The sequence below is a fragment of the Arthrobacter sp. KNU-44 genome (genome assembly GCF_051843155.1).
Lineage (GTDB): Bacteria > Actinomycetota > Actinomycetes > Actinomycetales > Micrococcaceae > Arthrobacter.
On record NZ_JBPXNG010000002.1, the window covers coordinates 4,085,043 to 4,543,721 of the forward strand.

The window sequence follows — 458,679 nt, forward strand, 5'->3', positions numbered from 1 at the left end:
GCCAGCTGCGGGACGACCTCACCCTCGTCGCGATGTCGGCAACCCTCGACGCGCCACGGTTTGCCGCGCTGATTGGAGGCGTCGGAGAAGGCGCAGACGGAAAGCACGACGGCGGCGGGCCGGCACCCGTCGTCGACTGTCCGTCCGCGCTGCATCCCTTGACCGTGGACTGGGCGCCCGCGGCAGGTCCACGGTTGGACGGACGCGGCGTGACCCGCCCCTTCCTGGACCATGTGGCGGAGACTGCCGCGGCGTCGTACACGGACACGCTCGCAGCCGATCCGGACGTCGACGCCCTGGTCTTCGTCCCGGGTGCGTGGGAAGTCTCATATGTCGCCTCCCGGCTGCGCGCCGGCCTCGCTGCCAGGGTACCGGGCGCGGAGGTATTGGAGCTTCACGGCCAGGCAAGCCCGGCGGAACAAGACCGGGCGGTCTCCGGCCGCGAGCCGGGCGGATCTCCCCGGATTATCGTGACGACTGCCCTGGCCGAATCCTCCCTGACAGTTCCCGGAGTGCGGCTGGTCATCGACTCGGGCCTGTCCCGTGAACTGCGGCGTGACGCCAACCGCGGCATGTCCGGCTTGGTCACCGTCTCGTGCTCCCGTGCCTCCGCCGAACAACGCGCCGGACGCGCTGCACGCCAAGGACCAGGACGAGTGGTCCGCTGCTACGAGCAAAAAGCATACGGAGCCGCACCGGCCCACCCCACACCGGAAATTGCGGCCGCCGACCTGACGGGCGCCGCGCTCGTCCTGGCCTGTTGGGGATCGCCGGGTGGCCGGGGGCTCGCACTTCCGGACGCACCGCCGCAAGGCGCGATGGACGATGCAATGGAAGTGCTGCGGGAACTTGGTGCGATCGACCCGGACGGGCTTGCCACGGACGTGGGAAAGACGCTGGCCAGGATTCCCGCCGATCCACGGCTGGCCAGGGCACTGCTGGATGGTGCCGCCACAGTCGGGCACCGTGCGGCCGCCGAAGCCGTGGCTCTCGTGGCCGGCGATCAACGGGCTCAGGGAGCCGACCTGACGCGCCTCCTGGCCACGCTCCGGACAGGCAAGGATCCAGGAGCCCGGCGTTGGGCCGAGGACGTCCGTCGGATGGAGGGGATCGCGCGCCAGGAGGGATCCGGCGTCGGGCCTTCCCTGACCCCACCAGCGAGCCTGTCTTCTCCGGCGAGCGCGGCCGAGGCCTTGGGGTTCGTCGTCGCGCTCGCGTTCCCGGACCGTGTGGCGCGCCGCGTTCCAGGCACCGGTCCTGAACGCTACCTGCTGACGTCCGGGACACGGGCCGGGCTGCCGGCCGGGAGCGCGCTCACCGGCCACGAATGGCTCGCCGTCGCCGAAGTGTCCCGCGCGGAGGGCCGGGACGCGGCAGGGACCGGCGCCGTCATCCGTTCCGCTGCGCCCTTGGCAGCGGATGCGGCGGAAGCTGCCGCCAGCCACCTCCTGGGCGACACGGTGGAAGCCGAATTCAAGCAGGGCCGCGTCACCGCCAGGCGGGCGCGGCGACTGGGGGCGATCGTTCTTTCGTCGACGCCCGTGCGGCCTTCCATCGACGACGGGCGCACTGCCGTAGCCCGTGCCTTGGCGAATGAGGGGTTGGGGACCATTGGATGGTCGCCGGCTGCCGATGCGTTGCGCCGGCGATTGGCTTTGCTGCACAGGGAACTCGGCGATCCATGGCCGGACGTCTCCGAACCCGCGTTGCTGTCCCGCCTGGAGAAATGGCTGGCGCCCGAACTCGAAGCGCTCGCAGGCGGCGCCTCGACGAGCGGGATCGACTTGGCCGAGCCATTGCGGCGGCTCTTGCCGTGGCCGGAGGCAGCCCGTCTCGGTGAGCTGGTGCCGGAATGGCTTGAGGTGCCGAGCGGTTCGCGGGTGCGGATCGATTATCCGGACGCGGCGGACGACGACGGCCGGCCGGTAGTGGCCGTGAAGTTGCAGGAGTGCTTCGGCTGGGCAGAGACGCCCCGCTTGGTCGGCGGACGGGTGCCGGTGCTGTTCCACCTTCTTTCTCCAGCCAGGCGGCCCCTGGCTGTAACCGACGACTTGTCCTCCTTTTGGTCCGGCCCGTATGCGCAGGTCCGTGCGGAAATGCGCGGCCGCTATCCGAAGCATCCCTGGCCCGAAGATCCGTGGACCGCGCCCGCCACGGCCAAGACCAAACGGAAGATGTGACCTCGGCTCGCAGGCGGTTCCAGCGGCCTGGGAGGCATTCACAGGCTCTTTCCTTAGGATGCGACGGTGATGAACATGGAATTGCGTCCCGCTGACCTGGCCAACGACTGGTGGCAGGCTGTGCTGCGGGGATTCACCACGGCAGAGGTCACGAACCTGGCGACCCCGGTTGTGCTGGGCATCCTCGCTGCGGCCGTCGTACTGAGCATCCCGCGGGCCACCTGGCGTTGGTTTGGCCTCTACGTGACCTTCGTGCATGAATTGGGCCACGCGTTCGCCGCCCTCATGACGGGGCGGGTTGTCCACGGGCTCAAGATCGGGCTGGACCACTCCGGACAGCTCCTGAGCAGCGGGCGCGGTAAGTTCGGCGCAGCCTGGTCCGGTTTCTGGGGATATCCGAGTCCCGCGGTGGTAGGTGTGGCGCTCATCTGGTCCGTGTCTGAAGGGCGGTCGGGAGCGGCCATGTCCATCGGCGCGCTGGTATTGCTGCTCGCCCTGATCTTTCTGCGGAACTTCACGGGAATCTTCGTGGCGCTCCTGAGCGCGGCGATTGCCCAACTCCTTGTCATGTCCGCCAACGCCTCCACGGTCAGCCATGTGGTGCTCGGACTCGGCATAGCCCTTGAGGTGGGCGCCGTGCGGGATTGGTTCAAGGTGGCTTCGGTCCACACCAGTCGACGGGACCGGCTCGCGTCGTCGGATGCCTACATCCTGGCCCGTACCACGGGGGTACCGTCCTTGCTCTGGCTGGTGGCTTTCGCTGTTGTCATTGCGGCAAGCGCCGCCTTTTCAGTTCGCCTGGTATGGGGCATGCTCTCCTAAGACTGGGGTTTCGGCTCAGACGGATTCGATTGCTCTTGCCGTGGGCCGGTCCAGGGTGTGGAATCGGTTAGCAAAGGACGCGGGGGATCCGGCTTCTATTGCAGGAGGTGCTCATGTCGGTGAAAGGACCAGGCAGTGCGACGAAGGGGTCGAACCGGACCAACCCTGATCTTCGACGGGCGGACCCTTCCTCGACGCCGGCCGATCGGCCCGAAAACATCCGCAACGTCGTCCTGATTGGCCGTTCCGGCGCGGGAAAGACGATGCTGCTCGAATCACTCCTTTACGCTGCCGGCGTCGTGACCCGCATGGGTTCGATCCTAGATGGCACCACCGTGAGCGACTCCGAAGCGACGGCTATCCACCAGCAGCGATCCATCGGACTCTCTGCGGCGCCCTTGGTCTTCGACGACGTCAAAGTGAACCTTCTCGACACTCCGGGCTACGCCGATTTCATGGGCGAGCTGCGCGCGGGGCTGCGTGCTGCGGATGCGGCTTTGTTCGTGGTGTCGGCGGTTGACGGAGTCGACGCCGGAACCACCGCCCTCTGGGGTGAATGCGAGCGGGTTGGCATGCCCCGGGCGGTCGTCATCAGCCGGCTTGACCATCCGCGCGCGAACTACGACGCTGTCCTGGCCGAATGCCGGACCGCCTTCGGCGATTCCGTCCTGCCCCTTTACTTGCCGGTCCGAAACGCTGACGCTGTTTCGGGAGTGCTCGGGCTGCTTTCGGGCTCGGTGTCGGAGTACACCCCCGGGGAACCACGACCTGCGGTCCGGGCTGCGACAGCGGCGGAACTGGCCGGCGCGGAGGGTGTCCGCGGTGAACTCATCGAGGGCATCATCTCCGAGAGCGAGGATGAGACCTTGATGGACCGGTACCTCGGCGGCGAGGAGGTCCCCATCGATACCCTCGTGGAGGATTTGGAAACCGCGATCGTCCGGGGGACGTTCTTTCCGGTACTGGCAAGCTCCTCCGTGACCGGAGTCGGCACGGCCGAACTGATGGAGGTGCTGACCCGGGCGTTTCCGTCTCCGACCGAGAGAAGCCTCCCGACGGTGACGGACCTGGGCGGGACGCCCATGGAACCCCTGGCTTGCGATCCGGACGGTCCGCTCCTTGGCGAAGTGGTGCGGACTACGGTTGACCCGTTCCTGGGACGCGTGTGCCTCGTCCGGGTCTTCTCAGGGACGCTTCGCGAGGACTCTGCCGTGCATGTCGGCGGGCATGGCCTGGCCGGGCGCGGCCACCCCGACCACGACAGTGACGAGCGGATCACGCACCTCTACTCTCCGTTGGGGTCCAGCCTTCGGCCGGTCCAGTTCGCCGTGGCCGGGGATATTTGCGCGCTGGCAAAGGTGGCGAGTGCCGAGACGGGAGACACGGTTTCCGCACGCGAGGCTCCGTTGCTCGTGGAAACCTGGGACATGCCCGAGCCGCTGATGCCTGTGGCGATCGAAGCGGCCTCGCACGGCGACGAGGACGCGCTCTCCAAGAGCCTGGCGAAGGTAGCCGCAGGAGATCCGACCCTGAGGGTTGAGCGCAACTCCGAGACGCACCAGCTGGTCTTGTGGTGCATGGGCGAGGCCCACTCGGAGGCAGTTCTCGACCGCTTGCGGGAGCAGGGGGTGAAGCTTCAGACCGTGGACGTCATCACGCCCCTCCGGGAGACCTTCGCTGCCCAGGCCGCCGGCCACGGGCGCTATGTCAAGCAATCCGGCGGCCACGGTCAGTACGCGATTTGCGATATCGAAGTGGAACCCCTGGAACGCGGGGGAGGCTTCGAGTTCGTTGACAGGATTGTTGGCGGGGTCATCCCGGGAACGTATGTTGTGTCGGTCGAGAAGGGCGTCAGGGCCCAGATGAGCAAGGGGGTGCGCGCGGGTTTCCCCGTGGTCGACATCAGGGTGATCCTGGTAGGCGGCAAGACCCACAGCGTCGATTCGTCGGACGCGGCTTTCCAGGCCGCGGGCGCGTTGGCCTTGCGGGAGGCCGCGGCGGCGGGCAGTATTCAACTCCTTGAACCGATTTCGGCCGTGACGGTACTTGTGGCCGACGAGCATGTGGGTGCGGTCATGAGCGATCTGTCCTCCCGCCGCGGACGCGTCACCGGCACAACATCCGTGGGCGGAGAGCGTACTGAGATCAGCGCCGAAGTTCCGGAACAGGAACTGCTGCGGTACGCGATCGTGCTGCGGGGACTGACGGCGGGCAGCGGACGATTCCGCCGGGAGTACTTGCGGCACGAGCCGCTGCCGCCCGGCATAGCCGTTGCCTCGGCGAAAGCCTGAGGCTCAGCGTCTGCATCCAGCTCAGCGGTTCTTACGAAGGAACGCTGACAACGGAGCCGCGAGAGACGCGCCGATGTCAGCTGCACTCGTCTTGACTCCTGCGCGTTCAAAGGAATGGTTGCCGCCGTCCCACCATTCGATGGTTGCGGTGGGTCCGATCCGGGCCACCACGTTTTCGAGCAGTTCGGGCGTCGCGAAGGTGTCCCGTGTGCCTTGCAGGAAGAGCATGGGCAGCGTGAGCCCGTAGAGGTGCTCATCGCGGAGCTTCTCCGGTTTTCCAGGCGGGTGCAGCGGGTAGCCGAGATAGACGAGTCCCGCGGCGGGCATGCCTTCGGCGACTGCCATCGACGCCATGCGACCGCCGAAGGACTTGCCGGCTGCCCACAACGGTTCGCCCTCTGAACGGGACGCCGCTTCCGCCATGACGGTCCGCCACGTCGCGATCGCGGCAGGCGGCCGGTCGGGGAACCTCTTGCCGGCTTCCCGGTAAGGGAAGTTGAAGCGCAAAGTCGCAACGCCGTCGTCATTTAACGCGTGCGCGAGGCCGCCCAGAAACGGATGCTCCATGCCCGCACCGGCTCCGTGGGCAAGAACGAGGGTGGCGACCGGTTTGTCCGGCCGGGCGTAGATACCCGAGATCGCCGTACCGTCGACGTCGATCGTGACATGGGATTCGGCGATGCCCATGCTCACTCGAATCGGGAGGGATCGCCGGTGCCGCGCCTGACCACTTCCGCCGTGCCGCTCGAGAAGTCCACCACGGTGGTGGGCTCTGCGCCGGTGTCTCCGGAATCGATCACCGCTTCGACCAGATTGTCCAGGCGTTCCTTGATTTCCCAGCCTTGGGTCAAGGGTTCTTCTTCGTCGGGGAGCAGCAAGGTGCTGGAAAGAAGTGGTTCGCCCAGTTCGGCCAGCAGGGCCTGGACAAAAATGTGGTCCGGAATCCGCACGCCTACCGTCTTCTTTTTGGGATGCAGGAGACGGCGTGGCACTTCCTTCGTGGCCGGCAAGATGAACGTGTAGCTTCCCGGCGTGACGGCCTTGATGCTTCGGAAGACATCGTTGTCGATCATGACGAACTGCCCGAGCTGTGCGAAATCCTTGCAGACCAAGGTGAAATGGTGCTTGCTGTCGAGCTGCCGGATCGAGCGGATCCGATCGAGGGCCTCCCTATTGCCGATTTGCGCGCCGAGAGCGTAGCAGGAATCGGTGGGGTAGGCGATGAGCCCGCCGGACTGGAGGATATTGACCACCTGGGCAATTGCGCGTGGTTGGGGGTCCTGCGGGTGAACATCGAAGAATCTTGCCATGCCACGAGCTTACGGGCAGGCCCTACTTCAGGACAGGACATCCTTGCTCGTGAATTTGCCAAAAGCCAGCGCACCGGCCGCCACGATGTAGCCCGCCTGCAGCAAGGCATTGTCGCCGAAGCTCGTCCACGAGATGGGTTGACGCAAAAGATCGGCGAAACCCAACCAGTAATGGCTGAACAGCCACGGGTGCAGCCACTCCAGTTGCGGCAGGTTGTCGGCCACTTGCGACACGACGGACAACACGATGGTTGCAGCCATCGCCCCGACCGGCACGTCCGTAAAAGTGGAAATCGCCAGCCCGATGGCGGACAGACCCAACAAGGACACTGCGATGTATGCAGCAATCAGCAGGGAACGCACTACTGATTCGCCGACGCCGATAGTGTCGCCGGAGAGCAGGGTGACGGGACCCACCGGGAAGAGTGCGACGCCGGCCAGCGCCCCGGCGGTGGCCACCGTAAGGGTCGCTGCCAGGCAGAACGCCGCGGCAGACGCGTATTTGATCAACAAGAGGCGGACGCGTCCCGCCGGGGCGACGAGCAAGTACCTGAGCGTGCCAAGATTCGCTTCTCCGGCAATCGTGTCGCCGGCCACCACTCCGATCGTGAGCGGAAGGAATAAAGGCACGGAGACGATCATTGCCGTGACGCCGACGAAAAGCCCGTTCTGGGTGATCCGATCCAGGAACGGCGGACCGCGCCCAGGGGCCACGGGATGCGAGCTCAGCTTGACCGCGGCGGCGATGAGGAGGGGAATCCCGGCGAGCGCAAGGAGCATGGCCCACGTCCGCAGCCGGCGGAACAGTACCGAAAGCTCGGAGGCCATGAGTGACCACGAGCTTGATGGCCGGGCGTTTGACGCCGGGCCGCCCGGCGCGGCGGTCATAGGTCTGGTTTCATGTTCAGCCGGCAATGTCGAAACCCTCTCCGGTAAGGGAGACGAAACGCTCCTCCAGGCTGGCGTTCTCTACGCCAAAGCCCCGGACCCGGACGCCGTCGGACACGAGGGCAGCCACGATCGCCTCGGGAGCGACTTCGTGCCCCGGCGGACCGGTGCTGACGAGGCTCTGGCCATCGGCGCCGTACGAGCCGGGCGGCGGAACAGACAGTTCCGATTGCAGGCCCAGCCTGGAAAGGACACGGACGGCGGCTTCGATATCGGGCGTGTGGAGCCGGATGGTTGTCTTTCCCGCGGCGCGCAGTTCGTGGAGGGTTCCTTGCGCCACGAGCTTGCCCACGCTCATGACTCCCACATGGGTGCACATCTGTTCCACTTCCGCGAGGAGATGGCTTGAAACGAACACTGTGGTGCCCCCGGCGGCCAGCGAGCGGACCAGGCTGCGCACCTCCCGGGTCCCTTGCGGATCCAAGCCGTTGGTGGGTTCATCGAGGACAAGCAGTTCCCTCGGACGCAGCAGGGCATGCGCAATCCCCAGCCGCTGCTTCATCCCGAGGGAATAGGCGCGGACCTTCTTAGCTGCAGCATGGGACAACCCCACCCTCTCGAGCGCGTCATCCACCCGCGCGGCCCGGGTCTGCGGGGAGGCATGAAGATCGGCGCTGTCCAAGCGCCGAAGGTTCGCCGCCCCCGACAGGAAAGGGTAGAAGGCCGGCCCTTCCACCAGCGAGCCCACATTGGGCAGCACCGTTGCAAGTTGGCGCGGCATCTCGCCGCCAAGTACCCGGATGTGGCCGTTCGTGGCGGACGCCAAGCCAAGCAGCAACCGGATGGTGGTGGTCTTGCCGGAGCCGTTTGGGCCAAGGAAGCCAAAGACCGAACCGCGGGGCACTGCAAGGTCAACGCCGTCGACGGCGGCCCGGTGCCCGAATCGCTTGCTCAGGCCTTGGGTCTCGATCGCCAGTTTAGCTGGCGCGGCCGCCTCCGTCATTTCGTGGCGGCTGCGGACTGCAACCGCTCGAGTGGCACCATTCCCGCGAAGACGCGGCCGTCGTCGAGCACCAAGACAGTTACCAAGCTGGTCGTCAGCGCACGGCCACCCGCGACCGGCTGGGTGAGCTGGGCCAACATCGGAGCCGAGCGGACATCCGTGGGGACCGCGCCCGAAGGCAAGGCGATCACTGTGTCCCAACCGGTGCCTGTAGTCGTTGGCCGGCCGGCTGTTGCCTTTGCCTCCGGTGCCTGCCCGGTCTTCCCGGGGAGGGCGCGCAGCTGCGGAGTTGCTTTCTCTTCAACCGCGGCACCGCGCGGCGGGGTGAAGCTGAACAGGGCGGCGTCGGGCGCCGACAAGTTCAGCTCGGTGAATGCGAGCGAAAAGGCCGCTGCGGCTTGGCCGCGTGCCCGCACGTCGACGCCGAGCGGCAGGCCCGAGGCTGAGTCAACGGCGATTGTCACGGAATCGACGAGCGTCGCGGTACTGCGTGGCTTGATCACCAGTTGGTAGGCCGTGTGGCCGGCCACCGTGGTTCCGTCGCCCACTGTCACGTCCGTGGTGGGCCCGACGGCGGCGAGGAAGTGCTGCGCGACGACGTCAGGAGTGGTTACCCCCGGAGTCGGGGTCGCGTGCGGGGCCGCATCGCGTGCCGGCCCGGCGGGCATCGTCATGTGCGCCGCACTGTTGTCGGCCGAGTTGTAGAGCCAGAGATCGTTTCCATTGCGGACGACGTCGCGCTCGGCGAGCATGTCCATCACCTGGAACCTGGCCTTGGCGGGGCCGTCCAGGTAGACCCGGGCCGTGTGTGAACCGCTCAAAAGCTCGATGACCGAAGCCGGACCTTGGGTTGCAGTTGGCCCGACGGAGGGGAGCTGGGGGAGTCCCATTTCGGAACTCTGCTGGAGGGTTCCGGACAAGGCCTGGACATCGGCGCGGCCGATCATCGCGATAATTTCCTCTGCCGTTTTGTGCGGCAGGTTCGTCGCGGCCCCTGCCTGGTAGGAACCAGCCAGGGCAGCCGCAGCAAGCGCTACCGGAACCAGCGCAGCGGGCAGCCAACGCAACCAAGGGCGGGTCATGACAACCTCGCGAACCATCCACCATCGGCGAAGTTCATGCTTCCAGAGTACGCCTGGTGTCCGGAGTGATCACGTGCCTCGTTGAGGAAGGAATATTTTCACTTCGGGCCGCGTCCCCGACTTTTACCGAAGAATCCAAAGTTCAACCAAGGATCACCGCAGTTTCCTCATTGAGGGGTTTGCGCGAACTAAGCTTGGTCCAGCTAGCTCCTGGTTTGAGCGTCCGGCCCGACACCTGAAGGAAGTCCAAAATTCGTTCCGCGTCCGTTTCCCGTCATGTCCTGTCGCTGCTGCTGGCCATCCTCGCTGTGGCCTTTTCCGGAGTCTCCGCAGGAGCCGCCTCGCAGATCCCATCAAACCTGGCAAGCAGTGCGAAGGATGATGGACATTCCCGCTACATCGTGAAGTATGCGGCTGGAACGGATGCCGCGGCGGGGGAGCAATCCTTGCGTTCCAGCAACGTCACGGTCGCAAGGACTTTTACGAATGCGATGCAGGGGGCCGTCGTGACCGCTACGCCGGCCCAAGCGGATGAGCTGAAGCGTTCCGGACAGGTTGCCGCCGTCGAGGTTGACGCACCGCTCAAGGTGTCGGCTACCCAGCAAGGCGCGCCGTGGGGATTGGACAGGATCGACCAGCGCACCCTGCCGTTATCCGGCACCTATACCCCCGTTGCTTCGGGTGCCGGGGTGGTCGCATACATGATCGATAGTGGTGTGCTTGCAAGCCACACCGAGTTCGGTGGCAGGGTGGCAAACGGCTGGACTGCGATAGCCGACGGCCAGGGAACAAACGACTGCGATGGCCACGGCACCCACGTCGCCGGAATTGTCGCGGGCCAGACGTACGGAGTTGCCAAAAGTGCCACGATTGTGCCCGTGCGCGTCGTCGACTGTACGGGCAGCGGGTACACCTCCGACTTGATTGCCGGACTCGATTGGGTTGCGGCAAACCACGTTGCCGGTACACCGGCCGTGGCCAATATGAGTATCGGCGGCCCTCCCAGCCCCATGGTCGACGCCGCGGTGCAGGGTCTCATCTCCAAGGGCATCACTGCGGTCGTCGCGGCGGGCAATGCCACGACCGACGCTTGTAATACTTCCCCCGCACGGGTCCTGGACGCCCTCACCGTCGCCGCGAGCGACTCCTTGGACCGGCAGGCGTCCTTTTCCAACTTCGGCAACTGCGTCGACCTTTATGCTCCAGGAGTGGGCATCACGTCAGCTGGGATCGCATCGAACACCGCCACGGCCGTCATGAGCGGAACGTCTATGGCGGCTCCGCACGTCACGGGTGCAGTGGCGGCCCTGTTGTCCTTGTACCCGCGGTTGTCTCCGTCCGCCGTCGGGACGCTCCTGCTTTCCGAAGCCTCGTCCGGCGTCGTTTCCGGCTCCAGCCCGGGAACTCCGAACCGCCTGCTGTTTTCGGGGGCACCCACACCTGCCTCTGTTGACGCTGCGACGGCGATCACGACGGCGGCTGCCGCATCCCCAAGTGTCGGTGCAGCGGCCTCTGTGATGGTCTGCGGATTGCGCAACGATGGTTGCTACGAGATGTATCAGGGTGGTGCGATTGTCTGGTCTCCTGCGACCGGGGCGCACGTGAGTGTCGGGGGAATCCGTGCGGCTTGGGCGGCAACAGGTTATGAGAACGGCCAGCTCGGCTACCCGACGACGAATGAAGTGTGCGGGCTGCGGGACGGCGGTTGTTACCAGATGTATCAGGGTGGTGCGATTGTCTGGTCTCCTGCGACCGGGGCGCACGTGAGTGTCGGGGGAATCCGTGCGGCTTGGGCGGCAAGCGGTTACGAGAACGGCCAGCTCGGCTACCCGACGACGAATGAAGCGTGCGGGCTGCGGGACGGCGGTTGTTACCAGATGTATCAAGGTGGTGCGATTGTCTGGTCTCCTGCGACCGGGGCGCACGTGAGTGTCGGGGGAATCCGTGCGGCTTGGGCGTCAACAGGTTACGAGAACGGCCCGCTCGGCTACCCGACGACGAACGAATACCCAGCCCGAAACGGCGGGGTGGTGCAGAACTACCAAGGCGGGCGCATCGCATGGTCCCCCGCAGCGGGAACGACTGTGACCTACGGCTGAGGAAGAACTGGACCCGCTACCCTTCCAGCATCCTCCGTACGAAGTCCGCGCTCGGCCGTGAGTAAGCTGACCCGAGGCGCTCGAAGAGCGCGATTCCAGCCATGCCGGGCCAATCCTCGGGAAGGAAATCCGCCGGCAGTCCCGGATCCAAGTACGGAATGATCCGCCAGCGGTCAATGCATCGGACATAACGCGCGAAGCTTTCGGCCGAGGCCGGGCCGTCGTTGGAACCTTTAGCCGGGCCGCAGTCGTCGGCCGCGGAACCATGATGCCGGATGAAGTCGCGATGCAGTTCTGCCACCGCCGCCAGGTCCCACCATGCGGATGCGGCATCGCGGAGGCTCCCGCCGACCAGGGGAGTGTCCGTGACGAACAGCGTGGCCATGCCGCGCAGCTCCAGGTCTTCCAGGATCTCCTCCACTTCCTCCCGAAGCGAATCCGGGCAGATCCACAGCCCGGCTGCAACCGTGCCGCAGCCGATCCAGTGCAGTCGCCGCCGCAATTGGTGCCGCTTTTCCCGTTCCGTCTCCGGAATGGAAAAGGACACGAGGCACCAGCGGTCCGCGGAGGACATGTGGCGTGGGTTGAATATCCGCCTGTCGCCGCGGGCAAGCATCGATGCGGCGCCCTCGGTGACGGCGAAGCCGGGAACACCATGACGCAGCTGAGGAACGACGATTTCCTTCTTCTTCAACCGTGACAATGCCGTCCGGGAAACAGCCGCGGTTACATCAAGAGCCTCCATGAGGGTGATGATGTGCCTCGTGGACATCCATCCGCCGGCATCGCGCAGGTACAGGCCGATGACTGTGCGAAGCAACGACGTGGTACTCCCGGGCCGGGAGTCCATGTCGTCGAGGACAGCGCTCACAGGAGTTCGGTGAGGGCGTCCCGGATGGCGGTCACTCCCAGCTCAACCTCCGCGTAGCTGGTGCTGAGCGGTGACAGGCCGATCCGCAGTCCGTGCGGGGGACGGAAATCGGGAATGACACCGCGTTCCCAGAGTGTCTGGGTCACCTCGGCGAACAAGGGATGGTCCACCGTGATGTGCGAGCCACGCTCTGCGGTGTTGCGCGGGCTGACAATTTCGACGCCGAGGGGGACCAGTATGTCCTCAGCCAAGGCGATTGCGTACTCCGTCAGCTTGATGGACTTCTCCCGCACGGCATCCATGCCCACTGATGCGATCAGCTCAACCATGTCCTTGAGCGGTTGCATGGCCAGCACCGGCGGAGTGCCGGTGATGAAGCTTCGGATCCCTTGTGCCGGTTTGTAGCTTTCCGTCATGCCGAAGGGGTTGTCGGCGCCCATCCAGCCCCAGATCGGCTGTTGCAGGCGGTCCTGCTGCGAAGCGTTGACGTAGGCGAACGCGGGGGAGCCCGGGCCGCCATTGAGGTATTTGTAGGTGCAACCTACGGCAAGGTCCACACCCCAGGCGTCGAGTTCGAGGGGCACCGAGCCTACGGAGTGGCACAGGTCCCAGAGCATGAGCGCACCGGCTTCCTTGACCATCGCGGTGATCGCCGCGGCATCCGCCAGGAAACCGGAACGGTAAGCGACGTGGCTGAGTACGACGACGGCGGTCCGCTCGCTGAGCAGTCCCTCGAGGTCTGCGGTCCGGACGCCGCTGGCCGGATTTGAAGCGACCCACTTGATGGTGGCGCCCTTCTCCGCGGCGATGCCCTCGATGATGAAACGGTCCGTGGGGAAGTTGTCCCGGTCCACGACGATCTCATCACGACCCGGTTGGGCGTCGACCGCTGCCCGGATGAGCTTGTAGAGCATCACGGAAGTGGAATCTCCCACGGTGACCTGGCCGGCGGCCGCCCCCAGGGTGACGACGCCGATCCGGTCGCCCACCGTGGTGGGCTCGTCCATCCACTGTTCGTCCCAACCACGGATGAGGCGGCTGCCCCACGCCTCTTCGACGAAGGACGCGAGCTTCGCTGACGTCGCTTTGAGCGGCCTGCCGAGCGAGTTCCCGTCGAGGTATGCGGTGAGCTGACCGTCCGCCGGGGCGTAAAAGGCCTCACGCTGCCCGGCGAGGGGATCCGCGGCGTCGAGCTCTCCCGACGTCGGCCGTTGCGTTTGCTGCGCGCTGTTCATGTCTCTCCTGAAGAAAACTTTGGGGGTTGCTGGAGCGGGGTTGCTGTTCAGTTGCCGATCTCGGTGCGGACGGCGTAGAGCTCCGGGAAGAAGGTGAGGTCAAGGGCCCGCTTGAGGAAGTCGACGCCTGACGAGCCTCCCGTCCCCACTTTGAATCCGATGGTCCGCTGCACCGTACGCAAATGGCGGAAGCGCCAGGCGTGGAAGTTGTCCTCGATGTCTACGAGGTCTTCGCAAGCTTCGTAGAAACCCCAGGGCGTAGCTTCTGATTCGTAGATCTCCTGGAAGACCGGGACGAGGTCTTTCCGGAACGTCCACGGTTCGCTGGTGTCACGTTCCAGGATTTCGGCGGGAACGGCATAGCCGGCCCGCGCCAGCACTGCGAGGAAGGCGTCGTAAAGCGTCGGCTCCTCCAGGAGCGTGCTGAGCTGGCTGTGCGCCGCCGGATCGCTCTCGAAGACCCGGAGCATGCCGCGGTTCTTGTTGCCCAATAGGAATTCGACGGCCCGGTACTGGTGGGACTGAAAGCCTGACGAGCTGCCCAGGAAGCGCCGGAATTCGGAGTACTCGCGGGGAGTCAGTGTGCCCAGGACAGACCACTGTTCGGTCATGGTGCGCTGGATCGCCTTGACGCGTGCGATGCATTTGAGGGCTTTGGCCAGGTTGTCCGCATCAAGGAGCCGGCGGGCTTCGAGGAGTTCATGCAGGACGAGCTTGAGCCACAGTTCGCTGGTCTGGTGCTGGATGATGAACAGCAATTCGTCATGGTGTTCCGGCGTGCTCAACGGGTGCTGGGCAGTGAGGAGGCGGTCCAGGTCCAGATACCCGCCGTAGGACATGGCCTGGCTGAAGTCGGTGCGGACCGAATCCTCGATGGGCCTGATGTTTTGGTCCCTGATGCTCTCTTCGGAGTGGCCGGTGCTGTTATCCATGCATTGAGATTATCACTATTGTGACGAACGTCAAGATAGTGAATTTCCGCGAAGCGCTGGCTCCCGGCGGCGTTCCAAAGGTTGGTTTTTGTTGCCTAGGTGAACCTCCCGCGAGGTATATACGTTGTAAGATCGGCAAGGGGGTATGCGGGCTCCAGGAGGCTCCATGTACCAGCAGACAGTCAGCATCCGGGACATACCAGCAGACAGTCAGCATCCGGAGGTGGACGGACCAGAACGCTTCCCCGGTCTCGAACAGACGGCGCTACGCACGCGTACCAAGCTTCGGGCCCGGGACCTCATAGTGCAGAAATACGGAGGCTCCTCCGTAGCCGATGCAGCAGCCATCAAACGAGTGGCCCGGCGGATCGCGGAGACCCGGGAGGCCGGCCATCCGCTGGTGGTGGTGGTTTCGGCCATGGGCGACACCACCGACGAACTGCTTGACCTGGCCGTATCCCTCAGCCCCAGCCCTCCCGCCGGTGAGCTTGACACGTTGCTGACAACGGGTGAACGGATCTCGGTGACGCTCCTGGCGATCGCATTGGCTGATCTGGGCGTTCCTTCCCGGACCTTCAGCGGAAAAAAGGCCGGACTGATAACCGATGGCATCCACGGCAAAGCACACATTGTCAACGTTGACCCGCACCATATCCGCGCTTGCCTGAAGCGCGAAGAAGTTGCCATCGTCGCTGGTTTCCAGGGCAAGGGCCTCAAGAAAAAGGAGGTCACCACCCTCGGCCGGGGTGGTTCGGACATCACGGCCGTCGCCTTGGCCGCCGCGCTGGGCGCCGGCATGTGCGAAATCTATACCGACGTCGATGGCGTCTACACCGCCGACCCGCGGGTTGTTCCCCGTGCGCGGAAAATCGACACTATTTCAAACGAGGAAATGCTGGAGCTGGCTGCGTCCGGTTCCAAAGTCGTACATGCCAGATGCCTTGAGTATGCCCTCCGGTTTGGAGTCCCCATCCACGTGCGCTCCTCCTTCAACAGGAGCACTGGAACCATGATTCTGCCGGGCCGGGACCAGGAAGCGGAATGGGACCACAAGCCGGTCTGGGAGCGGGCTCCGGCCGTTGAGCAGCCCGTGGTCTCTGCAGTTCTCTGTGACGACGCCGTAGCGAAGCTGACGTTAATGGGCGTCGCGGACGGCGTGGGAAAGTCCGCAGAGATCTTCGGGCTTCTTGCCGATGAGCGCGCCCAGGTTGAGATGGCCGTTCAAAACACCTCGTCCGCGCGCGCCGGCGGGAGGGACATTTCGCTCGCGGTTCCCGGCCTGGACGGATTCCGTGTCCGTGCAGCCCTCTCCGCTGCCCAGACGGCCATTGGTTTCGTGGAGCTCCGCTACGACGGCCAGATCGGCAGGCTGTCGCTGATCGGGCTCGGTATGCGCACTGACGCGCAGATCTTTTCGCGGCTCTTCAAAGCCCTTTCGGATGCGGGTGCCGAGATCGAGTTGATCTCGGCGTCGGACATGCGCATCGACGTTGCTGTTCGCGCGGATGTGCTGGACGACGCACAGCGCGCCGTGTGCTTGGCCTTCGGACTGGACCATGCAGGATTGGACCATGCAGGACTGGATCACGCAGGACTGAACCAGGCAGGGGAGGAGGCCTCCAAAGCGCCGTAGTGGGGCCGCAGCATCGGCACCCCATCCTCCCCGCCTCGCCAAGGCACGGCAGCGGGAAGCGCTCAATCACTGATCCGCTTCCGCGGATCCCCGGGATAAGGACCCGATCGCCATGAACACTTTTCCGCAGCAGGCTACCTTGACCTCGGCACATGTAACCGGGCCCCTCCCAGGACCCGGATCTGCCGAGTTGTTGGCGCACCAGGAACTCAACGAATCCAATGCCCGCACCTATCCGCGGCATCTTCCCATCGCGATTGCCGAGGGCTCCGGAGCCTTTGTGCGGGACGTCGATGACAATGTCTTCATTGATTTCCTTGCCGGAGCCGGGGTTTTGTCCCTCGGGCACAGCCATCCGGAGCTGGTGGAGGTCGTCGCCGCCCAGCTGCGGAGATTGAGCCACGGACTTGATTTCCCGACGCCGGCGAAGGACGCCTTCATGACGGCGCAGCTGTCCATGCTTCCCTGGGGACTCGCCGATCGGATGAAGATCCACTTCTGCGGACCGACCGGTGCAAATGCCGTGGATGCCGCCGTCAAATTGTGCAAGACGGCCACCGGGCGCGCGGACATCGTGTGCTTCCAAGGAGCATTCCACGGCAGCAGTACAGTGGGGATGGCGTTGACCGGACTAGTTGAACAGAAGCAGCCGGTGGCGAACGGGATGCCCGGAGTGCACTTCTTCCCGTACTCCTACTGTGCCCAGTGTCCTCTAGGCCTCCACCCGGAGACCTGTTCGACCAACTGCGTCCTGTTCCTCGAGCATTCCCTCAAAGACCCGCTCGGAGGAATTCCGCTTCCCGCGGCCGTCATCATGGAAATGGTCCAAGGCGAGGGGGGAGTTGTACCGGCCACGGCAGAATTCGCGCGAACCGTGCGCAGGGTGACCCGTGAGCTGGGCATCCCGTTGATTATCGACGAGATCCAGACCGGGTGCGGGCGCACGGGAACCTGGTTCGCATTCGAGCAATACGGGATCGAGCCCGATGTCATCGTCGCATCCAAGGCGCTCAGCGGAATCGGCCTCCCTGTTGCCCTGATCATCTACAACAAGGACCTCGACCGCTGGCTCCCCGGCGCCCACACGGGGACATTCCGAGGAAACCAGCTGGCCTTCGCCGCGGGGGCCGCAGCCGTGGAGATCATCCGGCGCGACGACGTTCTCGGCAACGTCCGGAGCCGCGGCGCGCAGATTGCCTTGCTTCTCGCGCCCTTGGCCGGCAATGCCTGGGTGCGCGAGGTGCGGGGCAGAGGCCTGATGTGGGGAATCGAGTTCGCCGATCCGGAAACAGGCCGTCCTGCCGGAGAGCTGGCCCGCGCAGTGCAGCGAAATGCCTTGGATCTGGGCCTGATACTCGAATGCGGTGGCCGCGACGACTGCGTGGTCAGGCTCCTGCCTCCGCTGAACATCACGGAAGAAATTGTCCACACCGCCTGCGGGCTTCTCCTGGCTGCGATCGCAGAACAAAGTTCCATTGCCGACCAGCGTGCCATTGCCGGACACAGGACCACGACAGGCGCGGCCAGATAAGGCCGGGCACAAGTCCAGGGCAAGGAGGCGAAATATGGGGAGGCATGTGGACCCGGGCCGGACCTCCGGCGGAGCGGCCACAAGCGCCCGGTCCCTGATCCAGTTCAGGGACGGTGTCCCCGTTCTGGTCGGCGCTGCACCGGCCAATACGGCGCTGGACAACCCGACGCAGGGCACCGCTATCCGGTGGAGCCCCGGCGAGCGGCTTGAGGAGCTCTTCGAGAACCGGTGCGACCGCCAGCGGCTCGAAGGCCGCAGCAGTCATCCTGCCGTGGAAACAGCGGATGGTTCGCTGAGCTACCAAGAGCTCGACGCCCGGGCCAACCGGCTCGCCCGCTACCTTCTTGCCCGCGGGGTACGCCTGGGCGACAGAATCGCGCTGCTGTTCGATGACCCGGTACGGTCCTATGTCAGCATGCTTGCGGTCCTCAAGGCCCATGCCGTCTATGTGCCCCTCGACCCGGCGTTCCCTTCCGAGAGAATCGCCTACATCGCCGAAGACGCCGACGTCACCATGCTCCTGACGGTCTCCCGCCTCGCGGACAGCCTCCTGCCCGGGACTGCGGACCTTGCGGTTCGCGTGGACTTGGAGGATCGCCGGATTGCCGCGTTTGAATCTTCACGCTTGGCTTGGGCGGAGCGGGGGTCCCCGGCCAACGGACTGGCCTACATCATCTACACTTCGGGATCCACCGGACGGCCCAAGGGAGTGGCCATAGAGCACGCCAGCATCTGCCACTTTGTGCGGATTGCCGCCGAAACTTACGGCTACGATCCCCGCGACCGGGTCTACCAGGGCATGACCACGGCTTTCGATTTCTCCGTGGAGGAGATCTGGGTGCCTTGGATGGTGGGGGCCACTTTGGTGCCCCGGCCGCCCGGGAACAACCTCCTCGGGCCGGATCTTGCCGAGTTCATCCAGGCCCGGAACATCACTGCCCTTTGCTGCGTACCGACCCTGCTCGCCACGCTCGACGACGACGTGCCAGGGCTGCGGTTCCTGCTTGTCTCCGGTGAAGCCTGCCCGGAGGACCTTGTGGAGCGTTGGCACCGCCCCGGCCGGCGCTTCTTGAATGTCTACGGGCCGACCGAAGCGACGGTGACAGCAACCTGGGGTACGGCGGAGCCCGGCAAACCCGTGACCCTGGGCAAACCGTTGCCCGGCTATTCGGCGGTCATCCTGGATCCCGTCCGGGACCGTGCCCTGCCTCACGGCGAGCTGGGCGAAATCGGCTTGGCGGGCGTGGGGCTCGCCAAGGGTTACATCAACCGGCCTGAGCTAACAGAAAGGGCATTCATTCCCGATTTCCTCGGCCTGGAGGACAACCCGTCCCATCGCATTTACCGCACGGGTGACCTTGGCCGGTTCAACGATCACGACGAAATCGAGTACCACGGCCGCACCGACACGCAGGTGAAGGTCCGGGGCTATCGGATTGAGCTGAGCGAAATCGAAAACGTCCTTCTGCAGATGCCCGGGATAGCGATGGCTGTTGTGAAGACATGGGAGCCCGGGCCGGGAATCACGGAACTTGCCGCCTACTACACGCTGCACCAGAACGTACCCAAGGTGGAAGGAGGCGACATCCGCGCCTGGCTGCGCGAGCGGCTCCCGGCCTACATGGTGCCCGGTTACTTCGAGCCCCTCCAGGGCATGCCGATGATGATCAGTGGGAAAGTCGACCGCAGCAGGCTTCCACATCCCTCCGGCCCGCGCGCGGTCAGTACAGACTTCGCCGACACCAGGCCGGTGACGCCTACGGAATGGATCCTCGCCCCGGCTTTGGCTGCGGCCCTCCAGCTCACGTCAGTCTCCACCACCGCCAATTTCTTCAACGACCTCGGGGCAAACTCCCTGTTGTTGGCGCATTTCTGCGCCAACGTCCGCAAGGTAGCCAACTCACCCTCAGTCTCGATGCGCGAAATATATGCACATCCGACCATCGCCGCCTTGGCGGCCGCCATGGATGCCGCGAACGACGAGTCACTCGCGGGGTCCGCCGAGGGAACGGAAACCGCGACGGCGGAACCCTTCCTGCGCGTCGGGACCGGCCAGTACCTGCTGTGCGGGGCTCTGCAGGCGATGGCCGCCCTGGCCTACGCGTACGTGGCGTTGCTCATCCCGGTGGCTGGCGAGCAATGGGTAGCCACATCCCGCCAACCAGCCGACTTCGTGGTGCGCTCCGTCGTCGTCGGCACTATAACCTTCATTGCCTTGTCAGCCATGCCACTTGTGCTCAAATGGACGCTCGTCGGCCGGTGGGAGGCCGGGGAGTTCCCTCTCTGGTCCCTAGAGTACGTCCGCTTCTGGTTCGTCAAGACCTTGGTCACCACAAGCCCCATCCGAATGTTCGTCGGGACACCGGTCTTCCCGCTATATCTCCGCGCACTGGGCGCCAGGATCGGCCCCCGGGTAACCATCCTCTCCTCGAGGATTCCCGCTTGCCCCGACCTGCTGACGGTAGGGGCGGACACGGTGATCCGAAAGGACTCCACGTTCTACTGCTACCGTGCCCACGCGGGCCGGATCCAGACAGGGCCCGTCACCCTCGGCCGCAACGTCCTGATCGGTGAGCAGACCACGCTGGACATAGACACCGCCATGGGTGACGATGCCCAACTGGGGCACAGCTCCTCCTTGCACCGTTTCCAGAGTGTTCCTCCGGGCTCCGCCTGGAATGGCTCACCGGCCCAACCCGCCCACACCAACTACTACCGGCTGGCCGGACAGGCCAGCAGCGGTACGCGCAGCCGGGTCAGCTTTGGTTTCTGGACCGTCGTGATCCATGTGGTGGTGGTGTCATCCATCGGAATCGGCGCCATCGACATCCTGCTCGCCTCACTTCCCACCGGCGACACAAACCCTGCCCAGCCCGGATTCTGGGGCGCACTTCTGCTGGTCTCGTTCGTCCTTCTCTTCGGCAGTATCGTGGCCGCTTTCGCCCTCGTAGCCATCCTTCCCAGGGTGCTGGCATTGTTCCTGATCCCTGGTAAGGACTATCCGCTCTATGGTCCGCGGTTCGGACTCCTGCGGACCATTCAGCGGCTGACGAACCTCAAGGCACTCCTCCAACTCGCAGGGGACAGTTCCCTCATCGTGTACTACTTGAACGTCCTCGGCTACCACCAGCCGGATATGGTGCAGACCGGATCCAACTTCGGCGTCGGGCTGAAGCACGACAGCCCCACGCTGGCCACGGTCGGCAGTGGCACCATGGTCTCCGACGGTCTATCGATCATCAATGCCGACTATTCAACTACCGCGTTCCGCCTTTCGCCTGCCGTCATTGGGGCCAGGAGCTTCTTCGGTAACAACATCGCCTATCCCGCCGGGGCCAGAGTGGGGGACAACTGCCTCCTGGGCACCAAAACCATGGTGCCCCTGGAGGGTCCGCTCCGCCATGGGGTGGGCCTCCTGGGGTCGCCGCCTTTTGAAATCCCGCGCACAGTGGACCGCGATAGTGCCTTCGACCGGTTCAGGACGCCGGAGGAATTGCGGCGACGGCTCCCCGCAAAGAACCGGCACAACTCTGTGACGCTGCTCCTCTACCTGCTGGGCCGCTGGGTCGAGCTCTACGTGATTCTCCTCGCGGCCTGGGGATCGCAGGCCCTTCTACCCGCGGCCGGCGGACTCGGAGCCCTCGCCGGGGTGGGAACAATGGTCATCACCACCAACGCCCTGGCTGTCCTCGTTGAGCGGGCGTCCCTCGGCTTTGGCAGACTTTCGCCGCGCTTCTGCTCAATCTACGAAGTGCCGTTCTGGCGCCACGAGCGCTTCTGGAAGCTCAGCGCCGGGGGTATCGTGCAAATGTTCAACGGCACGCCCTTCAAACCCGTGATCTGGCGCATGTTGGGGATCCGGATGGGCAAGAAGGTCTTCGATGACGGTTGCGGGATCCCCGAAAGGACCCTCGTCACCATCGGGGACTATTGCACCCTCAATGCCCACTCCGGCGTCCAATGCCACTCCATGGAGGATGGCGCGTTCAAACTCGATGCCATCACCCTTGGCGCCGGCTGCACACTGGGAGTGGGCGCATTCGTCCACTATGGGACCACCATGCACGAAAGTTCCCAGCTCGAAGCCGACTCGTTCCTGATGAAAGGCGAGGACGTCCCGGCCCACAGCATCTTCGGCGGCAATCCGGCACGCGAACTCAACCGGCAAGCCGGCCCCGGACTGCGCTGACAGCAACGCTTGCCTTACGCTGGCCTTGTTGGCACGTCGGGGAAGGGGCTGCATGACCACCGTGTCGCTGTATCTGGACGTCGACGGCGTGGTGAACCCCTTCGGTCCCATGGGCTTCACTGACTGGGGTACTGAATGGAAAATCGCCGACGCCGGAATCCTGGACGTCGTCTACGCCTCCGAACTGGTTGACGAGCTCAATGAGCTGGCCGCGCATCCCTCTGCGAGGTTTGTTTGGCTGACCACGTGGCAGCGGCTCGCGCCCGAGTTCCTGTGCCCGGCCATCGGCCTCCACGGCGAGCATTGGCCCGTCCTGACCAGCGACGGCTGGGACCAGACCGCCGATTGGTGGAAGCTGGACGTTTTGCAAAGGGACGTCCACGAGTCCGGAGCCGAACGCATCGTGTGGATGGATGATCAGCTGAACCATGAGGCCGCGGCCCGGTCCTGGGCCGAGTTCCTCGGCAGCCGTGTGCTTTGGATCTCACCGGACCCGCGGCGCGGCCTGTCACGGAGCGATATCGCGGCTGTTCGGCAATTCCTTGGATGATGCTGGGCCTACGTTTTGCCCTGCCGCCATTGGCACGTAGGATTCTTAGGGTTTCACGCCCGCCATGGTTAATTCCGCCAGTACGTTCAGATGAACGCCTGCTGAACTGTTTGTTTCAGGCAGGACCGGGGAAGTGAAACTGCGCATCGTCGACTCTGCAGATTGGGCACCAGGTGGGAATCACCTTCATGGTCGCGCTTGTCATAGCGCTGGCCTTATTTTTTGACTTCACCAACGGGTTCCACGACACTGCCAACGCCATGGCGACTCCGATCGCCACGGGTGCCATCAAGCCCAAGACGGCTGTTGCTTTGGCTGCGGTGCTCAACCTCGTAGGTGCGTTCCTGTCGACCGAAGTGGCAAAGACCATTTCGGGAGGCCTTATCCGCGAGGGCACGGACGGTATCCACATCACGCCGGAGATTATCTTCGCCGGGCTGATGGGGGCCGTCCTGTGGAACATGTTCACGTGGCTCAAAGGGCTGCCCTCCAGTTCTTCGCACGCGCTTTTCGGCGGCCTCATCGGTGCGGCCATCGTCGGCATCGGCTTCCACTCCGTCAACTTCGACACCGTGCTCCAGAAGGTCATTCTTCCTGCCATCTTCTCGCCCCTGCTCGCAGGTGCCGTGGCCTATCTATGCACCAAGCTTGCCTACGCCCTGACGTCCCGGCATGACCCCGAAACCGGCGACAAGCTGACCCAGAAGCGCGGCGGATTCCGTACCGGCCAGATCTTCACCTCGAGCCTTGTCGCGTTGGCGCACGGTACCAACGACGCGCAAAAGACCATGGGCATCATCACCCTCGTCCTGATCGCCGCCGGAACCCAGCCTGCCGGAAGCGGCCCGCAGCTCTGGGTCATCGGGGCCTGCGCACTCGCCATCGCGATCGGAACCTATGCCGGCGGCTGGCGCATCATCCGGACCATGGGCTCCGGGCTGACCGATGTCAAGCCGGCGCAGGGCTTCTCGGCGGAAGCCAGCACCGCTTCGGCCATCCTCGCTTCCTCCCACCTCGGCTTCGCGCTGTCCACCACTCAGGTGGCCTCAGGTTCGGTCATCGGCTCGGGACTCGGACGCAAGGGCACCACGGTGCGCTGGGGTACGGTGGGGCGCATCGCCACCGGCTGGCTCTTCACCCTCCCTGCCGCTGCCATCGTGGGCGCCTTGACCGCGTTCCTCATCGGCACCGGCACCGTCGGCGTGGTTATCGCCGCAGTTGTGGGCACCGCCGTCGTCGTCTACATGTTCATTTACTCGAGGAAGTCGCACGTGGGCCACCACAACGCCGTCGAAGTCGAGGAAGCCGGCACCGCGGTCCGCTTCCGCAATAAGAACGCAAAGAGACAGAGTCTGAGCAACAGCATGAGTAAGGACACCCTGGCATGAAGTGGTTGGATCTGGTGCAGGTAGCCGGCGCGACCCTTGTGGCGGCATTGGTCCTGGTAGTGCTCTATTCGCTCGGTGTCCGTCTCACTGCCATCGCGGGCGACGCACGGCAGAAGTCACCGGTCATGGTCCGGTCCCTTGCCTATCTGTGTTTCGCGGCCTGCGGAATCGCCGTGCTTTTCGGGATCTACCTGATCGTTCCTTACTTCTCGAAGTAGCTGTGAACGGCGCAGCCTCATGGGTAGGGTGGGGCCATGGCGGATTTCCAGTACTACGTGGCATCCTCGCTTGACGGGTTCATCGCCACGAAAGAAGACGATCTCGGCTGGCTGATCCAGTTTGAAGAGGCCGAGGGCGTCACCGAAAGCTACGAAGACTTCATGGCGGGGATCGGCTGCATCGTCATGGGCGGCCAGACCTATCGCTGGCTCATGGAACACGAACCGGGCAAATGGCCCTATCCGGGAGTTCCATGCTGGATCTTCACCCACCGCGAATACGCCGCGCCGCCCGGTGCCGATGTCACGTTCGTGCGTGGCGAGGTTGAGGAATTCGCGCCGGACCTGATTGCGGACGCCGGCGACAAGAACGTGTGGCTGGTAGGCGGTGGAAACTTGGTGGCCCAGTTCGCCAAGGCCGGGCTGCTCGACGAGATGATTGTCACCCTGATCCCCGTCGCCTTGGGCTCCGGTAAGCGCTTGCTGCCCGTCGAGAGCCCGACGGCGCCGCTCGAGTTGAGCTCGACCCGCACCCTTGGTGGCGCCGCAGTCGAGCTGCGCTACAGATTCCCCGCGCGTGCCGGGTCAGCGGGCCCTGTTCTCCCGGAGCATGTTGGTAATCCGGGCAGTTGACAACCGTCGGCCGTGTTCGTCGGTCATGACGATTTCGTGGGTGGCGAGCGTGCCGCCCAAGTGAATGGCTGTGCATGTGCCGGTGACCAGGCCGCTTGCTACGGAGCGATGGTGGGTCGCGCCCACCTCGATTCCCACCACGTGGCGTCCGGCTCCCGCATGCAGGGCCGCCGCGAAGGAGCCCAAGGTTTCGGCGAGGACAACATGGGCTCCGCCGTGGAGGATGCCGGCAACCTGGGTATTGCCCTCCACCGGCATTGTGGCGACGGTCCGTTCGGGGCCCAGTTCAAGGAACTTGATGCCCATCTTGGCCACGAGCGAGCCCACGCCATAGCGGGAAAGCCAACCGTGCAACTCCTGCGGAACGCCGGCCGCATTGAGTTCGTCAGTGAACGGGCCCGGCGTGAAATTGTCCATCATGGCAACTAGGCTGGCACCTGTGAGCGAAACAACCAAACCGGACTCAGTTCCAACGGCAACGTCAACGCCAACGGCAAGCGCAGTTTCAACTGCCACCGCAACGGCACCAGACCCTTCAACTACCATTGCGGGCACGGCGGCAGGTGGCCGACCGCGGCTCTTGGTCCTTGATGGCCACTCCATGGCGTTCCGGGCATTCTATGCTCTGCCGGCAGAGAACTTCGCCACATCCTCGGGCCAGCACACCAACGCCGTGCATGGCTTCACCTCGATGTTGATAAACCTCATCAAGGACCAGAAGCCCACCCACGTTGCAGTGGCCTTCGATGTCTCGGACGACACGACGTTCCGCAAGGCGGAGTACAGCGAATACAAGGGTGGCCGCAACGAGACTCCACCGGAATTCCGCGGGCAGATCGATCTCATCGATCAAGTCATGGAAGCGTGGGGCATCAAGACCATCAAGATGCCAGGGTACGAGGCTGACGACATCCTCGCCACCCTCGCCGCGCAGGGGGATGCCGCGGGCTTCGAAGTCCTCTTGGTATCGGGCGACCGTGACGCTTTCCAGCTCATCACGGACAACGTGTTCGTTCTCTACCCGAAACAGGGCGTTTCGAACATCCCGCGCATGGATGCGGCGGCCATCGAAGAGAAGTACTTCGTTCCACCGTCCCGCTACTCCGATCTCGCCGCTCTGGTGGGTGAGTCCGCCGACAACCTCGCCGGCGTTCCCGGCGTCGGCCCCAAGACCGCAGCCAAGTGGATCAACCTTTACGGCGGCCTGGAAGGGATCCTGGAGAACCTGGATTCCATCGGCGGCAAGGTAGGCGGAGCCCTCCGGGAAAACATCGACGCCGTGAAGCGCAACCGCCGCCTCAACCGACTCCTGCACGACCTCCAACTCCCCGTGACACTCGCCGACCTCGAGGAACCGCGCCCGAACCGCCAGGAGGTCGAGACTCTGTTCGACACCCTCGAATTCAGGACGCTCCGTACCCGGCTGTTCGCACTCTACGGCGACGACACCGCCGGCGCGGCTCCCGAAACCATCGACGCGCCCGACTACAAGATCCTGGACAACGCCGCCGCCCTGGAGGAGTTCTTCGCCGCCGGCGCGGGGAGCCGTGCCGCGGTCGCCGTGCAGTTGGTCCCGGGTCGGATCGGCGACGACGCCGATGCCCTCGCGATCGTGCGCGCCAATGGGGCTGCCTACATCGAACTGTCGTCCTTGGACGCCGCGGCCGATGCCGTCTTGGCCAAGTGGCTTCAAGACCCCGAAGAGGCCAAGGTCATGCACGAGTTCAAGGATGCCTTGAAGGCCTTGAACCACCGTGGGCTTGGCCTGGAAGGCGTAGTGGACGACACTGCCATTTCGGGCTACCTGATCCAGCCGGACCGCCGCAGCTACGAGCTCGCCGAGCTTGCCCAGCACCACTTGCGGATCACTGTCACGGCTGCGGTGGCGCCAACCGGCCAGCTGGAACTCGAACTCGGCGATGGCCCTGACGGTGCCGCGGCCAGCGCGCTCGTCCAGCAGGCCGCCGTCGTGCACGCACTGAGTAAGCACTTCGAAAGCGAGCTCGCCGAGCGCAAGGCCGAGGCGCTCCTGACCACCTTGGAGCTGCCGGTCGCACGGGTCCTGGCCCAGATGGAACTTTCGGGCATTGCCATCTCCATGGAGCTCCTGAACGAACAGCTCGCGGACCTTGCCAAGGTGATCGACAACGCCCAGGAGCAGGCATTTGCCGCCATTGGCCACGAGGTCAATCTCGGATCTCCCAAGCAGCTGCAAACGGTCCTCTTCGAAGAGCTTGGCCTGCCCAAAACCAAGAAGATCAAATCCGGCTACACAACGGACGCCGCCTCGCTGAAGGCCCTCCTGGAGAAGACCGGCCACGAGTTCCTGGTGCAGCTCATGGCCCACCGCGAATCCTCCAAGCTGGCCCAAATGCTGGAGACCCTCAAGAAATCTGTGGCCGAGGATGGCCGCATCCACACCACGTACGCGCAGAACGTTGCGGCAACTGGGCGTATTTCCTCGAACAATCCCAATCTGCAGAACATCCCGGTGCGCAGTGAGGAAGGCCGGCGCGTCCGCGGGATCTTCGTCGTCAGTGAGGGCTACGAGTGCCTGCTGTCTGCCGACTACTCGCAGATCGAAATGCGTATCATGGCGCATCTGTCCGGCGATGAGGGACTCATCCAGGCGTACAAGGAAGGTGAGGACCTGCACCGCTATGTCGGCTCGCACATCTTCAACGTCGCGCCGGAAGAGGTCACCAGTGCCATGCGCTCAAAGGTCAAGGCCATGTCTTATGGATTGGCCTACGGACTGACCTCGTTCGGCCTGTCCAAGCAACTGGAAATCTCGGTCGACGAAGCCAGGACCCTCATGAAGGACTACTTCGACCGCTTCGGCGCCGTGCGCGACTATCTGCGCGGAGTGGTGGAGCAGGCCCGGATCGACGGCTACACCTCCACGATCGAAGGCCGCCGCCGCTATCTTCCGGACCTCACCAGCACGGACCGCCAGCATCGGGAGATCGCCGAACGCATTGCGCTGAACTCGCCGATCCAGGGTTCGGCGGCGGACCTCATGAAGCGGGCCATGCTCGGCGTTTCGGCCGAGCTGACCAGCCAGGGGCTGAAGTCCCGCATGCTGCTGCAGGTGCATGACGAACTCGTGCTCGAGGTTGCCCACGGCGAACGCGAAGCTGTCGAAAAGCTCGTCACCGAACAAATGGGGACGGCTGCCCAGCTCACGGTGCCGCTGGACGTGCAGCTCGGAGTCGGCTCCAGCTGGTATGACGCCGGGCACTAGGAAGCGCGCTGTGTAGACGCAAGCACGGGGCACGCCGCCTATATGGTGGCGTGCCCCATGCTGTCTGGCTAGGCTCGGGACGTGGCTGATCCCAAGGAAACAAACGAAAAATACAACGTCAAGCGCTTTCGTTCCGTCGACAAGGGGAACCCGGACTACGGACAAGCACGTGATTGGCTCCGGGCCGTTGGCTTCGGATTCCATGACGAGCAACGGAGCGATGAGCTCATCGACAAGATTCTCGCGATGTACCAAGCGGACAACCGTGAGCTGACGGGCGTTTACGTCAACGATGAACCACCGTTGCATGCGCTCAACCCGGAATTTCCGGTGGCGACCTTTGGAACGCTGGAAAACAAGCTGAATGTTGGCTTCGGCCAGGAACTGCGGACGCGCCAGATCACGGCTGTCACCGTCCGCGGAACGCACCGGCGGCATGGAATCCTGCGTGGGATGATGACCGCCGATCTCGCCGATGCGAAGGACGATGGCTTCGCCATGGCCGCCCTGACCGCGTCCGAGGCATCCATCTACGGCCGCTTTGGTTTCGGCGTCGCAACCTTCGAGCGGAGCATCAAGGTGGACACTGGTCCGAAATTCCGCATCCGGCACGAGCCCATTGGCAGGGTGGAAATCGCAGATCCAAGAGTCCTTCTCGAACTCGCGCCCGAGGTATTCGAACGGCTTCACCACCGTACGCCGGGTTCCATCGTGAGGCAGGACTCCTACCGCCATCACGTGTCCGGGGCCATGAAGCGCGACGGCACTGAAGACAAAACCATCAAATGTGCGCTCCATTACGGACCGGACGGCACTATTGACGGCTACGTGTCCTACAAGTTCGCCGGCTGGGACACGAAGCCATACACGGTGGAAATCGTGGACCTTGTCGCCGCGACGGACTCCGCGTACCTGGAACTGTGGCAATTCCTGGGCAGCATCGATCTCGTCGAACAGGTCTCCTGGCCTGAAGCTCCCGTTGAAGACCCCCTTGCATGGGCGCTCGAGGACGGACGCTGCGTCACGTCTTCGGACTATCGCGACATGTTGTGGCTGCGTGTCCTGGACGTCCCTGCAGCCTTGTCAGCCCGCCGCTACGGCGCCGACGGACGGTTGGCGCTCGAAGTCCGGGACGCGCTCGGTTTTGCCGACGGTACGTGGGAATTGACGTCCGACGGCGGCGCCGTCACGGTCAAGGAGGCCGATGGCGGGAGCCCGGACCTGAGCATGGATGTCACCGATTTGGGGTCTGTCTATTTGGGTGCCGTCAATCCTGTAATCTTGGCTTCGGCTGGCCGGATCCTCGAGCACACGCCAGGGGCGGCATCGGCCGCCCAGCACATGTTCGCCGTCGAACGTCCAGCCCATTGCCTGACGCACTTCTAGGCGCATCTCCACACGCACGCACGACCTACAACAGAAGAGGATTCCATGGGGGAATTCCAGCCGGGGGGCCACTCCTCCGGCCCATCAGGGCTGCCGGGCCGGCGGTCCTTGCTGGTGGCCGCCGCCGGACTCGCGATAACCGGCCTGGCCGCCTGTGCCCAACAACCGGCAACCGCCCCCGCGCCACGCCCCGTATCGGTTTCAACGCCGCTCGCGGAAGAGGTGGGCCAGCATCCGGTCGTGCCCGAGACCCGTCCGGCTCCGCCGTCGAGGTCCCAGGTTGTGGCGGAATTCTCCGGGCGCAAGCCCGTCGAATGGGGGCTTGCAGTCGCTGGCGTGGTATCGAAAACCGCGTCCACGCATGCGGTCTTGACGTTTGATGCTTGCGGTGGCCCCCAAGGCTCGGACTGCGATCAACGCTTGCTCAAGACCTTGCGCAAGCTGAACGTTCCGGCCACTTTGTTCGTCAATGGCCGTTGGATCAAGGCCAACCCCGGGCTGGCCGCCGAGCTCGCGGCCGATCCCTTGTTCGAGCTCGGCAACCACGGTTACCGGCACCAGCCCCTATCGGTCAACGGGCGCTCGGCGTACGGCATCCCGGGCACCGCCAACGCCGGCGAAGTGTATGACGAAATCATGGGCAACCAAGAGGTCATGGAGCGGCTCTGCGGCAAAACCCCCCGCTTTTTCAGGTCGGGAACCGCCTACTATGACGACGTCGCGGCGACAATCACCAATGCACTCGGACTTGTCCCCGTGAGCTTCACCGTGAACGGCGACGGCGGCGCGACCTTCCCGGCCCCGACCGTCGCGGGCGAAGTGGGGAAAATTGCTGCAGGACACGGCGCCGGCCAGATTGTGATCTCGCACTTCAACCAGCCCTCCGGTGGCACTGCAGAGGGATATGCCCGCGCCCTTCCAGGCTTGCTGGACCGTGGCGTGACGTTCGCGCGGCTTGGTGACACGCTGCCGCTTTGACCCTCATTGAGGCAAACGACTAGAATGAACGGGCGCATACTACGTGCGCGCAAATTTACAATCCACAATTCAGGATGACCCGGCATTTTGCCGTGTCCTGCCGACCGGCGACGGAAAGCGGGCGGTTTGCCTGACCGATACTCTATCCACAACGGAGCCCCTACTACATGACCATCACCTCCACCGAGAAGCCCGGTACCCCCGTAGTCGCGATCAACGACATCGGTACCGCTGAGGACTTCCTCGCAGCTGTCGACGCGACCATCAAGTACTTCAACGACGGAGACCTCGTCGAAGGTATCGTCGTCAAGGTTGACCGCGACGAAGTTCTGCTCGACATCGGTTACAAGACCGAAGGTGTCATCCCTTCCCGCGAGCTTTCCATCAAGCACGACGTTGACCCCGGGGACGTCGTCTCCGTTGGCGATCAGGTCGAAGCCCTGGTGCTCACCAAGGAAGACAAAGAAGGCCGACTGATCCTCTCCAAGAAGCGTGCTCAGTACGAGCGTGCCTGGGGCGACATCGAGAAGGTCAAGGAAGAAGACGGTGTCGTCACCGGTACCGTCATCGAGGTTGTCAAGGGTGGTCTTATCCTCGACATCGGTCTGCGCGGCTTCCTGCCCGCATCCCTCGTCGAGATGCGCCGCGTCCGCGACCTCGCTCCGTACATCGGTCAGCAGATCGAAGCCAAGATCATCGAGCTGGACAAGAACCGCAACAACGTTGTTCTTTCCCGCCGTGCATGGCTCGAGCAGACCCAGTCCGAGGTTCGCTCCACGTTCCTCAACAAGCTGGAAAAGGGCCAGGTTCGTCCCGGCGTCGTTTCCTCCATCGTCAACTTCGGTGCATTCGTGGACCTTGGCGGCGTAGATGGTCTGGTTCACGTTTCCGAGCTGTCCTGGAAGCACATCGACCACCCGTCCGAGGTCGTCGAGGTTGGCCAGGAAGTCACCGTCGAGGTTCTCGAAGTGGATCTGGACCGCGAGCGCGTGTCCCTGTCCCTCAAGGCCACTCAGGAAGACCCGTGGCAGACCTTCGCCCGCACCCACGCCCTCGGCCAGGTTGTTCCGGGTAAGGTCACCAAGCTGGTTCCGTTCGGTGCGTTCGTTCGCGTCGAAGACGGCATCGAAGGCCTCGTTCACATCTCCGAGCTGGCTGTTCGCCACGTTGAGCTTGCTGAGCAGGTCGTCTCCGTTGGCGACGAGCTCTTCGTCAAGGTCATCGACATCGACCTCGAGCGCCGCCGCATCTCCCTCTCCCTCAAGCAGGCTAACGAGGGCGTTGACGCCGACAGCACCGAGTTCGACCCGGCTCTGTACGGTATGGCCGCTGAGTACGACGAAGAGGGCAACTACAAGTACCCCGAGGGCTTCGACCCCGAGTCGAACGAATGGCTCGAGGGCTACGAGACGCAGCGCGCCGCTTGGGAGCAGCAGTACGCTGACGCCCAGGCACGTTGGGAAGCTCACAAGAAGCAGGTTTCCCAGCACGCTGCTGACGACGCCGCTGCTGCCGCTTCCGGCGAGAGCGACTCCGGCACCACCAGCTACTCCTCCGAGCCGGCTGTCACCGAGTCCAACGCGGGCACCCTGGCATCCGACGAGGCCCTCGCGGCTCTGCGCGAGAAGCTGACCGGCAACTAATTGCCACTGGCCTGGATTTTCAGGCCGGGATAAAAGCGGCTCCTGCGGTTCATTTACGAATCGCAGGAGCCGCTTTTGTTTAACCTAGTTCTACCGTTGCCCAGGTTGCTCAAGACCGGGATCCCCACTGGACATGCCCCTGGTTCGCAGCAAGGACTGGACATACGCCCACTATGTCCAGTGGTGGTGATCGGAGGAGGGCATGTCCCTTCGGGTGCGGAAGCTCAGGCCAGGACGTCGACCCATTCCGTTCCCCGCAATTGGAGTCCCGAGGCGCCGCCGGTCATCGACGCCAGCCGCTCACCGGCGTCGGCGATTGCGTTTGCATCATCGGGCAGGGCCACGCGCAGGATCGTCTCCGTGGGCTCATAGCTTGTTTCGGCCATGACGTATCCCGCGGAGCGCAGATCGTTTTCAAGCCTTCCGGCGGCGTAGTGGGGCACGGGGATGTCGCAAATCCGCAAGCGCCGTCGCTGAACCAGGGGAGCGGAGTCCAGTGCGGCCGAAATTGATTCGGAGTACGCACGGACCAGTCCGCCGGCGCCCAGGAGGATCCCGCCGAAATAGCGCACGACGACGGCACTTACGTCGCTGAGGGCAGTCACCCCGGGCAGTGTCTCGCGTTTGATGAGCGCCTCAAGCATGGGGATGCCCGCTGTTCCGGAGGGCTCGCCGTCGTCGCTGGAACGCTGGATGGCTCGATCGGGACCGAGGACGAATGCCGAGCAGTGGTGGCGGGCGTCATGGAATTCCTTGCGCAATTCCGCTACCAAGGCGCGCGCAGCATCTTCGTCGGGGGCGCGGCGTAGCACGGTGATGAAGCGCGAACGCCTGATCTCGAGTTCGTGGCGGAAATCGTCCCCAAGCGCCAACGTTGTGTACGCGGTCGCCCGGCTTTCTTCCTGTTCTGCCACCGACCCAGTCTAGTGTGGAGGGGTGCTGAAGATTGGACTTACCGGCGGGATCGCCTCCGGCAAATCGCTCGTGTCCGCCCGGCTAAGGAAGCTTGGCGCTGTCTTGATCGACGCCGATGCGCTGGCCCGCGAGGTCGTGGAACCGGGCACGCCAGGCTTGGCGGACGTCGTGTCCGAGTTCGGTCAAGGCATCGTCGACGCCGAAGGGCGCCTTGACCGGGCACGCCTCGGCGCGATTGTGTTCGCTGAGCCGGATCGCCGGGAGGCGCTCAACGCGATCATCCATCCACGCGTCCGGGAGAGGGCTGCCGCGATGCTCGCGACCGCGAAACCCGGAGACATCGTGGTCCAGGATATTCCGCTGCTGGTCGAAACCGGGCAGGGCAGCAGCTTCCACTTGGTGGTGGTGGTCGATGCGACGGACGAGGAACGGATCCGGCGCATGACGGAGATCCGTGGCATGACAGTTGAGGACGCGGTGTCCCGCATGGCAGCACAAGCCGGACGGGATGAACGGTTGGCGGCAGCCGACATCGTGTTGGACAACTCCGGAACCGTTGAGGATGTCACTGAGCTCGTGGAGACCCTCTGGGAAGAACGATTGGCACCGTTTGCCCGCAATCTTGCAGCCGGCCGCCCGGCACCGCGGGCCGGCGGACCCGTCTTGTCCCCGCCAAACCCCGACTGGCCGGTCCAGGCTGAAAGACTGCTTGCCAGGATCCTGCGGGCGTCTCCGGAGGTCTTGGGCGCAGACCACATCGGTTCGACGGCGGTACCCGGTCTTCGCGCCAGAGACGTCATCGACCTGCAGGTAAATGTGTCCTCCCTGGAAGCCGCAGACCGGATAGCCCGGGCCTTGGGTGAGGCCGGTTTCCCGTTACAGGCCTCCGCCCGTGACACACCCAAGCCGCCGGACCTCGATCCATCGGCATGGCAAAAGCGCTTCCATTGCAACGCGGACCCCGGGCGGCCCGCGAATGTCCATGTCCGGGTGCTTGGAAGTCCGGGCTGGCGTTATGCGTTGTTGTTCAGGGATTGGCTCCGCGCCAACTCCGACGCCGTCCGTATGTATGCGGACATGAAACAAGAGCTTGCCGCGCTCCACGGCGGCGACCACCGGACCTTGGAGTACGCGGAGGCCAAGGAGCCCTGGTTCGCCGAAGTGGCCTGGCCGCTCATGGATGCCTGGGCCAGGAGCAGCGGGTGGCAGCCGCCGTCGTACCCCATGGCGCAAGGCTAGGCCGGCAAGCATGGCCGGGAAACGGAGAATCACGCCCCATCTTGAGGGGCAGCGGCTCGGTGCCGTTCGCGCCCTGGTGTGGGCCGGCGTCGTGCTCATGGCCGGAGCCGCGCTGCTGTGGTTCCTGGCCGGCGGCCGCGAGGAGTTCGTCGCCGGAACGCAACCGCCGACGTGGCGCGTTCTCGTACCGGGCGCAGCCTTCTGGCTCGCGTGGACCGTCTGGCTTGTGTCCGGAGTGTGGTTCGCCGTCAAGATGTTCCGTTCCATCATGGGGCGGCTGGACGACAGCTGGACCAGGCCCGGCGGAGGTGACGGTTCCACCGGAAAACGCGGACAGTAACTGTCCGCGGGCGGGGGTACATTGGATTCATGAGTCTTGCCCAGGAGATCAATCGAGTCGTCGCGCCGTTTGAGGTCATTAGCGAATTCAAGCCGGCAGGCGACCAGCCGGCCGCTATCGCGGAGCTGACCGAACGGATCAACAACGGCGAGAAAGACGTCGTGCTGCTCGGCGCCACTGGTACAGGCAAGAGTGCCACCACCGCCTGGTTGATCGAACAGGTCCAGAGGCCCACTTTGGTGATGGTCCAGAACAAAACCCTGGCCGCGCAGCTCGCCAACGAGTTCCGGCAACTGCTGCCCAACAACGCGGTGGAGTACTTCGTTTCGTACTACGACTACTACCAGCCCGAAGCCTACGTTCCCCAGACGGATACCTTCATCGAGAAGGACTCCTCCGTGAATGAGGAAGTCGAGCGGCTGCGACACTCGGCCACCAACGCGCTGCTCACCCGCCGGGATGTCATCGTGGTGGCTACCGTGTCCTGCATCTACGGCCTAGGCACCCCGGAGGAATACATCGCCGGAATGGTCACGCTCACCAAGGGCGCCGAAATGAACCGGGACGATCTCCTGCGCAAGTTTGTCGGCATGCAGTACACCCGCAATGACATGGACTTCCACCGCGGCACGTTCCGCGTCCGCGGAGACACCGTGGAAATCATCCCCATGTACGAAGAGCTGGCCCTGCGCATCGAGTTCTTCGGTGACGAGATCGAGAACATTTACACGCTGCATCCGGTTACGGGCGACGTCATCCGCGAGGAAACCGAGATGTACATCTTCCCGGCCTCGCACTATGTCGCTGGTCCGGAACGCATGTCACGCGCCATCACAGCCATCGAGGGAGAGCTCGCGGAGCGGCTCAAGGTCCTCGAAGGCCAGAACAAACTGGTGGAGGCCCAGCGGCTGCGCATGCGCACCACCTACGACCTCGAGATGATGCAGCAAATGGGTTTCTGCAACGGCATCGAGAACTATTCACGCCACATCGATGGCCGCGGGTCCGGCACGGCACCGCACTGCCTCATCGACTACTTCCCGGACGACTTCCTTCTGGTCATCGACGAATCCCACGTCACGGTTCCACAGATCGGCGCGATGTACGAGGGTGACATGTCGCGCAAGCGCACCCTCGTGGACCACGGCTTCCGGCTACCTTCCGCCATGGACAACCGGCCGCTCAAGTGGGACGAATTCCTGGAACGGGTGGGCCAGACCGTCTATCTTTCCGCGACCCCCGGCAAGTACGAGCTCGGCAAGGCCGACGGGACCGTCCAGCAGATCATCCGCCCGACCGGCCTGATCGATCCCGAAGTCATCGTGAAGCCGACCAAGGGCCAGATCGACGACCTGCTTGGCGAAATCCGGTCGCGCGTGGAGCGCGACGAACGCGTGCTGGTCACTACGTTGACCAAGCGCATGGCCGAGGACTTGACCGACTACCTGCTGGGCCACGGGGTCAAGGTCCAATACCTGCACTCCGACGTCGACACACTCCGTCGCGTGGAGCTGCTCCGTGAACTCCGCATGGGCAGCTTCGACGTCCTGGTGGGCATCAACCTGCTCCGTGAGGGCCTCGACCTGCCCGAAGTGTCACTTGTCAGCATCCTCGACGCCGACAAGGAAGGCTTCCTGCGCTCGGCCACCTCCCTCATCCAGACCATCGGGCGCGCCGCCCGAAACGTCTCGGGCCAGGTCCACATGTACGCCGACCGGATCACGGACTCCATGGCCAAGGCCATCGAGGAAACCAACCGCCGCCGGGAAATCCAGGTCAAGTACAACTCGGACAATGGTGTCGATCCGCAACCGTTGCGCAAGAAGATCGCGGATATCACTGATCAGCTTGCCCGTGAAGACGCCGACACCCGCGAGTTGCTGGCCGCGGCCGGCAAGGGGGGCCGGACCGGCAAGGGCAAGGGCGCTACGAAGGTCCGGCAAGATGGCCTGGCCGCGGCGCCGGCCGAAGACCTGGTGGGATTGATCGAACAGCTGACCGAACAGATGCATGCGGCCGCCGCCGAACTCCAGTTCGAGATCGCTGCGAGGATCCGTGACGAGGTAGGAGACCTCAAGCGCGAACTGCGCCAAATGCAGTCCGCCGGGCACGCCTAGGGTAAAGTTGGGCGTACGTAGGGGAGTATCCCAAGCGCTAGGTCCGTCAACACGCAAGGCACAGACGCCTCGCCGGGCCTAGCGGATCGCCGTTTGAGCGCTGTTGCCTTTTGGCTTGGAGACGCAGGCAGGTCGGAGAGACTTACGCCGTTTTGGCGTACCTGCGAAAGGCATTTTAAATGCAACTCCCCGCCTGGTTTGAGATCGGCTCTTTTGTCGTTCTCGGAATCATCCTGCTTGTCGACCTTCTCCTGGTGGTCAAGCGTCCTCACGAACCCTCCATGAAGGAAGCAGGCCTCTGGGTCGCCTTCTACGTCACCCTTGCCTTGGTGTTCGCCGGAGCGATGTTCGTTTTTGCCGGCCCGGAGCATGGCAGCCAGTTCATCGCCGGTTGGGTGACCGAATACAGCCTGAGTATCGACAACCTCTTTGTCTTCATCATCATCATGGCGCGGTTCTCGGTGCCCCGTAAGTACCAGCAGGAAGTACTCATGGTGGGCATCATCATCGCCCTCGTCCTGCGTGGCATCTTCATTGCCCTGGGTGCCGTGGTGATTGAGCAGTTCAGTTGGGTCTTCTACATCTTCGGCGCGTTCCTCCTGTGGACAGCGTGGAAGCAGGCCACGGACAACGGCGAAGACGAGGAAGACGGCGCCGAAAACCCTTTGATTGCACGCATCCGCAAAGTTGTCCCGATGTCGGAAAAGTTCGACGGCGGCAAGCTTCGCACCACGGTCAACGGCAAGAAGCTGTTTACGCCGATGCTCATCGTCTTCGTGACCATCGGCATGACGGACCTCTTGTTCGCCGTGGACTCCATTCCGGCCATCTTCGGACTGACGCAGAGCGCCTTCATCGTCTTCACTGCCAACATCTTCGCCCTCATGGGCCTGCGCCAGCTGTACTTCCTGCTTGGCGGCCTCATGGGCAGGCTGATCTACCTCAAGCACGCATTGTCGGTCATCCTCGCGTTCATCGGCGTCAAGCTGGTCCTGCACGCCATGCACGTCAACGAACTGCCCTTCATCAACGGCGGCCACCATATTGAATGGGCTCCGGAGATTCCAACCTATGTGTCCCTCGCGGTCATCATCGGCACCATCGTTGTGGCGGTTTTCGCGAGCCTCCTGACGCCGGCCGCCAGCAAGTCCAAACTGGACGCACGGCTCGAGGAAGATTCCCGCAAGAGCATGAACAAGGTCCGTGGCCACTAAGGACTGCGGAGCCATTAACAACAGGGGAGCGTTTTGGAGCCCCGGTCATTGCCATGGCCGGGGCTCAGTTCTTACCGCGGGCCATCCCCAGGAGCCGGTTGAAGATTCCTTCGCCGTCTTCGCCGATGCCATCGTGATGAAAGTCGCCCGTGGTCCAGGGCTGCAGTCCGCGGACGGCGGCTGCGGTTTCCATGGAGAGCTGGAAGTCCACATAGATATCGTCGCGGTACACGGCAGCCGCGACGGGCACGGTGTTCGAGTTCAGCCGGGTCACATCGTAGAGGGGTTTCCAGTCTTGCTTGGCGGCCAACAGCTCGGCTACCTCCTGCAGGGGTACGAGCGCCGGATCCTGTTCGAAGTACCAGGGGTAGACCATTTCGCCCGTCAGGAGCGGCTCCGCGACGTCGGGCTGGAACTCGGGGAATTCCGCGCGCACCCGCCACGCCGCCCAGTCGGTGGCCTGCCCTTGGCCGTAGATGGACTCGTGCAGGACCGCGTACAGGGGATTCGATGCGCGGGAAACGAGCCCGTGGACCTGTTCCAGAAACGCGTCTGCGAGGCGTTCTCCCTCCCGAGAGGGCACGAAGGCATCCTCCAGGAGGGTGTGCAGGGCATCCACGCGGGCGTTCCCGCCCAGGAACGATCCCACCATTTGGAAGCGTTCCGTGGTGAGGCGTTCTCCGCTGGGCAGCCGCTCCTCCGTGGATTCCAGATGCCGCGCAATCCGGGTAACCAGCTTGCGGTCCTCCGGATACCACGCGAAGTATTCCGCGTTCCGTTCCGCAACCCGTTGGAAGGTGGCCCGGTAGACGCGCTCGGCCGGACCTTCCAACGGGGCCAGCCCTCCCGTGATGAGTACTTCGCTCAACCCTTCCGGCGCGAAGGACAGGTATGTCAGCGCACAGAAACCGCCGAAGCTCTGACCCAGGACTGTCCACGGCTCCGAGCCCAAGGTCATCCGGATGAGTTCGGCGTCGGCCACGATCGAATCTGCCCGGAAATGCGTGAGGTAGTCCGCCTGCGCCGCGGCATCGCCGCGGAGCGGCAAGGTATTGCGGTCCGCCGGAGTGGACAGTCCCGTGCCCCGTTGATCCAGCATCAGGATACGGAAACTCCTCGCGGCAGCCTTCATCCAACCGGATAAGGACGTGGTCCGGGTTCCGCGTCCGCCGGGCCCGCCCTGGAGGTAGAGCAACCACGGCAGCCGCGACGCGTCCTGCTCCGAGTGCTCCGCGGAGACGAACTCGCGGGCGAAGACGGTGATCGTCTCCGCGTTGCCTGGAGCTTCCTCACCGGACGCCCAATGGTCGAGGGGAACCGTGAAGAAGTGCTCCGTGGTGCGGACACCACGGAATTCGTGGCGTGCCCGGACGGTGTGGGCCCCTTGCTGGACCGCATGTTCAGCCACGCGCTCAGCCACGAGCCATCACCTTGGCATCGCTGCCGAAGGCACCCAGCGCCTCGCCGGTCAACCGGAAGGTCGACCAGCCGTCCATCGGAACGGCACCGAGGCCGCGGTAGAAGTTGATGGACGGTTCATTCCAATCCAGGACGCTCCATTCCACCCGCGCGTAACCGCGTTCGACGGCGGTGGCGGCCAGATGCTGCAGGAGCGCCTTCCCGTGGCCCTCGCCGCGCGCATCGGGCGTGACGTAGAGGTCCTCGAGGTAGATGCCGTGGACGCCTTCCCACGTGGAGTAGTTCAGGAACCACAAAGCGAATCCCTGCACGTCTCCTGCCCCGTTTTCCGCCATGTGCGCATACACCCGCGGATTTGCGCCGAACAAAGCCTCGGTGAGCATTTCCGGCGTGTTCTTCACGGCGTCGGGCTCTTTTTCATAGACCGCAAGCTCGTGGATCATCTGCAGGATCGCAGGGACATCGGACACTGTGGCAGGGCGGATAACACTCATGGTTCGAGCTTACTAGGCGCCTAGAGGCGGTTGACCGCGGTCACCTTGACCACGGCGGTGCCGCTCTCGTCGGAGGCCGCCAGATCCACTTCGGCGGAAACGCCCCAGTCATGGTTGCGGGCCGGGTCATCGAAAATCTGCCGCACCCGCCAGATGCCGGGTTCCTCAGTGATCATAAGGAGTCCCGGGCCCCGGGCGTCGGGGCCGGTTCCAATGTCGTCGTGTTCGTCGAAGTAGTCGTCCAAAGCGTCTTCCCAGCGCTCCGCATCCCAGCCGCTGCCGGCGTCGAGCTCGCCCAACGCGGCCGCGTCCTCGTCCGCGAACAACTCGACCCGCCGGAACATTTCGTTGCGGACCATGACCCTGAAGGCGCGGATGTTGGACGTGAGCGACGGCGGGGGAGGCGGCGGAGCGTCGTGCGGGGTCGGAGCCACTCCGGAGGTGAGCTCTTCCCACTCGTCGAGCAGGCTGGAGTCGACTTGGCGGACCAGTTCACCCAGCCAGGCGATGAGGTCCTCGAGGTCTTCGCGGAGCGAGTCCTGCGGGACCGTCTGGCGCAGCGCCTTGAAGCCATCGGCCAGATACCGCAGCACGATCCCCTCGGAGCGGGCCAGACCGTAGAACTGGACGAACTCGCCGAAATTCATGGCGCGCTCGTACATGTCCCGGACCACCGACTTGGGAGCCAGTTCGAAGTCGCCCACCCACGGTGCGGCCTTGCGGTACACCTCGAATGCTTCGCCCAGGATCTCCGCCAAAGGCTGCGGGTAGCTGACTTCTTCAAGCATCGCCATGCGTTGGTCGTAGTCAATGCCGTCGGCCTTCATCGCGGCGACCGCTTCGCCGCGGGCCTTCTTCTGCTGCGCAGAGAGAATCTGCCGGGGTTTCTCGAGGGTTGCTTCGATCACGGACACTACGTCCAAGGCGTACGACGGCGACTCCGGATCCAGCAGCTCGAGCGCGGCAAGGGCAAACGGTGAGAGCGGCTGGTTCAAGGCGAAGTTGGCTTGCAGGTGAACGGTCAGCCGGACGGAACGGCCTTCTTTCTCCTGCTCGGCCTCGGGAATGCGCTCAACCACTCCGGCTGCCAACAGCTCGCGGTAGATACTGAGGGCCTTCTTCATGAGCTGCAGTTGCGCGGGCCGTGTCTCGTGGTTTTCGGTGAGCAGACGGCGGGCAGCGGCGAAGGGGTCGCCGGGGCGCTCCATCAAGTTGAGCAGCATTGCATGCGTCACGGTGAAACTCGAGGTCAACGGGTCCGGCACGGACTCCACCAAACGGGTGAAGGTGGGCTTCCCCCAGGAGACGAAGCCTTCCGGCGGCTTCTTCCGCACGACTTGCCGCAGTTTCTTCTGGTCGTCGCCGAACTTCGCGGTGGCCTTCGCCATCGCCTTCGCGTTCTCCACGACGTGTTCGGGAGCCTGCACAACGACTGTTCCGGCAGTGTCATAGCCCGCGCGGCCGGCGCGGCCGGCGATTTGGTGGAATTCCCGGGAGTTCAGCACCCGGGTGCGGACGCCGTCGTATTTGCTGAGAGCCGTCAGGAGGACCGTGCGGATGGGAACGTTGATCCCGACCCCGAGCGTGTCGGTGCCGCAAATGACCTTCAAGAGTCCTGCCTGTGCCAGTTGCTCCACGAGGCGGCGGTACTTGGGCAGCATGCCGGCGTGGTGGACGCCGATGCCGTGGCGGACCAGCCGGTTCAGGGTCTTGCCGAAGCCGGCGGCGAACCTGAAACCGGCGATCAGCTCGGCAATCTTGTCCTTCTCCTCGCGGGTGCACATGTTGACGCTCATGAGGTTCTGGGCCCGCTCGATGGCTTCGACCTGGCTGAAATGCACTACATACACGGGAACCTGCTTGGTGCTCAGCAGTTCCTCAAGGGTTTCGTGGACCGGCGTTTCCTGGAAGTAGTAGTGGAGCGGGATGGGGCGTTCGGCCGAACTGACGGTGGTGGTGGGCCGTCCGGTGAGTTCCCCCAGGCCGGTTTCGAAGCGGCTGACGTCTCCCAGGGTGGCCGACATCAGCAGGAATTGCGCCTGGGGGAGTTCCAGTAGCGGCACTTGCCACGCCCAACCGCGCTGGGGATCGGAGTAGAAGTGGAATTCGTCCATGACCACCGTGCCAAGCTCGGCTTCCTTGCCTTCGCGCAAAGCGATATTGGCGAGGATTTCGGCGGTGCAGCAGATGATCGGGGCATCCTGGTTGACTCCCGAATCGCCCGTGATCATGCCAACGTTCTCGGCTCCGAAAATGTCGCAGAGGGCGAAGAACTTCTCGGAGACCAAGGCCTTGATGGGGGCGGTGTAGTAGCTGCGCATACCGCGGGACATCGCTTCGAAGTGCGCGGCGATCGCCACAAGGGACTTCCCGGAACCGGTGGGGGTTGCCAGGATGACATTGGAGCCAGACGCGAGTTCCATGATGGCCTCGTCCTGGGCGGGGTACAGCTGAAGCCCGCGGCTCTCCGCCCATTCGACGAAGCGTGTGTAGATTTCGTCCGGGTCAACGCGTCCGCTGTCGGGGAGCTGCTCAAGAAGTTTCATTGCCTTCCAGCTTAGTGTGAGTGGAGCGGACGACGGAGACCGACAATGGAGGATGCAGTGAAGTGGGATCCAGCCAAGTACGTCGAGTTCGGCAATTACCGCGACCGGCCGTTTTTTGACCTGACCTCGAGGATCCTGGCGGAGGACCCCCGGCACGTCGTGGATCTGGGCTGCGGACCGGGGAACTTGACGGCGACCCTCGCGTCGCGGTGGCCGGATGCCGCCGTCGTCGGGCTGGACTCCTCCGAGGAAATGCTGGCCAAAGCCCGGGTCCTCGCTGCCGCGCAACCGGGGCTTTCGTTCGCGCCGGCCGACATTGCCGAGTGGACACCGGAAGCGGACACCGACGTCGTGGTCAGCAATGCAGCGCTGCAGTGGGTGCCGGGGCACCTGGCGATGCTCGCCACCTGGCTCGAAGCGCTGAAACCGGGCGCATGGTTTGCGCTCCAAGTCCCCGGAAACTTCGGTGCGCCTTCCCACGTGCTCATGCGCGAACTGGCCGCCTCACCGAAGTGGTCCGGAAGGCTGTGCGGTGTGCTGCGCCATGACGACGCGGTGGGGGAACCGGCCGACTACCTGCGGATCATGCTCGACGCCGGATGCGGCGCCGACGCCTGGGAAACCATTTACCAGCAACTTCTGCCGGGAGCCGATCCTGTCCTCGAGTGGGTGCGCGGGACCGGCCTGCGGCCAGTGCTAGCGGCACTTCGCGAAGACGAGGCACGCGACTTCGAAAACGAATACGCGGCCGCGCTCCGCGAGGCATATCCACGGGGCCGGCACGGGACCGTGTTTGCCTTCCGCAGGGTTTTTGCGGTGGCACAAAAGCTAGGCTGAGCGGTCCCACGTCCAAAGGACGCCGGAAGTGCCGCAATTGCAAGGTTTCGCACTGTGTTCTGAACTACAATGGCAACGCGATCTCGGGGTGGCATCGTGCGGAATCCGCTACTCCGGAGGCCAACGATTGGAGGCAGTGTGCTGGCATCTTTGCTGTTGCAGCGCCTCGCCCCCTATAAGGCCCACGTGCTGGCCATCGTTCTCCTCCAGCTTGTCCAGACCGGTGCCACACTCCTCCTGCCCACCTTCAATGCCAAGATCGTCGACGACGGCCTGGTCGCCGGTAACAGCGAGGTGATTCTGCGCCTGGGCGCCTGGATGCTGGTTCTTACGGTGATCCAGGTGCTTGCCGCAGTGCTCGCAGGCTACCTTGGAGCGATTGTCGCCATGAAGGTTGGCCGCGGGCTGCGGCGGGAACTCTTCGACAAAATTCATTCCCTGCCCGATCAAGACGTCGCAGCCTTCGGACCGGCCAGCCTCGTGGTCAGGACCACCAATGACGTCCTGCAGCTGCAGAACATCACGGTGCTCGTTTTCGGCATGCTCGTGGCAGCGCCCGTCATGGGCATCGGAGGCGTGATCCTGGCAGTCGAACAGGACGTTGCCCTGTCCTGGATTGTTTTCGCCATCGTTCCCGTGCTGCTGATCATCATGCTGTTGATTGTCCGCAAGCTCGTCCCGCTGTATCGCGAGGGCCAAGGACTGGTGGATCGGATCAATGGCGTGCTCCGCGAACAGATCCTGGGGACCGCGGTCATCCGTGCCTTTGTCCGCCAGCCGTTTGAGATGAAACGGTTCGAGGCCGCCAACGACGCCCTGACAAAGAACAATCTCCGTTCTGCCCGGATCGTCGCGGCCATGCTTCCGCTCGTCATGACCGTGGTCAACCTTTCTTCCGCGGGCGTGGTCTGGCTTGGCGGGCACCGCATCATCGCCGGCGACATGCAGCTGGGTGCGCTCACTGCATTTATCGCTTACATCATGCAGATCCTCCTCGCGATCATGATGGCAATGTATGTATTAAGCACGGCGCCCCGGGCGGCTGTCAGCGCTGAACGCGTCACCGAAGTGCTCAATACGGAATCCGAAATTGTCCTGCCGGGAAACAGCGCCGGTGGGATGGTGGCTCGCCCCTCGCGGTCGGAAGGCCTGCGTTTCGACAGCGTGGTTTTCGCCTACCCGGGAGCCGAAACGCCCGTATTGGACAGCATTACCTTCCGCGCGGCTCCGGGGACTACGACGGCGGTCATCGGCTCCACGGGAAGCGGCAAGTCGACCATCGTCAGCCTTGTGCCGAGACTCCTCGAAGTGAGCAGTGGAAGCATCACGCTCGACGGCCGGGACATCGCGACCTTTCCGCTCGGGGCTTTGCGTGACCAGCTCGGCGTCGTGCCCCAGGAGAGCTGGCTGTTCCGCGGCACCATCGCCGAGAACCTTCGGATTTCACTACCGTCGGCGACGGATTCGCAATTGTGGCATGCCCTTGAGACGGCCCAAGCCGCGGATTTCGTGAACGAGTTGCCTCAAGGACTGGAAACCACGTTGTCCCAGGGCGGCGCCGGTCTGTCCGGCGGTCAGCGACAGCGCTTATGCATAGCTCGTGCAATTCTGCGCCGCGCATCCGTCTACCTGTTTGACGATAGCTTCTCGGCGCTGGACACAGTGACGGAAGCAAAGCTCCGTGCCGCGCTTGAACCGGAACTCCGCGGGGCGACCGTCATCCTTGTCGCCCAGCGCGTCAATACCGTGGTGTCGGCGGACCAGATACTGCTCATCGACGAGGGCCGCCTGGTGGCACAAGGAACTCACGACGAACTTCTTGAGTCCTCGGTGACCTACCGGGAAATCGTAGCGTCCCAGCTGGAAACGGAAGAAGCCGCGTGAGCAGCGAAGGCGAGCACCTCGCCGTCACAGCGAAACCGTCGCGTTCGCTCCTCCGCCTGGTGGGCTTGATGAAGCCCTCCCGGGGAATCATGACAACGGCGATCCTGTGCATCTGCGGCTTTGTCACGCTCAATGTCGCCGCCCCCAAGATACTCGGTGACGCCACCGACGTCATCGCGGCAGCGGTGTTCGGCGCGCAGTTCGACGCCGGGCGCTTCGTCTTCCTGTTGCTCCTGGCTGCAGGCATGTATTGCGTCACCTCGTTGCTCAGCTGGGCGCAGGGCCGCCTCAACGCCCTCGCCGTGCAGCGGCTTGCATACGACCTCCGCGAAGCCGTGGAAGCGAAACTGCACCGGCTTCCCGTGGCCTATTACGACGGCCGCTCCCGGGGCGACGTCTTGAGCCGCGCCACGAACGACCTCGACAACGTGTCGCAGACGCTCAACCAGCTCCTTTCCCAGCTCCTGACCTCAACGCTGATGGTCATAGGTTCCCTCGGGATGATGCTGCTGCTTTCGCCGCTTCTCGCCCTCGTGTCCCTGCTGGCCGTTCCGGTTTCGGCGCTGGCGTCGATTGTCGTGACCCGACGCTCGCAGAAATACTTCGTCCGGCAGTGGGAAGCCACGGGGGACGTGAACTCCCTCGTGGAGGAGACAGCCACAGGTCATGAGACCATCAAGCTTTTCAACGCCCAGTCGTCGATGGCCGTCCGCTTCGCTGACCACAACGACGGCCTGTACGCCGCCAGTTCCAAGGCGCAGTTCGCTTCGGGGTTGCTGGTACCCCTCATGGCCTTCGTGTCGAACGCCAGCTACGTGGGGGTTGCCATTGTTGGTGCACTCCAGTTCCTCGCCGGGGCGATGAGCATCGGCGGCATTCAAGCGTTCATCCAATTCAACCGGCTCTTCAGCCAGCCGCTGGGCCAGATCGGCGGAATGGCCCAGGTCCTGCAATCGTGCGCAGTTTCCGCCAGCAGGGTCTTCGAGCTGTTGGACGCCGCTGAACTAACACGGGAACCGGAGGAACCGGACGACGGTGCGCGCGCCGTCGCCGGTTCGGCCTTCGATTCCCGGTTTGATGCCCCTTCGGGGCGGGTTGCCTTTGAACGTATCTCCTTCCGCTACAGGCCGGACGCGCCCCTGATCGAGGACCTGTCCTTCCACGTGGAACCGGGACAGACGGTGGCAATCGTCGGGCACACCGGAGCGGGGAAGACCACGCTGATCAGCCTCCTCATGCGTTTCCACGAACTCGGCTCCGGAAGGATCACCATCGACGGCGTGGACATCGCCGGCATGGGACGTGATGCGCTCCGCCGGAATTTCGGCGTCGTTCTCCAGGATCCGTGGATTTTCACCGGCACCATCCGGGAGAACATTGAGTATGGACTTCCGGGCGCCAGCGAGGCAGAGATCGTGGCCGCAGCCGAGGCGAGCCATGTTGACCACTTTGTCCGCTCGCTGCCCAACGGTTACTCAACCATGCTCAGCAACGGAGGCGATCCCCTCAGCCAGGGCCAGAGGCAATTGCTCAGCATCGCGCGCGCACGGCTCTCGGGCCGCCCCATTCTGATCCTGGACGAGGCGACAAGTTCGGTCGATACCCGCACGGAAGTCCTTATCCGCCAAGCGCTGCACAGACTGCGGAGCAACAAGACGTCATTCGTCATTGCGCACCGCTTGTCCACCATCCGCGACGCTGATCTAATTCTCGTCATGGACCACGGACGGATCGTTGAACACGGCACCCATCATTCGCTATTGGAGCTTGGCGGGCACTACACCCACTTGCACGAAGCTCAGTATGCCGCCGGTGGCGGCGAACTCGCCGCGATGCCGGTGAAGTCCGCGAAGCATCGCGCCGGCCAGGGGGAGAGGGAAGCCTCATGAGTCCGCTTGAGTTTCCCGGTTCGTGGCGTCCCAGTCAGTCCAGCACGGTCGCCCTGTATGAACAGCTTCGGCTCCGCATCATCGAGTTGGCCGACGGCGGTACCTTGGCTGTCGGTACCAAACTTCCCGCGGTGCGCAGCCTGGCCGAACGGTTGGATGTCGCCCCCCACACGGTGGCCCGGGCCTACAAGGAACTTGAAGCTGCCGGGGTAGTCGCCACTCGTGGCCGCAATGGAACCGTGGTGTGCGCCCGGGATGACCGCTGGAGCGCATTGGCAGGCGTGGCTGCGAGCTACTCGGCGGCGGCCAAAGCGCAGGGCGCCAGTTTCGCGGAGGCTGTGCAGCTTCTGGCGGCCGCCTACGACGCCGATTGATACCTGCCGGTAGGCTGCGGGAAGCCACATGGAAATTCGAAGAAGTTTTCGATTAGCATTAGTGGGTGCCTAAAGCCGTAGCTGAAGTCCCCGCCGTCGAATCCTTCGCAAGCGTTACCGCGCATCAACCTGCCGCGCCGGTAAGACATGACCTGTCCCGGCTCGTGGTCAAGGGAGCGCGGGAACACAACCTGCGCAACGTCGATCTTGACCTTCCCCGTGACGCCATGATCGTTTTCACGGGCTTGTCAGGATCAGGCAAGTCGTCCTTGGCCTTCGACACCATCTTCGCCGAGGGCCAGCGCCGGTACGTGGAGTCATTGTCGGCTTATGCCCGCCAGTTCCTGGGCCAAGTGGACAAACCGGACGTGGATTTCATCGAGGGCCTTTCCCCGGCGGTCTCGATCGACCAGAAGTCGACGAGCAAGAACCCGCGTTCCACCGTGGGCACCATCACCGAGATCTACGACTACATGCGCCTTCTCTGGGCACGAGTCGGCCGGCCGCATTGCCCGGTGTGCCACGAACCGATCACGCGCCAGACGCCGCAGCAGATCGTCGACCAGCTCCTGGAACTCGAATCCGGCACCCGCTTCCAGATCCTTGCTCCCGTTGTCCGCGGACGCAAGGGTGAATTCGTCGAACTCTTCAAAGAGCTCACCGCCAAGGGATACTCGCGTGCCCGGGTGGACGGAGATCTCGTCCAGCTGAGCGATCCGCCCAAGCTCGGCAAGCAATTCAAGCACTCCATTGAAGTGGTGGTGGACCGGCTGGTGGTCAAGGAAGGGATCAGCCAACGGCTGACCGACTCGATCGAAACCGCGCTCGGACTTGCGGAAGGCCGGGTGCTGGTCGAGTTCGTGGATCTCGACGCCGAGGACCCCGCACGGATCCGGGCCTTCTCCGAAAACCTTGCGTGCCCCAATGAGCACCCGCTGGCCATCGACGAAATCGAGCCCCGGTCCTTCTCGTTCAACAACCCCTTCGGCGCATGTGCCGCCTGCAGCGGCATCGGCACCAAGCTTGAAGTCGATGAAGAATTGGTAGTCCCCAACCCGGAACTTTCCTTGAACCAGGGGGCCATCGCGCCTTGGTCGCTGGGTACTGCCACCACGGAGTACTGGAACCGGCTCCTGGAGGGCCTGGCCTTGGAGCTCGACTTCTCCATGGACACCCCGTGGGAAAAGCTGTCGCAGGAAGTCCGGCAGACGGTGCTGCATGGCAAGGACCACAAGGTAGTTGTCCAGTACCGCAACAGGTTCGGCCGGGAGCGCAAGTACAGCACCGGCTTCGAAGGCGCCATCCAGTACGTCCATCGCAAGCACGGCGAAACGGATTCCGACTGGGCGCGCGACCGCTACGAAGAGTACATGCGGCAGGTTCCCTGCCCTGCCTGCAACGGTGCCCGGCTTAATCCGGCGTCGTTGTCCGTTACGATCAACGGCAAGTCCATCGCCGAAGTTGCAGCCCTTCCGATGCGGGACTGCGCGGACTTCCTCGGCAGCCTCACTCTCACCGACCGCGAAGCCCAGATTGCCCACCAGGTTCTCAAGGAGATCCAGGCACGCCTGACGTTCCTGCTCGATGTGGGGCTCGAATACCTGAATCTCGAACGGCCGTCCGGGACCTTGTCCGGCGGTGAGGCCCAGCGCATCCGGCTTGCCACGCAGATCGGCTCCGGCTTGGTCGGCGTCCTGTATGTCCTGGACGAGCCGTCCATCGGGCTGCACCAGAAGGACAACCGCCGCCTCATCGAAACGCTCACCCGGTTGCGTGATCTCGGCAACACGCTGATCGTCGTCGAACACGACGAAGACACCATCCAGGAGGCCGACTGGGTAGTGGACATCGGACCTGGCGCCGGCGAGCACGGTGGCCAAGTGGTGCACTCCGGTTCTTACAAGGAACTCCTGGAAAATACGAACTCGCTGACCGGCGACTATTTGTCCGGACGGCGCAAGATCGACATTCCGGCAAAGCGGCGCAAATATGACAAGAAGCGCGAGCTCAAAGTCATCGGCGCACGCGAAAACAACCTGAACAACATTGACGCCACCTTCCCGCTGGGTCTCTTCACGGCCGTCACTGGCGTCAGTGGTTCAGGGAAGTCCACCCTGGTGAACGAGATCCTGTACAAGGTTCTCGCCAACAAGCTCAACGGTGCAAAGCAAGTCGCCGGCCGGCATCGTTCCGTGGCAGGCCTTGAGCACCTCGACAAGGTGGTCCACGTGGACCAGAGCCCTATCGGGCGGACCCCACGTTCCAACCCCGCCACCTACACCGGCGTCTTCGACAACATCCGGAAGCTTTTCGCGGAAACCACCGAAGCCAAGGTCCGCGGATACCAGCCTGGCCGCTTCTCCTTCAACGTCAAGGGCGGCCGCTGTGAAGCATGCTCCGGCGACGGCACCCTGAAGATCGAGATGAACTTCCTGCCGGACGTGTATGTTCCGTGCGAGGTGTGCCATGGCGCCCGGTACAACCGGGAAACCCTCGAAGTCCATTACAAGGGCAAGACCATCGCGGACGTCCTCAACATGCCCATCGAGGAGGGTGCCGAGTTCTTTGCCGCTTTCACCCCCATCGCGCGGCATTTGAACACCCTCGTCGACGTCGGTCTCGGCTATGTGCGGCTCGGTCAGCCCGCTACTACGCTTTCCGGTGGCGAGGCGCAACGCGTGAAGCTGGCCTCGGAACTGCAGAAGCGTTCGAACGGCCGGAGCGTCTACGTTTTGGATGAGCCCACTACAGGCCTCCACTTCGAGGACATCCGCAAGCTGCTCATGGTGCTGCAGGGGCTGGTGGACAAGGGCAACACGGTCATCACCATCGAACACAACCTTGACGTCATCAAGTCCGCCGACTGGATCGTGGACCTTGGCCCCAATGGCGGTTCAGGCGGCGGGCGCGTCGTGGCAACGGGCACGCCGGAACAGGTTGCCAAGTCCACGGAAAGCCATACCGCTACCTTCCTCGCGGAGATTCTCGGCTAGTCCTGTGTGAACGGCCGGGGAATATTCCGGGGACGATCGAAGTATTCCTTGGCCGGCATGTGAGTTTCAGGCATGCCTCAACTCGTGAGAAACTAACCCGGTGACTCAAACAATGGTGCCCGTAATCTTTGATCTGGACGGCACCCTTGTCGATCCTGCAGGTGGCATAACAGGCGGCATCGCCGCGGCCCTGGGCGAAATGGGCCTCCGTGTGCCGGATCAAGCGGTGCTGGACTCCATGGTTGGACCCAAGCTCAGCGATTCCCTGGAGCACATTGCCGGGGTTCCCACAGGAAAAGTCGACGAAGTCATTGGGCTGTACCGCAGCTATTACCGTTCCGTCGGAATCGCTCAAAGCCGGCTCTATCCTGGTATCCGGGAGCTCCTGCAGTTCTTCGCAGAGTCGCGGCGGCCGGTTGCCGTGGCCACCCAGAAACCACAAGGCTTGGCGCACATCGTGTTGGAGCACCACGGCATTGCCGGCTTCTTTGCCTCGATCTGCGGTGCGCCGGACGACGAGTCAATGGCCGCCAATACAGCTCCGGGTAAGGTGGCAATTGTTGGTGCTGCGCTGGCCACGTTGCGTTCCCAGCCTGCGGTGATGGTCGGAGACCGCCACCAGGATGTTGCCGGTGCCATGGCCAATGGCCTTGACTGCATCGGGGTCAGTTGGGGATTTGCGCCCGACGGCGAACTTCAGGAGGCAGGCGCCGTCGCCGTTGTGGACACGGCGGCACAGCTGCTGAAGAAGATCGAAGAACTTGACGCTGTCCGCGCGGCGGCCCTGAGCGAGGTGCAGAACGATGGAAGCCTTTGATGTCATCCGCTGGACCACGCGCGGACTGATTTCCAGCACTTGCCGGCCCACGGTCATCGGGCTGGAAAACGTGCCCAAGGAAGGGCCCTTCATTGTGGCCCCGAACCATTTGTCTTTTCTGGACAGTGTGATCGTCCAGGCCTTGATGCCGCGCCCGGTGGGCTTCTTTGCCAAGGCCGAGTACTTCACCACCAAGGGCTTCAAAGGCCGCGCGATGAAGGCGTTCTTCCAGGCAGTTGGATCGATTCCGGTGGAACGCGGAGAGCAAGCAGCCAGTGTGCAGGCCCTCAAGACCCTCCTGGACATCCTGGAGAACGGCCGGGGCATCGGTATCTATCCCGAGGGGACCCGCTCCCGGGACGGCTTGCTCTACCGCGGGCGTACCGGGGTCGGCTGGCTTGCCCTGACCACGGGGGCGCCTGTGGTGCCGGTCGGCCTCATCGGCACGGACAAGCTGCAGCCCGTGGACCGCAACACCGTCCGTCCGCAGCATTTCACCATGAAGGTCGGCGAGCCGCTGTACTTCGAGAAGACCGGTCCGGACCATTCGCTGCCGGCCAGGCGCGAAGTAACTGACAAGATCATGGATGCCATTGCGGTGTTGAGCGGCCAGGAACGTTCCACCAGTTACAACCAGAGCAAGTCCGCGGAGTAGCTTCGGGCGGGCTGGCCGGCCCGTACGGGGGAGTGCGATTCCCTTACTAGACTGGATCTGTGGCAGATCCAGCGAGTTATCGACCCCAGACGGGAGAAATCCCCACCACCCCCGGCGTCTATCGGTTCCGGGATCCGCACGGCCGTGTCATCTACGTTGGCAAGGCGAAGAACCTCCGCTCCCGGCTGAACTCGTACTTCGCCAACCCTGCGGGCTTGCTGCCGAAGACGCATGCGATGGTGCACGCGGCCAGCAGCGTCGAATGGACGATGGTGGGCAGCGAGCTTGAGTCGCTTCAGCTCGAATACACCTGGATCAAGGAATTCAAGCCGCGCTTCAACGTCGTCTTCCGCGATGACAAGACCTATCCGTACCTCGCCGTGAGCATGGCGGAGAAGCTCCCGCGGGTCCAGGTCATGCGCGGGGAGCGCCGCAAGGGCACCCGCTACTTCGGGCCGTACACGGCCGGTGCAATCCGCGAAACCATGGACACCTTGTTGCGGGTCTTTCCGGTCCGCAGCTGCAGTCCGGGCGTGTTGAAGCGCGCCCAGGCCAGCGGCCGGCCATGCTTGCTGGGCTACATCGACAAATGCTCGGCCCCGTGTGTCGGCCGTGTCACCGCCGAGGAGCACCGGGCCATCGCGGAAGACTTCTGCTCGTTCATGGGTGGCGAAGCCAAACGCTTCATCACCCGCCTCGAAAAGGACATGGGCGCTGCCGTCGCCGAGCTGGACTACGAACGGGCAGCCCGGCTCCGGGACGACATCATCGCCCTCCGCAAAGTGTTCGAGCGCAACGCCGTCGTGCTCTCCGAAGACACCGACGCGGATGTCTTCGCCCTGCACGATGACGACCTTGAGGCTTCCGTGCAGGTATTCCACGTCAGGGGTGGCCGGGTGCGCGGCCAGCGGGGCTGGGTCGTGGAAAAAGTCGAGGACGCCACCACCCCGGAGCTCATCGAGCACCTGTTGCAGCAGGTCTACGGAGAGGACAGCGACAACCAAGGCCGTATTCCGCGCGAAGTCCTCGTGCCGGAGATTCCGAGCAACCACCACGAACTGCTTGAATGGCTCGGCGGCCTCAGGGGCGCCAAGGTGGATATCCGGGTGCCGCAGCGCGGGGACAAGGCTGCCCTCATGTCCACCGTCCGCGAAAACGCCGAGCAGGCGCTGAAGCTCCACAAAGTCCGGCGGGCGGGCGATATCACCGTGCGCTCCCTGGCACTCCAGGAACTGCAGGAAGCGCTCGATCTTCCCGTGCCCCTGCTCCGGATCGAGTGCTACGACATTTCCCATGTGCAGGGCACCAACGTGGTTGCGTCCATGGTGGTGGTGGAGGACGGCCTCCCCAAGAAATCCGACTACAGGAAGTTCTCCATCACGGGTGCGGCGGCAAGCGACGATACCGCTGCGATGCACGACGTCCTGACCAGGCGCTTCAGGCATTACCTGCAGGATAAGTCCGCCCAGCTCCCCAAGAGTGGGGAGGTTCCGAACCCTGGCGCCGGGGAACCGTCGTCGCCGGATGATGCTGCCCTCACGGGAGCCAAAGCGAAATTCGCCTATCCGCCCAACCTCGTCGTCGTCGACGGCGGGCAGCCCCAGGTGAATGCCGCCGCGCGGGCACTCGCGGAGCTGGGGATCGACGACGTCTACGTCGTGGGCCTGGCCAAGCGCCTCGAAGAAGTCTGGTTGCCGGACAGCGACTTCCCGGTGATTCTGCCCCGCACATCGCAGGGGCTCTACTTGCTCCAGCGCATCCGCGACGAAGCCCACCGTTTCGCCATCACCTTCCACCGGCAGAAGCGTGGAAAGGCGATGACTGTGTCCGCGCTCGACGGCGTTCCGGGCCTCGGCGAGGCCAAACGGAAGGCGCTCGTGGCGCATTTCGGTTCGCTCAAGAAGATCAAGGCGGCAACGGCCCTTGAGCTCACTGCCGCGAAGGGGATCGGCCCGGCATTGGCGGAAGCGGTCGTCAGCCATCTGGCGGCAGCCAGCGCCTCCGGAGAAGCCGCTCCCGCAGTAAACATGACCACCGGCGAAATCCTTGAAATTTAGCTAGGGTAATAAGCGGACCCCTCCTCAAGGGGTCCGCTTATGGACCATCCCACAAACTTTGGACCATCTCAGAAACGGGGAAACTTGATGTCAGAGTCAACAGCAGGATCCGGCGCGGAGCAGGACGGTCTCATCCCCGTCAAGCCTGTCGAAGCGGAACTGCTGGTGGTGACTGGCATGTCCGGAGCAGGCCGCAGCACCGCCTCGGACGCCCTGGAAGACCACGGCTGGTACGTCGTCGAAAACCTCCCGCCGCAGATGCTGGGGACGCTTGCCGAAATCGTCTCGCACGCGCCGCAGTCCATTCCCAAACTCGCCGTCGTCGTGGACGTGCGCAGCAAAGGACTCTTCACCGATATCAGGACGGCGCTCGGCGCCCTCAGCGCAAGCGGAATCACCTTCCGTGTCCTCTTCCTTGATGCCAGCGACAACGTCCTGGTGCGGCGCTTCGAGCAGGGCCGCCGCCCGCATCCGCTCCAAGGCGGTGGCCGGATCCTGGACGGCATCGCGGCGGAACGCGACGTCCTGAAGGAACTCCGGGAATCGGCCGACGTGGTCCTGGACACGAGTACGTACAACGTCCACGGCCTGGCAACCGCCATCACCGAACTCTTCACCGACACAGGCCCTGTGGCGTTGCGCTTGAACGTCATGAGCTTCGGCTTCAAATACGGGCTGCCCGTGGACGCCAACTTCGTGGCGGATGCACGCTTCATCCCCAACCCGCACTGGGTTCCGAAATTGCGTCCGCACACGGGACTCGACGCCGATGTCAGCGACTACGTCTTGGGGGCCGCGGGCGTGAAGGACTTCGTTGACCGCTATGTCCTTGCCTTGGAGCCCGTCCTGGACGGCTATCGGACAGAAAACAAGCACTACGCCACCATCGCTGTTGGTTGCACGGGCGGCAAGCACCGTTCGGTCGCGGTCGCCGTCGAACTTTCGAAGCGGCTCGCGCAATATCCCCGGGTCACCGTCACCACAAGCCACCGCGATCTGGGTCGCGAATAATGGGGGTGCTGACCGGACCCCTGCCGCTGGTTCCACCGAAGGGTACCCCTGGCAGCCAGCCGGCCAAGGGCCCATCGGTTGTGGCACTCGGCGGCGGACACGGGCTTTCCGCGTCGTTGTCGGCATTGCGCCTCCTGACCTCCGAGCTCACCGCGATTGTCACCGTTGCCGACGACGGCGGATCCTCCGGGCGGTTGCGCCAGGAGTACGGCGTCCTTCCGCCCGGCGACCTTCGAATGGCGCTGAGCGCCCTTTGTGACGACACCGATTGGGGACGCACCTGGCGGGACGTCATGCAGCATCGCTTCAAGACTCCGAGCGGACGCCAGGGCTCCTTGGACGATCACGCCATGGGGAACCTGCTCATCGTCACCCTTTGGGAGCTTCTGGGCGACGCAGTGGCGGGATTGAAATGGGCAGGCGCCCTTCTGGGTGCCCGTGGCCAGGTCCTCCCGATGTCCACCCAGCCGCTGAACATCGAGGGCGACGTCCGCGTGCCCTTGCCGGGGGGCGGGTACGAGTTCCAGGTCGTCAAAGGCCAGGCCAAGTGCGCCGTTGCCGGATCGCTCGAAAACGTGAGGCTCCTCCCGGAGGACGCGCGCGCGTGCATCGAAGCGCTGACTGCAATCGAGCTTGCGGACTGGATCATTCTGGGTCCCGGCTCCTGGTACACGTCCGTGTTGCCGCATTTGCTGTTGCCCGAAATGCGCCAGGCTTTGTGCGACACTCCCGCCAAACGCTGCCTCACCATGAACCTCGCCATGGACACCAAGGAAACCTCCGGGATGTCCGCCGCGGATCATCTGGATGCCTTGCGCCACTACGCGCCGGAGTTCAGCGTGGACGTCGTCCTGGCCGATCCGACCTCGATATCGGACCTCAAGGACTTCGAACGCGCTGTCGGGATGATTGGTGCGGAGGTGGTCTTGGGTAAAGTGGGGGCGTCGAGCCGCCGTCCAGTCCACGACCCGCTGCGTCTGGCATCGGCGTACCACGATATCTTCGGGAATAGTTAGGAACATGCGATGGCACTGACCGCATCGGTCAAGGAAGAACTTTCCCGGCTGGACATCAAGAAGTCGTCCGTCCGCAAGGCCGAAGTCTCGGCCATGCTGCGTTTTGCCGGCGGACTGCACATCATTTCTGGGCGCATCGTGATCGAGGCTGAGGTTGACCTCGCCTCCACGGCGCGGCGGCTGCGCGCCGCGATCGCGGAAGTCTACGGGCACCAGAGCGAGATCATCGTCGTCTCCGGCGGGGGACTCCGCCGCGGCAGCCGCTACGTTGTCCGCGTAGTGCGCGACGGCGAAGCCCTGGCCCGCCAGACCGGCCTCCTGGACGGACGTGGACGGCCTGTGCGTGGCTTGCCGTCCGCCGTCGTCAACGGTTCGGCGTCGGACGCGGAGGCTGTGTGGCGCGGGGCGTTCCTGGCCCACGGATCCCTTACCGAACCCGGCCGGTCCTCCTCGCTCGAGGTCACGTGTCCCGGCCCGGAGTCGGCGCTTGCCCTGGTGGGGGCCGCCCGTCGCCTCGGTATCCAGGCCAAGGCGCGGGAAGTGCGCGGCGTGGATCGCGTCGTCATCCGTGACGGCGACACCATCGCCGCGCTGCTCACCCGGATGGGCGCCCATGACGCCCTCATGGTGTGGGAGGAGCGCCGCATGCGGAAGGAAGTCCGGGCCACGGCCAACCGCCTCGCGAACTTCGACGACGCAAACCTGCGCCGCTCTGCCCAGGCCGCCGTCGCGGCCGGCGCCCGCGTGGACAGGGCTTTGGAAATCCTGGGCGACGACGTTCCGGACCACCTCAAATACGCCGGTGAACTCCGGGTGGCCCACAAGCAGGCCAGCCTGGATGAATTGGGCCGGCTTGCCGATCCGCCCATGACCAAGGACGCCATCGCGGGGAGGATCCGCCGGCTCCTGGCCATGGCGGACAAGCGGGCCGGGGACCTGGGAATCCCGGGTACCGAGGCAAATGTGACCCCCGAAATGATGGACGAATAAAGCACCCGCCCTAGAATCGTCAGGGTGTAGATTTCCGGCCGGTTCGCCGGTCGGATGAACAAAACGAGAGTTACCAACCGGACCCCGGTCCACTACATTGGAGGATTTCGTGACAGAGTACGTACTGCCCGAGCTCGGCTACGACTATGCAGCACTTGAGCCGCACATTTCGGCGAAGATCATGGAGCTGCACCACAGCAAGCACCACGCTGCCTATGTAGCAGGCGCCAACAATGCTTTGGCCCAGTTGGCCGAGGCCCGCGACAAGGGCGACTTCGCCAACATCAACCGCCTCTCCAAGGACCTCGCGTTCCACACCGGCGGCCACATCAACCACTCCGTGTTCTGGAACAACATCTCCCCGGACGGCGGCGACAAGCCCGAGGGCGAGCTGGCTGCAGCCATTGACGACGCCTTCGGTTCCTTCGATGCATTCCGGGCCCAGTTCTCGGCAGCCGCGCTCGGCCTGCAGGGATCCGGCTGGGGCTTCCTCGCCTACGAGCCCATCGGCGGCAACCTCCTCATCGAGCAGCTCTACGACCAGCAGGGCAATGTCGCAGTCGGCACCACCCCCCTGCTCATGCTGGACATGTGGGAGCACGCCTTCTACCTGGATTACGTCAACGTCAAGGCAGACTACGTCAAGGCCTTCTGGAACATCGTCAACTGGGCCGACGTCGCGAAGCGCTTCGAAGCAGCCCGCGCGAACGCCACCGGTCTGATCGTTCTTTAGGGAACTCCGCCCGAACCGGTGAGTGACGCGGAATACACAGGGATGTAACAAACTTCACATTCAGGTGAATTTCGCCCAAATACCGGATTGTCTGCCCCCGCAGTTGCGGGGGCAGACGTAGTTAAACGTAAGATGGGTCACGGAAGGCGGTTAGCCTTCAGCAATGTGGCTGGTCGCCCTCCGATCTGATAATCACTTCTGCCCAATGATGTGCGGGAATTGTTAGTTGGAATCAAGATCCGACTCACTAGGTGTGCTTGCAAGAGCACCAAGGAGACTGAAATAGTGACCACCCGTATTGGTATCAACGGCTTTGGCCGCATCGGCCGCAACTACTTCCGCGCAGCACTCGCCCAGGGTGCAGACCTCGAAATTGTTGCGGTCAACGACCTCACGAGTCCCGAGGCACTTGCCCACCTTTTGAAGTACGACTCCGTCGGCGGTCGCCTGACCCAGACTGTTGAAGTCAAAGAGGGCAACCTCATTGTCGACGGCAGCATCATCAAGGTCCTTGCAGAGCGCGATCCTGCGAACCTCCCCTGGGGTGAACTGGGCGTCGACATCGTCATCGAGTCCACCGGCTTCTTCACCAAGGCTGCGGCCGCACAGAAGCACATCGATGCAGGTGCCAAGAAGGTCCTGATCTCCGCTCCCGCTTCGGACGAAGACATCACCATCGTCATGGGCGTCAACCACGAGCTCTACGACCCCGCTGCACACCACATCATTTCCAACGCTTCCTGCACCACCAACTGCCTCGGCCCCCTGGCCAAGGTCGTCAACGACGCCTTCGGCATCGAGCGCGGCCTCATGACCACGGTGCACGCCTACACGGCGGACCAGAACCTGCAGGACGGCCCGCACAGCGACCTCCGCCGTGCGCGCGCCGCAGCGATCAACATGGTTCCCACCTCCACCGGTGCTGCCAAGGCGATCGGCCTGGTTCTTCCGGAGCTCAAGGGCAAGCTTGACGGCTACGCCATCCGCGTCCCGGTCCCGACCGGTTCCGCCACGGACCTGACCGTCACGGTTTCCCGCGAAGTGACCGTTGAGGAAGTCAACGCGGCTCTCAAGGCTGCTTCGGAGACCGAGCAGTTCAAGGGCATCCTTAGCTACACGGCAGATCCGATCGTCTCTTCGGACATCGTCGGCGACCCCTCGTCTTCGATCTTCGACTCCGGCCTCACCAAGGTCATCGGCAACCAGGTCAAGGTTGTTTCCTGGTATGACAACGAATGGGGCTACTCCAACCGCCTCGTTGACCTCACGGAGCTCGTCGCATCCAAGCTGGGCTAGGGTAGACACATGACATCTCACACCCTCAACGAACTGATCGCTGAAGGTGTCCGCGGGCGGTACATTCTTGTCAGAAGTGACCTGAATGTGCCGCTCGACGGCTCTACGGTGACCGACGACGGCCGCATCAAGGCCTCCCTCCCGGTCATCGAAAAGCTCTCGGACGCCGGTGCCCGCGTACTCGTCGCGGCCCACCTGGGACGCCCCAAGGGCTCTCCCGAGGCCAAGTATTCGCTCAAGCCTGCTGTTGCACGGCTTGCGGAGCTCGCGCCATTCAAGGTCCAGCTCGCGGAAGACACTGTTGGTGAGTCCGCCAAGGAGCTGGCCGGGTCCCTGGACGACGGGGACGTCCTCGTCCTGGAGAACGTCCGCTTCGACGCCCGCGAAACCAGCAAGGACGACGCGGAGCGCGGCGCCTTCGCCGATGAACTCGTGGCGCTGACCGGTGAGAACGGCGCCTTCGTGGATGACGCCTTCGGTGCCGTCCACCGCAAGCACGCCAGCGTGTACGACGTCGCCACGAAACTTCCCTCCTACCAGGGTGACCTCGTGCACACCGAGGTGGAGGTTCTTCGCAAACTCACCACGGATACCCAGCGCCCGTACGTCGTCGTCCTCGGCGGCTCCAAGGTCTCGGACAAGCTCGCGGTGATCGACAACCTCCTGGGCAAGGCCGACACCATCCTCGTCGGTGGCGGAATGCTCTTCACCTTCCTCGCAGCGGTTGGTCACAAGGTCGCGGGCAGCTTGCTTGAAGCTGACCAGATTCCCGTGGTCCAGGACTACCTCAAGCGGGCTTCCGACGCCGGAACCGCTTTTGTCATCCCGACTGACGTCGTGGTCGCAAGCCGCTTCGCCGCTGACGCCGAGCACGAAGTGGTCGCCGCGGACGCGATCGAGGACAGCGCGTTCGGCGCCTCAGGTATTGGCCTGGACATCGGACCGGTATCAGCGGCGGCTTTCGCCGAGCAGATCAAGGCCGCCAAGACCGTGTTCTGGAACGGCCCCATGGGCGTCTTTGAATTCGAGGCCTTCTCGGGCGGCACCCGTGCCATTGCCCAGGCTTTGACCGAGACGCCGGCATTCACCGTGGTGGGCGGCGGCGACTCCGCCGCAGCGGTCCGGACCCTCGGCTTTGAGGACTCCCAGTTCGGACACATTTCCACCGGCGGCGGCGCCAGCCTGGAATACCTTGAAGGCAAGGATCTTCCCGGCCTGAGCGTTCTGGACCGCTAAGGCTACAAAGCCGGCGGGGCGCCCTTCCTGGAAGGGAAGCGTCCCGCCGGCTTCCCTATCTCAACGCATCTTTGGAGCACACGTGACAACTTCTGCCAACGGAAACTTCATCCGCAAGCCCTTCATTGCCGGTAACTGGAAGATGAACATGGACCACGTCCAGGGCATCACCTTGCTGCAGAAGCTGGCATGGACCCTCTCCGACGCCAAGCACGACTACAGCCGGGTAGAGGTTTCGGTCTTCCCGCCCTTCACCGACCTGCGCGGTGTGCAGACCCTCGTCCAGGGCGACGAACTGGACGTCGTCTACGGCGGACAAGACCTTTCGCAGTTCGACTCCGGAGCCTACACCGGCGATATCTCCGGCCAGTTCCTCAACAAGCTCGGTTGCGCCTACGTCCTGGTGGGCCACAGCGAACGCCGCACCATCCACAACGAGGATGACCAGGTCCTCAACGCGAAGGTCAAAGCAGCCTTCCGCCACGACGTCACGCCGGTCTTGTGTGTCGGCGAGGGCCTTGAGATCCGCCAGGCCGGCACCCATGTGGAGCACACGCTGGCCCAGTTGCGCGCCGGAGTCGACGGCCTCGCCGCAGATCAGGCAGCCGAGCTGGTTGTCGCGTACGAGCCTGTCTGGGCCATCGGGACGGGCGAAGTCGCCGGTCCCGAAGACGCACAGGAGATGTGCGCCGCGATCCGTTCGGAGCTCGCATCCTTGTTCGACGATGCCGTGGCCGCCAAGACCCGCCTCCTCTACGGCGGTTCGGTCAAGGCCAGCAACGCGGCAGCGATCATGGCCGAAAGCGACGTCGACGGTCTGCTGGTGGGTGGCGCGAGCCTGGACCCCGCCGAGTTTGCTAACATTGTCAGGTTCGAGAGCCACCTCAACGCGGCTTAGTCCGTTTTAGGTTCCGCTCCCGTTTTCCGTTCTTCTGAAAGGCCGTCGTGGACGTTCTTCAAGTCATTCTGCAGATCCTGCTGGGCATTACCAGTCTTCTGCTGACGCTGCTCATCCTCCTCCACAAGGGGCGTGGCGGCGGGTTGTCCGATATGTTTGGCGGTGGCATGAGCTCAGGATTGAGTTCTTCAGGTGTCGCAGAGCGAAACCTCAACCGCTTCACCATCGTCTTGGGCTGCACTTGGGGCGTCGTGATCATCGGGCTTGGCCTCATCATGCGTTTCACCACGGGCGGAGACTCCTAGCACTGCCGCCGTCGGATCCTCGCACTCGAGGTGTCCTCTCATTAGACTAGGCTGCATGGCCTTCAGCGCCATGCAGCCGAACTCTCAAGGGGATCGACGATGGTTCATGGTACTTCTGGATTCCGGGGCACACGGGCCGGCGTAACAGCTGGTTCGGCCCCAAGGAACCAACCCGACTCCGTAGTCGGCGAAAGCTTGCCGCGTATTCGTGTTCCCTATTGGTGCGCCAAGGGACATGAAACGCGGCTTGTTTTCGTTAAGCTCCCCGAAGATCAAATCCCGATCCGATGGGACTGCCCGAAATGTGGCCTGGTTGCCGTCCGCGAACAGGGCGAAGCCACGATGGAACGTGCGGACGACGAAGTCTTCAAGAGCCACCTGGATTACGTTAAAGAAAGACGCTCCAGCCAGGACGCGGAGATTGTCCTGGCCGGAGCGCTCAAGCGGCTACGCGCCCGCGGGGTCCTTGCGGACGAGCTGATGGGGGACACGTGAGGCTGCATTCTCATCGATGAGCCACAGGGTCCTCGAGCGGCCGCTGGGACCTGAGGCGGGAACCTGGACCGGGTTGGCCCCGGCCAGGGCCAGTCCCACGGCTCCGGCCTTGTCCTCGCCTGCCACAACCATCCAGATTTCCTGGGCGGAGTTGATGGCGGGCAAGGTCAGCGAAATCCTCGACGGCGGCGGCTTGGGGGAGTTCTCGACCCCCACGACCGTACGGTCCTTCACCCGGATACCCGCTTGCTCAGGGAAGAGCGATGCAATGTGTGCATCCGGACCGACACCGAGCAGCAGGATGTCGAAACGGGGCAACTCGCCGGCCTCCTCGGGACGGTCGTCCGAAGTGTCCGCGGCGTGCTCGGCTTCCGCGGCAGCCTTGAGCCGGGCCGCGTAGTCCGCTGCGGCCTCGTCCGCGGTGGCGAACTCATCCGATGAGCCCGGTTCGTGCACGCGGGCCGGGTCCACCGGCAGGCTGGAGAGCAATGCCTGATGCGCTTGGACGGTGTTGCGGTCCGTGCTGTCCTTGCCGACGAAGCGCTCGTCACCCCACCAGAAGTTCACCCGGGACCAGTCAACCGCGGGCGCAGCGGGTGAGTCGGCCACTGCTTTCAGGGTGCCGATGCCCACGGTTCCGCCGGTGAGGACCACAGTGGCTTCCCCGTGCTTGTCCTGGACGTCCACCAGCTTGGTGATGAGCCGTGCTGCGATCGCGGCCATAAGGACAGTGGAGTCGGGATGGATGCTTACTCTTGGGTCGGCGCTCACTGGGACGGTCACTCCTTGCTATTGGTTCGGGGCAGTCCCATAGTAATCACTTCTCCGAAGACATCGTCCGGATCAAGGCGGCGCAGTTCTTCGGCGAGGCAGTCCCGCAGGCTGCGGCGCGGCAGTGAAATCCGCTGGGCCGGCTGGCCCGGCTGGGTCAGTTCCGCGATGGTGAGGCCGGGACGGACCAGCTGGACGTCGCCGGTGGCGCGGCTCAGCCGCACCCGGCGGATGCCCGTTCCCGCCGGGTCGGCGACGATCTGGACCGGAGCGTCGAGGAACAGCGTGAGCCAGGCGGCCAGCAGCAGGGTGCTGGGTGAGTCAGAAGCACCCTCGACGGCGATGGCAGTGACGGGGGAATCGTCTACCTGGTCCAGCGCCGCGGCGAGCTGGAGGCGCCAGTTGGTCAGCCGGGTCCAGGCGAGGTCGGTGTCGCCTGCCCGGTACGTCTTCCGGATCCGGGCCAGCGCTGCTGCGGGGTCGGCCTCGTTGGCGGAGTCCGTGATGCGGCGGTGCGCGATGCGCCCGATGGAGGTCTCGCAGGCGTTCTCGGGTGCGCCGTGCGGCCACCAGGCCACGATCGGCGCGTCGGGCAGGAGCAATGCCGCGACGAGGGATTCGCTCTCCTTGGCGAGCTCGCCGTAGCCGCGCAGGACAATGACCTCTGAAGCTCCGGCGTCCCCGCCCACCCGGATCTGGGCGTCGAGGCGGTTGGGCGCTTCGTTGCCGGCGTCCGCGAGGACGATGATGCGGCAGGGGTGTTCGCGGCTGGCCTCGTTGGCTGCCTCGATGGCTTCTTCCTCGAGACCGGACTTCGTGACGACCACGAGGGTCAGGACGCGTCCCAGGGCGATCACGCCTCCCTGCTCGCGCAGGGAGGTGATCTTCTTGGAGATCTTGGAGGTGGTGGTGTCGGGAAGATCTACGATCATGGCCTTCTCCAGGTTCGTCCGTCGCGGGCAAGCAGCTCATCGGCCGAGGCCGGCCCCCAGCTGCCGGGAGCGTAAGGTTCGGGCTGTTCGTCGAGTCCGGCCCAGTATTCCTCGAAGGGGTCCAGGATCTTCCAGGACTCCTCGACTTCCTGGTGCCGAGGGAAGAGCGGCGGCTCGCCCAGCAGCACGTCCAGGATGAGGCGTTCGTAGGCTTCGGGGCTGGACTCGGTGAACGAGTGTCCGTAGCCGAAGTCCATGGTGACGTCCCGGACTTCCATCTGCGTGCCGGGAACCTTGGACCCGAAGCGGATGGTGGCGCCCTCGTCGGGCTGGACCCGGATGACGACGGCGTTCTGGCCGAAGTCGTCCTCGCCGTGGCCGCGGAAGAGCAGGTTGGGTGCCCGCTTGAACACGACCGCGATCTCCGTGACGCGCCGGCCCAGGCGTTTGCCGGCCCTCAGGTAGAACGGCGCGCCGGCCCAGCGCCGGGTGTTGATGTCCAGGCGGATGGCCGCGTAGGTTTCCGTCTTGGAATCGGCCGGAATGCCGTCTTCCTCAAGGTACCCCTGGACGAGTTCGCCGCCCTGCCAGCCGCCGGTGAACTGACCGCGGGCAGAGTGGGTGGACAGGTCCTCGGGGAGCCTGACCGCGGCCAGGACCTTTTCCTTCTCGGCACGCAGGTCATCGGCGTTGAAGGAGATGGGCTCCTCCATGGCCGTCAGGGCCAGCAGCTGCAGCAGGTGGTTCTGGATGACATCGCGGGCCGCCCCGACGCCGTCGTAGTATCCCGCCCGGCCGCCGGTGCCGATATCCTCGGCCATGGTGATCTGGACGTGGTCCACGTAGTTGGCATTCCACAAAGGCTCGAACAGCTGGTTGGCGAAGCGCAGGGCCAGGATGTTCTGGACCGTCTCCTTGCCCAGGTAGTGGTCGATGCGGAAAACCGCGTCCGGCGGGAAGACGGACTCCACGATGTCGTTGAGCTTGCGCGCGGACTCCAGGTCGTGGCCGAAAGGCTTCTCGATGACCACCCGACGCCACTGGCCGTCCCCGGCCTGCGCCAGCCCGTGCTTGGAGAGCTGTTGGCAGACCTGCTCGAAGGCCTTGGGCGGGATGGAGAGGTAGAAACCGTGATTGCCGCGCGTGCCGCGGGTCTCGTCCAATTCATCAAGGGTGGCGCCGAGGCGCTTGAACGCCTGGTCGTCGTCGAACTCTCCCTGGACGAAGCGGATGCCCTCGGAGAGCTGGTTCCAGACGGCGTCGTCGAACGGGGTGCGGGAGTGCGCCTTGACGTTCTCCTTGACCTCGTCCGCGAAGTCCTCGTTGCTCCAGTCCCGCCGGCCGAAGCCGACGAGCGCGAAGCTCGGCGGCAACAGCCCGCGGTTGGCGAGGTCGTAGACCGCCGGCATGAGTTTCTTGCGGGCAAGGTCACCGGTGACTCCGAAGAACACCAATGACGAAGGCCCTGCGATGCGGTTCAGGCGCCGGTCCCGGGGATCCCGGAGGGGATTGCGGTGGCTTGCCTTTCCGGTGGACCTGTAACCGATTTGTGTTTCTGGCATGTTTGGGTTTGTGCCTTAGCTTTCGAGCGCGCTGGCCTGGCCGGCCAATGCGGCGACGATTTCCTGGAGCTGGGCTACGCCGGCTCCACGATCCGTGAGGTGCAGCCGCAGGACCGGACGGCCGTGGTTCTCGAGAACCTGCGCGTCGCCGGCCGCCTGGGCTGCAATCAGTTGACCGAAAGTGAACGGGCGTTCCGGGATGGCGATGTCGCCTGTCGCGGAAGCCGTAACCTGCAGGAACGAGCCGATGGCCGGTCCGCCCTTGTGGAATTGTCCGGTGGAGTGCAGGAAGCGCGGGCCCCAGCCGAAAGTGACCGGCCGGCCGCTGACTCCGGCGAGTTCGTCGCGGATGCCTTCTAGTTGAGCGAACGCGATCCGGTCGAAATATGCCTGGACGCTCAGGTAGCCGTCCGTGCCGAGTTCACCGAGGAGCGCCTTGACGGCATCTGCGGCCGTAGCCGCGTCGCCGAGCCACGCACCCCCGCGGACCTCGATCGCGCCGTCCACGAAGTTCGCCGGCGTCGGCTCGGGACGTGCGTCCAGCAGGCCGCGAGCGGCAATCTTGGCTGCCTCGACGTCGGGCTGGTCAAAGGGGTTGATGCCAAGCAGGCGACCTGCCACCGAGGTGGCGAATTCCCAGACGAACATCTGGGTGGCCAGGCCACCGGCAATGGCGGCTTCGTTTTCGCCGAGTTCGACGTCGGACTCCGCGCCGACGAGGCGGATCACCAGGACGTCGTCCGCGCCGCCGCTGACCTCCGGCGCGGAAGGACCTGCCACAACCGGCAGAACACCCGTGCCGAGCTTGCCGGTGGACTCGGCGATGAGCTGTTCGGCCCAATCGGCAAAGCCGACAATGCCGGAACCGTCTTCGACGATGACGATCTTGTTGCGCAGAGGGGTGGTTCCGCCCAGTGCGGCACCGAGCCGGAGCCCGATGTTTTCGGGGGAGTCCTCGTTGAGGATTTCCGCTGCTTCCTCGGCCTCATCCAGGAACGCCTGGATGTCTACTCCGGCGAGGCCACTGGGGACCAAGCCGAAAGCCGTCAGGGCCGAAAAGCGACCGCCGACGTTCGGATCCGCGTTGAAGACGGCACGGTAGCCGGCTTCACGGGAGGCCTTGTCCAGCGGGGACCCGGGATCGGTCACGATGACGATGCGGCTCTTGGCATCGATGCCGGCCTCGGTGAAGGCCTGCTCGAATACCCGTCGCTGGGAGTCGGTTTCCACGGTGGAGCCTGACTTGGAAGAGACCACGATGGCGGTCTCGGCCAGGCGGTCCGCGAGGGCAGCACCGACCTGTTCGGGGTCTGTGCTGTCCAACACGGTCAGCTCGACGCCAGCGGTGCCGGCAATGACCTCGGGGGCAAGCGAAGAGCCGCCCATGCCACACAGGACAATGCGGGAGACGCCTTCGGCCCGGAGGGCATCCCGGAGTTCCAGGATCCCTTCGACCAAGGGCTGGGAAACGGTTGCCGCTTCCACCCATCCGAGCCGGATGGCGGATTCGGATTCGGCATCCGGACCCCACAAAGTGTGGTCCTTGGCGAAAATCCTCGTGGCAATCCGGTCTTCGACAAGTGCCGGGATGTGCTGCTCGATGGCCTGCTGCGCAGCACCGCTGGCGTCGTAGCTGAGAGTGCTCATGTGGGTTAGGAAGCCTTCCGTGCAGAGGCGAGGGCACCTTCGACGTCGGCCAGAAGTTCCTTCCAGCTGGCGACGAACTTGTCCAGGCCCTCGGATTCGAGGATTGCGACGACGTCGTTGTAGGAGATGCCCAGGCCCTCCAGTGCGTTGAGGACGTTGTTCGCTTCCTCGTACGTGCCGGAGACGGTGTCACCCGTGACCACGCCGTGGTCGAACGTGGCGTCGAGGGTCTTTTCCGGCATGGTGTTGACGACGCCGGCGGCGACCAGTTCGGTCACGTACAGGGTGTCCGGGTAGGCCGGGTCCTTGACGCCGGTGGAAGCCCAGAGCGGGCGCTGGGGGAGCGCGCCGGCCTCAGCCAGGACTGCCCAACGCTCGGTGGAGAACAGCTCTTCGTAGACCTGGTACGCCAGGCGGGCGTTGGCAACGCCGGCCTTGCCCTTGAGGGCCTTGGCTTCATCGGTGCCGAGGGCATTGAGTCGCTTGTCGATCTCGGAGTCCACGCGGGACACAAAGAAGGATGCCACCGAGTGGATCTTGGAGAGGTCGTGGCCGTTTTCCTTGGCCAGCTCCAGGCCGGACTGGAAAGCGTTGATGACCGCGCGGTAGCGCTCCAGGGAGAAGATCAGGGTCACGTTGACGCTGATGCCCTCGGCCAGGGTCGCCGTGATGGCGGCGAGGCCCTCAAGGGTTGCCGGGATCTTGATGTGGACGTTGTCCTTGTTGACCTTCTTGTACAGGTGCTTGGCCTCGGCGATGGTGCCTTCCGTGTCCCACGCCAGGCGGGGGTCCACCTCGATGGAGACACGGCCGTCGACGCCGTTGCTCGCTGCCGCGACCGGTGCGAAGAGGTCGCAGGCGTCGGCGACGTCGGTGGTGGTGATCTCGAAGACAGTCTCTTCGACGGAAGCGCCCTTGGCGGCCTCTTCGGCGATCACGGCGTCGTAGTCGCTGCCGGCGGTGATGGCGGCGTGGAAGATAGACGGGTTGGTGGTGACACCAACGACATTCTTCTCTTCGATGAGCTTCTGCAGGCTGCCGCTGGAAAGGCGTTCCCGGGAAAGGTCGTCAAGCCAGATGGACACACCGGCGTCGGAAAGCTGCTGGGTGGGAGTCGTAGTCATTTCTTTAATCTCCTTGGAAATCTGTTCGTTGCTGTCGGATTCGTCTCAGAAGCGTTTTCAGCTACTGAGACCCGCGAGGGAGTCCCTGGCGGCGGCGGCGACTGCTTCTGCCGTGATGCCGAACTCCTTGAAGAGGCGCTTGTAGTCTGCCGAGGCGCCGAAGTGCTCGAGGCTGATGGAGCGCCCGGCGTCGCCGACGAATTCCTTCCAGCCCAGTGCCAGGCCGGCCTCGACCGAGACGCGGGCCTTGACGGCGGCCGGGAGCACGGAATCGCGGTACGCAGAGTCCTGCTTGTTGAACCACTCGACGCACGGCATGGAGACGACGCGGGTGGCGATGCCTTCGGCCTGGAGCGCTTCGCGGGCGTTCACCGCGAGCTGGACCTCGGAACCGGTGCCGATCAGGATGACCTGGGCCGGGACCGTGGCGCCGTCCTTCGAAGCCTCTGCCAGGACGTAGCCGCCCTTGGCGACGCCGGCGGTGGAGCCGAAGGTGTCACCCTCGGCAAGGCCTTCGCCGCGTGCGTAGGTCGGGATGTTCTGGCGGGTCAGCACGATGCCTGCCGGGTTCTCGTGGTTCTCCAGCATGGTCTTCCATGCTGCGGCAACCTCGTTGGCGTCGCCGGGACGGACAACGTCCAGGCCCGGGATGGCGCGGAGGGTCGACAGCTGTTCCACTGGCTGGTGGGTGGGGCCGTCTTCGCCAAGGCCGATCGAGTCGTGGGTCCAGACGTACAGCGACGGGACACCCATGAGGGCGCCGAGGCGGATCGCGGGACGCTGGTAGTCGCTGAAGATCAGGAACGTGCCGGAGAACGCCCGGGTCCGGCCGTGCAGCGAGATGCCGTTCACGATCGACGCGGCCGCGTGCTCGCGGATACCAAAGTGCAGCACCCTGCCGTAAGGGTTGCCCTTCCATGCACCGGTCGAGCGCGAGGCCGGGATGAACGACGGCGAACCCTCGATGGTGGTGTTGTTGGACTCGGCGAGGTCGGCGGAACCGCCCCACAGTTCCGGAAGGACCGGGCCGATCGCGTTCAGGACCTTGCCGGAAGCGGCGCGGGTGGAAACTTCCTTGCCTGCTTCGAATACCGGCAGCGCGGCGTCGAGCTCGACGGGAAGCTTCTTGGCCTCGATGCGCTCAAGCAGCGCCGCGCCCTCGGGGTTGGCGGTCTGCCACGCCTCGAAGGATGCCTGCCATTCGCTGCGCTCGGCTGCGCCGCGTTCGACGACGGCACGGGCATGTGCGAGGACGTCCTCGTCAACCTGGAAGGAACGCTCGGGGTCGAAGCCCAGGACTTCCTTCAGTGCTGCGACTTCTTCGGCACCGAGGGCGGAACCGTGGATCTTGCCGGTGTTCTGCTTCTTGGGTGCCGGGTAGCCGATGATGGTGCGCAGCGAGATGATGGACGGCTTGGACGTCTCGGCCTTCGCGGCGAGCAGGGCGCCGTAGAGTTCCTGGACGTCTTCGACGTATTCGCCGGTCTTGGTCCAGTCCACGCGCTGGGTGTGCCAGCCATAGGCCTCGTAGCGCTTGAGGACGTCTTCGGTGAAGGCCACGTCGGTGTCGTCTTCGATGGAGATGTGGTTCTCGTCGTAGATCACCACAAGGTTGCCCAGTTCCTGGTGCCCGGCCAGGGAAGAAGCTTCCGAGGTGACGCCTTCCTGGAGGTCGCCGTCGGAGGCGATAACCCAGATGGTGTGGTCGAACGGGCTCTCGCCGGCCGGAGCATCGGCGTCGAACAGGCCGCGCATCCGGCGCTGCGAGTACGCGAAGCCGACCGACGAGGCCAGGCCCTGGCCCAGAGGGCCGGTGGTGATCTCGACGCCGGCGGTGTGCTTGTACTCGGGGTGGCCGGGGGTCAGCGATCCCCAGGTGCGCAGGGCCTCGAGGTCCTTCAGCTCCAGGCCGTAGCCGGAAAGGAACAGCTGGATGTACAGGGTCAGCGATGTGTGTCCGGGGGACAGGATGAACCGGTCACGGCCGATCCAGTCCGGGTGCTTCGGGTCGTGGCGCATCAGCTTCTGGAACAGCAGGTAGGCGGCCGGTGCAAGGCTCATGGCCGTGCCGGGGTGACCGTTGCCGACCTTCTCGACGGCGTCAGCGGCCAAAACGCGGACGGTGTCCACGGCGCGCTGGTCCAGGCTTGTCCAAGTCAGTTCTTGCTCTTCCAAATGTGGCACGTAAACCGAGCCCCTCTCTGTGCTGACGGCTGGTGACGGCACATGGCAAGCCTCGGGCACAGGATGGCGCCCGCTGCGAAGTTCCTACCAGCCGTTCACCATTGAAACGTTGATCTATCATCCAGACATACAAGTCTGAGAATACGCTTTCTCAGAACCTTGCGTGAGCTGATCTGCAGACAGCTTAGCCCGGTTCGCCGCCCCGAATGGTGGGAATCTCAAAAAATGGACGCATATTCCGTTTTATGAATCACGGCGGCGGCAAAGTGCCGGTGAACTTTCGGAAACAAGGGAAAGTTCCGGGTGCCGTGGCGTCGGAGAGGCCACGGTATGATATCTGGAGGCCGAACCGGGGTGCCGCCACCGCGGGAAACCCGCCTTGACAACACCAGCAAAGAACAGAGTGACTGCCAACGTGAGCACAACAGATACGCCCCTCAATGCTTCCCCGGCTGTGGGGAAGCGCGGAATGTCCCGTAAGTTCAAGGCGTATCTGGCACTGACCAAACCCCGCGTGATCGAATTGCTGCTGGTCAGCACCCTGCCCACCATGATCTTCGCGCAACGGGGCTTCCCCTCCATCGGCTTGATCCTGGCCACGTTGGTGGGCGGCGCCTTCGCCGCCGGCAGCGCAGGGGTCTTCAACTGCTACATCGACCGCGACATCGACAAGTTGATGCACCGCACTGAAAAGCGGCCCCTCGTGACGGGCGAAGTCACCCCCCGCGAAGCACTCGTCTTCGCGTGGATCCTGGGAGCGGCCTCCATCGCCATCCTGTGGTTCGGGGCCAACCCGCTGTCGGCGTGGCTCGGTCTTGGTGCGATTGTTTTCTACGTTGTCATCTACACGATGATCCTCAAGCGCCGCACGGCACAGAACATCGTATGGGGCGGTGCGGCCGGCTGCTTCCCTGTGCTGATCGCCTGGGCGGCGGTGACGAACACTGTCGAGTGGCCCGCCGTCGTGCTCTTCATGGTGATTTTCCTGTGGACTCCTCCGCACTACTGGCCGTTGTCCATGCGGTACGGCGAGGACTACCGCAACGCCAACGTCCCCATGCTGGGCGCCATCGCCGGTGCCAAGGTGGTTTCCGTCCAGGTTGTCCTGTACGCCTGGGCCATGGTGGTGTGCTCGCTGCTTTTGGTGCCGGTGGGCCGCGCGGGCTGGGTGTACACCATCGCCGCAGTCCTCGCGGGTGCTTGGTTCCTCTATGAATCCCACGCCCTCTACAACCGGGCGCAAGGCGGCGACGTCTCGAACAAGGGAGCCATGAAGGTCTTCCATGGTTCCATCAGCTACCTGACGCTTCTCTTCATTGCCCTCGCGGTGGACCCGTTCATCGGTTCCCCGATCATCGGCGGCTGACGCCCGCGTCACCGCAGGACGCCCGCTCACCTGCAGGACGCCCGCTCACCTGTAGGGCCGTTTTCCCAAACGCCCGCTCACTTATAGGGGTAAAACAGAAGACCCTCCCTCACGTCCCATGACGTGAGGGAGGGTCTTCCCTTTGGATTACGCAGAGGCCATTAGCCGCCAGGGGCTAGAGCTTCGGGCTGAACCTTGCCACATCCGCCGCGTTCGTGGCGGCACTCATGAGCAGGGCGGCACCCAACATGTGGGCGCCAACAAGGAGGGCAGGGATCCCGTTGTAGTACTGGGCAAAGCCAATGACGGCCTGCAGGACCGTCACGCCTAGCAGCAGAAGCGCCGCGGTGCGGAACGCGCCGCTGATTCCCCTTCGCAGGACGAAGTAGACGGCGAAGACGGCTCCCGCCGTGATGAGGTACGCCGGTACTGCGTGGATGTGCGAGAAGAGATCCCAGTCGAGATCGTTCCGCGGCGCGTTGGCGTCCCCGGCGTGGGGTCCGGCGCCAGTCACCACGACGCCGAGGCACACCGCAACTGCCGAGAAAAACGCGACGGCGGTCATGACAGGGCTCATGGCGCCCGGAATCGCTGCCAACGGCCGTTTCATGAAGCGGCCGGTCCGGCCATAGGCGCGGTTGACCAGGAGCGTGGAGAAGACGACTAGGGCCATGGAAACCAGGAAGTGCAGTCCGACAACCCAGGGGTTCAGATTGGACAGCACGGTGATGCCGCCGATGATGGCTTGTGCCGGAATGCTGGCGAGCAGGCCCACCGCCAGGAGGAAAAGGTCCCGGCGTTCCTTGCGGAGGTTCCACAAATACACCAGCATCAGGACGGCGACGGCGGCCAAGGCGAATGTAAGCATGCGGTTGCCGAATTCGATGAAGCCGTGGATGCCCATCTCCGGCGTGTTCACCAGGGAGCCGCTGGTGCAGCGTGGCCATGTCGGGCAGCCGAGCCCCGAGGATGTCAGCCGGACCGCGCCGCCGGTGACCACCAGGACCACCTGGCCGATCAGGGACAACATGGCCAGCCTGAGGATGGTGCTATTGACCTCCGTGGGGAGCTTGGCGGTCAACTGCTGGATGGACTTCGGGAGGCGGGAAGCCGTGCTCACGGTTTTCTCAATTCTCGGTACTCAATTCACGCTGACGGTTCGGTTCCACAACGGGACGCTCAGTTCCATTTGAACCAGCGGACGGCGGCAGCGCCAGGGACAATCGTCCACAGGAGCAGCACAAGAACGTAGGGCGGGGACACGCTGCCATGGAGGAAAGCGTCCCTGAGCGACTGCCCCAGGGCCCCCGAGGGCAGGAAGTGCACGATGTTCTGTGCCAGGTCCGGCAAGCGCTCGGCAGGAACGACGATTCCGCCGAGGGCGCCCAGCAGGATCCAGAGCAGGTTGGTGATGGCGAGGGTTGCCTCCGGCCGCACGGTGCCGGCAACCAGGAGCCCGAGCGCGGTGAAAGCGGCAGCACCGAGAACCAAAAGCCCCAGGCCGGGAAGCCAGCCTTCGGGGCGCGGATGCCAGCCCAGCAACGCGGCTACGGCACCGATCACCAGGACCTGGAGAACCAGGACGGCCAAGACGGCGATGATCTTGCCTGCGATGAGGCCGGTCCGGCCCAAGGGAGTGGTCGAGAGGAAGCGGAGCACGCCGTAGCGGCGATCGAAGCCCGTGGCGATACCCTGGCCGGTGAATGCCGTGGACATGGCACACAGAGCGAGAACGCCCGGCGTCGCGATGTCCACTCGACTGGCGCCCAGGCCATCGAGCAGCGGTGTGACGGTGAGTCCCACCAAAGCCAGCAAGGGCATGATCACCGCGAGGATCAGCTGCTCACCGTTCCGGATCATGGTCAAGGTTTCGTAGCGGCCCTGCAGCAGGATCCTGCGCATCAACGGCGCGGGCCCGGCGTGGGGTGTGCTGACGGCGGGGGTTGCGCTGGTCATCGGATGTCCCTTCCGGAAATGTCCAGGAAAACGTCTTCCAAGCTGCGCGCCTCCAAGCGGAGGGACGCCGGCATGATTCCCTTCTCGGCCCACCAGGCCGTGAGCTTCGCCAGATGCTGCGGCGTCAGTGTGCCTGCGATTGCGTAGCTGCCTGCCCGGCTTTCGGTGATAGTTAGTTCGTCGCCGATGGCCGCGGCAATGTCGAGGCCGGCCGGGGCATCAAAGAACAAGGTGCGTTCGGTCACCCCGTCCATGGCCTCGTGGCCGTGGCTCAACAAGTCGGCGACGGTGCCCTCTGCGACGTTGTGACCGGCGTCGATGATGTAAACGTAGTCCGCGAGCCTCTGGGCATCATCCATGAGGTGCGTGGTGAGGATGATACCCATGCCGGCGTCCCGTAGTTCGGCGATGAGCTCAAAGACGATTTGGCGGGACTGGGGATCGAGTCCCGCGCTCGGCTCGTCCAGGAACAGGACTTCGGGGTTGCCGATCAGGGCAGCCGCAAGCGAGAGCCGTTGCTTTTGGCCGCCGGACAAGCGCCGGACGCCGGTGCGGCTGAACGCGTCGATGCCCAGGCGCTCAACGAGTCCGTCCAAGGGAAGCGGGTTTTGGTACATGCCGGCGATGTGCCGAAGCAACGGGATGGGACGGGCCGACGGCGGGAGGCCGCCGTCCTGCAGCATCACGCCGACGCGTGAACGAAGGTTCGCGCCGGCCGTGTCAGGGTCTTCGCCGAGGAGTTCGATGCGGCCGCCTGTACGCTTTTGAAGGCCCTGCGCGCATTCGAGCGTTGTTGTCTTGCCCGCGCCGTTGGCACCCAGCAAGGCAGTGATCTGGCCGCGTTCTGCGAACATGGACAAGCCGCTGACTACCCGGAGCATCTTGCCGTCAAGGGAAGCCAGCGGGCCTACGTCCTTGATGAGTCCATCGATGGTGAGGACAGGGGATTCGGGGGATCGCACCAAAGTATTCTACGTGAAGTAGTAGGGGTGCGGCGGGCGTGGTCCCGCAGGCCAGCCTTGCCTTACTGGATGCGCGGACTAAATTACGACATGATTGTGTTGTGTATTCCATGAGGAGTTCTGTTTCCGTGCCCGCAGGGCACAGCGCGGTCTTGCCTGTGCCCGGTGGCGCAGCCGTTGGCGTGGCTGACGCGGAAGACCGCACACGGGACCGTGTTCTCAACGCGGTGTTGGAGCACGGCCCTGTCAGCGCCGCGGAACTTGGCGACATGCTGGGCTTCACCCCCGCAGCTGTCCGCCGGCACCTGGATCACCTTCAGCGCGCCGGGGTCATCGAGGTAAAACGCGTCGCGAAGGCGGGTGCCGGTGCAGGCCGGCCGGCCCGTCGCTATGTCCTCAGCTCCCAGGGGCAGTCGAAGCTCGGGGATGACTACCTGAACATTGCCAGTTCCGCGTTGCGGCGGCTCCGCGACCTCGCAGGCGAAGGAGCCGTGAGGGACTACGCGGTAGAGCGCTTCGCCGAGATGGAACAGCGCTACGCGCCCGAAGTCGACCTGGCGGGCTCCGACATTGCGGCTCGCGCTGTGGCGCTGTCCAAGGCGCTGAGCAGGGACGGATACGTTGCGTCGGCTGCGTCGATCGAGACCAAGGCGCCTTTGCCCGCTTCCCTCTCGAGTGTCCAGCTGTGCCAGGGCCATTGCCCCATCCAGCAGCTCGCCGCGGAATTTCCCGTTTTTTGCGACACTGAGACCGAACTGTTTTCCCGTTTGGTCGGCGTCGATGTCCGCAGGCTCTCCACCCTCGCGCAGGGCGGGCATGTCTGCACAACCCACATTCCTACAGGCAGGCCAGCCGCCAAGGAGGCCCTCGGGTTTCCGAAGCTGCCGGCCGCGCCCCATGTCGAATCCAACAATCAGTAAGAAAGGCCGTGATGACGGGTCAATTAGCTGAAGGAACAGCAGAGAAAGCGCTAGCTGACGGTGCTGTGATCTCGGAGATTCTGGAGAAGAATCCCGAGCTGCACGGTATTGGCACCTACGAGTACGGATGGGCTGACAAGAACGACGTCGGCGCCAACGCACGCCGTGGGCTCAACGAAGAGGTAGTCCGCGACATTTCGGCGAAGAAGAGCGAGCCGCAGTGGATGCTGGACCTCCGCCTGAAGGGCTTGAAGTACTTCGACCGCAAGCCCATGCCCACCTGGGGTGCAGACCTCTCAGGCATTGACTTCGACAACATCAAGTACTTCGTGCGCTCCACGGAGAAGCAGGCTGCCACGTGGGAAGACCTCCCGGAGGACATCCGCAACACCTACGAGAAGCTGGGTATCCCGGAAGCCGAGCGCAGCCGCCTCGTGTCCGGCGTGGCCGCGCAGTACGAGTCCGAGGTCGTGTACCACCAGATCCGCGAGGACCTGGAAGCCCAGGGCGTGATCTTCCTGGACACCGACACCGCGCTCCGCGAGCACCCGGAGATCTTCCAGGAGTATTTCGGCACCATCATTCCGGTGGGCGACAACAAGTTCGCGTCGCTGAACACGGCCGTGTGGTCCGGCGGTTCCTTCGTGTACGTCCCCAAGGGCGTCCACGTTGACATCCCGCTGCAGGCCTACTTCCGCATCAACACCGAGAACATGGGCCAGTTCGAGCGCACCCTGATCATCGCGGACGAGGACTCCTACGTCCACTACATCGAAGGCTGCACCGCTCCGATCTACACTTCGGACTCCCTGCACTCCGCCGTGGTGGAAATCATCGTGAAGAAGGGCGCCCGCGTCCGTTACACGACCATCCAGAACTGGTCCACCAACGTGTACAACCTGGTTACCAAGCGCGCCATCTGCGAAGAAGGCGCCACCATGGAATGGATCGATGGCAACATCGGCTCCAAGGTGACCATGAAGTACCCGGCCGTCTACCTCGTCGGCGAGCACGCCAAGGGTGAGACCTTGTCCATCGCCTTCGCCGGCGAAGGCCAGCACCAGGACACCGGCTCGAAGATGGTCCACATCGCGCCGAACACCAAGAGCTCGATCATTTCCAAGTCCGTGGCCCGCGGCGGCGGTCGTGCAGCCTACCGCGGCCTGGTCCAGGTCCGCGAAGGCGCCAAGCACTCCGCCAACACCGTGCGTTGCGATGCTTTGTTGGTAGACACCATTTCCCGTTCCGACACCTATCCCTACATCGACATCCGCGAGGATGACGTGGTGATGGGTCACGAGGCCACCGTTTCCCGAGTCAGTGAGGAGCAGCTCTTCTATCTGATGTCTCGCGGTATGCCCGAGGACGAGGCCATGGCCATGATCGTGCGCGGCTTTATTGAGCCGATTGCCCGTGAGTTGCCAATGGAATACGCCCTTGAACTCAACCGCCTGATTGAACTGCAGATGGAAGGATCCGTCGGTTAGCAATGACTGAAATCACTACTGAAAAGGCCCGCATCGGCGCGCCATCAGCCAAGCCGTTTATCGACGGATTCACCGAAGAGGGCGAGAACCTCTCACCGGTCAACACCGGTACCAACACGTCTTCCACCTCGGAAAAGACGTCGGAACAGGCGCCTTCGGCCGGACCGCTCGCGGGCGCCTCGGCCAAGAGCCACTCCCACGGCGGCGGCGTCGGAATTCCGGACAGTTCGCGCGCAGGTCGTCTGACCTCGTACAAGCTGGCTGACTTCAAGCCCCTCACCGGGTTGGAAGAAGACTGGCGCTTCACCCCGCTCAAGCGGCTTCGCGGCCTTCACAACGAGGTCCTCTCCGGTTCGGCACCGTCCGTCGCCGTTACCGCCCCGGAGGGCGTCGTCGTCGAGACCGTGGGGCGGGACGACAAGCGCATCGGCTCGGCAGCCATTCCGGAGGACCGCGTGTCCGCGAATGCCTGGGAGAACTTCACCGAGGCCACCGTCATCACGGTGCCCGCCGAGCTCCAGCTCGACGGCGAAGTGTCCGTCCTGCTGACCGGCACCTCCGCTGAAGCTTCCGCCCAGCACATCGTGATCGTGGCAGGCCGCTTCTCCAAGTCCCGGATCGTCCTGGACCACCAGGGCAGTGCGATCGTTTCGGAGAACGTCGAAATCCTCGTCGAAGACGGCGCGGACCTGACGGTCATCTCGCTCCAGGAGTGGAACGACGACGCCGTTCACGCCTCTTCGCAGCAAGCCAAGCTGGGCCGTGACGCCAAGTTCAAGCACATCGTAGTCAGCCTCGGCGGCGACGTCGTGCGCATGACTCCGTCCACGCGCTTCACCGGGCCGGGCGCGGAAGCCGAGATGTTCGGCTTGTACTTCGCCGACGCCGGCCAGCACCTCGAGCAGCGGCTTTTCGTGGACCACGCCGTGGCCAACTGCAAGTCCCGCGTGCTGTACAAGGGTGCCCTGCAGGGCCGCAACGCACACACCGTGTGGGTGGGCGACGTCCTGATCCGCAAGGAAGCAGAAGGCACCGACTCTTACGAGGCCAACCGCAACCTGGTCCTCACCGACGGTGCACGCGCGGACTCCGTGCCGAACCTCGAAATCGAAACCGGCCTGATCGAGGGTGCCGGCCACGCCAGCGCCACCGGCCGCTTCGATGACGAGCACTTGTTCTACCTCATGGCACGCGGCATCCCGGAGGACGTCGCCCGCCGTTTGGTGGTCCGTGGCTTCCTCAACGAGATCATCCAGCAGATCAAGGTACCGGCACTCGAAGAGCGCCTCACCGAAGCTGTTGAGCGCGAGCTTGCCGCGAGCGACAACTAATTCAAGCCAAGCAGGGAAAACAGACTATGAGCGAACAGCCACAAGGCGAACTGGTATGCAACGCCAACGAGATCCAGGTCAAGCAGGCGCTGCGCATCCTGATCGATGACTACCCCGTAGCCATCGTCAAGGACTCGATGGGACAGATCCACGCCATCGGCGACACCTGCTCGCATGCGGACATTTCTCTCGCCGAGGGTGAAATCGAAGGCTGCGCGATCGAATGCTGGGGCCACGGCTCCCAGTTCGATCTCCGCACCGGACAGCCCTTGCAGCTCCCTGCCTATGACCCCGTCCCGGTCTTCGCCGTCACCCTCGACGGTGATGACGTCTACGTGGACGTGACCAACGTTGTGAACGGCGCCTCAGTACAGAACTACTGAGCGCCAAGTGCCTAAAGACTTACGAAAGAAAGAAGAGCATGTCTACTCTTGAGATCAAGGACCTGCACGTCAGCATCGAGACGGAGCAGGGCACCAAAGAGATCCTGAAGGGCGTCAGCCTGACCATCAAGACCGGCGAGACCCACGCAATCATGGGCCCCAACGGTTCGGGCAAGTCTACCTTGGCGTCCACCATCGCCGGCCACCCGCGCTACAACGTCACGAGGGGCACCATTACTCTCGACGGCGAAGACGTATTGGCCATGAGCGTTGACCAGCGTGCCCGTGCAGGCGTCTTCCTGGCCATGCAGTACCCCGTAGAGGTTCCGGGTGTCACCATGACCAACTTCCTGCGCACCGCCAAAACGGCAATCGATGGCGTAGCACCTGCCCTCCGCACCTGGACCAAGGACGTCAAGGCGGCCATGCAGCTCCTCCGCATCGACGCCGACTTCGCACAGCGTAATGTCAACGAGGGCTTCTCCGGCGGCGAGAAGAAGCGCGTGGAGATCCTCCAGCTCGAACTCTTCAAGCCGAAGTTCGCCGTGCTTGACGAGACCGACTCCGGCCTGGACGTCGACGCGCTCAAGGTCGTCTCCGAGGGCGTCAACCGCGCCCACGCCACGGGCAACATGGGTACCTTGCTCATCACGCACTACACCCGTATCCTGCGCTACATCAAGCCGGACTTCGTCCACGTGTTTGTTGATGGCCAGGTCGTCGAAGAGGGCGGCCCTGAATTGGCCGACCGCCTCGAAGAAGAAGGCTACGACCGTTACGCCACGGGCGCCGGCGCAGCCACCATTGCTGCTGCCGCAGCAGCACAGGCCTAGTTAGGACTCCCGCCATGACCGAAATCAACGCGGCTCGCACCAGCCTCGAGGACGTCGAGGAGGCGCTCAAGGATGTCATTGACCCGGAACTCGGTGTCAACGTGGTGGACCTTGGGCTGCTCTACGGTCTGAAGTACTCGGAAGACGACGGGGCTCTGCTCATCGACATGACGTTGACGACCGCGGCCTGTCCGCTGACGGATGTCCTCGAAGAGCAGGTCGGCCAGTCGCTCGACGGCATCGTCGACGACTGGCGCCTCAACTGGGTATGGATGCCGCCATGGGGTCCCGAGCGGATCACGGACGACGGCAAGGACCAGATGCGGGCCCTCGGCTTCAACATCTAGGATTCCCCACCGCCTCCCTAGCCTCGCTTCGCTTCGGCCAGGGAACCCTCGGCGGCGGAGGCCCCTACTTACGACGGCCGGTCACCTTCCAGCGAAGGTGGCCGGCCGTCGTCGTACGCTGAGATATTGCCGATTTGGCGCCCCGAAAATGCACTATCGGAGAGATAGGCGTCACAGAAGGTGCTGGGCGTGCGGTGCGCGCTAAAATTCGATGATGCCTTTTCTGGACAAACTTCAGCTCTGGGCCGATGAACGCCCCGACGACACGGCCGTCGTCGTTGGCGGCAAGCGGCTCAACTGGGCTGACCTTCGGGACGCCGCAACCTTGAGCCTGGGGGAGACGGCCGCGACGACGGTACTTGCCGAGCCCAATTCCCTGGACTTCGTGGTGGCGTACACGGCCGCCGTGGCCGGCGAGCGGCGCTGCGCCGTGCTCGACCCGTTGTGGCCGCAAGCCATGATCGATGAGGTCACCCAGAGGATCGGAGAAGCCGGGCCCGCCACCGGCCTCCTGCCCGCCATAGGCGACGAGCTGGCCGACGGCCATGGGGACACCACGTTCCTGATCGGCCTGACGTCCGGAACCACGTCCGTTCCCAAGGCCTTCACCCGTTCACGGCGTTCGTGGCAGGTTTCGTTTGACGCCTCGATCGAATTCTTCGGTCTGACACCGGAGGACAGAACCCTCGCGCCCGGGCCGCTGGCCGCGAGCCTGAACCTATACGCCCTGTCAGAATGCCTGTACGCCGGGGCGGCCTTCCACACCATGGAGACCTTCGACGTCGGAGATGTCCACGCAGCCATCAGTTACGACGGCGTCACTCGCCTGGTCCTCGTGCCCACCATGCTGCGCCTGTTGAGCGAGCGCGGACTGGCGGGAGGCGTGGACGCATCGGGGGTGCGAAGCATCATCTGCGCAGGTTCGAAGCTGGACGCCCGGACCCTTGAGGCCGCCAGACGGTGGGCGCCCAATGCGGCCATTTTCGAGTATTACGGTGCGTCCGAGCTGAGCTTCGTTTCCGGAACGCGCCTTGCCGCCGGTGAACCGCTCGACGTCGGCGGCACGGGAATCGGCGGACCGTTTCCCGGCGTCGAACTCAAGATACTGGACGACGACGGCGCGGAGCGGCCCGAAGGGGCCGACGGGAACATCTGTGTCCGCTCCGGCATGGTCAGCAACGGGTATTTGTGGGGCGACGACGGCCAGGCGCTGCGGTGCTTTGACGGTTGGTACACCGTGGGGGACCAGGGCTATGTGGACTCCGGTGTCTTGCATATCCTCGGCCGTCGGTCCGACATGATCATCACTTCCGGGAGGAACGTCTATCCTCACGAAGTGGAGCTCGCCTTGGCATCGGTCCCCGGGGTCTCCGCTGCCCTTGCGGCCGGAATGCCCGACGAAGTCCGCGGCCAGAAAGTTGTCGCAGGAATCGTGCCCGCCTACGGTTCGGTGACGGCAACCCAAGTGAAGACCGGCCTGGACGGTTTGCTCGCGCGGGACAAGCGACCCCAGCGGTATTTCACGCTGTCCGAATTGCCCGTGACCGACCGAGGGAAGGTCAGCCGCCAGATGTTGCTCGACTGGATTGAGAACAACGATCCGCGGGTGAAACCCCTTGCCTAGCCGCGAGCCGGGCATCGGGTTGGACCCTTCGCGCCAACCGGTGATCATTGCCGCCCTGCGGACTCCTATTTGCCGCGCCAACGGACAATTGCAGTCGCTTCGCGCCGAAGAACTCCTCTCTCCTGTCCTCCGTTCACTCCTGACAGCCACGGGTGTTGCCGGTTCCGACGTCAGCGACGTCGTGATCGGCAATGCGGTGGGCGGAGGCGGAAACCTGGCCCGGTATGCCGCACTGCACGCGGGACTGCCCGTGGGGGTCCCCGGACTGACCGTGGACCGGCAGTGCGGTTCCGGACTCGACGCCATTGCCCTGGCGTCCCGGCTCGTGGCCGCGGGCGGCAATGGCATCTACCTGGCCGGAGGAGTGGAGAGTATCAGCACTGCCCCGCTGCGTGCCAGGCGAAATCCAGACTCCGACGGCGAGCCGGACTTCTACACCCGGGCCACCTTTGTACCGCCCGAGTTCGGGGACCCGGACATGGGCGTGGCCGCCGAGAACGTGGCACTCGAGTGCGGCATCAGCCGCGAACAGCAGGACGAGTTCGCCCTGCGCAGTCACCAGCGGGCGGTCGCAGCCACTGCCGCGGGCGCGTTCGCCCCGGAAATTGTTCCCCTGGAAGCCGGGGGCGCCGTGCTACAGGCGGATGACGGACCCCGGGCATCCCTGAAGGCCGGACTCATGGCCCGCTTCCCGCCCGCATTCGTAACGGGCGGAACTGTGACAGCCGGAAACTCGTGCTTCGACGCTGACGCGGCCTCCGCCGTCGTGATCACCTCGCTGGAGCGGGCACGGGAACTTGGTGCCGCCGACGGATTGCTCGTCCTGGGCTGCGACACAGCAGGCGTGGACCCGGAACTGCTGGGCATCGGAGCTTCAGTGGCGGCGAAACGGTTGCTGGCCGAGCTTGATCTGGAGCCCGGGGAACTGGACCTCGTGGAATTCAACGAGGCATTCGCTTCGCAGACCCTTGCTTGCCTTGACGCGTTGGGTGTGGAACCGGCACGGGCGAACCTCGACGGCGGAGCGCTGGCCTTGGGACACGCCTACGGTGCGTCGGGGGCTGTCCTGGTGACGCGGCTGCTGGCCCAGGCCCGCAGGATGGCCGAAGAGCAGCCGGGCCGGGAGAGCCTGGCGCTGGCGATGATCAGCATCGCAGGTGGAATGGGCACGGCGGCAATGTTCCGGTACTCGCAGCTGCAGGAGGCTTGACCCGGACTAGTCGCCGGGCTCGCCAAGGCCGCGCGCGGCCAGGGCGTCGCCGGTCTGCCGCGCATAGGCAACCGTGGTGATGAAAACCGGCAAGACCAAGGCTCGGGGATTGCGTTCCAGGCCACGCGCCCGGGCCGAGTCACGGACATCCGAGAATGCGCCGGCAATGAATGGAAGGCTGCGCAGCATGATGGCGATGGTCAGCGCGAAGCGCTCAGGGTCCGCCCCGAAACGCTGGAAGGGCCTGGACAGGGCAACCACCCCGTCCAGCAGTGCCTGCACCGGAGTCGTGACCGTCAGTACCGACGCCGCGACCACGCAGACCAGCACATTGAGCACGATCCGCGCGGCAACGGGGCCGCCCAGCTGCCACCATTGGAAGGCGCCGATCGCAACGAGGATGGGCGTCACGAGCCACACGGAACGCGCGAGGCGTTTGAGTCCCGCGCCGCTCAGCAGGAAAAGTCCGCACATCACGGCAAGGACCGCGGCCGAGAGAAGCCAATCGACAATCAGGAACGATGCCAGGCCGCAGCCGGCAACGAGAAGGAACTTGAGCCACAGCGGCGTGCGGTGCACAATCGAGTTGCCCCGCACATAGTTGGGGATCAGGACCCCGCGGCCCCTCACGTCGCCTGCACCTTGGCTTGAGTGGATTCAGCGGCGCAAAGCGCGCGGTAGCGTTCGACCGCGACGGCTGCTCCGCCGTCGAACACTATCCGGCCGCCGTCCACCACCAAGGCGCGGTCCGCTTCGAGGGCGAGATCGAGATCGTGGGTGGACATGATGATCTGCTGCTCGAGGCCCGCAAGCGTCCGCCTGAGCAGCTCCCGGTTGCGCAGGTCCAGCAACGTTGAAGGCTCGTCGAGGACCAGCACGGCGGGATCCACCGCGAGGACGACCGCGAGGGCGAGCAACTGGCGTTCACCGCCCGAAAGCTCGTAAATACTCTGATCCGCGAGGTCCAGGATCCCGAACCGTTGCAGGACAGCTTCTGCCCGGGCGGCACGCTCTTTGGAATTCTTGATGGAACGGCGCAAGGAGAGTTCAACGTCTTCCCGCCCCGTTGGCATGACCAGCTGCGACAGGGGATCGGTGAAGACGAAACCCACCTGGCTGCGGACCTTGCGAACGTCCCGCGAGCTGTCGGCGCCGTTGACGCTGACGGTACCTTCGCTGGGAGCCACCAAGCCGTTGAGCAAGCGCAGCAGGGTGGACTTTCCAGACCCGTTGGCCCCGATGACCGCAATGCGTTGCTCTGTGAGTTCCAACGAGATGCCTTGCAGCAAAGTCTTGGGCTCCGCGCTGCCATCGACGGCTACGCGCACTGAGACGTCGCTCAGAATGATGGTGTTCATGAACTGATTGTTCCCGCTCTATTTGACGCGGCGGACCAGGATGTCCGGGAAGGCCTTGTGGAGCGAGACGGCGATGATCGCAGCAAGAACGTTCTTGATAGTGTCCCCGGGGTAGTAGGGAAGGTCGGCCAGGAACGCCTTGGCGAAGTCGAACTTGCCATTGACCATGAAGCCAAGCACTCCGAGGCCGTGAATGAGGACGATGGTGCTGATCATGGCTGCGGCAAAAAGGAAGACGGCGCGGTACTTGACGGTCTTGCGGATCACGATCGCCGCCAACCAGCCGGTGAGGGCCGCCGCCAAGGGAAAAGCGATGATGTAGCCGGCCGACGGTGTTGCCAGGATACCGAGCCCGCTCCGGCCCCCGCTGAAGATCGGCAGTCCCGCGAAACCGAGCAGGGTGTAAAGCCCGACGGCGGCAAAAGCCCGCCCGCCGCCTAGCACGAGGCCGGTTAGGACGACGGTGAGGGTCTGCAGGGTGATCGGTACGCCCAAGGCGCCGACCGGAATGCCTGGAATCAGCGTTGAGGCGGCCACGAGGGCCGCGAAGACGGCGATGAGGCCGATGTCCGTGGACGTCCATCGGGCGCGGGGAGAGGTTCGTCGCGTGGATGCGGTTTCGGTGCTGCTCATGGTGGGTCCTGTCTGTGCCTGGGGCGGAATGAATCCCCTGAGTCCGACACTACAGAGCAGCCTGACCCGGAATTTTGTAGGGTGTCCACGAGCAGCACGGCAAGGCCTTAGGGCCAAGGTACAAAGAGCGGCGCTGTTGGCGGCCGGAGCCGCCTTGCCTAAGCCTCGACGTCCTCTGCTGGTGGGGTGAAGCCCGCACGGTCCACCCTGCGGTGGTAATGCATGCCGGCCAGTCCGCCCAATGCCGCGGCGATGAGGGTCACTGCTGCCACTACGAGGGCGGCGATGATGCCGATGGTGCTCATCTGTCCCTCATTCACCGGAATCCTCGGGAAACTGTTCACGGTGGCGAGGATATTGAACCGCGGTCCGGCGAACAAGCCCAGCAACGCCACCAGCACGGCGACGATAATTGCCCAAAACCAGACCATGAACCCCTGCCTGATGCCGTTGAACCGGGCCATGCGTCCGGCAACGTAGCCGCCGCAATAGTAGGAGAGGAACAGGATCACCAAGAGCGCGATAATCCCAGCAACGCCGACGGGCTGTGATGATGCCAGGTTCGCTGCGTCACTGACATTCGCGTTGTTCGCGAGTCCGACAGCGATCCCAGCCGCCGCCACGAGGGCGACCAGCAGCACGGCCATACCCGTGGCGGTCAGCCAGCCGAAGAAGGCCGAGCCGATCTTGATTCCGCCGAACTGCTCCTTTTCGCGGGCGATGACGGTCTCACGGGTGGCGGCGTTTGGGTCTGAAGCGGGGGAAACCACGGGATAGCTGCTCGTGTTGCCGACGTAGCTGTCATCAGCGTAGGCGGGGCCATTTCCATGTACATCGTCCACCCGGTCCCGCCGTGGTTCGGCGGCGTACGGGATTTCATCCTGGCCCCCGTCAGCCCGGACGTGTTTACCATCGGATCCTGTTGCACTGCTCATTGAGAGTCTCCCTTGCAATCGTCCTACCTTCACCTAACCACGCGCCGAAAATAGTAGCAAGCGTACTTACTATTCCGGGACCATCCACGGGCACCCTGGCGCTGGCGAACGAGCGAGCTGGTGGGCGGTAGAATTGTAAAGGCCGTTTGTTCGGCCCCTCCACTTCAGCCGCGCCTTGACTTCCGGTGCTGCGGGTGTTCCCCATTGAAAGGCATCCCCCGAATTGATTACCGTCCAGGAACTCGAACTGCGCGCCGGCGCCCGCCTGCTCATGGACCAGGTGAGCTTCCGCGTGGACAAGGGGGACAAAATCGGGCTGGTGGGCCGGAACGGTGCAGGCAAGACGACCCTCACACGCGTCCTTGCCGGTGAGGGACTGCCCGCGGCCGGCAAAGTTGCCCGCAGTGGTGAGATCGGCTACTTGCCCCAGGATCCGCGGACCCCGGACATGGAGCAGCTGGCACGCGACCGCATCCTTTCCGCCCGCGGCCTGGACGTCGTGGTGGGCAAGTTGAAGCAGGCCCAAACAGACATGTCCAGCGAAGACGCCACGGTCCAGCGCAAAGCCATGAACCGCTACGACCGCCTGGAAACCGAGTTCCTCGCAGGAGGCGGCTATGCCGCCGAGGCCGAAGCCGCAGCCATTTCCTCCAACCTGGCCCTTCCCGAGCGGCTCCTGAACCAACCGCTCAAGACGCTCTCCGGTGGGCAGCGCCGCCGCGTGGAGCTGGCACGGATCCTCTACTCGGACGCCGAGACCCTCCTCCTGGACGAACCCACCAACCACCTCGATGCGGACTCGATCACCTGGCTCCGCGACTTCCTGAAGAGCCACCAAGGCGGGCTGATTGTGATCAGCCACGACGTGGAACTCCTCGAAGCCACGGTCAACAAGGTTTACCACCTGGACGCCAACAGAGCGCAGATCGACTTCTACAACATGGGTTGGAAGCGCTACTTGCAACAGCGCGAAACCGACGAGCGCGCCCGCAAGCGCGAACGCGCCAATGCCGAAAAGAAGGCCCAGGTCCTCATGGACCAGGCAAACAAGATGCGTGCCAAGGCCACCAAGGCCGTCGCTGCCCAGAACATGGCGAAGCGTGCCGAACGCCTGCTTGGCGGCCTGGAAGCCGTCCGCGAGAATGACCGCGTGGCAGCCTTGCGGTTCCCGGATCCCGCTCCCTGCGGCAAGACTCCGCTCACGGCAGAGGGTTTGAGCAAGTCCTACGGCTCACTGGAAATCTTCACCGACGTGGACCTGGCAATCGACCGTGGCTCCAAGGTGGTCATCCTGGGCCTCAACGGTGCAGGCAAGACCACCCTCCTGCGGATGCTCGCCGGCGTGGACAAGCCGGACACCGGCGACATCGTGCCTGGCCACGGGCTCAAAGTGGGCTACTACGCGCAGGAACACGAAACCCTGGACCACGACCGCACCGTCCTGGAGAATATGCGTTCATCCGCTCCGGACATGAAAGACGCAGAGGTCCGCGGGATCCTGGGGTCGTTCCTGTTCTCGGGTGACGACGTCGATAAGCCGGCGGGTGTGCTTTCCGGTGGTGAGAAGACGCGACTGGCCCTCGCCACGATCGTGGCCTCGAGCGCCAACGTGCTGCTCCTGGACGAACCTACCAACAACCTAGACCCCGCCAGTCGTGCCGAGATCCTTGGCGCACTGCGAAACTATTCCGGCGCCGTCGTGCTCGTCAGCCACGATGAAGGCGCCGTGCAGGCGCTGAACCCGGAACGCGTGGTCCTGCTCCCGGACGGCGTCGAGGACCACTGGAACGAAGACTACCTGGACCTCATCACCCTCGCTTAGGGCTGAGGGTCCGGGCATGTCGACGCCGTCAGGATATTTCCCACCCGGTCAAGGCATTTCCCACGGCACAGAGGCAAGTGGACGGCCTAGTTCTATGTAGCTTTTCAGATTGGACATGACCGCAGACCAGCCGCGGCCTGCAATCGCCAATTGTTCATCGTCGGCGATGTTCCTGTGATGGACCGTCAGCCTCGCGATTCCGTCATGTGACTCGATGGTGAAGGTGACCACGTCGGGCTTCACCACTGCTGGAACCGCGGGATCCTCCCACGTGTTCACGAGGCGCGACGGCGGCGTTGCTTCCAGGATGGTCCCCACGACGTCCGCGGTTCCGGAGCCGTCCGTGCGCTGGTGTTCCCAGCGCGAACCTGCCTTCCAGTCCGAGACATTCGCGTGGCCCCAGTACTCGGCGCTTTGGGCTGCGTCCGTCAGTGCCGTCCAAATCTGGTCCGGGGTGCCTTCGATGTACGTGACGTAGGTGTATTCAGCCATGCTCACCAGCCTAGCCCCAGGCCGGATCAATGACCCGGTGGACCACCGATTCAGCGGACCTTGAGGGGCTGGGCGGCCGTAATCCGCTGGAGTTCGCTGTAACTGATGGAGAACATCGAGTTATGGTCACCCGCGCCTGCCCAAAGCAGAGGATGCTCCTGGAGCGAAATGTCGAGGATCGTTCTTATGGGCTGCGGGTGTCCGAGGGGAGCTACGCCACCTACGGCCTGACCGGTGTGTTCCAAGACGAAGTCCGGGCTGGCTCTGCGGATCCTGGCTGTCCCCAAGGACGCCGCTACCAAGGCGGTGTCCACCTTCGCGGCCCCGCTCGCGAGAATCAACAGGGGAGCACCGTTGAGTTCGAAGACCAGGCTGTTGGCGATGGCCGCAATATCGCAACCCAGCAAGGAAGCAGCCGCAGCGGCGGTGGGGACATTGTCGTCGAAGGTGCGCACGGTGTCTTGCGCACCGGCCGCGGTCAGGGCTGACTTAACATTCAGCACGGGGGCCGGGATCGTTTCAGTAGCCTTGTGCATCCAGGATGGCGTCTTCCTCTTCTTCGGCCGTTGGCCGCTTTGATTTCCGTGGCGCGGGTGCCTTGCGACGAGGCATCGCGCTGATTTCTTCTTCCTCGTCCTCGGCATCAATCCGGGCATTGCGGGCCTGCTGCCTGGCTGCGTAGCCGAAACCGACGAACATCAGCACGCCGAAGGCGAACCACTGCAAAGAGTAGGAGAGGTGCGTGCCCTCGTCCGTTGCCGGCTTGGCGAACGGCGCGGGCATCGCCTGGACGGCGGGCGACTCAGTGGCGAGCTGCCCGTAGGCGCCGGTCATGATGGGATAACCAAGCTCCGTGGCAAAGGAAGGAAGATCGATGGATGCCAGCTGGCCGTCCACGGCGCCGCGGCCCAGATCCGGTTCAGAGGCCTTCAGGCGGGCGACGACGGTCACCTCGCCGGCCGGCGGGGCCGGGATGCTGTCGGGGTGGCCGGGAGTCTTGTTTCCGATGGGCAACCATCCGCGGTCAATCACTACCGCTTCGCCGCTCGACAATCGGAACGGGACCACTACTTCGTACCCCGGCTGGCCGTTGAGGGGGCGGTTACGGACGACGCGTTGACCCGAAATGTCATACCTGCCGTGAAGCTCGACTTGTGCCCATTCCCGTTCGGGGTCCAGGGACTGGAACTCCGCCTTGGCGGCGGAGAAGGGAAGGGGAGTGGCCGAGTAGTTGGTGACAACGCGGTTGATCTCGGCCAGCGTTTCGGCCCTGCGGTCCATTTGCCAGCGGCCCAGTAAAACGCAGCCGGTGGCGAAGATCAGGGCCAGGACGAAATAGCCCAGCCACTTGCTGGAAAAAAGAAAGCGGTACATTCAGCGGGCCTCGCCTGATTCAGTGGTCTTCGCGAACGGTATGGTCTCTTTCCAAAGATCGCGGGTCTGCAGGTAGTCTTCCAACCATGCCCGGTGCTCCTCGCAGGACAGCCACACCTTGCGGCGCTCGGGAGGGTGGATGCGCGGATTGTTCCACAAGAGCTGCCACGTAGCTTCGGCGCGGCATGCCTTGCGTGAGCAGACAGCCGGAGGCGTCTCGCCCTGGCCGGCATGCTGCTCATTCTCCAGCCCAAGGCCGCCCATAGTGAAGATATTCATGACGCCGCCTGCTCTTCCCCGTCGAGTGGATATTGGCGCTTGCTGGCGCCGGTGTTGTCATCTGGTTCCGGGCGGGAGGCGTCCTGATGCGTGGAGTCGTTGTCGTCGATGAGTTCGCCTTCCAACACGGTGGCGGGCGCCTCGGCGGGCTCCCCTTCTGCAGCTGGTGACGCTTCCAGCTCGACGGCCGGGACGTAGTCCAGCAAGGCGTCGCTATGGACTTCGGCCTTGTCGCTGCCATTGGCGATCACTACGGCAATCCAAGGCAGGAACACGGCCCCTGCTACCGCGATGATCTTGAACCAGCCATCCACCACGAAAATGAGCAACAGGCACACCAAGCGGATACCCATCGCCAAGGCGTACTTGATCATTCGTTCGCGCATGTCGTCCGAGTGGGCGGCAGCGGCGTCGGTAATGCTGTGCACCACGGGGTCACCTGAAACGGCGTCCGGGTCCCCGGGCGCCTGCAGGGGACTGTTATCTCTTGTCACGGCTGATTCATCACGCTCCAACGGCTTCCCTCAATTCTCTCACTCCGGAACGGGCCTCCCAAACCGCGCCGGGCGCAGCTGCCCGCGGCCAGGGGCACCCGGCGGCTAAGATCGATGCAGGAAATCACCCACTTTCAAGCGGCACAGTCCTGTCGCGGAACTCTGGAGAGCAGCATGTCTGAAGCAGTATCAACCGCCCGCAGTGTCCTCATCACGGGCGGAAACCGGGGCATCGGCCTGGCGATCGCAGAGTCATTCCTCGCCAACGGCGACAAGGTCGCCGTGACGTACCGCAGCGAAACGCCCCTCCCTGAGGGCATCCTTGGGGTCAAGGCCGATGTGACGGACGAGGCCTCGCTTGACGCGGCGTTCAAGGAAGTCGAGGCTGCCCACGGGCCCGTGGAGGTTTTGGTAGCCAACGCCGGCATCACCAAGGACACGCTCCTTTTGCGCATGAGCGAGGACGACTTCACTTCCGTCATCGACACCAACCTCACAGGTGCCTTCCGGGTCATCAAACGGGCCTCGAAAGGCATGATCCGCATGCGCAAGGGCCGGGTTGTGCTGATCTCCTCCGTGTCGGGCCTCTACGGCGCCCCGGGACAGATCAACTACTCGGCCTCGAAGGCGGGCATGGTGGGCATCGCCCGTTCCCTCACACGGGAACTTGGCAGCCGTGGCATCACGGCCAACGTGGTCGCACCGGGTTTCATCAACACGGACATGACCGCCGAGCTTCCCGAAGACACCCAGAAGGCGTATTTGGCGAGCGTTCCGGCGGGCCGCTTTGCCGAGGCTTCCGAGGTCGCTAACGTGGTCCGCTGGATTGCCAGTGACGAAGCCGCATACATTTCCGGTGCCGTCATCCCCGTGGACGGCGGCCTGGGCATGGGCCACTAGGTCAGGGTTCCCGCTGGCATGATTGACTCGGGACTAATAGAACTTGGATGTTTTGAACAAGTTGGACGCTTTGAATAAAGGAGCACGAATGGGACTGCTGGACAACAAGACGGCAATCGTCACCGGTTCTTCACGCGGCATCGGCGCTGAAGTAGCCAAGATGCTGGCTGGCGAGGGCGCCGCCGTCGTCGTCAACTACCGCCAAAAGGCCCCCCGGGCCAACAAAGTAGTGGGCGAGATCCAGGCAGCCGGCGGCCGTGCAGTAGCCGTCGGCGCTGACCTGACGACGCAGGAAGGCGTCCAGGCGCTGGCGAGTGCGGCCATGGAGGAATTCGGTTCGCTGAACGTCCTCGTGCTCAACGCTTCGGGCGGGATGGAATCCGGCATGGAGGAGGACTACGCCCTCAAGCTGAACCGTGATGCCCAGATCAACATGCTCAATGCCGCTGTTCCGCTGATGCCGGAAGGCTCCCGCGTGGTCTTCGTCACGAGCCACCAGGCGCACTTCGTCGAGACTGTTCCCACGATGCCTGAGTACGAGCCCGTTGCCCGCAGCAAGCGCGCCGGCGAAGTCGCGTTGCGCGAACTGCTCCCGAACCTGGCCGAGAAGGGCATCTCGCTCGTAGTGGTTTCCGGCGACATGATTGAGGGCACCGTGACGGCGACCCTGCTGGACCGCTCCAACCCGGGAGCCATTGAAGCCCGCCGGGCCGAGGCCGGCAAGCTGTACTCGGTGGAGGAATTCGCCGCCGAAGTGGCAAAGATGGTCACTGCCGACGTGGAGAGCGGCCACACCGAGTACGTCGGCGGCGCCGACTACTTCGGCAAGAGCGCTTTTTAGATTGCAAACACGAAAAAGCGGCCGGGGCAATGCCCCGGCCGCTTTTTCGTTGCGCGTGAATTCCCGCCTAAACGCCGGCGATATGCCGGACCGCGTCCAGGTACGGCATGTTGATGGCGGCATCAGCTACCGCCCTGACGGCAGGCTTGGCGTTGAACGCGACACCGATGCCCGCTGCGCCCAGCATGTCGAGGTCGTTCGCGCCGTCGCCCACTGCGATGGTGTGCTCAAGGTCGATTCCCTCGGCGGCTGCCCACTCACGAAGGTACTTCTCCTTGGCGGCGCGGTCGATCACGTCGCCAAGGACCTTGCCTGTGAGGAAGCCATCAACGATTTCAAGTTCGTTTGCGATCCAGTAGTCCAGCCCGAGTTCCTTCGCGATGGGCCGCAGGATCTGGTTGAAGCCGCCGGACACCACCGCCACCGCATGGCCGGCGGCCTTGAAAGCAGCCACGAGTTCCGCCGCGCCCTCGCTCAGGCGCACCTCGGCACGGACGGCGTCGACGACGGTGGCCGGCAGGCCTGCGAGGACCGCCACCCGGGCGTGGAGGCTTTGCGCGAAGTCCAGTTCGCCGCGCATCGCGGCCTCAGTCACGGCCGCGACTTCCTCGCGTTTGCCGGCGTGCGCGGCCAGCAGTTCGATGACTTCCTGCTGGATCAGGGTGGAGTCCACATCCATGATCAGCAGCTTCCGTGAAGCGTCACGCAGCGCGTCGGCGACGATAGCCGTGTCCATGCCTGGCGCCGCGGCGTCGGCGACCCTGCGCCGGAGGCCCGACAAGTCGGCGACGGTAGCGCCGTCAACGGCCAGGCCAATGGTGTAGACCCCAAAGCGATCGTCCCCCGAGCGCGACTCCGACGTTAAGGAAGCCCCCGAGCCGGACAGCACCTTTCGCAGGTGTTCAAGCTCCGAAAGGGACAAATTCACGCCATAGCTGACCGCGGTCAAGTTCGAACTCATGGCTGCAATCTTAGCGAGCGCGGAACAGCCGCCCGAACTCGTGTTTCATTCAAGGCGCCCCGCAAACAGTGTGACCGGAGTTCCGGTTATCTATCGCCCCTATTTTTGTCCTAGTGTCTACTCCTATGAGTGATGTTCTTGAATTGGCTTCCGTCAGCGTTGTCCGAGGTACCAAGACCCTGCTGGACAAGGTTGACTGGCAGGTCAATGAAGGCGAACGCTGGGTCATTCTCGGTCCCAACGGTGCCGGCAAGACCACTCTGCTCCAGATCGCCGCCGCCCGCATGCATCCCACGAGCGGGAAAGCCGGGATCCTTGACGAAACGCTGGGCCGGGTGGACGTCTTTGAGCTCCGTCCGCGCATCGGCCTTTCCTCCGCGGCCCTGGCCACCCAGATCCCGGAGCAGGAAAACGTGCTGAACGTCGTGGTCACCGCTGCCTACGGCGTGACCGGCCGCTGGCGTGAGGGATACGAGCGCGACGACGAGCGCCGGGCCTTCGGCCTCCTCAACGAATGGGGCATGGGTCCTCTGCTGAACCGCTCCTTCTCCTCGCTTTCCGAAGGTGAGCGCAAGCGCGTGCAGATCGCCCGGGCGCTCATGACCGATCCTGAGCTGCTCCTGCTCGACGAGCCGGCTGCCGGCCTCGACCTCGGCGGACGGGAAGAGCTCGTCCACAAACTGGGTGAGCTCGCCCGCGACGAGGATGCTCCCGCCATGGTTCTCGTGACGCACCACCTTGAGGAAGTTCCTCCGGGGTTCACCCACGCCATGCTGCTTCGCGACGGCGGGGTGGTTGCCGCGGGACCCATCGAAGAAGTCCTCACGGCAGAACACCTCAGCAACACCTTCGGCCTTCCCCTGGACGTGACCGAAAACTCCGGCCGCTACACGGCCACCGCCCGCCGCTAGGCCGGGGCAGCGAGAAGCAGTGGAGATCCTTAGCGGCATCCTGATCTTTTTCGCGGGCTTGTGGGCCGGAACCATCAACAGTGTGGTCGGCTCGGGAACGCTGGTGACGTTCCCGGTCCTCATCGCCCTAGGCTATGCGCCTGTCACGGCGACCATCAGCAACGCCATGGGGCTCGTGGCAGGCAACGTAACTGGGGCCTGGGGCTATCGTCACGAACTCCGGGGCAGGGGACGGCAGTTGCTCAGGCTCTTGCCGGCGTCGCTGCTTGGTGGCATCACGGGTGCGTGGCTGCTGCTGCATCTCCCGGAGAAGGTCTTCTACTACGCCGCTCCCATCCTGATCGTGGTCGCGCTGCTCATGGTGCTCTTCCAGCCCAAGCTCCAACGGTGGGTCCAGGACAGGGCCGGCAACCCGGAGCACGCCATCCACGACAAGCGGCACACCGTAATCCTCGTGGTGTTGGTGTACCTCGCCGGGGTCTATGGCGGCTATTTCGTGGCGGCCCAAGGTATCCTGCTCGTCGGCATTCTGGGTGTTTTCATGACGGGCACCATCCAGAACGCCAACGCCATGAAGAACATCCTGGTGCTGGCCGTCAACGTGGTGGCAGCATGCTCCTACCTCCTGTTTGCCTTTGGCCGGATCGAATGGCCGGTGGTGGCAGTCATCGCGGTCAGTTCATTGATCGGCGGACTGGTGGGCTCCAAAGTGGGACGGCGCTTGAAGCCCCTTGCGCTGCGAATCGTGATCTTCGCGCTCGGCATCGTGGCGCTCGGCTTCATGATCGCCAACTTGTTGAAATAGGAACCCGTGACTTTCCACTACCTTGAGTCCGCCGACGACCCGCGCGTTGCCGACTACACACAACTGACGGATGTCCACCTCCGCAAGCTCCGCGAGCCTGCGGAGGGCATGTACATCGCCGAATCGTCCAGGGTCCTGCGACGCGCCCTCGCGGCCGGCCATCAGCCCCGATCCTTCTTCCTGGCGGAGAAATGGCTGGAAAACCTCGACGACGTTTTCCAACAGTTCCCGGAGGTTCCGGTCTACATCGGCAAGGCTTCCTTGCTTGAGGAAATCACGGGATTCCATTTGCACCGGGGTGCCATGGCGGCTATGCATCGGCCCGCGCCCGTGCCTCTCGAGGAACTTCTCGCCGATTGCGTTCGTGCGCGAAGGCGATCAAGGATCGCAGTGCTTGAGGACCTTACCGATCATACGAATGTAGGAGCCGTGTTTAGGTCAGCCGCAGCGATCGGCGTCGACGCCGTGCTGGTGTCGCCTCAGTGTGCCGATCCGTTGTACCGGCGCTCGATCAGGGTCAGTATGGGCACAGTTTTTCAGGTGCCGTGGACGAGGATCGACCCGTGGCCAGCTAGCATCGAACAGCTGAAAGAGGCGGGCTACTTCGTGGCAGGCATGTCCCTGGGCGAGGGAGCCATCACTTTGGATGAGCTGGTGGCCCAGGATCATCAAAACCTGGTGCTGGTTTTCGGAACCGAAGGCGACGGGCTGAAGCCCGAGACAGATCAATTACTTGATGCCCGAGTGACGATTCCGATGATGAACGGCGTCGACTCGCTGAACGTTGCTGCGTCGTCGGCCGTCGCGTTCTACGCGACGAGGTAACCAATGGCCGGCAGGATAATCTGAGACGGGTCAGCACGCACTGACTGTACAGTGCATGCTGACCTGTTGTGGTGCCCTTCGATCAGTCGGCTGCGTAGAAGTTCCGGTCCCACCGGTGGGCGCGCAGCTTCCCTACCTGGTCTGCCGGGAGGCCGCGACCGTCGGCGACCTTGGCATTCCGGCACGTCGGCGTCGCTGTCACAGATCGGGCGCGGGCGGTGTCTTCATGTCATAGGACCCAGAACCGACCCGCAGGAGGAGTCATGACCAGCAGGATCCCGGCCGCAGAGATCACCGGTTTCTACGGCGTACTCATCAAGAAGTTCAGCGCGAAGATGTTGGGCAAAGTCCCGGAATCGTTGGGCGTCATGTGGCACAACCAGCCCGTTCTCAAGGCATCCATGGGCTTCGGACAGAAGCTGCAGAAAGCTGTGACGAGTCGCTGAAGTCCTACGCGCACATGGCCGTGGCCTCACTCATCGGTTGCACGTGGTGCCTGGACTACAACTACTTCATGGCCCACAACCACGGCCTCGACCTGGAAAAGGCACAGCAGATCCCGCGCTGGCGTGATTCCGGGGTCTTCACGCCCCTGGAGCGGGACGTGCTGGACTATGCCGAAGCGATGAGCACGACCCCCGTAACGGTCACTGACGAGCTCGCTGCCCGGCTGCTGGAGCAGCTCGGCTCACCGGGCCTGGTTGAGCTGACCAGCGTTATCGGCTTTGCCAACCTCACGACCCGCGGCAACGTCGCCCTCGGCATTGAGTCCGAGGGTTTCGCGGATGCCTGTGGCTTGAAGCCGCTCGCGGCACGAAGCGGCGCGCGGTAGCGTGGCGGGCATGAGCAGCTCCGGCGCCACCGACAGCTTGGACCTTTTCGTCACTCATCGCAGCCTGCTCTTCACCGTCGCCTACGAAATGCTCGGCTCCGCCGCCGATGCCGAGGACGTGGTGCAGGAGGCCTGGCTGCGATGGTCTGACCTGGGCACCGGAGCCCGCGCGGAGGTGCGTCACCCTCGGGCCTATTTCGCCCGTATCGTCACCCGCCAGGCGCTCAACCGCCTCCGCGCACTGTCACGACGGCGGGAGGATTACGTCGGGGAATGGCTGCCCGAGCCCCTGCTCACCGTGCCGGATGTCGCCGAGGACGTGGAACTGGCCGAAAGCGTCTCGATCGCCATGCTCACGGTTCTCGAATCCCTCACCCCTGTGGAGCGGGCGGTCTTCGTACTACGGGAGGTTTTCGACGTGCCCTACGAGGAGATTGCCGAGGCCGTGGGCAAGTCAGCGGCCGCGGTGCGCCAGATCGTCAGCCGTGCGCGCTCTCATGTGGCCGCCCGCCGCCCCCGCATGCGTGTGGACCGCAGCGAGCAGCAGGAAGTCGTCGAACGGTTCCTGGCGGCGGTCACCACCGGGGATGTGCAGGGCTTAATGGATGTGTTGGCGCCTGACGTCGTACTCATCGCCGACGGCGGCGGCGTCGCGCAGGCGGTTCGGGTGCCGGTGTACGGTGCGAAGAAGGTAACAAATCTGCTGCGGTCCTTCCCAGAGGCCGCGCTCAACCCGAGAATCGCTCTGCTCTGGCTCAACGCCGGCCTCGGCATACGGATCGACGACGAAGCAGGCGGTCCGTCACTCATCAGCCTGGTGGTGGAGGACGGCAGGATCGCACGAATCTTCGCCATGCGAAACCCGGACAAGCTCGGCCACTTGGAAGAGGAGACCCAGCTGGTGCGCTAGCCGCTCAGACCCTCCATTGCGATCTCGGCGCAAGTCGGCGTGGCCTCGTACAGCTAAAGTGGGATCCACCGCTCCATATGCGGACTTCTGCGACAAAGTGCAGCATGATTCTTTGGCTGGGGTCTGCTGTCTCTTCGCCAACTCGAGCCCGCGGTTCCCACCCGTCGAACACTAGACGGGCGAGCCAAGCAACAGCCGGGGCTCTGCCCCGGTCGGGCACGCCCGCGACTGCGCATAACGCACCAGGAGAAACATGCTTGTCTTCCGGTACGTCTACAGTGCTGTATTCGTCTTCGCAGTGTTCTGGGCGATCTTCCTCGAAGACCTCCCTGTCTTCGGGCGGCTCGTCTTCCCGCTCTTTGTGCTCATTCCTCTGATCCTCAACGAAATACAGATCCAGAAGACGCGGAAGCCGAAAGCAGAACTCCGCTCACACGAGGCAAAGTCCCTGACGGACGACGTCCACCACGACTACAGGGAAGCAAACTAGCCAGGACACTTGCAGGCACTCCTGACAGGCGCGGCCAATGAGGAGACCGCCCCCGCGGCTGACCTCGGTTCGTATGGCCCCGCCGCTTCCGCTATGATTGGTTGTTGGCCCGACCGCTGAAATTTGCAAATGGAAGCAACGGACCACCTCCATTCATACCTGGCAGCTGGCAAAATCCAGTTGCGTGAACAAAAGGTCCCATTATGAAGTCTGATATCCACCCGAAGTACGAAGCTGTTGTTTTCAACGACCTGGCTTCCGGCGTCAAGTTCCTGACCAAGTCCACCGTGTCTTCTTCCAAGACCATCGAGTGGGAAGACGGCAACACCTACCCGGTCATCGACGTCGAAATCTCCTCGGAGTCCCACCCGTTCTACACGGGCAAGCAGCGCATCATGGACTCTGCAGGCCGCGTCGAGCGCTTCAACGCTCGCTTCAAGGGCTTCGGCGGCAAGAAGTAATCAACTTCACCTCCAAGCTTCTGTGAAAGCCCGCACCCGCCGAATCATCGGTGGCTGCGGGCTTTTGCGTTTTCCGGCAGGATGGAAACCATGACTTCCAGCATGGCATTCCAACATGGCGAACCCCGGCTCCATGGCGAATACAAGGTCCCCGGCGGAAAACTCGTAGTTGTAGACCTCGACGTCGTGGACGGGCGGTTCTCGAACGTCTCGCTGAGCGGCGACTTCTTCCTCGAACCGGACGAGGCCCTGCTGGACATCAACCGGGCGCTCACGGGCCTTGCGGAAGGTTCGACGCCGGCCGAGATGTCCGCGGCAGTCACCGCCGCGCTGCCTGCCGACTCGGTCCTGTTCGGCTTTTCCGCCGACGCCGTCGCCGTTGCTGTCCGCAGGGCGCTGTCTAAGGCCAGCGGGTGGGCGGACCACCAGTGGGAGGTCATCCCGCCGTCGGTCCTTCCCACGCATCTCAACGTGGCGCTGGACGAGGTCCTCACGGAACAGGTCGGGGCCGGGCTCCGCAACCCCACTTTGCGCTTCTGGGACTGGGAGGAGCCGTCAGTGGTGATCGGCAGCTTCCAGTCTTTCCGCAACGAGGTGGATCCCGACGGCGTCGCGCGCCACGGGATCACGGTGGTCCGCCGCATCAGCGGCGGGGGAGCGATGTTCATGGAGGCCGGAAACTGCATCACCTATTCGCTCTATGTGCCACAGAGCCTCGTGGATGGCATCAGCTTTGCCGACTCCTACGCGTTCCTGGACGCGTGGGTCATGGCTGCCCTGGAAAAACTGGGCATTACTGCGTTCTACGTCCCGCTCAATGACATCGCCACCGAGCAGGGCAAGATCGGCGGTGCCGCGCAAAAGCGACTCGCCAACGGCGGCATGCTGCACCACGTCACCATGAGCTACGACATCGACGCCGACAAGATGGTCGAGGTCCTGCGCATTGGCAAGGAAAAGCTTTCCGACAAAGGCACCCGCAGCGCAAAGAAGCGCGTGGATCCACTCCGCCGGCAAACGGGCTTGGCGCGGACGGAAATCATCAAAGCCATGCAGGAGGTCTTCACCGAGCGCTACGGCGCCGCGGAATCCCGCATCACCGACGCCGAACTGGGAACAGCCCGGGAACGGGTGCAGTCAAAGTTCGGTACCGAAGAATGGCTGCACCGTGTTCCCTAGTTACTCCGCCCGATACGCATCCACTGCCTGTTCCAGGACCGGACCGTAGAGCGGCCATGAATCGTCGGGAGCCGCCACGATGAGGACGCTGCTGCCCTTGCTGCCCGCTACGAGGCAAGCTATTTCACGGTAGCGGTTGTTGCCGACGTGGGTCACATAGCGGTCCTCCACGCAGGAACCCGTGCCTCCGCGGAAAGCCATTCCCGTTCGCTCGGCGATTTTGCCGGGTGACGAGGAGTTCTCGTCCGCCAGGTGATCGAGCCTGAAGGTGTTCCAATTGTCCAGCGACTCGCTGCCCTGCCGGGGCGCGGCGTTGAGGTATATCCGCAGCTCTCCCGTTGACGACGAGACATTCGCGGACACACTGCCGGGATCGCTTTCCGCAGGCTTGGCATCGGGTGGGACTGAAAGGACCCCCGTGCCGTCCGGAAGTTCCATGGTTTTCCACCCAGCCGGGGCCGGTGCTGGCTTGAACCACGCAAACGGTGCTTCCGCGGAGTGAACGGTGCGGGAACCAGGGCTTTGAACAGCCGAACTGCAAGCCGCCACCGTCATCATCGCAACCACCCCCAGGGAGAGCCCGGCGAACCGCCTTATTCTGTCGCGTGGCGGCGTGCTACCGGTTTCCATCGCCGTCGTCCGGTCCGCCGTTATCGTCGCCGTCGCGGTCGCCGCCATTGGGGTGCCGCGGGGGCGGCGGAACCATGTGGGGTGGCGCCGGCGCCGGGGGTGGGACGACAGCTGGCGGCGCCGGGGGAGGCGGAACGACGGCGGGCGGAACCGTTGCTGGCGGGGCCGGGGACGAAACCGCCGGCGGCGGGGTTGGCGTCGCCGTCGGGCTCGTCGACGGTGTTGCGGGAGTCGGGGTGGTGGTGCTCAGTGAAGGTGACGGCGTGCTTGGGGCGGGCGTGGTGCTCGCCGGTGGGCTGGCCGGCACCGGAGCGGCCGGCTGTCCGCCGAAGCAGCCCCCGAGCAAAAGGGTGGTGCCAAGCGCTGCTGCGGCAAGCACGGGGCGAGGAAACTTCATGGTGACCGTCCTCAAGAAAGGCCCATGCGGAGCGCCGGGCTTGCATCTAAAGACGACGCCGGCGATCCCGTTGGTTCAAGGCCAGCTCGTCAACCCCGGATCGCCGGATACTGAGTCGGCCCGGCTACGGCGCTACGGTTTCTTGTTGCGACGCGCTGGCGGCTTGGGCCGCCAGGGCGCGGAACAAATGGCTGCGCTGCTCAATCACGATGCGCCGGAGCGCCCGCGGAGCTTCCGTGTGGGCGCCAAGCCAATCGTCCGTGCGCCGAAGCACCGGATGATCTGCCGGAGCCATCCCGGCCTGCAGATCCTGGGCTGCGGGGAACAGGCCCCGGACAATCCGGCCCCCGATCTCGATGCTCCGGGATTGCCAGACATCCTCCAGGCAGTCGAAGTACGGTTCGGTGAAGCCGTCCAGGAGCCCGGACGGGGCGAGAGAGAAACCTGCGATTGTCGCGCTCAGAATCTCGTTGGAGAGCCCGGTGTCGTTAACTGCGGCATTCCATGCGGCCGTCTTGACGGCGGCATCCGGACGGGCAGCTGCGGCCACCGCATGGCCTTCGCGTCCCGCCGCGGTGTGGTCCAGGGCGAGTTCGGCATCCAGTTCCGATAGCGTGGCCGCTCCGTTGGCTGCCAGTGCTTGCCACAGGCTCCACCGGAGATCCGCATCCACCGTCAGGCCATCCACTATCACGCTTCCGGAGAGAATACCGCGGAAGAACTCGACATACGCGCCGTCATGGCGCGACAAATCCGCCAGGGTCCTTGCCCAAGCAAGCTGCTGGTCGGAACCCCGTTCGGCAGTCCGCAGCTGCATCGCGCTGGCCGCCATCAGGCTCTCCCGGACCTCCTTCCGTTGCGGAGCGGGGACGTAGCGCTCGACGGCGGTCACCGCGTTGCCCAGAACGTTCAGGAGGACGCCGATTCCTGACTCGGCAGGGGCGAAGCGTTCGACGGCGGCGACGTACAGCGCCGCGGGGGTAACGGCGTCGCGCGCTGAATCCCACAGGGCTGTCCAGCACAACGCCCGGGCCATCGGATCGCTGAGCCGGTCCAAGGAGGAACGTACCGTTGCCTCCGACTCCGCATCCAGGCGCACCTTGGCATAGCTGAGGTCGTCGTCGTTGACGAGAAGGAGGGCCGGGCGCGGCTTGCCCGCGAGTTCCTCCACCGCGGTGTCGGCGCCTTCGACGTCCAGCTCGATGCCGTCGGTGCGGAGCAATTGGCCGCCGTCGTGAAAGTTATAGAGACCGATCCTGAGCCTGTGCGGGCGGTGTTCCTGCTTGCCCGTAATGGGGTCCACGGAGTCCTGGCGCAGGGAGACTGCCTCCATGGCATCGCCGTTCCCGGAGATTTCGGCCGCAATGGTGGAGATCCCCGAGGTCTGCAGCCACTGCCGGGCCCACGTGCCAAGGTCCCGGCCCGATGCCGTGCCCAGGGCTTCGAGGAGGTCGGTCAGTGAGGTGTTGCCGTACTCGTGATCCTTGAAGTAGCGTCGCGAGCCGGCAATGAACGCCTCGAACCCGACGTAGGCCACTAACTGTTTGAGGACGGAAGCGCCCTTTGCGTAGGTAATGCCGTCGAAGTTCTGCTTGGCGGCTTCCAGGTCGGGAATGTCCGCCACGATGGGGTGGGTCGTGGGCAACTGGTCCTGCACGTAGGCCCAGGACTTGCGCTTGTTCGCGAAATTCACCCAGGCGCTGTCCCAGTCCGTGGCCTTGTCCACGCCTAGGGTGCCCATGTAGTCGGCGAAGGATTCCTTGAGCCAGAGATCGTCCCACCAGGTCATGGTCACGAGGTCTCCGAACCACATGTGGGCCATCTCGTGCATGAGGGTGTTGGCGCGGGCCTGGTACTGGGCATCGGTGGCCCGCGAGGTGAAGACGTATTTCTCGGTGAAGGTGACCAGGCCGGGATTCTCCATCGCACCAAGGTTGTACTCCGGCACGAACGCCTGATCGTACTTGCCCCACGGGTACGGATAGTCGAAGAGATCGTTGAAGAAGTCCAGGCCGTTCTTCGTCAGGCGGAAAAGCTCCGCGGCGTCGAAGGACTCTTGCATGGATGCGCGGCAATAGAGCGCCAGCGGAACCTCAAGGCGGGTTCCGTCGTCGAGCGTCTTGCTCCAGTGGTCAGTAGCGCGGAAATAGGGACCGGCGAGGACCGTGGTGATGTAGGTGGACATCCGCTTGGTGGTGGCGAAGTCCCAACGGCTCGTGGCCGGATCGCTCGTCAGTTGCGTCCGGTCGAGCTCGGCGCCGTTGGATGCCACCTGCCAGGCGGAAGGCGCCATGATGTGGAAGGTGAATTCGGCCTTCAGGTCCGGCTGTTCGAAGTTCGCGAAGACGCGGCGGGCGTCCGCCGGTTCGTATTGCGTGTAGAGGTAGCACTGCCCGTCGGCGGGATCGACGAAGCGGTGCATGCCCTCTCCGGACCGGCTGTAAAGCGCGGTTCCGGTGACCGTCACCTGGTTTTCGGCCTGGAGATTGTTGAGGTGGATCCTGTCGCCGTCCACAACCTCGGCGACGTCTAGCCCTTTTCCATTGAGGAAGACGCTATGTACGCCACCGTGGATGAAATCCAGGAACGTGGAGGAACCAGGCTGTGCGGAAAAGTTGATGACGCTGCGGCTTGTGTACCCTGGCACGCCCGCATCGGCGGCTTGGCGGACGTCAAGGGAGACATCGTAGCTGTGGGTGCTGATCAGGGCTGAACGGGTGGCGGCTTCAGCGCGCGCCAAGTTGTGATTCGACACCCAGCTATCTAATCATGAGCAAGACGGCGCCCAAGCCCAACAGTGCGATCAGGAACCAGGAGCCAAGCGCAACGAGCGCACGGCCACCATCGCGATGAACCTGTGCACGACGGCGGCAATCAGGACGAGCGCAAACCAGCCAAGGTCGAGGACATCGACCACGCTGACCTTCAAGCCCAGCAGCACGATGCCCGCCCGCATGTGGTGCTTGCCGGCGAAGTCCAGCCCCGGGCGGGCGCGTCCGGCAGCCCATGCCGCCGTGCCCGGTATATTTGCTGCTAACAAACCCAGCGCTACAGCGGCTGTCATGGCAGGGATGGGGGAAAGCAGGGCGTGGACAATGAAGGCAAGTCCAATGGCTGCCACTGCATGCAAGCGCTGAAATGCGAACCGGGTTCACACTTGGTTTCGCAACATGCAGAACGCGAAATGCGTTCGTAATCGAAAAGGTGATTGTCTGAATCCCATGTCAGAGCTATTCCGGGATTACTCCGAGGCCGCCGCCCGTTCCGGCGCCTACGACGAAATGTTCGCCCCAGGCACCATTGCCCGAAAGTCCTATGGCCAGGTAGACGGCGCACTTCGCGAGCTTTCGCTTGCCGATGTGAGCGCCCGTGCCGAGTCGATGGCGCGGACCTTCTTGGACCGGGGTGTGACCTTCGATTATGCGGGGGAGGAGAGACCCTTCCCGCTGGATATCGTGCCGAGGGTGATTCCGGCTGACGAATGGGATGTGCTTGAGCGTGGGGTCAAGCAGCGCGTCCGCGCCTTGGAGGCGTTCCTGGACGATGTCTACGGTCGGATGGCGGTGGTCGCTGACGGCGTAGTGCCGCGGGCACTGGTGACCACGAGCGCGCATTTCCACCGTGCCGTGCATGGTTTCGAGCCCGCCGGCGGCGTGCGCGTTCATGTGTCCGGTATTGACGTCGTCCGCGATGCCGCGGGCACGTTCCGGGTCCTGGAGGACAACGTCCGGGTGCCTTCGGGGGTGTCCTACGTGTTGGAGAACCGGCGGGCGATGGCGAAGGGCTTGCCGGAGGCGTTCGGGCAGCAGCCCATCCGTCCGGTCGAGGAATACCCGCGTCGTCTGCTGTCGGCGTTGCGCAAGACCGCGCCGTCGGGGGTGGACGACCCCACAGTGGTGGTGTTGACCCCTGGAGTCTTCAACAGCGCCTACTTCGAACACACGCTGTTGGCCGGGTTGATGGGTGTTGAGCTGGTCGAGGGCAGGGACCTGATCTGCCGCGGAAACCGGGTCTACATGCGCACTACCGCCGGCGAGCAGCGGGTGGACGTCATTTACAAGCGGATCGACGACGAATTCCTGGATCCGCTGCAGTTCCGCTCCGATTCCATGCTCGGCTGTCCGGGACTGGTGAACGCGGCCAGGGCAGGCGGGGTGACAATCGCGAACGCGGTGGGCAACGGTGTGGCCGATGACAAGCTGGTCTATTCCTACGTGCCGGACCTGATTCGTTACTACCTGCACGAAGAGCCGGTGATCGCCAACGTGGAGACTTTCCGGCTGGAAGAGAAGGAAGCCCGTGAGCAGGTCCTTGACCGGCTCGAGGAACTCGTGGTCAAGCCAGTGGATGGTTCGGGAGGAAAGGGCCTGGTGATCGGTCCGGATGCTTCACGGGACGAGCTGGACGCTTTGCGGAAGCGGGTGTTGGCGGATCCGCGCGGCTGGATCGCCCAGCCCGTGTTGCAGCTCTCCACCGTTCCGACCCTTTCGGGAGACCGCTTCGGCCCCCGGCACGTGGACCTGCGTCCGTTCGCGGTCAACGACGGCGACGACGTCTGGGTGCTGCCCGGCGGACTGACCCGGGTTGCGCTGAAGGAAGGCTCGCTGATCGTGAACTCTTCCCAGGGTGGCGGTTCCAAGGACACCTGGGTACTCTCGGACTCCCCGCAATTGCCCGCCGTCGAACTGCCCCGTTCCTCCATCACGGTCCGCGAACAGGTCTCGGTGTGGCCCGTCGAAAGCAACTGGCGGGACCGCCAATCGGACCAGCAGCAGTGATCCGGCACGTCATGGTGCCGGAGCAGGATACATTCATCGTCACAACGCAGGACCCGAAGGAGGCACAGCCCCATGCTGAGCCGTATTGCTGAATCCCTTTTCTGGATCGGCCGTTATGTGGAGCGGGCCGACGGAACGGCCAGGATCCTGGACGTCCATCTTGAACGCCTGAACCACCTTCCGCTCGAGGAACAACGCAGCGTGGCGCGGGAACTCCTGGCTGTCATGGGAGCGCGGCCGCAGAGTGAAGAATTCGGCTTGCCGGAGCTCCTTCACGCCCTCGCCTACGACAAGACGAGTGCCACGTCCATCGCCGGTTCGCTAGGGGCTGCGCGCGAGAATGCGCGGCGGGCACGCGAGACCGTGTCCTCCTCATTGTGGGAGAGCCTCAATACGACCTACTACGGGCTCAACCAGCACCGTAAGGACGTCGTGGGTACGTACCGCTTCTGCAACTGGGTACTGGAGCGCACCGCCATGGTCAGGGGTCTCGCAGACACCACGGTGAGCCACGACGAAAGCTGGCTTTTCCTTGTCCTCGGCCGCTCACTCGAACGAGCAGACATGACCGCGCGGATGCTGTCCACCAGGGACGTCCTCTCCGCGGGAATGTCCTGGGTGAACATGTTGCGTTGCGCCGGAGCGTACGAGTCATTCCTTCGGACCCGCCGTGCGGCCTTCGGAGACCAGCACGCCGCCGAGTTCCTCCTGCTCGACCGTTTGTTCCCGCGCTCCATTGTCTTCGCCTTGCGCGACGCCGACGAGTGCCTCGCCAAGCTGGATCCCTCCGCACAGCGGGTGGGCTTCATCAACGACGCCCGTCGGATCGTCGGCCAGGCCCGTACCTTCCTCGAGTTCCATCGCACGGACGATCTCATGTCCGAGCTGCCCGAGCATATGGACCGAGTCCAGAAGGCCGTCACGCAGGCCTCCGACGCGATTTCCCGTAAGTACTTCAATCAGGCGGATGAACTGGCCTGGGTGGGAGAAGTTTCATGACCCGGCTGAGCATCGTCCACAAGACGGCCTACAAATACAACCGCCGCGTGACCCTGTCGTACAACGAGGCACGCATGACTCCGTTGACCGATCCGCAACAGGTGGTCCTCGAATCCTCGCTGAAGATCACGCCGTCGCAGGCTGCCGTGAGCACCTACCGCGATTATTGGGGCACCCGCGTTACCGCCTTTGACATGCAGATGCCGCACGAGCGCCTCGAAGTGGTGGCCACCACCACCGTTGAGGTCCACCGGGCAGAGCGTGTGGCCCTGGACGAAGAAATTGTGGGCTGGGACGTCATTGCTTCCGACGGGATCCGGGACCAGTTCAGCGACTGGTTGCCGCAGTCGCAGCTCAGCGGTCCGGGGGAGGAAGTCCTCGGCATCATCCCCGCCGTCGTGGCCGGCAAGAACCCGCACGAGACAGCCATGGCCATTTTCGACTGGATGCGCGGCGAAATGAGCTACGTCAAAGGCACTACGGGCGTCACCACCAACGCCGAGGAAGCCTGGAACCAGCGTCAGGGAGTCTGCCAGGACCTGGCGCACCTGGCCATCGGCTCGCTCCGCAGTTGCGGCATCCCGGCGCGGTACGTGTCCGGTTACATCCATCCGCGGCCCACGGCTGAGATCGGTGAAACAGTCGCAGGCCAATCCCACGCGTGGCTCGAGTGGTGGGACGGCGAATGGCGCAGCTGGGACCCCACCAACCACAAGCCTGCCGGAGATCTCCACGTCACTGTGGCGCGGGGCCGGGACTACCGGGATGTCCCTCCTTTGAAGGGCATCCTGTCCGGCGGCGGCGGCTCGGGCCTCACCGTGACGGTCGAGATCACGCGGCTCACATAGCAGGCCCGCGGCCCTCCGCCTGGATTTTTACCAGGGGGAGGGCTTGTAGTCCTTCAGGAAGACGCCGTACTGGTCTTCGCCGTTTTCGCCCATGACGATGGGATCATAGACACGCGCCGCCCCGTCCACGAGGTCGAGGGGTGCGTGGAAGCCTTCCTCCATGAGCCGGACTTTGGTGTAATGCGGGCGTTCGTCCGTGATCCATCCGGTGTCGACGGCGGTCATCAGGATCCCGTCGCTGTCCAGCATTTCTTGTGCGCTGGTCCGCGTCATCATGTTCAACGCGGCCTTTGCCATGTTGGTATGCGGGTGCCCGGGGCCTTTGTAGGCGCGGGAGAACTGCCCCTCCATGGCTGAGACATTCACGATGTACTTCCTGCGGGCGGTGGAACGCTTCATCGCACCACGGAGCCGGCTCACCAACAGGAATGGCGCCGTGACATTGCAGAGTTGAACCTCGAGCATCTCGAGGGGATCGACTTCGTCCACCACTTGGGTCCAGCTGTTGATGGCCGCAAGGTCGGGAACCAGACCGCCGGCGTCGATCGCGGTGCCCGTAGCGATCCGCGCCAACGACGCGGAGCCCGTGGACAACGCGAGGGAGGTAATCGCATCACCGGCAAGCACCGGATGATCGGTGACGCTTTGGGTGATGGCCAACGGGTGCTTGTCGTGGGCATGGCCGAACGTGACCAGCTCCGGACCGCCGTTGGCTGCCTGAAGGGCCTCGGGCAGTGGCTCATCCTCGGCATCCACCAGGGGCTTGTACGCATTCCCCGAACGGCGGACTGTCTGGGCGGCGTTGTTGATGATGATGTCGAGCGCGCCGGCTTCGTTGAGGGAGTCCGTGAGCGCCATGACCTGTGAGGGATCCCGGAGGTCGATGCCCACAATCCTGAGCCGGTGCAACCAGTCCGCGCTGTCTTCCATGGCGGCGAAACGTCGTGCCGCGTCCTTGGGGAAGCGGGTGGTGATGGTGGTGTGCGCGCCGTCGCGGAGCAAGCGGAGGGCGATGTACATGCCGATCTTGGCGCGCCCGCCCGTGAGGAGGGCACGGCGTCCGCTGAGGTCCGTGCGGGCATCGCGCTTACTGTGGCTGAAGGCCGCACATTCCGGGCACAACTGGTGGTAGAACGCGTCTACTTGCGTGTAGTGCTGCTTGCAGATGTAGCAGGGCCTGGACCGGATGAGGTGGCCCGCGATTTCGCCCGTGGCCGAGGTAGCCAGCTTGTTCCCGCGGGTCTCGTCGTCGATCCTGTCCGGGGCTGCGGTCGCAGTCAACGCAATGACAGCACGATCGGCTTCCGCGATCTCGTCCCGCTTGGTGACCCGGCGGTGGCGCTTGACGGCCTTGAACATCTTTCCCGTGGCACGACGGATGGCGACGTAGTCCGGGTGCTCCTCGTCGTAGGCGTGGATGGTGTTCAAGACCTTGAGGCAGGCCTGGATCTCTTCAGGCGTCAAATCGGCGGGGCTCATTGGGTCAATTTTACAGGGTCGGGCACAGCAAAGCCTCCCGGGCGGCAGAGGCGGGAGGCCTGCTGTCGCCCGGGAGGCCGGGGGCTGTCCTAATTCCGGGGTTCCGGGTCAGACCTCTACCGAGGCAGCCTGGATTTTCGTGACCTGCTCAGCGGAGTCCCTGATGTCGGGGAACTTTTCGGTGGCGGCTTTGATCGCCTCCGGCACCGAGCGGCGGTGCTCGGCGGCCAGGGCGAGCTCGGAAGCGTCAGGTTCCGGTACCAGCTGGCCCTTGGCGAGTACGGTGATTCCGGATTCGGTGACCTTGAAGCCGCGGGCGCGGTCGAGGTCGGCATCCAGGCCAATGGCAGCCCCGGCAGGGACTTTCACGTTCTTGTCGATGATGGCCCGCTTGATCACTGCGCCTTCACCGACGCGCACCTTGTCCATCAGTACCGAGTCCTGGATCCTGCTGGCCGGTCCAACGTAAACATCGTTGGAGAGGACGGACCCTTCCACGATTCCTCCGGAGATCACCGAGCCGCTGGCCACGATGGAGTCCAAAGCGGTGCCGACTGTGTTGTTGTCGCCCCGGACAAACTTGGCCGGCGGCGAGATGCTCTGCCGCGTGTAGATGGGCCATTCCGAGTTGTACAGATTGAACACGGGGACCGGGGAAATCAGGTCCATGTGGGCGTCATAGAACGAATCGATGGTTCCAACGTCGCGCCAGTAGGTGCGGTCGCGGTCGGTGGAACCGGGAATGTCGTTGAGCGTGAAGTCGTAGACGCCTGCCTCACCCTGGGACACGAAGTAGGGGATGATGTCGCCGCCCATGTCGTGCTTGGTGTCCAGGCGCTCCGCATCGATGCGAAGTGCTTCCACCAGGGCGTCGGCGTCGAAGACATAGTTGCCCATGGAGGCAAGGAACTGCGAGGGATCGGCGGCGAGGCCTTCCGTTTCGGCAGGCTTTTCCACGAACGCCGAAATCTTCTGCGGATCGTTCTTGTCGACCTCGATCACGCCGAACTGGTTGGCCATGTTCAGCGGCTGGCGGACGGCCGCAACTGTGGCCTTGGCGCCGCTGGCCACGTGCTGTTGGACCATCTGCTGGAAGTCCATGCGGTAAACGTGGTCCGCGCCGACAACGACAACAATGTCGGGGTTGGCGTCGTGAATCAGGTTCAGGGACTGGTAGATGGCATTCGCGCTGCCAAGGAACCAGCTCTTGCCCACGCGCTGCTGGGCGGGAACCGAGGCCACATATCTTCCCAGCTGGGTGGACATCCGCCAGGTCTCGGAGATGTGGCGGTCAAGACTGTGCGATTTGTACTGGGTCAACACCACGATCTGGAGGTACCCGGAATTGACCAGATTCGAGAGAGCGAAATCGATCAATCGATACCCCCCCGCGAACGGCACCGCAGGTTTTGCCCTGTCTGCCGTCAATGGCATAAGGCGGTTTCCTTCGCCGCCAGCCAACACGATTGACAATACTTTCTTCAACGCCATGGTGTTTGCTCTCCCTGTACGTCTTTGTAGCCCCCGAAAAAAGCCCGGGTTGCCGGACCCTTTCACACTAGAACACATACTCCGGAAGGACTACGTTAGGTAGCGTGCGCGTAGACATTGTGACTAAAGAGTTTCCACCCGAAATCTATGGCGGGGCCGGTGTGCATGTTGCCGAGCTCAGCCGCGTCTTGGCGAAGCACGTGGATCTGCAGGTGCGTGCCTTCGGCGCGCCCCGTGATGCGGACTTCCACGGTGCAACGGTGACGTCGTATTCCACTCCGGATGATCTGGGGGCGGCAAATGCCGCCGTCCAGACCCTCGGGGTGGATTTGCGCATCGTGCCGGACATCGCCGGAGCGGACCTGGTCCATTCCCATACCTGGTACGCCAACATGGCCGGCCACCTGGCGTCGCTGTTGCATGGGATACCCCATGTGCTCAGCGCCCATAGCCTGGAGCCGTTGCGGCCGTGGAAAGCGGAGCAGCTGGGTGGTGGCTACGCGTTGTCCTCATGGGTTGAAAAGACCGCCTATGAGGCTGCCGCGGCTATCATCGCCGTCTCGGACGGCATGCGGAAGGACATCCTGCGCAGCTATCCGAACGTGGATCCCGCCAAGGTCCGGGTGGTCCACAACGGCATCGACGTCGACATGTGGCAGCCGGACGAAGGCGAAGACGCAATTCGTGCCCTCGGCATCGATCCCGCCAAGCCCAGTGTGGTCTTTGTTGGGCGCAACACCCGCCAAAAGGGCGTGCCCTACCTCCTGAAGGCTGCGGCCAGCCTGCCGGAAGATGTCCAGCTTGTGCTTTGCCTGGGCGCGGCGGACACCCCGGAACTCGCAGCGGAAACGGCCCGGCTCATCGAGGACCTGCAGGGCAAGCGCGAAGGTGTCCTGGTCATTGAACGCATGCTGCCGAGGCACGAGCTCATCCAGGTCCTCAGCCATGCCACGGCCTTCGCTTGCCCGTCGATCTACGAGCCTCTCGGCATCGTCAACCTCGAGGCCATGGCATGTGGCGCGGCCGTCGTGGCAAGTGCCACTGGCGGCATCCCCGAAGTGGTCCAGCACGGCGAAACGGGACTGCTGGTGGAGCTCGAGCAGGTCACGGACGGTACCGGAACCCCGCTGGATCCCGAAAAGTTCGTCGCAGATTTCGCCGCTGCCCTCAACGAGGTTGTGTCCGATCCTGCGCGGGCCAAGGTCATGGGTGCCGCGGGCCGCGTCCGGGCCGAGGAGCACTTCTCCTGGGAGTCGATCACCGAGACAACCCTCGAGGTCTATCGTTCAGTCCTCGCCCCCTGACCTTCCAACCTTGGATCCCAACTGACTCGCAGTTGTTGTCGTTTTGAGGGCTCATAACGACAACAAATGCGAGTCAGTTGGGAAAGAACGACGACGGCGCCGCACCCCCCAGCGGGAGTGCGGCGCCGTCGTCGTTAAAGGATTCGGCAACTGTTCACCGGCCGGTTACGGAACGATGCTAACTGGATTTCCTCCCTTTCAAAGCGAGGAGGCTCTTCTCTTCTGCGGGGGCCTGGCCGCTTGCCCGCTGCGCCCGGAAGTGGCCGCGGGCTTCGTCTTGGCGTTCCTTTTCGGCCCCCGAAGCGATGGCCGCGCGCAAGTGCTCCGGACCGTAGCCGAAGGAATCAACCAGGTCCAAGGCGTGGGGACGGATCTTGACGAGCAGCCTGTTGATGTAAGCCCCCACGGTGCGTCCGCGCTGCATGGAAAGACGGCCGTTCATGAGGTACCAGGACAGGTGCTTTTCGATGAGCGAGAGGCCAAACAGGTCCCGGAGCCATGTCAGCACCTTCAAGGTACCCGGGTCGCCGACCTTGCCGAGGGCTTCCGTGAACGCTTCCCATTGCAGGAGTTCGGCGTGGGCTTGGGCGGCTTCAATCAAATCGTCCTGATGCTGGTTGAACAAGGCGGCGCCCTGATGCTGCGGAAGCTTGTTGGCGCCCTTGAGTGCAGCGCCCACCTCCGCCACCATGGACTGCACCCGGTCCGTCAGAAGTGTGCGCTGGCCTTCTTCGTCCCGCAGGGCGAGCGCGGCTTTCTGGACTGATCCCGTGTCCGCCACGAATTGCGCTACTTGCCGCAGGCCGGTGCGGTTGATGGCGACGTCCGCGGCCTGGGCGGCCACGAAGCGGGCAAGCACGCCGAAGTCGACGTTCCGGAACTCTTTGGCGTAGTCGGCCAGGAGGCGCTTGGCGACGAGCTGGAGCAGCACGGTGTTGTCACCCTCGAAAGTGGCGTAGACGTCCAGGTCCGCGCGGAGCGAGGCGAAACGGTTCTCGATGAGGAATCCTGAGCCGCCGCAGGCCTCGCGGCACTCTTGCAGCGTGTCGAGGGCGTGCCAGGTACTCATGGGCTTGAGGGCCGCGGCGAGGGTCTCGAGGTCCTGGCGGTCGGCGTCGGTGTCGTGCCGGCCGGAAAAGACGTCGTCGAACTTCTCAAGCAACTGCTCGTGTGCGAAGCTCGCCGCAAAGGTGGTGGCAAGCCGGGTGAACAAGCGGCGCTGGTGCCGTTGGTAGTCCAGCAGGACTTCCTCGTCCGTGGGGGATGAGGCGTTGAACTGGCGCCGTTCGGCGGCGTACCGGATGGCGGTCGTCAAGGCCACCTTGCTCGCGGCGACTGCGGCGCCGTCGAGGGAGACGCGGCCCTGCACCAAGGTGCCGAGCATCGTGAAGAATCGCCGACCCGGGCTCGCGATGGGCGAGGTGTATTCGCCTTCGGGGGAGACGTTGCCGTAGCGGTTGAGCAGGTTGGTGCGGGGGACACGGACATCGGTGAAATGCAGGCGCCCGTTGTCGATGCCGTTGAGCCCGCCCTTGATGCCGTCGTCCTCGCCGCCGATTCCGGGCAAGAACTCTTTGGTGTCCGGGTCCCTTAGCTCGACATAGAACGCGTGAACGCCGTGGTTCACGTTGCGGGTCGCCAGTTGGGCGAATACGACGGCGGCGAGGCCGTCCTCGGCGGCGTTGCCGATGTAGTCCTTCCACGCGGCACGGAACGGAGTGTTGATGACGAACTCCTGGCTGGACTCGTCGTACGTGGCCGTGGTGGCAATGCTCGCAACGTCGGAGCCGTGTCCGGTTTCCGTCATGGCGAAGCAGCCGGGGATCTCCAGGCTCATGATCCCGGGCAGCCATTTGTTCTGGTGCTCGTCAGTGCCCAGGTGCATCACCGCTGAACCGAAGAGGCCCCACTGGACCCCGGCCTTGATCTGCAGTGATGGATCGGCAGTGACGAGTTCCTCGAATCCGGCGATGTTGCCGCCGTGATCGTCTGAACCGCCGAGGCTGGCGGGGAAAGCCCGGTGCACGGCGTTGTTGTCCACGAGGTACTTGAGCTGCCCGAATACACGCTTGCGGTGCTCGGTATGCGTCAAGCCTTCGATCTTGTGTACCTCGGGGCGGCCCGCGAGGTCACGTGCCGTGTGCCGGATGTGGGCCCACTTGCCGAGCAGCATTTCGCCAAGAGCCGCTACATCCACCGCAGGGGCGGGCGCAACAGGCTGCGTGGTGGCAGCCGTTCCCGCGGCCGCCCGGTTGCTGGAGGAGGTGCGGTCCACTACTTCAGTCATGGTGATTCCTTCTTTGGTTCCGAACAACGTGGGGTCATTGCTGATATTCAGGGGAGTTGATCTTGAGTTCCGGGGCGATTCCCACGCACAGCCAATCCGTGATTTGGGCCGCCATGGTTTCCTGGTCGGGCTTTGCCGCGGAGGCGGGACTACCGAGCCACCTCTCGCCGGCGTTGCGGACCAGTCCGATAGCCGCGGTGGGCCAGTAGTCGATCAATGCTTCCTTTTCCGCCCCAAGGTGTTCCCGCATGGGCCGGGCGATCATGGCACTGATCGACTCGAAGAAGTGGCCAAGGGCTCCCGAGGCGGCGATGGCGTCTTGTGCAGAGGGTTCGCCTTGCGAGAGCCGCGTGATGAACGCGTAGACGGCGGGGCTGGACTCGGCCATCTGCAGGTACGCGGAAACCATGGCGAACAGGCCTTCGCGTGGAGTCTGCGCGCTTTCTGCCGCTTCCTTCATTCGCCGTTGCATTTGTCCCAGCACTACTTCGCCCATTGCCTGCTGCAGGCCGGCTTTGTCCCCGAAATAGCGGTAGTACACCGACTTCGATGTACTGGCGGCCGTCGCGATGTCCTCCATGGAGGCCTCGCTGCCCAGCGAGTGGACAGCCTTGCGGGCGGCCTTGATGAGATCGCGCCGGCGCTCTTCGCGGTGGACCTGCCAGCGGGCGGCGCGGCCGTCGACGGCGGGAGCGTCGCTGTCCGCGGGGGGCGGGGTCCCGGCGTCGTGTTCGGCAGGAAGTCCTGGGCTGGGGATGTTCACGATACTCAGCGTATCAGGTACGCTGGGTATCAGTAACCCGATGTGATCATAAGGAGCAACGCATGCCTGCAGCAGCACATTCCGCGAACGCGCCACATGAATCCCCCGTAGCCCAGGGCGCACTCCGCAAAGCCGTGGTGGTCGGCGGGAACAGGATCCCCTTCGCACGGACCGGCGGCGCCTATACCAAATCATCGAACCAGGACATGCTGACCGCTGCACTGGACGGGCTGATCGCACGCTTCGGCCTGCAAGAAGAGCGGATCGGTGAGGTCGCCGCCGGTGCCGTGCTGAAGCACTCCCGCGACTTCAACTTGACACGCGAAGCCGTGCTTGGCTCGGCCCTTTCCCCTGAGACGCCCGCCTACGATCTCCAGCAGGCGTGCGCCACCGGCCTTGAGACGGTCCTGGGCCTGGCCAACAAGATCAAGCTGGGCCAGATCGACTCGGCCATCGCCGGCGGAGTCGACTCTGCCTCGGATGCCCCTATTGCGGTGAGCGAGGGCCTCCGCGAAATCCTGCTGGACCTCAATCGCGCCAAGTCCCTGCCCGATCGGCTCAAGGTTCTCGCAAGGCTGCGTCCGAAGGACCTCGCCCCGGATGCTCCGAACACCGGGGAACCGCGCACTGGCCTCTCGATGGGAGAACACCAGGCACTGACCACGGCCCAATGGAAGATCAGCCGCGAAGCGCAGGACGAGATCGCGTTCAATAGCCACCACAACCTCGCCGCGGCCTACGAACGTGGCTTCTTCGATGACCTCGTGACTCCCTACCGCGGACTGAGCCGTGATTCGAACCTCCGGCCCGATACATCCATGGAGAAGTTGGCCACCCTCAAGCCTGTCTTCGGAAAGAGCCTTGGGCCTGAAGCCACGATGACGGCCGGCAACTCCACGCCGCTCACGGACGGCGCCTCCACGGTTCTCCTCGGCACTGAGGAATGGGCGGACGCCCGGGGATTGCCCAAGCTGGCCGTCGTCGTCGACGGCGAGGCGGCCGCCGTCGATTTCGTCCACGGGAAGGACGGACTCCTCATGGCCCCTGCCTTTGCAGTGCCGCGGCTCCTGGCCCGCAACGGCCTGTCCTTCGAAGACATCGACTTCTTCGAAATCCACGAAGCCTTCGCGGGCACTGTCCTGAGCACGCTCGCCGCGTGGGAAGACGAGGAATTCGGCCGTACCCGGCTGGGATTGGATGGTGCCTTCGGCAAGATCGACCGAGCCAAGCTCAACGTCAACGGTTCGTCCCTCGCCGCAGGACATCCCTTTGCCGCCACCGGCGGACGGATCGTCGCCTCGCTTGCGAAGATGCTCCACGAGAACGGCCCGGTGGACGGCCGGCCGGCCCGTGGACTCATCTCCGTCTGCGCAGCCGGAGGGCAGGGCGTCGTCGCGATCCTTGAGGCCTACTCCGCTCCGGAAGGGCGGTAGCCGGCATGACGGACAAATACACACAGTTCGTCAGCCACGGGATCGGCAAGGACCTGGCTAAAAGGCTCGGCCTGCCCCAACCTGCCGTGCTCCGGAGGTACAAAGCGGGAGAACCGCTGGTTCCAGGTCCCGTCCTTGTGCTCGGGAGCGGCAACGGGAAAACTGCGGGCGCCGACGACTTGGCTGCCGCCCTGGTGGGCTGGGGCCTCGACGTCCGGCGTTCGGCCTTGCCCAAGGAAAAGCTGGGGGCGATCATCCTGGTGCTTGACGCCGTCGAGCATCCGGAAGAGCTTGCCGGACCGGTTCTCACTGCGGCCCCGTCGCTCCGTGATCTGGCCGCCGGCGCGCGGGTGGTGACGATCTCCCGGACGTCCGCCTCTGCCGCCAGCCCGGCTGTTGCCGCGGGCCGTCAAGGCGTCGACGGCCTGCTGCGTTCCCTCGCCAAGGAACTCCGGGCGGGTGCCACGGCCAACGGCATTCTCCTCGGGGACAGTACCGGCACCACGAGCCCAAGCGCGCTCGGTGCGCTGCGCTTCTTCCTGTCCGGACGGTCCGCGTTCGTGGATGGTCAGTTCCTGACTGTCACTTCGGGCTCCGGCGAGCTTGCCGCCGACGCCGACAAGCCCTTGGCCGGGAAGGTCGCCGTCGTCACGGGAGCTGCCCGGGGCATCGGAGCGGCGATCGCGAGGACCCTGCACCGGGACGGCGCCCGGCTGGTGGTGGTGGATATTCCCGCTGCGGGCGACCACCTCGCCGAAGTCGCCAACGAGGTCCATGGCACTGCCCTGCAATTGGACATCACGGCCGAGGACGCCGGGAGGCGGATCATCGACCACGCCGTGGAACGCCATGGCGGCCTCGATATCGTCATCCACAACGCCGGCATCACCCGGGACAAGCTCCTGGCCAACATGGATGAGGGCCGCTGGAATTCCGTCATCGGAGTGAACATCGCCTCGCAGTTGAGAATCAACGAGGCACTCCTGGGCTCGGACCAGCTCAACAAAACCCCACGGATCGTGTCGGTGGCCTCCACCAGCGGCATCGCAGGCAACCGCGGGCAGACAAACTACGCTGCTTCCAAAGGGGGAGTGATCGGCATGGTCAGAGCTACGGCGCCCTTGCTGGCGGAGCGCGGCGGCTCCATCAACGCGGTCGCGCCCGGCTTCATCGAAACCGACATGACGGCCCGGATCCCCTTTGCCACCCGGGAGGTTGCCCGCAGGCTGAACTCGCTGCAGCAGGGCGGCCTGCCGGGGGACGTGGCAGAGGCAATTGCGTTCCTGGCATCGGACGCCGCCGCTGGAATCACGGGTGAAGTGCTCAGGGTCTGCGGACAGAACCTGGTGGGTGCATGACTACGGAACAACCGCTCATCCTGGGGGAGCTGCCGTCCCTCTCGAAGCTGTACGTGAATGCGGCAGCGACCGCGGCACGGCGGCGGGTGATGGGTTTCCAGGCAGCCACCGCGCTGCCCCAAGGGAGCCATGAGGTCCGCGGGGTGCGGGCCGACGTCGCGAACCTCACCGCCTACCAGCACCTGATCGGCGAGACTGCGAGTGACGCACTGCCGGCCGGCTTCATCCATGCCCTCGCATTCCCGGTTTCCATGAGCGTGCTGAACCGGGATGACTTCCCGCTTCCCCTGCTGGGGATGATCCATTTGAAGAACCACGTGGAGCAGTTGCGGGCAGTCCAGTTCACTGAGTCGCTCGACGTCCGGTCCTGGGCCGAGGACATGCGCGGACACAGGGCCGGAACCCAGGTGGACGTCGTCGCCGAAGTCCGATCGAGCAACGACGGGGCCTTGCTATGGCGGGGCGTCTCGACGTATTTGGCCAAGGGGGTCTTCCTGCCTGGAGTCGACAAGGCCGCTACGGCCGCCGCTCCAAATGAGTTCACGGCACCCGCACCAACAGCCATCTGGCAGCTAGGCGTGGATACCGGACGCCTTTACGCCACCGTATCCGGAGACTTCAACCCGATCCACTTGAGCCTCCTCTCGGCCAAAGCGCTCGGCCTGCCAAGGTCGATCGCGCACGGCATGTACCTTGCATCCCGGGCCTTGGCCGACGTTGGCTCGGTGAAATCGGAAGCGTTCCGATGGCACGTGAATTTCGAGGCACCGGTGTTCCTCCCGGCGCGGGTGGCCCTGGAAATCGGTACCGCCCACTCCGCGTCAGGCTCGTGGGAGCGTTCGGACTACGTGGCCTGGAACCCGCGCAGCGGCAGGAGGCACTTCAGCGGCTCGGTGACGGCGCTGTAGGGCGCCGGTTTCGGACTGAAGGTTTCTCAAGGTTCAATACGGTTACGACGACGGCGGTCACCCACATGGGCGGCCGCCGTCGCCGTGCCTGGCGGAGCCAGATTCGGAGCCAGATTCAGGGCCAGGTCGGGAGTCAAGTTCACTGCCGTGGGCGAATTCCAGGTAATGCAATTCAATAAATGTGATGAACGCCGCATTAGTGTCTGAAAACGCAAATTCAAGTTAAACAAACAAGGCCTGGAATTATCATAATTCCAGGCCTTGCAATTGTGCGCGGAGGGGGACTTGAACCCCCACCCCCTTTCGAGGACTAGCACCTCAAGCTAGCGCGTCTGCCATTCCGCCACCCGCGCAGGTGGTGTTCGGAGCCTTCGTTCTGCGCCTCTCGGCGCTTCTCTTTCCTCCGAAGCAGCGAGAAAAACTCTAACACGGTTTCTGGGAAATAAAAAAACCGGAGCCGGAGAGGGTGCCGGGAACGGCAATTGGACCCTGCCAATCCGCGCCAAAACGCAGGAAAGTACGCGGCCAAACGAGCGTGCGGTGGGTAGGCTGAGGGAAGCGCGCGGGAGCGTACGCACGAACTGCCTACCCGCCGGAGTATGTCCATCCCAGCCAGCAAGGAGAGTTCCATGACTGATATCCGACCCGAGGACGAAGTAGTCCGGATCTGCCAGGAACTCATCCGCATAGACACCTCGAACTTCGGTGACGATTCCGGTCCCGGGGAACGCGTCGCGGCTGAATACACGGCGGCGCTTATCAATGAAGTGGGATTGGACGCCGAAATCTTCGAGTCGGCTCCGGGCCGGGCCAATGTCGTCACCCGGCTGGCGGGGGAGGACCCCTCGGCCGGTGCCCTCGTGGTGCACGGCCACCTCGACGTCGTCCCGGCGCTCAAGGACCAATGGTCCGTGGATCCCTTCAGCGGCGAACTCAAGGACGGACTCATCTGGGGACGCGGCGCCGTGGACATGAAGGACATGGACGCCATGATCCTCTCGGTCATGCGCGACTTCGCCCGCACGGGACGCAAGCCCAAGCGGGACATCATCTTCGCGTTCTTCGCCGACGAGGAAGCCGGAGGCAACCACGGCGCACGCTACGCCGTCGAGCACCGCAGGGAACTCTTCGACGGTGCCACGGAAGCGATCTCCGAAGTGGGTGGCTTCTCGGCCACCATCGGGGGCCAGCGGACCTACTTGCTACAGACCGCGGAAAAGGGCCTTTCCTGGCTGCGCCTCGTGGCCCACGGCCGGGCCGGACACGGTTCGCAAATCAACACGGACAACGCGATCACCCGCCTGGCCGGGGCAGTCACCAGAATCGGCGAATATCGCTGGCCGATCGAGCTGACCCCCACAACGCGGCAATTCCTTGACGGCGTGACGGAACTGACCGGCGTCGAGTTCGATCCGGACAAACCCGAGACCCTCCTGAAGGAACTCGGCACCGTCGCGCGCTTCGTGGGGGCCACCCTCCAAAACACCTCGAACCCTACGCTGCTGAGTTCCGGTTACAAGCACAATGTCATCCCCGAATCGGCGGAAGCGCTCGTGGACTGCCGCACGCTCCCGGGCCAGCAGGAACTGGTCTTCGAAACCGTCAAGAAACTTGCCGGCGACGGCGTGGACGTCAGCTACGTCAACAAGGACGTGTCCCTGGAAGTGCCGTTTGCCGGCAATCTGGTGGACGCCATGATCGACGCGCTGCACACGGAGGACCCCGGCGCCAAGGTGTTGCCGTACACCTTGTCCGGCGGCACCGACAACAAGTCGCTCAGCAAGATCGGCATCACAGGCTACGGGTTCGCCCCGCTGATGCTCCCGGACGAACTCGACTTCACCGGGATGTTCCACGGGGTTGACGAGCGCGTCCCGGCTGATTCGCTCAAGTTCGGATCCAGGGTGCTCAACACCCTGCTGAGTACCTACTAGGGAGAAGCCTTGACCCCTGAAGAGATCCTGCCGGACGAGCTGCTCCACCGCATCCGGGGCCGCGCCGCGGGCTACGACCAGAACAACTCGTTCTTCCACGAGGACCTTGAGGAGCTCGCCGCGGCGGGCTACCTGAAGATCTTCGTCCCGGAGTCCGACGGCGGACTGGGGCTCGGGCTCGAAGCCGCGGCGGCGCTTCAGCGCCGGTTGGCCACGGCTGCCCCGGCCACGGCGCTGGCCGTCAACATGCACCTTGTCTGGACCGGCGTCGCGCACGTCCTTGCGGCCCGCGGCGACAACTCCCTTGACTATGTCCTCAAGGAGTCAGGACGGGGCGAGGTCTTTGGATTCGGGATTTCCGAGGCGGGAAATGACTCCATGCTCTTCGACTCAGGGACCACGGCGGAACCGCAGCTGGACGGCGGTTACAGCTTCACCGGGCGGAAGATCTTCACGAGCCTGTCGCCGGCATGGACCCGCCTCGGCATCTTCGGCAAGGACAGCGGCGGACGGGAGGGGAACGGGGAGCTGGTGTTCGGCTTCATCCACCGGGACGCCCCGGGGCACGAGACACTGAGTGACTGGGACACCCTGGGCATGCGGGCCAGCCAATCGAACACCACGCTCCTGCAGGGCGCCAGGGTGCCGCCGGAACGGATCTTCCGGAAGCTGCCGGTGGGCCCAAACCAGGATCCATTGATCTTCGCGATCTTCGCGTGCTTCGAAACGCTGCTTGCCGCGGTCTACACGGGCATCGGGGAGCGGGCATTCACCCTGGCGGTTGAGGCCGTCAAGCGCCGGACCTCGGCCAAGTACGGCGGCCGCAGCTTCTCGCAGGACCCGGACATCCGCCGGAAGATCGCCGACGCCGCCATGTCAATGGATTCCATCCAGCCGCAGTTGGCCTCAGTTGCCCGTGACGTGGATGCGCTGGTTGATCACGGGGCGCAATGGTTCCCCAAGTTCGTCGGGCTCAAGGTGCGGGCCACGGAGAACGCCCGGACCATGGTGGATGTGGCAATCCGGGTTTCCGGAGGCTCAAGCTACTTCCGGGGCTCCGAACTCGAACGGCTGTACCGCGATGTGCTGGCCGGGATCTTCCATCCCTCCAACGAAGAATCCGCACACACCACAGTAGCCAACGCGTGGCTTGGCCCGCTCGAAAGCTGAAACGCTCGGAAGCTGAAGCGGGGAACCCGAAAAAACGGCCGTGCCGCTACACGGTGCGTTGTACGTTGAGTACTCTGCGTCGCAGCCAGAACCGGCGACCGCCGCCGATATAAAGGATGCTCCGCTCCAGTTCCCACTTGCCATATTCGGAGTGTTCCACGAGCCGACGTCGCGCCTCGGGCAAGGAATCGTCAGGACTAACGGTCAGTACGAGATACTCGTACTGCCTTGCGTAGTCCCGCTGACGCTCCACTGAACTGCTCAGAAATTGTTCTCTCATCCCTCTCCATTTTCGTCTTTTTCGGGCTAACGTGAAGTCATGAGCATCGATCCGCGTGTCGCGCTTCAGTCATTGACAGCCGCCTTAGAAGAGCACCTGATTGCCGCTTCCGCCCGCCGGGGCGAAGGAGATCCCGCTGTGGAGGCAGCGTTTTTCGCCGTAGCAGATGCCTTTGAGGTATATGAGGACTCACTATACGAGGCCTACTCGGAAGTCACACCACTTCAGGTGTTCGACGACGATGAAGAGGATGACGACGAGGAGAACAATGAGCTCCTCGATGAAGACGAGCTGGAGATCCTCGATCAGTAGGGCCGCGGTTTCAGCGGGGTCAGATTGCTGAGACGTCTTCCAGCGCCCGCGAAATTTCAGCCGGAAGAGGCGTCAGCTGCGCATCGAGCAACTCCTTGAGCTGGACCGCATTGCGTGCGCCCACTATGGCCGTGGATACGCCCGGGCGGGAGAGCAACCAGCTCAGTGAAACGTCGACGGCGGAGCGTCCCAATCCGCGCGCGGCCATTGCCACCGCTTCGACGATCCGTGCGCCCCGCGCGTCGAGGTACTTTTCGACGTAGCCGCTAAGGCGGCCCTCCGCCGCACGTGATTCCGAGGGAATCTGGCCACGGTATTTGCCGCTGAGCACCCCGCGGCCGAGGGGTGCCCACGCCATGAGGCCGAGGCCGGCATCCTCGACGGCGGGCACTAGTTCGTCTTCAGGCTTCCTGTGCAGGAGTGAGTATTCGGATTGGTTGGCCACCACGGTGAATCCCGCGACGGCCGCAGCCTTGGCGGTCTGCCAACCGTTGTAGTTGGAGATGCCGACGTACCGTGCGCGTCCCGAACGCAGCGCAAGGTCAAGCGCGGAGAGCGTTTCGTCCAGCGGAACGTTGCCGTCCCAAGCGTGCGCGAACCAGATGTCCACGTAGTCGGTTCCCAAGCGGGCAAGGCTGGCGTCGAGTGCGGACAGCATCGAACCGCGGGAGGCATCGACACTGCTCCGGCCGTCCGACGTCGAGACGCCCGCTTTCGTGGAGAGGACAATCTCCGAACGCGCCACGACGTTGCCCAGCATGGAGCCCAGAAGAGCCTCGGCTTGTCCTCCTGCGTAGGAGGCCGCGGTATCGATCATGATGCCGCCGGCGGCGATGAATGTATGGAGCAGCTCCCGTGCATCCTGTTCGTCCGTTTCTTCCGCCCAGGACATGGTGCCCAGGGAAAGGGTGGACACCCGAAACCCACTGTTGCCGACGTAACGCTGCTGCATAGCTGATAGCTTACGGGGAGATCGGGTAGATCATGACGTAGGGTCTATTCACGTGAACTGGATAGAAGCAGCCTTCCTTGGCCTCGTGCAGGGCCTGACAGAATTCCTTCCGATTTCTTCAAGCGCACACCTGCGGATTGTCGGCTCGTTCCTGCCTAATGCGGCGGATCCCGGAGCTGCTTTCACGGCCATTACCCAGCTGGGCACCGAGACGGCCGTCATTGTCTTCTTTTGGCGCGACATCGTCAGGATTGTGCGCGCCTGGTTCGGATCGCTGCGCGGCAAGGTGGCCAGGGACGATCCCGACGCCCGGATGGGCTGGTTGGTCATCCTCGGCAGCCTGCCCATCATCGTGCTCGGCCTGCTCTTCCAGAACCAGATCGAATCCGTGCTGCGCAGCCTCTGGATCGTCGCCACCATGCTTATCGTCTTCGGCATGATCCTCGCGGTGGCCGACGCCGTTGGCAAGCAGGAACGGGAGCTGAGCCAATTGACCTTCAAGCACGGCATCCTTTATGGTCTGGCCCAGGCCATGGCGCTCATCCCTGGCGTCTCCCGCTCCGGCGGTACCATCACAGCGGGCCTCTTGATGGGGTATACGCGTGAAGCTGCCGCACGGTATTCGTTCCTGCTCGCCATTCCCGCTGTCTTCGGCAGCGGCCTCTACCAGCTGTACAAGGTGGTGTCCAAGGAAGGAATCACCGGACCCTTCGGTCTTCCGGAAACGGCACTGGCCACGGTCATTGCCTTCGTTGTGGGTTTCATCATCATTGGCTGGTTCCTCAAATTCATTTCAACCCACAGCTACCGTGTCTTCGTGTGGTACCGCATTCTCCTGGGACTCGCCCTCTATGTATTGCTCGGTTTCAATGTCATCAGCGCCTAGCACTATGGTTGAGGCTGTGAAATCGTGGATCTCCCGCCCTGTGCCTGAACTACCCGGCAGCATGCCTCCGTTGAGGCTGTTCGATACCGCCCTCGGGGCCCTCGTGGAGGTCGAGCCACGCGCGGAGCAATCCATGTACGTCTGCGGCATCACACCCTACGACGCCACCCACATGGGCCACGCCGCCAGCTACGTAGCTTTCGACCTGCTTAACCGGGCATGGCGGGACAGCGGCCAGCGGGTTGCGTACGTCCAGAACGTCACCGACGTCGACGATCCCCTCCTGGAGCGCGCCACCGCCACCGGTGTTGACTGGCGGGAGCTGGCGGCGAGCCAGATTGAGCTCTTTCAGACCGACATGGACGCCCTCAATGTGCTGGCGCCGAGCCACTACATCGGAGCCGTCGAGGCGATCCCGATGATTGTCCCGGCCATCGAGAAATTGATCGCGGACGAGCTCGCCTACCGCGTGCACGGCACCGGCGGCGAACCCGACGGTGACGTCTATTACGACGTCGAGGCGGCCGGCAAGGCCTCGGATAGCCCGGACGCATGGACCCTTGGTGACATCTCGGGGCTCGGCGAAGTGGAAATGTTGGAGCTCTTCGCAGAACGCGGCGGCGATCCCGGCCGTTCCGGCAAGCGGAATCCCCTTGATCCTTTGCTTTGGCGCGTTGCCCGCGACGGCGAGCCTAGCTGGCCCGGTGCAAGCCTCGGTGACGGACGTCCCGGCTGGCATATTGAATGTACGGTCATCGCCCAGAAGTACCTTCCGGCTCCATTCACGGTGCAGGGCGGCGGATCGGACCTCGTCTTCCCGCACCACGAAATGGGCGCCGGACACGCGTATTCACTCAGCGGCGTTCCCTTGGCACGCCACTATGCCCACGCTGGAATGGTGGGCCTGGACGGCGAAAAGATGAGCAAGTCCAAGGGCAACCTGGTCCTGGTGTCCAAGCTCCGTGCCTCGGGCGAAGAACCTGCAGCAATCCGCCTGGCGATCCTGGCCCACCACTACCGTTCGGATTGGTCCTGGACCGATGAAGGTTTCGCCCAGGCCAAGGAACGGCTCAACACGTGGCGTGCCGCCCGGGACATTGCTCCCGAGGGGACAGCGGCGGAACTGCTGACGCGGATGCGTGCCGAGCTGGCCAACGACCTCAATGCTCCCGGCGCGGTCGCCGCCGTCGACGCCTGGGCCGCGGCGGCACTCGCCGACTCGCAGCGAGCCAATCCTGAGGGGGCCCAGCCCAGCGCGATGGACAGCGCCTTGGTGAGCGACGCGATCAACGGATTGCTCGGCGTCGAGCTCTAATATCTAAACAACGCGGGGTCACTTACGGCCCATAATGTCCCCTTGGACGGGCCGTAAGTGACCCCGCGTTGGGTCAGGGCTTGTCCTTGCCCCTGCGCTTGAGGTAGCGCTCGAACTCGCGCGCGATGGATTCGCCGCTGGCCTCCGGTAGGTCAGCCGTGTCCTTGGCCTCTTCGAGTTGCCGCACGTAGGCTGCGATTTCGGGGTCTTCAATGGCCAGTTCGTCCACACCGCGCTCCCAGGCCTCGGATTCCTCGTTGAGGGCGTGGGTGTCCAGCGGCACCTGGAGCAGATCCTCGATCCTGTTCAGGATGGCCAGTTGTGCCTTGGGGGAGGGCGGCTGGGCGACGTAGTGCGGCACGGCCGCCCACAGCGACACCGTGGGCAAGCCCGCGAGCAAGGCGAATTCCGCCAGCACGCCCACAATGCCTACCGGGCCCTCGTACTGCGAAGCCTCCAGGTTCAAGCGCTTTCGCAATCCGCTGTCGTCCGAGGTGGTGCTGACGGGGATCGGGCGGCTGTGCGGGACATCGGCCAGAAGGGCGCCGATCAGCACAACGTAGTCGACCTTGAGCGTTTCGGCGTGGACCAGAAGCTCGGCCGTGTAGGCCCTCCAGCGGTAGGAAGGTTCGGTGCCGAGTACGAACACGACATCGACGTTGCTGTCCGGGACGCTGGCCTTGTACAGGCGCGTGGAAGGCCATTTCACCTTGCGGGTTCCGGTTGCGGTGCGCCGCACCGTCGGCCGGGTGAACTGGAAGTCGTAATAGTCGTCGGCATCAACGGATGCCACTTTCTTTCCTTGCCACAACTTGTTCAAGTAGTGCAGGGAATCGCTGGCCGCCTCGCCGGCGTCGTTCCAACCTTCGAAAGCCGCGAGCATCACGGTGATGCGCTGGCCTTCGGCTACAGGCTGGAGAAGGCGCTCAGGCTCCGGTGAAGTGGCCTGTCCGTCAGGGGCTCCGTCCAAACTGTTCATTCACTCACCCTACGTCCAACACCGCCACCGATGCATGGCGTAAGGGGACCGGCGTGGCCATACTTCGCCCCGGGCGTAGAGCGGCAATTGCCGTGCCTCCTTCCACGTAGACTTTAGGCATGCTTGCTTCAGCCACCCAGCCCTTTGTAAAAGCCGAGCTCAAAGCCGCGCTATGGGACATGGATGGCACCCTGGTGGACACCGAGCCGTACTGGATTGCTGCAGAGCGAACCCTCGTGGAGTCCCACGGCGGCGCCTGGAGCCACGAACAAGCCATGCAGCTTGTAGGGCAGTCATTGATGCACTCGGCCGGCATCCTCCAAAGGGCTGGAGTGAACCTGGAAAAGCGGGAGATTGTTGACTCCTTGAGCGCCCAGGTCATCGACCGTCTCCGCATCGAGGTGCCGTGGCGGCCTGGAGCCAAGGAATTGCTTGACGAGCTGTATCAATCCGGCGTCCGCTGCGCCCTCGTGACGATGTCCGAAGGCCCGATGGCGCGGGAAGTCGTCGCCAACCTCCCCAAGCCCTACTTCGAGTTCCTTATCACGGGGGACACCGTCAGCCAGGGAAAGCCCCACCCGGAGGCTTACCTCGCCGCCGTCGAGCGGCTCCAGAACACGGACCCCGCCTTGACCGTGGATCACTGCGTCGCTCTCGAGGATTCCGTCCCGGGCGTTGCGTCTGCGATAGCCTCCGGCGTGGTCACGGTGGGAATTCCACACCAGATGCCATTGCCCGAGGACCCCCGCCGCGCAACCTGGGACACCCTCGAGGGACGCAAGGTCGCCGACCTTGAAGCACTTGTTGCCGAGCGGGCCCTTGGCAATGTGCCGGCCGCGGCTTTCCATGGACAGGCAAACTAAATGAGCACTCCCCGGAACGGTGGCCACAGCACCCGCAGCGGCAGGAAGGACGGGATTCCACTCGGTCGCATCGCGGGAATCCCCGTGTACCTCGCCTACTCCTGGTTCATCATCGCTGCGTTCACGGTGATCGTCTATGGACCTGCGCTGCTGATTCGAAACCACTCCTTGGGAATCGGCGCCTACTTTGTTGCCTTCGCTTATGCGGTCCTCCTTGCCCTTTCCGTGCTGGTCCACGAGCTCGCCCACGCCTTGAGCGCCAAGGCCTTCAAATGGCCCACGGAGAAGATCGTTTTGAATCTCTGGGGCGGGCACACCCAGTTCGAGAGCTTCATCGCCTCGCCGGGCCGCTCTGTGCTTGTCGCCTTGGCGGGACCCGCGGCCAACTTTGTCCTCGCGGGCGGGGCTTGGCTGTTGCTGCAGGCTGGTGTCTTCACCGGGGTAGGGGACACGCTGACGAACATCCTTATGTGGGCAAATCTGCTGATCGGCGTCTTCAATGTCCTGCCCGGCCTGCCGCTTGACGGGGGTCGTTTGGTGGAGTCCGCGGTGTGGAAAGTGACGGGCAGCCAGGAAAAGGGGACGGTGGCGGCTGGCTGGGCCGGACGGGTCATCGTGATCGTCCTGGTTGTTTGGTTCGTCCTGTTGCCCGTGCTGAGTGGCAATGCGCCTGATCTCAGCCTGATGCTCATCACCTTCCTTGTCTGCAGCTTCCTCTGGATGGGCGCTTCGGGCGCGATCAAGCAGGCGACGCTCCGTGGACGCCTCCCCTCGGTGAGTGCCGCCGCCTTGGCCGAACCCGCCGTCGGAATTCCGAACTCGGCCACGGTCGCCGACGTGCTGCGCGTGGCACCCCACGGTACGCCCGCCGTCGTCATCTGCGGACCGGATGGCCGGCCGCAGGGTCTGGTCGATCCGGCTGCGACTGCAGCCGTGCCGGCCTCCGAGGTATCCACAACCTTCGTGACCGCGGTTTCCACCCCGCTCGCCGACGGGGCCTACGTGCCCTGGACGTCCAGCGGCCAGGAACTGATCCAGTATTTGGCGCAGCTCAGCGGCGCCGAATATGCGGTCGTGGATGAAGCCGGCACAGTCATGGGCCTGCTGCGGCAGCAGGCCGTAGTGACAGCCATTACAGGTAAAGTAGCCCGACGGAGCGGACGCCCGTAGGACCTTCCCGGTAGAGTTACCTGCCGGCCGTGAAATAACCCGGCGGGCAGCGCGCATCACTAAGCAGTAACTGTGGCAACAAATGACGGCCCAGCCGTACAGGAGCGAGGAAACACCCATGAGCAGCGAAACCGCCGCCAACTACACGGCCACCGGCGCCGCCAACACCGCCATCCAGCCAACTGGTGCGGCACGACGCCGAGGGCCGTTCCGTGTGGGCGAGCGGGTTCAACTCACGGACGAACGCGGCCGCATGAACACCATCACCTTGGAGGAAGGCGGCGCCTTCCATACGCACCGCGGCTTCCTGAACCACGACGAAATCATTGGCCAGGTTGACGGTTCCGTGGTCGCCAACAACATCGGCCAGCAGTACCAGACGCTGCGCCCGTTGCTCTCGGACTTCGTGCTGTCCATGCCCCGCGGTGCAGCAGTGGTCTACCCCAAGGATGCGGGCCAGATCGTCACCATGGCCGATATCTTCCCGGGTGCCCGCGTTGTGGAAGCCGGCGTTGGTTCCGGCGCCCTTTCGATCTCCCTGCTTCGTGCAGTGGGCGACAACGGTTACCTGCACTCCTTCGAGCGTCGGGAAGAATTCGCCGACATCGCCCGCGGCAACGTGGAAACCATTTTCGGCGGTCCGCACCCGGCCTGGAAGATCTCGCTCGGTGACTTCCAGGAAGAGGTTGTCCGCAGCGAAGAGCCCGGATCCGTGGACCGCGTGGTGCTGGACATGCTCGCTCCCTGGGAATGCCTCGACGCCGTAGCCACCGTTTTGGCGCCTGGCGGCGTGTGGATCAACTACGTGGCCACCGTGACCCAGCTCTCCCGCACCGCTGAAGCCATCCGCGCCGACGGCCGTTTCACGGAACCGGACGCCTGGGAGTCCATGGTCCGCGGCTGGCACCTCGAGGGCCTCGCCGTCCGCCCCGACCACCGCATGGTGGCCCACACCGGCTTCCTCCTGGTAACCCGTCGCCTCGCCGACGGCGTGACCGGAATCTCCGTCAAGCGGCGTCCTTCCAAGACGGAGTTCAGCGAAGAGGACCTGAATGCCTGGACACCGGGAGCCGTCGGAGAGCGTGCGGTTTCCGACAAGAAACTGCGGCGCGCGGCACGGGATGCGATTGCCGGCACCAACGTCAAGGACGACCCCACGCCCGCTCCCTGAGGAAACATCACAAACTGGTCCGCATTCCGGATGTCACAGGTTACCCAACGCTTTTGAGGGCTAAGGTCTATTTATAGAAAGCGGGAAGGAGCTGATGCTTCGTGGATACGTCGAACAATGACTTCGGGCGAACAACGCCGGAGGAGCCATCAAACAAGGCTGTGGCTGAAGGAAAATCGGGACACGGGGGTGGGGCAATCCAACCGGTGGACGACTCCGCGGAACTCACTGTCGCGGAACGCCAGATAAACATCCTTCGAGACAAACTGCGCCACATCGACCGTCAGCTTGCCGCCGCCACCCAGAACAACACCAAGCTCGTGACCATGTTGGAAACGGCGAAGGCCGAAATCCTGCGGCTCAAAGGCGCCCTCGAGCAGGACGGCCAACCGCCGTACAGCTTCGGGACCATCTTGCAGATCAATCCGAGGCGCCAGCCAACGGCAGGCAGCACGGGCCAGGCGGCCACCGAGGAATCGGTTGATATCTTCAATGCCGGCCGCAAGATGCGCGTGGGCGTCAGCCCGCTCGTGAACATCAACCAGCTTGCCGTTGGACAGGAAGTCCTTCTCAACGAGGCCCTGCTTGTGGTGACCGGCCTGGGCTATGAGCGGGCAGGCGAACTCGTCACGCTCAAGGAAATGCTTGGCACGGACCGCGCCCTCGTAGTGGGCAGGGCCGATGAAGAGCGGGTAGTCAGGCTTTCAGGGGCCTTGCAGAAGGTGCACTTGCGCGTCGGTGATGCTTTGTCGCTCGATTCCCGCACGGGCTATGCCCTGGAGAAAGTGCCCCGGGCAGAGGTCGAAAACCTTGTCCTCGAGGAAGTCCCGGATATTACCTACGAAGACATCGGCGGCTTGGGCCCGCAAATCGAACAGATCCGCGACGCAGTGGAACTCCCGTTCCTGCACCCGGACCTGTACCGCGAACACGGGCTCAAAGCACCAAAGGGCATCCTGCTTTACGGCCCTCCGGGTTGCGGCAAGACGCTGATCGCGAAGGCGGTTGCCAACTCGCTTGCCGCCCGCGCCTCCGAACGGGCCGGAAACGTGGACCTGAAGAGCTACTTCCTGAACATCAAGGGACCTGAACTCCTTGACAAGTACGTCGGCGAAACAGAGCGTCATATCCGCCTGATTTTTGCGCGCGCCCGGGAGAAGGCCTCGGATGGCAGCCCGGTGGTGGTGTTCTTCGACGAGATGGACTCGCTGTTCCGCACCCGCGGCACCGGGGTTTCCTCCGACGTCGAAACAACCATCGTCCCGCAGCTCTTGAGCGAGATCGACGGTGTCGAACGGCTCGACAACGTCATCGTGATCGGCGCCTCGAACCGTGAGGACATGATCGATCCGGCTATTCTTCGTCCCGGCCGGCTTGACGTGAAGGTCAAGATCCAGCGTCCCGACGCCGAAGCGGCCGCCGACATTTTCGCCAAGTACATCACCACCGACCTGCCTTTCCACGCGACGGATCTGGCGGAGCACGGCGGCGACGTCCAGGCCACAGTGGACGCCATCATCCAGCGCACTGTTGAAGCGATGTATTCGACCGAGAAGTCCAACGAGTATCTCGAAGTCACCTACGCCAACGGCGATACCGAGATGCTCTACTTCAAGGACTTCAACTCCGGCGCGGTGGTCCAGAACGTCGTGGACCGGGCCAAGAAGTACGCCATCAAGGATCTCCTGCTGACCCAGCAGAAGGGCCTTCGGATCGACCACTTCCTGCGCGCCGTCGTTGACGAATTCCGCGAACACGAGGACATGCCCAACACCACCAATCCGGATGACTGGGCACGCATCTCGGGCAAGAAGGGCGAACGCATCACCTACATCCGTACCATCGTCCAGGGCAAGGCCGGCCAGGAGCCCGGGAAGTCGATCGAAACGACTCCCAACACCGGCCAGTACCTGTGACGGCCCGGCCGGAAGGCCTGCCTTCGGACAAGCTTCCCGCGGGCGGGGCCATGCGGGTCATGGGTTCGGAAACTGAGTACGGTATCCACGCGCCCTCCGCGCCGGGGGCAAACGCCACGATGATGTCCGCACGGATCATCCAGGCCTACGCGAACCTGACGCGGCAGCGGGCCGCCGGGGGCGCTGAAACCCGCTGGGACTACACGGATGAAGAGCCCCTGCATGATGCCCGCGGCTGGACAGTCGAGCGCAGTGCAGCAGATCCGAGCCAGCTGACTGACAGGCCTCCCGTGCTCGACGCCGAGGCCGTTGCCTTGGCGTACGGGCGGCAGGAGCTGGAAGCCGACGGCGGCGACGAGTCAGGATCGTTGCTGATGAACATGGTCCTCGGCAACGGGGCCCGCCTGTACGTGGACCATGCCCATCCGGAATATTCCAGTCCCGAGGTCACGAATCCCCGGGACATCGTCGCGTGGGACGCGGCCGGCGACCTCGTTGCCCTGGCCACGGTTCGGAAGGTGGCAGCCGACCCTGATCTGCCCGCCATCAACCTGTACAAGAACAACACCGACAACAAATCGGTGTCCTACGGTTCCCACGAGAACTACCTCATGCCGCGCTCGGTGCCGTTCGGGGATATTGTCCGAGGCCTGACGCCGTTCTTCGTCACGCGTCAGGTCATCTGCGGTGCCGGTCGGCTCGGCAAGGGCCAGGACGGTTCGACGTCCGGATTCCAGATCAGCCAGCGCGCGGATTTCTTCGAAGCCGAGGTAGGGCTGGAAACCACCATCAGGCGTCCGATCATCAATACCCGGGATGAACCGCATGCCACCGCCGACAAGTACCGGCGTCTGCATGTCATCATCGGGGACGCCAACCTGAGCCAGGTCTCGAACTACTTGAAGTTCGGTACGACGGCGTTGGTCTTGAGCCTTATCGAAGCCGGCCAGGCTCCGAAGATCGAAGTTCATGAGCCCGTGGCAGGCCTGCAGGCAATCAGCCACGACACTTCCCTGACTGCCACGGTCAGGCTTCTCGACGGACGGCGCGTAACAGCCCTGGATATCCAGTGGATGTACTACGAGGCGGCGGCCAAACTTGGCCAGGAAACCGGGGTCTCGGATTCCTTCAGCGGAGACGGCCACACCCGCGATGTCCTGGAACGGTGGGAGTCGACGCTGGGACTCTTGGGGAGCAACCCCGCAGGTGCCGCGTCTTCGGTCGAATGGCTGGCCAAAATGTCCCTGCTTGATGGCTACCGGAACCGTGACGGCCTCGAATGGAACGACGCCCGCCTGGGTCTTGTCGATTTGCAGTGGTCCGATGTGAGGCCCGAAAAGGGCCTGTACTACCGGATGCTTTCCCGCGACCGCATGCAGACGATCGTCGACGACGCCACGATCAGCCGTGCTGTCGTCGAACCGCCGTCGGACACCCGCGCATTTTTCCGCGGGAAGTGCGTTTCCAGCTTTGGCAAGGACGTGGTCGGCGCGAGCTGGGATTCGGTCATCTTCGACGTTCCGGGCATCGGGAAACTGCAGCGGGTGCCCACCCGGGAACCGCTCCGCGGCACGGAAGCACTCACCGGACGGCTGTTCCGGAAACACGACACAGCGGGCGCATTCCTCCGTGAATTACTCGGCCTGGACCCGGCCCCGCCCGCCTGATCGGGCAGCCGGCCGGAGGCCGCCAAACGGGCCCTTAAAACCGCAGCGTCGCGGCCCGCCCCGTGGCAGTATGGCATTACAGGAAGTCCCCGTGACGGGGATGGACAGAATGGAGAAGGAAATGGCAGCTCAGGAGCAGCAGCAACCGCAGTCGCGGGACGTCGAGGCAGAAGCCGACGCCCCCGAGGCACCGCCCGCGGCGCCAGAGGCACAGGCCTCGGTCGCCACGCAGGGCGTGGACGATCTCCTCGACGAGATCGACGGCGTGCTTGAATCGAACGCCGAAGAGTTCGTCAGGGCATTTGTGCAAAAGGGCGGCCAGTAGCCAGCCGCCAGCTAAGCCAAGGGCCCGGCCGGCGCGAGGCCGCCGGGCATCGGATGTCAGAGTCGAAGGAGCGCAGCAATGCAGGATCCATCAGCCGGCCACCTGGCCACCCAAGCAACGTCGTCGTTCATAGAGCATCTGCAACGCTCCAGGCCTGAACTCCTTCCCTTTAGTCAAGCCCTGCCCGCAGGACAGATTCCCCCGGTGCCCCACGCCACGACGATCGTCGCCCTCAGTTACCCGGGCGGCGTCCTGATGGCTGGAGATCGGCGTGCCACCATGGGCAATGTGATCGCCAGCAGGCACATCGAGAAGGTCTTTCCGGCCGACGAATACTCCGTCCTGGGAATTGCCGGAACAGCAGGCCTTGCGATCGACATCACGCGGTTGTTCCAGGTGGAACTGGAACACTACGAAAAGATCGAAGGCACGCTGCTCAGCTTGGACGGCAAGGCCAACCGGCTTGGAGCCATGATCCGGGGAAACCTGCCGATGGCCATGCAGGGTCTCGCGGTGATCCCGCTCTTCGCGGGCTTCGACCAGGCAGCCGGCGTGGGGCGGCTTTTCTCCTACGATGTCACCGGCGGACGGTACGAGGAACTGGAGCACCATTCGGTCGGCTCGGGGTCCGTCTTCGCACGTGGCGCCTTGAAGAAGCTGTGGCGGCCGAACCTCACCGAAGACGAGGCTGTCGCCGTCGCGGTTGAAGCCCTCTATGACGCCGCCGACGACGACTCCGCCACCGGCGGTCCGGACCCGGTCCGGCAGCTCTGGCCGGTGATATACACCGTCAACCGCGCCGGTGCCCGGCGGGTGCCGGAACGGGAGCTGGCGGCGATCGCTGGCGCCATTGTTGAATCGCGAACAGTAGCCGGACGGGAGGCCTGAGATGACCCAGCAGTTTTACGTTTCACCCGAACAACTGATGAAGGACCGCGCGGATTTCGCGCGGAAGGGCATCGCCCGCGGCCGTTCGGTCGTCGTGATCAGTTGCGCTGACGGCATCGCGCTCGTGGCGGAAAATCCGTCGCCGTCGCTCCACAAGATTGGTGAGATCTACGACAAGATCGCGTTCGCCGCCGTGGGGAAATACAACGAGTTCGAGAGCCTTCGGCAAGCGGGTGTCCGCTACGCTGACGTCCGCGGTTATTCATATGATCGCGAGGACGTCACTGCCCGCGGTCTGGCCAGCGTCTACGCCCAGAGCCTTGGCGCCGTCTTCACGGCGGAACAAAAGCCGTTCGAAGTTGAACTTGCGGTTGCAGAGGTCGGGCACACGCAGGCCGAGGACCATCTTTATCGGCTGACTTTCGACGGTTCGATTGCCGACGAGCACGGTTTCGTGGTGATGGGCGGCTTGGCCGAGCAAGTAGCCGAGACCGTGGCCCGCGGTTGGAAGGCTGACCTTGACCTGGCCGGTGCACTGCGGCTGGCCGTCAAGGCGCTGGCCACGGACAAGGAAGTGGACGCCCTGCCCGGCACCGCGGTCGAGGCCGCCGTGTTGGACCGAAGTCCGGAAAGCGGGCGCGGATCCCGGCGGGCCTTCCGGCGGCTCAGGGCAGAAGAAATCACGCAGCTGCTGGCAGGGGAGGCCTGAGATGGACAAAAGAATATTCGGGATCGAAACGGAGTTCGGTATTTCGTACTCGAGCCCCGACTCGCGGCCATTGGCTCCAGAGGAAGTCGCCAGATACCTCTTCCGCAAAGTAGTGAGCTGGGGTCGGTCCTCCAACGTCTTCCTCACGAATGGCTCGCGCCTGTACCTGGATGTCGGCTCGCACCCCGAGTACGCCACCGCGGAATGCGACGACCTCGCGCAGCTGATCGCCCATGACCGGGCCGGGGAGCTCATTCTCGATGACCTCGTTGATGAAGCACAGGCTCGGCTTGCGGCGGAGGGATTCAACGGAACGGTCTACCTGTTCAAGAACAACACCGATTCAGCCGGCAATTCCTACGGCAGCCACGAAAACTATCTGATTCCGCGGCGCGGCGAGTTCTCGCGCCTCGCCGAGATCCTCATTCCCTTCCTCGTCACACGGCAGCTGATTGCCGGTGCGGGCAAGGTCCTGAAGACACCCCACGGGGCCACTTTCGCGTTCTCCCAGCGTGCCGACCACATTTGGGAAGGCGTGTCCTCCGCGACGACGAGGTCCCGCCCCATCATCAACACCCGTGACGAGCCGCACGCCGATGCCGAGTTCTTCCGCCGGCTGCACGTGATCGTCGGCGATTCCAACATGTCCGAGACCACCGCCCTGTTGAAGGTGGGGACGGTGGACCTGCTCTTGCGCATGATTGAGGCCGGAGTGATCATGCGGGACATGCGCATGGAGAACCCCATCCGCAGCATCCGCGAAATCTCGCATGATCTCAGCGGCAAAGCCTTGGTGCGCCTGGCCAACGGCAGACAACTGACCGCACTGGACATCCAGCGTGAGTACCTTGCAAAGGTCACCGCCTTTGTAGCCTCGAATGGAGCCCACAATCCGCATGTGCCGCTCATCCTGGATCTTTGGGAGCGGACGCTGGACGCGATCGATAGCGGAGACACCAGCGGAATAGACACGGAAGTGGACTGGGCCATCAAGAAGAAGCTGATGGATGGGTACATTCGTCGCCATGGAATCGGCCTCGATTCCTCGCGGATCGCGCAATTGGACCTGACTTATCACGATATCTCGCGCAAGCGGGGGCTCTTCTTCCTCCTCCAATCCCGCGGCGCGGCGCGGCGCCTCGTGGCCGACACCGACATCAAGGATGCCGTGGATGCGCCGCCGCAGACCACCCGGGCAAAACTCCGCGGCGACTTCGTCCGGCGCGCACAGGAACTCGGCCGCGACTACACCGTGGATTGGGTCCATCTGAAGTTGAACGACCGCGCGCACCAGACGATTTTGTGCAAGGATCCCTTCCGCAGCGTCGATGAAAGAGTGGATGCCCTCCTGGACTCGATGAGCTGACTCCCAGTTTCACCAGCTACTCTGGAGGTTGGCCTTTTACAGGCCTCTACGCGCATGGCCGAGCCTGGCCCGTCCATGCCCTCCTTTTGCCCCGACGAAAGTTCAATTTGTGCGACGTCTACTAGCAATTCTTATCCCCGGCCTCTTGCTGATTACCGCCTGCGGCGGAAGTCCGGCAACAACAGCAACTCCGGAGCCCACCAGTCAGTCCGCCGGCGAAGTCGCCAAGCTGGATTCCCTCAAGGTCTCCGACAATGGAGACAAGAAGGCACCCGGCCTGGAATTCAACAAGCCTTTGGACGTGACGCAGCCGACCATCAAGATGGTCAGCGACGGCACCGGCGACAAGGTGAAGGCCGGACAGGTGGCGCAGATCACCTACATTGCCGTCGACGGCAAGGACGGCAAGACCCTCGAAGACACCTTCCCGACAGGGTCCCAGCCCGTCGAACTGAACGACCAGCTCAAGACCGGCAGCGCTGTGCTTTACAACGCGCTCGTGGGTGCGAAGGTGGGCGCTGACATCGCTTTCGCCGTTCCGGGGACTCCGGCGTCGGCTGAAGCAGCTGCAACGTCATCCCAGCTGGTGGTCTTCAAGGTCACCGGCGTCAAGGACGCAGTCAAGCCCCTGGCCAAGCCCGAGGGCGATACCGTTACTCCGCCCGCCGGCCTCCCCACGGTCAAGGTTGATGACAAGGGAATTCCGCAGATTTCCGTCGACGGCGCGAAGGCTCCGGAGGCCCTCGTCTCGCAGGACCTCATCAAGGGCAAGGGCGCAGTCGTCAAGGAGACAGACACCCTGACGGTCAACTACGTCGGCGTCACCTTGGCTGATGGCAAGAAGTTCGACTCCAGCTACGACAAGGGCCAGACCGCCAGCTTCGCGCTCAACGGCGTCATCAAGGGCTGGACGCAAGGACTTGCGGGCAAGACGGTCGGTTCTCGTGTCCTCCTGGTCATCCCCAAGAGCCTCGCGTATGGCGATGCCGCCGCAGGACAGGGCCAGCCCACGGGCGATCTCGTCTTCGTCGTCGACATCCTGGGCGCCCAGTAGCCTTCCGAAAAATTCCGCAACACCGTCCCTATCACATTGAGGAGTACCTATGTCATTTGGTCAGCGCGATTACGACCGCACCAAGCCGGAGATCGACTTCCCGGAGGGCGACGTCCCCACGGAACTGGTTATCAAGGACATCGTCGTTGGTGACGGCGCCGAGGCCAAGGCCGGCGACACCGTTTCGACCCACTACGTTGGCGTCGCTTGGTCCACCGGCGAGGAATTCGACGCATCATGGGGCCGTGGCGCACCGCTGGACTTCCGCGTGGGAGTCGGCCAGGTCATCCAGGGTTGGGATCAGGGACTCCTTGGCATGAAGGTCGGCGGCCGCCGTCGCCTCGAAATCCCCTCCGAGCTTGCCTACGGTTCCCGTGGCGCCGGCGGGGCCATCAAACCCAACGAAGCCCTGATCTTCGTGGTGGACCTCGTGGCCGTCCGCTAGGTTTCGCCACAAAGGAAGGCGCGTCTGCAGCCGGAGAAATCCGGCCGCAGACGCGCCTTCCGCCTTTATCGGAGGAATTTAGTAACGTAGCAAGCGTGTCCGCATCACGAACCGAACGACTCCTGAACCTCCTGATCGCCCTCCTGAACACGAAATACGGGCTGTCCCGGGCCGTTCTCAGGCAGAAGGTCTATCACGACGCCGGCGACAGCGACGTCGCGTTCGGACGCATGTTTGAACGGGACAAGTCAGAACTGAAGCGGTTTGGCTTCGACATCGAAACCCTCCTCGACCACGGGTTCGGCTCGGACGATCCCGCTTCGACCCGCTACCGCATCGGCAAGGAATCCAATCGCCTGCCGTATGTGCACCTGACCCCGGCCGAGGGCACGGTATTGCTGCTGGCTGCGCAGCTATGGGAACGCGCGGCGCTCGGCTCAGCCGCTGCAAGCGCGCTACGGAAGCTGCAGGCTTCCGGCGACCTTGCCGACGTCGAACTCCCCGCCGGCGTCCAGCCGCGCATCAAGCCCGCCGGCCAGGCCTTTGACGACATCATCGTGGCCATGAACGGCCAGCACCCCGTGAGTTTCGGCTACCGTGCCGCGAGCACCGGCAAAGACGAACGCCGCATGGTAGAGCCTTGGGGCCTCGGGAGCCGGTTCGGCCAGTGGTACCTGGTGGGCTTCGACCGCGGCCGGAACGCGAAACGCTTTTTCCGGCTGTCCCGGATGACGAGCGACGTTCATGTTGAGACCGGGCATCACTGTGAGATACCCCCGGGATTTGATACCCGCGCCGAACTGGACAGCCTCAGCGAACTTCCCCTCCAAGAAGCCCACCTCGACGTCGCCGAAGGCCGTTTGCTGGGTCTTCGAAAGCGCGCGGCGAGTGTCACCGGGGCCACCGGCGCCAGCGGCTTCCAGCCGGGCAGGGACCGCCTCTGCGTGCCGTTCCGGGACAGTGAGTTGCTCGCCGAAGAACTGGCCTCCTATGGTCCCCATGTGCTTGTGGCCGGACCTGCCGAACTGCGCGACGCCGTGATCCGGCGCCTTGAAGCTGCCGCCGCGTTCGGCTCGAGCCCCGCCGTCGAGATCCGCTTCTCCGGCGCCGGACCGGCGCCGCGGGCGCGCAAGCGGACCTCGGAAGACCAACTCAACCGCATGCTCCAGCTGGTCCCGTTCCTCGTCCACAACCAGGGCCTGCCCATCCAGGAGGTGGCAGACCGTTTCGGAGTCACCCGTGAGGAACTGGTCGACGACCTGAAGATCCTGATTTGCTCCGGCCGCCCCGAAGGCTATCCGGATGACTTGTTCGACATCGATTGGGAAAACGAGCACGTCTACATCCGCGAGCACCTCGAACTCAACCGGCCCATCGGCTTCAGTGTCGATGAGGCTTGCGCCCTGCTGACGGGCTTGGCGACCCTGGGCGGACTTCCCGCCCAGGCCGGAATGTCGGAGGACGAGCAAAGCGGAGCCCTGGAGTCCGTGACCCTGAAGCTCACCGGCGCGGCGGGGGAGGCCGGCCGTCTGGCGGCGGCCGTCGCCGGCCCACCCGTGACCCCGGCCGAGGCCGGACCGTTCGACACGATCACCCGGGCGATCCAGTCGGGTCATCAATTGCGGCTTCGCTACCTGTCACAGCAACGCGACTCGGTTTCCGAACGGGACGTCGACCCTTTCCGGCTCTATTCCTTGGACAACACCTGGTACTTCGAGGCGTACTGCCACAGCAAAGCCGGTCTGCGGAACTTCCGCCTCGACCGTATCGAGGAGATCGCGCCCAACGGCCGTCCGGTTTCCAAGAGTGCGGGCGCGGAGGAAGGCGTCCCGGTGAAGCTGTACACGCCGAACGACGACGACGTCGTCGTTGTCCTCCAATTGACCCGGCAGGGCGTCGGGCTGGCGGATGACTATTATGCGGATCGGACGGCAGTGCTTCCTGACGGCGGCTTGCTCGCCGAGGTACGGTTCGGAAACGCGGACTGGTTGCCGATGTTCGTTGCGCAGCATGGCGGTGCTGCCCGTATTTTGCAGCCCGCAGAGCTTGCCGACGCCTCTGCAGCCTGGGTGGCTGCCGCACTTGCCCAATACAAGCAATGAAGGCTGGTTAGACTACTCAAATGCCTTGGTGGTCCTGGATCCTTTTATGGCTCGCGCTGATTGCGGTGTCGCTGCTTTGCTATGTCCTGCTGGGCGTCCGGCTTTTCCGGAAGTTCATGGCCACGGTGCACGAATTGAGTGCCGCAGGGGAGCGACTAGGTCACCGCCCGCACCTTTCCGATCGCGCCGACGACGACGGCGAGGCGTCGGTGAAAGTGTTCGGCGCAGCCGTTTTTGCCTCACCGGAACAGATGCGTCATGATTACGTGACGGCCAAGGCCTCCCGCCAGGAAGTGCGTCGCCAAAAGCGCGTTAAGCGCAAAGCGGAACGGGGCCAACCCCAGTCTCTGCACGACATCGATTTCAGTTAGACGTAGGATGTATTCCAACGAAAGGACTTCCCGTGGGACGACTATTTGATGGCCCTTGGCCAATTGTCATTATCATCATCGTGGCCCTGTTGCTGTTCGCGGCACCCAAGCTGCCTGCCATGGCCCGCAGCCTCGGCCAGTCGATGCGCATCATCAGATCCGAAGTCAAGGAAATGAAGAACGACGGCAAGCCGGCGGCCAAGGACGACACGGACCCCGTTGAAGGCAAAGTGGTCAACCACCCCGAAGCGAACAAGAGCGGCAACGACACTGACGTTCCGCCTGCAACCCGTAGCTAAGCAGTAGTGGCAACGAAGACGGGCCGCAAAGCCAACCCCGAAGGGCGGATGGCGCTCCTAGACCACCTGAAGGAGCTTAAGAATCGGCTGATCAAGTCTGCTATCGGCGTTCTCCTAGGCGCCGTGGCAGGGTGGTTCCTCTATGAGCCCGTAGTCAACAGCCTGTCGGATCCGTTGATCAAGATCGCCGAGGAAACCAAGCGAACCGCGGTGCTGAACTTCGCGAGCGTAGGGGATCCTTTCGACTTCAAGCTACGCATTGCCATTCAGATCGGTTTGGTGCTCTCGAGCCCCATCTGGATCTACCAGGTCTGGGCCTTCATTACTCCCGGCCTGACCAAGAAAGAGCGCCGCTACACGCTCGGGTACATGGCCGCGGCGGTGCCGTTGTTCCTGGCTGGCGTGTATGTCGCATGGACGGTCATCCCGAACGTGGTGCGCGCACTGCTGCAGTTCACGCCACAAAACGGCGCCAACAACATCGACGCATCCCAGTACCTGACATTCGCCACGCACATGCTTCTTTTCCTCGGCATCGCCTTCCTGGTGCCGGTGGTGTTGGTGGGCGTCAACATGGCGGGCATCTTGAGCGGCAGGACCATCCTCAAGGCCTGGCGCATCACGGTCTTCCTTGTGTTTGTCCTCGCAGCCGTTGCCGCGCCCGGTGCGGACGCGCTGTCAATGTTCATGCTCGCCGGTCCGCTCTTGGTGCTCTTCTTCGCCGCGATCGGACTCTGCATGCTGAACGACAAACGTCGCGCGCGCCAGCAGTCGAAGATTGCCGCCGAGACGGAAGCCACAGCCGACGTCGCCACACCTGCCTCCGATCTGGAGAATCTGTAGTCTCACGGCCATTAGGCTTGAAGCATGTCCTCCAATTCAGGGGCCCTTTCGCCCTCAGAAGCCTTTCAAGCCGCAGCGCAACGGAGTGCTGAGTCGAAAACCTATCTGGGCACTTTTGCCCAGTCACTGGAGTTCGAGCTTGACGACTTCCAGCGCGACGCGTGCCGTTCGCTCCAGGAAGGCAAGGGAGTGCTCGTGGCGGCGCCCACGGGGGCCGGGAAGACAATCGTCGGCGAGTTCGCCATCTACCTGGCGCTCGAACGCGGGCTCAAGGCGTTTTATACAACGCCCATCAAAGCACTAAGCAACCAGAAGTTCTCCGAGCTCTCGGCGAAGTACGGTGCCTCAAACGTGGGACTGCTGACCGGCGACACCACCATCAACGGCGAGGCGCCGATCGTGGTGATGACCACCGAGGTCCTGAGGAACATGTTGTACGCCGACTCGGACACGCTTGGGGACCTAGGCTACGTCGTGATGGACGAAGTGCACTACCTGGCAGACCGCTTCCGCGGTGCAGTCTGGGAAGAGGTGATCATCCACCTGCCCAGCGAAGTGCAAGTGGTTTCCCTCAGCGCCACGGTGTCCAACGCGGAAGAGTTTGGTGCGTGGCTGGACACAGTGCGCGGAGACACCGATGTGATTGTCTCCGAACACCGTCCCGTCCCTTTATGGCAGCACGTCATGGTGGGGCGTGAGATCGTCGATCTCTTCGCCGGTGATACCAGCTTCGACGAGATCGCTCCCGAGGCGCCGGACGGCGAAGCACCGGTGCCGGAGGCAGTACGGGAGCCGGAGCGGAACCCCCTGCAGAGGGAATTCGAGGTCAACCCGGAGCTATTGTCGATGGCCCGGGCGGAGAGCCAGATGAACTTCCGTGGCCGCTTCGGCCACGGCGGACGCAGCCGCCGCCGGCAGGACCGTCAGCGTGACAACACTGCCAGCGAGCAGCGAAGCCCTGTGCGCAAGGCCAGCCGGCCCCAGATCATTGCAAGCCTGGACCGCCAAGGGCTGCTTCCGGCCATTACCTTCATTTTTTCCCGCGCCGGCTGCGACGGGGCGGTGGCGCAGTGTGCCGCGGCCGGGCTGTGGCTGACCACAGAGCGGGAACAACAGATCATCGCGTCCCGGGTGGATGAGGCGAGCCGCGAGATTCCCGCAGACGACCTCGATGTCCTCGGTTTTTGGAGCTGGCGCGACGGCCTGCTTCGCGGGCTCGCGGCGCACCATGCCGGGTTGTTGCCGACCTTCAAGGAAGTCGTCGAGAAACTCTTCGCCGATGGCTTGGTGAAGGCCGTCTTCGCCACGGAGACCCTCGCCCTGGGCGTCAACATGCCGGCCCGCTGCGTTGTCCTGGAGAAGCTCGACAAGTTCAACGGCGAAGCGCACGTCAACATCACCGCGGGGGAGTACACCCAGTTGACCGGCCGTGCGGGAAGGCGTGGAATCGACGTCGAAGGCCACGCCGTGGTCCTCTGGCAGCCGGGTACTGATCCTGCCGCCGTCGCCGGCCTCGCTTCGCGGCGCACCTACCCGCTCAATTCAAGCTTCCGCCCTACCTACAACATGAGCATCAACCTGATTGCCCAGTTCGGTAGGCCGCGGGCACGGCAAATCCTCGAATCGTCGTTCGCCCAGTTCCAGGCGGACCGTTCCGTCGTGGGGCTGGCCCGGCAGGTTCGAAGCCGCGAAGAGTCGCTGGCCGGTTACGCCGAGTCCATGAAGTGCCACCTGGGCGATTTCACCGAGTACGCCAAGCTTCGGCGCGATCTCAGCGACGCCGAGCAATTTGCCTCAAGGAGCACCTCGCGGGCCCGCAAGTCCCTGACCGTGGACTCCCTTTCCCGGCTTATGCCCGGCGACATCGTCAAAGTTCCGGGCGGACGCACGCCGGGTTACGCCGTCGTGCTCAACGCCGATCCCGACTCGCGTGAACCGCGCCCCGCGGTCCTCACGGAAGACAACCAGCTCCACAGGATCGGTGCCCACGAAGTCGAAGGTCCGGTGGCGCCCGTGTCCTGGATCCGGATTCCGAAGTCGTTCAACGCGAAGCTGCCCAAATCGCGTCGTGATCTGGCATCGGCCATGCGGAATGCCGTGCGGGAGGGGCGTCCGCCGGCCCGCGGCACGAACCGGAGCGAGGACTTCGGCCGTGCCCGGTACATGCCGGACCAGGAAAAGAAGATCGCAGACCTCCGCCGGGCATTGCGCGCGCATCCTTGCCACGGTTGCAGCGAACGCGAGGACCATGCCCGCTGGGCCGAGCGTTGGTGGAAGCTTCGCCATGAGACCGACGGGCTCGTCCGGCAGATCCAGGGCCGCACCAACACGATCGCTAAGACATTCGACCGTGTGTGCGATGTCCTCGCCGCCTACGGTTACCTCCAGACCTCCGACGCCGGCCATGTCACCATCAGCGCGGACGGCCAGCGCCTGCGCCGCATTTACGGCGAAAAGGACCTGCTGATCTCCCAATCCATCCGCCAAGGGGCCATCAAGGACCTCGATGGCGCCGAGCTGGCTGCGCTGGCGAGCACAATGGTCTACCAAGCCAAGCGCGAAGATCGCGGCCTGCGGCCCAAAATGCCGTCGGTATCGCTCGAAACATCCGTGGACATCGTGGTGCGTGAATGGTCTGCGCTCGAGGACGTCGAGGACAAGAACAGGCTGCCCTTGACCGCAGAGCCGGAGCTGGGCCTCGTCTGGCCCATCTTCAAATGGGCGAAGGGCCGCCATCTCCAAGAGGTCCTCAGCGGCACCGACCTCGCCGCAGGTGACTTTGTGCGCTGGGCGAAGCAGGTCATCGACCTGCTGGACCAGATGGCCAAGATTCCAGGTCTTGAACGACGCCAAACCAAGATGTGCCGCGAAGCGATCGATCTGGTCCGCCGCGGCGTCGTCGCGTACTCCAACGTCTCCTGACACACCACACAGATTCCCAGCAAGGAGCATATCCATGACCCATTCAGGCGCGCCCGCCGAAACCCGGCCCCGCAAGGTCACGATGTACCGGAACGGCTCCGTCTACACAGCCGCCGATCCCTTCGCGAGCGCAATGCTTGTTGACGGAGACACTGTTGCCTGGGTTGGTTCGGAGCAGGCGGCCACGTCGATCGCCGATTCTTCCATGGAAATCATCGATCTCCGGGGAGCGTTGCTGGCGCCCGGTTTCGTCGATTCCCACATGCACCTCACGGAGACCGGAATCGCTTCCGATTCCCTCCAGCTCGCCGGGGTACGCTCGGCACGGGAACTGCTCGACGCCGTCGGCCTTGCCGCCAAGGCTCTTGGCACTTCCGGCGCCGTGCTCGGCCACGGTTGGGACGAGTCGGCGTGGCACGAAAAGACGCTGCCCACGCCGGAGGAGCTCGACCGCGCCGCGGGCGGGCGCAAGGTGTACCTGGCGCGCGTGGATGCGCACTCTGCCCTTGCCTCATCCTCCCTGGCGTCAGCGGCGGGACTGGACGGCCTTGATGGCTACGATGGTTCCGCGCACGTCCTGAGGGCCGCACACACCGCTGCGCGTCTGGTCGCCAGGCAGTTCCCCGACGCCGAACGCCGCCGTTACCAGGAGCTGGCCCTTCGCGAGGCTGCGGCCAACGGCTATGTCGCCTTGGCCGAAATGGCGGCCCCGCACATTTGCAGTGCAGACGACCTTCGGATGTCTTCGTCGTGGAACTCCGCGTTGTGGAACGAGGGCAGCGTGGGCGTCCCCGGAATCCTTCCCTATTGGGGCGAACTCGCCACATCGGCCGAGCATGCCTCTGGCATCCTGGAAGGCTTGGGGGTGCCCGTTCTTGGCCTGGCCGGTGATTTGAACATCGATGGTTCCATCGGTTCGCGAACGGCTGCCCTCAGCGCCGACTACGCCGACGCTCCGGGCCACCGCGGAAGCCTCTACATCCCGGTCGACGAAGCTGCCGCCCACATTGCGGCCTGTTCGGCGCTCGGTATCCAGGCAGGCTTCCACGTCATTGGCGACGCGGGACTGAAGACGGCACTGGATGCCTTTGACCTTGCCGCGTCGGAGGTAGGGGAGCAGCGGGTCCGTGCCGCCGCGCACCGCCTCGAGCATGTGGAAATGGCGGACGCCGGCGATCTCGCCCGGCTTGCGAAGTATTCGATTACAGTGAGCGCACAGCCGGCCTTCGATGCCGCCTGGGGCGGCGCAGGGAAAATGTACGATCAACGTCTGGGGGCGCGAAGCGTGGCCATGAACCCTTTCGCTTCGTACTACTCCACCGGCGTGCCGGTGTGCTTCGGAAGCGATAGTCCGGTCACCCCCTTGCGCCCATGGTCCAGCGTCAGGGCATGCCTGGAACACAGCAATCCGGATCAACGCATTTCGGCACGGGCAGCTTTCCTCGGGCACACCCGTGCCGGTTGGCGGGCCGGCCAGGAGCGCAATCCGCTGATGGGGCAATTAGTTCCCGGCGCCCCTGCAAGTTTTGCGGTGTGGGAAGTTGAAGAGCTGATGGTGCAAGTGGCCGATGACCGCGTCCAGTCGTGGTCCACCGATCCACGCGCACGGACGCCCCTCCTCCCCGCGCTGGACAGTGGTAGCGATCCCGCTTGCCTGCAGACTGTGCGGGAAGGCCAGGAGATCTTCGCGAGCGAAAAATTGCGGTCATAGTTGCAGATGGCTTTGCTGGTACTGAAGGCCCCTGACCTGCGTGGATGGACAAAACCCCAGCTCAGGCGGCGCTTGACAGGATCTGTGAAGTCCGTAGCATTTAGCCTCAACAGGCTTCCACAGGGAATACCTGGTTGCCTGGCCGCGGTGGGGTCCGCTGCCAAAAACAGCTATCGGACCCGTTTTCCAAGACCGTGGCACTCGTAGTGGGCAGGTCCACTGTGCCGCAGAAAACGGTTCGGCCTCGAGTTCAACACACCGGGCCGGCACTGGACCTGGGCGAGTGGACCTGCCCGCGACCAAGCCCGATCCGTGTGGCGGACGCCACAGGTGGCCCCAGGTGCGGCAAGTTGTCGTTCTATAATGGAGAGTTGCGCCTGAATGCCAGCCACGCTGCTGCTCCGGCCGACTGACCGCTCCATCAAGGAAAGGCCTCTTCTTGCGTGTCCTGACGATCATCCCCACGTACAACGAGCTGGAATCGCTACCCAAGACCCTCGGACGGCTGCGCGCGGCTGTGCCCGCGTCCGACGTCCTGGTTGTCGACGACAACAGCCCTGACGGCACGGGACAGCTCGCCGACAGCATCGCAGCCGAGGATAGCCAGGTCCATGTCCTGCACCGCAAGGGCAAGGAAGGCCTTGGAGCCGCGTACATTGCCGGATTCAAATGGGGCCTGGCGGCCGGCTACGACGTCCTCGTCGAGATGGACGCCGATGGTTCGCACCAGCCCGAGCAACTTCCGTTGCTGCTGGATGCAATCAACGACGGCGCCGACCTCGCCATGGGTTCACGCTGGGTTCCGGGTGGCGGCACGGTGAACTGGCCGCTCTACCGTCAAGCGATTTCGCGCACGGGAAGCACCTATGCCCGGCTCATGCTTGGCTTGAAGATCAAAGACATCACCGGCGGCTACCGTGCGTTCCGGCGCAGCACCCTGGAGGCGCTCAAGCTGGACCAGGTGGAATCGGTTGGCTACGGCTTCCAGGTGGACCTGGCGTGGCGGGTCGCCAAGCTTGGCTTGAAGATCGTCGAACGCCCGATCACGTTCGTTGAGCGCGAGCTCGGGGCCTCCAAGATGAGCGGCAACATTGTTGTTGAGGCCATGATCAACGTCACCAAGTGGGGGCTCGCCTCGCGCTGGGCCGCCTTGACCGGGAAGAAGACCCCGGTCTCAAAGTAGGTCCAACAGAAAAGGCCGGGTCCGCGCTCTGTGAAGAGTGCGGACCCGGCCTTCGTCGTGAAACTGTTCCCTTGGGAACGGTTCCGCTATGCCGAGCGGCGTTCCCCGCGACGTTCGCGCAGGATGTTCAGGCGGTCTTCGAGGATCTGCTCGAGCTCGGGAAGGCTGCGGCGTTCCAGCAGCATATCCCAGTGGGTGCGGACGGCCTTTTCGTTGGTGTCAACGGGGCGTTCGCCATCAACCAGGAGCGCTTCCTTGCCGGTCTTGGAAACCCAGACGGGAGGGATCTCGGCTTCGGAGGAGAAGGTAACGAAGACCTGCTCTCCGTCCGCGCAGCGGTATTCAACCCGCTGACGCGGCGCCGGCTCCACACCGGATTCGGTTTCCATGCTCTGGGCGCCAAGACGCATGCCCCGCAGGCTGCGATCGCTCATGATTACTCCCTCTGTCTGTTCGCGGAACCATGCTCCGCGCTAGCCGGGCGCCGCAAAGGCGCCGCCCGGACTACTGTCTGCACACGTTGCATCACTAGATGAAACGCCTGACCAAGCGTTAATGTTCCGTTCGGATTGAACCGGCCGGACAAATACACCATTATACGCGGATCGAAGCTGACAGGACAAAGCGAAGGGGACCGGCCAGGGAATTTGGCCGGTCCCCCTCCAAACTATCCGCGGTTACGCCGACGGTTCTTGTGTGGAATCGCTGAACAGGTCAGCCACGCCTGATCCGCCGTTGGCGCCACCCAGCGCACCGCCGATGCCTTTGAGGGCCTCACCCACCTCGCTGGGGATGATCCACAGCTTGTTGGATGATCCCTCCGCAATCTTCGGCAGGATCTGAAGGTACTGGTAGGCCAGAAGCTTTTGGTCCGGGTTGCCCTTGTGGATGGCGTCGAAGACCTTCTGAATGGCCTGGGCTTCACCATCGGCGCGGAGGATGGCTGCCTTGGCGTCACCCTCTGCGGCCAGGATTGCAGCTTGCCGTTGCCCCTCGGCCGTCAGGATCTGCGATTGCTTGGTGCCTTCGGCGGTCAGAATCGCGGCGCGACGGTCGCGCTCGGCCCGCATCTGCTTTTCCATTGAGTCCTGGATGGAGTGCGGCGGGTCGATTGCCTTGAGTTCGACGCGCGAAACGCGGATTCCCCAGCGTCCGGTGGCTTCGTCGAGGACCCCCCGGAGCTGGCCGTTGATCTGGTCGCGGGAGGTGAGCGCTTCTTCAAGATTCAAGCCGCCCACGACGTTGCGGAGCGTCGTGGTGGTCAGCTGTTCAACAGCCTGGATGTAGTTGGCGATCTCGTAGGTCGCGGCCCGGGGATCCGTGACCTGGAAGTAGACCACGGTGTCGATCGAGACAACCAGGTTGTCCTCGGTGATCACCGGCTGCGGCGGGAAGGAAACCACTTGTTCACGAAGATCCAACAGCGGCAGCAGGCGGTCGACAAACGGGATCAGGATGGTGAGCCCGGGGTTGAGCGTGCGCTGGTACTTACCGAGGCGTTCTACGACGCCGGCGCGCGCTTGCGGGATGATCCTGATCGAGCGGACCAAAACGATAATCACGAATATGACGAGAACTAGCAGCACGATCGCGGCTGCAGTTCCTCCCCAAGCTGTCCATACATCTCCTTCATTCCCCAGTTACGTATTTGATGCGGTTATGTGCGGTGATAGGCCGAACGCTCGTCGTCGAACGCAGCGGCTTGTGCCATGGCGGGACGCTGCTCAGTGCGGGCTGTCTTCCGCTGTGGAGGCGACTACCGCCGTCGCGCCGTCAATCCTGGTGACCTGCACGGTCTGGCCGGCGTCGATGATTCCAGCTGCGCTGCGGGCGCTCCACACGTCGCCGCCGATCTTGACCAGTCCTGCGGTCGCGGTGACCGGCTCCATGACGAGCGCTGATTGGCCGATCAGGCGGTCCACATTGGTACGTTGCTCGGCGGGCCCCTTGTGCAAATGCTTGAGTGCGATAGGGCGGACGAACGCGATCATCAGCAGGGACACGATGCAAAAGACGACGATCTGCAACCAGAGATCGGCCCCGGCAAAGTCAGCGACGAGGGCAGCCAGCGCGCCGGCCCCGAGCATGATGAAGAAGAAGCTGAGCGTCAGCATCTCCACTACGGCGAAAGCCAGAAACACCGTGAGCCAGAGGGCCCACCAGTTGCTGCCAAGCCATTCAAACATCGTTCCCCCTGTTTCCGGACCTGCGGCAGCAGCCGGCCTGATCCGGACTGCAGCGTCGGCAAGATCACAGTCGCTGTTTTTCCATCCTAGCCCGGCGCGAAGGTTACCGTTAGGAGCCGTCCTCCGGCGCTGTGAAAACGCTGAGGGTGAACTTCGCAGTGGCGTGGACGGACGTTTCCGTGGCCGTCGACGCCAGGAGGGCGGAGCGTTCAAGGTGATGGCCTGCCGGTCCCATGAAGGCGACATCGGCGAGGTCCCGGCCGTCCAGCGTGAGGTCCACGTCGAGTTGAATGGTGTCCGCAGGGGTGAAGAACTCCTGCATGGACTCCGCAAGGCGCTCGTCTTTGCCCGGCTCAATGGCCAGCATTCCGGTCCGTTCGGCAATCTCCCCAAGGTGTCCATTGCGCGGAGTCACCACGATCACCCGGCCGCCTGGACGCAGCACCCGGGCAAATTCCCGGGGATTCCGCGGTGCGAAGACCACGATGATGGCATCTACGGCATGGTCGGCGATCGGCAGGGGACGCCAAATATCCCACACGAGATTGATGGCGCCGGGATTCAACCGTGCTGCCCGGCGGAGGGCGAACTTCGAGATGTCGATGCCGATTGCCGCTGTAGGAGTGCGGTCCAGCACTGTGCGCAGGTAGTGGCCGGTGCCGGTCCCTGAATCCAGGATGAGGGATCCCGGCGCGGACAGTACCGGGGACGCCAGCTCCGCGATCGCCTCAGCGAGGGGAGCGTAATGGCCCGCGCCCAGGAAGTCGTTGCGGGCTCCGACCATCTCTGCCGTGTCGGCCTCGAAGACCGTGCCCTTGCCGCTGAGCAGGTTGAAGTAGCCCTGTTTGGCGGCGTCGAAACTGTGGCCGGCGACGCAACGCAACGAAAATGGCGCTGCCCCGCCCAGGCCGAACGGACCCTGGCATACCGGGCAGCGCAGGGCAGGGACGGCGTCGGAAAGCATACGGACAATCCTACGGCGGCCGGAGTGGCACATATCGTCATGCCATGACGGCCGCTAGGCTCACCAGCGTGAAAGCCGAACAACTCCCGCTGCTGAATTCCGTCTCCGCCCCCGCCGCCCATCCCGACGGCACCCGCACCGTCGTGTCCGTGACGCGGCCCGACTTCGACGCCGATGCGTACGTCGGGCAACTGTGGAGTGTTCCCTTTGACCCCGCGATACCGCCCCGTCGGATCACCCGTGGCTTCCGGGACACCGCACCTGCGTTTTCGCCCGACGGCAGCGCGTTGGCATTCCTCCGGGCGACGCCGGACGGCAAGCCGCAACTGCATGTGGTCGAGGCCGACGGCGGGGAGCCGCAAGCGATCACGGAACAGAAGTTGGGAGTCTCGGAGTTTTCCTGGGCGCCCGATTCGCGCAGGATTGTGTTTTCCTCACGGGTTCCAGAAGAAGGCCGTTACGGAACGGTTGACGGGGTCGGCGCAGGCAGCGAAGACGCACGGTTGATCACCGACAACCAGTACAGGCTCAATGGACTGGGCTACACCGCGGACAAGCCCGCCCAACTGTTCGTCGTCGACGTCCCCGAGATCGGAGCGGAACCTCCTGTGGTTCCTGCGGGGAGGGCCGCCAAAGCCCGCGGGGCGGAGGCGGCGGCACTGTTGCCGCCTGCGGTGCAGTTGACGTTCGGCGAAGCCGACCACACTTCGCCGTCCTTCAGCCGCAACGGCGAGAGCATCTACTTTGTCGCCTCACTCCATGAAGGGCACGACGCCGATATCGCCTCGGGTATCCATAGCGTCCCCGCCGCGGGCGGCGAGGCGACAGCGCTGCGTCCAGGCGCTGCGCCGCAGTCCGTCCAGGAAGCCTGCGAATCCGCGAACGGTGAATGGCTGTTCTTTACGGCGCAGGACCTCGGCGACGACGGCCTGGACTTCGTCGCGAGGAACACGGCCCTGTACGTCATGCCGGTCCGGGGCGGCCAGGCAACGATGCTAAGCGACGTCGAAAACCAGGACATCGGCGGCCGCATCGAAGCTTTTGGAGTGGATGGGGTGCTCGCACTCAACACGAGCCGTGGAAGCGTGCAGCTGATCCAATGGACGGCCGACGGCGAGAGCGAGGTCCTCGTCAAGGAGCCCCTGGTAGTGATTGGCGCTTCCGCGGTGGGCGAGCTGGTGTATGTCTCTTACGGTGACGCCTTCAGAAATGGTGAGCTCGGCGTTCTGGAGAAGGGTGGACTCCGAGTCCTCACCGATTTCACCAAGGCGCTCCGGGACGAAGCAACCATCCTTGAACCGCATGAGTTCACTGCCGCCGGCAGTGATGGCTATCCAGTCCATGGCTGGGCGGTCCTGCCGGAGGGGCCCGGCCCCCACCCCGTGCTGCTCACGATCCACGGCGGCCCTTTCGCCCAGTACACGGGGGCCTTCTTTGACGAAGCCCAGGTGTACGCCGAAGCGGGATACGCCGTGTTGATGTGCAACCCGCGTGGTTCCGCCGGGTACGGCCAGGCGCACGGCGGCGCCATCAAGGAAAAGATGGGCACCGTGGACATGTCGGATGTACTCACCTTCATGGAGGGGGCACTGGAAGCCTTCCCGGCGATGGACAGGGAATCGATCGGCATCATGGGCGGGTCCTACGGCGGGTATCTGACTGCCTGGGTTATCGGCCACGAACACCGCTTCAAGGCAGCAATTGTGGAGCGCGGATTCCTTGATCCTGTGAGCTTTACAGGTTCCTCGGATATCGGATGGTTCTTCGGCGGTCAATACACGGGCGGCTCGCCCGAGCAGATGGCGGCCCAAAGCCCCATGGCCGTGGTGACTGCAGTCCGCACGCCCACCCTGGTGATCCACAGCGAAAACGATCTCCGATGCCCGGTTGAACAGGGCCAGCGCTACTTTGCCGCGCTCAAGGCGCAGGGCGTGGAGACGGCGTTGCTCCTCTTCCCCGGTGAAGACCACGAACTATCGCGGTCGGGCACGCCACACCACAGGCGACAGCGCTTCGAGCAGATCCTCGCATGGTGGGCAAAGCACCTGCCTTCCGCAGCGAACCCGCCGCGCGAAGACGGTTCAGCTACGGCTTGAGGAAGCCCAACCCGCGTCTTGCCTCCTCGATTCCGGGGTACGCCCAATGGGCAGAGTATTCTGCATCGTTTGCCAACGACCGGAGCTCGGCGCGGTCCAAATAGAGCCCGCCGTGCAGGTGGTCGGTCTCGTGCTGGACTATCCGGGCCTGCCATCCGGAGAATCCGGCCGAGGCCGCACTGCCGTCCGGACGCTGGTAGTGCAGGCGAACATCGCGGTGCCTTGTGACCACGGCCTGGAATCCGCGCATCGACAGGCAGCCCTCATAGAACGACGCCGTGGCAGTCCCCTCGGCCTCGTAGCTGGGATTCAGTATCGCGAAGAAGCCCAGCGGCGTCCTTTGCCGGAGTTCCGAGGCAACAGGATCAACATCGAAATGGTCTTCGAGCACAGCCAGCTGCAAGGGGATGCCGAGCTGCGGCGCCGCGAGACCCACGCCGGGAGCGGCATGCATGACATCACGCATCCGTTCGATCAGCTGCGCCAATTCGGTGTCCCCAAGCTGGCCGTCATAGGGAGCGGCTCGCTGGCGCAGCACGGGGTGGCCGACCTGCACGATGGGCGGGAGGCCATCGAGACCGAGCAAGTCCTGAACTGCGCTGCGGATTTCCGAGGCAGTAAACGTCGTGTCCGGGCCGGAAGGCAGGGGGCGGGTCTCAAAGTCCATGGATTGAGCTTAGTGTCAGTGCATCGTGAATCTCCGGGCAACAAGCTCCGAGAACATCGGCAAGGTGATTGCCCGGCCGATCAAGGCGTTCCTTGCGCTGAGGACCTTCGGCGGCAAGGGTCGGCCCAGCGCCATGTTCAGGCTGGCCTGCCGGATGGCTTTCTTCGCCGCGCGCTGCCGGTCGCGTTCGAAGCCCGCGAGTTTTTCGCCAGCAGGGCCTCCCTCCGATGTTCGCAACGCTTCCCCGACAATCGGCGCGAGGGCGACGGCGTCCAACCAGCCCAGGTTCATGCCTTGACCACCGATCGGGCTGATCTCGTGGGCGGCGTCTCCAATCAGGGCGACCCGTCCATGGACCATCCGGGAGACCAGCCTCGAGGTGACGCCGAAGGCGCTGATCATCGTATTGCTTGCGGAGTCCACCGCGCTGCCGGTCCGCTTTTTGATGAGGGCGGCGAGCGCGTGGGGAGTGGGTTCCTGGCACGGGGCGCCAAGCCGGACAACCCAACGGCGGATGCCGCCAGGCAAGGGAAAGGACTCCACGATTCCGCCCGGCTCAAGGAAAAGGACCGCGTTGTTGCCGTACATCGATTCATCCCGGAAATCGCCCATGACGTAGTAGTCGGGATAGGTGCGCAAGCGAGGCTCCAGTCCCAGTCCTGCGCGCACTGCTGAATGGACGCCGTCGGCAGCCACGACGAAGCGGCCCAGAAACTCCCTCGGAGCCCCCTCTTGCTGTCCCCGCAGACGCAAGCGCCCGCCGTCGTCGACGACTTCCTCAACCTGCACGCCGCGGTGGAGCGCGTTCGGATCGAGGTCGATCACCCTGGACTCGAGGGCGTTTGTGGTGAGATATTGCGGAACGGAGAGGATGAAGGGGTACTCGGACGAGGGACGGGCAAAGTCCATGTCGGCAACTTTCCTGCCGCCGCTGTACGCGGCGCCGTGGGTGATCCGGACGCCTGAAGAGACCAGCGGATGTGCGGCGCCTACTGCGTCCAAAGCTGCGAGGGCGGGAGGATGGATTCCGATGGCGCGGGTCTGGCGGCTCGACGTCGCGCGCCGTTCCAGAACTGCTACGCGGTGTCCGTCTTGCAGCAGCAGGGCTGCCATATATAGCCCGACCGGTCCGGCTCCAACCACCACGACGTCAAACATCGGGGACCCCTCCGGGCCGGTAGACCAGCAGGTTGTGCCATAAGCCGCTCGGTTCTACCGTCCACTCCGGGGGAGTGGCGGCACGGAGTTCCGCTGCGGTGTAGCTCCGTCTGATGGATGTGAGGCCGTCTCCATGGATATAGGATCCAATGCCAAGTGGCCAGGATCCGGCCCAGAAAAGTGCGTACGCCACGCGGCTACGCTTGAGGTCGTTGTGCAGGGCGATCCGGCCGCAAAGCTGTTCGGAGTCGTGGAGGAACGAGGCGAGTTCCGGGGTAGTCAAGTGGTGCAGGACATGGTTGGAAATAACGACGTCGAACGTGCGCCCCTCTGACACGAGCTCTGAGCTGAGGGCTTTTCTGTAGTTGACGCCTTCCACGGGCGGGGCAGAGTTCGCGAACATGAAGGCTCGTTCGTCCGGGTCGATTCCGGTAACTTCCAGGCGGTAGCCGTCTGCCGCGGCCCGGCGCGCGAGGCTGCGGGCGACGTCTCCTCCGCCGCAGCCGACGTCAAGGACCGTGGTGGGGGCCGCCGTCGTGAGCAATGGCTTGATCCGTGAGCTGTAGGTGTCCCGCCAGCCGGACACCACAGCGTTGACGATCGGAAACCGCGCGTAACTCCGGTTGAGCCGGTCAAGCGCGCAATCGGGACGGTCCATGTCTTCAACGGCGGTCACGTCCCGTGCGCCGAGAAAGCCGCCTGGGCGGCGGAGGGCAGGCATCACAGAACCGGCATCACAGAGCCGGAGAGACCCGGGTGAATAGTCCAGTCTCCACCGTGAGGCCGGGCCCGAATGCCATGGAACAGATGCGTTCCTCCCGCTGCGCCGGAGTTTGTCCGAGGATGTGCTTCAAGACGAAGAGAACGGTGGCACTGCTCATGTTGCCGTAGTCGCGAAGGACTTCGCGCGCGGGAATCATTTGTTCTTCGGTGAGTTCAAGTTTCGACTCGACTTTGTCGAGGATGCTGCGGCCGCCGGGATGGATGGCCCAATGCGTAATGTCCCGGTAGGGGAGTCCCGCCAGGGACGGGTCCCGGGCAAGCAGCGGCTCGAGCGCGCCGGTGATGTGTTCCTCGATGATGTGCGGCACGTACGTGCCGAGGACCATTTCGAAGCCTTCGTCGCCAATGTTCCAGGCCATCGCTTCTTCGCCGACCGGCGTCAGGACAGTCTCGAAGTGATCCAGCCTGATCACCGGGTCCGGCCCCTCAGGTTCACGGGACGTCACGACGGCGGCCGCCGCGCCATCCGCAAAGATCGCCGATCCCATGATGGTGTCCGGATCATTCGAGGTCCGGACATGAAGTGAGCAAAGCTCTACGCAGATAACAAGGACGACCGCAGAGGGATCGGCCTGGCAAAACTGCCGGGCTGCGCGGAGGGCGGGGAACGCGGCGTAGCAACCCATGAAGCCAAGGTGATAGCGCTGCACGGCGGGGCTGAGTCCGAGGGCCCGGACTACTTTGTAGTCGGGGCCAGGATTGAAAAATCCAGTGCAGGAAACAGTAATGACGTGGGTTATGTCAAGTAAATCGATATCGGGACATTTCCCGACGGCGGCCTTGGCGGCTTCAATGAACAATTTGGTAGCTTCGACGGCAAATATTTCGTTTCGGACCTTGGTGCTCGGGCTAAGTACACGGCCGGTGGCGGGGTCGAAGAATGAGGGATTCTCGGAGTGGTTGTCCAGGGACAATTCGGCGACGGCGGTGAATCGGGTATCGATCGCTGCTGAGTCAAAGCATGTTCGCACGAGCCTGGATCCGAGCCGTGTCAGCCCGGGTTGGGATGCAAAAACGTCGCGCGCCTGTGGTTGCACAAGCACTGTGGGCGGTACGGCAGTTTCCAGAGACCTCACGTAGACCGGCATGCTTCATTGTTGGCGACGAAGATGCCGTTGACAATGGCAAAGCGTGGAAATGTGGAGGTTTTGAGGGGTCCCGGCTGTTTTCCGGAGACCCGCGGACTCAACCGCACTCAGGGCTTCCAAAGCTTCTGCGACACAAATTGAAGCGACGGGCCACTAGTTCTAATAGCAGCCCATTTGTCCGTTTTGCCGAGTTCGCCGAGCGGCCGGACGGCAACAGGGCGGTCCTTAGTGCATTTGGGGAGGTGCGCAGGTATGCAGGGGGATCTGGATGTCGGGGATGCGCTTGTCAAGGTGAAGCGGTTGCGCCTGCGTCTGGCTGAGCTGGACCGCCAAGTGGGCGTGGTTGACCGGTTGCTCGGCCAGGTCGTGAGGCTTGCTTTGGAGCTGTACCAAGCGAGGGCGTGGAAGGGCTTTGGCCTGGGCACGTGGGCTGAGTTGGTGGAGGCTGAGCGGCTGGTCCTTCCGAGCCTGGGAGGCAGCGCCCGGGTGAGTGTCGCCATGGAGTTGGCGGCCGGAAATTTGTCGCTCCGTGCCATCGCCCCGGTCCTGGGCGTATCCCATGAGACCGTGAAGACCCTCCTCGCAAAGGGCGTTGCAGAGGGTGGAACGCTGCCATCCGTGAGATTGTCACTGGACGGCAAAATGCGCCGCATCGCACCCGCAGTACCAAAGAATGTGATCGCGGGCGAACTGGCTCACTCGGATTCCAACTCCGGCTCCAACTCTGATTCCAACGAGGGAATCTTCGATGTGGAGGGGTTCTTGGCGGACGTCGGCGCCTTGGGAGTGGATCACGGTCCTTCCGACGCGGCCGTGCTGGCGGAAATCCAGGTGCGGGAGTTGATGGATTCCATCCGGAATATGGGAACCTCTGAGCTTGTCGTCCAGCGGTTGCCCGAGGCGCATCCCGCACGACGACGCCGGCTGGCCGCCCAGTTCCACGCGGCGGCGGAACTGATGAGCGATGTTGCGAGGCAGTGGGGTGTCGCCGCGTGAGTCCCGGAACCCATGGCCGGTTGTCGACGTCGGCCGAACGCGACGCCCTCCTGCGGGACCTCGTAGCAAGATGGCAGCGGGAAGGCCGGAACGGTCCATCGGCCCGGCTGCTGTTCGGTTCGTTTCTTCCGGCGCTATTGTCCCGTTTCCAGCACGAGTTCTCCTCGATTGCCCCCGAAGATGCACTGTTCTACGCCACGGAAGTTCTTTGCGACCGGGGGATCCCCATGGACGTCCCGGCTTGCGCGTGGCTGCTGACGGTTGTCCGCAACGGGCTGCGAACCTGGACAGTCAGCCAACGCCACTGGATCTCAGAGCGAGATGTTCGGGATGGCGTGTGGGCAGACGTGAAGAAGAACCACGCCCTGGGGGAGGGGGCGCCGCTGGTGTCGGTGTATGGACATGAATGCGAATGGCCTCAGCTTCCGTTGGCCATTTCGCCCATGCCCGCCGGTTCATCGCCTCTCTGGGATGAACTAAAGGCGTTGTTGATCAGGGCTGGATGGGATCGCGACGTCGCAGAGCAGGGTCTGCAGGTGATCGAACATCGAGCATCCAGGCAAATGGAGGAGATCTGCTTCAGATCAGCGCCGGGAACCGCGCTCTCCCGTTTGGAAACGAACAGGGCGTTGAGCTGCGTGCCCAAGGGGCACAAGAGGGCGCTCGTGGACTTCGTGTGCAGCGAACGCGGATATCTCTGGGGCCGTCTCCAAGGAATTTCCCCTGCCAACGCTCTTTCCCTGCCCGGGGTCCAGGAGGCGCTGGCTTCGCTGGTCTGGAGCAAGGCGAGACCCAAGAACGCCCGAACCGGGAGCTACGCGTCACTTGGAGTTCATTCGCGAGAGGACATCCCTGCCTGACGGAGCCAACCCGCTCTGGACCGGTGCGGTGAGTCATGGCCAGGGGATTGCGGTGGCCACAGTGTTGTTGGCGAACTGGGCATGCCCGGCAATCGTCACGAAGGGACTGGCAAGATCACAGGTAACGACCCGAAGTAGGTGTGGGCCCTCGTCAAAGTTGTCTGCCGGCAGGGACGTCTTGCCCAATGATTCCAAACCGATGATCTTGTATCTGCAGGTATCGCCGGCGTTGTCGGATACGTAGAGGGGCATGCCCTTGGTCACCCGGACGAGGGAAGCCATCGGCGCGAGCGACCCATCCGGGAAGTTCACGTGCCCGGCCAGCAGGGTCGATCCCTCCGCGGCACACACAGCCGCCGACTCTCTGTAGCGGGCAGCTTTGGAGGCATCCGGGACCACCAGGTAGCCGGAACCGTCATGGCCTTGGTCCACGAGCCCTACTTTGAGGTCCACGCCCGGGATGGAAAGCGTGTTAGGCGGAAGGTTGCGGATCGCGGCCGGGCCGGTGAACGTGTCCGGTCCTGCGGCTGTAAACGGCGCCGGCACAGGTGCCTGCGGAGCCGCTGGGGGAGCGGGTGGTGAGGTGAAGGCCAAGACGCTTGCGGTGGCTCCGGCCACGCTACAGGTGACGACCGTTGTCAGTGCAACGTTGGTCCACCGGGCGCGGGGATAGCTGCGGGTTTTGATCATTTGTCTTTTCCTTGGGTGTGGGGCGGGGCACCCGGTGATCAGCGTGGGTGGCTGGATCCGGATGCCCCGCGTCAACCTGACAGCTAGGTGCTTCTAGTCAGCATGTTCGTCCGCTTGGATGTTGTCCGTTTCAACTCCGCGGTTGTCGAAGCGTTTGCGGTACAACAGCCCTGCTCCTCCGAGGAGAGCCAGTGCGAAGGCGGTGCCGCCCGCGATCAGCAGCGGCATGTTCGGCCCGGCTTCCCGTGCGGTGCCGGTGGTGGGCGCGAATCCGGTGTTGACCATCAGGGCCGGCTTGTTTGGGGTAACAGTGACGGCTTCGGGGAAGGCGATGACAGTTTCGTTCTTCTCGCCGCAGTTGCCTTTATGCAACTCCGTGGTGAACGGTTCCTTGCCCTCGCCCTTATCGATCGTCAGCTTAAGTTCCTCGACGTATCCGTAGGTGCCTTTGTGGGCGATGGTGTGGCCCGGGTAGGTGATTTCACCGGCACCGGTGACTTCCTGGTCCGGGGAGGACCAAGACGGGTTGGCGCAGACGGCCTGGGCGGACCCGTCGGTCGAGTCGTCAAACTTGTACTGGTTCACTTTGGTGGTGACTTTGATGCCGGTGCCGGACGGGATGGTGCCCGAGACTATTCCGATGTCGTGGGCCACGAGCGGCACGGTGCCGTTCTCGGAGGCTTTGGTGATGATCGAAGGCTTCTTGACCGGGACGGTTTCGTTCGGCAGCAGTTCCTTGCCGTCCCACGCCTTGGTGGACTCGGTACCGTCGATCTTCTCGGAGAAGTACAGATTGGCATTCAGGCCTTTGGACCATTTCTCGGCGACGATTTTCTCCCATGGAACCTCGACGGCCGCGGTCTTGAATTCGCCGTTCCCGGTGACCTTCGTGGTGACGGTTCCGATGACGTCGGCATCAGCAGGAACGGTGTCGGTGCCGCCGGTAATCGGGGCAGCGGAGGTCAGAACCAGATCCGTGGTCACGGAGAGTTCCTTGCCGGGCTCGTTGCCGGTCACGGTGATGACGTCGTAGATCTTCCCGTTTTCAATGGCCGATGCCTTGGTCGCCACCGCCGGCTGGTACTTCTGGATGGTCTCCTCATGAGGATCATTGAAGCCAGCGGTCCAGTCAGCACGGAAGTACTGCTGCAGCCCGGCGGGCTGGGCCCCCTTTGAGAAGCGGGCCACAGGGTAGTAATAGCCGGCCCTGTCCGCGTTCTTGTCAGCGGTCACCTTCACGTCACCCGGTCCCGTTGCGGTGCCAGTTCCGGAGGCAACCTTCACGACCGCAGCCGGGATCTGGGCGGTCGGGGCGAGTCTGACCGGGCTGTAATACCAGTCGACGTCGAAGCGGGCCGGCACGTTGCCGCCGTTCACGAAAGCCCAGTCATTGGTGTTCCCCGTGGACGTGTTCACGTGCAGGACGTCCACCAGGGGCTGGCCGCCCTCCACAAACCGACCGGCGGTCGAGGTCGCTTCGGGTTGGAAATCGAAGATCACCTTGGCGTCGGCTGACGTTCCCGCGACGGGTTGAGCCCCGCCGGCAACGAGAAGGTTCTGGAAGCCGGGCACCGAATACGTGGTAGCCGACGACCCGGGTGCGTCGATCGTCAGCGTCACGGACACCGTTCCGTTTCCGGTAGCCGCGAAGCCGAGCTGATCTCCGGTATGGAGGTTGACGGCCTGGGAGTTCGTTCCTGCCCACACAGCGGGGCCGTTCAAGATGGCGCGGGCCGAGAACCCGCCCAGCTTGTTCCCGGCTGCGGAAACCAGTTCCGTCGAGGTGACCGTGCCGCCGCGACCGTTCGCGTCCATCGAGAGCTTAGGCTGCGTGGAATACGGACCGGAATTGGCTTGGGCGTCGGCGAGTATCGCCGCCGCCTGGGCGCGGACACCGGGCAGTTGCGGATCCGATGAGTCCCGGAGGTTAGGGTAAGGAGCCCCGTTGCCGTTCCACGGCACGTTGAACCTCGGATCCGCGAGCTCGTGTACCAAGTACGCCAAGGCTGCGTGGTTAGCAGGGTCACCCTGGTACTTCTGGATCGCGTAATTAAGCTGCGGGTTTCCTAGGGAGCCCACCGCCCCGGATCCGGCCGGTCCGGCCGGGATCCCGACGTCGAAGCAGAAAGCCGTGGGACCACCGGCGGCACCGTTCAGGTTCAGGGATCCCAGCCACATCGACCAATCGCCAAACGCCCGGGGCGGCGGAGCCTGGACGCTGATGCCCGATCGATGCATGCCCGGCAGGTCAGTTGCGGCGTGCGCCGCAGGCGCCGCAAGGATGCCACCGGTCCCGATAGCGGAGAGGGCCAGGGCGCCGGCGGCTGTCAAGGCACCGGTCTTGGCGAACGCCGACCAGCCCTTAGTCTGTCCCGGCGGGTTGCCCGCGTCCCGTTCGAATCTTCCGTGAGTCACTTATGTCCCTTTCTCTTCAACCGCGCCCATACACGCGATGACCACACTTCGGGTGGTCCTGTGTGTAGAGAGCCGGACAAAACGCAATCCGAGAGAAGGGTGTAGCTTTCGACTGTCGGGGCTTGAAAGGGGCCTTCTCAGTGGCTTCAACTGTCAAAAATTTGCCAGTTGAATCGCTCGCTTTGCGACGAACATCTTTCATTGCCCGGGCGGTCCGAAAGGCGTGGAAGCGATCACCATCACGATGTATCGCAAGTTGCCAGTCGTGAGTCGTATCCTGACGAGGCGGTGCCAAACGATGTGTCCTTGGAATCGGGTTGGTCAAGCCGGGTTCCCAAGCCCTCCGCAGGCGGAACCGGGAATCTGGCCCCAGGTCGCAACTCGGCCGGCAAGTGAACGTGGCATGAAGGTTCGGTCAATAGGTTTTGCGAAACCCGAAAACCGGCACTGGTGACCGTCTGGTCTTTATACGGTGGACGTATGAAAGCCTCCCTCAAACGTCGCAGTGCCGTCACTGGGGGGCTCGTTCTGGCCGTCTTTTCAGCGCTCCTCAGCCCCGTGGGCCCCACCCATGCGGACGATGTCCGGACAGTTGGCAAGAGCACTGATCAGGGTGCCCACCTCAACCTTGGCGCCGCTGACCTTCCCGAGAAACGGACGGTGACAACCCTTGCGCCCGGCGTCACACTCACCAAAATCAGCCGGGGTGGAGCTGACTCCTCGCTCTTCTGGACGGCCGAAGTAGCCATCCCCTCTGACTCGCCGGATCCGGATGCTCCGGCGTCGGCGCTCTCAAGCCAGGCTACTGCGCAGCGCACAGCCGACAAGCTGAAGGCCGCCGGCGTCGATGCCCGCGTTGAACATGTCCAGTCGCCGCAGCTTGCCGACGCCGGCGGCGACTTGGGCTACCGGGTCCGCGCCGGCCATTTTGCCGCTCACGCGGACGGCGCCTCAGTCGTCGCGAAGATCAAAGCCGCCGGTTTCGCGTCCTCAGTGATCTACACCGGTTGGGACGGCGACTCCGAAACCAGCACGACGACGCGCGGACCGTGGAATCTTGACGTCATCACGATCGACCCTGGGACTTACCAGGGCCAGCTCGCCGCCTCCTTCGGCCCGGACCTGGAGAAGCGGGAGACGACCAGCCAGCTGGCATCGGACGCCCACGCCCTCGCCGCTGTGAATGCAGGCTTCTTCGTCTTCGACCCGAAGGCCGGTGCTGAAGGCGACCCCGCCGGCGTTGGTGTGTACGGAGGCAAGATTCTCAGCGAAGCCGTGGCGGACCGCCCGGCCCTCGTCATTGACGGAAAGAAGAACGCCAGCAATATCCAGCGGCTCACCTGGTCAGGGAAAATCTCGGCCCCTTCCGGAGAAGCGACTTTGGACGGTATCGACCGGGTGCCGGGCCTGATCCGTAACTGCGGCGGCGCCAATGACTTGCCTACCTCGGGCCCGCTCCAGGACGTCACTTGCACGAACTCCAACGAGCTCGTCACCTTCACTCCGGAATTCGGGCCGACCACGCCCACGGGCCCGGGCCTTGAAGTGATGGTGGACAGCCACGACACCGTCACATCCATCGCCGAAACCCGTGGCGGGGCCGTCCCTGCGGGCGGACACACCATCCAGGCCACTGGAACCGACGTCGCACGGCTCCGTGCACTCGCTCCCGTGGGCGCGAAGCTGAAGATCGACGTCGGATTGCTCGGCCAGGACGGGAAGCCCCTGCACACCAACAAGGCCACGAGCGTCGTCAACGGCGGACCCTTGCTCGTCAAAGACGGCAGCGTGGACGTCACTGCCGGGCATGACGGCATGGTGCATCACAACGATGGAAACAGCTTCTACTACGGCTGGGTCCACAAGCGGAACCCCCGGACCTTCGCCGGGACCGATGCCCAGGGCAGGACCATGCTTGTCACCGCGGACGGACGCTCAACTTCCTCGCTGGGGCTGAGCCTAAAGGAAGAGGCTGACGTCGCGGTGTCACTCGGCATGGTCCAGGCCATGAATCTCGACGGGGGCGGGTCAACAACAGCCGTTGCCGATGGGAAAGTCCAGAACAGCCCGTCGGGCGGATCGGAACGCGCGGTCGGGGACGCGCTCTTGGTACTTCCTTCCCGAAAGGCCGATCAGTAGGACAGCGGACCTCCAAGGGGAACCAGCTAGATCCAGTCCCGCTTCTTGAAGGCGAGGTACAGGAAGATTGAACCGCCGGCCATGAGCGCGCAGGACAGCCAGAGGCCGTAATCGCTCTGGAAGCCGAAAAATGGCACATTCTGCCCGAAGAAGCCGGTCACGGCAGTGGGGACGGCGATGATTGCGGCCCAGCTGGTGACCTTCTTCATGACCAGGTTCATCTGGTTCCCCTGGATGCTGATGTGGGTTTCCAGGATAGTGGTGACCAGGTCGCGGAGCGATTCCGTCCATTCGGAGGCACGCAGCACATGGTCGTAGACGTCCTGCAGGAAGGGCTGCATCGCCGGGCTGCAGCCGACCAGGTCTTCCCGCCGGAGGAGGGTATTGAGGACTTCACGCATGGGCAGGACGACGCGGCGGAGCCGGACGAGGTTCTTGCGGAGTTCGAAGGTCTTCCGCTGCAGGTCGTGGTCGGGGGAGTGGTCGTCGAAAAGCGACTCTTCGAGGGCATCGATGTAGCCATCGAGTTCCTGGACGGCGTCGAAGTGCCCGTCGACGATCATGTCCAGCAGGCCCCAGAAGAGGAACGGCACTCCGTGTTGGGCCAGGTCGGTTTCCGAGTCCCAGTGCGCCGTCAGTTCGTCGGTGTCGAACTCGGGCCCGTGCACCGTCACCAGGGCGTTATGGGTTACGAATGCCGAGATTTCGACGACGGCAAGTTCGCCGGCGCCAGGCTTTAGCGCCGCCTGGTAAGCCGAAAGGAACAGGTGGTTCGGGTATCGGTCCAGTTTGGGCCGCTGAAAATCGTGGACGGCGTCCTCGACGGCGAGTCGGTGAAGCCCGTACACGGTTTCCACGCCGAGCAGGTCATCCGCCGTCGGGTTCGTGTAGTCGATCCACAGCACCACGTCATCCTGGCGGGCCAGGGCTTCGATCTCGTGGGCCCTGACATCGTCACGTTCGAGTTTGCCTTCGCGGTATAGCCGTATGAACACCATCCGCCCCATGGTACGGGACGCGTATCCATGCTTCCTGAGCGGCAAGGCTTCACCTCGGGACCTGCCTTTGCCCTCGTTCCGTACCTACAATTTAAGTGCGGCCTCGCGGTGTCCCGCCGCGGGCCGCCGACTAAGGAGAGCCATTATGGGTTGGGGTGAGAGGTTCCATCACGCTGCCGGGAAACTCCACGGCAAGGCCACGGAAGCGGCCGGCGAGGCCACCGGCAATGACCGGCTGAAGGCTGAGGGCAAGTCCCGTCAGGTCAGGGCCGATCTGAAGCTGGCAGGCGAAAAGATCAAGGGCGCCTTCAGGAAGCACTAGTCCGCAGACGCCGATAGCAGGGCGCGGGCCATGCGGCCCGCGCCCGCGTGGTGTCCTGATACTTTTTTGCAGCACTGGACGGCGTCGGTGCGGCCAGCCATGATGAAGGAGGCGCGGGGGCTGGATCGTCAACCCCAGTTTGCGAGTGGCACCCGCAGTGGAGGCGCGCTGACATGACACGCGAATCGGTGCCGGCGGGGGAGGCGAAATCACCGGGTTCCCGTGAGCCCAGCGAAACTTTCCTGGCCGAATACTACGCCCAGGTGCCCCCGGAGGATCTGCGGAGCCATAGTCCTGAGACGCTCCGGGCGCGGGCGGGGCACCATCTGAAAGTGGCGTCGTCGCGCGCGCCCGGGCAGGCCGCCGTCGGGATCCTGACCGAACTGGATGCCAGCGTTGTCGCAGTGGTGACGGACGACATCGGGATGCCGAGTGACCTCGGGCGGCGCGCCTCCGATTTGCCATCGCCGACATGTACCACACGGTCATTCACTGGATCGGCGTAGGAACGCTGTTGCTGCGCATCACTGACCTGCCGCGTCAAAGCCGGTGGGAAGCCTTGGCCCGCGCAGCCCTGCGTGACGACGCCTATTCCGCCGTCGTCGACATCACCATTTCCGTCATGCAGGCGACCCGGGCGAGCGGTGCCTCCGGTACCTCTGCCGTGGAACGGATTGTGGAGTGGGAGAGCGGACGCCAGGAGCAACTGGGAAGGATCAAGGAGACGTTCGTGGAGGTCACCAAACCCGGGCAGGTGGACCTCGCTTCGATCTCCGTGGCCCTGAAACTCCTGCGAACGCTCGCGAAGCGCTAGCCGTTTTGAACATTGAACCCGGAGGATCGTCGAATATGAAGCTTTTGGGCTACGGGATGCGAATCCTCATCCTCTTGCTGGTTGCTTTCATGTGCGGTCCCAACGTTGCCGCGCCATTCCTCCCTTTCCCGGCCGCGCCGGCGCCCACAGCGTCCCCGGCCGCTCCGGCAGCCCGTAATCTTCCGTCATCCCCATCGACACCGGCTTCCAACGCGGACGGGCTCCCAACTGCCGAAGGGCGATTACCGCTGGTGCTATGGCACGCTTCAAGCCATGTGGAAGCACCGCGGCGCGGTCGTGCAGGGCGGCCAGGCCGGTAAACTCGGCCGGCGTGGTCTCGGCTACCTCCTGGTCCTTCAGGTGCTGCTTCCCTTGTTCGCGCCCATCGTTGATGTCTTCGCGATCTACGGCCTGGTTTTTCTTGATCCGGTCCGGATCGGGGAGCTCTGGCTTGTTTTCCTCCTGGTTCAATTCCTCATGGCGGCCTATGCGTTCAGGCTCGACAATGAGTCGCTGCGCCCACTGTGGACACTTCCGCTTCAGCAGTTCGTCTATCGTCAGCTCATGTACCTCGTGGTCATCCAGTCGGTAGTGACGGCCTTGGCCGGGGTCCACCTGCGGTGGCACCGCATGGAGCGGTATGGAAGCCTGCGCGTCCCGCCGGTTTCGCCGGGCCAAGCGTAGCCAGGGACATTGCCAGGGAGTCGACACGCATTCCTAGGCCCTCGCGCGCAGCTCCCGCCGGAGGATCTTTCCCGACGCCGACTTGGGAATCACATCGACGAACTCCACCGATCGCACTCGCTTGAACGGCGCCACCCGCCCGGCGACGAACTCCATGACATCGCCGTCCCCGAGCTCGGCCCCCGACTGCCGGACGACGAACGCCTTCGGTACCTCTTCGCCGTCGTCCGCATGGATGCCGATGACCGCGGCATCCGCGATCAGGGGGTGGGTGAGCAGAAGGGCTTCGAGCTCGGCCGGCGCGATCTGATAGCCCTTGTACTTGATCAGCTCTTTGAGCCGGTCGACGATCGTCACGACGCCGTCGGCAGTGACGGTTGCGATGTCACCGGTACGGAGGAAGCCATCCGGATCAATCGTCGCGGCGGTTGCGTCGGGCCGGTTCAGGTAGCCGAGCATGACTTGCGGGCCGCGGACAAGGAGCTGCCCGGGAGCACTAGGTCCTTCGGCCGGGACTTCGATCTCTTCGTCCGTTGCCGGGTCGAGGAGCTTGCACTCCGTGTTCGGCACGGTGTAGCCCACAGAGTCGAGCGGGACGCGCTCGGCGCCGTCACGCGGAATGGCGTGGGACACGGGACTCAGCTCGGTCATTCCGTAGCCCTGGAGCATCGTGCACCCGAGCCGCTTCGCAACAGCGTGCCCCAGCTCGCCGTCGAGGGGCGCCGCACCCGAAAGCACGGCGCGCACGGACGAAAGGTCGAATTGGTCCACCAAAGGATGCTTCGCGAGCGCGACGGCGATGGGCGGCGCGATGAAGAGGTAGGTGCAGCGGTGGTCCTGCGTGATCCGGAGGAACTCGGCGAGGTCGAACTTCGGCATCGTGACGAGCCGGGCCCGCTCGCCGAGGGCGAGATTGAGCAGCACTGTCAGGCCGTAGGCGTGGAAGAAGGGCAGGACGGCGAGCAGCACGTCGTCGGGAGTCACACGGAAGAAGGCACGCGACTGTGCGACGTTCGCCACGAGGTTGTACTGGCTCAACAGAACACCCTTAGGCGTGCCGCTCGTGCCGGAGGAATAGGGCACGACGGCGGCGGCGTGCGGATCGACACTGAGAGTCGGTGCGGGAAGACCGGCTTCGAGCACGTCCGTTAGCGACGGATGCCCCGCGGCGGGAGCGAGCTCGCCGCCGTCGAGCACCACGAGGCGTTCCGCCGGGATCCCGGCAAGCAGCGCCGCGGCCTCCGCCCGCTCAAGGAAGGGCGAGATGGTGAAGAGCCAGGAGGCGCCAGCATCGCTCAGCTGGCTTCCGACTTCATCGGCGGTAAACAGCGCGTTGACCGTGGTGACGGCGGCACCCGCGCGGAGGACCCCGTGGAACACGACGGCGAAGGCCGGCACGTTGGGGCAGAAAAGGCCCAAGGTAGTCCCCGGGCCTGCCCCGCGGCCAGCGAGCCAGCCTGCGGTGGCGTCGACTCGGCTGACGAGTTGCCGGTAGGTCATTTCCGCGCCCGAGGTGCCGTCCACGAGCGCGATCCTGTCAAGGTCCTCGACGCCCAGCCCACCGAACAGATACTCATAAATCGTGACTTCGGGGATCTCGACATCAGCGTACGGGCTGGTGAACATTGCGGCTCCTTCGGCGCACGACGGCGGGAGTCGCCGTCGTGCGTCCATTACACCCGGCGGCGCGGGGCCGGGACAAGGGCCGCCGCGGTCGGATGTCGTCCAACTTTAGGGCTACGCCTCAACTAAACCGGTGCAGGATGGTCGACCAGGGCCGGAGTATGCCAGGGCCGGGTGCGATCTCTTTGGGGGAGGGGACCATGGTGCCGCGGCGGGGCCGGAAGCGGCGGCATCGCGGAAGGACTGGTTTGCCTCACAACGGGAGCCGGTGGCGTGGGCGCTGGTCCGCGAAGTGGGACTTCGGGGCAGAGATCGGTTATCAGGCCCATTCCTGCATATTCGCGGACGTCACTGATGCCGCACACCGCAGCACGCTTGTCAGGAAAGGACTTGGAGACGGCTACCACTGTTCCGTCCGGTGCTTTGAGCCTGAATCTGAAGCTCGTGTCCTCGTCGATGAAGAGTTCAAACATCCCGGTCATGCGCATCCTCCTGAACAGCGGGCGGCGCGTGACGCCCGGTAGGTTTCGCCGGTCTGGGGCGCGACGTTGCGCCCCAGTGATTTCTCGTCCGGCAAATGGATCATCTGACTCACAGTGTGTGTGGTGCTCGCCACACGGTGTAGTTAACCAAAATACGGGGAAGAACCTTGGCTGGCTAGTGCAAAGGGCGGCCCTTTGGTCACCGCTGCTCAAGGATTCGGTGTGCGGCGTCCTGGGCCGCCAATGCCCTGTCGTCCACGATTTGGCCGGGCAAATGCCCGGCGGCGGCGATGGCCCGGCGCAGTTCCGCCACTGTGCGAGGGGTGCCCACGCCCCTGTGTGCCATGGCGTGGCAGTTCGCACACAGCGGCACAAGGTCCGTTGTGGGATCGAGCCGGTAGTCGCTGCCAAGCTGTGAAACGGGAACCACGTGGTGGATGTGGATGAAGTCCTTGCCGATGTCCCCGTAGCTTACTTCGAAGGAGAAAGTGCACGCGGCACACGACGTCCCGTGGAAAGCCAGGCAGATCCGGCGGGCTTCAGGATCCCGCTCGTAGCGGTTCGTTTCAATCCTGCTGACGGCTCCTTCAGGGTAGGTCCCTGGAATAATCTGGCACGGCTCAGAGACCGCTGGCCCGTGCTCCCGCCACACGTGCTGAAGGAGAGGTTCTGATTCCGGCGGAATGAACCGTCCAGAACCACGGAAGGTATTCCAGGCCACGTCCGGCACTTCTCTGGAGAGGACACTCGACGGGATCTGGCCGCCGAAGGGGAGCAGGGCATCGAAGGCCACGCTTACGTACCGCGCCATACTCTGGGGTTCGGTGCGTTGTGGCGCTTCATAGCTTTCGGACATGACCACGCCGTGTCCGATCAGCCCCCGTCCGTGAGGGCCCCCGCCTTGCAGGAGCAGCCATGCCAGGTTGCCTGGCTGGATCTTCCGGTGTTGCCCGACGTTCCACCGCTCCAGGAACTGACCTGTTTCCGCGACCTGCTCGATTACAGCCTCGTAGTTCCAGTCGTTCCCAAGCCGTGGATTCCATCCCAGGATGATGGCGGCCATGGCTGCTCCTCCCTGCGTGCCGGTGAAGCTATGCGAGTCGGGTCCGGACGATTTCGCTGACCGCCTTGCCGTCAAAGCGGCCGGCGACCTTTGCTGTGACGGGCTTCATCACGGCGCCCATCTGCCTGATAGTAAGCTCCTGACCACTGGCCTTCAACACGGCGATTGCCTCGTCGACGATGTCTTCGACTTCCGCGGGCGTCAACATTTTGGGCAGGTACGCCTCAATGACTTCCGCTTCGGCTATTTCCGCCGCAGCGCGCTCGGCCTCGCCGGCATCCGTGTAAATGCGGGCCGTGTCCCTGCGCTTGGCGGCTTCCTTTTGCAGCAGCGCCGTCACCTGCGTGTCGTCCAGCTCGATAGGTGTCTTGCCGGACTTTTCACGCGTCTCTATTTCGCCCAGGACGTTGCGGACCGTCGTGAGCGCGGTCTTGTTGTGGTCCTTCATGTGGACTACGACGTCGGCATGCAGGCGTTGCTTCAGGGTGCTCATGTTAATTCCCTCTACTCGGTGGTTGTTCTCATTCTTCACGGTCTGGACCGTCTGTGGAGAAGAGCCGTGCGGCCGGCCTGCCCGGTATCTAAAATTCTGTCTCCGGCGATCCCCCAAGAAGGCCCTCAGCGACGTAGCATCAAGGTAGGCGGCTGCCAGGAGTGTGGCGAAATGTTTGAGAGATTTACGGACCGTGCCCGTCGCGTTGTTGTGCTTGCCCAAGAAGAGGCACGCATGCTCAACCACAACTACATCGGTACCGAGCACATCCTTTTGGGTCTGATCCAGGAGGGTGAGGGGGTAGCCGCCAAGGCGCTGGAGTCGATGAGCATTTCGCTCGATGGCGTCCGGGAACAGGTGCAGGAGATCATCGGCCAGGGGCGGCAAGCCCCGTCCGGCCACATCCCGTTCACCCCGCGCGCCAAGAAGGTGCTTGAGCTCGCCCTCCGTGAAGCCCTTCAGCTCGGCCACAACTACATCGGTACAGAGCACATCCTGCTTGGCCTCATCCGCGAGGGTGAAGGCGTTGCCGCGCAGGTCCTCGTCAAGCTTGGCGCCGACCTTGGCCGGGTCCGCCAGCAAGTCATTCACTTGCTCTCCGGCTATGAGGGCAAGGATCCCAGTGGAATGGTCGCCGGACCAAGCCAAGCCGAGGTTGCTCCGGCCGGTTCGGTGGTGCTGGACCAGTTCGGCCGCAACCTTACGCAAGCAGCGCGGGAAAACAAGCTTGATCCCGTGATCGGCCGCGAGCTGGAGATGGAACGCGTCATGCAGGTCCTCTCCCGCCGGACCAAGAACAACCCCGTGCTGATCGGTGAGCCCGGCGTCGGCAAGACTGCCGTCGTCGAGGGCCTTGCCCAGGCGATCGTCCGGGGCAACGTGCCGGAGAGCCTGAAGGACAAACAGCTCTACACGCTCGATTTGGGCTCCGTAGTGGCCGGTTCCCGTTACCGCGGTGACTTTGAAGAGCGCTTGAAGAAGGTCCTCAAGGAAATCCGGACCCGCGGGGACATCATCCTCTTCATCGACGAGATCCACACGCTCGTGGGTGCCGGCGCTGCGGAAGGTGCCATCGATGCCGCGTCCATCCTCAAGCCGTTGCTGGCCCGTGGTGAACTCCAGACCATTGGTGCCACCACCTTGGATGAGTACCGCAAGCACATTGAGAAGGACGCCGCCTTGGAGCGCCGCTTCCAGCCGATCCAGGTCCAGGAACCGTCGGTGGCCGACACTGTAGAGATTCTCAAGGGCCTGCGTGACCGCTACGAGGCGCACCACCGGGTGACCATCACCGACGGCGCACTGGCGGCCGCGGCGAGCCTCTCGGAGCGGTACGTTTCGGACCGCTTCCTGCCGGACAAAGCGATCGACCTGATCGACGAAGCCGGTGCACGGCTTCGCATCCGCCGCATGACCCGGCCACCGGAGCTGAAAGCGATGGACGCACGCATCGCAGAGGTGAAGATGGAGAAGGAATCCGCCATCGATGCCCAGGACTTCGAGGGCGCCGCGTCGCTGCGTATTAAGGAGCAGAAACTTGTCGCCGAGCGCAGGGAAAGGGAGCTCAGATGGAAGGCCGGCGGTACGGACGGCAACGCCGAGGTGGACGAGGAGCTGATTGCCGAAGTTCTCGCGAATTCCACCGGTATCCCGGTCTTCAAACTCACCGAGGAAGAATCCAGCCGCCTGCTCAAGATGGAGGAGGAGCTGCACAAGCGCGTTATTGGGCAGAATGAGGCGATCAATTCAGTGTCGCGTGCGATCCGCCGCACTCGTGCAGGCCTGAAGGATCCCAAGCGTCCGGGTGGCTCGTTCATCTTCGCCGGCCCCACGGGGGTCGGCAAGACCGAGCTCGCCAAGGCCCTGGCGGAATTCCTCTTTGCCGATGAGGATGCCCTCATCACGCTGGACATGTCCGAATACTCCGAGAAGCACACCGTGTCCCGTCTCTTCGGTGCTCCTCCGGGCTACGTCGGCTACGACGAGGGTGGCCAGTTGACGGAGAAGGTCCGGCGTCGTCCGTTCTCCGTGGTGCTGTTCGACGAAGTGGAGAAGGCCCACGCCGATCTCTTCAACTCGCTGCTGCAGATCATGGAAGACGGCCGCTTGACGGATAGCCATGGCCGCGTGGTGGACTTCAAGAACACGGTGATCATCATGACCACCAACCTGGGCACCCGCGACATATCCAAGAGCGTGGCCACCGGCTTCCAGTCCGGCACGGACACCACCACCGGCTACAACCGGATGCGGGCGCGGGTCACCGAGGAGCTCAAGCAGCAATTCCGTCCCGAGTTCCTCAACCGCGTTGACGACGTCATCGTCTTCCCGCAACTCACGCAGGACGAGATCATCGAGATCGTGGACCTGATGATCCGTCGCTTGGAACAGCATCTGGCAGACAAGGACATGGGCATCGAGCTTACGGACGCAGCCAAGGTCCTCTTGGCCACGCGCGGCTACAACCCGGCCATGGGCGCCCGGCCGCTGCGCCGCACCATCCAGCGCGAGATCGAGGACCAGCTCTCCGAGAAGATCCTCTTCGGCGAGCTGCACCCGGGTGACATCGTGGTGGTCGATGTGGACGGCGAAGGCGACGACGCCAAATTCACCTTCGCCGGCAACGCTAAGCCGCGCATCCCCGACGCGCTTCCCGCCGTGAGCTAACGCGGGTCACACGCTGCCCCGTGCGGCCGCCGTCGGGCTGGCTCAGTGAAGCTTGTGCCCGAGGCTCGTGAGCAGGCGCCCGACGGCGTCCTCCGCGGTTGGCGGTGGGCCGAAGACTTCGCGTTGCCGTGAGGTATCGGCGACGTAGCGGCCGGTCCCGAACCAGTCGATCATCGCCCCGAGGTCCTTCGCCATCGGATTGAGCGGGTTCATCTGGGTGAGGACGAGCTCAATCTGCCGCCCAAGCATCCGGGCAGAGATATCGGCGATGTCCTGAATGCTTACCGGCCGGTCCCAACCGATGTCGATGCGCTGACCTTCGACGCCCCTCGCGTCGACTGCCGCCGCGAGGTACCCGGCCAGGTCACTGGCAAGAACGTAGGTCAGGGGAACGCTCGAAGACCCGAACCACGTAAGCCGCCCTTCGATGAAAGGGTCGCCGAAGCGGGCGATCTGCTCAAGGAAGGCGCCCGGACGCAGGGCCACGAACGGGACCCCCAGTTCTTCCAGGCGATCCTCGGTCAGTTTCTTGTGCCAGAAGTGCGGAACCTCCGGGGTTTGATCGCACGTGAGGATACTGGTGAGGACGAATCTGCGAATACTGGCGCGGCTGGCGGCATCGACGAGGTTGGTGTTGCCTACGGTGTCGATGACGGGGCTGTCGCCGTCCCGATGGTGGGTGTATCCCGCAGCTGAGGTGATCACAGCGTCCACGCCGTCCATGGCCTCCACCAGCGACTCCGGGTCCATCATGTCGCCTCGGGCGATCGTGGCCCCTAACTGCTCGAGGCGGCTCGCGTCCGATTCCGGCCGCACCAAGGCACGGACTTGTTTTCCACCTGCCAGCAGCCTCGACACGACCTGGCTGCCCAGCATCCCGGTGCCCCCGACCACAAGCACTGGTCCTGAGTCCGTCATTTACTCCTCCACCTCACCGCGCCATCCTCCGGTTTCGTTTCCGCGCGACTCTATGAACTCCTTGAATTTCTTCAAGTCCGCCTTCACCTGCATCTCGTCAATTTGGAGTGCCGCTCCGGCCTTCTCCATGACGGTTTCGGGCTCCCATTCGAAATGGACTTTGACGTGCGTGTGGTTCGCGTCCAGCGGGGAAAACCTAATGATGCCGGCGTGCGACTTGCCGTCAATACTGCGCCAGGCAATCCGGTCGTCGGGTTCTTGGTCGACTATCTCCGTATCGAATGCCAGTTCCACACCCCCTACCTTCGTGACCCAGTGGTTGGTCGTGTCGCTCAACTGGGTTACGGATTCCACCCCGGACATGAATCGGGGAAAGGACTCAAACTGCGTCCATTGGTTGTAAGCCGTACGGACAGGGACGGCCACGTCAATCGTTTCTTCAACCTTCCGCATCTTTCCTCCTCGCTCGGACCTGCGTGACCTGGCCGAAGGGATTGCCCCTGGGACCGTCCGTCCGGGAAGCCAGTCACTCTTGAACGTTAAGCCTGCTGATTATCCAAGTCCAGACGGGCCAGGTAGCTGCTTCCGTGCCCGCCCATTCCAAAAGCCGGTTACGTCCGGGAGCGCCCGCGGCGCGCGACTGCGTCGATCGTCACGGCCGCGACGAGAACCAGTGCCGTGACGACGTACTTTGCCGGTGCGCTGTAGCCCTGCAAGCCCATTCCGTTATCGATTGTGGCGATCACGAGTCCGCCCAGGACGCCGTGCAGCACCTTGCCGCGACCGCCGAACAAGCTGGTCCCGCCGATGACCGCTGCCGCCACGGCATAAAGCACCAGCGTGCCGCCGTCGTACGACGTCGAGACGGAACGGAGCCGCGACGCGTAGACGATTCCGCCGATTCCTGCGGTGAAGGAAGCGAGGATGAAGGCGAGGGTGCGAATGCGGGCAAGGTTCACGCCTCCCCGCCGCGCGGCCTCGGCGTTGCCGCCAATGGCGTAGACGTAACGGCCGAACCGGGTTCGCCCAAGCAGCAGTGTCCATGCGGCGAGGACTCCGAGCACCACGAGAAGGACCCACGGAACGCCACTGATTTCGACCAGGATGCCGCGGTCCGTATTGCAGAGCCACACGATGGCAACCCCGGCGGCGAGCACGGCCGCGATCTTCAGGGCGCTCACGCTGGCGGGCGGCGCGACGAGCCCGGTGTTGCGCCGGCGGGCGTCGCGCAGCCACGTCCACGCGCTGAACGCTCCGACGACGACGAGCATGAGGATCCAGCTCGTGACGGGGCTGAGGTTGCCGCTCGCGATGTTGTTGATGACGTTGTCGTTGATGGGCACTACGCCGCCGCTGCCGAGGATGATGAGCATGACGCCAAGCCAGCCGAGCTGGCCGCCAAGGGTCACGACGAACGACGGCAATCCGAGGCGGGTGATGATCGTGCCATGAAGCAGCCCGATCCCCGCGCAGCCAAGCAGGCCGACGGCGATCGCCGCCCACCACGGCCAGCCGGTGGACTCCTGGACGAGTTCGGCCATGATGACGCCGCCCACACCACCGACGTACCCGATGGACAAGTCGATTTCGCCGAGTAGGAGGACGAAGACCTGGCCCATCGCCAACAGCATGAAGACCGAACCCTGGATGAGCAGGTTCACCATGTTCCCGGCAGTCAGGAAGTTCGGGTTCAACGATTGGAACAACACCGAGATCAGCAACAGGCCCGCAAGAACCGGCAGCACTCCGCTCTCGCCGCCCCGGACCCGCGCGAACGCCGCGCGGAAGTATTCGGGGAGCGACGTCGCGGTGATGTCCGGGTTCAACGCCAATGCGGCCTTCCGCTTGGCGGCTGCCGTGGTCGGCTCGTCCTGGAGCACGGCTGCCGCGGAAGGGAGCGGACCCTTTGCGGCGGTGAGCTGACGGTCCGACGGCGGTGGCGACGCGAGTTCCGGCCGTGCCCGATCGGAGAACCCCGTGGTCATCAGGTCGACCACGATCTGCCGGTCCATTTCCGTGACAGGCCGGATGGCCACAAGCTGCCCGAGCCTGAGCACGGCGATGCGGTCTGCGACCTCGAACACGTCGTTCATGTTGTGCGAGACGACGATGACGGCGACGCCCCGGTCGGCGAGCTGGCGGATCAGGTGGAGGACCACCTCCGTCTGGGCGACGCCGAGGGCCGCGGTCGGCTCGTCCATGATGACGAGCTTCGAGTTCCACAGCACCGACTTCGCGATGGCCACGGACTGGCGTTGCCCTCCGGACAGCGACGCGACGGGTTGCCGGATCGATCGCACTGTTGTCACGGCCAGGCTCGCGAGTGTCTCCCGGGCCGCGATCTCCATGTTCTCTTCGTCGAGGAGAAAGTGGCGCAGGCGTTCGCGGCCGAGGAACAGGTTCTGCACGATATCGAGGTTGTCGCACAGCGCAAGGTCCTGGTAGACAGTCTCGATTCCGAGCGCCGCCGCTTCGTGCGGCGAGTTCAACCGTACGGGCTGGTTCTCCCAAAACAGCTGCCCGTCGTCGGGCGTGTGAATGCCGGCGACGCATTTGATCAATACCGATTTGCCCGCGCCGTTGTCGCCGGCAAGCGCAGTCACCTTGCCGATCGGTACCTCAAGCGTAATGTCGACCAGTGCCTGCACCGGCCCGAAGTTCTTGTCGATGCCCTCCAGCCGAAGCAGGGGCCCGACGTCGGCGGGGTCCGGGGTTGCCAACTCACTCATGGTTTGGACTACTGGATACCTGCCGCGGTGCACGCGTCCTTCACTTGCGAGATGCACAGCGAAGAGCTCGTTACGGCGCCGTCCTTGACGACGGTGTCCGCCATGTTCTTCGTGGTCACCCACAGCGGGGTCAGCAGGACCGATCCGACGTCGGACTTCGCGGTGTCGTCCGTGGTCTTGCCGTTGACAAGGGTTGACGGAACGGTCACGCCCGCCCGCAGGTAGAGGGCTGCCGCGGCGGCCGCCTGGGCCTCAAAGTAGATCGGCTTGTACACCGTTCCGCACTGGTATCCCTTCAGGATGTTCTGCAGGCCGGACAATGACGCATCCTGTCCCGTGGTCGGGAAGGTCTTGGCGGGAATTTGCTTGCTCTGCAGGTAGGCGATCACAGCGTTGGCGTTGTCGTCGTTAGGCGTGACCACAGCGTTGATGTTCGGGTGGGCGGTGTATTGCTGGGCGAACGTCGTCTGTGCCACGGAGGGTGTCCAGGTGCCGGCGGGTTCTCCGACGTTGACGTACTCGCCGTTGTCGAAGTGCGGCTTGAGTACCCCGTTATATCCTTCGGCGAACAGCTTCGCGTTGTTGTCGGTCGGATCGCCATCCATGACCAGGATGTTCGGCTTGGTGACTTTCCAATCTGCGATGCACGTGATCTCGCCCTGGCCGATCAGCTGGCCAACCTTGACGTTGTCGAAGCTGACGTAGGTGCGATCCTTCGCCCCGCCTTTGACGAGCCGGTCATAGTCGATCACTTTGACGCCGCGCGCGTTGGCGGCCGCCTCGATGGCCGCGCCGGAGCCGGAGTCGAGGGCGTCGACAAGGAGCACTGACGCGCCGGCTGTGATGTCAGCCTCGGCCTGCGTCTGCATTGTGCTTGCGCTGCCCTGCGCATTGTCGATCTTGAACTTTGAGGAGTCGAGTCCAGCGGCTTCGAAGGCCTTCTTCAGGTAGGGGGCATCGAAGGTGACGTACCGCGCGGAAGTGGTGGTGTCCGGCAGCAGCACGCCGACCATCCCTTTGCCTTGTGATGCGAGGGAGGTGAGCTGTTTCATTGCCGAGAAATCGGCCGTGAACGCATCCGCGGAGATCTGCGGTACCGCTCCTCCGGGACTCGTGGTGCTCGACGTCGTCGATGTGCTCGTGCTCGAGCAGGCGGCGAGCGCCGTGATAGCGAGAGTTGCAATGAAGGCGGTTCCGGCGCTTCGTGCCGGGACCTTCATGGTTGACATTTCTTTCCTTCCATTGGTTTCGACTGCAAGCGACCTGGCGGGGTCGGGCCGGAACCTGGGCGTTGGCGCCGGACGCAGGTCCACGCCGGAGGCCACGGCGGTTCTCACCAACGGACGTCGATAAGTCAGCACTGGGCTGACTGCGACTTTATGACCAGCGACTCGATATCACGGGGTCCTCTCTGGACGGACGTGCCGGCGACGGCGGGCATGTTCGTCAATGTTGCTCTATGACTACGTTGTAGACCGGAAGTCCGCTGTTAGCAAGGCTTCGTGAGCGGCAGGATTCGACGACGGCGGACTAATCCCGTACGCGTTCGTCGGGAAGTAGCTGCATACGGATTTTGTTACATCAATACCGGAGTACATGCTCCGTACCCCGGGATGCAGTCCACATCACAGAGGTGGGTTCAATGAAGAAATGGACGCGATGGCAGGATTGGGTCACGGTTATCGCCGGTCTCTATGCTGCTCTGTCGGTCATCTGGACCACGGCGGCCGGCTCGTCCGCTGCCCTGATGGTCGTGTTCGGCGTTTTGCTGATCGTTAGCGGTGTCATCAATCTGGCCATGCCCGGAACGCCGGTCATGGAGTGGGTGCAGGCAGCATTCGGTGCCTTGCTGTTCCTTTCTCCGTGGCTAGGCTCCTACTCCATGCAAGCCGGAGTCGCCTGGACATCCTGGATCGCTGGCCTGGTGGCGCTCGTCGTCACCGCGATGGCGATCAAGCCCAGCACCGAGGAACACCGGCATCACATGGTCAGCCCTTCGCACTGAAGTGCTGAACCGTGAGGTGCTGAAACACTGAACAGCGGGAATACCGACCGGCGGGCCGTCATAGGACCCGCCGATCGCCGTCTCTTGCTTCAGTATTCCGACCCTACACAGGTCATACGCAGTTCAGGCTTTCAGGACGGCAGCCCCGGTAATGCGGCCGCCGGCCAAATCCCGTAACGCCCTATCGGCCTCAGACAATGGATACGCGGTCGTGGTAGGAGCCAGCCGAATTTCCGCGGCCAGGGACCAGAACTCCTCTCCGTCCGCCCGCGTATTGGCGCTGACACTGCGAAGCCTGCGCTCGTAGAAGAGATCAGAGGAGTAGTTCAGGGGCGGTATGTCGCTGAGGTGGATGCCTGCAATGGCGAGGGTCCCGCCCCGGTCCAACGCCTTGAGTGCCACAGGAACTAGGTCCCCGACGGGAGCAAAGAGTATCGCCGAGTCGAGTGGGTCCGGCGGGGAATCGTACGCGTCGCCCGCAAACACGGCGCCCAGTTCACGCGCCAGTTCGCGGGCAGGCTCCGAACGGGTCATCACGTAGACCTGCGCTCCTTGGTGGCGCGCCATTTGTGCCGTGAGATGGGCAGAGCCTCCGAAGCCATAGATGCCCAGTCGGCCGCCCGGCGGAAGCTCTGCCAGTTTGAGGGCCCGGTACCCGATGATGCCGGAGCACAAGAGAGGGGCCGCCTGCTCGTCCGAAAACTGAGGCGGGATGGCATAGGCGAAATCCTCGGAAATCGTGAGTTGTTCGGCGTAGCCGCCGTCCCTGTCCCATCCGGTGAAGACAGGGGAGAGGCAGAGATTCTCGTCGCCACGGCGGCAATACGCGCAGGTCCCGCACGTTCCGCCGAGCCAGGCCACTCCGACCCTGTCGCCGCGCCGGAACCTCACGCACCCTTCGCCCGCCTCGCTGACCATTCCTACCGCTTCGTGGCCGGGTACGACGTTCGGCATCCGCGGCGCAAGGTCACCCTCTGCGAGGTGCAGATCCGTGCGGCAGACACCACACGTTCGGACGCGGACGAGGAGCTCCCGCCGCCCGGGGTGCGGATCGGGCCGTTCGCCCCAAATAAGCGGCCGGGATTCAATCGGACCCGGTTCCCGGACCCACCATGCACGCATCGGGCCCTGCCCCGCCGCTAGATCTGCTTCTCCGCGGTGGAGCCGGCGTTCGCGGCCCGCCGCTCGGCTTTCAGCAGACGCAGGCCGCTGGCCAGTACTCCCACATGGCTGAACGCCTGCGGGAAGTTCCCGAGGAATTCGCCGGTATCCGGGTGGATCTGCTCGGGAAGCAGGCCCAGTGGATTCGCTCGGCTGCAGAGGGACTCGTAGAGTTCGTGGGCCTCATCCACGCGCCCTTGTCCGGCCAGGTTGTCCACCAACCAGAAGCTGCAGAGGAGGAACGCCCCTTCGCTCCCCGGCAGGCCATCGGGAGAAACCTCTGGCAGGTAGCGGAACAAAAGTCCGTTGCCGGCGTCGAGCTCTGCGGCGATGGCTTGAGTAGTGGACACCATCCGCGGATCGTCGAAATCAATGACGTTGCGGACAGGAAGGGTCAACAAGGACGCGTCCAGTCCGCCATGGCCGCCCAGATTCTCGGTAAACGTGCGCCGCCGTGGATCCCAGGATTGCGTCAGGGCAGCCTGCCGGATTCGCCGGGCCGTGGCCTCCCACCGGCGCTTGGGATAGGGAAGCCCGTCCCTCCGCGCGATCTGAATGGCGCGGTCGATCGCGACGTAACATAGCGCCGCCGAGTAGGTGAAGGGCCTGCTTTTGTCCCGGATTTCCCAAGGCCCCGAGTCCGGAGCCCTCCAGTTCCTGATGGCCATTTCCACGATCGGGATCAGTGCGGCCCAGAGCCGCTCATCGACTCGCTTCCCGCTGCCCGACCACTGGTATGCGATATCGACGATTTCACCGTACACATCGTGCTGAAGTTGGTGGCGGGCGCCGTTTCCCCACCTGACCGGGGCCGAGCCGCGGTATCCCCTCAACTGTGGATCCTGCACCTCTTCGGGCGGCTGGGAACCGTCCAAGGCGTACATGACGTGCGGGACACCGTCCCGCTCAACGTTGGTCAGGACCCAGGCGAGGAAGACGTCCGCATCACTGGGGTCGCCAATGCGCCTGAACACATAGTTGGAGAAGGACGCGTCGCGGACCCACGTGTACCTGTAGTCCCAGTTCCGCGACGTCCCTGGCCACTCAGGCAGGGATGAGGTGGCGGCCGCCAGGATGGCCCCCGTTTCGGCGTGATCCAACATTTTCAGCGTCAGGGCCGAACGCTTCATCAACTCCGCTTGGGAGCCTTCGCAGTCCAGGCTCGACGCCCACCGGCGCCAGGCGTACACGGTCTGGTCGATGAGCTTCTTGCTCTCGGGATGCTGACGAAGCCGGAACCGTCCCGACCAGTGCAGGACCATGGTCAGGGTCTCTCCGGCGCGAAGCGTCAATTCGGCGGACAAGCCACGGCCGTCAGGGATCAGTTCAACGGAGGACCACAGGTAAACTTCCTGCACTCCGTCCTGCCGCCAATCAAACCTCCAGCCGGTGGCCAGGGCGTCAAAGGTGACACCAGCCTTCGGTATCAGGCTGATGCGCAGCGGGACGTCGCCGCCCACGGCTCGCGCGTGCCGCAGGAGTTCGGAACGGCCGGCCGGCACCGGCTCCGACAAGTCGGCGCCGGCACGCAGCGTAAGTCCGTCCGTCACCTGCAGCACGCCGCGATCCGACACGAGGGACGTGACCAGCACGCAGGAATCCTCGGTGTAGCGCTGGGAGGATGCCAGAGTGCGAAGAGGGGCTATTTCAAAACGGCCGCCTGAATCCGCGTCAAGGATCCCCGCCAGGAACGGGGGACTGTCGAATTCCGGCAGGCAAAGCCAGGTAATTGCGCCGTCCCGTCCCACCAAAGCGCACGTGGACCCATCGCCGATAAGTCCGTGATCCTCGATGGGCAAATACCCGTCCTGGTTAGCCACCGGACGCGCTTGGGCACCAGTGATCATTCCGTTCACTCCCTTGGGTTCAGGCGAGGCTTCCTATATGGATTCTCCCGCCGTTCCCGCGCGCACGCCACAGTCCCCCCATCCCGCCCGGGGCTTGCGGGTCCATGCCCTCAGGGAGTGAGCAGGACCTTGATGGAGCGCCGTTCGTCCATGGCGCGGTAGGCCTCGGGGGCGTCCTCGAGCGGCATCACGGTGTCGAAGACCCGTCCCGGATTGATCTTTCCCTCGAGTACGTCGGCGAGCAGTTCCGGGATATAGGTGCGAGCCGGAGCCATGCCGCCGGCAATCGAAATGTTCGTGTCGAACAAGTAGCGCAGCGGGGCTTCGGCTCCGCCCGTCGGGACACCGACAAAGCCGAGGGCGCCGCCCGGGCGGACGCTGTGCAGTGCCTGTTCCATGGATTCCTTGGTCCCGACGCACTCCAGGACGGAGTCGGCCAAAACGCCTCCCAGCAACTCACGGACCTTGGCCACTCCGTCGTCGCCACGCTCGGCGACGATGTCCGTGGCCCCGAACTCGAGGGCAATCGCCTGGCGGTCCGCGTGGCGGGACATCGCGATGATCCTCTCGGCTCCAAGCCGCTTCGCTGCGAGCACGCCGCAGAGCCCTACCGCGCCGTCGCCGACGACGACGACCGTCCTGCCGGGGCCGACCTTTGCCGCGAGGGCGGCGTGGTGGCCGGTCGCCATCACGTCGGAAAGCGTCAGCAAGCTCGCGCGGAGGGCGTCGTCGGGTTCCGTGACGCCGGGAACCTTGACGAGGGTCGACTCGGCGAGCGGTACGCGCACGGCCTGGCCCTGGCCGCCGTCGATCGCGTGCCCGCTGTCATCTTTGCCGCCCCAACCTGCCAAATGATCGCAGGCAACGGTGACGCCGTTCAAGCATTGCGGGCAGGCGCCGCAGCTGACCAGGAAGGGAGCGATGACGAAGTCGCCGACCGCCAAGCCCGTGATGTCGTCGCCGATGCTTTCCACCGTGCCGATGAATTCGTGTCCAATGGCCGAAGGCTGGTGGGTGGGCTTGACCCCGCGGTACGGCCACAGATCCGATCCGCAGACGCAGGAGGCGGTGACTTTGACAACGACGTCGGTGGGCAGCTGGATCGTGGGGAAGTTACGGTCTTCAACACGGATGTCGCCGGGACCGTGGATGATGGTGGCGCGCATGGGGCTCCTCAAATGGTGGTTGGTGGGCTTGAATCGAGTCTATCCCCGCCGCGCCTATGGTCCTGTACTGGCCGGTAGCTCAGCCCGGACTCGCAACGGCCACGTTCGCTGCTTGGCGTCCAAGTCGCGCAGAATAGCTCCATGACAAAAAGCAGCGGGCGCTTGCCACGGCTTGAGGATGTGGCGGAACGGGCGGGAGTCTCGCACCAGACCGTGTCCCGGGTGATCAACGACCACCCCAACGTCAGCAAGGGCACTCGTGAGCGTGTCGAGGCGGCGATCGCCGAACTGGGTTACCGGCGCAACACTGCTGCACGGAGCCTCGTGACCCGTCGCTCCCAGACCATCGGTGTCCTGGCCAGTGAGCTGGCGCAATACGGTCCGGCGAACACCTTGCTGGGCGTCGAACAGGCGGCGAGGGATGCCGGCTATTTCGTCAGCATCGCAGCTTTGAGGACGGTCAATCGTGAGGCGATTCTTGATGCAGTCCGGCATTTCCTGGACCAGTCCGTGGAGGGGATCGTCGTCATCGTGCCGCATTCGGAGACCCTGCTGGCGTTGGCGGAAGTGAATGCCGGGGTTCCCGTGGTGGCCGTCGGATCGATGGGCGACGCCTTCGTCAGCGGAGCGATGGTAGACCAGCAGCGCGGCGCGGAACTGGCCGTGAGGCATCTGCTTGATCAAGGACATCGCAGGATCGGACACGTGGCCGGCCCGCAGGATTGGATCGACGGCGTGGCCAGGGCCGAAGGGTGGAGCGCGGCGTTGCGGGCCGCGGGCCTTGAGGATGATCTGCTGGTGGTGGGGGACTGGAGTGCCGGCAGCGGCTACGACATCGGCAGGAAACTCGCCGCTGAAAGGACGGCCACCGCGCTTTTCGTGGGAAATGACCAGATGGCCCTGGGCCTGTTGCGGGCCTTCAGCGAGGCGGGCGTCCGCGTGCCCGAGGACGTTTCGGTGGTGGGTTTCGATGACCAACCCGAATCCGGCTACTTCACGCCGCCGCTGACCACGGTGCGCCAGGACTTCGAAGAACTCGGGCGGCGCTGCATGGACCTCATGCTGGGCGGCATCGAGGACGGGCAAAGCGTCGGCACCACCGTGGTGGAGCCGGAGTTGGTGGTGCGCCAAAGTACTTCCGCCCCCGACTGATCGCCTTTTGTTTCAAGTGGGCGGTGGGCCCTTGACGCTGCTGCCTTGACACTGTTGTCTTGACGTGCGAATTGTTAGCGCTCACAATTGGACGAGTCCGCAAGGCTGCGGACTGGCTATTGGAGGATTTTCATGGGCGTCACAGCGGACGGCAAGGAACATTACGTCATCGGCGTGGACTACGGCACGCTTTCCGGCAGGGCGGTCGTGGTGCGGGTCAGGGACGGCAAGGAACTGGGAAGCGGCGTGTTCGACTACCCGCACGCGGTCATCACCGAGGCTTTGCCCGGCGATCTGGCGGATGGACCTGATGGCACAGGCGTCCGGCTTCCGGGGGAATGGGCGCTTCAGGTGCCGGAGGACTACCGCGAGGTGTTGCGTCATGCGGTTCCCGCCGCGGTGCGCGACGCCGGGATCGATCCGGCCGCCGTCGTCGGGATCGCCACCGACTTCACGGCGTGCACCATGGTGCCGGTGAAGGCCGACGGCACTCCGCTCAGCGAACTTCCCGGCTTCGCCAACCGGCCGCATGCGTATGTGAAGTTGTGGCGGCACCACGCTGCCCAGGGGCAGGCGGACCGCATCAACGCCTTGGCAGCCGAGCTCGGCGAAGCCTGGCTGCCGCGCTATGGTGGGCTCATTTCTTCTGAATGGGAGTTCGCCAAAGGCCTCCAGTTGCTGGAGGAGGACCCGGGCGCGTACGCGGAGATGGACCACTGGGTCGAAGCCGCGGACTGGATCGTCTGGCAGCTGTGCGGGAACTATGTGCGTAATGCCTGCACCGCCGGGTACAAGGGCATCTACCAGGACGGCAAATACCCGGCTGAAGACTTCCTTGCGGCGCTGAACCCGGACTTCAAGGACTTCGTGTCCACCAAGCTGGCCCACACGATCGGCCGGCTCGGCGATGCCGCCGGCTACCTGACGGCCGAGGCCGCCGCCTGGACCGGCCTGCGCGAGGGCATCGCCGTCGCGGTCGGGAATGTCGACGCGCACGTCACCGCGCCGGCTGCCCGGGCCGTGGAGCCCGGGCAGCTTGTCGCGATCATGGGCACCTCCACGTGCCATGTCATGAACGCGGATGTCCTGCGCGAGGTGCCGGGCATGTGCGGAGTAGTCGACGGCGGGATCGTGGACGGCCTCTGGGGTTACGAAGCAGGCCAGTCCGGGGTGGGAGACATCTTCGGCTGGTTCACCAAGTACGGCGTGCCGCCCGAATACCACGAAGCCGCCGGTGAACTCGGCCTGGGGATCCACGAGTACCTCACCGAACTCGCCGCCCGCCAAGAAATCGGTGAACACGGACTCATCGCCCTGGACTGGCACTCGGGCAACCGGTCGGTCCTGGTGGATCACGAGCTGTCCGGAGTGATCGTCGGCCAGACCTTGGCGACCCGCCCGGAAGATATCTATCGGGCGCTGCTGGAGGCCACGGCCTTCGGCACCCGCACTATCGTTGACGCCTTCCGCGACGCGGGGGTGCCGGTGAAGGAATTCATCGTCGCCGGAGGGCTCCTGAAGAACACGCTGCTGATGCAGATCTACGCCGATATCACCGGGCTGCCGCTCTCCACGATCGGTTCCGCCCAGGGTCCTGCGTTGGGTTCTGCCATCCACGCCGCGGTCGCCGCGGGGGAGTACCCGGACATCCGGGCGGCCGCGGCCGCCATGGGATCCGAACCCGGAGCCGTCTACACGCCGATCCCGGAAAGGGTCGCCGCCTACGAAGAACTGTTCGCCGAGTACCAGACCCTCCACGACTACTTCGGCAGGGGAGCGAACGAGGTCATGCACCGGCTCAAGAAGATGCAACGCTCGGCACACCAAACCGCGCCAATGGATCCCGTTCTGGAAGGAAGCAACGCATGAGCGCCCTGCTGGAGACGATTGCCAGGATCCGGGCCGAGGTCTGCGCCCTGCACACCGAACTGACCCGCTACGAGCTCGTGGTGTGGACCGCGGGCAATGTCTCTGCCCGCGTACCCGGCCAGGACCTGATGGTGATCAAACCGTCCGGGGTTTCTTATGAGCAGCTTACTCCCGAGTCCATGGTGGTCACCGACCTCCATGGGGTTCCCGTTGCGGGCGATCGCGAGGGTGAGTGGGGCAACCCGGAACTGTCGCCGTCGTCGGACACCGCCGCGCACGCCTACGTCTACCGGAACATGCCCGACGTCGGGGGCGTGGTGCATACGCACTCGACCTACGCGACGGCCTGGGCCGCGCGCGGTGAGGCGATCCCGTGCGTGTTGACCATGATGGGGGACGAATTCGGCGGCACCATCCCGGTGGGCCCGTTCGCGTTGATCGGGGACGACTCGATCGGCCGCGGCATCGTGGAAACACTCAGGGCCTCCCATTCGCCGGCGGTCCTGATGCAGAACCACGGCCCGTTCACCATCGGCAAGGACGCCCGCTCCGCCGTCAAGGCCGCCGTCATGTGCGAGGAAGTGGCCCGCACGGTCCACATTTCCCGGCAGCTCGGCGATCCGCTGCCCATCGACGCGGGCCAGATCGAGTCCCTCTACGACCGGTACCAGAACGTCTATGGCCGCTGACGCGGCCTGCCGCCAGGCCTTCCAACCCACGAACTTTTCAAGGAGAAACCCATGCCCACCGCCCACAACACGTCTCTCGATCACTACGAAGTCTGGTTCCTCACGGGCAGCCAGCACCTTTACGGCGAGGACGTCCTCAAGCAGGTCGCCGCGCAGTCCCAGGAGATCGCCGCAGCGCTGAACGGGTCCTCCGCTGTTCCGGTGAAGCTGGTCTGGAAGCCCGTGCTGACGGATGCGGACTCGATCCGGCGCACCGCGCTGGAAGCGAACTCGGACGACGCCGTGATCGGCGTGACGGCTTGGATGCACACCTTCAGCCCGGCCAAGATGTGGATCCAGGGACTGGATCTGCTCCGCAAGCCGCTCCTGCACCTGCACACGCAGGCGAACGTGGCCCTGCCGTGGGCGGACATCGACTTCGATTTCATGAACCTGAACCAGGCGGCCCACGGTGACCGCGAATTCGGCTACATCCAGTCCCGCCTCGGCGTGCCGCGGAAGACCGTCGTCGGGCACGTCTCCAACCCCGAGGTGACGCGCCAGGTGGGTGCCTGGCAGCGCGCCGCGGCCGGCTGGGCCGCCGTGCGCACCCTGAAGCTGACCCGTTTCGGGGACAACATGCGCAACGTTGCCGTCACCGAAGGAGACAAGACCGAAGCCGAGCTGCGCTTCGGCGTCTCGGTCAACACCTGGCCCGTCAACGAACTCGCCGACGCCGTCCACGGAGCGCCGGAGTCCGACGTCGACGCCCTCGTCGCGGAGTACGAACGCCTCTACGAAGTGGCGCCGGAACTGCGTGCCGGCGGTGCCCGGCACGACTCGCTGCGCTACAGCGCCCGGATCGAACTCGGCCTCCGCTCCTTCCTGGAGGCCAACGGCTCGGCCGCGTTCACGACGTCGTTCGAGGACCTGGGCGCGCTGCGCCAGCTTCCCGGAATGGCCGTGCAGCGGCTCATGGCCGACGGCTACGGCTTCGGCGCCGAAGGCGACTGGAAGACCGCGATCCTGGTCCGGGCCGCCAAGGTCATGGGCGCCGGGCTCCCCGGCGGTGCCTCGCTCATGGAGGACTACACCTACCACCTGACCCCGGGGCAGGAGAAGATCCTCGGCGCGCACATGCTCGAGGTCTGCCCCTCCCTGACCGCCACCAGGCCCCGCGTGGAGATCCACCCGCTGGGCATCGGCGGCAAGGAAGACCCCGTCCGGATGGTGTTCGACACCGACGCCGGGCCCGGCGTCGTCGTCGCGCTCTCGGACATGCGCGACCGGTTCCGCCTCGTGGCGAACGCCGTCGACGTCGTCGACCTCGACGAACCGCTGCCCAACCTCCCGGTCGCCCGGGCACTCTGGTCGCCCAAGCCTGACTTCGCGACCTCCGCCGCCGCCTGGCTCACCGCAGGCGCCGCGCACCACACCGTGCTCTCCACCCAGGTGGGCATGGACGTGTTCGAAGACTTCGCCGAAATCGCCCGGACCGAACTGCTCACCATCGACGACGGCACCACCATCCGGCAGTTCAAGAAGGAACTCGCCTGGAACGCCGCCTACTACAAACTCGCCGGCGGGCTGTGAACGGAGAGGCATTCCGGCTGGTCTGCGGGGATCATCGCCGCGCCTTCACGCCTGAGTATCTAGTTGACAAGGGCAACTGACGCCCTTAAATTTCTGTGTATTCAGGTAGGTTCCTTGTTTTGGATCACATTGTTAGCTGTAGCTATGGAAACGCAGCCGGTGAGCTGCCAAGGCGCAGGGGGCAACGATGGCGAAAGTACCGCTGGATAATTTCCTCAATGAGTGCGTCTCCCGGAGTTCCGGAGAGGACGGCCTCAGCTTCGAAGAACTGTATGGTCTGTACATCAGCTGGTGCGGACTTAAGGCTTCGGAACCTGTGAGAGCCAGGACGTTCAGGGCGAGCCTTCGGGCGGCCGGCATCGCTCCCGGACACCGCGGAGAACTATGCGAGGATCTGGTGATGATAGGCCCGGCGGCGTGCGACTACATTGTCCACAGCGTGCTCCCGCTCGCTGCGTTGGACGCGCGATCGGGCGGCTGGCCTCGGCTCAAGTCTTCGCCCGCGGATCGTCTGGAGCTACCAGTCACCAGGGGGGCACCCGGCGAAGACCTCGACTCGGCTCCGGCTGCCTAAGCGGGTCTTTTATTCGTGGAACTTCTCCCGAGCCTTGCGCTGTTGCCGCTCAAGCTTGGCTTCCGCCTCGGTCCGCCGCTGACCGATGATGCGCATCTGGTGCGTGGTCGGGTGTTCGTATTCCTCCACGAAAGTTCCCTTTTCCCTGGGAAGGCTCTGGCCGGCAGCCTGGGACACGAGCTTTTGGTTGTCGTTTTCGCTCATGTCAAAATCGTCCCACCGGGCGGCTGTCTCCAAAAGAGGTTCAATCCGCGGTGCTGCAAAATAGGAGCGACATCCCGGTCTTCGGACCGGGATGTCGCTTGGCACTTGACCGATCCAGCAAAGTCAGCCGAGGTTCAGCGCCGTCCAGGAGACGGGAGGCAGGGTGATTTCGACGACGCCGTTGCGCACGACGGCGCTCTTGTTCGGCTGCAAGCCCACGCGGTCCCGATCCTCTAGCGTGTTCTTGGCGTAGACGTCCGCGTCCGAAAGGGTGTGGGCACCCATGACGATTACGCCGTCAAGCGCCGTCAGGTCGATGGTGACCGTTGCTTCTTCAGTCCGTGATCGGTTGACTAGGAAGACCGACGTCGCAGCTGCGTCCGCCTCGTAGGTCGCGACGGCGTCGATGAGCGGGACGGTGCCGTAGGCCTCCGTGCTGTAGCTGTCCGCTTCCAGCTTCACATCCAGGGCGACTCCCTTGGCCAGTTTGGATGTCAACGCGAACGGGAAGAAGGTGGTCTGCTTCCACGCCGGCCCCCCGGGTTCGGTCATGATGGGAGCGATCACGTTGACCAGCTGCGCGAGGGAGGCGGAGGTGACACGGTCGGCGTGCTTGAGCAATGAGATCAGCAGGTTGCCGAAGACGACGGCGTCGGCCACGGAATACGCGTCCTCGAGCAACCGCGGCGCCTTGGGCCAGTTGTCCAGCCCTTCGATTTTGTCGACCTTATGGAACCGCTCGAGGTACCACACATTCCATTCGTCGAAGGAAATGTTGATGGTTTTCGTGCTTCCGTTGACGGCCTTGACGTGGTCCGCTGTTGCCACAACGGATTCAATGAAGTGGTCCATGTCGGTAGCGGAGGCAAGGAACGAGTCCAGGTCGCCGCTCTTTTCCTCGTAGTAAGCGTGGCACGAAATGTAGTCGACGTCCTCGTAGGAGTGGGTGAGTACTACGCGCTCCCATTCTCCGAACGTGGGCATATGGGCGCTGGACGAGCCACAGACCACGAGTTCAACTGAAGGATCCAGTTGACGCATTGCCTTCGCGGTCTGCGATGCGATTTTGCCGTAGTCGTCAGCGGAGCGATGGCCCAACTGCCACGGGCCGTCCATTTCATTGCCGAGGCACCACATTTTGACGCCGAAAGGCTCCGCCCGGCCATGAGCGGCGCGGCGGTCCGACAGCTCCGTCCCGGAGCGGATGTTGGAGTACTCCAACAGGTCCAAAGCTTCCAGCGTGCCCCGGGTGCCGAGGTTGACGGCCAGCATGAGTTCGCTGCCCACCTTCTCCAGCCATGTGCTGAACTCGTGCATGCCGATCTCGTTGGTTTCGGTGGAGTGCCAAGCGAGGTCGAGGCGGCGGGGGCGGTGTTCCTTGGGTCCAACACTGTCCTCCCAGCGGAACCCGGAGACGAAGTTGCCGCCCGGGTAGCGGATGGTGGAGACACCGAGTTCCTTGACGAGCTCAATCACGTCAGTGCGGAAACCGTCGGCGTCGGCGTTGGGGTGAGCGGGTTCGTAGATGCCGTCGTAGACACAGCGTCCGAGGTGTTCAACAAACGAACCGAAGAGGCGGGGATTGACTGCGCCCACTGCGAATTGTGGGTCGATCGTAAGGCGTGCGGAAACCATTGTCTGCTTTCAGTGAGAGGTAGCGGGAAGAGAAAGGGTGCTTTGAATGCCTATTTGAGGCTGCCGAGAGACAGGCCACCCTGCCAGTACTTCTGCAGGGTGAGGAATGCCACCACGAGGGGAATGATGGAAATGAACGAACCGACCACAATCAGGCTCCAGAGCGAGTGGCCACCGCCGTTGTTGGATGAGGCCAGCTGCTCCCAGAGGCCTATGCCCACCGTGAGTGGATAGAGCCTCTCCGTGGACAACATGGCCAAGGGCAGGAAGTAGTTGTTCCAGGTCCCGACGACGGAAAGCAGGAGGACAGTCACGAGCGCCGGCCGAAGCAAGGGCAAGGAGACTTGGAAAAAGGTCCGCAGTTCGCCGGCTCCGTCCACCCTGGCCGCGTCGAGCAACTCATCAGGCACGGCTTCTGCGGTGTAAACCCGCATCAGGTAGACGCCGAAGGGGCTTAGGAGGGACGGCAGGATGACCGCCCACACGGTATCTGTGAGCTTGAGGTTGGACATCAGGATGAATGTCGGGATGACCAGCGCCGTCATGGGGACCATTACGGCACCGAGCAGCAACGCGAACGTAAGGTTCCGGCCCCGGAACTTGTACTTGGCGAAGCCGTAACCGGCCAGGACCGAGATTGCCGTCGCTCCCAAGCCGCCGCTGACAGCGTAGAGCAGCGAATTACCGAGCCACTGCACATACTCCCCGCCGTTGTAGGCGAAAAGCTCCTGGATGTTTGCGATCAGGTTGAAATTCTTGTCGAACCACATAGCGCCGGAAGAGCCGGCAAAAAGCCCTTGTGCATCCTTCGTGCTGGCAACGAACAGCCACCAAATGGGAGCCAGGAAATACAAGACCAGGACGCCCAGAAAGACATGAGCCACAACGTTGCGGCGACGGGGCCGCGACAACCGGGTTGTAGCCGGGAGATGTGTTGTCGGTGTGCTCATGAGAGATTGCTCCCTTTCTTGCGGGTCGCGAACATGAAGATATACACCGCGATGAAGACGACGATGCCAAGGGAGAAGGAGATGGCCGAGGCGTAGTTGAACTGGGCATATCCGAAGGCCAAGTTGAACGCGTAGATGTTCGGGGTGAAATCCGGGGTGATGCTGCCGTTCGCTACCGGCCCGAGGATTTGCGGCTCGGAGAAGAACTGCAGCGTCCCGATCAGCGCAAAGATAAGAATGAGCACCAGCGCCGAAGAAACGAGGGGTATTTTGATGCGAAAAGCAACTTGCCTTTCGGACGCGCCATCAATCTTGGCGGCCTCGTACAGCGTCGGATCAATTCCCTGCAATGCCGCGTAAATGATGATCATGTAATAGCCGGCCCACTGCCACGTCACAACGTTGAGCAGGCCGTAGAAGACGTTGTCCTGGCTGAGCAGGAAAGGCGCCGGCGCGTGGAACAAGGAGAAAAGCTGCTCAAGCGGGCCGAATGTCGGACTGTAGAGAAACCCCCACATCAGGGCGCCGATGACCGCGGGCACTGCGTACGGCAGGAAGATCATCAGCCGGGAGAACCTGGCGAGCCGGGAGGTGAGGTGATCGAGCACGAGCGCGGCCGCCAGGGAGACGGCCATCTGGACCGGGATAAGGACCAAGGAGAAGCGAACCACGAACCAGACGCCCTTGAGGAACTGTGGATCCGAGAAGGCGTGGAGATAGTTCTCCAAACCGCTGAACCGCGTACCTGTCGCCAGGCCCTTGGTGAACAGGCTGAGGTAGAGGGCGTAAGCAAGCGGAGCCAGAAGGAACGCTACGAAAACCACGCCGAACGGTGCGATGAAGAGCCAGCCGGTCCGGGCGCGCCGTGCATTCATCTTGTCGCTGCGGGTTCTGCGTTCGGGAGTGGGCGGGGGATTCACCGTGTCCGGTGCGGAAGTATGCGGCAACGACGTCACCGTTGACCCGTGAACTGCCATGAGCTGTCCTGCAACTTTCTATCGATCGATTCCGTCCCGTTCCGCCCGGCCGCGGGGCCGGGCGGAACGGGAGGAGTGGTCAGTTGACAGTGAACCCTTGGCTCTTCGCGTAGTTCACCATGATGCCTTGCAGCTCAGTGGCTGCTTCGTCCCCGCTGACTTTGCCGGCGTTGATCTTGACCGTCTCGGCCTGCAGTTGTGCGTAGTAGTAGACACTGAACGGGCTGTAACTGAATCCCTTGTAGGCATTTTCGGCCGGGATGTAAATGTCCTTGTTTGCAGTCTGCCCGCCAAAGAAATCGACCGCGTTGTTGGTGAACGCATCCGACTTCAGCACATTTTGGTTGAGCGGGAAGATTGTCTGGGTCTTCCAGCCATCCGTGAGGGAGGCGTCGTCGGCGTAGAGGCCCTTGGCGACTTCGGCGGCGAGCTTCTGGTCACCCGCCTGCGAGGTGACGGCAAAGGTGGATCCTCCCCAGTTCACGGAGACGGGGTTGCTTGGATCCCATTGGGGGAGCGGCGCAGCGGCGAATGTTCCTTTCTCGGTGCCCTTACCCACTCCGGATCCGGTGAGGTAGCCGGGAGCCCAAGCCGCGGAGATGTACGTGGCGTACTTGCCGCCGATCATTCCTGAGATGTAGTCGGTGGTGAACTGGTCTTGGGTGGCCACCAGACCCTTCTTCACGAGCGCGGCCCAGTAGTTCAGCACGTCCTTGGCCGGCTGGCTGTCGAGGTGAATGGAGATGTTCTTCTGGTCCGCCAGGTCATAAGTGAAGGGAACGGCGCCCTTTTGGGCCATGAGGGCGGTCAGGGCGGCAGGAACATTGCTGCCAAGATCTCCGAATGCGGGGCCGCCGGCGTCCTTGACCTTTTGCGCGGCCGTTTCGTACTCCGCCCAGGTCGTCGGCGGCTTGATGCCGTACTTGTCCAGCACATCCTTGCGGTAGATCATGCCCATGGGCCCGCCGTCGACCGGAATCCCGTAGACCGAATCGCCTTGCGAGACGTCCTTCCAGGAGCCGGCGCTGAAGTTCTTCTTGACGTCTCCGGCGCCGTACTTGCTCAGGTCGACAAGTGCGTTCTGCAATTCAAAACCCGTCAGCTGGTCGGCCTCGAGCATGATCACGTCAGGGGCTCCCTTGCCGGCCTGGATAGCGGTTTGGAACTTCGCATACTCCGGGGCGCCTTGGCCGGCCACGGTCCAGCAGACCTGGACATCGGCGTGGGAGTTGTTGAAGTTGTCCACGACCGTGGCCATGTTCGGGTACCACGCCCACACGGAGACCTTCGGAGCGTCGGCATGGACGATCTTGTTGGTGCAATTGGTCGTGTTGGAGCCCGCGCTTGCGGCATCCGCGCCGCCACTGCACCCTGCCATTGTGGCGGCCAAGGCAGCGGCTGATACTGCTGCTGCGATTGCTTTCTTGTTCACGTAGTTTCCCTTCGGTCGTGCATGGACGTCGTCGTCGGAGGTGGAGCAGTGAGGGTAGGCCGTCCTCCAGCCAATGGATGCTGGTGGGGGCCGGACGGACTCGGAAGTTGGGGCGAGAGGACAATCCCAAGCTTTTACATCGATGTAAGTAATCGTTGTAAATCCATGACGATGTGACCCGACTTACATGTCAAGAAAAAATTAGGCGGAGTCTTCGGCGGACTTGATCGCCGTGGACTGCCGGCTGATGACCTTGAAATCCGCTTCAAACTCGCGGGCGGGCGTTGCTTCGGCCGCGCCGTCGATCCGTTCCAGGAGCATCGCGACGGCGGTCTCGGCGATCTCCCGCCGGCCCGGATCTATGGTCGACAACGTTGGTAACGAATACCGGGTCTCGTCGATGTCGTCGAATCCGATGATCGCGACATCCTCGGGGATTCTCAGTCCAGCGTCCTGCATGACACGCATGGCACCCAGGGCGATGGAGTCGTTGAATGCCACGACGCCATCGAACTCGAGCCCGGACTCCAAGACCTGCCGCATGGCTTGGGCGCCGTCGGACCGGTGCCACGACTGGACGTCGATAGCCAGTTCGTCCCGGTAATCCAGCCCCGCGTTCCGCAAGGCGCGGCGGTAACCTTCCAGGCGGAGCCCGGCTGAGCCGATGACTTCATTTCGATGGGCGCCAAAGGCGAGTAGTTTCGTTCGTCCGCGCTGCAGGAGGTGTTCCGTAGCTGCTTGTGAAGCCTCAATGTTTTGCATGGTCACGTGGTCCGTGGGGCCATGAAAAATCCGCTCGCCCAGGAGGACCATGGGCGTCGGAATATCAATGAGGCCCACGTCCTCCTGGCCCAGGCCAAGCACGCTGTACAAGACGCCATCGACCATTCGCATTCGGGGGCCATGGAGGATCTCCAGCTCGCGTGTCCGCGAGCCCCCGCTTTGTTCGATGATCACGACCTTCCCGCGCTTTGAGGCGGCCGTCATCACGGCGTCGGCAAGTTCGGCAAAGTATGCGTTCTTCAAATCCGGGATGATGAGGCTGATGACGTCCGTGCGGCCTGACCTCAACCCACGGGCAGAGAGATTGGGCTGATAGCCAAGTTTCTCGATGGCCAGCAATACCCGCTCGCGCGTCTCGGATTTGATGTTCGGATGGTCATTGATGACGTTCGACACCGTCTTGATTGACACATCGGCCGCCTGGGCCACATCCCGCATGGTAACTGCCACTTTTCCTTCTTCCGCACGCAAGTCAGCTTCGGCTTTACAAGCAGATTACATCGTTGGAAAGAATGGAAGGGGAGAATCGTCGCTACATCAGCCACTGGACTGAGACGTTCATGGCGAACAAGGCATTTGTCAGGGGCGCGAGGATCGACTCGTCTGCCTCCATACGGCGCAACGTCTCGACGAATTCATCTATCTGAATGGTGGTGAACCCACCGTCCCGGAGTTGCTGGATGGCAAGCTCGGTATTCTGTTTCCGGGTGTTGCTGAATCGCGGGTTTACCTCTGGCTGTACCGGTTCCGAATCCATTGCCTTTACTTGTCCCCAACTTCCCTGTCCGCAGGACGCCCATTGCAGGGGTATTCATGCATTACAAATGCTACTATCTCAGGCCTTGTCAGGTGCATTCCGGGTACCTGTATGAACAGCCTCTCTTCGTCGCCAGGAGCCACTAGCGCTTAGCCAGCCAATAGCATGGGTCAATGATGGATAAGTCGTCGGCTTCTGGCGCGCTGACACACGAGGTGGCCCGTGACCCCCGACGCGTGCACTGGATGGAACTGTTCTTCGACCTCGTCTTCGTCGCCTTTGTCGGCCAGCTTGCCCGCGGGATCCACGGTGATCCTGGATGGGCTGAATTCGGTACGTTCGTCCTGCTTTTCTTTCCGGCGTGGTGGGCCTGGGTGAACATTGTTTCAGTCGTCAACCTCCTGCCTGGTTTGTCGTCCCGGGCGCTGGGCATAGCGATGCTCGCTGCCATGGCAGCGGCGAGCGTCATGGCCGCCGCGGCGCCCGGGGCCTTTGGCGAACGGGCCTGGGCCTTTTCGCTGGCCAATGCTGCCATTCGCGTGGTCCTGCTGATCTTGTGGCTGTACCAGCACCGCGGGAATTCGTCCGAAACTCCGTGGCGCATCTGGATCTACAACGGCGGCACCGCAGTCCTCTGGCTCATCTCAGCCTCTTTGCCGCTCCACATCGCTGTCATTCTGTGGGCTGCCGCGATCGTTGTCGAGGTTGGAATGATGACGCTTAGCGCCCGACTTTGGCCTGACCGGGGTATCGGCGGGATCAACATCGAGCACGCATCTGAGCGGCTTGGCTTGTTCGTCATCATTGTCCTCGGCGAGTCCATTTTCACGATCGTCACTGAGGTGTCCGAAGACTGGGGCCCCGGCGCAGGTTCTGGGGCCTCAAAACGACAACAACTGCGAGCCAGTTGGGTCAGCCGTTGATGATTTGCGGGACGCCGAGGGCTTTGAGGCCTTCGACGCCGAATTCGAGGCCGTAGCCGGATTGCTTGGCGCCGCCGAAGGGGATGCGGGGGTCGACGTTGCCGTGCTTGTTGATCCAGACCGTGCCGGCTTCGAGGCGTACCGCGACCTCGCGGGCGGCTTCCAGATCCGAGGACCAGACGGAGGCGCCGAGTCCGACGTCGAGCGCGTTCGCCTTGGCGACGGCCTCGTCCACGGTGCTGTAGCGGATGATGGGCAGGGCGGGGCCGAACTGTTCCTCGGCGACGAGGGGGTTGTCGTTGTCGATGTCGGCCACGAGGGTGGTGGGGTAGAAGTAGCCGGGCTGGCCGTCGTCGGGGTTGCCGCCGAGCAGGATGCGGGCGCCGGAATCGCGGGCGGCGTCCACGAGTTTCGCGACGATGTCGTATTGCTGCCGGTTCTGTAGCGGTCCCAGCACGTTCGCCTCGTCCCACCCGTTCCCCATGGGCATCGCGGCGGCAACGGCGGCGAGTTCGGTGCACACCGCCTCATACAGCGAGTCGTGGACGTAGAGGCGCTTGAGTGCGGCGCAGGTCTGGCCGGTGTTGATGAAGGCGCCCCAGAAGAGTCCTTCGGCGATGGCTTTGGGGTCGGCGTCGGGCAGGACGATGCCGGCGTCGTTGCCGCCGAGTTCGAGAGTGAGGCGCTTTACCGTGTCCGCGCTCGAGCGGATGATCGCTTTGCCGGTGGCGGTGGAGCCGGTGAACATGACTTTGCCGATGGAGGGGTGTTCGGCGAGCCGGGCGCCGACGTCGCGGCCGCCGGAGACCACGGTGAGGAGGCCCTCGGGAAGCTCTTCGTTGATCACGGCGGCCAGGGCGAGCACGGACAGGGGCGTGTATTCGGAGGGCTTGACGACGACGGCGTTGCCCATGCGCAGGGCGGGGGCGATCTGCCAGATCGTGATCATCATGGGCCAGTTCCAGGGGCCGATCGCGCCGACGACGCCGATGGGCCGGTAGTGCAGCTCGGCGCGGGTTTCGCCGTCGTCCACCACGGTTTCCGGGTCCAGCGGGGTGCCGGCGGTGGCGCGCAGCCAGGCGGCGCAGGCGCCGACTTCGAAGCGGGCGTTGGGGCCGTTCAGCGGTTTGCCCTGCTCGCGGGAGAGCAGGCGGGCAAGTTCCTCTGCGGAGCGCTCGACGGTGTCGGCGGCCCTGAGCAGCGCGGCGGACCGGGCGTCGTGTCCCAGCGCAGCCCACGCGGGTTGGGCCGCCCGGGCGGCGGTGATGGCGCGTTCGAGGTCCTCGACGGTGTGAACGGGAGCCTCGCCGACGGCGGTGCCGGTGGCGGGGTCGAGGATGGTCCGGGTTTCGCCGGTGGTCGGGGTGATTGAAGCCAGGAGGGCGTCGTAGCTTTCCAAGGGTTTACTCCACTCTGAGTTGGTATTGGTTTCGAAGGACAACGTTCCAGGGGTCAAACGGCCATCAGGATCATGGCGCCCAACGCACCCGCTGAAGAGATGGCCTCAAGGGATGCAGAGGCCTGTCGACGGTGTCTACGGCCGTTTAGTCGCAGCGTTCGGGCCGCCAGGACGACTGAATAGGCGATGACCGCTGCCGCGAGGACAACTGCGAGGGCGGGGTTCGCTCCACCAGGTCCCGAATGCGCATGTGTTGGGTGTATCGAACCGGATGGGGCGGAGGGAAGGGTTGTGACGAAGATGGCGAACATGGCCACGATGGACAGGGAGCGGTGTATTTCCATGCCGCCGCGGCGATGCTTTGGCAGGAGAACCAGCGGAAGAGGGGACGTGAGGAGAAGCAGCAGGCCCCACACGACGCCCGGAACAATGCCCGGCCCGAAGGTTGTGTCCGCCATCGCCACGAGCATGAGTGCCATCGGCCCCCACTGGCTGAGGTTCCTGAACAGGCCTTCCCGCATCGGGCTCCAGATCCCCAAGGCGCAGCAGGCCAGCATGACCAACGAAAGGATTGTGTGCATGTCGTTTACCGATCGTCAGTCCAGGCGCTACAAGTCTTCTTCGTCCCCGAGGTGCACGGCCGCCGGCCCCTCTTCGCCGTGCCCGATGCGCCGATACACGGCGGGATTGCTTCGGCGGAGGCGGAATGCCCAAGCGACCCCCACCAATCCAGGTACGATGATCGTCGCCGGCAGGATGAACGTCAGGGCATTCGTCTCGTTTTGGCCCAGCAGGACGTTGAAGTTGACTACGATCAGAACGAAAATCACGGCCAAGAGCACGAACCCCAAGGCAGGGGCGATCACGCGGGTCCAGATTCCAGCGTCATGCCTGTTCTTGCGGAAGAATCCAATGACGGCCAGCGAAACAACGGTCATCAAGAGGACGAGTCCCATCGCGCCGTCGTTCGTCAGCCACGTGAACATGGTCAGGACAGGGTAGAGATCACCCAGCGACGATCCGGTCCCCGCGATGGCGAATGCCACCGTGACCACGACGGCGATCACCGTCTGGGCGATCGACCCGGCGTAGGGGGCGCCGCTGTGCCGCCGGACTGCGCCCAGCTTTCGGGGAAGGACTCGCTCCCTGCCCAAGGAGAAGAAGTAGCGCGCCGCGGCATTGTGGAAGCTGACGAGTGCCGCGAAGAGGCTCGTGACGAAGAGCAGGCGGGCCAGGTCGGCGAGAAGAACACCGGCGTGGTCGCTGAGGAAACCGAACATCAGGTCCGGTCCTTGTTTCGCTGAGGCGTCCACCACGGCTGACGGTCCGGTGCCGACCGCCATCGCCCAGGAGGAAACAGCGTAGAAGAGCGCAATGATGGCGACGGCAGTGTAGGTGGCACGGGCGACGGTGTGTTTGGGGTCCTTGCTTTCCTCGCCGTAGATCGCTGCCGATTCGAATCCCATGAATGCCGCGATGCCGAAGGAGAGGACCGCCCCGACGCCCGGTACAAAGAGGCTCTGCGGGCTGAGCGGTGCTCCGCTGATTCCTTCGGGTGCCACGGCAAAGGAGACGACGTCGTAGACAATCACCACGAGGAACTCCAGGCCGACAAGCACCCCGAGGACCTTCGCTGACAGGTCCACCCGGTTCACCCCGAGGAAAGCGACGACGGCGATGCAGACCAGCACCGGAATCCACCAGGGGACAGTGACGCCGAAGCGTTCGTTGATCAGGCTTGAGACGGTGAAGCCGAAGAGGCCGTAGATGCCGACTTGCATCAGGTTGTAGGCCATCAGGGCCACCATCGAAACCCCGACGCCGACCGGCCGGGAGATGCCCTGGGCTACGTAGGAATAGAAGGCGCCGGCGTTGACGACGTACCGGCTCATGGCCGCGTAGCCGACGGCGAACACGGCGAGGGTTCCGCCGAGCAGCAGGAAGGAGAGCGGCACGCCGGTGACCCCGGTGACGGCAAACGTCGTCGTCACCCCGCCGGCGAGGACGGTGAGCGGAGCCGAGGCGGCGATGATCATGAAAGTCACCGCCGGGACGCCGAGACGGCGTCGATGGTGATGCGGGTGGCCCACCTCGGTGGTCTCTTTCCCTGTTGTTAAACTCATTTCTGGGCCTCCATGTGGCAGTGGCCGCCTTCGGCGGGCTTCGACGCGGGGACATCGAGGACGGGGCTCCGATCGAAGAAGCCTTCGGGACGTAGTTTGAAGCCCACAGTGTCGACGGGCATGATCGGCCAGTCCTCGGGTCGGGGGAAGTGGGTCAGCCCGAAGGTGTGCCACACGACGATGTCTTGACCGTCGATGTCCCTGTTGCGGGCAATGTAGGACGGCAATCCGGCTCCTCCGCAGTGCTGGTTGACGAAGTCGCCGCTGGGGTAGCGCTCATTCTCGTCGTAGCGGGTCACCCACAGGTCCTTCGTAGCGAAGGCCGCACGCCGGGCGATGGACGATTGGGGGTCGGCCAGGAGCATGGGATGCCCTTGTCCGTGGAGCTTGTACCCCACAGGGTCGCCCAGGCGGTTGAGTGATTCGGGATTGGAAATGATCCAGGCGCGCCCGGCCGCCATGTCGGACTCGCGCACTGCCTCCGATTCGCTCTTGAGCACCGTCCGACGGCGCGCGAAGGCGTTGCCGCGCTCGTTGCCTTCTCCCATGGGTACGCGGACAGCGTCCTCTTCCTCGACCCTGTTGCTCAGGCCGTCGATGGCGAAGTCCAGGCGGGCACTGAAAAGGTGCTGATGGAAGGGAGCACCCAGGCCCGGGGCGAGCTCCGAGGCGTACGGGTAGCCTTTCCCGGGGTGGGCGCTTGTGAAGACGACGCCGGTGGCCTTGGCTTCGAACTCGATGGTGCCGTCGAGGTAGAGGTACCAGTAGAAGCCGTAGTCGTAGTTGCCGATGGTGGTGAAGAAGCTGATGACGAGCCTCCGGTTCCGGCGGGTGTAGTTCACACCGCTCCAGAGGTCGCTGTGCTTGGCGAGGATGCTCCAATCCTCTTCGTGCATGCAGATGCCGTTGCGGATCTCCCGTGGCCGGCCGAACGAGTCGCTCACTACCGGGCTGAGGTAGGTGATTTCGCCAAGGCAATCGCAGCCGAGCTCGAGCGAGTTGGCGTATTGGCCCACGAGGTATTCGCCGGTATCGAAGTAGTTCTGCCAGGAGCGCACGGGAGAGGGATCGCCGTACGGGACCACCATTTCGGCGATCGAGGCGCGCTTGAGGATGCTGCGGCGGCGAGCGGCGTCGTCGAAGGCGACATTGTGGAGGACTACGCCTTCCCGGACATCGAAGCCGATGTCCAGGCTCCACTTCTCCCACTCGACGTGGTTCCCATTGTGGACGGTGAAGCTCGGACCTTCCGGCTGGGTGATGTGGATCGGTTTCTGGGTGGTGCGCATCGGCCCGGTCAGCTCAGGGTCCGTAAAGTTGCCGTGTTCTTCCGGAACCGGGACCGGCCCGAAATCCAGGACTTGGTCGACGGTCTTGCTCACGACGTCGACGTAGGCGACCAGCCCGTCCACAGGGTGGGCCCAGGCGCTGTCGCCGGGGAACTCCTGGACGAAAGCCAAGCCGCGCAGGATCCGGCGGCCTTTCTCTTCGGGGTATTCGAAGACCCCGGCTGACAGGGGAGCGACCCTGACTTTGCTGACATCGAGATTCCGGTCAGCCAAGGCATTGAGCCATCGCTCGTCCTGGGCGAGGATCTCTTCGACCACCTCGAATTCTTCTTCGATGACCGGAAGCTCGCCCGTTACCGACGTATCGAGTTCGACTTTCGAGACGACTTCCTGGTGTGTCACAGAAACGACGACGTCCTGTGCGGCACCGGATGAAACGTTATGTAGGAACGCCCTGAACCTGCGGTCCGGAGTCCCCGATACGTGCGCTCCTGAATCGCGAGGGGGATCAAGCAGGCCAAGGTAGGCGATCCGGATGGATTCGTCGAAGAGTCCGGCGTCGGCCAAAATGCCCCTGACGGCCGTGATGTCTTCGGCGCTGGTCAAGGCATAGGGAGACGGTCCGGCAAACTCAGCCATGTCGGCGATTTCTGGAGAGGAAGTTGTGCTCATGGAAGGCCTTTGTGAGTGGCGGTTTATTTTCTATGTGTGTAGAGAATAGCATCGTGTAATCTGAGTCACAACGGTTGTAGAAAAAAAGATTTGGGGAAAGCGTGCCGAAGATCGTAGACCACGACAAGCGCCGGGTGGAGCTGGTCGAAGCCACGTGGCGGATCATCGCCAGCAGGGGGATCGAGGGTGCCACCATGCGCGAGATAGCAACGGAAGCAGGCTTTGCCAACGGCGCGCTCAAGCCGTATTTCCCCACGAAGGACGATCTCTTGACGTTCGCTTTCGCCCACGTCTTCAACCAGACGAATACCCGCATGAGCGACTCCACCGCCGGCCTGCGGGGCCTGTCCGCTTTGCGCAGCTATTGCCATGAAATTTTGCCGCTCGACGCCGAGAGGCTTAACGAGGCGCGAATCGCGATCGCTTTCTGGCAGCGCGCACTGACGGACCCGGCGAAGGCCGCCCTGCATGATTCCTCAATGGAGCAATGGCGTGAAGCCCTGTTCGACAAGCTCCGTGAAGCCAGGGAACTTGGCGAACTGAAGGAGGGGCTGAACGACGACGACATCGTCGGCGGGATCATGACATTCGCGCTCGGTGCCCAAATCACGGCCACGCTGACGCCGGAACACCACTCGGCGGATCAGCTACGGTCCCAACTGGAGACCTATGTATCGCTCATTTCCTCCGAAAAGGACGCTTTCGTGCCAACGGCCGGCTCGAAGTAAGTCTTGAACGCGCCGAAAGAGCGCCCTTCGCTGGGCGGGCGGCCGTCGTCTAACGGCCGCATCATTGACGGCGGATCCGTGGACTCCCTCCTCAGTCAGCTAAGGGTGGACGCCCGGACCACCAGCTGAGGAGGAAAAACTACTTGAGTGGGTTCAAATCCTGTCTCCGAGTTAGCTTCCTGGAGCAGCAATTCCAGAGCCGTGGACCCAATCAGTGCGCTTGGCTGCCGGATGGAAGACAGAGGGACCACGGCAGCGGCCGCAAACTCGATATCGTCGTAGCCGATCAGTGCTATCTCCTTTGGCACCTGCACTCCGCCCATTAACATCAGGCCCTGCAGAACCCCCACAGCAAGCAGATCGTTGGCCGCGAAGATCGCATCCGGACGTTCGGCTGCGGGCCGGTGGCGGATGGCCTCACCTGCGGCCCTACCCGAGAGGACGGTGAGGGAATCTGTCTCGACGACTTCCAGGGTTGCATTGGCTGCCGCCTGAATTGCCTTGCGCGCCCCCGAGAGACGGTCTGTCACCTGACGAATGCTCGCCGGGCCGCCGACAAACGCGATCCGCCGACGGCCCAGGGATAGCAAGTGGGCAACAGCCATTTCGCCACCGGCAAGGTCGTCCACCGCGACGGAGGAAAAGCTCAAGTTGTCCGTCTGCCGGTCCACGAGAACCGTGGGGATGCCCCGCCGGCGCAACTGTTCCAGCCGTGGGATCACATTGCCGACCGGGGAAAGGAGCACCCCGCGGACGCGTTGCTGTTCAAAGAGATCCAAGTAAGCCGCCTCCCGCTCTGCGTCCTCGTTGCTGTTGCCCACCAGGACAGTAAAGTGCTCCGTGGCGGCTCGGTCCTCGGCGCCCCTGGCCAAATCGGTGAAAAAGGGGTTCGCGGCATCCAGGACCACCAATCCGATGCTGTGACTCATGCCTGCGCGGAGCTGGCGTGCGGCGTCGTTGCGGACAAAGCCGAGTTGGTCGATCGCGGCCTGTACCCGAGCCATGACGTCCGTAGACACTTTTTCCGGCCGATTTAACACGTTGGAAACCGTCCCCACGGAGACCCGAGCCAACGCTGCGACATCCTTGACGCTGGCTGAAACCATTTCTTGAGCTCCTGAGTGCGGACGTCGCTGCCGTTTGGAGGGGCAAGCGTTGGTAAGCAAGTTAGTGTCCTCAGGATACCCGTCCGGAGCCCGATTTGAACCCTTTCAATGAAACGAATCAAAAGGGAACCTAAAACCTCTTGACGACTGCATCGCGATGCCCATATGATTCAAAACACAGCAGCTCTGAAACGATTCATTTCGCAGTTCACGAAGCCCCAAAGGTGCGGTCAATTTTATGCAGCAGACAAACAGTTCCCGGTCCGGTCCCGCAGAGGAATCGTCAGGGCTGGCCCTCTCCCTCGCCCACGCCGCCAAGACCTTTGGCCCGGTGGTCGCCCTGGCCGACGGAACCATCGAGATCCAGGCTGGCGAAATCCACGCACTGGTCGGCGAGAACGGCGCCGGGAAGTCGACCCTGGTCAAGATCCTCGCAGGCCTGCACCACCCGGATTCGGGCGACTTCAAGGTGGGTGGCGAAAGCGTCCAGTTCCGCAATGTCGGCGAGAGTAAAGCCGCCGGAATCTCTGTGATCTATCAGGAGCCCACGCTCTTTCCTGACCTGAGCGTCGCTGAAAACATCTTCATTGGCCGCCAGCCCAAGGGCCGGTTCGGACTGATCAGCAAGGCAACCATGGTCAGGGAAGCCCACCAGCTTTTCGACCGGCTTGGGGTCCCCATCGATCCGACGCGCATCGCCGAGGGCCTCTCCATTGCGGACCAGCAGATCATCGAAATCGCCAAGGCCATCTCGCTGGACGCCAAGATTCTGGTCATGGATGAGCCTACGGCCGCCCTTAGCGGTGTCGAAGTGGAACGGCTGTTCGCCGTAGCCCGCAGCCTCCGGGACAAGGGGACCGGAATTCTCTTCATTTCGCATCGCTTCGACGAGGTCTTTGACTTGTGCGACCGGATCACTGTGATGCGAGACGGCCGGTACATCTCCACCCACCGGACCGCAGAAGTGACGGTGGAGCAGATAGTCCGCGAGATGGTCGGCCGCGACATCGAAGCACTGTTCCCCAAGACAGCTGCGGAGATCGGGGATGTGGTCCTGAAAGTGGAAGGGCTCAGCCGCCCCGGGGTCTTCAGAGATATCAGCTTCGAGGTCCGAGCGGGGGAGATCGTCGCGCTGGCCGGACTCGTAGGTGCCGGCCGTACCGAGGTGGCGCGCGCCGTGTTCGGCATCGATCCCTACGATGCCGGTGAAATCAGCTTCGAGGGCCGCAAACTCAAGGCGCGGGATCCACAGGCTGCCATCACCGCGGGCATGGGCTTTGTTCCCGAGGACCGCCGTAAGCAGGGCCTGGTCATGAGCCTGTCCGTGGCCCGGAACGTCACTCTCACGCTGCGCCACAAATTTGCGACGGCAGGCTTGATTAACCGTGCCGCCGAACGTCGTGCAGCCCAGGACTGGAGCAAGCGGCTCCAGGTCAAGAGCGGCTCGCAGGAACATGCCGTCTCCACGCTCTCCGGGGGAAATCAGCAAAAGGTAGTGCTTGCCAAGTGGCTGGCCACCGACCCGCGGTTGCTCATCATTGACGAACCTACCCGCGGCATCGACGTCGGGACGAAAAGCGAGGTCCATCGGCTCATTTCCGACCTCGCCGGCCGGGGCATCGCCGTTTTGATGATCTCGTCCGAGCTGCCGGAGGTCCTCGGCATGGCGGACCGGGTCTTGGTCATGCGTGAAGGCCGGATCACCGCAGAATTTGACCGCGCCGACGCGAATCCCGAATCGGTCATGCACGCAGCCACGTCTTCCGTAGGAGGTACCCCATGAGCTCAGCTCTGGACCACAGGAAAGCAATGACGACGCCCGCCCCAGGCGCGCGGGGCGCCGTGGCCTCGTTGTTGCGGCTGCGCGAGTTGCCTGTGTTGATCGCGCTGGCTCTTCTGGTGATCGTCACCTACCTGATCAACCCACTGTTTCTCACTCCCCAGGGCGTAAAGGACCTACTCCTGAACGCCACGATCATCATCATCCTGGCGGCGGGGCAGACCCTCCTGATCATCACCCGGAACATTGACCTCTCCGTCGGCTCCATGCTGGGACTGGTTGCCTTCGGCACAGGCTCCGTCTTCTCCGCGATGCCCGAACTTCCGATCATCGCGGTCTTCGCGATCGGGATGGCCTTTGGGGCACTTTTGGGCGCCTTCAACGGACTCCTGGTGACGGTGGCGAAAGTGCCCGCCCTGGTCATTACGCTCGGGACTCTCTATGTCTTCCGAGGGCTGAACAACGCCTGGGCAGGCGGTAAGCAGTTCTTCGCCGGTGACCGGCCCGACGCCTTCGGCGCCCTGTCCGTGAACACCGTGGTGGGGTTCCCCATGATTACTTTGCTTGCCATCGTCGTCGTCATCGCCGTTGCTGTCTACATGTCCGGCACCCGTCCGGGCAGGGACCTGTACGCCATCGGCTCGGACCCGGATGCGGCCACGGCCTTTGGCATTAAGGTGTCCAAGCGGGTGTTCCTGGCCTTCCTGGCCAACGGGGCCTTGGCAGGCCTTGCCGGTGTCCTCTACGCCAGCCGCTTCAACTCCGTGGGAGCCACCACGGGTACCGGCATGGAACTGACAGTAGTTGCCGCCGCCGTCGTCGGGGGCGTGGCCATCTTTGGCGGCAGCGGGTCCGTGGCGGGGGCCGCCCTCGGTGCCCTTCTCCTGACTACCATCACCAGCTCCCTGACCGCACTGCGGGTCGACAAGTTCTGGCAACAGGCCATAGTCGGAGTGCTAATCCTCACCGCCATCATCATCGACCGCGTGGCAAGCCTGCGCACAGCCAAGAAACTGCGGATAAGCGAGGCTCGCAATGTCTGAAAGCACTTCGACCACCAGCGCGGCCCCGGCTCCCGTTGCCGATAGCACCAAACCGCTCGCCAGCGAACCTAAGGGCAGGACCGGCGCCGCGCGAATCCTGACGGGTCGTGACGCCATCACCATCTACGGCCTGGCCGCCTTCCTAATCTATGCAGCCATTGCCATCCCGCGCTTCGCTTCACCGGTCACTACCGGGTTCCTGCTCCTGGACGTGATCCCGGTCCTGCTTATCGCGATGCCGATGACGCTGATTATCATCACGGGCGAAATCGACCTCTCCGTCGCCAGCACGGCGGGCCTGACCAGTGCCTTGATGGGAGTCCTCTGGGCCGGCGGCATGGATATCTGGATGGTCCTCGCGATCAGCCTGCTGAGCGGAATAGCGGCCGGAATGTTCAACGGATTCCTGATCGCCGTGCTGGGACTGCCCTCGCTCGCGGTCACGATCGGCACCCTGGCATTGTTCCGCGGCCTTGCCCTCGTGATCATCGGAGACAATGCCGTGGCCAACTTCCCAAAGGCTCTCACAGCATTCTTCACCTCCAAACTCGGCGGCACTGGCATTCCGAGCGTCATGATCGGCGCCGTCCTCGTGATGATCTTCTTCGGGATCCTGCTCCATTTCACGCCGTTCGGACGCGGGCTCTTCGCGATGGGATACAGCAAGGAAGCCGCCGGATTTGTGGGCATCAAAGTGGCCCGCAGCAAATTCTGGCTCTATGTAGGATCCGGCGCCGTTTCAGCACTCGCTGGTATCTACTGGACGCTGCGATATACCAGCGCCCGCAGCGACAACGCCTCCGGCCTGGAACTGGCAGTCATCGCCGCCGTACTTCTGGGCGGAGTGTCGATCTTCGGCGGCAAAGGGTCGATCCCCGGAGTCGTTGCCGGAGTGCTGCTGATCGGGACGCTCAACTACGCCCTGCGACTGGCACGCGTATCCGATGTCGTCCTCATCACCGTGACCGGACTGCTGCTCATTCTCTCCGTTGTGGCACCGAGCATCGGCTCGGCCATCAAGCAATGGCGGCATACCCGGCGCGTCCGCCGAAGCTTCACCCGTAAGACCACCTGAAAACCGGCACACAAACACCGCAGCAACCGTGCCCACCTGGGACCGGATGTACCTACAGTACGAGGAAAAGGGAAGAACAATGATGTTGAACCGCAGAAACAAAGGCCAAGCCGGCCGTTTAGCGACCATGGTGGCCATTACAGCCGTGGCCGCGCTGGCGCTGACAGCCTGCAACAGCGGCTCGGGATCTGCCGGTGGGAGCAGCCGCGCAGCGGGAGGGGATCTGAAAATCACCTTCATCCCCAAGCAGCTGAACAACCCGTACACGGACGTTGTCTTGGGCGGCGGCAAGAAGGGTGCCGCGGAAGCAGGCTTCGCTTCTTCCCAGGTCGTCGGCCCGCTGGAGGCCTCCGCCTCCAGCCAGGTTTCCTTCATCAACGCCGAGACACAGGCCGGCACCAATGTCATTGTGATCGCGGCCAACGACCCCGACGCCGTGTGCACGGCCCTGGGAGAGGCGCGGTCTGCCGGCGCCAAGATCGTCGCGTTCGACTCGGACACCAAGCCCGACTGCCGCGACGTGTTCATCAGCCAGGTGGTGGCCAAGGACGTAGCCCTGATCCAGACCAAGCTGATCTCCGAGCAGATCGGCGGCAGCGGCGAAATCGCCATCCTGTCGGCCACCGCCAACGCCACGAACCAGAACGAGTGGATCAAGTACATGGAGGAGGAACTCGCCTCCAACCCGGCGTACAAGGACATCAAACTCGTGGCCAAGGTCTACGGTGATGACAATGACACCAAGTCCTTCCAGGAAGCGCAGGGCCTCATGCAGGCCCACCCGAACCTGAAGGGCATCATTTCCCCGACCACCGTCGGCATCGCAGCCACCGCCCGGTACCTCTCAACGTCCGCATACAAGGGCAAAGTTGCCCTCACCGGGCTGGGTCTGCCCAATGAAATGCGCCCCTTCGTCAAGGACGGAACCGTCAAGGAGTTCGCCCTCTGGGATCCGGCGCAACTTGGCTACGTCGCCGCGTACGCCGGGAAGGCCCTCAAAGACGGCAAGATGACCGGCGCCGAAGGAGACACGTTCACGGCCGGAGAACTCGGCGAACGCAAAGTCGGGAAGGGCGGCGTCGTGATCGTTGGGCCCCCGACGGTCTTCAACACCGCGAACATCGACAAGTACAACTTCTGACCCATACCAGGCAGCCGGGCGGGCAACAGACGGTCCGCCCGGCGCGTCCTCTTTTCCGCCCCACCGTTACGGAGCCCCAGAGTTCCCTCTTTCATTCCGGAAGGCCCCCAAAATGAACCAGAAACAATCGGCCGCGCGGCTGCTGCGGCTGCACCGGCGTCGCTCCACCCGCATCGGATTGGTCTCCGGTGGGCTGGGCGCCTACTGGCCCCAGTTTCCGGAACTGCTGCCGCAGCTGCAGGAGTCCGTCCGTTACGTCACCGGTCGTTTCCAGGGACTCGACGCCGAAGTCATCGACACCGGCTTCATCTCCGACGCTCAGGAAGCGGCTGCGGCCGGCGAGAAGCTGCGTAGGGCTGACTGCGATCTGATCGTCATCTTCCTGACCACCTACCTGACATCGTCCATGGTGCTGCCGATAGCCCAACGGGCCAAGACCCCCGTACTGGTGATCGACCTGCAGCCCACCGAGGCGATGGACCACGCGAACTTCGATACGGGCAAGTGGCTGGCCTACTGCGGCCAATGCCCGGTGCCCGAGGTCGCCAACGTCTTCCGGCGCGCCGGAATCGACTTCCGCTCCGTTTCCGGGCACCTTAAGCAGGAATCCGCCTGGGAGCGGATCACCCAGTGGGTCCACGCCGCCGGCGTGCGCGCCCGGCTGCGTAACGCCCGCCACGGACTCATGGGCCACCTCTACCCGGGAATGCTGGACGTCGCCACCGATCTGACCACCGTCTCGACCACTTTCGGCTCCCATGTGGAGGTGCTTGAATTCGATGACCTGCGTGAACGCGTGAACGCGGTGACAGAGTCAGAAGTAGCGGAACGGCTCGAATTGGCCCGCGAGCTATTTGTGCTGGACGACTCCGTGAACGACGACGACTTTGCGTGGGGCGCCAAAGTCTCGGTGGGCCTGGACCGTCTGGTGCAGGACTTCGATCTTGACTCCGTGGCGTACTACCACCGCGGACTTGCCGGAGAACAGCACGAACGGCTGGGGGCCGGAATGATTCTGGGCTCCTCCATCCTCACGGCCCGGGGGATCCCGATGGCAGGAGAATTCGAGCTGCGGACGTCCATCGCCATGCTGGCCGCGCAGGCGATCGGCGCAGGCGGGTCCTTCACCGAGATCCAGGCACTGAACTTCTTCGATAACGTTGTCGAAATGGGCCACGACGGGCCGGCGCACCTGGCTGTCTCGGCGCGGGACCCGTTGCTGCGCGGACTGGGCGTCTACCACGGCAAACGCGGCTGGGGCGTCTCGGTTGAATTCGATGTGCGGCACGGACCGGTCACTACGTTCGGCCTCGGTCAGGACCCCGATGGCAGCTTCGTGTTCATCACCTCCGAAGGCGAAGTAGTGCCCGGACCGCTACTGGCGATCGGCAACACGACCTCCCGCGTGGACTTCGGCGGAGACCCAGGAGTCTGGGTCGACGAGTGGAGCCAAACAGGCATCGGCCACCACTGGGCCCTCTGCGTCGGACACCGCGCTGCGGACATCAAGGCAGCAGCGTCCCTGCTGGGCATCGCACACCGGCAGGTCGTGCTGCCATGAGCACCCAGCGTGTCTGCTTCCAGCTCCAGCTCAAACCCGGACTCATCCCGGAATACACGCGCCGCCACGCCGCGGTCTGGCCGGAGATGCTCCAGGCACTGAAGTCCTCCGGCTGGGACAATTACTCGCTCTTCCTCCGCGCTGACGGGCTGCTGATCGGCTACTTCGAAACCGACAACCTGCCGGAAGCCCAATCCAGGATGGCAGTCAGGGACGTCAACTCCCGCTGGCAGGCCGAAATGTCCCGCTTCTTCGAAGACCTCGACGGGGCACCGGATCAGGGATTCGTCCAACTCACCGAAATCTTCAATCTCGAGGACCAATTGTCCGCGGCCAGCGCCTCAGAGGACAACCATCAACCGCAGAAGGAACAATCATGAACACCACGGAAACGGCCCTGGGCCGCCTCGGGGAACTGGCCATCGAGGTTCCCTCGTGGGCCTACGGCAACTCGGGCACGCGATTCAAGGTGTTCGGCACGCCCGGCACCCCGCGGACCATCCAGGAGAAGCTGGCCGACGCCGCGAAAGTCCACGAGCTGACGGGCCTTGCGCCGACCGTGGCACTGCATATCCCGTGGGACAAGGTGGATGATTATTCCGCGCTCCGCGAGTACGCGGCGGACCTCGGCGTCGGGCTGGGGACCATCAACTCCAATACGTTCCAGGACGACGAATACAAATACGGTTCCCTGACGTCCTCCGACGCAGCCGTGCGCCGGCGGGCGATCGATCATCACCTGGAGTGCATCGAGATCATGCATGCCACGGGCTCCCGGGACCTGAAGGTCTGGCTGGCGGACGGCACCAACTATCCGGGACAGGACGACCTGCGCGGCCGGCAGGACCGTTTGGCGGAATCGTTGCAGGAAATCTACGCGGGCCTCGGCGAAGGCCAGCGCCTGGTCCTGGAGTACAAGTTCTTCGAGCCTGCTTTTTACCACACCGACGTTCCGGACTGGGGTACCTCCTACGCCCAGACGCTGGCCCTGGGGGAGAAGGCCTTCGTGTGCCTGGACACGGGCCACCATGCCCCGGGCACGAACATCGAGTTCATCGTCATGCAGTTGTTGCGCCTGGGCAAGCTCGGATCCTTCGACTTCAACTCGCGCTTCTATGCCGACGACGACCTGATCGTCGGCGCCGCGGATCCTTTCCAGTTGTTCCGCATCATGCATGAGGTCATCCGCGGCGGCGGCTTCGGAAAGGATTCGGGCGTCGCCCTGATGTTGGACCAGTGCCACAACCTGGAGGAGAAGATCCCGGGCCAGATCCGCTCGGTGCTCAACGTTCAGGAAATGACGGCCCGTGCCCTGCTCATCGACATGGACGCGCTGGCCGAGGCGCAGCGCGAAGGCGATGTCCTGGCCGCAAACGGCATCTTCAACGATGCCTTCTACACGGATGTCCGGCCGGTCCTGGCCGAGTGGCGCGAATCGCGCGGCCTGCCTGCTGATCCGATGACGGCGTTCAGGGCAAGCGGCTACCAGAAGAAGATCAACGAGGACCGCGTGGGCGGCCAGCAAGCCGGATGGGGCGCTTAGGAACATGAGCAACAACAAGACTGTTGAAGAATTGATCGGCCGTTCCAACCGCCTGGGCGCGGACAAGCGGAACACCAACTTCGCCGGCGGAAACACGTCCGCGAAGGGCACGGAAAAGGACCCCGTCACCGGCGAGGACGTCGAGCTGTTGTGGGTCAAGGGTTCCGGCGGCGATCTGGGCACGCTGAAGGCAGAAAACCTGGCCGTGCTGCGGCTGGACCGGCTGCAGGCACTCAAGGCCGTTTACCCCGGCGTCGCGCGCGAAGATGACATGGTGGCCGCCTTCGATTACTGCCTGCACGGCAAGGGCGGCGCCGCGCCGTCGATCGATACCGCGATGCACGGGCTCGTGGACGCCGCGCACGTGGACCACCTGCACCCGGACTCCGGCATCGCGATCGCGACGGCAGTGGACGGCGAAGCGCTGACCTCCAAGGTCTTCGGCGAGAAGGTCGTGTGGGTTCCCTGGCGCCGCCCGGGCTTCCAGCTGGGACTGGACATTGCCGCGGTCAAGGAAGCCAACCCGCAGGCCATCGGCACCATCCTGGGCGGCCATGGCATCACCGCCTGGGGCGCTACGAGCGGGGAAGCCGAGGCCAACTCCCTCTGGATCATCGAGCAGGCCGAACGCTACATCGCGGAGAACGGCAAGGCCGAGCCGTTCGGCGGCAAGCTCCCCGGCTACGCCGCGCTTCCGGAAGCCGAGCGACGGGCCAAAGCGGCCGCGTTGGCTCCCGTCATCCGCGGCCTCGCCTCGGCCGACAAGCCGCAGGTGGGCCACTTCAGCGACGATCCGCGTGTCCTGGAGTTCCTCGAAGGCGACGGGCACCCGCGCCTCGGGGCGCTGGGCACGTCCTGCCCGGACCACTTCCTGCGCACCAAGGTCAAGCCCCTCGTCCTGGACCTGCCCGCCGGCGCCGGCATCCAGGAGAGCACCGCGCGCCTCAAGGAACTGCATGCCGCGTACCGGGAGGATTACCAGGCCTACTACGACCGCCACGCCGACGCCGATTCGCCGGCCCTGCGCGGCGCGGATCCGGCCATCGTCCTGGTCCCCGGCGTGGGCATGTTCTCCTACGGCAAGGACAAGCAGACTGCACGGGTCGCCGGGGAGTTCTACCTGAACGCGATCAACGTGATGCGCGGCGCCGAGGCCATCTCCTCCTACGCCCCGATTGAGGAATCCGAGAAGTTCCGGATCGAATACTGGGCCCTTGAGGAAGCCAAGCTCGCCCGGATGCCCAAGCCCAAGTCGCACGCCACGCGCATCGCGCTCGTGACTGGGGCGGCGTCGGGCATCGGCAAGGCGATCGCGACGCGCCTCGCCGCGGAAGGCGCCTGCGTGGTCATCGCGGACCTCAACCTGGACAACGCGCAGGCCGTCGCGGCCGAACTCGGCGGTCCGGACGTCGCCCTCGGCGTGCAGGCAGACGTCACCGACGAAACCCAGATCGCCGCGGCCGTCCAGGAAGCCGTCCTGGCCTTCGGCGGCCTGGACCTGGTGGTGAACAACGCAGGCCTGTCGATCTCCAAGCCCCTGCTGGAAACCACGGAGAAGGATTGGGACCTGCAGCACAACGTCATGGCCAAGGGCTCGTTCCTGGTCTCGAAGGCCGCGGCGAAGGTCATGATCGACCAGGGCATGGGCGGGGACATCGTCTACATTTCTTCGAAGAACTCGGTGTTCGCCGGCCCGAACAACATCGCCTACTCCGCCACCAAGGCAGACCAAGCCCACCAGGTACGCCTGCTGGCCGCTGAACTGGGCGAGTACGGCATCCGCGTCAACGGCATCAACCCCGACGGCGTGGTCCGCGGCTCCGGGATCTTCGCCGGAGGCTGGGGCGCCAAGCGCGCCGCCGTCTACGGCGTCGACGAGCAGGAACTGGGCAAGTACTACGCCCAGCGCACCCTGCTCAAGCGCGAAGTCCTGCCCGAGCACGTGGCCAACGCGGCCGCCGTCCTCACCAGCAACGAACTCTCCCACACCACCGGCCTGCACATCCCGGTGGACGCGGGCGTCGCAGCAGCCTTCCTCCGATGAGCGGACAATCCAGTGCCCGCGGCGTTTTCGCCGCGGTCGATATCGGAGCGTCCTCGGGCCGCGTCATGCTCGGCCGGGTCACCGGCGGGCGGGCTGCGTCCGGAAAATCAGTCTCGCTCGAAACAGTGCACCGTTTCCCCAACGGCGTCGTAGAGCTCGACGGCGGACTCCACTGGGACTTCCACGCCCTGTTCGATGAGGTGCTCACGGGACTTGCGGCGGCCGCGGAAACGGCCGCCGCGAGCGGGGAGCGGATTGCCAGCATCGGCATCGACACGTGGGCAGTGGACTACGGACTCGTGGATGCCTCCGGTGCCCTGCGGACCCAGCCGTTCAGCTACCGCGACGAGCGCGCCCGAACGGCCGTTGCGGACGTCCACAAGGTACTGGACCCGGCGCGGCTCTATGCCACCACCGGGCTGCAGTTCCTGCAGTTCAATACGCTCTACCAGCTCGCCACCGAACGTGAACTGCACGGCGTCCAGGCGTTGCTTATCCCGGACTTGATCGCGTTCAAGCTCACAGGGCAACGCCGTACCGAGGCCACGAATGCTTCCACCACCGGGCTTTTTGACGCCGTCACGGGGGAGTGGGCCACAGAATTCTTCAAGGCACTCGGCCTGCCAAAGAACCTGTTCCCGGCCATCATCCAGCCGGGCGAGACCATAGGCACGCTGCTGCCGGACGTCGCAGCCCGGACGGGCCTCGGAGCGGAGACGGCCGTGGTTGCCGTGGGATCGCACGACACCGCCTCGGCAGTGGCAGCCGTTCCCGCGCAGCAAGAAGACTTCGCCTACATTTCCTCCGGCACCTGGTCCCTCGTGGGCGTTGAGCTGGACAGCCCGGTCCTGAATGAAACAAGCCGATTGGCCAACTTCACCAACGAGCGGGGCGTCGACGGCACCATCAGGTATCTGCGCAACGTGGGCGGCCTGTGGTTGCTCAGCGAATGCCAACGCACCTGGGCCGCCGAAGGGCACCGGCAGGAGCTAGCCGCGCTCCTGGAGTCCGCGGCGGCACTTCCCGGCGGCGGCCCGCAGATCAATGCCGACGATCCTGCGTTCATCGCCCCGGACAACATGCCCGAACGCATCAGATCCGCGGTCCGCGCCGGCGGTGCCGTCCTCCCGGACCGGCCGGCCGCCGTCGTGCGCTGCATCCTGGACAGCCTCGCGGCCGCCTACGCCAGGACCCTGGCACGGGCCGAAGGACTGTCCGGCAAGCAGACGTCCGTGGTCCACATCGTGGGTGGGGGCTCGCAGAACAGGCTGCTCTGCCAGCTCACCGCAGATGCCGCCGGCAAGACGGTTGTGGCCGGTCCCGTGGAAGCCACGGCGCTCGGAAACGTACTGGTCCAGGCGCGGGCGGCCGGAGTGGTTACGGGAGGCCTGTCCGAACTCCGGGCACTTGTAAGGGCCAGCGTCCAGCTTGAAAGCTACGAGCCGAAACTGGTACTTCAGAGTCCGTAGGGCTGACGCCCTGTTGCCCCGCAAAGCCCGTCGATAAACTTAAGGGGCGCCGAAGAGACGCAAGGTTCGTTGCGGGAAAGGCAAGATCATGACCGACAGCAGCGGCGTCGAAGAACCCACTGAAGAGGAGAAAGGCGGGGAGGAAAACGGACTTCCCGAGGAACCGGACCTCCGGGGCCGGTACGTCGAGGGAGACTACGGCAAGAGCGGAACGGAGCCCGGTCGGCAGTCCGAGGACGAAGAAGGCCAATACAGCGAAGGCGACTACGGCGCAGCCGGCAGTCAAGGCGGCTTGCCCGAACCGTTGGGTAAGAAAGCCAAGGAATCCGGGCGCTACGCAAAAGCAGACCTCGGAGAGGCGGGAGCCGTTCCAGGGCGCACAGCGGAATCGGAAATCGGCCAGTACGCCGAAGGCGACTACGGCGCGGACGGAGCAGTGGGACCACTACGTGAGGCAGCCAGTCCACCGGACCCAGCGGATGAGGACGGCGAGGACTGACGCGCTCGACTGCCCAGGCATCGATTACGTCGGCCGGACCGTATTTTCTTCAGCTTTGGCCAGTATGAATTTCAGATCCTCAGGGGAGAGGCTGACCTGGCTGTGCCGGTCGGCATCCGGGGTGATCCCGGTTTCCTGGTGGATTATTTCCGCGATGGTTCGCGGCAGGACCACGCATCCGGGGTTGTCGGTTAGCCAATGTCGTGTTTCGGGGCTGAGCATGTCCCAGTGGTCCCTGATGTTCATCTCCATGGATGGCGCCTAACTGAGTGGGTGCAGGGATAAATGATGGATGCAGAGAAGAATGCCGGCCAAAGCCGGTGCCGGAAACGTAATTAGGATACGCCGGGGCATAGGGGAAAGACAGGGCCGGACATGGCAACTCAAAGTGACGGGGTCGGCTTCCGTTCCAAACGGGGCCCGATACTCATAGCCCTGATGCTCTCGAGCGGCCTTGTCGCGATCGATGCAACCATCGTGGCGACCGCTGTGCCTTCGATCGTTCATGAAATCGGCGGGTTCGCCTCGTTCCCTTGGCTCTTCTCCGCCTACCTGCTCGCGCAGGCCGTCTCGGTCCCGGTCTACGCGAAACTCTCCGATATGGCGGGTCGGAAGCCAATCATTCTCACTGGCATCGGACTCTTCCTTCTCGGATCCATCCTTTGCGGGCTTGCGTGGAGCATGCCTGCGCTCATCGCCTTCCGCGTGGTGCAGGGACTGGGTGCCGGCGCGGTCCTGCCTGTGGCCATTACCATCGCCGGCGATATCTACACCCTCGCCGAGCGCGCGAAGGTGCAAGGCTACCTCGCCAGCGTGTGGGCAACGTCGTCTGTTGTGGGCCCAACTCTGGGCGGGGTGTTCTCGTCGCTTGGAGTTTGGCGCGGAATCTTCCTCGTCAACATTCCGCTGTGCATCGTGGCTGCGTGGATGCTGGTTCAAAGGTTCCAGGAGAACATCGAGCGGGTAAAGCACCGCGTCGATTATCTTGGAGCCGCCCTTCTCACGGTCACGTTGACCTTGGGCATCCTCGGTGCCTTGGAAGGCGGCCAGGCCTGGGCCTGGGACTCTCCGATCAGCATCGCAGTATTCGCCATTGGCGCAGTTTTGCTTGTTGCCTTCGTCCTGGTCGAGCGACGGGCAGCTGAACCTGTCCTTCCGCCGTGGGTCGTTTCGAGGCGTCTTCTCGGCACGACCGCACTGATCTCCTTTGGAGCCGGGGCAGTCGTACTTGGCCTCACCTCGTACGTTCCGACCTTCCTTCAAGGGGCGCTTTCGGTGTCGCCATTGGCTGCGGGCCTGTCCCTGGCGGCCCTGACGATCGGCTGGCCGATCAGCGCTTCGCAGTCGGGCCGCTTTTACCTTCGGATCGGCTTTCGGGCAACAGCCCTGATCGGAATCACCGTTACCCTTATCGGCTCGGCGGCCCTCGCCGTGACGGCCTACACACCGAACATCCTGCTCGTCGCAGGGAGTTGCTTCGTTGCCGGGCTCGGACTTGGGCTTCTGGCAACCCCGAGCCTGATCGCGGCCCAGTCCAGTGTCGAATGGCACGAACGAGGAGTGGTGACGGGCACCAACCTCTTCGCGCGATCCATTGGCAGTTCGCTTGGAGTAGCCGTTTTCGGCGCCGTGGCAAATGCGATCTACGCCGGCAGCCCCGGTGGCGCTAAGAATCCGCAATCGGTGGTATTCGCTTCTGCGGCGGTATTTCTCGCGGTGCTCGTGAGCGCCGCGCTCACCGTCGTCGCTGTCCTCGCGATGCCCGTCACGCCCCTTGAGGCTACTGCTCCGCAGGGCAAGCGGCCAGCCCCGCGGCTCCAAAAAGTGCGGCGCCCAAACGGAGGGGGCCCTTAGGCTCGCGTCCTCGGTCGGGCTAGTTGCCCGGGTCCTCCGGAGACTGATTGGCCTCTCGACCACCCGTTCGGACCACCCGGATTTTCGTGGTCTGCGGCTCTGACTGTTCGGGGAGCTGGAGACGGATTTCGAGGACGCCGTCCTCGTACGTGGCGACGATGCCGTCCTGGCTCACTCCGCGGGGCAGCGGAATGCTGCGGGTCCGTTCGCCGTAGCGGAGCTCGGTGCGGTAGCCCTTCTTGTCAACGTGTTCGGCATCCTCCTCGCGCCGCGCCTCGATATGCAGGGTGTCGTCGGCAATGCTGATGTCGACGTCGGTCTCGGGGTCGATTCCCGGCAGATCCACTCTGACGACCAGCGTGTCCCCCTCTTGGTATTGCTCGATGCGGAGCGAAGGGTCGGATTCGCCTTGAAGGAAGCGTCGGAGCGGCTCCGGTACTCCGAGTCCGCCGCGTCCGAATAGGTTGTCCATGATGACCTCCTGGTAGGTACCGGCTGCGGGCCAAGTTAGGCGTGCCGGGATGAGAAGAAAGCTACGCCTAGCATGGTCCCGTGGATAGCCCTTGGTCTCAGAGGAGTCGGGTAGCCACTACCGAATATCGCACTCTTGACGTCAGTTACGCCGGGCCGGAGACTGAGCGTAGGAGGCGTGCCGTGGGCAATTTACCGTGGATATTGGTGCTGCTCATCCCGGCACTGGGCTTCTTCCTATTTCTGATCTACGCAAATATTCGCTTGTCAGCCAGGCGGAAAGCGCTTGGGTTGCCCCCGCTGGGACTGACTCCACGTCGTACCAAGACCCGGCATCGGAAGCATCACAGGTACGTGATCATTCGTCGTGTCAAACACTGAGATCGGTTCCTCTCAGCTTTGATGGAAGTCCGGAGCCTTTGGGGCGTCGAGCATTCCCTCGATCTTCTCTTCCAAGGCCGCGATGGTCGCGTCGGGCAGGACAATCAGCCCATCCAATTCGCGTCGGGCACGCTTATAGGCCGTCTGCCTCTCTGCCGGCGTCGCTGCACTGTCAGAAGCGATCCTGAGCAGCTTCCTGGCGGTCGCCAGCCGCTGGCGCTCGGGTTCAGTGAAGTTGCCGTCCTTGATGCGCTTGGCTTCCCGCTCTGCCACATCGAACGCCAGCTCGAAGCTCCGGACGGCCGCGCGATACTCGGCCAGCCGGGCCGCCGTCGTGATTTCTCCCGGAGTTGCCGGACGCAGACCGTCAGCCTCCCGCTTGGCCCGAAGAAACGCCACCGTGAGCGGTTCGCGGACATCCGACATGACCGGAAAATCGATGAGTTTTCCGACGTCGAGTTCGTATTCGAGCCATCGCCGGTTCACGGCGTCGTGGGCCTCTTGCAGCCGCACCACCTCTGCCTGGCTAGCGTGCTCCGATTCCGCCGCGCGGTTCTTGAGCTGATAGAGCTCCACCCGACGGCGGTGCCGCCGCTCACTGGCCCTGGACCAGGACCGCGCCCAACCGCCGGCCAATCCGCTCAGCGGGAAGACCAGCCACCAGTAGTGGCCGACAAATTCGAGGAAGGGATTCACGGCTTCATCGTCCCACCGGCCCGGACGTGTCTCAAGAGCCTCGTCAAAGCAAGCAGGCCTAGCCGACCTTCCGGAGCCAGTCCGTCAGGATGGGCAAGACGACGGAGCTATGCATCGCTCCGATGTGGTCGAGGCCAGCGAGCACCCGGACATCCCAACCGGCGTCAATGAGGGCTTGTTGGTGTGTCGTCAGGGGCTCGCCGATCTTTACGTGAACGTTGCCCCATGCAGGGCCGTAGTCGATCCGGTCTTCCGCCCCCGCGAAGGCGAGGCGAGGCAAGCCCGGCGGGACTTCGGCGGAGGAATCGTCGAAGCCTTGAAGGGCCTCGTAGAGGGTCACGAATTGACGGGTCTGGGCTTCGTTCGTTTGAACGGGCACCGAATCCCAGTCTCCAGGCTCAACGTCAGTGGTCGGCGAAGGAACCAGGTCGGCGGATTGTCCGGACATCGAATGTGCTGCCCGGGTCACCGCCAACATGCTCGCGTAGGGCCCATCCAGGGGTGGGAATCCGCCCATCACCAATGCCCAAAGCCGGTCAGTGCGGATTGCGAGTTGCAGGCCGCAGAGTGCTAGCCAGGAGTAGCCGTAGTAGGCGAAGCTGCCGGCCTCAGCGGCGTCGGCGATGGCAAGGAGATCAGCCGTGACATTCCCTGGAGTAAGGGTGTCCGGTGCAGGGTGTGCCATCCGGTGGTTTTCATAATCGGCGACGACGACGCGGTGGGATCGCGCGAGTCCGTTCACCAGCTTGGAGCCCAGGTCCGGATCAGCGCCCCAGCGGCGCATCGTTGCTGCTTCCTCCGGCGGATAGGGGGCGAAGCGGGCCGGGAGCAGAAGGGCGCGTCCGCTTCCGTGCAAGGTTATGGGGATCGTCGTGCCGTCGTGAAGAACGGCTTCAGCGGTCTCAATCACGGCTTTACCCTCTTTATCGCTGCGGCCCTTTGTGGTCCAGCTTGCCACTGAATTGCCGTTGTCGGTCCATCGCGTGGCACCCGAATCCAAGGCTTTCCCCATCGACAGGCACCCTGCCCGGGAATAGCCTTAAGCCGTCCCATTGACCGACGAGGATGACGGAGAGGTATGCGACATGGGAGCTACAGAAAACGCTGAATTGGTCCGGCGTGGATACGAGGCCTTTAACACGGGTGATTTGGCGGCACTCAGCGAGTTGTTCGCGGAGGACGCAGTCTGGTACGCAGCTGGAAATGGCGTACTCTCCGGCACGAAGCAAGGAAGAGACGCCATCCTGGCCTATTTCGGCGAACTGGGAGCGCGTTCCCAAGGTACCTTCCAAGCGGCGGTCCAAGACATCGTGGGTGGAGAAAACCACACCATCGGGCTCCAGCAAAGCCGCGCCGAAAGCGACGGAAAGACCCTGGACATCGCAACCGCCATCTCCTTCGTTCTCCGCGACGGAAAGGTTGTAGAGGGCCGGGAATTCTTCGAGGACACAGCCAAGGCAGACGAATTCTGGACCTGAATATCGGTTTCGGATCCCGGCCCTGAAAACCCATTGACATCCTGGGTAGCGGGGTCTATTGCTTGGCATGTCCATACCCGTCCACACCAGCAAGGAGCAGAGATGGAAGCCGCACCCTATGGAGTTGTGCACTTCTTCCCAGGAGGCACGAAGGACCAATACGAGGCGTCAATTGCCGCTGTCCACCCAGGAGAGGGGCTGCTGCCCGACGGTCAGACTTTCCATGCCGCAGGCCCCTCGGCCGGCGGTTGGACGATCATGGCCGTCCACGAATCGAAGGAAAGTTGGGAGAACTTCCGCGACGGCATTCTCATGCCCCGCATGCAGGCGGGCATCGAGGGCGGATTCGAGTCGCCCCCGGAAGAGACCGTCGTCGATCTGTACAAGGTCATGCCCTAACTATTCGAAAAGGCCGCCCCCAGGTCTCGCGGGCGGCCTCCGTCCATTCGCGGCGGAAGTGGAAAGGAAACAGTCGTGGCCTCGATAGTGAACTACTTCGAAGTCGGTTCTCCCGATCCCGAGAGCGCGCGGGCCTTCTACAGCTCGCTTTTCGACTGGACTTTCGGTGCGTCCTCGCCTGCCAGCTACCAGATGGTGAATGGCGACAAGGGCGGGCTGTGGGACACGTCATCGCTCGAGGAAACGTCGTGGGCGATCTTCTACGTGCAAGTCGACGATGTGAAGGCCGCGATCGCCAGGGCCGAGTCACTCGGTGCGAGCGTAGCCATCCCGTTCGTCGACAACGGCGCGATAGAGTTCGCGCACCTCCTGGACCCGCACGGCAACCGTTTCGGTGTGTGGCATCCCAAACGGGAGGGCTGAGGCGACGGGGATCATCCGCACACTTGCACCACTCGATGAAAAGGACAAGTGCATTGACACTCGATACATTGCCCGTAATCGACTTCTCCCGTCTGGATGCAGGGCCGGAGGAGGCCTCCCGATTCCGTGACGAACTGCGCGATGCCATGCATGAGGTTGGCTTCCTGTATCTGGCCGGCCACGGCATCCCGAAGGAGTTGACGGACGCCATTCTCGACGTGTCGCGCCGCTTTTTCGAGCTGCCCGAGGAGGAAAAACTCGCGATCGAGAACGTCCGCAGCCCCCAGTTCCGCGGCTACACCCGCGTTGGCGGCGAGCTCACGGACGGCGGGATCGACTGGCGCGAGCAGATCGACATCGGCGTCGAACGTGACACTGTTGAGCCGGGTCCCGGTGTCGCGGAATATTGGCGCCTCGAGGGGCCCAACCTGTGGCCCGATGCGCTGCCGGAAATGCGGGAGATTGTCTCGGAATGGACCGAACGGCTAAGTACTATCTCGCTGACCCTGTTGCGGGCCCTGGCAGTTTCCCTCGGAGCGCCCGAGGACACTTTTGATGCGGCATTCGCCGCACGGGCTTTCCCTGTCCTCAAGATCGTGAGATATCCGGGGGAGTCGAACCCGGAACCCAAGCAGGGCGTGGGGTCCCACCGTGATGGAGGTGTGCTGACACTCCTCTTGGTTGAGCCAGGAAAGGGCGGTCTCCAGGTCGAGTATCAAGGGAAGTGGATCGACGCGCCCCAAGTGCCGGGGACTTTCGTGGTCAATATCGGCGAAATGCTGGAACTGGCCACCAACGGCTACCTCAAGGCGACCCTGCACCGGGTCATCTCACCGCTTCGAGGCACGGACCGGATTTCCCTTCCGTTCTTCTACAATCCTGCACTTGACGCGACCATGCCGCAGCTTGCCGTAAGCCCGGAGTTCCAGGCAAAAGCCCGCGGCTTGTCGGTTGACCCGACGAACAGTCCGATTTTGGAAACCTACGGGGACAACGCCCTCCGCTACCGGCTTCGGGCCCACCCGAACGTCGTCGCAGAGCATCATGCCGACCTGCTGTGAGCCTGACAGTACGGTGCCGGATAATGGGGTCATGGATTTCGAATTGCTCACCATACAGGACTGTCCCCATGGCACCGCGGCCCGGGAACTGTTCTCCCGGGCCGTTGAACTGGAAGGGAAGGACCCGGCCTTGATTGCGGCCAGGGAGATCACAAGCGACGAAGAGGCCGAAGCATCCGGATTCCACGGATCCCCGACATTCACGGTGGACGGAATTGACCTCTTCCCCTCTGCGACAGAGCCGGCCATGACGTGTCGCGTCTACCGTAGGGCTGGTGGCCTCTCCGGCCTGCCCAGCCTGGAATCGCTTCGACAGGCGATCCAGGCCACGCTGGCCGCTTAACATCAGCCCGCGACTCGTGCCGCTGCAACCACGGGGTGGTCCCGGCCGAGGTTCCCCAGTGCCGATCCTCCTTGTGGGGATCCGAGTTCCTCGAAGAACTCGACGTTGGCCCGGACATAATCTGCCCACTCATCCGGAACGTCGTCCGAGAAGTAGATCGCCTCGACCGGGCACACGGGATCGCAGGCGCCGCAGTCCACACATTCGGACGGGTGGATGTAGAGCGAGCGTTCGCCTTCGTAGATGCAGTCCACCGGGCATTCATCGATGCAGGCTTTGTCCTTGACGTCCACGCAGGGCTGCGCGATCACGTAGGTCATGACGCGCTATACACCCGTGTAAACGGTCTTGCCCCAAGTGAAGAAGTCCAGTGCGGACTTGCCCTGCTCCCGGAAGGTGTTCGTGGAGGAGTCCTTCACGCCACCGAACGGCACGTTCAAATCCAGACCCGCCGTGGGACGGTTCACCTTGATCACTCCGGCCTGCGCCCGCGCGGCGAAGTCCGTGGCCAAGGCCAAGGAATCGGTGCAGATGCCTGCGGTGAGGCCGTAGCGGGAGCCGTTGATCGCGGCGAGGCCGGCCTCGTAATCGGGCACCCCCAGGACTGCGACCACCGGACCGAAGATTTCCTCCGTCACGGCGGCATCGTCAAAGGCAATGTCAGTGAGGACAGCGGCTGGGAAGAGCAGAGCGCCGGAGGGGTCGCCGTCGTACTCTCCGTGAAGGAGGGTGGCGCCGCGTTCGACGGCGGTGCGCACCGCTGCTTGGTCCTGTTCGAACTGCTGGCTGCTCACCACAGCGCCCATCTTGGCGCCGTCGAGCCCGTCACCGGCGGTGTAGCCCGCGGCCTCCACAACAAGGGCTTCGAGGAACGCGTCCCGGATGCCCGGGGTGACGTAGACCCGGGACGTTGCCGTGCACGCCTGGCCCGTGAGCCCGAACGCGCCGGCTGCGACTACCGCGGAGGCCTTCTGCGGATCGGCGTCGTCGAGCACCAGGACGCCGTTCTTGCCGCCCATTTCGAGCTGGACGCGGGCGCGGCGGGCATTCAGGATTTCCTGGAGTCCGAGCCCCACTTTGGTGGATCCGGTGAAGGACAGCCCTGCGATGCGGGTATCACGTGCCAAAGCGTCTCCGACCACGCGGCCCTTGCCGTGGACCACGTTGAATACTCCGGCGGGAAGCCCGGCGTCCTGCAGGGCGCGGGCAAGGTGCGTCGCGGAGAGCGGGGTGAGTTCGGCCGGCTTGATGACGACGGCGTTGCCGCTGATGAGTGCGGGGGCGGCCTTCCATGCCGGGATGGCGATGGGGAAGTTCCAGGGGGTGATGAGCCCGACGACGCCGAGCGGCTCGCGCCGGGTGGTGATGGTGGTGTCCGGGAGGCCGCTGGGAAGTACTTCGCCGGTGGCGGCCCAGCCGAGGGAGCCGAAGAAGCGCAGGACGTCCGAGGCGCGCTTGACCTCTCCCTTGGCTTCGACGAGGGTTTTGCCTTCCTCGCGGACAAGGTCCTCGGCGATCGCGCTTTGGCGCTCGAGGAGGAGGTTGCCGGCGGTCATGAGGATGGCGCCGCGGGCAGGGGCGGGCAGGGCTGCCCAAGCCGGCTGGGCGGCGGCAGCGGCGGTGATGGCCGCGTCGACGTCATCGGCGGTGCCTCGCGGGGAGAGGGCAGCGAGTTCCTCCGGGCGGGCCGGGTTGATCCGCTGGATTTCTGGGTCTCCGATCCATTCGCCGTTAATCAGGTGCTGCGCTGCGGCAACATCCTTGCGGGTGGAGGTTGCGGATTCGGTAGCGGTGGAAGTCATGGTAATCCTTTGGCTTAGCGGTTGGGATTGGGCATTAGGGCTGTTCGGGCGGAGATCGGCGCCTAGAGGCTCCGGATCAGGCCTCCGTCACAGCGAAGCGCGACGCCGGTGATGTAGGAAGCCGGGGCACTGCAGAGGAACGCGCCGGCGGCACCGAACTCCTCCGGTTCGCCGTACCGTCGGGCTGGAATGGTCTTGCGGGATTCGAGTTGGATCTCCTCAGGCGTGGTGCCGCGGCGTTTGGCCGCCGCCCGGTCCAGTTCGGCGACGCGATCGGTGGCGATGCGTCCGGGCAAGATCATGTTGACTGTGACGGCGTCGAGGGCCACTTCCGCCGCAAGCGTCTTGAGGTACCCGGCCAATGCTGCGCGGCCTGTGTTGGAGACGGCGAGGTTGGGCAGGGGTGCCACAATTCCGCTGGATCCGATGGCCAGGATCCGTCCCCAGCGCCGCTCCCGCATCCCCGGAAGGATCCTCGAGACAAGGGCGTGGTGCGGCTTCACGAGCAACTCGAACGCCGCCGCGATGTCGTCGGCGCCAAGGCTCGCGGCTGCCCCGGGCTTGGGGCCGGGGCCGTTGAGGACGAGGATGTCGATGGGACCGAGAAGTTCCACGGCGCGTTCGACGGCGGCGGTCACTCCGTCCGCGGTACTGAGGTCCGCTTCAACAGCCACGGCGCTGTGGCCGTCTGCCTCCAGCTCCGCCGCGATCTTCTCGGCCAGCTCGCCCCGGCGGCCGGTGATGGCAACCCGGACGCCTTCGGCCGCGAGGCCGCGGGCGACAGCCAGTCCCAGCCCTCCCGTGGAGGCGGCGACGAATGCGGTCTTTCCACTGATTCCGAAGTCCATCAGAGCCTTCCTGCTGTGTGGGCGGTGGGGGCGAGCGAGAGATCCAAAGCGCGGGCTGCTTCTGCCAGATGCGTCAGCATTCCGTTCCTGAGGACCTCCGGGAAAGGAGCCGCGGGCGGGCGGACGCCGGAGTCCTTGATGAGGCCCCGTTCACGGAAGCACTCCTTCCGGACCGCCAGGGCGATCCGGGCCTGCTGCTCGAAGTTGATGAGTGGCATGTACGGGAGCAATGCGTCCCGGGCGGCGTCGTAGCCACCCGACTGCCAGGCGCGGACGCAGGCCACGAGGGCTTCCGGGTAGGAGAACCCCGTCATGGCGCCGGCAGCGCCGGCCACCAGCTCGTCGAGGAGCCCCTGACCGCCCAGCCCACCGAACACGGAGACCTCGACGGCGGCCGCCAGTTGGGCGATGGCCACACTGGTGGGCGGGGCCTCAGCCTTGACTGCGATAACGAACTTGCACGCCTGGACCACGTAAATGAGCGCTTCCGTGCTGATGCTGACACCGCTGGCCACCGGGTAGTCCTGCAGGACAACTTTGGCGCCGGTGGATTGGTGGATGGCGTTCAGGTGCGCGATCACCACTTCCGGGCGTGCCGAATTTGCCTGCACCATGACTGCCGCGATCCGGTTTCCCGCCACGGCCTGGGCAGCGCGGATTTCTTCGACAGCCGTGCCCGTGAAGAGCGAGGTCACACCGACCACGAGGGGCAATCGGGTTTCTTCGACGACAACTTCCAGCGCCAGGCTGCGCTCCGCTGCGGTCAGGGCGGCGGCCTCGCCGAAGACACCCAGGACAGTCAGCCCTGTGGCGCCGATGGATTCATAGTGCTCCACCAACTGGGCCAGGCTGTCGGTGTCCAGATCGAGGGTGCTGGCCTGGAATGGCGTGGCGACGACGCCCCACACTCCGGGTGGTAGTGCTTCCCGCATTGGATTGTCCTTCCTTACGTGCTGAAGTTCGGGGTCTTGCATCTGTTCGTGCTGCATTCAGCGGCCCGGCCACACAGGCGGGCGCTTTTCCTGGAAAGCGCGTACGCCTTCGGCGGAGTCTTCGCTGTCGAGGGCGGCCATGAGGGCCGGCAGCCTGAGGCCGCGGGCTTCCGCGGCGCTCAAGTGGCTCGTCCTGCTGACCATTTGTTTGACGGCCCGGACGGAGCTCGGCGCGCAGGCGAGGATCTGGTCGACCCAGCGCTGCACCGCGGCGTCGAGCTCCCCAGCCGGAACAACTTCGTTGACGAGGCCCATCGACTGCATCTCTGCAGCATCGGCCTTCCGGCCGGTGAGGAGCAGGCCCATCGCTTGCGTATAGGGGACGCGGCGCACCAGCTGATGGATGCCGCCGTCGAGCGCCAGGCGCCCGACCCGCGGTTCGGTGAGGCCGAAGCGGGCCGTGTCCGCGGCAACGACGATGTCGGCGCCGAGCACGATCTCCATGCCGCCGCCCAGCGCATAGCCGTTCACCCGGGCAATGACCGGAATGTCCAGGCTCGTCCGCAGGCTCAGTCCGCCGAAACCGTTGGGGTCAAGCTCCGCCCAGTACTGCAGGCCGGTCTTGTCCACGGCGGAGGCGGACATGTCCGCGCCGACGCAGAACGCCCGCGTGCCGGCACCGGTGATGACGACGGCGCGCACGGCAGGATCAGCTTCGATCTGGTTCCAGATGTCATTGAGCCTGGCCTGGGCAGTCCCGTCCACCGCGTTGAGCACGTGCTGGCGGTCGATCACCACTGTGGCCACGTGGTTCTCGATGGCCAGCGTGACCTGGTCCACGATTGCCTTCTCTTCTATCGAAGCAGTCACCGGAGAACTCCCAATTTCTGCAGGCGCTCGATGGTTTCAGCGTCGAAGCCGTTCTCCAGGAGGACCTCAACGTTGTGCTCGCCGAGCCGCGGCGCCACGCGCCGGATGGAAGGCGGGGTAGCAGACAAGCGAATGGGGGCGTTGAGCATCTTCACGGTGCCGACGCCCGGGTGCTCGGCCTCGACGATCATGCCGTTGGCCTCGGTCTGCGCATCGGCCAAGGCCTGTTCCAGGGTGTGGACGGGGGCGTTGAGCAGGCCTTGGCTTTCCAACTGGTTGGTCCAGTACTCGGTGGTGTTCGTGGCGATGCGCTCCCGGAAAATCGCCTGCAGGGCCGGCTTGTGCTTGAACTGCTGCTCAAGGTTGGCGAACTCCGGCCGCTGGGTGAGGTCTTCATCCAGTCCCAGCGCTTCGGAAATCCGCGCGAGCGGGTCGGGGGTGAAACCGCCTACCATGCAGACGGCGCCGTCGGTGGTTTCAAAGACGCCGCTCAGCGGCATGGCGCCCCAATTGACTTCGTAGCCGCGGTTGAGCTGCATGCATGCCTCCTGCATCTGCAAGTGCAGCATGGAGTCGTACATGGTCACCTCGACCTTTTGCCCGACGCCGGACGTCTCCCGGGTGCGCAACGCCAGCAGGATGCCCTGCATGAGGTGCATGCCGGTGATGTAGTCGCACAGCGTGGTGGGGTAGATGGCCGGCTTCATGTCGTCGGACTCGCGCCGCCACATCACGCCCGAGTACGCCTGTGCGATCGCATCCTGGCCCCCCTTGTGGGAGTACGGCCCAACCGGGCCGAAGCCCGTGCCGGAGGCCCAGATGATGCCCGGGTTCGCGGCTTTCAGTTCCTCATAGCCGAAGCCCATCCGCTCCATCACGCCGGAACGGAAGTTGCTGACGACGACGTCGGCGTCGGCCATGACCCGGCGGAGGACGGCCTTGCCCTCGTCGGTGCGGGTGTCCACGGAAACGCTTCGCTTGTTCCGGTTGATGGACAGGAAAATGGGGTTGTCCTGGCCGTCCTTGTCCGGGAACGAGTTGCGCGAGATGTCGCCGGCGCCCGGACGTTCCACCTTGATGATGTCCGCGCCGTAGTCGCCCAGCAGCTGGGTGCAGGACGGTCCCATGAACACTTGGGTGAAGTCCACGATCTTGGTGCCGTCGAGGGGGAGCGGGATGCCGTTGGGCTTGGCAGCGGCGCCAGGCGCCGCCGTCGTGGTTTCCTCAAACTCATCGAGAAGGGTGTCGGTGCTCATGCCCCCACCGCCACTTCGCTGTCAAGGGTAGCGTTCGACGACGGGACGTCGCCCGGGTCTGCACCGTGCCGGCGCATGCCCTGCTGGATGTCCAGCGCGGAAACCTCGCGGACAAGGGTACCGTTCTCGACCGCCAGAGCCGCGGCGACGCCGACTGCCTGGCCCATGGCCATGCAGGGCGGGATCTCGCGGGACATCTTCTGTGCTTCCGGGGTGGCCGAGTAGTGGCGCCCGGCGACGAGCAGTTGGTCTACTTCCTTGGGAAGCAGCGAGCGGTACGGGTAGTAGTAATCGCGGCCGCGGGCCACGGTGTCCGCGAAGTGGCGGCGGGAGGTGACGTCGTCCTTCGTCATGACGTATTCGCCCTCGAGCAGGCGGGTTTGCCTTACGCCCATTTGGGAGGCGACGTCCAGCATGTAGCAGTTCTCAAAGCCCGGCAGGTGGGCGCGGACGTACTCAACGGCCTCGGTGATCCGGTCCCGTGCGGCGAACTCGGCGGCGGTCATGTCCGCTGGGTCCACGCCGTCGTATCCGGTCATGTGGGGAGCGTTGCACCAGACGACGCCGTCGATGGGTGTCTTGAGCCACCACAGTTCCCAGGCGCCGCCGAGGAGGCGCTTGATGGTGCGGTTGATGGCGCGGGCTTCCTTCGGGTTGGCCTGCTCGAAAGCCTCGGCGGCAGCGGTGTCAACGTTGCCCAGGCGGAAAACGAGCGTGGTGAGGTAGCTGTCCTTGATGTGGCTGGCGCCGGCACGGGAGGCGACGTCGATGTCTCCGGTCGTGTCGATGACGATGTCCGCCATGAACGCCTGCGGGCCGGACTTGGTCTCGCAAATGACACCCTTGATGACGCCGTTGTCCACGATCGGGCGGGAGAACCAGGAGTGCAGGCGGAGGTTGACTCCGGCTTCGCGGACGAGGTCGTTGGAGACCCGCTTCCAGCCGTCGGGGTCGAAGGCAGCGGCGTAGCAAATCGGCTTGGGGTTCGTGTGTGAGTGGAAGTCGAAGGTGCCGTAGCGGCCCCACTTGTTCCAGAGTTCCTCGGAGGTCTTGCGGTCATCGGCGGGCGGGACAACCGCAAGGCCGAGCTTCTGCAGCCGTTCGACGTACTCCGAAACGATGCCAGTGACCGTGATTTCCTGGCCGTTGATCATGTCGTCGAGCACCAGGACCATGCCTCCGGAGGCGAGTCCGCCGAGCGAGGAGTAGCGCTCCAGGAGCGTGACGGATGCGCCGGAACGTGCTGCGGTGACCGCGGCGGCCACGCCGGCGGGCCCACCGCCGACCACGAGGACGGCGGAGCGGGAGATGACGGGCGCGGTGAGATCCGCCGTCGTCGTACTGAGTTCCAGTGACGATGTGCTGGCAAAGGAGTTCATGGAGGAGGATCCTTACTTCCCGGCGGGCATGCCGTTGGAACGGTTGCCGGGGTGTAGACGAGGTGCCCGGGAGGAGTTCGCGGCGATGCACGCAGCGAACCAGGCCCGGGCGGAGGGCATGACGAGTAGAGGTCCCGCGGGACCTGGACACGGAAATAGAGATTTTTGCGAACGGACGTCCAAGGGTCCGTGCGTGTATGGGAGCAGGCGGCGGCTAGCGCCGGGTGATCACCACACGTGAGGGGCGTTGACCCATATTGCTACGCATACCTCTTCGTAGCTGTTTTTGTACCAGTGAGGCGTATCCGACGAGAAAGTGATCGAATCGCCCGCCTCAAGCGTGTAGCACTGGCCGTCCAGGAAGATGTCTTTCCTTCCCGAGAGGATGATCCCGAATTCCTCGCCGCTGTGGCGGAAAGGAGTGGCGCTGGTGTCGTGGCCTGGCGGGCTCACGATCCATTGGGCCTCCAAGGCGCCGTTGAGGTCCGGGGTCAGGAGCTCGTAAACGGCCTCGCCCACGGACTTCTTGGTGACGCCTTTGAGGTTTCGCCGTTCGGCCTTGCGGACAACCGGCGATCTGGTCTCTTCCTGACCGATGAAGAATTTCCCGACGGGAATGTCCAGGCCGTGGGCCAGCTGTGCCAAAGTGGTGAATGATGGATTGGCCAGCCCACGTTCGATCTGGCTGACGATCGCCGGGCTGAGACCGGTGATTTCCGAGAGTTTGGACAGGGTCATCCCCTTGTCCTTGCGCATCGTGCGGACCTTGTTGCCGACAGTTGCCAGAAGCGCGCTCGTGCCGGCCGGTGAGGATGCCGTGATGATCTCGTTGGTCATGATCCAGCTTTCTCTCGGTGAGCTGACTCACATAACTATAGTGAAAAATTTTAGCGAATCAATGGTTTGGTGAAATTTTCTTCTCCGCCCGAACTGAGCGGCGTCCTGCGGCGGCGGACTCCTCACTGCTCGCGGCGCGGCGAGGGCTATTTATCAAAAAGCATTGACCTGGTGAATATCTTCAATATAGTTAAGTGAGTCGCATCACGTGGGGAAGTTTGCAACACGATCGACAGACGCGGGCGCTTCAGCCTTCTGGCGGAAGGCCCAGCCCAGCCCCACGTCCACCCTCGTGTTTCCCTACTGATCCTGCGGCATCCAAGCAAGCCATCCACGCTCCCCTTACCGGACTGGATGTCCCCGTTTGCTTCAAAGCGCTACGAAGAGGCACGCGTAGCTATCTGGGCTAACTCGCTTCCCATGAGGTGAGCTGGTTCGGCCCCGCCGGACCAAGCCAAAATGATAGTTTCGATCACCGTCCATACCCCCTGGGTGGCAACGGTGATCCGTACCCTCACGCACCGCGAAGGTGCGGAGGAAGGAAAGAATCATGACTGACACTGTCGTCAAGAATGGCCCGGAGAGCGCCCGGAAATCCCGGCTCTCTCCGGAAATCCGCCGCGGGCTGCTGGGCCTCGGACTCGGGAACACCCTTGAATGGTACGACTGGATGGTCTTCGGACTCCTGTCGGCCTTCATCGGGCCAAAGTTCTTCCCCTCGCAGGACCCCACCGCCGCAACCCTTAACGCCTTGGCGGTCTTCGCCGTCGGCTTCGCGTTCCGTCCGCTCGGTGGCGTCCTGCTCGGTACCTTCGCCGACAGAATCGGCCGTCGAAAAGTGATGCTCTGGTCCATCATGATGATGGCAGTCACCACGCTGATCATCGCCCTATGCCCGACCTACCAGCAGATCGGTGGCGCTGCCGGCGTCATCCTCCTGATCTGCCGCATCGTGCAGGGCATCTCCACCGGTGTTGAAGCTCCGCTTTCCACCGCACACGCCGTCGAACTGGTTCCCGCGGGGCGCGAAGGGTTCGTCGCAGGCATCATTTCCTTCTTCGTCAACTCGGGCATCCTCCTCGCCTCGCTGGTCAGCTACCTGTGCAGCCTGATGCTGAGCGGGACCGTCATGGCCGACTGGGGTTGGCGCGTTCCCTTCATCGTGGGGGCAATCTTCGGCTTTGTCGTGGTCTACCTTCGCCGGACCCTTCCGGAAACCATGCGGCCCGAGGAGCTTGCGGAGAACTCCTCGAAAGCTGTTTGGGGCGGGGTGCGCAAGCATTGGCTGAGCGTGCTGGCCATCACCTTCGTCGTTGGGGCGGCGCAAGCCTACAACTACGCCTGGAATACGGGACTGCCCACCGCGGCTCGCAGCGGCTTTAAGGAAGACGCCACGGCTGTCTTCGCCCTCACCACCATTCTTGGCGTCGTGCTGGTAGTCGGCAGCCTGGTGGTCGGCAAGTTCGCCGATGGCAAGTCCATTTCCAAGTGGTTCCTGATCACCCGCGCGCTGTCCATTCCTTCGGTCTTCCTGATGCTCATGTACGTCCGTCCGGGCATCGGCGGATTCGCCGCGGTCCTCCTCGGCGGCTCGGTTGTTCTGGTCCTGAACATGACCCTTTACAACGTCGTCACGAGTTCCCTGATGCCCAAGGCCTGCCGCGGCGCCGGAACTTCCCTCGGTTACGGAATCGGCGTCGCCATCTTCGGCGGCACGGCCTCCTACCTCCTGGTCTGGCTCCAGTCCATGAATGCATCGTGGATCTTCCCGGTTTATGTCGCCGTGCTGTCCGTGTTGAGCATTGTGTTCTACGTGCTCGCCCGGCGGAAGAACGGAATTTTCATTGGGAGCTAGGAATATGATCTCGTTTGACCTCAGCGAGTCCGATGTGGAGCTCTACACCGCGGCCCGTCAGCTGCTTCTCACGGCTCACCACGGCGAGAACCACCGGGTGGCCGCGGCCATGCGGGGCGAGTCAGGGACGATCTACCTGGGCCTTCACATCGGCTCGAAACGAATCAACGTGTGCGCCGAATCCAGTGCCCTCGCGAATGCCCGCATCGCGCAGGAAGCCTCGATCCGGTCGTCCGTCGCAGTGAGCATGGACCCACACGGCGAACCCCAGGTCACCAATCCTTGCGGCGTTTGCCGGGAACTGCTGCGGAACTATGGGCCCGAGGCAACTGTCCTGGTTGATGCCGGGGGAGAGGTTGGAAGCGTCGGCTTGGAGGAACTCCTGCCGTATCCCTGGATGCGGGCCACCGAGACCGAATGGACCACCCAACCGCCGGAAGCCATGACGTCCTACTGAATGCAATGGAAATGGCCGGGACTCATGAGTCCCGGCCATTTCTTCAGTTCGGTGCTATTCGACCGGTACTATTCGACCCGGTCAAGCCATCTCTTGGACGTCAGTGCTTTGTGGCCGCGCTTGCGAACGATAGACGTTCGGCCAAGCCAATTCCGGCCCCGGGGAGGCCCGGCCTCGGCCAAGGCAGGGGAGGAGGCTTCCGGTGCCGCCCCTGATGCGGCCGGCTGGCTCGGACACAGGTCCGTGATCAGTCCCATTCCCGCACTTCGCGGATTCCCACAACTGCGGCGCGTTTGGTCTCAAAATCCTTCGAGACCGCCATGACGGTCCCGTCTGCTGCCTTCAGCCGGAACCTGTAGCGTTCCCGGGCATCGACAAACAGTTCAAACTTCCCAGCCATTGGCTGACCTCCCCAATAGAGACATATCGTCCTTCATTGACCGTACCCGGCGGCCACCAAAAAGCAAAGCACCCTTAGTGTTTTAGCCGATATGCCGCTCGGATGCCGCGATCCGAGCGGAATGTGGTTGCCGGATGCAGTGCTGACGTGTAGCTTTGGCGATGCAAAGTAACCTTAGTAATACCCGCCACCGCCGGGTCCGCGGTTCAGCAGGAGGTACAGCAGTGGGTATCGGATCATCCATCTTCCTTATCGCGATAGGCGCCATTCTGGCCTTCGCCATCCCCGGAGATGTCGTGTCTTTCATCGACCTCCATATGGTCGGCTACATCCTGATGGTCGTTGGCGTCATCGGCTTGATCGTTTCCCTTTTCGTGTTCGGCCCGCGCCGGACCCGCCGAATCAGCGAAAGCCGCGCCACAGTTGACCCGGTCACGGGGGACCGCATCGTGACCCGGGACACCCGCGACGGCGGAATCTAGCAACAGCAGGAACAAAGGGGAGGGTCGGCGTGCCGGCCCTCCCCTTTTCGATGCACCCGGACGGCTTGTGGCAGCTCAGGCCAGGAACAGGCGCCGGTTCCTAACCGCCACTTCCCTTGCCGTTGCTCTTGTGATGTCCCGGTGCCGGTGCCACCGGAACAGGCGCAGCCGGCGTGGATGGCTCAATGCTCGGTGAGGGCGTCGGCGTAGGGGTGTTGGGCGTGGGCGTTGCCGAGACGGACGGGTCCGGGGCCGCGGGAGCAGGCGACTGGAAGGCGCTCACGCCAACGATCACCAGGGCGGCGGCCAGAAGTGCGGCGGCGACAGCTAACGCCGATCTGCGCGCGCGGCTTACGGGCTTCCCTCGCCTCGCCGTTGCCTCGGGCTGCACCCGCATCTGGATGGTTGCCTTGGCGGTGCGGGGCGGGCGGTCGGGCATGCGGGGAAGAGCCTGCGTGGCTCCGTTGGCGCCAGCGGGTATCGCCGCTGGGACGCCGGAACCGAAGGCACTCCGAAGTGCTTGCTCAACCTCTAGTGCGCCAGGCCGCGCAGAAGGTTCAGTCAATGTCATGGCGGTGAGGAGGTCAACCCAGCGCGCCCCCAGGGCCTCCGGTACACGGGGTGGGCGGTGGAGCCTCGCGACGGCCGACTCCACGCTGGTTCCCGGGTATTCGAGCTTTCCGGTCAGGCATTCGAGGAGGAGGAGTCCGAGGGAGTAGATATCGCTTGACGGTCCGAGGACAGAGCCGGTGGCCTGTTCCGGGCTCAGGTATGCTGCGGTTCCCACCATCGTGCCTGTTGCGGTCAGGCGCGTTCCCTCCATGATGCGGGCGATCCCGAAGTCTGTGAGCTTGGGCCGGATGGGGGATCCTACAGGGGTATCAGGCAGGAGGACATTCGCGGGTTTGATATCGCGGTGGATGATCCCGCGCCCATGGACGTAGTCCAGGGCCGAAGCCAGATCCGCTCCTATATGGGCTACGTCCCGGGGCGACAGCGGTCGGCCCCGCAATCCGGCATACAGGTCCGGACCGTGAATCAGTTCCATGGCGAGGAATGTCCGGGCATGCTCTGGGTCCCGATCGTCGGTACCGGCGTCGAAGAGAGTGACGAGTGAGGGATGATTGAAAGTCGCCAGGAGCCGCATCTCGTTTTCATGCCGGGCAAGCTCGTCCGGCCCGCCGAGCAGGGGAGAAAAGAGCTTCAGCGCCACGTCGCGGCCTAGCCTCTCATCTTGCGCCCGGTACACCGACGCGGTGGCGCCGCGGCCGATCAAGGTTCCCAACCGGTACCGACCAGCTACAAGGGCATCGCTGTCTCCAGCAATAAGGCCATCAGGCACGGTTTCACCTCGCTTTCTTCGAACCGACGGAGCCCGTACAGTCTAGGCCCCCTTGCCGGGCCATGGACATTCGTCCCCTCTGGGGTAATCGTCCGGCCCTAGGGGAAGGTTACTGTTCGGCAGCGCGGGCCAGATCGAGCGTTTTCGAGATGACTGCCACGCGCTGCTCCACTGTTGCGTGCGGAGGGGCGGCAACTTTGATTCCCCGAAAATCCTTGCCGGACGCCGGACCCGCCGCGCGCAGGCATTCCTCAATGCGGTTAGCCGTCAAGAGGGACCCCGACTCGAGGACATCCAGGTCCCCAGGCGATTCGACGTCCGGACGGGCGGGCAGCGAGGTTGGAGGCGCAGGAGGTACGTGCACATCGGCCCAGGCCGCACCGTACCGGGTATCAACCGCTGCGCAGCCTGAGAGCACAAACCCTCCGAGCAGGTCATTCCCGCGAAGGAAGTCGATGTGCTCCAGAGCGGCATCCGGGTTGCGTTGCTCAATCACGGACCGCCCCCAGTTGACGGCAATGCCCATGGATCGGCCGCTTGACTCGTTTACCCCGTGCACTGTTTCCGCTTCAACGTGGAGCGGGAGAAATCCTTTGGAAGGCACTTGCCCAGGGACAAATGCATCACAGTGCTCAAGCACAATCCGCGCACCGTTCCACTGCCAGTCAGAAATTTCCTTCAGCGAGTCGGCCAAGGCGGCCGCAGAAGCCGCCTGTCCATCTGCCCAAGGCGCTGAATGGATCTCAACGGCAACAACCGCGGCTCGGGCAAGGCTCTCGTTGAGCCTTCCGGCGGCGTTCAGCGCCTCTCGAATGAAGTCGATTGCCGCCTTGCGCCCGGCATTGGAAGTTGAGGCCAGGCCGAAGCCGGGGTCTGAGCCAAGGCGGGCCATGGTCCCGGGAATGGTGGTCACGATGAAGTCTGCTTGCTCTGGCAGCTGCCGCAATAACCAGGATTCGTCGTCCTTGTGCAGCTTCCCCGCGAAGGGGACTTCGAGGCCGGCAACGCCGTCCAGTTCCAAGACAGATTTGAGGAACTTGCCTTCAGCCGACGGATCCCAACCGTTCAAGCTTGGTGCTGCCGCATAGGCCCCTATGAAGAATTTGCTCATCGACTGACCGGTTCATGGTTCCCGAGGAGCGGCAGTTCATCGCGCCGGGGGAGCCCCTCCCAGTCGCCGGGGACGAGGCACACAAAAGCACCTGTGCTGACGGCTGTCTGAAGACGCTCCTCAGCCTCCAAGCCTCCGACGAATTCGGCCAGGTAGCCCGCGACGAACGCGTCTCCGGCACCCACGGTATCGAGGGCATCGATGACCAGTGCGCCCTGTCTGAAGACCTTGCCGTCGACGAATGCCAAGGCGCCGTCTGCGCCCAACTTGATAAGCACTTGGCTGGGCCCCATGGCCGCGATGCGTCTGGCGGCCTCCTCGGCGTCGCGGACTGTCCCGACTGCGAGTTCGGCCTCTTCGAGACCGGCGAAAACGATGTCGACGTCCGGGATAATTTCGCGGTAGGCGCTTCCGGCGGCCTCGGTGCTCCAGAGCTTACTACGGTAATTCAGGTCGAAAGAGACCGGAACACCGGATGATTTGGCCGCGGCGATAGCGTACTGAAGGGTGGAAGCGGCTTGCGGAGAAAGCGCCGGGGTGATTCCGCTGACGTGGAGCAGGGCGGCCCCGGCAATCAGCCGTTCGTCGACGTCGTCGGGGACAATCCGTGAGCCTGCACTGCCGGAACGGTAATACGCAACTTTCTGGGCTGTGGGGGTCCGACGTTCCTTGATCATCAGACCCGTGGGCGCGTCGTCGTCGACTATGGCGCGGACATCCACGCCCTCAGCGCGGATCTCCCGTGCTACAAGCTGGCCGAGGGAATCCGCGCCGATCCGGCCGCACCAGACGGCCTGGACACCCAAACGTTGCAGGCCGATGGCAACATTGGACTCAGAGCCTCCGATGCCGAGGCTCATGGTGGACGCATGGGCAAGCGGGCCGGCCTTGTCCGAAGCCATGAGCGCCATGGTTTCCCCAAGGGTGACGACATATGTTCCGTGACTCATAGGGATTCACGTGCCTCATCAACGAAGTTTCGGACCCGTCGGGCCCGTGCGGTCAGTTCAGCCAGGCTCCCGCCTTTGAAGGCGTCGCCGAGGAGCGGTCCTCCGAGACTGACTGCCAATGCTCCTGCACGAATCCATGCCGGCACGTCTTCGATATTGACACCGCCGGAAGGGACCACCTGAATGTCGGGGAAGGGGCCGCGGAGTTGCGATATGTAGCCGGGCCCGACCGTGGAGGCGGGGAAGACCTTGACGGCTGTGGCGCCCAGCTTCCAACCGGTGTGGAGCTCGGTGGGGGTGAGCCCGCCAGGAAAGACGGGCACCCCGCGTCGGGTGCAGGCGGTGATGACGTCCGGTTCGGTGACGGGCGTAACGACGTACGCGGCGCCCAGGTCGAGTGCCGTTTCCGCCTCGGCAGCCGTCGTCACCGTGCCGACGCCGATTTCCACGGATTCGCCGAACCGCTCCCGGAGCAGGGGAAGTTCCTCGAATACTCCCGGCGTGCTCAGGGTCAGCTCGATACTGAACACACCGCCTTCCCGGAGGGCCTCGATGACGGGGGCGTAGTCCTTCGCGTGCCGGGCCCTCAGCACTGCAACGACCCTGGAGTCGCGGAGTATGGCGGACGGGGCTGCGCGGGAGTCGGTGCCCGGGGTTTCGGGACGGAACATAGATGTCCTTCGTACGGTGGTTGGTTGGCGGGGGCTCCCGACGGCGGCACTCGCGGCCGTCGGGAGCCCTTCGGGTGCTACTGGACGTGCTGCGCTTCGGAGGTCACCGTGACAACCCCGCTTTTGCCGTGTGCTGCATCCTCAGGGTCGGTCAAATCGCGGTTGAGGGTTTCCGGTGACATGCGGGTCGCGATGAAGCTGATGAGCATGGTCAGGGACATGTAGATCGCCACGGGGATCCACGAGTTGCTGAACATCCCCAGCAGCGCCGCGCAGATCATGGGAGCGATGCCTCCGCCGATGATGGACGAGAACTCGCGCCCCAAGGTGACACCTGCGTAGCGGTAACGGCTGCCGAAGATTTCAGGGAAATAGCTCATGTGCACGCCCACAACGCCTTGGCATGCCAGGACGAATCCGACCACGATCACCAATACGATGGCTACCGGCGAGCCCGTGGTCAGCAGCAGGAACGCGGGGGCAGGGAAGAGGATGAGTGCCCCGGTGATGAGTGAGACCACGCGTCGGCGTCCAATCTTGTCGGAAAGGATTCCGAAGGACACCGCCGCGACTCCGCCACAGAGCGAACCGATAAGGAGCACGGGAGGAATGAACTTCGGGTCCGTTCCGATCACGGTAATGAGGTACGAGGCCATGAACACCTGGATGGTGTAGGACTGGGTGCTGACGCCGAGGTTCATCAGGATGACGCGCAGGACGTTGGCCTTGCCGTATTTGGCAACTTCCCGCAGGGGTGCCGGAGGTTCCGTGCGGGCCTGCTTGATCTCTTCGAAGACCGGCGATTCGTCCAGCTTGCGTCGGATGACCAGCGCGGCGATGGTGACGAAGATGCTGGAGAAGAAGACGAGCCTCCAGCCCCACGTGAGCATGTCGTTGGGTGCCAGCGACTGGGCTGCGATCCACACGAGTGCTCCGAGCGCCGTTCCGGCGGCGGCGCCGACCATGATGAGGGACGCCAGCTTGCCTCGGGTTCCAGGCGCGGCGGATTCGGTGAGCAGCGTTGCGCCGCCCGATTGCTCCGCTCCGGCGCCGAAGCCCTGGGCAGCGCGGCAGACACACAGCAGGATCGGGGCAAGGAGACCTACCTGGCCGAAGGTCGGCAGGAGCCCGATTGCCAGCGTCGCTCCTCCCATGAGCAGCAGGGTGACTACCAGGACCCACTTGCGGCCGAGTCGATCGCCGAAATGGGAGAAGAAGATCCCGCCGAGGGGCCTGAACAGGAATCCGACGGCGAAGGTGCTGAAACTGGCCAGCAGCGCCGCCGCGGGCGAAATGTTGGGGAAGAAGAGCTTGCTGAAGACGAGTGCCGACGCTGTGCCGTAGATGACGAAATCGTACAGTTCAAGCGTGGTGCCGATGAGTCCGGCGATGGCTGCCTTCCGGACTTTGCTTTGGTCCACCGGCGTGGGCGGGAGGTTTGCTGCTGTGGTCATTTCCATACTCCTTTGAATGGATGTCCGCTGGCCCGTACTTGGGCCGAGTCAGTAGGTGATGAGGACCTTGAGGTTGGTGGGGTCTGTCACGGGGGCCGTGAGTGCGGCCGCCGCGTTGGCGAGGGGAAATGTTGCGGTGATGATTGACCGGAGGTCCACTACCCCTGAGGAGGCGAGCTGGATCGCCGTCGGGAAGGCGTTGGCGTACCGGAACGCGGTCACCAGGTCGATTTCAAAGCGTTGCAGGAAACCGAGCGGGATCCCGTCGACGGTGGGGCGGGCCTGGCCGACGACGGTTGCCCGGGCGGCCGGGGCGAGTGTCAGGATGCCGTCGGCCAGTGCGCGGGTGTTGCCTGAGCATTCGATCAGGCAATCCATGTCTTTCAGATCCAAGGGCGACACCGAGGTGTTGATGGTCCGGGTGGCGCCGAACCGGGCGGCAACAGCCAGGCGGTCGTCGTTGACGTCGGTCACGACGATCTCTGACGCGCCGCGGGAGGCCGCCACTTGCGCCACGAGCAGGCCGATCGGCCCTGCGCCCGTGATCAGCACCCGGTGTCCGGCCTGCACGTGGGCGCGTTCAACCGCCCAGACGGCGACGGCAAGCGGTTCGATCGCTGCCCCGACCTCGGCAGGGATGCCGTCCGGAAGAACGTGAAGCGCCGCTTCGGGCACCACCACGTGGCGGGCGAACAGCCCGTCGGTGGGCGGGGATCCGAAGCACGTCCCCGTCGGGCAGAGGTTGTAGCGTCCGGAGAGGCACGTGGGGCAGTTCCGGCACGGCAGCGCGGGTTCCATCACGACGGCGGTGCCCGCGGCGATGCTGGCCGCCTCACCGCGGGCGATGACGACGCCCGCACCTTCATGGCCGAGAACCGTGGGGTGGCGAAGGACGTTGGTGCCGTTGCGGCCGTCGGCGAAATAGTGCATGTCCGAGCCGCAGATGCCGCCCGAGCGCATCTCGACGAGGACATCGTTCGGTCCGAGGGTCTTCAGGGGTTTGTGTTCGATGCGGATGTCGCCCGCTCCGTGGAGGACGGCCGCTTCAGTGGTCAGCGGCACGGAGGATCCGTCGGCGCGGCGGATTGCTTGGGTGGTCATCGGATGCTCCGGGTCTGTGCGGGAAGAAGTGAGGTTGACTCGGCGGCCGCGCTTGCGGCGGCGAGCGGGCCGTGCCGGTGGATGATGTCGATCAGCTCACCAGTGCGGCGGATGAAGTCTTCACGAGTCGCGAGTTCGTCGCCGAGAAGATGGTGTTCGCCGAGTACCTTGGCTGCGAGGTCCCTTCCGGACGTGGATCCCGTTGCGAGCTCCTGGAGTGTTTCCCGGGCGGGATCTTGCATCTCGTTGGCGTGGTTGCCGGGGTCGAATCCCTGAAGGGGCGCGATGCACGACAGGTACGCGGCGACGGTGAGCGCGAGGTAGTGGGGCATCGCACCGGTGTCGAGCATTTCCAAGGCAGGAGTCGGGATCCGCTGGCGGAGTTTGACGGAGCCATCGCTGCCCACCTGGCTGGTCCGGTGCCCTAGTGCCGAGTTGCGCCAACGCGAGAAGAGTTGCTCCTCGTAAGCGTCGACGTCGACGGCGGCGGGCACCGTCACGCTCGGCAGGTACTCATCACGGAGTACGCGGCGCGCGGCGGTTTCAATGTAGGCCATGTCCGTGGCGGCCGGAATGGTGGCTGCACCGGACAGGGCTCCGAGGTAGGCGATCAGCGAGTGGGTGCCGTTCAGGAGCCGGACCTTGAGCTGCTCATACGCCGCGACGTCGTCAGTAAAGATAGCCCCCGCAGCCTCCCAGGCCGGGCGGCCCGCTATGAAGTTGTCCTCCAGGATCCACATTGTGAAGGGCTCGGCTGGCACGGGGATCTGGTCAGCGTAGCCGAGTTGCTCGGCGACGAGGCTGCGGTAGTGGTCCGTCGTGGCGGGTACGATCCGGTCCACCATGGACGAGGGGAAGGTGACGTTGGCATCGATCCACTGGACCGTCTCGGCGGCCTCGCCGGCCGGGAGCAGTGATGCGAATTCGCGTACCAGGCGTTGGGTGTGGTGCCCGTTGTCCGCGAGGTTGTCGCAGCTGAGGACCGTCACTGCTTTGCCATGGGTGCGCGCCCGCTGCTGGAGTCCGCGGACGATCTGCCCGATCGGCGTCCGGGGGACTGAGCTGTTCGCGAGGTCGTGCCGGACGTCAGGATCGGCAACGTTCAAGGAGCCAGTCGCGGGGCTGTAGGTGTAGCCGTTTTCGGTGACCGTCAGGGATACGATGCGCGTGGTCTCGGCGCCAATGGCGGCCACGACGCGTTGTGGTTCCTGTGCCGCGACAAAGGCGTCCGTATGCACGCGCGGGGTCGAGAACTTGGATCCGTCGGGCGAGATTTCGACGACGGTGTAGAGCATGTCCTGGGCGTGCATGGCATCGGTGATGGTTGAGGAACGGCTGGAAATCCCAATGATTCCCCAGTCGCCGCCCTGCGCCGCGACGGCGGCATCCGTATAGACCGCTTGGTGCGCGCGATGGAAGTTTCCGAAGCCGAGGTGCACGATGCCGGGTGCGGGTGCGGGGGCGACGGTTCGGCGCAGGACTCCGGGTGTTTCGGCGTTCAGCTGGGGGAGGCGTGGCGTGGCCATGGGTCACCAGTCCTTCATGGAGCCGTCGAGCTCCCGGGCGATGGGCAGATAGGCCTGCTTGTACGGGAAGCGCGCTGCGGCATCTTCGTCTACCTGGACGCCCAGACCGGGCTCTTCGCCAGGGTGCAGGTAACCGTCTTCGAAACGGAAACTGGATTGGAAGACCTCGGACACCTTGGGGTCGTAGCCCATGTATTCCTGGATGGCGAAGTTGCTCGTGGCCAGGCCGAGGTGCAGCGATGCGGACAGGTTGATGGGGGAGACATCGGACGGGCCGTGGGGTGCGCCCTTGATTTGGTACACCTCAGCGAAGGCCAGGATCTTCCGGACGTGGGAGATGCCTCCGGCATGTACGACGGCGGTGCGGATGTAGTCGATGAGCCGTTCAGTGATGAGCAACTCGGCATCCCAGACGGTGTTGAAGACTTCGCCGATGGCCAAAGGAATGGTGGACTGCTGGCGCAGCGTGCGGAGCAAACGCTGGTTCTCCGCGGGGGTGACGTCTTCGAGCCAGAAGAGGTCCACGTCTTCCAAGGAGCGGGCCAGACGGGCTGCCTCGGTGGGGTTGAGGCGGTGGTGGACGTCGTGGAGGAGCTTGAGCTCGGGGCCGACGTGCTCACGGACTGCGCTGAGGATCTTTGGTGCGTGGCGCAGGTAGGCGCCGGTGTCCCAGTCTTCTTCGACAGGTCCGGCACCGCGACCGGCGGGTTCGTAGCTCGCGGCACCCTTGGTGACGCCGTAAACCTTGTCGAGCCCGGGGACGCCGGACTGGGCGCGGACGGCGCGGAAGCCTTGTTCACGGCGCTGGTCAATCGAGTCCAACAGTTCGGGCAGGTCCCAGCCGGTGGCGTGCGTGTACGTGAGGATCTTGTCGCGGGCTGCGCCGCCCAGGAGCTGGTAGACGGGAACACCGAGGGCCTTGCCTTTGATGTCCCAGAGGGCGAGGTCGATGGCGCCGATCGCGGCCATGGTCACCGGCCCGCGCCGCCAGTACGCGCCTTTATAAGAGTATTGCCAGGTGTCTTCGATGCGGTCCGCGTCCCTGCCGAGCAGGGCCGGGCCGAGGTGATCGCGGAGGTAGCTCGCGACGGAGAGTTCGCGGCCGTTCAGTGTGGCGTCACCCCAACCGACGATGCCGTCGTCGGTGGTGATCTTGAGGGTGACGAAGTTGCGGCTCGGGCTGGTTACCAGGACGTCGACGTCGACGATTTTTCGGGTCATCGGGAAATCACTACATTCTTAAGCGGCTGGTTTGTGGAAAGACGGGTGATGTTTTCGGCGATCTCGAGTGCGCGGCTGCGGAAAGTCTCTGCGGTGACGCCGGAGGAGTGCGGGGTCATGATGATGTTGTCCAGCCGGCCGAACGGGAGGGTGGACGGTTCGCCGCGGCCGTCAGTTCCCGGGTATTGGTACCAGACGTCGATCGCGGCCCCCGCGATCCGCCGGTCTTTCAGGGCTTCGTAGAGTGCGGCTTCGTCGACGACGGGTCCGCGGGCAATGTTGACGAGCAAGCCGTCCGGCCCGAGGTCGTCGAGTTCTGCCGCGCCGATGATGCCGGTGGTTTGCTCCGAGAGCGGGATGCTGACCACCAGGATGTCCGATTCACTGAGCGCCTCGCCGAGGCGTTCGGTGGTGCCTGCCCAGCGCAGGGAGTTGGCCTTTGCGTCCACGCTGCCGCTGCGGGTGATAGCGATACCTTCGGCGCCGAAGGCCTTGAGGAGCGACCATGCGGCGCCGCCGATGTGCCCGAATCCGAGGAATGTGACCACGGCACCGCGGAGTGTTTCCGGCTGGCGGATCCCTGAGGAATAGACAGACGAAGACCAGACGCCGCTCCGAAGTGCCGCGTCCTGGCCAAGCAAGTTGCGGCGGAGCGCCACCAAAACGGTGGCGATATGTTCGGCAATGGAACTTTCGTGGTGGAAGGTGTTCGCGCAGACCGCACCGACGGGCAAAGCGGAGGCGTCGATGCCGTCGTAGCCGGCACCGCCAACGTGCACAAGCCGCAGATTGCCGGCGGCCGCGCCCATGGCCTCGGTGAAGCGTGGCCCGACGTAGACGTCGGCATCTTTGAGGTCGGTGAGTACTGCATGCTCGCTCCAGCTGTCGTGCCAGGAGGTAAGGGCGCCCTCGGGGAGCGCGGCCTCGAAAGTGGAGCGGTGGGGCATCAGGTTGGGGTCTGCGATGACGATTCTCATGGTTACTTTCCCTGGAGGGCTTGCTCTGCGGTGCGCGCAGCAAAGGTGGAGCCACGCACGATGAGTTGTGAACTGAGGTGGACGGCTTCCGTTGCTGTGGGCTTTCCGGCCATCTGCTCGAGGAGGAGCTCAAGGCTGAGGGCGCCGCTTCGGTCAATGGGTACCCGGACAGAGGTGAGTCCGGGTTCTGCCGCGGCGGCAATGTCGAGGTCGTCGATACCGACAACGCTGATGTCCTCCGGGCAGTGGTAGCCGAGGGTCCGGGCGCCGGCGAGCATGCCGATGGCGACCAGATCGTTGTATGCAATCACTGCGGTGGCGCCGCTGGCGACCACCGACGCTGCTGCGGCCAGTCCGCCGTCGACGGTTGCATTCTGGTTCCCCACGGTGACGAGTTCGATGCCCCAGTCGGCGCAGAAGCGGGTGATCGCTGCACGGCGTTGGCCGTTGGCCCATGACGACGCGGGCCCGGGAATGTAGGCGAGCTTGCGGTGGCCGAGGGCGTAGAGATGCTCGACGGCTTGGCGGATTCCCTCGCCGGCCTCCATGAGCACCCGTGCGGCGTGCTCCGCCTCTCCATTGATGACTACGAGCGGCGCGCTACCCGCGAGATGGTGAATCTGCTCGGAAGGCAGGCGGGGCGAGCAGAGGATAATGCCGTCCACGCCCGTGGCGAAGGATTCGAGGTGTGCCTGTTCCCGTGAGGACGATTCGGAGGTGTCGGCGAGGACCATCCGGTGGCGGCCGTGCCAGGCCTGGTCCTGGATGGCCTTGATGAGGGCGGCGAACACCGCATTAGAAATGTCCGGGACGATGACGCCGAACGTCCGGCTGCCAGTTACTCCGGGCACGTCGTAACCCAATTGTTCGGCCGCGGCCATGACCTTCTGCCGCGTTTCGGCTGCCAGGCGGCCGGGGTCTCCGAATGCCCGCGACGCCGTTGCCAGGGACACCCCTGCCAGCTTTGCGACATCCGTGAGTTTTGCCGACATCTGTCCTCCAGTTGCTTCGTTGAAACCTTGTCCTGCAAGTATGGAAAGACTTGTACAAGTTTGTCAATGATTTGCACGAGGTTGTTGGGGCTGCCGGGTTTGCTGGACCCGTTGAGCCTCGCGTAGCCGCGGAGTAGGGTGGCCCCACCCATCTCGCACCACCATTTGAGGAGCGACCATGTCACATCGCAGACTTCGACTGGCCACCATGACGGCAGTACTCGCGCTGAGCGTGACGAGCGGCGCCGTCGCCAACCCCGCCTTTGCCGATCCGCGCCAGACTGAAAAGACCGCCACCGCCACCGGATACGGCGGCGCGGTCAGCACCGTAGACCCTGAAGCATCCGCTGCCGCCATCGAGGTTCTCCGCAAGGGCGGCAACGCAGCAGACGCCGCCGTCGCCGCCGCCGCGACGCTGGGCGTGACCGAACCGTACAGTGCCGGGATCGGCGGTGGCGGATACTTCGTGTTCTACGACGCGAAGACCGGAAAGATCGGCACCATCGACGGGCGCGAGACCGCCCCGGCGGCGATGCCGCATGACGCGTTCATCGATCCCGCCACAGGGAAGCCGTACAACTTCACCCCCGAAGTCGTCACCAGCGGGGTCTCTGTAGGCGTCCCCGGCACGGCGGCCACCTGGGAGCGCGCACTCGAACGCTGGGGGACGTTGAGTCTTGGCGACGCCCTCCAGCCTGCCATCAAGGTCGCGACCCGCGGCTTCGTCGTCGACCCGACTTTCCGCCAACAGACACTAGACAACAAGCTCCGCTTCGCGGCGTTCAGCTCCACCAGCAATCTGTACCTACCGGGAGGGGACGCCCCCGCCGTCGGCAGCATCTTCCAGAACCACGACCTCGCCGCGACCTACCGGCTCCTCGCGAAGCAGGGCACACAGGCCTTTTACAGCGGTCCGCTCGCAGCCGAGATCGCAGCAACCGTCCAAGCCCCGCCCAAGACCGCGACCACCACGCTGCCCATCCCCGTGGGGCACATGACCACAGCCGACCTCGCGGCATACGAGCCCCTGGACCAAGCGCCCACCCACGTCGACTACCGCGGCCTCGACGTCTACGGCATGGCGCCGTCGAGCAGCGGGGGTACCACGGTAGGCGAGGCGCTAAACATCCTGGACACCGTCAACCTTTCTGAGATGTCCAAGCCAGCTGCTCTTCACCACTACCTCGAGGCGAGCGCGCTCGCCTTCGCCGACCGTGGAAAGTACGTGGGCGACCCTGCGTTCGTCGATGTTCCCACCGCCGCGCTCACTGACCCGCTGTTCGGCAAGGAGCGCGCCTGCAAGATCGACCCACTGCACGCGGTCATGAAGCCCGTCGCGCCGGGAGATGTCTCCACGTTCGACGGCGTGTGCCCGGCTTCCGCGGCCGCACCCGCCAACGAGAAGGACACCGAAAACATCTCGACGACCAACATGACAGTCGCCGACCGGTGGGGGAACGTGGTCGAATACACGCTCACGATCGAGCAGACCGGCGGCTCAGGCATCGTGGTGCCGGGACGCGGGTTCCTGCTGAACAACGAGATGACCGATTTCTCGGCCGTATACAGCGCGAGCGACCCCAACCGAATCGATCCCGGCAAGCGCCCACGCTCTTCGATGTCCCCGACCATCATCCTCAAGGAGGGCAAGCCGTTCCTCGCTCTCGGCTCGCCCGGCGGATCGACGATCATCACCACGGTGCTGCAGACCATCTTGAACCGGGTGGACCTGGGCATGAGCATCTCCGACGCGATCGCTGCCCCGCGCGCCTCTCAACGTAACACCGCCAAAGTGACGGCCGAACCGGAGTTCATCACGGCGTACGGGAACCAACTCACGCCATATGGCCACCAGTTCACGCCATCCGGCGACGCTTTCACTTCGGCGGCGGAGATCGGTGCCGCAACCGCGATCGAATTCAGGCCGGGCGGGCTCATGATCGCTGCCGCAGAGCCAGTGCGGCGCGGAGGAGGGTCGGCGATGGTTCTCAAACCGTCGCGATGACCGATGAATGCGGAATCCATTCAGGCTGCTGACACCGAGGGTAGGGCCGGGGTAGCTTGTCCCCATGGCTACCGAAGCAACCACCCTCACCGTTGATGGGCCGAACGGTTCCCGGGAAATGCGGATCTCCAGTCCGAGCCGGGTTCTCTGGCCGGAATTGGGCCTCACCAAGCTGGATCTCGCGCGCTATATCGTTGATGTCGGGGAAGCATTCATAGCCGCGAACGGTGACCGGCCGGTCTCGCTGCAGCGCTTTTCGGACAGCATCGACGGAGAACAGTTCTTCTCCAAGAATCCGCCGAAAGGAACCCCGGACTTTATCCGGTCGGTAAGGGTGATCTATCCGAGTGCGCGCTCGCATCCCCAATTGGTCCTCGACGAGCCAGCCGCGGCAGTGTGGGCCGTCCAGATGAACACGGTGGTCTTTCATCCTTGGCCGTCACGAGCCGAAAACACCGACAACCCCGACCAGTTGCGGATCGACCTGGACCCGCAGCCCGGAACAGATTTCGATGACGCGATTCCCGCGGCCCTTGAGCTGAAAGGCGTACTCGCGGAGGCGGGATTGACCACTTTTATCAAGACCTCCGGAAACCGCGGGCTCCACGTCTATGCCCCGATCGAGCCTTCGCATGAGTTCTTGGACGTACGGCATGCCGTGATTGCAGCCGCCCGGGAGCTCGAGCGCCGAATGCCGGACAAGGTCACCACTGCCTGGTGGAAGGAAGAACGGGGTGAACGGGTATTCGTCGATTTCAACCAAGCCAACCGCGACCGCACCATAGCCGGCGCGTATAGCCCGAGGGCGCTTGCCCATGCCCCGGTCTCTTGTCCGATCACGTGGGACGAACTGGAAACTGCTGACCCGAAAAAGTTCACCATCCTTAGCGTGCCAGGCAGGCTGAAATCCGTAGGAGACCCTTGGGATGACATGAACTCCAAAGCAGGCAAAATTGACGTCCTGCTTCAATGGTGGGAACGCGACGTCGGAGCCGGGCTCGGGGAGCTGCCGTTCCCGCCCGACTACCCGAAGATGCCTGGAGAACCACCGCGTGTACAGCCAAGTCGAGCACGCAAGCAGGACTGACTGATAGGCCGGGAAGGTGGCCTCGACAGACAATGAGTGGAAGAATGAGGGCTGGACCAAAACGGCCGGCGGCGCATCTTGCCTGCTGAGACCCAGGTGAGTCCCCCAGTGCGCCGTCGGTCCTGACGTTGTCGAGGTTTTACGCCGCGCCGGTCCATCTGGGCGCGGTTGCCGCACGCCGGAGTTCTTTGGCGCGGGTGCGGAATCCGTCGGATGCCTGGCGAGGTTCGTCACATGGCTGGGAACCCACATTGTGAGGGATAGCGCTCGGGCGAACGGTCGCGGCCCGTTCGCGTACGCCCGCCGCCGGGCACAGGTCGGTGACCAATCCCATGCCCGCGCACTCCCGTGCAGCGGCGATTCCGGCGACAACCGCGGGCTTGTCCTCGAACGGCGTCGAAACAGCGATGACCGTTCCGTCAGGTGATTTGAGGCGGAACCTGAAAAAGGACTCCCCGTCAACAAACACTTCGAATATGCCGGCCACTGCTACCTCCCGGTCTGCGGATCCCGCTCAGTAGCGACTTCACTACCGCCCGGGACGGAGCATCACTGCATTCCTCGTCCGCTGCTCTGGTTGAACAACCACCGTGAATCGTTTTTCACGTGATATTCAGTCTGTGATGACTGTGTTGAGGCTAACAAGACCGCGTGGGTAAACCCTGTGTAAAACGTGTGCAACCGCGGGGTGGGTCAGTTGCCACTCGCCCGGTTCATCAAGTGCTCGAGCAGCGCTAGCTCCGGGAATCCCGGGTGCCGGGCAATGCTGGACCTGAGCTTTGCCCGTAGGTGCTCACCGCTCGGTTCGGTTCCGCCGAGGACTTCGTCGATGATCTCCTGCGCTTGCCCACGCAGGGCGGCCAGGGTGTCCCTGTCGTCCCCGGGAACCAGAACCGGTTCCGGCTCGACGAGCGGGTCTTCAGACTCCAAAGGTTCCGACAATGCCAGCTCCTGATATTTCATCCCGGCAACTCCCAGCTAGGTCCGGAATTCGCCCCCATCCACTAGATAGTAATGAGGGCGCCCGGGTTGTTCACCGCTAAATGCTCAGAACGACGAATATGGCTTGGAAACGACAGATTGTGACGCAAACCCCAAGGCGGCGCCGTCGCGCCGTTGCGGCCTCAGTCCATGACCAAGTCACGGGCGGCGGCAGCGATGTGGCGTGCGGAAATACCTGCGGCGTTGAGCAAGTCCTTGGGTTCGCCCGAGCCAGGAAGTTCCCTTACCGCAAGCAGCGCCAAATGGAGTTTGGGCGTGTTGGCACTCGCGAGCGCTTCGAGCACGGCCGAGCCGATCCCGCCTTGTGCGTAGTGGTCTTCTGCGACAACAATCCGGCCGTCGGTTTCGAGGCACGTCCGGCGCAGGGTGTCGACGTCGACCGGCTTGATGGAGTAGAGGTCGATGACGCGGGCTTTGATTCCCGACTGGGCCAGTTCCTCGGCGGCAGCGAGGCATTCGTGGAGCGTGACGCCGGCGCCGATGAGGGCAACCTGGTCGTCGGGGCCGGCGCCGTGGACCTTGCTTCCGCCAAGGGGGAAGTGTTCGTCCGGACCGTAAATCACGGGATAAGCTCCCCGGGTGGCGCGCAGATAGGAGATTCCGGGCGTGTCCGCCATGGTGCTCACGAGCTGCGCCGTCGAAGGGGCGTCGGCCGGATAGAGCACCGTGGAACTGTGCACTGCCCTCATGGCTGCTATGTCCTCCAGGGCCATTTGCGAAGGACCATCTTGCCCGATTTCAACGCCGGCGTGCGTGCCGACGAGCCGGATGTCCACTTCTGAGACTCCGGCCATGCGGATAAAGTCGAATGGCCGCGAAATCAGGAAAGCCGCGAAACTTGAGGCGAAGGCCACGTAGCCACGGACCGAGAGGCCGATGGTTGCGGCGACGAGTTGCTGCTCGGCAATGAAGATTTCGAAATACCGCTCAGGAGCCACCTCCTTGAAGTCTCCGGCGTGGGTCGAATTCCCCACTTCGCCGTCAAGGACCACCACTTCGGGGCGGACCGCAAGCGCGGATACGGCGGCGCCAAAGGCGGCCCTGGTCGCCACTTTGTCGCCAACCTTCCAATCCGGAAGTGTTACGGCGGCGTGAGTTTCCGGCGTGATTGCTGGAGTGCCGGGCTCCGGAGGTCTGGTGGTCACGTGGACGCTGCTCGGTCCACCAAGGGATGCTATGGCTTTCTCGGCCATGTCCGCCGGGAGCGCTTTGCCGTGCCAGCCGTTCTGGTCTTCGATCTCAGCTACCCCTTTGCCCTTGATCGTCTTGGCCAGGATCACCGTCGGCTGATCGTGGTCGCTGCGGGCCCGGCTCAGCGCGTCGTCTATCTGGCTGAGGTCATGGCCGTCGATGATGAGGGCCCGGGCCCCGAAGGCTTCTACCCGCCTGGCGTAGGCGTCCATGTCCCACTGCAGTTCGGTCGGGCCGTCCTGACCGAGCCGGTTGACGTCGACGACGGCGGTGAGGTTGCAGAGCTTGTAGTAGGCCGCCTTGTCGAGGGCCTCCCAGATGGACCCTTCAGCCAGCTCGCTGTCTCCGCACAACACCCAGGTGTGGAAGGGAAGTTTGTCCAGGTACCGTCCCGCGAGGCTCACCCCGACGGCGACCGGCAGCCCTTGTCCCAGCGAGCCGGTCGCCACATCCACCCAAGGCAGCACCGGCGTCGGGTGGCCCTGAAGACGGGCACCGAACTGACGATAGGTGTTCAGCAGTTCCTCTTCCTCCACCACGCCCACGGCCCGATACATGGAGTACAGAAGCGGTGAAGCATGTCCCTTGGAGAAGATCAGGTGGTCGTTGTTCGGCAAAGCCGGGTGTTCCCAGTCGTAGCGAAGGTGCCTGGTGAGGAGGACCGCCATGAGATCCGCGGCCGACAACGACGACGTGGGATGACCCGAGCCGGCGTTGGTGCTGCACCTGATGGAGTCCACACGCAATTGCGTCGCCAGAGCCCGGATGGAGTCCGCTTCTTCGGCTTGCATCAGTGCAGGCCGCATTTCTGGATCGTTCGACATCTCAGTTGCCTTTCATACGCTCTGAGCGGGCGGCCTGCACTTCATGTCGGGCCTACAAGATCGTGAGTGGCGGCTCTCCCAAGGGGCGCGAAGGCGGAGAGGGAAAGTCCGGGCCAGGGGTCGGCACAGGTGTCGGCCCTGGCTCCGGCAACGGTGCCGGCTCCGGCGTCGGGCTTGGACCAGGCTCTCGGGTGGGGTCAGCGCTAGGGTCTCGCGTCGGGTCGGGAGGGAACTCGCTCATTGTCTGCTCCTCGAATAGTCGATGAAGTCTGGGCGGACGTCCGTGGGGCCGGCCTGTTCGTGGCCGGCCCCACGGGGCTCAGCGGTCCGACGGACGCGGACGTGTTTCGGTTTCCTCCGTGGTGTAGTCGCCTTCGATCCGCTCTGCGGGGAGATCCGTGACGCGCTCCGTGCCGTAGTCGCCCTCGGTGTACTGGCCGACGCGAGCCGCGTCGCCGCCGTCGGCCGCTTCCGTAGCGGCAGGGGCCGTCAAGTCAGGATCGACGGCGGGCAGTTCCGAAGTGGTAGCGGCACGGAATACTGCCCCGGAGTCGTCGACATCCCCGGCGGCCACGGAGCCTCGCCAGCCGCCAGTCTCATAGCCGCGCTCTTCGATGAATTTCTTGAACTTGTCGAGGTCGGCTGAGACCCGCATGTCATCGATGCCCACCAGCGAGCCGGCCTTCTCGGCAAGGCTCTCTGGCTCCCATTCGATCTCCACATTTACTCGGGTACGGTCCGCTCCAAGTGGTTCGAAGCTAACCGTCCCCGCGTTCCTTGGTCCGTCAATGCTGGCCCAGCTGACTAGCGAATCCGGCACCTGCTCAAGGATTTGGGCGTTGAAGTCGCGCTTGACGCCGCCCACGTTGGTGGAAAAATGCAGGGCAGTCTCGTCGATTTGTTCCACCGCTTCGACGCCCTTCATGAATTCCGGGAAAGACTCGAACTGGGTCCATTGGTTGTATGCCACTGAAACGGGAACTTCCACGTCGATTGTTCGGTTAACCGTAGCCATGTTTGTGCTCCTTGCTTGCGCTTGTTCCTGCGGAGGTTGGTGGTCGTCTGGCGGTCTAGCCAGCGTCGAAAGTTTCGCCGTCGTCGTCTTTCGGGGACTTATCCTCGGGCAGCCCAGTCGCATCGCCCTTCGGTTCGGACGAGAAAGAACTCCCTGGCTTGCTTCCCTCGGAGTTCGACTCATCCAGCTCGGCATCGGCCGATGGCACCGCGGTTGATCCGTTCTGCCCGCCCTGATTCGCCTGCTGGCCCGCGCGTCCTGCTGTTTCTTGTTCCGGCGTCGGAGTTCCGTAGCCTCCGGCTTCCTCTTCCTCGGCTGCGTGCTGCTTGTCCATGTCCATACCGTCCATTCCGTGCTGGTTGAACCTGTTGGTGGAAAATCAAGAACCTGATACTTAAGACGCCGTCCGTAGTGACCGCGAGGCTGGCCCCGGACGAGAAGGCCTCTGGCCTTCTGTCGACGCCCTTTCAAGCCTGTTACCACATCGAAACTAGTAGGCTGGGCGGTTACTTGTCCATGGATTCGGGAAAATTGATCAGCAAACTTACTATGTCGATCGAGACGGCCTAGACTAGGCCGTCGTCAGACCTCGAATCAGGGTTCCGGCTCGGCCTTCCGGCGAGCGGGAGACCAGGAAAGCAGCGGGTACACGAGCACGATCGCCGCGAGGGCGACAAGAATGCCGCCCCCGGCGGCCAGGCCAGCTTCGGGCCCCACGGCAACGCTGAAGATCAGTCCGGCACATCCTGCGATCAGCAGGGATACACATGCGACGACGGCCTTGACGACCATGTCCCCTGCAGCCACCAACCGGTCCTTGACGTGATGCTGGAAGAGCCGCCGGTGCAGGCTGACCGGCACCAGCATGAGGCCGGTGGTCATGGTCGCCAGAACGACCAGAAGGAGAAACCACCACTTCTGCAGCTCGGTCAGGGTGCCGAATCTCTGCTGGAACGGAAGGGTGAGCAGGAAGCCACCGATAATTTGCACGCCTGTCTGGAGGACGCGCATCTCCTGGAGCAGCTCATTCCAGTTGCGGTCCATGCGCTGGTCCTCGGACTCATGCCTGGTGTCGGCTGCCGGCCCGGTGAGTGGAGGATCTTCCGGTCCGCTCACGACGGACGCGGCAGTTCGCAACCTGCCACAGGGTTCAGTCCCATGTAGTTCAGGGGGCCGGCAACAATATTCAGGCTGATTGTTGCCAACTGGGAACACTGCGCGGGAACTGCGCTGAAGTAGCCACGTTGTCCAGCGGCTACCGCTCCAATGATGAGCCAGATCACCACGATCAGCCCGAAAATCGACCCGAATCGCATGGCCCTCGACCAACCTCTCTTCAATCCCGGATATCATCAGCTTACTTATTTAGGGACGTCGACCATAGGCTGGGCACATGGGAACCCACGTTGGAACGTCGGGGTGGAGTTACGACCACTGGGAGCACGTGCTCTATCCCGCTGGCACTCCCTCCCGTAACCGGCTCGGTTACTACGTGCAGCAATTCGAGACCGTCGAACTCAACGCGAGTTTCTATCGGTGGCCGCGTGATCCATCGTTTGCCAGCTGGCGACGCCGGCTGCCTGAAGGCTTCGCCTTTTCGGTCAAAGCGCCCCGCGGGCTCACCCACGCAAAGCGCCTTTATGCCCCTGAAGCCTGGATTGGCAGGATCACCTCGGCGTGGCATGAGCTCGGGGCCAGGCGTGGAGTCATGCTGGTCCAGCTGCCGCCGGGAATGGAGCGCGACGACGGCCGGCTGGCGTATTTCCTTGACCTCCTTCCCGAGTGGATGAAAGTCGCCGTCGAATTCCGCCATCACAGCTGGCACGACGAGGCTGTCTACGAACTGCTTGAAAGGCACCAAACGGCCTACTGCATCATGAGCGGAGCGGAGCTCCCTTGCGTCCTGAGGGCCACGGCGCCGTTTGTCTACATCAGGATGCACGGGCCGGATCACCATCACCTTTCCGGAGGTTCATACTCCGATCAGGACCTGCGCTGGTGGGCAGAACGAATTGCGGAATGGGAGGCCGCGGGCAAGGAGGTCTTCGTCTATTTCAATAACGACGGCGGCGGCAACGCGGTCCGTAACGCCCTCACCCTCCGTTCGTTCCTCGGCAGCCACTAGGCGTGGTCTCCACCGTTGGTGGGTACCGTAGCTTCCATGGTTGAAACCAAGAAGGTCAAGATGCCGTCTTCATCCCTCATGACCGTGATCTTGGCCTTTGCCGCAAATCTTTTGGTCGCCGCGGCAAAAACCGTCGCGGCCATACTTACCGGTTCCGCTTCGATGATCGCCGAGTCCGCCCACTCCTGGGCGGACACCGGTAACCAGATATTCCTGCTGGTGGCTGAGAGGAGATCCTCGAAACAGCGGGACGTGGCCCATCCGATGGGCTACGGCAGGGAAGCTTACGTGTGGTCGATGTTTGCCGCCTTCGGCTTGTTCACAGCAGGGGCCGTTGTGTCCGTGATGCACGGTGTCCAACAGCTTTTCGCACCGGATCCAGGGGGTGATTTCGAGGTCGCCTATGTTGTCCTCGCGATATCCTTCGTGCTCGAAGGGGCCTCGTTCATCCAAGCGTTCCGGCAGGCCCGCACGTCGGCAAGGGAACTTGAACGTCGCACCTTGGAACAAGTGCTCAAAAGCTCGGACCCCACCATGCGCGCCGTCTTCGCGGAGGACAGTGCCGCGCTGATAGGCCTGCTCATTGCCTTCTTGGGGATCTTTCTGCACCAGCTCACTGGATCGCCGCTCCCAGATGCCCTCGGATCCATATTTGTCGGCATCCTTCTCGGTGTCATCGCGGTGGTGCTGATAGATCGCAATCGTCGCTTCCTCGTCGGTCAGGGCGTTACACCGGAACTCGAGAAGTCGATGGCGATCAGGGTCATGGAACACCCGGAAATCGATCGCCTAACGTATCTGCACCTGGAGTTTGTTGGGCCGCGCAAGCTGTACCTCGTCGCGGCGGTGGATATCACGGGCGACCTTCGGGAGCATGAGGTAGCCATCGCATTGCGCCGTGTGGAACGGGAACTGGAAGATGAGGAGACCGTCGAGGAGGCGGTGCTGACCCTCGCTACGCCCGACGAACCCTCGCTGTCCTTTGGCGTTCGGCCACAGTCGCCTGCCGTTGAGTAAACCAGCATCGGCAATCCGCTGGAACCTCTGGGGAAAACAAGTACAGGCTACTCGTGCCATGTTTCACGCAAAGTTGTTGACTCAAGGGACCAGCATCCGCGCGCTGTCCGGGGACGCCGATCCGAGCTGCCGACGGCACGGTCGGCCGAACCATCGAGCTTGCGCACCGGAAGCACAGTCAATTTTCGAGGGGAGCTGCAATGGACGGGCAAGCATGGATTTGGATCGTGGTGGCGATTGTGATCATCGCCGTGATCGTCGCCGTCGTCGCTTATGGGCGCCGAGCGAAGGACGCAGCTAACCGCAAGCGCGCTGCGGACCTCCGCGAGAAAGCCCGTGCCGACGCCCTCGGAGCTCATGAGCGCAGCGCTGAGGCCGCTCGAGCGGCAGCTGACGCCGCCCGCGCCGAGAGCGAAGCGGAACGCTTGCATCAGGAGGCCACTGACAAGCAGAAGGCAGCCGAACGGGCCAACGAAGCCTCGCAGGACAGGCTGCGGCGGGCGGAAGAGTTGGACCCCGATGCGGGCAACCGCTCGGACACGAATGGTGAGGTACGCCGTCGGGACAGGGACGACGCCGGAGACCGACGGGAGCGAGACGACGAGCGAGGCGACGAAGAGGGGCGCCTGGGGCCAACGCGGTAAGTCAGGGCAACGTTTAGTCTGGGCACAGGGTCCGACCGGCCTCTACCAGCCGAAACGGTTACATGTAACAATTGTCGTATGGGAACGGTGAAGGATCGAGTTAGCGAGTATCGGCGCCGGATGCGGGAGCAGGGCTTCCGGCCCATTCAGGTGTGGGTGCCGGACACTCGTGCCAAGACGTTCGCCGAGGAAGCGAGGCGGCAAAGTGCCATCGTGGCCGAAGCGGACCGGCATTCCGATGATCAGGACTTCGTCGACGCCGTGTCCGTACTCTGGGACGACGAGGAGTGATCCGCGGCGAGATCTGGACGGTTGCTGGCGGCGTCTTCGCCTCGAATCCACGTCCGGCGCTAGTCATTCAGGACGATCGCTTCAGCGATTCGGAGTCCCTAACCGTGGTGCCCATGACCTCAACTCTTCGGGACGCGCGTTTGTTGCGGATCCCGGTGACACCTTCTGACCTGTCAGGGCTGGTCCGCGAAAGTCACGTAATGATCGACAAAGTCACCACAGTGCGCCGGTCCAACGTCCAGTCCCGGGTAGGGCGCCTTACCGCCGCCCAGCTTGTGGAAGTGGAACGGGCGCTTTTGGTTTTCCTCGGGATCGCGTAGGGAATAGCAGCCCTAGGCCGTCACACTCCGCCTGCAGTGGGTGCGGCTTGGGGTTGATCTGCCATTTCCTGCGTGGCGGCCCAGCTCGCGAGGAGGCGCAGGGCGTCTGCCGAGGGGGAGCCAGGTTCCGCAGGATAGATGAACAGGGAGAGGCCGGTGTCCGCTGACAATTCCATTGCCTCGAACAGCAACCGGAGTTCGCCCACCACTGGGTGATGGAAATGCTTGAAGCCGCTGTAGTGGCGGCGCACGTTGTGGGCTGCCCAGCGAGTGCGGAATTCATCGCTTCGGGTGGAAAGTTCGCCTACAAGATCGCTCAATCCGCGGTCGAAGGGGTCGCGGCCGGCCTCTGTGCGCAGGATGGCCACCATGTTGTTGGCAGCGAGTTCCCAATCCGGGAAGAACCTCCGGGCCCGCTCCTCATCCAGGAAAATGAAGCGCGCGTAGTTGGGCGGCCGGACCGGGTTGACGTACATCTCGGAATGCAAAGCAAGGCCAAGTTTGTTGGCGGCGAGGATATCCATGCGCGCGTTGCGGACAAATGCCGGCGCGTCAGTGATGGCGTCGAGGACAAAGTGGACACTCGGCCGGACTTGTTGTGGAGCCGACCGACGCAGCCGCTTGCTCGTCCCGGCTGTGCGCGCCAGATCGAACAGGTGTGCGCTCTCAGCGTCGTCGAGTTGGAGAGCCCTGGCCAATGCTTCCAGGACGCTCTCGGATACTCCGGCAAGGTTTCCGCGTTCCAGCCGCGTGTAATACTCGACGCTTACCCCGGCCAGGATTGCGACTTCTCCGCGACGGAGACCGGCTACGCGCCGGTTCCCGCCCGACGTCGGTAGCCCCGCCTGTTCGGGGGTGATCTTCGCACGCCGGGAAGCAAGGAAATCGCGGGCGTCGTTCCGGTTGTCCATGCGATCAACGATAGTGACGTTTGAGCGCCTTGAGGGAGTCCCTGCCAGTACCTCTATCAGCCGGAGTTCCCCCAGCGCCGGTGCTAGAAAATGCGGAAATCGCCGGCGTCGGCGTTCGCGGACGGGTACACCACTGGTTCCCGTCCCAGCTCCAGCAGGACGTCATTGATGCTCATTTGCCCGTCGAGTTGGACGGCCGGGACGAAGGCGGTTTCGGATTCGACTTCAGCGGTCATGGATCGATCTTATGCGCGGCGGGGCGCGCGGACACGATGAACACGCGGCCATAAGCCCAAGACGCCGGACGCTGTTTTGTGTTCGAGGATCACGGCTTCTGGGATGCTGCCGCGGAGGGGGAGAGGTCCGATAGCGTGAGCGGATGTGTCGGAGCCTCCGGGAAGGGGTGGCTGATGGTCACATCGAGATCCGGACCGATGTGGACCAACGCACCGCCCGGCAGTGCTCTCCATTCCGGGTTGTCATCCATCGGTTCGGTGGCGATGAGGACGTGTCCGGAATGGGCCAAATCCTTGCTGTGGGCGCGGATGCTGGAGCTCCGCGCGTCCAGGGGAGCCGCCTCCTCGGCGCGGGCAGGCAACCGTTCCAGAATGTGCAGTTCATGCGTGTCCGGATACCTGACCGACCAAACGTCGCTCGCCGTCGTCAGGATCAGGTTCAAGCTGAACACTGGGAGCTCCTTCGCGATCCAGCTGATCGCTTGGGTGATACCTTCGCCGACGTCGCCATTTGCGCGCCTGCTCTCCGCGGTGAGCAATGCGAAGAGGCGTTCACTGTCTGTCTGGCCCTTTACCAGATCCGAAACCCCGAACTCGGCCAGCCGCTGATCGAGCCGTTCAAGATCGCCGAAGGCGCCGTTGTGGGCGAACAACCTCCCGTCCTGCTCGAACGGGTGCGTGTTGACCATGGTGTGCGCGCCGGTACTGGCATACCGCACATGGGCCAGGAACGTCGTGCTCTTCAGGACCCGCGCCTCGCGCGCAAAGGCGTGGTCCTCCCATGCAGCGAGAGGCTGTTTGGCGACATGGGCCTTACCTTCACTGTCGAACGTGCCTATGCCGGCGCCGTCGGGCTCGCGCCGGCTCTGGTCAGCGAGGCTGTCCGGCGCGTCCAGGAGCCAAAAAGTGGCGCGGACTGCTTGTGAACCGGCATGCAAGCCGAACAATCGGCACATGGCACACGTCCTTCCTTGGAGCGGTCGGTGGTGAAGCTGCTAGTGGTGGAACGCCTGGGTTTGCCCATCGGCGGGCATCGGTGACGTGAGGCCGTCCAAGTAGGCGACTTCCTTCTTGAGGTCGGCCAGGAAACTCGATGCGAGGTCTCGTGTGAAACCGTTGCGGACAACGATCCGTTGGACTGTGATCTCGCTCAATCCGTCCGGCATGGGGTAGGCAGGGACGAGCCATCCATTCATCCGCAGCCGCTCGGACAAGTGGTGAAGGTTCCAGTTCTTCGTGTATCCGTCGGTGAGCTGCCAGGCAAAGACCGGAATGTCCGATCCGTCGCTCCACAAGGTAAACGGCTCCATCGCCCCTATTTCACTCGATAGATAGAGCGCCACGTCCCGGGAGGTTGCCTGAACGGATTTGTATCCCTCGTATCCGAGCCGGAGGAACAGGTAGTACTGAAGCAGCACCTGGGCGCCGGGCCGCGAGAAGTTCAGTGCGAAGCTCGGCATGTTCCCGCCGAGGTAGCTGACATGGAAGATCAGGTCTTCGGGGAGCGCTTGCTCGTCCCGCCAAATGATCCAGCCAAGACCGGGATAGACCAAGCCGTACTTGTGGCCGGACGTGTTGATCGAGGCGACCCTCGGCAGACGGAAGTCCCAGACAGTCTCCCTCTGCAGGAAGGGCGCAACCATCGCTCCGGAGGCGCCGTCGACGTGGATCGGAATATCAAGGCCGTGCTTTTCCTGGATTTCGTCCAGCGCCGCCGAGATTTTCTCCACGGGTTCATAGACTCCCGTGTAGGTCACGCCCATGATGGCCACAACGCCAATGGTGTTCTCGTCCACGTACTTGTCCAGCTCGTAGCCGTCCAGCATTTGGTGTTCCTTCGACACCGGAACGTACCGGGCCTCCACATCCCAGTAGTTGCAGAACTTCTCCCAGCACACCTGCACTGCCGAGCTGAGGACCAGGTTGGGTTTGTCTGTGGAAAGGCCGGCCGCCCGCCGCGCGTGCTGCCAGCGACGTTTCAAGGCCAAGCCGCCCAGCATGCATGCCTCGGAGGAACCGATCGTGGAGGTCCCAACGGACTTGGCCGGATCGGGGGCGTTCCACAAGTCGGCGAGCATCCGCCAGCAGCGGGTCTCAATCAACGCCGTCTGGGGGTATTCGTCCTTGTCGATCATGTTCTTGTCGAACGTTTCGGCATACAGCTTCGACGCCTCGGGTTCCATCCAGGTTCCGACGAACGTGGCGAGGTTCAGGCGGGAGTTGCCGTCCAACATGGCTTCGTCGTGGACTACCTGATAAGCAGTCGAAGGAAGGGACTCACCGTCCGGAATGGTGAACCGTGGAAAAATACTGGATTCTCCCGGCCGGCTGAACACCGGGTTCAATTCAACTGCGGTGTCGGGTTCATGGGCTGATGTTCGGTGTGACCTATTGATGGTTCGCTCCTTTGACTCGCCGCTGTGCCGGCCATTGCTGTGGCTTGGGCCGCCAAGGCCCCACGCTACCGTGGGCGGCCGCCGTGCCCAAGCCCTTCGGAAGCCGCGCCAGCCGAGTCGGCGCCAGTGACCATTTCTGTTCCACGCCATGGTGCCAAAACGGCTCCGGGTGCATAATCGCAGGGGACGAAGCTCTCTCACAGCGAGCGTAGGAGGCACCAATGTCGATGCAGGACACTCCAGAAGACCGACAGCCTACGGAAACGCAAAGCGTTCCGCTGCCCGGATCAGACAGGGCTCCGGCTCCGGGGGTCCGGGACGTTCTCGGTCCCGTCGATCCTTCGCGTCGGATCGAGGCGACGGTCATCCTGAGGCGCCAGGAAGAGATGCCCGAAATTCCGTCCGCTCCGCTTTCGCGGGACGAACTGGCCTCCCGGTACGGCGCGTCGGCAGCAGACCTTGATCTCGCTGGACGCACTTTCACCGACCTCGGTCTCGACGTTGTGGAATCGGACGCGGCCAGCCGCAGGATTCGGCTGGCTGGAACGGTGGAGCGGTTAGGCGCCGTCTTCGGGACGTCACTGGACGAGCTGACGAGCCGCGGCCCGGACGGCGCTGCTGTCACCCACCGGCACCGCACCGGAGGCCTGCAAGTGCCTGCAGCCCTCGACGGCGTCGTCGTCGCCGTCCTCGGCCTGGACGACCGGCCGCAGGCCCGGGCCCAATTCCACGCCATTCCCCTGGCCGCGGCCGGTACCAGCTACACCCCGCCCCAGCTGGGCAAGATCTACAACTTTCCTGAGGGAACGGACGGAACGGGCCAAACCGTTGCCATCCTTGAACTGGGCGGCGGCTACGGACAGCAAGACCTTGACACCTACTTCCAGGGCCTGGGGATCGTCACGCCCAGCGTCACAGCGGTGGGAGTCGACGGCGGGGCGAACCATCCCGGGCAGGATCCGGCCGGCGCCGATGGGGAAGTCCTGCTCGACGTCGAAGTGGTCGGCGCCTTGGCGCCGAAGGCCACCATTGTGGTCTATTTCGCTCCCAACACTGACGCCGGATTCCTGGACGCGATTGTCGCAGCCTCCCATGCAAATCCGGTGCCGGCCGCGATCAGCATCAGTTGGGGTCAGAGCGAAGACGCCTGGACCGCCCAAGCCCGGACGGCTTTCGACCAGGCACTGGCCGACGCCGCGGCTCTCGGAGTGACGGTGACAGCCGCGGCCGGGGACAACGGCAGTGCGGACGGCGCAACGGACAACAAGGATCACGCCGATTTCCCGGCGTCGAGCCCGCATGTGCTGGCCTGCGGCGGAACCCGCCTTCAAGCAGACGGCGCGACAGGCGTCATCAGCGCGGAAACGGTCTGGAACGACGGCCCCAACTCGGCTACTGGCGGAGGTTACAGCGACGTCTTTCCGGTTCCATCCTGGCAGTCTGGCATCTCGGGGCACGCCAAGCACAAAAAGGCCGGAAGGGGCGTCCCGGATGTCAGCGGTGTCGCCGACCCGCAGACGGGTTACAAGGTGCGCGTCGACGGGAAAGACATGGTGATCGGCGGAACCAGTGCGGTCGCACCGCTCTGGGCGGCCCTCGTTGCCCGCCTCGCGCAGGCCACTAACAGGCGCTTTGGGCTCATCCAACCGCTGCTCTACCAAAACGGCACCCAACCGGCGTCGGGCTTCCATGACATCACCACTGGTTCCAACGGAAGCTACCATGCCGGGACCGGCTGGGATCCCTGCACAGGCCTGGGCAGTCCGGACGGCAGCGCCCTTCTTGCATTGCTGCAAACCAAGCCTTGATCCTCACTCCGCGACAAGATTCATTAGGGCCGGACTCAAAGGGCCGCCACCGCTTAAGCGTTGGTCTGGAGCCCACGAAACGGCGCGCCCGCGCCTGCTTTGGCTGCCCCAGCCGGAGCGGATACGATGGACGATGGCTGGCTGTGGTCCCCGTACGCCACAAGCTATGAAGCCTTATCAATGAATAGGAGACACCCGTGTCAGATGCCCAGCAGATCACCCTCATCGTCGATGGCGAAGAGACCAAGGTGACGGAAGGGACCACCGGCGCGGAACTCTTCTTTGAGCGCCGCGACGTCGTAGTGGCCCGTGTCGATGGCGAACTCAAAGACCTCGACCAGGTGCTGCCCGAGGGTGCCCAGGTTGATGGCATCACCATCGACTCGCCGGACGGACTTAACGTCCTGCGTCACTCAACCGCGCACGTCATGGCCCAGGCTGTGCAGCAGCTTCGTCCGGACGCCAAACTCGGAATCGGCCCATACATCACAGACGGCTTCTACTTCGACTTCGATGTTGCCGAGCCCTTCACTCCTGAAGACTTGCGCCAGCTTGAGAAGATGATGCAAAAGATCATCAACCAGAACCAGAAGTTCGTGCGCCGCGTCGTCACCGAAGACGAAGCCCGCGAAGCCATGAAGGGCGAGCCCTACAAGCTTGAACTGCTGGGCAAGAAGAATGACGCCGCCGACGCCGGCGAGGGCGTCAACGTCGAGGTGGGCGCCGGGGACATCACCATCTACGACAACGTGGACCGCAAGAGCGGTGACAGCGTCTGGTGCGATCTTTGCCGCGGCCCGCACTTGCCCAACACCAAGCTGATCTCCAACGCCTTCGCGCTGACCCGCTCCTCGGCGGCATACTGGCTGGGCAACCAGAACAACCAGCAGCTGCAGCGCATCTACGGCACAGCCTGGCCCACCAAGGACGCGCTGAAGGCATACCAGGAGCGCATCGCCGAGGCCGAGCGCCGCGATCACCGCAAGCTCGGCGCGGAGCTGGACCTGTTTTCCTTCCCGGATGAGCTGGGCTCCGGCCTGCCGGTGTTCCACCCCAAGGGCGGCATCATCCGCAAGGCGATGGAGGACTATTCGCGCCAGCGTCACGTCGACGCCGGGTACGAGTTCGTCTACACCCCGCACATCACCAAGGGACACCTCTACGAAGTCTCCGGCCACCTTGACTGGTACAAGGAAGGCATGTTCCCGGCGATGCACATCGACGCGGAACTGAACGACGACGGCACCGTACGCAAGCCCGGCCAGGACTACTACCTGAAGCCGATGAACTGCCCCATGCACAACCTGATCTTCCGGTCACGCGGCCGCTCCTACCGGGAACTGCCCCTTCGGCTCTTCGAATTCGGCTCTGTATACCGCTACGAGAAGTCCGGTGTTGTCCACGGCCTGACCCGCGTGCGCGGCATGACACAGGACGACGCCCACATCTACTGCACCCGCGAGCAGATGAAGGACGAGCTGACCACAACCTTGAACTTCGTCCTCGGCCTGCTCAAAGACTACGGCCTGGACGACTTCTACCTTGAACTGTCCACCAAGAACGAAGACAAGTTCGTTGGAGAGGACGCCGCATGGGAGGAAGCCACCCGGACCTTGGCCGAAGTAGCCGAGGCCTCGGGGCTGGAGCTGGTCCCGGATCCGGGCGGAGCCGCGTTCTACGGTCCCAAGATCTCCGTGCAGGCGAAGGATGCTTTGGGCCGCACCTGGCAGATGTCCACCATCCAGCTGGACTTCAACTTGCCTGAGAGGTTCGAGCTGGAGTTCCAGGCCGCCGACGGTACCCGCCAGCGTCCGGTCATGATCCACCGTGCCTTGTTCGGCTCGGTTGAGCGTTTCATGGGCGTACTGACCGAACACTACGCGGGGGCTTTCCCCGCTTGGCTCTCGCCCGTGCAGGTGGTCGGCATTCCGGTGGCGGAGGCGTTCAACGACTACATGTTCGACGTCGTCGGCCAGCTCAAGGCCGCTGGCATCCGTGCCGAGGTAGACATTTCCTCAGACCGTTTCCCGAAGAAGATCCGCACTGCGAGCAAGGACAAGATTCCCTTCGTCCTCATCGCAGGGGGAGAGGACGCAGAGGCCGGCGCGGTGTCGTTCCGCTTCCGCGACGGCAGCCAGGACAACGGTGTGCCCGTTGCCGAGGCCGTCCGAAGAATTGTGGACGCCGTCAAGAACCGCGAGAGCTGACGAGTCGGACACGCGGGGGGCAGGAAATAGTGCAGGAGAACACGGGCGTGACAGCTGAGTATCCGGGCGATGCCGAAGTGACTGACGACTTCGGCCTGGCAGGTGTTCCTGATGCCTTCCAGCGCCTGTGGACTCCGCACCGCCTTGCCTACATCAAGGGCGGGCAGAACCAGTTCAAAAATCAGGACGACTGCCCGTTCTGTGTAGCTCCGAGCCGCACGGACGAGGAATCCCTCATCGTGCGGCGCGGCAAGACGTGCTACGTTGTGCTCAATTTGTTCCCTTACAACCCTGGTCATTTGCTGGTGTGTCCTTACCGGCACGTTCCGGACTACACGGACATCACAGTGCAGGAAACGGCGGAAATGGCAGAGCTCACGCAGACCGCTATGCGGGTGCTGCGAAAGGTGGCCAACCCGAGCGGCTTCAACCTGGGCATGAACCAAGGCGTGGCAGGCGGGGCGGGAATCGCCGCACACCTGCATCAGCACGTGGTTCCTCGCTGGGGTGGGGACGGGAACTTCTTCCCGATCATCGCTCAGACGAAGGCCATCACTCAGACCCTTGACGAGGTTCGCCAGCAGGTGGCCGACGCCTGGCCGGAAGAGTCGGATCTCTCCGGGGAGACGGATGCTTAATCGGCACGCCCGCGGGTTTTTCACCGGGCTGTTCTCGCCCGTTGCCCGGTTCCTGCTCAGGGTTGGGGTCTCGCCCGACGCCGTCACCGTCGTCGGGACCGCCGGCGTAGTTCTCGGTGCCCTGATTCTCTACCCCCTGGGCCAGCTCTGGTGGGGTTCGCTGCTGATCGCCGTTTTCGCGCTGTCCGACGTCGTGGACGGAATCATGGCGAGGGAACAGGGGCGCAGCGGCCCCTGGGGAAACTTCCTCGACTCCACGCTGGACCGGCTGGCAGACGGCGCCATTTTCGCCGGCGTCGCAATCTGGTTCTTCACGGGCGGCGGGAACAGTGCGATCGCTATCGCTTCCCTGGCCTGCTTGGTGCTCGGGATGGTGGTTTCGTACGCCCGCGCCAAGGCTGAATCATTAGGCTTCTACGCCAATGTGGGCATAGCCGAGCGCGCGGAACGGCTCATCTCTGTGCTCCTCGTCACCGGCTTGACCGGGCTCGGGTTGCCTCCCGTCGTCTTGCTGGTGACCCTTGTCATGCTCGCCGCCGCTACGGCCGTCACCGTCGTCCAAAGGATGGCGGCCGTCCGCGAACAGGCGATGGCAGACGTCGACGGCGGGACGCCCGCTTAAGCGGTGGGATCATCCTGTCGTGTTCAGGCACGTTTCCTGTCGGGCAGGCTTATGTCCGGGTGGGTCGGAAGTGGTGGTTGCGTCGGGGTGTTTGGCGGGGGTCGAGGTGGGGTGGTGGTTTGAACCATGCCGTGCCGGTGTCCAGGGTGATGGTCCAGTGTTCTTTGTGGATGACGTGGTGGTGGTGGCTGCATAGCAGGGTGCCGTTGTCGGTTCCCGTGGTGCCGCCGTTGGACCAGTAGGTGATGTGGTGGGCTTCGCACCAGGGGGCGGGGATGGTGCAGTCGGGGAAGGCGCAGCCTTGGTCGCGGGCGATGATGGCTTTGCGGATGTGGGGCGGGAAGATGCGGGTGGTGCGGCCGATGTCCAGGACGCGGCTATCGCTGCCGAGCAGGACGGGGATGATGTCCGCGTCGCAGGCGATCTTGCGGATGACCGCGGGGTGGACCGGGCCCTGGAACGTGGACGCACCGCTGCTCGGGCGGGGGCTTGGAGCGGCGGGGGATTCGTGTTCGAGGCGTTCGAGGAGGTCCCGGTAGTCGATGGTCACCATCAGCTGGGGCCGGAGGCCGCCGTTGGCGGGCAGTTCGCCGGTGGCCAGGGCCACTGCGCAGGCGCCGGTGAGCCCGTCGAGGAGTTTCTGTGCCCGGGAGCGGCGGTCCAGGTCGGGGCCGGTGGCGGGGCCGGTGCCTGTGCCGGTGCCTGTGCCGGCGGCGTTGGGCTGCAGGCGGGGGTTGGCGGCGGTGTTCATGGCGGTGGCGAGGGTTTCAAATTGTTCCGCGGTGGCGAAGATTTCCAGGTGGTGCAGTCCGCGGCGGGGTTTGCGGATGAACGCTCCTTGGCGATGGCGTAGTTCTTCCTCGCCGGGTTCGGATCCGTCCTGGTCGATCGCGTCGACCCAGCGTTTGGCCATCCGGGACACGAAATCGGGGTCGCTCTCAACTGCGGTGCGGGTGAGGGAGTGTTCCATCTGGTGGGCGGTGTCCGCGTCGGCGATGTGTCGCACCTGGTCCAGCGCCATGCTGATGATCGTGGCCGATCGTGGCCGATCGGGACGGCACGGCTGCCGTGGAAAGGGCTTCGGCGAGGAGTTCGTGGCGTGCGGGGACGTCCTGTCCGGCGATCCCTGTTTGCGGGAGCACGCCGGAGGCCAGGACAAGCCGGCGCCTGGCCTCGCCGATGCTGATCCGCAGCCTGGCCCGCAGGAATTCGGCCGCGTTCCGGTACCCGTCGTCGACCGCGTCGGCTGCTCCCGCGACCGGTGCGGCTGCGGTGTCGGCTTCAGTTCCCGCGACCGGTGCGGCTGCGGTGTCGGCTGCGGTGGGTTCGGTCCAGCCGGTCCGCCACCCCGGCGCCGGGGATGCCTGCCATGCCGCCTGGGCTTCGCGCCGGGTCCGTTCCACGGCCTGGGCTGCGACGAGCTGCAGAAACTCGACCGTCCGGGAGATCTCCTCGACCTTGCCGGCGAAATCGGCGGCTTCGGAGAAAGCCAGCACGCGGGCGTCGGCGAGAGCGGTTGAGCGCAGCGCATCCATCGCCGCCACCGCCAGATCAAGGCCACTCGCGGGGGACAGCGCGGCTCGCGGGGACAGCGCGGCCGGGTTTTGCTGCCCGGCATGCCAGGCAGGGACGGGCTTCAGGCGGCGGGACAGCCGTCCCGGCGCCGCGATCCCGCCATCGGGCGGGGCTGCCCGACGTGCCACGAGTTGACCGATGCCTTCCATGAATAAACCCTGTCACGGGGGTCTGACTTTTTTAGCCCCTGCGCTGCCAATCGACGTCGCGCAAAGCGAAACAAGGAAAACAGGTCCCAAAAATCAGGTGTTGAGGTCCCAATGAACCCGGATCGCCTCAGCGACCGGGCCGGTGACGCACTCACCATTGCCGAAGACGGATTCCCGCGCCTTCGCCACGGCGACGAATCTGATGCCGTAAATGGGTACCTGAAGTATCGCGACGCGCGGAAGTCATGACAGCGGGTGAGCGACGCCCGCCGGTGCCGGCAGGACCGGGTGGCCAAGGCCGGTAATCAAGTACGACGGGCACAGCGCAGGGGACTAGTATTGAAGTTACTTGGTCAATGTGACCTGGAAATCCGGCGCGCTGTGTGTGGCCCCTGTCCGCCTGCGCCCCGGCCAAGGTCTTCTATCTACCCATAGGGGTTTTTGTGTCTACACCTGATGTAAGCAACGAAGCCGGTTCGTCCGCAGCCAGCGTTACGGGCAGCAACCGCGTCAAGCGCGGTATGGCCGAGATGCTCAAGGGCGGCGTCATCATGGACGTCGTCAACGTCGAGCAGGCCCGCATCGCCGAAGATGCCGGTGCCGTGGCTGTCATGGCGCTCGAGCGCGTTCCCGCCGACATCCGCGCCCAGGGCGGCGTGTCCCGCATGTCGGATCCGGACATGATCGATGCGATCATCGCCGCCGTCTCCATCCCCGTCATGGCCAAGGCCCGCATCGGCCACTTCGTCGAGGCACAGGTCCTGCAGTCCCTCGGCGTGGACTACATCGACGAGTCCGAGGTCCTGACCCCGGCCGACTACACCCACCACATCGACAAGTGGAACTTCACGGTTCCCTTCGTCTGCGGTGCCACCAACCTCGGCGAGGCGCTGCGCCGCATCAACGAGGGCGCGGCCATGATCCGCTCCAAGGGCGAGGCCGGCACAGGCGACGTCTCCAACGCCACCACCCACATGCGCCAGATCCGCGCCGAGATCCTCCGCCTCTCAACGCTTCCCGAGGACGAGCTCTACGTCGCCGCCAAGGAACTGCAGGCCCCGTACGAACTCGTCAAGGAAGTCGCCGCGACCGGCAAGCTTCCCGTTGTCCTGTTCACCGCCGGCGGTATCGCCACCCCGGCCGACGCTGCCATGATGATGCAGCTCGGCGCGGACGGCGTGTTCGTCGGTTCGGGCATCTTCAAGTCCGGCAACCCGGCCCAGCGTGCCGCCGCCGTCGTAAAGGCCACCACCTTCTTCGACGACCCCGACGTCATCGCCAAGGTCTCCCGAGGCCTGGGCGAAGCCATGGTCGGCATCAACGTCGAGGAAATCCCCGAGCCGCACCGCCTTGCCGAGCGCGGCTGGTAGTAGGTCTTAAGCCGGCGCGCTATGTTGGTGCGCCGGACGGCGCTGATCCTCGGCGTGCTAAGAGAGACTGCAGAGGCTCCATGGAGGAGGCGCCTCGGCGCCGAGTTTGTGGAGCAGCAGTCGAACGCGCTGCCGGATCACACCGTCCGGTGCTCTGAGTCCATGAGCCTTCCGCTCTGGCTAACTACGACGGCGGCCGGTCACCTTTCGTGGTGACCGGCCGCCGTCGCGCGTTAACCCAAGTAACTAGCAGTTGTTGTCGTTATGAGGCTCCATAACGACAACAACTGCGAGCTAGTTGGGTCTGCCCGCTGGTTATTCGAGCCCGCGGCGCTTCAGGAGGGGCTCGAGGGACGCTTCGCGGCCCCGGAGGGTGCGGAAGGATTCCAGCGGATCCCGGCTGTTTCCGCGGGAGAGCAGTTCGGAACGGAATCGTTCGCCGTTCTCGCGCAGGAGCCCGCCGTTTTCCGTGAACCAGTCCACCGTTTCCGCGTCGAGCACTTCACTCCAGATGTAGGAGTAGTACCCGGCTGCGTAGTAATCCCCGGCGAAGATGTGCTGGAAGTACCCCGTGCGGTACCGGGGAGGTATGAGGGAGTGGGCCACGCCTGCCGCGGCCAGTGCCTTGGCCTCGAAATCCTGGGCATCCTGAGGGACTCCGTCTACGTCCAGCACGTGCCAGGCCAGGTCCAACAGGGCGGCTCCGAGGTATTCCGTGGTGGCGAAACCTTCGCCCCAGAGCTTGGACTCGTTGAGGCGATCGATGATGTCCTGTGGGAGTGGCTCGCCGGTGGCGTAGTGGCGCGCGTAGTTGCCGATGATCTCGGGCCACATGATCCACATCTCGTTGACCTGCGACGGATACTCCACGAAGTCCCGTGGGACCGAGGTTCCGGAGAATCGTGGATACGTGACGTTGGAGAAGAGTCCGTGCAAGGCATGGCCGAACTCGTGGAACATGGTCCTGACTTCGTCCAGGGTGAGCAAGGTGGGTTCTCCGGCCGGCGGTTTGGAGATGTTCAGGTTGTTGATCACCACCGCCTTGGTACCCAGGAGCGCTGATTGTTCGACGAGCGAATTCATCCAGGCGCCGCCGCGTTTGGAGTCCCGCGCGTAGTAGTCGCCCAGGAAAAGGGCAAGCTCGGAGCCGTCCTCGTTCCGCACCTCCCAGACGCGGACATCGGGGTGGTACCCCTCAAGGTCCTTCCGCTCGTGGAAAGTAATACCGAAGAGGCTCGTGGCTGCGAAAAACACGCCGTCCACCAGCACTCGGTCCAATTCGAAATAGGGCCGTAGCTGCTGTTCGTCCACCTCGTAGCGCTCCCGGCGGACGTTCGAGGAGTAGTACGCCCAGTCCCAGGCTTCCAGCGGGTGCCCCGCGCTCTCCGCCAAGGCGCCCGCTTCGGCGTCGGCGTTGCGGATGGCGGCAGGAGCAAGCCGGTTCAGCATCGCCTGCACGGCCGCGAAATCGGGGGCGGTCTGGCGGTCCATGACCAGTTCGGCGTAGTTGCCGAACCCGAGAAGTGTCGCCTTCTCGGCCCTCAAACGCACCATCGCCTTCGCCAGCTCCATGACGTCCAGGCTGCCGCCGTCGCTACCCCTCGCAATGGATGCCTCATAGAGGCGGCGCCGGAGCTCACGGTTCTGCAAAGAAGCCAAAGCAGGTTGGTTGCTTGGTTGAATGAGGGTCAGGAGGTATTTCCCTTCGTGTCCGGCAGAGCGTGCTGCCTCGGCGGCGCTGGCGATGTCGTCCGCCGGCAGGCCGGCAAGCTCCGTGGCGTCATCCACCACGAGGGCAGCGGCCTTCATGGCTTCCTTGACGCGTTGCCCGTACTCCGTTCCCAAACGGGAGAGTTCCGCATTGAGGCTCTTGAGCTTTTCCTGGTCAGCCGGATCAAGCTGGATCCCCGACTGTCGGAATTCCCGGAGGTATTCCTCCACCAGCCGGATGGATTCATTGTCAAGTCCTGAGGTGTCTACGGCTGCGAATCGCTCGTACAGTCCACGGTTGAGGTAGACCGCGTCCTGATGGCTCGCGAAACGGGGAGACAGTTCGGTTTCGAGTTCGCGGATGGCCTCCGAGGCATCGGCAGAAACCAGTGTGAAGAAGGAGGCCGCTGCCCGCTCCAGCTGTCGTCCGGAGCGCTCCATTGCAACTGCCGTGTTTTCGAAGGAAGCAGGCTCCGGATTGTCCAGGATGGCCTGTATCTCGGCCAGGTGCTCAGAGAGTCCCGCGTCCACGGCTTCGGCGTAGTGGCTGTCCTGGATCGTTGCGAAGGGCGGCAATCCGAAGGGAAGGGTACTCGGCTCCAAGAGAGGGTTCGTCATGAAGCAACCCTTTCATGCAGGGCCTCCGCCCACAACGCTTTCCCGCGGGTTAGCGCGGCCGCCGCGCCGCATTCTCGCGCGCGAGGCGCGCATAGCCGTCGTCGGGCGTTCCGGGGACGAAGGTACCGTACTTGCGTTCGACGGCGGTCCGGATCAGGAAGTCGGCGATGGCCGGATTCTTGGGCAACAAGGAACCGTGCAGATAGCTGGCAACCACATTCCGGTGCCTGGCGCCTTCGTGGTTGTCTTTGCTGTTGTTGCCGGCACCCTTGGACACGGTGCCGAGGGGCTCGACGCCGGGACCCAGGGAAGTCTGTCCGCTGTGGTTTTCATAGCCCAGGATTTCGCCGAATTCCGGTGAGGTCAGGGTGACGTTTCCGATGAGGCGTTCATCGGTGCCGACCGTCTCGACGTCAAGGATGCCGATACCGGGGATAACAGGGCCGCTCTTCGTCTTGAAGAACTTGCCGAAAAGCTGGTAAAGCCCGCAAATAACCAGCATCGGCGTTCCGTCCTCGGCCATCTCGCGGAGTTGTTCGCCTCGTGACTGGAGATCGTCCTGGATGACTACCTGGCCGCTGTCCTGGCCACCTCCGCCCACAATGAGATCGACATCTTCGGGGAAGTCGTCGCCCACGTTGTATTCAAGGAGCTCAGGCGTGTATCCGTGCCAGAGCAAGCGCTGCCGCAGGACGAGGGCATTGCCCCAGTCGCCGTAGATGTTCATGTCACGGGGATACAGCTGGAGGACCCGGACGGTGCCCTTGCTGGCGTGGAGGGCGGTGTCTTCGGCCGGGGTCATGAGACCACCTCTACTGTGGTGATTTTGGAGAGTTCGCGCCGGATGGCCAACATCGCGGTGTAGGTGCAGAACACGCGTTTAGGCTTGCCCGCCGACCCTCGGATGAATTCAGCCAACGCCGCAGGGATGTCCGTGTCCACTGAACCGAAACGGACCTCGTCGTACTGGAGGCGCAGCGCCATGTCGTAGGCACGGACACCGGTCAGGACCTCGACGCCGTCCTCGCGCAGGGAATCGAATTCAACGTCCCAGAGCCAGGACATGTCGCGGCCGTCGGCATAGTTGTCGTTGATGGCGATCATGGACGCGTAGCCCTTCGCCGGGAATGACTTCAGGCCCAGGCGGAAACCGCTCGGGTTCTTCACCAGGACCAACTCGAGGGGCTGGCCATCCACCGTCAGGCTCTCCCCGCGGCCAAAGGCCGGAGCCACCTCCGAGAGTGCCTTGACCAGCTTGGCGGCATCGCCAGGCCTTCCGCTTGCTCCGGTGATGCTCCTGGCGAGCACCAATGCGGCGGCGGCATTGAAGATGTTGTAGACGCCGCGGAGTTTCATGTGGGTCGCCACTCGGGTTCCGTCGAACTCGAAGTCGGCGTCGTCGGTACCGACGCGGCGGAGCACGACGTCGGCCGCCGGGGAGTCGGGAACGTCACCGACGGGGCTGGTTCCCGGAGCCGCGGCCCGCATGTCGTCGTCGTTCGGGAAGGTGCTTCGGAGCGATTCGTCCAATCCGAAGTAGAGCACCTCGGGGCCGCTCACGGCCCCTGCAATGCGGGCGACCCGGGGGTCCTCGCGGTTCAGGACCACGGTGCCGGTGGTGCGCTCGGCGATGCGCTGGAGAAGCATCGCGGTGGCGTCGATTTCGCCGAAACGGTCCAGCTGGTCGCGCAGGACGTTGAGGAGGAGGCAGTAGCGCGGCGGCACTTTGTTCACGAAGTGCACGGCATGTGCTTCGTCGAGTTCCAAGACCGCGACGTCGGCGTCCAGCCTTCCGCGCCAGTCCACTTCACCGAGGAGCGCAGCTGCGACGCCGCGGGTGAAGTTGCTGCCTGTCCGGTTGGTGAAGACCTTCAGGCCCTGGCTTTCCAAGAGCTCCACCACCATTTTGGTGGTGGTGGTCTTGCCGTTGGTTCCGCTCACAACCGCCACGCCGTGGGGGAGCGAGGACAGCGTCCTTTGCATGAAGCCTGGGTCGATTTTCTCGACCACGAGGCCGGGCAAAGCCGAACCCCCGCCGCGCAGCCGGGACACAGCACGGACCAGCTTGCCGAGTGGAACGGTGAACGAAAACATGCTCTGTAATATATCCCAGTTGGTGCATAAACCACGTGCCGTAAGCCTGCCATCGGATTCCCGGGGCGAGCCCGGCAGTGGCAGCGCATTATGATGGTCGAATGACCAATCCCCCTTCCGAGGCGTCATCAAGCGTGGGCTCGGGCCTGCGCATCGGCGTCCTCGCACTACAAGGCGATTTTCGTGAGCACATCCACGCCGTCGAAGCGGCCGGTGCCACCGGCGTCGGCATCCGGCGTCCGGCGGAACTCGACGACATTGACGGCCTCATCATTCCCGGCGGCGAGTCGACCACCATCGACAAGCTGGCGCGCATCTTTGAACTCGCCGATCCCATCCGCAAGCAGATTGCGTCCGGCCTGCCGGTCTATGGATCCTGCGCCGGCATGATCCTGCTAGCGGACGACATCGCCGATCCCGCCACGGACCTCGCCGGGAATCCGCAGCAGACTTTCGGTGGATTGGACATCACGGTCCGTCGCAACGCCTTCGGCCGTCAGCGCGAGTCTTTCGAAACCGACCTTGACTTCAAAGGCCTTGAGTTCAGCGCCGGCGAATCCGGCGTCGACCCCGTCCACGCCGTGTTCATCCGTGGACCGTGGGTGGAACGCGTTGGTCCCGGCGTCGAAATCCTTGCCCAGGTGGAACCGGGAAAAGCCACCCACACGGACACTTTGCACGGGTTGGCTAGAATTGTTGCAGTGCGCTCAGGTCGGTTGCTGGCCACCTCCTTCCACCCGGAAGTGACTGGGGAGAAGCGCGTGCATGAATTGTTTATTCGAATGATCAGAGGGGAAGTTTAAAGCATGTCAGGCCACTCCAAATGGGCGACGACCAAGCACAAGAAGGCCATCCTCGATAGCCGCAGGGCCAAGTCGTTCGCCAAACTGATCAAGAACATCGAAGTCGCGGCCCGCATGGGCGGACCGGACCTTGCCGGCAACCCCAGCCTGGAACTGGCTGTCACCAAAGCGAAGAAGACGTCGGTCCCCGCCGACAACATCGACCGCGCCATCAAGCGCGGAGCCGGCCTGACCGGCGAAGTGGTCGACTACACGGAAATCATGTACGAAGCCCGGGGCCCGCAGGGTTCCGCCCTCCTGATCGAGTGCCTCACGGACAACAAGAACCGTGCCGCCTCCGAGGTCCGGCTGGCGATCTCCCGCAACGGGGGCACCATTGCCGACCCCGGCTCGGTGAGCTACCTCTTCACCCGCAAGGGCGTCGTCAACCTGCCCAAGAACGGGCTCAGCGAAGACGACATCCTGATGGCCGTACTCGACGCCGGCGCCGAAGAAGTCAAGGACAACGGCGAGAACTGGGAAATCCACTCGGAGCCCACTGATCTCCAGGCCATCCGCGAAGCCCTCAAGGATGCCGGCATCGAATACGAGACGGACGAAGCTGAGTTCGTCCCGTCCATGCAGGTGCCGTTGGACCTCGACGGTGCCAAGAAGTTCATGAAGCTCGTCGACGCCCTTGAGGATCTCGACGACGTCCAGAACGTGTACACCAACGCGGACATGAGCGAGGAAGTCCAGGCTGCGCTCGAAGCCGAGTAGCGCCCACTTGCAACACAGCTTCATAACAAACAGGGAGGCCCGGACTTGACTCTTCGCGTATTGGGAGTCGATCCGGGCCTCACCCGTTGCGGCATCGGAGTGGTCGACGTCGAACGGAACCGGCGCGCCACCATGGTCGCCGTCTGCGTCGTGGGAACCTCCCCGGAACAATCATTGGACCAGCGATTGCTGGTCATCGCCAAGGCCATCGACGAATGGCTGGACCTGTACAAACCCGACGTTCTCGCGGTCGAACGGGTCTTCTCCCAGTTGAACGTCAGTACCGTCATGGGCGTCGCCCAGGCGTCCGGCGTGGTCATTGCGGCCGCTGCGCGGCGGGGCATCCCGGTGGCGCTCCACACGCCGTCGGAGGTCAAAGCTGCCGTCACGGGTAGCGGCACCTCCAACAAAGAAGCGGTGACAAAACTCATCACCAAGATCCTTCGTCTTGACGCCCCGCCGCGCCCGGCCGACGCCGCGGACGCGTTGGCCCTCGCCGTCACGCACGCGTGGCGGGCCGGCAGCGGTGCCGCGGTTGCCACCACCGGACCGGGGAGCAGTGCATTGACACCCGCCCAGCGGGCCTGGGCTGAAGCCGAAGCGAAAGCGCGCCGCGGCCGGTAAATGTCGGTGGCCCTTGCTAGGGTATTCGTAGATATGTTCGGATAGCCCGCAGCGCAGCATGCACGGGGCAGTACTTCAGGAGCCGGGTCTTGATCAGTTTTCTCCGCGGAACCGTGGCACACGTCAGTCTCTCCACGGCCGTCATCGATCTCAACGGTGCCGGTATGAGCGTCTACGCCACGCCCCAAACCCTCAGCCACCTGCATGTCGGCGAGGAAGCGAAGCTGTTCACTTCATTGATCGTCCGGGAGGACTCCCTGACGCTCTTTGGATTCTCGAACGATGACGAGCGCGAAGTATTCGATGTCCTTCTCAGCGTGAGCGGGGTGGGGCCGCGCCTGGCCCTCGCGGTCCTGGCCGTCCATGAGCCCGAAGCGATCCGGGTGGCCGCCCATTCCGGTGACACAAAGTCATTCACCAAGGTCCCCGGCATCGGGCCGAAGGTGGCCGGCAGGATCGTCCTGGAGCTTGCGGGCAAACTCGTTCCTCACGGCACCGCTCCGGGGGCTGCACCCGCGGTCGCGGCCGAGTCGGTCTGGAAGCCGCAGGTGGTGGCCGCAATGACCAGCCTCGGCTGGTCGGAGAAGGACGCCGCCGGCAGTATCGACAAGGCAATGGCCGATTCCCCGGAACTTGCCGACGCCGGCAACGTGGCCCAGATCCTGCGGGCAACACTTCGCTGGCTGGGGCAGGACGGCGCACGCGCTGGAAACCGGGTAGGCAGCCGTGGCTGAGCAGTCCCTCGTTACCGGGGGAGAGGAACCCGAAGAGCGCATCATCGAGGCCGCACTGCGCCCGAAGAACCTCCACGACTTCGTAGGCCAGCACCGCGTCCGCAAGCAACTCTCGCTCGTGCTGGAGGCCTCAAGGATGCGTGGCCGCAGCGCGGACCACGTCCTGCTTTCGGGCCCCCCGGGACTGGGGAAGACCACGCTCTCCATGATCATCGCCGCCGAGATGAACGCTCCCTTGCGCATCAGCAGCGGGCCGGCAATCCAGCACGCCGGAGACCTCGCGGCCATCCTCTCCTCGCTTTCGGAGGGCGAAGTGCTCTTCCTCGACGAAATCCACCGGATGTCCCGGCCCGCCGAGGAAATGCTGTACATGGCGATGGAAGACTTCCGGGTGGACATCGTGGTGGGCAAGGGCGCGGGCGCCACGGCCATTCCGCTTGAGCTGCCGCCATTCACCCTCGTTGGCGCCACCACGCGGGCCGGGCTTTTGCCTGGTCCGCTGCGTGACCGCTTTGGTTTCACCGGGCACTTGGAGTTCTATTCCGTAGCGGAGCTTGAATTGGTTCTGCGTCGCTCGGCCGGATTGCTTGACCTGAAGGTCAACTCGGCCGGGTTCAGCGAGATCGCGGGCCGTTCCCGTGGAACTCCTCGTATCGCCAACCGGCTGCTGCGCCGTGTCCGGGACTGGGCTTTGGTCCACGGCATCGAGCAGATCGATGCCCGTGCCGCCTCCGCTGCGCTGGACATGTATGAGGTAGATGAGCGTGGCTTGGATCGCCTGGACCGTGCCGTATTGGAGGCGCTGATCCTCAAGTTCAACGGTGGCCCCGTGGGGCTGTCCACCCTCGCGATCGCCGTCGGGGAGGAACCCGAGACCGTCGAGACTGTCGCTGAGCCGTACCTGGTGCGCGAAGGCCTTCTGGGACGGACGCCGCGCGGCAGGATTGCCATGGCGTCCGCCTGGACCCACCTTGGTTATGCGGTTCCGCCAGGAGTGTTCGGGCAGGACCCGCTGGCGTTGTTCGAAGACAGCGAAAACGGGGCGGAAAGCATCGACACCGGCCGATAGCACGATCCATTCAGCTTAACCCTCTAGACTGGTATGACACTCGGCACGTTCGAGTCCTTGGTTCTGTGCCCGCCCGTCGGAGCATTGTGCGGCCAGGTGGGCGAAAGCTCCACGGCTGCCGGATCCACCGGGCAGACATGGCCGTGAAACCAAAAACGTAAGTAAAGAACGGAACTTCCCTGTGGATCCAATGACAATCCTGCTGTTCGCCATGCTCGGCGTCTTCATCTTCATGATGTTCCGCCGCAACAAGAAGACGCAGCAACAGCAGGCCAAGCTGCAGTCCCAGTTTGCCCCCGGCGTTGACGTCATGACCAGTTTCGGACTGTTCGGCCGAATCGTTTCGATGGATGACGCTGAGAACAAGGTTGTCCTTGAACTGTCTCCGGGCAACCTCGCCACCGTGCACCGCCAGGCCGTTACCAAGATCGTTGAGCCCGTCGAGGAGGCCGCAGTGGACGTGCCGGACGACGCGTCGTCGCTGACGGCCGCGGACGCCGATGCATCGGCATCCGCGGAGACCCCGGACGAAACCCTCAAGCGCCTCAACGACGAGGGCAAGAAGGACAACTAGCCCGTACCCGCTCAACAGGCGGGAATAGTTCTACGGCAATGAATCGCCGCCGGCCTGCGCTCCCGTGCAGGTCGGCGGCTGTTCCGTCATCAACAGGAAGATCGAACATGGCACGAACCGGCCACAAAAATGCAGCCCGCAGGGTGCTGATCTGGCTTGTCGCAATATTCGCTGTACTGACAGCAGTCCTCGGTGGCGGCGTCATCACAGGTCACGCCAGCTGGGCCCCAAAGCTCGCGCTTGACCTTGAGGGCGGCACGCAAATGATTCTCGCACCCAAGGTCGAAGGATCAACCGGCATCAACGAAGAACAGTTGAACCAGGCCGTCGCGATTATCCGCCAACGCGTTGACAGCTCCGGTGTCGCCGAAGCGGAAATCACCACGCAGTCCGGCCGTAACGTCGTGGTGAGCCTTCCTGGGACGCCAAGTTCGGAAACCCGCGCCCTGATCCAGGCATCTGCCGACATGAACTTCCGCCCGGTGATCACGGCCGGAGACCCTGCGGCCGTTCCGGTGGCATCGCGCACGCCTGATGCGAGCCTGCCCAAGCCCACGGCTGCGCCGGCCAACGCCAGCGACAACAACTGGGTGACAGCGGACGTCTACAAGGCCTTCGAAGCCCTGGATTGCGTCAATCCGGCCCAGGACAAGCAGCCGCGGTCGGATCCGGCCAAGCCGCTGGTGACCTGCGAGCCGGCAACGGCCAAGACTCCTGCCGTTAAGTACATCCTTGGCCCGGTCGAGGTGAAGGGCCAGGACATCGTTTCGTCCTCCTTCGATCCCGTCCAGGGCGCACAGGGCTCGGTTACCAATGCGTGGGGTGTGACGATCACGTTCGATGCCAACGCCACCAAGACCTTCAAGGACGTTACCCAGAGGCTCAACCAGTTCTACGTGGCATCCCAGGCACAGGGCGGCAACGACCCCAAGGCCCAGTTCGCCATCGTCCTGGATGACCAGGTCATTTCCGCGCCGCGTTCCCTCGCCGTCATCACCGATGGCAAGCCGCAGATCACCGGTAACTTCACGCAAGCCTCCGCGCGGGCCTTGTCGGACCAGCTCCGCTACGGCGCTTTGCCCATCAGCTTCGATATCCAGTCCGAGGAACAGATTTCCGCCACCCTCGGTGGCGAGCAGCTTCGTCTGGGCCTGATGGCCGGTGTGATCGGGCTCCTGCTCGTGGTGGTCTATTCCCTCTTCCAGTACCGGGCCCTGGGCTTCGTCACCATCCTCTCCCTCGTGGTGGCCGGCGGACTCACGTACCTCGCCATCGCGATCCTTGGCTGGACTGAAAACTACCGGCTGTCCCTGGCCGGCGTGGCCGGTCTCATCGTGGCCATTGGTCAAACAGCCGACTCCTTTATCGTGTACTTCGAACGCATCCGCGACGAACTTCGTGAGGGCAAGGGCCTCGTGTCCGCCGTCGCAAATGGTTGGAAGCGCGCCAAGCGAACGGTGCTTGCGTCCAAGGCCGTCAACCTGCTCGCTGCCTTGGTGTTGTACTTCGTCGCTGTTGGAAACGTCCGCGGCTTCGCCTTCACCCTTGGCCTCACCGCGTTGGCCGACCTCCTGGTCGTGTTCATGTTCACGCACCCCACGCTCCAGGTGCTGTCCCGGACCAAGTTCTTCGGGGAAGGTCACCGCTTCTCGGGCCTCGACCCTGAGCGCCTGGGCGCCGTGCCGCTGTACCGCGGTGCCGGCAGGCTCCGCACGCCAACTGAGAAGCCCGCCGTCGTGCGCGCCCGTAACACCGGTGCAGCCGCTGAAGCCGAGCGCCGCATGACCATCGCCGAACGCCGGCTTGCCGAGAAGCAAGCTCAGCTCACTGGTTCTTCCAACGGCACCCAGGAGGAGAAGTAATGACCACGAGCTTCGCAAAGTTCGGTAACGAGCTCTACACGGGCAAGCGCTCTTACAACTTCGTATCCAGCAAGAAGATCTGGTTCATCATCGCCGCAGTGGCGGTGGCGATCTCCATCCTCCTTCCGGTCGTCAAAGGCGGCTACAACCTTGGAATCGACTTCAGGGGCGGTTCCGAGTTCACGGTGTCCAACGTGAAGACCACCGATTCCGCGGTAGGCGAAAAGGCAGTCCACGACGTCGTTTCCGGTGCCGTTCCGCGGGTTGCCAACGTCGCCGGCAGCACCATGCGTATCCAGACCGACAAACTCAGCGATGACCAGACCATCAAGATCAAAACGGATCTTGCAAAGGCCTACGGCGTCACCGAAAACCAGGTCACCTCTACCTTCATCGGCCCCACCTGGGGGCAGGATGTCACCAAGCAGGCGCTGATCGGCCTCGCGGTGTTCGTAGGCCTGGCAGCTCTTTTGATGGCTTTGTACTTCCGTACCTGGAAGATGTCGGTCTCTGCCCTTGCGGGCATGCTGGTCACGATGTTCTGCACGGCCGGTATCTACTCCTTGAGCGACTTCGAGGTGACCCCGTCGGCCATCATCGGCTTCCTGACGGTTCTCAGCTACTCGCTTTACGACACCGTGGTGGTTTTCGACAAAATCCGTGAAAACACCTCGGACATCACCACCTCCAGCCGGCGCACTTTCGCCGAAGAGGTCAACCTTGCCGTCAACCAGACCCTGGTGCGCTCCATCAACACCATGATGGTGGCAGTCTTGCCCGTCGCCGCGATTCTCTTCATCGGTGCTGGATTGTTGGGCGCCGGCACGCTGCGCGACCTGTCCCTCGCGTTGTTCGTCGGCATCCTGATCGGTACCGCGGCCACGATCTTCATCGCGGCTCCGCTCTACGCCTGGCTGCGCCAGAGCGAACCCGAGTTGCAGAAGCAGGCCAAGAAGGTAGCTACTCGACGCGCGGCAGCTGCCAGCACGAACTCGGAAGCCGCCGCTGTTTAGCCTGGTTTCCTCCTGAAGGGCCGGCCACCGCTGAAAGGCGGTGGCCGGCCCTTTCCGTTCCCGGCTCCGTCATCTGGGTACCGGTTCTTGGACAGGTCACCGGCGGGAATAGACTGGGAGAATTAAGTCAGTCGTGAGAGGTGCTTTTGTGGAGGAACGTACGACGTCGGCGCTGCCGGCGGGCGGAGAGGACGGCCTGAGCCGCGTGCCCGGCACCGCAACTGCAGCTACGGGAAGCACCGTGGATGGTGTGCCCGTGGACAGCCCGGGCGTGCGCCCGACGTTCCCCGGACGGCGCGAGCGGACGCGCTCCAGGCTGGCGAAACTGACTGGACGAGGCACGAGCACCTATTCGCCCATCCTCGAGCCGCTCCTTCGGACCGTCAGGGCAAACAACCCCAAGGAAGACCTCGATCTCATCCAGCGGGCCTTCACCGTGGCCGAGCGAAGCCATCAGGGGCAGAAGCGGAAGAGCGGCGATCCGTACATCACCCACCCCGTGGCAGTGGCCACGATCCTGGCTGAATTGGGGCTCACCGGCACAACCCTGGCAGCTGCGCTCCTGCACGACACCGTGGAGGACACTCCCTACACGCTCGCTGACCTGACGCGCGATTTCGGCCCGGAGGTCGCGATGCTCGTGGACGGCGTCACCAAGCTGGACAAGGTCCAATTCGGTGAGGCCGCACAGTCCGAGACTGTCCGCAAGATGGTTGTGGCCATGGCCAAGGACATCCGGGTGCTCATGATCAAGCTTGCGGACCGGCTGCACAATGCCCGTACGTGGCGGTTTGTTTCCGCCGAATCATCCGCACGCAAAGCACGCGAAACGCTTGAGATCTTTGCGCCGCTGGCCCACCGCCTCGGCATGAACACCATCAAATGGGAACTCGAGGATCTCTCCTTCGCCGCCTTGTACCCGAAGGTGTATGAAGAGATCGTCCGGATGGTGGGAGACCGCACTCCGGAGCGGGAGAAGAGCCTGAGCGTCATCCGCAACCAGATTGCCGAAGACCTGCGCGTCGCCCGCATCAAGGCCACCATCACGGGACGCCCCAAGCATTACTACTCGATCTACCAGAAGATGATCGTCCGGGACAAGGACTTCGACGACATCAACGACCTCATGGGCGTGCGCGTCCTCGTGGACTCCGTCCGAGACTGTTACGCGGCCCTTGGCACCTTGCATTCGCGCTGGAACCCCCTGCCGGGGCGGTTCAAGGACTACATCGCCATGCCGAAGTTCAACATGTACCAGTCCTTGCACACCACCGTCATCGGGCCCGGGGGCAAGCCGGTCGAGATCCAGATCCGTACCCACGAAATGCACCGCAGGGCCGAGTATGGCGTGGCTGCGCACTGGAAGTACAAGGACCAGCCCAACCGGACCGCCGTAGGCCCGGGGAGTCCCAAGGACGGCGACATGGGATGGTTGCGTTCCTTGGTTGACTGGCAGCAGGAAACGTCGGATCCGGGCGAATTCCTGGACTCGCTGCGTTTTGAGATCAATGCCCGGGAAGTGTTCGTCTTCACCCCCAAGGGCGAGGTCATGGCCCTTCCCGCAGGATCGACGCCGGTGGACTTCGCTTACGCGGTGCACACCGAAGTAGGTCACCGGACCATCGGTGCGCGCGTCAACGGCAAGCTGGTTCCGCTCAACAGCGAGCTCAACCACGGCGACTGGGTGGAGATCTTCACCTCCAAGGCCGAGGGCGCTGGACCGAGCCAGGACTGGCAGCACTTCGTCAAGAGCGCCCGGGCACGCAACAAGATCCGGCAATGGTTCAGCAAGGAACGCCGCGAAGAGGCCATCGAGCGCGGCAAGGACCAGCTGACACGGGCCATGCGTAAGCAGAACCTGCCCCTGCAACGGCTCATGACGCATGACGCCCTGTCCACGGTGGCGGAGGAGTTCCACTACGTCGACATTTCCGGCCTGTATGCCGGTGTGGGCGATGGCCATACTTCGGCTCAGTCCGTCATGGAAAAGCTCATGGAGCACCTTGGCGGCCATGAAACGCCCGATGAGGACCTGGACGAAGTCAGTATTCCCTCGCAACTCCAGAAGACCCGGTACTCGGACTCCGGCGTCATTGTCCGGGGTGTAGGGGACGTCTGGGTGAAGCTGGCCCGCTGCTGCACGCCTGTACCGCCCGATCCGATCCTCGGATTCGTGACGCGGGGCTCGGGCGTGTCGGTACACCGCACGGACTGTACGAATGTCTCGGATCTCCGTGACCAGCCCGATCGCATCGTCGAGGTTGAATGGGCTCCAACCCAGTCCAGCGTCTTCCTGGTTGAGATCCAGGTGGAAGCACTGGACCGGAAGTCGTTGCTCTCAGATGTCACCCGCGTGCTGTCGGAAAACCACGTCAACATCCTGGCTGCTTCCGTGCACACGTCCAGCGACCGGGTAGCCATCTCCCGCTTCGCTTTCGAAATGGGCGATCCGAAGTACCTGCACCACGTGCTCAGTGCCGTGCGCAGGATCGACGGCGTCTTCGATGTCTACAGGACCACGGGCAACCGCAGGAGGAGCTGAGCCGAAGCAACTCAGGCCGCCGCCTCCGGTGGGAATGCACTGGTCGTTCGCGCGTCGGCGGTCGGACCCAGGGCGGCGAGCTTGCGCAAGGCAGCCTTCTTGTGGGGCACCCTCGCGGACGCCTCCACCGCGAGGGTCAAGAGCCGCAACCGCACACCCAACTCGTCCTGGGAGAGCATCATTCGCAGCGCGGGCACGGCCCTGCTGGCTTCGACGTGCAGGGCCACATCCACGGCCGTCCGCAGGGGACTGGTCACGAGCAGCCCGCCGATACTGACCACGTCCAGTTGGCCCAAGCGGACTTCGTGCAGAATGCAGCCGCGGGCCGAGCGCAGGCTCGAAATGCGGTGTTTGGCGTCCACCAGGAGCGAAAGCCTCTCAGGGGCATCCGCGCAACCGTAGATCCATGCCGCCGTCATGCGGCCCGCAATGACCTTCCTGCGAATACGATCCGGAACCACCAGGGCCGCCGCGCGGGCGCGGAGTCTCGGCGTGACATCCAGCCCGGGAGGAGTGAAGCTCTTCTCGTACAGCGGGGTGAGCACCCCGTCCGCGGCCATCGATTGAAGCTCAGCCCACGTGAACATCGGGCTAGGCGCGTACAGCTCCTGGGAAAGGAAGTCCTGTTGTTGCGGGGGCGGGAGTCCTGGGGCCATTCAGCAATCATCGCGTGGCCGCCGCAACGGGAACAGGCCCCGGCCTGGTTATGTGGATAACCGGGACGGGGCCTGTCAGCTCAGTTAGGACAGTCAGCCCTTACTGCTAGGCGAGATCGCTGGCCGAGCGCTGGATCTGGTCAAGCCAAGCCTCACGGGCCTCGAGGGCCTCACGTGCATTCTTGATGCGGCGCTGGTCTCCGGCCTTTTCTGCCTTTTCCAGGTCTTCCCTCAGGCCGGCGATGGCAGCCTCAAGCTGCGACAGGGCGCTGTTGGTACGGGCCTTGGTCTCCGGATTGCTCCGGCGCCACTTATCCTCTTCGGCTTCGCGGACGGCATCCTCAACCTTGCGCAGGCCGGCTTCGATCCTGCCCATGTCGGCGCGGGGGACCTTTCCGGCTTCTTCCCAGCGGTCGCGGATGGACTGCAGGGCCTTCTTGGCAGCATTGAGGTCCGTGATCGGCAGGAGGGCCTGGGCCTCGACAACGAGTTCTTCCTTGACGGAAAGGTTCGCTGTGTACTGCTGGTCGATCTCGTCGTTGGCAGCCTGGCGGTTGCTGAAGAAGACATCCTGCGCGGCACGGAACCGGAGCCAGAGGGCGTCGTCGTCCTTGCGGCTGGCGCGGGGCGTAGCCTTCCACTGGTCCATGAGCCGGCGGTATTCGCCCGCCGCGAAACCCCAGTCCGTGGAACTGGAGAGTGCTTCGGCCTCGACGATCAGCTGTTCCTTGGCGACCTTGGCGGCCGAGTTGGTGCTGTCCAATTGGGAGAAGTAGGCGCGGCGATGGCGGTCAAAAACGGTACGAGCCGAGCGGAATCGCTTCCACAATGCGTCCTCGTTGCTTCGTCCAAGCCGGATGCCGTTCTTCTGGGCTGTTTTCCAGCTCTCGAAGAGTTCGTTCATGCGGGCGCTGGACGTCTTCCACTGGACCTGGGACGGATCCTGGGACGCGATGGATTCTGCTTCGGCAACGATCGCCTCGCGTGCCGCGAGTTCCGCGGAGCGTGCGGCGTCGTGCGCAGCCTTCTCGGACTTTTCCAGTTCGGAAATCTGTCCGGCGAGGGCATCCAGGCGGGCTTCCGCAGTGCGGATGTCTCCCACCATGTTGCGCTCGGCCAGCTGCTCGCGCAGGTGCTCGACCGTCTTCTGCATGTCCGTGGCCGGGGCCTTGGACTCGACGCGGTGTTCCATCAAAACGATCTGCGCAACCACGTCGTCGTACTTCCGGGCGAAGTACGCCAGCGCCTCGTCGGTGCTCACTCCCGGGTACTGTCCCACCGGCTGCTCTTCGCCGTCGATGGTCAGGAAGACATGGCCGTCACCCTCGGCGCGCCCCCACTTGGCGGCTTCCGCCAGGGACACCGCCGTAGGCTGGGCTGCCGGCGCCGCCGGAATCACGCTGGTTGAAGCTTTCGGGCGGGCAGCAAACGCCGCGGGAGAAGGCGCATGCGAGAGGGCCGGTCGTGGCGCCGGAGAAGCAGGCCTGGCGGCGGGCTCTGCCGGGGCGGCGGGTTCGGCAGCGTCGGCTACCGGGGCAGCGGGCTCTTCCTGGGCAGCTACGGGCTCCGCGGCGTCGGCTACCGGGGCGGCGGGCTCTGCCGGGGCAGCTGGATCGCCGCCGGTTTGCTCAGCTACCGGAGCCTGGGTTTCTTCGTCGTTGGCCACTACTGCAGTTTCGTCGGATTTCTGACTGTCTGTCACCGCTAAAAGTCTTTCGCTTGGAGGGATTACTAAGGTAATGCGCCGTGGACCGTGGCCCGGGCTGGTTACTTCAGAGAAAACGAGTCTATCGTGACAGGTGCCACAGGGGCGCCGTCGGTGGCGCTGCTACCCGGATTAATACCTGCCTGGGCGATCTTCGTCACGATATCCATGCCGCTCGTCACCTTGCCGACGATCGTGTACCCGCCGGCGGAATCCGGGGGAATGACCGTGTCCTTGTACACGATGAAGAATTGGTGCCCGTTGCCGTAGGCGTTGTTGCCGGTCCGGGCGACCGCGATGGTTCCAGCCGGGTAGGTGTTGTTTGAGGGGGTGTTCTCCAGTGGTCCCCAGTGGAAGTTGGGGTCGTCGGTGGTGTCAGTTCCCTTGGCGCCGCACTGCAGCACCGAGAAGTTGTCCGCGGTGGTCAGTCGAGGGCACTTGAGCCCGCTGTAATAACTCGCGTCAGTAAGGGATTTGAACACGGCTGCGGCCTGCGGAGCCGTTGTGCCGTTCAGTTCGACGCCGACGGCCCCTCCATTGAGGCTGAGCTGGCCAGTGAACGTCTTACCCGCGGCTGTGTCGGCTTTGGGAATGCCGTCACTATTCGAGCCTGTTGCTGCGGCGGAAGCGGATGGGTTCGCAGAAGCGGACGGCGAACTCAGCCCGGCCTGCGCCGCTGCGAACTCCGATTCGCTCGGGTTCGAGTTGAACACCGTGAGTTGGAGCACGACGGCGGTAATCAGGGCGGCGGCGCCCACGCCGACGGCGATCACATTGTCCCGGCGCCGGCGCTTGCCCTGTGCACGCCGAAGCTCGCGCTTGGCTTCCATCTGCCTGATGCGCCGTTTGGCTTCACGGTTGTCCCGCGGCCTTGTAGACAAGGGTCCTCCTGGTTGTCTGGACGAGCTTCCATCGCAGGCAGGCCGAACCCGGGTGCCCGCATTAGATGTGCAGGCGCCGAAAGCATAAACTGGCTGCCGCACATAGTTTATGCATGACTGGCTGGACGCCCGCCTAACCTGAGCCGAATCGGCCCGTGGTTCGTGGCGCCAGGTCCGGACCGCGCAATCATTGAGGAGAAATTTCCACCATGGCCCGTACCGCCTCCCTGTCCGGATTCCCCGAGTGGCTTCCCCAGGAGCGGTTGGTGGAACTGCATGTCCTGGACACGTTGCGCAAGACGTTCGAACTCCATGGCTTCTCTTCGATCGAAACCCGCGCTGTTGAGACAGTTGGCCAGCTCCTGCGCAAGGGCGAGATCGACAAAGAGGTATACGGCCTGAGCCGCCTGCAGGAAGACGAGGACGCCGCCGGCGAGGGCGGAAAGTCGGACAAGGCGGATCCCAACGCGCTGGCCCTCCACTTCGACCTCACGGTGCCGTTTGCGCGCTACGTCGTCGAGAACGCCGGTTACCTCGCCTTCCCGTTCCGCCGCTACCAGATCCAGAAAGTGTGGCGGGGGGAGCGTCCCCAGGAAGGCCGCGCGCGCGAGTTCACGCAGGCGGACATCAACGTCGTGGGCGACGGCGAGCTGCCTTTCCGCTACGACGTCGAGATTGCCCTCGTCATTGCGGAAGCGCTGAGTGCCCTTCCTATCCCGGATTTCCGCCTACGGATCAACAACCGCAAGTTGGCCGAGGGCTTCTACCGCGGTATCGGCCTGACGGACACTGCAGGGGTGCTTCGCAGCATCGACAAGCTCGAGAAGATCGGTGAGGCGAAAGTCGCCGAGCTGCTCAAGAACGAGCTGGGCGCCACGGACGAGCAGGCGGCACTTGCCTTGAAGCTCGCAAGCATCCGCACGGAGGACACGTCCTTTGTGGCACAGGTCCGCGCCCTCGGTGTCGCCGACGAGCTCCTCGAAGAAGGCCTCAGCGAGCTCGAACAAGTCATTGAGGCTGCCGTGCAGCGCGCCCCCGGCAAGGTTGTTGCCGACCTCAGCATCGCCCGGGGCCTCGACTACTACACCGGCACCGTCGTCGAAACCGTCCTGGTAGGGCACGAGCAACTCGGTTCCATTTGCTCCGGCGGCCGCTACGACGCCCTCGCCAGCAAGGGCAACCGCAAGTTCCCCGGCGTCGGACTGTCGATCGGCGTGACCCGCCTCGTGTCCCGCATCCTGAGCCAGGAATTCGCGACGGCGTCGCGATCGGTACCCACGGCAGTGCTTGTGGCCCTCAACAACGACGACAGCTGGTCTGCTGCCCAGGACGTCGCGGCCCAGCTGCGCGGGCGGGGGATCGCAACCGAGGTTGCGGCGAAGGCCGAGAAATTCGGCAAGCAGATCAAGTTCGCCGACCGACGCGGCATTCCTTTCGTCTGGTTCACGGACGACGACGGCAAGCACCAGGTAAAGGACATCCGCACTGGAGAGCAAGTCGACGCGGATCCGGCCAGCTGGGAGCCTTCGCCCGAGGATCTCCACGTCCGCATCACCACGCGCTAGGCACTAACCGGCGCCTCAAAGGCTTCAACCCCGCAGGCGTCAGCCGGGGGAGGGAAGCGCTCCGTGGCGGCCACGATTCATTCATACGGGTAAACTCGAACGGGATCGTTTAGCTATGATCCGCTGAAAATCATGTTGAAAGGAATGCTGTGCTGCGCACACATGACCTCGGATCCTTGCGTTCCGAGCACATTGGACAGACCGTCACCCTGGCAGGCTGGGTAGGCCGCCGCCGAGATCACGGTGGCGTGGCCTTCGTCGATCTGCGTGACGCGTCCGGTGTCGCCCAGGTGGTTGTCCGCGAGGAAGAGGTCTTCCACGGCCTGCGCAACGAATACGTGCTGCAGATCGTGGGCACCGTGAGCAAGCGTCCCGAGGGCAACGAGAACCCGCACCTCGCCACGGGCGAGATCGAGGTCATCGCCGAGAAAGTGGTGATCCTCAACACCTCGGACCCCCTGCCGTTCCAGATCGACGAGCACGTCGAGGTCGGTGAGGAAGCACGCCTCAAGCACCGCTACCTTGACTTGCGCCGCCCCGGCCCCGCCCGGAACCTGCGCCTGCGTTCCGAAGCGAACCGCGTGGCCCGCGAACTGCTTCACCAGCAGGGTTACGTGGAGATCGAAACTCCCACGCTGACGCGTTCGACGCCGGAAGGCGCCCGTGACTTCGTTGTTCCGGCGCGCCTGGCCCCGGGTTCCTGGTACGCGCTTCCGCAGTCGCCGCAACTTTTCAAGCAGCTACTCCAGGTCGGCGGTTTCGAAAAGTACTACCAGATCGCCCGGTGCTACCGCGACGAAGACTTCCGTGCGGACCGCCAGCCGGAATTCACCCAGCTCGACATCGAAGCCAGCTTCGTTGACCAGGACGACGTCATCGAGCTCGGCGAAAGCATCGTCAAGGCACTGTGGCAGCTGATCGACGTCGAAATCCCGACGCCGATCCGCCGCATGACCTACCACGAGGCAATGGCCAAGTACGGCTCCGACAAACCGGACCTGCGCTTCGGCCTTGAGCTCACCGAGCTGACGGAGTTCTTCAAGGACACGAACTTCGGCGTCTTCAAGGCGCCCTACGTCGGCGCCGTCGTCATGCCCGGCGGAGCCTCGCAGGCCCGCCGCGCGCTGGATGCCTGGCAGGAGTGGGCCAAGCAGCGTGGCGCCAAGGGTCTTGCGTACGTGCTGTTCAAGGAGGACGGCGAGCTCACGGGCCCCGTTGCCAAGAACCTCACGGACACCGAGCGGGCCGGCCTGGCCGACGCCGTGGGCGCAAAGCCCGGCGACTGCATCTTCTTCGCCGCTGGCGAGAAATCCCCGTCCCGCGCCCTGCTGGGCGCTGCCCGCGTCGAGATCGGCCACCGCACCGGCCTGATCGATCCCAAAGACTGGGCTTTCGTCTGGATCGTCGACGCGCCGATGTTCGAACCCGCAGCCGCAGCCGTCGCTTCGGGTGACGTCGCGGTGGGTGGCGGACAGTGGACGGCCCTGCACCACGCCTTCACCTCTCCGAAGCCCGAGTTCCTTGACTCCTTTGACAAGGACCCGGAAGCGGCACTGTCTTACGCCTACGACATCGTGTGCAACGGCAACGAAATCGGCGGCGGATCCATCCGTATCCACGAGGCCGATGTCCAGGAGCGCGTTTTCGAGCTCATGGGCCTGGACAAGAAAGACGCGCAGACCAAGTTCGGCTTCCTGCTCGAGGGGTTCAAGTACGGCGCACCTCCCCACGGCGGCATGGCCTTCGGTTGGGACCGCGTCGTGGCACTGCTGGCCGGCGTGGACTCGATCCGCGACGTCATCGCTTTCCCGAAGTCCGGCGGCGGCTACGACCCCCTGACCGCTGCTCCTGCGCCCATTACTGCGCAGCAGCGCAAGGAAGCCGGAGTTGACTTCAAGCCTGAGGCCAAGGCGCAGGCAGCGCCGGCAGCCAAGCCGGAGTAGCTGGAAACCGCAGAAATAACCCGGAGGCCCTCGCACATTGCTGGGGCCTCCGGCGTAGCATGACTGCGATTGATTTGAGGAGGACGCGTGGCGCTGGAAATGAGCCTTGCTCTAATCGAGGAGCTCATGGACCGGGCATGGCTCGCTCCGGACCGTGAGGACGCCGGGGGCTGGGTCATGCGGGCCGCCGGAGGTGTCACACAGCGGGCAAACTCGGTCTGGCCCAGGGAACAGGCCGATGACCACGAGTCGGCAGTACGGGCCGCCACGCAGTGGTATCGCTCCCGGCGCCTGCCGCTGATCTTCCAGGTTTTCGACGACGAACGGAGCGCGGGCCTCAACGCGGTGCTCGATGCGCAGCGATTCACCCGGCAGTCGGAGACCCTCATCATGGTCCGCCCGGGCGGCATCCTTCCAGCTACCCGGTTCGGTGACCTTTCGACCGGCGTCGAGATCTCCGAGGAGCCGTCCGAAGAGTGGCTGCGGCTGTGGTGGTCCGTTGATGGCCGCGGCGGCGACGCCGAGCTGGAGATTGCGCGGAAGATCCTGGCGTCGTGTCCCTCGGTCTACGCCCTCATCAGGGACGACGACGGCGCCCCAGCCGCCGTCGGGCGCCTCGCCCTGGTGGACGGCAAGGGAGGCGTCTACTGCATGGCAACCGAGGCCGGACACCGTCGCCGTGGCTTCGGCCAGCGGGTGCTTGACGCCCTTCTTATGGCTGGCAGTCACCAAGCCGTGTCGGAGTTCTGGCTACTTGTGATGGCCTCGAATACCGGCGCCCGGGCCCTCTATGAGGGCGCCGGCTTCGCGGAGCACGGCAGGTACCTCTACCGGCAGGCGCGGCTGCAGCGGGCGTTATCTGGCTGCTAGTTCTGGTCGTCAGGTGCCTTCGAATGCGGCGTATTCGGGGAAGGGGTCGTCCAGGGGCACGGTCCAGCCCGGATCGCCTGACTCGGCCGGGTCGTCCATGGCGTTGACGTCCATGTCGTCGGGGTCGGGCCAGGGGTGTGCGGCAGTGAAGGAGTGCCAGTCGGGGAAGGGATCCGTGGGCAGGTCTTGGTCCGGATTCCCGGGCAGGTCCGGTCCGGGTTCCGGGCCGATCGGGAGGTGGGGTGGCCAGTGGGGTGGTTCCCAGTCCTGGTGTTCGGCGGGGTAGTGCCGTTTGGATGGTGAGGTCCAGCCCGGTGGATGGTTCTTGCTGGCCGGGGTGGGGGTCCATGCGGTGCGGTGTTTGAGGCGGTGGTGTTTGGGGCAGGGTTGGGCGAGGTTGGTGATGCCGGTGGTGCCTCCGTGGGCCCAGGAGGTGGTCTGCGTCGTTGTCCAGGGAGTGGTTGTTGCAGCCGGGGAAGGGGCATTTGCCGTCGCGGAGCCGCAGCCATTGGCGCTGGGCCTTGGTGAGGCGGTAGCTGGTGCGTCCGATTTCCAGCGGGGCCCCGTCGCGGGGGTCGGTCAGGACGCGGTGGAAGGACTCTGCGCCGTCGGCGATCAGGCGGCGTGCCATGGAGGGCGGGATCGGCCCGTACCCGTCGAGCATGGCCGGTTCCTCGGTGGCGCCGATCAGGGACAGGACCGGGACGGTGACCAGGACCTGCGCCCGCGGGGACGGTACCCGCCCCGGTTCCATTCCGCCGTCCGGCGTGCCGCCGTCGGGCGTGTCACCGTTGTGGTTGGTGAGGAGCCAGGTGGCGGTGATGTCGGCGCGGAGCTGGGCGAGGGTCCGGGTTTCGTGGGGGCCTTGGAGGGCGCGGGCGGCGGCGGTGGTCCGTTCCCAGATCCCGGCCGCGGTGTCGGCGGGGAGGTGGGCGGAGAGCCAGGCCATGCCGTCGCGGTCCGGGAGGTATTCGACGCGCCGGTCCTGGGCGCTTTGGGTGTGGCGGTTTTCGATGCTGACGGGGTGGTGGCGTTCGCGCCAGGTGCGGGCTTTGGTCCGGAACCGGGACGGGACGAGGTCCCCGGCCGGGCAGCCGCGGGCGGGGTTGGGTGCGTCGGGGTCCAGGAAGTGGGCTTCCAGGCCGGCCGCTGCGGCCGGTCCCAGGCCGTCGGTTTCGTCGATGATGATCCGGGCGTGCTGCCAGGAGATCGTCCCGGACTGCAGCGCGGCCAGGGTCAGGGGCAGGCCCGTGGTCAGGGACCGGGATGCGGAGAGGAAGGCGGCGGCGGTGCGTTCGCTGACGGTCAGGACGCAGGCGAGTTCGGCGAGCAGGGCGAGCTCGTGGGCGGTGGATTCCTGCGGTGAGGGCGCCGGCGGCGCGAGGGCCCTGGCGGCCTGGACGTAGTCCGCGGCGAGCCTCGCTTTCAGGGCGGCGGTCCGGGCTTCCAGCCGGGCGATTTCGGCGAGGCCGTGCAGGCAACCTTCGGCCAGGCTCCTTAGCGGATCGGCGCTTTCGGGTGAATCCGCGTCCCGGGTGACGGCGGCAAGCACGGCAACGGAGCCGGCGACGGCCTCCACGGCCGCCCTGCTCCCAGCACTCCAGGCCGTCCTTCGATCCATACCCACAGCATCGCAGGAGGCACCGACAATTTAACGTTGGCGCCGCTTAACATTGGCGCTACACGCCGCTACAGCGGATCCGTGACCTCGATCCGCACGGCACAGGCTTCCGCCGCAGCCCTGCGAAGCACGGTTGCGTTGGGGTCGGTAACTGCCAGGAACGCGAGCCTTGTCCGCGACGCGTATTCCTTCAACGCCTTTTCCGCCAGGACCGCCGCGGACAGCGCGGCGTCTCCGCCCAGGACGAGATATTCAATGCTGTGTCCGGCGAACACAGCTGCGGCATAACCGGCCACGGCTTCCGTCAGCGCGTTGGCCTGGTTCTCGCGACGCCGGGCGAAGCGCTGCTGCGAGGATCCACCTGCCGCCGAGCGAGACTGAACGTAACGGGAACCCGATTTGGACGCCGCCACCTTGCCGCCGCTCACGACCCCCACCGCGTAGCCGCCCCGGCGCACCAGGATGATTCCGAGCCGCCGTTCCTGCGAAGCGAGCGACGCCAAACGCTCAACCGTGGAAGCGCCCCTGCCCGGCCTTCCATCGACGGGCCACGGGGCTCTCAATAGTGCCCGGGCGCCGTCAGCCGCTGTTAGAAGCGCGCCATCAGCCGCCTTCAGGAGGGTACCGCGGTCGTCGGGTTCCTCCTGAACCGCGCCATGGCTCGCGGCGAAGCGGTCCACCCACCCGGTCAACCTCGGACCGGGGATGAAAGCGGTGCGCCCCGCCCCGGACGGCTGCTTTTGGTTGGGGCCGGATGGCCGGGTCTCCACGTCGATGTCTCCTTAACTGGAATCATGAGTAGCCTATCCATGTGGATGATCTCTTTGGTGCCGACTCGGACAACGACGACGACGCCGTCAGCCAGGCGGCGGATTCGGACCGTTCCGGAACGGGACGTGCGGGCACAGGACGTCCCGCGTCGCCGCGGAGCCCTTTGGCGGTCCGCATGAGGCCCCGGACGCTCGACGACGTCGTGGGCCAGCAGCATTTGCTGGGCCAGGGGTCTCCTTTGCGGCAGCTTGCCGCAGGAGCCGACGCCGTCGGTCCTGCCGGTCCCAGCTCGGTCATCTTGTGGGGACCCCCCGGCACGGGAAAGACGACGCTGGCGCATGTCATCGCCCGCGGACCGGGCCGGAAGTTCGTTGAATTGTCGGCCATTACTGCGGGCGTCAAGGATGTCCGCCTCGTCATGGAAAACGCCTTGACCGCCCGGGATCTCTACCGGACTACTACAGTGCTGTTCCTTGACGAGATCCACCGCTTCAACAAGGCCCAACAGGACGCCCTGCTTCCCGGCGTCGAGAACCGATGGGTGGTCCTGGTCGCCGCGACCACCGAAAACCCTTCGTTCTCCGTAGTCTCGCCGCTGCTCTCCCGATCCCTGTTGCTCACCCTGAAGCCGCTCACCGACAGCGACATCGAAGCGCTCCTGCAACGGGCCGTTGCCGATGCGCGCGGCCTGGCAGGGGGAGTGGAGCTCACTCCCGAAGCCCTCGATCATTTGGTCCGCTTGTCCGGGGGAGATGCCCGCCGCGCGCTCACCGCGCTCGAGGCCGCTGCCGGCGTCGCCTACGGAGACCGGAACAACGACGGCGGCGACCCTTCCGAAGAGCCGGGGCTCGCGGGTGACGGCGCCCCGGACGCCCCGGTCGTCGTCGAACTCCGGCATACGGAGCGGGCCCTGGATGTGGCGGCGGTCCGATACGACCGCGCGGGCGACCAGCACTATGACGTCGCCAGTGCGTTCATCAAGTCGATCCGCGGTTCCGACGTCGACGCGGCCCTCCACTACCTGGCCCGCATGCTCGAAGCCGGAGAAGACCCGCGCTTCGTGGCCCGCCGGATCGTCATTTCGGCTGCCGAGGACATCGGCATGGCGGATCCGACCGCGCTGCAGACCGCCGTCGCCGCGGCCCAGGCAGTGCAGTTGATCGGTATGCCCGAGGGCCGCATCATCCTCGCCGAAGCTGTGGTGCATTTGGCGACGGCGCCCAAGTCCAACGCCGCCTATATGGGCATCAACAAGGCAATCGCCGATGTGCGTGCGGGGATGGGGAACGGGATTCCTGCGCACTTGCGGGATGCGCACTACCAAGGAGCGAAGGGCCTTGGCCACGGCCAAGGCTACAAGTACGCCCACGATGCCCCGCACGGCGTGGCCACCCAGCAGTACGCTCCGGATGACCTGGTCGGCAGGGACTACTACCAGCCGACGGCAAACGGTGCCGAACGGGATATTGCTCCCAGGCTCGAGCGGCTGCGCAGGATCATCCGGGGCGAGTAGGCGTCATGGTAGGCTAGATGCTTGTCTGGCAAGGCTCGGGCGCACAATCCATCAAAATCCAGGTTTTGATGCTGTGCCCTGCGCCCCGTAGCAAAAGGCAGCGGTTGGCCGATGCTCTCCCTCATGGAGGCCAGTAACACTGACACACCGCAGATATTGGAAGGACACAAGTGGCTAACAACACTCGTGCTCGCCGTACCGCACGCCTTTCGCGTGCACTCGGCATCGCTCTGACTCCCAAGGCCGCCAAGTACATGGAGCGCCGTCCGTACGGCCCCGGTGAGCATGGCCGTGCCCGCAAGAAGCAGGACTCTGACTACGCTGTACGTCTGCGCGAAAAGCAGCGTCTGCGCGCCCAGTACGGCATCCGCGAAGCCCAGATGACCCGTGCCTTCGAAGAAGCACGTCGCACCAAGGGCCTGACCGGTGAAAACCTGATCGAACTGCTCGAAATGCGTCTCGACGCCCTCGTGCTGCGTGCCGGCTTTGCCCGCACCATCGCCCAGGCCCGCCAGCTGGTTGTGCACCGCCACATCCTCGTTGACGGCATCCGCGTGGACCGCCCGTCGTTCCGCGTCGCCGAAGGCCAGCTCATCCACGTTCACAGCCGTAGCGAAGTCATGGCTCCGTTCCAGGTTGCAGCTGCCGGCGCACACGTTCTGAACGTCGTTCCGGCTTACCTGGACGTCAAGATCGACGCCCTGCAGGCACGCCTGGTTCGTCGCCCGAAGCGCTCCGAGGTCCCCGTGACCTGCGAAGAGCAGCTCGTGGTCGAATTCTACGCTCGCTAATTTCCAGCAAGCACATACAAAGAAGCCCGTGGCACGCGCCGCGGGCTTCTTTGTATGTAAGGTACTTGGGGAAGCCACGCCGAGGGTGCCTGTGTAGAACCACACCGCACACCGATGGCAACGCAACAAATGCTAGGAGATGAGTGTCCATGACTGGTGGCGATATTGCAGGCCTGATCGCAGCCGGAGTTTTCGCGCTCCTTGTGGTGCTGTTGGCTGTGCCGATCCTCAAACTCGGGCGGGTCTTCGATGAAGTCCGCACCTCCATCCGCTCCTTGAGCGACGGAGCAACGCCACTGATGGACGAAGTCACGGCGACGGTTTCCACCACAAACCAGCAGCTTAAAAAGGTGGATGGCATCACCTCCAACGTTTCCGACGCTTCCGCCAACATCTCCGCTTTGTCCTCACTGGTGGCCGCGACAGTCGGTTCGCCGCTCATCAAGGTGGCAGCGTTCAGCTATGGAGTGCGCTCGGCTTTTGCCGCCCGCCGCAAGCCGAGCAGTGGCCGCCGCAGCCGCTGAATCCGTTCGTAAGTCACGACCTTCGTATGTCAGGAAAACTGTGAAAAGAATTGTCTGGATGGGGATCGGCGTGGCAATCGGAGTCATCGCCTTCCGCAAGATCACCCAAGCGCAGGCCGCTATCGGCCCCGAAGGCCTGAACCGCGCCGTAGCGCGGCTGGCCGACGGCGTATACGACTTCGCCGACGCCGTGCGCGCCGGAATGAATGAACGCGAAGTCGACCTCAGGGCCGCGCTCGGCATCTCGGAGTACGACGCCGGCAGCCAGTAGCAGCCGCGGTACAACTTGCCGCGGTTCGCCCAAGCGGCCGTCAACAAGGCAGAATTAGAAGCTGCGGCAATGGCATATGCCAGAACCGCGCACAAACTCATGTGCAGTGAATTGAGAAGGGTAAGTAATCAGCTAATGAAGTCGCAGGAGATCACCAAACGCTGGGTGGACTTTTTTGTCAGCAAGGGCCATACCGCCGTCCCCTCAGCATCGCTCGTATCCAGCGACCCTTCCCTGCTCTTCACTGTGGCCGGCATGGTTCCGTTCATTCCTTACCTCACCGCCCGCGAGGAACCGCCCTTCGACCGCGCCACGAGCGTCCAGAAGTGCATCCGCACCGGCGACATCGAGGAAGTGGGCAAGACCGCCCGCCACGGGACGTTCTTCCAGATGTGCGGAAACTTCTCCTTCGGGGACTACTTCAAGGAAGACGCCATCAAGTTCGCTTTCGAGCTGCTGACCAAGAGCGTCGACGACGGCGGCTACGGACTGGACGTTGAGCGCCTTTGGGTGACCGTCTACGAAGAAGACGACGAAGCCCAGGACCTGTGGCTCAAGAACACCGGCATCCCGGCTTCGCGGATCCAGAGGATGGGGAAGGCGGACAACTACTGGTCCACCGGGCAGCCGGGTCCTGCCGGCCCGTGCTCGGAAATCTACTACGACCGCGGACCGGCCTATGGCGCCGAAGGCGGTCCCATCGCGGACGAAAACCGCTACGTCGAAATCTGGAACCTCGTGTTCATGCAGTACCAGATCGAGAACGTCCGCTCGAAGGTGGACTTCGACATCGCCGGCGAGCTGCCCAAGAAGAACATCGACACCGGCCTCGGCATGGAGCGCCTCGCGATGATCCTGCAGGGTGTCGAAAACATGTACGAAACGGACCAGGTCCGTCCCGTCATCGACAAGGCCGCAGCCCTATCCGGCAAGGAGTACACCTCCGCGGAGTCCCCACAAGACCCGCACCACACGGACGACGTCCGGATGCGCGTCGTTGCCGACCACATCCGCTCTGCCCTGATGCTGATCTCCGACGGCGTGTCCCCGTCGAACGAAGGCCGCGGCTACGTCCTGCGTCGGCTCATCCGCCGTGCCGTCCGCGCCATGCGCCTCCTCGGAGTCGAAGAAGCTTGCCTCCCGCAATTGCTGCCGGCTTCCCGCGACGCCATGAAGGGCGTCTACCCCGTCGTTGAAACCGACTTCGACCGCATCAGCCGCATCGCCTATGCCGAAGAACGAGCCTTCCTGCGCACCATCGCTTCCGGCACGGCGCGCCTGGAAGAAGCCGTGGTGCTCTCCAAGGCCGCGGGCAAGCCGCTGTCCGGCGAAGATGCCTTCGCCCTGCACGACACTTACGGTTTCCCAATCGACCTCACCCTTGAAATGGCCGAGGAAGCCGGCTTGAAGGTCGACGAAGCCGAGTTCCGCAGCCTCATGCTCGAACAGCGTCAGCGCGCCCAGGCGGATGCCAAGTCCAAGAAGGGCGGACACGCCGATGTCTCAGCCTTCCAGGAACTCCTGGCCGAGGGCGAGACCGTCTTCACGGGCTACACCGAGCTGGAGGGCGCAGCCCGTGTCCGCGGCATCGTCAGCTCCGGCCGGCGTGTTGCCCACGCATCCACGGGCGACGAAATCGAGCTCGTGCTCAACGAGACGCCCTTTTACGCCGAGGCCGGCGGCCAGTCGGCCGACAAGGGCCTCATCACCGGTGACGGCTTCGTCGTCGAGGTCCTCGACGTCCAGCGCCCCGTGAAGGGCCTGAGTGTCCACAAGGCGATCGTCCGCGAAGGCGAGATCGCCGCGGACGCCTTGGTGCGCGCCGCCGTCGACCGCGAACGCCGCCACGCCGCAGAGCAGGCCCACACAGGCACGCACATCGTGCACGCCGCCCTGCACCAGATCCTCGGCCCGGAAGCCACCCAGCGTGGTTCCTTCAACAAGGCCGGCTACCTGCGCTTCGACTTCGCCTGGGGAGAAGGCCTGAGTGCCGCCACGAAGTCCGAGATCGAAGAGGTCTCGAACATCGCCATCCGCAACAACTTCCGGGTGGACACCAAGGTCATGGGCCTCGCTGAGGCGAAGGCCCTCGGCGCCATGGCCCTCTTCGGCGAGAACTACGGCAGCGAAGTCCGCGTTGTGGAGATCGACGGCGCGTGGTCCCGCGAACTCTGTGGTGGCACGCATGTGGCCAACACTTCCCTCATCGGGAGCCTGTCGCTCCTCGGCGAACAGTCCGTCGGTTCGGGAAACCGCCGCGTGGAAGCCTTCGTCGGCCTCGACGCCTTCCGACACCTCGCCGCCGAGCGCGCCTTGGTCACCGAGCTCACGGAAATGCTCAAAGTCCCGTCGGGCCAGTTGGCAGACCGGATCTCCAGTACCTTGGCCAAGCTCAAGGCAACGGAGAAGGAACTCGACCGCCTCCGCAAGGAGCAGCTGACGGCAGCCGCGGCTAGCCTCGTTGCCACGGCCCGGGATGCCGCAGGCGTCCGGGTAGTGGCGCACGACGCCGGCCAGGTCGGGGGAGCGGACGACCTCCGCAGCCTCGCTATGGACCTGAGGAACCGGCTCGGCTCCGACGCTTCCACTGTTGCCGTGGCCGGCGTCAGCAACGACCGTCCCGTCATCATCGTGGCCACCAACGAGGCCGCACGTGTTGCAGGCGTCAAGGCAGGCGCGCTCGTCCGCGTGGCTGCGGGAATCCTCGGCGGCGGCGGCGGCGGCAAGGACGACGTCGCGCAAGGCGGCGGAACCGACGCCGCGAAGATCGCACCGGCCCTTGCGGCCGTTGTGGACGCGATCGCCAAGCGCTGATTTTGGAGGCCATTGCGAGCAACGACGACTACCCCCGGGGCATCAAATTGGGGGTGGACGTCGGCACCGTCCGTGTGGGAGTTGCCATCTGCGATCCGGACGGGATCCTGGCTACGCCGTTCAAGACTGTGAGCCGGGATGCCAAGAAGAATTCCGATATCGGGGTCATTGTCCGGCAGGTCGCGGAGCTCGGCGTCGTCGAGATTTTCGTCGGGCTGCCCCGCACGATGAAGGGCGAGGAACACGCTTCTGCCGTCATGGCCACCGACTACGCGGAGTTGCTGGCAGCCCACTTGCAACGCCGCGGACTCAACGTTCCAGTCAACATGGTGGACGAGCGGCTCAGCACCGTGACGGCCCACCGCAATCTCCATGAAGCTGGCATGAGCAGCAAAGATCATCGTAAAGTGGTGGATCAGGTTGCCGCTGCCGGAATTCTGCAGCACGCGATCGACATGCAAAAAGCCAGAGGTGCGGATGTGGGCAGGCGCGTGCAGGCGCCGATGCCACCCCAACACATTGACGGTGCCAGTGCGCCGCTGCCGGCCTCCGGCATTGATCCACACTCTCCAACGAGGGGAAGACAATTGTGAGCCCGGTCAACAACGACCCCTCCAACGACGCGTCAGAAGGCCGTACCCGGCCCCTGACCCGTCGTGAAGTCCGTGCCAGGGAACGCTTCCTGGAGACGCAGAACCAGGAGGTCTTGCCACCGCCTGTGCCTGTCCACTTTGAACCTGTCCCGGTCCCTAAGCCGCAGCCGGCATATGTCCCGGATTACGCACCGGAGGCCCCGGAAGCGACCACGCACGCCGCTGACCTCCACGACGACGGTATCCACGGCGAAACGGTCCAGCCCGAAGAGGCTGTGCAGCAGCACGACGCTTCGCATGAAGACCTTCTGCACCACGAAGACTCGGGGCAGCACCCGGAGACGGTGCAGCACCCTGACTCAGTGCAACCAGATGTCGAGTACTACGACGTGGCGCACCCCCACGACCTCGTGCCTCCCGCCGTCGAGCACGACGCCCTGCACCCTGACGCCGTCGGCCACGATGCTTTGCACGATGACGCTGTTCACGGCTTCGACGTCGCACACGCTGACGAGTTCCACGAGCTGCAGGCCCATGACGAAGGTTATGCCCACCACGATCCCCAGTTCGACTACGAGGTCCATGATGAGCACGCCGCCCATGACCTCATGGCAGCTGCGACTCCCGCGCCGAAGGTGCCCTCGAAGAAGGTCCGCAGGCGCCGCCGTTTTGTGGCGCTCCTCATCACCCTCACGGTGTTCGTCGCGGCGGTTGCAATTGGGGCACAGTTCCTGAAGCCGTTGCTCGGGATGGACAAGGTCAGCGACTACCCCGGCCCTGGTACCGGCTCGGTCACTGTCACTGTGGCCCCCGGCTCCGGCCCCAAGCTGGTTGCCACCAACCTTCAGAGCCAGCACGTGATTGCCGACGCCGATTCCTTCGTGGCGGCCTTCACTGCCGCCGGCGGTGAACTCTCACCCGGTGATTTCACCTTCAAGACGGAAATGAAGAACTCCGATGCGGTGAATGTGCTCCTCGGCAAGGATTCGTCCAAGGTCATGTATTTCGCTTTGAGTGCGGGATTGCGCATCGGTGAATCCCTTGACGCGATCTCCAAGGGTTCGGGCATACCTTTGTCCGAATTGAAGGCGCTCAGCGACTCACCGGCCCAGTTCGGCGTCCCTGCCCCGGCAAAGAACCTCGAAGGCTTCCTGGCACCGGGGGAGTACCGTTTCCCCCTTGGCACCTCCGCCAAGGACATCCTCCAGAAGCTCGTCACGGCCACCACCGACGAGCTCAAGGCCCAGGGAGTCACCGATCCGACCAAGCAGTACCAGGCCATCACGGTGGCAAGCATCGTGCAGGCTGAAGGTGGCCAGGCCGACTACGGCAACGTGGCCGGCGCCATCTACAACAGGCTCAAGCCGGGCAACACCGAGACGAACGGGCTCATCCAATCCGATGCCACGGTGACCTACGGCCTGGGGACCAAGACCTTCCACCTGACCGATGCCCAGAAGGCTGACAAGGGCAACCCCTACAACACCTACGCCAACGTAGGCCTTCCGGTCGGCCCCATCGGTTCGCCCGGCAAGACGGCGATCGATGCCGCCGCGAAGCCGACAGCCAACAATTACCTCTATTGGGTAACAATCAACCTCGACACCAAGGAAACCAAGTTCTCCAGCACGCTGGCAGAACACCTCAAGTACGTTGACCAATACAACGCGTGGTGTGCGGCCAACGCCGGACGGTGCGTGTGAGTAGACGTGCTGCCGTCCTGGGGCACCCCATCAGCCATTCGAAGTCACCAGCGCTCCACCGCGCGGCCTACGCGAAGCTTGGGCTCGACATCGAATACTCGGCAATCGATGTAACCGTTGAACGGCTCCCGGCCTTCATGGCGGACCTTGAGGCTGGCGGCGATTGGTGCGGTTTGTCCGTCACCATGCCCCTCAAATCCGCCATGGTGGACGAAGTCGACGAAGTCCGCGGGGCTGGCGCCTACTTGGGTGTCATCAACACGGTTGCTTTTGAAGACGCCGGGCACGGCGTGCGGCGGGTCGGCCACAACACTGATGTGGCCGGCATCGTTGAAGCCGTGAGGAACGCAGGGGTGACGGAACAGCCGAATTCCGCGGTTCTTGGCGGCGGCGGAACATCCGCGGCGGCTATCGCGGCACTGCGGGAGCTCGGCTCGAAACACGTTGACGTCTTTGTGCGCGACGTCGGACGCGCCGCCGAGGCGAAAGCCGCGGCAGCCGCCGTCGGGCTTTCCATTCACCTCCGGCCGCTGGCTGAAGCCGCTGGAGGCATGGCGGGAGCCGATCTGGTGATTTCCACGCTTCCGCCGCGGGCGGCGGACGGCATCGCGGCGCAGCTCGAGCAGCTTCCCGACGGCGGCAAGCTTCCCGACGATGTCAAGCTTCCCGACGATGTCTGGGGTGTCCTGCTCGACGTCGCCTACGATCCTTGGCCCAGCCGCATTGCCGAAGCATGGCATTCGCGGGGCGGAATAGTGGTTCCGGGGCTCGAGATGTTGCTCTATCAAGCCGTGGAGCAAATCCGTTTGTTTTCCGGAGCCGACGTCACCGCCGATGTCATAGATGTGATGTGCGACTCAGTCGGGCTTCCCCGACGGGTCTAGTAAGGGCCTTACATGGCAGGATTGGATATATGTTGCGTTGGTTGACTGCCGGTGAATCCCATGGCCCGGCACTGCTCGGAATTGTTGAAGGCGTCCCCGCCGGTGTGGAACTCACCAGCGAGGAAATACGTGACGCCTTGGCGCGTCGCCGTCTCGGCTATGGCCGCGGCGCCCGGATGAAGTTCGAGCAGGACGAAGTGAGCATCCTTGGCGGCGTCAGGCACGGCGTGACGCAGGGCGGCCCCGTCGCGATCCAGATCGGCAACACCGAGTGGCCAAAATGGGAGCAGATCATGTCTGCCGACCCGGTGGACCCCGCGCTTCTCGCAGACCAGGCCCGCAACGCGCCATTGACCCGTCCGCGGCCCGGCCATGCAGATTTCACTGGCATGCAGAAATACGGATTCCCTGAGGCCCGCCCTGTACTGGAACGCGCCAGCGCCCGGGAAACCGCCACGCGTGTCGCCTTGGGTACGGTGGCTTCGCAATTCCTGAAACAGCTTGGCATCGAGCTCGTGAGCCACACGGTTTCCATCGCGAGCGTGACCGTTCCCGAGGGCCGTCCGCTGCCCTTGCCGTCCGACGTTCTGGCCCTCGATGCCGATCCGTTGCGTTGCTTCGATCGGGAGACCTCGGACGCCATGGTGGCCGAGGTTGACGCAGCACACAAGGAAGGCGAGACCCTCGGCGGCGTCGTCGAAGTTCTGGCCTACGGCCTGCCGCCGGGACTCGGTAGCTACGTGCACTGGGACCGTCGCCTCGATTCCCGCCTGGCTGCAGCCCTGATGGGTATCCAGGCGATCAAGGGCGTCGAAGTCGGAGATGGGTTCCTGACGGCCGCCCGCCGTGGCTCCGCCGCGCACGATGAAATCGTCAAGGACGAGACGGGCCGGATCGTCCGCAAGACCAACCGTGCAGGTGGCATCGAAGGTGGCATGAGCATTGGCGAAGTGCTGCGCGTCCGCGCCGCGATGAAGCCCATCGCCACCGTCCCTCGCGCATTGAAGACCATTGACGTGAGCACGGGTGAGGCCGCCAAGGCGCACCACCAGCGCTCCGACGTCTGTGCCGTTCCGGCGGCGGGTGTCGTGGCCGAAGCCATGGTTGCACTGGTGTTGGCCGAGGCCGTTGCCGAGAAGTTCGGCGGTGACTCGGTCGCCGAGACCGCGCGGAACCTTCGGGGTTACCTGGACAGCATCCCGGCAACCCTGGACTCGGTCGGCCACTAGTGGGCCGCGGTACCCCGGGCGCCGGTTACGGGCCCGCGATCGCTTTGGTCGGGCCGATGGCCGTCGGCAAGTCGGTCATTGGCCAGCAGCTCGCCCAGCAATTGGGCGTGCCGTTCGTGGACACGGACGCAGTCATCGTTGAGCACCACGGCACGATCGCGGATATTTTTGCCGGTCGGGGAGAACATGCTTTCCGGGAGATCGAGGCCAGGACGGTGGCACGCGCCGTTGAAGCGGCGGACATCAACGGCGCGGTGGTTTCGCTGGGTGGTGGCGCAGTGCTCGATTCCGGCACGCAGCAGCTGCTGGGTGGCTGCACCGTGATCTACCTCGAGTGCGATGCGGAGACAGTCGCTGATCGCATTGCCCGCAACACGGGCAGGCCGCTGCTGGCCGGCGACGCCATGGCCCGCTGGGAGACCCTTTTTGCCGCCCGGCGTCCTGTCTATGAACGCCTTGCAGACATCACCGTCGACGTCCGGTCCGGGACCGTGGCGGAAATCGCCCTCCACGTCGAGGAAAGACTGCGTGAATACGCGGCCTTGAAAGAGGAAGTGCAAAAGTGAGTAACGAAGCAACTGTCATCAAGGTCACTGGCCAGTCCGCCAACGAGAACTACGACGTCGTCGTCGGGCGCGGCCTCCTGGAGACCCTTCCCGCGAAGCTGGGGGAACGCGTCAGGCGGGTCCTCGTGGTCCACCCGCGTGCCCTGCGACTCACGGGCGATACGGTCCGTGCTGAACTCGAGGCTGCCGGATTCACCGCACTCACCGCAGAGATCCCTGACGCCGAAGAAGGAAAGCACATCCAGGTTGCCGCCTTCTGCTGGCAAGTGCTTGGCCAGAACGACTTCACCCGCTCCGACGCCATCGTGGCGGTCGGCGGCGGCGCGGTCACCGACCTCGCCGGCTTCGTCGCTGCCACCTGGCTTCGCGGCGTCAAGGTCATCCACATGCCCACGAGCCTGCTCGGCATGGTGGACGCGTCGGTGGGCGGAAAGACCGGCATCAATACCGCCGAAGGCAAGAACCTGGTGGGTTCCTTCCACCCGCCCGCGGCCGTCCTCGCGGACCTGGACACCCTCCAGACGCTGCCCAAGAATGAGCTGATCTCCGGAATGGCAGAGGTCATCAAGTGCGGCTTCATTGCCGATCCCGCCATCCTGGAACTCGTCGAAAACAAGCCGGAGGAAGTCACCGATCCAGGTTCGGCGGTGCTCCGCGAGCTCATTGAACGTGCCATTGCCGTCAAAGCGAAGGTGGTTTCCGAGGACCTCAAGGAATCCGGCCTGCGTGAAATCCTCAACTACGGGCACACGCTCGGCCATGCGATCGAACTCGTGGAACGCTACTCGTGGCGGCACGGCGCAGCGGTTTCGGTCGGCATGATGTTTGCCGCGGAGCTCGCCCGCAGCGTCGGGCGGCTTTCCGACGTCGACGCCGACAGGCACCGCACCATCCTTGAGGGACTCGGGTTGCCGGTCACCTACCGCCGGGACCGCTGGCAGGGCCTCCTCGACGGCATGCGCCGCGACAAGAAGTCCCGCGGAGACCTCTTGCGTTTCGTGGTGCTCGACGGCGTCGCCAAGCCCGGAATCCTCGACGTGCCGGACACTTCGCTGCTCTTCGCTGCCTACCAGGAGATCGCATCATGACTACCGAGACCTTCAGCAGCATCAGTGATTGGCCCACGGGCGGATTCCCCGGGGTGCGCACCAACCCCGACACGCTCCTGCCGGCCATCGTCAACGAGGAAGCCATGCAGTCGGCGCTGGCTGAGTCCAACGATCCCGCCGATCGCATCATGGCGCTCATGCTCGAAGGCCACCCAGCAGAAGCTGCCGAGTTGCTGGCAGAGGCGCGCTACAACGATCCCGAGTCGTTCAAATTGCGGATCTTCGAAGCCGAACTCCACCGTGCCACCAACCGCTTTGACCGGGCCGTGGAGCTCTTCCGCCGGCTACTGGGCGAAGTCCACGGAACCGCCAAGGAGCCGGTCGTCCACCAGTATTTGGGTCGGGCCTATTTTGTGGCCGGCAACCACGTCGCCGCGGCGGAGTCGTTCACCAAGGCCTTGGACCTGCGAGTCGCCTTGGCAGCCGACGCTTCGCTGATCTATTCCTCTGCTGTGGCCCTGCAACGCGCCCGGAACGTCCTCGAGTTCGCCTCCTGAGGAACGCGCGGGCAGGCGCGCCGCATTTTGCCGGTAGAATGGACTTTGGATTTTTGATAAATACGCGCTGGCTGCCGTCACGGCATGCCTGCTTGGCATAGTCGGCTGGAAGCTAAACCAATAGCTAAAGCGGTAGCTAGCACCAGTGAGAGAAACCAGAGGATACTAGTGGCAACCACAAATGACATCAAGAACGGAACCGTGCTGAAGCTCGAGGGCCAGCTCTGGAACATCATTGAGTTCCAGCACGTCAAGCCGGGCAAGGGCGGCGCGTTCGTGCGCACGAAGATGCGCAACGTCATGTCGGGCAAGGTGGTCGACAAGACCTTCAACGCCGGCCTCAAGATCGAAACTGCCACGGTTGACCGCCGCGACTACCAGTACCTGTACCAGGACGGCGCGGACTTCGTTTTCATGGACACCCAGGACTTCGACCAGATCACGGTTTCCGGTGCCACGGTAGGCGACGCCACCAACTTCATGCTGGAAAACCAGATGGTCAACATCGCCATCCACGAAGGCACCCCGCTCTACATCGAGCTGCCCCCGAGCGTTGTCCTCGAAATCACCTACACCGAGCCGGGCCTGCAGGGCGACCGCTCCTCCGCTGGAACCAAGCCGGCTACCCTTGAGACCGGTTACGAGATCCAGGTGCCGCTGTTCGTTGAGAACAACACCAAGGTCAAGGTAGACACTCGCGACGGCAGCTACCTGGGTCGGGTCAACGACTAGTGAGCGCCCGTGGTAAGGCCCGTAGCAGGGCCCTCGAGATACTGTTCGAGGCGGAGCAGCGTTCCGCCTCCGCGTTCGAGGTCTTGAAGGCCCGCCGGGAAATGACCGACCTCGTCATCAACCCGTACACGATGGACATCGTGGAGGGCGTGGTTGCCATGCAGCCCACCATCGACGAGTTCCTCCAGACCTACGCCCAGGGCTGGACCCTGGAGCGGATGCCGGCGGTCGACCGTATCATCCTCCGGATCGGCGCCTGGGAACTCCTCTACAACGACGACGTCCCGGACGGCGTGGCCGTCAGCGAAGCGGTGGCACTGGCAAAGGTCATGTCCACCGACGAATCTCCCGCGTTCATCAACGGTCTCCTTGGACGGTTGCAGACGCTGAAGCCTTCCCTGCTCGCTTAGGCGGCACGGGAAGCATGCGAAGGGCCGGTGCCACAGGAAACTGTGGGTACCGGCCCTTCGCATTACCAGGGTGTGAGCTAAAACGCATCGCCTTGCTCCCGAGCGCGCCAGCCGGGCGTCGCCCCTGTGGTAATTTTGAAGAGCAAATGTTCCTTTTTTAATTCCGTCCGGTGAGGCGGGGAAAGGGGAGACGAGCGATGACTGAAGTCACTGCGCCGGTGCCGTCCCGGGTTGTTCTCAACCAAGCGGACATCGACCGCGCACTCACTCGTATCGCCCACGAGATCCTCGAAGCCAACAAGGGTTCCCAGGATCTGGTTCTTTTGGGCATCCCACGGCGCGGTTATCCGCTGGCCGTGCGGCTGGCGGAAAAAATCGCCGCCGCTGATCCATCGGTCAATGCCTCGGCAATTGTCGGTCAGCTGGACGTCACCATGTTCCGTGACGATCTTTCCCACCAGCCCGCCAGGCCTCCCTACCCCACCAAACTGCCGTTGTCCGGCATCGACAACAAGGTTGTAGTCCTCATCGATGACGTCCTGTACTCGGGACGCACCATCCGGGCAGCCCTTGATGCGATCATCGACCTCGGCAGGCCACGCATCGTCCGCCTGGCCGTCCTCGTGGACCGCGGGCACCGCGAACTCCCGATCCGCGCGGACCACGTCGGGAAGAACCTGCCTACGTCCTCCTCGGAAAAGGTCCGGGTCCACCTTGAAGAATTCGATTCCGTGGACGGTCAGCCGATCAATGAAGTAGTGATCGAGGCAGGCGCATGAAACACCTCCTCTCCACCGAAAACCTCAGCGCCACGAACGCCATCCGTATCCTGGACACAGCCGAAGAGATGGCGGCGGTAGGGGACCGGGAGGTCAAGAAGCTGCCCGCACTCCGCGGCCGCACCGTGGTCAACCTCTTCTTCGAAGACTCCACCCGCACCCGCATTTCCTTCGAGGCAGCAGCGAAGCGGCTCTCCGCCGACGTCATCAACTTCGCCGCCAAGGGTTCCTCGGTTTCGAAAGGCGAATCCCTCAAGGACACCGCGCAGACCCTCGCAGCCATGGGGGCCGATGCCGTAGTCATCCGCCACTGGGCTTCAGGGGCGCCGCACCGCCTGGCCGCCACCGACTGGATCGACGCGGCCGTCATCAACGCCGGGGACGGCACCCACGAACACCCCACACAGGCTCTCCTCGACGCGTTCACGATGCGCCGCCACTGGTCCAAGCTGCACGGCTCGGCGTCCACGGGCGCAGACCTCACGGGCATGCGCGTCGCTATCGCCGGCGACGTCCTGCACTCCCGCGTCGCCCGCTCCAACGTGTGGCTCCTGCGCACCCTTGGCGCGGAAGTGACGCTCGTGGCCCCGCCCACTTTGCTGCCGATCGGCGTCGAACAGTGGCCTTGCAAGGTCAGCTACAACCTCGACGAGACCCTCGAGGCCGGAGTCGACGCCATGATGATGCTGCGCGTCCAAGGTGAGCGCATGAACGCTTCCTTCTTCCCCTCCACCCGCGAGTATTCCCGGCGCTGGGGCTTCGACGATGCCCGCCTCCGCGCCCTCGACGAACTCGGGCTCAAGGACACGATCATCATGCACCCCGGGCCCATGAACCGCGGACTTGAAATTTCTTCCGCGGCTGCCGATTCACCGCGATCCACCGTCCTGGCCCAGGTCCGGAACGGCGTGTCGGTCCGGATGGCTGCCCTGTACCTGCTGCTCTCGGGGGACTCCCGTGAAGCCGCCCCCATGCCGGGCACCGCCCGTTCCGATAAGGAGAGCAACTGATGACCGAGACCGCAACAGGCACCTATTTGATCCGCGGCGCGGCCATCCTGGGTGGCGAGGCCGAGGACCTGCTGATCCGCGACGGAATCATCGCTGAGCGCGGCATCGGCCTTTCCGCCGAAGGCGCCACCGTGATCGAGGCCGCCGGCCTCGTGGCACTTCCCGGCATGGTCGACATCCACACCCACTTGCGTGAACCGGGCCGCGAGGACGCGGAAACCGTTGAAACGGGTACCCGCGCCGCAGCCCTTGGCGGTTACACCGCGGTCCACGCCATGGCCAACAGCAACCCGGTGGCGGACACCGCCGGCGTCGTCGAGCAGGTCCACAGCCTGGGCCGTGCCGCCGGTTGGGTGGATGTCCGTCCCGTGGGTGCGGTCACGGTCGGACTCGCGGGCGAGCAGCTCGCCGAACTCGGCGCCATGGCGGACTCCCGCGCCCAGGTCCGGGTCTTCTCCGACGATGGGATCTGCGTCCACGATCCCGTGCTGATGCGCCGGGCCCTTGAGTACGTCAAAGCGTTCGACGGCGTCGTTGCCCAGCACGCGCAGGAACCCCGCCTCACCGCGGGTGCCCAGATGAACGAAGGCGCCGTCTCCGCGGTTCTCGGCCTCGCCGGGTGGCCTGCGGTTGCCGAAGAGAGCATCATCGCCCGGGACGTCCTCCTGGCCCAGCACGTTGGCTCCCGCCTGCACGTCTGCCACGTATCCACCGCCGGATCGGTGGAAATCGTTCGCTGGGCCAAGGAACGGGGGATCAACGTCACCGCCGAGGTCACCCCGCACCACTTGTTGCTCACCGACGAACTGGTCCGCAGCTACGACCCCGTCTACAAAGTCAACCCGCCCCTGCGCACCGACGCCGATGTCCAGGCGCTCCGTGCCGGACTCGCCGACGGCACAATCGACGTCGTTGGCACGGACCATGCCCCGCATCCGAGCGAGCACAAGGAATGCGAGTGGGCCCAGGCGGCCATGGGCATGACCGGACTGGAAACTGCCTTGTCGGTAGTCCAGGAAACCATGATCGAAACCGGGCTCATGACGTGGGCCGACTTCGCCCGCGTCACGTCCACCGTTCCCGCTGCCATCGGCCGCGTGGCGGATCAGGGACGGCCGCTCGAAGCCGGTGAGCCCGCGAACGTCATCCTCGTGGACCCGGCTGCCCGGTGGACGGTGGATCCGCATAAGATGGCGACCATGGGCCGGAACTCACCCTTTGCGGGCAAAGAGCTGCCCGGCGCTGTCGTCGCCACCTTCTTCAAGGGCCATCCGACCGTACTGGACGGCAAGCTCAACACGCCGTACCGCTACGCCGCGGAGCCCGCGGGCGCCGGCAGCAACTGATGGACAACAAACTTGCTTCCTTGCTCCTCGTTGTGGTTCTTGCGGCGGTCGCGGCCGGACTCATTGCGATAGGTTGGCGCGGCAGGCTCAGACGCCAGGCGGGCCTCGCGCAGCTTCCGGAAGTGCCCGAAAGGCTCAGCCCGGCCGGCATTGTGGCTGAAGGCCAGTACGTGGCCACGACGACGGCGGGAGACTGGCTTGACCGGGTCGCCGTCCATGGACTTGGGTTCCGCGGGAACGCGGAAATGAGCGTCCACCGGGAAGGCGTCCTCTTCGACCGGAAGGGGACAGTACCACTGTTCGTTCCGGCGGACGCCGTGACCGATTGCGGCAGCGCCGACGGCATGGCAGGCAAGTTCGTAGAGAAGGACGGACTCGTAGTCTTGAGCTGGATGCTCGGAGAACACGACCTCGACACCGGATTCAGGACAAGGCACGCCGCCGACAAGCAACCGCTCCTCGAAGCACTTCAAGAATTGATCTCTGCAGCCCCCCAGGCAGATGCCGATAGTGGAAAGTAACAAAGTGACGGATAGCAATGCAGTAGCAGGCACAGTGACAGGCAATACCAACCCAGCAGAGTCCTCCGCGGCGGTGCTGGTCCTCGAAGACGGCCGCACGTTCCGCGGCCGGAGCTACGGCGCCACAGGCGTGGCGCTGGGCGAGGCGGTCTTCGCCACCGGCATGACCGGCTACCAGGAAACCATCACGGACCCCTCGTATGCCCGGCAGCTGGTGGTCCAGACGGCTCCGCACATCGGTAACACCGGCGTGAACAAGGAAGACGCCGAGTCCCGCCGCATCTGGGTTGCCGGCTACGTGGTCCGCGACGCTGCGCGACGCCCCTCGAACTGGCGCTCGGAGCGCAGCCTCGACGCAGAGCTCGTGGAACAGGGCATCGTCGGCATCCAGGCCGTGGACACCCGCGCCATCACCCGGCACCTGCGCGAGCACAAGACCATGCGTGCAGGAATCTTCTCCGGCGAGGCAGCCAAGGCCACCGACAAGGAGCTCCTGGACACTGTCCTCGCCAGCGCGCCCATGGAAGGCGCCCGCTTGGCCGAAGAAGTGAGCATCGACGAAGCCTACGTCGTCGAACCCGCCGACCATGGCTGGGACGGCGAGCCGAAATTCAGCATCGCCGCGATCGACCTAGGCATCAAGGCCATGACCCCGGTCCGCTTCGCCGAACGCGGCGTACGCGTCCACGTCCTGCCGGCCACCGCAACGCTGGATGACGTCAAGGCAGTCAACCCTGACGGTTTCTTCATGTCCAACGGCCCGGGCGACCCCGCCACCGCAGACGCGCAGGTGAAGCTGCTCCGCGCTGTTCTCGATGAGAGGATGCCGTACTTCGGAATCTGCTTCGGCAACCAGATCCTGGGCCGGGCGCTCGGATTCGGTACCTACAAGCTCAAGTACGGCCACCGCGGCATCAACCAGCCGGTGATGGACCGCCGTACGGGCAAAGTCGAGATCACCTCGCAGAACCACGGATTCGCCGTCGACGCTCCCATGGACGGCGCCACCATGGCTCCGGAAGAGCGCTTTGGCCGCGTGGAGGTCAGCCACGTGAGCCTCAACGACGACGTCGTCGAAGGACTCGCGTGCCTCGACATCCCGGCCTTCTCGGTCCAGTACCACCCCGAAGCCGCGGCCGGACCTCACGACGCCGCCTACCTCTTCGACCGCTTCATCGATCTGATGGAGAGCACGAAGAACAGCCAGGACGCCGCACAGGCCGCCGACACTCAGACATCGAACTCCGCGAAGAACGAGGACACCAAGTAATGCCAAAGCGTACAGATCTCAAGAGCGTCCTCGTCATCGGTTCCGGCCCGATCGTCATCGGCCAGGCGGCCGAGTTCGACTACTCCGGAACCCAGGCCTTGCGCGTGCTCAAAGAGGAGGGCTTGCGCGTCATCCTCGTGAACTCCAACCCGGCCACCATCATGACCGACCCCGAGTTCGCCGATGCCACCTACGTTGAGCCCATCACGCCCGAGGTGGTCGAAAAGATCATCGCCAAGGAGCGCCCGGATGCCATCCTGCCCACCCTCGGTGGACAGACGGCCCTCAACACGGCCATCGCCCTGGACAAGAACGGCGTGCTCGAGAAGTACAACGTCGAACTGATCGGTGCCAACATTGCCGCGATCGAACTCGGCGAGGACCGCGAAAAGTTCAAGGGCGTCGTGGAACGCTGCGGCGCCGAGTCGGCCCGCAGCCACATCATCCACACCATGGATGAAGCACTGACCGCAGCGGAAGACCTCGGCTACCCGATGGTTGTCCGTCCGTCCTTCACCATGGGCGGCCTGGGCTCCGGCCTGGCGTACAACGAGGACGACCTGCGCCGCATCGTGGGCCAGGGCCTGCAGTACAGCCCCACCTCCGAGGTCCTGCTGGAAGAGAGCATCCTCGGCTGGAAAGAGTACGAGCTGGAGATGATGCGCGACAAGAACGACAACGTCGTTGTTGTCTGCTCCATCGAGAACTTCGATCCGGTGGGTGTCCACACGGGCGACTCCATCACCGTTGCGCCGGCCCTGACCCTGACTGACCGCGAGTACCAGCGGCTGCGCGATATCTCCATCGCCGTCATCCGCGAAGTCGGCGTCGACACCGGTGGCTGCAACATCCAGTTCGCCATCGAACCGCACACGGGACGCGTCGTCGTCATCGAAATGAACCCGCGTGTTTCGCGTTCCTCTGCGCTGGCCTCCAAGGCCACCGGCTTCGCGATCGCGAAGATCGCCACCAAGCTCTCCCTGGGCTACACCCTGGACGAGATCCCCAACGACATCACGCAGCAAACGCCGGCTTCGTTCGAGCCGACACTCGACTACGTCGTCGTCAAGGTTCCCCGCTTCGCGTTCGAGAAGTTCCCCGCAGCGGACAACACGCTGACCACCACCATGAAGTCCGTGGGTGAAGCCATGGCCATGGGCCGCAACTTCACGGAGGCCTTGCAGAAGGCCCTTCGCTCCCTCGAGCAGAAGGGCTCGCAACTGGACTTCAGCCATGTGCCCGAATGGGAAGTTCCGGAGCTCATCGAGAAGTCCAAGCGCCCGACGACGGACCGCCTCCACCAGGTCCAGCGCGCCCTGCTCGGCGGCGCTTCGCTCGAGGACCTCTACGCCGCCACCAAGATCGATCCGTGGTTCCTGGACCAGTTGCAGCTGCTCAACGAGATGTCCCACGAGATCCGCAAGGCCGGCGCCCTGACGGAAGACATGCTCCGCAACGCCAAGCGCCACGGCTTCTCGGATGAGCAGATCGGCTCGTTGACCCACAACCCGGAAGCCGTTGTCCGCGGCGTGCGGCAGGCCCTGGGCATCCGTCCGGTCTACAAGACGGTGGACACCTGTGCCGCCGAATTCGCCGCGTACACCCCCTACCACTACTCGTCCTATGACGAAGAGGACGAGGTCGGCCTGCACTCCAAGCCGTCCGTCATCATTTTGGGTTCGGGACCCAACCGCATCGGCCAGGGCATCGAGTTCGACTACTCCTGCGTCCACGCCTCCATGGCGTTGCGCAAGGCCGGCTACGAAACCGTCATGGTCAACTGCAACCCGGAAACCGTCTCCACGGACTACGACGTCTCCACGCGCCTCTACTTCGAGCCGTTGACACTCGAGGACGTCCTCGAAGTCATCGCGGCGGAGGAACGCACGGGCGGCGTCATGGGCGTGTTCGTGCAGCTCGGCGGCCAGACCCCGCTCAAGCTCGCACAGCAGCTGGCAGACGCCGGTGTGCCGATCCTGGGTACGTCCCCGGAAGCGATCGACCTCGCCGAACACCGCGGCATGTTCTCCCGCGTGCTCGACCAGGCTGGACTGATCGCCCCGAAGAACGGCACCGCCGTGTCCTTCGAGGACGCCAAGAAGATCGCCGACGAAATCGGCTACCCGGTCCTTGTCCGTCCGTCCTACGTGCTTGGCGGCCGCGGCATGGAAATCGTCTACGACGAAGCCAACCTCTCGCGCTACATCGCCAACGCCACGGAAATCACCCCGGACCACCCGGTGCTGATCGACCGCTTCCTCGAGGACGCCGTGGAAATCGACGTCGACGCGCTCTTCGACGGAACGGACATGTACCTCGGCGGCATCATGGAGCACATCGAGGAAGCCGGCATCCACTCCGGTGACTCCGCTTGCGTCCTGCCGCCGATCACGCTCGGCAGCAACGTGATCGAACGCGTCCGCACGGCCACCCGGGCCATCGCTGAAGGCGTAGGCGTCCGGGGCCTGATCAACATCCAGTTCGCCCTGGCGTCCGACGTGCTCTACGTGCTGGAGGCCAACCCGCGCGCGTCCCGCACGGTTCCGTTCGTCTCCAAGGCAACGGGCGTGCAGATGGCCAAGGCCGCGGCCCTCATCGGTACGGGCGTCACCATCAACCAGCTCCGCAGCGCCTACAAGATGCTGCCGGAAACGGGCGACGGTTCAACCCTGCCGCTCGACGCTCCCGTCGCGGTGAAGGAAGCCGTGCTGCCGTTCAGCCGCTTCCGGACACCCGAAGGCAAGGTAGTGGACTCGTTGCTCGGCCCTGAGATGCGCTCCACCGGCGAAGTCATGGGCATCGACAAGCACTTCGACACCGCTTTCGCCAAGAGCCAGGCCGCGGCCAATAACGCCCTGCCCACCGAAGGCAAGATCTTCGTTTCTGTCGCCAACCGCGACAAGCGTTCGGTGATCATGGGCGTCAAGCGCCTGTCCGATCTCGGTTTCGAGATCGTCTCCACAGGCGGTACCGCGGATGTCCTGCGCCGCAACGGCATCCAGGCCACCCCGGTCCGCAAGGTGGCCGAAGGCAGCAGCGCCGAAGGCGAAGGAACCATCGCGGACCTCATCATCGCCGGCGAGATCGACATGGTCTTCAACACGCCTTCCGGCGGCGAAGCCCGCAGCGACGGCTACGAACTCCGTGCGGCCGCTACGTCCATAGGCATTCCCTGCATCACCACGGTTGCGGAGTTCAACGCCGCCGTGCAGGCCATCGAGGCGTTGCGCACTTACGAGTGGTCGGTGACGAGCCTGCAGGAGCACGCCGCTGCGCTGTCAGCTTCCCAGGCCGCGGCAGCCGAGGCCGTCAATGCCTGAGTCTGCCGCAGCCGGGGAGCAGCCTGTTCTTAGCTCTGGTCCCCGACAGCCTTTCGGTTCCCGGCTGGCTGCCGCGATGGCCGCCCGTGGCCCCTTGTGCGTCGGCATTGACCCGCACGCGGGGCTCTTGGCGGACTGGGGGTTGAACGACGACGTCGCCGGCCTGGAGCGCTTTTCGCTCACTGTCGTGGAGGCCGTGGCGAGGCTCGCTGCCGCGGTCAAGCCGCAGGTGGCGCTCTATGAGCGTCACGGCTCAGCAGGCATGGCGGTCTTGGAACGGACCCTTGCGGCCGCATCCGATGCCGGAGTGTTGAGTATCGCCGACGCCAAACGCGGAGACATCGGCTCCACGATGGCTGCCTACGCCGACGCCTGGCTACGGGATGGCTCCGCCTTGGCCGCAGACTCGGTCACGCTGAGCCCGTACCTTGGCTTCGAGTCGCTGCGACCCGCTCTCGACCTCGCGGCCGAGTCCGGACGGGGTGTTTTTGTGCTCGCCCTGACCTCCAACCCGGAGGGCAAGTCCGTGCAGCATGTCGGGGGTTCGGAATCGGTGGCCCGGCGGATCGCCGAGGCCGCGGCCGAGGAGAACCGCCGTTATTCCGTCACTCCCGGTTCGGGGGGCAGCGGGCCTGCGGGTCTGGGCTCGGTCGGTCTCGTGGTGGGTGCCACGATCGGCGGGGCACTCGTGGAACTCGGGCTGGACCTCGACGCCGTTCACGGGCCCATCCTGGCGCCCGGGCTGGGCGCGCAAGGAGCGACGCCGGCTGATCTGCGTGCCACTTTCGGCACGGCGTACCCGGCGGTCCTGGCGACCTCGAGCCGCGGAATCCTCGCGGCCGGTCCAACAATTGCCGGACTGCGTTCCGCCACCGAGTCCACCCGCGATGGCTTGCTGGAAGCCTGAGCCTGATCTTCGTGGGTCCAATGCATTGCGCTCCGCACTGACCACGCGATAGCTTCGGGATCAGTCCAATCCGCTACGCACTCGATGCCGGCCAAAGGGGGATGTGTCAGTGACCTTAAAGGCTCTGTCGCCAGAGGAACGTTCCGATGCCTTGGAGAAAGCCGCGAGAGCCCGGGCACGACGGGCTCTCGCGAAGGAACAGCTCAGGACGGGCGAACTCAGCTTTGCCCGGCTGATTAAGTCGGCACAGACTGACGAGGCCATCGCCCGCATGCGTGTTTCCGAGCTTATCGAGGCCGTTCCGGGCATCGGCCCGGTCCGGGCGGCGACCATCATGGCGGAGATCGGGATCGCCGCTTCACGCAGGCTCAGGGGCTTGGGAATTCACCAGTCCCGGTCGCTGATAGATTTTATGGAAGACAAATACGGCGTTTAAACGAATGCAGCGTTTAACAAATGCAGCGTTTAACATATGCGGCGTCTAAGAAGATATGCAGCATATATAGGATCTCCACGAAGGACGATGTGAGCAAGAATCCGGGACTGACCGTCCTCGCAGGCCCCACTGCCGTTGGCAAGGGAACAGTATCCACGTATATCCGGGACAATTACCCCGAGGTCTGGCTGTCAGTTTCAGCCACCACACGCGCCCCGCGGCCGGGGGAGAAGGACGGCGTCCACTACTACTTCAAGTCCGCCGAAGAATTCGACGCACTCGTCGAGGACGGCCAGTTGCTTGAGTGGGCCGTGGTCCATGGAAAGAACCGCTACGGCACGCTGCGCAGCACCGTGGACGCCGCCATCGCCGAAGGCAGGTCCGTGCTGCTGGAGATCGATTTGCAGGGGGCCCGCCAAGTCAAGGCGGCAGTTCCGGACGCCAACTTCGTGTTCCTTGCTCCGCCCAGCTGGGACGAAATGGTCCGCCGTCTGGTGGGACGCGGCACCGAAACCCCGGAGGAACAGCAGCAACGGCTGGAAACCGCTAAACTGGAACTTGCCGCTGAACCGGAGTTTGACCACACCGTCATCAATGACGACGTACGCCGGGCAGCGGACGAGCTTGTTTCACTCATGGGGCTTACCCCGCACCAGCGCTAAGCGCTAGCACCTGTCAGCCCGTTAGAATTTGGAGAATTCGTGTCCACGAACCTTGAAGGCATCATCAACCCGCCGATCGACGAGCTGCTTGCTGCTGCCGATTCAAAGTACGGCCTGGTGATTTTCGGCGCCAAGCGCGCGCGCCAGATCAACGCGTACTACGCCCAGCTGCACGAGGGCCTCTTCGAGTACGTTGGCCCGCTGGTCGACACGAAGCTGAACGAGAAGTCGCTCTCCATCGCCCTGCGCGAGATCAACGAAGGCCTGCTGGTTTCCACTCCCATCGAGCCCGCAGAGTAAACAGACTGCCTGTTGACGGAGGTCACGTGCGCATAGTCCTCGGAGTCGGGGGAGGGATCGCAGCCTACAAGGTTGCATCGCTCCTCCGGCTTTTTACTGAAGCCGGACACAACGTCACGGTCATTCCCACGGAAGCAGCCACTCGGTTTGTCGGCGTGGCTACGTGGGAGGCCCTCTCGGGCAATCCGGTGAGCAACAGCGTCTTTGACGATGTCGAGAAGGTCAACCACGTCCGTCTCGGGCATGAGGCGGACCTCATCGTGGTCGCCCCGGCAACTGCGGACCTGCTGGCCAAGGCAGCAACCGGCCAAGCGGGGGATTTGCTGACCAATACACTCCTCATGGCCCACGGTCCGGTGCTTTTCGCTCCCGCAATGCACACCGAAATGTGGCACAACAAAGCCACCCAGGCGAATGTGGAGACACTGCGCAGCCGGGGCATCACCGTCCTGGAACCCGCAGTGGGCCGGTTGACCGGCGCGGACTCCGGGCCAGGCCGGCTGCCCGAGCCGGAAGCGATCTTCGCGGCCGCCATGGCTTTGGTCGGCACATCCCCGCCTTCAACCCTGCTTGCTGGCCCGAAACCCCTGGCCGGGCGCACCATCACGATTTCCGCCGGCGGCACCAGGGAAGCCCTGGATCCGGTCCGTTTCCTGGGGAACAGGTCTTCCGGCAAACAGGGTGTTGCACTGGCCGCCGCGGCCCTTGACGCAGGCGCCCATGTCAGGTTCCTCGCAGCCCACATGGAGGTCAAGGCACCCGCGGGCGTCGAACTGATCCAGGTTGAATCCGCTTTGGAGCTCCGTGATGCCGCGCTGGAAGCCGCTGCCGGCTCCGACGTCGTGATCATGGCCGCGGCCGTCGCGGATTTCCGCCCTGCCGAAGTTTCGGACACGAAAATCAAGAAGGTCAACGGCAACGATGCCCCCGTGGTGCGCCTCGTGCAGAACCCGGACATCCTGCATGAGCTGGTGGTGCGCCGCGACGCTGAGGCATCCACGCAGTTGATCATCGGGTTTGCAGCCGAAACCGGAGACGAGGACGGCAACGTCCTGGAGCACGCCACCGCCAAGCTCAAACGCAAAGGCTGCGACCTTTTGGTGGTCAACCAGGTCGGCGTCGGGCGCGTGTTCGGCCAGGACCAGAATTCTGTGATCATTCTCTCCGGCCATGGCGCGGCGCCGCAATCGGCGGCAGGTTCCAAATCCGACGTCGCCGCCGCTGTTATTGACCGCATCAGCACGGAACTGAGCCGCGTGCACCCGGCAACGTAAGCGCCGCGTGACGCTCATTGCTTAGCTGGTCCATCCTTAGCATAGGGACATACGGCGGAACCCGGCCGCCCCCAACCGAGTAAGGTAGTCGAGTGACTTTACCGCTGCACCATGAATCCCACGGCATCCCGTCCAAGCTCCGGCTCTTCACCTCGGAGTCTGTTACGGAAGGGCACCCGGACAAGATCTGCGACCAGATCAGCGATGCCATCCTCGATGCGCTCCTGGCTGCAGACCCCGAGTCGCGCGTGGCTGTTGAAACCATGGCCACCACCGGCTTGGTGCACGTAGCCGGCGAAGTCACCACTGATGCGTATGTCGAAATTCCGCAGATCGTCCGCGAGACTATCCTCGGCATCGGTTATGACTCGTCCGCCAACGGCTTCGACGGCGCCCGTTGCGGCGTGTCTGTCTCCATCGGACAGCAGTCCAACGACATCGCCGGCGGTGTCTTCAATTCGCTCGAAGCCCGCGAAGGGCGCCAGGAGGACGACTACGACCTCCAGGGCGCCGGTGACCAGGGCATCATGTTCGGCTACGCGAGCGATGAGACTCCGTCCTACATGCCGACGCCGATTTGGCTCGCCCATCGGCTCTCCGAGCGTCTCACCGAAGTCCGCAAGAGCGGCGAACTGGCCTACTTGCGCCCTGACGGCAAGACCCAGGTCACGGTCGGGTACGACCGCGACCGTCCGGTTTCCGTTGAAACGGTGGTCATCTCCAGCCAGCACGCCGAAGGGACCCACCTCGATCGCCTGCGTGCCGATCTCGCCTCCCACGTGATCGAGCCCGTCCTGGCCGTGTCCAACCTGGACATCTCCCACGTCGCGAACATCCTGAACCCGGCCGGTGCCTTCGTCATCGGCGGTCCCGTCGGCGACGCCGGGCTGACAGGCCGAAAGATCATCGTTGACACGTACGGCGGCATGGCCCGCCACGGCGGCGGTGCCTTCTCGGGCAAGGATCCGTCGAAGGTGGACCGTTCGGCGGCCTACGCGATGCGCTGGGTAGCGAAGAACGTCGTAGCGGCAGGTTTGGCCAAGCGGGCCGAAATCCAGATCGCCTACGCGATCGGCCAGGCGCGTCCGGTGGGCACCTACGTGGAAACCTTTGGCACCGAGACTGTTGACCCGGCCAAGATCAGCGAAGCGATTGCGGAGATCTTCGACCTCCGTCCGCGCGCCATCATCGACGCCCTCGACCTCAAGCGCCCCATCTACGCAAAGACCGCGGCGCATGGCCACTTCGGCCGCGACGAGCCGGATTTCACGTGGGAACGATTGGACCGCGTGGACGAATTGAAGGAATTCTTCAACGCCTGACTTGGCTGCTCCAGCCAGGGCCGGAATTGTCGGTGGTGCCTGCTTGGATTGCCCCAAGGCATCCGGCACTCCAGGGAGGTGGCAAGCATGAGCGATGGTTCACTGCTTCCGTTTGCCATGGCGTCGTCTTCGCCATCCCATCAGCCGTCCTTGTTGCAAGGGTTCCCTTCGCGGGGGACCGACGTCGGGGGACCACCGCTCGCGGCGAGCGATCCCGTGGCACGGGTCCTGATCGAATCGTCCTTGCCGCACCTCGACAGGCCTTTCGACTACAGCGTCCCGGCCGAGTTGGATGGAACGGCTCTGGCAGGCGTCCGGGTCAAAGTCCGCTTCAGCGGTCAGGAACTCAACGGCTATGTCTTGGAGCGCATGGAATCGTCGGAGGCCGGACATGCCCTGACTCCGCTCCTCAAGGTGGTTTCAGCCGTTCCGGTTCTGACTCCGGCGTTGCTGGAGCTTGCCTCCAGCGTCGCGGCCCGCTACGCCGGGACGCTCAGCGATGTCCTCCGCACCGCCATTCCGCCCCGCGTCGCGCGCCTGGAGAAGCAGTTCCTCTCCGGCGAATCCCTCTTGGAGGAGCCAGGGGAAGGCAGCGAGGAGCGCAGCGGGTCCATACAGGGCTCCGCTACGCGGGCGCAAGCGGCGTGGGCTTCCTACGCCAACGGGGCGCCTTACCTGCAACACCTCGCCGGGGGTGGCTCACCCCGTGCCGTCTTGACTGCGACACAGGGCTTTGGAGCCGCCGGCTGGCCCGAGCTTGTGGCGTCTGCGGTGGCGGCAGTCCGCTCCTCAGGGCGGGGCGCCGTCGTCGTCGTCCCCGACTACCGTGATCTCGACCGCATGGAGGCGGCGCTGCGCGCTGTCCTGCCACCAGGAGACCTCGCGCGGTTGACGGCGGACGACGGCCAGACACCGCGGTACCGGAGCTACCTTCGGCTCCTCAGCGGCGCCGCGAAGGTGGCAGTGGGCACCCGCTCCGCTGCGTACGCTCCGGTGCAGGACCTGGGGCTGGTGGTGTGCTGGGACGACGGCGACGACCTCCACATTGACCAGCGCGCCCCTTACGCCCACACCCGGGAAATCCTGCTCTTGCGTTCCGAACAGGAATCAGCGGCGTGCCTCATGGCCGCGCATAGCCGCAGCACAGAGCTTCAGCGGCTTGTCCAAGGGGGCTGGGCTGTGCCCGTGGAAGCTCCCCGGCAAGTGGTCCGGGCCAGGACGCCACGGGTGCTCAATACGGCTGACAGCTTCGAGCAGGAACGCGATCCCCTGGCGAAGATCGCACGATTGCCCGGCGCCGCTTGGCGGGCCGCCAAAGAGGGACTGGAACGCGGACCCGTCCTGGTGCAGGTGGCCCGGGCCGGCTACGCCCCGTCCCTTGTCTGCGAGGATTGCCGCGAAACCGCCAGGTGCAACAACTGCCAGGGACCCCTCGCGATCGCCGGTCAATCGGCTCTTCCGCAGTGCCGCTGGTGCTCCACCCCGGCCCCGGAATGGCGGTGCCGGCATTGCGGCGGAGGCCGACTCCGCAGGGGGGCGGCCGGTGTGCTGAGGACCGCGGAAGAACTGGGCAGGGCTTTTCCAGGCAAGGCCGTGGTGACGTCTTCGGGGGACCAGGTCAAAGCCACGGTATCCGATGCCCGTGCCCTCGTGGTCGCGACTGTGGGCGCTGAACCGGTAGCCAGCGGGGGCTACGCGGCGGCGCTGCTCCTGGATGGCAATTCGCTCCTGCGCAGGGAAAACCTGCGCGCCGGTGAGGACACCGTACGGCGATGGTTCAACGCGGCGGCCCTCGTACGGCCCGCGAACGAAGGCGGACTCGTAGTCATCACTGCCGACGACACCACCGCGACGGGCGCGTTGTTGCGCTGGGACCCTGCGGGATATGCCTCCCGCGAGCTGGCACTCCGGCAGGAACTCCAGTTGCCGCCAGCAGTCCGGATCGCCTCAGTGACAGGCAAGCGGGCCGACGTCGTGCACTTCACCGAAAGCCTGGCCGAAACTATCCAGCTGCGCACCGCGGGCCCCGCACCGGTCTCCCTCACGCTGTCTGCGCAGCGTGCGGTAGAACAGGAACGCGATCCGGACGTCCGGACACTGATCTTCATTCCCTATGCACAGGCGGTGGAGGCTACGCGTTCCATGCGGGCCGTCAAAGCCTCCAGCGCGGCGAAGCGCACCTCGGGACCCGTGCAACTGCGGCTTGACGGCGTCGACTTCCTCTAGCGTCGCTTGGGGCTGCGCATCGCAACGATCTCTTCGGCCACGGCCAGCAGTTGGCGGGCCGACTCGTCCCAATTGAAATCAGCCGCGCGTTCCACGGAACGGCGTGAGCGCGCCTGCCACAATTCCGTATCTTCAAGGGCCTTGACTGCTGCAGCAAATTCGCCCGGCGATTCGGAATGCACGTAGCTCACGGCGTCCCCGCCGACCTCACGGAAGATGGGGGTGTCACTGGCGACCACGGGAGTGCCAAGTGCCATCGCCTCGACCAGGGGCAGCCCGTAGCCTTCTGCCTTGGACAGGCTGACGAGGGCGGTAGCCCGGAGCAGGAGGGAATCGTATTCGGCATCCGTGACGCCGTTGTGGAACTCGACCTTCGCGCCCGGCGGGACCAAGGCCTCCAGCTCTGCCCGGCGCTGGGGGGTGATCCGGCTGAGCAGATGCAGGGTGAATCCGGGCAATTCGGCCATTCCCTGGATCATGGTCTCTACATTTTTGTAGGGCATGAACGAGCCCATGTAGAGCAGGGACTTCTCGGCGCCGGCTGCGGGATCGCGCGGCGCCTGGCCTGGCTGAGGTGCGTTGCCCACGATCCGGACCGGGCGGCGGGTCAAGTTGAACTCCGAGATGAGCGACTCAGTGGTGTGGCTGATGGTGGCAACGATGTCGGCCCGGTTGAGAAGCAAACGCTGCGGCCAGTAGGCCTTGTGGTAAAGCCGCCAGAGCAACCGCACCGGTGCGGGCAGAAAGCCCGGAGGGGCCGGGTGCTCATAGTAGATGAGGTCGTGCAGGGTCAGGACCAGTCCGTACTTGCGGCCCCAGGTACCCATGGTCTGCATCGGGCAAACCACGACGTCGGCCTCGAGCTTGTTGACTTCGCGCGCCACGAACAGTTCACGGGGGGACAGCGGGCTGCTGATGTGGACGTAGGGGACATCCGGGAGCAGCGCCAACTGACGCTTGTCGCTGATGAGCATGGTGACGTCCGCGATCTTGGATGTCGCCGCTATGAGGCTTGATCCGTAGCGGCTGATCCCGTCATGATGGTCCGTGCGGGTGAAGCGGGCATCTATGACGATCTTCACGCGGGGTGTTCCTCCAGGAAGCTGCGGATGGCGGCGGCGGCCGGAGCCGGCGTCTCGTAGTGGATCAAATGCCCGACGTCGGGAATCACTTCCAGCGCCCCGTCCGGCAGCAGCTCCAAGAGCTTGTGCTGGTCCCGGAGCAGGGCGATCTCGTCTTTCTCGCCGGCCACCAACAACACGGGAAGGTCCAATTGCGCGGCGACCTCGGCCACATGGCTGGACACCGAAGCCCGGAAAGACTCCAGGAGGCTCGCACGGTCGGCGAACGCCGAGAAGTACGCATCGTGCTGGCCATGAACGAAGGCCCGCAGTTCTTTGTCCCGGGTCTTGGCCATCGCGGCGCTCATGACCCGGACAATGAGGCGGCTGCGCAGGACGGCGAGCCCCAGCCGGCGCGGGAGCTTGGCGGAGACCTGGTAGTAGAGGACTGCCAGCTTGGTCATGAGGCCTTTGGGACCCTCAAGCGCGGGAGCGGCGATGGGATTGACCAGGATCAGCGGACGGATGGCTCCCGGATTCGCGGCGGCGAAATGGCTGGCAACAATGGATCCGAAGGAGTGCCCGAGGAGAACCGTGTCCGCTCCAAGACCCACGGCGGCCATGAAACCGGTGATGAACTTCCCATAGCGTTCCACGGTGTGGGGGTCTCCGGCGAAAGGCTCCGAGCTGCCAAAGCCGGGAAGGTCGGGCATGATGACACGCATTTCCGGCAAGTGGTCTACGACGCGGAGCAGGCCGTGGTGATCGCCGCGGAAACCGTGGATGACCAGTATGGTCCGGGTATCCGCGGTCACCGTGACCGGTTCGTAGCACCAATAGGCGACGTTGCTGCCGTCGAGGTCGATGTCCGAGGCACTCGTCCGGGCGGCCAAGGCCTTGCTGAAGAACTCCCGTGGGGAGGTTGGTGCGGGTTCGGGGGAGTGGTTGGTGTCCACTTGTTCCATTCGGCAGGTCCTAGTTGACGTTGTCCGGGTGTGACCCGGTGCGGTGGTGGCGTTCGAGGGCGGCCAAGCCATCCATGTCATCGGCGTCCAGCTCGAAGCCGAAGACATCGAAGTTCTCCTGGATGCGTGCCGCTGTGCTCGCTTTCGGGATGACGATATTTCCCAGTTGGAGGTGCCAGCGGATGATGATTTGCGCAGGTGTCTTCCCATATTTGTCCGCGAGGGCCCGAACTGCCGGATCCTGAAGGACCTGGCCGCGGCCCAAGGGGCTCCACGCTTCCGTGCGGATGCGCAACTGCTCGTGGAGAGTGCGGAGCCGGGTCTGCTGCAACCAAGGGTGCAGTTCAATCTGGTTCACCGCCGGAACCACTTCGGCTTTTTGCATGAGCGCATCGAGATGGTCCGGCTGGAAGTTGGAGACGCCGATCGCACGCACCCGGCCTTCGCGGTACAGGGTTTCCATTGCCCGGTAGCTTTCCTGGAACAAACCGCGCCCTGCGCAGGGCCAGTGGATCAGGTACAGATCGACGTAGTCGAGGCCGAGATTGGCCATCGAGGAATCGAAGGCGCGGAGCGTGGAGTCGTAGCCCTGGTCGTCGTTCCAGAGCTTCGTGGTGACAAAGACGTCTTCGCGGGAGAGTCCGTGGCTTCCTTCCCCGGAGCCTCCTGTGTTGCTGTCCACTCCGGGCGGGGGAATGACCGCACTGCCGATGCCCCGGCCGACCCCGGTTTCGTTGCCATACATGGCGGCTGTATCGAAGTGCCTGTAGCCGGCGCCCAGCGCAGTGGCGACCAAAGACGTGGCGTCCGCCGGCGGCACCTTGTAAAGCCCGAACCCCAACTGGTCAATCAAGACACCGTTGTTGAGACTGAGCCTAGGCGAGGGTTTCATAGCCAAGACTCTACCTACCTCGATGCCGGGAATGTTTCAGGGTCCTTCAATTATTCAGGAAGGGCTGCCGAAACTGACCAGGCGCTTCGCCGTTGCCTCGTCCAGGATCAGATCTGTGGCCAGCCTCGCTTGCAGAGCTCCGCGCAGCCCGTTGATCTTGGATGCACCCGAGACGACGCAGATGCGGCGGCGGACCTGCCTTAGTTGCTCGTGGCTTGGGCCGGTGGACCGCTCGTTGAGGGTAATGCCGTCGGAAGAGCCGTCGGCGCGGAAGAAGACGGTGGCAACATCGCCCACGACGTCCGAGCTGGCAAGCAGAGACAGGTCCGTTTCGTCGAGGTAGCCGCCGGCGTAGACGTGGCTGGGATAGTCCGAATGCACCGAACCGACACCGAAGATGGCGATGCTCATCCTGGCTTGGAGATCGAGCACGCGCTGGACGCTGCGCTCATTCCACATGGCGGTCTTCGTGGAAGCATGGTCGAAGAAAGCGGGTACAGGGAACTGTTCCACCCGAGCACCATAGGCGATGCCGAAACGGCGCATGATGTCGCTCGCGTAGGTGATGCCGGTCGTCTGCATGTTGCCGGCGCCGTTGAGCTGCACGATAGTGCTGCCGTGCGTGATCTTGCGCGTCAGGTGCCTGCTGACCGCGCTGATGGTGGCACCCCAGGCCACTCCGATAATGGCGTTGGAATCGACCAGGGGACCAATGGTCCGTGCGGCCTGGGTCGCCACCCGGTCAAGGGTTTCCGCCTCGTTCAAGGTGTCCAGGACGGGCACCACATGCACATCGACGCCGTATTCGTTGCGGATCATACGCTCCAGTTCAGGGGCGGAATCCAGTGGACTGCGGATCTGGATCTGGACCAGTCCCGACTCACGGGCCGAGGACAGCAGCCGCGAGACGGTTGAACGCGAGGTCCGAAGTTCGCGGGCGATGGCGTCCATGGTGAGGTCCTGCAGGTAGTACATCTGTGCTGCCCGGAGGGCCTCTGAATGTCGTGAGCGTGGCATCTCAATTCCGTTCTGCACGTTTGTGCAAGTAGCTTGATTTCATTTTCCATTCTTTCGAAGAATAGTTGTGCAAGGTGCGACGTCAAGTGATGCAGCGCACACACCAAAGCCCAAGGGAGCAGTTTTGGGATACACCAGCAATTCCGGTTCCGCAGCAGGATCACCACGTCGGACCTCGGTTTCGGCACTTCGCGAACGGCCGCAAGCCCAGGTGCTGATCATCGGAGGCGGCATCAACGGCGTCGGCACCTTCCGTGATTTGGCACTGCAGGGCGTGGATGTCGCACTCGTAGAACGCGGCGATTACTGCCAGGGCGCCAGCGGAGCCTCATCCCACATGATCCACGGCGGCATCCGCTACCTCGAGAACGGGGAATTCCGCCTCGTCCAGGAATCCGTGGTCGAGCGCAACCGGCTTTTGAAGATCGCTCCCCATTACGTCAAGCCCCTGCAGACAACCATCCCCATCTTCAGCACCTTCTCCGGGATACTTTCCGCCCCCACACGCTTCCTCACGCACAAGCAAGGCAAGCCGAAGGAACGCGGCGCCTTCCTCATCAAACTCGGATTGAGCATGTACGACTTCTTCTCGCGCGACGGCGGCAGCGTCCCCCGCCATCAGTTCCATGGCAAGGAGAAGGCCTTGGCTGAGCTGCCGCGATTGCACCCCGGCATCAAATACGCAGCCACCTACTTTGACGCGTCCGTGCACAACCCGGAGCGACTCACCCTCGATGTGCTGCAGGACGGCGAAAAGGCCGGGATTGGGAGCGGTTTGCCGGGCGGCAGCGCCCGTGCCAGCAACTACGTCTCCCTTCTCTCGACGGACGCCGAATCAGCCGGTACAGCCGGCACTGTTTTGCTGCGCGATGAACTCACGGGCGAGGAATTCAGCTTCCAGGCCGACGTGATCGTCAACACCACCGGCGCCTGGGTCGACCTCACTAATGAGGCAATGGGTGCCGCGAGCCGCTTCATGGGAGGAACCAAGGGTTCCCACATTGTCCTGGACCATCCGGAATTGCTCGCAGCATGCGGCGGCCGCGAGATCTTCTTCGAACACACGGACGGGCGGATCGTACTGATCTACCCGATGGGCGACCGCGTTCTGGTGGGCACCACCGACGTCGAGGCCGACATGGCCCAGGATGCCGTGTGCACCGAAGCCGAGATTGACTACTTCTTCGACCTCGTCGGGCACGTCTTCCCCTCCATCAAGGTTGAGCGAACCCATATCGTCTACAGCTTCGCCGGCGTCCGGCCGCTTCCGCGCCACGACGACACCCAGCCCGGCTTCGTATCCCGCGACTACCGGATCGAGAGAAGCGAGCGGAAAGCCTTCGGTGCTGCGGCCGCTCAAGGCGGCAAGGCCGCCGTCGTACTTTCATTGATCGGCGGAAAGTGGACCACTTTCCGGGCCCTCGCCGAACACCTGAGCAACGAGGTTCTGCGCGAGTTGGGCATGGAGCGGAAGACCTCGACGGCGAAGCTCGCCATCGGAGGCGGCCTGGGTTTCCCGGACAGCGAAGACGGAATCCAGGACTGGGTCAAGAAGCACATGGCTCCCGGTCTCGGTGCCGACAGGGTCAGCGGCCTGCTCACCCGCTACGGCACCCGCGCCGAGGACGTCATCGCCTACCTCAAGGCGGGCGAGGACCGGAAACTGCGCTCCACGAACGAGCTCAGCGTCCGGGAGCTCGAATTCATGGCGGTCAACGAACAGATCGGGCACCTCGTGGATGTCCTCATCCGCCGCACCTCGCTGGCCTTCCGGGGGCTCGTGACCGGGGAGCTCCTGAACGAAATTGCCGAAGTCCTCGCCACGCAGCTTGGTTGGGATTCAGCGAAGCGTGGAGTGGAAATCCAGCACGCACAGGAGGTGCTTCTACGTTTTCATGGCGTGACTGTTCACAGCCTCGTCGCATGAACGTAATGTACGTCACATCAGCTTGATTGTTCCGGCCAAGAAGCCTGGACACAAGGGTTGCGGTTCTCCGCTCCGCAAGGGAGAACCGCAACCGGGACGGCGCTAACGGACGCCGACCCAACGGCCCCCACAAAACCTGCAGGGCTGACAACAGAAGAAAATGAGGAGTCAAAGATGTCTCTCGGAATTGTTTTCCTTTCCGAAGTGTTCGGAACCGGAATGCTTACCCTGCTTGGCTGTGGCGTTGTTGCAAACGTCGCGCTCAAAGGCACGAAGGGTAACAGCGGCGGGTTCCTGATGGTGAATTTTGGCTGGGGCATCGCAGTATTTGCCGGCGTATACGTAGCGGCTATGTCCGGTGCGCACCTGAATCCGGCGGTCACGCTTGGTCTCCTGGTTGACGGCAAGGCCGAGTTCGCCCCCGGGGTGGCCGTGAGTGCGGCATCCACGTTCACCTACTTCGGTGGAGAACTGCTCGGCGCCTTCCTGGGCGCTGTCTTCGCCTGGCTCGCCCACAAGCAGCACTTCGACGCCGAGCCATTGGCAGCCAGCAAACTCGCCGTATTCTCCACGGGACCGGCCATCCGCTCGTACCCCTGGAACCTCGTTACGGAAATCATCGCCACGTTTGTGCTGGTCTTCGTGATCCTGACCTTCGGCGGCACTCCCTCCGGCCTGGGCCCGCTCGCGGTGGCATTGCTCGTCGTCGGCATCGGCGCCTCCCTTGGCGGCCCGACGGGCTACGCGATCAACCCCGCCCGTGACCTCGGTCCGCGTATCGCCCACGCTATTCTGCCGATCAAGGGCAAGGGCTCCAGCGACTGGGCCTACTCCTGGGTTCCGATCCTCGGCCCGCTCCTGGGCGGGACCATCGCCGGACTCGTCGCCCACTCCATACCGATCATGGCAACCGTCGCCAAGTAGCAAACCGCTCAGCACCTATCCAGCATCCACACCAAAGCAAGCAGACAAGGACGTCAAAATGTCGCAATACGTCATCGCCATTGACCAGGGAACCACCAGCTCGCGTGCCATCGTGTTCGATCACTCAGGCAACATTGTCTCCACCGGCCAGATGGAGCACGAGCAAATTTTTCCCCAGGCAGGTTGGGTAGAGCACAACCCAGTGGAGATCTGGGACAACGTCAGGGAGGTCGTCGGCTCTGCGTTGTCCAAGGCCAACCTGACCCGGCACGACATCGCTGCCGTCGGCATCACCAACCAACGCGAAACCGCCGTTGTGTGGGACAAGAACACGGGCGAGCCCATCTACAACGCGATCGTCTGGCAGGACACGCGCACCCAGTCCATCGTGGACGAACTGGGCCAGGACGGCGGCCCCGAGCGCTTCAAGCAAAAGGTCGGCCTGCCCTTGGCGACCTACTTCTCCGGCACCAAGATCAAGTGGATCCTGGACAACGTCGAAGGTGCGCGGGCCAAGGCTGAAGCCGGGGACCTCATCTTCGGCAACACCGACTGCTGGGTCCTGTGGAATCTGACAGGCGGTGTGGACGGCGGCGTACACGCCACGGACGTCACCAACGCCTCGCGCACCATGTTCATGGACCTCGACACCTTGCAATGGGACCAGGAAATTCTGGACGCGTTCGGCGTGCCGCTGTCGATGATGCCCGCCATCAAGTCCTCCTCCGAGGTCTACGGCACGGTCCACACCTCGCAGCTGCTGCGCGAAGTGCCCGTCGCGGGCATCCTGGGCGACCAGCAGGCGGCAACCTTCGGCCAGGCGGCGTTCCAGGCGGGCGAAGCCAAGAACACCTACGGCACCGGCTGCTTCCTGATCTTCAACACGGGCGAAGAAATCGTCCACTCGAAGAACGGCCTGCTGACCACGCTCGGCTACAAGCTGGGTGACGCCAAACCGCACTACGCACTGGAAGGTTCCATCGCTGTCACGGGCTCACTGATCCAGTGGCTCCGCGACAACCTCGGCCTGATCAGCTCCGCTCCCGAAGTGGAGACGCTTGCGGCCGGCGTCGAGGACAACGGTGGCGTCTACATCGTCCCCGCGTTCTCGGGCCTGTTTGCCCCGTACTGGCGCGCAGACGCCCGCGGTGCCATCGTTGGCCTGACCCGTTTTGCCAACAAGGGCCACATCGCCCGCGCGGCCCTGGAAGCCACCGCCTTCCAGACGCGCGAAGTGCTCGACGCCGTCAACGCGGACTCGGGCGTTCCGCTGACCGAGTTGAAGGTCGACGGCGGCATGGTCGCCAATGAGGCGCTTATGCAGTTCCAGGCCGACATCCTGGGCGTGCCCGTTGTCCGTCCGAAGGTCGTGGAAACCACGGCCCTCGGCGCCGCCTACGCGGCCGGACTCGCCGTCGGCTTCTGGAAGGACCTCGGCGAGCTCAGCTCGAACTGGGGCGAAGACAAGCGCTGGGAGCCACAGCTTCCGGCCGAAGAGCAGGAGCGGCAGATGCGGCTGTGGAAGAAGGCAGTGACCAAGTCCATGGATTGGGTGGACGACGACGTTAAGTAGGCCTCACTTCGGTTGAGGGAGACTTTCGCCCTGCCGCCGAGTTAGTTCTGCTCGCCCCGAAAAGGGGCCGCCTCACCTGTTTCGATGGGGCGGCCCCTGCCCCGCCCGCTTTGCGGTGCCCACCACACCCGGGCGAGGGGCCACCCCCTCGAAACGCGGGTCACTCACCGCGCGCGAACGGCGACTTTCCCTCAAACTCCCACCCACTCGCAGTGCCCTGTTGCGTGTTTTATACAAACACGCAACAGGGGCGGTAAGGTGGCTTTATGCGTGCGATCCTTCTGCTTAGCTAGCCGCCCGGTATACGTCGATCTAGACCATCGCGAACCGAGCGGCCGCCCCTCCTTGCCGAGGGGCTTTTGTGTGTCCGGGACCTTCCGGGGCCCGGAGCAGGAGGCAAAACCGTCATGGAAGAACAGAAGAGGGCAGCAGTGAGCGTTCAGCCGGAGACAGAAACCGGAGCACAGTCAACAGTGGCAGGCGAGACGCCCGAGGAGGGTGTCTACAGCTTCGCCTCGATGGAGGCCAAGTGGCCGCAGGTCTGGGAAGACCTCAAAGTCTTCACTCCTGTCGACGACGGCTCCCGCGAGCGGCGCTATGTCCTGGACATGTTCCCCTACCCTTCGGGCGACCTCCACATGGGCCACGCCGAGGCTTTCGCAATGGGCGACGTTGTGGCGCGGTACCTCCGCCAGAAGGGTTTCGACGTCCTGCACCCCATCGGCTGGGACTCCTTCGGCCTGCCTGCCGAGAATGCCGCCATTAAGCGCAACGCCCACCCCAGCGAGTGGACGTACGCCAACATCGATACGCAGGCCGCATCGTTCAAGCGTTATGCGATCTCTGCCGATTGGTCCCGCCGGCTGCACACTTCGGACCCGGAGTACTACCGCTGGACACAGTGGCTGTTCAAGCGCTTCTACGAGCGCGGCCTGGCCTACCGCAAGGATTCCCCGGTCAACTGGTGCCCGAAGGACCTGACCGTCCTCGCGAACGAACAGGTAGTCAACGGCGCGTGCGAACGCTGCGGGACCCCTGTCACGAAAAAGTCCCTGAACCAGTGGTACTTCAAGATCACCGATTACGCCGACCGTTTGCTCGACGACATGTCCGAGCTCCAGGGACACTGGCCCGAGCGCGTCCTGGCGATGCAGCGCAACTGGATCGGCCGCTCCGAGGGCGCACACGTCCGCTTCGCGATCGAAGCCACCGACGGCCGCGCCGAGCGCGAAGTCACGGTCTTCACCACCCGCCCGGACACCTTGTACGGGGCAACGTTCTTCGTTGTCGCCGCGGATGCGCACCTGGCGCTGGACCTGGTCACGCCCGAACAGCACGACGCACTCATGGCCTACCGCGAAAAGGTCAAGGCCCTGTCGGACATCGAGCGCCAGTCCACTGAGCGCGAGAAGACCGGCGTGTTCACGGGCCGCTACGCCGTCAGCCCGCTCAACGGCGAAAAACTGCCTGTCTGGGCAGCCGACTACGTGCTCGCCGACTACGGCACGGGCGCCATCATGGCAGTGCCCGCACACGACCAGCGCGACCTCGACTTCGCCCGCGCGTTTGACCTGCCGGTGCGTCCGGTCCTGAACACCGGCGGGGAAGACCCGGCGGAAACCGGCATCGCGACCGCCGGCGAGGGCACCCTGATGAACTCCGGCGAACTGGACGGTTTGTCCAAGGCCGATGCCATCCCCGCAGCTATCGACATCCTCGAGAAGCTGGGCACAGGGGAGAAGTTCGTCAACTTCCGCCTGCGCGACTGGCTCCTGAGCCGCCAGCGTTTCTGGGGTACTCCGATCCCCATCATCCACTGCGCCGAATGCGGCGAGGTGCCGGTACCGGACGATCAACTGCCCGTCACGCTGCCAGAAAACCTGCGCGGCGAAGCGCTGTCGCCGAGGGGCACGTCTCCTCTCGCCGCAGCACTGGAATGGGTCAACGTCGAGTGCCCGAATTGCGGACGGGCCGCCCAGCGCGACACGGACACGATGGACACGTTCGTGGACTCGTCCTGGTACTTCCTGCGATTCGTTTCCCCGCACTACACCGAGGGACCGTTCGATCCTGCCAAGATCAACGACTGGATGCCGGTCGGCCAGTACGTGGGTGGCGTCGAGCACGCCATCCTGCACTTGCTGTACGCCCGCTTCTTCACCAAGGTCATCCACGACATGGGCCTCCTCGCCGCGGACGAACCCTTCAGCGCCCTGCTCAACCAGGGGCAGGTCCTCAACGGCGGCAAGGCCATGAGCAAGTCCCTCGGCAACGGTGTGGACCTCGGCGAGCAACTGGACAAGTTCGGCGTCGATGCCGTCCGCTTGACCATGGTCTTTGCTTCCCCGCCCGAGGACGACGTTGACTGGGCAGATGTCTCGCCGTCCGGTTCCGCAAAGTTCCTTGCCCGCGCCTGGCGCCTTGGCCAGGACGTCGCAAGCGAGCCCGGCGTCGATGTCTCTACGGGTGACCGTGCGCTGCGCACAGTCACCCACAGGACCATCGCCGACGCCGCTGAGCTGTTGGACAACAACAAGTTCAACGTCGTGGTGGCCAAGCTGATGGAACTGGTCAACGCGACCCGTAAAACCATCGACTCCGGTGCCGGTGGAGCGGACCCCGCCGTCCGGGAAGCCGCCGAAGCCGTGGCTATCATCCTGAGCCTCTTCGCGCCATACACGGCCGAGGACCTGTGGAACCAGTTGGGCCACCCGGCCTCCGTCGCGAACGCCGGCTGGCCCTCCCACGATGCCTCGCTTCTTGTCCAGGACACCGTGACGGCTGTCGTGCAGGTCCAGGGCAAGGTCCGTGACCGTTTGGACGTCTCGCCGGACATCAGCGAGGACGACCTGCGGGAGCTCGCCCTCGCCAGCGAAAACGTGCAACGGGCACTCGATGGCCGCGGCATCCGCACGGTGATCGTTCGCGCACCTAAACTGGTGAACATCGTCCCGGTATAGCCGGGAAACGGCCGCCGGCGCTTGCCGGCGGCCGGCCACCAGTTCCAGGAGGCTCCCTTGACGGACCGCGAACCACCCGCTTGGTTGTGGCTCAAGGAACGTTTGGCCCGCCTTCGCCAGTCCACGACGCCGGGACGCGCCGGAACTGAGCCGGCGCCCGTCGTCGTGCGAACCGCCGTCGTCACCGACTCGGCTGCCGCACTCCCGGCCGAATGGGTCAAGGCGTTCGTTGCCGACGGCCGCCTCGCCGTCGTGCCGATGCCCGTCCTGGTGGGCGAAGAGATCTACGGCGAGGGGGAAGACGACATCACCCAGACCCTCGCGTTGGCCCTGGCGGCGGGATCGTCCGTGAAGACTTCACGTCCTTCACCCGGGCAATTCGAACAGGCCTATCTCGCCGCCCGGGACCGCGGCTTCGAAGCCGTCGTCTCCATCCACATTTCCGCAGGGCTGTCCGGCACCACCGATGCCGCCCGGATGGCCGCGCAACGCGTCTCCATCCCCGTCGAAGTCATTGACTCCCGCACCGTGGGAATGGCGCAAGGCATGGGCGTCCAAAGCGCGCTGGTTGCCGCCGCGGACGGCCGCTCAGCAGCCGAAGTCCGTCGCTTTGCCGAGGAGCGATTGGGCCGCACCAAGGTCTACTTCTACGTGCCGAGCCTCGAGCAGCTCCGGCGCGGCGGACGAATCGGCACTGCTGCGTCGTGGCTCGGGACGATGCTGTCCATCAAGCCGATCCTGGCGGTCCACGACGGCAAGATCGTACCGCTCGAGAAGGTGCGCTCGGCTGCCAAGGCCGTTGCCCGGCTTGAAGAAATCGTTGCCGCCGACGTCAATTCCCGGCCTGTAGGACAGTCGCGGCTTGCCGTGCATCACTTTGGAAACCTGGCAGAGGCAGAGCGGCTCGCGGCCCGTCTTGGGGAGAAATGCCTCGGTTGCCCGCCTGCCCAGATCAGCGCCCTGCCCGCCGTGCTGGCGGCCCACGCCGGGCTCGGCGTTTTGGCGGTCGTCGTCGGGGAAAGCAGTACCCCGGGCGCCACGACGCCCCCTGAGTGACAGTGGGCAGCTACCACGAATCAGGCGAACACGATGCGGAGCCACCCGTAGCCGCGGGCTTCGCGGGCATACGCCCTGAACGACGGCCTCATTACTGTCGTACCCTCCTGGCAGAGTGTTTCCATGGAAGCGATCGGATACTTCGACACCCGGCGGGGCCTTGCGTCCCGGGGGCTTTTCGGAGTGTCCGGTCCTCGTGGTCCACGCGCCCGTGGTCCGCGCCTGGCCGCCGTTCCAGGTCAGCCTCCGGGCCCCCTGGTCTCCGTAGATGCGGGCGATCGGGGCGGCCGGCTGGCCGTTTTGGACGGGGCCGTGGCGGCAGTGCGGGAGCTGGCCGAAAGAGCGGCCGACGACGTCGGGTTCACCGGTTTCCGGGAGGCCGTTGCGTTCGCGTCCGGGGTCGAGGAGCTCGCCCGGACCCTGGATTATCTTCAGATACTCGCCGCGGCCGGGCTGGACAGGGCCAGGAACGAAGAACCCGCCACCCGGCAGGGCTGGACAACGGGCTGGGGCGCCGATGCCGATACGGCCCCCGGCACGGGCGGGGCCACCGCAGGCGAGGCGGACGCGCACGGCGGTGCCTCCGCCGCCGGGGAGTTCAGGTCCACGGCCGAGCACCTGCGTTCGTTGCTGCGGATCAGTGCCGCCGACGCCAGGCACCGGCTCGCCCTGGCGGGCGAGCTGCTGCCGGGCCGGAGCCTCAGCGGAGAAGCGGTTCCTGCCCGGCGCGAAGAAACCGCCGCGGCGCTGGCCTCCGGGGTGATCGGGTCCCGCTCGGCCGGGATCATCACGATGGCCGTGGCGAAGGTGCGCCCGCTCTGCAGCCCGGAAAAGGCCGCGGAAATGGAACACACCCTGGCCCGCACCGCGGAGGAAAACGACCAGGACTTCCTGGCCAGGGTGGCCCGGCGCTGGGTCGAGGCGATCGACCAGGACGGACCGGAACCGTCCGAAGAATCCCTCCGCCACCACCAAGGAGCGTTCCTGCGCCGCCCCAAGCACGGCCTGGAGCACGTGGAGATCTTCGCCACCGCCGAGCAATACGAACACCTGCTCACGGTCATGAACGCCGCCACCAACCCCCGCACCCGCACACCCCAAGGCGCGGCAGCCCAGGGCACGGTTCAGGCCTTCACGGAAGCCTCCGGCGGGTCGACCGGCGATGCCTGCGCCGATTCCTCCGCCTCCGCCGATTCCTGCCGTGAGGCACCGGAGAGTGCCGAGGCGCTGGACCGGCGTTCGAGGGCGCAGAAGCTCCTGGACGGCCTGGTCGGCGCCTGCCGTCTTGCCCTGGCCACAGGATCCCTGCCCGCCACGGGAGGCCACCGCCCGCAGATCCTGGCCACGATCGACCACCGCGACCTCTTCCCCCAGGAACACGGCGACCTCTTCCCCCAGAACCACCGGGATCCGCAGCCCGGACAAGCCCCAGGGGCCGGACAAGCTTCAGAGGCAGGGCGAGCCCCGCAGCCCGGACGGCCCGCCCTGTTCGACCGGTCCCGGCGGGGCGGCGGCAGCGGGTCCTTCACGTTCACCGGGCCCGTCCCGGCAGCCACCTTGCGCAAACTCGCCTGCGACGCCGACATCATCCCCGTGGTCCTGGGCGGCGAGGGCAAGGTCCTGGACATCGGCCGGGCCTCCAGGATCTTCCCGCCGCAGATCCGCAAAGCCATCACGGCGCGGGACAAGGGCTGCGCGTTCCCCGGATGCACCATGCCGGCACCGTGGTGCGAGGCCCACCACATCGAGTACTGGTCCCGCGGCGGACCCACCAGCACCGCGAACGGGACAACTTGTCAATATGTCCCCTGGAACCTGGCGGAATCAGCAGACTCATCTTAACGACCTGATCGCACCGTTTCGAGGATGCCGGGAAGGGCCAAGTCGTCGGGACACAGCCGGAGCGGAAATGAGTCAAGCGCGCCGGAGAGGGAATAGGGTAGACGAGTGTATAACTCATTCACTGCGCGGAATTTCCGAGGCTTCCGGGAAGCCCATCTTCCTGAGCTCGCTCAAGTCAACCTGATAACTGGTCTCAACGACGCCGGGAAGACGAGCCTACTCGAAGCACTTTTCCTTCACGCTAGCGGACCGTTTGCTGCCGGGAACTACCTTCAGGTCCTCACCGCCGGCAGGGGACAGGGCCTGGGGCTGGAAACCTCTGGTGCTACGAGCCCCTGGCGGGATATCTTCCGGAACTTCGAAGATTCGGAGCCTGTCGAACTTTCCGCTCGGACCGGCAAAGGCGACCTGTCGGTGCAGATTATTGCGGATCGAGACACATCGGAGGGGTCGGTTTCCCTTGCGACGCTGCGAGGAGAGTCAAAGAATGCTTGGTCAGCTGGCGTAATTGTGCGAACCAAAGTCGGCAACGAAGATGTGACTGATCATCGACAGTCGATAAATGTGGAAAGCTCGGGGGGACCAATTGGGAACGTCGCTTCATCTATAAACATTGCACTTCATTTGGAACCGCCGGCGGGTGAACCCTTCTCAAAAGCTGCCATTGTGGTAGGAAATCTTGGTCCTGACTTAGCACAGGGCTACTCTGAATTGCGCCGCGGCAAGACCTCGTTGGATCTCTTGGGTAGTTTGCGGGAGATTGACCCACGCATTTCGAATTTGGAGGTTTTGGTACAAAACGGCCGTCCTCAGCTTCACGCTGACATAGACGGGACTCTTGTGCCGTTCGAACTGTTGGGCGAAGGAGTGACGGCCGTCGCCAAGTACCTACTGTCTATGGCCAACTGTCGTGATGGGTTGCTTCTCATTGATGAGGTCGGTGCAGGGGTGCATCACTCCGTACTCCCGAAACTCTGGTGGGTGTTGTGGCGCGCGGCTCAGCGACTTAACGTCCAGATAGTGGCGACGACTCACAGCGCTGAGTGTGTGCGAGCGGCTGAAGGCGTCCTATCGAAGTTGAACCACGCCCTCATCGTCCATCGCCTACGCAGGGCGGGAGAAGAAGAGGCTACCAAGGTTATTAGTTACGGAGACGAAAAGCTGCGTACCGCGTTGAAAATGAATGTTGAACTCCGGTGACGGTAGAAATCACGAGGAGTGGCCAGTCCCCTTCCCCAATGTTTGAACGACCGCTTCTGTTACTTGTTGAAGGCGGTGACGATTCTGCTTTTGCCAAGAAAGTGATCGCCTCCATTTCTAATGAGTCTTCCTCGTCCTGGCAGATTCATGAAATGGGAGGAAACGTGACAGATTGGCGAAGTGAGTTGGAGGTTATTCTTTCCCTGGATGACTTTGACGAGGTAGGTAGGGCCATCGGGCTGATCATGGACGCAGACGCGGATCACTCGATTTCGTTCCAGCGCTGTAGGGATATCCTTCAAAGGAACGGGCTGCCGACGCCTAGGGACCCGGAGGAGATTGCAGTTGACGACCGATGGCGAACGGGTGTTTATCTGATGCCAGGTCAGGGGAGGGTGGGCGCCTTGGAGCAGTTGGTTCTGGACGCCTTGGAGACGGCACGGGTGGATCTGGCGGATCAGTATCTGCATGAGGTGCAGACCCTCAGGGGTTCCTCCTTCAAGAATAAATCAAAGAGTCTTGTTCAGGCCTATTTGGCCGGTGAACAAGCCGTCGTGAAGACACTGAAAAACGCCATTGAGAAGGGGTTGATGGCTGACCCGTCCCACGACTCTCTAGCCGCATTCCGTAGTTTCGTAATGTCGCTCAGCACGAGTAACGGAAACGAGGGCACGGCGGCGTAGCCGACGTGGCTTCACTTGAAATAGCAACATAACTCGGTTGGCCTCAATCTCGACCCCCCAAGGCAAGGACGACCTTCGGTGGCAAGTGACGCAGCGCCCGGAGGACGCTCAGCGTCCGAGGACGAACGGTCGCGCGGCAGGTAGTGACAGCCGTGTAATTCGTGTGGCAAGATGGGCTCATTGCAGGACCCGGCAGAACCAACTCAGGGCCGGAACAGATACTTAGCAGGTGGCCTTCCTGAGGGGTCGAGCAGCGTGGCAGGCCCGCGTCCAGAAAACGCTCACGGTTAAACGACAGAGTTGGGCCCTCCGGAGCGAGACCGGATGCTGAGGCCCCCTGTCGAATACCAATCTTGTTTTTGCTCTGTCAGTGGACCTTGGCGATTCCTTGTCGGTTTCGTTCTCTTGGGGTCCCATGTCGGCTCTTCACGGTTCGTGGGGAAATGGATCCCTGGGATGAGCGTCATGCCGCCGTCCGAACGGCACTTCTCAAGAGAATAACCGACTTGTAATTGGCCGGGTTGCGGTAACCGCGGGCGGTGCGTTTGATGTTCTTTATGGCGGTGTTGTTGGCTTCAACCTTGCCCGTCGTGGCACCGGTAATGATCAGCACCTCGATCTCTTTCCACCACCGGCAGACGGTGCGGTAGAGCCTGTTCGTCTCCGGTCGTCCGGCTGCCTTGACCAGTTCCTCAAGTTCGTTCTTCGCCGTCGCGGCGTCCTCCAGGGAGCCGGTGCGCAGCAAGACCCGCAGCTGTTCCTTGACCTTCCAGACCGCCTGGAGCGTGCCGGTCGGATCGTCGGCAGCGAACACTTCTGCTAGCCGGTGGGCGGCCTTCTCCGTGAGGGTATTGCCAGCGCGCAGGAGAAGCATCCGGTGCGCCCAGGCCTTGTCGACGGCCCTTCCGCGGCGGCCCTTGACCTGTTGGGACAGGTTCTGCCGTGTCTCGGTCACGGCCTGGTTGGCCAGGGAGATCAGGTGGAAGTGATCGACCGCGACAGCGGTCCGGGGAAGCCACATCCGCAGCGCCTTTCGGAACGCCGCCGAAGGGTCGATCGCCACGACCTGCACGGCCAGACGCCATGCCAGAGGCCGGGCGAAGAGCCACTCCCCGACGCCCCTGTGGTCCCGTCCATCCACGACGCCCAGCACCTGGCCGCTGTCCAGATCCACGATCGTGGTCATCCACGGCTCGAACCGCGTCCAGGCCTTGGATTCGGGGTCCTGGAAGTAGCGCACGGACCGGAACCGGTGCTCATCGATACCCAGCATTCTTGGACTCAGCTGATCCACATCCGGAAGGGTGAGAAAGCAGGCTTCATTGAGCGCGACACGGACCATCCACCAAGACACCGCGAACGCGGCAGCAGTCTCCGAGACGGCCCGGCCCGAACGGATGACCGCACCCACGAGCTGGTCCCGGAGCCGGCCGGTAGAGCGGGCACGCCGCGGGACCTGGGCGGTGGACTCAAAGAACGAGAGCCTCTCGCACGCCGGTTCTTCGCAATACCAGCGGTACTTGGACCAGAGGACCTCCACCGGGCCGGCGACAGGAATGTCCCGGATCCGCTGGAAGCGTCGTTCCTTCCGCCGCGACGCAACCACCCCGCACGTGGGGCAGCCCGGCGGCTGGTCGGTTTCGACAATGACCCTCCGGCCGCCATCGGGGCTCACTCCGGTGGAAATGACACGGTAATCGGGCAGGTTGAAGATGTTGGTGGCAGCCTCAGCTGCGACCCCGGTAGGCTCGTTCAAGGCTCGTGGTCCTGTTCCAGGTTGAATGCTTAGACACACTCATCCCAGCAGGGCCACGGGCCCCCTTGTCTTCAACGACACGAACTCATTTCCCCACCAACCACGAAGAGCCCCCATGTCCACTTCTGCTGTCAACACTTCACTCGGCCGGCTCATCGCTGCCGATGCCGGCTGGTTCTTCTCGCTCTATCCGGACGCCGGCGAGGGCGGAGGCGGGTTCCGCTCGTCGTACCAGCCCAACCGCGCGTTCGTTGCCAAAGGCGCCGCCGCCGATCCTGAGCGTGCTGCTGCCGAAGCCGGTCGACGTGCGGGGTCCAAACTACGCCGCTACTGCGCCGCGAACCGTCTGAACAGGCTGGGAACGCTGACCTATGCCGGTATCGGCTGCCATGATCCACAGGAATTACGTTCCCATCTGGGCGCATTTTTCAGGGATCTCCGGTCGGGCTTGGGCGGTGCTCCGTTGCCGTATGCGTGGGTTCCGGAGTGGCACAAGACCGATCATGGGCTTCACGCTCATTTCGCCGTCGGGCGATACATTCACCGGCGACTGATCAAGGCAGCCTGGGGCCGCGGGCATGTCCATATCAAGTTGTTGGGTGACTTGCCGGTCGGGTCGGGGGCGTTGTCCGAGGCACGCAAGGCAGCCGGGTATCTGTCGAAGTACGTCTCGAAGACTTTCGCGGATCCGGGGTCGCAGGTGTTCGGGCTTCACCGGTATGACGTGGCCCAAGGCTTTCAGCCGGTCAAGCTAGCACTCAGCGGTCACTCCCCGAGTGATGTTCTGGCGCAGGCTTCCGAATACTTGAACGGACCTCCGGTGACTCAGTGGTCGTCGGCCTCGGTTGAGGATTGGGCCGGGGCTCCTGCGATCTGGGCGCAGTGGGGTGCATGATGCTGGATGAGGGGGTGCTTGCCGCGTGGGTGGAGGCCAGTTGCGCCGCTCAGGGTGTTCCGGTCCGTGTGACCGATCCCGGTGTTCTCGCCCGGGTTGGCGTGCTCATGGGTGCTGCGCCCGGAACGGACGGACGCGGCAGCGGCCGGAGTACCGCCGCGGCGTCATAGCTGCCAAACGGGCTGAATCCGTGCCGGGTCCAGCGATCGTGCTCCCGGTGTTCCCGGCAGAATGGTCGCGTAGTCCAGGACGGCTTTGATGATCGCGGCTTGCCGGTCGAGGTTCAGCGTCTCCCATGTGTCCTTCAGCTGCCCCCCGGTGCGATCAACCCGTCGAGTGCCGTGGAGTTCGATGCCAGGGCCAGCTGCCGTTCGGTGGCCTTGATTCTGGCCTCGACGGGTCCGCGGGCGGCTTTCCACTCGGCGGATGAAATTTCCTTGGCCGCCCACAGCTCGGACAGTTATCTCATCTGGTTCCGGTCCGTCTCCAACGCCGCCAGCAGAGTGCTTTGCCGCCCGTCCGCTGCACGGCGCCCGGCCAACGCATCCGACATCTCCACAGTGTCTAGACGCAGAAGGACCGCAGCGCACAGGAACTCTTCCATCGGGCCGGCGACAATGGCTATGCCTCCGCAACCTCCGTGGTCCGGACCGGAAAGGCAGACGTACCGGCGCGTGTCGACGCGGACAGCGGAAAACAGCTTGTTTCCGCATTTACCGCAACGCAGCAGACCCGACAACACGTAGCGGCGCGGCGCGCGGGTGTTCGTCCGTTTCTTGGTTTCGAAGTGGCCAAGAATCTGCTGCCTCTGCTCCGGCGTGATGATGCCTGGCCATTGAGCCTCGGCCACTACGACTCCTTTGTGTTCCCGCAGCCCTGCGATGCGCGCCGACTTCAACGTGGTGTTCAGCGTCATCGTCTGCCACGAGCCGCCAGCCGTGGTCTGCACGCCTTCGTCATTGAGCCAGACACAGATCGAACGCGAGGATTCCCCGGCCAGGAACCGCGCGACAGCCTGGCGCAGAATCTCAGCCTCGGACTCGTTCACCGTCATGCGGTCCTGCTCATATCCGAACGGGCGACGGTGCCCGCCGTTGGGTAATCCCTGCTCAGCCAGCTGCCGTGCTTTACGTTGGAGGCGCTGGGACTTCCGGCCGGATTCCTTGGAGGCGATGGCTGCCAGGATCCGGGCCATGAACAAGCCGTCATCGTTACCGAGGTCAATGTCCGCCGTCACCGACTTCACCTGCGTCACCCCGGCCTGCTCACACAACCGGCGGAACTCCTCCAACTCAATCGGTTGCCGGGTCAGCCGGTCCATGTTGTAAACAATCACCGCGTCGCGGTGTCCCTCCGCAAGATCGGAAAGCATCCGCTGGTACTGCGGTCTAGGCTTCCCCTTGAAGGCGCTGACGTCGTTGTCGACATATTCATCGCCGACCGTCCAGCCGTGATCGGCGGCGAGCTTGCGGCAGTCCTCCAGCTGGCGCGTCACGCCCAAAGCCTCCCCCGACTGGTCTGAAGAGATGCGGGCGTAGATCGCGGCCGACCGGGGAGTTTTCATGGGGTCAGACTAACAAATGGTGACCAACGGGACGCTGCTGTGCAGCCACCACCACCACCTGATCCACAAGGAAGACTGGCACGTCCAGGTCCAGGCAGGCGTGCCCTGGTTCATCCCGCCACCCCACACCGACCCGCACCGGAAACCCCGGAGGAACCACTACTTCCAAATATGAGTTCGGAGTGGGTCGTGTTCCGCGGCCACTGATCCTCCACAGGCATTCTGCGGCGGCCCTGTCCACATAGCGCCGTTCCGGGCTGCTGCTGCGGGTTCGGACGTTCTAGGCTCGTGGATATGCCACGCAGGAATCGAGCCTCACCCGCGGACGATGCTGCGAGTGCCGCCCGGCTTCGATTCGCTGTTCGCCTTGCCCCACCGTCGGGGCGGGAGGCCGTCGCGCAGTCGAGCCGCGACAACGCAACGGAACCTTTGCTTCCAGCGCAGGCCTTGATGACTTCCGGCTCGGGAATGGCCGATGCGGGGGAGAAGTCAGGCACCGAGCACCTGTACGAAGAGGCAGGATCTCCATCGCGGCTTCGGTGGCGCACGCCATGGCGCGTGGCCGTCTTGTTGGCTGTGCCTTGTTTGCTGCTGGTGCTTTGGTTCTTCTGGCAGTCCTGGTCCGGGCAGCCGACGATGGAGCCGCTCATCCGAAGTTCACATACGAGAGCACCTGCAGAGGCGGGCGCGGGAAGTAGCAAAGGTGGTGCCAACAAGGCCCCGGAACCACACGATGGATCCCAGCTGCTTACGGTCCATGTTGCCGGCGCCGTGAAGAGTCCCGGGATCGTCAGGGTGCCCTCCGGTGCGCGCGTGTTTGACGCAATCGCTGCTGCCGGTGGTGCGGATCCTGCAGCCGAGCTGAATAGCCTTAACCTTGCCGCGGTGGTGCAGGACGCCGCGAAGATCCACGTTCCACGGACCGGGGAGGCGGTTCCTCCACCAAGCCAGGGCGCTGCTGGCGGGACGGTTGCCGGCGGACCTCCTACCGCCGGCAGCACAGGCGCAGGGACTTCTGCCGGCGGCAAGCTCAATCTCAATACCGCGACAGTTGAAGAACTCGATGCCCTGCCAAAGGTCGGTCCTGTCCTGGCAAAGCGCATCGTCGAATGGCGCGAGCAGCACGGTCCGTTCGCGTCGGTGGAGGACCTCGATGCAGTGGATGGTGTCGGTCCCAAGATGATGGAGACCTTGCTGCCCTTGGTGACGGTTTAAGGTGCGTGGAGTCAATGTGAGCCCGGGCCGCGTGGATCTTCGGCTGGCCCCCTCTGCCATTCTCACGTGGGCTGTTTCCCTTTCGGGCGCCCATCTACCTTCGCTGTGGACGGGAGTCGTTTGTGTGGCTTTGCTCCTCGCCGCATGTCTTCTCCTCACGGTCCGAGTAGTGGCCCCTCGAAGCGGGAGGACCTTACCTGCCACTCTGGCGATGGCGTGCTTGTTCGGAGCGGCCGTGGCCGCCCACGCCGCGATGGAAGCCGGCCCGCGCCAGGACGGTCCGGTTGCCGACGCTGCGGCTACACGCGATTCGGTGGTCATTCACGCGCTGATCGTGGGTGATCCTCGCGAACTGGGCACGGATTCACGTGGATCTGGACGCTGGGCCGTACCGGCCGAAGTAATCGATATTGCGGCCGACGGCATGCTCATCCATTCCCGCACAAGAATTCTGCTGACTGGAGGCGAAGGCTGGAACCAGGTCGTCACGGGACAGGAGGTAAGAACCGCCGGCAAGCTGAAGCCGGCAAAACCAGGACAAATCGAGGCCGGTGTCCTTGCCGCCGCCACCCCACCCATGCGGCCGGACTCGCGCCACAAGCCAGACACGCGGCACAGTCCTGAAGCTCAAAGCAACCCGGCAGCACCGGCCAACATTGCCCACGGTCCAGCTCAGCTGAAAAGGCAATTCGGCTCCGCCACCGGATGGTTGCAAGGCGACGCAGCCGGACTCCTGCCCGGAATGGTCACGGGCGACACCACCGGCTTGGACGAAGGCCTGGAGGCGGCGATGAAAACTACCGGCACCACCCACCTCACGGCGGTCAGCGGCGCAAACTGCAGCCTCATTCTTGGGGGCCTGGTGCTTTTGGCCAGGAGCTTTCGGCTTGCCAGGGGAGTCGCGGCAATAGTGGCCCTTGCTGGTTTGGCGTCCTTTGTCATGATGGTGGGGCCGGACGCGAGCGTCCTGAGGGCGGCGGTCATGGGAGCTATCGGCCTCAGCGCGCTAAGCGGCGGCCGACGGGGACGGAGCCTGGGCTTTCTGTGCATTGCCGTGACCGGCCTGCTCATCCTGGATCCCTCACTTGGCACGAGCATCGGATTTCTCTTGTCTGTCCTCGCCACCCTGGGCATTATCCTGTTGGCGCCGCCGATAGCTTCCTGGGCTCCGGCGTGGGTGCCTTCCTGGCTAGCTACCGCCATTGCAGTGCCTTTGGCCGCGCAGCTTCTGTGCGGTCCGGTCATCGTGGCTCTGCAACCCCAGTTCTCCAGCTACGCACTGCTGACGAATATCGCAGTTGCTCCGTTTGTCGCCCCCGTGACTATCCTGGGAACCATTGCGGTTCCCCTCGTTCCGCTGCTTCCGTGGCTTGCAGTTGTTCCTATTGCCGCAGCCGGGGCCAGCGCGGAAATGGTGGCGGCAATCGCCAGGTTCTTCGCAGGACTTCCCGGAGCCGCCCTGCCCTGGCCGGAAGGTCCCACGGGAATCGCCACCATGGTGCTCTTGTCTGTTGTGACCATCCTGATGGTGTGGCTTGTCCTGCATCCAACGTGGGCAGGCTCAGCCGTATTGTCGTTGCACCGTCGCCTGGTGTTCCTCATAGCGGCTGGGGAGTCGGCTCTTCGCCGCGTCTCGAGCGACCGCCATTACGCGGGCTCGCCGACGCCCGGTAGGCCAGCCGCGGGGTTGGGGATCACGGCCCCGGACGCTCCACGTGGGAGACTGGGACTAAAGAAAAACCCTTCTGGAAGGAAGCAACATTGGCTGCTGGCCAGGTCTCCAAGGCCAAAACCTCCGCGGCGAACACCGCCAGCTGGCGGGACATTACACCGTCCGCGGTAGTGCTCATCACCGGCCCTGAAGAATACCTCGGAATCCGGGCCATGGATCGGATCCGCTCGCAAGTGCGGGCCGCGGCACCTGAATTGGAACTCAGCAGGCTCAATGCCGGCAGCTACGAGTCCGGTTCGCTCGCAATGGCAGTCACGCCGTCACTGTTCGATGAGGCAAAACTCATCGAGATCGAGGGCCTCGAATCGATGACCGATGCCTTCCTCGCCGATGCCTTGAAATACGTAGCCCAACCGGAGAGCGACGTCGTGTTGGTCCTTCGCCACGGTGGCGGGGTGCGCGGAAAGAAGCTCTTGGACGCCATCAAGTCCTCGGGATGGCCGGTGGTTGACTGCCAGCCCTTGAAAAAGGATGCCGAGAAAACAGCATTCGTCGTCTCGGAATTCAAGGCAGGAGGCCGCCGCATCGAAGCGGAAGCTGTCCAGGCCCTCGTCAATGCAGTCGGTGCCAGCCTCTCCGAGCTCGCGGCGGCCTGTAACCAGCTCATCGCGGACGCCACTACCGCGGTCGACGCCGCCACAGTGGAGCGCTACTACGGCGGCCGCGTGGAAGCCACGGCATTCAAGGTTGCGGACGCCGCCATGGCCGGCAACGGGCCCCAGGCCCTGTCCAGCCTCCGGCATGCCCTCGCCACCGGGGTTGACCCGGTGCCGCTGGTGGCCGCCCTCGCCGCGAAGCTCCGCACCCTGGCCAAGGTAGCCGGAGCCCAGGGATCGTCGGCGCAGATCGCCAAGCAGCTTGGCATGCAGCCATGGCTCGTGGAACAGGCCCAACGCGACGTACGGCGTTGGACTCCCGAAGGCCTGGTCCGTTCCATCCAGGTCACGGCTGAAGCGGATGCCCAGGTAAAGGGCCTCTCGCGGGATCCCGTGTACGCGGTAGAGCACGCCGTCACGGTCATCGCCAACGCGGCCTGCGGCCGTTAGAGGGCTGGCGCCCGGCCGCTCGCCAACTCAGCCCGGCGCCGCAGGTTTCGTCCCCACGTATATCCGCCAGTCCACAAGAAAGTCAACGGCGTGCCGCGACGCGCTCTGCGTGTCACCAGTGCACAAAGAGGCGGCCGGCTGGTACTCAATTTCGGGGCAATCACTACTCAATTTCTGGCAATGACCACTCAAATTCAAGCCAACGGCCTCCCAGGCAGCCCTTTTGACCGTAGATTTCACGGTGCGGGACCCCTTCCTCCGGATGCCGCGCCCGGCGTGTCTGCCCTTTGAGATGCCGGACGTGTGACCTTGCTTTGGGGACAAGGCCGGGTCTGTGGCCGAGCAAGCCATCTTCGTCGGCCATGCCTTCAGTCACTTTCCATGTGTGACTACGAAAGTCACCGAATGAAAGGAACATTCATGTCAACTCCCGTTGAGAGTCGAAACCCAAGCAACGTTTCATTCCGAGGGAAGATGGCGAAAATTGGAGGCGTCACCTTGGCGTTCTTCCTCACAATATCGGTAGCCTTTCAGGCCACCGTTACGCTAGGCATCTCTTCTGCCCTTGCTACGAACATTTACTTTGCACTCAATGCTCTATCGTGGGCGGCGATGGCTGCAGCCGTCGTGGCGGCCTTTGGTATTGGAGCAGCACTGGCCGGGGTCCTTTTTGGTCTGATCAAGAAGTGGGCTCTGAAGCAGTTCGTTGCCTGGTAAACCGCTACCACTTACGTACTAGCCCATGGGGAGGGCCACAATGAACTTACGCAACTTCACCCACAGGAATCCTAGTGTATTCGCTGTGGTCCTCTCCGGGTGCAAGGCCACCTTCACTAACGATTTTCGGCGAAGGTCGCATCGACTCCAGGACCTTCTGACGATTTTAGGGTTTGCTTCTCACGCTGCGGCGGTTAACAATGTAATGATCTTTGGCCATTTGTTGACATTACTAATCATCGGTGTCGGAATAGTGTGGACGCCTCAGCCGAGTGGGTTAACCACATTGGGAATTCCGCTCAGCACCCCTGACGTCGTGAGCATCATGGCGGCGCTGTTGGCAATAGCGCTTTTACAAGCAAGGCGCCGCTACACGAAAACCCATCGTTGCTGGAACAGCGTGTCAGCATCCCTAGACGTCGGGATGCGCGCAGGTTTGGTCCTTACGGATCTTGGTCTCGCCGGCATGCTCATCCTTCAGAACGTGCGATGGCACAATGTCAATAACCTGTTAGCTGCCGGGGCCCTCGCAATCTCATCATTTCTTGTCGTGGCACCCCTGAAGAGAGCCGCTGTCCGGGTGCTCGTTGTTTTGATTATTGCTTTTTCGGCGTGCAGCCTGATTCTTCTCTTTACGAATTCTCCGTCATTTGATGTCAATGAAAGCTTCGACTCCGGATCGGCTTACAAGTTGTTGTTGATCCTCGCTGGTACGGTTCTTACGGCTGCGTCCACACCTGCCCTCTACAGGGCCACCGCTCATCCTCGTGCCCTACGTAGCCGAGGGTTGCTGGCTGATTTATCAATTAAAGCAGCATGCATTTTTCTCTTGTCAAGCTTGGCCTTGTCAATCATGGAATTGACACCATGGCCGTGGACGGCCCCGTTTATTGCTCTTGCTGTCTTCTTCTCGGGTTTAGTTCTGTATCGGTCATCCTTCGCACGGATCTCTTCACCTGAAACTTTGGGCTTTGCCCTGTTCCTCGTAAGGCTTAGACCGTCCTGGGTAAGGCCGATCATTATCCGCAGCCTGGTTACCGCGATCGCAGTGACTGCGCCATTGACCCTTTTGTTATCTGTATTCTTCCTTTTAGGAAAGTACACCCAGGCGGCGGTCTTGCTTGTTGCTCTTGTCGCTCTCGAGATAAGTATCGACGCCTTGATCGTCCAACGTCGGACAGCCGTCATACCAGGCTCGCGGATCTCGAAATTGGCGCAGAAATCCAAGGCAGGCTTAGGCGCAGCAATTTGCGCTGGCCTCGCAGTTGTGTTCTCAGGCATACTCGGTACCGCTGCACCGCAAGCAACACAAGGTCCCTGGTTTGGCGTCACGTCCGGCGCCCTGACTCTCGTGGCTGTGCTCTTGACCTCCCTGGTTCTCAACGACGCACCTGCGTGGGTCCGTGAACTATCAGTCACCGAAATGGAGGACACGTGAAATCTCTAACGCGTGTCGATCATGCCTTTGGATCCCACGTCATCTTTGACCGTGCCTCCGTAGATCTTCCGGACCGAGGCGTTGTTGCGCTTCGAGGGCCGAATGGATGTGGCAAGACGACCCTACTCAAGCTCCTCGGTGGCATGAGCTCGACGTCGTGCACTGAAATCGCGCGGTGGAGAAAGGACTTCACGGCGGTCTATCTGGACACGGACTTTCTCACCCTCGACTACCTCACGGTCGAAGAACACTTGGATATGGTCAGGCCGCTGATTGGCCCGTCGGAGATGCAGGAAGATGACGGGCATCATCTTCTGACTGAACAGATGATGCCAACCAGGGTTGCAGACCTGTCCCTCGGACAGCGCCAGCGACTCGTTCTGACAGTAGCTTTGGCACTCAAGAACGTCGATGTCCTACTTCTCGACGAGCCTCTTAACGGAATGGACCTGCAAGGCTCCTCAGTTGCACGCCGGTCAATGCTCGCCGTAGGAAAATGCCGTCTGGTCCTCGTGGCTACCCACGAGGATGACCACTGGACCGACTACGATCTCGCGGTCCGCCAGAAGGATACGATCGAACTGCGCCCAACAGGAGCGCGAAAATGAGCAGTCGTCTCACCAATCGCGTTCGCACTCGTTTCAAAGCCTTGCGTTCCCGTTTCCCGTATCTGGGCACCGACTTCTTGAAAATTCTGTTCGCCATAGCCTGCGGGATTGGCCTTGCTTCTCTCTTCACGTGGGTTGCAAGTACCGCAGCTATTGGCATCCACCAGACCGTCGCGCTGACCGTAGTCCAAATTCCCCTCGAGATCGTAGCGTGGGCGCTCACAATCCAGGGGCCACGCCTGTTCTGGCCAACACTTCTCGGAAAGATCAGAGGAGAACACACTTGGCGTCACGTGTCCCAAAGATGCGCGAAGTCCTCATCACCGCAGCTATCTTCTACTTCCTGGCGGCCCTCGCCGAGTGGGCCGAACACGCGCTACTCGAAAGGTAAGTCATGACCTCCGCGAGCCCAAAGACCTCCGACCCTCCCGCACCGCGGAGCCCGACGAAAATCAACCCGGTCTGGATCATCTGCCTGCTGCTCGCATACACTGCGGCTGCCCAATTCGCGGTGGGATCGAACATTGAACGGCTGGCCACAGAAAATGCCGAGCACAACCGGTTTTCGAGCCAAGAGGTGCTCGTGACCTTCCTTCGCGTAGGCGTCATTATCTGGAGTACTCTGGCATCCTTTCTGCAAGGCCTCGTACTAAGGCTTATATACAAGGGCATCTTCAAAGGACATGGCCCCACCCTCGGAGCCAGCTGGTTTTGGGTTCTTCTAGGTCAAATCCCATTCATGGCCACTGTGCTCGCCATGGGACTGTTTTTGGAGCCCGAAGCGCGAGGTCTCCTCGGTCAAGCCTGGGTGCGTATTCTGTTCGGCACCATCGCAGGGGCCATCTACATTGCGGCTGCCAAGAAGGTGTTTGTTGCCCCGAGGGGCGCCTAGCGATGCTCTTCGTCATCGTCTCCATCGTAAACTGGCTCTTCGTGGTTGGTGGGGAAATGAGTTCGTGTCGTTGAAGACAAGGGGGCCCGTGGCCCTGCTGGGATGAGTGTGTCTAAGCATTCAACCTGGAACAGGACCACGAGCCTTGAACGAGCCTACCGGGGTCGCAGCTGAGGCTGCCACCAACATCTTCAACCTGCCCGATTACCGTGTCATTTCCACCGGAGTGAGCCCCGATGGCGGCCGGAGGGTCATTGTCGAAACCGACCAGCCGCCGGGCTGCCCCACGTGCGGGGTGGTTGCGTCGCGGCGGAAGGAACGACGCTTCCAGCGGATCCGGGACATTCCTGTCGCCGGCCCGGTGGAGGTCCTCTGGTCCAAGTACCGCTGGTATTGCGAAGAACCGGCGTGCGAGAGGCTCTCGTTCTTTGAGTCCACCGCCCAGGTCCCGCGGCGTGCCCGCTCTACCGGCCGGCTCCGGGACCAGCTCGTGGGTGCGGTCATCCGTTCGGGCCGGGCCGTCTCGGAGACTGCTGCCGCGTTCGCGGTGTCTTGGTGGATGGTCCGTGTCGCGCTCAATGAAGCCTGCTTTCTCACCCTTCCGGATGTGGATCAGCTGAGTCCAAGAATGCTGGGTATCGATGAGCACCGGTTCCGGTCCGTGCGCTACTTCCAGGACCCCGAATCCAAGGCCTGGACACGGTTCGAGCCGTGGATGACCACGATCGTGGATCTGGACAGCGGCCAGGTGCTGGGCGTCCTGGACGGCCGGGACCACAGGGGCGTCGGGGAGTGGCTCTTCGCCCGGCCTCTGGCATGGCGTCTGGCCGTGCAGGTCGTGGCGATCGACCCCTCGGCGGCGTTCCGAAAGGCGCTGCGGATGTGGCTTCCCCGGACCGCTGTCGCGGTCGATCACTTCCACCTGATCTCCCTGGCCAACCAGGCCGTGACCGAGACACGGCAGAACCTGTCCCAACAGGTCAAGGGCCGCCGCGGAAGGGCCGTCGACAAGGCCTGGGCGCACCGGATGCTTCTCCTGCGCGCTGGCAATACCCTCACGGAGAAGGCCGCCCACCGGCTAGCAGAAGTGTTCGCTGCCGACGATCCGACCGGCACGCTCCAGGCGGTCTGGAAGGTCAAGGAACAGCTGCGGGTCTTGCTGCGCACCGGCTCCCTGGAGGACGCCGCGACGGCGAAGAACGAACTTGAGGAACTGGTCAAGGCAGCCGGACGACCGGAGACGAACAGGCTCTACCGCACCGTCTGCCGGTGGTGGAAAGAGATCGAGGTGCTGATCATTACCGGTGCCACGACGGGCAAGGTTGAAGCCAACAACACCGCCATAAAGAACATCAAACGCACCGCCCGCGGTTACCGCAACCCGGCCAATTACAAGTCGGTTATTCTCTTGAGAAGTGCCGTTCGGACGGCGGCATGACGCTCATCCCAGGGATCCATTTCCCCACGAACCGTGAAGAGCCCGTAAACTCGGTCCTGCTCGTCTCAGGTAGCTCCGCCTTAAATACCTGAGGCCGGCACCCAGGGGTGCCGGCCTCATGTTCAGCTCAGTCGAACTGGATAAACCTTAGAGTGCGCTGACCTTTTTGGAGATCGCCGACTTGCGGTTTGCAGCGTTGTTCTTGTGAATAACGCCCTTGCTGACAGCCTTATCCAGCTTACGGCTAGCAGCAACAAGAGCCTTTGCAGCGGCATCCTTGTCCGTGGACTCAACGGCGGTGGCGACGGCGCGGATGGCCGTCTTCAGCTCAGACTTGACTGCGTTGTTACGCAGGCGAGCCTTCTCGTTGGTGAGGATGCGCTTCTTCTGGGACTTGATATTAGCCACGTGTGTGAACTCTCTTTTTAATGCGGAAAATGGTCTAGAGGGTTTTCAGGTTGGCCATCGACTGAGCGGCGTGGGGATGCCTATGGCAGCCAACCATGAGTGGCCGTCGACCTGCACGGACACACAGCCATAAATATTATCAGACTCGGCGCTTTTCCGGGGATTTCGCGTCTATGCCGAGTCGTGTTGCCCGTTGAGCCGGCCCGCCACAAGTTGGAAAGTGCGTTTGTCGAGGACAGCACCCTCCCGCCGGACGTCCGCCGGATTGATGCGAACCACCCGGTCTACCTTGACCTCGCTCGGCCGGCCTTGAGGGTCCCAGGAACCGGTGCCGATGTCGACGTAGTCATCTGAACGGCGGCCGTTGTAGTGGTCTTTGCTGGTCAGCATCAGCCCCAGCAGCCACGCGCCGTCGTGCCCTATCAAAAGGACCGGGCGGTCCTTGCCCTGGGAATAATCCTCTTCGTACGGAACCCATGACCACACGATCTCTCCCGGGTCCGGTTTGCCGTCGGGATTGGGGGAGTACCGCGGCGACACCGCGCCCCTGAAGTCGCCCGGATACGGACCGGAAAGCTGCCCGACGTCGGTGCTTGCGTTCCGTGTCCGGTTCGCCTTCGCCGCGGCCCCGCCCTTCGGGGATCGGCGAGGGGGTGCGCCGGCCGGGGATCCGATGATCCGTCGAAGGTAGCCCAGGGAGCCTTTGAGGAGTCTGCCAAGCAAGTGTGTGTCCGATGCCATGGAACCACCGTACTTTCCCTTGCCGTGCCAGTGCACAAGCGGCGCCGGGTTCGTGGGAGACTATTAGTTCAGATATGCGGCATCGGCCGGAATGGTCCAGACCAGTCCGGAGTCCGGCCGTGTGAGTATCGACAGTAAGGACCCTGCGTGTCTCCCATGGCCCGCACCGCACCGGTGCCCGCCGCGACAGATCCGGCCATCATCCGGAACTTCTGCATCATTGCCCACATCGACCACGGTAAATCCACCTTGGCCGACCGCATGTTGCAGTACACCGGCGTCGTTAAGTCCCGCGACATGAAGGCCCAGTATCTGGACCGCATGGATATCGAACGCGAACGTGGCATCACCATCAAGTCCCAGGCTGTCCGCATGCCCTGGGAACTTGACGGCACCAGCTACGCCCTGAACATGATCGATACCCCCGGCCACGTTGACTTCACCTATGAGGTTTCCCGTTCCCTCGCGGCCTGTGAAGGCGCAGTCCTCTTGGTGGATGCCGCGCAAGGCATCGAGGCCCAAACCCTGGCCAACCTCTACCTGGCGATGGAAAACAACCTCACGATCATTCCGGTGCTCAACAAGATCGACCTTCCGGCCGCCCAGCCCGAAAAGTACGCCGCGGAACTCGCGAACCTTATCGGCGGCGACCCCGAGGACGTGCTGCGCGTATCCGGCAAGACCGGCGTGGGCGTAGAGGCCCTGCTGGACAAGATCGTCCGCGATCTTCCGGCTCCTGTCGGCGACCCGGACGCTCCGGCCCGAGCCATGATCTTCGACTCCGTGTACGACACCTACCGCGGCGTGGTCACCTACGTCCGTGTCGTGGACGGCATGCTGCACCCGCGCGAGCGGATCCAGATGATGTCCACCCGTGCCACCCACGAGCTCCTGGAAATCGGTGTCAGCTCTCCGGAGCCCACGCCCTCCAAGGGCCTGGGCGTCGGCGAAGTAGGCTATTTGATCACCGGCGTGAAGGACGTCCGCCAGTCAAAGGTCGGCGACACCGTGACCAACCTGGCCAAGCCCGCTTCGCAATCCCTCGCCGGTTACGCCGATGCCAAGCCTATGGTCTTCTCCGGCTTGTATCCCTTGGACGGCACGGACTATCCAGTGCTCCGGGATGCCCTAGAGAAGCTCATGCTCAACGACGCAGCACTCGTCTACGAACCTGAGACGTCTGCCGCCCTGGGCTTCGGTTTCCGCGTGGGCTTCCTTGGCCTGCTGCACTTGGAAATCACCCGTGAACGCCTCGAGCGCGAGTACAACCTCGACCTCATCTCCACCGCTCCCAACGTTGAGTACGAGGTCACGCTGGAGGACAAGCGGGTCCTGCACGTCACCAACCCGAGCGAATACCCCACCGGCAAGATCTCGGAGGTGCGCGAACCTATGGTGTCCGCCACCATCCTGGCGCCGAATGAGTTCGTGGGCGCCATCATGGAGCTGTGCCAGAGCCGCCGCGGCGTCATGGGCGGCATGGACTACCTCTCCGAAGACCGCGTGGAAATCCGGTACCGCCTTCCGCTGGCCGAAATCGTCTTCGATTTCTTCGACATCCTCAAGTCCAAGACCCGCGGCTACGGTTCGCTGGACTGGAAGGCCGACGGCGAGCAGGTCGCAGACCTGGTCAAGGTGGACATCATGCTCCAGGGCGAGCAGGTTGACGCTTTCAGTGCCATCACCCACCGCGACAAGGCCTACGCCTACGGCGTCATGATGACAGGCAAGTTGCGCGAACTCATTCCCCGCCAGCAGTTCGAGGTGCCCATCCAGGCCGCCATCGGTTCGCGGATCATTGCGCGTGAGAGCATCCGCGCCATCCGCAAGGACGTCCTTGCCAAGTGCTATGGCGGTGACATCACCCGTAAGCGCAAACTTCTGGAAAAGCAGAAGGAAGGCAAGAAGCGCATGAAGATGGTGGGCCGCGTGGAAGTTCCACAGGAAGCGTTCATCGCAGCCCTGACCACCGACGAATCCAAGGACAAGGCCAAGAAGTAATGCCGCTTTTCGCCCGGGACACCACGGGACACGCGCGCACTGTAGGGGCGCGCGCAGGACAGGCACGAGGGGAAATCCGTGCCTAGCGTTCTTCCCCTCGGGGATCCGGCACCTGCGGACGGACTCTTGCCGCCGCAGGTGCTCGACGGCGTCGATTCACGCAAATTTGGACTGTACGTCCACATACCTTTCTGTGCCGTCCGTTGCGGATACTGCGATTTCAACACTTACACAGCCACCGAACTTGGCGGCGGCGCCTCCCAGGACGCCTACGCGTCTACTGCCATTTCGGAAGTGGAGTTCGCCGTCCGGGCCATGGAAGCCTCCGGGCTGCCGCAACGGCACCTGAGCACGGTGTTCTTCGGCGGCGGGACGCCGACCCTGCTGCCTGCCGAAGATCTCGCACGCATCCTGACGGCCGCCGTCGGGCACTGGGGCCTGGAAGCGGGAGCCGAAGTCACCACTGAGGCGAACCCGGACTCTGTGACGCCCGAGTCCCTCCAGCTGCTCGCAGACGCCGGCTTTACCCGGATTTCCTTCGGCATGCAGTCGGCGGTCCCTCACGTCCTCAAGGTCCTGGACCGTACACACACTCCCAGCCGGGTCCCCTTGGTGGTCCAATGGGCGCGCGACGCCGGCCTTGCGGTGAGCCTCGATCTCATCTATGGGACTCCCGGCGAGTCCATGGCTGATTGGCGGACCTCCCTCGAGACAGCGTTGTCCTACGGTCCGGACCACATCAGTGCCTATGCGCTGATCGTGGAAGAAGGCACCAAGCTGGCGGCGCAGATCCGGCGCGGAGAAGTTCCCGGCATCGACGACGACGACCACGCCGCCAAGTACGAACTCGCCGATCAGCTGATCAGCGCCGCCGGTCTGGACTGGTACGAGGTCAGCAATTGGTCCCGCACTCCCGAACAGGCGTGCAAACACAACCTAGCCTATTGGCGGGGAGACGATTGGTGGGGCATCGGACCCGGTGCGCATTCCCACATGGGCGGCGTCCGCTGGTGGAACGTCAAACACCCCACAGCCTATGCCAACAGGCTCGGCAGCGGGGTGTCTCCGGCCGCTGGACGTGAAACGCTCGACGCCGGAACCCGGGAAGTGGAACGCATCATGCTGGAGGCTCGGCTCGGCACAGGGCTTCAAGTTGACGCGCTCGACAAGGTGGGCCGCCACGCCGTCGCAGGCCTCATTGCCGACGGACTGGTTGAGCCTGGTGCGGCCTTCCAAGGACGGCTGGTCCTGACTCTCAAGGGCCGGCTACTCGCGGACGCCGTGGTCCGCCGGATCCTTCCGGACTAGCGGCAGGCGCTAGCGGTTGGCGCGGGAGTTGCGTACGGACCCGCGAAGACCGGCTACTTGATCCAGCGCAGGTTGAAGCGGTAGCGGTGCGGTTGTCCGTGGTTGACGCGGATTCCGGCTGACACCGAGAAGCAGGTCACGGCCACCCAGATCGCCGTGGCAAGGACAGCGAACAGGTTTCCCACCACCGGGAGCAAGACAAGGACGTTGGCGAGCACTGCGGCAATCGTCGGAGGCAAAGTGAAGTTGAGCGCTTCCTTGGATTCCTGTGCCGTGAAGGGGCCACGTTCGCGGAAGATCAGGTAGATCAGAAGCGAAGGAACGCAGCCAAGGATCCCGCCGAAATGTGCCAGTGTTGCCCACTGCCGGTCTTCCGAGGCGGTCAAGGGCAGCGCGTTGGCAGGAACGCCGTGGTACTGGGACTGGCCCGAGGTGCCATCCCGATCGTCAGGAGCGTTGTCTGCCAAAGTATCTTCCTTCGAGTATCAATCGGTGCAGTGTTGCTGTCCCAGAATACTTGCTCGGCACGCGATCAGCCGACCAACTCCTCTGCCCGGGGCGCGCAATCGTCACGGAACAGTCAGGAAATCGATCACTTCTTCCACGCGGCCCAGCAACGAGGGCTCCAAATCGGCGTAGCTGTGGACGGCGCCAAGAAGCTTTTGCCAACCCAGCCCGACATCTTCGGCCGTCTCATGCGGCCAGCCGAAGGACCTCAGGATGCCGGTCTTCCAATCCGTGCCGCGCGCGATGGTTGGCCATTGCTCGATCCCCAACACCTTGGGCCGGATTGCCTGCCAGACGTCCACGTAGGGATGTCCCACGATCAGGACGTTTCCCGCGGCGCCCGGCAGCGTCATGGCTTCGGCAGCAATCCGCGACTCCTTCGAATCCGGTACCAAGTGGTCCACGAGGATTCCGAGCCGGCGGCCCGGGCCGGGGGAGAACCCGGCGATGGCGGCCTTGAGATCGTCCACGCCGTGCAAGGGCTCGACGACGATGCCCTCCACCCGGAGATCATCTCCCCACACCTTTTCCACGAGTTCGGCGTCGTGCTTGCCTTCCACCCAGATCCGGCTCGCCTTGGCGACTTGGGCCCGCTGCCCGGCGACGCGGACGGATCCCGATGCCGTCCTGCCTGCTTGCGCCGCGGCCTTGGCGGACGCGGCGCGTGGAGCCGGCGGCACGAGCTTCACTGCTTGTCCCTCCAGGAGGAATCCGAATCCGAGCCGGAACGATTTGGCCTTTCCCCGCCGATCCTCAAGCACCACAATGTGCATGCCCCCGGACTTCTCCACCCTGGTCACGGCCCCGACCCAACCGGACTGCACGTCCTCGAGAACCATCCCGCGTTCAACGGGCACCTCAGGCAGTTGCCGTTTGGCAGACGAGGTGAGGTCTTGCGGGCCCCAATTGTCGTAAGACACGGTCTTCACACCACTTTGCGCTAGGGGGATCGTTGACGGTCCGTGGCATTACCCACGGCCGCGCGGGAATCATGTTCGCCGCGAGCGGTACCAATGCTAACAACGAGGTGGCTCATACTAGACTTGTTAGCACTTGGGCATGTTGAGTGCTAATTGTTGAAATGTTGATTGGAGGTGGGCAGTGAGCGAACCACGCAAGCTTGAAGTGTTACGCGCCATCGTGGAGGACTACGTTCACTCCCGCGAGCCCGTCGGCTCCAAAGCCTTGGTCGAACGGCACCATTTGGGAGTGTCGAGCGCCACCATCCGCAATGACATGGCACTTCTTGAAGAAGAAGGCCTCATTGCCGCGCCGCACACGAGTGCCGGCCGCATTCCAACGGACAAAGGCTACCGCCTGTTCGTCGACCGCATCTCCGAGGTCAAGCCGCTTTCGGCTGCCGAGCGCCGGGCTATCCATTCCTTGCTTGAGGGACCCGACGACGTTGAGGACATCCTTGAGCGCACTGTCCGGCTCCTCTCCCAACTGACCAACCAGGTCGCCGTCGTCCAGTACCCGCACCTGAGCCGCGCGCGTGTCCGGCACATTGAGTTTGTCCTTTTGGCACCGCGTCAGGTCTTGGTGGTATTGATCGCCGATTCTGGCAAGGTGGAACAGGGCGTTGTGCACGCAGCGACGGACGCCACCGACGAAGAGCTCATGGCCTTGCGCGCGCGGTTCCTTGGAAGCATTGCCGGCTCCCAGCTCGACCTCATGCCGCAAGTCCTGCCTTCGGTGGTTGCCTTGTGCCCGCCGACGCTTCGCAACCTTGCAGGCGCCCTTGCCCATGGCCTGGAAAGGCTTGCCGAGCGGAGCCGCGACGAGCGCATGGTCATGGCAGGCACGGCCAACCTGGCCCGCTCCAACGTGGACTTCCCGCTGAGCATCGGTCCGGTCCTCGAAGCGCTTGAGGAGCAGGTGGTCATGTTGCGGCTGTTGTCGGATATGGCGGAAGACCCCCGCGGCGTCACGGTGAGCATCGGCCGCGAAAACCCCTATGACGGCCTCTCGGAGGCTTCGGTGGTTGCCACGGGCTACGGTCCGGGCAGCAGCGCCAAGATCGGCATTCTTGGACCCACCCGCATGGACTACCCCAACACCATGGCGGCCGTCCGTGCCGTCGCACGCTACCTTTCCCGCATTCTGGGCGGCTGACAGCCTCGGCTGGAGGGCGCCTCGCAAGAAACGCAGTGGAACCGTAAACAAGGAAGAGATACCGACTTTGAGCAGTCACTATGACGTTCTGGGCGTCTCGCCGGAAGCAACCGGCGAGGAGATCAAAAAGGCCTACCGCAAACTCGCACGTAAGCTGCACCCCGATGTGAACCCCGGGGCCGGCGCAGCCGAGGAATTCAAGGCGGTGACCCACGCTTACGAGGTCCTCTCCGACCCCCAGAAGCGCCGTGTCTACGACGCAACTGGCAACGAGAACGGGACCGACAACGGTTTCGGCGGAGGATACGCGGGCCAGGGATTCGCCTTCCAGGACATCTTCGATACCTTCTTCGGCGGAGGAGGCGGCGGCATGCAAGGCCCCGCATCACGTATGCGCCGCGGGCAGGACGCCCTGATCAGCGTTCGCATCGACTTGCGTGAGGCCGTGTTTGGTGTCAACAAGAAGCTTGAGGTGGACACCGCTGTCATCTGTCCCACGTGCGAAGGCTCATGTTGCCGTCCGGGCACCCACCCGGAGCGCTGCGACATCTGTGGCGGCTCGGGCCAGGTCCAGCGGGCTGTACGCTCGATCCTCGGCCAGGTCATGACAGCCGCACCGTGTGGATCGTGCGAAGGTTTCGGCTCGATCATCAAGGATCCTTGCAATGAGTGCAACGGCCAGGGCCGCATCCGCAGCCGCCGTTCACTGACCGTTAAGGTGCCCGGCGGCGTCGCTACCGGGACCCGCATCCAGCTGTCGTCGCAAGGCGAAGCAGGTCCTGCGGGCGGTCCTCCCGGTGACCTCTACGTGGAGATCCGGGTCAACAGTGACTCCACCTACATCCGCGAAGGCGACGACCTTCACGCCACGCTGAGCGTTCCCATGACTGCCGCGGCACTGGGTACTGAGCTGCAGCTTGAGACTTTCGACGGTCCCCAGGAGATTGACGTCAAGTCCGGCACGCAGTCCGGCGAAGTCATCACCCTGCGTGGACTCGGCGTCACCCATCTCCGCGGCTACGGCAGGGGAGACCTCAAGGTGCACCTGCACGTTGAGACGCCCGGCAAGCTCGACGCCGCACAGGAAGACCTGCTTCGCCAACTGGCAAAATTGCGCGGAGAGCAGTTCACCGAAGGCAAGCTTGTGGCCAGCGGCGGTATGTTCGCGAAGCTGCGGGACAAGCTCGGTAACCTATAGCGGTGAGCAACCCCGTATTCTTCGCAGCAGCCGGAACGCTTGACGGGCTCGGCCCTGGAGACACTTTTGTGCTCGACGGCGCCGAAGCCAGGCATGCTGTCACCGTCAAGCGCCTGGAAGTCGGCGAAGCCGTCGATATTGCCGACGGTGCCGGAAAACGGCTCACGGGCACCGTGACCGAATCCGGGCACGGAACCCTGACAGTCCTTGCCACCGCCGTCCAGGAGGAGCACCAACCAACCGTGCGGCTCGTATTGGTCCAGGCCCTCGCGAAGGGCGACAGGGACGAACTTGCCGTCGAGACGGCAACGGAACTCGGGATCGACGCCGTCGTGCCCTGGCAGGCCGAGCGTTCCATCGTCCGTTGGAAGGGTGACAGGGCGGCCAAGTCCCACGCGAAGTGGCAGTCCGTCGCCACGGCAGCCGCCAAGCAGGCGCGGCGCGCGTGGATTCCCGAGGTGCGTGCCGCCGTCGACGGCTCCGGCCTGGCTGCGGCGGTTGCCGCGGCCGACTTGGCGATCATCCTGCATGAGGACGCGAAACGTCCGCTGCGGGATGTCCTGCAGAAGTGGCAGGCCGAGGTTTCCGACGCGGAAACCGGGGCGGGTCGCGAAGTCCTGCTCATCGTCGGCCCGGAGGGTGGCATTTCACCGCGCGAAGTGACGAAGCTCAGCGACGTCGGCGCGGTCACCGCGCTCCTGGGCCACCACGTGCTTCGCTCGTCGACGGCGGGACCCGCAGCCGTCGTGCTCGCCAGTGACATTCTGGGGCGCTGGTAGCCCGCAGCGCTCGTCCTGGATCAGCGCTCGCTCAGCGAACGCTGAAAGTACGGGTATCCGTCGCGACGTCGGCGTCGTTGGGTCCTACCAAGGAAACCCGCAATTCATAGCGGCCCGCTCCGAGCCCCACGGTGAGGCTGAAGGCTCCACCTTGTCCGGGAACGGCAGATGCAGTGGTCTGCCCGGCGAGGTAGGAGGACTTGTCGCCGTTTGAGTTCTCGCGAAGGATTTGCCAATGCAGTTTCTTCGAGGGGTCTGTGCTCCGGCCGTTGAACTTGACCGGACCGGCAGGCAAGGTCAGATCCTCTTGCGGGTCGATGATCCACACCGGTGCCACCATGGATGCGTCGCGGACCATCGGATCGCCTAGTTTGACCTGACCGAATGCCATGTAGTCCGTGTGCCCGTCCACCAGGATGGTCACCTTGATCTGCTGTCCTGAATCGATCAGTCCTGAACTCGCGGCCGCTGCGGTGGCGGTATAGACGAGTTCCTGGACCGCACGCTGTGCCATCCCGGCGTCGAGATTGGAATTGAACGCGTCGCGGGAAACATCGACAGTGACGACGTTCTTACCGGAAATCGAGGTCGCCAGGCTGCCTGGGTTCTGCCACGGCGTGAAGAAATCGTGATCCAACGGCTTCTGGGACATCATGATCCGCAGGGCCGTGGTGATGGGGTTCTCGTTGCCAGGGTTGTCACGGAATTCGCGGTACAGGAAGGTGTCCGTGTCGCTACGCCCGATCCAATACACGGGGATCTTGTTTGAGGCCTGGGTTGTTTCGAGCGGAGCATTGCTGTCCGGCACCGTCTGCAGCGCAACTGTCGGGGTGGGGATCGGAGTGGTGGATCCCTGTCCCGTGCGATCGGCAATGCAGCCCGACAGGAACAAGGCAGCCGTCAAAGCGGTCACAAGCATCGCGGAGCGTTTCCGGATGCGTGTGCCGTGAGGAGTGACGGCTGGCCTGGTGATGGTGGATTCCTGCTCGTGTTCGGCCGCGGTGGTGCGGGGGAGTCATGCGCCCGGTGGCCGGGCACAGGGGCATTTTGCCCATGAATCAGCTTGTCACAGTCTCCCGGGCCCCGGCTGGCGTTTCGATACCCCGGCGGCCAACTGCAATCCGATTGATACGAGGTCGATGCCGAGTTGATACCAAAGCGGCATGGATCGGCCGTCCGCAGCCCCGCCGGGCAGGGTCTGGAACCACCCCGGAGACTGGCTGGCGTAGGATTGAAAGCAATCCGAGGCCCGCGATCGTGCGCCCATCCAGCAGACGGACATCGGAGAAAATCGATGGACATCACCAAGCCGGAGGAGCAGAGGCCGCAAGGCCAGCACTATGACAGAATCATTGAACGGGCGGCCCAAGGCCGGCAGCGTTGACACAGGTCCGGCCGAGTTCCCACACTCTGTCCCGGGCGCCCGGACGGAAGTTGTCATCTTTGACAACTCGGATCAGATGGTTCAGACCCTTGGCAGCCATGACGAGGCGTTGCGCTACATCGAAGCCCAGTTCCCCGGCGTCGACTTTCATGTGCGCGGCAACGAGCTCTCCTTCAGCGGACCGTCGAGCGATGTTCCCCGGATCATGCGGCTTCTAGAGGAAGTCCGCGGCCTGGTCGGCAAGGGGACGGTCATCACCCCGGACGTGCTCCAGCAACTCGTGTCCTTGTTGCGCAGCCAGTCCCTCCAAAACCCCGTCGAAGTCCTGACCCACAACATCCTTTCGAGCCGCGGGCGCACCATCCGCCCCAAAACGCTCAACCAGAAGAACTATGTCGACGCCATCGACGACAACACGGTGATCTTCGGGATCGGTCCTGCGGGCACCGGCAAGACGTACCTGGCGATGGCCAAGGCCGTCCAGGCACTGCAGCTCAAGGAAGTCAGCCGCATCATCCTCACGAGGCCCGCTGTCGAGGCAGGAGAGCGCCTCGGCTTCCTTCCGGGAACGTTGAGCGACAAGATCGACCCGTACCTGCGTCCTTTGTACGACGCCTTGCACGACATGATGGACCCGGAATCGATCCCGCGCCTTATGGCTGCCGGGACTATTGAGGTAGCACCGCTTGCGTACATGCGCGGCCGCACGCTCAACGACGCGTTCATCATCCTTGATGAAGCCCAGAACACCACGGCGGAACAGATGAAGATGTTCCTGACCCGCTTGGGCTTCGGCTCCAAGATGGTTGTCACGGGTGACATCACCCAGGTGGATCTGCCCTTCGGCGCCACCTCGGGTCTGCGCATCGTCCAGGAAATCCTCAACGGAATCGACGGCGTGAACTTTACGATGCTGGACGCTTCCGACGTCGTCAGGCACCGGCTTGTCGCCGACATCGTGTCCGCCTACAGCAAATGGGATGAAAAGCACCGGGTGCGTGCCCAGCACACGCCGATCCACGACAAACGGGGAGAACACAGATGAGCATCGAGGTCAACAACGAGTCCGGCGTCCAAGTGGACGAGGCACAATTGGTGACGCTTTCACGCTTCATCTTCGAGCGGCTCTACATTCACCCCCAAGCCGAACTTTCCATCCTCCTGGTGGATGAGCCTGCCATGGAAAAGCTCCACATCGAGCTCATGGACGAACCTGGCGCTACCGATGTCTTGTCTGTTCCGATGGATGAGTTGACGCCGGGAACGCCTGGTAAGCCTGCTCCGCAGGGCATGCTGGGCGACATCGCCATCTGCCCGCAGGTGGCCGAGGTGCAAGCCCGCAACGCCGGTCATTCGACACAGGATGAAATGCTCCTGCTCTGCACGCACGGGATCCTTCACCTGCTCGGTTTCGACCACGCCGAACCGGAGGAAAAGGCCGAGATGTTCGGCTTGCAGCGTGAGCTGCTGTCCGCGTTCCTTGGCAAGGACGCCCCCATGGAGACCATGCTGTGACCTCGCTCATCCTGGTCGGGATGGCGTTGGTGTTCCTCAGTTTCGTCGCCCTGCTGACCGCGGCTGAGGCTGCCTTCACCTTCCTGCCGCGGCACGACGCCGAGCAAGCCATCGTCAAGAGCCGGGGGAATGCGCTTCGCAGCATCCTCGCGCAGCCAATTGCGCACATCCGGGCGCTGCGTTTCTGGCGGGTCTGGTTCGAGATGGCGGCAGCGGTGGCCGTCGCCGTCGTCATGCATAGCCTCCTCGAGAACGTCTGGCTTGCCGGTTTGGCAGCGACGGGCATCATGGCCGTCATTGGTTTCGTTCTGGTGGGCGTTTCGCCCCGTCAACTCGGACGCGCCCACTCTGGCGGCGTGGTTCGCTACTCTGCCCCGCTCATCAGGTTCCTGTGCTGGATCCTGGGTCCCATTCCCGGCTGGCTCGTGAGGATCGGCAGCGTGGTGGCACCCGGTGCGCCCAGCGGCGATGAAGCTTTCTTCAGCGAGGAAGAATTCCGTGAACTCGTCGACAGGGCCACGGAATCGGACATGATCGAGGACAGCGAGGCCGAACTCATCCAGTCGGTCTTCGACTTCGGCGACACGCTAGTGCGCTCGGTGATGGTCCCTCGAACGGACATTGTGAGCATCGAGTCCGGATCCAGCCTGGAGCAGGCCATGGCCCTGTTCCTGCGCTCCGGATACTCAAGGATCCCCGTTATCGGCGAGAATGCGGACCAGATCCGCGGCATTCTCTATTTGAAGGACGTCGCTGCCGCCTTGCACCGCCCGGAACAGCCATCAGTGCGCCAGGACGTTGATGCCATAGCCCGCGAGGCCCGTTTCGTTCCCGAATCAAAGCCTGTCAGCGACCTCCTCAGCGAGCTCCAGCAAGAGTCCACGCATGTGGCCGTAGTGATTGACGAATACGGCGGCACGGCCGGGCTGGTGACCCTCGAGGACCTCATCGAGGAAATCGTGGGGGAGATCGTGGATGAGTACGACTCCAACGATGCGGAAGTCGCTGACTTGGGTGATGGCACGTACCGCGTCAGTTCACGGATGAGCATCGACGACCTCGGCGAGCTTTTCCACATCAACCTCGACGACGACGAAGTGGACACAGTGGGCGGCCTCCTGGCAAAAACCCTGGGCAAGGTGCCGATCGTAGGCAGCGCAGTGAGGGTGGATGGGATCTCCTTGAAAGCCGATAGGCTGGAAGGCCGGCGAAACCGGGTCAGCCATATCATTGCGGCAGCCATTCCAAAAGAAGACACTGACCTTGAAGACCTTCTCGACGAGGCCGACACAACGCAACAGGGAGTTCCACGTGAGCAAGCACAATAAGAAGTTCGACGCCGATCAGGACTTCGGCGGCTTCCACGCGGGTTTCTCGGTTCTTGTGGGCCGTCCCAATGCGGGCAAGTCCACCCTCACCAATGCTTTGGTTGGCCAGAAGGTGGCCATCACCTCGGCAAAGCCGCAGACCACGAGGCACACGATCCGCGGCATTGTCCATCGGGAGAACGCACAACTTATCCTCGTGGACACTCCCGGCCTGCACCGCCCGCGCACCCTCCTTGGCAAGCGGCTCAACGATCTCGTCGCGGACACCCTCTCCGAAGTGGACGCCATTGGTTTCTGCCTGCCCGCCAATGAGAAGATCGGACCGGGCGACAAATACATTGCGGCCCAGCTCGCCGCCGTCGCACGCAAGCCGATCATCGCACTTGTCACCAAGACCGACCTGGTGGACCGCCAGGCCTTGACCGAACAACTCCTGGCTGTAGCCGCATTGGGCCGCGAAGTCCTCGGCGAACAAGGCTGGGCCGATATCGTTCCGGTTTCCGCGACCGACGGCTTCCAGGTCAGTACGGTCGCCGACGTCCTCATCGGCCACATGCCTCCTTCTCCGCCCCTCTACCCGGACGGCGAACTCACCGACGAACCGGAGGCCGTCATGGTCGCCGAACTTATCCGGGAAGCAGCCTTGGAAGGCGTCCGGGACGAGCTTCCCCACTCGTTGGCTGTGGTGGTGGAGGAAATCCTGCCCCGCGAAGGCCGCTCCGAAGACAACCCGCTCCTCGACGTGCGGGTCAATTTGTACGTTGAACGTCCGTCCCAGAAGGCCATCATCATCGGCAAGGCCGGAAGCCGGCTGCGCGAGGTCGGAACGAATGCCCGCAAGGGCATTGAGGCCCTTTTGGGAACCAAGATCTACCTCGACTTGCACGTCAAAGTGGCCAAGGACTGGCAGCGCGACCCGAAGCAACTCGTGAAGTTGGGATTCTAGCCGCTGGGGAATTTCCCAGTTTGGGCCCGTAAAATGGTCCGAATCCCATTTTCCGAGGAAAGGTCGAGCGAGTCGTGCGACGTCGCGATGCACGCGTTCAGGAGCCCGGCACCATAGGTGCCCCCGGCGCTGCACGCCACGGGGAAGCTCCCGGCACCCCCCGCCACATGAATGCTCCGAAGGGCCTCCCGCTCTGGCTTAAGGTCACCGCCGTGACGGTGTCGGTGCTGTTGGTCGCAGGTATTGCTTTCGCCGCCTACTGGGTCATCCGCTTGCAGTCGAACATCAGCAAAGCACCTTTGTCGGCAGGCGCTCCCAGGACCGAGGCCGCTGCGAACGACGCCACGGACCGCCAGCAGATCCTCATCCTCGGGTCCGACACGAGGGACGGAAAGAACGCGCAATACGGTTCAACGCAGGACTCCACCGGCTATGGCCAGTCGGATGTCATGATGCTGCTGGACATTTCGGCGGACAACAAGAGGGTGAGCCTCACCAGCTTTCCCCGCGACCTCTTGGTGGATGTTCCGAAGTGCACCGATCCCAAAACCAATACCGTCTATGAAGCCCATTCCAACGTCATGATCAACTCGGCGATGGCAGAAGCCGGGATCGGTTGCGCCGTGGACACAGTGAACAAGCTCACGGGACTGCAAATCGATCACTTCATGATGGCCGACTTCAACGCCGTCAAGGAGCTGTCCAACGCCGTCGGCGGGGTCAACGTGTGCGTGAGCGACGCCGTCTACGACCCTGATTCCGGACTCCGGCTCCCCAAGGGAACATCGAGTGTCCAAGGGGAGCAGGCCCTGGCCTTCCTCCGGACCCGCCACGGTTTTGGCGACGGAAGTGACCTCGGCCGGATCCAGGCGCAGCAGGGTTTCCTCTCTTCGCTGACCCGGAAGATCAAGTCCGACGGAACGCTAAGCAATCCGCAGAGCCTGCTGTCCATCGCGGATGCCGTGACAAAGAACCTGACCGTGGATGAAGGCCTGGCATCGGTCCAGTCGCTCCTGACCATCGGGAGCCGCCTCAAAGACGTTGACTTGTCCAAGGTCGCGTTCGTCTCGGTTCCCACCCAGCCCGCCGCCGTCGATCCCAACAGGCTCGAATTGGTTGAACCGCAGGCCACGCAGCTGTTCGCCGCCATGCGCGCGAACCTGGACCTGACCACGCCGGGGGCCACGGCCACTCCGTCGGCCAGTCCCTCGCCCGCGGCGTCCGGCGCCCCGTCAAGCAGCGCGGCACCGGCGCCAAGCACTCCTGCCGTTCCGGCCTATGACAAGGCCCTTCAGCCAGTGACCGTGGCAGACGGAACGGGCGTCGCGTCCCGCGGACAGGAGATCGCCGCTGCCCTGGTTGGCGGCGGATTCACGAAAGCCGCTCATTTCCTTGCAGCCGCCGTCCCCAAGACGGTTGTCTATTACGGGACCGGCTATGCCGACGTCGCGCCGGATGTCGCGAACCTCCTGGGGATCCCGGCCTCGCAAGTCGAACTATCCAAGGGTGTCGTCGGAGTCCAGGTCTATGTCGGCAGTGACTTCAATTCCGGGACCAAGTACGGAGTTGCCTCCGTACCGTCCGACGTCGTCAAGCAGACCGCAGGCGACGTGAAATGCCAGGCGGTCAACCCGGCACTCATCGCGAGGTAGCAACGCGGGAAACTCCCGCTGCCTACCAGATGCTGACGCGGTCCTCAGGCGACAACCACATTCCATCCCCGGCTTCCACCGCGAACGCCTCATGGAACGAGTCCAGGTTCTTGGCGATGGCATTGGTCCGGAACTCGTTGGGGGAGTGCGGATCCGTAGCGACGCGCCGGATGGCTTCCTCGGGACGAATGACCTGGCGCCAGCCGGCAGCCCAGGACATGAAGAAGCGCTGCTGGCCGGTCAGGCCTTCGAGGACGGGAGGTTCCGCACCCTCAAGGCTCAGGAGATAAGCCTTGTAGGCGATGGTCAGGCCGCCCAGATCGCCGATGTTTTCGCCGAGCGTGAGCTTCCCGTTGACCTTGTGCTCGGGAGCGGCATAGGGGGCAAGGGCATCGAACTGGGCAACAAGTTTCGCCGCCAGTGCTTCGAAGGCCTTGCGGTCTTCCTCGCTCCACCAATTCCGCAGCGCTCCACTCCCGTCGAACTGGGAGCCTTGGTCGTCGAAGCCATGGCCGATTTCATGGCCGATGATGGCGCCGATGCCTCCGTAGTTGACCGCGTCGTCGGCTTCCGCCGTGAAGAATGGCGGTTGCAGGATGGCCGCGGGGAAGACAATCTCGTTCAGCATGGGGTGGTAATACGCGTTGACCGTCTGCGGGGTCATGAGCCACTTGTCGAGATCGACCGGCTTGCCGACCTCATCGAGGTGGCGGTCGACGTCGGCGTTGTGTGCCCGCTCGACGTTCCCCAGAAGATCACCCGGATCAATGTCGACGGCGGAATAGTCAATCCACTTGTCCGGGAAACCAATCTTGGGCCGGAAGGCCTCAAGCTTTTTCAGCGCTTCAGCCTTGGTGTCGTCACCCATCCAGTCGAGCGCCGTGATGCTCTCGCGGTAAGCCTCGATCAGTTTGGCAACCAGCGTCTGCATCCTGGCTTTGTAGCCTTCGGGGAAGTGGCGCTCAACGTAGATCTGGCCGACCGCTTCACCAAGGGCGGCTTCGACGACGGCGACTCCGCGCTTCCAGCGGTCCTTGTTCTGCGGAGTGCCACTCAGGGTGGTGCCGTAGAAATCGAAGTTTGCGTCCACGAACGCCGACGAGAGATAGGGGGCGGCGGCATTGAGCACACGCAGGGCCAGCCACTCTTGCCACGTGGCAAGGGACTCGGTCTCGACGAGGGAGGACGCACCCGCGAAGAAATCAGGAGTGCTTACCACCAGCTCGGTGAATTTGCCTGCTTCAATCCGGGCAGAATCGAACCAGGAATCAAGGTAGGGGAATAGTTCACGGCCCTCCTCCGCGGTCTTGAGGTTGTAGGTCTTCTGCGGATCGCGAAGGGTGACGTTGTCCCAGTGGTGCGAGGCAAGGGCCTTTTCGAGGGCGACAACGCGCGCCGCGGCATTGTCGGCGTCGGGAATGCCTCCCAGGCCGAAGAGTTTGGTGACGTATTTCGCATAGGCGCTGACAATGCCTTCGAACTTCTCGTCCCGATAGTAGGACTCGTCGGGAAGGCCAAGTCCGCCCTGGCCGATGTACAACAGGACCCGGTCCGGGTTCCCGGCGTCGGGAGCGGGGTAGATGGAAAACAGGCCGGACACATCCGAGCGGAACAGCCGCCCGGTCAGGGCAACCACTTCGGCCGGCGAAGCCGTAGCAAAGACCTCCGCAAGCCGGGCGCGGATAGGCTCCATACCCTTGGCTTCGGTGGCCTCTTCGTCCATGAAGCTGTTGTAGAGCCCGCCTACTTTGCGTTCGATGCCGCTGGCGTCCTCGCCCTTTGCGGCAGCTTCCTCGATGATCGCTTTGACTGCCAGTTCAGCGCCATCCCGCAGCGCGGTGAACGTTCCCTCAAGCGGGCGGTCGTCGGGGATGACCGTTGACTTCAGCCACGCCCCGTTGACGTGCTGGTAAAGGTCGTCCTGCGGCCTGACGGTTTCATCGATGTTGGACAGTGTGATCCCCGACTGTGGCACAAGAACTCCTTCGGACGACGAGCGGAACCGGCTCACCGCCGTTACCGCGTCTGCATAGTGGACGTTGCTTCTGGTATTGCATTGTCATCATACGCACCCGTGTTACTGTGAAATGGTGCGTGCAGGAATGCTTCTCCTTAGCTGCCGCGGCGGGGCCTCGTAGGCGATCATTCGCTAGGCCAACCCTCGCTGCGGAGTTAGCTATGCCCGGCCAATCTTCCATCAAAGATTAAGAGAAAAGGCCCCCAAAGTCATGCGCAACGCACAAAAGCCCTCCGGAATGCCCATTCATCGGTACCTGCCTTTTCAGGACCAGATCAGTGTCGAGCTGCCGGACCGCACTTGGCCGGACAAGGTCATCACCAAGGCTCCGCGCTGGTGCGCTGTGGACCTCCGTGACGGCAACCAGGCCCTGATCGACCCCATGAGCCCGGCCCGCAAGCTGAAAATGTTCCAGCTGCTGGTCAAGATGGGCTACAAGGAAATCGAGGTCGGTTTCCCCTCCGCTTCGCAGACAGACTTCGACTTCGTGCGGCAGCTCATCGAAGGCGGCCACATTCCGGATGACGTCTCCATCCAGGTCCTGACCCAGGCGCGGGAACACCTGATTGAGCGCACCTACGAATCACTCGTCGGCGCCAAGCAGGCGATCGTCCACCTGTACAACTCGACGTCGGTCCTGCAGCGCCGCGTCGTGTTCAACCAGGACGAGGACGGGATCCTGGACATCGCCCTCCAGGGTGCCCGTTTGTGCAAGAAGTACGAGGAAACCCTCACGGACACCCACATCACGTACGAGTACTCGCCGGAGTCCTTCACGGGGACCGAACTTGAGTACGCAGCACGCGTTTGCAACGCGATCGCCGATGTTTTCGAAGCATCCGCGGACAAGCAGGTCATCATCAACCTGCCCGCCACCGTGGAAATGGCCACCCCCAATGTCTACGCGGACTCCATCGAATGGATGCACCGGAACCTGCACCCCCGTGAAGGCATCATCATTTCCCTCCACCCGCACAACGATCGCGGCACAGGCGTTGCCGCCGCGGAGTTGGGCTACCTGGCCGGCGCCGACCGCATCGAAGGCTGCTTGTTCGGCAACGGCGAGCGTACCGGCAACGTGGACCTGGTCACCCTGGGCCTTAACATGTTCGTCCAAGGCGTCGATCCGATGATCGACTTCTCGGACATCGACGAGGTACGCAGGACCGTGGAGTACTGCAACCAGTTGCCCGTTCCCGAGCGTTCCCCGTATGGCGGCGATCTGGTATTCACGGCGTTCTCCGGTTCGCACCAGGACGCCATCAAGAAGGGCTTCGAAGCCCTCGAGAAGGAAGCTGCCGCGGCCGGCAAGGCCGTCGACGACTTCACGTGGCAGGTTCCCTACCTGCCGATCGATCCGAAGGACCTGGGCCGCAGCTACGAGGCCGTCATCCGCGTCAACTCCCAGTCCGGCAAGGGCGGTGTGGCGTACTTGCTCAAGAACGAGCACAGCCTGGACCTGCCGCGCCGGGCACAAATCGAGTTCTCCGGCGTCATCCAGCATCGCACCGACACCGTGGGCGGCGAAGTCAGCGGAGCCCAGCTGTGGGCGATGTTCCAGGACGAGTACCTGCCGGCCAGCACAGCCGATGGCCAGTGGGGACGCTATTCGCTGGGTTCCATCCGCACCGAGACCGATGAGTCCGGCGAGCTTTCCCTGCATGCAGCCCTGCGCATTGACGGCACGGTGGTCCAGCGGACCGGCACGGGCAACGGCCCGATCGCGGCCATGCTGGACATCCTCCGTCAAGACGGCGTGGACGTCCGCGTCCTGGACTACTCCGAACATGCCCTTTCCGAAGGTGGCAGCGCCACTGCCGCAGCATATGTTGAATGCGCCGTTGGCGAGCGGGTCCTCTGGGGAGTCGGTATCGATCCCAACACGAGCACCGCGGCGCTCAAGGCAGTCATCTCCGCCGTCAACCGAGCCATCCGGGCCGTCCGGGCATAGCCATTTGCCGTGCGGCGCCGCCAACACGGCGCCGCACGGCTTCGCCGGACCCGATAAGGCCCGGTGTGGTGCGAAGATTAACTGTGGCCAATCCTTCGTCGTTCGCAGCGCGGTCCTATCGGGACGATGCCGTAGTGCTGCGCACCCACAAACTGGGCGAAGCGGACCGCATCATCACTTTGCTGACAAAGCACCACGGACAAGTAAGGGCGGTTGCCAAGGGCGTACGGCGTACCAGTAGCCGGTTCGGTGCCCGCTTGGAGCCGTTCATGGTGGCTGACCTGCAACTCGTTTCCGGCCGCACCTTGGACATCGTCACCCAGGCTGTCGCCAAAGGAGCCTACGGGAGCTCGATCGCCGCCGATTACTCCCGGTACACCGCCGCTGCCGCCATGACGGAAACGGCGGAGAAACTGACGGACGCCGACGCCGATTCGGGAACGGCCCAATACAACCTCCTTGTCGGGGCACTTGCCGCCTTGAGCCGTTCCGACCACCCGCCGGAACTCATTCTTGACTCCTACCTGCTCCGCGCTTTGGCAACCGGCGGTTGGGCACCCAGTTTCACGGATTGCGCCCGCTGCGGGGCGAGAGGTCCGCACACAGCCTTCTCCGCTCCCTTGGGCGGAATGATCTGCAACGACTGCCGCCCGCCCGGCTCGCCGGCACCCGCTCCCGAGACCGTCGTCTTGCTGGGTGCGCTGCTGACGGGAGACTGGGCCACTGCGGATGTGTCCGAATCCTTGCATCGCCGCGAGGCCGCCGGACTGGTGGCAAGTTACCTGCAATGGCACCTTGAACGAGCATTGAAGTCCCTCAAACATGTGGAGCGAAGCTGAAAGTGGCACTGGGAAAAAAGAAGACGGCAACGGCGCGGACCACTCCGGTGAGGGCCCCCTACCACCATCCCTCGGGCGCCAGGCCGCCGGCCATCCCTGCCGAACTGGTACCGCGGCACGTGGCGATCGTCATGGACGGCAACGGCCGCTGGGCGAACCAGCGCGGCCTTCCGCGCATCGAGGGCCACAAGGCCGGGGAGCCGGCCCTGCTGGATGTGATGGCGGGTGCGATCGAACTGGGCATCAAGTACGTCAGTGTCTACGCTTTCTCCACCGAAAACTGGCGCCGTTCTCCTGAAGAAGTGCGCTTCCTCATGGGATTTAACAAGGACGTGCTACGTCGGCAACGCAACCAGCTCGACGAATGGGGCGTGCGGATCCGCTGGGCAGGCCGGCGGCCCAAGCTCTGGGGCTCCGTCATCAAGGAGCTGGAGGAAGCCGAGGAGTACACGCGCGGCAACGACACGTGCACCTTGACCATGTGTGTTAACTACGGCGGGCGCGCCGAAATCGCCGATGCCGTGGCCGCGATTGCCAAGGATGTGGCTGATGGGCGCTTGAAGCCCGGCTCCGTGACTGAGAAGACCATCCAGAAGTACCTCGATGAACCGGACCTTCCGGATGTGGACCTGTTTTTGCGCAGTTCAGGTGAGCAGCGCCTCTCAAACTTCCTCTTGTGGCAATCGGCCTATGCGGAGTTCGTCTTCATGGACACACTGTGGCCCGACGTTGATCGCAGGACTTTGTGGGACGCCGTCGAGATCTATGCCAAACGGGACCGCCGATATGGAGGCGCGGTAGACGCTGCGGCACCCCGTTGACCGCGGCCCGGAACTAGCACGAGCGTGCGTTGAAACCGCTCAGTCCGGATAGGAAGCCAACCAGATGGCCACGTCCCTGTAGGCCTGCTGCCGGACGGTCCGCCGTGACAGGAACACATCATGGAGTGCACCCGGATAGCGGAATACCGCCGTCCGGCGCCCGAGGCCCAGTGCCCGGCGGGCAGTCTGCTCGACGTCGATCACGGCGTCGACGCGCATAAGCTCCGCGGTCCACTCAGCCTGGATCCGGGTCCGGCCGGAAAGTAACACGAGCACCGGCGCGTCGATATTGAGTTTGCGTTCGACGGCGGCGTGGCCCGCCAGGACTGCCTTGGTCCACCCTGCGCGGATCGGGAAGGACGCCCGCGGCCTCCATTCCGGATCAAGGGTCCATTCGCCGTGGGCCAGGTTGCTCACGCTTTCCCAGTAGGCCGGCATCTCCGGGAAGCGGAAAGGACGCTTGGGGTCCGTGCGCGCAAACGGTTCCACAAGACGCATCGCCATGCTGCGGATCAGGCTGCTGCCTTGGAGCTCCAGCCACGGCGAATTCAACGTCAGCGTGGCAATGCGGCCGGGATTCCGGTCAGCCCAGAGCGCCGCGATCAGGCCGCCCAGCGAATGGGCCAGGAGGTGGATGGTAGCTGCCTCCGCGCTGCCCGTCAGCTCGGCGATATCCTGCCGGATGGCCTGCAGGGCGGCGTCGAGGTCTTCGTCATAGACCGTCAGGTCTGTGGTGTAGCCGGGAGTTTGGCCCGGCCGCAGGCTCCGCCCGAATTTGCGCAGGTCGAGCGCATAGAAATGGAACCCCGAGGCGCCCAGGAACTCGGCCAGTTCTGTCTGCATGAAGTAGTCGGCCCAGCCGTGGATATACAGCACCACCCTCGGCGGCCCCTTGGTAACGGGAACGTCGCTCCGGCGCCGGCGTCGAGTGAATGCCGTCAGCGCATCCAGGAGTCCGTGCTGCACCGATGGTGCGGCCGCCGGGCGGACGTGCCGGACGAGGGTTGCGCAGACCGGCCCCTCTTCGTCCGGTGGAAGTTCGAGCTTCAAGGCCTCGAAACCGCCGTCCAGAAAGTCCCGTTGCCAGACCGGCAATCCCAGTTCCGTGGTCATGGCATTTCCCCCGCTTGTCCAAGCTCCTGGCCTCCCGCACGGTCCGTCCCTGGCCCGTTGGTGATGTACCCGTGAATCCAGCGCGCAAGCCTGTCGTAGGCATCGGCGCGCACCGGACCGGCCGACAGGAAGACGTCGTGGAGGCCGCCATCCACCCGTTCCAGGGTGACGGTCCGGCCAAGGGTCATGGCACGGACGGCCATGGTGTTGACGTCCAGGACGGCGTCCGAATGCCGCATGGACTCCTGCCAGACCATGCCGTTGGCGCTCGCCCCGGAAATCAGGACCAGGATCGGGATGTCTATCCTCAGACCCCGGGCCACCCTTGTGTGGCCGCTGAGGACCGCGCTGAGCCAGCCGGCCCGCATGGGGAACGCCAAAGGCGGGCGGTATTTTTCGTCGAGGAGCCATTCTCCCTCGGCCGAGCTGCTGATGCTGCGGAAGTAGAAGCCGCGTTCGGGCAAGCGCAGGATTGTCTTGGGCCAGAACCGTGCGAGCGGTTTCACCATCGTCTGCGCTGCACGCCGGACCACGGAACTTCCGTGCATTTCAAGCCACGGGCTATTGAGTACGAGGTACTGGACGGAGCCAGGGTGGCTGCTGGCCCACAAAGCGGCTACGAGGCCCCCGGTGGAATGTCCCATGAGGGTCAATGAACCGGCTTCCTGTTCACGCTGGTCTGCGGAACGGATCATGCCGATGGCTTTGCTGATTTCGGCGTCGTAGTCGTTCAGGTGCTCAACGTAACCGCCAGGTGTGTCTGCCTGCAGGCTGCGGCCATGGTTGTGCATGTCCAACGCGTAGAAATGGAAGCCTTGTCCAGTCCAGAACTCTGCCAGGGCAACGTTGAAAAAGTAGTCGCTCCAGCCGTGCAGGAACAGGACCGAACGGTTGGCCGGCGGGAGAGAATCACCCGGGCCGCCGGTGCCCTGGCGCGGGACATGGCGGACGAGCGTTGCGCGCCGGACAACTCCATCAGGTCCGGCCGCCTCGAATGCGCAACTTTCGAAGTCCGCACCGAGGATATCGGTCTGCCACTCCATGGGAACAGCTTAGACACTCGCCGCGGCATCGCGTCCGGCTGCGCGTCCGGTGAACATGGAGCTGCCGAGGAACGTTCCTTCCAATGCCCGGTAGCCATGGACTCCTCCACCGCCGAAGCCGGCAGCCTCGCCGGCTGCATACAAGCCCGGGACGGGATCTCCGGTATCGTCGAGCACGCGTGAACGCAGATCCGTCTCAAGCCCGCCGAGGCTCTTACGCGTCAGGACAGAGAGCCGGACAGCCAGGAGCGGGCCGTGCTTCGGGTCGGTGAGCCGGTGCGGCGGGGCCACCCGCATGATCTTGTCGGTGGCGAATCGCCGGGCCGCCCGGATCGCGGCGAGCTGCGGATCCTTGCCCAGCCCGCTCGCCACTTGCAGGTCCCGATCCTGGATGAGTGAATCGAGCCGGGCAGGATCTACCAGCGCTGAACCTGTCAGCGCGTTCATTTTCGCGGCGAGCTCGGCGGCCGTTGCGGCTTGCAGGAAGTCCACGCCACGGTCGAGGAAGAGGCGCAACGGCGAGTCGCTGCCGGGACTGAGCCGGGAGGCAAGGAGCCTGATGTCCTTGCCAGTGAGGTCCGGGTTCTGTTCCGAGCCTGAGAGGGCGAACTCCTTCAGCGCGATGGTGCGGTTGCACACAAACCACGAATGCCCGTGCCCGCTCGCCAGGATATGCCGGAGGGCGCCCAGCGAGTCGAAGCCCGGAAACAGCGGGGCTGGCAGCTGCCTTCCCGTCGCGTCAATCCACAGCGACGACGGACCGGGCAGTATCCGGATGCCGTGCGAAGGCCACACAGGGGAGTGGTTGTGGATGCCTTCGGGGTAGTGCCACATGCGGTCGCCATTGATGAGCCGCCCGCCGGCGGCTGCGGCGGCAGCGAGGAACTCGCCGTCGACGGATGCAGGTACACCGCTCAGCATGTGTTCCGGCGCGTTACCGTCGGGCCATTGCCTCCGCACCAAAGTGTGGTTCCCGCCGATCCCGCCGGTGGTCACGATGATCGCACCCGCGGTCGCCTCAAAGTGCCCGACGACGGTCCTTGCCGACGCTTCGCCGCGTCCGGCTCCGGACGCCTCCAGGATCTCGCCGCCGACCCCCGTGACGCGGCCCGCCGTCGTCGTGATCTGCGTGGCGCGGTGCCGGAAGTGCAGGGATATCCTCCCGCGGGCCGCGCCTTCGTGCACTTTCGCCAGGAACGGTTGCACGACGCCTGGTCCCGTGCCCCACGTGACGTGGAACCGCGGGACAGTGTTGCCGTGGCCTTGGGGACCATAGCCGCCGCGTTCGGCCCACTGCACGAGCGGAAAGAGCCGCACCCCAAGCGAGTTCAGCCACCGGCGCTTCTCGCCGGCGGCGAAATCCACGTAAGCTTCTGCCCACCGCCGGGCCCAGAAGTCTTCGGGCCGGTCAAAGGCCGCGGACGCCAGCCAGTCGCTCAAGGCGAGCTCGGCACTGTCCTTGACGCCCAGCCTCCGCTGCTCGGGGGAGTTGACCAGGAACAAGCCACCGAAAGACCAATGCGCCTGGCCGCCCACGGACGCCGAAGGCTCCTGGTCCAGGACAGCAACCCGTTTGCCGTCGGCGTAGGCTTGGGCGGCGGCGACCAGTCCCGACAATCCCGCGCCAATAATGACGACATCGGCTTCGATGATTGCCTGGGAGTGAACTCCATCAAGTGGATTGCTCGGCATTCGTACATGCTACCGCCCGGTAACCGCCTTGGTTTGGTGCGCGACCCGTAAACCGGAAAACTAGTACCATGCGCGTTTACCCCACATTCTTCAAGCTGGCCTTCTCCTGGATGGATGCCGAAAAAGCCCACAAGATCGGCTTCCAGGCGATCCGCTACGCACACCGCTCAGGCGCAGGACGCGTCCTGGCCAAAATGACGGCTCCGCACCCCTCCCTGCGCACGGAGGCTTTCGGGCTGACGTTCCTTTCGCCCTTCGGCCTTGCGGCCGGCTTCGACAAAGAGGGCCACGGAATCGAAGCCCTCGCTGAACTAGGCTTCGGCCACGTGGAAGTGGGAACGATCACCGGCCAGGCGCAGCCCGGCAACGAGAAGCCACGGCTTTTCCGCTTGATCGAGGACAAGGCCGTGATCAACCGCATGGGCTTCAACAACGACGGCGCGGCGGCCGTGGCCCCGCGGCTCAAGGCTGCGAGGGCGGCTTTGCAGCGGACGCATTCGGGCGTTCGTCCCGTGATCGGAGTCAATATCGGCAAGACCAAGGTTGTCGAGCTCGACGACGCCGTTGAGGACTATTTGGTCAGCGCCCGCAGCCTGGCACCCGCCGCCGACTACCTGGTAGTGAACGTGAGCTCGCCCAACACGCCGGGACTGCGACTGCTCCAGAACGTCGAGACGCTTCGTCCCCTCCTGCGAGCGGTCGGAGAAGCCGCGGACGAATCCGCCGGCCGACACGTGCCGCTGCTCGTCAAGATCGCGCCGGATCTGAGCGACGAAGACATCGACGACGTCGCCCGGCTCGCCTTGGACCTCAAGCTCGACGGGATCATCGCCACAAACACCACCATCAGCCGGGAAGGCCTGGTTTCGGATCCGGGCAAAGTGGAAGCGTGCGGCGCCGGCGGACTCTCCGGTGCGCCGCTCAAGGGGCGTTCGCTCGAGGTATTGCGCCGGCTGAAGGCTGCGGTGGGGGAGGGCCTCGTGCTCATCGCGGTCGGCGGCGTGCAGTCCGCGGCCGACGTGCAGGAGCGGCTCGATGCCGGGGCAACCCTCGTTCAGGGATACACGGCATTCCTCTACGAAGGTCCGTTCTGGGCCGCCGGCATCAACAAGGCCTTGGCCAAACGGCGCAGTTAAGCGTCGCCGCTAAACAGGGAGACGAGCATCTGAACTGCACCTGAACCGCCAAGTGCGGACAAAAAGACCCTGGAACAGCTGTTCCAGGGTCTTTTTGATTCGTCGGACTGCTGTCCTTGGCGATCGGGGAGTATTAAGCGGGGTACTGGCCTCGCTGCACCTGCGGCTTCGGCAGGCGCAGGCGACGGAATTGCAGGGAACGCATGCTGCCGTACCAGACCGTCCCACGCTCGACGTCGCCGAACTTCTGCGTCAGGCCCTTGCGCAATTTGCGGGAAAGGATGAACACGTCCGCGAAGACAGCCAGGAACATGACCCAGAAGCCGATCAGGATATAGCTCAGGGCGTCGCTGCCTGAGGGAATGACGAAGGAGATAACCACGAACAGCAAGGCACCGAACATCAGGTACTCACCCAGGCTGAAACGGGCATCGACATAGTCGCGCGCAAAGCGCTTCTGGGGTCCCTTGTCCCGCAGCGGCAGGTACTTCTCATCCCCGGTGTCCAAGGCCTGGCGCATTTTCTGGCGCTGATCCTGCACGGCAATGCGCTCGGCTTCCTTCGAGGCCTTGCGGTCCGTCGGCACGAGGGGCCGCTTGCGGGCCGCTTCCTGTTCCTTGCGCTTGGGCGTGGGAGCGCCCTTGCCAGCGCCTTTCACGGCGGCATCTGCGGCAAGCTGGTCTACTTGGTCTTGAGCGCTCGGCTCATCCTTTTTACGTCCAAACACCACTACAGAATACCCCGCAGGAACCGCCCCAAAGTCGACGTGACGTGCCGCCCGGCGAAGGAGCCCGCCACGCCGCCAGGTCCGGTTCCCCAGCGCCACTCCCGGCGGTAGTGTTTTCGCCATGACTTCAATGAATGCGGAGATCCCGCAGACCTTTTCCGGCGGCTCCGGCACAATCAATGTTGATGCGCTCAAGTCCTCGATCGATGCTTCCTTCGACGAGACCATGACCCGTTTGAAGGACCTGGTTGCCATCCCGGGGATCGCCTGGCCCAGCTTTGACCCGGCGGAACTGGAGCGGAGCGCCGAGGCTGTCGCGTCGCTGGTCCGCGAGTCGGGCTTCCGCGACGTACAGATCCTGCGCTGCGACAAGGCCGACGGGACTCCCGGAGGCCCCGCCATCGTTGCTCGCCGCGTTGCCGCGCCGGGCAAAGCAACGATCCTGCTTTACGCGCACCACGATGTGCAGCCTCCGGGCGACGTGACCTTGTGGGACACCGAACCCTTCGTCGCCGAAGAGCGGGATGGCCGCCTTTATGGCCGTGGCGCAGCCGACGACAAGGCCGGAATCATGGCCCACCTGGCTTCTTATGCCGCTGTAACCCAGGTGCTGGGAGACGATTTCGGCCTTGGGGTCACCTTGTTCTTCGAGGGCGAAGAAGAGGCGGGCTCGCCGACGTTCCGGACTTTCCTCGAAACACACCGCGAGCTCCTCGAAGCGAACGTCATTGTTGTGGCGGATTCAAGCAATTGGAAAGTCGGCGTTCCCGCGCTGACAACAAGCCTCCGCGGACTGGTGGACGGCACCTTCGAAGTTCGGGTCCTGGATCACGCAGTGCACTCCGGCATGTTCGGCGGTCCCGTACTGGACGCGCCGACCCTTCTGTCCCGCCTCATCGCCACCCTGCACGACGACGACGGCAACGTGGCCATCGAGGGGCTGGTAGCCAGGGATGACGTAGTAGAGGACGTTGATGAGGAGCAGTACCGCGCCGACGCCTCCGTGCTCGACGGCGTACGGCTCGCCGGCAGCGGCAGCATCGCCTCAAGGCTCTGGACCAAGCCCGCGTTGTCGATCATCGGCATCGACGCACCCGCCGTCGACGTCGCATCCAACACACTGCTTCCCTCTGCGCGGGCAAAGTTCAGCCTGCGCTTGGCCCCCGGGCAGGATCCCGATGCCGCCATGGACGCCGTGGGAAGGCACCTGCAGGCGAACGCGCCCTTCGGAGCGAAGGTGACGTTCGTACCGGGGGAGCGGGGCAACGCCTTCTCCACCGATACGGAATCGGCGGCGGCCCGGATCGCAATGTGGGCACTCGGTGCAGCCTGGGGCGTGCCCGCTGTCGAAATGGGGATCGGTGGATCCATACCGTTTATCGCGGATCTCACGGAAACCTATCCCGATGTCCAGATCCTGGTGACTGGCGTCGAGGACCCTGACTCACGGGCCCACAGCGCCAACGAATCGCTTCACATCGGCGATTTCCGCAATGCCGTCCTGGCTGAGGCACTGATGCTCGCCAGGTTGAACACGGAAGGCCTCTGAGCCCCCGCCTGCATCGACCGGGGAACAAGGTAACGCTCCCTGCGGTTACGTTAGAAGTTATAGCTATGCGCCGGCTCGACGTAGCATGTAGCTATAGCCCGCACGTATTTGGGTAAGGGCAGGCAGCGCGAAGGCGCAGCCGCCAAGAGCTTCATAAGAAGGTAGGCCAATGAGCACTGCAACCAACGAAAACAGCACCGGAGCGCAGCTCGCAGGCGGCGAGCTTCCTGAGCACGAGGTCAAGTTGACCGATGTCGCCGCAGGTAAGGTCCGGAGCCTTCTCGAACAAGAAGGCCGCACGGACTTGCGGCTCCGCGTCGCTGTTCAGCCGGGCGGATGCTCGGGCCTGATTTACCAGCTCTACTTCGACGAGCGCCTGCTCGACGGCGATGCCGTCCGCGATTATGACGGCGTCGAAGTGGTTGTCGACAAGATGAGCGTGCCTTACCTGAGCGGTGCCAGCATAGACTTCGAGGACACGATCTCGAAGCAGGGCTTCACCATCGACAACCCCAACGCCGGCGGGTCTTGCGCCTGCGGCGATTCGTTCCACTAACCCGGGCATTCGCAGACTGTTGGCCCAGTTCAGGAACGGGTTGAACCCGGGCCGACGCACTGGGCCAGCATGTCGGCGAAAACCGCTCGGTAGCGGTAAGCTCTACATCGGGTAGTAAAACTTTAGTGTGCCCGGTGGGCTTCCGGCCGGCCGGGCTGCAGCAACAAGAGGAAGGGCCGTCTGTGAGTTCGCAGAACCGAACCGGCAGCCGACGCATAAAGATCACCTCGATCACTGGCTTGGCACTAGCCGGCGCGTTGGTTTTGACCGGATGTTCACCAGAGGTAGAAAAAGGCTGGTTGCCCACGGAACGTGGAACCACCAGCAACACCGATCGGATCATGGACCTCTGGGTCAACTCATGGATCGCCGCCCTCGCCGTCGGCATTATTACTTGGGGCTTGCTGGTCTGGTGCATCATCGCCTACCGCCGCCGCAAGGGCACCACGGGTTTCCCGAAGCAGCTTAGCTACAACCTCCCTCTGGAGGTCTTTTATTTGACCATTCCGCTGTTCATGGTGCTGGTGTTCTTCTACTTCACGGATCAGGACCAGCGTGCAATCGATGACCGCTCCCAGGCGGCCGACGTCACGATTGACGTCCGCGGCAAGCAATGGGCTTGGGACTTCAATTACGTGAAGGGCCCGGTCATCGCCGAAGACCTTCACGAGGCCGGCGTTCAGGCGCACCTCACGGGCAACAACGTGGACAAGGACAAGCTCCCCACCTTGTACCTGCCGGTCAACAAGTCGGTTGACCTGGAATTGAATTCCCGCGACGTCATCCACTCTTTCTGGGTACCCGCCTTCCTTCAGAAGCGCGACATGATCCCCGGCAAGACCAACTACATCAGGTTGACCCCCACCAAGGAGGGCACCTATGACGGCAAGTGCGCCGAACTTTGCGGTGAATACCACTCAGAGATGCTGTTCCGCGTGAAGGTCGTTTCCGAGGCTGAGTTCCAGGCTCATATGGCCCAACTTCGCCAGAGCGGCAACACCGGTCTTCTCGATTCGAAGTACGACCGCAACCCGAACCTGAACGCAAAGAATTAAGGGAAGCGACGTGGCTACTTACACTCAATCCGCCGGAGTCCTTGACGCTCCGGTAGTACCGAAGTCCAAGGGACGCATCGTCGTCAACTGGATCACCTCCACCGACCACAAGACCATCGGGTACATGTACCTGATCGCGTCCTTCGTGTTCTTCTGCCTGGGTGGTGTCATGGCGCTGCTGATCCGCGCCGAGCTCTTCGAGCCCGGCATGCAGATCCTGCAGACCAAGGAGCAGTACAACCAGCTCTTCACGATGCACGGCACCGTGATGCTGCTGATGTTCGCGACGCCGCTCTTCGCAGGCTTCGCGAACGTCATCATGCCTCTTCAGATCGGCGCCCCCGATGTTGCCTTCCCGCGACTGAACGCACTGGCCTTCTGGTTCTTCCTCTTCGGCTCCACCATCGCGGTGTCCGGCTTCATCACCCCGCAAGGTGCCGCCTCCTTCGGCTGGTTCGCCTATGCCCCCTTGTCGGACACGACGTTCACCCCGGGCGTGGGCGGAGACCTGTGGGTCTTCGGTCTGGCTTTGTCCGGTTTCGGAACCATCCTGGGTGCCGTGAACTTCATTACCACGATCATCTGCATGCGCGCTCCCGGCATGACGATGTGGCGCATGCCGATCTTCACCTGGAACACCCTCGTGACGGCAATCCTGGTTCTCATGGCCTTCCCGCCGCTCGCCGCCGCGCTCTTCGCGCTCGGTGCCGACCGCCGCTTCGGCGCACACATCTTCGACCCGGAGAACGGCGGGGCTGTCTTGTGGCAGCACCTGTTCTGGTTCTTCGGCCACCCCGAGGTTTACATCATTGCGCTGCCCTTCTTCGGCATCGTGTCCGAGATCTTCCCGGTATTCAGCCGCAAACCGATCTTCGGTTACAAGGGCCTGGTCTACGCGACCATCGCCATCGCCGCCCTGTCGGTTACCGTCTGGGCGCACCACATGTATGTCACCGGATCGGTGCTGCTGCCGTTCTTCTCGTTCATGACGATGCTGATCGCGGTACCCACCGGCGTGAAGTTCTTCAACTGGATCGGCACGCTGTGGCAGGGCTCGATTACTTTCGAGACGCCCATGCTCTGGAGCATCGGCTTCCTGGTCACCTTCCTCTTCGGCGGCCTGACCGGCATCATCCTGGCCTCCCCGCCGCTCGACTTCCACGTCTCGGACTCCTACTTCGTCGTCGCGCACTTCCACTACGTCGTCTTCGGAACTGTCGTGTTCGCCATGTTCGCAGGCTTCTACTTCTGGTGGCCCAAGTGGACCGGAAAGATGCTCAACGAGCGCCTCGGCAAGATCCACTTCTGGCTTCTGTTCCTGGGCTTCCACGGCACGTTCCTGATCCAGCACTGGCTCGGCGTCGAGGGCATGCCCCGACGCTACGCGGACTACATGCCGCAGGACGGCTTCACCTGGATGAACCAGTTCTCCACCATCTCATCCTTTGTGCTCGGCGCCTCGCTCCTGCCGTTCTTCTGGAACGTCTACATCACCTGGCGCAGCAACAAGAAGGTAGAAGTGGACGATCCCTGGGGCTTCGGCGCTTCGCTCGAGTGGGCCACATCCTGCCCGCCGCCGCGACACAACTTCACCTCGCTGCCCCGCATCCGTTCCGAACGTCCTGCCCTGGACCTCCACCACCCGGAACTCGCTCAGCACCACACTGCACAGAGCCCCGAGCCGGCAGCAAAGGTGCTCGGCAACGCTGATCAGAAGGACGCCAAGTGAAAATCGAATCATGGATTTTTGGAGCCGGGAGCTTTTTCTTCGTCCCCGTCGCACTGGCCTACGGCTTCCTGACCCACTGGTCTGAGTGGGTCGGAACCCTCGGCATTCTCCTGGTCGGTGGTCTGGCAGGCATGATCGGCGGCTACCTCGGTTTCACCGGCAAGCGGGTCGGCATGCGCCCGGAAGACCGACCGGACGCTGAGATCCACGAGGGCGCTGGCGAGCAGGGACACTTCAGCCCCTGGAGCTGGTGGCCGCTGGTCCTCGGCCTGGCGTGTGCCGGTGGCTTCCTTGGCCTTGCCATAGGTTTCTGGATCACGTTTGTCGCCGCTGGCCTGGCCCTCGTGGCCTTGGTCGGTTGGGTCTTCGAATACAGCCGTGGAGACCACGCGCACTAGAAGTTCTTGAATAACGACGGCGGGCCCCACCAATTGGTGGGGCCCGCCGTCGTTATATCCGGATGTGGCACGAGGCGCACACTCAACACGATTGCCGGCTCACTGGCCTTCTACGGCCTCCAGGACGGCCGAAAGCGCAGCCAAGGCATCATTGACCTCATCAAGCGTGCGGCCGGCTTGCAGCGCTTCACCGGAGACCGACAGCACCACCTCGCACCCGTGGCCGAAGTCTTCGGTCATGACCTCGAGCAATGACCGGGCATCCACTGCTTGCTGGCCGGGCTTACGAATCGTCACTGGAAGGCCCGTGGCGGTCACAGCCCGCACGAACATGGCAGCAGCCCGTGCATGGAGACCGATCTCTGCGGCGACGATGGCTTTGTGCTCGGGCAAACCGGCTCCTTTGATTCGGACGGCCAGATGCCGACTGCGATTTTGATCCATACAAGCCTAGCGCCGCAACACGACGGCGCCGTCCGCGGCGATCAACTGGTCTAGACCTGCCCGTGGATTGGCCTACGCTTATTTCATGAGAGATTTCGTGGCCGGAGACCGTCGTGCCCGCTGAGGCAGCACGTATCGCGGGGGAGATCGACCGCAAGAGCGGCACTCCCATCTACGTTCAACTGCGCGAGATCCTGCGCAGCTACATCTCCGAGTCCTGCAAACCCGGTGCGGCGCTGCCTTCGGAGCGGGACCTTTCCGAACGCTTCGGGCTTGCCAGGATGACGGTGCGGCAGGCCATTGATGCCCTCGTCGGCGAGGAGGTCATTGAACGCGTGGTTGGATTGGGAACTTTCGTCCGCAAACCGAAGCTCGACCTCCAGGTGAAGCTCACGTCGTACAGCGAGGAAATGCAGCGCCGCGGCATGGTCCCGGCGGCCAAGGTCCTGAGCTTTGAACAAATCTCGGCCAGCGCCTTCCTCGCGAGGGAGCTCCAGCTGGAGGAAGGGACGCCGTTGGTCCGCTTCAGACGGCTCCTCCTCGCTGACAACGAGCCCATGAGCGTGGACGAGAACTTCATCCCTGCCCATCGCGTGCCAGGTCTCCTGGACGATGCGCCCCCCACATCCCTCTACAACGTGCTGAGTGAGAAGTACGGACTGGTGATGGAGTGGGGAGAGGACATGATCGAAGCAACAGCAGCTTCGCCGTCAACGGCGCGGCTCTTGAACGTAGATGTCGGAACTCCCTTGCTCAAGATCCAGCGCCACGCATTCGTCGCACGCGCGATGGTGGACTACTCCGTCTCCTACTACAGGGCTGACCGGTACAAGTTGTGGGTCCCGTTGCAGCGCCCGGGCGTCCGGTCCACCCGGAGCCAATCGACGGGGTACCGCACCCACTAGCACAAAGCCGGGAACCGCCCGCTTGGAAGCCCGAAGAACGAGATAAGGCCCCGTCCACATGGACGGGGCCTTATCTGTGCTATCTGCTGGAGCTAGTGGCTAAGGCTCTTGTGCTCTTCGCCGGACTCGATGGCCTCATGGTGGCCATGTCCGTGAGCGGCTTCAAGCTCAGCCGGCGTTGCCGGAGCAACACGGTCTTCGAAGAACCACTTGGACAGCGCCGCGCGGCGCTTCTCCTTCGGGGTGACGACGCCATGCTCGTTCGGCTCAGCCGGCAACGGGGAAAGCGATTCGAAGCCCACAAGCTTGTAGTGCTTGTAGTCGTCCAGTGGCGCGTGAACCTCGATGAACTCACCATGCGGCAAGCGCACGATGCGGCCCGTTTCGCGGCCGTGCAGGGCAATCTCGCGGTCCTTGCGCTGCAGCGCAAGCGCCACGCGCTTTGTCACCATGAACGCAATGATCGGGCCAATGAAGAACAGCGTGCGCAGCCAGTACGTGACGTCGTTCAGGGCAACGTGGAAGTGCGTTGCGATGAGGTCCGAGCCGGCCGCCGCCCACATGACGCAGTACCAGGTAAACCCTGCGACGCCGATGGCAGTACGGGTAGGAGCGTTGCGAGGACGGTCCAGAACGTGGTGCTCACGGTTGTCCTTGGTGATCCAGCGTTCGATCCACGGGTACATGAACAGCACCGTGAAAATGATGCCGGCGGGAACCAATGCAGGCAGCAGCACATTCAGGGTCAGCACGTGGCCGAAGATGATGTATTCGAAGTGGAAGTCGTTGACAACGCCAGGCATGAGCCGCAAGGCGCCATCGACGAAGCCGATGTACCAGTCAGGCTGGGTACCTGCCGACACAGGGGAGGGGTCGTACGGTCCGTAGTTCCAGATCGGGTTGATCGTGAACATCGCAGCCATGAGCGCGACGACACCGAACACGATGAAGAAGAAGCCGCCGGCCTTAGCGGCGTAAACCGGTCCCAGGGGGTAACCGACGACGTTGCCGTCGTTGCGGCCCGGGCCGGGGTACTGCGTGTGCTTGTGCACAACCACCATGAAGAGGTGGATGACGATCATCAGCAGAATCATGGCAGGAACGAGCAGGATGTGCAGCACGTACAGGCGGCCGATGATGGCTGTACCCGGGAACTCGCCTCCGAAAAGGAAGAACGAGATGTACGTTCCGATCACCGGGATGGACTTGATGACACCGTCGATGATTCGCAGGCCGTTGCCGGAGAGCAGGTCATCGGGAAGGGAATATCCGGTGAAGCCTTCAGCCATGGCCAGGATGAGCAGGACGCCGCCCACTACCCAGTTCATTTCACGCGGCTTGCGGAAAGCGCCGGTGAAGAAAACGCGCAGCATGTGCACACCAAGCGACGCCACGAACAGCAAAGCCGCCCAGTGGTGGACCTGGCGGAAGAACAAGCCGCCGCGAATGTCGAAGGAAATGTTCAGCGACGAGTTGTACGCGACGGACATTTCGACATTCGTGAGCGGGGTGTACGAACCCGAATAGTGGGTCTCAGCCATGGACGGGTCGAAGAAGAACGTCAGGAAGGTACCGGACATCAGGAGAATGACGAAGGAATACAGCGCCACCTCACCGAACATGAAGGACCAGTGGTCGGGGAAGACCTTCCGGCCGAATTCACGCAGGATTCCGGATCCGCCGACGCGCTCGTCAACGAAGTCCGTGATCCGGCCAACCTTGGTTTTCGGTACGAAGGGGACTTCAGCTGTTGATGAGGCGCTCATGCTCGTCACGCTCCCAGTAACTCGGTCCTACAGGTTCTTTGAAATCGCTCGTGGCTACGAGGTAGCCCTCAGCGTCCACCGCGATGGGCAGCTGGGGGAGCGGACGGCTGGCGGGGCCGAAGATAACCTTGCATTCCTTGGTGAGGTCGAAGGTTGACTGGTGGCACGGGCACAGCAGGTGGTGCGTTTGCTGCTCGTAAAGAGCAACCGGGCAACCGACGTGGGTGCAGATCTTGGAGTAGGCAACGATTCCGTTGTAGCTCCAGGTTTCGCGGCCCTTGGAAATGGTCAAGTCATCCGGGTTGAGGCGCATGAGCAAAACGACGGCTTTGGCCTTCGCGTTGAGCTTGCCTTCCTGGAGTTCGTTGAGGCCTTCCGGGATCACGTGGAATGCGGAACCGATGGTCACGTCCGATGCCTTGATCGGAGTTCCGTCAGGGTCGCGGGTGAGGCGCTTGAGCTTGCCGTCCTGGGGAGCCCACATGGTGTGTGCGAGCGTGTTGTCGGGACGGGGACCAAGGTCACCGAATACTGCCAAAGCCGGAAGAGGCGCCAGTGCCACGGCACCCAAAAGGGTGTTGCGGATCAGCGGGCGACGCTTGATGCCGGTTTCCTCGACGATGTCCTCGACGATTCGCACGGCCGCCTGCCGGTCTTCCTCGGTGCGGATGGCGTGGCGCTCTTCCGAAACCTCGTGGTCCGGCATGAGGGCCTTGGCCCAGTGCACGATGCCGGTGCCGATCCCGAGCATCGCAAATGCGGTGCCCAGGCCAAGCAACAGGTTTTGGGTGCGGATCGTTGCGATCGTGGAGTCTTGCCCAAGATCGATGGCAAAGTACGACACCAGGAAGATCACCGTGCCGATGACGGAGATGCCAAACAGTATGGCCACCTGTCGCTCGGCTCGCTTAGCGGCTCTCGGGTCCGTGTCAGCCAGGCGCAAACGGTGCGGAGGAAGCCCAGGATCCTGGAACTTCTCCACATCATTCTGACCAGCCGTAGCTACGGTGCCCGAGTGGTTCGGACTGCCGTCACTATGGTTGCCCATAATTCGCCTCATCCTTCTCTCGTTGTCCCGGCCGTAACCGGGTTAATGTTCAATTCAAAACTGCTGTGGGGACAGCAGAAGTTTTTGTCGTGCGCTGGCCTAGGACGTACGGGACGTCAGCCAGATGGTGAAGGCAATGATGACGCCGAGGCCTGCAACCCAGACGAAGAGACCTTCGGATACCGGACCCAGGCCCCCCAGGTCGTTTCCACCAGGCGAGCCGTTGGTTTCGATCTTCTTCAGGAAGGTGATGATGTCGCGCTTGCCCTCAGGAGAGATGTTCGCGTCGTTGAAGACCGGCATGTTCTGCGGACCAGTGGCCATCGCTTCATAGATGTGCTGGCCTGAGACACCAGCCAGGGCCGGAGCGAACTTTCCACGGGTCAAGGCGCCGCCAGCCGCTGCAGCGTTGTGGCACATCGCGCAGTTCACGCGGAAGAGCTCGCCACCCTTGGCGGCATCTCCCTTTTCGTCGAGCAGCGATGCGTCGGGAATTGACGGGCCAGCGCCGAGCGAAGCGACGTAGGCCGCCAGCTGCTGGGTCTGCTGCTCGTTGAACTGCCGCGGCTTTTCCTGGGCCTGGGGTCCGTTCATCTGCATGGGCATACGGCCGGTGCCAACCTGGAAGTCAACCGCAGCAGCACCCACGCCGACCAGCGAGGGGCCGTCCTTGGATCCGCTGGCGCCCATGCCGTGGCAGGTGGCGCAGTTGGCGGCGAAGAGCTTGCCGCCTTCCTGGGCGTCGCTTGCGCTGAAGGTAGTGGTGTCTGCCTTCGCCTGGTTGACCGTTGTGGCAACGGCGTAGAGCCCACCAGTGACGAGGAGTCCCATCAGCAGCAGCGCAATGGCTGCCAGTGGATGACGTCGCTTCTGCGAGAGTGCCTTCACGTGGTGGTTCCTTTATTCGATCCTGCGTCGGCTCCGCGAGCCGCTTCTTTAAAATTCATCCTCTTGAGGAACAAGAGTCGGTGCCGGGCTACTTCAGTACGTAGATGACCAGGAAGAGGCCGATCCACACAACATCCACGAAGTGCCAGTAGTACGAGGTGACGATTGCCGAGGTCGCTTCAAAGTGTCCGAACTTCTTGGCGGCGTATGCGCGGCCAATGATGAACAGGAAGGCGATGAGGCCGCCGATGACGTGGAGACCGTGGAAGCCGGTTGTCATGTAGAACGCGGAGCCGTAGGCATTGGCCGAGAGCGTCACGTGCTCGGACACAAGCATCGCGTATTCGGTGGTCTGCCCGGCAACGAAGAAGGAGCCCATGATGAACGTCAGGATGAACCATTCGTTCATGCCCCAGCGGGTGAACTGCAGCACACCGCCTCGACGGCGCGGCTCAAGTCGCTCGGCAGCGAAGACGCCCATCTGGCAAGTGAAGGAACTCGACACGAGGACGATTGTGTTTACAAGCGCAAACGGGAAGTTGAGCTTGCCGGTTTCTTCCGCCCACAAGGCGCCCGACGTGGAGCGCAGCGTGAAGTACATGGCGAAGAGACCGGCGAAGAACATCAACTCACTGGAAAGCCACACAACGGTTCCAACGGAAACCAAATTGGGGCGATTCAGCGTCGGGTGCGCCGGGGTACTGGGGGCATGGGTCGCAGATGTCACAAGGACATTATGTCTGTAAAAGTCCGGACTTCCCAATGCGAACCGCCATTTGGGGAGACTTTTTCTACAAACACGCGAATTCGCGCGGAAAAGTTCCCGGCGTCCTTAGCATTGGTCACGGAGCAGGGTGGATCGCTAGCATCAAGTGGTGACTTCACAGGCATCTGCAGAGCAGGCAAGCAACTCGTGGCCCGGACTCATCTCCGCTTTGATCAACGGGCATGACCTCTCGGCCGGGAACACGGCATGGGCCATGAACACAATCATGTCCGGAGAAGCCGCCCCTTCCCAGATTGCCGGTTTCCTCGTTGCCCTGCGGGCCAAGGGTGAAACGGTGGATGAAGTCACCGGACTGGTCGAGGCAATGCTCTCCAACGCCAAACCCGTGAGCATTCCGGGTGAAAAGCTTGACATCGTAGGCACAGGCGGCGATCGGCTGAACACAGTGAACATCTCGACGATGGCGGCCCTAGTGGCGGCCGGCGCGGGAGCACGGGTCGTAAAGCACGGGAACCGGGCGGCGTCGTCGTCGTCGGGCTCCGCCGATGTCCTGGAAGCCTTGGGCGTGAGGCTCGACTTGCCGATCGACCGGGTGGCCCGGAATGCCGAAGAGGCGGGAATCACCTTCTGTTTCGCCCAGGTATTCCATCCGTCGTTCCGGCATACCGGTGTTGTGCGTGCGGAACTCGGCATTCCCACGGCCTTCAACTTCCTGGGACCAATGACCAACCCCGCCCACGTCCAGGCTTCAGCCGTGGGTGTTGCCAACGCCGCGATGGCTCCCTTGATCGCCGGGGTCCTGGCGCGCCGAGGGAGCCGCGGATTGGTGTTCCGCGGGGAAGACGGACTCGATGAACTCACCACCACCGGACCATCCACGGTGTGGGAAATCAGGAACGGGCAAGTCACCGAGCAGCGGTTCTCGCCGGCGGATCTTGGTATCGCTGCGGCGACCGTCGCCGATCTACGAGGCGGCGACGCCAAGGCGAATGCCGCCGTCGTGCGCGAAGTACTTGAGGGGAAGCCGGGCCCGGTCCGCGATGCCGTCGTGCTCAACGCCGCCGCAGGCCTGGTGGCCTTCGACACTACTGCCGACGGACCGTTCTTGGAACGAATGAAGTCGGCCTGGCTGCGGGCCGCGGAATCCATTGATTCCGGAGCGGCTTCCAGGGTCCTCGACACGTGGGTCGGACTAAGCCAAAGCTAGGCGCGGCGCCAGGATTCCGGCTGTTACTGCTCGAAGCCCAGCGTAAACGCGGCGTCCAGATCATGCTGTGAGTATGCTCGGAAGGCGATGTGCGTGGTGGTGTGAACTACTGCGGGAACCTTCGAGAGTTTGTCGGCGATGACGTCCGCCAACTCCTCATGCTTCGCCACGCGTGCCACGGCAATAAGGTCCCATTCCCCTGTGACGGAGTAGACCTCGCTGATCCCTTGGATGGCGGAGATCTCCTCGGCCGTCTCCGGAATGCGTGAAGCGTCGGTCTTGATCAGGACAAAAGCGGTGATCACTGGGGGCAGCCTTTCCGAAGTGCAGCAGTGGACGTAGCAAGCCTAGTCCATCGGCGGGTGCTTAGGCCCGGCGGCTCCGTCGACGGGCCCGCATCACGAGGGCGATGACGGCGCGGTAGCCAAGCAGCAGGATCGCCAAGCTGATCAAGGCGACAATGATGAACGCGAGCACCACGGTCTGTCCGGTGGCCGCACGCAAAAGCATGCCCCCGGCGACGGCTCCGATCCATATGCCGACGCCGGCCGGCCAGGTCTTGAAGGGTGCCCTCCAGGCCCGCACAGTGAGCCAACCGATCACGGCACCGGCAAGAAACGGCCAAGCCGTGGCAAAGACCCCGGTCAGCACATCAGCACGCTGGTGCGCGTCGCGGCCAATGGCGGCGAAAACAAGAATGAGGATTGCGTCTGCCAGTCCGGCGATGAGGGCAGTGCGGACCAGGGCGGAATTTGCAGCAGGCATGGAAACGACACTATCCCGCACTGATGCCGAACTCGAACCGAAGGTCCTACGCATGCCACCAGGCTGTTGAACCCGCGCCCCTTGAACCAGCACTGAGTACCGCGGAAGATGTGGCTACGACACTTGAAGCGACGCCGATCCCCGGAGGTACGACATGAAGTTGATCCAGGTTGCCCAGCGGGCGGTGGACCTCGACCGGGCATCGGAGTTCTACTCCCGGCTGCTGGGCGGCGCGCCAACCGGAAGATTCGATCCGCCCGGCCTGCTCTTCTTCGATCTCGACGGCGTCCGGCTTCTCCTGGATCGCGGCGCCCCGTCGTCGCTGATCTACCTTGACGTAGCCGATCTCCGGCTCTCAGTGGAAGGGCTCCGCGCCTCAGGGACGAAGATCGTCCAGGAACCACAATTGGTCTACAGCCACGTCGACGGAAGCCTTGGACCGGCCGGGACCGACGAGTGGATGGCCTTCATCAAGGACAGCGAAGGCAACACAGTGGGCCTCGTCGGCCGTGAGGCGAGTGGCAGTTAGGAAGCGGACAGCCGCCGTCGAGCAAGAAAAAATCTGCCTGTAGATGGTCCCGGCGGGCGCTGTTAGCATGACGAAAAGGTAGCTGATCGTGCTGCCCCAAACACTGAGGAGCCATGTAATGACCACGAACCTCAACCCCTACATCAGCTTTCGGGACAACGCCAAAGAGGCAATGACTTTCTACCAGTCGGTCTTCGGAGGCGAGCTGACCCAAAGCACCTTCGCGGAGTTCCACGCGAGCGAAGACCCCGCCGAAAGCGACAAGATCATGCACTCGGCACTCAAGACAGACAACGGATTGCTGCTCATGGCCGCGGACACCCCCAACAGCATGGATTACAGCCCGGGAAACAACATCTCGGTGTCCCTTAGCGGCGACGACGAAGCGGAACTTCGAGGCTATTGGGACGGACTGGTCGACGGCGGGACGGTCACCGTGCCGATGGAGAAGGCGCCCTGGGGGGACATCTTCGGGATGCTCACTGATAAGTTCGGCATCGCTTGGCTGGTCAACGTTTCGGGAGATCAGCCTCAGTAACGCAAAACAGAAAGCGCCCTCCGCCCCGCGATGCGGGACGGAGGGCGCTCTGTCTTCCGGGGCTATCCGACCGGGTTGGTCGTCTGGCAGGTCTGGTCCTGGGCGGTCTGGGCAACCACATCGTTGGGCTTAGGGGCCGGAAGCGTGGGCTTGTCCCCGGTAGCGAAGTCTTGCCCGGCGTAGAGCTGGACTCCCTGGACGCTGGCGACCTGCTGCACGCTCGCCGACGGCAACCCGAACATTGCTGCGACGTCCGCAGCAACGTCGGCGAATCCGGCACCGTAGTAGACCATCGTCTGTGGCCTGGCATCGGCTTGGATCTTGGCCAGCTTCGTGAATCCACCGGCGGAGAGCAGCGATCCGATCTCCTGGCTCCTGCCGGTCACGCCCGTTCCATTGGCGACGGTGACCGGTTGGAGCGCCTTGTTGTATCCGGCCTTCGGAGCTTCGGTCGATGGAGCAGGGGACGCCGCGGCGCTTGGTGCGGGCTGGCTGAGGTCGGGGCTCTTCGTCAAGGCAGCAAAGAAGTTGCTCGCCGCCGGTTGGTCGAGGTCGAGCCGGTTGGGGTCGGACGCCGCCGGGACGTTGGGCACGGTGATGAAGTTGACCTTCGCCGGGTCAATGTTCTTGAGCCTGCCCGCGATGGTCAACAGGGCCGGAACCGAGGCGAGACCGTTGTCGACGGTGAGGTTCTTGGTGACGGTATCGGCAATGCCGAGCATCTTCTGGGGGTTTCCGAGCGTTCCGTCAGCCTTGAGCTTCCGCACGAGGGAACCAAGGAACGATTGCTGCGCCTTGATCCGTCCGAGGTCTCCGCCATCGGAAAATGCATGGCGGGTGCGCAGGAAGGCCAGGGCCTGGTCGCCTTCCACCTGTGAGGTGCCCTTGGGCAAATGCAATCCGGAATCGGGGTCGTTGACCGCAGCGCTCACGCAGACGTCGACGCCACCGACGGCCTTCGATAGTTCGGTCACTGCGTTGAAGTCGGCCATCATGAAGTGGTCAACCTCCAAACCCGTGAGCTTGTTGACGGTGTCAACAGCGCAGCCGATGCCAGCCTCGGCCATGGCACTGTTGATCATGGCATTTTGCCGTTCAGGGTATTGCTTGCCTGTTTTGTTGTCAGTGCAGGCCGGAACGTCGACCAGCAAGTCCCGGGGGAAACTGATGACGTTGACATGGTTGTTGTCCGCGGAAATATCCAGCAACATCATGACGTCCGATTGGCCGTAGCCGGAGGATTGATCGGTGGTGCCGAACTGCCCGTTCTTCCCGCTTCTGGTATCAGTGCCCAGGACGAGGATTTGAAGCCGGTCCTTGCTGTCGTCCACCGGTCCTTCCGTCCTGACGCCGCCGGCGCCGAGTGCGGATGATGAGATGTTGGACTGAAGGCGCCATACCCAATACCCTCCGAACGCGATGACTGCGATCAGCAAGACAGCCACTGCGGCGCTCGTGATTTTGAACCAGCGGGGCGAGCGGCGAAAGCTGAACCGCCGGCTGCGGGCAGCCAGCTTTCCCTGGCCCGGGTAGGCAACAGGGGGTGACTGACCCGACTCCGGGCTGGGTGCATCGTGGCGAGTGACCAAAAGGGGAACTACCTCTCCAGGGGAAATACGGACGGCCCTATTGTAGCCGGGGGGTCTGGGAAGCTTCCGTGAGGCCCGCGGTACCTAGTGCAGATACCGCGCAATGATTCAATGGAAACATGACTCTGAGTTCACTTGCGGCGTTCGTCGGATTGTGCGTGATTTTGGCGCTCACGCCGGGCCCGGACTCGTTCCTCGTCCTGAGGTACAGCCTTTCAAACGTCAAGGCCGGCCTCTCGGCCGGCCTCGGTTCTTCGCTTGGCAGCATCTTTTGGGCAGGGCTTGCTGGCATTTGATTGGCAGCCCTTCTGGAGCAGTCGGCCGAGGCCTACAGGGTAGTGAAAATCATTGGTGGCCTGTATCTGATCTACCTCGGGATCAGCGCCTTTATCCACAGCCGGCGCGGAAAGCCTACCCGCCACGAACAGGATGCCCCGGAGAACGGCCCCAAACTGCGCTCGAGTTTCTTCGCAGGACTTGTTTCGTGCATGCTCAACCCCAAAGTCGGCCTGTTCTTCCTCGCTGTGGTGCCCCAGTTCCTTCCTCCCGGGGAAGCATCCTTTGGGCAGACGATGATTCTCGGAGTAATCGACTTCGCGATTTCGATGCTCTACCTCGGAGTCCTGTCTTTGGTGGCAACCAAAGCCGTTCTCTGGCTGAAAAAGCCATCTGTGACGAAAGCACTCGAACGGACCTCTGCCGCGATCCTTACGGCGCTTGGCCTGGGGACCGCGGTTTCAGCAAACAGTTGAGCTGGGGTGACCTATTCGTTGTGAATAGTATTTGATCCCGCCCAAGGGGCCGGCCGGGTCGGGTACCTAGTGTTCCCGGTATGAGGCCTCTTCCAGTACGCAAGCCCTTGGCTGTGCAATTGTCCGTCTTCCTGCTCGCGAGCGCCGTTGGAGCTCTGGGGCTCAGCGTTCCTCCTGCAAATGCTGCGTCACCAGCTGTGTCCGTCGCTCCGGATCCAACTCCCACCAAACTGGACTTCGCCAACGTCAATGGAGATACGTGGATCGTGCCGGCCGGTGTGCGCTCCATCGATGTCCGGGTCTGGGGCTCCGCCGGCGGCGGTGGCGGACCAATCAATATTCCTGGTACCGCTTTTGTTGTGAGCAATGATGGTCCCGGCGGAGCAGGGGCCGACATTCGCGCCACGCTGCAGGTAACGCCCGGCGAGGCGCTGAAGATTTACGCTTCAACACCTGGCGGGGGAACAGGGTCGCGACACAACCCAGGCGGCGGGGGAGTGGGTTTCATTCGCGGAGGTTCAGGTGGTACCGGATCCCTCGCTGGATCTGCTGGTGGCGGTGGCGGCGGCGCGAGTGCCGTAGTCGACGGGAAGGGCACGCCGCTTGTTGTCGCCGCCGGTGGGGGCGGAGGCGCAGGCCACGGAGCTGCTTTCGTGTACTGCAACGGCGGTGCAGGCGGTGCCGCCAACCAGAATGGCCAGTCGGCTGACGGGTGGTGTGCGGGCGGGGCACCTGGCGCTGACTCGGGAGTCATCGGGCCTGTCGGCGCGGCGGGAACCGGCGGTGGCGGAGCCGGAAGTTCGTCCAGCGGCGGCGGTGGGGGCGGTGGCGGCGGCGGTTGGCTAAGTGGTTCAGGTGCTCTTGGCAGCCGCGTAGGTGGCGCCGGGGGCGGTGGTGGCGCTGGCGGCAGCAGCTATGTTGACCCCACCGCAAGCAACGTGATCAGGGGCTACAACGCGGGTAGCGGCTGGGTCAGCATCTGGTACACCCCCGACTACGCAACAACAACCAGCGTCATCTCGGCAACGAATCCTTCCATCTTCGGCACTCCCGGCGGCTACGTCGCAACAGTCCTCAACTCCGACCTCCACGGAGTGGTTCCACGTGGCGAGGTCGCAGTTATGGACAGTGGCGGCACGGAACTGGCAACCGCTCCAGTTGACGCCGCTGGAACTGCCAACATCAGTGCAATCGACCTACACGCGGGTTCCCACGATCTCACCTTCCAATACCGGCCACGCAACGCCGATTCCTACAAATTCCAGTCCTCCGCGGCATCCTTGACCCAACTCGTACAGCCTCTCGCAACGCGGATCGTCAATGCGACGGTTTCCGCCGACCTCCTGAGCAAGCCCGCTACGATAACGGGCACGGTTTCGGCTGACATCGCCGCGGCGGTCGCGAAGGTCGCGACTGCTTCGAGAGCTCTTTCTCCTGCTGTGCCCACGGGGGAAGTGACATTAAGTTCGAACGGCGATGTTCTTGGAACGGCCCCGTTGGATTCGCGAGGTGACTTCACCACCGCGATCCCCTGGGCTGAGGGTAATCGCACAGTTCAACTCAGCTACGACGGTGACACCAACTTCAGGCCCGCCGAACCGGTAATGATTCAAGTGAACGCCGCGCGGGCCCAACCGACGGTCCTTCTTGTTCCATCGTCGACTTCCATCTCGGAAGGCCGGACCGTGGACCTACGAGTAAATGTCACGGCGAGCAGCGCGCTTCCGGTGCAGCCTGGCGGAACCGTCATTCTGACAGTTGACAACCAGGTCCGCCTGACCGCGGAGACCTTGGTCTCCGGCTCGGCCGCCGTCACCCTTCCGGCGTTGTCCACGGGGAACCACGAAATAACGGTGGAGTACTCGGGGGACGCCTATTTCCTGCCCGCCTCGGGAACGCCGGCTTCGGTCACAGTGACGGCTCCGGTCGTGCCAACGGTCCCGGCATCACCCGGAGCGCCAGGCATGGCGTCATCCATCGTGGTCTTGCCCACGGCATCGACAGCGTCGTATGGCAACCTGGCGTACACCGGGTCTAACGGTCCGGTCTTCACAGGATTGTGTCTCGGGGCCGTTGCCGCGCTCGTTCTGGGTCTGTTCCTCCGACTCTGGAGCCGACCTCGACACATTGGCAGAACCCGCGGCCCACAGGGATGAAAAGGCTGATCTGCCAATAATATGGCGGCATGACGTCACGTACGGTCGTACATCCCGCTCTATCAAGCGATGACACTCCCGCCGCTGTACTGAAACGCACACGCCAGTACCGTGGCGGGATTGTCGTGCTCACTGGGATTCAGGGGATAGGAAAAACGACGTGGTGCTTGCAGTTCATGGATGCCCTAAGGCGGGCAAACGTGGTGGCGTGCAGTGCGGACGCTTTTGAAAGTAGCCTTCCACTCTCCTTTGTTGACAAGCTTCTTGTGGCCTTGGGCCATCGCGAGGCCGAGCCCCTCTCGGATCCGGTCATTGCGGCCCGCCAACTATTGTCTGCGCTAGCTTCCCGGCCGAAGAACATTAGTTGCATTGTCGTGGACAATGCCCAATGGATAGATGAACGCTCCGCCAAGACCCTGCGGTTCGTGCTGCAGAGACTCGCCGACGACAGGATCACAGTTGTCTTGGCAGGTGTTTCAGGGCCCGGTACCGCAGCCATCGATCGGATGGTGGCTGATGACCTGTCCAGGGGCTTTATCAAACGGGTCGCCATGGAACCGCTGAGTCCGGAACAGGTCCAGGATTACGTGGCGCGGGTCTGGGATCGAACGATGTCGGCGCGTACGGCTGAACGGCTTCGATGGAGCACCGGAGGTACTCCCTTGTTGATCAACGCCGCAATGGAGCATGCCGCCGGGCCCGAATATTCCGCCCAGAACCCCTGGCCCGATGCCCTGCCGTACATCGCCCCTGGAAACAATCCCTTTGCCGCCATGCTCGACGCATTGGAGCTTGGACCTGCCCGATCCGTCGTCGAGTTCGTGTGTGTCAGTCGCGACCCAATTGAACAAGAGCGCTTGCAGCGGATTGGCTCCGCTTTGAATGAACCAACGGATGTCGCGGCAGCATTGGCGAGCGGGCTCGTCCGGGGCACACGGGTCGGGCAGACCGTTCAATTGCGCCCGTTTCGTGATCTGCTCGCTGTCGGGGTGCGGGACAACCTCAAGAGCCACCGCTTGTCTTCCATCCACCGCGCGATTGCAGGCGAACTCGATGATCCGAGACTTGCGCTGCAACATCGATTGCTGGTGCAGGAACCCGGGACGGCCGCACTCTATGCGGATGTGACCTCCGGCGTCGATCACGCTTTGGCCGATGGCCAGCCGGAACTCGCGTTGCAATACCTACGCTCGGCGATGGACAGGTTCCAGGGAAGCCGCCGGGACGACTGCATCATCGAAGCCTGCATCGTTGCGTCCGTCCACCATTGCATTGCCGAAGTGATGGACCTTCTGCCTCAGGTGCAATCCATGCGTCCCGGCGTAGTGCGGGACTTCGCGCTGTTGCAGTTGCTTCAAATGAGGCCGGATCTGGACCGTGTCGGCCAATTTGCCGAAGAGCTGATCGCGAAAGAACTGAACCACCCTGACGAGGCCCTGCTGCGGGCCCACATTTCGTTGGCGATAGTCGTTTCACGCATGGTCTCCGACGATAAGTCCTCCACCGCCGTCGCTGTCGCCCAAGCTCACCGATACCTGGAGCAGCTGAGCCAGTCCAAGGGGGCGGTACACGACCCTAGGCTTCGGCACCTGCCCTCAGGCAGGGACCTGGGCCTGCAATTCGATGGATTCAACCTCATCGGTGCAAGCGGCACCGAGGATCCAAACCTGATCTCGAAGGCTTTTGCGTCGCTCAGTGCACGGATCGCTGGAGCGAACGACAGTCCTGCCTTGGCCGACGCATTGACCTGCAGAGCCGGCTTCCTCAGCGTGACCGGTGGCATCGAACAGGCCACGGTCGATCTGGAGAGAGCCATGGAAGTCTCGGCTTCGACCGGGGCGGGCCTGGCAATCGGGCACACCAGGGTTGTGCTCGCATACTGCTATTTCCTGCTGGGAAGGGTGCCGGAAATGCTGACGGTGGTCCGCACGGCGCAATTGCTTTCTCTGGATGTCAGCGATGTTTCCTCCCGCCCCCTCGTTTTCTCGATGTCCGCGGTCCTCGAGGCAGTACAGGGCCGTTCGGAATCATACGAAGCTGCCTTGCGCCGCGCGGAAGAAGTCCGAATGAGCGAATATGACACTTTCGGAGTCGAACTCAGCGGCCTTGCAAAGCTCGAACGAGCCCGTTCCTTGGCCGAATGGCAACAACAGCTGGACGCATCAGAGGCGATCACACTAGCCACGCCATCGACACACAGTTACAGGATTGACGCCTTGGCTGGACTGGGTCGTGCGGAGGAAGCGGACAGGTTGTTGCAGGCCTGCAAGGACATGAATGGTCGCGGATGGTGGCCGGTGTATGGCTCGCTGGACTGGTTGGAAGGCAGGGTCAGCGAAGCGTATGGACTATCCAGCCAGGCGGCCAAGTTCTACCGGCTTGCGGCGAAGGAATCGCGCTTCCCTTTGTCGCAGGGCATTGCCCACCTCGACCTTGGCCGGCTGCTCATCTCGATGGGAAACACCAAAGCCGGTGCGACCGCCCTGAGGGGTGCCGTAAGGATCTTCCTTGCACTCGGCGCCGCGCCGTACCTCAGCCGTGCGATGAAGTTACTCGACGGGCTGAGCGACAGGCCCGCCAATCCGTACCTACAGGCATTCGAGTCCCTTACTGGACGGGAACGGGAAATCGCCTTTTATGCCGAACGAGGCATGACCAACAAGCAAATCGCCGCCCAGCTATTTGTTTCGCCCGCCACCGTGAACTTCCATATCCGGAATGTCCTGGCCAAGCTCGGCCTCCGCTCTCGGCGGGAACTCGGCCAGCTATTCAGTGCCGGTTTTGAAGGCTCCGCTCCGAGCCAAGCCCGCACGCCCTTGCGTCATCCCTTCTGATCATCGCGGCGTTTCTCCCATTCGGTCATGAGTTCGGGGAGCCGGGCATCCAGGAATCTGTAGAAGCTCGCCATTTCCTCCAGCCGGCCGGCGGCCGTGGAGGTGCGCTCACCAATTGCTTTGCTTGCGGCGTCGGCGAGGTCTGCGAGCGCGCGGTAGACCGGACGTTCCTGGGCGAAGGCTGCCAACCAGGAATTGGGCGGAACCTCGTAACGGTCACGGCGACTGCCGGGCTGGGCCACCCTCCTCACGATTGCTATGGATTGCAGATAGCGCACCGCCCCGGAGATTGCTGCTGCGCTGACACCGAGCACCGCACCTAGTTCGAGTGCCGTCAGGCCCCCGTCTTCCGCGACGGTCAGCGCCATGAGAACGCGCGCAGGCATTTTGGGCATGCCGGCGGCAGTAAGGATGGCGGCCGATTGTTCGGCCGCCTCGCGAAGTGCTCGTTCGTCTCTGGCCATTCGTTGCTTTCCTTTCTCGGCCTGCCGGTCCGGCCGTTCCTCGGCGCTAAGCCGTGTTCAGTTCTCGCCGCTTCATGCCCGCTGTCGCCACAATCGCGACCACCACCGCGATGCACAACATCCATAAGCCACCGCTCCAGTCCGTGGAGGTGCCGATCGGCACGGGGGAGTGGGTGAACGGTGAAATGTCGCGAATCCATTCAGGCATGCCCACGAGCCCGCCGAACAGCCCGAATACCGTGCCGAGGCCCAACAAGGTCCACCCCAGGCCAACCGTCCACGCGGGCAGCGCGACGAACACGAGCGCCAGCACGCTGAGGTACGTCAATGCTGCCGGCAGCTGGGCGGCTGCCGCGGCGAAGGAGTCGCCGACGCGCGCTGAGTCATCGCCCACTGCCACGGCGCTGAGCCCGGACGCCGCAGCCCCGCTGAGAAGCACCAGCGCGATTGAAGCGGTGCCCACAGTAAGGTAGCCAATCAGCCACCGGGCTCGTGATACCCGCGTCGCGAGCACTTGCTCAGCTGTTCCGGCGACCTCTTCCTGACGCATCCTGATGATGACCTGTGTTGCGCAGGCGGCGGCAAGCACGCCGACCATCACGAAGATCGCCGAGATAAAGAGCTGGACGAGCGAACCTTTGCCTCCGGGAATGAGGCCTTCCATGATCTTCTGCACATTTGGGTCGGCTGTTGCCGCACCGGCGACCGCATGGGCAAGGCTCCCCGTAAGCAGGCCTCCGAACGCGCTGCCAACGCACCAGCCCACCACTGTGGGCCACTGCAGTCGCCATGCGAGACCCAGTGACGTGGAGAGGGAGCTACGGGCGTCAACGCGGCCGAGGCGGCCGGCGAGCAGGCTGGCGCCGCTGTCGCGTTGCGCCTGGAGGACGAACACGAGCGAGAGAAACGCAGCACTGAGTGCCAGGTTGAGCAGCAGGGGGGTGAGAGTGTTCGCGTTATAGGCAAGGGTTTGCTGGCCCCAGCCGATGGGCGAGGCCCAACTCCACCATGACACCGTCATGTGGAGGTGGTCGGCCGAAGGGGTTCCGAGGGCGTCACCGATCCCGCGGATGACGTACGCGGCTGTGACTGCAGCCGCGGCCACGCCGTTCGCGCCGCGGGAGGTGCGCATGAGTTGGGCGGCGAATAGTCCGACAGCGAGGAAGGTGAGTCCGACGGCCGCCGTCGCGCAGCCCGCGACGAACGATCCTCTCGCGTCCAGTCCGCCGGCAATGAAGGCGAGCGCCACGAACAGCCCGATAAAAACGTTGACGAGGGCGCCGTAGATGATCGTGGCTACCGTGGGCAAGGTACGGCCGGCCGGAGTCGCGGCGAGGAGTTCGGCCCTTCCGGACTCCTCCTCGGCCCGCGAGTGCCGTACCGACAGGAAGGTGTTCATGAGGCCGGCGAGCACGGCGATGAACGTGAAGATTTCGAAGAAGACGAATTGATCAAGTCCGCCTCCTTCGGGTGTTCCCCGAAGCATCAGAATGCTCGGGTTGGCGACGGCGAGCTGCAGGATGTTCTCGCGTCCCGCGGGGTCGCCGTACGTCTTTTCAACCGCGGAGACGGAGAAGAGAGCCAGTAGTGCGATGCCGACAATCCAGATCAGCAGCTGCAGGCGGTCACGCCGCAGTCGCTGAAGGAGCAACGTGACAAGAGTGCTCATCGCACGCTCGCCTCCTTGGCGGCTTCCCGACGTCGGGCCTTGCGTGAGTGGGGCAGCGCGAGCGAGGCTTCAGCCGGATTGAGCTCATCGCCGTAGTGCCGCAGGAACAGTTCCTCGAGCGACGGGGGAGCGACCCTCAGGCCTTTGACGTCGAGTTCCGTCAGCACAGGCAGCAGGGACGAAATCTTGTCACTGTCCACGGTGAAGCGGGCACGACCGTTGACAAGGGCTACGTCGTGGACGGATGGAATGCGGGCAATGTCGGCATCCGTCAGGCCGTTGCGTGCGAATGACACCTCTGTGCGAGTCAGATGGCGCAGCTCCGCAAGGGTTCCGGATTCCACCGTCTTGCCGGCGCGGATGATGGTCACGCGATCGCAGAGTTGCTCGACCTCGGACAGGATATGGCTCGAGAGCAGCACGGTGCTGCCTAGCGAAGCCACACGTCTGATCTCCTGGTTGAAGACGCCTTCCATGAGTGGATCGAGCCCGCTGGTGGGTTCATCGAGAATGAACACGTCGGCCGGCGACGCAAACGCGGCTACCAGGGCTACTTTCTGGCGATTGCCTTTCGAATAGGATCGGCCTTTCTTGGACGGGTCCAACTGGAAGACTTCAATGAGCCTGGCCTTGCGCTCAGCGTATGCGGCCTTGTCGTCCGTGCCGCCGCGCAAGCGGCTGAGCAGGTCGATCGCCTCGCCACCGGAGAGGTTGGGCCACAGGCTGACATCGCCGGGGACGTAAGCAATGCGCTTGTGCAGTTCCACCGCGTCCGTCCACGGGTCCTGGCCGAAGACCGTCGCGCTTCCGCCGCTGGCCCGTGCAAGACCTAGTAACACCCGGATGGTGGTGGACTTTCCCGCGCCGTTTGGGCCAAGGAATCCGTGCACCTCCCCGGCGTCGACAGAGAGGTCGAGTCCGTCGAGTGCGCGAACCCGTCCGTAGCGTTTCTCAAGGCCTCGGGCCTCAATCACTGTGTTCATGGTTCGAACGCTACGCTCGATTCACAAATTTGTGAATGTTCTTAACGGAACCTTAATGCGGCGGCGGATCGCTCGCACCGCCACGCGGCGCACAAGAGGCCGGTGGCGGTGCGCGGCTCGGTTCGTTGCCTGGTTCACCTCAACCTACGGAGGCAGCAGCCTTCCTGATCACGTCGGCGACCACCTTCGGCCGCGACACATATACGGCATGGCTTCCTGGCGTCTCGCTGACCGTTGCGCCTATCCGCTCTGCCATGCTGGTCTGCGCCACCGGTGGGATCATTTTGTCCTCGGTGACATGCAGATACCAACTGGGCTTCACCCGCCAGGCGGCTGAGGAAACGACTCCGCCGAGTGCTTCCAAGCCCCATGGGACCTGCGCGTCGGCCATAAATGCCGCTTCCTCGCGGGTGACGTCGCCGGCGAAGGACTCATGGAACTTATCGCGGTCGAGGAAGAGGTATCCGTCGACGGGAGGCAGGATGGGTGGCTGCGGGCCGTCGGCCGGGAACGTCCCAAGCAAAGAGTTCACTGACTCGCCTTGGTCCGGGGCGAACGCGGTGATGTAGACAAGCGCGGACACCTTTTCGTGACTGCCCGCCTCGGTGACGACGGCCCCTCCGTACGAATGACCAACGAGAACGACTGGCCCATTCGCTTTGTCAATCACTTGCAGGGTTGTTGACGTGTCGTCGGCGAGGGACTTTGTGGGGTTCTGGACGACGCGCACCTCGAAACCATCTGCCGTCAGCTCGTCGTACACACCCCGCCAGCCTGTTCCGTCGACGAATCCACCGTGAACCAGAACGATTGTTGGTTTCATGCTTTGCTCCTAACAGTGTTGGACAGGAGCAACGCTAGGCTTCCGTTCGCCCGTGGTAATCCGTCAATTGACGTACATTCAAGGACGTAAAGTGTTCGTGCCGGCCGAGAGGGCGTCACGCAAGCCGGCCCGCGTCGAGATCCCCAGCTTCGAGAAAGTACGCGAAAGATGAGTGGAGACAGTTCGCGGTGACAAGAAGAGGGACTCGGCGATCTGTTTGTTCGAGAGGCCCGTCGCCGCGAGGTCAGCAACTGCGGATTCTTGCGGGGTCAGTGCGCCGGAGCGCACCTCAGGTGCACCAAGTGCGCGAAGTTCCCGATCCGAGCGCAGGGCCCACGCAGTGGCACCCAGCTGAAGAAACATCTTCCTCGCTCCGCTGAGTTGGATCTTGGCGGCGGAGCGTTCCCGCCGGCGTCGAAGTTCCTCTCCGAACAGAAGCCGGATCCGCGCGTGATCGAACCGCCAGTGCTCAACGTCCGGGGTGGCAAGGGCAGACTCGAACTTTTCCTTCCAGTCCGGACCTTCGTCCAACAACCCGTGGGCGGCCAGGACAAGGGCACCCAACCGCGAGGAGTGGCTGGCGACTTCAGTACTTTCCAACGCCCGTAGGTGCATTTGTGCCTGGGCCCTGCGTCCCGATCGCGTGCCTGCTTCAATGAGATCGAAAGCCGACCAGATGGCGTGTGGGATGTACGCCGGAAGAATGCCTGGCGCGCTGATCGTCGCCGCATGGGTGAAGGCCTCGTCGAATCGGCCGGCCGGCAATGCCGTGAGGCACCGGATGTGCGACGAATAATTGGCGAGGGCGACAAGCCGCCGCGGCGCAGCCCAAATAAGGAGATCTTCGGCAGTGCCATGAGCGGGGGCTTCCTCTCCACGGGCCGCCTGGACGAGTGCCAACAGGAACCTGGCCGGTGCGGTGGTCAGTGCGTAACCGTGTTCTATCGAGAGGTCCATGCCCTCTTGGACCAACACCTCCAGCTCGTCCCAGCTGCCACTGAAGTAGTCGTCATTGGCGAGCAGAAAGAGCGCTTGAATGGCGGGAGTGATGGCTTCCCCTCTGCGCCCGTCTTCGACGACTTGCCAGAGGGCATCGCGCATGCCTCCGAGAGAATCGATGTATGCCCCGGCGGTGGCGAAACGCACTATGTGCAGCGGATCGGTAACGAATCGAAGTCCATCAATCGCGCGATGAAAGCGCTCGATAGATGCTCCCTCCGAGTGAGCCGCATCGACGAAAAGTCCGATCTGAAACTGGAGTACTTCCGGCAGGCCTCCGGGTGACGCCTGAGCCAGGAGAGGTTTCCAGAAGTCCCCATTGCCCCCGAAAAAACCGACCAGGACGAGTGTGTAGAGGGCTTCGGCATAATCACGGGCGTCCGCATCCGGCTCGGACGTTCCTGGTGCCAGGGCGGCAAGCAGGAGTCTGCGTGCGGTTGCAACGTCCCCCTCGCTGTTGAGCAGATCGTACGTCACAGCGATCACGGTCGCCAGCTGTGGTGGACTGGATTGGCTCCGAAGCGACTCAGCGAGCAGAGCCGGACTTTCTCCGATTGTCCCCGCAATCGATGATCCAAGATATGCCGCGCGCGCCACTCGGCGCTCACGGCCGCTGACGGAAGGAGTCAGTTCCGCAGCCCTGAGCATTGCAGCAGTTGCCCGGGTGCCGTCGCCAATCTCGATGAACCGCTGGGACACGTTTTCGAGAAGCGCCGCGACTTCCTCATCGGGGCCCGTTGCCGCCTGGCCGAGGTGCCAGGCCCGCCGTTCAGGTTCGTCGGCGAAGGCATCGGCGAGGGTTGAGTGCACGCGCCGGCGCTCTTCGTCCGTCGAGCGCTCGAACACGGCCGAGCGAATCAGCGGGTGACGAAATTCCCAACGCCCGGAACGGGAGTTGAAACGCACTACGCCCGCGCGCTCTGCTGGCGAGAAATCATTATGGCCAGCGCTCGGTGGAATGCATTTTTCGATGGTCAACCTGTTCTCGGCGCCGGCAAGGACCACGAAGAGCAACATTTCACGCGTGTGCTGAGGCAGCGCCGACAACCGGTCTTCGTAAAGAGATTTCAGTCGGTTCGTGAGGGGGAGCATGCTGGGCAACGGCTGCACACTAGGGTATTTGAGCGCAGCGGGGAGCTCGAGCAGTCCGAGTGGATTGCCAAGCGCCTCACCTTGGATCCGCCGTCGAACGCTTGCGGGCAGAGCCGGAAAACGATCGACGAGCAGAGCGTCCGCGGCGTCGTCGCTTAACGGAGGAACAAGAAGAGCCGGAAAGCCGCTGCGGACGAAGACCGTGTCCTCATCCAGTCGTGCTGCCACAAGGATCTTGGCCGATACCCCGCGAAGACGGCGGCCAAGGTAGGTCAGCGTCATGGCGGAAAGCAGGTCCATCCATGGCGAGTCATCCACCATCAGGAGCACGGAGTCCGATTTTGCGGCGGTCAGTTCCAGGAGGGAAAGCGCCGCGGCGCCCGCAACGAGGAGGCCGGGCATCGCGCCCGTCCGAAGTCCGCAGATGATGCCGATTGCCGCCTGGTGATCCGGCGCGAGCTGGGGGAGCGTGCCGATCAACGGGAGCAACAGCTGGTTGACCGTGCTGTACGGAAGTTCGGCTTCAAACTCGAGGGCCCGCGCGCCGAGCACTCGAGTGCCGTTCATGGCTGCTCGATCGCCGATGAATTCAAGCACGGCCGATTTTCCGACTCCGGGTTCTCCGGTGACCACGAGGAGGGAATCACCTCCGGACTCGTTCAGGAAAGCATCGATCCGCTCGACCTGGACATCCCGCCCATGCAACGTTGCTTCAATCAACGTGAGTCTCCGACGCGCGGCCTTCACCCATGAGGAAAGGTTAGGAGACGAGCTGAAGCGTGACAAGGATTTGCTCGCGACGGCCATGTCGCGACGGGCAGCCCGGGTGGCCACCCGCCATCGGGCTCAACGCTCCGCGGCGACGGCCGGTACGCCGCGATCAAACGCCGTCAGGAGCACCATGGATGCTCCAATGGCGACCAGAATCCAGACCAAGGTGTGGAAACCTGCGTCGGTGGCGGACGACCCAAAGGCGATGCTGATGAGGCTGGAGGAGCCGATCGCGCCCAAGTACATCGACGTCCGCAGCAAGCCCGAGGCCACGGCGATCTCCGCGGCCGTCGTTTGCAGGTACAGCGCTGCCTGATTGGCGAAACTGCTGAAACCGTTGGTCAGGCCCATCAGCAGGGTCATCCCGATGAGCAGTGCGACGCCGGAGCTGTGGTTCACCAGCAGCATCACCTCTGCGGAGAGGGTCAAAGCGACGCCTGCAAGGATCAACGGCCAGCGGACCCACGCCCGACCGGTTCAGTCGCATGCTTTGTTCCATCCACTGGCTGGCCCCGTACATCGATGCATATGTTGCCAGTGCGGCCAGGATCGTACGCAGGTAGGTACGCTGCAGCGGTCCGTTCCTGCCCAGCATCCGGACGTCGATCAGCGGACTGCGCGCATGCCGTTCCCGCAACAGCAGCGCCCCCGCCAGCACCACAGCGAGGACGGCAAGCCACCAGGCAGGCGTCGTGAGCGCCGATAGGAACACCAGCAGCGAGATGATCGCACCAGCAAAGAGGGCGATCCCCGGCAGGTCCAGCATGGTGAGCAGGCTAGCCAAGCCCTGTTTGCGGACCGGCGCGTCTTTCGCCACTCCGCGCAACGTGAGAGTGAATGCCAGCAGGGCCAGCGGAATATTGACCGCGAACAGGGCCCGCCAGCCGAACGCGCCTGCCAACACTCCACCAAGCGGCAAGCCGACGACGGCGGTCACCTGGGCTGCGATCGAAAAGTTGCCCAGGACGCGGCCCGGGACGCCGACCCCGGACTCATCGGCCCGCCGGCGGACCAGCGCCATCGCCGTCGGGTAGCACGCTGAAGTCCCGACGCCGATGAGTGCCCTCGAAATGAGCAGCACGCCCAGGTTTGGAGCCAGCACGCCCACGACACCAGCCAGCAGGAGGACAGCGACGCCGGAGAGGAAGGCCCGCCTGGGCCCGAAGAAGACGGAGAGTTTCCCCATGGTCGGTTGGGCCACTGCGCTACATAGGTACAGGACGGATATGAGTCCGGCGGTGGCGCCCGGACTCGAGCGAAAGTCAGTCCCGATGCCCACCAGCGCGGTGGCAATCATCGAGCTGTTGATCGGGTTCAGGGTGGAGCCAAGCAGGAAGGGTGCCGTGAATCTCCAACCCAGCGGGTTCGAGGGCCGATCACCCTGACCTGAAGTCTCGGCCCGAGTCGCGGACCGTGGGGGAGTCAGCAGGCGCTTGCCCGTGTCAGCTGGGTTCGGCGCCGGCCGCGTCCGGCGCGGTCACAACCGGGTGGTTTCAAGCACGTTCAGGATTTCTTGAGTCGTTCCGGTTTCGCCTAGTCGGGGAAAAATCGTCGTGACGGAGTTTTCGTGGGCGTTCATCGTCAGATCGGTCATCGCGTCAAGGGCGAGAGTGACGTTAAGGCCGGCTTCGTGGGCGCTCCGCGCAGTGGATTCCACGCCAATGCTGGTGGCCACACCGGTGAGCACCACCTGGGTCACACCAAGGTCCTCCAGGAGTGCGCCCAGGCCGGTGTTGGTGAACGCGCCCCACGTCTTCTTCGTGACGAGGTGATCGCCTGGTTGCTGGTTGAGTTCGGGCAGGAGTTCGGCGAATTCGGCTGGGAAGTCCCTTCCCGCGGTACTGCCTTGATCTGTCCGGCCGGGCGCTCCGCCGCTGACGTTGACCAGCACCACGGGCAGGCCGTGGCTGCGGAAGGCATCCGCCAAGGCAGCGGAATTCCGCACGATTGGATCGATGGGATGCGCTTTCGGGGAGGCAACTATTCCCCGCTGAAGGTCAACAATGATGAGGGCGGTCTGTGGGTCCAACGTGGTGATGGGCATGTTTCTCACGGCTCCAAAGGCGTTTGAGTAAGGCAAACTGAAAAGGTTTCCTTACTATCTAAGCGGAGTCACGTCGCACTTGGCCTGCTTACGCATATCTGAGACTAAGCACGAGGGCCTTCAGTTGGCCATATTCTTCACTCGCCATCCACGCCCTTGCCGCGCCAGGCGTTGCAAAGACGGGCTGCTTCCCGGAGTCGAAGACAACAAAAGCCGACATGACCCCATTAGGCAGGCGAATCTGGTTGGATCCGGAACTGTTCTGCGCTGGCTGAAACTCACCAGCACGCCGGACATCCATGAAGTAGTACCTGAGGCTGCCATCTGCAGGCACGGTAGGCACCCCTGTGTAAGGAGAAGGAACGGACAAGCCTTGATCCATGGCGAAGCCGAACTCGACGGGCTCCCCGGCGGCGCTTGTAATCCCCTCAACGGGAACGTGGTCCAAGACAGTCCTCTGGACCCAACCGGCAGCACCGTCACCGTACATCCCGCTGAGGACGCGTGCTACCTCCGATCCGGACGCATCGGAGACGATGGCGGATACGGAACCTGCCTTGGTCTCCGGGCTCAAATACCGTCCCTGTTCGGTGCGAACAGCCCAACCTGCCGGGTATGCAAAGGAGATGTGGCCGTCTGGAAAAGTGAAGCGCTGGAATGAGGCGGCCGGGGTAGGAACGGCGATAGAAGTCACCGGTGCGGGTACGGAAGTTGGCGTCGGCGTCGAAGAGTCGACGTGTGCAGTAACAGCAGGGGGAGGACTCGCCACCGGATCTGCGCAGGCTGAGCCCACCAGAACTAGCCCAGCCAGTAGCGATCCTATGACGAGTGAACGATTTACCATGTGCGACTTCAAGATTTCCCCCAAAATGAAATTGTGCGGGCGTTCACGCCCATCGATGGAGAATACTTCCTGCTGCCCGTTAAGTCGTGAGACACGGGTAGGTGCGTCTGGCGCGCTCGCCGGCCCGCATGAAGCGGCCGGGTTCTACAAGAGTTCGGCGATCTCCACGGCTTCACCACTTACGACAATTCCGCCTTCCGGGGGAATGTCGACAGTGAGCACACTCGGGCGGTGGACATGGCTTCCTTGGTGCACAATCACCCGGATTGGCGTCTCCACGAGCGAAAGCAACCGGAGGTATGCGCCGAAAGCCGCGGCGGCTGAACCTGTCGCCGGATCTTCAGTGATGGTTCCCACGGGGAAAAGGTTGCGCGAGTCGAACTCGCCGCCAGCAATCTCGCAGAGCGTCGTGACGGTGCCTGCCCAGCCCTGGGCATCCATCAGCGTGCGCATGGCATCCGGGTCGAAAACGAAGGAGTCGAAGGTGCTCCGTTCCTTGAAGACAAGAATAGGGTGCCAGTTTCCAGCAAAGGCGACCATCGGAGGGTAGCCCGGGTGCAGTTCGCCTTGGCCCACGCCGAGCAATCCGAGCAGGGAGTCCAGAACACCGGCGGGGAAGCCGGCTACCCGGGGCTCCACGCTCGTGAAGCTTGCCGTGATCGTGTCGCCGCCTCCCGTCGTCTCAATCACCACGGGCCCTACCTCCGTCTCGAACACAAAGGTTCCCGCACCGTCGCGCCCTGACAGGGCGACAGCCAAAGCGATTGTGGCATGGCCGCAAAACGGTACCTCGGCGATGGGGGAGAAGTACCGCACACGGTTTCGGCGGGCGTCCCCGTCAATAGTCTTCCCGGTGACAAAGACCGTTTCCGCATAACCGATCTCGGCCGCAATGGCCTGCATCCGGGCGTCGTCAAGCCCGGTTGCGTCCAGGACTACTCCGGCCGGATTTCCTCCTTCGGGAGTGGCGGTAAAGGCGGCATAGCGGAGTACGTCCGGAGTCTGTTCCATCCGGATATCGTCACACGGAAGGCGCGGTCATGATCGAACCGCTCTTGCCACGAATTAGCGTTCGACGGCGGTACCGGGCCAAGGGCGTAAAGGCTTGCGACAATGAGGGCACGTAGCGTGGATCCAGAAGGGCTCCGCGGCCGTTGTTCGACGGGGTAAAACGACATGAGGTTGACGACCACGACCAACGTCTCAGTGGACGGCGTGATGCAGGGGTTGGGCGGAGCGGACGAAGATCGCAGAGGTGGCTTCGAGCGCGGGGGATGGGCGATCCCACTTCTGGACGCCGAAACCGGGGAGTATCTCACCGAGGTCTACGGCGGTGCGTCCGCGTTCCTCTTCGGGCGGCGGACCTACGAGATCTTCGCGCCCTATTGGGGAGCGATGATCGACCCGAGCACCAACCCGATCGCGGCCGCATTGAACAACCGGCCCAAGTATGTAGCATCAACGAGCCTCACCGACCCGCAATGGGCGAGCACGACCGTCCTGGCCGGTGACCTCGCCTCAGCAATCGGCGAGCTGAAGGCACATCACGACGGCGACTTGGTTGTCCCGGGCAGCGGTGTCCTCGTCCGATGGCTGCTCGCCAACAATCTGGTCGACCGGCTCGACCTGCTCACCTATCCCGTGGTCGTCGGCCAGGGCACTCGGTTGTTCCCCGAATCCGGTCCGGACCTCGCGCTTGAACTCGTCAACTCACGGACGACGTCCCGCGGCATCACCATCCAGACTTATCGACCGGCTGGGCGTCCGGAGTACGCAACGTCGACGGTGGATCCCGAGGATGTTTTCTAGGGCGGCTGGTGTGTGGCAAGCGTTGCGACGTGAGTATGGACTCGAGACGATCGCGGTTTGGATCCTGGTAGGGGAGGAGCCCGTGATGGACGAGCGGCGCCCCCGCGGTCAGTTCCGCCTGGCGGCCAGGGCAAGGACACAACGAGCGACTGCTATTTGCCTTTAAAGCTGAGCGTGTCCGCGCCGGTCGTCCAGGTCAGGGTGTCATGGACGAACGACATTTCGATCGGGCGACCTAGGAATTGCGTGACCCATTGCTCCTGAGCAGAAGAATCGCCGACGCAGCCCATCGCCCCGACTGCGAGCTTGCCAAGTGTGAGCGTGTTCCCGGCGATCGCCGCCGGTCCGCTGATCGGATTGCACGGCGTTTTCGCTGCGAACTGAAGCCCGCCGTTGACGGAATACAGTTCTACTCTTAGCCCGCCTGCCGCCACCCACGGCAGGGCAGCGCCGTTGGACGTCCCTGAGATGCTGACGTATTGCGAACATGGGGCAGACGGCAGGAAGGACGTGCAGGTCACCACGGGAGGCATGGAAACGGTCGGGGAAAGCGTTGTAACGTCTGGCCGTGTTTTGCCTACTGGACCTGATGCACAAGAAGTCATTAGCAGGCCGAGAAATAGCAGGCAAAAAGTGTTTTGCCACAATCGTGAATGCTTCATCGAATCCCCTGAAAATGGAAGCTGATCGCAGCGTATACGTGGGCGCGGGCTTTGTCACCGGGCTTCGTTCGCAGCTTGGTTGCGACAGCGTATCACCGGGTCCTAATCTGCAAGTTCTGCGATCGGAGCACTTCTACTGGCATCCCTGCGGATCGAATGTGGGCGTATTCATCGGCCGCAGACGGATCATGCTGGAGAATTGCCCGTGTGGAAAGAACGAAACTAGTCGAGTCAGCATTCGCCGGCGTTCTCAAGTCCCGCGGGTTCCGTAAGCGGGGTCGTAACTGGTTCCGCACGACATTGGCCGGTGAATATCAGGTGGTGAACCTTCAGAAGTCCCCATGGGGAAGCGGAGACTACTACCTCAACCTGGCGTGGGACCCGTCGGTCCCTAGGGGGGAGTTTCGGTCAGAAAACCTCTGCCTTCTGAGTCTTCGAGCCGAACAAACGGATGTGATCCCGTCGATTGACTTTGTGCGACACGACGGCTTGGTAGCTCGCGACCTTCCGGGAACCATCCTGCTCGACGCCGAAATGAGCGGCCGGTTCCCGGAAGATGCCTTCGTCGAGCAACTCACTGAAGTTGTTATTATCCCGGTCGCGAACTTTATGGATAGCACGCCCTCTTTTGTCGACCTGGTTCCTTTGCTTTCTGCTAAGCCGCAGTACGCTTTCGTCCGGGTGCGGGAGGAACTCAGCCGTCGCGGTCACGACTTGCCTGCACGGTAACTAATGGACGTCTTCGGGTTCACCGAGGCAGGTAGCCAGTCGGAATTGTCAGACTGTCATGGCTGAATTGGAGCATGAGTAATCTCTATACCAAGAACGGCCGTCCTCTCCGATTGCAGGGAGATCGGCTCTACTCCCGCTCCGGCATCTACGTTGGCAAGGTGTATGACGATCGCGTCTACGACCCGAGCGGCCGCTATGCGGGGACAATAGTCGGCGACAGGGTTGTGTATCGAAGCACACACAGTGCGAGGATCAAGGGGCCATCGACCAGCGCCAATCGAGTTGGTTTGGCCGCCGCGAACCGCGTTCAGAGCGCAATTTGGGGAGAAGAACCCCGATTCCCGGACTGAGCCCGCAGCAGCGGTTATGTTCGTCGGTCTACGTAGCGTGACCAGGAGTCCCCGGCATTGTCGGCGTGGAGGAACGCAACCTGGTGGCTGTAGCCGAGTGCGTCCGCGACCAGTGGTGGCGGGGAAAGGGTCAGGTGTTCGTCGAGGGCGGTGTTTCGTGCGCCGCGCAGGTCGATGCCGAGGCTGCGGAGCCTGTCCATGATGGTGTTTGGGTGAAGTGGCTGTCCGGCTCGGGTTCCGGGGAAGAGCCAGGGGCTTTGTGTGTCTGATCCGGTTCTGAGGTTCGGCCGGTTTCGCAGGTGTTCTTGAAGTAGTTCCGCGACGGGCTGGGGCACGGGGACCGGATGCGTACCGAAGGCGATCTTCATGTTCGCGCTGCCTTCGTTGGGCTCGACGGCCTCGACGCGGAGTTTGGCTACCCGCACGAGCGGTTGGGCGTAGAGAAGCAGCAGGATCCCGGCGACTCTGTAGGGCAGGGATTCGCTGGTGCCGGTGAGCAGTTCGCGCAGCCAGGCCAGGCGTTGGTCCTGGGTGATTGCCGGGCGTTTTTTGGCGGTGTAATGGCCCATTTCCACGCGGGTGTTTGTTCCGGTGTTGTTGATGAAGACGATGAAGGTGCGGATGGCTTTTCTGGTCGTGGGTCCGGTGGCGAGCCAGGTTTCGATGTCTTGCTGGGTGCAGGTGGCTGCGGTTCTTTGGTGGGTCTGCCAGAGCCAGTCCAGGAATTTGATGGTTTCGGTGATCTCTTGTTTGGCCGAGTGCACCGGGCCGCGGGCGCTTGTTTCCGGTGTTGTCGTGGACCGGATGCGCCGTAGGTGGTGCCATGTGGCAAAGTGCTCGACAGGTCTTGCGACCTGTTCGGGCAAGGGGCGGAGCTTGTCTTCGATCCAGGACTCGAACCGGGCCAGGTGCGGGTCTTGGTAGGGGAGGAGTCCGTGGTGGACGAACAGTGCCCGCAGGTGGTTGGTTTCTCGTTCCGCTGACTTGGCCTGGGCGTTGAGTCCTTCGTGGGTCAAAGGTGTTGTCCCGTTTGAGAGTGAGGACAGGAGGGCTTGGACTTTGGGGGAGCGCTTCCAGGTGATGATGCTCTCGGGCCGGTCTGCCTTGCAGAGGACCTCGACGATTCTGACGGCTATTCCTGAATCGGCAGGGTCTGTGAGCAGTAGATCGTTGAGGTCGTCCCGGAGGGCGCAGCGGGCGCAGATACCCAGCCGGTAGAACTCGCCCTCAACACCGCAGCGGCCGCAGTGGAAGTCGTGGGGGATGCCTGCGCAGGGTGCGCATCGCGGCCCGCCGATGGTCTCGGGCGGGCCGGGGAGCAGCCGGTGCTGGCCACAGTCAGGGCAGGTCCCGTGGGTGCGGGTGGCGGTGGTGAAGCAGGGTCCGCAGATTTTGCCTTCGGGCCAGGTGGCGCGTGTTCGGCCGGCGTTTCGGCCGCATCGGACGCAAGTGGCGGTCCCGGTGGTGCGCGGCCGGCCGCGGCTGGTGTTGCGGGGAGTCAGCCCCTCTGGAGCCTCAGTGTCCATCGTCGATGATGCGGGCCCGCCGCGGGCGGACGGTTCGGTTCAGGTCTACGACATTGGGAGCGCTGGTGCCGGTCTTGCGGGTGCGGGCGTCGGCGGCTGTCACCGTGATGAGGTCTTCGGGGCCGCAGGAGAAGATGTCACAGATCGCGGCGATGAGTTGGAGCGCGACGCGTTCGGGCTTCTGGTTGACGAGCCGGTAGACCTGTGGCCGGGACAAGGAGATGCCGCGCTCGGCCAGCAGGGGGATGAGGTCGGTGGTGTTGTGTAGTCCCCGTGCTGCCATAAGCTCGGAAAGCCGCCATTTGTATTCGACTTCGCGTCTCACCATTGGCCCCGTATCTGCACGCCCAGAACTTCGTCCATGGTGCGGTCCAGGGCCGCACGGAGGGTGGAGTTGCGGAAGTCATCGCTGACGAATTGATAGATCCCGGTGGTGGAGGCGTGTTCGTGGCCCATTTGATATTGCACGAATCTAGGATCCCACCCGTCCTCCAGGAGGTGTGTTGCGTAGGAGCGTCGCAGTGAGTGCAGATCCAGGCCATCCAGCGGCAGTCCCAGCTCGTCCAGGTAACGCCGGAGCCGGCGCAGCAGGGTGGATTCGCAGATCAGCCCACCGCGTTCGCTGGGGAACAGGTCCAGTGTTTCAAGCGTTCCCCGCCCGTTGGCGAGCCAGTCCTCGATGACCCCGGCGGTCCAGTCGAAGACCGTCAGGACGCTGCGGGGTTTGTGCGGGGAGCCCTTGCGTGACTTGCCGAAGCGGACCTTGCAGACGCCTGTTTTTCCGAACCTTCGCGCCTGCGGATTGGTCGCGAAATCGATGGTCTGCAGGTGCCGGAGTTCGTTGAACCTGAGCCCGTACGAGTAGGTGACTTTCAGCATGACCGCGTCGCGGTAGGCTGCTTTCCAGCCTTTCTTGCCAGAGGCCGCGATGAGTTCGACCTGGTCATCCGCATGGTCGAACAGCATCTGCAGTTCAGCCTTGGTGAATGGCCGCTTCGAAGGACGCCCTTCGTACTCTTGCGTGTGCGCAGCGGTGTTCCAGTCAAAGAAGACCTGGGACGGGTGCGTGCCAAAGCGCTGCTCACAGACCTGGTCCCAGCCATAGTCGGGATTGGATACGTAGGACGTGAACCGGCGGAGGGCGGACTGGTAACCGCGGATCGTGGAGTGCTTCAGTTGATGGATCGAGCGCAGGTCACCGAAATACTCCTCGACATGGGCCGGTGACCAGTTCCAGGGGAACTCGTTCACATGGTTCACGAACCTTCGGACACATCCGATGCCCTTATCAATCGTGTCGAATTGAAGGTTCCTGGAGAGCTGCTGGTTGCGCCAGCCCGTAAGCATGTCCTCGAGCGTCTGTTCCTCGGGATGCAGCAGCCGAACAGCACTCAGTTGCAGCACGCGCCCGGACCCATCGACCGCCATTTTCGCCTCCAAATCACGCCTGAATCATGTTCATAATTTGAATCAATGATTCATCAAACGCATCATCACGACAAAACCGCAGGTCAGAGGCGCGTCTCACGCCGTCACAGAAAACCACACGCAGCCGTCTGGATCGTCCGGGAAGCTGCCCGCCAGGGTTGCAGAGGTGCAAAAATCCGCGCAATCCCGGGGCGAGTGAGCCCGCCCCGACGGATCCGGAGGATTAGGGCGAATTGATTCATCTGATGAGATACGCAGAGTATTACTTTACATAATGTAGATTATCGGCGTTAAAAGAGCGGGAGTGGAAGGGGCTGCGAGAACTTCCGTTCAATGACAATGGCTTAACATACGACGGCGACGAAATCCGTATTGGATCGGAGTTATCGATCCGCGGTCCGGCCTGAGATATTTGTGCCGTGGATCCTGTACATCCCAGCACGCGGCATCGGCAAGACAGTCATGATCGGCGGCCCATGATCCGGCCCGCGGACAGGGCTGGGCAGTTATTTCCGAGACAGCGACCGAAGGTTTTATGGGACGCCTCGGGGAATCCATGCGGCAACTTACTGGGAGCCTGGCACAGGTCCTGAGGATTCCTTCGCCGCGACCTTCGCCAGGGCCGGGGCCGGCCTGTCCCCCGGCCTGTCCCCCGGCTTGGTCCACCGGGCGGCCGAGGCCACTGGAGGCTACCCCTTCCTAATCCAACTCTTGGATTGATCGAAGCCGCATTGGTCAAGGCAGAATGGAGGGCATGCCCCTTACTACGTTCGCCCTCGTCCGCCACGGCCAGACAGACTGGAATGCCCAGCGCCGGCTGCAGGGATCGACCGATATTCCGCTGAACGACGTCGGCCGTGGCCAAGCGCGCGACGCCGTAGCCGTGCTGTCCGGTTACGAGTGGGACGTCGTTGTTTCGTCACCGCTGAGCCGGGCCGCGGAGACCGCAGAGCTGATCGCCGCTGGGCTGGGGCTCAGCGTGGACCGGCACATGCCGGAGCTCACCGAGCGCCGCTTTGGACCTGCCGAGGGCCTGCAGGCAGGACCTGAACTGGACGCACTTCGCATTCCCGGTGGCTTCCATGGGGCGGAAACCGCGGAGGAGGCAGCCTCCCGCGGTCTTGCCGCGCTGGAGGCGCTGGCCGAGGAGTTCCGCGGCCGCCGGGTCCTCGTTGTCGCCCACGGAACGCTCCTCCGAGTGAGCCTCGGCCGCGCCATCGGCCGCACTCTGGAGAGCATCGACAACGCCGTCCTCAACCTCGCCCACCACCATGCCATTGACGGCTGGCAACTCGAATACTTCAATGGTGAACCCGTCCTGGCTACCATTCCCGGCTGACCACGACCGGGCCCGAGGCATATCCACCAAGACAGCGGCGTGGGAGACTGTTCAGCACCGACAGGAACTCTTCGAAGGGGATGGTCATCGTGGCGGTAACAGGTCTCAACACCGTCCAGCACATCGTCGTCTTGATGCTTGAAAACCGATCGTTCGATCACATGCTTGGATACCTCTATGCAGATTCGGGCAATGTTTCCTCTGCAGGGCACCCGTTCGAGGGCTTGACCGGCACGGAGTCCTGTCCCGGTTCCGATGGCAGGCCGGTGGGCGCCTACCAGTTGACTCCTTCGACCCCCGACCTCTACTTCATGCCGGGCGCCGACCCCGGAGAGGGGTACCAGGCCACGAACTACCAGCTCTATGGCAGCGCCAGTGCGCCGAAAGCCGGGGCTATTCCTTCCATGACCGGTTTTGTGACCAACTATGCCGGCGCCATCAAGGACAACCTAGCCAAGGGCTGGCATGTGGTGCCGGGAACAACCGCGCACATGATCATGGGCTGCTTCACCCCTCAGACACTGCCGGTGTTGTCGGCGATGGCGAAGGGATTCGCCGTGTGCGACGCCTGGTTCGCGTCAGCTCCCACCATGACGATGCCCAATCGGGCCTTCGCCTGCGCCGGCACCAGCCAGGGCAACTTGGATGACAAGGCCAAGCGGTTTACCGTGCCGAGCATTTTCGGGCACCTGGGCAACCATGGCATCCCCTGGAAGATCTACGGCGAAACCAAGCAGCCCCTGACGAAACTCGACTTCGACGACACCCGGCACGCTCCGGCGTCGAACATTGGCCTGTTCACGGACTTCCAAGCCGACGCGGCATCCGGGAAGCTCCCCGCATACTCTTTCCTTGAGCCGTCCTGGTCCTCGACCGGCAACAGCGAACACCCCAACTACAACGTCGCTCTCGGTGAGCAGTTCCTGCTCGACGTCTATCGCGCCGTCCGCGCGGGGCCGGCCTGGGACTCAACCCTGCTCATCATCACGTATGACGAACACGGTGGCTGCTATGACCACGTCGCCCCGCCATGGGGCGCGACGCCCCCGGACGGCGCCCCGGGGGAATTCGGTTTCGATTTCACCCGTTTCGGGCTACGGGTACCGACGGTACTGATCAGTCCGCTCATCCCTGCCGGCACCGTGTTTCGAGCCCCCGGTTCTGTCCCGCTCGATCACACCAGCATCCTTGCGACGATCGAACATCGTTGGAATCTGCCGGCCCTCACCCGCCGCGATGCGGCGGCGCCCGACGTCGGCGGGGCGTTGAGCCTCACCGTCCCCCGGACCGACGACCCCCTCGCGGGGGTTCAGGCACCTACTCCCCCGCCGACCGCACGGGCGTTGGCGGAACAGCCGTCGCACCTGGAGCAATTGCGCGACGAGCTCCTAGCGCAAGCGTAGGGTCGAGGTTTGCTTGCGAGACCGTTCAGGCCGCGGTTTCGTCGGCTGGGCCGATGCCACCGGGCGCCGTGTCTCCGCGCCCGGTCCACGTCTTGATTGCAGTCCACGCGACGGCGGCGGTCGGTACGGCTAACAAGGCCCCGACAATGCCTGCGAGCATCGTCCCGATGGCCAAGGCGAGCAAAATGGCCAGTCCATGGATACTCAGGACCTTGCCCATCAAAACCGGTTGGAGGAAATGGTGCTCAAGCTGGTTGGCCGCGATGAGGACGGCGAGGACGATGAGGGACGTCACCGGACCGTTCGAAATCAAGGCGACACCCACAGCGAGGGTACCCGCCGCGGTGGAACCAACGATGGGAATGAACCCGCCGATAAACACAAAAACGCCGAGGGGCAGGGCAAGCGGGACACCGAGGATGGCCAGCATTGTCCCTATGATCACGCCGTTTGCTGCAGCGATCAGGGCCGTTCCGCGGACGTAGCCTCCCAGAACGATGGCGCTTCGTTCCGCGGCCAGATGGGCCTTTCCGCGATGAGCCGCCGGAAGAAATCCGAAGATGAAGTTCCTGATCTTCTCGCCGTCCTTGAGGAAGAAGAACAAGATCACCACCATGAGAACCAAGCCGGCCAGGATTTCAGCGACCGTCCGCGCGCCGGTCAGCGCCTCGGCACCAAAGCTACTGCTCGTGAAGAAGCGCTGGATGGAATCGGCCACGGATCGGAGCTGCTCGTCGCTGACTTTGAAAGGGCCGTTGTTCAGGAATTGGTGCAATTGCTCGATGCCGGCAGTGAATTTCACGGCAAGCTCCTTGGATTGCGCCCTGATAAGAAAGACGATTCCGGTGATGACTCCGCCGAAGACTGCAAGGATGCCCACGAACGACGCCGCGACGGCGACGGCCCGGGGCCACCGGTGTGCAGTCAGCCAACGCACAAGGGGCGAAATTGCCGAGGCGAGAATGAGCGCGATTGTGACCGGGATCATGACGAGCGGCACGCTGGTCATCGCCCACAGAATCACCGACACCAGGGTGATGACCAGGAGCATCTGCCCTGAACGGATCCCTGCCCGGCCAAGGCCGTCGGACCACATCGCTGACATCGTGGGTTTGGTCGGCGAATTGTTGCTCTCAGTCATTGGATTCCTTCCTGGTGGTTCCGGCAGTGAACGCCACGCCGTCGTGCCTTCCGACGTGAAGCGCTAATAACGGTCCGAGCTCTTGCCCGCAGCTGCATCGATCCTGATGTTCCCCGCGGCTGCGAGTACCTGCAATTCACGAAGGATCTCCAGTTGCTGGCTGTTGATGGCCATGAGCAGGTCGATCTCCTCTTTGGATTTCACGTTCGTGTCATGATCGTGCCGGGACATCACCGCCGCAATCGCATCCTGACGCTTTGCGGCGATGAGAAGGATGGCTCCTTGCAGGCCAGCCAGCATCGAGAGGAAGAGATTCAACAAGATGTACGGATACGGATCCCAGGCGTTGTTCGCCAACGCCCAGCTGTTGATGGCTGCCCAAAGGATCATGAACCCGACAAAGCCGCCGACGAACGGCCAACTGCCCATCCCGTTCCGCATGACATCCGCGGCGCGTTGACCCTTCGTCAATGATTCCTTGTGGTTTTCGTGCCAGGTCTTTCCCTTATCGCTCATGCCTCACCCTAACGGCGCACTCCGATGGAGCCGCAATTTCGCCCGACCGCTAGCTCGCCACGAGCACGGCAGTCCCTGCATCCGTCGAAAAGTATGGTTCGCCGGTGTGTTGGTGCTCCACGGGTTCGAGGTGGGTGACGCGCGTTGCATATGCGACGACGCCGGCGAGACTGCCGGTGCGTTGGTGGGCTTGCCGTTGCCGCGCGGCTCCCGTGCCTTGGCTGAGGATCCTTTGCAATCCCTCCTTGGCGTACAGTGCGTCCCCGGTCTCTTCGAGGGCATCACGGACGTGGGAGTGGAGTGCAGCGAGGACATGCTTTGCGGTGTCGGGCTTGTGCGTTTTCGAGTCGAGCAGCTCCCCGTGCAGGCCGAACCGGCTGGCCCGCCACGTGGCTTGGCGCAGGACGGCGGCAGAAACCATGTCCGGACGCTGTCCGGATTTCCATTCCCTGGCGGCCGTATCCACCAAGGCGCGCACCAAGGCCGCGATCAGCACGGTATCCCGGGCATCAAGGCAAACATCCGAGACGCGGATCTCGACCGTAGGGTGCCGGGCGGACAGGCGAGCGTCGAAATCCGGGCTCATGATCACACCGGTTCCCGACAGGTCCGCCACCAAAGAGTGATAGGCCTCGGCAGATCCGAAGACATCGGTGGGACCGGCGCTGGACCATCGGTTCCAAGCTTGGGTCCGGAAACTGGCGTAACCGCTGTCGGCCCCGTTCCAGAACGGTGAATTCGAGCTCAGTGCAGTCAGCACCGGAAGCCAGGACCTGATCCGGTCCAGCACTGCGACGCCTTCCTCATCCGAGTCAACGGAAACATGGACGTGATATCCGCAGGTCAGCTGCTCTCTGGCAGTCATAGCGAACTTTTCCAGGAGGGCGTCGTAGCGATCGGTGTTTGTTGCATGCGGAGTAACCGCCAGGGGCGACGTCGCGAGCGCAGCAATTCTTGCGCCCGCCTTCCGGGCGAGCGAATCGGCGTAGGAGCGTCCGGCACGTATTTCAGCGCCGAGTGCACTCAGGCTGCTGTGCGGGGAGGTGATGACTTCGATTTGCTCCTGCTGAAGCTCGATCGCTAACGTCGGGCCGAAAGGAGGAGCCACCCCCTGGGGACCGGCGCTATGAAGGCGCAAGATATCGCCGGCGAGGGGCACGGGACTGCCGTTGTCAGGATCTACGATCAGGAATTCTTCTTCAACACCAAAAGTACGCACTTGCCAAGTGTGGGCCACAAAAGCTACCCCCAACGACCACAAGTCGCAGGAGCTCTGAAAACAAACGTCTCTGGTCAGTTCCGAGAGGCGCAACTGCTGCTAGCTGGCCGGCGTCACGACGTCTTCCAGGACTGACCTGTCGAAGAATCGGATCTCGCCGGTCGCCTGGAAAAACACGGGAACTACCGATGTGTTCGCGTCCTTCGAGGTTTCGTAGATCTCCGGTGCGCTGCCGTGTTTTCGGGCGATGGTTCCTACCAACTCGGTGCCACGAACCCTGACGGTTCGATACTTATAGCTCATGTGGACCCCTATCCTCAGCCAAGGCAAACGCTACTCCTGTGGCGCGCGGTCGGCAGCAGGGCCGGGACCAGCTGCGTGACATGCCTTAGAGAACGGCGCGTTCTGGAATTTTGCCATGTATATGAGCGCGCATCCGGGTTGACGTACCGCGACAGGTCCGTCAGTGCCCGACGGCGGCAGTCCCCTCCCGCTGTCGTCCCGCCGTGCGCCGTTCCCTACCCAGACGCTCGCTCACCTTTAGGGCGTTTTCGGCGGACGCTCGCTCACATGACGTGAGCGAGCGTCCTTGCTTTTGCCCATATATCTGAGCGAGCGTCCCGGTTGACGCAGTCCGCCGTCTCTGAAGGCCAAGAAGCGGTACTTAGGCCGACCAGGCAAAGGGAGCCGAGAAGGAGTTCTTTCCGGCGTTATCCCACGTCATCCCGAACACGTCCACGCGGGCCGTGCTGGACGTGCCGGCCGCCAAGGTGTCCGCCGGGAATCCTATCCCGCTGATTTTCACTCCGAGTCCCGTGGCATCCAGCGGCGACACGAAGTCCTCCACAGCCATGTCGACAGCGCTGCCAACGCGGACCTGGTGCATGCGCCCGTCGTCGGTGTAAGCGATTTCCAGCGACTCCATTCCCGCCATTTCACCGATCAACGGTGTCAGGCCCTCCATCGGTCCGCCGAGCTGGCCACCGAAGACACCACCGAGCGCTTCCGCCTGCTCCGGGGAGGCTGCGGCGTCCATCACGACACCGACCTTCCAACCACCGTCACTCATGAGGGCAGGCGTATCGACGACGAGGCAGACCGTCAGGCCTCCGACGTCGACACCGTTCACCTCACCGGTGTCCACATGGAAGGCAAAGGCCACGTTGCAGCGGTCGTTATCAGCCGGTGCGGTCAGCCCGGAAGTGGAACACGGGCAAACCATGTCGCAATTGCAATTCTCAAAATACGTACCCTCGACGTGCCATGACATCTGGGGCTCCTTTCGGCGAGGCATCCCCAGAAAAAGTCTCCTCGCGGCCCAGAACAGTGTCAACGCTCTCAGCATCGCTCACGGGTCCATGGGTCGCACCTCGATCGGCCACAGCCTGGCCTCTCCGAATTTGCCGGCGATTTCCACAGCGCGGTCCATGTCCTTGCAGTCGACGACGTAGTAGCCGGCCACAATTTCCTTCGTCTCGATGAACGGACCGTCCGTCACCGTAGGCCCGTCGCCGTTGCATCTTACGAACTTCGCTTCCGCACCCAGCTCATGTGCCTCCACGAACTCTCCGGAGGCCCTGAGTTCCTGCTGCACCGAGGCATGGGCTTGCATGATCGCCTCGATCTGGTCCGCAGGCAGGGCGTTCCAGGTGTCGAAGTTGTTTTGAATCAGCAAGAGGTGTTTCATTTTTGCTCCTTGACGGCGGGGGTCGTGTGGCTGTTCCGCTTGGCTCCAGATAAGGACGAGGACGCAGAACCAGTCTCCGCAAGGCGTTTGCCAAGGTAACGGCGCTCGGCCTCGGATGGTGCGAGCTCCCGGGCCCTCTGGTATTCATCCCGGGCCTCCGAGCTTCTGCCCAGGCGGCGCAGGAGGTCCGCTTTCGCGGCAGGCAGGAGGTAGTACCCCTCCAACGAGCGGGTTCGGTCAAGTTGCTCGATGAGGGCAAGACCGGCCTCCGGCCCCTGGGACATTGCGACGGCGACAGCCCGGTTGAGCTCGACGACCGGAGACGGAGCGATCCGCGCAAGGGAGTCATACAGCAAGGCCACCCTGGCGAAGTCTGTGTTGCCTGAGTTGCTGGCGGTCATATGGCACGCCGCGATGGCGGCCTGGACCCGGTAGCTCCCCGGCCGGGAAGGGCGTGAAATGCCGAGCCGTTCGGCAAGGGCAAGGAGCGCGACGGCCTCGGCGATTTCAGCGGGATCCCACGATTTACGGTCCTGCTCCTCCAACGTCACCAAGTCCCCCGCCGCGTCTGTTCGCGAGCTTCGCCGTGCATGGTGGAACAGCATGAGCGCCAGGAGGCCCAGGGCCTCCGGCTCTTGCGGGGAACCGGCGAGCAGCGAAACGAGCAAGCGGTTGAGGCGTATCGCTTCCCGGGCAAGGGGTTCGCGGATCAATGATTCGCCGCCGGTGGCCGAATAGCCTTCGTTGAACATGAGGTAGAGGACGGCAAGGACCCCGGACGTGCGTTCAGCCCTCAGCTCCGGCGGCGGCACCCGATACGGGATTCCTGCGTCCCGTATCTTGGCCCGCGCGCGGACGAGCCTCTTTGACATGGTTGCTTCCGAGACGAGGAACGCACGCGCAATCTCGCCGGTGGTCAGCCCCGCGACGGTGCGCAAGGTCAAGGCAACCCTCGCGTCGAGCGGGAGAGCCGGGTGGCAACAAGTGAAGATCAGCCGCAAGCGGTCGTCTTCCGCGCCGGGATCGCTGGTGATCGCTTCGTCCAGGCCTTCGAGTTGGGCGATGATCGCGAGTTCACGGACCGCCTTCTTTTCACTGGCCGCACTGCGCATGCGGTCGATCGCGCGGTTCCTGGCCACGGTGGTCAGCCACGCCCCGGGATTCCTCGGAATGCCGTGCTCCGGCCAGTCGACCAACGCCTTTGCGAACGCGTCCTGGACGCAATCCTCCGCCAGGCTCCAGTCGCCCGTCACACGGATGAGGGTTGCGGTGATGCGGGCGGTCTCTTCGGCGGAGGCGGCCTCGACGGCGGTCCGGGCGTCCGTCAGTCCCGGTGTCACGTCGTCCCTCCCACCATCATCGACGCCGGTCACGCGGCGAACCGCTACAGCCCGAGCGGCCACACAGGCCTGATCTCGATCTTGCCGAATCTCGCCATGGGATGCTTGGACGCCACCTCGATGGCCTCATCGAGATCGGCACAGGCGATGATGTCATAGCCCGCGATCCACTCCTTTGTCTCCGCAAACGGTCCGTCCGAGACAACTACCTCGCCCGCCCGCACCGTGACGGTGGTCGCGTCCTCGACGGGACGCAACCGGTCACCGTGACGGCTCACTCCCCGGGCTTCCATCTCGGCCACCCATTCCACGATGTTGTCCTCGGCGGGGACATATTCCGGCGCTGCCGGGTCGTTGCAAATGAAAAGCATGTACTCCACGATGACTCCTTCTTATCGGTTGATACACCATGACGACGGGCGGGACGTCGCGAAAAGGACACTGTTTGGGAAATTCTTTTGCGAGCCGAAATGGCCGCGATCTTGGCCCCCTTGACCATGTTGACACTCAGAATGACGCGGACAAGACTGATCATAGGTCCGCGTCCTACGAGGTGCAGGACGTCTGGCCCTAAGGGGTGGACAATGCAGATTCCGGCTCCATTTGAGTATGAGCGCGCGAGCGACGTCGCAAACGCGCTGGCCCTCCTCGAACGCCACGGTCCCGAGTCGCGCATCATTGCAGGCGGGCACAGTTTGCTGCCGATGATGAAGCTTCGCCTGGCGCGGCCCGAATGGCTGATCGACATCAACGACCTGACGGAACTGGAATTTATCCGCCGGGAAGGTGAGCAGTTGCGTGTGGGCGCATTAACCCGCCACACAGCGCTCCTTGAGTCCAGCGACGTCGCCAGGCTCTTTCCGATAATCCACGACGCCGAGCAGGTGATCGCGGACCCTGTAGTCCGCAACCGCGGCACGATCGGAGGCTCGCTCTGCCAGGCGGATCCGGCCGAAGACCTGTCTACTGTTTGCGACGTCCTGCGAGCCCAGGCCGTGATCCGCGGGCCCGACGGCGAACGGATCGTCGCAATGTCGGACTTCCACCGCGGTCCCTACGAAACGGCCGTGGCGCAGAACGAGCTATTGTACGAAGTCCGCTTCACGATCCGCCCGCGCTCCGGCAGCGCCTATGAAAAGGTGGAACGCCGGGTGGGTGACTGGGCAATCGTCGCGGCCGGGGCCGCCGTCGGGCTCTCCGCAGACGGCACCGTGGAAGAGGCCGCAATCGGGCTGACGGCAGTGGGGCTGGACGGCACCGTCTCCGAAGCCGAGGCCGTGCTTCGCGGACGGCAGCCGCATGAAGACCTGTTCGTCGAGGCCGCCCGCATCGCGGCCGCCGCCTGCCACCCAGTGGACGACCAGCGTGGACCGGTCGACTACAAACGGCACCTGGCCGACGAACTCACCCGCAGGGTCCTGCGCCGCGCTTGTGCGCGCGCCGCAGGTGCACAGGAAGGCTGAAAGCAATGCAGATCAGCATGACGGTCAACGGGGACAAGGTCACCCGGGAGATCGAACCCCGCGTGTTGCTGGTCCACTTCATCCGCGAAAACCTTGGATTGACCGGCACGCACTGGGGATGCGACACGAGCAATTGCGGAACCTGCGTGGTCCTGATGGACGGCCAGCCGGTGAAATCGTGCACCGTGCTGGCAGCCATGGCCGATGGACACGACATCCGGACTGTCGAGGGGCTGGCCGTCGGCGGCACGCTCGATCCCGTACAGCAGGGGTTCATGGAGGAACACGGCCTGCAATGCGGATTCTGCACTCCGGGCATGATGCTCACCGCCAGGGCACTGCTGGACCGCAACCCGCATCCCGACGACGGCGAGATCCGCCAGGCCATTTCGGGCCAGATTTGCCGGTGCACCGGTTACGCGACGATCGTCCGCTCGGTGCAATGGGCCGCCGCCCACCCGCCCGGTTGGGATTCTGAGACGGACGCCGGGACGGAAGACGGCGGTGCCGGAGGGACCGTCGCGGAAGAGGTGACGGCATGACCACCATCCAGGAGCATGCACCCAACCCGGCGGCCGGAGACCCGGGCCGCCCGATCGGGTTCGGCCGCCTCCAGCGCAAAGAGGACCCGCGGTTCGTCCGCGGAAAGGGCAATTACCTCGACGACATCGTGCTCCCCGGCATGCTGCATGGAGCAATCCTGCGCGCACCCGTTGCGCATGCCCGGCTCGTTTCAATAGACACAACCGAAGCGCTGGCGCATCCCGGGGTCCTCGCCGTCATCACCGGCAAGGACCTGCAGGCCCTCAACCTCGCGTGGGCGCCTACCCTGTCGGCGGACGTCCAGGCAGTCCTCGTCACCGACAAGGTCCGCTTCCAGGGCCAGGAGGTCGCTTTCGTCGTCGCCGAGCACCGTTACGCCGCCAGGGACGCTTTGGAGCTCATCGACGTCGAATACGACATGTTGCCGCCAGTGATTGATGCCCGGCACGCCCTCGACCCCGGCGCGCCGGTCATCCGGGACGATATCGAGGGCAGGACGGACAACCGGATCTTCGATTGGGAGATCGGCGATGCGGCTGAAACCGAGGCGGTGTTCGCCGCGGCCGACGTCGTCGTCGCCCAGGAAGTCGTGTACCCGCGCGTGCACCCGGCACCCATGGAAACCTGCGGCGCCGTCGCGGATTTCGATCCGATCGACGGCAGGCTGACCCTCTACGAAACAACCCAGGCCCCGCATGCCCACCGGACCCTGTACGCAATAGTCGCCGGCATTCCAGAGCACAAGATCCGGATCGTCTCCCCCGATATCGGCGGAGGCTTTGGCAACAAGGTGGGCATCTATCCCGGCTACGTCCTGGCCGTCGTCGGCTCGATTGTCACCGGCAAGCCGGTGAAGTGGGTGGAGGACCGCTCGGAGAACCTGATGTCGACGTCGTTCGCCCGCGACTACATCATGCAGGGCGAGATCGCGGCCACCAAGGAAGGCAAGATCCTGGCAGTCCGGACCAGCGTGCTGGCAGACCACGGTGCGTTCAATGCCACCGCGCAGCCCACCAAGACCCCGGCCGGTTTCTTCTCCATCTTCACCGGGAGCTATGACCTGCAGGCGGCCTACTGCAAGGTCACGGGTGTCTACACCAACAAGGCGCCCGGGGGCGTGGCCTATGCCTGCTCCTTCCGCGTGACTGAAGCGGTCTACCTCGTGGAGCGCATGGTGGACATCCTGGCCAGGAAACTGGAGATGGATCCGGCAGAGCTTCGGCTGAAGAATTTCATCAGGCCGGAACAGTTCCCCTATGCCAACAAGACCGGCTGGGTTTACGATTCGGGCAACTACGAGCCTGCCATGCGCTTGTCCATGCAGATGGCCGGGTACGAGGATCTCCGGCGCGAGCAACTCGAAAAGCGGGAACGCGGCGAGCTGATGGGCATCGGCGTCTCCTTCTTCACCGAGACCGTCGGGGCCGGACCGCGCAAGCACTTCGACATCGTCGGACTCGGCATGGCCGACGGCGCCGAACTCCGCGTCCATCCCACCGGCAAGGCCGTCGTCAGGATCTCGGTGCAGAGCCAGGGCCAGGGCCACGAAACCACTTTCGCCCAGATCGTGGCCGAGGAGCTCGGCATCCCGCCGGAAAACATCGACGTCGTACACGGCGACACGGACCAGACGCCCTTCGGCCTGGGCACATACGGCAGCCGCTCGACGCCGGTCAGCGGCGGCGCAGTGGCGCTGGTGGCGCGCAAGGTCCGGGAAAAGGCGAAGTTCATTGCCGCCGCGATGCTTGAGACCCGGCCCGAGGACCTCGAATGGGAAAAGGGCCGCTGGTTCGTCAAGGGCGATCCGAGCGCCGGCAAGACAATCGCCGAGATCGCCTTCGGCGCGCACGGCACCGTGGCCCTGCCGGAAGGCATTGACGGCAACCTCGACGCGGAGGTGACCTATGACCCTCCCAACCTGACGTTCCCATTCGGCGCCTATATCTGCGTCGTGGACGTCGACGCCGGGACCGGCCACGTCAAGGTCCGGCGCTTCATCGCGGTGGACGACTGCGGGACCCGGATCAACCCGATGATCATCGAGGGCCAGGTCCACGGCGGGCTGACCGACGGCGTCGGGATGGCGCTCATGGAAATCATCGCGTTCGACGAGGAAGGCAACTGCCTCAGCGGCTCGTTCATGGACTACCTCATCCCCACGGCAATGGAGGTCCCGGATTGGGAGACCGGATTTACCGTCACGCCGTCGCCACACCACCCCATCGGCGCCAAAGGCATCGGCGAATCCGCAACGGTCGGATCGCCGCCGGCCATCGTCAACGCCATCGTGGATGCCTTGACACCGTATGGAGTGACCCACATGGATATGCCGTGCACGCCGGCCCGGGTGTGGGAGGCCATGCAGGGCCGGGCCAGGCCACCGGTGTGACATGCCCCTGCACGGAGAAGACTTGGCGGCGAGGGCGCAGGAACTTGTGGAACGCCGGGAACCTTTTGTGCGTGCCACCGTAGTGCGCGCGCAGCATCCCACCAGCGCCCATGCCGGGGACACCGCCCTGGTGCTGGCCAACGGGGAAATCGACGGGTTCCTTGGCGGCACGTGTGTCGAGGCCTCAGTGCGCGAATACGGACTGCAGACGCTGACCAAGCACGAACCCCTGCTGCTGCGCGTAGTCCCCGGCGAGCCGTCCCGCACCCGCGAGGAGGGCGCCGTGGAGGTCGCAAATCCCTGCCTCAGCGGCGGCGCCGTGGAGATTTTCCTCGAGCCGCAGATGCCCGCGCCCAGGGTAGTGGTGGTCGGCGCGACCCCCGTGGCACAGGCCTTGGGGGCCCTGGGCGCCATCCTCGACCTGGACATGCAACTCACCAACGGGACCGCCGCGGAACCACGGGCCGACGACGCCGCCCTCATCGTCGCGTCGCAGGGCCGGGACGAGGAGCCCGCGTTGGAGGCCGCACTCCGGCTAGGGGTGCCGTACGTCGCCTTGGTCGCCAGCCGCACGCGCGGCGCCGCGGTCCTGGCTTCGCTCGACGTCGACGACGGCCAGCGTGCGCGGGTGCACAGCCCGGCCGGACTGCTGCTGGGCGGCCGCACGCCTGCCGAGATCGCACTGTCGATCCTGGCCGAGCTTGTGTCCGTGCGCCACCTTGGCAGGGCTGTACAGGCTACGAGACCGGAGACTGCGGCGGCGGATCCGGTGCCCGCGAGCACCGAGCCCGCGAGTGCCGTGGACCCTGTCTGCGGCATGAGCGTCGCGGCTGTGGAATCTACGCTGCACGCCGAGTACGCCGGAACGACGTACTACTTCTGTTCCGCTGGTTGCAGGAGGGCCTTCCTCGCCGATCCGGAACACTATGCCACCGCGTCGTGAACCCCCGGCCGCCGGACCGGTGCGCGCGGGTGCCGAAGACGAAGTGCGCCGCCTTGTCCCGGACGTCTCCGCGTTGATGTCCGCCCTCGACGACGGCGACTACCTCGCCGACGTCGGACTGGCGACCGCCTTGTTCCTGTCCATCCGCTTGCCACAACCCATCCTGCTGGAGGGTGAGGCCGGCGTCGGGAAGACCGAGGCAGCGAAGGCGCTGGCCAAGGTGCTCGGCACTCCCCTGTACCGCTTGCAGTGCTACGAGGGCATCGACGTGGGCGAGGCCCTGTACGAGTGGAACCATCAACGCCAACTCCTGGGGATCCGCCTGGCTGAAGTCCGGGACATCCACGTAGAGGAGGCCGATCTCTTCGGGGAACAGTACTTGCTGCGCCGCCCGCTGCTGAAGGCGATCGAGCATCCAGGTCCGCGCCCGGCCGTCCTCCTGCTGGACGAGATCGACCGGGCCGACGCCGAGTTCGAGGCCTTCACTTTCGAGCTTCTGGCCGAGGCAGCGGTGACGATTCCCGAGCTCGGCACCATCCGCGCCACGCACCCGCCCGTCGTCGTGCTGACCTCCAACCGGACCAGGGACCTACACGACGCGCTAACCAGGCGCTGCCTGTACCACTGGATTGACTACCCACGGCCCGAACGGATCGCCGCTATCGTACGCCGCAAGGTTCCCGGGAGCGCCGAGCCGCTCGCCCTGGATGCCGCAGCGGCCATCACGAGGCTGCGGTCCCTGGACTTGGCCAAGCCCCCGGGGATCGCGGAGGCCATCGACTGGGTGTCCGCCCTCACGGTGCTTGGCGTCGACCGGCTGGATCCGGTTGCGGTGAAACAGACGTGGGGTTCGGTCTTGAAGAATCGCGACGATCTGGACATTGCCTGGGCCCGCGGACCGGCATGGGTGGCCGGCGGCCATGACTGACTATGCGCCCAGGGATGGCTTGGCCGGCGTCGATGCGGCGGCTTTGGCGGTGGGGTTCAGTACGGCGCTGCGCCGGGCTGGACTCCCGAGCTCCCCGGACCGCACGGCCTGGCTGGCGCAGGCGCTGAGGATCGTTCCCCCTGCTGCCCGTGAGCCGCTGTACTGGACGTGCCGGGTGGCGCTCGTCTCCTCGCACGAACAACTGCCGGTATTCGACGCCGTCTTTTCGGCCGCATTCGACGGGATGCCCGATCCGGCAGAGACCCGGGGCGATGCCAATAACCCACCGGCGATCGGAGCGGCGGAGCGCGCCCGAGCGGCTCCCGGCGAACAACGGCCGGCTCATGCCGACGGCCACGTCCCGGCGTCGCGGGCACCCGTCGCCGCCCCTGGAGTAGGGAGCGACGACGAGGCCAGCTCACCCGCGTTGGAGGCAATCCTGGCCATGGCCTCGGCTGACGAGCACCTGCATGAGAAGTCCTTCGCCGAGCTGACACCTGAAGAAGCTGCCCACGTGCGCCAGCTGGTCCGGCGGATCGTGCTGGCTACTCCGGAACGCCGAAGCCGCCGGACACGACAAGGCGCGCACAGCGGCGCGAAGCTCGATCTCCGACGCACCATCCGCGCGGCACGGCGCACCGGGGGCGACGCAGGCTCCTTGGTCTATGCCCGGCGTCGTCAGCGTCCGCGCCGCCTCGTGTTCCTGTGCGATGTATCCGGCTCCATGGAACCGTACACACAGGTGTTCCTTTCCCTGCTGCAGGGCGCAGTAGCCGGCGCCCAGGCCGAGGCGTTCGTGTTTTCCACGCGGCTGACCAGGCTCACCCGGCAGCTTTCGAACCGGAACGCAGACAAAGCCCTGGCCCTGGGAGCCGCCGCCGCGCCTGACTGGGCGGGCGGCACCCGGCTCGCGGAGAGCCTCCGGCACTTCATCGACGGCCATGGACGCCGCGGCTTGGCCCGGGGTGCGGTCATTGTGGTGCTCTCCGACGGTTGGGCACAGGACGCGCCGGAACTGGTGGACGCCCAGATGGCGCGGCTGCGGCGGCTCGCCTACCGGATCGTCTGGGTCAATCCGAGGAAAGCCGGCGCGGACTACCAACCGTTGGCGGGTGGCATGGCCGCGGCGCTGCCCTATTGTGACGCCTTCATCAGCGGGCACAACTACGCAGCTTTGACGGAAGCTGCAACCGCCATTCGCGCCGAGCGGTCACGTCCGGCAAGGAAGCTGGGTTAGTGCCCAGCTTCAGTAGGGCAGGGCCCATTGCAGCCTGGTCGCAACCTTTGAACCCCTAGCATGGGGGCCAGGACGAAGACGTCCGTTTTCCAGAGGAGTGACCATGACTGTTTATGTACAGCCCGGCCAAGAAGGATCCAAGGTCCAGTTCAAGGACCGCTACGAGAACTGGATCGGCGGAGAATGGGTGGCTCCAACTACCGGCCGATACATCGAGAACGTCTCCCCGGTGAACGGGAAGCAATTTACCGAGGTGGCTCGCGGCGCCGCTGCGGACGTCGAGCTCGCCCTGGACGCCGCGCACAAGGCTTCACCGGCGTGGGGAAAGACATCAGCCACTGAGCGGGCTGCTGTGCTGAACAAGATCGCAGACAGGATCGATGCCAACCTCGAAATGCTTGCCGTCGCCGAGTCCTGGGACAACGGCAAGCCCATCCGCGAAACCCTTAATGCGGACATCCCGCTCGCGGCGGACCACTTCCGCTACTTCGCCAGCGCCATACGCGCCCAGGAAGGCCGGCTGTCCCAGCTCGACGAGGACACCACGGCGTACCATTTCCACGAGCCCCTCGGCGTGGTGGGGCAGATCATCCCGTGGAACTTCCCGATCCTCATGGCCGTGTGGAAGATGGCCCCCGCCCTTGCCGCCGGCAACGCCGTCGTCCTGAAGCCCGCCTCCAACACCCCGGCCTCCATCCTGGTCCTGGCGGAACTCATTGCGGACCTGCTGCCGGCCGGCCTGCTGAACATCGTCAACGGCTTCGGCTCCGAGGTGGGAAAGCCGCTGGCCTCCAGCCCGCGGATCCGGAAGATCGCGTTCACCGGCGAGACCTCCACCGGGCGCCTGATCAGCCAGTACGCCAGCGCCAACCTGATCCCGGTCACGCTGGAGCTTGGCGGCAAGAGCCCCAACATCTTCTTCAACGACGTTGCCGACTCCAACGACGCCTTCTACGACAAGTCGCTCGAGGGCTTCACCCTGTACGCCTTCAACCAAGGCGAAGTCTGCAGCAGCCCGTCCCGTGCCCTCGTCCAGGACGGCATCTACGACTCCTTCTTGGCCGACGCCGTGGCCAGGACGCAGAAAATCATCCAGGGCAACCCGCTGGACACCAATACACAGATCGGTGCCCAGGCATCGGTAGGCCAGATGGAGAAAATCCTCTCCTACATCGACATCGGGCTCGAAAAGGGCGCAAAGATCCTCAGCGGCGGTGCACGGACGGAGCTTGACGGCGACCTTGCGGGCGGGTTCTATGTGCAGCCCACCATCTTCGAGGGCCAGAACAAAATGCGGATCTTCCAGGAGGAAATCTTCGGCCCGGTGGTCTCCGTCGCGCGCTTCACGGACTACAACGACGCCATCAGTATCGCCAACGACACCCTCTACGGCCTAGGAGCCGGCGTCTGGTCCCGCAACGGAAACGTCGCCTACCGGGCAGGACGGGAAATCCAGGCCGGCCGCGTCTGGGTCAACAACTACCACGCCTACCCGGCTGGCGCCGCATTCGGCGGCTACAAGTCCTCCGGTATCGGCCGCGAAAACCACGCCATGATGCTGGACCACTACCAGCAGACCAAAAACCTCCTAGTCAGCCACTCCGAAAACAAGCTCGGCTTCTTCTAGAGCCTGACGGACAACCCCGCGAGCTTTCAACAACGACTCAACGAAAGGCAACTTGAATGACGAGAATGCTGATGATTGGCCCGCCCGGTTCCGGTAAAGGCACGCAGGCGGAACGTCTCTCCGAACGCCTCGGCGTCGTGGCGATCTCCACCGGCGACATCTTCCGCGCCCATGTGAAGGGCGGGACGTCCCTTGGCATCGAAGCCAAGAGGTACATGGACGCCGGTGACTTTGTCCCCGACACGATCACCAACGAGATGGTGCGCAGCCGCCTCTGCCAGGACGACGTCGAGGACAGCTTCCTGCTGGACGGCTACCCCCGCACCACGGCGCAGGTTGATTACCTGGACCAGGTCCTCGCCAGGGGCGGGCAACAACTGGACGTCGTCCTGCAACTGACCGCCGATGACGACGAACTGGTCCACCGCCTGCTGGGCCGCGCGAAGGAGACGGGTCGCAGCGACGACAACGAAGCCATAATCCGCCACCGGCTGGACCTTTACCACGAGCAGACCGAAGCCGTAGTGGCCAAGTATGCCGAGCGCGGCATACTGAGAAAGGTTGATGGCCACGGCGGGATCGAGGATGTCACCGACAAACTAATGGGCGCCATCGAAAGCCCAAGCAGGGTGTCCATCGCCGGCGGACGGTAGTCCTGGAACCATCGGCATCAGTGATCCCGGAACAGTAATCGGCCCTGTCGGATTCCCTCATGGGAATCCGGCAGGGCCCATCTGTGGTGCGATCTTACAACGAAGGCTTCAGCGACTGCGCGATCTGGGCCATGATGGTGGGGTCGGAGAGGGTGGTGGCGTCGCCGGGTTCGCGGCCTTCGGCGACGTCCTTGAGGAGGCGGCGCATGATCTTCCCGGAGCGGGTCTTGGGCAGTTCGGGGACCACGAGGATGTGCTTGGGTTTGGCGATGGGGCCGATTTCCTTGCCGACGTGGTTGCGCAGTTCGGCGACGGTGGCGTCGCCGTCGTTTACTGCGTCCCCGCGCAGGATCACGAACGCGACGACGGCCTGGCCGGTGGTTTCGTCGGAGGCTCCGACGACGGCGGCCTCCGCGACCCAGGGGTGGGAGACGAGAGCGGATTCGATTTCGGTGGTGGAGAGCCGGTGCCCGGAGATGTTCATGACGTCATCGACCCGGCCCAGGAGCCAGATGTCGCCGTCGTCGTCCTTCTTGGCTCCGTCCCCGGCGAAGTACATGCCCTCGAAGCGGGACCAGTAGGTCTCCTTGAACCGTTCGGGGTCCCCCCAGATGCCGCGCAGCATCGCGGGCCAGGGTTCGCGGACCACGAGGTAGCCGCCGTGCCCGTCCGGGACGGACTCCCCGGCCTCGTCCACGACGTTGATCGCGATGCCCGGCAGCGCCACCTGCGCGGAGCCGGGCTTGGTCGCCGTGACTCCGGGCAGGGGGGCGATCATCTGGGCGCCGGTCTCGGTCTGCCACCAGGTGTCCACGATCGGGGCGGGGTGGGCCTTCTTTTCCCCGTTCTTGCCGGCGTTGGAGCCGATGACGTCCCGGTACCACATCCAGGCCTCGGGGTTGATGGGCTCGCCCACGGACCCCAGGACCCGGATCGAGGACAGATCAAACTTTGCCGGGATGTCCCGGCCCCATTTCATGAACGTCCGGATCGCCGTGGGGGCGGTGTAGAGGATGGAGACCTTGTACTTTTCCACGATTTCCCACCAGCGGCCCTGGTGCGGGGAGTCCGGGGTGCCTTCGTACATGACCTGGGTGGCGCCGTTGACCAGGGGTGCGTAGGCGACGTAGGAGTGGCCGGTGACCCAGCCGACGTCGGCGGTGCACCAGAACACGTCCGTTTCCGGGTGCAGGTCGAAGACCGCCTTGTGCGTGTAGGCGGTCTGGGTGAGGTAGCCGCCGGTGGTGTGCAGGATGCCCTTGGGCTTGCCCGTGGTCCCGGAGGTGTACAGGATGAACAAAGGGTGTTCGGCATCGTGCCCGACGGCGGTGTGCTCGCCCGAGGCGGCGCCGACGGTGTCCTCCCACCACTGGTCCCGGCGCTCGTGCCAGTCCACGGGCTGGCCGTTGCGCTTGACCACCACGACGTTCCGGACGGTGTGGCCCGCTGCGGAGAGGGCCTGGTCCACGGCCGGTTTGAGCGGGCTGGGCTTGCCGCGCCGGTAGGTGCCGTCCGCGGTGACCACCAGTGTGGCCTGGGCGTCATCGATGCGGGAACGCAGGGCGTCGGCGGAGAACCCGCCGAACACCACCGAGTGCACGGCCCCGATCCGGGCGCAGGCCAGCATCGTGATCACCGCTTCGGGGATCATCGGCAGGTACACGGCCACCCGGTCCCCCTTCGCCACCCCGAGGGACTCGAACGCGTTCGCGCACCTTTTCACCTCGTCGGTGAGCTGGGCGTAGGTGTAGGAGCGGGTATCGCCGGGTTCGCCCTCGAAGTGGATGGCCACCCGGTCCCCGAGCCCGTTCTCCACGTGCCGGTCCAGGGCGTTGTACGCGGCGTTGATTTCCCCGCCGACGAACCACTTCGCGAACGGCGGCTCGGACCAGTCCAGGGCCTGGCTGAAGTCCGTCTCCCAGTCCAGCAGCTCCCGGGCCTGCTTCGCCCAGAACGCCGGACGGTCCGCAGCCGCCTCCTCATACACGTCGGCGCCGACCACCGCGTCCGCGGCGAACTCGGCAGTGGGCGCGAACTTCCGGTTCTCATGGAGAAGATTTTCGAGGGCATCGCCGCGCTGGGGTGGCCTGTACGATGCTTCGGTGCGGGCGTTGGACATAGCTAAGCTCCTTAGGTCTCACTAAGCTGTTCTGTTGAAATGCACACGATTTACTGCCTGTGCGAACAGTCGGCCGCCGACCACTACCCCCATGAACTGGGTGCGGAGACCCCTGAACGGCCTCGACCATCGCGGGACCGTTCAGGGGCACTGCAGATGAATGAGCCGAAGTCCCGGCTTCCTTCGCGGCTGAATTCGATCAGTACTTGATGACCACGCGGCCGTCGATCTTGGCATGCTTCATTTCGTCAAAGACCGCGTTCACCTCGGAGAGCTCCCTCGTGGACACGGTCGGGTGGATCTTGCCCTGCGCGTAAAAGTCCAGCGCTTCCTCAAGGTCCTGGCGTGTTCCCACGATCGAGCCACGAACGGTCAGGCCCTTGAGCACAATCTCGAAGATCGGCGCAGGAAAGTCGCCCGGCGGGAGCCCATTGAAGACGATGGTCCCGCCACGCCTGGCCATGCCGATCGCCTGCCCGAACGCCGAAGGATGCACCGCCGTGACCAGGACACCATGGCAGCCCCCGGTTTCCCGCTGGATGACTTCCGCCGGATCTTCGTGCAGCGCGTTGACCGTGAGCTCGGCGCCGTGCTTCTTGGCGAGGGCGAGCTTGTCGTCGGCGATGTCCACTGCGGCAACCCGCAGGCCCATGGCCACCGCGTACTGGACGGCGATGTGCCCCAGGCCGCCGATCCCGGAAATGGTGACCCACTGGCCGGGCTTGGCCTCCGTCATTTTCAATCCCTTATAGACCGTGACTCCCGCGCACAGCACCGGGGCAACTTCCACCGGGTCCGAACCTTCAGGAATCCTCGCGGCGAACCGGCTGTCCACCAGCATGTACTCACCAAAGGAGCCGTCGACGCTGTAGCCCGCGTTCTTCTGGGCCTCGCACAGCGTTTCCCACCCAGTCCGGCAGAACTGGCAATCGCCACAGGCGGACCAAAGCCAGGCGTTGCCCACGAGGTCTCCGACGGCGAGGTCGGTGACGCCCTCACCGAGGGCAACCACTTCACCCACGCCTTCATGGCCGGGCACGAACGGCGGTGAAGGCTTGACCGGCCAGTCCCCCTCCGCGGCGTGCAGGTCCGTGTGGCACACACCGGTGGTCAAGACCCTCACCAGCGCTTCCCCCCGGCCAGGAACAGGAAGAGGAAGGGACTGGATCTGAAGGTCTTGACCGAATTCAGTTACTACGGCTGCTTGCATTGTCGTCGTCATTGGCGAAATCCTTGCGTCGTTAAAGCGTGGAGCAAATGGAGCATTATTTTTGGGCGCCCGGGCCGAAACCCAACCATCGCGAGTCCCCGTTGCGAGCAGGTCGATGGAGCGTTGGCCTCAGCCTAGGGGCGGGAGGGTTGCGAGCAGGTTGCAGCCTTGTGAGTCAGTTCACATGCACCTCCACGCTCCACGTTCGGATTGCGCGCACGAGCCGTCATTTAGTCACGCAGCGTCCGGCCTATGAATATCGAGGCCTCGCGATTCGAAGGTCTTCGCATCGGAGATAGAGGCGCCGACCGAGTCCTTTGTGCTGCATGAGCCAGACACCGGTGCCGTCGGGCATGGTTGCGTCCACGGTTCCCGCCGTCAACATCTCTGCATCCCGGTACACCTGGACCTGCTCGCCGGCATGAAGGCCCGCCCAATCGGTGACGAAACCATCTGCCTTCGTGGGAGGGCCTCCGTTTGCTCGTTCTCCCAAGTAGCAGGTCAGTTCGGGACTATTAGCGCTTTCAGGCGAGTTCATATCGGTTCCTTTGAAATGGGCCCCAATGCGTAGACAGGGTGCAACAGCAGCGAGCCCTTTGTTCCGCTATTCCGTCGCCTTCACAATGACGGCCAGCGGGTTGCCATTGGGAGGACCTTGATGTGAATTTCGCTCACCACCGCTGACGAATACTGTGGTGTGGCCGGTCAGCGAGGCCAGGAGAAAGCCTCCCATTGCCTTGGCGACGTGGTACCCGACCTGATCGTCCAGCATGGTGATGCGTCGGCCGTCCAGCTCGGCTGTTTCGGGCATGATCATCTTGGCCAAGGCGTACACAACAGCTTTTGAGGTTTCGCTGACGTCGCAGCCCGGACCTATTCCTGCGGATTCGAGGGCACCGCTTACGGCAGATGCGTCGATGATGGTCCGCATTGATCGGTGCCCGATACGCAGTGGGCTGGACGAGTCGGTTGAGTTCCCAAGCAACAGAACTTCGGCATGAGTCTTCTCGCCCCCGGAAGAAGTCATGGCGACGTCCGAGAACACCGACCAGTCCCTGCGGACCATCGAATCGTGTACTTGAACGTCTTCTGCCTCACCCAAAGCGAGGGCGACGCCAAGCGCCGATCCGTCGTTGGAGTAGCAGATGGCACCCTCGGCTCCGATGGAGACGTCCCTGGTGACAGTTTCGTGGCCACGGGCGTTCGCGTCGGCGATCGACTCGGCGGTCAGGGACGGCGCCTTGACGAGGACGAGGTGGACATCGGACGGATCCGTCAGCCCGGCATCCTGCATGGCAGCGCTGACGGCCGACCGGACTTTGGAGATCTGGCCCATCCGCCCGACTTCCTCGGGGAGGATTTCCTCGGAATGCGACAGCCCGACGACGAGGCGCGGACTGCCCTTGTGCGGTTTCGGCGCAGGGTCGGCTGTCCGCGTGAAGAGGGCAACGTGGGGCGTGATCACCCCGGGGCTGCCGCCGGAAAGCACGATGCAGACCCGGTCAGCGATCTCAGCCGGGCTGCATCCGGTCCGCCGGGCGAGGAGTGTCCGGATTGCCAGGTCGGCGGTCTCCCGGCCGACGTCCCGGCCGAGGCCGGTCCCCTCGCTCTTGCCCACGACGGCGACGACGTCGGCGGGATCGATGGTTCCGGCGTCGAAGAGCTTGGCGATCTCCGAGACATCGGCAGGGGTTCGCATCTGGCATACATGCACGTCAGTTCGCATCCGGAATCCTGTTCTTCAGTGTTTTGGTGCGCCCCCAACCGGACGCCTGTTCCAGCGCCGCGCCGATCGCGAGTGCGAGGTCCTCCCTGAAACGTGGCGCGACGACTTGGACGGAGATGGGCGCTCCGGAGCGGGCCGTGGCGACGGGCACTGACAAGGCCGGGAAGCCGAAAAGGCTGATGGCCCGGCTCGGCGCCAGCAAGGGGAAGTTCGCTACATCTCCGCGCAGGTCCCGGGGAATGTCAACGCTCACAGGCAGGATGAGGGCCCGCTCCCCGGTGAGCCACTGACGAAGCTTGGCGACTATCTTGTTGCGGTGCTCCCACAGCTCGGCCTGTTCGGCCCTGCCGGGCGCCGTCCGATTTTCAAGCATGGCCCGGACCGGGGCGCCAATGAGTCCCGGGCGCGCAGTATTGACGGCGGCAATGGTGCCCATGGCGTCTGCGGCACGGAGCAGGTCATAGACCCTAAGCCCGTCGTTGACGGCATCGGGCAGGCCCTCCTGGACGCGCGTTCCTAATGACCTGAGTGCTTCGACCGCGAAAAGGACGGTCCGCACAACCTCGGGGTCCACCGGGACGTTGCCAACATGGGTACCCCAGCGGACTTCGACGTCACGCGGGTCCACTTCGCGGTAGTCCCCGAGAGGCTCGTCGACTGCGATCGGGTCGATGCCGTCCGGGCCGCTGATGACGGAAAGCGCTGTGTGCAGGTCATCGATGCTCCGGCCCAGCGGGCCGATGACCTGGACTGCGTCTTGGAAGGACAATGCCTCCACTCCCAGCGGATCGGCGCCGGGAAGGGTTGGCTGCTCCCCCGATCTGGGGACTCGCCCCACCGTTGGACGCAGACCGACGAGTCCGGTGCACTGGGCCGGCCAACGGATCGAGCCGCCGTAGTCGCTCCCGAGGCCCACAAATGACATTCCGGCGGCAATCGCGGCGGCTTCACCGCCACTGGATCCCCCAGGCGTCCACTCTCCGAGCGGATTGAACGTCCTGCCGAACAACTCGTTGTTCGTGTCCACGCCCAGGGCAAACTCCGGACAATTGGACTTGCCCATGAGGACGGCGCCGGCGGCACGCATTCTGGCCACGGCAGTTGCGTCGACTCCAGCGCTCCAATCCTCAAGAGTCCTGGATCCGCAGGTGGTCGGCAGGTCTGCCGTCGCGAGCATGTCCTTCACCGTGAACGGAATGCCGGCAAGCGGACGGTGGGTCCAGTCCGCATGAGCGGACTCTGCCAGGGCATCGGCGCTTCGACTGGAGACCAGGGCGTTAAGCGGGCCGTTGCGGCGTTCGATCTGCTCCACCGCAGACTTCACAAGGGCGTCACCCGCCAAGTGTCCCGACCGCACCTGCGCAGCGAGATCGCGCAGGGTCACCGGGGTGGTGGTCACCCTCCAGTGCCAATCAGATCATCGAGATTTTCAAGGAGAGACGCGTTGCCGTGATGGGCAATCTCGTACAAGACGGCTTCCTTGTCACCCGTTTCGATGCTTTCCAGCAATTGGGCATGGCGGGGGTGCATGTCTTTGCGGTCACCGAACATCTGTTCACGGAACTTCAGGTTGTACCCCATGCACAGTTCGAGCTGAAGGCGGAGTCCTTCGTAGGTATTGATGAGCCGCTTGTGGCCCGGCAGGGAGACCAAGGCAAGGTGGAAACGGCTGTTGGCCTGGACCGCAGCTTCATCGTCCATTTCTTCCGCCGCGACCCGCATGTCTTCGAGCGCATCGCGCATGGGTTGAAGCCGGCTCCGGTCCAGGACGGGCATACCCAGTTCCACGGCCATCCGCTCCAGGGCGAAGCGAAGAGAATAGATCTCCCGGACATCTTCGGCCGTGATGGGGATGACGATGAAGCCCCGGCGGGGCAGGCTCTGGACCAGTCCGTCCCGTTGAAGTATCCGCAAGGCCTCCCTCAGCGGAGGACGGCTGACACCGAACATTTCCGACAGGCGTTCCTCAACGAGCCGTTCCCCGGGACGGAACTCGCCCGACACGATCAGGGCCCTCAACCGCTGGACGACGGCGTCGGCCATGGTCGGGACCAGGACTTTGCTCGTGCCGGCCGTTGCTTCAGCACTCATGGTGTCTCCTGATCGTGTGTCGGGTTCATAGTCCGCCATTGCTGGCCCTGTCCGGGTCCGGGTGGACGTGGACCGGACCCGTGATGATGCCGGCTTCCATCAGGCGGGTGATTTCGGATGCCGGGACGCCAAGTTCGGCCGCGATTTCCACCGTGTGTTCGCCCAGCATCGGTGCGGGGCGGCGCAGCCAGCCGTCTTCGCTGCCCTGGACCTTGACAGCCTGGCCAAGCACTTTCATGGTACCCAGTTCAGGGTGTTCAACCGTTTGCACCATGCCCAAAGCCGCAGTAATCGGGTGATTAAGGGCTTGCTCCAGGTCCAGCACCCGTCCGCAGGGGATTCCGGCGTCGTTGATGAGCGGGATCCACTCTTCCGCGCCCCGCTCCGCCAAGGCATCCTCGATGAGGCGGCGGAGTTCGACGCGGTTGGCCATGCGGCCGGCGTTGTCGGCGAATCTGGCGTCCTCGGCCAGGCCATCCAGGTTCAACACGGCGCAGAGACGCCGCCACATCTTCTCGTTCCCCGAGGCGAGGGTCACCGAGGCATCCCGGGTCTTGAACGTCCCCTGCGGGAACATGATCGGATGGTCGTTCCCGTCACGTCCCGGAACGATTCCAAGGCTGAGATACTTCTGGGCCTGGTAGGACATCAGTGTCAGAGTGGACTCCATCAGCGAGGATTCAACGACCGAACCCGAGCCCGTGCGGTCGCGCTCGTGCAGCGCCGCGAGTACGCCCACGGCCGCGAAGACACCCGTGGCCGAATCGCTGATGGCGATCCCCACGCGCAACGGGCCGGTCTCCTGCGTACCCGTTACGCTCATGAGGCCGGACATCGCCTGTGCCGTCTGATCGAATCCGGGCAGCGCGTCCCCTGGCGGCTTCGTACCGAATCCACTGATATTGACGTAGATCAGCCGCGGATTGCGGGCCCGAAGCAGTTCGGAGCCCAGACCCATCTGTTCGGCCGTTCCCGGACGGAAGTTCTGGACGAAGACATCTGCGTCATCGATGAGCCCCAGCAGCAGGTCCCGGCCTTCCGCCTGGCGGAGGTCCACGGCAAACGAACGCTTGTTCCGGTTCGAAGCGAGATAGTAGACGCTTTCATCCCCGTGGAACGGGCCGGACTGGCGGGCCGGATCCCCGGTCGGGAGGGTTTCGATCTTAATGACGTCGGCCCCAAGATCAGCCAGAAGCATCGTCAGCGTCGGACCCGAAAGATAGCGGGTAAGGTCAATGACTTTCAAACCGTCAAGCGCGGCCATGAGCGGGGATCCTTCCGTCAGTGAAATTCGGGGTCCGGCCCGTGAGAAAGGCGTCGATTCCTTCGCGGAGATCGTTTCCCTCGTAGGCCTGGGCGTGCAGTTCCCGGATCAATTCATGCCCATCCGTGACCGCCGGGTCGGCGGCGAGGGCCGTTACCTGTTTGGTAGCCCTCATCGTGACTTCCGAGCTTTCGACGATGTTCCATGCCAAGCGGGCGGTCTCGGCACTGAGTTCTCCAGTCTCGACGACCTTTTGAACAAGACCCCAGGCCAAGGCCTGGTCCGCCGTCGCAAGGGCGCCGCTGTAGACCAGGTATTTGAGGTTGGCGGCTCCAATGAGGCCGGCGACGGCGCGTGTCTCGGTGAGCCCCAACGTCACCCCGAGCCTGCCGATCGGAATACCGAAAAGCGAGCCGTTGCTGGCCAAGCGGACGTCGCAGGCGGTTGCGAGTTCGCATCCGCCGCCGACGGCCAGGCCATCGATCATGGCGATCACCGGAAAGGGCACGGACTGGATCGCCTGCAGGGCCACGGCGATCGCTGCGTTGTAGCGGTCTGCTGCGGCGGTCCCTAGCCGCTGTGCCGGGAACTCCGAAATGTCGGCGCCCGCACCGAAGGCTCGTCCCCCGGCGCCCTTCACGATGACGACCCGCACGGCGGGGTCATCGCGTAGATCGGTGAAGACCGCGCCCAGGCGCTGCCAGCCGGCGAGGGTCAGGGCGTTGTGCTGGGCCGGTCGGGTGAGCGTGACCACGACAGCGGTCTTGTTCCCCAGCGCCAGTGCCTGAAGGGCGATCATGTCCTCCACGGTGTCCGCTGAAGGCTCTGCTTCGAGAACGGCGAGCAGATCCTTTGCAGCTTCAATGACGCGCGTCATCCGTTGTCCAATGGAACGCGGCGTCGGGACAGCTGGGACAAGGCGACCGCTACAAGCAGGGCACCGCCGTAGAAGAGTTGCTGAACGTAGGACTGGATCCCCATCAACTGCAGACCTGTGATTCCGGTGACCAGGAAGTACACGGCAATGGCGGTCCCCCACGGATTGAACCTGCCGGGCATGATGCTCGTCGCACCCAGGAACGCCGCTGCGAAAGCAGGGAGCAGGAGGTTCGTGCCTGAGGTGGGATCGGCGCCGCCTGAAGTCCCGGCGTAGAGGACTCCCGCCACAGCAGCCAGGGTCGAGGACCCCATCAGCGCGCCGACCCGGACGCGACCGACGCGGACACCGCTGAGCTTGGAGACGTTCCGGCCGCGCCCGACGAAGAGCAGCCGGCGTCCGACTGAAGTGTATTCCATGATCCACCAGAGCAGGGCGCACAAGCCGATGGCGTAAAAGAACGCCAAGGAGATGCCGCCGAAGCGTTTTACGATGACCCAGTCGACCAGCGTGTGGGAGATTCCCGAAATGGTTGCGGAGTTGCTGACCCAGAGGGTGATTCCGCCGAGCAGAGTACCCATACCGAGCGTGACTATCAAGGATTCAATCCCGAAGAAAACCATGATGATGCCGTTGAGGAAGCCGACCAGCAGGCCCATCGCGAGGGCTGCCATGATCGCGGCCCAGATGGGCCAGCCGTATTGGACGTTCAGGATAGCGATCATCATGGCCGACAGCGTGAGCACGGCACCGACCGAAAGGTCATAGTCGCCTGCGGTGAGGGGAACGATCAAGGCCAGTGTCAGGACCAGGAGGACGGCTTGGGAGCCGAACATCGTCTGGAACGTCGCCGGGGTCAGGAAGACGTGGGGATTGGCGATGCCGAAACCTATGATGAGCAACAGCCATGCCCCGGGCAGTGCGATGCGCTGAACCAGGCTGAGCCGGCCCCCGCCTTTGAGAAGGGTCATGAGGCCTCCGCCGGTTGGGCGTCCTGGTCCACTGCGTACGACTGCTCCGAGATCTCTTCCTTGTTCACGTGGCTTCCGGTCAATTCCGCCACTATCCGTCCCTGCCTGAATACCAGGACGCGGTCGCAGATCAATGCCAGTTGTTCGTGGTCGCTGCTCGCGCATAGCACAGCCATCCCTTCTGCGGTCGCTGACCGCAATACGCTGAAGATTTCTTCGCGGGCGCCGACGTCGACGCCCTGTGTCGGTTCATGGACCATCAGCAGTGACGGTCGAGTCTGGAGCCATTTGGCCATAAGTACTTTTTGCTGGTTGCCGCCTGACAGGCTTGAACAAGGCAGGGCCGGATCATTGGGCCGTACTTGGAAGGCGGAAAGAACCTTCCTGGCCTCCTCGCGCATGCGGGATCGGCGAAGGATGGGGCCCTTCTGGAATTGGTCCATGGTCTGCATGCTGACGTTGTCCAGGACCGAGAGGGAAAGAATCGCCCCGTCGCGAGGCCGGTCGGCCGGAACAAGCGCCATGCCTGACCGGAAGGCGCTGGTAGGGTTTTGGCCCCGCAAACGAACGGGCGATCCGTTCAGGGCCAGTGTCCCGGTTTCGGCTTTGGCCGCGCCGAACAGAATGTAGGGAACGTCCTCGAATCCGGATCCTGACAAACCTGTCACGCCGAGGATTTCTCCCTCATGAACGGCGAAGGATGCCTCGGCGACGAGGCCACCCTTGAGCCCGTCAATGACCGCGACTGGCTTGGTGGCCGCGATCTGCGCGGCACTGCGGTGCGACACGGCCTTGAGTTCGTGGCCTACGATCAACTTGACCAATTCCTCGCGGCTGGTCTGCTCCGTCGCGCCGTTGCCGACCACGCGGCCGTCCCGGAATACGGTGAATCGGTTCGTAAGGCGCTTCACTTCTTCGAGGTCGTGCGAGACAAACAACACGCCGGCCCCGCCCGCAGCGACGTTGCGGGTCAGATCAAAGAGCATCTCCGTGTCATCCTGCGGCAGGAACACCGTTGGCTCATCAAGGACCAGAAGACCGTTGCGGGGCGCACCGGAAACCGCCCGGACAATCGCCAGCAGCGCCCGTTCGACAGGCCGGAGCGTGCTGACCGCAGCAGAAGGATCTAACTCGACCTTGTACTTCCTGAACAGCTCATTGGCGATCCGGCGCCAGGACCTCCAGCGGATGCCCGCGGAGTTTCCAGTGGAGATCTCGTCGAGAAATAGATTCTCCAGAACACTCAGACTGGAGATGAGGCCTAGATCCTGGTGGACGAACCTCATCCCCAGCGCCTTGTAGTCTCCGGGGGCAAGCGGGAGCCTGACTTCGTTTCCGTTCACCAGCAACCGGCCACCGGCATCCGGTTCGTGGAAGCCGGCGAGCACTTTGATGAGCGTGGACTTCCCGGAACCGTTCTGGCCTAGAAGCCCGTGGATCTCGCCTGCGTTGACTGTGAGGTCAACTCCTTGCAGCGCTTTGACTCCGCCGAAGGTCTTGGCCAGGTTGCTGATCTGCAGAACGGCTGGCATTACTTCACGCCCCAGAGGGTCTTGTATCCGTCCTGGAATTTCGCCGGATCCCCGTAACCGTTCTTCTGGTTCGCAGGTGTTCCAGTCTCATTGACATTGCTTGCGTCGAAGAGCCGCAACGGAGTCTTTTCACTAGCAAGCGGGGCCGTTCCGGTGAGGACGCGAAGGACCTGGTCCATGTTGGCCCATCCCAGCCATTCGAGGGGTTCGCCGATCTCGGCTGCCACCAGGTTCTTCGCCTGGATCATGCTCAGTACCGAAGCTGTTCCGTTGTAGGCAACTATCTTGACGCTGTCTGTCTTACCAGCCTGGGTGATGCCGGTGCCAAGCAATGGAGTCATTCCGTCGAAGACCGGGACAACATAGTTGATGGTCGGGTCACTGAGCAGCGCAGCCTGGACCTGAGTGGGGACATCGGTCGCCCAGTTCGAAATCGGGATATTCACCACCTTGGCCTTGCAACTGTCAGGGCAGCGGGCTTTGAGTTCGTCGCTGAATGCGGACGCGATTCCGGCGCTGGGCTGGACTTCGTTGGAGGCGACAAAGTAGGCGTTCACATGACCGCCCGATTGCTCAATCGCGTAGTCGGCCATCAACGTCCCCGCCCGGTAGTGGTGCGCGTCCACGAAGGCCGTCACATCAGGAAGATCCTTCTTTGCCGAACCGATGTAGGACTCGTCGTAAAGGTGGGTGCTGATGACAGGAATCCCCGCCGCCTTTGCCGCCGCAATCTGCGGTCCGAGCAGCTTCGGGTCAGGTGAGCCTTCGAGCACGATCGCGTCGACCTTTTGGGCGATGGCGCTATCCATTCCCTGGATCCATTGCGACACCTGCCCCTGGTTGGTGAACTGAACCACCTTCACTCCGACAGCGTTGCCCGCGTCTCCCATCGCTGCGTCAACAATCTGGTTGAACGGAACTGTGCTGTTCAAGCTGATGTTGGCCACGACTTTCCCTTTGGCCTTGGAAGCATCGAAAGCCGGACCCGGTGCGGAAAACGAAGGCGCCGCCTTCGCCTGGTCGATGACGGCTTTCACCGCGGTGGTATCGATGGCAGGGCTCTGAGTACCGGACGTCGTCGTACTCGCGCCCTCGGAACAGCCTGCCAGTGCCACGAACGTTATGGCGGCCAAGGAAAGTGTTAGTGCCCTGAATCGGGTGGTGCGCGTCATTGCGGTTCCTTCAGTGTGTTGGGGCAGCAGGGTAGCCAGCCGTACTGCGTGATATCCATCACCCTACTCCGTCTTTTGACTACTGTATACAATTTCCCGTAATTTCCTCGCCCCATGATGGGCGCATCGGGCTTCGCCGCACTCCTTGCCACTACTTCGATGAGTCAGCGGGAGCGCTTGTATTTTGTTCGGCACCGCCCCATCATGGAGCCGTGACGCCGCCAATTAAGTCTGCGCATCGGATCGCGACCGCGTTCCCCTCCCGCTGTTCGGGGTGGAAAAGGCATGACTGAAACGGCCATTGAGCTCATAGGCGTGACCAAGCGATTCGGCTCCCTTACCGCCGTCGACGACCTCAGCCTGCAGGTGGAGCGCGGGGAGATTTTCGGCCTTCTCGGGCCCAACGGCTCCGGCAAAACGACCACCATCGACATGATCAGCGGCCTCAGCCGCCCAAGCTCCGGCTCGGTCAGGGTCCTGGGCATCGACCTGCTGAAGGATCCGCGCGGGATCCGGCGCTCGCTGGGGACAGTACCGCAGGAGAACGCGCTTTACGAGGAACTCACGGCCGATGCCAACCTCCGGTTTCATGCCGACCTCTTCGACGTGCCCAAGCATGGTCTCGATAGGAAGATCACCTCGCTACTTGAGCTTGCGCAGTTGGTGGAGCGCCGGAAGAGCCGCGTTTCCACCTTCTCCGGCGGTATGAAACGACGCCTTGCCCTGGTCCGGGCGTTGCTTCACGAACCCGAGCTGCTCTATTTCGACGAGCCGACCCTCGGAGTCGACGTGCAGAGCAGGCATGCCCTCTGGGACCGGATCCTCGAGCTCAAGGATCACGGCACCACCGTACTCATCACGAGCAACTACCTTGAGGAAGCAAACGTCTTGTGCGATCGCCTTGCCATCATCGACCGGGGACGGCTGGTGGCGCTCGATTCGCCGTCCACACTGAGGCGCAGCTTCGGTGACACCGTGCTTGAAATGCGCACACATCCGGCGCCCGGCGAGGACATCGTTCGAAAGGTCCTTGCGCTCCCCGGCGTTGTCTCGGCAATTGCTTCCGACGGCTCGCTGAAGGTCAGTGTAGAGGGCGGTGCCGACGTCACCGGCAAAGTGGTGACCGCCGTCGTCGGGTCCATGAGCCTGGAGGAGATCCAGAGCCGCGAACCGAGCCTCGACGAGGTCTTCCTGAGCCTGACGGGCAAGGAGCTCCGGGAATGAGCCTCCGCCATGACCTGCGTGTGATCCGGGCCGTGGCGGCGACGGACATCCGCCTCACCCTCCGCGAGCCGCTCTTCGCCATTATCGGCGTCCTGATCCCGATTAACTTCTTGCTTCTCTTCCTGCTCTTCGCGATCAGCGGCGGCCAGGCACCGATCGCCGTCGTGATGAATGACCACGGACCGCTGGCCGAACGTTTCGTCCAGGCCATGGACGGAGCGCATTCGTTCATCATCCACACCGCGTCCCCGGCCGATGCAGAACGGGAGATCCGCTCCGGCAGCATTGTCGCCGTCGTCACCGTGCCACAAGAGTTCGACGCCGCCCTCACCGCCGGAGCGCGAATCGAGATTCCGGTGGAAGTCAACAACCTCAACGTCGACTTCACCAACGACATCCGGCGGGCCGTTCCGCTGTCCATCACGTCCTTCTACGCGGACGCTTTCCCCGACCAGGTGGTGGTGACCGCCCGCGAATCCGACGTCCAAGCCCAGGACACGGGCTACATTCCGTATCTCGCGGTGAGCATCATGGTTGCCGGCCTGATGCTCGCGTCCCAACTGCAAGGCAGCGTCAATACCGCGCGGGACTACGAACTCGGGACCATCAAGGAACTCGCGCTGGCGCCTGTGAGCCGTTTGACCATCGGGGTGGGCAAGGTCCTGGGAGCCGCAGTCCTCGCGGCGGCGTCCGCGTTGCTGCTACTCGTCGTCGTGGTCCTTTTTATCGGGGTCCATCCGCTCCATCCCTTCGAGGTGTTGGGCTTCGGACTCCTGATTCTGGCGGCGTTCCTCGCCCTCGGCGTCCTCGTCGGGACCCTGGTCCGCCGCCGGCAACAGGCAATCCCCTTATCCATCGCGGCCGTCCTTCCCCTGTTCTTCCTGAGCGGACCGTTCGGGCCGGCGAACTGGCTGGGCGCCATCCCCGGCGGGATCGCAGCGATATCGCCCCTCACCTATGCGATCGCCGCCTTCCAGCACGCCTTCCACGGTTACCAGACGGCCCCGCAAGGCCTGGCTGTGGACGCCATCGTGCTGGCAGCCTTCAGCTTGGCGGCCATCGGGTGCGCGGCCCTCGTGTTCGGCCGGCGGGAGGCGAGGCACTGATGGCCGCCGGACGTGCCGTACTCGCCATCGCGGCGAAAGACATCCTGACCTGGTTCCGGACGCCGTCGGCGATTCTGGCCAGCTTGCTGCCGCCCGTCGCGTTCCTGCTGATCATCTTCGTGGTGGCCGGGGCGGTCGGCCGGAACCCGGTCGCTCTGGTGGTTGAGGACAGCGGGCCGCAGGCGCAGCGACTCGTCACGATCCTTGAGGCCTCGGACGTCTTCCGCGTCCAGCGGGCGACTTCCGCTGAGGCCACTCACTTGCTCGACACGCTCCAAGTTGCGGCGGTCGTGACCGTACCCGCCACGTTCGACGACGACTACCGGGCACAGCGGCCCGACCCCGTCAGCGTGCGGATCAACAACCTGAACCTCGACTTCACGAACGATCTGCGCCGGTCAGTTCCGGCTGCCATTACCAACTTCTATGCCGGCCAGCCGGACACGCCGATCATGGTCGGTGTCGCCGAATCGGACCTGAGGCCGCACGACGTCGACCTGGTCCAGTTTCAGCTCGTGCCGATCCTTGTGCTCCTACTCACGATCATGGGGATCGTCAATGGCGGGTTGGCCGCCGCCCGCGAGTTCGAAGACCTGACCATCAAAGCGCTGTTGCTCTCGCCGATCGGCCGCGGGTCGCTCATCGCCGGCAAGATCCTGGCGTGCTGGGTAACAACCATGCTCGTGGCGGCGGTTGTCCTGGTCTTGTCGTTCGCCTTTGGGGTCCTGCGGCCTGCCGGCTGGTATTGGTTGCCGGCGCTGGCCGCGATTGGACTGATCGCGCTAGCGGCCGCTGGGCTCGGCACGGCTTTGGGTGGTGCACTGCGGCGCTTCTCAGCCGTTGCCGGGGCCGGCATCAACCTTTCGATCTACCTGTTTTTCCTCAGCGGAGGAATCAGTGTTGCCGCGTTCCTGCCGGAGTGGATCCAGGCCATAGCGCACTTCACACCGACGTTTTACGGGGTGGATGCCTTGGAGGCCGCGATCTTCTACCAATCGACCGACAACCTGGGCCGGGACCTCGCGGTGCTGCTGGCGACGGCAGCAGTCGGACTCGCTTTGGGGACGGTGTCCCTTCGGCGGCGGCTCGTCGCTTACTAGCTTTCGAGATCGACGACGTCGCAAGCGCCTAGTACGTCTAGACCCTGCTCCGACGTCCTCTGAAAGCGCCGAAGATCAGCAGCACGATGATGGCTCCCAGGATGGACAGCAGCCAGGTCCTCAGATCGAAGAAGTCTCCCAGTCCGCCACCGAAGACAAGGGATCCGATCCAGCCACCTAGAAACGCCCCGACAACTCCCAGAAGAAGGGTAAGCAGCAAGCCGCCGCCTTGCCTTCCAGGAAGAATGGCCTTTGCGATGGCGCCCGCGATCAGGCCCAGCAGAAGAAAAGCGAGAAGTCCCATGGTGCGTCTCCTTTGCAATCGAGGGTAGCGCCAGTCCGGCGCTTCGCCTCTGAGTTAATCAGCATGCTTAGCGGCAGGCAAGGTCCCGCGCCTTCCTACCCCAGGGTGGAGAGGGCTGCCGGGGCGCACTCGATCCTGACCGGCATGTCCGCGTCAACGGACTTCACTTCACCGTCGATCTGGTATGTCAGGGGCTTGAGGGTGGTGAACGAGTAGCTGCTCACGCTGGGCTGGTCCCCCAGCCCCTTCGTAGCGGCCCGCAGCGCGGTCAAGAGGACCCGCCACTTCGGCATGTGGGCAAAGACGACCACTTCGAATTTGCCGTCAGCAAGCTTGTCGTCCGCGTCGCTGAGCGTGGCATACTTCGCCATCTCCGGAATATTCGCGAGGACGAGGCTGTCCAGGCTGCGCCGCGTGCCGTCAGGGAGGCGTATGTCGAAGGGCTCAAACTTCGAGAAGGTCCGAATCACGGAGACCATTTCCTTCAGGGCCCCCTTGCCGCCCTTTTCCAAGTCCATCGCCACCACCGGCGTCAGCCCGAAACCGACATAGGAGTGCGCGTACTCCCCGGGCGAATCCGCTTCCCCGCCTGCGTGCACACGCAGCAAATCGATGCTCCGCACCCTGCCCGCGGCGATCGCTTCCCCCAGCGGCTGGGTGCCGGTGCTCCGCCGGTGATCATTGGCATTGCCCGCCCCCAGCACCGCGCACACGGCCCGGGGATTGCCTCCCTGCATCACACCGTTGACCACCTCGTTGTAGCCGCCGTCACCACTGACGGAAACCACCAGCACGTCCCCGCCGCCGCTCACAGCATCCCGTGCCAGCTCCACTGCATGACCGGCATGGGCGGTCGGCTGAAGCCTGATGTCCACCGGGTAGCTAAGAAGACCCTCCAGCTCGCCGAGAAGACCCTCAGCCAGTCTGCGCGCATCCCCGGTGCTGTTGGGATTGAAAATAATGACAATCGATTCAAAGGTCCGTGCAGAAGTCATTGCCGCTCCGATATTCGCTCGTGATGACTTCGGTAAGTGTACTTACAATGTTCCCCCGCACCCTAAGGGATGGGGACCGGACTACTTGGCTGAACGGAACAACCAGCAAGGCCCGGTAGACTTTCGTGCCATCCTCTACCCCTCCCGGGGGTAATCGCGCGGGACGAGAAGCGAAGGCAGACCGATGGACACCCCCACACCACCGACCTCCCCTCGGCGTCCGCAGCCCGGGCGCCGCCCTTCAGCGGGCCGCCCGGAACCGGCGCGTGCAAAAGTCATCAGCTACCCGGTGCCTGTCCCTTCCGAGCTAGGGAGAGCAATGCAAGACGGGTCGGCGCGGCCCGGGTCGGAGCCGGATCCGGCCCCGCAGCCGGTTCCCCAAGACGCCAAAAAGGCCAAGCGATCCAAACGGAAGTGGCGCCGCAAACTCCTCCTGGCGCTCATCGCCCCGCTCGTTCTGGTCCAAATTATTGCCTTCATGTTCAGCATGGGCGTGACCCCGACCCGTACCGCTTACATGCTGGAGGCGGGTGAGCCGAACGTCTACCAGTTCGTCTCGATCAACCACATGAGCCGGCACTTGCTGGCGGCGACCATCGCCCATGAAGACGAACAGCTCGGCACACGCAGCGGGGCCTTCGACCTCGGAGACCTCCAGGCGAGGGCACAGGCGTATTTCCAGGGAAAGCCCGACCCGAGCGGTTCCACCATCCCCCAGCAGCTGGTCAAGAACATTTTCCTCTGGGATGACCAAAACGCCGTGCGCAAGGGCATTGAAGCCGTCCTGGCAACCCAGTTCAGTTACACGTTGAGCCCTCAGCGGACCTTGGAGCTCTATCTGAACTATGCCCAGTTCGGTCCCCATCTGTACGGCGTCTGTGCTGCCAGTTGGTACTACTTCGGAACGCCGCCGTGGAACATGACCGATTACCAGTCGGCGCAGCTGATGGGCGTCCTCCCACTGCCGGATCTGGTCAAAAGGGACCCCAACGGAGGCATCTACCTTGGCACGGGCGTCGACCCCGCGGTGTGGAACCTCGTGAATGGGGCTGCAAACGTCTGGGTCCCCCGGCAGCTCGTTGGCCTGGGCGGATGGCAGGGGGCCGTCGCGACAATCGGCATCACGGACACCGCCGACAGCCATGCCGACCAGCGCTCCGACAACGACGCATGCTCCACCATGCCCCAAAGCGTCAGGGACCGCATCCAGAGCGAAGCCGGCTAGGACCGCCGGGACACGTCCGGCGTCGTACCCGGACTCAGCCGCGTGGCGCCGGCAAGTCCAGGTTCCAATGGCGCGAGACCATCAGCAGCCAATCGACGTCGTCGTCGTGCCCCGCGGGTCCCGGGGTGATGAAGAAGCGGGAGACAACGCGCTGCGAACCTTCAGCGTCTCCGTAAAGCACGTCGACGGCGAAGCCCTCGCCGGCCGCTCCCGCAGTTGCGTTGCGGAAGTCGGCCGACTCCGGGTCCCGGATCGCGACCTGGCAGAATCCGGCGTCGTTGGCCGGGACGTAGATGTCCCGGGTCAGCCTGTGGAACTCCTCCACCGGTGACAACGGAGCCCTGGAGTCCGGCGGAAGGTGCCAACCGTGCAGGATCGCCACTCCCGCACCGGCGTTGCGCACAGACATCAACAGGTACACGGCGTTGTCGCTGATCTCGAGAGCAGCATGGCCACCGCGCACCACCATCCACTTGCCTTCCATGAACCGCACCTTCTGCGGGGCGTCAGACCAGTTGGAGGGCAGCAGGATGGGGCGCAATCCATTCAGCAGGGCGCGCTCGGCCAGCCGCGCCGATCGGTTGGCCGAGCGCGTGGAAATGAATGTCGCGACGGCAAGAACGGTCGTACCGAGAGCGGTGCCGAGGTTGGAGATCAGGACCCAGTCGACCATAAGCCACATTCAACGCCTGTCCCGCCTCGTGGGCAATGGACCTCTATCTTCCATCCTCGATCTTCCGGCTGCGCTGGTTCTGCGCCATCGGACCGTACGGGTAGACGCCGACGCGCGGTTGGCTGGCCTGCGTGAGCCGGTCGGTTTCCTCGGGGCTGAGTTCCAGGTCTGCCGCAGCCAGGTTGTCTGCTAGCTGTTCGGGGTGGTGCGGGCGCCGAGGATCACGGAGGTCACGGCAGGCCGGTCCGCCAACCAGGCCAGGGCAACCTGGGAGGCGCTGACGCCATGGTCCCCTGCGATCTTTTCCACTGTCCCGATGACGTCCCAAGTGCGGGGGTCGTCGTTGCGGGCCCGCCACGCTTCCATGCCGCGTTCCGGGTTTTCACCAAGGCGGGTCGCACCGGTGGGCGGCACGTCGCGCTTGTACTTGCCAGAGAGCCAACCGCCCCCCAAGGGAGACCACGGCAGCAGCCCGATTCCAGCATCCAGCGAGGCCGGAACGATCTCCGATTCGATCTCGCGGACCAGCAGGCTGTACTGCGGCTGCAAGGTCACCGGTGCGCTCCAGCCAAAGGCCTTGGCGACGTGGACGGCCTTGGTCAATTGCCACCCCAGGAAGTTGGAAAAACCGTAGTAGGCGATCTTGCCGCTGCTGACGGAGTCGTGCAGGAACCGCAGCGTCTCTTCCAACGGTGTGATGGGGTCCCACGCGTGCATTTGGTAGAGGTCGATCTGCTCCACGCCGAGGCGGCGCAGCGAGTTGTCCAACGCCCGCGTGAGGTGGCGTCGGGAAGTGCCGACGTCGTTCGGCGCCGTCCCCATGGGGAAGCGGCCCTTGGTGGCCAGCACCACGCGGTCCCGCGCATCGGTCCGTGCGGCCAGCCAATGGCCGATGATCTCTTCCGATACACCAGCGCTGTAAACATCGGCGGTGTCAATGAAGTTGCCGCCGGCCGCGACGTAGCTGTCCAGGATGGCGTGGGACGTTTCCTCGGTAGCCTCGGCCCCGAATGTCATGGTTCCGAGCGCATAGTTGGAAACCACCGCGCCGCTGTTGCCCAAAGTGCGGAATTGCATGCTGTTCCTCAATCCTCGACGGGGGTGGTGCGGTTCGAATGGTAGGTGCGCCAAGTGTGTTCAGGCTCGAAGCCCAGGAGTCGCCTCGCCTTGTCGATGGAAAGCATAGTCTCGTGCTCTTCTAGATCCTTGGTCACCTTCACGGCGGGGAACACCTCCGCAGCCAGACTGGCACTGGACCGGCTCATGACCGTGTCCGCGTTCGCGATGATGAATGCTTCGAACCCCGGCTTGCCGTTTTCAAGGGCCCGGGCCACAGCCTGTGCCCCGTCGCGGCCATCGATGTAACCCCAAAGGTTCCACTTGCGCAGCCTGGCGTCGGCGTCGAAGGACGGAAACCGTTCGTAGTCTTCCGCGTCCATGACGTTGGAGAACCGCAGCCCCACGATGCTCAGCTCGGGATCCCAGCGCGTCAACTCGATGGCCATCTGCTCTTCTAGATGCTTCACGAGCGAATAGGTGCTTTCCGGTCGGGCCGGGTATTCCTCATCCACCGGAATATACGGTGGGTCGACGTCGAACGGCAGTCCCAGCACCGTCTCACTTGAGGCGTAGACAACCTTTTTGATGCCGGCCCGGCGGGCCGCCTGAAAGACGTTGTACGTCGAAAGCATGTTGTTCTCGAACGTGGCAGCATCCGGGATGATGCCGGGGGCTGGAATGGCCCCCAGATGTACGACGGCGTCGAAGCCACTATGCCGGTCGTCCAGCCCCAGGAACACATCCAGTACCTGGCCATAGTCACGCAGGTCGACAATCGCCAGACCCGGGTTCCTTTCGCCCGTACGGTCCAGGTTCAACACCTGGTGCCCGTCCCCGTTGAGCCGGCGCACTACGTGCCGGCCCAGTTTTCCGCTTCCACCTGTCACTGCAATTCGCATCGGTACTCCCTCGGTATAACTCGGTGGTCTTGACTCGACACTAGGGCACAAGCCAGCTCTGGCGCGTGGCCCTCCCCGTCCTAGGACAGCCAGACACCCGCTCCCGCGGAATTTCCTCCGCGGATGCAACTCGCCGACACGGCGAAGTTTTTCGGCATTTCAACTTGTGCCCGAGCCGCCGATCATCCACACTGGCTACAGATCCGCAGGAAAATCCTTCCGCCGATCAAGCCCGCCGGACTCTACGGCCAGCAACCGCCCCATCACAGAATGCCGGGCAGCCCCTCTCGAACCACCGTCTTCCGCCTCCCCGGGCGCACCCGGCCCGGAAGCCCGTGACGCTGAGAGCCCGGTACTTCCCACCGAGAAAGAGCCCACGATGATCAAACGCCACTCGGACGTCGTCCTGGAAATCACCGCCCACGACCCTGACACCATCGAGAACGACCTGAACACCGCCGTCGAAATCGCCCGCGAACACGCCTGCAAGGAGCGACGTCACGGGATCCTTGTTACGCAGCACGGATTCACGATGTACACCGTCGCAATCAGCCGGGACGTGCCCTATGGGCAGACCCTCGAACGGCGCGAGTTGCCGGGGAGCTCACAGACGAAGACGGAATCAGACTGCTGAGTCGGCCACCATGACGCGAATCAAAGCAGGTGGGAGGATGGGCGCATGGAACTGCACATTACCGGCGACCCCGCCGCCGACCAACTGCTCAGCGATGACGCGTTCGCACTTCTCATCGGCATGCTGCTCGACCAACAGGTGACCATGGAATCTGCGTTTGCCGGACCCGAAAAGATCCGGACGCGTATCGGATCCATGTCCCCTGCCGCGATCGCTGAATATGACCCGGCAGGCTTCGTCGAGGTCTTCAAGGAGCGGCCGTCCGTCCACCGCTTCCCCGGCTCCATGGCCGGCCGCGTCCAGGATCTGGCCGCAGTCGTTCAGCGCGATTGGAACGGAGACGCGACCGCCATCTGGACCCAGGACGAGCCCGACGGCCAGGAGGTGCTCCGCAGGTTGAAGGAATTGCCCGGCTTCGGAGAGCAAAAGGCAAAAATCTTCCTGGCGTTGCTCGGGAAGCAGCGCGGACTCCAGGCACAAGGTTGGCGCGAAGCTGCCGGCGCATACGGCCGGGAGAGCGCTTTTCTTTCTGTCGCCGACATCGTGGATCCGGAGTCGCTGAGAAAAGTTCGCGCCAACAAGCAGGCTGCCAAGGCCGCCATCAAAGCGGCGAAGGCCTCCGGAAGCTGAGAACCACGCGGCGGGCTTTGTTCCCGCCGATATCGTGAAACGCTTGCAGCATGGATCTCGAAGTGTCGCCTGCGCTCACGATTCCGACGTCGGAACTCGGCTGGCGGTTCTCCCGCTCGTCAGGGCCAGGCGGTCAACACGTCAACACCTCGGACAGCCGCGTTGAACTGTCATGGAATGTCGCCGGCTCCGCAGCGCTTTCCGATGACCAACGGCTTCTGCTGGTCACGCGTCTTGGACCCCGTCTCATCGCCGGGGTGATCACCGTGACTGCCTCCGAGCAGCGGTCCCAGTTGCGGAATCGCGAAATCGCACTGGCCAAGCTCTCGCGCCTCGTGGCGGAGGGTCTTGCTCCCGAAGCGGCTGCCCGCCGGGCGAGCAAACCTACCCGGAGCTCGAAGCGCCGGCACCGGGTCGCAAAGGAACACCGGGCGGCGACGAAACAACAACGAAAACGACCGTCTGCCGAGTAGCCCGCTTAGCGAATCCCGCTGTCGACAACCAAGGTGACATGAACGGGGGTCTCCGAAATGAACACCGTCTGGGTCGCCGTCGAATGGTAACCGCCGATGTTGCTCGCCTTGATCACGTAACGACCGCCAGGCAGCGTGAGATGGAAGGCACCGGTGCCGTCGGTCCGTGTCGAGCCCCGGACAGCTTCCCCGTCCAAGGCGACAACCGCGGCCCCTGAGACGGGGCGCGGCGGACACTCCTGACCGACACGTTCGACGGGACATACCGGGGCGGTCAGGACGACGCCGGTGACAACACCGGTATGCCCCGCGTCCGGACCTCCCGGACCGGCGCATCCGCACAACCACAGGGCCGCGGCCAGCAGCATCACGAGGAATCGCTTCACTTCACTCACCAACATGTGTCGATTCAGGGAGCCGGATGAATGGGATCGATCCACTGGACTACTTCCGGGGGTTCAACGGACTCGATATCCAGGTTGACGACTATGGGACCCTGCCCGCTGCGTACAAGTACGCAACTGAGAACTTCAGTCTTGCTCGCGTTAATCTCCTGATGGGGTACGAACGGCGGAACAAAAATGAAGTCGCCCGGACCGGCCTCTGCGACAAACTCCAGGCTGCCTCCCCATCGCATGCGTGCCCGGCCGCTGACAACGTAGATGACGCTTTCCAGTTCTCCGTGATGGTGAGGCCCGGTTTTGGCATTGGCATCAATAGTGACCGTGCCTGCCCACAGTTTGCTGGCCCCCGCCCGGGCAAGTGTGATTGCCGCCGCCCTTGCCATGCCAGGCGTCTGCGGCGTATTCGGATCGAGCTGCGAACCTGGAATGATTTTGACTCCGTGGTCGCGCCAATTCGGCTGTGGCTCAGGGCTCATTTCTTCCCTCCGCAAAGCAGTGTCCGCACCCCCTGGGACAATGATAGGCGCGTCAGATAATGACCGCAGTTGGACCGACCTCGAGCAAGTCTGGTTGACCTTCACTTCTTGGTTCAGCGTGCGCGCCCGCAGAATGCGGCTACCGAGGAAGTGCTGAAGCACTGAGCCCAGGCCGGGACGGTGGGTGGTAAAATCGGGGGCAGCGAAGGAATGACCATGGCTCTGTTCGTTGTCCGTCACCACCATTCGGCCGAGCGATGCCCCGCGCAAGACCCCTACACTGGGGCCAAGTTCTTGAATCACCTGAGCCGCTCGAACGCCATACGGTACGGCGTGCAGATCCAAGGCGAGGCCGTCGTAGAGGCCGAGCACTCGCTGTACTTAATCGCTGAGGCCAGCGACGAGAATCACCTGCTTGAGTTCATGCAGGTGTTCCAGGAGATAGGCCATCTGGACATCCTCCCCGCCTCGACTTGGGCTCGCGTCGTCGCTGGCGGCGACTCCGCCGCGCATGCGCTCATGGGCGAGTCACCGTCGGTGATCGATCCCGCGGATGCCTGCCAGCAGGCCATCGACGCCGGCCTGGTTGTCCAGCGAGCGCATCCACTCAACTGCGAGACCCTGATTCCCGCGCTGATCAGCGGCGCCATGGTGCCCAATGCCCACTTTTACGTGCGCAATCACTTTCACATCCCGCTCCTCGACCCTTCTAGCTTCCGGCTCACGGTAGGAGGCCTCGTGGAGCGGGAGCTCAGTCTCAGCCTGAATGATCTGCACAATCTTCCCTTGCAGACCCTCACCGTGACCCTTGAGTGTGCCGGCAACGGACGCGCGCTCTTCGAGCCACCGATTGAGGGCGAGAAGTGGACCCTGGGCGCGGT

Annotated in this window: 418 protein-coding genes, 1 tRNA gene and 5 pseudogenes (2 of these 424 running past the window's edge); 239 read left to right on the top strand and 185 right to left on the bottom strand. The window is 63.8% G+C overall.

What is annotated here, in order from left to right; genetic code table 11:
- The 3 genes from hrpB to ACSVHC_RS20185 form a co-directional block, all read left to right on the top strand.
- Nucleotides 1–2,180, top strand: the 3' portion of a protein-coding gene (gene hrpB, locus ACSVHC_RS20175; RefSeq protein WP_437770304.1) for an ATP-dependent helicase HrpB. Its footprint begins 535 nt before the window's first position; the window shows 2,180 of its 2,715 coding nt (coding positions 536–2,715); the start codon falls outside the window, past its left edge; it ends in the stop codon at nt 2,178–2,180.
- Nucleotides 2,181–2,249: 69 nt separating this feature from the next.
- Nucleotides 2,250–3,002, top strand: a complete 753-nt coding sequence (locus ACSVHC_RS20180) for a M50 family metallopeptidase (protein WP_437774030.1) — start codon at nt 2,250–2,252, stop codon at nt 3,000–3,002.
- A gap of 113 nt (nt 3,003–3,115) precedes the next feature.
- Nucleotides 3,116–5,293, top strand: coding sequence for an elongation factor G-like protein EF-G2 (locus ACSVHC_RS20185; RefSeq protein ID WP_437770303.1), 2,178 nt, complete (start codon nt 3,116–3,118; stop codon nt 5,291–5,293).
- Nucleotides 5,294–5,314: 21 nt separating this feature from the next.
- On the opposite strand, the gene ACSVHC_RS20190 is transcribed toward ACSVHC_RS20185, so the two are convergent.
- The 5 genes from ACSVHC_RS20190 to ACSVHC_RS20210 are packed head-to-tail and all read right to left on the bottom strand — an operon-like array spanning nt 5,315 to nt 9,576.
- Nucleotides 5,315–5,980, bottom strand: a complete 666-nt coding sequence (locus tag ACSVHC_RS20190) for an alpha/beta hydrolase family protein (protein ID WP_437770302.1) — start codon at nt 5,978–5,980, stop codon at nt 5,315–5,317.
- A gap of 2 nt (nt 5,981–5,982) precedes the next feature.
- On the bottom strand, nt 5,983–6,603 hold the full coding sequence (locus tag ACSVHC_RS20195; RefSeq protein WP_437770301.1) for an L-threonylcarbamoyladenylate synthase: 621 nt from the start codon (nt 6,601–6,603) through the stop codon (nt 5,983–5,985).
- 27 nt (nt 6,604–6,630) lie between these two features.
- Nucleotides 6,631–7,491, bottom strand: a complete 861-nt coding sequence (locus ACSVHC_RS20200) for an ABC transporter permease (protein ID WP_437770300.1) — start codon at nt 7,489–7,491, stop codon at nt 6,631–6,633.
- Between the two features lie 16 nt (nt 7,492–7,507).
- On the bottom strand, nt 7,508–8,494 hold the full coding sequence (locus ACSVHC_RS20205; RefSeq protein ID WP_437770299.1) for an ABC transporter ATP-binding protein: 987 nt from the start codon (nt 8,492–8,494) through the stop codon (nt 7,508–7,510).
- Entirely contained in the window at nt 8,491–9,576 is a 1,086-nt protein-coding gene (locus ACSVHC_RS20210; protein WP_439181251.1) for a LolA family protein, read from the bottom strand. The genes ACSVHC_RS20205 and ACSVHC_RS20210 overlap by 4 nt, the downstream gene beginning before the upstream one ends.
- A 308-nt stretch (nt 9,577–9,884) precedes the next feature.
- On the opposite strand from ACSVHC_RS20210, the gene ACSVHC_RS20215 reads away from it, so the two are divergent.
- On the top strand, nt 9,885–11,675 hold the full coding sequence (locus tag ACSVHC_RS20215; protein WP_439181252.1) for a S8 family serine peptidase: 1,791 nt from the start codon (nt 9,885–9,887) through the stop codon (nt 11,673–11,675).
- Nucleotides 11,676–11,691: 16 nt separating this feature from the next.
- On the opposite strand, the gene ACSVHC_RS20220 is transcribed toward ACSVHC_RS20215, so the two are convergent.
- Genes ACSVHC_RS20220 through kynA form a run of 3 tightly spaced genes read right to left on the bottom strand, consistent with a single transcriptional unit; the run spans nt 11,692 to nt 14,713 of the window.
- Nucleotides 11,692–12,546, bottom strand: coding sequence for a PaaX family transcriptional regulator (locus tag ACSVHC_RS20220; protein ID WP_437770296.1), 855 nt, complete (start codon nt 12,544–12,546; stop codon nt 11,692–11,694).
- Entirely contained in the window at nt 12,543–13,781 is a 1,239-nt protein-coding gene (gene kynU, locus ACSVHC_RS20225; RefSeq protein ID WP_437770295.1) for a kynureninase, read from the bottom strand. The genes ACSVHC_RS20220 and kynU overlap by 4 nt, the downstream gene beginning before the upstream one ends.
- Before the next feature lie 47 nt (nt 13,782–13,828).
- A complete protein-coding gene (gene kynA, locus ACSVHC_RS20230; RefSeq protein WP_437770294.1) occupies nt 13,829–14,713 on the bottom strand; it encodes a tryptophan 2,3-dioxygenase in 885 nt (294 codons plus the stop codon).
- Nucleotides 14,714–14,879: 166 nt separating this feature from the next.
- Between kynA and ACSVHC_RS20235 the strand changes: the two genes are divergently transcribed.
- The 7 genes from ACSVHC_RS20235 (at nt 14,880) to ACSVHC_RS20265 (ending at nt 24,855) form a co-directional block, all read left to right on the top strand.
- Nucleotides 14,880–16,346 (top strand): aspartate kinase, encoded by a 1,467-nt coding sequence (locus ACSVHC_RS20235; protein WP_439181253.1) that lies wholly within the window; start codon nt 14,880–14,882, stop codon nt 16,344–16,346.
- A 112-nt stretch (nt 16,347–16,458) separates the two neighbouring features.
- Nucleotides 16,459–17,877, top strand: coding sequence for a diaminobutyrate--2-oxoglutarate transaminase family protein (locus ACSVHC_RS20240; protein WP_439181254.1), 1,419 nt, complete (start codon nt 16,459–16,461; stop codon nt 17,875–17,877).
- A 34-nt stretch (nt 17,878–17,911) separates the two neighbouring features.
- Entirely contained in the window at nt 17,912–22,066 is a 4,155-nt protein-coding gene (locus ACSVHC_RS20245) for a Pls/PosA family non-ribosomal peptide synthetase (protein WP_439181255.1), read from the top strand.
- A 52-nt stretch (nt 22,067–22,118) separates the two neighbouring features.
- Nucleotides 22,119–22,616, top strand: a complete 498-nt coding sequence (locus tag ACSVHC_RS20250) for an HAD domain-containing protein (RefSeq protein ID WP_437770290.1) — start codon at nt 22,119–22,121, stop codon at nt 22,614–22,616.
- A gap of 173 nt (nt 22,617–22,789) precedes the next feature.
- Nucleotides 22,790–24,004, top strand: a complete 1,215-nt coding sequence (locus tag ACSVHC_RS20255; protein ID WP_437770289.1) for an inorganic phosphate transporter — start codon at nt 22,790–22,792, stop codon at nt 24,002–24,004.
- Nucleotides 24,001–24,222: a hypothetical protein gene (locus ACSVHC_RS20260; protein ID WP_234749544.1), complete on the top strand. Its 222-nt coding sequence runs from the start codon at nt 24,001–24,003 to the stop codon at nt 24,220–24,222. The genes ACSVHC_RS20255 and ACSVHC_RS20260 overlap by 4 nt, the downstream gene beginning before the upstream one ends.
- A 36-nt stretch (nt 24,223–24,258) precedes the next feature.
- On the top strand, nt 24,259–24,855 hold the full coding sequence (locus ACSVHC_RS20265) for a dihydrofolate reductase family protein (protein ID WP_437770288.1): 597 nt from the start codon (nt 24,259–24,261) through the stop codon (nt 24,853–24,855).
- Here the strand turns inward: ACSVHC_RS20265 and ACSVHC_RS20270 are convergent.
- The gene (locus ACSVHC_RS20270) at nt 24,808–25,275 is read right to left on the bottom strand and encodes a hotdog fold thioesterase (RefSeq protein WP_437770287.1); all 468 of its coding nucleotides are present in this window, start codon (nt 25,273–25,275) and stop codon (nt 24,808–24,810) included. The two genes, ACSVHC_RS20265 and ACSVHC_RS20270, sit on opposite strands and share 48 nt — an antisense overlap.
- Nucleotides 25,276–25,456: 181 nt before the next feature.
- Between ACSVHC_RS20270 and polA the strand changes: the two genes are divergently transcribed.
- The 4 genes from polA to rpsA all read left to right on the top strand — a co-directional run bounded on the left by polA (nt 25,457) and on the right by rpsA (nt 32,106).
- A complete protein-coding gene (polA, locus tag ACSVHC_RS20275; protein WP_437774029.1) occupies nt 25,457–28,099 on the top strand; it encodes a DNA polymerase I in 2,643 nt (880 codons plus the stop codon).
- An 81-nt stretch (nt 28,100–28,180) separates the two neighbouring features.
- Complete coding sequence (locus ACSVHC_RS20280; RefSeq protein WP_437770286.1) at nt 28,181–29,485, top strand: GNAT family N-acetyltransferase; 1,305 nt, start codon at nt 28,181–28,183, stop codon at nt 29,483–29,485.
- 45 nt (nt 29,486–29,530) lie between these two features.
- Nucleotides 29,531–30,463 (top strand): polysaccharide deacetylase family protein, encoded by a 933-nt coding sequence (locus ACSVHC_RS20285; RefSeq protein ID WP_439181256.1) that lies wholly within the window; start codon nt 29,531–29,533, stop codon nt 30,461–30,463.
- A gap of 167 nt (nt 30,464–30,630) precedes the next feature.
- A complete protein-coding gene (rpsA, locus tag ACSVHC_RS20290; protein ID WP_078108781.1) occupies nt 30,631–32,106 on the top strand; it encodes a 30S ribosomal protein S1 in 1,476 nt (491 codons plus the stop codon).
- Between the two features lie 224 nt (nt 32,107–32,330).
- Here the strand turns inward: rpsA and ACSVHC_RS20295 are convergent, their stop codons facing one another.
- Entirely contained in the window at nt 32,331–33,020 is a 690-nt protein-coding gene (locus ACSVHC_RS20295; RefSeq protein WP_439181257.1) for an IMPACT family protein, read from the bottom strand.
- Between the two features lie 22 nt (nt 33,021–33,042).
- Here ACSVHC_RS20295 and coaE point away from each other — a divergent pair, with 22 nt between their 5' ends.
- The 4 genes from coaE to ACSVHC_RS20315 all read left to right on the top strand — a co-directional run bounded on the left by coaE (nt 33,043) and on the right by ACSVHC_RS20315 (nt 37,931).
- Nucleotides 33,043–34,260, top strand: coding sequence for a dephospho-CoA kinase (gene coaE, locus ACSVHC_RS20300; protein ID WP_437770283.1), 1,218 nt, complete (start codon nt 33,043–33,045; stop codon nt 34,258–34,260).
- A 10-nt stretch (nt 34,261–34,270) separates the two neighbouring features.
- The gene (locus ACSVHC_RS20305; RefSeq protein ID WP_437770282.1) at nt 34,271–34,600 is read left to right on the top strand and encodes a hypothetical protein; all 330 of its coding nucleotides are present in this window, start codon (nt 34,271–34,273) and stop codon (nt 34,598–34,600) included.
- Nucleotides 34,601–34,629: 29 nt separating this feature from the next.
- Nucleotides 34,630–36,717, top strand: a complete 2,088-nt coding sequence (uvrB, locus tag ACSVHC_RS20310) for an excinuclease ABC subunit UvrB (RefSeq protein ID WP_437770281.1) — start codon at nt 34,630–34,632, stop codon at nt 36,715–36,717.
- Between the two features lie 179 nt (nt 36,718–36,896).
- Nucleotides 36,897–37,931, top strand: coding sequence for a TerC family protein (locus ACSVHC_RS20315; protein ID WP_437770280.1), 1,035 nt, complete (start codon nt 36,897–36,899; stop codon nt 37,929–37,931).
- A 64-nt stretch (nt 37,932–37,995) separates the two neighbouring features.
- Here the strand turns inward: ACSVHC_RS20315 and ACSVHC_RS20320 are convergent, their stop codons facing one another.
- From ACSVHC_RS20320 to ACSVHC_RS20330, 3 genes are read right to left on the bottom strand one after another with little or no spacing between them, the layout of a single operon-like run.
- A complete protein-coding gene (locus tag ACSVHC_RS20320) occupies nt 37,996–39,351 on the bottom strand; it encodes an alpha/beta fold hydrolase (protein WP_437770279.1) in 1,356 nt (451 codons plus the stop codon).
- Nucleotides 39,344–39,844 (bottom strand): GNAT family N-acetyltransferase, encoded by a 501-nt coding sequence (locus ACSVHC_RS20325; RefSeq protein ID WP_437770278.1) that lies wholly within the window; start codon nt 39,842–39,844, stop codon nt 39,344–39,346. Before ACSVHC_RS20325 ends, ACSVHC_RS20320 begins: the two co-directional genes overlap by 8 nt.
- 20 nt (nt 39,845–39,864) lie before the next feature.
- Nucleotides 39,865–42,390, bottom strand: a complete 2,526-nt coding sequence (locus ACSVHC_RS20330; protein WP_437770277.1) for a DEAD/DEAH box helicase — start codon at nt 42,388–42,390, stop codon at nt 39,865–39,867.
- Nucleotides 42,391–42,447: 57 nt separating this feature from the next.
- Between ACSVHC_RS20330 and ACSVHC_RS20335 the strand changes: the two genes are divergently transcribed.
- The 17 genes from ACSVHC_RS20335 (at nt 42,448) to ACSVHC_RS20415 (ending at nt 61,876) form a co-directional block, all read left to right on the top strand.
- Entirely contained in the window at nt 42,448–43,227 is a 780-nt protein-coding gene (locus ACSVHC_RS20335) for a trans-aconitate 2-methyltransferase (protein ID WP_439181258.1), read from the top strand.
- 138 nt (nt 43,228–43,365) lie between these two features.
- A complete protein-coding gene (locus tag ACSVHC_RS20340; protein WP_437770275.1) occupies nt 43,366–45,111 on the top strand; it encodes an ABC transporter ATP-binding protein in 1,746 nt (581 codons plus the stop codon).
- 89 nt (nt 45,112–45,200) lie between these two features.
- Nucleotides 45,201–47,000 (top strand): ABC transporter ATP-binding protein, encoded by a 1,800-nt coding sequence (locus ACSVHC_RS20345; RefSeq protein WP_439181406.1) that lies wholly within the window; start codon nt 45,201–45,203, stop codon nt 46,998–47,000.
- The gene (locus ACSVHC_RS20350) at nt 46,997–47,374 is read left to right on the top strand and encodes a GntR family transcriptional regulator (RefSeq protein WP_437770273.1); all 378 of its coding nucleotides are present in this window, start codon (nt 46,997–46,999) and stop codon (nt 47,372–47,374) included. The genes ACSVHC_RS20345 and ACSVHC_RS20350 overlap by 4 nt, the downstream gene beginning before the upstream one ends.
- 65 nt (nt 47,375–47,439) lie before the next feature.
- On the top strand, nt 47,440–50,367 hold the full coding sequence (uvrA, locus tag ACSVHC_RS20355) for an excinuclease ABC subunit UvrA (RefSeq protein ID WP_437770272.1): 2,928 nt from the start codon (nt 47,440–47,442) through the stop codon (nt 50,365–50,367).
- A 100-nt stretch (nt 50,368–50,467) separates the two neighbouring features.
- Nucleotides 50,468–51,184: an HAD hydrolase-like protein gene (locus tag ACSVHC_RS20360; RefSeq protein ID WP_437770271.1), complete on the top strand. Its 717-nt coding sequence runs from the start codon at nt 50,468–50,470 to the stop codon at nt 51,182–51,184.
- Nucleotides 51,171–51,839 carry a lysophospholipid acyltransferase family protein gene (locus ACSVHC_RS20365; RefSeq protein ID WP_059389285.1) on the top strand — a complete coding sequence of 223 codons (669 nt, stop codon included), beginning with the start codon at nt 51,171–51,173 and terminating at the stop codon, nt 51,837–51,839. Before ACSVHC_RS20360 ends, ACSVHC_RS20365 begins: the two co-directional genes overlap by 14 nt.
- A gap of 59 nt (nt 51,840–51,898) precedes the next feature.
- On the top strand, nt 51,899–53,896 hold the full coding sequence (gene uvrC / locus ACSVHC_RS20370) for an excinuclease ABC subunit UvrC (protein ID WP_437770270.1): 1,998 nt from the start codon (nt 51,899–51,901) through the stop codon (nt 53,894–53,896).
- A gap of 87 nt (nt 53,897–53,983) precedes the next feature.
- Nucleotides 53,984–54,907: an RNase adapter RapZ gene (rapZ, locus tag ACSVHC_RS20375; RefSeq protein WP_234749478.1), complete on the top strand. Its 924-nt coding sequence runs from the start codon at nt 53,984–53,986 to the stop codon at nt 54,905–54,907.
- Entirely contained in the window at nt 54,907–55,923 is a 1,017-nt protein-coding gene (locus tag ACSVHC_RS20380) for a gluconeogenesis factor YvcK family protein (RefSeq protein ID WP_437770269.1), read from the top strand. The genes rapZ and ACSVHC_RS20380 overlap by 1 nt, the downstream gene beginning before the upstream one ends.
- 9 nt (nt 55,924–55,932) lie before the next feature.
- The gene (gene whiA, locus ACSVHC_RS20385; RefSeq protein WP_133202987.1) at nt 55,933–56,913 is read left to right on the top strand and encodes a DNA-binding protein WhiA; all 981 of its coding nucleotides are present in this window, start codon (nt 55,933–55,935) and stop codon (nt 56,911–56,913) included.
- 109 nt (nt 56,914–57,022) lie between these two features.
- A complete protein-coding gene (locus ACSVHC_RS20390) occupies nt 57,023–57,646 on the top strand; it encodes a superoxide dismutase (RefSeq protein ID WP_059389282.1) in 624 nt (207 codons plus the stop codon).
- Nucleotides 57,647–57,931: 285 nt separating this feature from the next.
- Nucleotides 57,932–58,942: a type I glyceraldehyde-3-phosphate dehydrogenase gene (gene gap / locus ACSVHC_RS20395; protein WP_345451940.1), complete on the top strand. Its 1,011-nt coding sequence runs from the start codon at nt 57,932–57,934 to the stop codon at nt 58,940–58,942.
- 9 nt (nt 58,943–58,951) lie between these two features.
- Entirely contained in the window at nt 58,952–60,178 is a 1,227-nt protein-coding gene (locus tag ACSVHC_RS20400; RefSeq protein ID WP_437770268.1) for a phosphoglycerate kinase, read from the top strand.
- An 82-nt stretch (nt 60,179–60,260) separates the two neighbouring features.
- A complete protein-coding gene (gene tpiA / locus ACSVHC_RS20405; protein WP_437770267.1) occupies nt 60,261–61,076 on the top strand; it encodes a triose-phosphate isomerase in 816 nt (271 codons plus the stop codon).
- 47 nt (nt 61,077–61,123) lie between these two features.
- The gene (gene secG, locus ACSVHC_RS20410) at nt 61,124–61,381 is read left to right on the top strand and encodes a preprotein translocase subunit SecG (RefSeq protein WP_234749463.1); all 258 of its coding nucleotides are present in this window, start codon (nt 61,124–61,126) and stop codon (nt 61,379–61,381) included.
- A gap of 99 nt (nt 61,382–61,480) precedes the next feature.
- Nucleotides 61,481–61,876, top strand: a complete 396-nt coding sequence (locus ACSVHC_RS20415; protein ID WP_437770266.1) for an RNA polymerase-binding protein RbpA — start codon at nt 61,481–61,483, stop codon at nt 61,874–61,876.
- Here ACSVHC_RS20415 and pgl read toward each other — a convergent pair.
- The 6 genes from pgl to tkt are packed head-to-tail and all read right to left on the bottom strand — an operon-like array spanning nt 61,829 to nt 70,087.
- A complete protein-coding gene (gene pgl / locus ACSVHC_RS20420; protein ID WP_437770265.1) occupies nt 61,829–62,647 on the bottom strand; it encodes a 6-phosphogluconolactonase in 819 nt (272 codons plus the stop codon). The two genes, ACSVHC_RS20415 and pgl, sit on opposite strands and share 48 nt — an antisense overlap.
- 8 nt (nt 62,648–62,655) lie before the next feature.
- On the bottom strand, nt 62,656–63,579 hold the full coding sequence (locus tag ACSVHC_RS20425; RefSeq protein WP_437770264.1) for a glucose-6-phosphate dehydrogenase assembly protein OpcA: 924 nt from the start codon (nt 63,577–63,579) through the stop codon (nt 62,656–62,658).
- Nucleotides 63,576–65,141: a glucose-6-phosphate dehydrogenase gene (zwf, locus tag ACSVHC_RS20430; protein ID WP_437770263.1), complete on the bottom strand. Its 1,566-nt coding sequence runs from the start codon at nt 65,139–65,141 to the stop codon at nt 63,576–63,578. Before zwf ends, ACSVHC_RS20425 begins: the two co-directional genes overlap by 4 nt.
- 15 nt (nt 65,142–65,156) lie before the next feature.
- Nucleotides 65,157–66,788: a glucose-6-phosphate isomerase gene (locus tag ACSVHC_RS20435; RefSeq protein WP_437770262.1), complete on the bottom strand. Its 1,632-nt coding sequence runs from the start codon at nt 66,786–66,788 to the stop codon at nt 65,157–65,159.
- Nucleotides 66,789–66,793: 5 nt separating this feature from the next.
- Nucleotides 66,794–67,912 carry a transaldolase gene (gene tal / locus ACSVHC_RS20440; RefSeq protein ID WP_437770261.1) on the bottom strand — a complete coding sequence of 373 codons (1,119 nt, stop codon included), beginning with the start codon at nt 67,910–67,912 and terminating at the stop codon, nt 66,794–66,796.
- Nucleotides 67,913–67,969: 57 nt separating this feature from the next.
- Nucleotides 67,970–70,087 (bottom strand): transketolase, encoded by a 2,118-nt coding sequence (gene tkt / locus ACSVHC_RS20445; RefSeq protein WP_437774028.1) that lies wholly within the window; start codon nt 70,085–70,087, stop codon nt 67,970–67,972.
- A 412-nt stretch (nt 70,088–70,499) separates the two neighbouring features.
- Between tkt and ACSVHC_RS20450 the strand changes: the two genes are divergently transcribed.
- A complete protein-coding gene (locus tag ACSVHC_RS20450) occupies nt 70,500–71,462 on the top strand; it encodes a heme o synthase (protein WP_437770260.1) in 963 nt (320 codons plus the stop codon).
- Nucleotides 71,463–71,637: 175 nt separating this feature from the next.
- Here ACSVHC_RS20450 and ACSVHC_RS20455 read toward each other — a convergent pair whose 3' ends face one another.
- Genes ACSVHC_RS20455 through ACSVHC_RS20465 form a run of 3 tightly spaced genes read right to left on the bottom strand, consistent with a single transcriptional unit; the run spans nt 71,638 to nt 74,380 of the window.
- Nucleotides 71,638–72,582, bottom strand: coding sequence for a COX15/CtaA family protein (locus tag ACSVHC_RS20455; RefSeq protein ID WP_437770259.1), 945 nt, complete (start codon nt 72,580–72,582; stop codon nt 71,638–71,640).
- 59 nt (nt 72,583–72,641) lie between these two features.
- A complete protein-coding gene (locus ACSVHC_RS20460; protein ID WP_437770258.1) occupies nt 72,642–73,418 on the bottom strand; it encodes an ABC transporter permease in 777 nt (258 codons plus the stop codon).
- On the bottom strand, nt 73,415–74,380 hold the full coding sequence (locus ACSVHC_RS20465) for an ABC transporter ATP-binding protein (RefSeq protein WP_437770257.1): 966 nt from the start codon (nt 74,378–74,380) through the stop codon (nt 73,415–73,417). Before ACSVHC_RS20465 ends, ACSVHC_RS20460 begins: the two co-directional genes overlap by 4 nt.
- A gap of 101 nt (nt 74,381–74,481) precedes the next feature.
- On the opposite strand from ACSVHC_RS20465, the gene ACSVHC_RS20470 reads away from it, so the two are divergent.
- The 8 genes from ACSVHC_RS20470 to ACSVHC_RS20505 all read left to right on the top strand — a co-directional run bounded on the left by ACSVHC_RS20470 (nt 74,482) and on the right by ACSVHC_RS20505 (nt 82,515).
- Nucleotides 74,482–75,300, top strand: a complete 819-nt coding sequence (locus ACSVHC_RS20470) for a helix-turn-helix transcriptional regulator (RefSeq protein WP_439181259.1) — start codon at nt 74,482–74,484, stop codon at nt 75,298–75,300.
- An 11-nt stretch (nt 75,301–75,311) separates the two neighbouring features.
- Nucleotides 75,312–76,787, top strand: coding sequence for a Fe-S cluster assembly protein SufB (sufB, locus tag ACSVHC_RS20475; protein ID WP_234749436.1), 1,476 nt, complete (start codon nt 75,312–75,314; stop codon nt 76,785–76,787).
- Between the two features lie 2 nt (nt 76,788–76,789).
- Entirely contained in the window at nt 76,790–78,118 is a 1,329-nt protein-coding gene (gene sufD, locus ACSVHC_RS20480; RefSeq protein WP_437770256.1) for a Fe-S cluster assembly protein SufD, read from the top strand.
- 26 nt (nt 78,119–78,144) lie between these two features.
- Nucleotides 78,145–78,501 carry a non-heme iron oxygenase ferredoxin subunit gene (locus ACSVHC_RS20485; RefSeq protein WP_184735328.1) on the top strand — a complete coding sequence of 119 codons (357 nt, stop codon included), beginning with the start codon at nt 78,145–78,147 and terminating at the stop codon, nt 78,499–78,501.
- A 38-nt stretch (nt 78,502–78,539) separates the two neighbouring features.
- On the top strand, nt 78,540–79,334 hold the full coding sequence (sufC, locus tag ACSVHC_RS20490; RefSeq protein ID WP_265977540.1) for a Fe-S cluster assembly ATPase SufC: 795 nt from the start codon (nt 78,540–78,542) through the stop codon (nt 79,332–79,334).
- A 14-nt stretch (nt 79,335–79,348) separates the two neighbouring features.
- The gene (locus ACSVHC_RS20495) at nt 79,349–79,681 is read left to right on the top strand and encodes a metal-sulfur cluster assembly factor (protein WP_234749426.1); all 333 of its coding nucleotides are present in this window, start codon (nt 79,349–79,351) and stop codon (nt 79,679–79,681) included.
- 214 nt (nt 79,682–79,895) lie between these two features.
- Nucleotides 79,896–81,305: a class I adenylate-forming enzyme family protein gene (locus tag ACSVHC_RS20500; protein ID WP_437770255.1), complete on the top strand. Its 1,410-nt coding sequence runs from the start codon at nt 79,896–79,898 to the stop codon at nt 81,303–81,305.
- Nucleotides 81,298–82,515, top strand: coding sequence for a thiolase family protein (locus ACSVHC_RS20505; RefSeq protein WP_439181260.1), 1,218 nt, complete (start codon nt 81,298–81,300; stop codon nt 82,513–82,515). The genes ACSVHC_RS20500 and ACSVHC_RS20505 overlap by 8 nt, the downstream gene beginning before the upstream one ends.
- 6 nt (nt 82,516–82,521) lie before the next feature.
- Here the strand turns inward: ACSVHC_RS20505 and ACSVHC_RS20510 are convergent, their stop codons facing one another.
- From ACSVHC_RS20510 to ACSVHC_RS20525, 4 genes are all read right to left on the bottom strand, one after another.
- Nucleotides 82,522–83,145: an energy-coupling factor transporter transmembrane component T family protein gene (locus tag ACSVHC_RS20510; protein ID WP_437770253.1), complete on the bottom strand. Its 624-nt coding sequence runs from the start codon at nt 83,143–83,145 to the stop codon at nt 82,522–82,524.
- The gene (locus ACSVHC_RS20515; protein WP_437770252.1) at nt 83,142–83,873 is read right to left on the bottom strand and encodes an energy-coupling factor ABC transporter ATP-binding protein; all 732 of its coding nucleotides are present in this window, start codon (nt 83,871–83,873) and stop codon (nt 83,142–83,144) included. Before ACSVHC_RS20515 ends, ACSVHC_RS20510 begins: the two co-directional genes overlap by 4 nt.
- Nucleotides 83,874–83,891: 18 nt before the next feature.
- Nucleotides 83,892–84,506: a biotin transporter BioY gene (locus ACSVHC_RS20520; protein WP_437770251.1), complete on the bottom strand. Its 615-nt coding sequence runs from the start codon at nt 84,504–84,506 to the stop codon at nt 83,892–83,894.
- A gap of 158 nt (nt 84,507–84,664) precedes the next feature.
- Nucleotides 84,665–85,441: a YrzE family protein gene (locus ACSVHC_RS20525; RefSeq protein ID WP_437770250.1), complete on the bottom strand. Its 777-nt coding sequence runs from the start codon at nt 85,439–85,441 to the stop codon at nt 84,665–84,667.
- A 223-nt stretch (nt 85,442–85,664) separates the two neighbouring features.
- Here ACSVHC_RS20525 and ACSVHC_RS20530 point away from each other — a divergent pair, with 223 nt between their 5' ends.
- On the top strand, nt 85,665–87,263 hold the full coding sequence (locus ACSVHC_RS20530) for an ABC-F family ATP-binding cassette domain-containing protein (RefSeq protein WP_437770249.1): 1,599 nt from the start codon (nt 85,665–85,667) through the stop codon (nt 87,261–87,263).
- 48 nt (nt 87,264–87,311) lie between these two features.
- On the opposite strand, the gene ACSVHC_RS20535 is transcribed toward ACSVHC_RS20530, so the two are convergent.
- From ACSVHC_RS20535 to ACSVHC_RS20555, 5 genes are read right to left on the bottom strand one after another with little or no spacing between them, the layout of a single operon-like run.
- Nucleotides 87,312–87,755, bottom strand: a complete 444-nt coding sequence (locus ACSVHC_RS20535; protein ID WP_437770248.1) for an SRPBCC domain-containing protein — start codon at nt 87,753–87,755, stop codon at nt 87,312–87,314.
- Nucleotides 87,756–87,805: 50 nt separating this feature from the next.
- Nucleotides 87,806–88,291, bottom strand: coding sequence for a YbaK/EbsC family protein (locus ACSVHC_RS20540; protein ID WP_437770247.1), 486 nt, complete (start codon nt 88,289–88,291; stop codon nt 87,806–87,808).
- Nucleotides 88,275–89,129 carry an SURF1 family cytochrome oxidase biogenesis protein gene (locus ACSVHC_RS20545; protein WP_437770246.1) on the bottom strand — a complete coding sequence of 285 codons (855 nt, stop codon included), beginning with the start codon at nt 89,127–89,129 and terminating at the stop codon, nt 88,275–88,277. The genes ACSVHC_RS20540 and ACSVHC_RS20545 overlap by 17 nt, the downstream gene beginning before the upstream one ends.
- Nucleotides 89,130–89,408: a hypothetical protein gene (locus ACSVHC_RS20550; protein WP_437770245.1), complete on the bottom strand. Its 279-nt coding sequence runs from the start codon at nt 89,406–89,408 to the stop codon at nt 89,130–89,132.
- A complete protein-coding gene (locus tag ACSVHC_RS20555; protein ID WP_437770244.1) occupies nt 89,405–89,923 on the bottom strand; it encodes a DUF3099 domain-containing protein in 519 nt (172 codons plus the stop codon). Before ACSVHC_RS20555 ends, ACSVHC_RS20550 begins: the two co-directional genes overlap by 4 nt.
- Before the next feature lie 153 nt (nt 89,924–90,076).
- On the opposite strand from ACSVHC_RS20555, the gene ACSVHC_RS20560 reads away from it, so the two are divergent.
- Together ACSVHC_RS20560 and ACSVHC_RS20565 are read left to right on the top strand one after the other, a co-directional pair.
- A complete protein-coding gene (locus tag ACSVHC_RS20560) occupies nt 90,077–90,802 on the top strand; it encodes a beta-ketoacyl-ACP reductase (RefSeq protein WP_234749389.1) in 726 nt (241 codons plus the stop codon).
- An 88-nt stretch (nt 90,803–90,890) separates the two neighbouring features.
- Nucleotides 90,891–91,643, top strand: coding sequence for an SDR family oxidoreductase (locus tag ACSVHC_RS20565; protein WP_437770243.1), 753 nt, complete (start codon nt 90,891–90,893; stop codon nt 91,641–91,643).
- 67 nt (nt 91,644–91,710) lie between these two features.
- Here the strand turns inward: ACSVHC_RS20565 and serB are convergent, their stop codons facing one another.
- Nucleotides 91,711–92,604: a phosphoserine phosphatase SerB gene (gene serB, locus ACSVHC_RS20570; RefSeq protein WP_437770242.1), complete on the bottom strand. Its 894-nt coding sequence runs from the start codon at nt 92,602–92,604 to the stop codon at nt 91,711–91,713.
- 125 nt (nt 92,605–92,729) lie between these two features.
- On the opposite strand from serB, the gene ACSVHC_RS20575 reads away from it, so the two are divergent.
- The 9 genes from ACSVHC_RS20575 (at nt 92,730) to ACSVHC_RS20615 (ending at nt 99,017) form a co-directional block, all read left to right on the top strand.
- Nucleotides 92,730–93,515, top strand: coding sequence for an ABC transporter ATP-binding protein (locus ACSVHC_RS20575; RefSeq protein ID WP_059389255.1), 786 nt, complete (start codon nt 92,730–92,732; stop codon nt 93,513–93,515).
- 19 nt (nt 93,516–93,534) lie between these two features.
- Complete coding sequence (locus ACSVHC_RS20580) at nt 93,535–94,320, top strand: sulfite exporter TauE/SafE family protein (RefSeq protein ID WP_059389254.1); 786 nt, start codon at nt 93,535–93,537, stop codon at nt 94,318–94,320.
- A gap of 6 nt (nt 94,321–94,326) precedes the next feature.
- The gene (locus ACSVHC_RS20585) at nt 94,327–95,145 is read left to right on the top strand and encodes a TrmH family RNA methyltransferase (RefSeq protein WP_437770241.1); all 819 of its coding nucleotides are present in this window, start codon (nt 94,327–94,329) and stop codon (nt 95,143–95,145) included.
- A 263-nt stretch (nt 95,146–95,408) separates the two neighbouring features.
- Nucleotides 95,409–95,591 (top strand): hypothetical protein, encoded by a 183-nt coding sequence (locus ACSVHC_RS20590; RefSeq protein ID WP_437770240.1) that lies wholly within the window; start codon nt 95,409–95,411, stop codon nt 95,589–95,591.
- Nucleotides 95,592–95,605: 14 nt separating this feature from the next.
- Nucleotides 95,606–95,977, top strand: a complete 372-nt coding sequence (locus ACSVHC_RS20595) for a carboxymuconolactone decarboxylase family protein (protein ID WP_437770239.1) — start codon at nt 95,606–95,608, stop codon at nt 95,975–95,977.
- Between the two features lie 10 nt (nt 95,978–95,987).
- Complete coding sequence (locus ACSVHC_RS20600) at nt 95,988–96,887, top strand: RNA polymerase sigma-70 factor (RefSeq protein WP_437770238.1); 900 nt, start codon at nt 95,988–95,990, stop codon at nt 96,885–96,887.
- A 253-nt stretch (nt 96,888–97,140) separates the two neighbouring features.
- Nucleotides 97,141–97,377 (top strand): hypothetical protein, encoded by a 237-nt coding sequence (locus tag ACSVHC_RS20605; protein ID WP_437770237.1) that lies wholly within the window; start codon nt 97,141–97,143, stop codon nt 97,375–97,377.
- A 203-nt stretch (nt 97,378–97,580) separates the two neighbouring features.
- Nucleotides 97,581–97,838, top strand: coding sequence for a type B 50S ribosomal protein L31 (locus ACSVHC_RS20610; protein ID WP_009358283.1), 258 nt, complete (start codon nt 97,581–97,583; stop codon nt 97,836–97,838).
- Between the two features lie 81 nt (nt 97,839–97,919).
- Complete coding sequence (locus tag ACSVHC_RS20615) at nt 97,920–99,017, top strand: lipoate--protein ligase family protein (protein WP_439181261.1); 1,098 nt, start codon at nt 97,920–97,922, stop codon at nt 99,015–99,017.
- Here ACSVHC_RS20615 and ACSVHC_RS20620 read toward each other — a convergent pair whose 3' ends face one another.
- The 4 genes and pseudogenes from ACSVHC_RS20620 to ACSVHC_RS20635 form a co-directional block, all read right to left on the bottom strand.
- Nucleotides 99,018–99,455, bottom strand: a complete 438-nt coding sequence (locus ACSVHC_RS20620) for a hypothetical protein (protein ID WP_439181262.1) — start codon at nt 99,453–99,455, stop codon at nt 99,018–99,020.
- Nucleotides 99,456–99,667: 212 nt separating this feature from the next.
- Nucleotides 99,668–100,090 carry a hypothetical protein gene (locus ACSVHC_RS20625; protein WP_437770234.1) on the bottom strand — a complete coding sequence of 141 codons (423 nt, stop codon included), beginning with the start codon at nt 100,088–100,090 and terminating at the stop codon, nt 99,668–99,670.
- Nucleotides 100,091–100,168: 78 nt separating this feature from the next.
- Complete coding sequence (gene pepN / locus ACSVHC_RS20630) at nt 100,169–102,799, bottom strand: aminopeptidase N (protein ID WP_437770233.1); 2,631 nt, start codon at nt 102,797–102,799, stop codon at nt 100,169–100,171.
- 57 nt (nt 102,800–102,856) lie between these two features.
- Nucleotides 102,857–103,174 (bottom strand): annotated as a pseudogene (locus ACSVHC_RS20635) (putative sulfate exporter family transporter); the annotation flags it as partial.
- A 91-nt stretch (nt 103,175–103,265) separates the two neighbouring features.
- On the opposite strand from ACSVHC_RS20635, the gene ACSVHC_RS20640 reads away from it, so the two are divergent.
- From ACSVHC_RS20640 to ACSVHC_RS20650, 3 genes are all read left to right on the top strand, one after another.
- Nucleotides 103,266–104,822 (top strand): circularly permuted type 2 ATP-grasp protein, encoded by a 1,557-nt coding sequence (locus tag ACSVHC_RS20640; protein ID WP_437770232.1) that lies wholly within the window; start codon nt 103,266–103,268, stop codon nt 104,820–104,822.
- Nucleotides 104,823–104,894: 72 nt separating this feature from the next.
- Nucleotides 104,895–105,821: an alpha-E domain-containing protein gene (locus ACSVHC_RS20645; RefSeq protein ID WP_078108851.1), complete on the top strand. Its 927-nt coding sequence runs from the start codon at nt 104,895–104,897 to the stop codon at nt 105,819–105,821.
- Nucleotides 105,818–106,669, top strand: coding sequence for a transglutaminase family protein (locus tag ACSVHC_RS20650; RefSeq protein ID WP_437770231.1), 852 nt, complete (start codon nt 105,818–105,820; stop codon nt 106,667–106,669). Before ACSVHC_RS20645 ends, ACSVHC_RS20650 begins: the two co-directional genes overlap by 4 nt.
- A 27-nt stretch (nt 106,670–106,696) precedes the next feature.
- Here ACSVHC_RS20650 and ACSVHC_RS20655 read toward each other — a convergent pair whose 3' ends face one another.
- Nucleotides 106,697–108,148 carry an SDR family oxidoreductase gene (locus ACSVHC_RS20655; RefSeq protein ID WP_437770230.1) on the bottom strand — a complete coding sequence of 484 codons (1,452 nt, stop codon included), beginning with the start codon at nt 108,146–108,148 and terminating at the stop codon, nt 106,697–106,699.
- Between the two features lie 108 nt (nt 108,149–108,256).
- The gene (gene glgC, locus ACSVHC_RS20660) at nt 108,257–109,639 is read right to left on the bottom strand and encodes a glucose-1-phosphate adenylyltransferase (RefSeq protein WP_437770229.1); all 1,383 of its coding nucleotides are present in this window, start codon (nt 109,637–109,639) and stop codon (nt 108,257–108,259) included.
- A gap of 104 nt (nt 109,640–109,743) precedes the next feature.
- Between glgC and glgA the strand changes: the two genes are divergently transcribed.
- A complete protein-coding gene (gene glgA / locus ACSVHC_RS20665) occupies nt 109,744–110,943 on the top strand; it encodes a glycogen synthase (protein WP_345451810.1) in 1,200 nt (399 codons plus the stop codon).
- Nucleotides 110,944–111,121: 178 nt separating this feature from the next.
- Here glgA and ACSVHC_RS20670 read toward each other — a convergent pair whose 3' ends face one another.
- Nucleotides 111,122–113,230 carry an acyl-CoA dehydrogenase family protein gene (locus tag ACSVHC_RS20670; protein ID WP_437770228.1) on the bottom strand — a complete coding sequence of 703 codons (2,109 nt, stop codon included), beginning with the start codon at nt 113,228–113,230 and terminating at the stop codon, nt 111,122–111,124.
- A 34-nt stretch (nt 113,231–113,264) separates the two neighbouring features.
- A complete protein-coding gene (locus tag ACSVHC_RS20675) occupies nt 113,265–113,993 on the bottom strand; it encodes a TetR family transcriptional regulator (RefSeq protein WP_437770227.1) in 729 nt (242 codons plus the stop codon).
- A gap of 62 nt (nt 113,994–114,055) precedes the next feature.
- Here ACSVHC_RS20675 and ACSVHC_RS20680 point away from each other — a divergent pair, with 62 nt between their 5' ends.
- Genes ACSVHC_RS20680 through ACSVHC_RS20690 form a run of 3 tightly spaced genes read left to right on the top strand, consistent with a single transcriptional unit; the run spans nt 114,056 to nt 117,692 of the window.
- Nucleotides 114,056–115,426 carry an acetyl-CoA C-acetyltransferase gene (locus ACSVHC_RS20680; protein WP_437770226.1) on the top strand — a complete coding sequence of 457 codons (1,371 nt, stop codon included), beginning with the start codon at nt 114,056–114,058 and terminating at the stop codon, nt 115,424–115,426.
- A 5-nt stretch (nt 115,427–115,431) separates the two neighbouring features.
- The gene (locus ACSVHC_RS20685) at nt 115,432–116,784 is read left to right on the top strand and encodes a 3-oxoacyl-ACP reductase (protein ID WP_437770225.1); all 1,353 of its coding nucleotides are present in this window, start codon (nt 115,432–115,434) and stop codon (nt 116,782–116,784) included.
- Nucleotides 116,781–117,692 carry a MaoC family dehydratase gene (locus tag ACSVHC_RS20690; RefSeq protein ID WP_437770224.1) on the top strand — a complete coding sequence of 304 codons (912 nt, stop codon included), beginning with the start codon at nt 116,781–116,783 and terminating at the stop codon, nt 117,690–117,692. The genes ACSVHC_RS20685 and ACSVHC_RS20690 overlap by 4 nt, the downstream gene beginning before the upstream one ends.
- Nucleotides 117,693–117,962: 270 nt before the next feature.
- On the opposite strand, the gene ACSVHC_RS20695 is transcribed toward ACSVHC_RS20690, so the two are convergent.
- Nucleotides 117,963–118,045: transfer RNA gene (locus ACSVHC_RS20695), tRNA-Leu, on the bottom strand.
- 276 nt (nt 118,046–118,321) lie between these two features.
- Between ACSVHC_RS20695 and ACSVHC_RS20700 the strand changes: the two genes are divergently transcribed.
- Both ACSVHC_RS20700 and ACSVHC_RS20705 read left to right on the top strand, forming a co-directional pair.
- Nucleotides 118,322–119,626, top strand: a complete 1,305-nt coding sequence (locus ACSVHC_RS20700) for a M20/M25/M40 family metallo-hydrolase (RefSeq protein ID WP_437770223.1) — start codon at nt 118,322–118,324, stop codon at nt 119,624–119,626.
- Between the two features lie 9 nt (nt 119,627–119,635).
- Complete coding sequence (locus ACSVHC_RS20705; protein ID WP_437770222.1) at nt 119,636–120,796, top strand: acyl-CoA dehydrogenase family protein; 1,161 nt, start codon at nt 119,636–119,638, stop codon at nt 120,794–120,796.
- Between the two features lie 46 nt (nt 120,797–120,842).
- Here ACSVHC_RS20705 and ACSVHC_RS20710 read toward each other — a convergent pair whose 3' ends face one another.
- The gene (locus tag ACSVHC_RS20710; protein ID WP_059389241.1) at nt 120,843–121,076 is read right to left on the bottom strand and encodes a DUF5703 family protein; all 234 of its coding nucleotides are present in this window, start codon (nt 121,074–121,076) and stop codon (nt 120,843–120,845) included.
- Between the two features lie 39 nt (nt 121,077–121,115).
- Here ACSVHC_RS20710 and ACSVHC_RS20715 point away from each other — a divergent pair, with 39 nt between their 5' ends.
- On the top strand, nt 121,116–121,388 hold the full coding sequence (locus ACSVHC_RS20715) for a hypothetical protein (RefSeq protein ID WP_236811050.1): 273 nt from the start codon (nt 121,116–121,118) through the stop codon (nt 121,386–121,388).
- Between the two features lie 19 nt (nt 121,389–121,407).
- Here ACSVHC_RS20715 and ACSVHC_RS20720 read toward each other — a convergent pair whose 3' ends face one another.
- Nucleotides 121,408–122,340, bottom strand: a complete 933-nt coding sequence (locus ACSVHC_RS20720; RefSeq protein ID WP_439181263.1) for an aldo/keto reductase — start codon at nt 122,338–122,340, stop codon at nt 121,408–121,410.
- A 52-nt stretch (nt 122,341–122,392) separates the two neighbouring features.
- On the opposite strand from ACSVHC_RS20720, the gene ACSVHC_RS20725 reads away from it, so the two are divergent.
- Nucleotides 122,393–123,226, top strand: coding sequence for an undecaprenyl-diphosphate phosphatase (locus ACSVHC_RS20725; protein ID WP_236811048.1), 834 nt, complete (start codon nt 122,393–122,395; stop codon nt 123,224–123,226).
- Nucleotides 123,227–123,242: 16 nt separating this feature from the next.
- The gene (gene mshC / locus ACSVHC_RS20730; RefSeq protein ID WP_437770220.1) at nt 123,243–124,541 is read left to right on the top strand and encodes a cysteine--1-D-myo-inosityl 2-amino-2-deoxy-alpha-D-glucopyranoside ligase; all 1,299 of its coding nucleotides are present in this window, start codon (nt 123,243–123,245) and stop codon (nt 124,539–124,541) included.
- Between the two features lie 73 nt (nt 124,542–124,614).
- Here the strand turns inward: mshC and ACSVHC_RS20735 are convergent, their stop codons facing one another.
- Nucleotides 124,615–125,520, bottom strand: coding sequence for a PAC2 family protein (locus ACSVHC_RS20735; protein ID WP_437770219.1), 906 nt, complete (start codon nt 125,518–125,520; stop codon nt 124,615–124,617).
- 119 nt (nt 125,521–125,639) lie between these two features.
- Between ACSVHC_RS20735 and ACSVHC_RS20740 the strand changes: the two genes are divergently transcribed.
- The 18 genes from ACSVHC_RS20740 (at nt 125,640) to ACSVHC_RS20825 (ending at nt 146,525) form a co-directional block, all read left to right on the top strand.
- Nucleotides 125,640–126,383, top strand: a complete 744-nt coding sequence (locus tag ACSVHC_RS20740; RefSeq protein ID WP_437770218.1) for an HAD family hydrolase — start codon at nt 125,640–125,642, stop codon at nt 126,381–126,383.
- Entirely contained in the window at nt 126,384–127,553 is a 1,170-nt protein-coding gene (locus ACSVHC_RS20745; RefSeq protein WP_437770217.1) for a site-2 protease family protein, read from the top strand.
- Between the two features lie 118 nt (nt 127,554–127,671).
- Nucleotides 127,672–128,724 carry a tRNA (adenine-N1)-methyltransferase gene (locus ACSVHC_RS20750; protein WP_345451783.1) on the top strand — a complete coding sequence of 351 codons (1,053 nt, stop codon included), beginning with the start codon at nt 127,672–127,674 and terminating at the stop codon, nt 128,722–128,724.
- A 101-nt stretch (nt 128,725–128,825) separates the two neighbouring features.
- Nucleotides 128,826–130,640, top strand: coding sequence for a proteasome ATPase (arc, locus tag ACSVHC_RS20755; RefSeq protein WP_437770216.1), 1,815 nt, complete (start codon nt 128,826–128,828; stop codon nt 130,638–130,640).
- A gap of 50 nt (nt 130,641–130,690) precedes the next feature.
- Nucleotides 130,691–132,307: a depupylase/deamidase Dop gene (gene dop / locus ACSVHC_RS20760; protein WP_437774026.1), complete on the top strand. Its 1,617-nt coding sequence runs from the start codon at nt 130,691–130,693 to the stop codon at nt 132,305–132,307.
- Nucleotides 132,308–132,428: 121 nt separating this feature from the next.
- A complete protein-coding gene (locus ACSVHC_RS20765; protein ID WP_234749319.1) occupies nt 132,429–132,632 on the top strand; it encodes a ubiquitin-like protein Pup in 204 nt (67 codons plus the stop codon).
- A gap of 78 nt (nt 132,633–132,710) precedes the next feature.
- Nucleotides 132,711–133,520 (top strand): proteasome subunit beta, encoded by an 810-nt coding sequence (prcB, locus tag ACSVHC_RS20770; RefSeq protein WP_345451776.1) that lies wholly within the window; start codon nt 132,711–132,713, stop codon nt 133,518–133,520.
- A gap of 1 nt (nt 133,521) precedes the next feature.
- Nucleotides 133,522–134,229, top strand: coding sequence for a proteasome subunit alpha (gene prcA / locus ACSVHC_RS20775; protein ID WP_345451774.1), 708 nt, complete (start codon nt 133,522–133,524; stop codon nt 134,227–134,229).
- Between the two features lies 1 nt (nt 134,230).
- Nucleotides 134,231–135,595 carry a Pup--protein ligase gene (gene pafA, locus ACSVHC_RS20780; protein WP_439181264.1) on the top strand — a complete coding sequence of 455 codons (1,365 nt, stop codon included), beginning with the start codon at nt 134,231–134,233 and terminating at the stop codon, nt 135,593–135,595.
- 109 nt (nt 135,596–135,704) lie between these two features.
- Entirely contained in the window at nt 135,705–136,649 is a 945-nt protein-coding gene (locus tag ACSVHC_RS20785; protein ID WP_437770215.1) for an FKBP-type peptidyl-prolyl cis-trans isomerase, read from the top strand.
- A 49-nt stretch (nt 136,650–136,698) separates the two neighbouring features.
- Entirely contained in the window at nt 136,699–137,094 is a 396-nt protein-coding gene (locus ACSVHC_RS20790) for an FKBP-type peptidyl-prolyl cis-trans isomerase (RefSeq protein ID WP_345451770.1), read from the top strand.
- A 95-nt stretch (nt 137,095–137,189) separates the two neighbouring features.
- On the top strand, nt 137,190–139,196 hold the full coding sequence (locus tag ACSVHC_RS20795) for a helix-turn-helix transcriptional regulator (protein WP_437770214.1): 2,007 nt from the start codon (nt 137,190–137,192) through the stop codon (nt 139,194–139,196).
- A 20-nt stretch (nt 139,197–139,216) separates the two neighbouring features.
- Nucleotides 139,217–139,567 (top strand): hypothetical protein, encoded by a 351-nt coding sequence (locus ACSVHC_RS20800; protein WP_437770213.1) that lies wholly within the window; start codon nt 139,217–139,219, stop codon nt 139,565–139,567.
- A gap of 32 nt (nt 139,568–139,599) precedes the next feature.
- On the top strand, nt 139,600–139,866 hold the full coding sequence (gene tatA, locus ACSVHC_RS20805; RefSeq protein ID WP_236810992.1) for a Sec-independent protein translocase subunit TatA: 267 nt from the start codon (nt 139,600–139,602) through the stop codon (nt 139,864–139,866).
- A gap of 48 nt (nt 139,867–139,914) precedes the next feature.
- Complete coding sequence (gene tatC / locus ACSVHC_RS20810) at nt 139,915–140,709, top strand: twin-arginine translocase subunit TatC (protein ID WP_437774025.1); 795 nt, start codon at nt 139,915–139,917, stop codon at nt 140,707–140,709.
- A gap of 24 nt (nt 140,710–140,733) precedes the next feature.
- Nucleotides 140,734–143,631 (top strand): DEAD/DEAH box helicase, encoded by a 2,898-nt coding sequence (locus ACSVHC_RS20815; RefSeq protein WP_437770212.1) that lies wholly within the window; start codon nt 140,734–140,736, stop codon nt 143,629–143,631.
- Nucleotides 143,632–143,665: 34 nt separating this feature from the next.
- Nucleotides 143,666–145,342, top strand: coding sequence for an amidohydrolase (locus ACSVHC_RS20820; RefSeq protein ID WP_437770211.1), 1,677 nt, complete (start codon nt 143,666–143,668; stop codon nt 145,340–145,342).
- Between the two features lie 439 nt (nt 145,343–145,781).
- Nucleotides 145,782–146,525 carry a polyprenol monophosphomannose synthase gene (locus ACSVHC_RS20825; RefSeq protein WP_345451759.1) on the top strand — a complete coding sequence of 248 codons (744 nt, stop codon included), beginning with the start codon at nt 145,782–145,784 and terminating at the stop codon, nt 146,523–146,525.
- A gap of 86 nt (nt 146,526–146,611) precedes the next feature.
- Here ACSVHC_RS20825 and ACSVHC_RS20830 read toward each other — a convergent pair whose 3' ends face one another.
- From ACSVHC_RS20830 to ACSVHC_RS20845, 4 genes are all read right to left on the bottom strand, one after another.
- On the bottom strand, nt 146,612–146,959 hold the full coding sequence (locus ACSVHC_RS20830; protein ID WP_059389983.1) for an RNA polymerase-binding protein RbpA: 348 nt from the start codon (nt 146,957–146,959) through the stop codon (nt 146,612–146,614).
- A gap of 243 nt (nt 146,960–147,202) precedes the next feature.
- Entirely contained in the window at nt 147,203–148,111 is a 909-nt protein-coding gene (locus tag ACSVHC_RS20835) for an SPFH domain-containing protein (RefSeq protein ID WP_439181265.1), read from the bottom strand.
- A gap of 138 nt (nt 148,112–148,249) precedes the next feature.
- Nucleotides 148,250–148,711: an NfeD family protein gene (locus ACSVHC_RS20840; RefSeq protein ID WP_345450568.1), complete on the bottom strand. Its 462-nt coding sequence runs from the start codon at nt 148,709–148,711 to the stop codon at nt 148,250–148,252.
- Nucleotides 148,712–148,820: 109 nt separating this feature from the next.
- Entirely contained in the window at nt 148,821–149,675 is an 855-nt protein-coding gene (locus tag ACSVHC_RS20845) for a methyltransferase domain-containing protein (RefSeq protein ID WP_437770209.1), read from the bottom strand.
- Nucleotides 149,676–149,719: 44 nt separating this feature from the next.
- Here ACSVHC_RS20845 and ACSVHC_RS20850 point away from each other — a divergent pair, with 44 nt between their 5' ends.
- Entirely contained in the window at nt 149,720–151,771 is a 2,052-nt protein-coding gene (locus ACSVHC_RS20850) for a S9 family peptidase (protein ID WP_437770208.1), read from the top strand.
- Here ACSVHC_RS20850 and ACSVHC_RS20855 read toward each other — a convergent pair.
- From ACSVHC_RS20855 to ACSVHC_RS20870, 4 genes are read right to left on the bottom strand one after another with little or no spacing between them, the layout of a single operon-like run.
- Nucleotides 151,761–152,438, bottom strand: coding sequence for a peptide deformylase (locus ACSVHC_RS20855; RefSeq protein ID WP_437770207.1), 678 nt, complete (start codon nt 152,436–152,438; stop codon nt 151,761–151,763). The genes ACSVHC_RS20850 and ACSVHC_RS20855 overlap by 11 nt on opposite strands.
- Before the next feature lie 15 nt (nt 152,439–152,453).
- Entirely contained in the window at nt 152,454–153,596 is a 1,143-nt protein-coding gene (locus ACSVHC_RS20860) for an FAD-dependent oxidoreductase (protein WP_437770206.1), read from the bottom strand.
- Nucleotides 153,589–154,317: a class I SAM-dependent methyltransferase gene (locus tag ACSVHC_RS20865; protein WP_437770205.1), complete on the bottom strand. Its 729-nt coding sequence runs from the start codon at nt 154,315–154,317 to the stop codon at nt 153,589–153,591. Before ACSVHC_RS20865 ends, ACSVHC_RS20860 begins: the two co-directional genes overlap by 8 nt.
- Nucleotides 154,318–154,330: 13 nt before the next feature.
- Nucleotides 154,331–155,467 carry a type III polyketide synthase gene (locus ACSVHC_RS20870; protein WP_437770204.1) on the bottom strand — a complete coding sequence of 379 codons (1,137 nt, stop codon included), beginning with the start codon at nt 155,465–155,467 and terminating at the stop codon, nt 154,331–154,333.
- A gap of 252 nt (nt 155,468–155,719) precedes the next feature.
- Between ACSVHC_RS20870 and ACSVHC_RS20875 the strand changes: the two genes are divergently transcribed.
- Together ACSVHC_RS20875 and ACSVHC_RS20880 are read left to right on the top strand one after the other, a co-directional pair.
- Nucleotides 155,720–156,463: a hypothetical protein gene (locus ACSVHC_RS20875; protein ID WP_437770203.1), complete on the top strand. Its 744-nt coding sequence runs from the start codon at nt 155,720–155,722 to the stop codon at nt 156,461–156,463.
- Nucleotides 156,460–157,323 carry a hypothetical protein gene (locus ACSVHC_RS20880; protein WP_439181266.1) on the top strand — a complete coding sequence of 288 codons (864 nt, stop codon included), beginning with the start codon at nt 156,460–156,462 and terminating at the stop codon, nt 157,321–157,323. Before ACSVHC_RS20875 ends, ACSVHC_RS20880 begins: the two co-directional genes overlap by 4 nt.
- A gap of 33 nt (nt 157,324–157,356) precedes the next feature.
- Here the strand turns inward: ACSVHC_RS20880 and ACSVHC_RS20885 are convergent, their stop codons facing one another.
- On the bottom strand, nt 157,357–158,013 hold the full coding sequence (locus ACSVHC_RS20885) for a class F sortase (RefSeq protein ID WP_437770201.1): 657 nt from the start codon (nt 158,011–158,013) through the stop codon (nt 157,357–157,359).
- Nucleotides 158,014–158,106: 93 nt separating this feature from the next.
- Nucleotides 158,107–160,428 (bottom strand): hypothetical protein, encoded by a 2,322-nt coding sequence (locus tag ACSVHC_RS20890; protein WP_439181267.1) that lies wholly within the window; start codon nt 160,426–160,428, stop codon nt 158,107–158,109.
- A 480-nt stretch (nt 160,429–160,908) separates the two neighbouring features.
- Here ACSVHC_RS20890 and ACSVHC_RS20895 point away from each other — a divergent pair, with 480 nt between their 5' ends.
- The gene (locus ACSVHC_RS20895; protein WP_439181268.1) at nt 160,909–162,567 is read left to right on the top strand and encodes a phosphodiester glycosidase family protein; all 1,659 of its coding nucleotides are present in this window, start codon (nt 160,909–160,911) and stop codon (nt 162,565–162,567) included.
- Nucleotides 162,568–162,593: 26 nt separating this feature from the next.
- Here ACSVHC_RS20895 and ACSVHC_RS20900 read toward each other — a convergent pair whose 3' ends face one another.
- Nucleotides 162,594–163,565 carry a magnesium transporter CorA family protein gene (locus tag ACSVHC_RS20900; protein ID WP_437770198.1) on the bottom strand — a complete coding sequence of 324 codons (972 nt, stop codon included), beginning with the start codon at nt 163,563–163,565 and terminating at the stop codon, nt 162,594–162,596.
- Between the two features lie 145 nt (nt 163,566–163,710).
- On the opposite strand from ACSVHC_RS20900, the gene ACSVHC_RS20905 reads away from it, so the two are divergent.
- The 4 genes from ACSVHC_RS20905 (at nt 163,711) to ACSVHC_RS20920 (ending at nt 165,385) form a co-directional block, all read left to right on the top strand.
- Complete coding sequence (locus tag ACSVHC_RS20905; RefSeq protein ID WP_236818202.1) at nt 163,711–163,887, top strand: CsbD family protein; 177 nt, start codon at nt 163,711–163,713, stop codon at nt 163,885–163,887.
- 173 nt (nt 163,888–164,060) lie between these two features.
- Nucleotides 164,061–164,393, top strand: coding sequence for a hypothetical protein (locus ACSVHC_RS20910; RefSeq protein WP_437770197.1), 333 nt, complete (start codon nt 164,061–164,063; stop codon nt 164,391–164,393).
- A gap of 8 nt (nt 164,394–164,401) precedes the next feature.
- Nucleotides 164,402–164,701 (top strand): hypothetical protein, encoded by a 300-nt coding sequence (locus ACSVHC_RS20915; RefSeq protein WP_437770196.1) that lies wholly within the window; start codon nt 164,402–164,404, stop codon nt 164,699–164,701.
- Between the two features lie 273 nt (nt 164,702–164,974).
- Complete coding sequence (locus tag ACSVHC_RS20920) at nt 164,975–165,385, top strand: hypothetical protein (protein WP_439181269.1); 411 nt, start codon at nt 164,975–164,977, stop codon at nt 165,383–165,385.
- A 33-nt stretch (nt 165,386–165,418) separates the two neighbouring features.
- Here ACSVHC_RS20920 and ACSVHC_RS20925 read toward each other — a convergent pair whose 3' ends face one another.
- The 4 genes from ACSVHC_RS20925 to ACSVHC_RS20940 form a co-directional block, all read right to left on the bottom strand.
- Nucleotides 165,419–167,011, bottom strand: coding sequence for an AMP-binding protein (locus tag ACSVHC_RS20925; RefSeq protein ID WP_437770194.1), 1,593 nt, complete (start codon nt 167,009–167,011; stop codon nt 165,419–165,421).
- A gap of 122 nt (nt 167,012–167,133) precedes the next feature.
- Nucleotides 167,134–167,490 carry a YegP family protein gene (locus ACSVHC_RS20930; protein WP_437770193.1) on the bottom strand — a complete coding sequence of 119 codons (357 nt, stop codon included), beginning with the start codon at nt 167,488–167,490 and terminating at the stop codon, nt 167,134–167,136.
- Between the two features lie 199 nt (nt 167,491–167,689).
- Entirely contained in the window at nt 167,690–168,553 is an 864-nt protein-coding gene (locus ACSVHC_RS20935; protein ID WP_439181270.1) for an HNH endonuclease, read from the bottom strand.
- A 28-nt stretch (nt 168,554–168,581) separates the two neighbouring features.
- Nucleotides 168,582–169,046 (bottom strand): GatB/YqeY domain-containing protein, encoded by a 465-nt coding sequence (locus tag ACSVHC_RS20940; RefSeq protein ID WP_437770191.1) that lies wholly within the window; start codon nt 169,044–169,046, stop codon nt 168,582–168,584.
- Nucleotides 169,047–169,217: 171 nt separating this feature from the next.
- Between ACSVHC_RS20940 and ACSVHC_RS20945 the strand changes: the two genes are divergently transcribed.
- On the top strand, nt 169,218–171,713 hold the full coding sequence (locus tag ACSVHC_RS20945; protein WP_437770190.1) for an ATP-dependent Clp protease ATP-binding subunit: 2,496 nt from the start codon (nt 169,218–169,220) through the stop codon (nt 171,711–171,713).
- A gap of 42 nt (nt 171,714–171,755) precedes the next feature.
- Here ACSVHC_RS20945 and ACSVHC_RS20950 read toward each other — a convergent pair whose 3' ends face one another.
- From ACSVHC_RS20950 to ACSVHC_RS20965, 4 genes are all read right to left on the bottom strand, one after another.
- Nucleotides 171,756–172,631, bottom strand: coding sequence for an SDR family oxidoreductase (locus ACSVHC_RS20950; protein WP_437770189.1), 876 nt, complete (start codon nt 172,629–172,631; stop codon nt 171,756–171,758).
- Nucleotides 172,632–173,084 carry an SRPBCC family protein gene (locus ACSVHC_RS20955; RefSeq protein WP_437770188.1) on the bottom strand — a complete coding sequence of 151 codons (453 nt, stop codon included), beginning with the start codon at nt 173,082–173,084 and terminating at the stop codon, nt 172,632–172,634. It abuts the gene before it with no gap.
- 158 nt (nt 173,085–173,242) lie between these two features.
- Entirely contained in the window at nt 173,243–175,360 is a 2,118-nt protein-coding gene (locus ACSVHC_RS20960; protein WP_437770187.1) for an ABC transporter permease subunit, read from the bottom strand.
- Nucleotides 175,361–175,368: 8 nt separating this feature from the next.
- Entirely contained in the window at nt 175,369–176,589 is a 1,221-nt protein-coding gene (locus ACSVHC_RS20965) for a sugar ABC transporter substrate-binding protein (RefSeq protein ID WP_437770186.1), read from the bottom strand.
- A 413-nt stretch (nt 176,590–177,002) separates the two neighbouring features.
- Between ACSVHC_RS20965 and ACSVHC_RS20970 the strand changes: the two genes are divergently transcribed.
- A complete protein-coding gene (locus ACSVHC_RS20970; RefSeq protein ID WP_437770185.1) occupies nt 177,003–177,365 on the top strand; it encodes an SPW repeat protein in 363 nt (120 codons plus the stop codon).
- Nucleotides 177,366–177,488: 123 nt separating this feature from the next.
- Here ACSVHC_RS20970 and ACSVHC_RS20975 read toward each other — a convergent pair whose 3' ends face one another.
- The 3 genes from ACSVHC_RS20975 to ACSVHC_RS20985 all read right to left on the bottom strand — a co-directional run bounded on the left by ACSVHC_RS20975 (nt 177,489) and on the right by ACSVHC_RS20985 (nt 181,539).
- Nucleotides 177,489–178,487 carry a zinc-dependent alcohol dehydrogenase family protein gene (locus ACSVHC_RS20975; protein ID WP_439181271.1) on the bottom strand — a complete coding sequence of 333 codons (999 nt, stop codon included), beginning with the start codon at nt 178,485–178,487 and terminating at the stop codon, nt 177,489–177,491.
- A 17-nt stretch (nt 178,488–178,504) separates the two neighbouring features.
- Nucleotides 178,505–180,373 carry a glycoside hydrolase family 15 protein gene (locus ACSVHC_RS20980; protein ID WP_437770183.1) on the bottom strand — a complete coding sequence of 623 codons (1,869 nt, stop codon included), beginning with the start codon at nt 180,371–180,373 and terminating at the stop codon, nt 178,505–178,507.
- Nucleotides 180,374–180,483: 110 nt separating this feature from the next.
- Entirely contained in the window at nt 180,484–181,539 is a 1,056-nt protein-coding gene (locus ACSVHC_RS20985; RefSeq protein ID WP_437770182.1) for a zinc-dependent alcohol dehydrogenase family protein, read from the bottom strand.
- A gap of 141 nt (nt 181,540–181,680) precedes the next feature.
- On the opposite strand from ACSVHC_RS20985, the gene ACSVHC_RS20990 reads away from it, so the two are divergent.
- From ACSVHC_RS20990 to araA, 4 genes are all read left to right on the top strand, one after another.
- Entirely contained in the window at nt 181,681–182,691 is a 1,011-nt protein-coding gene (locus ACSVHC_RS20990) for a LacI family DNA-binding transcriptional regulator (RefSeq protein WP_437770181.1), read from the top strand.
- A 132-nt stretch (nt 182,692–182,823) separates the two neighbouring features.
- Complete coding sequence (araB, locus tag ACSVHC_RS20995; protein ID WP_439181272.1) at nt 182,824–184,560, top strand: ribulokinase; 1,737 nt, start codon at nt 182,824–182,826, stop codon at nt 184,558–184,560.
- Nucleotides 184,557–185,249, top strand: coding sequence for an L-ribulose-5-phosphate 4-epimerase (locus tag ACSVHC_RS21000; protein ID WP_437770179.1), 693 nt, complete (start codon nt 184,557–184,559; stop codon nt 185,247–185,249). The genes araB and ACSVHC_RS21000 overlap by 4 nt, the downstream gene beginning before the upstream one ends.
- A gap of 51 nt (nt 185,250–185,300) precedes the next feature.
- Nucleotides 185,301–186,821: an L-arabinose isomerase gene (araA, locus tag ACSVHC_RS21005; protein WP_439181274.1), complete on the top strand. Its 1,521-nt coding sequence runs from the start codon at nt 185,301–185,303 to the stop codon at nt 186,819–186,821.
- A gap of 583 nt (nt 186,822–187,404) precedes the next feature.
- On the opposite strand, the gene ACSVHC_RS21010 is transcribed toward araA, so the two are convergent.
- The 7 genes from ACSVHC_RS21010 to ACSVHC_RS21040 form a co-directional block, all read right to left on the bottom strand.
- Nucleotides 187,405–187,599, bottom strand: coding sequence for a hypothetical protein (locus ACSVHC_RS21010; protein WP_437770177.1), 195 nt, complete (start codon nt 187,597–187,599; stop codon nt 187,405–187,407).
- Between the two features lie 123 nt (nt 187,600–187,722).
- Complete coding sequence (gene arfA / locus ACSVHC_RS21015; RefSeq protein ID WP_437770176.1) at nt 187,723–189,234, bottom strand: arabinosylfuranosidase ArfA; 1,512 nt, start codon at nt 189,232–189,234, stop codon at nt 187,723–187,725.
- Nucleotides 189,235–189,284: 50 nt separating this feature from the next.
- The gene (locus ACSVHC_RS21020; protein ID WP_437770175.1) at nt 189,285–190,184 is read right to left on the bottom strand and encodes a carbohydrate ABC transporter permease; all 900 of its coding nucleotides are present in this window, start codon (nt 190,182–190,184) and stop codon (nt 189,285–189,287) included.
- A complete protein-coding gene (locus ACSVHC_RS21025) occupies nt 190,181–191,161 on the bottom strand; it encodes a carbohydrate ABC transporter permease (protein WP_437770174.1) in 981 nt (326 codons plus the stop codon). The genes ACSVHC_RS21020 and ACSVHC_RS21025 overlap by 4 nt, the downstream gene beginning before the upstream one ends.
- A 79-nt stretch (nt 191,162–191,240) precedes the next feature.
- Nucleotides 191,241–192,593 (bottom strand): ABC transporter substrate-binding protein, encoded by a 1,353-nt coding sequence (locus tag ACSVHC_RS21030; protein WP_439181275.1) that lies wholly within the window; start codon nt 192,591–192,593, stop codon nt 191,241–191,243.
- A 201-nt stretch (nt 192,594–192,794) separates the two neighbouring features.
- Nucleotides 192,795–193,826 (bottom strand): LacI family DNA-binding transcriptional regulator, encoded by a 1,032-nt coding sequence (locus ACSVHC_RS21035; RefSeq protein WP_437770172.1) that lies wholly within the window; start codon nt 193,824–193,826, stop codon nt 192,795–192,797.
- 82 nt (nt 193,827–193,908) lie between these two features.
- Nucleotides 193,909–194,133, bottom strand: coding sequence for a hypothetical protein (locus ACSVHC_RS21040; RefSeq protein ID WP_437770171.1), 225 nt, complete (start codon nt 194,131–194,133; stop codon nt 193,909–193,911).
- Between the two features lie 173 nt (nt 194,134–194,306).
- Here ACSVHC_RS21040 and ACSVHC_RS21045 point away from each other — a divergent pair, with 173 nt between their 5' ends.
- Entirely contained in the window at nt 194,307–195,056 is a 750-nt protein-coding gene (locus ACSVHC_RS21045) for a low temperature requirement protein A (protein WP_437770170.1), read from the top strand.
- Here ACSVHC_RS21045 and ACSVHC_RS21050 read toward each other — a convergent pair.
- From ACSVHC_RS21050 to ACSVHC_RS21065, 4 genes are read right to left on the bottom strand one after another with little or no spacing between them, the layout of a single operon-like run.
- Nucleotides 195,046–196,455 carry an aldehyde dehydrogenase family protein gene (locus ACSVHC_RS21050; protein WP_437770169.1) on the bottom strand — a complete coding sequence of 470 codons (1,410 nt, stop codon included), beginning with the start codon at nt 196,453–196,455 and terminating at the stop codon, nt 195,046–195,048. The genes ACSVHC_RS21045 and ACSVHC_RS21050 overlap by 11 nt on opposite strands.
- Nucleotides 196,456–196,508: 53 nt before the next feature.
- A complete protein-coding gene (locus tag ACSVHC_RS21055; protein WP_437770168.1) occupies nt 196,509–197,036 on the bottom strand; it encodes a hypothetical protein in 528 nt (175 codons plus the stop codon).
- A 27-nt stretch (nt 197,037–197,063) separates the two neighbouring features.
- Nucleotides 197,064–198,578: an APC family permease gene (locus tag ACSVHC_RS21060; protein ID WP_437770167.1), complete on the bottom strand. Its 1,515-nt coding sequence runs from the start codon at nt 198,576–198,578 to the stop codon at nt 197,064–197,066.
- A complete protein-coding gene (locus ACSVHC_RS21065) occupies nt 198,575–200,506 on the bottom strand; it encodes a primary-amine oxidase (protein ID WP_437774024.1) in 1,932 nt (643 codons plus the stop codon). Before ACSVHC_RS21065 ends, ACSVHC_RS21060 begins: the two co-directional genes overlap by 4 nt.
- Nucleotides 200,507–200,640: 134 nt before the next feature.
- Here ACSVHC_RS21065 and ACSVHC_RS21070 point away from each other — a divergent pair, with 134 nt between their 5' ends.
- Nucleotides 200,641–201,267, top strand: a complete 627-nt coding sequence (locus ACSVHC_RS21070; protein ID WP_437770166.1) for a TetR/AcrR family transcriptional regulator — start codon at nt 200,641–200,643, stop codon at nt 201,265–201,267.
- A 95-nt stretch (nt 201,268–201,362) separates the two neighbouring features.
- On the opposite strand, the gene ACSVHC_RS21075 is transcribed toward ACSVHC_RS21070, so the two are convergent.
- The gene (locus ACSVHC_RS21075; RefSeq protein ID WP_439181277.1) at nt 201,363–202,373 is read right to left on the bottom strand and encodes a LacI family DNA-binding transcriptional regulator; all 1,011 of its coding nucleotides are present in this window, start codon (nt 202,371–202,373) and stop codon (nt 201,363–201,365) included.
- A gap of 238 nt (nt 202,374–202,611) precedes the next feature.
- Here ACSVHC_RS21075 and ACSVHC_RS21080 point away from each other — a divergent pair, with 238 nt between their 5' ends.
- The 10 genes from ACSVHC_RS21080 to ACSVHC_RS21125 all read left to right on the top strand — a co-directional run bounded on the left by ACSVHC_RS21080 (nt 202,612) and on the right by ACSVHC_RS21125 (nt 214,528).
- Nucleotides 202,612–204,156, top strand: a complete 1,545-nt coding sequence (locus ACSVHC_RS21080; RefSeq protein ID WP_437770164.1) for a sugar ABC transporter ATP-binding protein — start codon at nt 202,612–202,614, stop codon at nt 204,154–204,156.
- Nucleotides 204,153–205,196 (top strand): ABC transporter permease, encoded by a 1,044-nt coding sequence (locus ACSVHC_RS21085; protein ID WP_437770163.1) that lies wholly within the window; start codon nt 204,153–204,155, stop codon nt 205,194–205,196. The genes ACSVHC_RS21080 and ACSVHC_RS21085 overlap by 4 nt, the downstream gene beginning before the upstream one ends.
- Nucleotides 205,189–206,271 (top strand): ABC transporter permease, encoded by a 1,083-nt coding sequence (locus tag ACSVHC_RS21090; protein ID WP_437770162.1) that lies wholly within the window; start codon nt 205,189–205,191, stop codon nt 206,269–206,271. Before ACSVHC_RS21085 ends, ACSVHC_RS21090 begins: the two co-directional genes overlap by 8 nt.
- 79 nt (nt 206,272–206,350) lie before the next feature.
- A complete protein-coding gene (gene rhaS, locus ACSVHC_RS21095) occupies nt 206,351–207,412 on the top strand; it encodes a rhamnose ABC transporter substrate-binding protein (RefSeq protein WP_437770161.1) in 1,062 nt (353 codons plus the stop codon).
- Nucleotides 207,413–207,524: 112 nt separating this feature from the next.
- A complete protein-coding gene (locus ACSVHC_RS21100; protein WP_437770160.1) occupies nt 207,525–208,973 on the top strand; it encodes an arabinose isomerase in 1,449 nt (482 codons plus the stop codon).
- Nucleotides 208,970–209,353: an L-rhamnose mutarotase gene (locus tag ACSVHC_RS21105; protein WP_437770159.1), complete on the top strand. Its 384-nt coding sequence runs from the start codon at nt 208,970–208,972 to the stop codon at nt 209,351–209,353. The genes ACSVHC_RS21100 and ACSVHC_RS21105 overlap by 4 nt, the downstream gene beginning before the upstream one ends.
- Nucleotides 209,350–210,516 (top strand): L-rhamnose isomerase, encoded by a 1,167-nt coding sequence (rhaI, locus tag ACSVHC_RS21110; protein WP_437770158.1) that lies wholly within the window; start codon nt 209,350–209,352, stop codon nt 210,514–210,516. The genes ACSVHC_RS21105 and rhaI overlap by 4 nt, the downstream gene beginning before the upstream one ends.
- Nucleotides 210,517–210,520: 4 nt before the next feature.
- A complete protein-coding gene (locus ACSVHC_RS21115; RefSeq protein WP_437770157.1) occupies nt 210,521–212,560 on the top strand; it encodes a bifunctional aldolase/short-chain dehydrogenase in 2,040 nt (679 codons plus the stop codon).
- On the top strand, nt 212,557–214,029 hold the full coding sequence (locus tag ACSVHC_RS21120) for a rhamnulokinase (protein ID WP_437770156.1): 1,473 nt from the start codon (nt 212,557–212,559) through the stop codon (nt 214,027–214,029). The genes ACSVHC_RS21115 and ACSVHC_RS21120 overlap by 4 nt, the downstream gene beginning before the upstream one ends.
- A gap of 88 nt (nt 214,030–214,117) precedes the next feature.
- Nucleotides 214,118–214,528: a hypothetical protein gene (locus ACSVHC_RS21125; protein WP_437770155.1), complete on the top strand. Its 411-nt coding sequence runs from the start codon at nt 214,118–214,120 to the stop codon at nt 214,526–214,528.
- A gap of 24 nt (nt 214,529–214,552) precedes the next feature.
- Here the strand turns inward: ACSVHC_RS21125 and ACSVHC_RS21130 are convergent, their stop codons facing one another.
- Complete coding sequence (locus ACSVHC_RS21130; protein ID WP_437770154.1) at nt 214,553–214,780, bottom strand: hypothetical protein; 228 nt, start codon at nt 214,778–214,780, stop codon at nt 214,553–214,555.
- Nucleotides 214,781–214,903: 123 nt separating this feature from the next.
- Here ACSVHC_RS21130 and ACSVHC_RS21135 point away from each other — a divergent pair, with 123 nt between their 5' ends.
- On the top strand, nt 214,904–216,382 hold the full coding sequence (locus ACSVHC_RS21135; RefSeq protein ID WP_437770153.1) for an MFS transporter: 1,479 nt from the start codon (nt 214,904–214,906) through the stop codon (nt 216,380–216,382).
- Nucleotides 216,383–216,401: 19 nt separating this feature from the next.
- Here ACSVHC_RS21135 and ACSVHC_RS21140 read toward each other — a convergent pair whose 3' ends face one another.
- The 3 genes from ACSVHC_RS21140 to ACSVHC_RS21150 form a co-directional block, all read right to left on the bottom strand.
- Complete coding sequence (locus ACSVHC_RS21140) at nt 216,402–216,854, bottom strand: Hsp20/alpha crystallin family protein (protein ID WP_437770152.1); 453 nt, start codon at nt 216,852–216,854, stop codon at nt 216,402–216,404.
- A gap of 392 nt (nt 216,855–217,246) precedes the next feature.
- Nucleotides 217,247–217,930, bottom strand: coding sequence for a hypothetical protein (locus ACSVHC_RS21145; protein ID WP_437770151.1), 684 nt, complete (start codon nt 217,928–217,930; stop codon nt 217,247–217,249).
- A 58-nt stretch (nt 217,931–217,988) separates the two neighbouring features.
- Entirely contained in the window at nt 217,989–218,840 is an 852-nt protein-coding gene (locus tag ACSVHC_RS21150; RefSeq protein ID WP_437770150.1) for an alpha/beta hydrolase, read from the bottom strand.
- 175 nt (nt 218,841–219,015) lie between these two features.
- Here ACSVHC_RS21150 and ACSVHC_RS21155 point away from each other — a divergent pair, with 175 nt between their 5' ends.
- The 5 genes from ACSVHC_RS21155 to ACSVHC_RS21175 all read left to right on the top strand — a co-directional run bounded on the left by ACSVHC_RS21155 (nt 219,016) and on the right by ACSVHC_RS21175 (nt 221,634).
- Nucleotides 219,016–219,408 carry a nuclear transport factor 2 family protein gene (locus ACSVHC_RS21155; RefSeq protein ID WP_437770149.1) on the top strand — a complete coding sequence of 131 codons (393 nt, stop codon included), beginning with the start codon at nt 219,016–219,018 and terminating at the stop codon, nt 219,406–219,408.
- 102 nt (nt 219,409–219,510) lie between these two features.
- Entirely contained in the window at nt 219,511–219,807 is a 297-nt protein-coding gene (locus ACSVHC_RS21160) for a hypothetical protein (RefSeq protein ID WP_437770148.1), read from the top strand.
- 75 nt (nt 219,808–219,882) lie between these two features.
- Nucleotides 219,883–220,230 carry a VOC family protein gene (locus tag ACSVHC_RS21165; protein ID WP_437770147.1) on the top strand — a complete coding sequence of 116 codons (348 nt, stop codon included), beginning with the start codon at nt 219,883–219,885 and terminating at the stop codon, nt 220,228–220,230.
- 53 nt (nt 220,231–220,283) lie between these two features.
- On the top strand, nt 220,284–221,291 hold the full coding sequence (locus ACSVHC_RS21170) for an isopenicillin N synthase family dioxygenase (RefSeq protein ID WP_437770146.1): 1,008 nt from the start codon (nt 220,284–220,286) through the stop codon (nt 221,289–221,291).
- A 31-nt stretch (nt 221,292–221,322) separates the two neighbouring features.
- The gene (locus ACSVHC_RS21175; RefSeq protein WP_437770145.1) at nt 221,323–221,634 is read left to right on the top strand and encodes a hypothetical protein; all 312 of its coding nucleotides are present in this window, start codon (nt 221,323–221,325) and stop codon (nt 221,632–221,634) included.
- 2 nt (nt 221,635–221,636) lie between these two features.
- On the opposite strand, the gene fdxA is transcribed toward ACSVHC_RS21175, so the two are convergent.
- The 8 genes from fdxA to ACSVHC_RS21215 form a co-directional block, all read right to left on the bottom strand.
- Nucleotides 221,637–221,954: a ferredoxin gene (fdxA, locus tag ACSVHC_RS21180; protein ID WP_437770144.1), complete on the bottom strand. Its 318-nt coding sequence runs from the start codon at nt 221,952–221,954 to the stop codon at nt 221,637–221,639.
- Nucleotides 221,955–221,960: 6 nt separating this feature from the next.
- Nucleotides 221,961–223,436: an aldehyde dehydrogenase family protein gene (locus tag ACSVHC_RS21185; protein ID WP_437770143.1), complete on the bottom strand. Its 1,476-nt coding sequence runs from the start codon at nt 223,434–223,436 to the stop codon at nt 221,961–221,963.
- Nucleotides 223,437–223,498: 62 nt separating this feature from the next.
- Nucleotides 223,499–224,284, bottom strand: coding sequence for an SDR family oxidoreductase (locus ACSVHC_RS21190; RefSeq protein ID WP_437770142.1), 786 nt, complete (start codon nt 224,282–224,284; stop codon nt 223,499–223,501).
- Nucleotides 224,284–225,216: a dihydrodipicolinate synthase family protein gene (locus tag ACSVHC_RS21195; RefSeq protein ID WP_437770141.1), complete on the bottom strand. Its 933-nt coding sequence runs from the start codon at nt 225,214–225,216 to the stop codon at nt 224,284–224,286. The genes ACSVHC_RS21190 and ACSVHC_RS21195 overlap by 1 nt, the downstream gene beginning before the upstream one ends.
- A 57-nt stretch (nt 225,217–225,273) precedes the next feature.
- Nucleotides 225,274–226,086, bottom strand: coding sequence for an enoyl-CoA hydratase-related protein (locus ACSVHC_RS21200; RefSeq protein WP_437770140.1), 813 nt, complete (start codon nt 226,084–226,086; stop codon nt 225,274–225,276).
- Entirely contained in the window at nt 226,083–227,342 is a 1,260-nt protein-coding gene (locus tag ACSVHC_RS21205) for a CaiB/BaiF CoA transferase family protein (RefSeq protein WP_437770139.1), read from the bottom strand. Before ACSVHC_RS21205 ends, ACSVHC_RS21200 begins: the two co-directional genes overlap by 4 nt.
- On the bottom strand, nt 227,339–228,721 hold the full coding sequence (locus tag ACSVHC_RS21210; protein WP_437770138.1) for an FAD-dependent oxidoreductase: 1,383 nt from the start codon (nt 228,719–228,721) through the stop codon (nt 227,339–227,341). Before ACSVHC_RS21210 ends, ACSVHC_RS21205 begins: the two co-directional genes overlap by 4 nt.
- A 228-nt stretch (nt 228,722–228,949) precedes the next feature.
- On the bottom strand, nt 228,950–229,558 hold the full coding sequence (locus ACSVHC_RS21215; RefSeq protein ID WP_236810629.1) for a helix-turn-helix domain-containing protein: 609 nt from the start codon (nt 229,556–229,558) through the stop codon (nt 228,950–228,952).
- A gap of 550 nt (nt 229,559–230,108) precedes the next feature.
- Here ACSVHC_RS21215 and ACSVHC_RS21220 point away from each other — a divergent pair.
- Together ACSVHC_RS21220 and ACSVHC_RS21225 are read left to right on the top strand one after the other, a co-directional pair.
- Nucleotides 230,109–231,413 (top strand): MFS transporter, encoded by a 1,305-nt coding sequence (locus ACSVHC_RS21220; RefSeq protein WP_437770137.1) that lies wholly within the window; start codon nt 230,109–230,111, stop codon nt 231,411–231,413.
- A gap of 4 nt (nt 231,414–231,417) precedes the next feature.
- Nucleotides 231,418–231,870, top strand: a complete 453-nt coding sequence (locus tag ACSVHC_RS21225; protein WP_437770136.1) for a cytidine/deoxycytidylate deaminase family protein — start codon at nt 231,418–231,420, stop codon at nt 231,868–231,870.
- A gap of 247 nt (nt 231,871–232,117) precedes the next feature.
- Here ACSVHC_RS21225 and ACSVHC_RS21230 read toward each other — a convergent pair whose 3' ends face one another.
- Nucleotides 232,118–232,270, bottom strand: a complete 153-nt coding sequence (locus tag ACSVHC_RS21230) for a YegP family protein (RefSeq protein ID WP_439181280.1) — start codon at nt 232,268–232,270, stop codon at nt 232,118–232,120.
- A gap of 224 nt (nt 232,271–232,494) precedes the next feature.
- Here ACSVHC_RS21230 and ACSVHC_RS21235 point away from each other — a divergent pair, with 224 nt between their 5' ends.
- Complete coding sequence (locus tag ACSVHC_RS21235; RefSeq protein WP_078107972.1) at nt 232,495–232,752, top strand: DUF6458 family protein; 258 nt, start codon at nt 232,495–232,497, stop codon at nt 232,750–232,752.
- Between the two features lie 100 nt (nt 232,753–232,852).
- Here the strand turns inward: ACSVHC_RS21235 and ACSVHC_RS21240 are convergent, their stop codons facing one another.
- The 10 genes from ACSVHC_RS21240 to ACSVHC_RS21285 form a co-directional block, all read right to left on the bottom strand.
- Nucleotides 232,853–234,094: a serine/threonine-protein kinase gene (locus ACSVHC_RS21240; RefSeq protein ID WP_437770134.1), complete on the bottom strand. Its 1,242-nt coding sequence runs from the start codon at nt 234,092–234,094 to the stop codon at nt 232,853–232,855.
- Between the two features lie 109 nt (nt 234,095–234,203).
- A complete protein-coding gene (locus tag ACSVHC_RS21245; protein ID WP_437770133.1) occupies nt 234,204–235,205 on the bottom strand; it encodes a DUF4862 family protein in 1,002 nt (333 codons plus the stop codon).
- Complete coding sequence (locus ACSVHC_RS21250; protein WP_439181281.1) at nt 235,202–236,155, bottom strand: sugar kinase; 954 nt, start codon at nt 236,153–236,155, stop codon at nt 235,202–235,204. Before ACSVHC_RS21250 ends, ACSVHC_RS21245 begins: the two co-directional genes overlap by 4 nt.
- Nucleotides 236,152–236,826 carry a bifunctional 4-hydroxy-2-oxoglutarate aldolase/2-dehydro-3-deoxy-phosphogluconate aldolase gene (locus tag ACSVHC_RS21255; protein ID WP_437770131.1) on the bottom strand — a complete coding sequence of 225 codons (675 nt, stop codon included), beginning with the start codon at nt 236,824–236,826 and terminating at the stop codon, nt 236,152–236,154. The genes ACSVHC_RS21250 and ACSVHC_RS21255 overlap by 4 nt, the downstream gene beginning before the upstream one ends.
- Nucleotides 236,827–236,903: 77 nt before the next feature.
- Nucleotides 236,904–238,280: an MFS transporter gene (locus tag ACSVHC_RS21260; RefSeq protein ID WP_437770130.1), complete on the bottom strand. Its 1,377-nt coding sequence runs from the start codon at nt 238,278–238,280 to the stop codon at nt 236,904–236,906.
- 48 nt (nt 238,281–238,328) lie between these two features.
- Complete coding sequence (locus ACSVHC_RS21265) at nt 238,329–239,381, bottom strand: NAD(P)-dependent alcohol dehydrogenase (protein ID WP_439181282.1); 1,053 nt, start codon at nt 239,379–239,381, stop codon at nt 238,329–238,331.
- Nucleotides 239,378–240,907 (bottom strand): mannitol dehydrogenase family protein, encoded by a 1,530-nt coding sequence (locus ACSVHC_RS21270; RefSeq protein WP_437770128.1) that lies wholly within the window; start codon nt 240,905–240,907, stop codon nt 239,378–239,380. Before ACSVHC_RS21270 ends, ACSVHC_RS21265 begins: the two co-directional genes overlap by 4 nt.
- Before the next feature lie 3 nt (nt 240,908–240,910).
- Complete coding sequence (gene manD, locus ACSVHC_RS21275) at nt 240,911–242,128, bottom strand: D-mannonate dehydratase ManD (RefSeq protein WP_437770127.1); 1,218 nt, start codon at nt 242,126–242,128, stop codon at nt 240,911–240,913.
- A complete protein-coding gene (locus ACSVHC_RS21280) occupies nt 242,125–243,105 on the bottom strand; it encodes a 2-hydroxyacid dehydrogenase (RefSeq protein WP_345450713.1) in 981 nt (326 codons plus the stop codon). Before ACSVHC_RS21280 ends, manD begins: the two co-directional genes overlap by 4 nt.
- A 2-nt stretch (nt 243,106–243,107) precedes the next feature.
- Complete coding sequence (locus ACSVHC_RS21285; protein ID WP_345450711.1) at nt 243,108–244,097, bottom strand: LacI family DNA-binding transcriptional regulator; 990 nt, start codon at nt 244,095–244,097, stop codon at nt 243,108–243,110.
- A 178-nt stretch (nt 244,098–244,275) separates the two neighbouring features.
- On the opposite strand from ACSVHC_RS21285, the gene ggt reads away from it, so the two are divergent.
- Nucleotides 244,276–246,102, top strand: coding sequence for a gamma-glutamyltransferase (gene ggt / locus ACSVHC_RS21290; RefSeq protein WP_439181283.1), 1,827 nt, complete (start codon nt 244,276–244,278; stop codon nt 246,100–246,102).
- Between the two features lie 64 nt (nt 246,103–246,166).
- A complete protein-coding gene (gene ligD / locus ACSVHC_RS21295; RefSeq protein WP_437770125.1) occupies nt 246,167–247,189 on the top strand; it encodes a non-homologous end-joining DNA ligase in 1,023 nt (340 codons plus the stop codon).
- 139 nt (nt 247,190–247,328) lie between these two features.
- Here the strand turns inward: ligD and ACSVHC_RS21300 are convergent, their stop codons facing one another.
- The 7 genes from ACSVHC_RS21300 to ACSVHC_RS21330 form a co-directional block, all read right to left on the bottom strand.
- Complete coding sequence (locus ACSVHC_RS21300) at nt 247,329–247,676, bottom strand: YegP family protein (RefSeq protein ID WP_437770124.1); 348 nt, start codon at nt 247,674–247,676, stop codon at nt 247,329–247,331.
- 206 nt (nt 247,677–247,882) lie between these two features.
- On the bottom strand, nt 247,883–248,131 hold the full coding sequence (locus tag ACSVHC_RS21305) for a hypothetical protein (RefSeq protein WP_439181284.1): 249 nt from the start codon (nt 248,129–248,131) through the stop codon (nt 247,883–247,885).
- Nucleotides 248,132–248,313: 182 nt separating this feature from the next.
- Nucleotides 248,314–250,206, bottom strand: coding sequence for a transketolase (locus tag ACSVHC_RS21310; RefSeq protein WP_437770122.1), 1,893 nt, complete (start codon nt 250,204–250,206; stop codon nt 248,314–248,316).
- Nucleotides 250,207–250,525: 319 nt separating this feature from the next.
- Nucleotides 250,526–251,221, bottom strand: a complete 696-nt coding sequence (locus ACSVHC_RS21315; RefSeq protein WP_437770121.1) for an SRPBCC family protein — start codon at nt 251,219–251,221, stop codon at nt 250,526–250,528.
- A 55-nt stretch (nt 251,222–251,276) separates the two neighbouring features.
- Complete coding sequence (locus tag ACSVHC_RS21320; RefSeq protein ID WP_437770120.1) at nt 251,277–251,555, bottom strand: hypothetical protein; 279 nt, start codon at nt 251,553–251,555, stop codon at nt 251,277–251,279.
- A 260-nt stretch (nt 251,556–251,815) separates the two neighbouring features.
- A complete protein-coding gene (locus ACSVHC_RS21325; protein WP_439181285.1) occupies nt 251,816–252,337 on the bottom strand; it encodes a DUF6328 family protein in 522 nt (173 codons plus the stop codon).
- Nucleotides 252,334–252,537: a hypothetical protein gene (locus tag ACSVHC_RS21330; RefSeq protein ID WP_376940683.1), complete on the bottom strand. Its 204-nt coding sequence runs from the start codon at nt 252,535–252,537 to the stop codon at nt 252,334–252,336. The genes ACSVHC_RS21325 and ACSVHC_RS21330 overlap by 4 nt, the downstream gene beginning before the upstream one ends.
- A gap of 77 nt (nt 252,538–252,614) precedes the next feature.
- Between ACSVHC_RS21330 and ACSVHC_RS21335 the strand changes: the two genes are divergently transcribed.
- The 5 genes from ACSVHC_RS21335 to ACSVHC_RS21355 all read left to right on the top strand — a co-directional run bounded on the left by ACSVHC_RS21335 (nt 252,615) and on the right by ACSVHC_RS21355 (nt 255,618).
- The gene (locus tag ACSVHC_RS21335) at nt 252,615–253,346 is read left to right on the top strand and encodes a DUF72 domain-containing protein (protein WP_437770118.1); all 732 of its coding nucleotides are present in this window, start codon (nt 252,615–252,617) and stop codon (nt 253,344–253,346) included.
- A gap of 36 nt (nt 253,347–253,382) precedes the next feature.
- Nucleotides 253,383–254,363, top strand: coding sequence for a cation diffusion facilitator family transporter (locus tag ACSVHC_RS21340; RefSeq protein WP_437770117.1), 981 nt, complete (start codon nt 253,383–253,385; stop codon nt 254,361–254,363).
- A 200-nt stretch (nt 254,364–254,563) separates the two neighbouring features.
- Nucleotides 254,564–255,007, top strand: coding sequence for a hypothetical protein (locus tag ACSVHC_RS21345; RefSeq protein ID WP_439181286.1), 444 nt, complete (start codon nt 254,564–254,566; stop codon nt 255,005–255,007).
- 78 nt (nt 255,008–255,085) lie between these two features.
- Nucleotides 255,086–255,298 (top strand): antitoxin MazE family protein, encoded by a 213-nt coding sequence (locus ACSVHC_RS21350; protein WP_437770115.1) that lies wholly within the window; start codon nt 255,086–255,088, stop codon nt 255,296–255,298.
- Nucleotides 255,295–255,618 (top strand): type II toxin-antitoxin system PemK/MazF family toxin, encoded by a 324-nt coding sequence (locus ACSVHC_RS21355; RefSeq protein WP_437770114.1) that lies wholly within the window; start codon nt 255,295–255,297, stop codon nt 255,616–255,618. Before ACSVHC_RS21350 ends, ACSVHC_RS21355 begins: the two co-directional genes overlap by 4 nt.
- A gap of 20 nt (nt 255,619–255,638) precedes the next feature.
- On the opposite strand, the gene ACSVHC_RS21360 is transcribed toward ACSVHC_RS21355, so the two are convergent.
- From ACSVHC_RS21360 to ACSVHC_RS21375, 4 genes are all read right to left on the bottom strand, one after another.
- Nucleotides 255,639–256,529, bottom strand: a complete 891-nt coding sequence (locus tag ACSVHC_RS21360; RefSeq protein ID WP_437770113.1) for a helix-turn-helix transcriptional regulator — start codon at nt 256,527–256,529, stop codon at nt 255,639–255,641.
- 83 nt (nt 256,530–256,612) lie between these two features.
- Nucleotides 256,613–256,765, bottom strand: coding sequence for a hypothetical protein (locus ACSVHC_RS21365; protein WP_284982224.1), 153 nt, complete (start codon nt 256,763–256,765; stop codon nt 256,613–256,615).
- An 89-nt stretch (nt 256,766–256,854) separates the two neighbouring features.
- Nucleotides 256,855–257,721 (bottom strand): class II glutamine amidotransferase, encoded by an 867-nt coding sequence (locus tag ACSVHC_RS21370; RefSeq protein WP_439181287.1) that lies wholly within the window; start codon nt 257,719–257,721, stop codon nt 256,855–256,857.
- A gap of 39 nt (nt 257,722–257,760) precedes the next feature.
- On the bottom strand, nt 257,761–259,161 hold the full coding sequence (locus ACSVHC_RS21375; RefSeq protein ID WP_437774023.1) for a glutamate decarboxylase: 1,401 nt from the start codon (nt 259,159–259,161) through the stop codon (nt 257,761–257,763).
- A 221-nt stretch (nt 259,162–259,382) separates the two neighbouring features.
- Here ACSVHC_RS21375 and ACSVHC_RS21380 point away from each other — a divergent pair, with 221 nt between their 5' ends.
- The 4 genes from ACSVHC_RS21380 (at nt 259,383) to pgsA (ending at nt 264,436) form a co-directional block, all read left to right on the top strand.
- The gene (locus ACSVHC_RS21380; RefSeq protein ID WP_437770111.1) at nt 259,383–260,969 is read left to right on the top strand and encodes a S53 family peptidase; all 1,587 of its coding nucleotides are present in this window, start codon (nt 259,383–259,385) and stop codon (nt 260,967–260,969) included.
- Between the two features lie 197 nt (nt 260,970–261,166).
- Nucleotides 261,167–263,176 carry a threonine--tRNA ligase gene (thrS, locus tag ACSVHC_RS21385; protein WP_345450675.1) on the top strand — a complete coding sequence of 670 codons (2,010 nt, stop codon included), beginning with the start codon at nt 261,167–261,169 and terminating at the stop codon, nt 263,174–263,176.
- A 29-nt stretch (nt 263,177–263,205) separates the two neighbouring features.
- Nucleotides 263,206–263,814, top strand: coding sequence for an HIT family protein (locus ACSVHC_RS21390; RefSeq protein WP_345450673.1), 609 nt, complete (start codon nt 263,206–263,208; stop codon nt 263,812–263,814).
- Nucleotides 263,807–264,436: a phosphatidylinositol phosphate synthase gene (pgsA, locus tag ACSVHC_RS21395; RefSeq protein WP_437770110.1), complete on the top strand. Its 630-nt coding sequence runs from the start codon at nt 263,807–263,809 to the stop codon at nt 264,434–264,436. The genes ACSVHC_RS21390 and pgsA overlap by 8 nt, the downstream gene beginning before the upstream one ends.
- Before the next feature lie 49 nt (nt 264,437–264,485).
- Here the strand turns inward: pgsA and ACSVHC_RS21400 are convergent, their stop codons facing one another.
- A complete protein-coding gene (locus ACSVHC_RS21400) occupies nt 264,486–265,457 on the bottom strand; it encodes a DUF222 domain-containing protein (protein WP_439181289.1) in 972 nt (323 codons plus the stop codon).
- Nucleotides 265,375–266,160, bottom strand: a complete 786-nt coding sequence (locus ACSVHC_RS21405) for a hypothetical protein (protein ID WP_439181290.1) — start codon at nt 266,158–266,160, stop codon at nt 265,375–265,377. Before ACSVHC_RS21405 ends, ACSVHC_RS21400 begins: the two co-directional genes overlap by 83 nt.
- Nucleotides 266,161–266,271: 111 nt before the next feature.
- Between ACSVHC_RS21405 and ACSVHC_RS21410 the strand changes: the two genes are divergently transcribed.
- Both ACSVHC_RS21410 and pdxS read left to right on the top strand, forming a co-directional pair.
- Nucleotides 266,272–266,409 (top strand): hypothetical protein, encoded by a 138-nt coding sequence (locus tag ACSVHC_RS21410; protein WP_437770108.1) that lies wholly within the window; start codon nt 266,272–266,274, stop codon nt 266,407–266,409.
- A gap of 194 nt (nt 266,410–266,603) precedes the next feature.
- Entirely contained in the window at nt 266,604–267,530 is a 927-nt protein-coding gene (gene pdxS / locus ACSVHC_RS21415) for a pyridoxal 5'-phosphate synthase lyase subunit PdxS (protein ID WP_284982234.1), read from the top strand.
- 315 nt (nt 267,531–267,845) lie between these two features.
- On the opposite strand, the gene ACSVHC_RS21420 is transcribed toward pdxS, so the two are convergent.
- From ACSVHC_RS21420 to ACSVHC_RS21430, 3 genes are read right to left on the bottom strand one after another with little or no spacing between them, the layout of a single operon-like run.
- Nucleotides 267,846–269,858, bottom strand: coding sequence for a M3 family metallopeptidase (locus ACSVHC_RS21420; protein WP_437770105.1), 2,013 nt, complete (start codon nt 269,856–269,858; stop codon nt 267,846–267,848).
- 49 nt (nt 269,859–269,907) lie between these two features.
- Entirely contained in the window at nt 269,908–270,660 is a 753-nt protein-coding gene (locus ACSVHC_RS21425) for a type 1 glutamine amidotransferase (RefSeq protein WP_437770104.1), read from the bottom strand.
- The gene (locus ACSVHC_RS21430; protein ID WP_437770103.1) at nt 270,657–271,952 is read right to left on the bottom strand and encodes a Mur ligase family protein; all 1,296 of its coding nucleotides are present in this window, start codon (nt 271,950–271,952) and stop codon (nt 270,657–270,659) included. The genes ACSVHC_RS21425 and ACSVHC_RS21430 overlap by 4 nt, the downstream gene beginning before the upstream one ends.
- A gap of 101 nt (nt 271,953–272,053) precedes the next feature.
- Here ACSVHC_RS21430 and pdxT point away from each other — a divergent pair, with 101 nt between their 5' ends.
- The 9 genes from pdxT to ACSVHC_RS21475 all read left to right on the top strand — a co-directional run bounded on the left by pdxT (nt 272,054) and on the right by ACSVHC_RS21475 (nt 281,932).
- Entirely contained in the window at nt 272,054–272,755 is a 702-nt protein-coding gene (gene pdxT, locus ACSVHC_RS21435; RefSeq protein WP_236810687.1) for a pyridoxal 5'-phosphate synthase glutaminase subunit PdxT, read from the top strand.
- A 3-nt stretch (nt 272,756–272,758) separates the two neighbouring features.
- On the top strand, nt 272,759–273,514 hold the full coding sequence (locus ACSVHC_RS21440) for a YebC/PmpR family DNA-binding transcriptional regulator (protein WP_437770102.1): 756 nt from the start codon (nt 272,759–272,761) through the stop codon (nt 273,512–273,514).
- Between the two features lie 45 nt (nt 273,515–273,559).
- On the top strand, nt 273,560–274,138 hold the full coding sequence (gene ruvC / locus ACSVHC_RS21445; RefSeq protein WP_236810689.1) for a crossover junction endodeoxyribonuclease RuvC: 579 nt from the start codon (nt 273,560–273,562) through the stop codon (nt 274,136–274,138).
- 89 nt (nt 274,139–274,227) lie between these two features.
- A complete protein-coding gene (gene ruvA, locus ACSVHC_RS21450) occupies nt 274,228–274,872 on the top strand; it encodes a Holliday junction branch migration protein RuvA (RefSeq protein ID WP_437770101.1) in 645 nt (214 codons plus the stop codon).
- Entirely contained in the window at nt 274,865–275,941 is a 1,077-nt protein-coding gene (gene ruvB, locus ACSVHC_RS21455) for a Holliday junction branch migration DNA helicase RuvB (RefSeq protein ID WP_345450658.1), read from the top strand. Before ruvA ends, ruvB begins: the two co-directional genes overlap by 8 nt.
- 190 nt (nt 275,942–276,131) lie before the next feature.
- Entirely contained in the window at nt 276,132–276,515 is a 384-nt protein-coding gene (gene yajC / locus ACSVHC_RS21460) for a preprotein translocase subunit YajC (protein WP_345451195.1), read from the top strand.
- Between the two features lie 107 nt (nt 276,516–276,622).
- Nucleotides 276,623–278,377 (top strand): protein translocase subunit SecD, encoded by a 1,755-nt coding sequence (secD, locus tag ACSVHC_RS21465; protein WP_437770100.1) that lies wholly within the window; start codon nt 276,623–276,625, stop codon nt 278,375–278,377.
- Entirely contained in the window at nt 278,377–279,390 is a 1,014-nt protein-coding gene (gene secF, locus ACSVHC_RS21470; RefSeq protein ID WP_437770099.1) for a protein translocase subunit SecF, read from the top strand. The genes secD and secF overlap by 1 nt, the downstream gene beginning before the upstream one ends.
- 148 nt (nt 279,391–279,538) lie before the next feature.
- Entirely contained in the window at nt 279,539–281,932 is a 2,394-nt protein-coding gene (locus tag ACSVHC_RS21475; RefSeq protein ID WP_308193900.1) for a RelA/SpoT family protein, read from the top strand.
- A gap of 11 nt (nt 281,933–281,943) precedes the next feature.
- Here the strand turns inward: ACSVHC_RS21475 and ACSVHC_RS21480 are convergent, their stop codons facing one another.
- From ACSVHC_RS21480 to ACSVHC_RS21490, 3 genes are all read right to left on the bottom strand, one after another.
- Entirely contained in the window at nt 281,944–282,588 is a 645-nt protein-coding gene (locus tag ACSVHC_RS21480; RefSeq protein ID WP_437770098.1) for a hypothetical protein, read from the bottom strand.
- Nucleotides 282,589–282,694: 106 nt separating this feature from the next.
- On the bottom strand, nt 282,695–284,290 hold the full coding sequence (locus tag ACSVHC_RS21485) for a DUF349 domain-containing protein (protein WP_437770097.1): 1,596 nt from the start codon (nt 284,288–284,290) through the stop codon (nt 282,695–282,697).
- Between the two features lie 65 nt (nt 284,291–284,355).
- Nucleotides 284,356–285,123, bottom strand: a complete 768-nt coding sequence (locus tag ACSVHC_RS21490) for a peptidylprolyl isomerase (RefSeq protein ID WP_437774022.1) — start codon at nt 285,121–285,123, stop codon at nt 284,356–284,358.
- Between the two features lie 260 nt (nt 285,124–285,383).
- Here ACSVHC_RS21490 and hisS point away from each other — a divergent pair, with 260 nt between their 5' ends.
- The 3 genes from hisS (at nt 285,384) to ACSVHC_RS21505 (ending at nt 289,552) form a co-directional block, all read left to right on the top strand.
- Nucleotides 285,384–286,739: a histidine--tRNA ligase gene (gene hisS / locus ACSVHC_RS21495; protein ID WP_439181292.1), complete on the top strand. Its 1,356-nt coding sequence runs from the start codon at nt 285,384–285,386 to the stop codon at nt 286,737–286,739.
- 149 nt (nt 286,740–286,888) lie between these two features.
- Nucleotides 286,889–288,682, top strand: coding sequence for an aspartate--tRNA ligase (gene aspS / locus ACSVHC_RS21500; RefSeq protein ID WP_437770095.1), 1,794 nt, complete (start codon nt 286,889–286,891; stop codon nt 288,680–288,682).
- 99 nt (nt 288,683–288,781) lie between these two features.
- Nucleotides 288,782–289,552: a GNAT family N-acetyltransferase gene (locus ACSVHC_RS21505; protein ID WP_437770094.1), complete on the top strand. Its 771-nt coding sequence runs from the start codon at nt 288,782–288,784 to the stop codon at nt 289,550–289,552.
- Nucleotides 289,553–289,561: 9 nt separating this feature from the next.
- Here ACSVHC_RS21505 and ACSVHC_RS21510 read toward each other — a convergent pair.
- Together ACSVHC_RS21510 and ACSVHC_RS21515 are read right to left on the bottom strand one after the other, a co-directional pair.
- Nucleotides 289,562–291,173: pseudogene (locus tag ACSVHC_RS21510) on the bottom strand (HNH endonuclease signature motif containing protein).
- A 68-nt stretch (nt 291,174–291,241) separates the two neighbouring features.
- Nucleotides 291,242–291,943, bottom strand: a complete 702-nt coding sequence (locus ACSVHC_RS21515) for an acVLRF1 family peptidyl-tRNA hydrolase (protein WP_437770092.1) — start codon at nt 291,941–291,943, stop codon at nt 291,242–291,244.
- Between the two features lie 41 nt (nt 291,944–291,984).
- Between ACSVHC_RS21515 and ACSVHC_RS21520 the strand changes: the two genes are divergently transcribed.
- From ACSVHC_RS21520 to ACSVHC_RS21650, 27 genes are all read left to right on the top strand, one after another.
- Complete coding sequence (locus tag ACSVHC_RS21520) at nt 291,985–293,457, top strand: replication-associated recombination protein A (protein WP_437770091.1); 1,473 nt, start codon at nt 291,985–291,987, stop codon at nt 293,455–293,457.
- Nucleotides 293,458–293,627: 170 nt separating this feature from the next.
- Entirely contained in the window at nt 293,628–294,248 is a 621-nt protein-coding gene (gene rpsD, locus ACSVHC_RS21525) for a 30S ribosomal protein S4 (RefSeq protein WP_028267147.1), read from the top strand.
- Between the two features lie 149 nt (nt 294,249–294,397).
- A complete protein-coding gene (locus tag ACSVHC_RS21530) occupies nt 294,398–294,772 on the top strand; it encodes a DUF948 domain-containing protein (RefSeq protein WP_236810709.1) in 375 nt (124 codons plus the stop codon).
- A 58-nt stretch (nt 294,773–294,830) separates the two neighbouring features.
- On the top strand, nt 294,831–295,043 hold the full coding sequence (locus ACSVHC_RS21535) for a hypothetical protein (RefSeq protein ID WP_437774021.1): 213 nt from the start codon (nt 294,831–294,833) through the stop codon (nt 295,041–295,043).
- A 135-nt stretch (nt 295,044–295,178) separates the two neighbouring features.
- The gene (gene alaS, locus ACSVHC_RS21540; protein WP_437770090.1) at nt 295,179–297,857 is read left to right on the top strand and encodes an alanine--tRNA ligase; all 2,679 of its coding nucleotides are present in this window, start codon (nt 295,179–295,181) and stop codon (nt 297,855–297,857) included.
- Between the two features lie 2 nt (nt 297,858–297,859).
- Nucleotides 297,860–298,450, top strand: a complete 591-nt coding sequence (ruvX, locus tag ACSVHC_RS21545; protein WP_437770089.1) for a Holliday junction resolvase RuvX — start codon at nt 297,860–297,862, stop codon at nt 298,448–298,450.
- A complete protein-coding gene (gene mltG / locus ACSVHC_RS21550) occupies nt 298,447–300,153 on the top strand; it encodes an endolytic transglycosylase MltG (protein WP_437770088.1) in 1,707 nt (568 codons plus the stop codon). Before ruvX ends, mltG begins: the two co-directional genes overlap by 4 nt.
- A complete protein-coding gene (locus tag ACSVHC_RS21555) occupies nt 300,150–301,037 on the top strand; it encodes a shikimate dehydrogenase (RefSeq protein ID WP_437770087.1) in 888 nt (295 codons plus the stop codon). Before mltG ends, ACSVHC_RS21555 begins: the two co-directional genes overlap by 4 nt.
- Nucleotides 301,038–301,066: 29 nt before the next feature.
- Entirely contained in the window at nt 301,067–302,266 is a 1,200-nt protein-coding gene (gene aroC / locus ACSVHC_RS21560; RefSeq protein WP_345450624.1) for a chorismate synthase, read from the top strand.
- Between the two features lie 56 nt (nt 302,267–302,322).
- Nucleotides 302,323–302,832: a shikimate kinase gene (locus tag ACSVHC_RS21565; RefSeq protein WP_437774020.1), complete on the top strand. Its 510-nt coding sequence runs from the start codon at nt 302,323–302,325 to the stop codon at nt 302,830–302,832.
- Entirely contained in the window at nt 302,829–303,920 is a 1,092-nt protein-coding gene (gene aroB, locus ACSVHC_RS21570; protein WP_437770086.1) for a 3-dehydroquinate synthase, read from the top strand. Before ACSVHC_RS21565 ends, aroB begins: the two co-directional genes overlap by 4 nt.
- Nucleotides 303,917–304,438 carry a tetratricopeptide repeat protein gene (locus ACSVHC_RS21575; protein ID WP_437770085.1) on the top strand — a complete coding sequence of 174 codons (522 nt, stop codon included), beginning with the start codon at nt 303,917–303,919 and terminating at the stop codon, nt 304,436–304,438. Before aroB ends, ACSVHC_RS21575 begins: the two co-directional genes overlap by 4 nt.
- Nucleotides 304,439–304,606: 168 nt before the next feature.
- Nucleotides 304,607–305,170: an elongation factor P gene (gene efp, locus ACSVHC_RS21580; protein ID WP_028267136.1), complete on the top strand. Its 564-nt coding sequence runs from the start codon at nt 304,607–304,609 to the stop codon at nt 305,168–305,170.
- Nucleotides 305,170–305,580 (top strand): transcription antitermination factor NusB, encoded by a 411-nt coding sequence (gene nusB / locus ACSVHC_RS21585; protein WP_236810722.1) that lies wholly within the window; start codon nt 305,170–305,172, stop codon nt 305,578–305,580. Before efp ends, nusB begins: the two co-directional genes overlap by 1 nt.
- Nucleotides 305,581–305,777: 197 nt before the next feature.
- A complete protein-coding gene (gene pyrR / locus ACSVHC_RS21590; protein WP_437770084.1) occupies nt 305,778–306,359 on the top strand; it encodes a bifunctional pyr operon transcriptional regulator/uracil phosphoribosyltransferase PyrR in 582 nt (193 codons plus the stop codon).
- Nucleotides 306,356–307,369, top strand: coding sequence for an aspartate carbamoyltransferase catalytic subunit (locus ACSVHC_RS21595; RefSeq protein WP_437770083.1), 1,014 nt, complete (start codon nt 306,356–306,358; stop codon nt 307,367–307,369). The genes pyrR and ACSVHC_RS21595 overlap by 4 nt, the downstream gene beginning before the upstream one ends.
- Nucleotides 307,369–308,715, top strand: coding sequence for a dihydroorotase (locus tag ACSVHC_RS21600; RefSeq protein WP_437770082.1), 1,347 nt, complete (start codon nt 307,369–307,371; stop codon nt 308,713–308,715). Before ACSVHC_RS21595 ends, ACSVHC_RS21600 begins: the two co-directional genes overlap by 1 nt.
- A complete protein-coding gene (locus tag ACSVHC_RS21605; RefSeq protein WP_437770081.1) occupies nt 308,715–309,236 on the top strand; it encodes a PH-like domain-containing protein in 522 nt (173 codons plus the stop codon). The genes ACSVHC_RS21600 and ACSVHC_RS21605 overlap by 1 nt, the downstream gene beginning before the upstream one ends.
- On the top strand, nt 309,217–310,506 hold the full coding sequence (gene carA / locus ACSVHC_RS21610; protein ID WP_437770080.1) for a glutamine-hydrolyzing carbamoyl-phosphate synthase small subunit: 1,290 nt from the start codon (nt 309,217–309,219) through the stop codon (nt 310,504–310,506). The genes ACSVHC_RS21605 and carA overlap by 20 nt, the downstream gene beginning before the upstream one ends.
- Nucleotides 310,506–313,826, top strand: a complete 3,321-nt coding sequence (gene carB, locus ACSVHC_RS21615; RefSeq protein WP_437770079.1) for a carbamoyl-phosphate synthase large subunit — start codon at nt 310,506–310,508, stop codon at nt 313,824–313,826. Before carA ends, carB begins: the two co-directional genes overlap by 1 nt.
- Complete coding sequence (gene pyrF, locus ACSVHC_RS21620) at nt 313,819–314,733, top strand: orotidine-5'-phosphate decarboxylase (RefSeq protein WP_437770078.1); 915 nt, start codon at nt 313,819–313,821, stop codon at nt 314,731–314,733. The genes carB and pyrF overlap by 8 nt, the downstream gene beginning before the upstream one ends.
- Nucleotides 314,734–314,842: 109 nt before the next feature.
- Nucleotides 314,843–315,169 (top strand): integration host factor, actinobacterial type, encoded by a 327-nt coding sequence (gene mihF / locus ACSVHC_RS21625; RefSeq protein ID WP_437770077.1) that lies wholly within the window; start codon nt 314,843–314,845, stop codon nt 315,167–315,169.
- An 89-nt stretch (nt 315,170–315,258) separates the two neighbouring features.
- The gene (gmk, locus tag ACSVHC_RS21630) at nt 315,259–315,831 is read left to right on the top strand and encodes a guanylate kinase (protein WP_345450601.1); all 573 of its coding nucleotides are present in this window, start codon (nt 315,259–315,261) and stop codon (nt 315,829–315,831) included.
- Nucleotides 315,832–315,870: 39 nt separating this feature from the next.
- The gene (rpoZ, locus tag ACSVHC_RS21635) at nt 315,871–316,131 is read left to right on the top strand and encodes a DNA-directed RNA polymerase subunit omega (protein WP_028267125.1); all 261 of its coding nucleotides are present in this window, start codon (nt 315,871–315,873) and stop codon (nt 316,129–316,131) included.
- 26 nt (nt 316,132–316,157) lie between these two features.
- Nucleotides 316,158–317,405 (top strand): bifunctional phosphopantothenoylcysteine decarboxylase/phosphopantothenate--cysteine ligase CoaBC, encoded by a 1,248-nt coding sequence (gene coaBC / locus ACSVHC_RS21640; protein ID WP_439181293.1) that lies wholly within the window; start codon nt 316,158–316,160, stop codon nt 317,403–317,405.
- Nucleotides 317,406–317,497: 92 nt separating this feature from the next.
- The gene (metK, locus tag ACSVHC_RS21645; RefSeq protein ID WP_234754218.1) at nt 317,498–318,727 is read left to right on the top strand and encodes a methionine adenosyltransferase; all 1,230 of its coding nucleotides are present in this window, start codon (nt 317,498–317,500) and stop codon (nt 318,725–318,727) included.
- 87 nt (nt 318,728–318,814) lie between these two features.
- Nucleotides 318,815–320,953, top strand: coding sequence for a primosomal protein N' (locus tag ACSVHC_RS21650; protein ID WP_437770075.1), 2,139 nt, complete (start codon nt 318,815–318,817; stop codon nt 320,951–320,953).
- On the opposite strand, the gene ACSVHC_RS21655 is transcribed toward ACSVHC_RS21650, so the two are convergent.
- Genes ACSVHC_RS21655 through ACSVHC_RS21670 form a run of 4 tightly spaced genes read right to left on the bottom strand, consistent with a single transcriptional unit; the run spans nt 320,950 to nt 324,888 of the window.
- The gene (locus ACSVHC_RS21655; protein WP_439181294.1) at nt 320,950–322,035 is read right to left on the bottom strand and encodes a glycosyltransferase family 4 protein; all 1,086 of its coding nucleotides are present in this window, start codon (nt 322,033–322,035) and stop codon (nt 320,950–320,952) included. The genes ACSVHC_RS21650 and ACSVHC_RS21655 overlap by 4 nt on opposite strands.
- Entirely contained in the window at nt 322,032–322,979 is a 948-nt protein-coding gene (locus ACSVHC_RS21660) for an alpha/beta fold hydrolase (RefSeq protein ID WP_437770073.1), read from the bottom strand. Before ACSVHC_RS21660 ends, ACSVHC_RS21655 begins: the two co-directional genes overlap by 4 nt.
- A gap of 10 nt (nt 322,980–322,989) precedes the next feature.
- Nucleotides 322,990–323,871 carry an aldo/keto reductase gene (locus ACSVHC_RS21665; protein ID WP_439181296.1) on the bottom strand — a complete coding sequence of 294 codons (882 nt, stop codon included), beginning with the start codon at nt 323,869–323,871 and terminating at the stop codon, nt 322,990–322,992.
- A gap of 54 nt (nt 323,872–323,925) precedes the next feature.
- Nucleotides 323,926–324,888: a sugar-binding transcriptional regulator gene (locus tag ACSVHC_RS21670; RefSeq protein ID WP_437770071.1), complete on the bottom strand. Its 963-nt coding sequence runs from the start codon at nt 324,886–324,888 to the stop codon at nt 323,926–323,928.
- A 124-nt stretch (nt 324,889–325,012) separates the two neighbouring features.
- Here ACSVHC_RS21670 and ACSVHC_RS21675 point away from each other — a divergent pair, with 124 nt between their 5' ends.
- The 8 genes from ACSVHC_RS21675 to ACSVHC_RS21710 all read left to right on the top strand — a co-directional run bounded on the left by ACSVHC_RS21675 (nt 325,013) and on the right by ACSVHC_RS21710 (nt 337,053).
- Nucleotides 325,013–326,815: a glycerol-3-phosphate dehydrogenase/oxidase gene (locus tag ACSVHC_RS21675; protein ID WP_437770070.1), complete on the top strand. Its 1,803-nt coding sequence runs from the start codon at nt 325,013–325,015 to the stop codon at nt 326,813–326,815.
- A 174-nt stretch (nt 326,816–326,989) separates the two neighbouring features.
- Nucleotides 326,990–327,739 carry an MIP/aquaporin family protein gene (locus ACSVHC_RS21680; RefSeq protein WP_345450587.1) on the top strand — a complete coding sequence of 250 codons (750 nt, stop codon included), beginning with the start codon at nt 326,990–326,992 and terminating at the stop codon, nt 327,737–327,739.
- A 58-nt stretch (nt 327,740–327,797) separates the two neighbouring features.
- Nucleotides 327,798–329,312 carry a glycerol kinase GlpK gene (gene glpK / locus ACSVHC_RS21685; protein ID WP_437770069.1) on the top strand — a complete coding sequence of 505 codons (1,515 nt, stop codon included), beginning with the start codon at nt 327,798–327,800 and terminating at the stop codon, nt 329,310–329,312.
- Nucleotides 329,313–329,743: 431 nt separating this feature from the next.
- A complete protein-coding gene (gene leuS, locus ACSVHC_RS21690) occupies nt 329,744–332,272 on the top strand; it encodes a leucine--tRNA ligase (protein WP_439181407.1) in 2,529 nt (842 codons plus the stop codon).
- A gap of 57 nt (nt 332,273–332,329) precedes the next feature.
- Nucleotides 332,330–333,328 (top strand): DegV family protein, encoded by a 999-nt coding sequence (locus tag ACSVHC_RS21695; RefSeq protein ID WP_437770068.1) that lies wholly within the window; start codon nt 332,330–332,332, stop codon nt 333,326–333,328.
- 123 nt (nt 333,329–333,451) lie between these two features.
- Nucleotides 333,452–335,170 (top strand): HNH endonuclease signature motif containing protein, encoded by a 1,719-nt coding sequence (locus tag ACSVHC_RS21700; protein WP_437770067.1) that lies wholly within the window; start codon nt 333,452–333,454, stop codon nt 335,168–335,170.
- Nucleotides 335,171–335,275: 105 nt separating this feature from the next.
- Nucleotides 335,276–336,370, top strand: coding sequence for an AAA family ATPase (locus ACSVHC_RS21705; RefSeq protein ID WP_437770066.1), 1,095 nt, complete (start codon nt 335,276–335,278; stop codon nt 336,368–336,370).
- A 38-nt stretch (nt 336,371–336,408) separates the two neighbouring features.
- Nucleotides 336,409–337,053, top strand: coding sequence for a DUF3226 domain-containing protein (locus ACSVHC_RS21710; protein ID WP_437770065.1), 645 nt, complete (start codon nt 336,409–336,411; stop codon nt 337,051–337,053).
- A 463-nt stretch (nt 337,054–337,516) separates the two neighbouring features.
- Here ACSVHC_RS21710 and ACSVHC_RS21715 read toward each other — a convergent pair whose 3' ends face one another.
- Complete coding sequence (locus ACSVHC_RS21715) at nt 337,517–338,809, bottom strand: ISL3 family transposase (RefSeq protein ID WP_439181297.1); 1,293 nt, start codon at nt 338,807–338,809, stop codon at nt 337,517–337,519.
- A gap of 115 nt (nt 338,810–338,924) precedes the next feature.
- On the opposite strand from ACSVHC_RS21715, the gene ACSVHC_RS21720 reads away from it, so the two are divergent.
- Nucleotides 338,925–339,704, top strand: a complete 780-nt coding sequence (locus tag ACSVHC_RS21720) for a rolling circle replication-associated protein (protein WP_439181298.1) — start codon at nt 338,925–338,927, stop codon at nt 339,702–339,704.
- The gene (locus tag ACSVHC_RS21725; protein ID WP_437770061.1) at nt 339,701–339,874 is read left to right on the top strand and encodes a hypothetical protein; all 174 of its coding nucleotides are present in this window, start codon (nt 339,701–339,703) and stop codon (nt 339,872–339,874) included. The genes ACSVHC_RS21720 and ACSVHC_RS21725 overlap by 4 nt, the downstream gene beginning before the upstream one ends.
- Before the next feature lie 290 nt (nt 339,875–340,164).
- On the opposite strand, the gene ACSVHC_RS21730 is transcribed toward ACSVHC_RS21725, so the two are convergent.
- Nucleotides 340,165–341,268: a recombinase family protein gene (locus ACSVHC_RS21730; RefSeq protein ID WP_437770060.1), complete on the bottom strand. Its 1,104-nt coding sequence runs from the start codon at nt 341,266–341,268 to the stop codon at nt 340,165–340,167.
- A gap of 25 nt (nt 341,269–341,293) precedes the next feature.
- Between ACSVHC_RS21730 and ACSVHC_RS21735 the strand changes: the two are divergent.
- From ACSVHC_RS21735 to ACSVHC_RS21775, 9 genes and pseudogenes are all read left to right on the top strand, one after another.
- Nucleotides 341,294–341,443 (top strand): annotated as a pseudogene (locus ACSVHC_RS21735) (DUF222 domain-containing protein); the annotation flags it as partial.
- Between the two features lie 119 nt (nt 341,444–341,562).
- The gene (locus ACSVHC_RS21740; protein ID WP_437770059.1) at nt 341,563–342,483 is read left to right on the top strand and encodes a helix-hairpin-helix domain-containing protein; all 921 of its coding nucleotides are present in this window, start codon (nt 341,563–341,565) and stop codon (nt 342,481–342,483) included.
- Between the two features lie 235 nt (nt 342,484–342,718).
- On the top strand, nt 342,719–344,326 hold the full coding sequence (locus ACSVHC_RS21745; protein ID WP_439181299.1) for a ComEC/Rec2 family competence protein: 1,608 nt from the start codon (nt 342,719–342,721) through the stop codon (nt 344,324–344,326).
- A complete protein-coding gene (gene holA / locus ACSVHC_RS21750) occupies nt 344,245–345,261 on the top strand; it encodes a DNA polymerase III subunit delta (protein ID WP_437770057.1) in 1,017 nt (338 codons plus the stop codon). Before ACSVHC_RS21745 ends, holA begins: the two co-directional genes overlap by 82 nt.
- Nucleotides 345,262–345,681: 420 nt before the next feature.
- Nucleotides 345,682–345,978, top strand: a complete 297-nt coding sequence (locus tag ACSVHC_RS21755) for a hypothetical protein (protein ID WP_437770056.1) — start codon at nt 345,682–345,684, stop codon at nt 345,976–345,978.
- Nucleotides 345,979–346,294: 316 nt separating this feature from the next.
- Nucleotides 346,295–347,416: a hypothetical protein gene (locus ACSVHC_RS21760; protein WP_437770055.1), complete on the top strand. Its 1,122-nt coding sequence runs from the start codon at nt 346,295–346,297 to the stop codon at nt 347,414–347,416.
- The gene (locus tag ACSVHC_RS21765) at nt 347,413–348,024 is read left to right on the top strand and encodes an ABC transporter ATP-binding protein (protein ID WP_437770054.1); all 612 of its coding nucleotides are present in this window, start codon (nt 347,413–347,415) and stop codon (nt 348,022–348,024) included. The genes ACSVHC_RS21760 and ACSVHC_RS21765 overlap by 4 nt, the downstream gene beginning before the upstream one ends.
- A 394-nt stretch (nt 348,025–348,418) precedes the next feature.
- The gene (locus tag ACSVHC_RS21770; protein ID WP_439181300.1) at nt 348,419–348,916 is read left to right on the top strand and encodes a hypothetical protein; all 498 of its coding nucleotides are present in this window, start codon (nt 348,419–348,421) and stop codon (nt 348,914–348,916) included.
- 145 nt (nt 348,917–349,061) lie between these two features.
- On the top strand, nt 349,062–350,354 hold the full coding sequence (locus tag ACSVHC_RS21775) for an ISL3 family transposase (protein ID WP_437770063.1): 1,293 nt from the start codon (nt 349,062–349,064) through the stop codon (nt 350,352–350,354).
- 147 nt (nt 350,355–350,501) lie between these two features.
- Here ACSVHC_RS21775 and rpsT read toward each other — a convergent pair whose 3' ends face one another.
- Nucleotides 350,502–350,762 carry a 30S ribosomal protein S20 gene (gene rpsT, locus ACSVHC_RS21780; RefSeq protein WP_236810834.1) on the bottom strand — a complete coding sequence of 87 codons (261 nt, stop codon included), beginning with the start codon at nt 350,760–350,762 and terminating at the stop codon, nt 350,502–350,504.
- Nucleotides 350,763–350,933: 171 nt separating this feature from the next.
- Complete coding sequence (locus tag ACSVHC_RS21785; protein ID WP_437770051.1) at nt 350,934–351,503, bottom strand: type II toxin-antitoxin system PemK/MazF family toxin; 570 nt, start codon at nt 351,501–351,503, stop codon at nt 350,934–350,936.
- Between the two features lie 147 nt (nt 351,504–351,650).
- Between ACSVHC_RS21785 and lepA the strand changes: the two genes are divergently transcribed.
- Both lepA and hemW read left to right on the top strand, forming a co-directional pair.
- Nucleotides 351,651–353,504, top strand: coding sequence for a translation elongation factor 4 (gene lepA, locus ACSVHC_RS21790; RefSeq protein ID WP_236810839.1), 1,854 nt, complete (start codon nt 351,651–351,653; stop codon nt 353,502–353,504).
- A gap of 78 nt (nt 353,505–353,582) precedes the next feature.
- Nucleotides 353,583–354,812 carry a radical SAM family heme chaperone HemW gene (hemW, locus tag ACSVHC_RS21795; protein WP_437770050.1) on the top strand — a complete coding sequence of 410 codons (1,230 nt, stop codon included), beginning with the start codon at nt 353,583–353,585 and terminating at the stop codon, nt 354,810–354,812.
- A gap of 53 nt (nt 354,813–354,865) precedes the next feature.
- Here the strand turns inward: hemW and ACSVHC_RS21800 are convergent, their stop codons facing one another.
- Both ACSVHC_RS21800 and ACSVHC_RS21805 read right to left on the bottom strand, forming a co-directional pair.
- Complete coding sequence (locus ACSVHC_RS21800) at nt 354,866–355,279, bottom strand: DUF4870 domain-containing protein (RefSeq protein ID WP_345447489.1); 414 nt, start codon at nt 355,277–355,279, stop codon at nt 354,866–354,868.
- A 102-nt stretch (nt 355,280–355,381) separates the two neighbouring features.
- The gene (locus tag ACSVHC_RS21805; RefSeq protein WP_437770049.1) at nt 355,382–356,239 is read right to left on the bottom strand and encodes a DUF3097 domain-containing protein; all 858 of its coding nucleotides are present in this window, start codon (nt 356,237–356,239) and stop codon (nt 355,382–355,384) included.
- A gap of 181 nt (nt 356,240–356,420) precedes the next feature.
- Here ACSVHC_RS21805 and hrcA point away from each other — a divergent pair, with 181 nt between their 5' ends.
- The 3 genes from hrcA (at nt 356,421) to ACSVHC_RS21820 (ending at nt 359,411) form a co-directional block, all read left to right on the top strand.
- Entirely contained in the window at nt 356,421–357,434 is a 1,014-nt protein-coding gene (hrcA, locus tag ACSVHC_RS21810) for a heat-inducible transcriptional repressor HrcA (protein ID WP_236810846.1), read from the top strand.
- Between the two features lie 67 nt (nt 357,435–357,501).
- Nucleotides 357,502–358,632 carry a molecular chaperone DnaJ gene (gene dnaJ / locus ACSVHC_RS21815; RefSeq protein WP_059390014.1) on the top strand — a complete coding sequence of 377 codons (1,131 nt, stop codon included), beginning with the start codon at nt 357,502–357,504 and terminating at the stop codon, nt 358,630–358,632.
- A gap of 2 nt (nt 358,633–358,634) precedes the next feature.
- On the top strand, nt 358,635–359,411 hold the full coding sequence (locus tag ACSVHC_RS21820) for a 16S rRNA (uracil(1498)-N(3))-methyltransferase (RefSeq protein WP_437770048.1): 777 nt from the start codon (nt 358,635–358,637) through the stop codon (nt 359,409–359,411).
- Between the two features lie 31 nt (nt 359,412–359,442).
- On the opposite strand, the gene ACSVHC_RS21825 is transcribed toward ACSVHC_RS21820, so the two are convergent.
- Entirely contained in the window at nt 359,443–360,330 is an 888-nt protein-coding gene (locus ACSVHC_RS21825; protein WP_437770047.1) for a GerMN domain-containing protein, read from the bottom strand.
- A 421-nt stretch (nt 360,331–360,751) separates the two neighbouring features.
- Between ACSVHC_RS21825 and ACSVHC_RS21830 the strand changes: the two genes are divergently transcribed.
- The 5 genes from ACSVHC_RS21830 (at nt 360,752) to ACSVHC_RS21850 (ending at nt 366,236) form a co-directional block, all read left to right on the top strand.
- On the top strand, nt 360,752–361,840 hold the full coding sequence (locus tag ACSVHC_RS21830) for a PhoH family protein (RefSeq protein ID WP_234749230.1): 1,089 nt from the start codon (nt 360,752–360,754) through the stop codon (nt 361,838–361,840).
- Complete coding sequence (gene ybeY / locus ACSVHC_RS21835; RefSeq protein WP_236810860.1) at nt 361,837–362,310, top strand: rRNA maturation RNase YbeY; 474 nt, start codon at nt 361,837–361,839, stop codon at nt 362,308–362,310. The genes ACSVHC_RS21830 and ybeY overlap by 4 nt, the downstream gene beginning before the upstream one ends.
- Nucleotides 362,307–363,638 carry a hemolysin family protein gene (locus tag ACSVHC_RS21840; RefSeq protein ID WP_437770046.1) on the top strand — a complete coding sequence of 444 codons (1,332 nt, stop codon included), beginning with the start codon at nt 362,307–362,309 and terminating at the stop codon, nt 363,636–363,638. Before ybeY ends, ACSVHC_RS21840 begins: the two co-directional genes overlap by 4 nt.
- Nucleotides 363,622–364,584 (top strand): GTPase Era, encoded by a 963-nt coding sequence (gene era, locus ACSVHC_RS21845; RefSeq protein ID WP_439181301.1) that lies wholly within the window; start codon nt 363,622–363,624, stop codon nt 364,582–364,584. Before ACSVHC_RS21840 ends, era begins: the two co-directional genes overlap by 17 nt.
- A gap of 167 nt (nt 364,585–364,751) precedes the next feature.
- Entirely contained in the window at nt 364,752–366,236 is a 1,485-nt protein-coding gene (locus tag ACSVHC_RS21850; protein WP_439181303.1) for an LCP family protein, read from the top strand.
- 22 nt (nt 366,237–366,258) lie between these two features.
- Here the strand turns inward: ACSVHC_RS21850 and ACSVHC_RS21855 are convergent, their stop codons facing one another.
- A complete protein-coding gene (locus tag ACSVHC_RS21855; RefSeq protein WP_437770044.1) occupies nt 366,259–368,211 on the bottom strand; it encodes a M13 family metallopeptidase in 1,953 nt (650 codons plus the stop codon).
- Nucleotides 368,212–368,464: 253 nt separating this feature from the next.
- Here ACSVHC_RS21855 and leuA point away from each other — a divergent pair, with 253 nt between their 5' ends.
- The 3 genes from leuA to ACSVHC_RS21870 all read left to right on the top strand — a co-directional run bounded on the left by leuA (nt 368,465) and on the right by ACSVHC_RS21870 (nt 371,864).
- Nucleotides 368,465–370,204, top strand: coding sequence for a 2-isopropylmalate synthase (leuA, locus tag ACSVHC_RS21860; RefSeq protein ID WP_437770043.1), 1,740 nt, complete (start codon nt 368,465–368,467; stop codon nt 370,202–370,204).
- Nucleotides 370,205–370,287: 83 nt separating this feature from the next.
- Nucleotides 370,288–371,043, top strand: coding sequence for a DNA repair protein RecO (gene recO / locus ACSVHC_RS21865; RefSeq protein ID WP_345447763.1), 756 nt, complete (start codon nt 370,288–370,290; stop codon nt 371,041–371,043).
- 2 nt (nt 371,044–371,045) lie between these two features.
- Nucleotides 371,046–371,864 (top strand): isoprenyl transferase, encoded by an 819-nt coding sequence (locus ACSVHC_RS21870; RefSeq protein WP_437770042.1) that lies wholly within the window; start codon nt 371,046–371,048, stop codon nt 371,862–371,864.
- Between the two features lie 39 nt (nt 371,865–371,903).
- Here ACSVHC_RS21870 and ACSVHC_RS21875 read toward each other — a convergent pair whose 3' ends face one another.
- From ACSVHC_RS21875 to ACSVHC_RS21885, 3 genes are read right to left on the bottom strand one after another with little or no spacing between them, the layout of a single operon-like run.
- A complete protein-coding gene (locus ACSVHC_RS21875; RefSeq protein WP_439181304.1) occupies nt 371,904–372,977 on the bottom strand; it encodes an alpha/beta hydrolase in 1,074 nt (357 codons plus the stop codon).
- On the bottom strand, nt 372,974–374,020 hold the full coding sequence (locus ACSVHC_RS21880) for an alpha/beta hydrolase (protein WP_437770040.1): 1,047 nt from the start codon (nt 374,018–374,020) through the stop codon (nt 372,974–372,976). The genes ACSVHC_RS21875 and ACSVHC_RS21880 overlap by 4 nt, the downstream gene beginning before the upstream one ends.
- Nucleotides 374,021–374,029: 9 nt before the next feature.
- Nucleotides 374,030–375,712, bottom strand: coding sequence for an FAD-binding dehydrogenase (locus tag ACSVHC_RS21885; RefSeq protein WP_439181305.1), 1,683 nt, complete (start codon nt 375,710–375,712; stop codon nt 374,030–374,032).
- Between the two features lie 68 nt (nt 375,713–375,780).
- On the opposite strand from ACSVHC_RS21885, the gene ACSVHC_RS21890 reads away from it, so the two are divergent.
- Nucleotides 375,781–376,848: a quinone-dependent dihydroorotate dehydrogenase gene (locus tag ACSVHC_RS21890; RefSeq protein ID WP_439181306.1), complete on the top strand. Its 1,068-nt coding sequence runs from the start codon at nt 375,781–375,783 to the stop codon at nt 376,846–376,848.
- 133 nt (nt 376,849–376,981) lie between these two features.
- Here ACSVHC_RS21890 and ACSVHC_RS21895 read toward each other — a convergent pair whose 3' ends face one another.
- Nucleotides 376,982–377,575, bottom strand: a complete 594-nt coding sequence (locus ACSVHC_RS21895) for a DUF3043 domain-containing protein (RefSeq protein ID WP_236810884.1) — start codon at nt 377,573–377,575, stop codon at nt 376,982–376,984.
- A gap of 121 nt (nt 377,576–377,696) precedes the next feature.
- Here ACSVHC_RS21895 and ACSVHC_RS21900 point away from each other — a divergent pair, with 121 nt between their 5' ends.
- The 5 genes from ACSVHC_RS21900 to ACSVHC_RS21920 all read left to right on the top strand — a co-directional run bounded on the left by ACSVHC_RS21900 (nt 377,697) and on the right by ACSVHC_RS21920 (nt 382,862).
- Nucleotides 377,697–379,124, top strand: a complete 1,428-nt coding sequence (locus ACSVHC_RS21900; RefSeq protein WP_437770037.1) for a dipeptidase — start codon at nt 377,697–377,699, stop codon at nt 379,122–379,124.
- Nucleotides 379,125–379,293: 169 nt separating this feature from the next.
- On the top strand, nt 379,294–379,680 hold the full coding sequence (locus tag ACSVHC_RS21905; RefSeq protein WP_059390004.1) for a HesB/IscA family protein: 387 nt from the start codon (nt 379,294–379,296) through the stop codon (nt 379,678–379,680).
- A 182-nt stretch (nt 379,681–379,862) separates the two neighbouring features.
- Nucleotides 379,863–380,735 (top strand): aa3-type cytochrome oxidase subunit II, encoded by an 873-nt coding sequence (gene ctaC / locus ACSVHC_RS21910; protein ID WP_437770036.1) that lies wholly within the window; start codon nt 379,863–379,865, stop codon nt 380,733–380,735.
- Between the two features lie 10 nt (nt 380,736–380,745).
- Nucleotides 380,746–382,464, top strand: a complete 1,719-nt coding sequence (ctaD, locus tag ACSVHC_RS21915) for an aa3-type cytochrome oxidase subunit I (RefSeq protein WP_059390002.1) — start codon at nt 380,746–380,748, stop codon at nt 382,462–382,464.
- Nucleotides 382,461–382,862, top strand: a complete 402-nt coding sequence (locus tag ACSVHC_RS21920) for a cytochrome c oxidase subunit 4 (RefSeq protein ID WP_265977369.1) — start codon at nt 382,461–382,463, stop codon at nt 382,860–382,862. Before ctaD ends, ACSVHC_RS21920 begins: the two co-directional genes overlap by 4 nt.
- Before the next feature lie 99 nt (nt 382,863–382,961).
- Here the strand turns inward: ACSVHC_RS21920 and ACSVHC_RS21925 are convergent, their stop codons facing one another.
- Complete coding sequence (locus ACSVHC_RS21925; protein ID WP_236810890.1) at nt 382,962–383,255, bottom strand: HPr family phosphocarrier protein; 294 nt, start codon at nt 383,253–383,255, stop codon at nt 382,962–382,964.
- A gap of 164 nt (nt 383,256–383,419) precedes the next feature.
- Between ACSVHC_RS21925 and ACSVHC_RS21930 the strand changes: the two genes are divergently transcribed.
- Nucleotides 383,420–384,211 carry a GntR family transcriptional regulator gene (locus tag ACSVHC_RS21930; RefSeq protein ID WP_236810892.1) on the top strand — a complete coding sequence of 264 codons (792 nt, stop codon included), beginning with the start codon at nt 383,420–383,422 and terminating at the stop codon, nt 384,209–384,211.
- A gap of 92 nt (nt 384,212–384,303) precedes the next feature.
- Here the strand turns inward: ACSVHC_RS21930 and qcrB are convergent, their stop codons facing one another.
- The 4 genes from qcrB to ctaE form a co-directional block, all read right to left on the bottom strand.
- Nucleotides 384,304–385,977, bottom strand: a complete 1,674-nt coding sequence (gene qcrB / locus ACSVHC_RS21935; protein WP_437770035.1) for a cytochrome bc1 complex cytochrome b subunit — start codon at nt 385,975–385,977, stop codon at nt 384,304–384,306.
- Complete coding sequence (qcrA, locus tag ACSVHC_RS21940; protein ID WP_437770034.1) at nt 385,955–387,025, bottom strand: cytochrome bc1 complex Rieske iron-sulfur subunit; 1,071 nt, start codon at nt 387,023–387,025, stop codon at nt 385,955–385,957. Before qcrA ends, qcrB begins: the two co-directional genes overlap by 23 nt.
- Nucleotides 387,026–387,124: 99 nt before the next feature.
- Nucleotides 387,125–387,913: a cytochrome bc1 complex diheme cytochrome c subunit gene (qcrC, locus tag ACSVHC_RS21945; protein WP_236810898.1), complete on the bottom strand. Its 789-nt coding sequence runs from the start codon at nt 387,911–387,913 to the stop codon at nt 387,125–387,127.
- Between the two features lie 88 nt (nt 387,914–388,001).
- Entirely contained in the window at nt 388,002–388,640 is a 639-nt protein-coding gene (gene ctaE, locus ACSVHC_RS21950; protein ID WP_236810900.1) for an aa3-type cytochrome oxidase subunit III, read from the bottom strand.
- 148 nt (nt 388,641–388,788) lie between these two features.
- On the opposite strand from ctaE, the gene trpD reads away from it, so the two are divergent.
- Nucleotides 388,789–389,847, top strand: coding sequence for an anthranilate phosphoribosyltransferase (gene trpD / locus ACSVHC_RS21955; RefSeq protein ID WP_437770033.1), 1,059 nt, complete (start codon nt 388,789–388,791; stop codon nt 389,845–389,847).
- Nucleotides 389,848–389,870: 23 nt separating this feature from the next.
- On the opposite strand, the gene ACSVHC_RS21960 is transcribed toward trpD, so the two are convergent.
- Entirely contained in the window at nt 389,871–390,152 is a 282-nt protein-coding gene (locus tag ACSVHC_RS21960) for an Lrp/AsnC family transcriptional regulator (protein ID WP_395248256.1), read from the bottom strand.
- 61 nt (nt 390,153–390,213) lie between these two features.
- Nucleotides 390,214–390,612 carry a DUF3054 domain-containing protein gene (locus tag ACSVHC_RS21965; RefSeq protein ID WP_437770032.1) on the bottom strand — a complete coding sequence of 133 codons (399 nt, stop codon included), beginning with the start codon at nt 390,610–390,612 and terminating at the stop codon, nt 390,214–390,216.
- 154 nt (nt 390,613–390,766) lie between these two features.
- On the opposite strand from ACSVHC_RS21965, the gene ACSVHC_RS21970 reads away from it, so the two are divergent.
- Both ACSVHC_RS21970 and ACSVHC_RS21975 read left to right on the top strand, forming a co-directional pair.
- Nucleotides 390,767–391,141: a VOC family protein gene (locus ACSVHC_RS21970; RefSeq protein ID WP_437770031.1), complete on the top strand. Its 375-nt coding sequence runs from the start codon at nt 390,767–390,769 to the stop codon at nt 391,139–391,141.
- A gap of 118 nt (nt 391,142–391,259) precedes the next feature.
- The gene (locus ACSVHC_RS21975; protein ID WP_437770030.1) at nt 391,260–391,679 is read left to right on the top strand and encodes a VOC family protein; all 420 of its coding nucleotides are present in this window, start codon (nt 391,260–391,262) and stop codon (nt 391,677–391,679) included.
- Nucleotides 391,680–391,741: 62 nt separating this feature from the next.
- Here ACSVHC_RS21975 and ACSVHC_RS21980 read toward each other — a convergent pair whose 3' ends face one another.
- Nucleotides 391,742–393,268: an LCP family protein gene (locus ACSVHC_RS21980; RefSeq protein ID WP_437770029.1), complete on the bottom strand. Its 1,527-nt coding sequence runs from the start codon at nt 393,266–393,268 to the stop codon at nt 391,742–391,744.
- A 119-nt stretch (nt 393,269–393,387) separates the two neighbouring features.
- Here ACSVHC_RS21980 and ACSVHC_RS21985 point away from each other — a divergent pair.
- The 3 genes and pseudogenes from ACSVHC_RS21985 (at nt 393,388) to ACSVHC_RS21995 (ending at nt 399,010) form a co-directional block, all read left to right on the top strand.
- A pseudogene (locus tag ACSVHC_RS21985) lies at nt 393,388–394,020 on the top strand (LysE family translocator).
- 80 nt (nt 394,021–394,100) lie between these two features.
- A complete protein-coding gene (locus ACSVHC_RS21990) occupies nt 394,101–396,176 on the top strand; it encodes an Ig-like domain-containing protein (RefSeq protein WP_439181308.1) in 2,076 nt (691 codons plus the stop codon).
- A gap of 29 nt (nt 396,177–396,205) precedes the next feature.
- The gene (locus ACSVHC_RS21995) at nt 396,206–399,010 is read left to right on the top strand and encodes a helix-turn-helix transcriptional regulator (protein WP_437770026.1); all 2,805 of its coding nucleotides are present in this window, start codon (nt 396,206–396,208) and stop codon (nt 399,008–399,010) included.
- On the opposite strand, the gene ACSVHC_RS22000 is transcribed toward ACSVHC_RS21995, so the two are convergent.
- From ACSVHC_RS22000 to ACSVHC_RS22040, 9 genes are all read right to left on the bottom strand, one after another.
- Complete coding sequence (locus ACSVHC_RS22000; RefSeq protein WP_437770025.1) at nt 398,998–399,474, bottom strand: GbsR/MarR family transcriptional regulator; 477 nt, start codon at nt 399,472–399,474, stop codon at nt 398,998–399,000. The genes ACSVHC_RS21995 and ACSVHC_RS22000 overlap by 13 nt on opposite strands.
- Before the next feature lie 46 nt (nt 399,475–399,520).
- Nucleotides 399,521–401,143, bottom strand: coding sequence for an ABC transporter permease (locus ACSVHC_RS22005; protein ID WP_437770024.1), 1,623 nt, complete (start codon nt 401,141–401,143; stop codon nt 399,521–399,523).
- Nucleotides 401,140–402,126 (bottom strand): ABC transporter ATP-binding protein, encoded by a 987-nt coding sequence (locus ACSVHC_RS22010; RefSeq protein WP_437770023.1) that lies wholly within the window; start codon nt 402,124–402,126, stop codon nt 401,140–401,142. Before ACSVHC_RS22010 ends, ACSVHC_RS22005 begins: the two co-directional genes overlap by 4 nt.
- A 139-nt stretch (nt 402,127–402,265) precedes the next feature.
- A complete protein-coding gene (locus ACSVHC_RS22015) occupies nt 402,266–402,949 on the bottom strand; it encodes an alpha/beta fold hydrolase (RefSeq protein WP_439181309.1) in 684 nt (227 codons plus the stop codon).
- Nucleotides 402,950–403,027: 78 nt separating this feature from the next.
- Complete coding sequence (locus ACSVHC_RS22020) at nt 403,028–405,760, bottom strand: LuxR C-terminal-related transcriptional regulator (protein WP_437770021.1); 2,733 nt, start codon at nt 405,758–405,760, stop codon at nt 403,028–403,030.
- Between the two features lie 160 nt (nt 405,761–405,920).
- The gene (locus ACSVHC_RS22025) at nt 405,921–407,240 is read right to left on the bottom strand and encodes an MFS transporter (protein ID WP_439181409.1); all 1,320 of its coding nucleotides are present in this window, start codon (nt 407,238–407,240) and stop codon (nt 405,921–405,923) included.
- 48 nt (nt 407,241–407,288) lie between these two features.
- Nucleotides 407,289–407,855, bottom strand: coding sequence for a cysteine hydrolase family protein (locus ACSVHC_RS22030; protein WP_439181310.1), 567 nt, complete (start codon nt 407,853–407,855; stop codon nt 407,289–407,291).
- Between the two features lie 88 nt (nt 407,856–407,943).
- Nucleotides 407,944–408,429, bottom strand: coding sequence for a hypothetical protein (locus ACSVHC_RS22035; protein WP_437770018.1), 486 nt, complete (start codon nt 408,427–408,429; stop codon nt 407,944–407,946).
- A 414-nt stretch (nt 408,430–408,843) separates the two neighbouring features.
- Complete coding sequence (locus ACSVHC_RS22040) at nt 408,844–409,710, bottom strand: PhzF family phenazine biosynthesis protein (protein WP_437770017.1); 867 nt, start codon at nt 409,708–409,710, stop codon at nt 408,844–408,846.
- A gap of 165 nt (nt 409,711–409,875) precedes the next feature.
- Between ACSVHC_RS22040 and ACSVHC_RS22045 the strand changes: the two genes are divergently transcribed.
- Complete coding sequence (locus ACSVHC_RS22045) at nt 409,876–410,508, top strand: dihydrofolate reductase family protein (protein WP_437770016.1); 633 nt, start codon at nt 409,876–409,878, stop codon at nt 410,506–410,508.
- A 152-nt stretch (nt 410,509–410,660) separates the two neighbouring features.
- Here the strand turns inward: ACSVHC_RS22045 and ACSVHC_RS22050 are convergent, their stop codons facing one another.
- Nucleotides 410,661–411,032, bottom strand: coding sequence for an META domain-containing protein (locus ACSVHC_RS22050; protein WP_437770015.1), 372 nt, complete (start codon nt 411,030–411,032; stop codon nt 410,661–410,663).
- A gap of 345 nt (nt 411,033–411,377) precedes the next feature.
- Here ACSVHC_RS22050 and ACSVHC_RS22055 point away from each other — a divergent pair, with 345 nt between their 5' ends.
- Nucleotides 411,378–411,899 (top strand): DUF4304 domain-containing protein, encoded by a 522-nt coding sequence (locus ACSVHC_RS22055; RefSeq protein ID WP_437770014.1) that lies wholly within the window; start codon nt 411,378–411,380, stop codon nt 411,897–411,899.
- A 367-nt stretch (nt 411,900–412,266) separates the two neighbouring features.
- On the opposite strand, the gene ACSVHC_RS22060 is transcribed toward ACSVHC_RS22055, so the two are convergent.
- From ACSVHC_RS22060 to ACSVHC_RS22070, 3 genes are read right to left on the bottom strand one after another with little or no spacing between them, the layout of a single operon-like run.
- Entirely contained in the window at nt 412,267–413,778 is a 1,512-nt protein-coding gene (locus ACSVHC_RS22060; protein WP_437770013.1) for a recombinase XerD, read from the bottom strand.
- Nucleotides 413,768–414,106, bottom strand: coding sequence for a helix-turn-helix domain-containing protein (locus tag ACSVHC_RS22065; protein ID WP_231497281.1), 339 nt, complete (start codon nt 414,104–414,106; stop codon nt 413,768–413,770). The genes ACSVHC_RS22060 and ACSVHC_RS22065 overlap by 11 nt, the downstream gene beginning before the upstream one ends.
- Nucleotides 414,100–415,206: a tyrosine-type recombinase/integrase gene (locus ACSVHC_RS22070; RefSeq protein WP_437770012.1), complete on the bottom strand. Its 1,107-nt coding sequence runs from the start codon at nt 415,204–415,206 to the stop codon at nt 414,100–414,102. Before ACSVHC_RS22070 ends, ACSVHC_RS22065 begins: the two co-directional genes overlap by 7 nt.
- A 754-nt stretch (nt 415,207–415,960) precedes the next feature.
- On the opposite strand from ACSVHC_RS22070, the gene ACSVHC_RS22075 reads away from it, so the two are divergent.
- Entirely contained in the window at nt 415,961–416,545 is a 585-nt protein-coding gene (locus ACSVHC_RS22075; RefSeq protein WP_437773936.1) for a histidine phosphatase family protein, read from the top strand.
- A gap of 89 nt (nt 416,546–416,634) precedes the next feature.
- Entirely contained in the window at nt 416,635–417,948 is a 1,314-nt protein-coding gene (locus ACSVHC_RS22080; protein WP_437773935.1) for an alkaline phosphatase family protein, read from the top strand.
- Nucleotides 417,949–417,973: 25 nt separating this feature from the next.
- Here ACSVHC_RS22080 and ACSVHC_RS22085 read toward each other — a convergent pair whose 3' ends face one another.
- The 8 genes from ACSVHC_RS22085 to ACSVHC_RS22120 form a co-directional block, all read right to left on the bottom strand.
- Complete coding sequence (locus ACSVHC_RS22085) at nt 417,974–419,089, bottom strand: AI-2E family transporter (protein ID WP_439181311.1); 1,116 nt, start codon at nt 419,087–419,089, stop codon at nt 417,974–417,976.
- 63 nt (nt 419,090–419,152) lie between these two features.
- Entirely contained in the window at nt 419,153–419,605 is a 453-nt protein-coding gene (locus tag ACSVHC_RS22090) for a DUF1003 domain-containing protein (protein WP_437773933.1), read from the bottom strand.
- Nucleotides 419,606–419,654: 49 nt separating this feature from the next.
- Nucleotides 419,655–420,824 (bottom strand): carboxylate-amine ligase, encoded by a 1,170-nt coding sequence (locus tag ACSVHC_RS22095; RefSeq protein WP_439181312.1) that lies wholly within the window; start codon nt 420,822–420,824, stop codon nt 419,655–419,657.
- Between the two features lie 99 nt (nt 420,825–420,923).
- Nucleotides 420,924–421,127 (bottom strand): hypothetical protein, encoded by a 204-nt coding sequence (locus ACSVHC_RS22100; RefSeq protein ID WP_059389943.1) that lies wholly within the window; start codon nt 421,125–421,127, stop codon nt 420,924–420,926.
- A gap of 361 nt (nt 421,128–421,488) precedes the next feature.
- On the bottom strand, nt 421,489–422,094 hold the full coding sequence (locus ACSVHC_RS22105; protein ID WP_437773931.1) for a DUF1326 domain-containing protein: 606 nt from the start codon (nt 422,092–422,094) through the stop codon (nt 421,489–421,491).
- Between the two features lie 78 nt (nt 422,095–422,172).
- Nucleotides 422,173–422,511 (bottom strand): YciI family protein, encoded by a 339-nt coding sequence (locus tag ACSVHC_RS22110; RefSeq protein ID WP_437773930.1) that lies wholly within the window; start codon nt 422,509–422,511, stop codon nt 422,173–422,175.
- On the bottom strand, nt 422,508–423,851 hold the full coding sequence (locus ACSVHC_RS22115; protein ID WP_437773929.1) for an RNA polymerase sigma factor: 1,344 nt from the start codon (nt 423,849–423,851) through the stop codon (nt 422,508–422,510). The genes ACSVHC_RS22110 and ACSVHC_RS22115 overlap by 4 nt, the downstream gene beginning before the upstream one ends.
- Nucleotides 423,852–423,895: 44 nt before the next feature.
- On the bottom strand, nt 423,896–424,222 hold the full coding sequence (locus ACSVHC_RS22120) for a YciI family protein (protein ID WP_439181410.1): 327 nt from the start codon (nt 424,220–424,222) through the stop codon (nt 423,896–423,898).
- A gap of 213 nt (nt 424,223–424,435) precedes the next feature.
- Between ACSVHC_RS22120 and ACSVHC_RS22125 the strand changes: the two genes are divergently transcribed.
- The 8 genes from ACSVHC_RS22125 (at nt 424,436) to ACSVHC_RS22160 (ending at nt 433,634) form a co-directional block, all read left to right on the top strand.
- Complete coding sequence (locus ACSVHC_RS22125; protein ID WP_437773928.1) at nt 424,436–425,314, top strand: FAD binding domain-containing protein; 879 nt, start codon at nt 424,436–424,438, stop codon at nt 425,312–425,314.
- A gap of 5 nt (nt 425,315–425,319) precedes the next feature.
- Entirely contained in the window at nt 425,320–425,856 is a 537-nt protein-coding gene (locus tag ACSVHC_RS22130; RefSeq protein ID WP_437773927.1) for a (2Fe-2S)-binding protein, read from the top strand.
- Nucleotides 425,853–428,246, top strand: coding sequence for an aerobic carbon-monoxide dehydrogenase large subunit (locus ACSVHC_RS22135; protein WP_437773926.1), 2,394 nt, complete (start codon nt 425,853–425,855; stop codon nt 428,244–428,246). Before ACSVHC_RS22130 ends, ACSVHC_RS22135 begins: the two co-directional genes overlap by 4 nt.
- A 1-nt stretch (nt 428,247) precedes the next feature.
- Complete coding sequence (locus ACSVHC_RS22140; RefSeq protein WP_439181313.1) at nt 428,248–429,189, top strand: XdhC family protein; 942 nt, start codon at nt 428,248–428,250, stop codon at nt 429,187–429,189.
- Nucleotides 429,173–430,117, top strand: coding sequence for an AAA family ATPase (locus ACSVHC_RS22145; protein WP_437773924.1), 945 nt, complete (start codon nt 429,173–429,175; stop codon nt 430,115–430,117). Before ACSVHC_RS22140 ends, ACSVHC_RS22145 begins: the two co-directional genes overlap by 17 nt.
- Nucleotides 430,110–431,354 (top strand): vWA domain-containing protein, encoded by a 1,245-nt coding sequence (locus ACSVHC_RS22150; RefSeq protein ID WP_437773923.1) that lies wholly within the window; start codon nt 430,110–430,112, stop codon nt 431,352–431,354. Before ACSVHC_RS22145 ends, ACSVHC_RS22150 begins: the two co-directional genes overlap by 8 nt.
- Nucleotides 431,355–431,457: 103 nt before the next feature.
- A complete protein-coding gene (gene exaC / locus ACSVHC_RS22155; RefSeq protein ID WP_439181314.1) occupies nt 431,458–432,981 on the top strand; it encodes an acetaldehyde dehydrogenase ExaC in 1,524 nt (507 codons plus the stop codon).
- 65 nt (nt 432,982–433,046) lie between these two features.
- Nucleotides 433,047–433,634, top strand: coding sequence for an adenylate kinase (locus ACSVHC_RS22160; RefSeq protein WP_437774017.1), 588 nt, complete (start codon nt 433,047–433,049; stop codon nt 433,632–433,634).
- Between the two features lie 94 nt (nt 433,635–433,728).
- Here the strand turns inward: ACSVHC_RS22160 and acs are convergent, their stop codons facing one another.
- The 11 genes from acs to ACSVHC_RS22215 form a co-directional block, all read right to left on the bottom strand.
- Nucleotides 433,729–435,753, bottom strand: coding sequence for an acetate--CoA ligase (acs, locus tag ACSVHC_RS22165; protein WP_439181315.1), 2,025 nt, complete (start codon nt 435,751–435,753; stop codon nt 433,729–433,731).
- Nucleotides 435,754–435,952: 199 nt separating this feature from the next.
- Nucleotides 435,953–436,975, bottom strand: coding sequence for an alcohol dehydrogenase AdhP (gene adhP, locus ACSVHC_RS22170; RefSeq protein ID WP_437773920.1), 1,023 nt, complete (start codon nt 436,973–436,975; stop codon nt 435,953–435,955).
- A gap of 238 nt (nt 436,976–437,213) precedes the next feature.
- Nucleotides 437,214–437,501 carry a hypothetical protein gene (locus tag ACSVHC_RS22175; protein ID WP_437773919.1) on the bottom strand — a complete coding sequence of 96 codons (288 nt, stop codon included), beginning with the start codon at nt 437,499–437,501 and terminating at the stop codon, nt 437,214–437,216.
- Between the two features lie 66 nt (nt 437,502–437,567).
- Entirely contained in the window at nt 437,568–438,689 is a 1,122-nt protein-coding gene (locus tag ACSVHC_RS22180) for a ring-opening amidohydrolase (protein ID WP_437773918.1), read from the bottom strand.
- Nucleotides 438,679–440,088 (bottom strand): amidase, encoded by a 1,410-nt coding sequence (locus ACSVHC_RS22185; protein ID WP_437773917.1) that lies wholly within the window; start codon nt 440,086–440,088, stop codon nt 438,679–438,681. Before ACSVHC_RS22185 ends, ACSVHC_RS22180 begins: the two co-directional genes overlap by 11 nt.
- The gene (locus ACSVHC_RS22190; RefSeq protein ID WP_437773916.1) at nt 440,085–440,780 is read right to left on the bottom strand and encodes a GntR family transcriptional regulator; all 696 of its coding nucleotides are present in this window, start codon (nt 440,778–440,780) and stop codon (nt 440,085–440,087) included. The genes ACSVHC_RS22185 and ACSVHC_RS22190 overlap by 4 nt, the downstream gene beginning before the upstream one ends.
- A 25-nt stretch (nt 440,781–440,805) precedes the next feature.
- The gene (locus ACSVHC_RS22195) at nt 440,806–442,044 is read right to left on the bottom strand and encodes a CaiB/BaiF CoA transferase family protein (RefSeq protein ID WP_437773915.1); all 1,239 of its coding nucleotides are present in this window, start codon (nt 442,042–442,044) and stop codon (nt 440,806–440,808) included.
- Complete coding sequence (locus ACSVHC_RS22200) at nt 442,031–442,921, bottom strand: enoyl-CoA hydratase/isomerase family protein (RefSeq protein WP_437773914.1); 891 nt, start codon at nt 442,919–442,921, stop codon at nt 442,031–442,033. The genes ACSVHC_RS22195 and ACSVHC_RS22200 overlap by 14 nt, the downstream gene beginning before the upstream one ends.
- On the bottom strand, nt 442,918–443,892 hold the full coding sequence (locus ACSVHC_RS22205; RefSeq protein ID WP_437773913.1) for an ABC transporter permease: 975 nt from the start codon (nt 443,890–443,892) through the stop codon (nt 442,918–442,920). Before ACSVHC_RS22205 ends, ACSVHC_RS22200 begins: the two co-directional genes overlap by 4 nt.
- On the bottom strand, nt 443,889–445,424 hold the full coding sequence (locus ACSVHC_RS22210; protein WP_437773912.1) for a sugar ABC transporter ATP-binding protein: 1,536 nt from the start codon (nt 445,422–445,424) through the stop codon (nt 443,889–443,891). The genes ACSVHC_RS22205 and ACSVHC_RS22210 overlap by 4 nt, the downstream gene beginning before the upstream one ends.
- Nucleotides 445,424–446,596: a sugar ABC transporter substrate-binding protein gene (locus ACSVHC_RS22215; RefSeq protein WP_437773911.1), complete on the bottom strand. Its 1,173-nt coding sequence runs from the start codon at nt 446,594–446,596 to the stop codon at nt 445,424–445,426. Before ACSVHC_RS22215 ends, ACSVHC_RS22210 begins: the two co-directional genes overlap by 1 nt.
- Nucleotides 446,597–446,881: 285 nt before the next feature.
- Between ACSVHC_RS22215 and ACSVHC_RS22220 the strand changes: the two genes are divergently transcribed.
- Genes ACSVHC_RS22220 through ACSVHC_RS22230 form a run of 3 tightly spaced genes read left to right on the top strand, consistent with a single transcriptional unit; the run spans nt 446,882 to nt 450,026 of the window.
- Complete coding sequence (locus tag ACSVHC_RS22220) at nt 446,882–447,820, top strand: ABC transporter ATP-binding protein (RefSeq protein ID WP_437773910.1); 939 nt, start codon at nt 446,882–446,884, stop codon at nt 447,818–447,820.
- A complete protein-coding gene (locus ACSVHC_RS22225) occupies nt 447,817–448,926 on the top strand; it encodes an ABC transporter permease (RefSeq protein WP_437773909.1) in 1,110 nt (369 codons plus the stop codon). The genes ACSVHC_RS22220 and ACSVHC_RS22225 overlap by 4 nt, the downstream gene beginning before the upstream one ends.
- Nucleotides 448,926–450,026, top strand: a complete 1,101-nt coding sequence (locus tag ACSVHC_RS22230; protein ID WP_437773908.1) for an ABC transporter permease — start codon at nt 448,926–448,928, stop codon at nt 450,024–450,026. Before ACSVHC_RS22225 ends, ACSVHC_RS22230 begins: the two co-directional genes overlap by 1 nt.
- A 37-nt stretch (nt 450,027–450,063) precedes the next feature.
- Here ACSVHC_RS22230 and ACSVHC_RS22235 read toward each other — a convergent pair whose 3' ends face one another.
- Nucleotides 450,064–450,330, bottom strand: coding sequence for a GlsB/YeaQ/YmgE family stress response membrane protein (locus tag ACSVHC_RS22235; protein ID WP_437773907.1), 267 nt, complete (start codon nt 450,328–450,330; stop codon nt 450,064–450,066).
- Between the two features lie 95 nt (nt 450,331–450,425).
- Nucleotides 450,426–451,325, bottom strand: a complete 900-nt coding sequence (locus ACSVHC_RS22240) for a diacylglycerol/lipid kinase family protein (RefSeq protein WP_437773906.1) — start codon at nt 451,323–451,325, stop codon at nt 450,426–450,428.
- Between the two features lie 319 nt (nt 451,326–451,644).
- On the opposite strand from ACSVHC_RS22240, the gene ACSVHC_RS22245 reads away from it, so the two are divergent.
- Nucleotides 451,645–452,550 carry a biosynthetic peptidoglycan transglycosylase gene (locus ACSVHC_RS22245; protein WP_437773905.1) on the top strand — a complete coding sequence of 302 codons (906 nt, stop codon included), beginning with the start codon at nt 451,645–451,647 and terminating at the stop codon, nt 452,548–452,550.
- A gap of 34 nt (nt 452,551–452,584) precedes the next feature.
- Here ACSVHC_RS22245 and ACSVHC_RS22250 read toward each other — a convergent pair whose 3' ends face one another.
- From ACSVHC_RS22250 to ACSVHC_RS22260, 3 genes and pseudogenes are all read right to left on the bottom strand, one after another.
- Nucleotides 452,585–453,223, bottom strand: coding sequence for a hypothetical protein (locus ACSVHC_RS22250; protein ID WP_437773904.1), 639 nt, complete (start codon nt 453,221–453,223; stop codon nt 452,585–452,587).
- A 43-nt stretch (nt 453,224–453,266) separates the two neighbouring features.
- Nucleotides 453,267–454,300: pseudogene (locus ACSVHC_RS22255) on the bottom strand (aldo/keto reductase).
- Between the two features lie 8 nt (nt 454,301–454,308).
- Nucleotides 454,309–455,181, bottom strand: a complete 873-nt coding sequence (locus ACSVHC_RS22260) for an NAD-dependent epimerase/dehydratase family protein (RefSeq protein ID WP_437773902.1) — start codon at nt 455,179–455,181, stop codon at nt 454,309–454,311.
- Between the two features lie 379 nt (nt 455,182–455,560).
- Between ACSVHC_RS22260 and ACSVHC_RS22265 the strand changes: the two genes are divergently transcribed.
- Genes ACSVHC_RS22265 through arfB form a run of 3 tightly spaced genes read left to right on the top strand, consistent with a single transcriptional unit; the run spans nt 455,561 to nt 456,918 of the window.
- A complete protein-coding gene (locus ACSVHC_RS22265; RefSeq protein ID WP_437773901.1) occupies nt 455,561–455,815 on the top strand; it encodes a hypothetical protein in 255 nt (84 codons plus the stop codon).
- 45 nt (nt 455,816–455,860) lie between these two features.
- Nucleotides 455,861–456,445, top strand: coding sequence for an HhH-GPD-type base excision DNA repair protein (locus ACSVHC_RS22270; RefSeq protein ID WP_437773900.1), 585 nt, complete (start codon nt 455,861–455,863; stop codon nt 456,443–456,445).
- Nucleotides 456,446–456,495: 50 nt separating this feature from the next.
- Nucleotides 456,496–456,918, top strand: coding sequence for an alternative ribosome rescue aminoacyl-tRNA hydrolase ArfB (gene arfB / locus ACSVHC_RS22275; protein WP_437773899.1), 423 nt, complete (start codon nt 456,496–456,498; stop codon nt 456,916–456,918).
- Nucleotides 456,919–456,923: 5 nt separating this feature from the next.
- Here arfB and ACSVHC_RS22280 read toward each other — a convergent pair whose 3' ends face one another.
- Both ACSVHC_RS22280 and ACSVHC_RS22285 read right to left on the bottom strand, forming a co-directional pair.
- Nucleotides 456,924–457,313, bottom strand: a complete 390-nt coding sequence (locus tag ACSVHC_RS22280) for a carboxypeptidase-like regulatory domain-containing protein (RefSeq protein ID WP_439181316.1) — start codon at nt 457,311–457,313, stop codon at nt 456,924–456,926.
- Between the two features lie 14 nt (nt 457,314–457,327).
- Nucleotides 457,328–457,798 (bottom strand): cupin domain-containing protein, encoded by a 471-nt coding sequence (locus ACSVHC_RS22285; RefSeq protein ID WP_437773897.1) that lies wholly within the window; start codon nt 457,796–457,798, stop codon nt 457,328–457,330.
- A 216-nt stretch (nt 457,799–458,014) separates the two neighbouring features.
- On the opposite strand from ACSVHC_RS22285, the gene ACSVHC_RS22290 reads away from it, so the two are divergent.
- A protein-coding gene (locus ACSVHC_RS22290) for a sulfite oxidase (RefSeq protein ID WP_439181317.1) crosses the window boundary here: on the top strand, nt 458,015–458,679 show its 5' end (the start). The gene runs 733 nt beyond the window's last position; only the first 665 of its 1,398 coding nucleotides appear in the window; the start codon lies at nt 458,015–458,017; the stop codon falls past the right edge of the window.

Bases quoted from the DNA above. Each gene is read 5' to 3' on its own strand.
- ACSVHC_RS21405 (WP_439181290.1), bottom strand. From the start codon at position 266,160: ATGGAAGGCATCGGTCAACTCGTGGCACGTCGGGCAGCCCCGCCCGAT.
- ACSVHC_RS20885 (WP_437770201.1), bottom strand. From the start codon at position 158,013: ATGATCAAAACCCGCAGCTATCCCCGCGCCCGGTGGACCAACGTTGCA.
- whiA (WP_133202987.1), top strand. From the start codon at position 55,933: ATGGCACTGACCGCATCGGTCAAGGAAGAACTTTCCCGGCTGGACATC.
- ACSVHC_RS20265 (WP_437770288.1), top strand. From the start codon at position 24,259: ATGGCGGATTTCCAGTACTACGTGGCATCCTCGCTTGACGGGTTCATC.
- ACSVHC_RS20535 (WP_437770248.1), bottom strand. From the start codon at position 87,755: ATGGCTGAATACACCTACGTCACGTACATCGAAGGCACCCCGGACCAG.
- dop (WP_437774026.1), top strand. From the start codon at position 130,691: ATGCGGGTCATGGGTTCGGAAACTGAGTACGGTATCCACGCGCCCTCC.
- kynA (WP_437770294.1), bottom strand. From the start codon at position 14,713: ATGGATAACAGCACCGGCCACTCCGAAGAGAGCATCAGGGACCAAAAC.
- ACSVHC_RS20270 (WP_437770287.1), bottom strand. From the start codon at position 25,275: ATGATGGACAATTTCACGCCGGGCCCGTTCACTGACGAACTCAATGCG.
- ACSVHC_RS21140 (WP_437770152.1), bottom strand. From the start codon at position 216,854: ATGGACAACCTATTCGGACGCGGCGGACTCGGAGTACCGGAGCCGCTC.
- ACSVHC_RS21265 (WP_439181282.1), bottom strand. From the start codon at position 239,381: ATGACCACCCAAGCAATCCGCCGCGCCGACGGATCCTCCGTGCCGCTG.
- ACSVHC_RS20985 (WP_437770182.1), bottom strand. From the start codon at position 181,539: ATGCGCGCCACCATCATCCACGGTCCCGGCGACATCCGTGTTGAAGAC.
- ACSVHC_RS22180 (WP_437773918.1), bottom strand. From the start codon at position 438,689: ATGCGAACTGACGTGCATGTATGCCAGATGCGAACCCCTGCCGATGTC.
- ACSVHC_RS20560 (WP_234749389.1), top strand. From the start codon at position 90,077: ATGTCTGAAGCAGTATCAACCGCCCGCAGTGTCCTCATCACGGGCGGA.
- ACSVHC_RS20815 (WP_437770212.1), top strand. From the start codon at position 140,734: ATGTCCTCCAATTCAGGGGCCCTTTCGCCCTCAGAAGCCTTTCAAGCC.
- ACSVHC_RS21320 (WP_437770120.1), bottom strand. From the start codon at position 251,555: ATGGACAAGCAGCACGCAGCCGAGGAAGAGGAAGCCGGAGGCTACGGA.
- ACSVHC_RS21190 (WP_437770142.1), bottom strand. From the start codon at position 224,284: ATGGACTTCGGAATCAGTGGAAAGACCGCATTCGTCGCCGCCTCCACG.
- ACSVHC_RS20525 (WP_437770250.1), bottom strand. From the start codon at position 85,441: ATGAGCAGTGCAACAGGATCCGATGGTAAACACGTCCGGGCTGACGGG.
- ACSVHC_RS21605 (WP_437770081.1), top strand. From the start codon at position 308,715: ATGGACAACAAACTTGCTTCCTTGCTCCTCGTTGTGGTTCTTGCGGCG.
- qcrB (WP_437770035.1), bottom strand. From the start codon at position 385,977: ATGAGCGCCTCATCAACAGCTGAAGTCCCCTTCGTACCGAAAACCAAG.
- carA (WP_437770080.1), top strand. From the start codon at position 309,217: ATGCCGATAGTGGAAAGTAACAAAGTGACGGATAGCAATGCAGTAGCA.
- ACSVHC_RS21400 (WP_439181289.1), bottom strand. From the start codon at position 265,457: ATGGCGCTGGACCAGGTGCGACACATCGCCGACGCGGACACCGCCCAC.
- ACSVHC_RS20400 (WP_437770268.1), top strand. From the start codon at position 58,952: ATGACATCTCACACCCTCAACGAACTGATCGCTGAAGGTGTCCGCGGG.
- ACSVHC_RS20925 (WP_437770194.1), bottom strand. From the start codon at position 167,011: ATGTTCACCAGCCCGTACGCTGATGTCGAGATCCCCGAAGTCACGATT.
- rhaI (WP_437770158.1), top strand. From the start codon at position 209,350: ATGAACACCACGGAAACGGCCCTGGGCCGCCTCGGGGAACTGGCCATC.
- ACSVHC_RS21135 (WP_437770153.1), top strand. From the start codon at position 214,904: ATGGCAACTCAAAGTGACGGGGTCGGCTTCCGTTCCAAACGGGGCCCG.
- ACSVHC_RS21195 (WP_437770141.1), bottom strand. From the start codon at position 225,216: ATGCGGGAAGCACTACCACCCGGAGTGTGGGGCGTCGTCGCCACGCCA.
- ACSVHC_RS20940 (WP_437770191.1), bottom strand. From the start codon at position 169,046: ATGAGCACCCTGAAGCAACGCCTGCATGCCGACGTCGTAGTCCACATG.
- ACSVHC_RS20500 (WP_437770255.1), top strand. From the start codon at position 79,896: ATGCCTTTTCTGGACAAACTTCAGCTCTGGGCCGATGAACGCCCCGAC.
- ACSVHC_RS20970 (WP_437770185.1), top strand. From the start codon at position 177,003: ATGAAGAAATGGACGCGATGGCAGGATTGGGTCACGGTTATCGCCGGT.
- ACSVHC_RS22030 (WP_439181310.1), bottom strand. From the start codon at position 407,855: ATGCCCATCACCACGTTGGACCCACAGACCGCCCTCATCATTGTTGAC.
- ACSVHC_RS20895 (WP_439181268.1), top strand. From the start codon at position 160,909: ATGAAAGCCTCCCTCAAACGTCGCAGTGCCGTCACTGGGGGGCTCGTT.
- ACSVHC_RS22160 (WP_437774017.1), top strand. From the start codon at position 433,047: ATGCTGATGATTGGCCCGCCCGGTTCCGGTAAAGGCACGCAGGCGGAA.
- ACSVHC_RS20935 (WP_439181270.1), bottom strand. From the start codon at position 168,553: ATGGCCGCCATCATCCTGGGATGGAATCCACGGCTTGGGAACGACTGG.
- ACSVHC_RS22140 (WP_439181313.1), top strand. From the start codon at position 428,248: ATGCCCCTGCACGGAGAAGACTTGGCGGCGAGGGCGCAGGAACTTGTG.
- ACSVHC_RS20260 (WP_234749544.1), top strand. From the start codon at position 24,001: ATGAAGTGGTTGGATCTGGTGCAGGTAGCCGGCGCGACCCTTGTGGCG.
- ACSVHC_RS22120 (WP_439181410.1), bottom strand. From the start codon at position 424,222: ATGCTTTTCATTTGCAACGACCCGGCAGCGCCGGAATATGTCCCCGCC.
- ACSVHC_RS22250 (WP_437773904.1), bottom strand. From the start codon at position 453,223: ATGGTCGACTGGGTCCTGATCTCCAACCTCGGCACCGCTCTCGGTACG.
- secD (WP_437770100.1), top strand. From the start codon at position 276,623: ATGGCACGAACCGGCCACAAAAATGCAGCCCGCAGGGTGCTGATCTGG.
- ACSVHC_RS20190 (WP_437770302.1), bottom strand. From the start codon at position 5,980: ATGGGCATCGCCGAATCCCATGTCACGATCGACGTCGACGGTACGGCG.
- ACSVHC_RS21000 (WP_437770179.1), top strand. From the start codon at position 184,557: ATGAGCGCCCTGCTGGAGACGATTGCCAGGATCCGGGCCGAGGTCTGC.
- ACSVHC_RS20330 (WP_437770277.1), bottom strand. From the start codon at position 42,390: ATGAAACTTCTTGAGCAGCTCCCCGACAGCGGACGCGTTGACCCGGAC.
- ACSVHC_RS20740 (WP_437770218.1), top strand. From the start codon at position 125,640: ATGCTTGCTTCAGCCACCCAGCCCTTTGTAAAAGCCGAGCTCAAAGCC.
- ACSVHC_RS20540 (WP_437770247.1), bottom strand. From the start codon at position 88,291: ATGCACAAGGCTACTGAAACGATCCCGGCCCCCGTGCTGAATGTTAAG.
- ACSVHC_RS22240 (WP_437773906.1), bottom strand. From the start codon at position 451,325: ATGACTTCTGCACGGACCTTTGAATCGATTGTCATTATTTTCAATCCC.
- ACSVHC_RS22150 (WP_437773923.1), top strand. From the start codon at position 430,110: ATGACTGACTATGCGCCCAGGGATGGCTTGGCCGGCGTCGATGCGGCG.
- ACSVHC_RS20495 (WP_234749426.1), top strand. From the start codon at position 79,349: ATGACCGAAATCAACGCGGCTCGCACCAGCCTCGAGGACGTCGAGGAG.
- ACSVHC_RS21420 (WP_437770105.1), bottom strand. From the start codon at position 269,858: ATGACGAACCCTCTCTTGGAGCCGAGTACCCTTCCCTTCGGATTGCCG.
- ACSVHC_RS20285 (WP_439181256.1), top strand. From the start codon at position 29,531: ATGGGGGAATTCCAGCCGGGGGGCCACTCCTCCGGCCCATCAGGGCTG.
- ACSVHC_RS20380 (WP_437770269.1), top strand. From the start codon at position 54,907: ATGGGGGTGCTGACCGGACCCCTGCCGCTGGTTCCACCGAAGGGTACC.
- ACSVHC_RS20905 (WP_236818202.1), top strand. From the start codon at position 163,711: ATGGGTTGGGGTGAGAGGTTCCATCACGCTGCCGGGAAACTCCACGGC.
- ACSVHC_RS22145 (WP_437773924.1), top strand. From the start codon at position 429,173: ATGCCACCGCGTCGTGAACCCCCGGCCGCCGGACCGGTGCGCGCGGGT.
- ACSVHC_RS20765 (WP_234749319.1), top strand. From the start codon at position 132,429: ATGGCAGCTCAGGAGCAGCAGCAACCGCAGTCGCGGGACGTCGAGGCA.
- pafA (WP_439181264.1), top strand. From the start codon at position 134,231: ATGGACAAAAGAATATTCGGGATCGAAACGGAGTTCGGTATTTCGTAC.
- exaC (WP_439181314.1), top strand. From the start codon at position 431,458: ATGACTGTTTATGTACAGCCCGGCCAAGAAGGATCCAAGGTCCAGTTC.
- ACSVHC_RS21660 (WP_437770073.1), bottom strand. From the start codon at position 322,979: ATGGAACAAGTGGACACCAACCACTCCCCCGAACCCGCACCAACCTCC.
- ACSVHC_RS21730 (WP_437770060.1), bottom strand. From the start codon at position 341,268: ATGAAAACTCCCCGGTCGGCCGCGATCTACGCCCGCATCTCTTCAGAC.
- ACSVHC_RS20595 (WP_437770239.1), top strand. From the start codon at position 95,606: ATGGCCGTGGCCTCACTCATCGGTTGCACGTGGTGCCTGGACTACAAC.
- pgsA (WP_437770110.1), top strand. From the start codon at position 263,807: ATGCTTAATCGGCACGCCCGCGGGTTTTTCACCGGGCTGTTCTCGCCC.
- ggt (WP_439181283.1), top strand. From the start codon at position 244,276: ATGTCACATCGCAGACTTCGACTGGCCACCATGACGGCAGTACTCGCG.
- ACSVHC_RS20235 (WP_439181253.1), top strand. From the start codon at position 14,880: ATGTACCAGCAGACAGTCAGCATCCGGGACATACCAGCAGACAGTCAG.
- ACSVHC_RS21880 (WP_437770040.1), bottom strand. From the start codon at position 374,020: ATGGAGTGGCAGACCGATATCCTCGGTGCGGACTTCGAAAGTTGCGCA.
- ACSVHC_RS20245 (WP_439181255.1), top strand. From the start codon at position 17,912: ATGGGGAGGCATGTGGACCCGGGCCGGACCTCCGGCGGAGCGGCCACA.
- ACSVHC_RS20850 (WP_437770208.1), top strand. From the start codon at position 149,720: ATGACGGCCGCTAGGCTCACCAGCGTGAAAGCCGAACAACTCCCGCTG.
- ACSVHC_RS20575 (WP_059389255.1), top strand. From the start codon at position 92,730: ATGAGTGATGTTCTTGAATTGGCTTCCGTCAGCGTTGTCCGAGGTACC.
- ACSVHC_RS21225 (WP_437770136.1), top strand. From the start codon at position 231,418: ATGATCTCGTTTGACCTCAGCGAGTCCGATGTGGAGCTCTACACCGCG.
- adhP (WP_437773920.1), bottom strand. From the start codon at position 436,975: ATGACGACGACAATGCAAGCAGCCGTAGTAACTGAATTCGGTCAAGAC.
- ACSVHC_RS21575 (WP_437770085.1), top strand. From the start codon at position 303,917: ATGACTACCGAGACCTTCAGCAGCATCAGTGATTGGCCCACGGGCGGA.
- ACSVHC_RS21090 (WP_437770162.1), top strand. From the start codon at position 205,189: ATGTCTGAAAGCACTTCGACCACCAGCGCGGCCCCGGCTCCCGTTGCC.
- ACSVHC_RS21900 (WP_437770037.1), top strand. From the start codon at position 377,697: ATGACTTCAATGAATGCGGAGATCCCGCAGACCTTTTCCGGCGGCTCC.
- ACSVHC_RS20845 (WP_437770209.1), bottom strand. From the start codon at position 149,675: ATGCTTTCCGACGCCGTCCCTGCCCTGCGCTGCCCGGTATGCCAGGGT.
- secF (WP_437770099.1), top strand. From the start codon at position 278,377: ATGACCACGAGCTTCGCAAAGTTCGGTAACGAGCTCTACACGGGCAAG.
- ACSVHC_RS21085 (WP_437770163.1), top strand. From the start codon at position 204,153: ATGAGCTCAGCTCTGGACCACAGGAAAGCAATGACGACGCCCGCCCCA.
- ACSVHC_RS21535 (WP_437774021.1), top strand. From the start codon at position 294,831: ATGGGGATCGGCGTGGCAATCGGAGTCATCGCCTTCCGCAAGATCACC.
- ACSVHC_RS21425 (WP_437770104.1), bottom strand. From the start codon at position 270,660: ATGACCCCGGCCGAAGACACCGCCCTCCACGCCAGCAAGGGCACCGTC.
- ACSVHC_RS20955 (WP_437770188.1), bottom strand. From the start codon at position 173,084: ATGCGGAAGGTTGAAGAAACGATTGACGTGGCCGTCCCTGTCCGTACG.
- ACSVHC_RS20910 (WP_437770197.1), top strand. From the start codon at position 164,061: ATGACACGCGAATCGGTGCCGGCGGGGGAGGCGAAATCACCGGGTTCC.
- ACSVHC_RS21270 (WP_437770128.1), bottom strand. From the start codon at position 240,907: ATGGCCACGCCACGCCTCCCCCAGCTGAACGCCGAAACACCCGGAGTC.
- ACSVHC_RS21530 (WP_236810709.1), top strand. From the start codon at position 294,398: ATGACTGGTGGCGATATTGCAGGCCTGATCGCAGCCGGAGTTTTCGCG.
- ACSVHC_RS20305 (WP_437770282.1), top strand. From the start codon at position 34,271: ATGGCCGGGAAACGGAGAATCACGCCCCATCTTGAGGGGCAGCGGCTC.
- ACSVHC_RS20325 (WP_437770278.1), bottom strand. From the start codon at position 39,844: ATGAGTGTTATCCGCCCTGCCACAGTGTCCGATGTCCCTGCGATCCTG.
- ACSVHC_RS22210 (WP_437773912.1), bottom strand. From the start codon at position 445,424: ATGCCAGCCGTTCTGCAGATCAGCAACCTGGCCAAGACCTTCGGCGGA.
- ACSVHC_RS21280 (WP_345450713.1), bottom strand. From the start codon at position 243,105: ATGAGAATCGTCATCGCAGACCCCAACCTGATGCCCCACCGCTCCACT.
- ACSVHC_RS22245 (WP_437773905.1), top strand. From the start codon at position 451,645: ATGCAAGACGGGTCGGCGCGGCCCGGGTCGGAGCCGGATCCGGCCCCG.
- ACSVHC_RS22260 (WP_437773902.1), bottom strand. From the start codon at position 455,181: ATGCGAATTGCAGTGACAGGTGGAAGCGGAAAACTGGGCCGGCACGTA.
- tal (WP_437770261.1), bottom strand. From the start codon at position 67,912: ATGACTACGACTCCCACCCAGCAGCTTTCCGACGCCGGTGTGTCCATC.
- ACSVHC_RS21710 (WP_437770065.1), top strand. From the start codon at position 336,409: ATGTTTGAACGACCGCTTCTGTTACTTGTTGAAGGCGGTGACGATTCT.
- ACSVHC_RS22085 (WP_439181311.1), bottom strand. From the start codon at position 419,089: ATGACTGAGAGCAACAATTCGCCGACCAAACCCACGATGTCAGCGATG.
- ACSVHC_RS21340 (WP_437770117.1), top strand. From the start codon at position 253,383: ATGGTTGAAACCAAGAAGGTCAAGATGCCGTCTTCATCCCTCATGACC.
- ACSVHC_RS20205 (WP_437770299.1), bottom strand. From the start codon at position 8,494: ATGACGGAGGCGGCCGCGCCAGCTAAACTGGCGATCGAGACCCAAGGC.
- ACSVHC_RS20865 (WP_437770205.1), bottom strand. From the start codon at position 154,317: ATGCCTGCCCTCCGCCGCCCAGGCGGCTTTCTCGGCGCACGGGACGTG.
- ACSVHC_RS20240 (WP_439181254.1), top strand. From the start codon at position 16,459: ATGAACACTTTTCCGCAGCAGGCTACCTTGACCTCGGCACATGTAACC.
- ACSVHC_RS22040 (WP_437770017.1), bottom strand. From the start codon at position 409,710: ATGGAACAGACTCCGGACGTACTCCGCTATGCCGCCTTTACCGCCACT.
- manD (WP_437770127.1), bottom strand. From the start codon at position 242,128: ATGACCCGAAAAATCGTCGACGTCGACGTCCTGGTAACCAGCCCGAGC.
- ACSVHC_RS21315 (WP_437770121.1), bottom strand. From the start codon at position 251,221: ATGGCTACGGTTAACCGAACAATCGACGTGGAAGTTCCCGTTTCAGTG.
- ACSVHC_RS21725 (WP_437770061.1), top strand. From the start codon at position 339,701: ATGATGCTGGATGAGGGGGTGCTTGCCGCGTGGGTGGAGGCCAGTTGC.
- qcrA (WP_437770034.1), bottom strand. From the start codon at position 387,025: ATGGGCAACCATAGTGACGGCAGTCCGAACCACTCGGGCACCGTAGCT.
- tatC (WP_437774025.1), top strand. From the start codon at position 139,915: ATGGCGCTCCTAGACCACCTGAAGGAGCTTAAGAATCGGCTGATCAAG.
- ligD (WP_437770125.1), top strand. From the start codon at position 246,167: ATGGCTACCGAAGCAACCACCCTCACCGTTGATGGGCCGAACGGTTCC.
- ACSVHC_RS22230 (WP_437773908.1), top strand. From the start codon at position 448,926: ATGGCCGCCGGACGTGCCGTACTCGCCATCGCGGCGAAAGACATCCTG.
- ACSVHC_RS21480 (WP_437770098.1), bottom strand. From the start codon at position 282,588: ATGGCCCCAGGACTCCCGCCCCCGCAACAACAGGACTTCCTTTCCCAG.
- ACSVHC_RS20655 (WP_437770230.1), bottom strand. From the start codon at position 108,148: ATGAGCCCCGCCGATTTGACGCCTGAAGAGATCCAGGCCTGCCTCAAG.
- pdxT (WP_236810687.1), top strand. From the start codon at position 272,054: ATGACCAATCCCCCTTCCGAGGCGTCATCAAGCGTGGGCTCGGGCCTG.
- ACSVHC_RS21755 (WP_437770056.1), top strand. From the start codon at position 345,682: ATGTCAACTCCCGTTGAGAGTCGAAACCCAAGCAACGTTTCATTCCGA.
- ACSVHC_RS21055 (WP_437770168.1), bottom strand. From the start codon at position 197,036: ATGCACACAATCCTTTCGTTGGTCATGCTGGCCTGCTGCGCCTTGGGG.
- ACSVHC_RS21410 (WP_437770108.1), top strand. From the start codon at position 266,272: ATGAACCCGGATCGCCTCAGCGACCGGGCCGGTGACGCACTCACCATT.
- ybeY (WP_236810860.1), top strand. From the start codon at position 361,837: ATGAGCATCGAGGTCAACAACGAGTCCGGCGTCCAAGTGGACGAGGCA.
- ACSVHC_RS20590 (WP_437770240.1), top strand. From the start codon at position 95,409: ATGACCAGCAGGATCCCGGCCGCAGAGATCACCGGTTTCTACGGCGTA.
- ACSVHC_RS20820 (WP_437770211.1), top strand. From the start codon at position 143,666: ATGACCCATTCAGGCGCGCCCGCCGAAACCCGGCCCCGCAAGGTCACG.
- ACSVHC_RS20650 (WP_437770231.1), top strand. From the start codon at position 105,818: ATGACCCGGCTGAGCATCGTCCACAAGACGGCCTACAAATACAACCGC.
- uvrB (WP_437770281.1), top strand. From the start codon at position 34,630: ATGAGTCTTGCCCAGGAGATCAATCGAGTCGTCGCGCCGTTTGAGGTC.
- ACSVHC_RS21100 (WP_437770160.1), top strand. From the start codon at position 207,525: ATGAACCAGAAACAATCGGCCGCGCGGCTGCTGCGGCTGCACCGGCGT.
- ACSVHC_RS22235 (WP_437773907.1), bottom strand. From the start codon at position 450,330: ATGGGACTTCTCGCTTTTCTTCTGCTGGGCCTGATCGCGGGCGCCATC.
- ACSVHC_RS21360 (WP_437770113.1), bottom strand. From the start codon at position 256,529: ATGGACAACCGGAACGACGCCCGCGATTTCCTTGCTTCCCGGCGTGCG.
- ACSVHC_RS21825 (WP_437770047.1), bottom strand. From the start codon at position 360,330: ATGCTTGTGACCGCTTTGACGGCTGCCTTGTTCCTGTCGGGCTGCATT.
- ACSVHC_RS20715 (WP_236811050.1), top strand. From the start codon at position 121,116: ATGAGCATCGATCCGCGTGTCGCGCTTCAGTCATTGACAGCCGCCTTA.
- yajC (WP_345451195.1), top strand. From the start codon at position 276,132: ATGACAATCCTGCTGTTCGCCATGCTCGGCGTCTTCATCTTCATGATG.
- ACSVHC_RS22060 (WP_437770013.1), bottom strand. From the start codon at position 413,778: ATGGACACTGAGGCTCCAGAGGGGCTGACTCCCCGCAACACCAGCCGC.
- ACSVHC_RS20350 (WP_437770273.1), top strand. From the start codon at position 46,997: ATGAGTCCGCTTGAGTTTCCCGGTTCGTGGCGTCCCAGTCAGTCCAGC.
- ACSVHC_RS20960 (WP_437770187.1), bottom strand. From the start codon at position 175,360: ATGAGTGAGTTGGCAACCCCGGACCCCGCCGACGTCGGGCCCCTGCTT.
- ACSVHC_RS22200 (WP_437773914.1), bottom strand. From the start codon at position 442,921: ATGACGCGCGTCATTGAAGCTGCAAAGGATCTGCTCGCCGTTCTCGAA.
- ACSVHC_RS20685 (WP_437770225.1), top strand. From the start codon at position 115,432: ATGACGGACAAATACACACAGTTCGTCAGCCACGGGATCGGCAAGGAC.
- sufB (WP_234749436.1), top strand. From the start codon at position 75,312: ATGACGGGTCAATTAGCTGAAGGAACAGCAGAGAAAGCGCTAGCTGAC.
- arfA (WP_437770176.1), bottom strand. From the start codon at position 189,234: ATGGTTTCCGCACGCCTTACGATCGACCCACAATTCGCAGTGGGCGCA.
- ACSVHC_RS22130 (WP_437773927.1), top strand. From the start codon at position 425,320: ATGCAGATCAGCATGACGGTCAACGGGGACAAGGTCACCCGGGAGATC.
- sufD (WP_437770256.1), top strand. From the start codon at position 76,790: ATGACTGAAATCACTACTGAAAAGGCCCGCATCGGCGCGCCATCAGCC.
- sufC (WP_265977540.1), top strand. From the start codon at position 78,540: ATGTCTACTCTTGAGATCAAGGACCTGCACGTCAGCATCGAGACGGAG.
- ACSVHC_RS21995 (WP_437770026.1), top strand. From the start codon at position 396,206: ATGACGTCACGTACGGTCGTACATCCCGCTCTATCAAGCGATGACACT.
- ACSVHC_RS21250 (WP_439181281.1), bottom strand. From the start codon at position 236,155: ATGAGTCACGGAACATATGTCGTCACCCTTGGGGAAACCATGGCGCTC.
- ACSVHC_RS20990 (WP_437770181.1), top strand. From the start codon at position 181,681: ATGACAAAAAGCAGCGGGCGCTTGCCACGGCTTGAGGATGTGGCGGAA.
- ACSVHC_RS20515 (WP_437770252.1), bottom strand. From the start codon at position 83,873: ATGAACACCATCATTCTGAGCGACGTCTCAGTGCGCGTAGCCGTCGAT.
- ACSVHC_RS21020 (WP_437770175.1), bottom strand. From the start codon at position 190,184: ATGAGCACACCGACAACACATCTCCCGGCTACAACCCGGTTGTCGCGG.
- ACSVHC_RS21155 (WP_437770149.1), top strand. From the start codon at position 219,016: ATGGGAGCTACAGAAAACGCTGAATTGGTCCGGCGTGGATACGAGGCC.
- ACSVHC_RS21335 (WP_437770118.1), top strand. From the start codon at position 252,615: ATGGGAACCCACGTTGGAACGTCGGGGTGGAGTTACGACCACTGGGAG.
- rpsA (WP_078108781.1), top strand. From the start codon at position 30,631: ATGACCATCACCTCCACCGAGAAGCCCGGTACCCCCGTAGTCGCGATC.
- ACSVHC_RS21785 (WP_437770051.1), bottom strand. From the start codon at position 351,503: ATGGCATCGGACACACACTTGCTTGGCAGACTCCTCAAAGGCTCCCTG.
- ACSVHC_RS21120 (WP_437770156.1), top strand. From the start codon at position 212,557: ATGAGCGGACAATCCAGTGCCCGCGGCGTTTTCGCCGCGGTCGATATC.
- ACSVHC_RS21330 (WP_376940683.1), bottom strand. From the start codon at position 252,537: ATGCGATTCGGGTCGATTTTCGGGCTGATCGTGGTGATCTGGCTCATC.
- ACSVHC_RS21365 (WP_284982224.1), bottom strand. From the start codon at position 256,765: ATGACCGCTGAAGTCGAATCCGAAACCGCCTTCGTCCCGGCCGTCCAA.
- ACSVHC_RS20615 (WP_439181261.1), top strand. From the start codon at position 97,920: ATGGAAACCATGACTTCCAGCATGGCATTCCAACATGGCGAACCCCGG.
- ACSVHC_RS20645 (WP_078108851.1), top strand. From the start codon at position 104,895: ATGCTGAGCCGTATTGCTGAATCCCTTTTCTGGATCGGCCGTTATGTG.
- ACSVHC_RS21205 (WP_437770139.1), bottom strand. From the start codon at position 227,342: ATGAGCACCGACACCCTTCTCGATGAGTTTGAGGAAACCACGACGGCG.
- ACSVHC_RS22285 (WP_437773897.1), bottom strand. From the start codon at position 457,798: ATGAGCCCTGAGCCACAGCCGAATTGGCGCGACCACGGAGTCAAAATC.
- ACSVHC_RS22220 (WP_437773910.1), top strand. From the start codon at position 446,882: ATGACTGAAACGGCCATTGAGCTCATAGGCGTGACCAAGCGATTCGGC.
- glpK (WP_437770069.1), top strand. From the start codon at position 327,798: ATGTCGCAATACGTCATCGCCATTGACCAGGGAACCACCAGCTCGCGT.
- ACSVHC_RS20745 (WP_437770217.1), top strand. From the start codon at position 126,384: ATGAGCACTCCCCGGAACGGTGGCCACAGCACCCGCAGCGGCAGGAAG.
- ACSVHC_RS21370 (WP_439181287.1), bottom strand. From the start codon at position 257,721: ATGTGCCGATTGTTCGGCTTGCATGCCGGTTCACAAGCAGTCCGCGCC.
- aroC (WP_345450624.1), top strand. From the start codon at position 301,067: ATGTTGCGTTGGTTGACTGCCGGTGAATCCCATGGCCCGGCACTGCTC.
- ACSVHC_RS22265 (WP_437773901.1), top strand. From the start codon at position 455,561: ATGATCAAACGCCACTCGGACGTCGTCCTGGAAATCACCGCCCACGAC.
- prcB (WP_345451776.1), top strand. From the start codon at position 132,711: ATGCAGGATCCATCAGCCGGCCACCTGGCCACCCAAGCAACGTCGTCG.
- pyrF (WP_437770078.1), top strand. From the start codon at position 313,819: ATGCCTGAGTCTGCCGCAGCCGGGGAGCAGCCTGTTCTTAGCTCTGGT.
- ACSVHC_RS22105 (WP_437773931.1), bottom strand. From the start codon at position 422,094: ATGTCATGGCACGTCGAGGGTACGTATTTTGAGAATTGCAATTGCGAC.
- ACSVHC_RS20830 (WP_059389983.1), bottom strand. From the start codon at position 146,959: ATGAGCGATCGCAGCCTGCGGGGCATGCGTCTTGGCGCCCAGAGCATG.
- ACSVHC_RS20700 (WP_437770223.1), top strand. From the start codon at position 118,322: ATGACTGATATCCGACCCGAGGACGAAGTAGTCCGGATCTGCCAGGAA.
- ACSVHC_RS21130 (WP_437770154.1), bottom strand. From the start codon at position 214,780: ATGGAGATGAACATCAGGGACCACTGGGACATGCTCAGCCCCGAAACA.
- glgC (WP_437770229.1), bottom strand. From the start codon at position 109,639: ATGGCGTTGAAGAAAGTATTGTCAATCGTGTTGGCTGGCGGCGAAGGA.
- ACSVHC_RS21830 (WP_234749230.1), top strand. From the start codon at position 360,752: ATGACAGAATCATTGAACGGGCGGCCCAAGGCCGGCAGCGTTGACACA.
- ACSVHC_RS20875 (WP_437770203.1), top strand. From the start codon at position 155,720: ATGCAGGGGGATCTGGATGTCGGGGATGCGCTTGTCAAGGTGAAGCGG.
- ACSVHC_RS21060 (WP_437770167.1), bottom strand. From the start codon at position 198,578: ATGAGTTTAACAACAGGGAAAGAGACCACCGAGGTGGGCCACCCGCAT.
- ACSVHC_RS21650 (WP_437770075.1), top strand. From the start codon at position 318,815: ATGAGCGATGGTTCACTGCTTCCGTTTGCCATGGCGTCGTCTTCGCCA.
- ACSVHC_RS20855 (WP_437770207.1), bottom strand. From the start codon at position 152,438: ATGGACTTTGAGACCCGCCCCCTGCCTTCCGGCCCGGACACGACGTTT.
- araB (WP_439181272.1), top strand. From the start codon at position 182,824: ATGGGCGTCACAGCGGACGGCAAGGAACATTACGTCATCGGCGTGGAC.
- ACSVHC_RS21210 (WP_437770138.1), bottom strand. From the start codon at position 228,721: ATGAACTCCTTTGCCAGCACATCGTCACTGGAACTCAGTACGACGACG.
- ACSVHC_RS22190 (WP_437773916.1), bottom strand. From the start codon at position 440,780: ATGAGTGCTGAAGCAACGGCCGGCACGAGCAAAGTCCTGGTCCCGACC.
- ACSVHC_RS20565 (WP_437770243.1), top strand. From the start codon at position 90,891: ATGGGACTGCTGGACAACAAGACGGCAATCGTCACCGGTTCTTCACGC.
- ACSVHC_RS20545 (WP_437770246.1), bottom strand. From the start codon at position 89,129: ATGTACCGCTTTCTTTTTTCCAGCAAGTGGCTGGGCTATTTCGTCCTG.
- prcA (WP_345451774.1), top strand. From the start codon at position 133,522: ATGACCCAGCAGTTTTACGTTTCACCCGAACAACTGATGAAGGACCGC.
- ACSVHC_RS21885 (WP_439181305.1), bottom strand. From the start codon at position 375,712: ATGCCGAGCAATCCACTTGATGGAGTTCACTCCCAGGCAATCATCGAA.
- ACSVHC_RS22125 (WP_437773928.1), top strand. From the start codon at position 424,436: ATGCAGATTCCGGCTCCATTTGAGTATGAGCGCGCGAGCGACGTCGCA.
- ACSVHC_RS21255 (WP_437770131.1), bottom strand. From the start codon at position 236,826: ATGTTCCGTCCCGAAACCCCGGGCACCGACTCCCGCGCAGCCCCGTCC.
- rapZ (WP_234749478.1), top strand. From the start codon at position 53,984: ATGTCAGAGTCAACAGCAGGATCCGGCGCGGAGCAGGACGGTCTCATC.
- ACSVHC_RS20345 (WP_439181406.1), top strand. From the start codon at position 45,201: ATGACAACGGCGATCCTGTGCATCTGCGGCTTTGTCACGCTCAATGTC.
- ACSVHC_RS21770 (WP_439181300.1), top strand. From the start codon at position 348,419: ATGACCTCCGCGAGCCCAAAGACCTCCGACCCTCCCGCACCGCGGAGC.
- ACSVHC_RS21010 (WP_437770177.1), bottom strand. From the start codon at position 187,599: ATGAGCGAAAACGACAACCAAAAGCTCGTGTCCCAGGCTGCCGGCCAG.
- ACSVHC_RS20485 (WP_184735328.1), top strand. From the start codon at position 78,145: ATGAGCGAACAGCCACAAGGCGAACTGGTATGCAACGCCAACGAGATC.
- ACSVHC_RS21075 (WP_439181277.1), bottom strand. From the start codon at position 202,373: ATGGTTTCAGCCAGCGTCAAGGATGTCGCAGCGTTGGCTCGGGTCTCC.
- ACSVHC_RS22175 (WP_437773919.1), bottom strand. From the start codon at position 437,501: ATGAACTCGCCTGAAAGCGCTAATAGTCCCGAACTGACCTGCTACTTG.
- ACSVHC_RS22270 (WP_437773900.1), top strand. From the start codon at position 455,861: ATGGAACTGCACATTACCGGCGACCCCGCCGCCGACCAACTGCTCAGC.
- ACSVHC_RS20750 (WP_345451783.1), top strand. From the start codon at position 127,672: ATGAGCAGCGAAACCGCCGCCAACTACACGGCCACCGGCGCCGCCAAC.
- ACSVHC_RS21700 (WP_437770067.1), top strand. From the start codon at position 333,452: ATGGAAGCGATCGGATACTTCGACACCCGGCGGGGCCTTGCGTCCCGG.
- ACSVHC_RS21990 (WP_439181308.1), top strand. From the start codon at position 394,101: ATGAGGCCTCTTCCAGTACGCAAGCCCTTGGCTGTGCAATTGTCCGTC.
- ACSVHC_RS20435 (WP_437770262.1), bottom strand. From the start codon at position 66,788: ATGAGCACTCTCAGCTACGACGCCAGCGGTGCTGCGCAGCAGGCCATC.
- ACSVHC_RS21260 (WP_437770130.1), bottom strand. From the start codon at position 238,280: ATGACCACAGCAGCAAACCTCCCGCCCACGCCGGTGGACCAAAGCAAA.
- ACSVHC_RS20720 (WP_439181263.1), bottom strand. From the start codon at position 122,340: ATGCAGCAGCGTTACGTCGGCAACAGTGGGTTTCGGGTGTCCACCCTT.
- ACSVHC_RS22100 (WP_059389943.1), bottom strand. From the start codon at position 421,127: ATGAGCTATAAGTATCGAACCGTCAGGGTTCGTGGCACCGAGTTGGTA.
- ACSVHC_RS21565 (WP_437774020.1), top strand. From the start codon at position 302,323: ATGGCCGTCGGCAAGTCGGTCATTGGCCAGCAGCTCGCCCAGCAATTG.
- pyrR (WP_437770084.1), top strand. From the start codon at position 305,778: ATGACTGAAGTCACTGCGCCGGTGCCGTCCCGGGTTGTTCTCAACCAA.
- ACSVHC_RS20610 (WP_009358283.1), top strand. From the start codon at position 97,581: ATGAAGTCTGATATCCACCCGAAGTACGAAGCTGTTGTTTTCAACGAC.
- ACSVHC_RS21875 (WP_439181304.1), bottom strand. From the start codon at position 372,977: ATGACCACGGAACTGGGATTGCCGGTCTGGCAACGGGACTTTCTGGAC.
- ACSVHC_RS20180 (WP_437774030.1), top strand. From the start codon at position 2,250: ATGAACATGGAATTGCGTCCCGCTGACCTGGCCAACGACTGGTGGCAG.
- ACSVHC_RS20195 (WP_437770301.1), bottom strand. From the start codon at position 6,603: ATGGCAAGATTCTTCGATGTTCACCCGCAGGACCCCCAACCACGCGCA.
- ACSVHC_RS20975 (WP_439181271.1), bottom strand. From the start codon at position 178,487: ATGCGTGCATGGTGGGTCCGGGAACCGGGTCCGATTGAATCCCGGCCG.
- arfB (WP_437773899.1), top strand. From the start codon at position 456,496: ATGGATCTCGAAGTGTCGCCTGCGCTCACGATTCCGACGTCGGAACTC.
- ACSVHC_RS21080 (WP_437770164.1), top strand. From the start codon at position 202,612: ATGCAGCAGACAAACAGTTCCCGGTCCGGTCCCGCAGAGGAATCGTCA.
- ACSVHC_RS21045 (WP_437770170.1), top strand. From the start codon at position 194,307: ATGATGGATAAGTCGTCGGCTTCTGGCGCGCTGACACACGAGGTGGCC.
- ACSVHC_RS20200 (WP_437770300.1), bottom strand. From the start codon at position 7,491: ATGACCGCCGCGCCGGGCGGCCCGGCGTCAAACGCCCGGCCATCAAGC.
- ACSVHC_RS21025 (WP_437770174.1), bottom strand. From the start codon at position 191,161: ATGGCAGTTCACGGGTCAACGGTGACGTCGTTGCCGCATACTTCCGCA.
- ACSVHC_RS21345 (WP_439181286.1), top strand. From the start codon at position 254,564: ATGGACGGGCAAGCATGGATTTGGATCGTGGTGGCGATTGTGATCATC.
- ACSVHC_RS20980 (WP_437770183.1), bottom strand. From the start codon at position 180,373: ATGATCACTGGTGCCCAAGCGCGTCCGGTGGCTAACCAGGACGGGTAT.
- ACSVHC_RS21670 (WP_437770071.1), bottom strand. From the start codon at position 324,888: ATGCCACGCTCACGACATTCAGAGGCCCTCCGGGCAGCACAGATGTAC.
- ACSVHC_RS22005 (WP_437770024.1), bottom strand. From the start codon at position 401,143: ATGAGCACTCTTGTCACGTTGCTCCTTCAGCGACTGCGGCGTGACCGC.
- ACSVHC_RS20365 (WP_059389285.1), top strand. From the start codon at position 51,171: ATGGAAGCCTTTGATGTCATCCGCTGGACCACGCGCGGACTGATTTCC.
- ACSVHC_RS22225 (WP_437773909.1), top strand. From the start codon at position 447,817: ATGAGCCTCCGCCATGACCTGCGTGTGATCCGGGCCGTGGCGGCGACG.
- ACSVHC_RS20790 (WP_345451770.1), top strand. From the start codon at position 136,699: ATGTCATTTGGTCAGCGCGATTACGACCGCACCAAGCCGGAGATCGAC.
- zwf (WP_437770263.1), bottom strand. From the start codon at position 65,141: ATGCCAGAAACACAAATCGGTTACAGGTCCACCGGAAAGGCAAGCCAC.
- ACSVHC_RS21430 (WP_437770103.1), bottom strand. From the start codon at position 271,952: ATGTTTTCGTTCACCGTTCCACTCGGCAAGCTGGTCCGTGCTGTGTCC.
- fdxA (WP_437770144.1), bottom strand. From the start codon at position 221,954: ATGACCTACGTGATCGCGCAGCCCTGCGTGGACGTCAAGGACAAAGCC.
- ACSVHC_RS20920 (WP_439181269.1), top strand. From the start codon at position 164,975: ATGTGGAAGCACCGCGGCGCGGTCGTGCAGGGCGGCCAGGCCGGTAAA.
- leuA (WP_437770043.1), top strand. From the start codon at position 368,465: ATGCGCAACGCACAAAAGCCCTCCGGAATGCCCATTCATCGGTACCTG.
- ACSVHC_RS22010 (WP_437770023.1), bottom strand. From the start codon at position 402,126: ATGAACACAGTGATTGAGGCCCGAGGCCTTGAGAAACGCTACGGACGG.
- ACSVHC_RS20605 (WP_437770237.1), top strand. From the start codon at position 97,141: ATGCTTGTCTTCCGGTACGTCTACAGTGCTGTATTCGTCTTCGCAGTG.
- ACSVHC_RS20600 (WP_437770238.1), top strand. From the start codon at position 95,988: ATGAGCAGCTCCGGCGCCACCGACAGCTTGGACCTTTTCGTCACTCAT.
- ACSVHC_RS21125 (WP_437770155.1), top strand. From the start codon at position 214,118: ATGACCGACAGCAGCGGCGTCGAAGAACCCACTGAAGAGGAGAAAGGC.
- ACSVHC_RS21595 (WP_437770083.1), top strand. From the start codon at position 306,356: ATGAAACACCTCCTCTCCACCGAAAACCTCAGCGCCACGAACGCCATC.
- alaS (WP_437770090.1), top strand. From the start codon at position 295,179: ATGAAGTCGCAGGAGATCACCAAACGCTGGGTGGACTTTTTTGTCAGC.
- ACSVHC_RS21285 (WP_345450711.1), bottom strand. From the start codon at position 244,097: ATGTCGGCAAAACTCACGGATGTCGCAAAGCTGGCAGGGGTGTCCCTG.
- ACSVHC_RS21975 (WP_437770030.1), top strand. From the start codon at position 391,260: ATGACCACGAACCTCAACCCCTACATCAGCTTTCGGGACAACGCCAAA.
- ACSVHC_RS21680 (WP_345450587.1), top strand. From the start codon at position 326,990: ATGTCTCTCGGAATTGTTTTCCTTTCCGAAGTGTTCGGAACCGGAATG.
- carB (WP_437770079.1), top strand. From the start codon at position 310,506: ATGCCAAAGCGTACAGATCTCAAGAGCGTCCTCGTCATCGGTTCCGGC.
- ACSVHC_RS20840 (WP_345450568.1), bottom strand. From the start codon at position 148,711: ATGTTTGAATGGCTTGGCAGCAACTGGTGGGCCCTCTGGCTCACGGTG.
- ACSVHC_RS20965 (WP_437770186.1), bottom strand. From the start codon at position 176,589: ATGTCAACCATGAAGGTCCCGGCACGAAGCGCCGGAACCGCCTTCATT.
- ACSVHC_RS21245 (WP_437770133.1), bottom strand. From the start codon at position 235,205: ATGAGCAAATTCTTCATAGGGGCCTATGCGGCAGCACCAAGCTTGAAC.
- ACSVHC_RS20625 (WP_437770234.1), bottom strand. From the start codon at position 100,090: ATGCAAGCCCGGCGCTCCGCATGGGCCTTTCTTGAGGACGGTCACCAT.
- ACSVHC_RS22070 (WP_437770012.1), bottom strand. From the start codon at position 415,206: ATGGCGGTCGATGGGTCCGGGCGCGTGCTGCAACTGAGTGCTGTTCGG.
- ACSVHC_RS21105 (WP_437770159.1), top strand. From the start codon at position 208,970: ATGAGCACCCAGCGTGTCTGCTTCCAGCTCCAGCTCAAACCCGGACTC.
- ACSVHC_RS20415 (WP_437770266.1), top strand. From the start codon at position 61,481: ATGGTTCATGGTACTTCTGGATTCCGGGGCACACGGGCCGGCGTAACA.
- kynU (WP_437770295.1), bottom strand. From the start codon at position 13,781: ATGAACAGCGCGCAGCAAACGCAACGGCCGACGTCGGGAGAGCTCGAC.
- ACSVHC_RS21890 (WP_439181306.1), top strand. From the start codon at position 375,781: ATGCGCGTTTACCCCACATTCTTCAAGCTGGCCTTCTCCTGGATGGAT.
- ACSVHC_RS20250 (WP_437770290.1), top strand. From the start codon at position 22,119: ATGACCACCGTGTCGCTGTATCTGGACGTCGACGGCGTGGTGAACCCC.
- ACSVHC_RS21490 (WP_437774022.1), bottom strand. From the start codon at position 285,123: ATGGAAGCCAAGCGCGAGCTTCGGCGTGCACAGGGCAAGCGCCGGCGC.
- ACSVHC_RS20690 (WP_437770224.1), top strand. From the start codon at position 116,781: ATGACTACGGAACAACCGCTCATCCTGGGGGAGCTGCCGTCCCTCTCG.
- ACSVHC_RS20950 (WP_437770189.1), bottom strand. From the start codon at position 172,631: ATGACGGACTCAGGACCAGTGCTTGTGGTCGGGGGCACCGGGATGCTG.
- ACSVHC_RS20185 (WP_437770303.1), top strand. From the start codon at position 3,116: ATGTCGGTGAAAGGACCAGGCAGTGCGACGAAGGGGTCGAACCGGACC.
- rhaS (WP_437770161.1), top strand. From the start codon at position 206,351: ATGATGTTGAACCGCAGAAACAAAGGCCAAGCCGGCCGTTTAGCGACC.
- ACSVHC_RS20640 (WP_437770232.1), top strand. From the start codon at position 103,266: ATGTCAGAGCTATTCCGGGATTACTCCGAGGCCGCCGCCCGTTCCGGC.
- ACSVHC_RS21310 (WP_437770122.1), bottom strand. From the start codon at position 250,206: ATGTCGAACGATCCAGAAATGCGGCCTGCACTGATGCAAGCCGAAGAA.
- ACSVHC_RS21215 (WP_236810629.1), bottom strand. From the start codon at position 229,558: ATGACCAACGAGATCATCACGGCATCCTCACCGGCCGGCACGAGCGCG.
- ACSVHC_RS22135 (WP_437773926.1), top strand. From the start codon at position 425,853: ATGACCACCATCCAGGAGCATGCACCCAACCCGGCGGCCGGAGACCCG.
- ACSVHC_RS20860 (WP_437770206.1), bottom strand. From the start codon at position 153,596: ATGTTTGACGTCGTGGTGGTTGGAGCCGGACCGGTCGGGCTATATATG.
- ACSVHC_RS21720 (WP_439181298.1), top strand. From the start codon at position 338,925: ATGTCCACTTCTGCTGTCAACACTTCACTCGGCCGGCTCATCGCTGCC.
- ACSVHC_RS22065 (WP_231497281.1), bottom strand. From the start codon at position 414,106: ATGGTGAGACGCGAAGTCGAATACAAATGGCGGCTTTCCGAGCTTATG.
- ACSVHC_RS22090 (WP_437773933.1), bottom strand. From the start codon at position 419,605: ATGAGCGATAAGGGAAAGACCTGGCACGAAAACCACAAGGAATCATTG.
- ACSVHC_RS21740 (WP_437770059.1), top strand. From the start codon at position 341,563: ATGCCACGCAGGAATCGAGCCTCACCCGCGGACGATGCTGCGAGTGCC.
- ACSVHC_RS21065 (WP_437774024.1), bottom strand. From the start codon at position 200,506: ATGGCTGAGTTTGCCGGACCGTCTCCCTATGCCTTGACCAGCGCCGAA.
- ACSVHC_RS22205 (WP_437773913.1), bottom strand. From the start codon at position 443,892: ATGACCCTTCTCAAAGGCGGGGGCCGGCTCAGCCTGGTTCAGCGCATC.
- ACSVHC_RS20550 (WP_437770245.1), bottom strand. From the start codon at position 89,408: ATGAATATCTTCACTATGGGCGGCCTTGGGCTGGAGAATGAGCAGCAT.
- ACSVHC_RS20710 (WP_059389241.1), bottom strand. From the start codon at position 121,076: ATGAGAGAACAATTTCTGAGCAGTTCAGTGGAGCGTCAGCGGGACTAC.
- polA (WP_437774029.1), top strand. From the start codon at position 25,457: ATGGCGTTCCGGGCATTCTATGCTCTGCCGGCAGAGAACTTCGCCACA.
- ACSVHC_RS22110 (WP_437773930.1), bottom strand. From the start codon at position 422,511: ATGAAACACCTCTTGCTGATTCAAAACAACTTCGACACCTGGAACGCC.
- acs (WP_439181315.1), bottom strand. From the start codon at position 435,753: ATGTCCAACGCCCGCACCGAAGCATCGTACAGGCCACCCCAGCGCGGC.
- ACSVHC_RS20425 (WP_437770264.1), bottom strand. From the start codon at position 63,579: ATGATCGTAGATCTTCCCGACACCACCACCTCCAAGATCTCCAAGAAG.
- ACSVHC_RS20800 (WP_437770213.1), top strand. From the start codon at position 139,217: ATGCCTTGGTGGTCCTGGATCCTTTTATGGCTCGCGCTGATTGCGGTG.
- ACSVHC_RS20930 (WP_437770193.1), bottom strand. From the start codon at position 167,490: ATGACCGGGATGTTTGAACTCTTCATCGACGAGGACACGAGCTTCAGA.
- ACSVHC_RS21350 (WP_437770115.1), top strand. From the start codon at position 255,086: ATGGGAACGGTGAAGGATCGAGTTAGCGAGTATCGGCGCCGGATGCGG.
- ACSVHC_RS21505 (WP_437770094.1), top strand. From the start codon at position 288,782: ATGAGCCTTGCTCTAATCGAGGAGCTCATGGACCGGGCATGGCTCGCT.
- ACSVHC_RS22195 (WP_437773915.1), bottom strand. From the start codon at position 442,044: ATGGCCGCGCTTGACGGTTTGAAAGTCATTGACCTTACCCGCTATCTT.
- ACSVHC_RS21040 (WP_437770171.1), bottom strand. From the start codon at position 194,133: ATGGATTCGGAACCGGTACAGCCAGAGGTAAACCCGCGATTCAGCAAC.
- ACSVHC_RS22015 (WP_439181309.1), bottom strand. From the start codon at position 402,949: ATGAAACCAACAATCGTTCTGGTTCACGGTGGATTCGTCGACGGAACA.
- ACSVHC_RS21905 (WP_059390004.1), top strand. From the start codon at position 379,294: ATGAGCACTGCAACCAACGAAAACAGCACCGGAGCGCAGCTCGCAGGC.
- ACSVHC_RS21220 (WP_437770137.1), top strand. From the start codon at position 230,109: ATGACTGACACTGTCGTCAAGAATGGCCCGGAGAGCGCCCGGAAATCC.
- ACSVHC_RS20680 (WP_437770226.1), top strand. From the start codon at position 114,056: ATGCCTGCAGCAGCACATTCCGCGAACGCGCCACATGAATCCCCCGTA.
- ACSVHC_RS21160 (WP_437770148.1), top strand. From the start codon at position 219,511: ATGGAAGCCGCACCCTATGGAGTTGTGCACTTCTTCCCAGGAGGCACG.
- ACSVHC_RS20620 (WP_439181262.1), bottom strand. From the start codon at position 99,455: ATGGAACTTCCGGACGGCACGGGGGTCCTTTCAGTCCCACCCGATGCC.
- araA (WP_439181274.1), top strand. From the start codon at position 185,301: ATGCCCACCGCCCACAACACGTCTCTCGATCACTACGAAGTCTGGTTC.
- ACSVHC_RS20210 (WP_439181251.1), bottom strand. From the start codon at position 9,576: ATGACCCGCCCTTGGTTGCGTTGGCTGCCCGCTGCGCTGGTTCCGGTA.
- ACSVHC_RS22075 (WP_437773936.1), top strand. From the start codon at position 415,961: ATGCCCCTTACTACGTTCGCCCTCGTCCGCCACGGCCAGACAGACTGG.
- ACSVHC_RS22215 (WP_437773911.1), bottom strand. From the start codon at position 446,596: ATGACGCGCACCACCCGATTCAGGGCACTAACACTTTCCTTGGCCGCC.
- ACSVHC_RS21185 (WP_437770143.1), bottom strand. From the start codon at position 223,436: ATGACTTCCACCGCTACCGAATCCGCAACCTCCACCCGCAAGGATGTT.
- ACSVHC_RS21850 (WP_439181303.1), top strand. From the start codon at position 364,752: ATGAATGCTCCGAAGGGCCTCCCGCTCTGGCTTAAGGTCACCGCCGTG.
- ACSVHC_RS21665 (WP_439181296.1), bottom strand. From the start codon at position 323,871: ATGAAACCCTCGCCTAGGCTCAGTCTCAACAACGGTGTCTTGATTGAC.
- hisS (WP_439181292.1), top strand. From the start codon at position 285,384: ATGGCCCGTACCGCCTCCCTGTCCGGATTCCCCGAGTGGCTTCCCCAG.
- ACSVHC_RS21115 (WP_437770157.1), top strand. From the start codon at position 210,521: ATGAGCAACAACAAGACTGTTGAAGAATTGATCGGCCGTTCCAACCGC.
- ACSVHC_RS20520 (WP_437770251.1), bottom strand. From the start codon at position 84,506: ATGAGCAGCACCGAAACCGCATCCACGCGACGAACCTCTCCCCGCGCC.
- ACSVHC_RS20945 (WP_437770190.1), top strand. From the start codon at position 169,218: ATGTTTGAGAGATTTACGGACCGTGCCCGTCGCGTTGTTGTGCTTGCC.
- ACSVHC_RS21175 (WP_437770145.1), top strand. From the start codon at position 221,323: ATGGATTTCGAATTGCTCACCATACAGGACTGTCCCCATGGCACCGCG.
- ACSVHC_RS20870 (WP_437770204.1), bottom strand. From the start codon at position 155,467: ATGCCGGTCTACGTGAGGTCTCTGGAAACTGCCGTACCGCCCACAGTG.
- ACSVHC_RS21230 (WP_439181280.1), bottom strand. From the start codon at position 232,270: ATGGCTGGGAAGTTTGAACTGTTTGTCGATGCCCGGGAACGCTACAGG.
- ACSVHC_RS21965 (WP_437770032.1), bottom strand. From the start codon at position 390,612: ATGCCTGCTGCAAATTCCGCCCTGGTCCGCACTGCCCTCATCGCCGGA.
- ACSVHC_RS22000 (WP_437770025.1), bottom strand. From the start codon at position 399,474: ATGGCCAGAGACGAACGAGCACTTCGCGAGGCGGCCGAACAATCGGCC.
- serB (WP_437770242.1), bottom strand. From the start codon at position 92,604: ATGAGTTCGAACTTGACCGCGGTCAGCTATGGCGTGAATTTGTCCCTT.
- ACSVHC_RS21440 (WP_437770102.1), top strand. From the start codon at position 272,759: ATGTCAGGCCACTCCAAATGGGCGACGACCAAGCACAAGAAGGCCATC.
- ACSVHC_RS22045 (WP_437770016.1), top strand. From the start codon at position 409,876: ATGAGGTTGACGACCACGACCAACGTCTCAGTGGACGGCGTGATGCAG.
- ACSVHC_RS20460 (WP_437770258.1), bottom strand. From the start codon at position 73,418: ATGACCAGCGCAACCCCCGCCGTCAGCACACCCCACGCCGGGCCCGCG.
- ACSVHC_RS20900 (WP_437770198.1), bottom strand. From the start codon at position 163,565: ATGGTGTTCATACGGCTATACCGCGAAGGCAAACTCGAACGTGACGAT.
- ACSVHC_RS21380 (WP_437770111.1), top strand. From the start codon at position 259,383: ATGTCGATGCAGGACACTCCAGAAGACCGACAGCCTACGGAAACGCAA.
- ACSVHC_RS20315 (WP_437770280.1), top strand. From the start codon at position 36,897: ATGCAACTCCCCGCCTGGTTTGAGATCGGCTCTTTTGTCGTTCTCGGA.
- ACSVHC_RS20735 (WP_437770219.1), bottom strand. From the start codon at position 125,520: ATGAACAGTTTGGACGGAGCCCCTGACGGACAGGCCACTTCACCGGAG.
- ACSVHC_RS21970 (WP_437770031.1), top strand. From the start codon at position 390,767: ATGAAGTTGATCCAGGTTGCCCAGCGGGCGGTGGACCTCGACCGGGCA.
- ACSVHC_RS21600 (WP_437770082.1), top strand. From the start codon at position 307,369: ATGACCGAGACCGCAACAGGCACCTATTTGATCCGCGGCGCGGCCATC.
- ACSVHC_RS20670 (WP_437770228.1), bottom strand. From the start codon at position 113,230: ATGACTGAAGTAGTGGACCGCACCTCCTCCAGCAACCGGGCGGCCGCG.